This window comes from Mucilaginibacter angelicae, assembly GCF_042434235.1.
Classification (GTDB): domain Bacteria; phylum Bacteroidota; class Bacteroidia; order Sphingobacteriales; family Sphingobacteriaceae; genus Mucilaginibacter; species Mucilaginibacter angelicae.
Genome location: NZ_JBHLTS010000022.1, coordinates 807,403 through 1,156,425 on the forward strand (window position 1 = coordinate 807,403; position 349,023 = coordinate 1,156,425).

Sequence of the window (349,023 nt, forward strand, 5' to 3'; positions counted from 1 at the left end):
AACTGGTTCCACTATGAACTATGAACCATCAGCTATGAACTGTGGATGAACCATCAACTATGAGCAAAAACGCTACGCTACGGGATATCTCCTTCTCAGCAGGGCATAAAACTTATCGGCTGTTGATGCTTTACTTTCCCAGTTGTTTTTAACCACATAGTTTGTTTTCAGGAAACGTTCGGCCTCTTCAAAGGTATTAAAGCGGTTTACTATCTCAATAGCTTCACTGTAGGCCAGGCTGTAACCATTAAACAGGTCTTTTATATAAAGCAGCTTATCATTCAGGTTTATGGCCGATTTCAGATCGGTAACAGGCAGTTCGGCAGTAGTGCTTGCGGCAACGTTAGCCTTCTCAGCCTTTTGGGCCATCATCCGTTGATTAAATGTTAATACCTGCTGGCTGTTTGCATCGGCAGGGGCAGTTGCTGTAACAGGCTCAGCGGCGGGCTTTACCGTCTCAATTACCGGTGCATGTTTTGGCTGCTCGGCTATAGGCGCTATTTCAACAGGCTTTTCAGGGAGCTGGCTAATCAGTTCTTCCTGCTCAAACTGGTCGGCTTCATCATCCCAGGTATCGGCCTCGCCTAAATTAAGTTCAAAGCTGTTTCCTTCCGGAATTTCCTGCTGAAATGAATAGCTATCAATTTCCTTTTCGGCAGCAATATTTATTTGAGGTTCGGGTGTTTGTTTTATTTCGGGTTCCGGGTTAATCACCTCAATTTTTACAGGGTTGTTAAACGGTACAGGGGCTACAGGTTCGGCATCGCTAAGTTCAATCTTATCAACCGGAACAGGGATATGCTGCTGCACTACCGGCTCAAAAAAGCGCTGTTCATAAAGGGCTTCCTGCTTTGCAGGCGGTGGTGTTACAGGAGCCGGAACAGGTGGCGCCACCGGGACTACCGGCTTAGGCTGCTCAGCCGACGGTTGGGGCTTTTCTGCAGGCTGTACAGGGCTTGGCGCGCGTTCGTTAATCCGGCGCAAAATTTCGGCATGGTCTTTTAAAAAATGGGCGTTGGCTACAAAAAGCTCTAATTCAAGTTCGTTAAGTTCGCTGGGATCAGCTGCAAGGTAGTCGTATTGATCATTAAGCTCTTTTAAAATCCCACCTATCTTTTTAAATACATCCATTTGCTTCATGGCCTCAATGTTAGAAAAATGCTTATCAAAAATAGGATTAAATTCTGATATTTGCCGACTATAAAAGTCATAAATGGTATATCACGAAGAGGTTTTCAGGCGTAAAAGTGAGTTAGGCGGCAGTATTGAGGTTATCTGCGGATCAATGTTTTCGGGCAAAACCGAAGAGCTGATCAGGAGATTAAACCGCGCCCGCATAGCCAAACTTAAGGTTGAAATTTTTAGCCCCAAGGCTGATACCCGTTACGGCGAAGAGGCTATTATTTCGCACAATGCTAATAAAATAACCTCTACCCCGGTTGATAGTGCCTCGGCTATCTTATTGCTGGCCAGTGATGCCCATGTAATAGGCGTTGATGAAGCCCAATTTTTTGACGATGAACTTCCCGAAGTATGTACCCTGCTGGCCAACCGCGGCGTACGTGTAATTGTAGCCGGCCTGGATATGGATTTTAAAGGCCGCCCTTTCGGTTCCATGCCTGCCATTATGGCCATTGCCGAGTCGGTAACCAAGCTACAGGCTGTATGCGTAAGGTGCGGCAACCCGGCCCAATACTCGTACCGCTTAGTGCACGATAACTCAAAAATATTACTGGGCGAAAAGGAAAGTTATGAGCCCCGCTGCAGGGCCTGCTATAACACCGTTGCCGGTTAACATTTCATTAAATAATATATTTTTTATTTAATACTATAGGTAAAACAAATACAGGGTATCTGGTTGTTATACACTTAAACAAAGCGGCTCTAACAGGCAGGCATTTTAATAAAGTATATAGCAATTAAACTCATGGCCAAAAAGGTTTTAGTTATAGAGGACGATAAAGATATCCGCGATACCGTGGTGTATGTACTGGAGGAAGAAGGTTACGAAGTAATACAATCAGACAATGCCCGCATCCTGCGAACCCTTACAACTATTAACCCCGACCTGATTTTACTTGACAACTGGCTTACCGACTGGACCAGTGATGCCAATGGGCAACAACTAAGTAAAGGAATAAAAGACGATCCGGCTACCAGTCATATCCCGGTGATCATCATTTCGGCCGTGAGCAATATCAAAGAAATAGCCAAAGCCGGTAATGCCGATGGCTACCTTGCCAAGCCATTTGACCTGACAGCACTTTCAGAGATCGTAAAAAAGCACATCAAGTAAGCAACCCTTATCAGTATAAATAAAACAGCCCTTCAAATTAATGGAGGGCCGTTTTGTTTTGCCTCACCCCAACCCCTCTCCAAAGGAGAGGGGCTTAAAGCATTTTCAAAGTCCTCTCCTTTGGAGGTTAATAGCCATGAAAAGACATAATTCAAGAATTAAACTGCTGTATCGACTCACCCTGACATCGCTACGCTTGTCACGCCTCTCTACGCAAGCGTAAAGAGGGGCTTTTTGTTTTGCCCTCTTTGCGGCGTAGCCGGAGAGAGGGCGGTCCAGCGAAGCGTTGACCGGGTGAGTCAACTATGCAGTTTTCCTGGGCTGTTTTAAATCTTCACACCAAAACCAATATTAAATGTACGTCCGTCTGCCGGTAAAATGCCCGGGCCCGGATACATGTTAATACGGCGGGTAAAATACTTAGCGTTAAAAATGTTGTTCATGTTGGCTGTCAGGTGATAGTTTTTCAGGAAGCTATAATTGAACGCCCAGTCAAACAAATGATAAGATGGTACTATACCGGTAGCACCTGTAGCATTGAAGGTAGTGTTATTGGCATCGCTGAAGCTTTTGCCTACGTAACTGTACTGCAGGGTGCTGCTTACATGGCCGCTTAAAAATGTTAAACCGGCACGGTCAATCCAATCAGGTGTACCTTCAAGATGATTATCCTTCAGGCTTACATTTTTACCATTCTGATTTAGAGAACCACTGGTATAACGACCGTAAGTGTACGATAGTGAGTTGAATAAACGGAGATCGCTCCCAGCCGACTTATCAAACGAGCGGATCAGCGAAACTTCGGTAAATGCTTCAATACCTTTAGCCACACCATTGCCAATATTAGTCATATAAAGGTGGGTTACATTATTGGCATCAGTTTGTGTTAAGGTACCTGCCCTGTTACCATAGTAAACATAAAAGGCATCAACATCAAAGCTAAATACCGTGCTGATATGCCCGCGGTAGCCAAGGTCGGCATCGTAGCCCTTGCTGTCCTTAATATTAGGATCGATGATGGTCAGCTGATCTGCAGGAGTAACAGCTGCATAAATATAAGGGCGGTAAGCCTGCGAAATATTACCATAAAACTGGCTTCCGTTAGCCAGCTGATATTGCAAACCGGTACCAAACAGCGGAAAATTGCGCTTATCATTATAGCTTACCGGCACAGTACGGTTTACAATAACGCCAGAAGTAGTGGTGTTGATCTGCTCAAAACGTACACCCGGGGTAACTGTAAATGCCTGTGTTACCTGGAACATGTTTTCGGCAAAGGCAGCATAGTTTAAGGTGTGCAGCCTTAGGTCGATACCATAATCTTTAACCAGGCTCAGGTCAAAGTCAGAGACCACAGTACCTGTGCCTTTTTGTTTGCGTTTGGTAGTTTCTTCAAAATACCTGACACCTGCTGTGAACGAACTGTTAAGGTTACCAAGCTTGTACGTGTGCAGCAAACGTGCTTCGGTGGTGAAAGCGGCATAATAATCACGGTCGACCTGGCGCGGGTTAAACGTTTTAAGGCTGGTATTAACGGTATCAGGTATATTGGCTGTGTTAATAAACTGCACACTGTTGCGCTGGCCAAACAGAACATGCGAGGTAACTTCCAACCTGGTATTTTTATCAAACTGGTAATTGAACAGCAATGCAGGGATGTTAATTTCCGGGTTAAAAAAGTTACGTGCACGGGTTGATTGACGGTTATTAGCTGTGAACTGCGCATCGGTTAAACCGCCTGCTATCTGCTGCCTGTAATCAGATCGTGAAAACTGGAAAGCTATGCTCCCTTTATCATTAAACTGGTATTTAACATTGGCATAGTAAGCGCGTGAATTAAAAGCAGCATCGGGCCGCCAGCCATCGCCGGTTCGCGCACTGTAAAATGCGTAATAGCTAACCTTGCCTGCTTTACCGCCAATAGCGTTGTACGAATTAAAAAACCTGTTTGAACCGGCCGATTGTTCACTTTCAAAACCAAACACTTTGGTGCTGTCGCCTTCTTTAAGCTTAAAGTTAACCATGCCGCCAAATTGGCTGCCAAATTGCAATGCTGCCGAACCACGTACTATCTGAATTTCACTTACCGCCTGAAACGGCACATTGTAGTGATTTTCGGGATAGCCAAACATATCCGAGTTGGTGTTGTAGCCATTTTGCCTGATGTTGGTTTCGATAGAGCGGTGTGTATCAGTACCACGGGTGCCAATATTGAGCTGCAAACCGGCACCGTCCATTTCCCATACGTTAACGCCCGGCACTTTGGCAAAAGCCATACGGGCATTGTTATTGGCTAAGTTTGCTTTTCCCGCATCAAGGAAAATATCAAAAGTTCGTTTCCCGGCAAAAATATTGGTACCCGATACGTTGGGCAAATGTTTGGGCCTGCTTTCCTTAATGATAACGCTATCCAATTGCAGGGTATCTTTAACGCTTTTGTGTTGTGCACGGGCCAGGCCTGCGCAGCTCAAAAACAGCACAGTTAATGAAATTTTATAAAGAGTATTCATTTATTCAAATAAAAAGAGATTAGGGGATATACTGTTCGGGCACAACAATAACCAATGCATATGCATGCACACAGCGCACTGCAGGGCACATGATGCATTCCATTAAAATTGAACGGAACAGATTAATTATCAGGTATAAATTCGGGCAGGCGCCATTTCCGGGGGCTGACCGCTAACGGCTACAAAAGCGTCAGGAATGCTGATATAAACAAATGTACCGGGGGCCTGAACAGGCTCTGCCGGCTTTATAAAAGCGTATGAAATTTCGGGACAGTTATATTTTGCGTCGCTGCCCAGTTTTTTTTCTGATGATTCATGTGTACGCTTGCTGATGGGTGTGCTATCCAGCTTTTTAGCGCAGATCACATTCTCGTTCAGCAATTTTGTTGTTTCATAGTTAGGGATACATTGTACATAAAGTGTATCACGGGTAACCCTGAGTTTTACATAATTGTATGAAACACCATCTAACTGTAACTGCCCTGAAATATTCACATAGTTATTCCAGTCGTGTATAAAAGGCAGGTTTTGTTTAATCTTGATTTCAATAAGATCGCGGGTATTGTATTTACCTTTGGCAATTTGCCGCGCTATTATCTTGTTTGATTTATTAACAAAATATTGATTGAGCGCCATGTACCCAAGTAAATTGAGCAAATGGGTAACTAACATCACTATGGCGAAAGTCTTTTTCAATCAATAATCAGTCTAAACAATAGCAATGCTACGCAAAATTTTAGCTATAAAATAATTATGCGTTAAAATTCTTAAACTTGAATAATTAATTCTGGATAAATTCTGGAGAATGACTAATGTAAAATGGAGGCGGTTCAATACAATATATTTGTTTATTATGAACATACCACGTACAGTATCGTGTATAGACAAATAATCCGGCCCTGATGTTGAGTTATAATTTTACACTATTACGAAAATAGTTTTCCACCACTCGTAAAAAGCGCAAAAAAAAGTAACTTATATATTACAATTGCAATTTTTACATACATGTAACAAAATCGGTACGCGTTTTGACTTGCGTCTTGTAGATTTATTTAATAATGTCCTGATGATTAAATGAGGCAAGCAATTTGTTTATTTCATGATCTCATTAAAGAATGAATATTGCATAAACTTGTTGCTTAGCAGGCAGCAAAAAATAACTTTAGCACAATTAGCATTTGCTCAAATTACTCTAAAAGCCGGTTAGCCGGTCGGTTATTTTCTATCAATATCTCATTCCTCTGTTTTTATCGGTCATACAGCCTTTTAAACAAAGTCCCTATCGCAGCAGCGGCATTATTTAACTATGACTGATATAATTAATGAAAAAGAAAACACCCCGTATGGTATCCCCTTACCCAACACAATGGGCGTCAGATAAGTTGATCATCTTTTTTACTGAACACCTGAACAGGATCTATTGCGCCAAAGCACACCTGGCCGAACGGCTTTTAGAAATTGCAGATACCGACAGCTTTAAAGATCTTAGTGCGCCGATAAAAGAAACCATCGATGAAACCGAAAAGCAAATTGCCCGTATGGATGGTGTGTACGTACAGCTTCAAAAACGCTATTCGTTTGAAAATTGCAGTAGCCTGATTTCCCTGCTTGAAGATGAATTTACAACCATCCACCAGCATAACGATGATGAAGTACAGCGTGATATGTGTATCCTTTCATACCTGGAATATGTTGCCGGCGTTGAAAAAAATTCAAAGCAGGTGTTGCAATTAACTGCAATTGAAAAAAACAACGAGCCGATGATCCGCTTTTTGGAGGAGCACTTAAACAATTCAAAAAGCGGGCATGTGCTTTATAATTTCTTAATAGCCAAGTATGATAATAACCAGCAGGCAGCTGTTAGCTTATAAAGCTGTTTTGTTTTAAAAATATATCGGCACGTAAACCGCTTTCGCTCATTGTTTTCAGGAACATATAGTTAATATGCTTATAAACCCGCTCGGGCGGATGTTTAATGGCATGCTGATTTCTTAATAAAAAAGCAAACATATACACCCGCGATAGCTTATAATCCATTTCATTAATAATAAGGTTTGCCCACTCTTCAAGTGTATCATCGGCTAATGAAAGTTGCCTGTTATTGAAACTAACTATAATCTTAATGCAATTGAATGATGTGATCATGAGCGGGGTAAAGGCCTCTTCGGCCTGCCTGTAAGCCTCATCCAACTCAAAATATAGCGACATAGCCTTTTTAATCTGACCAAGAGCAAGGTGCTCTTCTGTTTTTATTCGTTTTAAAAAAAAGCTGTATACACAAATAGTATTAGTAACCGGGCGATAATACTTTTCAAGCACTGCAATAAAACGCAGCGTTTTTAAAGGCCGGTTGCAGATTCTTAAAGTATGTGCTGCTAATAAAAATACCAGGTCATTTGAAGCAGAGCCTTCCAGGTGCAATGGGGGCCGGAAGTAAAACCGTGTAAGTTCATGAAAAAACTCTTTATTAATGATACCATACTTAAGGTATTGATATATGGTATTGATGCATTTTAAAGGACTAACCGAAAACTCGTAATAACTCACAGCCCCAAAACCGCTCATTATTTTAAGATATTCTTCAAGCTTATTCATTTCAAGCCCTATTACACTTATTGCAGCAAGGCCGGTATAAACCAGGATCTTCTTTTTATCCGAAAGCTCAAACTTAAGCAGGGTATGCAGGGTTTTGGCATAATCGTTATTAATAAACTCCAGGCCAAACAAATAATCAAACAGTTCGTCGCTGCAATCCTGTTTAAAATACTGTATCAGCGTTTCGGAATCTTTTAACGTGCTAAATTCTTTTTCAAGTAAATCACCCAAAAAAATGATCAGGTCTGATTTTTCGTTGGTGTTAAGGCGGGTTTGCGATAAAAGCTGGAAACTTTCCTGCTGCCCGCTTTTAATGGCATAAATAATGCTCCATTTTAATATGGATAGTTTACGTTCGCCGGTAAAATATCTGTTAATAATATTTATCAGGTCGGCATTAAAAAGGTTATCATTTTTATGCAGGAGATATTTGGTTATCGAAAACTCAAAAAAATGATCATTACTAAATTCAATCGATGTTTTGTATTCAAAATCGCTGCTGCTATTATGCTCACGGATAAAACCGATACTCAACAATTCAAGGTAGGCGTGATTATAATGTTTGATAACATTAATAAGTTCAAGTTTACTTGCCTCAAATACACCATTCTCAAAATCCATCTGCTCAACTATGGCCTGGATCAGGTATATTTTATCCGCCGAGTACTGGCCCATATAAACCTTGTTTAAAACAAAATTTGAAATAAGCTCATAAACGCTTACATGATCAACATCATTGAGTGAAAAATTTTTCTTGTGCTGTTTATAGTAAAACTGAAAATAAAGCGGATGATTAAAATTTTCGACCACATTTACCGCTATGAAACTTTTTATGGCAGGATTAATTTTAAGACAAAGCTCTTTGATTTCCTGGATACTAAACAGCGGTACATTTGAAGGCTGGTTGTGTGTAGTGAAAAACCCTTCAAACCACGGGCTTTGCCCCATTTCAATCATATGATTATAATTCATCCATGTTGATGACCGCATAGTTAAAACCAGCTTAAACCATTCATGCGATTGATAAAACGAAAAGATATCAACCAGTTGGTTTATAACCAGCTGAAACTGGTCGTTCTTAAACATATGTTCATCAACCCCATCAACAATCAGAAAAAACCGCCCTTCCTTACGTTGCCTCACATCAAGGAGGGCAACAATATCCTCTTCCATTGAATAACCAAGCAGGCCCAGCATCCAATCATTCAAATCCCGGCCGCTTAAAAACACATTCATTAAAGCACTGCTGCTAAAAAACAATACAATATCATTGCCGCTTTGCTGTATCTTTTCATCAACCCAATGGCACAGGGCCACCGTTTTACCATATCCGGCGGGTGCGGCAATTACGGTTGCTGTATAACTCCCCTGCAAAAAGGCGGCGAAGTGATCATCAATAAACTGCCTTCTGATGGTTTGCGGATAAGGGATCCCTGTTTTGTTTTTGATTGCCTGCAGGGTAAAGGAGGTTATTTTACCGGCATTTACTTTTAAAAGGTCCCAGTCTACAGTTGTACTGCTTTGTTTTACAGATTCGGCCTCCTGCTTTCTGCAAAAATCATCCCAGCCCTCATAGTCACAGTAACGCGATAAGGTATTGAGGGTAAACATGGAAGGATTGAACTTGCTGTATGCAAAACCATAAATCCGTTTTAACGTTGTTTCGCTAACCCGCTGTTTGGTTTTTTCAAGAATATAAGCTTCGAGCATCTTACAATCGGCAGGAGCTATGTTTGATAACCCCGCAGTTGTAAGAACAGAATTTTTTAAGTTCTCAGAATAATATTTAGAAAAACTCGTCATAATTGGCGTTTCAACTCAGCAAAACTTATTATCGTTAAGGGGGTACACCAATAATACGCTGAATAATATTTATAATTTATATGCTTTACCTGTAAAGGCCGGCTTACTGCTTACAGAATAATTTTATGTTTAAATATAGTTATTGGCAGGCCAAACCACCAAGATGAATAAAATGAATAAAACATTAAGGGTTGAGATGGCTGAAGCTCCCTGGTAAAACTGTACCCGTAAGCGCATCTTCGTTTACCAGTCATCCGTTTCTTCGGTATATACACATGAGTGCTTAAAACCTCTGATCGCCCATTCGTGTAATTAATTTGATTGGATTGTCAACAAGGTTTTTTTATTTTTATTTGGATTTATTCTAAATAAGACATTCCTTTGTTCCTGTTAATATATCACAGCAACTAAATTATCCCACTAATGAAAAAAATCCTTTGCCTGTTAATGCTGTTAAGTACTGTTCAGATAAGTGTTAAGGCACAATCAAAATTAGATCAGGACCGCGCTGCCATCCGCGCACTCGGCGGTTTTTATAAAGTAACTTTTGACTATGCCGAAACCTTTTCGCCCGATACGGCATACCGCAACCATCCGCAATACCATTCATGGGGGTATGAGTTGGCTGCCGTTGAAGAAGATTCGCCCAAAAAAATAGTTATACAACATTTGCTGGTTGTTGGCGACAGCGCGGTAATAAAACACTGGCGAGAAGACTGGGTGTATGAAGAGCCGACACTGCTTAACTTTGATCAAAGCAGCACCTGGAAAAAAGGCACATTAAAAACTGCAGAAGCCAAAGGGCGCTGGGTACAAAAAGTTTTCCAGGTTGATGACAGTCCCCGTTACGAAAGCATAGGCACCTGGATCCATGCCGATGGCAAACATTTTTGGCAAAGCGAGTGCGATTCGCCCCTGCCCCGCCGTGAGTTTACCAAGCGCAGCGATTATAATGTATTGCGTCGCGGCAACCGCATCTGTTTAACTCCAAACGGATGGATGTTTGAGCAGGACAATCAAAAAATAATCCGCTCGGCCGGTGGCGATAAACTTTTGGCCCGCGAAAAGGGCTATGAAGAATTCACTAAGGCCGACGAAGCTAAATTTGCCTATGCAAAAGGCTGGTGGCAAAAACAACAGCCATACTGGACAGCAGTACGCCAGGTATGGGATGAGGTTTATGCTCAGAATACCATCATCAAATTAAAAGGAAAAGTAGATGGTAAATTACTTTACGAACGCCTGTTTGAACTTGCCGATCAATCGGCAAAAGAAAAATGGGATGCTCAAAAAAGTAAAACAGAAGCCCGCAAGCTTATTAACAATTATTTGGTTACCAATGCTTAAAATATAAAGTCCTGTTCTGTAGTTTAGTCGTTTACATCAAACGCTTAACCGGCAGAGCAGGCACCAATTCAACTTAATTACCGGAATTTATGTGCGACGCTAAAATACTCAGCCAAAAGGGAACATCGGTAGTAAGCCGCTGTTCCGAATGCCAATGCATATTTATATGGCACCATAACCTGATCCTTAGCTTTACACCCGATCAATTTATCCAGTTTAAAAACTTCGCAATTGATCTTGATTTCGGCGACCATTCCTTCCCCTTTCCCGACGGACAGGAGCGCGTTGTAATGCGTACACCGGTTAATGATATCCAGCTTACTTTTACTGTTGATGAATGGGATGATTTTCATGCCTCCATGGATGAAGCCATTTATATGCAGGAGATTTACACGTTGGTTGAAGGAGGTAAATAAGCCTCGAAATTACCATAATTAAAATACAATCTTTAGCAGGGAGAAATTGCATCTTCCCTGCTAAAGATTACGTTAACATACTATACTATAAACACTACAGCTACCCGGCAAATATGAAAGATATACCTGTACACCAGTTAATTGAACGAACAAATTCAGGATTTGAGATCAGACATTTTGAAAGTGGCGAAGAGGGCGCGAAAAAAGCGCCAATGGGAGCCCATCGTGATGATCATTACCTGTTTTTTTTGATTGAAAGCGGTACAGCATCACTCATGATAGATTTCAACGAGGTGCAATTTCATGAAAACACATTTTACTATATACTGCCGGGGCAAGTACACCACCGGATCCGTAATGAGATTGCCGGCGGCTGGTATGTAGCTATCGACACACAGCACATTCCGTCCGACTTCCGTAACATTTTTGAAAACCAGCTTTTTTTGCAGCAGCCTTATCAGCTTAATGATATTGAACTGAGGCAATACCAGCAGATCCTTTGCCTGCTGCGTGAAAAGAATGACGAGGATAATAACAACGCCTTCTTTTTGCCTGTTTTGCAATCGCTGATACAATCATTTGCAGGCATGGCTGCGGCCACCTTCAGTAACATTCATACGCCCGAAAAGCAACTTTCACGACCGGCACAAATTTCACATCAGTTTAAAAAGCTGTTGCTGAGAAACGTTCGTACAGTTAAAGGCCCTTCGGCATATGCGGGCATGCTTAATGTTTCGGAATCATACCTTAACGAGGTTTTAAAGAAAACCACCGGCTTCCCGGTAAGCTACTGGATAACCCAGGAGGTAATGCTGGAGGCCAAAAGATTATTGTATTACAGCGGCCTCAATGTAAAGGAAATTGCGCATGCATTGGGCTATGACGATCACACTTATTTTTCCCGGTTGTTTAAAAAATCGGCATCCATCACGCCGCTCGAATTCAGGGACAAACACCGTAAATAATTCAACCTTTACCCCGAAATTACTATTTTATCAGGCTAAAATTCAATGTTTCTTTGTATTATTAAAACAATACACATGGAAACATCCACTCTTCATAAATTAAAAAGAAAGGCGGGCAGTTTGTTTGAAAACCAGCTTTTACAAAGCGGCAGGGTGCTTGAAGTAAGGCACTGGGAGCCGTCGACCATGATTGAGATCGACCTTCATTTACCACAGGCCGATATGCAAAACTGGCACGAAGTACCCTATATAAAAGTAAAAGTTGACAACCTTACCTACCGCGACTATACCCCCGCCGGCTGGGATGCCGAAACTTGTACCTGCACCCTTTATATTGATGCAGCCCACAGCGGTCCCGGCAGTAAATGGGCTAAGCAATTGCAAAAGGACGATACGGTACGCTATTTAAAGATCCGCTCAACCAGGCACGCACCGGCAAGCACCCCATCAATAATTGGCCTTGGCGATGAAAGCAGCATGGGGCACCTGCTGGCCTTACAGCAAATGGTATTACCTGCAACCCGCTTTTCAGGAGCCATAATCATGGCCGATCAAAATCATCGCGGCTTATTCGGGCAGTATTTTAAATCGCCCCTAAAACCAATTGAGCGCAATGATGTATACGGCCACCACAGCCTGATACAGTGGGTAATGGAACAGCAGTATAATCTTGAGCACTCGGTATTTTACCTTGCCGGTAACCACACCATGGTGGGCGAACTGCGTAAGTTATTAAAGCTGCAGGGGTATCCCTCAAGCCAGATCAGGGCACAAGGGTTTTGGTCGTAGGCAAAACCTGCAGGTTATTGTTTAACCAGGATCTTGTAAGTTTCCAAGCCGGGTTCAAATGGGAGGCCTGTATAATCAAGATCAATTCGCAAAGTATCACCCGAAAAGCTTTTTATTTTCCAGTCCGGGAGATAAATTGTTTTTGGGGTATTTGCGCGGTGTATAGGAACAAGCTTTACTTTATCACCATAAAACTTAACCGACTTTGTTAATATATCATATCCATAGGTACCGCTAAGGGTATCAATTTGAGGTTTATCGGGCGTAGAAACGCCCATATCTTCCCTGATAATTTGATAATGCCCGTTAGCATCAAGCTTTACAGAAAGGTATGGGTCATATTCACCACTAATGATCACAGAACCTGAGGTATTATAGGTAACATCAGCCCACGAATGAGCTTCCAGTTTTAATTGTATAGGATCAACAGGTGTTTGCTTAACATCTTTTTTGCAGGATGCCATGCAAACAACCAATAAAAGGCTTAGGTAAATGGAGGATTTCATGGGGCTAACATACATTATCAATGTTAAAAAAGTATTAACACGAATAATCTGTATATGCTTTCAAACCCAGTTATTCCCCCAATTTTTACCGATGAGATGTGTTTTTAACTGTCATTTCTCCGATATTTTACCGCTATTCACCGATAACCATACTTGCTTCGCCTAATAAACCTAACGGCAGGGGGCCTTTTGTGCGCAATTTTGGATCACTAAACAACAACAAAATAAATGCCATGAAAACTCTACTTGCAATTCAATTGATCCATTTAGTTATGAAAGCTGCGGAACATGCCGTATCCATTGCCCACGCTATTGGTCATTTAATAAAATAATGCCCCGGCACCCCGAGGGGCCGTTATTTCATCTTAATCAAATCAATAACCTGCAAAGCTTGTTATCCATCAAACAGGCAACCGTATGCAAAAGGGAGATGAAGTAACCTGGAAATGGGGACAATCAGAAGCTGAAGGCCGCATTGTTAAAAACGATGAGCCGGTAAGCAAAACCATAAAAGGCGCAAAAGTGAAGCGAAACGCCCACTAAACTTTTGCGAACAATATTACAAGCCCGGATGATAAGCATCCGGGCTTTTTATTTAATATTTTAACATCTTCTTTATTTAATTTCAAATCAAACTTTATAAGCTATTTCTCGCAAAGGCGTGAAGACGCAAAGGTTTTTTCTTAGCGCCTTCGCGCCTTTGCGAGCTTAAATAAATTGTGAATATTCGATCTTCTACTAAGATGGCTCAGCGCAACCTTCATAACCCTCGCCAACCTGATTTCACCGTAAAAATTATGTATTTCACCGAAAAACTCATGGTTATTTCATTAATGTGATGCATTTTTACCCCATGACAAAACAACCTATCATCACTGTAAACAACCTGGTAAAAAACTATGGCGATTTTGCAGCCGTTAAAGGCATTAGTTTTGAAGTTTATGAAGGCGAGATCTTCGGCCTGCTTGGCCCAAATGGCGCCGGTAAAACCACCACCCTCGAAATTATTGAAACCCTTCGTGATAAAACATCCGGCAGCATCATAGTTGATGGCTTCGATATTGAAACCGATGCCGATAGCATCAAAAAGCTTATAGGTGTACAGTTACAGGCTGCGGGTTATTATCCCAACCTCAATCTGTCGGAGCTGATCGTGCTGTTCTCGGGCTTGTATGGCATTGATAAAAGTCCGATGGAGATGCTGGAAAAGGTCGCCCTTACCGATAAGGCCAAGGCTAAATATAAAGACCTGTCCGGCGGACAAAAACAGCGCTTTTCGATTGCTACCACACTCATCAATAACCCCAGGATCATATTTCTGGACGAACCCACAACCGGCCTCGACCCACAGGCCCGCCGTAACCTCTGGGACCTGATCCGCGAGATCCGCGACCAGGGTACCACCGTAGTGATCACTACCCACTATATGGATGAAGCTGAAGTACTGTGCGATCGTGTTGCCTTTGTTGACGGTGGCCACATCATCGGCATCGATACCCCCGACCATTTTATCGACGAGCTGGTAGCCTCAGGCTTTGAACGTAAAAAACAGGTAAAACTGGCCAACCTGGAGGATGTATTCATTAATCTTACCGGTAAAGAATGGCGGGAGGGATAGAGCCCCCCAGCCCCCTGAAGGGGGAGCCAGTATGCAGTTTTGAGTTTGCAGCAGGCAGTAAATACCAAGCAAGCAAGGCCCAATAAACTAATGAACCATTGAACTAATGAACAAACCATACAGCAATACAAAAGCAACCCTGGCCATTGCCCGGGCAAGTTTCCGGTCGATATTACGCAGTCCTTCGGCGGTGGTGTTTACGCTGGCCTTCCCGTTGATATTTATTATTGTTTTTGCCAATATTGGCGGCGGCGGTATGTCGATAGATGTGGGCGTAGCCAAAGGCAGCGATACATCTGCCAACAACCCGGTTTATACCGCGCTGAAAAAAAACAAGATCATGCACCTCATCAATGATCAAACTACCGATGAGATGAATAAAAACCTGGCAAAAGGAAATATCGATGCTATTATTGATCTTCAACCATTTGCACCACCGTCATCAATGACTGTGCATGTACAATACAGCCAGGCGTCGGGCGATAAGGGTAGTGTACTAAAATCAGCATTGAATAATATCTTTTATAAGATCCAATCTGTTGAGCTGGCCCGCATCCAGTCGTACACAACCGTTAAAGTACCAAATCTTATCGACCTGAAAGAAGAAACCATAAGCGGTCGCCCATATAAATATATCGACTTTATTTTGCCCGGGCAGTTAGGCTTTTCATTGTTGAGCAGCGGCGTTTTTGGCACAGCCTTCGTTTTTCTAAGTTTAAGGTTAACACTGGTTATCAAGCGCTTTTTTGCCACGCCGGTTAAGCGTTACAGTATTGTTTTGGGCGAAGCCATTGCCAGGCTAACCTTTTCATTATTAGGATCATTATTCATTATACTGGTTGGCCACTATATGTTTGGCTTTACGCTGATCCATGGTGTCACAACCGTGCTTAATATGCTGATACTCTCGGCCATAGGGCTCATCATTTTCATGGGCTTTGGTTTTACCATATCGGGCATTGCCAAAAATGAAAGCTCGGTGCCGCCGCTTTCAAACATCATTACGCTGCCGCAATTCCTGCTTTCGGGTACATTTTTTTCTATTACCGCTTTCCCAACCTGGCTGCAATATATCAGCAAGGCACTGCCGCTTACCCATTTAAATGACGCAATGCGCAAGGTAGCTTTTGAGGGCGCGGGTTTGGGCGATGTTACCCATCAGCTGCTGATATTATTTGCCTGGTTTATCGGAATTTATGCTGTGGCTGTGAAAACGTTTAAGTGGGAATAGCAGGAAAGACGCAAGACTTTTAGAAACAAGAATCAGGAATTTGAGGATTGTCAACCTCGCCGCCCATTTTCTTCTTACCTATGAAGAGTTGTAGAATCCGGACTTACGAAGTTTTAAAAACTTCGTAAGTCTTTAGTCACGTTTAAAGTATAACCTCCAATAATTTACTTAACACTATTTTAACATTAATCATATTAAAGTTAACATTTAGATAACATTTGGGAAATATCTTTGCATAAACAATCCCTGCAATGATTATCAAACCTGTTAGCGTAGCTTTAGCATTTCTTTTGTTAACCGTATGTGCATTTAACAGTAAGGCCCAGGATTCAAAGGTGGGCACATGGGGCATAGTTACTGTAGTTTTACCCGGCGATAGCACCCATAAATGGGGCGGCTATACCGAGTTTCAAACCCGTACAAATAATGTATTCAGCCAGTTTCAGTACTACGAAGCCAAGGCGGGTGTAAGCTACGATATTGATAAAAACTTCACAGCGCTTTTAGGTACCGGTCATTACAGCACTTACGATTATATGGATGTTGGCAAAGGCCCCACCATTAATGAAACCCGTTTTTGGGAACAGATCACCAGCAACCAGTTCCTGTACCGCATAAAATTGGAGCACCGCTACCGCGTAGAGCAGCGATGGGTTAACGGCGATTACCGCAACCGTTTCCGCTACAGGCTTAATGTGTTTGTACCCTTAAACAATACCAAAATTGTGGCTAAAACCTGGTTCATTTCTGCTTATGATGAGGTGTTCCTGAACAATAAAGTTCCCAACTTTGAGCGTAACCGGGTTTCGGCCGCATTAGGTTACCAGTTTGATAAATCATGGATCTTGCAGGCCGGCTGGATCAACCAGTATAATTATTCAGCCACTGCAAAAAGTGATAAGGATAATATCATGCTGATATTGATGTACCGCATACAACGCAAAAATACCGGACAACACGAGCAGGTGCCTACTACAAGTGATTGATTTTCCTTCCCCGGTTGCCGTGTCCTCACGGCAACTGACCTGTTTTAAATCAATGCATACATGTTGTCGTGAGGACACGACAACGGGGGATAATTAAATCATTTAATCGAATTTAGAAATTTCCAAGGCTTATTTATCCTTTCATTTGTACAATCCCGGTTCAGAGACCTCTCTTTTTATGAAAAAATCAGCTATACTATATTAAATTCATGTTAAATCGCACCGTCAGCGGCCTATAATCGTTACAAATACAAAATTTCAATTGCGTTTTCCTTATTTACACATTAACTTAGCCGCCGTTATTAATAGTATTCATTCAAACCACACTCTGACAATTCACTATGAGCATAATAATTGATGTGCATGCCCGCCAGATCTTAGATTCGCGCGGTAACCCTACTATTGAGGTAGAAGTTTTAACCGAAAACGGCGCATTCGGTCGCGCTGCTGTACCATCAGGTGCATCAACCGGCGTTCACGAAGCCGTTGAACTTCGCGATAATGACAAATCAAAATACATGGGCAAAGGCGTTTTAAAGGCCGTTGAAAATGTAAATGAAATTTTAGCTCCTGAATTAAAAGGCATTGATGTTTTTGAACAAAATGCTATCGACGCTTTAATGATTGAGATTGACGGCACTGAAAACAAAGGTAAAATTGGTGCTAACGCCATTTTAGGTGTATCATTAGCTGTAGCTAAAGCTGCTGCACAGGAAAGCCGCCAGCCTCTATACCGCTACATTGGTGGTGTAAATGCAAACACGCTGCCAATCCCGATGATGAACATCGTTAACGGTGGTTCACACTCTGATGCCCCTATCGCTTTCCAGGAATTTATGATCATGCCGGTTGGCGCTCCTTCATTCTCTGAAGCTTTACGTTGGGGTACCGAAGTATTCCACAACCTGAAAAAGATTTTACATGACCGTGGTCTTTCAACTGCGGTAGGTGACGAAGGCGGTTTTGCACCAACTTTTGAAGGTACTGAAGATGGTGTTGAAACCATTTTAAAAGCAATTGAAAAAGCTGGTTACAAAGCAGGCGAAGATATCTTCATTGCGTTTGACTGTGCTGCATCTGAGTTTTACAAAGACGGCAAATACGATTATACCAAATTTGAAGGTGAAAAAGGTGCTATCCGTACCAGCGCTGAGCAGGCTGATTACCTTGCCGAATTAGTTGAAAAATATCCTGTTATCTCTATAGAAGACGGTATGGCCGAAGATGATTGGGAAGGCTGGAAAATTTTAACCGACAAAATCGGCAAAAAAGTTCAGTTAGTAGGCGATGATTTGTTTGTAACCAACACCAAACGTTTACAAAGAGGTGTTAGCGAAGGTATCGCAAACTCAATCCTGGTAAAAGTAAACCAGATTGGTTCGTTAACCGAAACTATCAACGCGGTTACTTTAGCACAAACCAATGGCTTTACTTCGGTAATGAGCCACCGTTCTGGCGAGACTGAAGATTCAACCATTGCTGATCTTGCTGTAGCATTAAATTGCGGTCAGATCAAAACCGGTTCGGCTTCACGTTCAGACAGGATCGCTAAATACAACCAATTGTTACGTATCGAAGAAGAATTAGGCGCAAACGCTAAATTCATCGGTAAAGATTTCAAATACTTTAAAAAATAATTTTTGATACTGAAAAGGCCATCTGTGTTATGCAGATGGCTTTTTTTGTTTTAAACAATCTGGCTGAATAGAGAGGTATAAACCACAGCACATTGTCATCCTGAGCGGTAGCGAAGGATCTTCTTCAATAAGCAGTACCGTTATACAGGGCGAAGAAGATGCTTCGTTCCTACCCATGACATGATAAATAAAGAATGTTCTCGTCAGCAGGTAAGCTTCGGGTGAAAGCGGGCAGAACAATGATGGCCTTGAGCGCAGGAAGGGGCATAGCAAGTTTTTGCAGAAGCATTGGGAAAGTGCGAGCGCAGCAGGGCAAAATAATTGCAGCCCGTGGTTCTGACCGCTTTGCAGCGCAAAGGCTTCCGCGATGGACATCGGGACAGGGTGTGCGCAAAGAAGCCTATCTGCTGACTTGACTTTTTGGATACTTTTGTGTCAAGACAAAAGTATCTGGCCCCGCGCGGCCAAGAGCGCGACGATGTAAGTCCATAGAAAAAAGCCTTTTACCTGCCTGTCGGGGATTGCTTCGTGCCTCGCAATGACGGCGTGGAGATGTCATTGCACCTTCAGAGTCCAACGCATTTAAACACTCAGCATGACATGTGCTTTTTTAAATTATTATGCTAACTTAATTCGGATCTTCCATAAACAGATACTTGCTAACAAGTATTTTTATACCTTTGCCACCTGCAATCAAAACCATATAATTAAACCAAAGCAGTTACGTTATATTAAATTGTTAAAATAAACTAATGAACAGAAAAGGGATTTTGAGGATATTGGGTATAGTGCTGATATTGGTTGTAAGCATTGGGCTTGACAGGGTTAGTAAGATTTACGTTAGGGAGCATATTCACATCAGCGATAACATTTTTGTTATCAAAAACTTTTTCACCATTCTTCATGCCGAAAATACCGGCGCTTTCTTAAGCCTTGGCGATTCGCTGCAAAACCCTTGGAAATTCATTTTGTTATCATTATTGCCTTTACTGGCGCTTGCCTTTGGTGTTTTTTATGTCATGTTTAAACCATCTATAGGTAAATTAACTACCATAGGTATTGTACTGGTTATTGCCGGCGGCGCGGGTAATTTGTATGACAGGATGCTATACGGCAGCGTAACTGACTTTATGCATATGAATTTTCATATCTTCCAAACGGGCGTGTTCAATGTGGCCGATGTATCTATCATGATAGGTATGGGCCTTATCCTGTTGGAATCGTGGCAAAAAGACCGCGATGCCAAAAGGAAGAAACTGACCACAGATCCGGAGACATCACCGGCATAATTATTTACATATTAATGCGTTGCAGCCTGTACTCCCTACGGCTTCATAAAGGCTTAAAGTTTTCTTAACAATAAAAAGCGTATCTTTGCAGCTAATTACCCGTTCGCTTACGGTTTTGAGCCCAGCAAACTCTTCAGATCCGCTTATGCCTTCGCGTTAGCACACTATATTTTACAAAGATCAAATGTCATTCGAAAATTTAAATTTAATTGAGCCTATCCTCAAGGCTTTAAAAACTGAGGGATATACCACTCCTACACCAATACAGGCGCAAGCCATCCCAATCATATTACAACACAAGGATTTATTGGGCTGCGCCCAAACCGGCACCGGCAAAACCGCAGCTTTCGCTATCCCTACATTGCAGTTATTACACCAGGACAGGATAGCCCATAAGGAACAAAAAACCATTAAAGCTTTGGTTTTAACCCCAACCCGCGAACTTGCCCTGCAAATTGGCGAAAGCTTTACTGCTTATGGCAAACATACAGGCCTTAAAAACCTGGTAATATTTGGCGGTGTATCACAAAACCCACAGGTTGATGCTTTGCGCCGCGGCGTTGATATTTTAGTGGCAACCCCCGGTCGTTTACTTGATTTGATGAACCAGCGTTATGTTCACCTGGAGCATGTTAAATTCCTGATACTGGATGAGGCCGACCGCATGCTGGATATGGGTTTTGTTAACGATGTTAAAAAGATCATTGCCAAGGTACCGGCCAAAAGGCAAACACTGTTCTTTTCGGCTACCATGCCAAAAGAGATCCAGAGCCTTGCCGACAGCATCCTGAACAATCCCGAAAAAGTTGAAGTTACCCCGGTTTCCTCAACTGCCGATACGATACAACAAGCAGTTTATTATGTTGATAAGGGCGATAAAAAATCATTATTGATCCATATCCTGAAAGATAAGGAAATTAAAACCGCACTGGTGTTTACCCGCACCAAACATGGTGCCGATAAGGTAGTAAAAGACCTTACCCGCGTAGGTATTACTGCCGAAGCCATTCACGGTAATAAATCACAAAATGCAAGGCAAAGGGCTTTAACCAACTTTAAAAACCGCACAACCCGTGTGTTAATAGCTACAGATATTGCGGCCCGTGGTATTGATATTGATGATCTTACCCACGTTATTAACTATGAACTGCCAAACGTACCCGAAACCTATGTACACCGCATTGGCCGTACAGGCCGGGCAGGAGCAAACGGCATAGCCTTTTCATTTTGCGATGCCGAAGAACTGGAATTTTTAAAAGATATCCACAAGCTGATAGCCAAACAGATCCCGGTTGAGGAAGGCCACCCTTACCCGCTTAGTCCGGCGGCTATGGCAGCAAAAATAAACGAAGCACCTAAAAAAGGTGGTTCGGGCGGCGGCCAAGGTGGTGGCGGTGGTGGTCGTGGCGGTAACCGCAGATCTGGTGGCAGCGGTAGCGGCAACAGCCGTTCCGCAGGTAGCGGTCGTCCGGGCGGTAATAAAAGATCAGGCGGCAGCCGTTCAGAAGCAGGTCGCCCAGGTGGTGCCAGTGGTATGAGTGGGGCTAAAAGAGGTTAAATATTAAGTTGATTGGGTGAATGGTTGATTAGGTGAGTAGTTTGTCTACCTAAAATCATCATTCACCCAAAACCAACCACTCTCTTAAATCAACCTAATAAACCGCTCTCCACAAAACAACCACTCTCCTAATCAACCCAATCAACTACTCACCAAAAAACATTTCCCTGTTAATAAGTTAATAAGCATATTTGTATCCGTCGAAAAAATTAAATAGCTTTAAATGAAATTCATACAGCCGGTATCAATGAAACGTCTTATAAACCTTTTCAAGAACAAGTTCTTCCTGGTTACCGTTGCTTTTGTTGTATGGATGATATTTTTTGACAGGAACGATCTTTTCACTCAATATCAATATCACCAGCAGGTTAAAAAACTAAGGCTTGAGCGCGATTTCTACAAAGCCCAAACCGACCAGGTAACTAAAGAGCTTAAAGAATTGACCACCAACCCGCAGCAAATGGAAAAATTTGCCCGTGAAAAATACCTCATGAAAAAAGCCAATGAGGATGTTTATGTGGTAGTGCCGGAAACAAAGGATAAGTAAGCCCCATTACCTTCCGTTGGCGAACATTCTTTACAATACACCCTCCATTAAGTTTTCATTGCGTTTTTGGCGCGAGTACAGATATAATCTTTTTATTGGTGTATTTTTTATAGCAGCAGTATTGATCTTTGCTAAAGACTATAACTCCTTCACCGGTGCCTTATGTGTGATCATATTCATAGTTATCATACCGTTCCCTGTAGTTGATTCGCGCAAGTGAACATTAAGGCAATTGGTTTCCATAGCCGAAGAAGACGGATCTTATATCATCACCATGCTTTATAAAGATGAAGAACAATTATTCGTCATCAAAAAAAGCGATATCGGCACCAAACTAAAATGGTTTGGCGGTAAGCAACGGATATTAACACTTACTGTTTTTGATAAAGGAAACGCTGTTTTCAAACTCTACTCCGGCTCAAAGCAGGAGATGACCTATGAGCTTCAAAAAATGGAATACGTGCTGAAATAACTGAGTGCATTAGTTATCTTTATGATAATTAATAAACCTTATCCCGGCCCATGAAACGTATTACTCTTCTGATTTTTCTATCCTTTGCAACCATTTGTGTTAATGCCCAAACAAAACTATCTGATAAAGACTTCAACAACCTGATAGCCTTAGCCGAGCTTTATTCGCACAATAATATGTGTACCGGTTCCGAATTTGCCCAAAAAGCGAAAGCCCTGAAGACGCCGATTTTGAGTCATATCATTGAAAACATGGTTGCCACCGGAAAACAGGACAGCTCCACTATCCAAAAAAGTATTTTCCAAAGGCCTAACACTGATGAATTAAAGCTTTGGTACGTTATAAGAGAAATACATTATAACCGTGTTGATACCTCCAGGAAATCATTACCTGATGAGGTTGTGGCACATAAAGTACTTAACGAAAATATTGATGAACGATGGTTGCTTGATAACTATTACTACTTTGCCCGCGAAGGTCTCAGCATGTATTTTAATGAAGCAGACCTAAGCCACTTTAATTTCAACCTGGATGATTTGGGATTAAAGGACGACACCGAAAAAGCTATTTTCTTTTATAATATCATCGATGCCCTGGCCAATGGCCGTTTTAGAGTGCTTAGTTATTTAAAGAAACCTGATAAGCTGAGCGCTGTTTCTGCCAGGATGCCCATGTTCAACGGTAAGCCATATTACTACTACTCCAATCTGGATATTCCGGACTTTGATTACATTGGCTATAACAAATCTGAATCTTATCAAAAACAAAATGCGGAAATGCTGATCAATACACTTTTGATCCATTTTTCAAACCTGGCATCAACAGGCGATAAATTTCATGCGCGGGAACTGTATTTCAACTCCATTTTACACAAGCCGGAGTTTTTCAAATACAGCCAGTCAAAAGAAACCCTGCAAAGGCTTTATGAGCAAAGCAAAAACCAATAATTAATGAAAGCTGCTTTCATTGCCATATCACTGGCAATTACCATATCATCCTGCCAGTTAAAACAAGCTAAAATGCCTGTTACAAAGCCAGCAGTTACCCGCCCTTATTTTTTCGAGAACCAGGAATGCAAGGTTTGTGATACCTGCACCACAAAGATCCTTGCTCTTCATGAAGAGGCGACCGATAGTGGTGATGTGCTTGTTGACAGCGGAATCGTTTATATCCCGACATTTGTTGCCAACAAAATAATCCATCAGCTCGATTCACTAAAAAAAGCATATAAGCCCAACTCTATTTTCAGAAAAGAAATGTATGATCAATTTGATTATGGCGATATCAATTTTGTTAATGGCAAAGCCGGTTTTATCAAACTTTGGAAAGATACGATCAACTTCAGCGACCTTGACCAGCCCTACCGCCTGCAATGTAAAATTGTCGATAGCTTTGTAACACAGGAAGGTTTTCCGCGACTTTTATTCAGGATGGAAAAAGCTACAGCCGTAGATAAGAGCTATATAAAAAAGATGGAAAAAGAAAGGGCGGCGAAGTTTAGATAAGTAAAATAAAATGTGGAAATACGGGTTAGTACTTTTCCTACCGTTAGCCTTTGGCCGGTGTTTTCACACCAACCAAAGGTTTAATCGCCAGCGATGTGTTTAAACTATGATCACGTTGCCATTTAAGCAATACCCTGTCTCTCAGTTTTAACGACGGTTTTTCAACAGCATATCTTAATATCAATGCCCCGGCAACACTACTTATAATACAACACAGCATCATAAGGTTGCTGTTTTTATCCATACCCGTTGCTGATAACAGGCTTTGTGTAAGGTGGATCATGAGCTTGTGAACGAGATAAATACCGTAAGAGAGCGTAGCAATTTGCGTGGTAATTGTTGACTTGAGTTTATAAAGTATATTACCAGGGCATACTACTGCAGCCAAAACCAATCCGTATCCTACAGAAATTAACGGAAAGCCCCAGATAGTAGTGCTCAAGCTGGCCTGCGGTGTAGCTACAAAATAAGAAACTATTAAAATTGCAAGACCGGTTAGCATCAATACATGGCTGTATTTGCCTGCTTTAGCCTTTATGTGTGGATAAAAAGTATAAATACCTGCTATGCTCACGCCTGTAAGCAAGCCATCGAGCCGGTTGTAGGTGGGATAATAAATAAATTCGTTCCATACCGCGCCTATGCCATCTCCCAATAATTGAGGCTCAATCAAATAATGCCAGCCAGCGTATCTTATCATGAAGCCGCCAATAAATAATGAGGCAATAAGATATATAGCTTTTTTACCGGCCTTAAAATAATTGAATAACCAAAAGGTTAATGGCAGTATCAAATAGAACTGCTCTTCTACACATAACGACCAGGCATGTGTAAATGTACCTGTTTGATGCAGGTCGAGCGCAAAATTGAAGGTAAACGTAAGGTATTTCCACAATGCGGCAAAATGTTCCCGCTCTCGCAAAAATGGAACAAAAGCATATAGAGCAATTACAATAAGGTATGGCGGAATGATCCTGAAAAAACGTTTGATAAAAAACTCCTTTATAGCTATGCTTTTACCCTTGGCTATAGTACTGAAAAGTTGCCCGGCTATCAAAAATCCACTCAAAACAAAAAACAAGTCGACGCCCGTCCATCCGAAACTGCCGATTTTATTCTCCCATTCTGGATGCCCATAAAACTGGTAATGAAATAAAAATACAAACACAATGGCGAAAGCCCGCAAATGATCAAGGCCTGAAAGCTTATGTTTACCGGAAATATTCAGACTATCAGCAGGTGTTGAGGTGGACATTAATTGCTTAGGGATTTGTACCGTAATTTATTGATTTTTATTTGCCGATGAAGGTTGATCTGGGTTTATAATAAGAATATTACGTTACCTATTGGGGAAGGGTACATTTAGCTTGTGGTCGGGGTGTTTCACCACGGGTGTTCGGAAGATGAAAGTATCTCTTAAAAAAAGCATGTCATTGCGAGCGTAGCGCGGCAATCTCGTAGCCAATGTATGTCCGATCTGTATAGCTATGAGATTGCTTCGTCGTGCCTCCTCGCAATGACATGGTTTATTAAACCAACATTTTCAATTGAGCTGTATCTCTTCCGAACACCAGTGGTGAAAACACCGACCACTGGCTTAAGCTATGCCTCGCACGAGGCCCCGCTTTTTCTTATTTTCCCCTTTAGCTTTTGGCCTCGCTTTTTTCTTTTTTTTCTTGACTCTTACATCTTGCTGTCTTGACTCTTCTCAAATCTCTCCTTCTCTCTTCCTTAAAAACCACTCTGTTGATAACAGGAGCAGGATTAACGCAAACAGCCACTTCATATCTATGAGGTCGCTGTAATGTTTATCCTCATAAACTACTGTTTTAATGTTTTCGTTTTTGCGGATCAGATCGGCAAGCTGGCCCAATTGGGATGGTTTGAGCATTTGGCCACCACTTTGTTTAGAGAGGGCATTGAGCAGTGTGTGATTAGCGGCGCTTTGGCGGGTTTCGAGGTTAAGCGGCTTTATGGTGAACTGCCCGGTGGCTTTAAACTCCTGTTTACCGTTTTGTGCTGAGGCGTTGTAGGTATATTCGCCTATGGGCAGGGCGCCAGCATCCAACTGGTAACTTTGACCGGTGCGGGTAAACAGGAAGCTATAGTTTTTCCCTGCCGTGCTTTTCAGCTCTATCTTTACATCCGGGGTATTGATCAGCTCAAGGGCATCGTTATATAATTCTGCATTGAGGATCACATTCTCTCCCTCGTCAAATACATTACGGGCAGGATAAACCCGAAAACGCTGGCGGTTGGCATTGGCAGTTAAATACTGCACAGTTTGGCTCAATAGTTCGTCGGTAGCGTTGCGGTTACCGTAGTTCTGATATTCGGCCAGTTGCCAGCGCCACAGACCTTCGCCTGTTAATACGGCTATCCGTCTGCCTCCTTCATCGCCGAAGGCCAACAACGGGTATGTAGTAGCCACAGCGCCTATTTCTTGCCTCAATAAAACCGAAGTGCCCGCAGCTGTTCCATAACTGCCAAAGGGGGCAATCAATGGTGGTAAAGCAGCAATCTTTTTCCGTGCCGAATCAGATAGTGTAAAAGCCGTAAAATCATTTGCCGGCAACGGCATCACCTCCTGCGTTTCGGCCCGGCCGGCACTTATGTGTACTGTGTTTTGTTCGCTGTTAATTGCCTGCAGGTTACTTTGTGAGCCAATGATATACCAAACCGGCATTTTGCTTTTGGCAATAAAACTTTTTACCGGCGGATACTCACCTGCCGAAAGCTGGTAAAGAATGATCAGGCTGTAATCGGCTGGTTTAATAGTTGCAGCATCAGCAAGTGAGCTTGCCTTTACTTCAAAGTTTTTGTTGGTTTCAATAGCCTGTTTAATCACTGTTAAATCCGGGTGCGGCCCGTTATATAATAACAACACCTTTTGCCGGGCATCCAGTACTTCTACATAAATGGTTTCGGTATTGTTTTGGGTGGAAAGCTCGTTTTTTACCGGAGCAATGCTGATATTATATTTTCTAAGGCCTTTTTTAGCAGCGTTCAGTTTTATGGGAATAATCTTTTTGAAATCGGTTCCCGTTACAGGGATGTTTTGGGTATAAACTTGCTTACCATCTTCGGTAACCGACAGGCTCATGTTTTCGCCCTTACTTTGGTAGGCCGTGGCAAGCACTTCTATCACAAAATCGTTCCCTAAAAAGGCAGTCTTATTATAATTTACGTTGCCAATGAGCAGGTCGCGTTTGGCAGTAGTATCACCGAGGGCTACGGAGTAAATACTGGTTTTGATATTCCGGGCTTCATATTGCGGATCGTTACCCTGGTTGTATAAACCGTCGGTAGCCAAAACCAGCGCGCCAATATTTTGGTTGGTGAACCTGTCGTTAAGCTGATGCAGTGCACCTGCTATATCCGTTTGTTTGCCGCCGAAGCTTTTTGAAAGACCGGGGTGCAGGTCTTTATCAAAGTTAAACTCCTGCACATCGTATTTGTCGCCAAGTTCCTGTTTCAGTTTGGCCAGATCATCAACAAAAGCCGGTGAATTAAAACCTGCCGGTTTAAAGGTATTGATGGACGATGAATTATCCTGAGCAATGAGTACCAGCGGTTTTTGCGGCTCATATTTAACCGATTTTACCAGGGGAGAGATGAGCAGCACTGTTATGAAAAATACAGTAACCGCACGGATTGCGGCCAGTATATAGCGTAAGTTTTTACCAATATTTACCGGCTTGCGGTACATGAGCCAGGCATATGCCAAACCAAGCAATAAGCCGGCAGGCAACCACCATCCCGAAACAGAACCCCATGTAAGTGAAAACATTTGTAGCTATAGTATCATCAGGGCGCAGATCATCCGGCCCAATAAACATTACCTGCAAAATGCGAAATTATTGTGAAATGAGGGGAATAAGTTTTTATTCGCTGAAATCAACCCGGAGTGGAAGCATATATAAAACCGGCACAGCTTTCCCATTGCATTCGCCGGGTTTCCATTTTAACATATTAATGATCCTGATCAGTTGGCTGCCAAATAACCGTCTCTCGCCAGATGGATCGTTTATAATCCGTGCCCCTTCTATATTTCCGTCAGGATCAATAACAAATGCTACGATTACTTTACCAAAATATTCTGCATCACCAGGTGGATATTTGAAATTTTTGCTCAACACAGCGCTTAACGCTTTTACGCCACCAACAGGCTCAGGCATTTTATCAACTTCGGTATAAACAAATTTATGAAGCAAAGAATCCTGCCTGCCAGAACATGCATACTTTTTGCTTTGGGCAAAGCAGTTATTAAAAGTTAACAGGCAAACAATTAGAAAGATATGTCGGTGAATAAGTTTCAGGTTCATTTACCTAATACACTAAAAACACCAAATTATTGTGAAATGAGGGGAATAAGTTTTTCCCATTTAACTAAAAACGTCATTGCGAGGCACGAAGCAATCGCGGACTATACAGGGCGGACCTGCTAATTGGGGATTGCTTCGTACCTCGCAATGACGCGTGGTGAAGATATTTTAGTAGAAATATTTACTATAACATACCACCATCAACAGGGATAACCTGCCCGGTGATGTAAGCTGCCATATCTGATGCAAGGAATACGCAGGCGTTGGCTACGTCTTCAGTTTCGCCGGCGCGTTTAAGCGGGATAGCGGCTGCCCAGCCTTCAACAACTTTAGGGTCGAGCACGTCGGTCATTTCAGTGCGGATAAAGCCCGGGGCAACTACGTTGGTACGGATATTACGTGAACCCAGCTCTTTAGCTACCGATTTAGAAAAACCAATGATACCTGCTTTTGAAGCGGCATAGTTAGCCTGGCCGGCATTGCCCTGCACCCCAACAACCGAGCTCATGTTAATGAACACACCTTTACGGTTTTTCATCATGATTTTTGAGGCGGCCTTGGTAACGTTAAATATCGATTTCAGGTTTACGTCAAGTACTTCGTCCCAGTTCTCTTCGGTCATGCGCATCAGCAAACCATCTTTAGTAATGCCTGCATTATTAACAACAATATCAAGTGTGCCAAAATCGGCAACAATATCGGTGATCAGTTTATCAGCTTCATCAAATTTGGAAGCATCCGAACGGTAACCTTTTATTTTAGTGCCGAAGCTCTGCAGCTCCTGCTCAAGGGCCTGCCCTTTTTCAACAGATGATAAATAAGTGAAAGCTACGTTAGCGCCATGCTCGGCAAATTTTTCGGCAATCTTACGGCCTATTCCTTTTGACGCGCCGGTAACCAACGCGGTTTTTCCTTCTAATAATTTCATAATTAAAGTATATGATTTCAGGGCGGTGAAGTTAGCAGTTTTTTGTTTCTGTTCATAGTTGATAGTTGTTCATGGTTGATGGTTCATAGATCATGGCAACAGCTTATAGTTAATAGTTTATAGATCATGGTAAAAAATGCATGAAGCTAAAACCATGAACCATGATCTATAAATTATGAACCCCAAAAAACTTACTTCAAATACTCCGCCGGGATAGGGTTATCCTTACGCTCGCCGTCATAAAACCAGGCCAGGATCCAGAAACGGGTGCCATCGTTAAACAGTTCGATGCTGTTGATGCCGCGTTCGGTTACCGGACCGTCGGCGGTATTGCGCGATTCATAGGTGCTCCATACGTGGTAAATACTGCCAAATTTTTCAACCCTGCGGGCTATCTCACGCTCATCAAACCCATTTTTTGACAAGGATGGATCGGCCAGTTTATGGTATTGCTTCAGGGTCATGTAACTAAACTGCTGCTTGCCTTGTTTATCGGTATAACCTGCACCAACGTGGGCGTTGGCAATATGCAGCAGGCTGTCGCGCTCATAGCTTACTATTTCGCCCTTTTTAACGCTAACTACGCCGTAGTAGGCTTTCATGATGCCATCAAGGGTGCTTACGTTATCGCCATATTTGGTAATAACCTGCGAATGTGCAGGAAAAGTAATGGCAATACTAACAATGGCAATGAGCAGCGGCAGGATATTCTTTTTCATGAAGATCAAGGTTTTATTAACGATCAGATTTTGATTGAATTAACAAAAAATATCCGGGATAACATAGGGTAAAATAACCGAAATGCGTTAAAATAAAAATGTCATTTCGATGGAGCAGGGCAGGCAGGAGTATCGGGGCGAAAGAGAAATCTTATACGCCTCAACAGCCTTTAAGCATGGCGTATAAGATTTCTCCTCGCAGCCACCGCTTTTGCTTTTACGCTCGTCGAAATGACATTCTTCTTATAGTAAGCTAAAATTAAAAAGTAGTATTCAACGATACCCCGTAAGTTCTCGGGTTGCCTAAGTGCGTTGCGCCGAAATCATAGGCGTAATCAATGTATTTTTTATTGGCGATATTGCTCTCCCAAAAGAACAAACCGAACCTTTTGGTACTTACACCTACCCTTGCATTAAATTTATTGTAGCCTTTTTGTTCGATTTGATTAGCGAGGTCAAAGTATTGATCGCCAAGGTAGCGCCACTCGCCGCGGGCAATCAGCTTTGTTTTAAGCGGGCCGCCCAAATCATAGCCATATTGCAAGGCCAGCATACTGGTGATGTTTGGCGTATAAATTTGTTTGTTGCCTTTTAAATTCACTTCTTCGCCATTGCTGCCAACTACTAAAGTGGTGTAACGCGCATGGGTATATCCAAAATTGTAATCAAACTCCAAACCTTTAACCGGGGTTGCATTAATTTCGGCCTCGATGCCTTTGCTGCTTAATTTGCCTGCATTTTTGGTAATGGTAATGGCATCAGGCAAGATAAGGGTAGGTACCTGAGCATCGGTAACGCGGGTATAAAATGCGGTTACGTTTACCCGGAGACGGTTATCTAAAAAGTCGTTTTTTGAGCCTACTTCATAGTTATTACTGTACTCAGGCTTGAAAGAATAAAGCGGCGGAGACGACGGATCAGAGCCTAACTCGGTAATACCACCTGCACGGAAACCACGGCTGTAAGTAGCAAACAGGTTATTATGTGCCGATACATGATAAGCCAGGCTCACTTTTGGTGTAAAGGCTTTATAGTGTGCTGTAGATGAAGTATCCGAACGGGTAACCATCGACTCACCTCCATTTGGCAAAAACTCGCCCATTATATTTTCTTTTTTATGCTCATAATCATAACGCAAGCCTGCTGTAATATCAAACTGCTCGCTAACCGAGTAAGTAGCCTGGCCGTAAACAGCTATGCCATAATTTCTGTCGGTATTGGTATTTATGCTCGTGAAATCGGTAATAGGCGAACCAACAGCGGCTGCGTCGTCGCCAAAGTAAGTGCCTTGTTTATTAGGCGCATAGTGATAAAAACCATAGGTACCTGCTGCCCATTTCAGTTTTGAGGTTGAAGAAGCAGGAGAGGTAAATCTGAATTCCTGGATAGTAGTTTTTACTTTGTTCCATTTACCGCCATAGTTATTTACGATAGATACTGCATCAAGGGGTGAAAAATCACCATCAATAGGTGTGGTATAATACCGGTTATTTACCTGGTAGGATGTTTGTGAGGTGAAGTTAAAATCGCTGCCACTGTAATTAGCTGTTAAGGACGATTGAAACGTATTATCAATCATTTTGGTAGTAGCATTCTGGTTAACCTCAAACGGATGACTTAGAGCCTCGTCAGGCGAACCAGCTAAGGTGAATGCTCCGTTATTGCGGTTGTTGTAGTTTTTAACATTCAGCGTAAAGGCCAGTTTTGAGGTAGCTAAAAACTTCAGGTAATAGTTGCCTAAAAAATAATGCTGCTTATCAAAATGGGTATTGTTAAACGTATTGGTATAAAAACCATTAAAGCCTGAATAAATGCCGGCCACGCCTAAATACAACTTGTCTTTTACCAATGGAGCTTTAATGCCTAAGGTGTAACGCTGCTGGTTATAATTACCAACATCAACTCCGGCAAAACCACTCAAGGTATTTGATGGTTGTTTGGTGATTACATTGATAACACCGCCTGTAGCATTACGTCCGTATAAAGTTCCTTGCGGACCGCGCAAAACCTCTATCCTATCCACATCCAGCAATTGAGGGATGTAGGTATCCAGTCCGTACTGGTTTACACCATCAACATAAGTTGCCACGGCAGGATCATACGAAGTAGTAACAATACCGCGGATGCCGGTAACTGTACGGCCATCGCCGGGGGCACCTGAGTTTAAGTTAGGGACTATGGCGGTGAGGTCTTTCAAATCCCAAAGCCTGTAATCCTGGATTTGTTTGGCCGATAGCGTCGAAATACTGAAAGGTACACGCTGGGCCTGCTCTTCCACTTTCTGGGCCGATACGGTAACTTCATCCAACTGGTTACTGGCATCATTCAACTGGATTGTTATCGGGCGACTGGTACCTATCATATTAACCGGTATGTTTTTAGCCGCATAACCAATGGCACTGATATGGAGGGTATATTTCCCGGTAGTTATATTTTTTAAGATAAACTTTCCGTTCCTGTCGGCGCTGGTTTGGTAGTTGGTATTGAGCAGGTATACCGAAGCGCCGGCAATAGGCTGGCTTTTACTATCGGTAACGGTGCCCGAAAAATCGCCCGTGGTTTGGCTCCGGGCCGAAAATGCAATGATAACAAGTAGTAATAAAGTAAATAATTTACGCATAAATAGGTGTGGTTAAATGTGCAAAGTACACACATTGTAATCGATTGCCAATAATAGCAAATGACAAACAATTAACACCTATCCCGCATAAATATTACTTAAAATATATAAAAAAACATATAAAACCTGTGTCATTTCGATGGAGCATGGGTGGCTTGTGCATCGGGGCGAAAGAGAAATCTTATACACCCTGTAAAGCGACTCTGTATTGCTTGCCATACAGGGTGTATAAGATTTCTCCCTATGGTCGAAATGACATTTTTTCTTCAGTGTTCATCATTCATTCAGCATAAACCTATCAACCCCACTCGCAGGCTGCCATTTATCGGCGGGCTCAAAATAATGCCATAGCAGGGCCGAAATTTTTTTGATCAGCAGACCAGCCTCATTATTGGGTGTCCAGCTGGTATCGGTATTATGATTGGTGATGATCGAGAATACATAATCGCCATGCGGGGCATTAACCAGCACAGTTTCTGACCGGGACTCATCCACTGCACCTTGTTTGGATATGGTATGCACATACGGCGGGATCTGCGACAGCGCATGCTCATCCCAATAAATGCGCCCCATATTGCGGTACATTCGTTCGCTGGCGGCCGGACTTACAGCTTTGCCTTCGCGGATCATAGTGAACAGCCGGCACATTTCGTACGGGGTACTTACCCCCCAGCCGTAAATTTTGCGCATAGCTTCACGGCCCGGGGCCCTTGAATTCACCCGCATTACTTTAAACCCATTTTGATCGAGCCAATTGTTGATATACTCGCTTCCTACCAGCTTTTGCAGCCACAGGCTTGCGGTGTTATCACTCATGGTAATCATCAGCATGGCTACCTTGCTCAATTGCACGGTGTCTTTATCTTTAAATGAACCCAGGAGGTCTTCACCGGCATAAAGCAATGAATCGCGGTAAACCAGTTTCTGATTATACTTCAGCTCGCCTTTTTCTATCTTATCCATCACCCCGCATTGAATGCTCACCTTGATCATGCTGGCCGTGGGGAACAGGGTATCAGCATTGATCTGTGCCGTTTTACCGGTTTTCAGATTGTGTACGTAGATCCCAACCTGGCCATGAAAGTCTTTTACGGCATCGTTCAATTTAGCAGTGAGCTTACTATCGGTTTGAGCGAAAGCTGATGCTGTTAATAACAGCAACAGTAAGGTAAGTTTATGTTTCATGGAAAGTGCGGTCTAAAAAAATGAAAATACAAATTTTTAAATAAAGGCAGCCGCTTGTTTAGTGATGCCATTTCTATATTTGCTAAAACACCTTTACTCATGAACCAGTTTGTTGATATCACCAACCGCAAAGTATTATACCGCTTATTACTGAATCTTGATGCTTCAGCGGTTCCACTTTGGGGCAAAATGAAACCCCAGCAAATGATTGAGCACCTGATTAATGAGGTTCAATACACCAACGGCGTAAAAATACCCACCTGGGATGGGCCGCATGAAAACACGGCCGCACGTAAACAGGCTGGTATCTATACCGATGCTGAAATACCCCGTAATATTTTTTTAGAGGACCTGCCCGATACCTTAACATATCCTGACCTGGAAACAGCCATTAACCAGCTAATGAAGGAGCTTGATACTTTCGACCGGCATTTCAGCACGTTAAATGTTAAAGTAATTCATGGCGGTTTTGGCCCTTTGGACTATAATGAATGGATTATATGGCATGGTAAGCACTTTACACATCATTTAAAACAGTTTGGGGTGATAACCTGGTAGGCTTCAAGCCCCCTACTGAGAAATGGTTTGGCTTATCTGCTCAACATTTATATCAATACTACCCTTTGCAGTTACTGTAACAGTGCAGTTATAATCTGTTATTACCGGTCGGCCGTTTATTATCCCCGGCTTCCATTTGTAAGACTCTTTGATAAGGCGGACCAGTTGCTTATCTATCTTATCATCCCCCTCTTTTACAAGCTTAGCGTTAATCAGCATTCCATCTCTTTCAATAGTAAATTTGACTACTGTACTTTTGGTTTCCTTAACTGATACCTTGCCTAAATTCTTTTTGAGATGGTCATAAAATCGCGATATTCCCCCAAGATATTCAGGTTGTGCCGAAAATAAAAACACTCCTACAGTAATTTGATTGTTTACCGAGTCGGCAGCAGCTCCCGGTTTCACCCGGGTTGTATCACCACCCAAAGCCTGACTTTTTTGCTGAGCAAAAACACGGCTATTTAACGTAGTTAACCCCAATGCAATTGCCCCCGCAGAAACCCACCGCTGCCATTTGGGTTGCGGCGTATAAGCTATCCTATCAGCATCAAAAATACCGCAGTGTATTTTATCGCCACTTTTTAAGGAGTTCAGTATTTGCTCTTCCTGCATCCCCCTAAAATCCATAATTATTCGGTTGCAACCGGCACAATACCAATCGCTGTTGCAGGCTGTAAGCTCATTAAGTGTTTTGGGGCATTTAAAAGTAAGGTGGATGTTTTGAAACTGATTCATAAGGTAAAGGTCATTTATCCAAATAACGCATTCTTTTTATTATCCGTATACTGTATTTCAAAAAAGCTTTAAACTATCTATTGCTTCTATACTTCTATAACTTCAATAAATCAGCTTCAAATATTAACTTTGTTGTTCTTCAGAAAAACAGATGAAGAAAACCGTTATTGCAGATCACATGGCAACAACGGCCTGCATAACAACATATGAAATTCTTCCGCTGGCTTTTATTTCCTTTTTCGCTAATTTATGGCCTGATTACGGGTATCCGTAACTGGTGTTATAGCCGGGGGATCTTCAAAAGTACCGGGTTTGATATGCCGGTGATTGTAGTTGGTAACCTCGATGTTGGCGGGGCAGGCAAAAGCCCGATGACCGAGTACCTGATCAGGCTATTGAAGGGCAATTATGACATAGCTACTCTTAGCCGCGGCTACGGTCGCGCTACCAAAGGTTTTTTAATGGCTACTGCCGAAAGCAAAGCTTCCGACATTGGCGACGAGCCAGCACAGTTCAAACATAAATTCCCGGATGTTGATGTAGCCGTTTGCGAAAAGCGTGTAACTGGTGTTGAACAGTTAAAAGACGATCATGATGTTATTATTTTAGATGATGCCTATCAGCACCGTGCGCTTGAACCGGGCTTCAGTATTTTGCTTTTTGATTACAGCCGGGTTAATGAGCCTCATTTTCTACTTCCGGCGGGTAACTTACGTGAGTCATTCAACGGGCGTAAAAGGGCGGATGTCATTATCATTAGTAAATGCCCTGCCTCGCTTACCGATCTGGAACAGGGCCGCGTAATCAAGCGCATCAAACCATATCCTCACCAGTCGCTGTTTTTCTCAACTATAAACTATCTGCCTGCTCAAACTATGGACGGGGCAACCGTCATAAATGCTATTGACGAGCATACAACGGTTTTCCTACTCACGGGGATAGCTAATCCCAAGCCTTTGTTGACGCATTTGAAAAAGCAAACACAGCTAATTGTTCATCACAATTATCCCGATCATCACCGTTTTAGCTTAAAAAATATCAGTAAACTTGCCGATGAGTTTTCGGCCTGCCCGTCACAAAAAAAAGTGATCATCACAACAGAAAAGGATGCGCAGCGTTTAGGGGAACAGGACCTGCTTGCGGAGGTTAAAAAACTACCCGTTTGGGTACTGCCCATAGGCATTAGTTTTTTAAATAACGGGCAACAACAATTTGACGAATTAATACAAACATATGTTAGACAATATTGAAGGCACCGCCCGGTACATCAAAAACCGTATCGGCGATTTTGAACCCGAAGTAGGTATAATTTTAGGCACCGGCCTTGGCGGCCTGGTAAAGGAAATTGAGGTTGAAAAACAATTGATGTATTCTAACATACCTGATTTTCCTATTTCAACGCTTGAGTTTCACTCGGGCAAGCTTATTTTCGGGACCCTTGCAGGTGTTAAAGTTGTTGCCATGCAGGGCCGTTTACATTATTACGAAGGCTACAACATGCAGCAGATCACCTTCCCGGTTAGGGTAATGAAATACCTGGGGATCAAAACGTTGTATGTATCAAATGCCAGCGGCTCCCTTAACCCCGATTTTAAAAAGGGCGACCTGATGATCATCGAAGATCATATCAACCTGCAGCCGCAAAACCCATTGGTTGGCCGTAATTATGAAGAGCTTGGCCCACGGTTCCCGGATATGAGCGAACCTTACCGTCATGATATGATCGAAAAAGGCCTGGCCATCGCACAAAAACATAATATCACCTGCCATAAAGGTGTGTATGTGGCAGTAACCGGCCCTAACCTGGAAACCCGTGCCGAATACAAATACCTCCGCATCATTGGCGGCGATGCCGTTGGCATGAGCACCGTGCCCGAAGTTATTGTTGCCAACCACATGGGTATCCCAACATTTGCCATTTCGGTGTTAACTGATGAAGGTTTTCCTGAAATACTTAAGCCAATAACGTTAGACGAGATCATTGCTATTGCGCAGGAAGCCGAACCCAAAATGACCCAGATACTTAAAGAACTGATAGCCGGTAATTAATGCGCCAAAAGCTCAAATATATTTTTTTATTGCTGATGTGCCTGTCGTCGGTACAGGCTGCTTTTGCTCAGTATGGTAACCGTACCAATCCGCGGAACCTGCCTACCCGCGATACCGCGCGCCGGCAGGAAAAGCAAATGACCGACGATCAGCTCCTGGACAGCTTAAGGCGTAAAGAGGAAAACAAAAAAGACTCGGTGGTTTTTAGTTCCAAATTTATCCGTGTTACTAATGAGCGTTTGCTGAACGACAGTACACAAATGTTCCCTATTGATACCGGGATTACCAGCTTTGAGATTTACAGTCCGCTCATTGATCCGCGCAGCCCACGCATTCATTTGGGTAATATCGGCCTGTCGCAACGGCCTTTGCTTTTTGAACCCAGCAGAACCATCGGCTTTGACCTGGGCTTGCATGCCCTTGATATTTACGCGCTGAAGCCGCAGGATATCAATTACTATAACACGCGGGTGCCTTATACCAAACTTACGTTATATAACGCCTTTGGCGGTTCGGCTATCCAGTTGTTCAATATTATCCATACGCAAAATATCAAGCCCAACTGGAATATCGGCTTTAACCTTAACTTCAACGGGTCAAAAGGTTTTTACAACTTTAACAACGTGCTGGGGCAAAATGTGAGCGATTTAAATGCCTCTATTTTTACCTGGTACGAATCAAAAAGCAAACGCTACAACCTGCTGGCTAATCTGTTATTTAACAACCTTAAAGCACCCGAAACCGGCAGTATCCTCAACGATTCGGTATTTACCAGTACCAATGTAAACAACGCCTTTTCAAAAGACAGGGCAGCGGTACGCCTGCCGTACAGCTATGAAAACTGGAACGATAAAGGGCTTTACATTAAGCAATTTTACTATTTAGGCCGGATAGATAGTTTGAATAAAGGCAAGGATAATTCAAAGATCCTGCCTACCCAGCGCGTATCGCATACCCTTCATATATCAAACAGCAGGTACCTGTATAAGCAAAGCGGCGTTGATACTTATAATGTGTTCCCCGATTATTATTACAGTAATAACCGGTCGCGCGATTCGACAGTAGTGACGCATATTCAGAATGAGTTTTCATACAGCTTTTATCTCCGAAGTAAATCGGTAAAGTTTGTGAAGAATGAGCTTAAGCTTGATTTGGGGCTTGTGCATGATTTTTACTCCTACAATCAATATGTTAGCGATACCACGCTTAACGAGTACGGTGCAAAATACATTCACCAAGATAAAGTACAGCACAATACCTTCCAGGATATTACACTGAAAGCTAAACTGGGTTACCGCTTTAGTGACCGCATTGCCCTCGATGCCGATTTCAGGCAGATTGCCCAGGGTCGCGATTTTGGCAACTACCTATATGATGCTAAACTTACCCTGGCGGGCGGTAATAAAACCGGTAAGATTGTTTTAGAGGCTTACTCACAAAACAGCTCGCCTCCGCTGGTTTACACCAACTGGATCTCCAATCATTATATTTTTCATAACAATTTCAGCAATCAAAAAACCACCAGCGCATCGTTCAACTACATTAACAATGCCCTGCAAATTGATTTAAAGGCCGAATACTTTTTGATTAGTAATTACCTGTATTTTACAGCACAGGACGGCGGCACCGATGCACGCCCGGCCCAGCTTAACAGCTCCATTAACCTGCTTAAAGTAAGCCTGGCTAAAAACCTAAGCTATAGGAGCCTGCATTTTGACAACTACGTGGTATATCAAAAAACCGATTATCAAAACACGCTCCGCACGCCTGAAGTATATGCTTACAGCAGCCTTTACATTAACAAAATCCTGCTTAATATCCTGCATTCAAGCTTTGGCTTAAACGCAAGGTATAATACCGAATATGTTGCGCCATCATATGCCCCGGGATTGGGACAGTTTTATAACGGCGCAAACGTAACATATTCCTCATACCCTATATTTGGTGTATTTTTCAAAGCCACATTACAACGTACCAACCTGTTTGTTGCTTATGATTATGCTAACCAGGGTGCATGGAGTAAAGGCTATTATACCGTGAACCGCTATCCTCAGCAGGATGCCATCCTGAAGTTTGGCGTTTCATGGACGTTTTATAATTAAGGATAATTATATAAAGCTAACCTTTGTCATGGTAAGCATTTTTTAGTGCAAGTCTTGTATGGCTGATATGAGGGCAGGTAAATGTGATAATTTACCTGAATGCAAATTAAAGTTTTAAACAATGAGCACTCAAATAAAATACACTGATATCTTCGGAAGACCGATTACTGAACAGGAACAAAATACACTACACGATTTCAAAAAGATGACTTTCATTTCAAACGAAATTAAAACCATTGAAATATTTGAAAACGTGGGGAATATTGGTTACCAATCAGCTAAGTACTTTATCGATGCCACTGAAAACAAAAAGGATATAATCCAAAAATACGTTGATGCTACCACCAACTCCAGTCTCATGATTTATTCAAATAAAGAACAAGCAAATGGTTTTGATTTATGGGACTGGGAAAGCTATGAAGATTCTTCGCAGATTTCCTTTAAGGGAAAGGAAGTATTTGATAGTGAACTAAGGACTATATTCAGTTGTTCATTCGATAGATCTACAAATTCTCTATTGAAAGGTGCCCGAAAATTTTATTACGCGAATCAAGTATCAAGTCCAGCGGATGATTTATTGTTAAAATTCACTTACCATGCCAACGGAAATGTTAATTTAATATTCGATTCAAATGAGAACTATGGATATATTAAAAGTATATCATTAGCCACGTTCTTAGATGATACCGATTTTTCTCAAGATGTTTTTCCATGGAATGAACACCCATATTATCATTCGGCTTTACCTTATTTGCCTACCGGCAGTTTATAGGTATAAAGAAGCACAAGTCATCCACCCTCTGGCCTCGCCACAAGACTTGCGCTAAAAAAAGGATAAAGGGAAAATTTAACCTATCCCTTCAATTCCTCACTAAAGGTTAGCCTGTTACCAAAAGGATCATGAACGGTCATGGTTATGGCCCGGTCATTCCATTCGGGTACTTCAAGGCCGGGGCGGTTGTATTTATATTTTTTGGCGATGAGATGCGCATGGTAATCCCGTAGATCTTTAAAATCGTCGATAGCCACGTGGCTGCCGGGACTGGCATCACCATGATGTTCGGACAGATAAAGTACTACATCGTGCAGGGAAATTTGTATGTATACCGGCACACCTTCCGGCTTGTGTTCCCAGTCGGTTTTAAAGCCAAGCCAGTTGATGTAGAACTCAATGGCTTTATCATAATCAAAAATTCGGAGGATGGGTTTTGTAATGGACATAGGTAGCTGTAATTGTTAAACAAATTTAACGGAAAATACAGCCGGTTTTGTACAGTGAACGCGCTTGTTTTCAATCAAATGCCTGCAAATGTTAATAGATGTTAAATATGGCTCGAATGCCGTTGAAAATTAGGATTCCATGCAACAGATACCTTACTTTCGTCGGCACATTTCGCCCCCTCGTCTATTACATTGAGTACGGGTTTAAAATGAGGCTACCTTAGCATGATATGTTAAAACGGATAAAACCGGCACTGATTATTGAAATTTGTATCCATCTGTTATTTTGGGCACTCATCATTCTTACGCCCATCATTTCCAGGCCGGATATGCGGGGCTTTCCGCAGCCTGCTTTTTCATTGGGGCATATCATCAGTTTTAATCTCGTGTTGGCTGCCGAGTTTTACCTCAATGCTTTTTTACTCATTCCAAAGATTTTAAAGAATAACATCTGGCTCTATTTTTTTGCGCTGCTTGCCTCCTTTGTGGTGTTCAATGTAATACTGATGGAAGTACGGCACTTTTTCCCGGTACCTCATTTCCCGTGGATGGGGCAGCATCGCCGGCCGCAGGGGCGGCCATTCCTGGTTATTTTCCCCTTATTATCCATTACTGCCGGCAGCTTTGCCTACCACTACCTGGCCGATCAGTTTAAGGCCATCAATAAAAAAAAGGATATTGATAATGCTTCGCTGATCTCTGAGCTGGCCTTTTTACGCTCGCAAATCAGTCCGCATTTTATTTTCAATGTGATTAACAGTGCAGTGGCACTTTCGCGTTTAAACCCTTCGGCGGTTGAGCCTACGCTCATCCAGCTTTCCAAATTGCTCCGCTACATGCTGTATGTAACCGATGCCGAAAAAGTTACGCTGTACCAAAAAGAGGATTACCTCCGGAGTTATATCGAACTGCAGCAACTCCGTTTCCGCGACCAGGTGAAGATCAGTTTCAGCTCGGATATTAAAGCGCCCGAGAAAAGTATCGAACCAATGCTGCTGATCCCATTTGTGGAAAATGCATTTAAGCATGGTACGGGCGATATTGAGGCGCCGGCTATAGCCATCACGCTTTTTACTGATGAAAAAAACCTGCGTTTCAGCGTACAAAATGTATATAACCCGGCCGAAGGCAGTAAAGACAATGCCTCGGGTATTGGCCTGGCCAATGTTAAACGGAGGCTTGAGCTGCTATATCCTGGCAAACACAACCTATATATTAATCAAAACGAGCAGGCTTATATAGTTATGCTGCAATTGGAACTTAAATGATGCGATGTTTAATAATTGACGATGAGCCATTAGCGCTTGATCTGCTGGAAGATAACCTCAAGCACGTGAACACCATACAGGTAGTAGCGCGGTGCCGTAACGCAGGCGAGGCCATCATTGCTATGCAAAAGGAGCCTATAGATCTTATTTTCAGCGATATATACATGCCCGGCATCAACGGCTTACAACTCATCAGGAGCCTTACCCACAAGCCCATGGTAATCTTTGTAACCGCCTACGAAAAATTTGCGGTAGAAGGATTTGAACTTGACGTAGTTGATTACCTCGTTAAACCTGTACCCTTAGACCGCTTTTTGAAGGCCTGCCACAAAGCGCTCGACCTGTATGAGCTTCGCCGTAGTTATGTACCGCAGCCCACAACCAAAAACTATTTCTTTTTGCATGCCGATTATAACCTGGTTAAGATCAGCTTCGACCAGGTTGAGTACATTGAAGGCCTTAAAGATTATATCAAGGTACACCTCATCAATCAGCAAAAGCCTGTATTATCCCGCATCAGCCTCAAAGCTATTGAGCTGCAATTACCTCCCGATCAGTTTTTCAGGGTGCATAAATCATACCTCGTTAACCTCGATCACGTATCCCAAATGCGCCGCGCCCGCATCAAACTTATCAATACTGAAATACCGCTAAGCGATGGCTATCGTGATGTGATCAACAGGATGATAGGGAAGGTGTAACGTATTTCCCTAATTATCTGGTCACTGTTTTGAGGTCTCTGCCTTCAGACAACGTTGAAAATATGTCATTGCGAGCGCAGCGCGGCAATCGCATACTATACAGGGCGGCTTTGCTTTCGTGCGATTGCCGCGCTGCGCTCAATGACATGCTTTTATAAGCATTTTCCCACATTACCACTGAACGCTTATAGCGTCAAACCTGCCATTGCTACTAACAACTGCCACTTACCACTGCTACCCCACCAAATCCCCTACCACACATCCGGGCAATTTGTCGACACAAAGCCTCCCATGGTCGATTTTATTTGAGCTGCTTCAAAACATGGTGCATTTTCGGCGTCGAAGAAAATATACCCCTACATGAAGAAATTTTCCCTATTGTTAATAACCTCGCTGGTGTTTTGCGGTACGGCGGTCCACAGTCAGCAAACGCAGCAAAAACTCAAAAAGATCGTAGTTAACCATTTTTTTTCATGTCCGCTTGATGAGCTCTTTGATACTCTGGCAATGGACTACAAGGTTCGCATCGTATTTGAACGTGAGCCTCTGCATGAAATGGACGTTGTGGAGCACTTTTTTGAAGAACCGCTGAAAGAAGTAATTGCCAAGGTTTGTAACGAAAACAACCTGCATTACTGGATTGAATCAAGCGGTACCATCTACATCCTCCAAAACACCGACGATCTGGCGCGGTTGCAGAAACTCAACAAGCTGTCGTTGCAGGCGGCCAACGCGGTTAAGGCCAAAGAAATTGAAGCACCCAAAGCCAAGCCCAAACATTTCCTGGTTAGTATTAACGGCAGGGTGATTGACCAGCAAACGGGCGAATCGCTGCCATCGGCAACGGTGAAGATCAGGGGGACCGACCTCAACGTAATGACTAACTCCGACGGCTATTTTACCATGTTCCGGGTACCTTCAGATACATCGGTAGTAGAGGTTTCATATACAGGTTACCAAACCGATTATTTCAGGCTGAGCAGTGAAAAGCTGAATTCGCCGCTGATCTGTGGTTTGTATTCATCGCTCAACAGCTTAAACGAGGTTACCATTACAGGTAAAAAAAGCGGCGTTATGAATACCGACAGCAGGCAGGTGGGCGTGTTACAGCTTTCGCCGGCCAATTTAGATAAGCTGCCAACCATGGGTGATAAGGATGTACTGCGGGCCTTCCAGCTGATGCCCGGCGTAAGCGGCACTAACGAATCATCATCGGGAGCATACGTACGAGGTGGTACCCCCGATCAGAATTTGGTTATCCTGGATGGCTTTACCATTTACCAGGTCGACCACTTATACGGCTTCTTCAGTGCTTTTAACGCCAGCGCCATTAAAGACGTACAGTTGTACAAAGGCGGCTTTACGGCCAAATATGGCGGCAGACTCTCGAGCGTTACAGAACTTAACGGCAAGGAAGGCAACAAGAACGAAACCAATATCGGTACCGACTTAAGTTTGCTAAGCGCCAGCGGCTACCTGGAAACGCCGCTGTCAGACAAGTCGACTTTACTGTTAGCGGTAAGGCGCTCCTACCAGGGCCCATTTTATAACAAGATCTTTAACCAGTTTAACCAAACAACTACTACGCAGGGCGGCGGTCCAGGCGGTGGAGGCCGGGGTGGCTTTGGCGGCGGCGGCTTTGCCAACCAGATTACTCCAAGCTCATACTTTTATGATTTTGATGCCAAGTACACGTACAGCATCAGCCCAAAAGATAAAGTTTCATGGAGTTTATACACCGGTACCGATAAAACAGATAACAGCAGGCAACTGGGCCTGCCATCGTTCCTGTCCTCAGGCAGCAGCGGGATCAATATTACCGACTATACCAAGTACGGTAACCTGGGCAGCAGTATCAAATGGTTCAGGCAATGGAATAAAAAACTCTACTCCAACAATTACATTACTTACTCATCCTATTTTAACGACAGGAACCGGAGCACCTCTGGCTTTTCGCAGATAGATACCAACGGTATTTCGCATACCCTAAGCACAGGTACACTCGAAACTAATAATTTGAAGGATGTCGGCTATAAATCTGAATGGGAATGGACAGCCAGCAACAAATACAAGCTGCTTTTTGGCGGCTTTGCATCCTACAAAAAAATAGATTACGAGTACACGCAGAACGATACCAGCAAGCTCATCAATCAACATAATGATGCCATCCTCGCTGGTTTTTATACCGAGCTGGCTATCGACCCGAACAATAAATTTCATATTCAGCCTGGTTTGCGCGCCAGTTATTTTGGCCCCACAGCCAAACCGTATTTTGAACCACGATTGTCGGCAAGTTACAGCCTTACCGATAAGTTTACCATAAAAGGAGCAACCGGGCAGTTTTACCAGTTTGAAAACCAGGTGATCCGGGAGGATATTCTGGGCGGGAACCGAAATTTCTGGGTGCTATCCAACAACAGCAATATCCCGGTAGGTATGTCAAGGCATTTTATATTGGGCACCAGCTATGAAACCGATGCGTTTTTGTTTAGCATTGAAGGATACTACAAAACCCTTAGCGGCCTTACCCAATACACTGTTAGGCAAACCCAGCCTGCCGGTGGCGGTTTCAGGATGGAGGCTAACCAAAACCAAACACAAAGCGTTACCGAGGATTTTTACCAGGGAACGGGCCGAGCCAAAGGTATTGAGTTTTTAGTGCAGAAAAAGCTGGGGCGCTATACCGGCTGGATCAGCTATACGCTTGCCCAAGCTCAGAACAAATTCTCGGCCTTTGGCACTGATTACTACGATGCCGACCAGGATGTACGTCATGAGTTTAAGTCCATTAACATGTACCACTATGAACGCTGGAATTTTGCCGCCACCTTCCTGTTCAGTACCGGGCATCCTTACACTGCTCCCCTATCCAGCTATACCATTAAAACGGTCGACGGCAACAGTATCACTTATCTCAACATCAGCGATAAAAACGCCGAACGTTTACCGGCCTATCACAGGTTGGACATGTCGGTATCATATGATTTGCTGAAGATAGACGGGCATAAAATAGGCTCAATAGGCTTATCGCTGTTTAACGTTTATAACCATACCAATACCTGGTACCGTGAATACCAGATGCAAAACAACCAGGTCATCACTACCGATGTTAACTACCTCGGCTTTACCCCTAACATTACACTAAGCTTAAGATGGAAATAAAAACATACCTACGATATTCATTCCCCGGATTGATAGCGGGCTGCCTGATGATGGTATCGGCCTGTAAAAAAAACTCATCCGACCTGAACGCGGTAAACAAACCGGTTGTGGAGGCTTACCTCGTTGCCGGTCAGCCACTATCAGTAAAAGTTTATCAGCAAAAGTACCTTACCGATACGGCTACCTATGGTGCGGCCCTAACCGACTTAAGCATTAACGTAAGCAACGGCGTACAAACTGTTAAACTTACCGAAACAGCAAACGGTACCTACACTTATAGCGATGCCGCTTTTGTAACAGCCGGTAAAACCTATAGCATGCAGTTTACATATGATAATGTGGCAATAAGTGCATCGACAGTAATGCCTGGCAAACCTGAAGGCTTTAAGCTGACAGACAGCGTATTTCATGTACCTAACACCATCGACCCTGCATATAATGATAAAGTACTCCAAACTGTCACCTGGACCAACCCCGATTCGTTACAGCATTTATTGCTTTTCAAAAATACTGACAGTAACCCGTTCGAGATCATTGCCGTAAGAAGCAACAGAAATCCAAGCTTCGAGATCAATACAGAACGAACCTCTACATACAGCATAACGCAAACCACTTTCAAATACTACGGGGCTTATAAGGTAATATTGCTGAGGGTAAATAACGAATACATTAATGTACTTACCACCAATACCCGTGGCAGTTCGCAAAACCTGGTAAATACCCCAACCAATGTTGTTAACGGCCTGGGCATTTTTACAGCCATGCAGGCCGATACTTTAAATTTGAGGGTAACTACGCAGTAAAGATAATTTCAATAATAAAAGCCATGTCATTGCAAGGAGCGGCTGAGAATAGTACGATGGGGCGACGCGGCAATCTCGTAGCCATGCCAACCGCTGTGCATGTTTACTCTGTATAGCTATGAGATTGCCACGCTGCGCTCGCAATGACATTAATTAATTACATCCCTTTATTCCCCTTTAGCGCAAGTCTTGTGGGGAGCTATGCGGGGGGAAGACTTGTGATTTTTAAAAGGATCACAAGTCTTCCCTTCGTAGGCCGTCACACAAGACTTGCGCCAGAGGTGCTTATTAAATTTATTTTTCGATCGATTTTATAAATATGGGCGTTGCCTGCGGCCCGTGCTATCCGCTCATACTGCACAGGCATTAGCCACAAGGCCGGTATCCGCTACTATCACTAACGCGCCCCCCGCACCATCGTCGCAATATATTTTATACGTCACTACGTTTTTTTTCAGGGCTCCCTGATGGTTACTCGCAATGACGCTTTTTTTTAATACTCCTTCCCCTTTGTCACCCTATTGTAAACACCCGTTTAAACGTTTATTGTAAAATCCACGGTTTACATCATGATAGTGTAACTTATACATTACAAATGCACTAATTGTAAGAAAATAAAAATTCAGCGTGTAACATTTAAGGTAATTTCGCCTCCAATTACCAAAATAATACTAAATGAAACGTTTTTACATACTTATTGCATTATTCTGCTTCGCGTTATCGGCTCATGCCCAGTTTGGGGTGGGCGGAGGTGGCCCCACTACAACAGGCAGGATATCAGGCACCATCATTGATTCGCTCACCAAAAAACCAATGGATTACGCTTCGGTTGGTTTATACCGCAGTGGCGGCAAATCGCCAATTACCGGTGTTGTAACCGATGAAAAAGGTAACTTTAAATTGGACAATATAAAGCCGGGCATATATAAGCTGGCTATTTCTTTTATTGGCTACCCAACTAAATATATCGATCCGGTAACCACTACCCCATCAAAACCGGATGCTAAACTTGGCCAGGTCTTTTTGGCACCAAGCTCACACGCGCTGAAAGAAGTAGCTGTAGTTGGCCAGGCTGCATTGATCGAAAACAAGATTGACAAGATAGTTTACAACGCCGAAAAAGATCTTACGTCTGCAGGCGGTAACGCTACCGACGTGCTGCAAAAAGTACCTTTGGTAAACGTTGATATCAACGGTAACGTGTCTATCCGCGGCGATCAGAACATTAAAGTACTCATCAACGGCAAGCCATCAGGTGCTACATCGGCAAGTTTATCTGATGTATTGAAAACCATCCCTGCCGATCAGATCAAAAGCATTGAGGTTGTAACTTCACCATCGGCTAAGTATGATGCTGAAGGTTCGGGCGGTATTATCAATATCATCACCAAACAAAAAAATGTATCGGGCTTTAGCGGCTCAGTAAGCGGTGGTGTAGGTACCCGTCAAAATAACGGTAACATTAACCTCAACTACAACAAAAACCGTTTCAGTTTAGGTATCAATGCCGGCGGTAACTTAACCTGGCCACAAACCTCGTTAACTACTTTTGACCAGATGATCAATACCCCTGCACACGATACTATACCGGCTGTTAACCTGCACAACCATAATAACACCTCAAGCAAGATAAAAAGGCACGGTGCTATCGGTTCGGTTACTGCAGGTTATGAATTTAATGCATTTAACAGCATTAACAGTACATTCAGGTTAAATGACGGTGGTTTTAATACCAACGGCGGTGGTGATTACAACCGCACGCTGAATGGCAGCTCGTTAGATTATACCGGCAGAACTACATCACACAATCACTTTGGCGGTTTTGACTGGAATGTTGACTACACGCATAAATTCAAAAAAGAGGGCCACGAATTGGTTATCTCGGGTCAGTGGAGCCATAGCGATATCACAACCGACTATACAAGTATCTTTACCGCTGTTAACCCAAGCCAGATAGGTGATAACAATGGTAAAAACAACGAATATACCGGCCAGGCCGATTATACCTTGCCTGTAAACAAGTTGTTAAAAATTGAAGCGGGTGCCAAAACTATCCAACGCCGCATCAATAGTAACTACGATATATTTAATACAGATACCGAAGGCAACAACCCGGTTAGGGACGTGTTAAATTCAAACCTGTATGATTATAATCAGAATGTGTACGCAGGCTATACCGTATTAACTTTTACACTGCCAAAAAGCTATTCGATATTGGTAGGTGGCCGTGTTGAAAATACCAGGATAAAAGGCGATCCGCGTAATCCGTTCCAGGAAGAAGGCAGCTCCGGCTTCCAAACCTTGCAGCCATTTACATCAAGCTATACTACTTATATACCAAGTTTAACTATCCAGAAACAGTTTGGCGCCAACACTATTAAGTTATCATACAGCAAAAGGATCCAGCGCCCGAGCCTTCAGTTTTTGAACCCGTTCATTAACCGCGCTAACGTACAAAACCAAACTGTAGGTAACCCTAACTTATCGCCTGAAATTTCGCAGACCGTTGAATTGAACTATAACACTTTCATCAAATCATCAGTGCTTAACTTCTCTGTGTATTACAAACATACCAGCGATCTGATTGAAGGTATAGCATCTCCGATAGTTGATACGATAAACAACAAACCGGTTATAGCTACCCGTACCACCTATTCAAACGTTGGTGTAAACAATTCAATTGGTGCAAGCTTTTTCGGATCAATAAATCCAATTAAGCCATTAACTATCCGCGCCAGCATTAATGGTTTTACTTATAGTCCAAGTCCGCAGGGTGTGTTTGTACAAAACTCATCTGCAACAGGCACTTATTTTCAGTACTCTGCATTTGGCAGTGCATCGTACCAGTTCCCGCATAATTTCCTTGCCGAGCTGTTTGGCTTTACCAATTCATCACGCCGTACTATCCAGGGTACCAACCCATCGTTCGGCATCTATGCATTTGGTGTCAAAAAACAATTTATGGATAAGAAACTGGCTATCGGCTTTAACACTGTACAGCCATTTGCAAGGGATAAGCACTTTGATCAAAATATCAACAGCCCTGGTTTTACACAAACCAGCTCAACAGCGTTCCCATTCCGTTCGTTTGGTATTACGTTTAGCTACAGCTTTGGTAAGCTAAGCTTCAGCAACCCTAACCAGCAGAAAAAAGGCGTTAACAACGACGACCAAAAACAAGGCGATCAGGCCGGCGGCCAGGGTGGCCCAGGCGGCAGATAATCTTTAAGAGTCAAGACTATTAGAGTAAAGAATCAAGAAAAATAAAAAGAGCCGGAAGCGTAAATGCTTCCGGCTTTTTTTCTGAACCGGGATTTGGGGAGATTTTTGGGATTATAGGAATTGTCTGAACCTGAATTAAACGAATTTACCGAATGAACAGAATTTTAAAATTCAATAAATTCTACTAATTCGTTTAATTCAGGTTCAGAAAAGAAAATCCTGCGAATCAAAGAAATCCCCCCAAATCCCGGTTCAGATTACTCCGCATCCACCTCAATCCCTATCTGCTTAAGCAATAACGAGGCATTAAACGTTTTACACTCGCCATGCTTGATCTTGTAATCAAACAGCATTTCGCCGTTCACTACCTGGATATCAAAATAAAAGTTACGTACGTAATCCGGGTACTTGGTTTCGAGATGGGCAATCTGCAGGTCATGAGTGGCTACCATACCAACCGCATTTTTACGGATTAGTTGTTCGATAACTGCTTTTGAACCCAGGTATTTATCAACCGAGTTGGTACCCCGCAGCATTTCATCTATCAGGAAAAATACTTTCGGTTCGTTTTCAACCGCAGCCAGCAGCATTTGCAGGCGGTCAAGTTCGGCCTTAAAAGTTGAAGTGCTTTCATTGAGCGAATCTTTGATGCGCATGTAACTGATCATGGTGATCACCGAAACCTGCATGCTTTTGGCACAAACAGGCGCACCGCTTAGGGCCAGCACGGTATTAATGCCCACCGTACGCAAAAAGGTACTTTTACCGGCCATGTTGGATCCGGTGATGATATCAACTTTAAAAGTATTATCCAGCTCATAATCATTTTCGATACGTTTGGCGGCATCAATAAGCGGATGAGCGATAGCTTTTGCAGTAAGCGTATAACCCGGCCTGTCATCAATAACGGGAAAGCACCAATCCGGGTAGTTCACTGCTAAACCGGCCAGGCTTACCAGCGATTCAAACTCGGCAATAACATCGAAGGCGGCTTCAAGACTGTCCTGGTTTTGACGCTTCCAGTTTTCGATGGCGATGATCTGGCGGATATCCCACAAAAAAAACAGGTTGAGCCCAAAGCCAACCAATAAGTTAAGGTGGTAATTAAGCTTGTTGATCAGTTGGCCCAGTTCTTTTATTTTGGCCGATGTTTTATCCGCTTTTAGCTGCTGTGCCAATGTATTGCTGTAAACAGCCTGCCATTGCTGATCTTCAATGCACTTAAAAACATCGGCATAATTGGCTAACGTGTCACCTATTTTGCCGGCAATAAGGTCGGCTTTGCGGATATAGGCCGCTTTTGAAAACACCACGCCCATATTAAACAAGCCAACAACAATTGCCGCCAATTTGGCCGGGGGATAAAAATAAGCCGCTATCAGCAAACCTGTAAAAAGATAAGGCGCTATTTTGGTATAAGCAGTCAGCCATTTTTCGCCGGGCATATCAAGCGGGATATGCAGGTATTTGAACAGGTTTTTAAGCTGGTTTACATCCTGCTTTATAGCAAAGATGAGGCGCGTTTGCAGGTCGAGCTTCCAGCTATTTTTAGCGGCGATTTCTTTAACAGCTTCCTGCCGCAGCAATACAGTTTGCTTGCTTGCCGGGGCATTAAGCCAACCGGCCAGTTTATTATTACCCGGTGTGGTGGCAGTACGGTTGATAAGCTGATATAACGACGCGTTACCATAGATATCCAGGTCGGAAGTATAAAAGTGTTTGTCGTTACCGTAACGTGCGCCATCATTGTAGATATTGCTGTGCGTTTGGATGCTGCCTATCTCGTTTTCATTTACCTGCTGCAGATCGTCATAATATTGCTTCTGTTTTTCAAAACTGCTTTGGCGCGCTACCAGCCAGGCAAAGGCAAAAATCAGCAATACAAAAGCGATGGCAATGATGCTGAAATTGTCGAAATGGATGGCGATGCCTATAGTTATAGCAACCATTGCGAAAATACCAAGCCGGAGCAGTGAATAGGTATTGGCGAGCTTTTTATATTTGGCGGCTTCGGCAGCGGCAAGGCTGGCCCTTTGGGTATAATCGGTTATAATTGTTTGTTCCATTTGTAGATAAATTCAACCAAAATAAACACATATATTTTAAATAAACGTTTATTTGTTTCAGATATGAAGATCACGTTCCTTACCGTTGGAAAAACTGAGGATGCCTACCTTAAGGAAGGCATAGATAAATATGTAAAACGGCTAAAACACTACACCAAAATGGAGCTTGCCGAAATCCCCGAGCTTAAGAATACCAAAGCGCTAAGCCCCGAGCAGCAAAAGGCCAAAGAGGCAGAGCTGATCCTGAAAAAAATCACCCCGCTTGATTTTGTGATACTGATGGATGAGAAAGGCTCCGAATTTACCTCAACCCAGTTTGCGGCCTACATCAATAAAAAAGAGATCAGCACATCGGCCAATTTAATCTTCATCATAGGTGGCCCTTACGGATTTGATAATTCTGTTTATCTGCGGGCCAATGATAAAATCTCCCTTTCGCGCATGACATTTTCGCACCAGATGGTACGCCTGTTTTTTGTAGAGCAATTATACAGGGCCTATACTATTATGAAGGGTGAGCCTTATCATCACGAGTGAATGTGCAGATTTCAGATGTGCAGATATGCAAATGGTTAATGTTTTGATGTGAAGATTCTACAAATCTGAAATTTGCACATCTATAAATCATCTGCACATTTGAAATTTGCACATCCGCACATCTGCAACATGAACAATAAATGAATCTGCACATCTAAAATCCGCACATCTAAAATCTTTCCCTACCTTTGCTAAATGTCAGCAGGTCACGATCATTCACACTCACATTCGCACGGGCATGGGCACCATCACCACGACCACGCCCCCAAGCTTGATCATTTAAATTCGGCTTTTATATGGGGAATTGTACTTAACTCGATGTTTGTGGTGGTTGAAGCCATTACAGGCTTTATTACACATTCACTATCCCTGTTAACCGATGCCGGGCATAACCTGAGCGATGTGGCTTCGCTTGCATTGGCCCTGCTTGCTTTTAAACTCACCAAAGTGAGTGCTAACAGTAAATATACTTACGGTTATAAGCGGTCGACTATTATTGTATCCTTTTTTAACGCGGTAATATTATTTGTAGCCGTTGGCTTTATTATTTACGAAGCCATAATGCGCTTTATGACCCCCGAAACAGTATCGGGCGGAACAATGGCCTGGGTTGCTTTTATAGGCATCGGCATTAATGCCTTTACCGCATGGCTGTTTGTTAAGGATAAAGATACTGATCTGAATATTAAAGGTGCTTACCTGCATATGGCTGTTGATGCCATAGTATCGTTTGGCGTAGTGGTATCAGGCCTTATCATATATTTTACCAAACAATACTGGATTGATAGCGTAGTGAGCCTCATAATAGGCTTTGTGATACTGCGCGGAACCTGGAGCCTGCTTACTGCCAGCCTCCGTTTAGAAATGGACGGTGTACCTGCCGAAATGGACCTGGATAAGATCAAGGCCGAGCTTAAAAAAGCCAAAGGCGTAATTGATGTACACCATATGCACGTTTGGGCGCTCAGCACCACCGAAAATGCACTCACTGCCCACCTCGTGATCAGCCCCGAAGCAATGGCCGATTTTGATAATATCAAACATGACCTTCGCCACAGGCTGGAACACCTGGATATCAGCCACAGCACTTTTGAACCCGAGTTTTCAGAAGAAGAGTGCAAGCAACCGGAGTGTTTGTAGCCTATTCGCTTCAAATCAATAAAAAATGTCATTTCGATAGAGCCGGCCCGGATATGAGCGCGGGGAGCGAAAGAGAAATCTTATACATCCGGCAGAGCCAAAAGCATGATTTATCGCATGGCGTATAAGATTTTTCGCTATCGCTCAAGAGGTAGTTTCTCCTCACGCCAAAACACGTCCCATCGCTGTTCGTTCGAAATGGCATCGAAGTTTTCTTAAACCTATTGATTTTCTTATTTTTATGGTACACAATACCTTAAAAATGAAAGCCAAAACCTTAAAAGTACTTTCCGTCATTACTTTCCTTGAGATCATCGGGATGGTGGTATGGCCAATTGTAACGGGCTGGGGCCAGCTCATCGGCCCGGCAGGGCTGCTTTTAGCTGTAATATTTGTTTTTCCGCTCATTTACTATGTAGCTTTCCTCGTATTCCTGTCCCGCTATGCAAAAAGAGAGGCGCAGGATCAAAATATCGGCCTTGTAATATTCTTTAATATAATCCCTATTATTGGCCTTCTTTATGTTTTGGACGTGTTTTGATTTCAAAGAACCTGTAGTCGTTTTTAAATAATTCTTGCTACCTTGAAGCCAATTATTTACCCTGTCATGAAATCGACCCGAAGAAAATTTATAGCAACAACAGCAGCATTGGCTGCAGGTACAGTTACCGCATCTGCAATATCACTGAAAGAGCAAAAGGAAGAATGGCCAATAGTTCATCACGTATTTTTCTGGCTTAAAAACCCAGGCTCAACAGAAGACCGCGATAAATTGGCAGCCGGTGTTAAAACCCTTGCCAAAATTGAAACCGTACGCAAACTGCGCGTAGGCATTGTAGCCAGCACCGAAAAACGGGATGTGGTTGATAACTCATGGGCGGTATCTGAGCTGATGTTTTTCAGCGACCTGGCCGGGCAGGCCACCTATCAAACCCACCCTATCCACCTGGAATTCATCAAAAACTGCAGCCACCTTTGGGAAAAGGTAATTGTTTATGATGCAGTGGATGTTTAAATTAAAGAACTTGTTTGTTGGTAAATCAATAAATACTGAAACAACAAACAAAGGCAACACTTTACAAACAGCATCAATTAAAAGAAAACCACATCCTCAAGCAATAAAAGAAGCTTTGAACCATCCCAATGGCTGGGTTTATGAAATTGATGCTGCCTTCGAAAAGGATGCCAATGTGCCATCGCAAGCAATAACAGGCGCATGGAAGGTAAACGCAAAGGGAATAATTGAAGGTGATTTTATTCCCAATCCTAACTATTTAGATCTAAAGCCAGGTATTTGAATTTTATCATGAAAACAAAATGCTTAAATCATTTCATAAACATTTTGTTGATAACCGTGGTTTGTAACTTTATTTTAAGCTGTTCCAATCCTAAACCTACAGCTTTACAAAGGTTAAAAAGCATGGATAAATCGCAGCTTGATAGCATTAAAGACGCAGTATTAAGAAGCTACAGGGATACCATTAAAGTGGATAGCACAGAAATAGCAGATAATGGTGATACTGTATCGGTAAAATTCAGGCATTATTGTAGTTATGATAATAAAATAAGCGTACCACAGGAATATCTGGATGTTTATGGAATCTCCGAATTTCAAACACACAACTTTATATCGGAAGTAGAGTTTAAGATCAACTCCAGGATAATTTATAAAGGTGCTATAAGTAAAAATGATTTTAGTAAGTCTATTTCCATGAGACTGAAAAAACATGGCGTGCTCTACTACTCTCCCGATCTGAGCATATCGGGAAAGCGACTATCCATCGATTATAATATAAATATACCTTTATCCGGAGAAGGGTGGGGATATACCATCAGTATAGATTCAACCGGTAAAAAAATTACCGGTTCACTTGATTAAGATATTAACGTATCCTCAACCTAATTGATTGGTAGCGACGTATAAAACGAATAAGGAAGGAATTATCACAAACAAAAAAAGCCGGTTATTCGGCTTTTTTTGTGGCTTTTTTAGCTTTTGCTTTTGGAGCAGCAGGTTCGGCTTCCGGTTCAGCAGCTACTGTTTCGGCAACCGGTTCTTCTGCAACCGGGGCAGGGGCTTGGGTTGGATCGGCCTCTTCAAAAATTGGAAGCGGTTTTAATATCTGAAACCAGGCTATCACCTTTTTAATGTCTGATGAGTAAACTTTTTCTTCATCATGATCAGGTGCTACTTCATAAAAGAAAGTGCGTAGTGCTTTTCCGTCGGCTTTAGCATCAGGCACATTTGATGCTGTTTTCATGCGCTCAAGCACATCCGTTAACCTGATGTCGTCATCAACACCAAAAATGGTGATCTCGCTCAAGGCGGCTAATTTGGCAGTCGAAAGGTTGGCTATCAGCTTTGTTTTTTGCGCATCTAAACTTTCCAGCACATAGCCGGTTTTGTTTTGTGCCAAAGCTTTCCATAAACCCGGTTTTCCCGATACTGATACAATTCCCTGTAAATTCATATTTTTTGTTGGTCAGGTTGATGAAGTAAGTGGTTTATTTCGTTAGCCGATAAACCACTCACCTCATCAAAATTCACTTAATCCTCTATAACTTCGATGCCTAAAATTTTATCTCCCTGGCGAATAGCGTCAACAACGTCAACATTTTCAATCACTTTACCAAAAACGGTGTGGTTACGGTCAAGGTGGGCAGTGTTTGTGCGGTTATGGCAAATGAAAAACTGTGAGCTGCCTGTGTTACGGCCGGCATGTGCCATTGAAAGCACGCCGCGGTCATGATATTGATTGTTGCCGGTAAGCTCGCAATCAATTTTGTAGCCAGCGCCACCAGCACCGGTACCGGTTGGGTCGCCACCCTGAATCATAAAATTAGGGATAACACGGTGAAAAATCACGTTATCATAAAAGTTTGATTTTGCTAATTTTTTAAAGTTAGCAACGGTATTAGGGGCATCCTGATCGTAAAATTCTACGGTCATGTCACCTTTTTCGGTTTTGATTATTGCTTTGCTCATTTTTTTGTTTTTTAGAAAACAGTTGGCAAAGGTAATAAAATTGAGGATTAAAGAAAAAGGTTAAAGGAGAAAGCTTAAAGGTTAAAAGGGTGCATTAATTATTGGTTACCAGGGCGTAAATATCATAGTAAAAGTCTTCTCTTTAGGCGAGTAACTGATCTCACCTTTTCTTTTCGAATCAAACATCCTGATCTCCGAAATTGGCTTTTTGTAATCCTTGCCCAATTCGGCCAGTTGGGCAAAAAACCAGTCGAGCCCTTCCTGGTCGCCCAGTGTATTGGCAAACCAGGCCAGCTTTTGCAATTCTATGAGGTTTACTTTTTCATCGGGCTTGAAAACGTAAGTCCACTTTACTATCATCAACTCATCGGGCTTACCAATTAACTGGGCACGGCTTCCGTTGGCATCAACAGCAATAAAATTGGGTAACAGGCTAATATCTGTGTCCTGTTTAAAAACAAGGTCTTTATCAGCTTCGGTCAGTTTTTTTATCAGCACATCCCGGTTAAGGCGCATCCCTGCACCTCCGCTTTGGGCATGCGCAGGCAAACAGGATATTAACAAAACAAACGCAAGGAAAATATTTCTAACGATAACAGATAAGCTCATTTAAGGCCAGGATTTAACAATAGCATAAAACTAAAACAACCAGCCCGATACAAGAAGCCCGGATGTGTTAAAAATGGTTAAAATACATTAGCCGTTTATTCGTTACATTTGGTAACCCGGCAGTAAACAAATCATCAAGGATCGTGAACCAACAATCAAGCAGCAGACACTTTTCACATTTTAACTTTAACCTGTCGTCTAATTTCCGGCTTTTTGCTTTCAGCCTTTTGCTTTTAGCTTTCATCCCTTCCCTGTCAAGGGCCGCCTCTATATTAATCCCTATGGATGATGAGCAAAAAGACCACCTCAAATCATACGGGATAGCGTTTTGGGTACTTAAAAACGGCGAAGAGGTTGATTGGCTGCTCAACTACCGCGGCGGGAGCTTTATGATGAAATACGGGCAGAAGGTTGAGGAAGAATGCAAGATCCGCGGGGTAAGTTATGAGGTTATTGCCGATGCCAAAGCCACCGAAATTATTACCGAGGTAAGCGATCCATCGGTAAATATGGACCTGGTTAAACTGGAGAAAGCACCCCGGATGGCGGTATATTCGCCAAAAAATAAACTCCCCTGGGATGATGCAGTTACCCTTGTTTTAAAATATGCCGAAATTCCGTACGATTTGGTTTACGACGAAGAGGTGATCCACGGCGAGCTGCCTAAGTACGACTGGCTGCACCTCCACCACGAGGATTTTACAGGGCAATACAGCAAGTTTTACGGCGCTTTCCGTTATGCGCAATGGTATACCGATGATATCAAGATCCAGGAAGCTATGGCCCATAAGCTGGGCTTTAGCAAGGTATCAAAAATGAAACTGGCCGTAGCCCAAAACATCCGCGACTTTTGCGCCGGCGGCGGCTTCCTGTTTGCCATGTGCTCTGGCACCGATACCTTTGATATTGCTTTATCAGCGGCAAATACCGACATCTGCGAGCGCATGTTTGACGGCGATGCTGCCGACCAGGATGCGCAATCCAAACTTGACTTCAGCCAGACTTTCGCCTTTCAGAACTTTACGCTGGATATGAACCCCATCTCACATTCATTCAGCAATATTGATGTTACTACCACCCGCCAGGTTGACCGTACCCGGGACTTTTTTACGCTGTTTGATTTTTCGGCCAAATGGGATGTAGTGCCCAGCATGCTTACACAGGACCATGACAAAGTGATTAAAGGGTTTATGGGTTTAACCACGGCCTACAATAAAAATATGCTCAAACCCGGTGTTACCATCATGGGCGAAATGAAAACCGCCAACGAGGCCCGTTACATTCACGGCGAATACGGCAAAGGCCAATGGACTTTTTACGGCGGCCACGACCCCGAAGATTACCAGCACGCAGTAAACGATCCGCCGACAGACCTTAAGCTTCACCCCAACTCACCGGGCTACCGGCTTATATTGAACAACGTGCTTTTCCCGGCGGCTAAAAAGAAAAAACAGAAAACCTGATTTTAAGCAGATAAACTATTGCTGCTTATTGCACTGCATCAAAATGAAACTCCTGCACCAGTGGCGGGTTTTCAGGTGTTAAGGTAAAACTCACCCTGATGTTACCGTTTTCGCATTTGATAATAAAATATCCGCGTAACTGATTTTCGGGAGCCACATCACCCACACTTACTATTTTGCCTGTTTTGGCAAAGGTTTCGGCAGCGGCTGTTTTCAGTTTTTCGGGGAAATAATCCATAAAAAAGTTGTCGGCAAAAATGCCGCTTTCTTTGGCCTTACTCCAGTCGTCAATAACTTTAAGCAGATCGTTCTTGCGTTGCTCCAATATGGCAGAAGCCGGGAGTTGCCGTGGTTTTATACCTGAAAGCGCCAGTAAGGTATCCAGAGCCTGGGTGTTGGGATAACCCGCGCGGGCATAGGTAAGATTGGCGAACGACACTACGCCTACACCATATTCAGGCAAAATATTCCATTGACTGCCGAAACCCGGTAAACCGCCGGTGTGGCCTATGTATACACGGTTATCACAATCTTTAGCCCAGCGCAAACCATAGGCATAGGCGCTTACATTGGGGCAGGGCCTCCCCGTGGTTGTTTTGGCATTAACCGTTAAATAGTTCACATCCCATGGGTATTGCATTTCACGGATGGAACTTCGTTTAACGGGCAGCGTTTCGGCATCATCGCGCGGGGGCCAGGCATCCATGTGTACAGCCATGTATTTGCCAAAATCTTCAATAGTTGTGATCAGGCCGCCCATTGCGCCGTACGCGCCGTCATGCAGCAAAGGCTGCTCAACCCATCTGCCGTCGAGCCAGCGGTAGCCATGGGCCAATTTATCTTTGGGTACTTTGGTATACTCCCAGTAGGTATGGTTCATGCCCAAAGGCTTCAGGATATTATCGGTGATGTATTGCTCATAGGTTTTACCCGATACCTTTTTGATGATATAACCCAGCGTGGCAAAACCAAGGTTACTGTACTCATAACCCTGTCCCGGGTTATTGGAAAATGAAACACCTTTTTTATACAGCGCCAGCAGCTCATCATCAGTTACGGCAAGCTGCCTGTCGCCCCAGGGGTTATCTTCCGGGTAACCGGCTGTGTGGGTAAGCAGGTGCTTTATGGTAACCGGAATGGCATCTTTGGTTAAATATTTCAGGCCCTTCATTTCGGGGATATACAAATACGCCGGATCATCCAGTTTGAGCTTACCTTCATCCCTGAGCTTGAGGATAGCCATGGCGGTGAGGCTTTTGGTCATGGAAGCGATCCGGAAACCGGAATTTGAATCGGCTTTTATTTTGGCATCGATATCGGTATATCCTAAGCCGCCGGTATGCACCAGCTTACCATCAACTACAATACCATAAACCAGCCCCGGCCAGTGATTGTCTTCAGCGTATTTTTTATAGAGTTGATCAATAACAGGGAAAGTGGCTTGAATCTTTTTCAGCCTGTCAGGATCTGTAAAGGTTGCAGGCTTGTAGGGTTGGGCAGTGGAGGTAAATCCTATTGCAAATAAGAGGATTGTATAGGCAAGTTTGCGGAATTTATTGACCATATACATAGATACGAAAAAAATGGTTGAACCTGAATTTGCAGAATGAAAGAATTGGTCAACCCGCGCTCGTTTAACGAAAGCATAACCCGGGCCTGCGTTCATAATGCAACTGGCTATACAAATTGCAAAGCCATATTAAGCGCTCGTTACAAACGAGCGCAAGTTCAAAACAAACCATGTCATTGCGAGCGCAGCGTGGCAATCGCACGGAAACAAAGCCGCTCTGTATAGCATGCGATTGCCACGTCGCGCCGGGGCTCATACCCGTTTTGCTCCTCGCAATGACATGATTTACTATACGGCAAACAAAAAATCCCGGCCAAACCATGACCGGGATTTTAAATATTATAAAAGCTTTCCGCTTTAGACTTTCAGCCTTAAGCTAACTTAGCCAATTCTTCAGCCATAGCAGCGCCGATCTCAGCAGGTGATTCAACCACGCGGATCCCGCACTCGGCCATGATCTTCATTTTGGCAGCAGCAGTATCATCGGCACCGCCAACAATAGCACCTGCGTGGCCCATACGGCGACCCGGAGGCGCTGTCTGTCCTGCAATAAAACCAACAACCGGTTTTGTACCATTTGCTTTGATCCAACGGGCTGCATCAGCTTCCATGCTTCCGCCAATTTCGCCAATCATGATAATACCATGAGTATCCGGATCGTTCATCAGTAATTCAACAGCTTCTTTGGTTGGTGTACCAATGATCGGGTCGCCACCGATACCGATAGCAGTAGTAATACCCAAGCCGGCTTTAACAACCTGGTCAACCGCTTCGTAAGTTAAAGTACCTGATTTTGAAACCACACCAACGTTACCTTTTTTGAAGATAAAGCCTGGCATGATACCTATTTTACTTTCATCAGCAGTGATGATGCCCGGACAGTTAGGACCAATCAGGCGTGCATCCTTATCTGTAAGATATTCTTTTACCGCAATCATATCCTTTGTAGGGATGCCTTCGGTAATACAAACAATAACCTTAATGCCGGCTTCGGCAGCTTCCATAATGGCATCTGCACCAAAAGCAGGAGGTACAAATATGATTGATACATCGGCACCGGTTGCAACTACAGCATCTTTAACTGTGTTAAAAACCGGCCTGTCTAAATGGCTTTGACCACCTTTACCTGGTGTAACACCACCAACTAACTGAGTGCCATAAGCAATCATTTGCTCGGCATGGTATGAACCTTCTTTACCGGTGAAACCTTGTACAATAACTTTTGAATCTTTATTTACGAGTACACTCATTGGTTTTTTCGTTTTAGTACGGCAAAGCTAAAGTTTTTGCCCGAATGTCAAACCCTATTGTAATCTAAATTTATATGTTAACATAAAAGTGACTTTTAAGGGGTTGGGCATAGGATATTCGGTTGTGTCACGCAAAGGCGCGGAGGCGCAAAGATGGTTAGTTTAAGGCTCTTTGCGGCTTAGCGCCTTTGCGCGAAATTAAATTTCTAATATTAATATGGGCATTGCCTGCGGCCCGGGCTGTACGCTCATACTGCACAGGCCTTAACCACACGGCCGGTATCCGCTCCCATCCCTAATGCTTCTGTCTGAACCGGGATTTGGGAGGATTCTTTGGATTCACAGGATTTTTTCATTGCGATCAGTAAAATCCCAAAATCCAGCAAATCTATAAATCCCGGTTCAGACAAAATCCGAAATCGAAAATCCCAAATCCGAAATCATTTCCTAAATTCCCCCTCACTCTTCGCAATCACAATAGTAGCTACACCATTGCCTATTACATTGGTTATAGCCCTCGCTTCCGACATAAACCTGTCAACACCTATCAGTATCGCCAAACCTTCAACCGGGATTATTTTAATAGCCGTGAGCGTGCTGGTAAGTACAATAAAACCGCTGCCGGTTACGCCCGCCGCGCCTTTGGAGGTGATCATCAGTATACCAATAATGGTTAGCTCCTGCCCCAGCGAAAGCGGGATATTGAACACCTGCGCCAAAAATATCACGCACATGGAAAGATAGATCGTAGTACCGTCCAGATTAAAGGAATACCCCGTAGGGATCACCAAGCCCACCACCGATTTGGAACAGCCAAACTTTTCCATCTTCTCCATCATGGCCGGCAATGCCGACTCGGACGAAGATGTGCCCAGCACAATCAGGATCTCCTGCCTGATGTACTTCAGGTACTCCCAAAGACTGAATTTAAACAGCCTGCAAATAATATTCAATACCACAAATATGAACAGGAACATGGTCAGATAAACCGAACCCATAAGCAGGGCCAGCGGCTTAAGCGTTTGGATGCCGTATTTGCTCACTGTAAAAGCCATCCCCGCAAAAGCTCCGATGGGTGCTACCTTCATCACTATCTTCATAATGTTAAAAAACACTTTCGAGAGCTTATCAAACAACTGGATCACTGTTTGCCCGGTGTCGCCCATGCGGCTTAACCCGAAACCAAACAATATCGCAAAAAACAGGATCTGTAAAATATCGCCTTTGGCAAACGCCTCAAACATGTTTGAGGGAACAATATGGGCAATGAAATCGCCCCAGTGCATTTCGGCAGCGGCTTTCTCATATACGGCCAGCTTAGTGGTATCCATTTTGGCAGCATGGTTTTCAAAGCCTGCGCCTGGCTTAATGATATTAGCCACCATAACGCCAATAATGAGTGCAAATGAGGTTACAATTTCAAAATACAGCAAAGCTTTACCGCCAACCCTGCCTACTTTTTTCATATCGCTCATACCGGCAATCCCCAGTACAATAGTTAAAAATATGATCGGCGCAATCAGCATGGTGATCAGGCTGATGAACGTTTTGCTGATCAGTTCGGCCGTGGGGGCAAATCCTTTAACATATAAGCCGGCTATTACCCCAAGGGCAATGGCAATAAGTACCTGGAAAGTTAGGTTTGATAAGAGGCGTTTCATGATTGATCCCCCCAGCCCCCTAAAGGGGGAGCAACAGGTTGGGGCGGCAATATAGCAAGTTGTTATTTCAAACACAAAAAAGCCCCGTACCGGAAACCGGCACAGGGCATGATTTATTGATTGAAAGATTGTGATTATGCCGGTGTTGCTGTGCCGGTAATTAAATCAATTAAGAAGATCTTGTTAAGGAAAGTCAGTTTAGCCTTGTGGTTACCCAGGAAAACAATGGTACCGCTGTAATCCCAGCCGCCGCCATTTGTTTTTCCTTCCGAACGGAAAGTAGCTGTACCGCTGGTGATATCAAAGTTATCATCGGCGTGTACATAAAGGTTAGTGAACACATAAGTGTTATGCACCTTGCTAAAAGTTTTGTATTTAGTGTACTCATTGTCGGCATAAGCTTTCATTGGCCCATCCATAGTAAAATTGGAGTTATTGGTATTAAGGCCCCTTACTTTGTATTTCTGTACAATGTTGTAAACATATGAAAAGCCAGGTCCGCTGCCTACAGTGTTTAATGAATCAACCGAATCATATCCAACGGTTTTATTGCCATCGCATACAAAGTAGTATTTAACACCGCCTGTTTTGGTTGCTTTTAAAGTATCGCCCTGGTTAAACACAAGGTTCAGGCTGGTATCAATATAAAAACCACAATTGTAAGTGCTTTGTACTTTAAGTTTTGATGATGAAGCATTGGTTGATGGGGTAACGCCATCTTTAACGCTGGCGCCGCCAAATGAACCAGCTAATGATTTTGCCAGGTTATCTGCAATTGCCGAGCTGGCTACATTATCACTTGCTTTTACTGTTGACGGATCGGGTTTTACATTAACACCTGTTTTTGTACAGGCCGAATAAAGAACAGCTACACCTGCCAGTAATGGAAATATGCTGCGTAGATTTAGTTTCATAAATGTGATATCAGATTAAAGTTTAGATCTCTCTTCCCTCATTTGGCAACAAGCATACCATTGTTGAAACAACGTGCACAAAACCCAACGATTTGACCTTTTAGGCTGATAATCTGCTTAAAGCAAACGAACATTCAGGCTTATATCCTCTATTAAAACAAAAAACACCACTACCGGCTTTCCCCGGATTGAGGAAAATCATGTAGAAAATATTCCCCATTATTTATAAATCAAGCGAACAATAAAAACTATGCCGCGCCCGACGTTTTTTTGCTTAAATAGTTTTTTTTGATCGTTTCTAAGAAGCTGTTTAAAAATGCAAAATATTCATTGCCGTTGGTTTTAACCAACGGTAATGAAGTTGAAAAGTCTTGGCTTTAGCCTAATTATGCAAGCGGATTTGGGCTGAAGCCCATCTTATCGCTACTCATTGCTCCGTTGGTTAAAACCAACGGCAATGAAATTTTATTTACCTGTAAAAGATATTCATCAATTTTAAACAGCTTCAAAATACCGATCGAAAAGCACAGAAAATAAAAAGCCCCGCATCCCGGTTAGGGAGCAGGGCTTTTTATATATTTTTAAACAGATATTAGTTTATCTCTCCGGTTATCAGATCGGCTGTGTAAATAGTACCATCAATAGTGATCTTGGCTTTGTGACCGCCTAAAAACGTTATCGTTCCTTTGTAATTCCAGGTATTTTTTCCAATATTCCCTTTACTCGAAAAGGTAGCGCTGCCACCCAAAATAAAATCAGGGTCTTTTTTAGGGTCAACTACAATTGATTTAAAATTATAGTTAAACGTACCTTCAATATTTGGCTGATCTGTTGTGGGTTTGTTATAATCAACTTTAGCATAATAGTTAACAGGCCCATCAAACGAGTATTGCGCATGCTCAACGCCCGGGTTAAGACTTTTCAGCGTCAGGTTTTCGCCCATTCTTAAAGCCAGTTTAAATTCGCTGCTTACTACGGTCATGTTTAAGCTGTCGTTAGCGGTAACGCCCGATGGTACGCCATTGGTACAGGTAAGCTCATACTTAACTTTAGCCCAGATATCAATTTTAGAAGTATCGCTTTGATCTAAATTAAACGCAATGGTAGTATCCAGCTTAGCACCGCACTGAGGTTTGGGGTCAACAGATTGTACCTTGATCTTACCTTTTTTGTTCAGGGAAAGATCGGTTGGCATGCTTAAACCGTTCTTAAAATCAAATCCTCCATTTTCGGGGTTAAAGATACCAACAAGGCTTTGTGCTATTTGTACACTCGCTTCTTTTTTACTTACTGTACTTTGATTATCAGGCGCCATGTTAAGCTTATGGCACGAGGTGTAAATGGCAGTAATGCCGGCAAGCAGCAATACTATAATTTTGTAATTGTGTTTCATGTTTAGGATTTTAATTCCGCGCAAATTTAACTAATTATCAATTGATTAAGAAATTTTGAAAATATTTAAGGGTAGAAGGTTATAATCTCGTTTATACCCGTTTTATACGATGGGTAGAGGCAAAAGGTTAGCCAGTGTTGAAACCTGCTTTCCCTACGTTTTAAATGATAGATATTCGTCCCCCCGGGGTCTCTCGAAGATTTAAGTTAATCCCATAAAACCAACACTACGTATATGTTGCATAGCAGGTGTGGGTTAACTTAAATTTGTGCAAGAGACCCTGAGGAGACGGAAAGTGTTCGGAAGATTTTTAATTCCCTCCCTGGGGAGGGGTGCGATAGAGATGTGTAGTGGCAGGGAGGGGTCTATGCGCCATTTCAATGAATGGCTTATCGATGAAACCCCTCCCTACACCCTCCCAGGGGAGGGAATCGCACAATCCCACGCTTTTTTTAATTCTCCCGAACACCTATAGTCATGACACCAACAAGGGTCGAAAAAAATACCATTTCCCCCAACTAATCCATTAATAACTACTAAACTAATAGGGAAATGCTTAATTTCGCAACCTCATACGCGTAAAAAATCAAATGGACTACCAATTTAAAGAGATAGAGCAAAAATGGCAGCAGTTTTGGGCACAAAACCAAACCTTTAAAGCCGAAGACAAAAGCAGTAAACCCAAGTATTATGTGCTGGATATGTTCCCCTACCCATCAGGGGCGGGCCTGCACGTTGGGCACCCGCTGGGCTATATCGCTTCAGATATTTTTGCACGCTACAAACGTTTAAAAGGCTTTAACGTGCTGCACCCTATGGGCTATGATAGCTTTGGCCTGCCGGCCGAGCAATACGCTATACAAACCGGTCAGCACCCTGCCATAACTACCGAAGATAATATCGCCACTTATCGCCGTCAGCTTGACCAGATCGGTTTTTCGTTCGACTGGAGCCGTGAGGTGCGCACCAGTTCGCCCGATTATTATAAATGGACCCAGTGGATCTTCATGCAGCTGTTTAACAGCTGGTATAATAAAGATGCCGACAAAGCCGAATCAATTGGCAAGCTTGTTGCTCATTTTGAAGCCAATGGATCGGCAGGTATCAATGCCGTTTGTGATGATGAAATATTAAGTTTTACTGCTGATGAATGGAAAGCTTTAAGCAACCGGGAACAGCAGGCCGAACTGTTAAAATATCGCCTTACCTATCTGCGCGAAAGCACCGTAAACTGGTGCCCCGCCCTTGGTACCGTATTGGCAAACGATGAGGTAAAAGACGGCTTCAGTGAGCGCGGCGGTTATCCTGTTGAACAAAAAAAGATGACCCAGTGGAGCATGCGTATCACCGCCTACGCCGAAAGGTTATTGCAAGGCCTTGACACTATTGACTGGCCCGAGCCTTTGAAAGAAATGCAAAGGAACTGGATTGGTAAAAGTACGGGGGCTTCTGTGAAATTCCCGATAGATAAATCAGGTCATAACGCGCAATTGGATACTGACTTTATCGAAGTTTTCACCACAAGGGTTGATACCATCTTCGGTGTTACTTTCCTGGTAATTGCACCAGAGCATGAACTGGTAGCTTCGCTTACCACTCCGGAGCAAAAAGCCGATATTGAGGCTTACATCGCACAAACCAAAAAGAAATCGGAGCTGGACAGGATGGCCGATGCCAAAACTGTTTCCGGTGCTTTTACCGGCAGCTATGTGCTTAACCCATTGAACGGGCAGCAGATCCAGATCTGGATTGCTGATTATGTATTGGCAGGTTACGGAACAGGCGCTGTTATGGCCGTACCATCAGGCGATCAGCGCGATTACCTGTTTGCAAAGCATTTTAATTTGCCGATAGTACCAATCATCGACATTCAAAACATCGAAACCGAAGCCGACCCAACCAAGGAAGGTAAATACATCAACTCCGATTTTATAAACGGTTTAACTTACAAGGAAGCAACCGCCGCTGTTGTAGCCAAACTGGAAGAGATTAACGCAGGTAAGGCCAAGATCAACTTCAGGATGCGTGATGCCATTTTCGGTCGTCAGCGCTACTGGGGCGAGCCAGTGCCGGTTTACTTTAAAGATGGTTTGCCTTATTTAATTGATGAAAGCCACCTGCCGTTACTATTGCCCGAGATTGATAAATACCTCCCAACCGAAACCGGCGAACCGCCATTAGGCCGTGCTGAAGGCTGGAAACACGAAGATGACCCGTATGAGCTAAGCACTATGCCAGGCTGGGCAGGTTCAAGCTGGTACTGGTACCGCTATATGGATGCCCAAAACGATAAAGAATTTGCATCGCGCGAGGCTATTGAATACTGGAAAGATGTGGATCTGTACATTGGTGGCAGCGAACATGCTACCGGTCACTTATTGTACAGCCGCTTCTGGAACAAGTTTCTGAAAGATCTTGATTTGGTGGTTGAAGAAGAACCATTCAAAAAGCTGATTAACCAGGGCATGATCCAGGGTCGGAGTAACTTTGTTTACAGGCTGATTGATGAAGGGGGTAAAGGCACCAACACCTACGTATCGCACGGATTAATTAAGGAACATAAAACTACGCCGATACACGTTGATGTTAACATTGTTGAGAACGAAGTACTAAACATAGCCAAGTTTAAACAATGGCGACCTGAATTTGCCGATGCCGAATTTATCCTGGAGAACGGCAAATACATCTGTGGTGTTGAGGTCGAAAAAATGTCGAAAAGATATTACAACGTTGTTAACCCGGATGATATAGCAACCCGTTTTGGTGCCGATACGCTACGTATGTACGAAATGTTCTTAGGTCCGCTGGAGCAAAGCAAACCATGGAATACCAATGGCATTGAAGGTGTGTTCAAATTTTTACGCAAATTCTGGAGGTTATTCCATAATGATGCTTGGGAGTTTGGTGTAGGCGATGCAGCGCCGTCAAAAGCCGAGCTGAAATCATTGCACAAGATCATCCGCAAGGTGGAAGAAGATATCGAGCGTTTCTCGTTCAATACATCCGTTTCCAGCTTCATGATCGCTGTGAATGAATTAACCGATCTGAAATGTAATAACCGCGCTATTTTGCAGGATATGGTGATCATTCTTTCATCATACGCACCGCATATTTGCGAGGAGTTATGGTCATTATTGGGTAATGCCGATGGAACTTTATCATACGCGCCGTTCCCTAAGTTTAACAGCACCTATTTAATAGAGGATGAGTTTGCATACCCTATCTCTATCAACGGCAAAATGAAAATGAACCTGAGCATTTCGTTAAGCCTGGATGTAAAAGAAATAGAAGCCGCCGTTTTAGCCAGCGCCGATGTACAAAAATACCTTGATGGTAAAGCCCCTAAAAAGGTGATTGTGGTAAAAGGCCGCATTGTAAATATGGTGGTTTAGCCCCCTCCGCCCCCTGAAGGGGGTACTTTTGAATAGCATTTTAGCCCTGTGTTTTGCGTTGCAAAACACAGGGCTTTTATTTACTTCTAAAACAAAATTGTCATTTCGAAACGAGGAACGAGTGAGAAATCTTGTCCCCCTCCTGGCGCAAGTCTTGAGCGATGGTAATAGCTCCGGGCGACTTGTGCCTTCCACAATGCCCTTCACAAACACAAGTCATCATCCCACAACCTCCACACAAGACTTGCGCTATAGTCGTATTTTACTTCTTATACAACTCCACCCTCCTGCCGTCCGGATCAACAACTACAGCCATAAACCCGAAATCGGTCTGTGCTGGCTCTGATATAAATTGAACTGCTGCCTTTTTTAATGAAACAATCACCAAATCAAAATCATCCAGCTCAAAACCTAAGCGCAGATGCTTATCAGCTTCCGGTTGACTTTTGGTAAGGGGATAAATTTCAACCACAGTTCCATCAATAATTGCCGAATAATGGTAAGGAGAATTTCCGTGCTGATGATAATGAAAAGTAAAACCCAGTAAAACGTAAAAATCAACCAGCTTTTGCATGTCGCCGGTTCTTATTACCAGTAGTTTAAGTTTGATCATTAGCAATCTGTTTAAAAATTAAAGGTCGTTATTATTTTTTCCCTCCAACCTTTCATACCCCAATCGCAATAACGCTAAAGCATATCCGGCATCATTCTTATTATGGATATAAAAACTTATCCAGCCGGTATTTTTAAATGTATGATGATCTTCAATACGGCCATCTGCCATTAGTTGTTCCTTTATTTTGCGGCTTAGGAGCATATCCAGCAGGCCGTTGCCGTGGATATGGCCTATCTCGGTTTTGATGTAATTGAGTTGCAGTCCGCCATATTTGTGGGTTGTGGCACGGGTATTTGGCCAGCTGAGTGCTTTGGCTTCTATCTCATCCATCCAATCGAGCAGGGCTGGTTTGGATGCAAAAGTACCCAACTTGAGCAGCCCATCAAATACAATGGCCAGCCCTGGTACGAACTTCAAAAAGCCGAAATATTTCCTTACAAACAGGAACATGTTATTTTTCCTCACTCAACTGTTTGATATGTTCCATCACCCTTAAGTGCACATTGCGGGTAATGCTTTTTGCCCAGATGTCATAATACCAGGTTGGGAAAACATATAGCTTATACCAGCTGTTGCCAATGAGCGTAGTAGTATTATCGCCGTTATCATGCAGCAGGAACTGGCCTCTCAGGATATCGATATGCCCCATGATCTCCGGGTCGCGGGGTTGGTTGGTGATATCAAACGTGAGGTTTTTATTTACATCATAGGTCACAATCTTTTCGTCAAATACATAACCGTTGCTGAAAATACATTTACGCTTCGCCCCAAGATAATAGCCTTCGGCGGTGGATTCAACCGGGCTGGGCATCCCAATCTGAAACAACCAGTATTTATTAGGTGCTTCTATCCTTTTATAGGCAACCACATGTTTCCATACTTCGCTTACCGGCGCATTGATCACCACTTCATCGGCCACCATATTGGTATAATTATGTTTGGATAGTGAATCGACAATAAAAACCAACATCAGCAAGCCGAAAACGCTTACATTAAGAATCTCATTATCCCTGTGAAACATACTGCGCCCGCCAAGCATTCCCAGGAAAATAAAAACGATTAGCAAAGGTGAAACAATAACAAGGCAGATGACACCTTCATGTAAGAAAATAGCACTTAGTGCAATAATTATAATGGTATTATAACATGAATAACCAACAAGCTTACGGGTACTGATAGCGGGCAAATTTCGTAAAAAGTAAGCGATGATGAGGCCAATGAGTATGGGAATGATTATAAATTCCGAAAAAACAAGCAAGGCGCTCTCCGGTTTAAAATATGCAGTTATAGATATAAGCACAATAGCAAATGCATTTGCTAAAGCAAAACCTTTTAGTTTTTGATTGAAAATTTTATTCATGACAAGTGTTTAGGATCGGGTACATGGATAGCGCCCACAGCGGCTAATTTAGCCATAAACCCGCTTATTACAAACCCAGTTCCTTTTTAACCTTGCCCGGCAGTTTATCAGCAATAAGCCTGTACGACTGCCTGATATAATGCTCCCATTCCTTTTCTCCTAAACTATTGATGTCACGCGCCAATACCCATTTATAGCGGGCTATGTAAGGCTGTGGTTCCAGGCCTTCTTTGGAGATTATCTCCTCAAAATCTTCGGCAGGTACTTTGAACGAAGCCGAAGGCGGCACACCATCGGGATGGGTAAACAGGAATGATTTGCCGCCAACGTTAAAACACAGGTGTTCGCCCAGTTTAATATCTTCGGTTACACCGGGTAACTTATGGCAAATGGTTTGAAGGGTTTCGATGGTCATGGTTTTACACTTTTTGTAGAGACACATCACATGTGTCTGTCGTTTGCAAAATAACGAATTGTATGCTGTCTCTGTATCGCTTCAGACGCATGTGATGCGTCTCTACAGAAAAAATTATCGCTTTTTCTTCGGCAATTTGATCAGCCCCGATCTGTACAGGTCAATTGCTTCGTTCAGGATAAAACGGATCGTATCAACAGGCAAGTCCTCTATCGGGTCAAAAACCATGATCTTGATGCGGGCACGGTCTTCATAAGTCAATTCGGGGTGGTGCAGGTGTTTGCCCTCAACCATCCCTAAAAACGGCCGTTGTTTTTTGGTGTGCACCCACAGGTAGCAAAACATTTTGCCCTTATAACAAAAAAAGGGCATGTTATACTTCCACTCGGCGGTTATATCAGGGTCTTGTGCCAGGATAATATCCCGCAGGGCAAGGAGGCAGCTTTTGTTGGGCTCCTCCTTAGTGAGGTAAAACATGTCTATCGGGGTGGATTGCATAGCTTCAGGATTCTATAATTTCCATCGCTTTTAAAAATCCATCCGTTGGGGAAAATTTAATAGTATTATCTTCTATTTCATAAGGCTGATTTTCAAATATGCCATCCTTATACCAGAGCAGGTTACTACTTACCGATCCCGGCCCCTCCTGGTTCATTCCGTATATAACAGGGATCATATCATTAACAGCGTTAACAAAATCTATATTCTCAATTGGATAAATAATAACGGTGTGCCTGTGCGGGATCCCGATGAGCGATCCTTTGCTTCCAACCAACTGAGGGTTACGCGTCATATCAAATATGATATTAGGCGCAAAAAAATGATCACCAAATGCAAACCATATACTGGTTTGCCCTATCTCTTCACGTGTGATACTGCAGGGATATTTACTTCTGATATTCTCAATGCCTGTTTCAAACAATTTATCCCAGGTCTTCTTCCATTTTCCCGCTTGTTCAGGCGTTATAGTTTGAACCGCATCCGGTAAATCAAATACTAAAACCTCGGCTATTTCGCCTGCCAGCATCCGGTAAACCTTGTTTTCTTTCCCGCCATGATCCAGGTAATCCAGGGGATAAAGGCGGGTAGCGATATATTCTTCTATCGCATTAAAATCGTCAATGATCTCTTTAAAATCCTTCTCAAATTGAAATGTCCTGATCATCGATTCAAAATGTCCCAAAACCAGTTCCTGGCGATCCGATACTTCCGCCAACTTGCAGGCCTGTGCAAGATTCATCAATCCCAATACCCCCCAATCAAAATCATTAGGCCCTACATTTATCAAAGCATCACCCAGCGTATAAGTGATATTTCTATCATAAAAAAATTTATCAATTGCATCTACAAAGACCTTATATTCAGATTTACTGAAAAAAGAAGCCCATTCAGGTACTATAATCTCGTTTTTTTGCCGTTTGAAAAAGGAAAACATAATGTTCAGGATTTTATGTTAAATATGCTGATCTTTTTGATTTCTACATAAACAAATCATGCATCATAAGCCATCCACAATTTGACATTCACCTACCCCACCATCCTCCACAAAATCCTTATCTTTGCGCCTACATAAATTACCATCTATGCTTAAAGGATTTTTTAATGTTCCGGCCCCGGTAAATGAACCCGTTTTAAATTACGGTCCGCGGAGTTTGGAGCGTGTGGCGCTTAAGGCAGCTTTAGAAGCCGGCCGTGCCCAACAATTAGATATACCTATGTACATTGGCGGCAAGGAAGTACGCACCGGCACCAAACTGGAAATTCGCCCGCCGCATGATCATAAACATTTGCTGGCTACTTTCAGCGAAGGTGACGCAAGCCATGTTACCGCCGCTATTGATGCTGCCCTTGCAGCCAAAGCAGCCTGGGAAAACCTGGCCTGGGAACAACGAGCCGCCATATTCCTGAAAGCTGCTGATTTGATAGCCGGCCCATACCGTGCTGAAATCAATGCAGCAACCATGCTTGGCCAGTCGAAAAACGCTTACCAGGCCGAAATTGATTCGGCATGTGAACTGATCGACTTTCTGCGTTTCAACGTAGAATACATGACCGAGATCTACAAACAGCAGCCACCTGTATCGGGTAAAGGTGTTTGGAACCGTGTGGAGCAACGTCCGCTGGAAGGCTTCGTCTTTGCGCTTACGCCGTTCAACTTTACTGCTATTGCCGGTAACCTTCCTGCTTCTGCAGCTATGATGGGCAACGTAGTGGTTTGGAAACCTGCTTACCCGCAGATCTATGCCGCTAACGTGATCATGAAGATCTTTAAAGAAGCCGGTGTACCTGATGGCGTTATCAACCTGATTTATGTTGATGGCCCTGTTGCAGGTGAGGTGATCTTTAACCACCCTGATTTTGCAGGCATCCACTTTACAGGTTCAACCAAGGTATTCCAGAACATCTGGCAAACTATTGGCACCAACATTCATAAATACAAAACCTACCCGCGCATTGTGGGCGAAACCGGTGGTAAAGACTTTGTGCTTGCCCACCTAAGCGCCAATGCCGATGTGGTGAGCACTGCACTTGTGCGCGGAGCGTTTGAATACCAGGGACAAAAATGTTCGGCTGCTTCAAGGGCTTATATCCCGGCTTCGTTATGGCCTGCAGTAAAAGAAAACATGCAGCGCGATATCACTTCGTTCAAAATTGGCCCAGTTGAAGATTTTGAAAATTTTATAAACGCCGTAATCACCGAAGTATCGTTTGATAAACTGGCTAAATACATTGATGCCGCCAAAACCGACGATGGTGTTGAAATTGTTGCCGGTGGTAACTATGACAAAACCCAGGGCTGGTTTATTGAGCCAACCGTACTGAAAGTTGAAGATCCGTACTATGTAACCATGTGCGAGGAGCTTTTCGGTCCGGTGCTTACCATTTTCGTTTACGAGGATGATAAATTTGATGAGATCCTCGACATTGTGGATAAAACATCCATCTACGCGCTTACAGGCTCTATTATCTCGCAAGACAGGTATGCTATTGAAAAAGCTACTACCCGTTTACGTAACGCAGCCGGTAACTTTTACATCAATGATAAACCGACAGGTGCGGTAGTTGGTCAGCAGCCGTTTGGCGGCGCCAGGGGATCGGGCACTAATGATAAAGCCGGTTCCATGATCAACTTATTGCGCTGGGTATCCCCACGCACCATCAAAGAAACCTTTGATCCACCGAAGGATTACAGGTATCCGTTTTTGGCGAAGGAAGTATAAAAAAGAGTCAAGAAGTCAAGATTCAGGAAGCAAGAGCTTTTTTGAATAGATGACCTCAAATAAAAACGTCATTGCGAGGTACGAAGCAATCCCCGGTCTACAGAGCCGATCTGTATAGTTTGGGATTGCTTCGTACCTCGCAATGACGTTTTGTGAATACTCTTTTTATTATTCTTTCTTCTTGTCTCTTGAATCTTGACTTCCTGACTCTCTCTTACTTAAACTTAAACACAGCATCCATATTTTCATTGCTGGATGTGCTTACTTTCATATCGTTGATAAGACCTGTACTGAGGCTGTAAACCCAGCCGTGTACGGCAAGCTCCTGGCCGTTTTTCCAGGCGTTTTGTACAATAGATGTTTTACAAAGATTGTTAACATTTTCTATTACGTTCAATTCAACCAGGCGGTTACTACGTTCAGTTTCATCGGCAATGGCATCAAGCTCATCGGCGTGTAAACGATAAACGTCTTTAATGTGGCGCAGCCAGTTATCAATCAGGCCAAACTGGTTATTACCCATAGCGGCATTAACGCCGCCGCAGCCATAGTGGCCTGTCACTATCACGTGTTTTACTTTTAATACGTTCACAGCATAGTCAAGCACGCTCAGCATGTTCATGTCAGAGTGGATAACCATGTTGGCAATATTACGGTGTACAAAGATCTCGCCCGGAGCAGTATTGGTGATCTGATTGGCAGGTACGCGGCTATCGGCGCAGCCAATCCATAGTACCGGTGGTTTTTGACCATTAGCCAGTTTATCAAAGTATTCCGGATCTTCGGCTAAAGCGCTTTCAATAAACTTTTTGTTTCCTTCCAGTAAGCCTTCATAGGTAATGTGACTGGTATCATGAATTTGAGAACTCATATATTTTTAAGATTGATGTTTAAGATACAGGTTGGCTTTTGTTGCCGGATACAAACATACGGCTAAGTTTATGCAAAGCAAGCGGCGATACATCATAATACATGATGGTAAGCAAAATAACGGGGATAAAGTAAAATATGGCAAACTCATAAATATTAAAGAAGTAGCCGCCTGCCAGTCCGCCAAATAAATAAAACCCAAGTACGGTAAACCTGATCAATATTTTATTGCCTGCCGCTTCGGTATTTTTTGTACGGGGATGAAACCATTCGGCCACTTCGCTGCCCAGATCGGTAAATAAACCGGTTAAATGGCTGGATTTGATCAACCCGCCAGATATATTCGATACCAGGCTGTTTTGCAAGCCCATCGAAAATAAGATAGCGCTGATCACTATTTCGCGTTCCAGCTGTGTTTCCTGGTAAAAGTTATGCCCGTAAATGGCAACGCCCAGCAAAACAATGCCTTCAATTATCATTGGGATGGAGTTTGCACGCCACCTGCTTTTATCCTCGAACGAGCGCACTATAAAACTGGATACAAATGCCCCGGCGAAGAACATCATCAGCCAAACCAAAAAGATGATCATCTGGTGGTAGTTTTGCTCAACAATATGCTTGGCCAGGTTAGCCACATGCCCGGTAATATTGGAGGTAAATGCCAAAAAAGCCAGCATCCCCGCCACATTGGTAACACCTGCCACAAATGCCGTTGAAGAAGCCAGCATCAGGTTTTCTTTAAGGGTACGTTGTTCTTTTACAGCTTTAAGCATAGATATTTATAGCACGTAGCGCTTAGTTAAATCTACAGAAAACTTAACCACTTGGATGCATGCTTGTTTGATGCAACGGATAATATTTTAAACAGATAAGGAATAAGCAAAAAATTGTCATCTCGACGAACGGTGCGCGGGGGAAAAGCCCAGGGGTGAGGAGAGATCTTGTACGCCCTGCTTTAACGAATGCAAAGCGACCAGGCAGGGCGTACAGGATTTCTCTTTCGCCCCGGCGCACCTTCCCTCCCCCGCTCTATCGAAATGACAATTTTTATTCTTTAAGCCCTCCCTTCCGGGGAGGGTTTGGGAGGGGCTGGCTGACACAAAAAAATCCCGGTCATTTTCATGAACCGGGATCAACTTAACAATCAAACCTCCCTTCGCCCCTTACAGCAAAGGAAGCGCTGACCGAAACATTTTTATTAATGTGCCGCTAAAGCTTCCACACCATCAAGTTCATACACATAACCTAAATTATGCGGACTGCTGCTGCTAACCTTCAAATCTTTGATCAGGCCGCTGGCCAGGTCAATAACCCAACCATGCACCTCTAAATCATGGCGCTCCATCCAGGCATTTTGGATGATGGTGGTTTTACAAAGGTTATATACCTGCTCGGTAACATTCAGCTCAACCAGGCGGTTAACTTTTGTTGTTTCATCGGTAATGCGGTCAAGCTCATGGCTGTGCAAACGGTAAACGTCTTTAATATGGCGCAGCCAGTTATCAATTAAACCAAACTGCTTGTTGCTTAAAGCAGCGGCTACACCGCCGCAGCCGTAATGGCCGGCAACAATAACGTGTTTTACCTTAAGTACGTTTACAGCATAGTCAAGTACGCTCAGCATGTTCATATCTGAGTGTACACATACATTGGCAATATTGCGGTGTACAAACACTTCGCCGGGTTTGGTGCCGGTCACCTCGTTGGCTGGTACACGGCTGTCTGAACAGCCTATCCACAGCACTTCAGGGCTTTGGCCCTTGGCAAGATTTTTGAAAAATTCACCATCTTCGGCCAGCTTACGCTCCACCCATTGGGCGTTGCCTTTAATTAAAGCGCCATAGCTGCTTGACTGTGCTAATTTTATATTGCTGGTATCTATTACGGCTTTGCCGTTTGTTTTTTCTTGTGTTGACATTGTTTTTCGATTTTTAGTTAGGGTTATAAACCATTTCTTTTAAAGGGGGTACATCGTACTTCTCCTTTACGTCGTTCAGCTGCACAATAATGCCTTTTGTATAGGCATTGTGCTTGTAATTGTGGATGATCTCCAGTACATCCGGATCGATATACCTCGAGTTCGATCCGTCGATCACCACTTCGGCGCCTTGCGGTAGGCTGGTAAGCGTTACCTGTATGGCAGCCTTGTTCAGGAAAGACACTTCCTCGGCCAGCTTAAGCTTGATAACTTTTTTGCTGCCATTTTTTTCAATGTGATAGAAGTAGGGGTTACGCAGGTTGGTACGCAGAATATAAAAGATCCCTACCAGCATACCTATGCCCACACCAATAAGCAGGTCGGTCATAACAACGGCTACAATGGTAACCACGAAAGGGATAAACTGGCTCAAGCCCTGGTGCCACATGTGCTTGAAAAGACTTATCCGAGCCAGTTTATACCCAGTCATGAGCAGGATCGCTGCCAGACACGACAGCGGGATATGGTTAATTAAAGACGGTATAGCCAATAATGCAACCAATAAAAATATACCATGTATGATAGCGCTCATTTTGGTACGCGCACCGGCATTTACGTTGGCCGATGAACGCACAATAACCGCTGTCATTGGTAAGCCGCCAAGCATACCGCTAACTATGTTGCCAGCTCCCTGGGCAAGCAGTTCGCGGTTGGTGGGCGATATGCGTTTGATAGGATCTATTTTATCTACAGCTTCAAGGCTCAGCAGCGTTTCCAAACTGGCAACCACCGCAATGGTGAAAGCCGTTATCCAAACCTGCTTATTACCTATCTGGCTAAAATCGGGCGATTTAAACAGCGCGAAAAATTCGGCACTGCTGTTCACCAGCGGAATGCGTACAAACTGCTTATCAAGCAAGGCAAAGCCTGTCCCGGAAAACGCGAGACTTAAAACTATCCCAGCCACTACCACCAATAACGGGGCAGGTACTACAGCCAGCTTTTTAAACTTAGGCCAGTAGATCATGAATGCCAGGGATACCAGAGCTATGATCACTGCACCATAGTTGATGCGGGCAAAGGCCCGGGTTATACCCGAAAAAGTATTATGTTCATCAACCTGGCTAAAGCCTTCATCGCCTTCAAAATCGGCATCATAGCCAACTGCGTGCGGAAACTGCTTCATGATCAAAATGATCCCGATTGCAGCCAGCATCCCCTCAATAACCGATGACGGGAAGTAATTGGCAATGGTACCGGCTTTAACAATACCCAGTATGATCTGGAAAACACCGGCCAGTACCAGGGCTAATAAAAAGGTTTCGTAAGCGCCAAGTGTAGTAATGGCATTAAGTACAATTACTGTTAAACCGGCAGCAGGGCCGGCCACACTCAGTTGCGAGCCGCTAAGCGTACCCACTACTATACCGCCAATAATACCGGTTAATACGCCCGCAAAAAGCGGTGCACCCGATGCCAGCGCTATACCTAAACACAGCGGCAAAGCCACCAGGAATACAACTACACTTGATGGAATGTCCCTTTTTAAGTTTTTGGACAAAAAATATTTTTTCAGGTTGAGATTGCCCATAGCAGACTCACCTTGCTTGATTTGCATAAGAATGAAAGATTGAGTAAAATTTTAAAATGAATTATAAAGCATTGCCATCCGGATAGGGAAGTATCCGGTTAAATTCATTTTAAACGTTGGGCGGCGGTGTGGGGACTACAGGGTGATACACCTGTTTGTATAAAGCATTTTCCTGGTTATGGAGAACCTTGCTTTCGGTAATGAATGTGATGAAGCTGATAGTGTGGATGTCATACTCATCGAAGGTTTTTTTCTCCTTCATGAGTTCTTTTTCGGGGCTGTCCTTTTCAGTTTTGCTTTCCTGCTCCAGCTGAAGGATCACCGCACTTACCGTTTTATTATCAAGATATAAAAAAACAGGAGCAAGCGAAATGCCCATCTTTATTGCAAAGACGGTCATGAACAGCGCCACTACCCATATTTTATTATTCCTGATTTTCATCAATACAAATATATAAAAATCTGTTGTTAAACCATCAGCTTAAGCAAGCAAAAGCTATTCTTACAATCCAATTACCATTTTTTTGCAATTATAAACAACCTTAATTGCAGATAAAAAGCCTGATCTGTTAAGGTTTAGATGTTAAAAATGGAATCTTGTTACACATTGGAAATCCGCATAAAAAAGAAAAATCACTCTGGCGCAAGTATTGTGCGGCTGCCCTTGCAGGGATTACTTGTACCGCTGTATAAGATCAGATTTATTTACCTTTGAACTTTCAATTTATTAAATCCGAAATCGAAAATCTCAAATCCGAAATGTCAGAAATATCCATCGAACAAATCCGGCCGGAGCTTACCTGGCGGCTAAGGCAGCGTGTATTATACCCCGAAAGCAAGCTTTACGAAATGGAGATGGAAGAAGATAATCATGGATATCATTTTGCCGCTTTTAAGAATGGCTATATAGTTGCAGTTGTCTCGCTGTTTAATAAAGCTGATGACTGGCAGTTTCGCAAATTTGCTGTTGATGAAACCATGCAGAACATGGGGATAGGCCGCTCGGTATTGCAGCATATTACTGATTTTGTACTAACCAATGGCGGTACCCGCTTATGGTGTAATGCAAGATTATCGGCTATCGATTTTTACCTTAAAGCAGGTTTTAGCCATACCGGTAATTTCTTTTCAAAAAACGGGTTCGATTACGAAATCCTCGAAAAAGAACTTACTCCTTCTCCAGCTCAGCAATAATTGTTTTAGCGTAGTTATTGGGTTGCTTTTGATCAGATACTTTGGCCACATCAAGTGCGGCTTCTATATCCCCCTGCGCCTCATAAACAACTGCCAGGTTATAAGCTGCATGGCTGGCAAGCTTTTTATCAGGGCCATCAATAATCGGGTTCAGGATTTGAAATGCTTTATCAAATTTCCCGGCCTGGATCTGTAATACTGCTGACTGCAAATTATCATCATCGGTATAAAGCGGGCGGTTATTTGTTATAGAATACGGCAGATAATCCTTCAACGCATCAAGCGCAGCGTTACGGGCCGAATTACTGATAGCATCGCCATTTCCTTTAACTGTTGGATGAAATAACAATGACACGATAAAGCCCTGGTATGGTTCTTCCGAGTGAAAATCGCTGGCTTTACCGTTCAGCTTTTTAAAATAGATACCATTGCTTTCGTACAAAGTAAAGTTGGTGTTCACTACTGTAGAATAAACCGAATTATTATCAACAAGTTCCTCGCTAATATCGGCAGCGAATTTATCCAGCGTTAAAACATACCGGGCTTTGTTGTTTGCTGCAAGCTGTTTTATTGAATCGGTGCTCACAACAAAATTACCCGAATCGGCAAGGTTGATTGTATTTATACCCGGTAAAAACCTCAGCTGTTTTGCTGCCGCGGCCATAGCGCTGTAAGCTCCGCCCTTCAGCACGCCTAACTTTCGTTTGTTATTTATCTTCAGCGAATCAAAATTTACCCGGTTCACCAGTACAATAGTGGTACTATCACGTCCAAAAGTAAACTTCGGCGCGTAATCAACCGGTACGCTTACATATTGCTCCACATGGCAGGATGTTAAGCAGGCGATAATCAAAATGCAAATAAGTGTGAAAGGTTTCAAGGTTTAGGCAGTTTAAGGTTTTTATTCTTTCATCAAATCAACTATAATGGCTTTAGCAAAATCATTCGGCTGTTTTTGGTTTGATATTTTGGCTACATCAAGTGCTGCTTCAATATCGCCCTGGGCTTCATAAACCACGGCAAGGTTATAAGCTGCACGGCTGGCAAGCTTCAGGTCCGGCCCGTCAATAAGCGGGTTTAAAACCTGGAAGGCTTTATCAAATTTACCGGCTTTGATGAGTTCGACCGAACTGCTCAGCTGATCGCCATTGGCATAAAGCGGCCTGTCATGATATTCGGTATATGGCAGGTAATCCTTAAGCGCATCCAATGCCGAGTTCCGGATAGCATCAAATAAAGGGCCGCCGTGGGCAAGTAAGCTGGATGCATTACCGTAGGGGTTATTGTCATTTATTTCGGCCTCACCATTTAACTTTCTAAAGTAGATACCGTTTGCCTCATAAAGGGTAAAACTGGTATTCACTACTGATACCCGGTAAACCGATGGCATGCCGTTATAGTAATCCTGTTTCAATTTGCTTTCACCTTTAAAATCCTCAAACGCCAGCACATAGGATGCTTTATATTTTTTAGCCAAAAACTTAACCGAATCGGTATTGGCGGTAAAGTTAACCGAGTCTACCAGTTGCACCACTTTTACACCGGGCAGCGCATGCAGCTGAATGGCAGCATTGTTTATAGCGGTATAGGCAGCGGCTTTAAATGTAGTCAGCACGCGCTTGCCCCGGTTACGGGTTGAATCGGGCATGTAGTGGTTAATGACTACTATAGTTGTTTTTGCCCGGTTAAAGCTTTGCTTCGGTGCATAATCAACCGGAACGTTTACATATTGAGGTACGCTGCATGCTGCTAAAAAACATGCTGCAAATAAGATACAAGTAAGCCTGAATAGTTTCACCTTATTAAAAATTAAATATCGCGGAAAGGTATAACATAAGCATGAAAGCATGATGAAATACCCGGTCATTTTTGTATCAAAACAAACAAGCACCTTCATTGTGACTAAATATTTTCAAAAACGTTTAATATTGATTTACATAATTAATCTGCCGCTTATATCCGCCTTAATTTTAGCGCAATGTCATGAGCTTTATTATATTTGCTGTATTACTACATTAGATTGAAACATTAATTCAATATGGCTAAAAAGAAATCTGACGCCCCACAGCATAATCCTGTTGTAAACGAAACTTCAATTGCGTTTTTTGAAAAATATATCAACAACCCTTCGCCTACCGGTTTTGAATGGAAAGGCCAGGAGCTTTGGCTCGAATATTTGAAGCCATATATTGATACCCATTACGTTGATAACTATGGCACTGCGGTTGGCATTATCAACCCCAAAGCCGATTACAAGGTAGTTATTGAAGCCCATGCCGATGAAATTTCATGGTTTGTGAACTACATCACCAACGATGGTTTAATATATGTTATCCGCAACGGCGGTTCAGATCACCAGATAGCGCCGTCAAAACGAGTAAACATCCATACCGATAATGGCGTGGTTAAGGCCGTTTTTGGCTGGCCGGCCATCCACACCCGCCTCGCCGGTGATAAAGAGGAAGCCCCTACCCTTAAAAATATCTTTTTAGATTGCGGCTGCACTTCAAAAGAAGAAGTTGAAAAATTGGGCATCCACGTAGGTTGTGTGATTACCTATGAGGATGAATTTATGGTGCTTAACGACCGCTATTATGTTGGCCGCGCACTTGATAACCGTGCCGGTGGCTTCATGATTGCCGAGGTGGCCCGTTTGCTTAAAGAAAACAATGTAAAACTTCCTTTTGGTTTATATATAGTTAATGCCGTACAGGAAGAGATCGGCTTACGCGGCGCCGAAATGATAGCCCACAAAATTAAGCCCAATGTAGCCATTGTTACCGATGTTACACATGACACGCAAACGCCAATGATCAACAAAATTACCCAGGGCGATCTGGCCTGCGGTAAAGGTCCGGTAGTATCATATGCCCCTGCGGTGCAAAACAACCTGAATAAGCTGCTGATTGAAAGTGCCCAAAAAGCGGGGATCCCGTTCCAGCGCCAGGCTTCATCACGTTCAACAGGTACCGATACCGATGCTTTTGCCTACTCCAATGACGGCGTGCCATCGGCATTAATCTCATTACCTTTACGTTACATGCATACTACTGTCGAGATGATCCATAAAGAGGATGTTGATAACGTGATCCGCCTGATATATGAGTCGCTTTTAAATATACAGGCAGGCCAGGACTTCAGGTACATTAAATAACAAAAAGTTTATACAAACCGTAAAACAATTGGAGTAAAAATTTATTCCTTATAAACATTAATTATACAAAATAGCTTTTAATAAAATACCCCGATACTATCTATGAAACCAACCTTACTGATACTGGCCGCAGGAATGGCCAGCCGCTATGGCAGCATGAAACAAGTTGACGGCTTTGGCCCCAACGGCGAAACCATTATTGATTATTCAATATATGATGCTATAAAAGCAGGTTTTGGCAAGGTAAGTTTTATTATACGCGAAGAGTTTGCCGAAAACTTTAAGGCAATTTTTGAGCCTAAACTGGCCGGCCGTATTGAAACAGACTACGTATACCAAAGCTTCGATCTTAAACCATTTGGTATTGATAAAGAAATTGAACGCGCCAAGCCATGGGGAACAGCCCATGCCGTATTAGCAGCCCGCAACCAGATCAACGAACCTTTTTGCGTTATCAATGCAGATGACTTTTACGGTTACGATTCGTTTGAGAAAATGGCTAAATTTTTAACCACCGATGTTAAAGATGATCAGTACTCCATAATAGGATACCAGATTGACCGTACATTATCTGATTATGGCTCAGTATCGCGCGGCGTTTGTAAGGTTGATGATGCCGGTAACATGGTTGAAATTAACGAACGTACCGAAGTTTATTTTAAAGAAGATGGCAGTGTTGCGTATAAGGATGCAACCGGCGAGCATCCGCTGGATAACGAGACCCGCGTATCAATGAATTTCTGGGGTTTTACTCCTGCTATTTTTGAGCAAAGCGAAGATATGTTCAGGGAATTTGTTGATGCTAACGAAAACAACCCAAAATCCGAATTCTTTATCCCTTTGGTTGCCGATAAACTGATCAAAAATAGTACAGCTTCATTTAAAGTGATCCCAACCGGTTCAAAATGGTTTGGCGTTACTTACAAAGAAGATAAGCCGATAGTGCAGAAATGTATCTCCGACCTTGTAACCGGCGGAGTTTACCCTGAAAAACTTTGGGACTAAGTGTCTAACGATATTAAAAAGCAAAGCTCCCGTCGGAAACCGAACGGGAGCTTTTTTTTATATATGCTTAATTAAAAATTAGTCCTGGTAAATAAAGAATGTTTTTTGATCGTTTTCTTCGTAAACGTGCAGGGTTTTCTTAACCACCTGGTTATCGGTTTTAACTTCCATAATGTAATCGCCATCTTCAAGGTCGGTTAAAACATAGCCTCTTTCAACATCTGTTTTGGTTGATAAAACATCTTTTAGCAAAAGCTCATTTTGTTTGCTGTAAACGCGTACAAATGAATGGCCGTTCCCTGATTTTGCGATAGTTAATTTAACGCCGCGGTCGTGGTCAAGGGCTTTAAAGGTAACAACCTCTTTAGCTTTAGGGGTTACATCTTTGGCATTGGCAGTAGTTGCAGCAAAAACGCCGGCGCTTAATAAGAAGAATAATGCTGATAATTTTATTGAAGTTTTCATGATTTTGAGCTTTTAAATATTGTTAATGTTGTGTGTTTGTTATTTTCAATGATCAAATGAACAACATTAATTTTAACTGCTAAAAAGTGTTATACCAGCACTTAATATATATAGACCAATGGCAAAAAGCAATCGGCAAACGCGTAAAACACATTAATTATCAGCATTTTACAAGTTTGTCGAAAATTACCGGGCGTTGATCGGTCAGGAAGGCACGTTGGTCGTTTTTGAGGAGGAAATGGAAAAATCCATGCAACGTTTTCAATGTTGTGTTACGGCGTATCTTCCACTCGTCATTGCGAGGTACGAAGCAATCCCCGATTTGCAGGTACGCTCTGTATAGTTTGGGATTGCTTCGTACCTCGCAATGACGGGGTGGATTTAGCATTTTGCAGCATTAAGCTTCAATCAATACCAAATCCAAATTTAACAAAACTAAGCCAACCAAAAGGCGTTGCCTTTAAGTACTCTATCTACCCGGGTATGTAACAGGCATGAATTTAGAAATAGCAGGCAACGTACAAGGCTTTAAACAACAGGATGGCGTTTTAATAATCAAAACTGCCGAAGCCGAAGCGAGGGTTTATATCTACAGCCCGACTATTATCAGGGTAAACATCAGCAAAAACTTTAACCCTGATGATCCTTCCTTCGCGGTGATCAGGCAGCCGCTGGCCGGTTTTAACTTTGATGAATCATCGGACAATATTGATATTACCACCTCTGCCTTAAAGCTCAGCATTCAGAAATCACCGTTAAGGTTTAGCTTTTTCACGGCCGGTGGAATTTCGCTGAGCGAAGATGATGCACGCTTTGGCACTAACTGGCAGGGTGAACGTGTAACCTGCTACCGCCGGTTGTTTGAAGGTGAACGGTTTATCGGCCTCGGCGAAAAAACCGGCAACCTTGACAGGCGCGGTTCGGCCTATGTAAACTGGAATACCGATGCTCCTAACCACACACCCGAATCAGATCCGCTTTATAAAACCTTCCCGTTTTTTGTTGGATTGCACAACGGAATGACCTACGGCTTGTTCCTTGACAATACCCATAAAAGTTATTTCGACTTTGGTGCATCAACAGATGAAGCAACAAGCTGGTTTGGTGCCGACGGTGGTGATTTGAATTATTACTTCTTCGGTGCCCAGGGCGTTGATAAAATCATCGAAGATTATACCTGGCTCACCGGTCGTATGGAAATACCACCGCTCTGGAGCCTTGGCTATCAGCAATGCCGCTGGAGCTATATGAGTGCCGGTGAGGTATTGAACATTGCCCAAACCTTCCGCAAAAAACAAATCCCCGCCGATGTAATGTATTGCGATATCGACTATATGGACGATTTCAAGATCTTCACCTGGAACCAAAAAACCTTCCCAAAACCTAAACAAATGATAGATGAGCTAAAAACTATGGACTTCAGGCTGGTTACTATTGTTGATCCGGGTATAAAGGTTGAAAAAGGGTACAAAGAATATGATGAGGGTATTGAGCGGGATTATTTTGCCAAATACCCCAACGGCGAAAATTATACCGGCTATGTATGGCCGGGCCGCTGCCATTTTCCCGATTTTTTCAGAGAGGATGTACGTGAATGGTGGGGCGCAGCCTTCACCGCTCTTACCCAGCCCGGTGTTGAAGGTTTCTGGAATGATATGAATGAGCCTGCCGCCTGGGGGCAAAATATTCCGTGGATAGTAAAATTTGGCGACAAATTTATGCCCGAGGTGCGTAATGCCTACGGCATGCAAATGGCCCGTGCCACTTATGAAGGCACGAGGAAGATCCTCGGCAACAAACGTCCCTTCGTACTTACCCGCGCCGCCTATTCCGGCACGCAACGCTATTCGGCCGTGTGGACTGGTGATAATACCGGTACCGATGCCCATATGCTGTTAGGTCAGCGACTGGTAAATAGCCTGGGGATTACAGGTATGGCATTTGTAGGCGTTGATATTGGCGGCTTCAGCGGCAACCCAACGCCCGGGCTGATGGTACGCTGGAACTCGCTGGGTACATATACTCCGATGTTCCGCAATCATGCTATACAGGGCAGCAAAATGCGCGAGCCCTGGGAATGGGGCAAGGATAACGAACAGGTCATCAAAAAAGATATTGAACAGCGCTATAAGCTCCTGCCCTACCTGTACAGCAGCTTTTATCAATCAATGCAAACCGGCTTACCGGTAAGCCGTACACTTGCCATTGAGCACAGCTTTGATGAAAACGTTTTTGATGAGCGCTTCCAAAATGAATTTATGTTTGGTGATGCCATGCTGGTTGTCCCGGTTGAGAGTACTAAACTTAACGAGGATGTTTACCTGCCAAAAGGTGCCTGGTACCGCTTAAGCAGTAATGAGCTTTATGAGGGGGAACAGATTGTCAACGTCCAGGCGCCATTAACAGATCTGCCGGTATTTGTAAAAGCCGGGAGTATTATCCCAATGCAAAGCGTTGTGCAAAGTACCAATGAAAAAGGCGATGGCATATTGCAGATCCAAATTTGGAACGGTAGCGAGGCTAACAGCTTTGTTTATTATGAGGATGATGGTGTATCATATGATTATGAGCAGGGTGTTTATTATAAACGTGTTATCCGTTTTGATCCGTCGAAGAAAACAATAAGTTTATCTGCAGTGGAGGGATCGTTTAAATCACGGTTTGTACAGTTGAAGTTTGTTTTGCATGGGTTTAGGGGGATGAAGTTAAAAGGTGAGGTTATTGGGAATGAAAGTGGAGAGATTGAGGTGAGGTTAAGCGGAGGTTAGTTTTATAAAGCGTCATTGCGAGGCACGAAGCAATCCCCTACTTTACAGGGAGACTTGCATAGTCGCTCTGCATCTTGGGGATTGCTTCGTGCCTCGCAATGACGGGTGGTATAATAAACAAAAAAGCCCGGTCTGGAATTAACCAAACCGGGCTTTTTATTATATAAAAACTTATTATTTCACTTCTTCAAAATCAACATCTGTTACAGTGTCAGAGTTGTCTTGTGCACCTGCACCGTTATCACCGGCATTTGGTGCGCCTTGAGCGCCTTCGGCAGAAGCTTTGTACATATCTTCAGATGCAGCAGTCCAGGCAGTGTTAAGCTCGGTTTGTGCAGCTTCGATAGCATCAAAGTTTTTAGCCGAATAAGCTTCTTTCAATTTAGCTAAACCAGCTTCGATCGGTGCTTTTTTATCAGCAGGGATTTTATCGCCATACTCTTTCAGTTGTTTTTCTGTCGAGAAGATCAGGGCATCGGCAGCGTTAAGTTTTTCAACTTCTTCTTTTGCCTTTTTGTCAGCATCAGCATTAGCTTCAGCTTCGTCCTTCATCTTTTTGATCTCGGCATCAGTTAAACCCGAAGAAGCTTCGATACGGATCTTTTGTTCTTTACCTGTAGCTTTATCTTTTGCAGATACATGCAGGATACCGTTAGCATCGATATCGAAAGTAACTTCGATTTGCGGTACACCGCGAGGTGCTGGTGGGATCCCATCCAGGTGGAAACGGCCTATAGTACGGTTACCCGCAGCCATTGGGCGTTCACCCTGTAATATGTGGATCTCAACTGAAGGCTGGCTGTCGCTGGCGGTTGAGAAAGTTTCAGATTTTTTAGTAGGAATAGTAGTGTTTGACTCAATTAATTTGGTCATTACGCCACCCATAGTTTCAATACCTAATGAAAGCGGGGTAACGTCAAGTAACAATACATCCTTAACCTCACCGGTTAATACACCACCCTGAATAGCAGCACCGATAGCAACAACCTCATCCGGGTTAACACCTTTTGAAGGAGCTTTGCCAAAGAATTTTTCAACAGCTTCCTGAATAGCAGGGATACGGGTTGAACCACCTACCAGGATCACTTCGTCGATATCAGAAGTGCTTAAACCTGCATTTTTCAATGCTGATTTACAAGGGTCGATAGTACGTTTAATCAGGCTATCAGCCAACTGCTCAAATTTAGCGCGGCTTAAAGTTTTAACAAGGTGTTTAGGCATGCCATCAACAGCAGTGATGTATGGCAGGTTAATTTCAGTTTGTGCTGAGCTTGATAACTCAATTTTAGCTTTTTCGGCCGATTCTTTTAAGCGTTGTAAAGCCATTGGGTCTTTACGCAGGTCTAAACCTTCGTCGCTTTTAAATTCTTCTGCCAGCCAGTCAATAATTACCTGGTCAAAGTCGTCACCACCTAAGTGAGTATCACCATCGGTTGATTTTACTTCAAAAACACCGTCGCCTAATTCCAGGATAGATACGTCATGTGTACCGCCACCGCAGTCAAACACAGCAATTTTCATATCCTTGTGCGCTTTATCAAAGCCGTAAGCTAAGGCAGCAGCAGTAGGTTCGTTAATGATACGGCGTACTTTTAAACCTGCAATTTCACCTGCTTCTTTAGTAGCCTGGCGTTGTGCATCGTTAAAGTAAGCAGGAACGGTAATAACCGCTTCAGTTACTTCGGTACCTAAGAAATCTTCGGCAGTTTTCTTCATTTTCTGAAGGATCATTGCTGAAATTTCTTGCGGGGTGTATTTACGGTCGCCAATTTCAACACGTGGGGTATTGTTGTCGCCTTTAACTACTTTATAAGGTACACGTGCCGCTTCACTTGTAACTTCACTAAACTGGTTACCCATAAAGCGTTTGATTGACGAAATGGTTTTTGTAGGGTTTGTGATAGCCTGACGTTTTGCAGGATCACCAACTTTACGTTCACCATTATCAATAAAAGCTACTACAGACGGCGTAGTACGTTTACCCTCGCTGTTAGCTATAACTACAGGCTCATTACCTTCCATTACAGCAACGCAGGAGTTTGTTGTTCCTAAGTCGATTCCAATTATTTTAGACATATATGATTGTTTTTTCTTTTTGATTTATGTTTACTAACCACTGCTGTTTATCAATGCCTGTGCCAATATGCCAATGGCAGTAAAAATTGCCTGTAATTGTCAGTTCATGAACAAGGCGACAGGATAGCTTACTTTGTGATGACAGGTTGGCAGGATCTTTTGAGGTAAAAGGCGATAGGTGAAAGGCAAAAGGACTGTTTGGCTATTTGCCAATTGTCAGTATATCGCTTAACTTAAAACACGCAATTAAACCCCAAACCTAATTCGTGTGAACCGAAATTTATAGAATTAAGGAATTGGCAGAATGCTAATCAAATTCGATAATTTTTTTTATTCATTTAATTCGGCTTCAGACGAAATCAGCGAAACAAACCGCCAGCTGCCTACTCAAAACTGCTAACTGGACATGGGCGTTGCCTGCGGCCAGGCTATCCGCTCATACGCCTGCAGGCATTACGCACATTGGCCGGTATCCGCTACTATCCTTAACGCGCTTTACGTTTTTATAAATTGCTAAAGGTTTCTGGTTAAAATCCTTACTTTTATATCAGTAAACAAAACGCCTCTGTTACTTACAACACTCAACAGGCTCATCACCTTGCCTGGAATTGTATAACAAACAGCCATAACCCATAGGCTGTGCATTCACTTTAAAAAAAGCGAACTGATTTCTTATTGTTATTTAATTCCAAACATCCAATGTTTTTTATCCAATCACAACGGTTAAAGATGATACCGTTAACACATGAACAATTACTGTTACTTAAACAAGACCGCAAGCTGCTGGAGCTGTCCTTAGACTTAAACCCATCTGCTATGCTGATCGATCCGCTATATATCAAAGAAATTGATGACGCTTTCGACAGTTTCTGGCTGCCCAACACGCTCGCTTACCCAGATAAATATCTTTGGTATACCGATTGGGAAATTGTTCTTAAAAGCACCAACACCGTCATCGGCGGCATGGGCTTCGCCGGCCATCCTAATACCGATGGTGAAGCAGAAATAGGTTATATGATCGATGCTAACCAGCACAACAAGGGTTTTGCTACCGAAGCCCTGCAACTGCTTTCGCAATGGGCATTTACCCATGAGTTTGTGCAAGCTATTATTGTGCATACCTATTCGGATAACCTGCCGTCTCGGAGACTACTTGATAAATGTTGTTTTATGTTGACAGATGATGCAGCAGGACTGCTCACTTATAAGTTAAACAGATAGCGACAGGCAAAAAAAAGACTTACGATTAATCCGCAAAAGGACATCGTAAGTCTTTTAAATTCTATTGTCTTTACCCCTCAATTACTTTGAGGCATTGATCAGCGGGGTTTGGTCGTAATAAGCTATTTCCACAGCTATTTTGCCGGCCTTATTAAACTCGTCAAATTGTACCAGCTGAAATTTTGCAGTTTTCTTTGTCTTTTTGTTTACCGTAGTTATCGTCCACCATGATTGCACAGTAAATGGGTCTTTATCATATTGAAGACCATCAGGATAACCTACTTTAACTATTTTTATCTGTCCCCAGTCCTTTGCTATAGCAGCCCAGCTTTTTTTCTGGTCGGCAAAGGAGATTTTCTTCGGGCTCGTCGGGTCATAAAATATTGCCGTATCGGCATACAATTTTGCCAGGCCGTTCCAATCCTGCTTCACAAACAGATCGTTTGATTTGGTAACAATAGTGATGTAGGGATGTTCTTTATAAATGGTGCCGTTTTTTTTAGGGGCTTGTGCAAATGTACTGCCGGCTAACAGTACAAAAAGCACGATCAAAAAATTTTTCATCGTTTTAAGATTTAAAGGTTAAACCTGGTTATAATTCCACTTAAATTTAAAAACAATAAATCAGAAAAACCACCAATCTACTGATTATTAGAAAATTACATAAAATACTACAATATCTCGAACAATGAAATTTTTGTAAGCTTAAGAAGATTAATACGACACCCAGGTTAAAGATTAGTACCTGACAACTCTTTTTTTTATTATAGCCTTCATAATGTGATTCAAACTCTTCTACCATTAAGTCCATACATCAAAAAGAAGTATAAGCTCCCGTAAAATTTCCAAAAATATTTTATTCATTGCCGTTGACTTTAGTCAACGGTAAAAAGGAACTAACAGTTGGGCTTCAGCCTAAATAAAGCGGATTTTGGCTGAAGCCACTTATTTAATTCATTATTCCGTTGACTAAAGTCAACGGCAATGAATTCCATCAAATGCATGGATGATCATGGCTTCTATTAACAATTCCTAAAATCCCACCAAAACAAAAACGCCCGGTTCAATGAACCGGGCGTTTTTAATATCAGAAAGTGAATAATAAATTATTCGCCTTTTTCTGCGTTTTCTTCGTTTTCAGAAGTTTCAGGTGCTTCAGCAGCTGGTTCTTCTTTAACGTCTTCAACTACTACAGCTTCTTCTGCAGCTACAGGAGCAGCAGTTTTAGCTTTTGCACCAGAACCACCACGACGACGGGTTGATTTCTTAGCAGGAGCAGAAGCATCAGTACCGTATACAGTGTTGTAATCAACAAGCTCAATGATTGCCATTTCAGCGTTATCGCCTAAACGGTTTTCTAACTTGATGATACGGGTGTAACCACCCGGACGGTTAGCAATCTTTTCAGCAACTTCGCGGAAAAGGATTGAAGTAGCGTCTTTATCCTGCAGGTAGCTAAATACTGTACGACGAGAGTGCGTAGTATCGCTTTTTGATTTTGTTAAAAGTGGCTCAACATAACCGCGTAAAACTTTTGCTTTTGCTAATGTTGTAGTGATACGCTTGTGTAAAATAAGCGAAGTTGCCATGTTAGCCAGCATCGCTTTGCGGTGACTGGTAGTACGGCCTAAATGGTTGTTTTTGTTTCCGTGTCTCATTGTTTTATATATTTCACGTGCATACCGTTGGGCGATAGGCTCAAGCCCTCGGAATTATGCTTTCGCTTAATGTTTGCAACAAGAACCAAGAGTCAAGAAATCAAGATACAAGACAAAAAATCTTGTCTCTTGCTTCTTTCCATCCTGCTTCTTTCTTATTCTTCGTCTAACTTAAATTTAGACAGGTTCATACCAAAAGATAAGCCTTTTGATTTAACCAGGTCCTGGATTTCAGTTAACGATTTTTTACCAAAGTTCCTGAATTTTAACATGTCAGCAACATCATACGATACCAGGTCGGCCAGGCTGCGGATATCAGCAGCTTTAAGGCAGTTAAGGGCACGTACAGAAAGGTCAAGATCAACCAGTTCGGTTTTAAGGATCTTGCGCATGTGCAGGATCTCTTCGTCAACTTCTTTGGTTTCTTCTTTAGCCTGTGCTTCAAGCATCATGTTTTCATCGCTGAACAGCATAAAGTGCTGGATCAGGATTTTAGCTGCTTCTTTCAAAGCATCTTCAGGATGTATAGAACCATCGGTAGCAATATCCAATACTAATTTTTCATAGTCGGTTTTTTGCTCAACACGATAGTTTTCGATGGTATACTTTACGTTTTTGATTGGAGTATAGATCGAATCGATAGCTATAACACCAACGTTAGCGTCAGGATTTTTATTCTCCTCGCTTGGTACGTAACCACGGCCTTTACCTACAGTAAGCTCAACTTCAAGCGTTACTGATGGGTCCATGTTGCAAAGTACCAGATCAGGATTTAATACAGTAAAGTTGTTAGAGAATTTGGTGATATCCCCTGCTTTAAATGCATCCTGGCCATTTACAATAACAAATACTTTCTCGCTGTCGCCAGATTCACCTGTTTTCTTAAAACGAACTTGTTTAAGGTTCAGGATGATCTCGGTTACGTCTTCAACAACACCTTTGATGGTTGAAAATTCATGCGTTACTCCCGAAAAACGTACAGAAGTAATTGCATAACCCTCAAGTGATGAAAGTAAGATACGACGCAGAGCATTACCAATGGTTACACCAAAACCTGGTTCTAACGGACGAAATTCAAACGTACCATCAAAATCATTTGCTTTTTGCATGATAACCTTGTCTGGTTTTTGAAATGCTAAAATTGCCATTTATATCCTTTATTTATTGTTTACTAATTGAAATGATTTAAACCACGAAAATGGTTGACATAACATGCCAACCATCCCGCGGATATTTATCGTTATTATTTTGAGTACAACTCGACGATCAGGTTTTCCTTGATGTTTTCAGGGATCTCATCGCGGTTAGGATAGTTAAGGAATTTACCTGTTAAGGCATTTGCATCCCACTCTAACCAGCTGTATTTGTTGATTCTTCTTCCGGCTACTGAAGTAGTGATAGCTTCTAATGATTTAGATTTTTCACGTACTGCAACCACGTCACCAGCTTTCAATGCATATGAAGCGATGTTTACAACAGCACCGTTAACAGTGATGTGTTTGTGGTTAACCAATTGGCGTGCTGCTGAACGTGTAGGAGCAATACCTAAACGGAAAACAGCATTATCTAAACGTGCTTCTAAAAATTTCAACAGGTTTTCGCCTGTGATACCTTCTTTAGCTGATGCACGGTGAAATAAGTTTTCGAACTGACGCTCTAATACACCGTAAGTGTATTTAACTTTTTGTTTCTCTTGCAACTGAGTTGAATACTCTGATTGCTTTCCACGGCGTTTTGATGCACCATGCATTCCCGGTGGATAGTTTTTACGTTCTAACGCTTTGTCCGGACCGAAGATCGGCTCACGGAAACGACGGGCAATTTTGGACTTTGGTCCTGTATATCTGGCCATTTTTGTGTGTTCTTAAAGTATCAAGCAGCCTGTAGCTGCTGAATCTTAGCTTTAAAAAATATGTTAATTAAACTCTTCTTCTTTTTGAAGGACGGCAACCGTTGTGCGGAAGCGGTGTAATATCTTTAATCGTAGTTACTTCGATACCTGCAGTTTGCAAAGTACGGATAGCTGACTCACGACCGGCACCTGGGCCTTTTACAAATACTTCAACTTTACGCAAACCTAAATCATAAGCAACTTTACCGCAATCGGCAGCAGCTTGTGAGGCAGCATAAGGGGTGTTCTTTTTTGAACCTTTAAAACCCATTTTACCAGCTGATGACCATGAAACTGCCTGGCCGGTTTTGTTGGTAAGGGTGATAATGATGTTGTTAAAAGTTGCATTGATGTGTGCTTCGCCAACCGGCTCAACAATTACAATGCGTTTTTTGGTAACTTTTTTAGCTTTAGCCATTTTTTTGATTGTTACTTACGAATTACTGGATTACTACTATAACCCGGACCCGTAAAAATTACTTAATGAGGTATTCCTAATGATCTGAATGTTATCAACCTGCTTTAACCAATCTCAAACCTCCAACCACTAATCACTTACTATTTAGTAGCTTTTTTCTTGTTAGCAACTGTCTTACGTTTACCTTTACGGGTACGTGAGTTGTTTTTAGTACGCTGACCACGTAATGGTAAACCTTTACGGTGACGTGTACCACGGTAACAACCAATATCCATCAAACGTTTAATGTTAAGCTGCACTTCTGAACGTAATGCACCTTCAACCTTAATTTGGTCGTTAATAATTCCGCGTATAGAAGATAATTGCTCATCGGTCCAGTCTTGTACTTTGATGTTAAAATCAATACCTGCCTCAGTCAAAATTCTTTGAGCTGTTGAGCGGCCAATACCGAAAATGTAAGTAAGTCCGATTTCTCCTCTTTTATTCTTTGGTAAATCAATACCTGATATCCTTGCCATATTTCTTGTAATTTATTGAGTTATCGAATTATTGAATTATCGAATCGCTATCATCAGTAATTCAATCATTCTCCAATTCAGTAATTGTTCTTAGCCCTGGCGTTGTTTAAACTTCGGGTTCTTTTTGTTAATAACGTAAAGTTTCCCGTTACGGCGGATGATCTTGCAATCAACGCTACGCTTTTTGATGGATGCTCTAACTTTCATCTTTTTATTTATATCTATAGGTTATTCTACCCTTTGTTAAGTCGTATGGGCTCATCTCTAATTTCACCCTGTCGCCAGGAAGAATTTTGATATAGTGCATACGCATTTTGCCCGATATGTGCGCTATAATCTCATGACCATTTTCAAGTTCAACTCTGAACATTGCATTTGACAATGCCTCTCTAATTGTACCGTCTTGCTCAATCGAAGATTGTTTAGCCATATTTTGTTGATTATTACTTAATTATCCGCCCTAAAACCGGGATGCAAAATTAATAAAAAATTATTTAATTATTATTTTTTTCTTTTAAAACATTTTCTACGTAATCAAACGTCGATAAAATGTCTGGTGTACCTTTACGTACAGCCACAGTATGCTCATAATGAGCCGAAGGTTTCTTGTCAGACGTTGAAACTGTCCAGCCATCATCCCAAAACTTAACACCGGCACGGCCGGCATTGATCATCGGTTCAATGGCTATCACCATACCTTCTTCCAGTTTGATACCGGCACCGCGCTTGCCATAGTTTGGTACTTCGGGCTTTTCGTGCAGTTTTAAACCTACACCATGGCCTACAAGCTCTTTCACTACGCCAAAGCCGTTCTTCTCGGCATGTTCCTGTACCGCATAGCCTATATCGCCAATACGCATCCCTACAACCGCTTTCTCAACACCCAGCTTTAAGCATTCCTGCGTAACACGCATCAGCTTCTTAACCTGGTCATTTACCTCGCCAATGGCAAAAGTATAAGCCGAATCGCCGTAGTATTTATTTAAAACAACACCACAATCAACCGATACCAGGTCGCCTTCTGTTAAAACATGCGATCCGGGAAAGCCATGTACAACCTGATCATTCAGGGAGATACATAGTGAAAAAGGAAATCCGTGATAGTTTAAAAAGGCAGGAACACCACCGTTGTCCCGTATAAAGGTTTCGGCAAGTTTATCCAGTTCAATTGTTTTAACACCCGGAGCAATAACCTTAGCTATCTCTCCGAGTGTTTTAGAAACAAGTAAAGAACTTTCTCTTATGAGTTCTATCTCTTCGACAGACTTATAATTGATTTTTGACATTACTAATTAAATCGCTGTCGGACTGGTACCGGCAGCGGCAGGCATAGCTGTACGTCCCTTAATTCGTCCGGTTTTCATTAAACCATCATAATGGCGCATCAACAGGTGACTTTCTATTTGCTGTAATGTATCCAGCACAACACCCACCAGGATGATCAGCGAAGTACCGCCGAAGAACCTTGCAAATACTGGAGATACACCAACCAAACTGGCCAGCGCCGGGATGATTGCTATAATAGCCAGGAATACTGATCCTGGTAAAGTTATCCTTGAAATTACGCCATCAATAAACTCGGCGGTAGTACGGCCCGGTTTGATGCCTGGTATAAAGCCACCGTTCTTCTTCATATCATCAGCCATTTGGTTAGGGTTAACCGTAATAGCTGTATAAAAATAAGTGAACAGGATGATCAGGATACCAAACAACAGGTTATGCTGCCATGAGTTATAATTAGCTAAAGCTATCAATATACCGTTTGATGATACATTAGGGAAAAACTGCGATACAGTTTGCGGGATAAACATTAATGCCTGAGCAAAGATGATCGGCATTACACCCGCAGCATTTACCTTTAAAGGTATATACTGGCGCACGCCGCCATATTGTTTGTTACCCACAATACGTTTAGCGTATTGCACCGAAATTTTTCGTGTTCCCTGTACTATCAGTATAGTAAACATTACTACGCCAATAAGTGCCACAATCTCAACAATGAAAGCGATCAAACCACCGGCACCGCCATTACGCGAAATGAACTCGTTGGCAAAAGCCATTGGTAACTGGGCAATGATACCAACCATAATGATGAGTGATATACCATTACCGATACCTTTATCCGTGATTTTTTCACCCAACCACATTACAAATAATGTACCTGCCGTTAATACAAAAGTATTAAGGAAGATAAAGGTGAAAGGATCGGCGATAGTCCTTGCATCGGCAGCAACCTGCGATTTAAGGTAACCTATAGCCTGTAAAAAGGTAATACCTATTGTTAGGTAGCGGGTCCATTGGTTAAGCTTGTTGCGTCCGCTTTCACCTTCTTTTTGCAATTTGGTAAAATACGGAACGGCAATACCCAGCAGTTGCACCACAATTGAAGCCGAAATGTAAGGCATAACACCTAACGCGAAAATAGAGGAACGTGAAAACGATCCTCCTGCAAACATATTCAGCAATCCTACTAATCCTTCTGCTTTTTGGGTTGATGCTACCGCAGCGTTAACGCCCGGTAAAACCACGAATGAGCCTACACGATATATTAAAAGAAATAAGAGTGTGTTAGTAATACGCACTCTCAGATCTTCGATTTTCCAGATATTGGATAATGTGGTGAAAAATTTCTTCATCGAAATTATAACTTAACTATGGTACCACCTGCAGCTTCAATAGCTTTTTGAGCTGTAGCAGTAAATGCATGTGCTTTAACATCTAATTTGGCAGTAAGCTCACCACGGCCCAGGATTTTAACCAGGTCGTTACGTGATACCAAACCGTGCTCTTTCAAAGTATCAAAATCAACCGCAGTAAGCGAGTATTTTGTTACTAATTCCTGAAGTACGTCAAGGTTTACACCTGTGTACTCAACACGGTTAGGATTTTTAAAGCCTACCTTAGGCACACGGCGCTGTAAAGGCATCTGACCGCCTTCAAAGCCTACCTTGGTGCTGGTGCCTGAACGTGAACCGGCGCCTTTGTGGCCACGGGTTGACGTACCGCCACGGCCAGAACCTGTACCACGGCCAATTCTTTTTCTATTTTTGGTTGAACCTTCTGCAGGTTTTAAATTACTTAAATTCATGATATTAAATATTTTCAACCGCTACCAGGTGGTTCACTTTCCTAACCATCCCAACTATAGCAGGTGTAGCCTCAACTTCCACACTGTGGTTAATTTTACGCAAGCCTAAAGCCTCGATTGTTTTTTTCTGGCGTTCACTTCTGTCGATCACGCTCTTAATCTGTGTTATTTTGATCTTAGCCATGACTGATTATCCGTTAAATACTTTACCTAAACTAATACCGCGCTGTTGTGCTACTGTATTTGCATCACGTAACTGGGCTAATGCCGATACGGTTGCTTTTACCACGTTGTGCGGGTTTGATGAACCTTTTGATTTTGCCAATACGTTGTGTACACCTGCCGACTCTAATACGGCACGCATAGCACCACCAGCAATTACACCGGTACCGTTAGCAGCTGGTTTAATGAAAACAAAACCACCGCTAAATTTACCAATTTGCTCATGAGGTACAGTTCCGTTAATGATTGGAACTTTTACCAGGTTCTTTTTAGCATCATCAATGCCTTTAGCAATAGCTTCAGTTACCTCTTTAGCTTTACCCAAGCCGTAACCTACAACACCGTTTTCATCACCTACTACCACAATGGCAGAGAAGCTGAAAGTACGGCCGCCCTTGGTTACTTTGGCAACACGCTGTATGCTTACCAAGCGGTCTTTTAATTCGATCTCGCTTGTTTTTACTCTTTTTATGTTGATTGTTGACATTTCTCTGTTCGATTAAAAGTTTAAACCACCTTCACGTGCACCTTCGGCCAATGACTTAACACGGCCATGGTACAGGTAACCGTTCCTGTCGAAAACCACATCTTTAATACCTGCAGCGATAGCTTTTGAAGCTACCAGTTTGCCTACAGCTACCGACTGATCTGATTTTGAACCTTCAGCGGCAAAATCTTTTGATAAAGATGATGCTGATACTAAAGTTTTACCGGTTACATCGTCAATGATCTGCGCATAAATACCTTTGTTACTTCTAAATACTGACAGGCGGGGACGCTCTGTTGACCCTGAAAGGCGTTTCCTGATGCCTTTTTTAATCCTGTCTCTTCTTGATAGTTTAGCTCCCATGACGATTATTTTTTAGATGCTGATTTACCTGCTTTTCTTCTCAATATTTCGCCTTGGAACTTGATACCTTTACCTTTGTAAGGCTCAGGAGCACGTAACGAACGTATTTTAGCTGCTACCTGGCCAATTAACTGTTTGTCAATTGATTCAAGTATGATGGTTGGGTTTTTACCCTTATCAGCAGTGGTTGTAACTTTAATTTCTTGTGGTAATTCAAATACGTAGTGGTGAGAGTAACCCAACACTAAATCTAATGTATTACCTGTATTGGTAGCACGGTAACCTACACCCACTAATTCCTGGGTCACTTTGTAACCTTCAGTTACACCTATTACCATGTTGTTTAAAAGCGCACGGTATAAACCATGTAATGCTTTGTGACGTTTTTGTTCGGACGGACGTTGAACCAGTAACTGGCCGTCTTCCTGTGCAATAGTGATATCGCTATCAATTGCCTGTTGCAACTGGCCTTTAGGACCTTTAACAGTAACAACATTCTCTGCTGATACCGTAACGGTTACTCCCTGTGGCAGTGCTATCGGTGCTTTTCCTACTCTTGACATTGCTTAAATTTCTTCTATTAATAAACGTAGCATAAAACCTCACCACCAACATTTTGCTGACGTGCCTCTTTATCAGACATAACGCCTTTTGATGTTGACAGGATGGCGATTCCTAAACCATTTAATACGCGTGGCAAATTGCTTGTACCTGCGTATTTCCTCAAACCTGGTTTACTGATACGCGAAATGCTGCGGATTGCAGAAATTTTAGTTATCGGGTGGTACTTTAAAGCAACTTTAATGCTGCCCTGAGGACCATTGTCTTCAAACTTGTAATTTGCGATGTAACCTTTGTCGAAAAGCACCTTAGTGATTTCCTTTTTCAGATTTGATGCAGGAATTTCAACAACCCGGTGGTTGGCTTTAATAGCATTCCTTACTCTTGTAAGATAATCTGCGATTGGATCTGTATTCATTTTATTGTGTTATGACGGTGGTTTCCTTCCCGTAACATCCGGGGCGACCTTCCATCGGTTAATTCATTTTTTGCTTAATGCTAAAAGCACAAAGCCTAAAGCTTTATTTGCTTTACGCTTTATGCCTTAAGCTTTCAGCTTAATATTACCAGCTTGCTTTTTTCACTCCCGGGATCTTGCCTTCAAGAGCCATTTCACGGAATGTAACACGTGAAATGCCAAACTGACGCATATAACCACGAGGGCGGCCGGTTAATTTGCAACGGTTGTGCAGTTTTACCGGTGATGATGCTTTTGGTAATTTATCTAAAGCAGCGTAATCGCCTGCTTCTTTCAAAGCAGCTCTTTTTTCAGCGTATTTAGCTACTAACTTTGCGCGCTTTACTTCACGTGCTTTTACACCTTCTTTAGCCATTGCTATTTTGATTTTTAAATGGTAATCCAAATTGTTTCAACAACTCCAATGCTTCAACATCGTTTGTTGCGGAGGTTACAAAGGTAATATCCATACCCTGAATTTTATTGATTTTGTCAATATTTATCTCAGGGAAGATAATTTGCTCAGTTATACCTAAAGTATAGTTACCTCTTCCGTCAAAACCTTTATCGTTGATGCCTTTGAAATCACGGATACGTGGCAGGGCTACAGCGATTAAACGATCCAAAAACTCATACATTGTGTTGTCACGCAGGGTAACACGTACGCCAACCGGCATATTTTTACGCAATTTAAAGTTTGAGATATCTTTTTTAGATTTTGAAGATACTGCTTGCTGACCAGTAATGGTAGTTAACTCGGTGATGGTGTTTTCGATCAATTTCTTGTCGGTAGTTGCACCACCTACACCCTGGTTAATGGCAATTTTCTCCAATTTAGGAACCTGCATTACGCTTTTGTACTGAAATTTATCTTTCAGCGCGGTGCGGATCTCGTCCTTGTATTTTGTTTTTAATCTTGGTACGTAAGTCATTACTTAATTTCCTCCCCTGATTTTTTTGCTACCCTTACTAATTTGCCGGCGTCATTTTTTTGACGGCCAACACGGGTTGTATTACCTGTTTTAGGATCAACCAGCATTAGGTTTGAAATATGTATAGCAGCTTCTTGTTTAACAATTCCGCCGTTAGGGTTAGCAGCATTAGGCTTAGTATGTTTTGATACCATATTGGCACCTTCAACAATAGCCCTGTTCTTATCTACCAAAACCTCAACTATTTTACCTTGTGATCCTTTTGAATCGCCGGCAATAACTTTAACCAGGTCGCCCTTACGGATCTTTAATTTTACTTTCTTTTCCATGTTACAATACCTCCGGTGCTAATGATACAATTTTCATAAATTGTTTCTCGCGCAGTTCCCTTGCAACAGGGCCAAAGATACGTGTACCTCTTGGCTCGTCCTGGTTGTTTAACAACACAGCTGCGTTATCGTCGAAACGGATATATGAACCGTCTTTTCTGCGGATCTCTTTTTTAGTGCGCACAACCACGGCTTTCGATACGGTACCTTTTTTCACGTTACCTGATGGTAAAGCGCTTTTTACGGTAACCACAATTTTATCGCCGATTGATGCATACCTTTTACCGGTACCACCTAATACACGGATCACTAAAACTTCTTTAGCGCCGCTATTGTCGGCTACTGTTAATCTTGATTCCTGTTGTACCATCTTATTTAGCCCTTTCTAAAATTTCAACTAATCGCCAGTTCTTGGTTTTGCTCAGCGGGCGGGTTTCCATGATCAATACTGTATCGCCTACGCCACAAGTATTAGTTTCATCATGAGCCTTAAATTTGGTAGTCTTTTTTACGAACTTACCGTAGATAGGGTGTTTCACCTTACGTTCAACGGCTACAACGATAGATTTTTCCATCTTGTTGCTAACTACGAGGCCGGTACGTGTTTTTCTTAAATTTCTTTCCAATTCCATTTTCTGAATGTTTAAAAAATTAATTCTTATCAGAAGCGGCCGCCGCTTTACGTTTTGTTAATTCAGTATTTAACTGAGCAATTCCCTTGCGTACTTTTGTTATACGGGATGGATTCTCAATAGCTGAAACAGCATGAGCGAATTTCAATTTGGTAAGGGTAGCCCTTTCCTCGCTGATCTTTGCAACAATCTCTTCAGTTGATAGGCCCAAAATTTCTGAGTTCTTCATTTTTCTTTGTTATTTGTTGTCTGTTGGTAAGTTTAAACGTTGTATCGTTTCATTTGATGGGTGAAATTCGGCATCTAACTTCACAACATTAAAACTTTACAACTCTCAACTAACTCCTCAATTTATGCTTCTACGTAATCCCTACGTACAATAAATTTAGTTTGCACTGGTAATTTCTGTGCTGCAAGGCGTAAAGCCTCTTTAGCAACTTCCAAAGGCACGCCTTCGGCTTCAAAAATGATCCTTCCGGGGCGTACTACCGCAACCCAGTATTCAGGAGCACCTTTACCTTTACCCATACGTACCTCTGCAGGTTTCTTGGTTACAGGTTTGTCAGGGAATATCCTGATCCAAACCTGGCCTTCACGTTTCATAAAACGTGTTACAGCGATACGTGCAGCCTCGATCTGACGGCTGGTAATCCATGCCGCTTCGAGTGATTTAACACCAAAAGATCCGAATGAAAGTTCAGCACCACGAGTGGCTAAACCTTTCATCCTGCCTTTTTGCATCTTTCTGAACTTCGTTCTTTTTGGCTGTAGCATTTTCTTAAGCTTTTATATCGTTATTCGATATTTGTCTTCTACTCTAATTATTATCTCTTTCCCGGGCCACCTGGACGGTTTCCACCTTGTCCACCCGGACGGTTTCCACCTTGACCACCCGGACGGTTTCCGCCCTGGCCACCGCCACGACGATCGCCACCTGGTTTCCTGTCGCCACGACGCTCACCGCCGCGCTCGCCGCCTCTTTCGTTACCACGGCCACCAAAACCTGGTGCACCGCCTTCTGGCCTGCCACCTTTGCCGCTTGCGCTGCTGGTACCGCCAATGTTTGGAGAAAGATCGCGTTTGCCGTAAACTTCACCCTTACAAATCCATACTTTAACACCTATTTTACCATAGGTAGTTAATGCTTCTGCAAGTGCATAGTCAATGTCGGCGCGGAAAGTGTGCAAAGGAATCCTGCCTTCTTTATATTGCTCGCTACGTGCCATCTCAGCGCCACCTAAACGGCCTGATGTCATTACCTTGATACCTTCGGCACCCATACGCATGGTTGCAGCGATTGTGGTTTTCATGGCACGACGGAAAGAGATACGTGCTTCTAATTGTTTTGCAATGCCTTCTGCTACTAATTGTGCATCAAGCTCAGGGCGTTTGATCTCAAAAATGTTGATCTGAACTTCCTTTTTGGTAAGTTTTTTCAACTCTTCTTTGATCTTGTCAACTTCCTGACCGCCTTTACCGATCACAATACCCGGACGGGCAGTGTGGATAGTTACGGTAATGCGTTTTAAAGTACGCTCAATAACTACTTTAGATACACCACCTTTAGCAATACGAGCTGAAAGGTATTTGCGGATTTTTTCGTCTTCAACTAATTTGTCGGAGTAGTTGTTACCACCGAACCAGTTAGAATCCCAACCTCTGATGATTCCTAACCTGTTACCTATTGGATGTGCTTTCTGTCCCATTTCAAATTAATTGTTATCGTTTTTACTATCCACAATAAGTGTTACGTGGTTTGAGCGTTTGCGGATACGGTATCCCCTTCCTTGCGGAGCAGGGCGTAACCTCTTTAACTGGCGACCACCGCCTACAGATACTTCTTTAACATATAAAGCGCTGTCTTCAACACGTTTGCCTTCGTTTTTTGCTTCCCAGTTTTTGATGGCTGATAACAAAAGTTTCTCTACACGAATAGCAGCTTCTTTGTTAGTAAATTTTAATATGTATAACGCTTTCTCAACGTTTTCTCCACGGATCAAATCAACCACCAAACGCATTTTGCGTGGTGAAGTTGGACAGTCCTGTAACTTAGCAACAGAAGCGCCGCCTACAAGAGCTTTCGCAGCTTCTTTTTGTTGCCTGATCAGTACAGACTTTTTAATTTTTGTTGTTGCTTCCATTGCCTGTTATTTTTTCTTTTCTGCGTGTCCGCGGAATGTACGGGTTGGTGCAAACTCTCCCAGCTTGTGACCAACCATATTTTCTGTTACGTACACAGGGATAAACTTGTTACCGTTGTGTACAGCGAATGTATGACCAACGAAATCAGGAGAGATCATGGAACGACGTGACCATGTTTTTACAACTGATTTTTTATTTGCATCATTCAGCACCATAACTTTCTTATCTAAGTTATGATCGATGTAAGGTCCTTTTTTTATTGAACGAGCCATTATTTCTTCCTTCTTTCAATGATGTAACGATCCGATGATTTCTTCTTGTCACGAGTTTTGTAGCCTTTAGCCAATAAACCTTTACGTGAACGTGGATGACCACCTGAGGCACGGCCTTCACCACCACCCATAGGGTGATCTACCGGGTTCATGGCTACACCACGTACCCTTGGCCTGCGGCCTAACCAACGCTTCCTGCCTGCTTTACCCAACACCGCATTTGCTCTTTCGCCATTTGAAACGGTACCGATAGTTGCCAAACAGCTTGACAGGATCATACGTGTTTCGCCTGAAGGCAATTTGATGATGGCATATTTACCATCACGTGCTGATAACTGAGCATATGTACCGGCGCTGCGGGCAATTACACCACCCTGACCAGGATTTAACTCAATGTTGTGGATAATTGAACCAAGCGGGATGTTTTTCAAAGGCATGGTATTACCAACCTCTGGAGCTGCGCTCTCGCCTGCTACTACCATAGTGCCTACTGTAAGGCCTTCCGGAGCAATCATGTATCTTTTTTCGCCATCAACAAAATGTAACAGGGCTATACGTGCCGAACGGTTAGGATCGTACTCGATAGTTGCAACTTTTGCAGGGATGTCAAATTTATTACGTTTAAAATCAATTAACCTGTATGCTTGTTTATGACCACCACCCATGTAGCGCATAGTCATTTTACCGCTGTTGTTACGACCGCCCGATCTTGTGTTGGCTGCTACAACCAACGACTTTTCAGGAACGTTTGTTGTAATATCTGAGTTAGATACATCAACTCTGAAGCGGGTACCCGGGGTAACCGGTTTAAATCTCTTTACTGCCATCTCTATAATTATATATTGCTGTAAAAATCAATTACTTCACCGTCTTTCAAAGTAATAATCGCTTTTTTGTAAGTAGCAGCGCGGCCAGATACGGCGCCTGCCTTAGTGTTGCGAGTTTTTAGTTTGCCGACGTATTTCATGGTGTTTACCGCCGTAACGTTTACACCGTACATTGCCTCAATGGCACTTTTGATCTGAATTTTGTTAGCCCTGTGATCAACTTTGAAAGCATAACGATTAAGCTTTTCAGTTAACTGAGTAACTTTTTCAGTAAGTAGGGGTTGTTTTAAAATTTCCATAATTACTTAAGCTAATGCTTCCTCCAAAGTTTTAACAGCACCTGCAGTTAATAACAGTTTGCCTGCGTTTAACACATCATAAGTGTTAAGCTGCTCAACTGAAATAACTTTGGTTTTTTTCAGGTTTCTGCTTGATAAATACACATTGTTATTTTCGGCACCTGCAATTACTAATAATGTTTTTTCATTAGTAACATTCAGATCGGCCTGCATTTTAATGTAAGTTTTAGTTTTGATGCTATCGAAGCTAAAATCTTCCAGTACTAAAATGTTGTTATCTTTTGCTTTGTATGATAAAGCTGATTTACGGGCCAGTGATTTAAGCTTTTTGTTTAATTTAAAGCTGTAATCGCGTGGTTGCGGACCGAATACACGGCCACCACCATTAAACAATGGTGATTTGATACCACCGGCACGGGCACCGCCTGTACCTTTTTGTTTATATAATTTGCGGGTTGAACCTGCAATTTCATTACGCTGTTTTGACTTGTGTGTACCCTGACGCTGATTAGCAAGAAATTGCTTAACATCAAGATAGATAGCGTGATCATTTGGCTCAATACCGAAAACCGACTCAGGAAGCTGCACCTTGGCACCTGTTTCTTTACCTGATACGTTCAATACGTTAATTTCCATCTTATTTATCCACTATTACGAATGAACCCTTAGCTCCGGGGATGGAACCTTTAACTACTAACAGATTCTGCTCAGCGAACACTTTAACCACTTGTAAGTTTTGTGTTTTAACGCGAACGTTTCCGGTTTGACCTGCCATGCGCATACCTTTAAATACGCGTGATGGCCATGATGACGCTCCCAATGAACCTGGCGCACGTAAACGATTGTGCTGACCGTGAGTTTGCATACCCACACCACCAAAACCGTGACGTTTTACCACACCCTGAAAACCTTTACCTTTTGAGGTACCAACCACATCCACAAAATCTCCCGCAGCAAAAATCTCGACAGTAACGGTGTCGCCTAATGATTTTTGATCTTCGAAAGTTTTGAATTCAACAAGTTTCCTTTTTGGAGTTGTACCTGCTTTTTGGAAGTGACCTTTTAACGGTCCAGAAGTGTTTTTTTCCTTTTTGTCGCCATATGCCAGCTGTACAGCTGCATATCCATCGGTATCCACAGATTTGATCTGGGTTACCACGCAAGGGCCAGCTTCGATCACAGTACAAGGGATATTCTTCCCTGTCTCGTCGAAAATGCTGGTCATTCCTACTTTTTTACCAATAATTCCTGACATTTTCTTAATTTGTTTGTGTCCATCGAAGCAGTAGGGCTTCGTTCAAGACATATTTCTCCCCCGAAAGGGACGGCAAAGATAGAAACTTTGTATTAATTATCAAATAGTTAGTAGGTTATTTTTTTATAATTTTTGCATCCGCGTTTTAACATATGTTTGAAAGGTATTTGGCTAAGCATTAGCCGGTTTGATTTTTTGACTTTTCGGGGCAATTTTGGAGGCCTGGTTACTGCATCACCAGGTTGACGGCGTAAAACGGAAGATGGGCTGGGGAAATTTTTAAGAATTGATGGGATTTGGGAGGGAAGAATAGCTTCCAACATTATGCTTGTACCGATAGCCTGTCTACACGATTTATCTGAGAAGCTGTTTAAAAATGCAAAATATTCATTGCCGTTGGTTTTAACCAACGGTAAACAAGTTGAAAAGTCTTGGCTTTAGCCTAATTATGCAAGCGGATTTGGGCTGAAGCCCTCTTATTGCTATTCATTATTCCGTTGGTTAAAACCAACGGCAATGAAATTTCATCTATCCGTAAACTATATTTATCAATTTTAAACAGCTTCTTAGCGCCTTCGCGAGTTTTTTTAATTCACGAACAAAAGCCGGAGTTGGCAATATCTTAAAGCTCATCCAGTAATTCTTCTATAGTTTTTGCCTCAACCTTACCCTCTTGGTGTAGCCTGACAAAATTTACAGATTCCTCCAGATCATCTAATACCTGCTTTTTCTTTGCAGCTCCTTTTGTTTTTTTGTCTTCCTTTATAGAAATAACCTTCCCACCTAACTGCTCAACCAGGTCGGCCAACGTTTTTCCTGCCTTTTCGGGTATTTCGATTGTAAGCGTTGTCATATAACAAATTTAATCATTTGTTTAGCACCTCGCTGGCCGGCCATTAAATAACAATACCCCACAAACTTAAATTCCCCCTTTCTCCTGCCCCGATTATTCCCTATACTTATACCCGATAAATACAGGTATGATCTATTTAGAACCACAGGGCGGACTGGCCAACAGGATACGGGTTATTGCCAACGGCATCTGGCTTAAGCGCAAGCTTAACACCCAGCTGTATGTAATATGGAATGAAACGCATGAGCTTAACTGTCCATATCATCTGCTGCTCGAACCTGTAGCCGATTTTACCATCATCCCCAAAAAAAACGCCTTTAAATATGTAATGCGTACTGCCCAGCCCGATACCCAAACCCGGCTGAAAGCTAAATTAAAAAATGCCCTTGCCGGGATAGACCTTTGCATTACCGACGAAGACCACCCCTTCACTGATATTTATGAAACTGCCCGAAACCATAAGCGCATCTATATAAAAACCTGCCAGCGTTTTACTGATGACCTTGCCGGGTTTAAACTTTTTAAACCGGTAGCACCACTTAACGATAAGATCAGGGAGCTGGCTAACAGTATTGGCCCCAAAGCCGTGGGGGTGCAGATCCGCCGTACGGATAATACAATGGCTATAGCCCACAGCCCGCTGAAGTTATTTATAAAGCGGATGCAGGAATTAATTGCCGCCGATAATGACACCTGCTTTTTTCTGGCCACCGACGATTTGGGCGTTGAACAGGAGCTAAAGACAATATTTGGTGCAAGGATAATAAGCCCCCCGAAAGACCTCAGCCGTCAAACTGTTACCGGCATCCAGGCCGCGGTGGTTGATATCTTTACGCTTACCGGCACCAGCCGGATCCTGGGCTCATACTGGAGCTCATTTTCGGAAGTGGCGGCATGGATGGGAAACGCGGAACTGGAGGTGATCAAAAAAGGATAATATAAGCATACGTTAAGCCTTTCAACCTTATGCAATTTTATAGCAGGCAACAATACTTAACGAATCCTCAAGCCTTTGCAAATGCATGTTGTTACGCAGCTGCTCCATATGCACTAAAGCATATAACAGCCTGGCATCCATATCGGCCAAACTGATCCTTCCCGCCCAGATCTTATCATGAAATTCCCGGAAACCGGGTTTAGGATTCTCAAAATCAATTGACTTGCCTGCTGCTTTACCCACTAACATAAACACAATGAAGTAAAACAAATGGAGCACCTGCCGCATTAAAAAAAAGCACGCGTGCTGGTATTCATCAGCTTCGGTACCAAAATAAGCTTTGAGGAAATCCTTTTCGTCGGCATCATTCCTTACTACAAAATTAGCGGCAATTGCGAGGTCAACATAGCGGTCATTCAAAAAGGCCGCTTCCCAGTCAACCAGCCATACTCGTTTGCCATCGTATAATGTATTCTCAGGTTTGAGGTCGTTATGGCAGGCCACCAGGTCATGGCTGTTACGCGGGTATATGTTTTTGATTTTTTTATAAAGGTAAAAAAAATCGGCGGTCATGCTTGCGGGCATTATTTCGGCCGCCTGAAACTTTTCAATAAACTCCCCTACTTTATCAATGTAACTCATCCGGTAGGGGAAAGGCGGCAGCGCGTGTAATTGTCTGAGCAGACCGGGAATCTTCAATTTAGCTTCTTCCTGCGCAAAAGGTTTTGCTTCAATAAAGCCGGTGATGGCAATCCTGTCGTTTACACTGGTATACCAAACATGGGGCGCAATTCCTGCATCGGCAGCCGCTTTCATACAGGCATACTCATTTGTTGGATCGGCCAGGGCATCGGTACGGGTAATGATGCGGAGCAAATAAGGTTTTCCCAGCACCAACATCCTAAAAACCAGCGCCGATGAAAGGCCGGCAGTTAATTCACGAAGATCTTCAAATTCATGCACGCCAAAGGTTACCTGCAAGGCGTGACTAACAGCTGCTTTTTTGCTTTCCGGGATCATAAAAATGAGGATGTAAACAGGGTTTATTAACCAAATGTATACACGCTTTTTTATTTAAAACCGCTTAAAGAAGTATATTTTTTTCGGCGAAATTTATTAACGGTTTCTGCGTTAACCCAATATAGGGCTGCTGATTCGGACATTGAAAACCACTTTCAAATATTTGGATAAAAGCAATTTACAGGAACCTGATATTCGCTTTGCCCCCCCGCTTAATGGTCCTCATTACTAATTAGTAACCACCGAACTTGCCGGCACCTCATCGGCATGCGAAAACGAGCGGGTAAAGCCGGCCTTATAATAAGGCAGCTTTTCGGAACGGTTTTGTGCTTTTAAGCTTTGGTACATGCCTAACATCGACCAGCCGTTGCCCGGGTTGCGCTCCAGGTCTTCGCGGTAAACCTGTTCGGCCTGCGGGTTATAATCAGTTTTGAGCAGGTAAGCACCCATGAACTGCCGTGCCGGGATAGGCCATTCGGCAGGCTCAGCGTAAATCATGTTGTCTTCCACCTCCACTGCTTTTTTAAAGGCGGCCATCCCTTCATCAAACTTATTCCGGCCCAGTAAAATAGCGCCGTCCAGTATGTTTTCGGCAATGGTTGCCCCTTCTAAAGCGGTATTAAAGGGAATGTGCCGTTGCTTTAAGGAGGGGTCGTTAAGCCGGGCCCGCAGTAATGCAAGCTGGGCAACAGCCGAATCCTGCCCGCCGGTATACAGAAAAGCCATTCCGCGGGCAAAATGGTACAGCACGCGCGCATAAGCCCATTGGCCGTTGGGGCCAATGCTGTCTTTCAGCAGTTCGTGCCACTTGCCAAGGCGCACCATAGTAATCACAGGCATCATATACAGGTATTGCGAATAAGTATCTCCTGCCGAAGGTTTTACCGCATTACGGCAGCGCAGTGCAGCTTCCATTCCCCTTTCATACATGGCCCCGTTAAAAGCACAAAGCGTTTCGACTGCGTAAAAGTGCGAGTTGATTTTAGTAAGACTGATGTTTTTTACCAGGTTGGCATAGGTAACAATGCATTTAGCCGCCTTTTCGTTAGCATCCACCCCCTGAAAATATAAACCGTTGCGCTGGTAAACATGGCTCGACATATGTACCATATGCCCGATACCGGGGAACAGCTTTTTTAAAGCCCCCGCATTGGCCAGCGCCGCGCCGGGATTGCGCGAAGCCTCGGTTAAGTGGATATAATAATGCAGCGCCGCCGGATGTTCCGGGCTCGTATTTAAAACCCCTCTGCAAATTGTAACCAGTTCGGCAGTCCATGGTTTGTCGGTACCATCAGGTGCCCAAAAATCCCAGGGGTGAATGAGCATCTCGGCATCAATGTACAGCATTTTAAGGTCGGCATCGGCCGGGTAAGCCTGCATCAGCTTTTTCATACCCTGTGCATAGGCATCATTATCGCTGGCCTTACTCCCGGCCTCCGGGTAACGCAGGTTCATCACAGCAATCAGTTCCTTTTCCTTTTCAGGGGCATTACCGGCAACGGCATTCATCTGTTTTAAAACAAGGGGCAAGCCGGCAGGTGCAACATAAGGTCCGCCGGCATTATAGTAAGGGCCAAGACTTAAAGCCTGCCCCCACCAGGCCATAGCTGCCGAAGGATCAAAGCGCGATGCTTCTTTGAACGAAGCAAATGCCTCCTTCATGTGGTAGCTGTAATACATGGTTAAACCCTGGTTAAAATAAAACCGGGCGCTGTCATTACGGGCAGCTATGGCATAGCTATAATGCCCCCAGCCGGGTAAGTGCTGTATAAATTTGCCGTTCCCCGCCGTATCCACATTATCCACTGCACCTGATCCGCACATTACCGGGGTTGCAATTTTTACCGGCACTGCCGATCTTTTGGCTTGAAAGGCAAACAGGTATGTAGCGAACAACACTACAGGAAACACAAATAACAGCGATACCTTTTTCATCTTCAGCTTTTTTAAAACAACAAATTGAAAACCGGGGAGGATAATTAACTGGTTATGAAAACTTATACTAATATAAGGTATTGTGAGCGGGATTGGGCAGGGAAGAAAATATTGTTTAAGTTTAAGGCAGGTAAATGTATAGGAGAGCTTTATTTAGGGTTTCTAACATTGATCAGGTATACAATTCTTGTTTGAAGCACCAGATAATGGCGTTGCCTGCGGCCCGGGCTTTACGCTGCAAATCCTCGCCTTGCCTGCCCGCAAAGGCCGGCCCGCGCTGTGGGTTTTCCGCTGCAATCCCTAACGCGGAGGTTGTGAAAGATTTGGATAATTAATAGAAACGCTGTAACAGCACAAAAAACAAAATCAGGTTCCATTACAATAATCCTATTGCAATTATAAATTTGTTTATAACACCCCCCTTCGCTGATGCGCGAGTGCACCAGCTTGGAATAAACACCATTTTTATACATGGTTACAAATAAATCCTAACATCAAAATTTATGAAAAAAATCGTAGACAAAACAATACGCAATTTAAATTTCTCTTTTATTATATTACTTATTCTTACAAGTTTAGCCTGCAGGCATAAATCGACCGATACTGATTATAACTATGATCCAGTAACCAAAGGCTATGTTCCGAACGAGGAAACCGCTATAAGAATTGCAGAAGCGGTGTGGCTCCCGATTTATGGGACAGATGTTCTTGACGAAAAACCATTTATCGCAAAATTAAGTGGCAATGTATGGACAGTATTCGGTACTCTTCACGCAAACCACGGTGGAACTGCGTTCATCAAATTACAAAAAAGTGACGGGCGAATCATTTCTATTGGGCATCAGAAATAGTTATTGTTGTTATTCATAAACCTATGGTGATCAGATTGTAAGAAAACGCGACACGCGTGCACCAGCACAGGGGAATGCTATGTTAAAAACTGTTTTAAAAATGTACCTCTTCCATAATAATATGAAAAAGATGCTCTTTTATTTATTGATGATAACTTTTTCTGCTCAGGCAAAACCCGGGCAAAAAAGAATTAATCCTAAAAAACTAAAAATGATAGCGTTTTTGGTTAAACACAATGATCTAACTCCTTTTCAAAAGGATAATCTTAATGATTATGATGACGCTATTTATGAACGAGCAATTTATGACAAAAGAAGCACAATGTTATTAGCATTTTCTGCACCCTGTCGACGCATTCAAAAAAATACGTAGCAATAGAAACATCTAAAGATATTATTTTGTTGGAAACCCATGATTTAGCATCTGAATTGCCCGTCATATTGTCATTTTTTAAAAATCACAACATAAGTGAGCATGAAATCATCAGGATTTTATCTGAAATAACGGAAGTATATCAATATAATGCTAAAGCAAATTTTCGCTCTACGCCCCAGTGACTTTAAAATTGTGATATAACTAAATTTATCAATTACTCCTCTTTCGCTGGCGCACTTACGCATGTGCTAATTGCTACGTAGACATACATAGATTGATTAGAAGAGATCAACCTCATCAGCAAATGGGGTGTAGAATAAATAGATTCTTAAATTAATTAATTGAAATATGAACAAGAAAGTAAGCATTGGGCTATCCACACTCATTTTATTTCTTATACTGGGCTTCTGTATTTCTTGCAGATCCAAATCAACAAAACCGCCTGCTGATCTCGACAATGGACTTGTACAAGATGAAGAAGCAGCTAAAAAAATTGCAGAGGCTATTTGGTTGCAATTTTACGGTGATGCGATTTATGATGAGAAGCCCTTTGTGGCTACTTTAAACGGGAATATTTGGACTGTAACAGGTACCTTACATGAAATCCATGGCGGCGCAGCGATTATTAGGTTTCAAAAGAGTGATTGCAAGATTATAACATTTGCGCATGGAAAATAGCTGAACCTTTGGCAGGCGCCCTTCGCTGCGCGTCGGATGTGCCAATGCTATGTAGAGATACTTAGGTTGATGGGAAGAAATTAAAAAACAACGATCAACAGGAACAAAAACAGAAGAAAGCTACTGAAGAAAAACACCGTGTATACACAGATAAAACAGGCCTTCAAAACTTTAATTATAGATACAATATGACTAACAAAACGTTTGTTTTACTCTTATTAGGCAGCGTTTATATTTTTAGTTTTTGTTCTTGTAAATCGAGCTCTAAGCATGATAAGAGCATAATTCAAACCACTACTAAACCTATTAACAAAAATCGGCCATTAGCAATAAAATTTTACGTTAATCAAACCGATAACTATATTGCCATAGACAATTTTAACTTTCGACTCCCACCCAATATTCATATTGATTCAGCAACAATCTATAACGGGATTTATACAATCAGTAAAGATTCGGTTGTTAGATATAAAGCTGTAATTTATGATAACCTGGCATTTCTTACAACATTTGAAGATGTGGGAACGGGAATTAGAAGCTATTTATATGTTTTTGATATCACTACTAAATCGTTAATTGAAGATAAGTTCTTTAAAAGAAACTTTCTCTATAGCTCGGCCGGGATTATTTTGGTAGATTCAAGTACTCATAAGATATTTTCAATAGATAAGCCTGCGTTTTACGGCGCAAAACAACAAAATATAATTCCTGCATCATTAGCAGATGTTAATGGCCGTTATTTTGAATATATTAAGAATGTCTATATCGGGGGCGATGAAATCCCTGCTGATCATGATATTATTTCTTTTTACAACAAAACAATTAAAAACAGCAAAGATATTAAGACGCTTCCAAACGACTGGTGGAAGTAAGGCTATGCCGTTAGCATGTTTCTATTAATAAACAGCCCCATTCGCTGGTGCACTCGTATGCAAATATTATGCAGAAATATTTAGGCAGATTGCAGAGATCGAGACCATCGAAAAAATAACAAAAACACGCTACACGCGTGCATCAGCAAGAGGCATGGAAAATGTCAAGACAACAATTGATCTTAAAAATATCCGTCGGAGCTGGAACAGATCAGAACAAGAAAGATTTAGCTAAAATGATTTGTTTATAAACACAACAAATAAAAGAGATAAAAGCAGATGGGAAAAATTAAAGCAATTAATGTTCATGTATTGCTTCCAGTCCAAATAACACTTTGCCTACTCGTGAGCAGTTGCCGAAATAATGCGATCAAACGCGATTTCTTTTTAACAATGAAAGAATCATACAAGGATGTACCGATTGATAGTAGTGGTTATTTTATAAGAAATTTCGGATTATCGTCCTTGTCAGAAACAATACTGCAAAAACAATATTGGTATTTAAATTCAAAAGAGGGGGCATATCTATATCTTAACGGTTTGATCAGAAGAGATGATCAACAAATTATGTTTATTCCATACGATCTTACAACACCAAAAGAGTTTAAATTATTCGATTTTTCATGTGATGTTGGAGCAAATTGGAAAATATACTACGATAAATTAAAACGCCATAATGGTGATTCCGTAGTCTTTCGAGGGCGGTTTAAGGAAAACCATGAGCTATGCTACGTCTTTAGAATTCATCCTTTCTACAATAAAAGCGACGGGGCAAAATATTTTTATGGCCATACCATTGAGGTGTTTGTTAGTAACACTAATGGAATCATTAGCATAAGCGAGCCAGCCGACGACAAATTTAATTTTTTTAGGAAACTCTATTTATATCCGCATGAGCAGTTTGTAAATAGATTAAAAAATGCAGAAGATCTTTGATTAGATTATAACATCGTGCCTATATCCTCCCCCAACAGGTGCGAGTATGAAGCGTTGACAAGAGCGTTGTGTACTCATGACTAATCTGCTGGCTGAGCAATATCAATAATGTATGACTGAAAAAATCACGAGTACTCACCCCACAATTCCAGTGCTGCATACTCGCGCCAGTTCGGGGAGCGGGATTGAATGAGGAAAATAAATTGGGGGATGTTTGCGAGTGGTTTAAGCTATTGGTAACTTAAACATAATTTATTACCAACAGAGAGGTGCATGAATTTTCTTGCGTAAACTTAGCATGCGAGCCACAAGCCGGGAGGCTTGCGGCAGCTAAGGGGGAAATTTATTTTGTATAATATCAAACCAAAATATTAAATAGCTTTTCAATTTTTGAAAAGAAAGTATCAACACTTACGTAAAAGTTATATTTTTCATGCCTTCTATATACTGATACAGACATTCGGTCATTAAACAGTCCGATAAAAATATCCTCAACATTAGTATGCTCCAATGCAAATTCAAACGAGTGCCTAACTTTATAAGGATATATACTTCGCAATATTTTGTCGATTGTTCCTCCATCTATGATGTCAACATCCATTATTGCCACATGGAAATTGTAAATTCCTTCTGCTATTGACCCTCCCTCAAATCCTTTCAAAGGGGCGTCAGTAAGTATAAATTGCTTGTTTTCCACAAAATATTTCAAAAAAACAATTATATCCCATTTTATGTCAATCAGGTTTTTTAGTATTTTCCCATTTTCGACGACATTAACAATGATTCGTGACCAAATCTCAAACCTATATCTCGGATCATAAGGTTCGGGATGCTCTAATAGCTCGTAATCAAAATCCAACATCATAATTTAAAATTTTTTCGCAATTGTTTAAATTCTTTTTCGTTAATCTCACCACTGGTCGAAGTTTAGCGCCAGCGTAACTTCGACCTAAAAGAATACAAGCATCCTGCTTGTGTAACATGAACAGTATTAGCAACAATATCTTAACCGGTATAAGTCCTCAACAAGCAAAATAAAACCCTATGCCAGCGCTGTTAATTGCGCCTTTAATTCAACCGGGAAACAATCATAAACAAGAAAAAAATCAGCTCCGTTATAAACCAGCTTCAACGTTTTATTATGGTCTAAACCAAAGGAGTTAAATGGAAACACTACTTCTTTTATTGTCAGTTCACCCTTATTCATTTCCAACTGCCGGGCGTTTATTTTGAAAATAGAAAAACCGTACGAATAAGTTGTAAAGTTTATGGTATCCTGATTTATTTCGATTTGGCTTATAATCTTGTTTAAATTTCGTCCTTCGATAACCGTAACAGAGTAGATTAACGCAGCACTAAGAACTACACAAACCAGGCATTCAAAAATAAAAACCGGGTAATTATCAAAGTGTAAGTAAAAACCTGTACCTAATATAAATGGAAGTAAAAGCCCGGCTATAGAAGCCCAAAAAGACGCTCTCTTTTTACTTTGGGCGTAATAATTCAAATAAAAATCGGCATTAAAATTCATATTAACCTGTTCCTTGTGCAATCACGAAACCATCCACTCTCCCGCGTACTCAATAAAAGCCTTGTTCACAAACGGAAAAACAGTAACGTTTGGGATGTGGTTAACCTCCAGCAAATACCTTTCGCCGTTTTTACCAACAATGTAATCAACACCTACGGTTTGGAGTTTAAAGTGTTGGGCTATGGCCTGGCTGTCAAGCAATAGCTCCTGGTCTTTCTCCATTTCCCATGAACCTTCGTTATGGATTGATTTTAGCCAGGTATCGCCGGTGAGCCTGATCTGCCAGCTTTTATCGCCTACTATCATGATCCGTACAGCTTCGCCGTCGATAAATTCTTCAACAACAGAGGTTTCTGTGCTCGTCCAGTCGCCGGTAAATTTACTTTTATCCTCACCGCAATGCCAGATCCCCCATTTAGCCACCACTTCTGTTTCGGCGCTATATTCCTGTTCGCCAATAACCATTCCGCGTTTTATACCTCCAAATTTCGATACCGACAAAGCCCGCACCAAACCGGGAATGCGCTGCCTCAGATCCATCATGCCAAGCGCATTTGGCAAACAAGGTCCGTTCCACATGGCTAAAAGGGTAATAAAGTCAAGATCATCCTTGTAAATGCCATGAAATATCACCTTGTTAACCAACAGGTATTTGCCCGGCACCGATGCGCTTTCAACATATAATTGCCCTTCAACAAGTTTAACCTGGGGCACCTGGTCATAATGCACCATTAAATAGTTAAAATTTAAACTTTGCTTAAGCGCATTAACTTCGGCTTCTTCGAGGCCAATTACCAGGATGCGTACCTTATCCATAACGTGATTTCTATTTATTTCAATATTTGATGATAGACCGCCGTAGGGCTATCAACAAGTAACAAATGTAATATACTTGATAATACTGCAGCATTATCTTTATGGTACTACTCTATTACGATTTTAATAAATCGTATAAAATAAAAACCTATCTCCTTAGAAATTAGTGATCTCTACTCGTCTCTTATTTTTCAATCTCTTCCCTAATTTCTCAAACATACCTTACTCAAAATCATCCAGGTTCCTGATCCTGAATAGTTGAAGTAAAAGTAAAAACAACGCTGCACCGATGGTAAATGATCCGGCTATCCAGGCCAGCTTGTTGCCATTTCGTTTTTCAAACGGCTCATAAACCGGCGAAAGCATGGTTTGCTCACACATAGCAACGTCGTCGCGCGAGTTTAAGGCAGCCAGGTAATTGATAACATCGTCATCATCGGGTAAACGGGCCAGGTATACAAATTTGGTTAAAGGTTCGTGCTCAAAGGTGGCTTTACAGTTCCGGGCAAACAGGGTAAATTCCTTATTCTTTTCTGCAAGCGATAAACTGTTATTAACAGTTTCGTGGTATTTAAGAACAAACCAGGCGGCGGGTGCTATTTTAATAACAGCGGGCGGTTTTTTAAACTTATATTTCCAAGTTACTACAGCCAAAGCACCATACTTACCGGCGTCGCCGTATTTGGTCATCACCATAGAAGGGTTAACATAACGCATCATCCGTACCGAGTCGGCCGGTAATTTCTTTAAAAAAGACATATTACTTAGCGAATCATTGATGATCACCAGCGTTTTAGGATTTACCCGGTTGCGCATGGTGGCAATCCGGTTGGTATCGGGATAGATCCGGTCAAAAACGGGTACCGCTGTATAGGCATCCATATTAAAATCCGAATTATTTTTACCACTAAGCGAAAATATCACCTTAATGTGCGCCATGTTTTTGTTAGGATACATCTGCCTAACGGTATAGTATTTAGTTGGCGGCAAATAATGCACCTCGCTCATACTATCCAGATAGGTAAGCTTTCCTGTAGCCGACGCCAGATATTTTTGGGAAATGCAGATTGGTACGGCAAATGTAAAGCCACCTACCATGATCAAAAAAGTAATGGGGTCGTGGAGACGTGTTTTATAAGGTTTTAACCGCCTTAGTTTTTGAAAAAGTAATGCAAGCGGTAAAACAAGCCCTATTGCGCCGGGGATAAAAAAATCTGCGTATTTATCTTGCAACGTAAAAACATTAAACCTGATGAGGAGTAGCCAATGCAAAAAGGTATAAATAATGACGGTGCAAAAACCTATAAAAACAAAGGGCAAAAAAATAAGCTTAAACTTAGCTTTGAATTGTTTCATGTACGGTTCAGGTTGTGATCAATAAGCTTTAAAGATACTGAACAAAGTGGTGCTATAGGTTAAAAAATTCCGTTGTAAACATGTAAGCAAACCAACACACACTGACACTATCTTGTCAGTGTTCAACTTTCAAAAACGAAGTGTTCAGCTTTTTAAAACACCGCTTCATAACTAATTGATTATCAGTACACACCTGTTCAATCTGGCTTATAATCATTTTTTTACTGCTTTATAATCAACTGATTATCAACAACAACCATATAACAAAAACTATCGGGTGTTCACACTTTTAAAAATTGAACAGTAGCATTTTGATTTCGGATTTCGATTTCGGATTTGTTTAATTCCTGATTTAAATCACCAACATCCTAAATTCGAAATCACAATTCCGACATCCGAAATCAAACCTATTCCATCATCAGCCGCCTTATAAGCTCTGCACTTTGCGCTTTACCCTCTTCAAGGCGATGGCTAAAGAATGCCTGTGTATCGTTAAAGTGTTTCTTATACCCCTCCATATCCCCATACCCAATAATTGACGACCATTCCCGCACCGCCGAGTGGAACTCCAGATCGTCGCCGCGGATGGTTTTGTCGTACAGGGCTGTTTCCAGCGATTCTTCCAGCAGTTCCTCATTCTTGAACAGGTACTCCGCAATGCCCAACCTGAGGCGAAAAGGCGGGGTTTGGCAAATGAGGTTATCATAGGGGTTAACGCCGAGGTGGTACCAGGCGTCAACCATACTCAAAATACTAAGGTGCGAATTTGGTTTTTGATGATCGGCATGCTGCGAGAGCGAAAACTCCTTCATTACCGTATCGTTAAGCATAATGGGCTTGCGGCTTTCGTGAAAAACAAAATCGCGTGCACGGTAAATGCGTTGCTTAAAGGAATCGGCCTCCTCCTTGATCATGAGCTTAAACAACTCCGACTCCGATTCGGCATAGCGCTTCACCTGCTGCCGGGCATAAGGGTTAAGGATGGCCAGCCCGGCGTAAACGTGGGCCTTGTAGCTAAATATGCGCAAAGTGGTCAGGATCTTCACATTGTCAATACCGCCAATATAGGAGGCGTTTTCCCAGGGAAAAAACCCGGCCGATTTCCAGGCCGTGCCCATACTCTCAAACCCTACGTGGGTAACCGCCTGGGTATCGGCTACTATACGGTCATGCTCGTGGTAGTCGGCAATTTCAACTATGTTACTGCCGATGGCTGTGAACAGGTCATACATGCGCTGGTAAGCATCGGGTGTTGAGCGGTGTGGGATGAGGATCAGGGTTTGCCCGGCAGGTTCAAAACCCGGTCCGTGCATACCATGAAAGGTAACTATCTGGGCATCGGCAGGCAGGTGTTTTTCAAAGGTTATTATCTCCGGATGTTTGACCGAAGTTTGACCTGCCACAATAGCACCGTATTTGGTTGATGGGCCATACTCGGCCACCACACCCTCCATACTTTCGGCCTCAACCGAATAAATGATCAGGTCGTTGATGCGGGCAACATCGCTCCCGTTATCCATAACGGTGATGCCGTGGGGCGCAAGTTCCTCCTCCAGTTTCTGGCGGTTGGCGGGCAGGTCGCAGCCCGAAACTGTGTAACCCGCTTTGGCGAAAGCCTTTGCGTACAGGCGGCCCATATCGCCCAAACCAATAATACCTATATTCATGCCGCTAATATAACTATGAGTAGGTAAATTACGTATGAAAGCTTATTTTAGCCTCAAAAACGCAGGGCAGATATAATAAAAACCTAAAATATCCTGTTTTGTTAATAGCATATACCTAATTTTACACTTGATGAACAAGCATTTCCTACTTACGATTACGGTTCTAATAGCGATGATAACGGGCAGTGTTACGGCAACCTTTGCACAGGACAGCACCAAAAAGAAAGCCGCTACCCTGAAACCTAATGCTATTCCGCCCATTGTAAGATCGAGCCCGGCAGCGCTTAAAAACCCTGTGGTAACACAGCAACAGCCTGCCAAGCCTGTTTATGCCCAGCCCAAAATTAGTGCTGCTGCCGATTCGGCCCTGCAAAAGGACAAAAGCCTTAACGGCCAGTATCAATACCTGCTTAGCAAACTGTTCCATTATCAGCAACCTCTTGTTTCTGCTCTGTGGAAAAACATGAAGGATACTCTGAATACCGAGCGCCGCCAGCTTAAAGAAGCACAGGCCAAACTTGCCGAACAGGGTAAAAATGTTGAAAGCCTCAAAACAGTTGCCACCACCAAGGAGCAGGCCCTTAACGAATCAAACGCTAAACGCGATGAGATCAGCCTGCTGGGAATCCCGTTTACCAAGGCAACCTATAACCTGGTAATGTGGGGATTGGTTATTGCTTTTGGTGTTATTGCTGTTATAGTGATAGCCCGCTCAGGTGCGCACAGCCGCGAAGCCAAATACCGCATCAAACTTTACGAAGAGCTTGACGAGGAATACAAAACCTACAAAGCCAAAGCCAACGAAAAAGAAAAGAAACTTGCCCGCGAACTCCAAACCGAACGCAACAAGCTTGATGAGCTGTTGGGCAGAGGATAGGGTGATTTCGGAACCACACACGCCTCATGTCATTGTGAGCGCAGCGTGGCAATCGCGAACTGTACAGAGCTGATCTGCAAAGCGACGAGATTGCCGCGTCACACCATACACTACCTGCGCTTCGTTCCTTGCAATGACATAGTATAACTAATATTTCCCCCACTATGCCTAACGCCAACCTCCTTTCCCTCATAACCCAACTACGTTCCGTTGCTGATACCGGCCTGCTGTACGCCAAAAATGAATATGATATTGAGCGTTACCAGGAGCTGCAGCATCTGAGCACCCAAATGTTTGATGAAGTGACCGGTTATGGCGCCGAAACTATTAACCTGCTGTTCCCCCGGGCTGCCGACTACCCTACTGCCAAGGTTGATTTACGCGGTATCCTGCTCTCGCCAGATAATAAAATCCTGCTGGCCCGCGAGAGTGGCGATGGCAAATGGTCGTTACCCGGTGGATGGGGCGATATCGGCTACACGCCCAAAGAAACCATTGTTAAAGAATTTTGGGAAGAAACAGGTCTGCAGGTTAAGCCCGAGAGGTTGTTAGCCGTATTTGATAAAAAAATGCACCCACACCCGCCTCAACCATTTTATGTGTATAAAATGGTTTTCTATTGTAAAGCTTTAACTACAGAGATCAACAAAGGCTTTGATGTGTTAGATGTGCAGTATTTTGACATCGATAACCTGCCCCCGCTATCAGAAGACCGGATCCTGAAAAGCCAGATAGAACTGCTTTACCAAAAGATCATCACCAACGATATCAGTGTTTGGGCAGATTGATCATGCCAACTGCCTACTGAAAACTGCAAACTGAATTTACTCTTTCAAAGCGGGCAGCGTACGTTTATCAGCAGGTAACGCCTGGTATTTCTTGTACGAATCGTTGATGTAAACCGCCAGCGAAGGACCGTTATTATTTTTGATGAACGCGTATGAAGGCCTGTAAATGGTCATGAAGTTTTCAAGCTCCTGGCCGCGCAGCGGGATAATGCTTTGCACGTAGTTCATGGTAAATACCTCGTCAACATGACGTTCCTCTTCTTCATGTTTAAAATATTTTTTAAGGCGGCGCGCATCCTTTGCTTCTTTACTAAACCATGAAGTAGGCGACAGCGGATAAACTTTGCTGCGGGTATATACTTCCGGATATTCTTTATGGGCATCAAAAGCTTCGCGTTTGGCGCTGATGTTAACCTGTCTTAAAGCAATAGTTTGAGTAACCAGTTCTATTTTTTTGTTGGTAAAGTCGGTAACATATAAGGTATCCGATACATAGCCCGGCGCGCTGAAAACAAGGGTATGGCCTGTTTCGGTACGGATGCTGAAATTACCTTTACTATCGGTAAGGGTCATTTGCCTGTTCTGGTTATCACGAACAAAAACGTCAGACACTTTATTGTTTTTTCCCAATTCGAAAACAGTGCCTTTTACCACGGTTTGAGCATTGGCCGTACAGGCTAAAAATAGTAATGCAGATAATATAAGGTATTGGTATTTCATAGTAGATTATTTGTGCTGTAAATTAAACTTATTTTTAATACCAAAGGTTTTCAATTTAACACTTTTTGCCCCTTCCACCGCCTTAAATGACAAAAACCTGAATCAGTACGACAATATGGGTCAAAAAAAACGCTCCATCAAATTGATGGAGCGGATGGCAATTCATTATTGTTGTATTATGTCCCGGTATCGTTTTACTCAGGATTTAGGTTAATATCGGTTAACTTTAAAATCAGAGATGCCGCCACTCATATGGATCAGGATCCTGTTTTTTGCGGCATCAAAGCCATCGGTTTCGTAGTCGTTATCACTCTTTTTACTAAAGCCCTCAAACTCGTTTGATGAAAGGCCGGTATTGGATGTGATACGGCAGGCAGCGCCTTTTGGTACGCTTATGGTAACCTCCGAAGCACCTGTTGAAACCTCCACATTTGTGGTTCCAAATGGCACTCCGAGCTTCACATCAAACGATGCTGCTCCGCCCTTTAAAGATAGGGTTTTTATTTTGAATTTCGAAAGATCAAAATTTAAATCTGTTGCACCTGTAGTAACGTCAATATCCCACACGGGATTTGCGTTTAATTTGATATCGGCCTTATTGTTTTTGCGGTCGTCTGAATCAAAGTGAAACCCTTTATTATTCTTCAAATTAAGGTTAAGCACATACACCGAATCATCCTTACTATGATTAAAAGTATACTTACCGTAAAGCTCCTGTGTTTGGGCACTAAATAAATCGGCAGTGCTGTCGCTTAAGTTATATATAGTGCCGCCGCCGCTGATGTTAAGACGCGCATGTTTAATATCGGCAGAGTAGTTTTCTTTAAAAGTTTTATCGCCGCCTATTTTAACAACGCCCTGGTCGGTATTGGTGGTATCACTATCGTCGTCATCATCATTGTTATTGTTATCATCATTATAGTGAAAGGTCCATGCATTTGGCCAAAAGTGGTAGCGTTTACCAAAATTACCAAATACCAGCAGTGCAAAGCAGCCTACTACTACCGCAAGCTTCAGGATAGTAGCCAGCGGCGACCGGTTGCCGGCAAACACCAGGCTTATGCCTCCCATAACCAGGAATACAGGCCACAGGTAAAGGATGTTCATCCAGTCGAAATTTATTACGTGGAAGTTATTCAGCAGGAATACTACTCCCAACAATACCAGGATTGCGCCCGGAACAAGTTTATCGCTTTTCATAATGTTATATAGTTGGAGGTGTATCTTTAGTTTCTGTTTCTTCTTTAGCCGGTTCAGCTTCGGGGGTATCAGTTACCTCGTTAGCATGCCAGTTCTCTTTTTCCCATGGTTTTTTCCTCGTTCCTGAAACGATGAGTGCTATACCTGCACCTACCAGCATTACAGGCCAGATGTTTTCAAAATCCCAGTCGGGCATCAGGTCAAATTCATTAAGCAGGAATATCGAACCCAAAAGGATCATCGCCACCCCAAATATCAGCCCAACTGTTGAGGCCTGCTTTTTAGGTGGGGTTACAAATGGAGGAGGGTTAAAAGGCTGGCTGCCAAATTTTGGATCGTAAAATGGCCCTGATTGAGGAGCGCCTGTAAAAGGGTTGTCCTGGGGTGGCACCCGATAATCAACACCCGGGTTAAAGTTGAAGCCTTTTTTGGGCAGCACTATCCACAGTACTATATATATAGGTAAGCTAAAGCCTTTTAAAATCAGGGTTACTAAAAATATCGCCCTTATAACTGCCACATCCGTGCCGAAGTGCTCGGCAAGGCCCGCGCAAACACCGCCTATTACCTTGTGGTGCTCGTCACGATGAAGTTTCTTTTCCATAATTTATGTTCGTTTATGTTTAAAGTTGATTTATCATAACTGGCCCGGTGCAGGTTTGATGATGATTTCGTCGACATTGGCGCCGGTGCTCATCCTGTAAATACTGATGATTGCCGATGCTATATCTTCGGGCAGCACCATGGTATTTTTGTCAACAACTGCGTCTTTCCATGAATCCGTTAACGTTGATCCGGGTATTACGGCGGTAACTTTTACACCATGCTCCTGCATCTCGAGCCTCATTACCCTTGTTAGACCTAACAGTGCGTACTTTGTTACACTGTAAGTACCGGCTTGTGGCACCGGGTTTAAAGCCGCTACCGAACATATATTAAAGAAGTGCCCTTTACGTGCATTTGCCATGGTTTTACCAAAATAACGGTATAGCTCATAGCTGGGCATCAGGTTAGTGTTCATTTGTATCTGGAAGGTATCCTCTGTATCATCCAGTATGCTTGAAGGTATAAACGTGCCTAAATTATTTACCACAACGTCAATAAAACCGAACTCAGCTTCGGCAGCGGCAGCAAATTTCAGCAACTCGGCTTTTTTACTGCCATCGGCTTTCATGGCAAAAACTTTCACTCCGGCATCAATCAATTCCAGCTCTTCTTTAAAATTTAATAATTCTTGCTCATTCCGCGAACAAATTGCCACGTTTAATCCTTCATTAGCAAAAGCAATTGCAATTGAGCGGCCCATGCCTTTAGTTGAACCGGTGATGAGTACGTTTTTCATATTATTTAAATTAATTTTTATTGTTTAGTGAAGCTTTAGGCCCGCAATTTACGTAAGCATAATAATTGAACCGCTTATAAAATTGAATTTAAATGACTTGTTTTAACACCTGACCATTTAGGCTTAAAGGTAAAAAGCGTATTTTTAACCGATTTTTATACATATAGATGTTTCATAGCTTAGGAAAATATATACTCTTACTGCGTTTAAGTTTCAGGAAGCCCGAAAAATTCAGTGTATACTGGAGCGAGATCATGCGGGAGATGGTTTCGGTAGGCATCGGCTCATTGGGTATCGTCGCTATTATTTCGCTGTTCATCGGCGCGGTAGCTACTATACAAACCGCTTTCCAGCTTATCAGCGATTTTATTCCGAAAACAGTAGTAGGCGGCATCACCCGCGATTCAACCATATTGGAGTTTAGTCCAACTATATCAGCACTGGTACTGGCCGGCCGTGTAGGTTCAAGCATGGCCTCGCAAATTGGCACCATGCGCGTTACCGAACAGATAGATGCCCTGGAGATCATGGGTGTAAATGCACCAGGGTACCTGATCTCGCCCAAAATTATCGCCGGTTTAACTATGGTCCCCTTACTGGTTATCGTATCTGTATGCCTGGGGTTAACTGGTGGTTATATAGCCTGCTGGGCATCAAACGATGTATCAACAAACGATTATCTCAGGGGGCTTACCGATGGATTTAACCCGATTATTGCAACAGTTTGCGCCATTAAAGCAATATCTTTTGGCTTTGTAATTACATCAATTTGCTCATACCAGGGCTTTTATGTTAACGGCGGATCACTTGAAGTTGGCCAGTCGGCAACACGTGGTGTTGTTTGGAGCTGTATCATGATCCTATTCTGTGACCTTATCATTTCACGCCTGCTACTATGATCGAAATACAAGACGTATATAAAACCTTCGGCGACAACGAAGTATTGAAAGGTATTACTGCAACTTTCCAGCCCGGAAAAAATAATCTGATCATTGGTGGTTCCGGATCAGGAAAAACCACTTTGCTAAAATGTGTTGTTGGTTTGCATGAACCAACAAAAGGCGATGTGATTTTTGACGGTGAAAATTTCACCGATATGAACTTTGAACAACGCGTACCTATCCGTACCCAAATAGGCATGCTGTTTCAAAACTCGGCCCTTTTTGATTCTATGACCGTTGAGCAAAACATCATGTTTCCGCTTAACCTGTTCACCAATCAAACCAAAGCCGAAAAACTTGATCGCGCCAACTTTTGCCTGGAAAGGGTTAACCTTGCCGGTAAAAACAAATTATTCCCTTCCGAACTATCAGGCGGTATGAAAAAACGTGTGGGCATTGCCCGCGCCATTTCCATGCAGCCCAAGTATTTATTTGTTGATGAGCCAAACTCAGGGCTCGACCCATTAACGTCCATCCTCATAGATGAACTAATTTCCGAGCTTACGCAGGAATACAGTATCACAACCGTAGTGGTTACCCATGATATGAATTCGGTGATGGGTATCGGCGATCACATCATTTTCCTTTACCAGGGCAAAAAATGGTGGGAAGGATCAAACAAGGAAATTGCCAGGACTGATAATAAAGAGCTTAATGACTTTGTGTTTGCCAGTCCATTTATGCGGGCAGCTAAGGCTACCTTATAGGCAGTTGCCAGTATGCGGTTTGCAGTTATCGGCAGTATTTTTATAATAACTATATTTGCAACCAATTTATTGGCTGGGGCATGCAAACTTGTCAACCAGCATACTGCAAACTGAACAAAAATGATCCAACTATTAACCCCAACGCACTGGAAAGATTACGAGCTGATTGATTGCGGCGATTTTGAAAAGCTGGAACGCTTTGGGAACACTATACTTATCCGCCCCGAACCACAGGCGGTTTGGAACAAAACCCTGCCCGCTTCTGAGTGGCAGCGTTTACATCATATTAAATTTAAAGGCCGTTCGGCAACATCAGGTGAATGGGTAAAAAAAGACCCTAAAACCCCCGACCGCTGGCATATCGAATATAAAAATAAGGAAGCAGCCATCAAGTTCAGATTGGGGTTAACCTCGTTTAAACATGTGGGCATCTTCCCCGAGCAGGCTGTAAACTGGGATTACATCAGCCAAAACGTAAAAAGATTTAAAACACCCGAGCCCAAAGTACTTAACCTGTTTGCTTACACTGGCGGCGCTTCGTTAATTGCAAGGGCAGCCGGTGCCGATACCACCCATGTCGACTCCATAAAACAGGTAGTAACCTGGGGCAATGAAAACCAGGAAATTTCAGGGCTTAAAGATATTCGCTGGGTAGTTGAAGATGCCCTGAAGTTTGTAAAACGCGAACTGAGGCGCGGCAAAAAATACAACGGCATTATACTTGATCCTCCAGCCTACGGTAATGGCCCTAACGGCGAAAAATGGAAACTGGAAGATAACATCACCGAAATGATGCGTGATGTAACCCAACTGCTCGATCCTGAAGAGCACTTCCTCATCCTGAATACTTACTCGCTTGGCTTCTCATCAGTAATAGTTGAAAACCTCATCAAAAGCTCGTTCCCGCAGGTGCAAAACCTCGAAATAGGCGAGCTTTACCTGCAGGCCACAGCGGGGCCAAAACTACCTTTAGGGGTTTTTGGAAAGTTTCATAAAATTAAAAGTAATTAATTTTCAATATCTATCTTTGCCGCCAACTAAACCACGCTTGCTGCTTTATTAAGTAGCTGAAAATTAATTTAATTAAAACACACCTTACATACACCTGCTACTTACTGAACAATAATCAATATGAAATTAAAAACGGTCTTACTATCTGCCTCACTGGTATTGTCATCAATTTTATTACTCAACAGCTGCTCACAAAGCGGCAGCAGCAAAACAGATACTAAGAAAACAGCCGCAGCGGTTAAAGGTGATTCGGCCCAGGCCGAAACAGCAGATACACTCAGCGTTAAAAAATCTGACTATCCTCCTATCGATAAAAAGCTGTACGATTCATTGATGAAGTTCAATGCCCATGGCGATACTACCGGCAGATGGCCTGTAAAAAATACCCCTTACCCAATAGGCGGCGCCATTTTACCATTTAAGCGTGTGGTTGCTTTTTATGGTAACCTTTACTCAAAAAAGATGGGCATTTTGGGCGAATTGCCGCCAAACGAAATGCTGGCCAAACTTAAGGGCGAAGTAAAACACTGGGAAAAAGCTGATCCTAAAACTCCGGTACAACCTGCACTGCATTACATAGCAGTTGTAGCCCAGGGCGATGGTGGCAAAGACGGAAAATTCCGCTACCGGATGCCTTTTAAACAGATTGACAGTGTATTGGTACTGGCTAAAAAAGCCCATGCCATCGTATTTTTAGATGTTCAGGTAGCTTTAAGCAATATCCGTGCAGAATTACCGCTGCTTGAAAAATACCTGGAATTACCACAAGTACATTTCGGTATGGACCCAGAATTTTCAATGAAGGACGGAACCCACCCGGGCAAAAAAATAGGTACTTATGATGCAGATGATATCAACTATGTATCAGATTACCTTACCAAAATTGTTAAGAAAAACGGCCTGCCGCCAAAAATCCTTATCGTTCACCGCTTTACTAAAAAGATGGTAACCAACTACAAAAACATCAAATTACACCCTGAAGTTCAATTGGTAATGGATATGGACGGCTGGGGCGAACCTGATTTGAAAACAGGCACCTACCGCTACTTCATTAACCAGGAGCCGGTGCAGTTTACAGGCTTTAAGCTGTTTTACAAAAACGATATTAAAAAAGCACCTCATCACATGCTAACTCCTGAAGAGGTTTTATCAAGATACAAACCATACCCGATTTACATTCAATATCAATAATAGGGTGGTCTTAAGTCGGAAGTCTTAAGCACTAAGTCAAAAGTCCTGAGTAAGTAATAATATATTATTGACTCGGGACTTTTGTTTTTAAAGCGATATTTTCGATGATTGGTAAAAAAGACGTCATTGCGAGGAACGAAGCAATCGCGAACTATACAGGGCGGCTCTGCTAATCGGGGATTATTAATGGCTATAATTTGTTTTCTATAGGTATTAATGAGCTCCCTTCGGTAGGTTGTCTTCGTTCCTCGCAATGACGATAGTAAACAGACTCCTACTTTAGAACTAAAAACTTATGATTAAATGGGGCATCATTGGCTGCGGACGCATTGCGCACAGGTTTATGCAGGGATTTACGGCTGTACCGGATGTGGAGCTTGTGGCATCCTATTCCCGGCGACCGGAAACTGTTACTGCCTTTACTGCACAGTATGGCGGCCTGGCCTGTACCAGCATTGAGGAATTACTGGCCAGCGATATTGACGCCGTTTATATTGCAACTTTGCCGGATAGCCATGCCGCTTATAGTATAGCGGCCCTTAAAGCCGGCAAACATGTACTTTGTGAAAAACCCGTAACAGTTAACCTTACCGAATTGGATGAGGTGCTTGCAGTTGTAAAACAAACAGGTTTGCTTTTTATGGAAGGAATGAAGCCTCCGTTTTTCCCACTGTATAGCAAGCTAAAGGAATACCTGGTTAATGACCCGATTGGCCCCGTGGGTTATGTAAGGGCTGGCTCTGCCGTGGCCGATTGCCCACCCGATCATCCGAATTATAACCTTGAACTTGTTGGAGGCAGTTTGATGGGCATTGCTATTTACGAAGCCTTTTTAGCGCTCGACTGGCTTGGCCCCATGCAGGAGATCCAAACCATGGGCAGGTTTAGCGAAACAGGGATTGACATGTTTGCCATTTTTCAAACACTACATCAAAACGGTTACGCCCAGCTTTATTGCGGCTTTGATATGCATGGCAAAGGCGACGCGCTTATAACAGGCACGCTGGGGCACATAACCATCCACAAAAACTGGTGGAACCCTGCAAAAGCAACTATCAGCTACCTTGATGGCCGCACGGTAGAACTGGATGAACCATTTACCGCTGGGGGGCTCAACTACGAGATCATCCATTTTTGCGAGCTCATAAAACAAGGCAAAACTGAAAGCCCGGTACTCCCCCATGAACTATCCCGGCAAATGATTGCCATGATAGATCAGGCCCGCAACCAAATAGGGCTTAAATATCCGATGGAGCGTTAATAAATAACTACCTTTCCAGCTGGCGCAAGTTTTGTGCGATTGCCTGTGCCGGGATAACTTGTGCCTTCTACTCTATAGAAACTTATAACCGGGTTATCTATTAAGCTGTAATTTTTTTAGAGGGCATTCGGACCAGCATAAGTGAGCATCCCCGCAACCATCGCACAACACTTGCGCCAAAAAAGGACAACATTCAGAAAAGCACAAGTCATCCGCGCTTATATCCCACACACAAGACTTGCGCTAAAAACGGAATTTACAGGGTGAAGAAGATTCTTCGTTCCTCAGAATGACAAAAAGTAAAAGCCGATATTAAAGCTTAGCCGAATTAAGCACCGGATTTTTACTGGCGTTTACCTGGTATGTGTAGATGGCATTTTGCTCATCAACTTCAACTATACGGTAGCCTTTGTAATCGGTACCCCAGTCGCCGCCTATGTGCGAATCGAAAAAATGAGGAAGCTTATCAGTATAGCGCACACCATCCAAAAGGTGGTCGTGTCCGTGAAAAACAGCTTTTACGTTAGGATAAGCGTGCAATAATTCAATGGTTTCGGGGCAATCAACAAATACATCGTTCTTCACCCATTTAGTAGGCGGGATATGCAGCACCACAAAAACGATCTTCTTATCAGCAAATTTATCTAAGGATGCTTTGAGGAAAGCATTATTGGGGCAGGTATAAATACCCTTGGTATCGGCAGTATGGGCCAGTACAAAAGCGATATCACCAAACTCTACCGTGTATTTATCTTCATAACCAAAGGCGTTCTTCCAAACAGTGGCGTCGGCAAAATCATGGTTGCCGGGGATGGTATGGTAGGGAACATTTAACTTATCAAGGTATTTGGTTTTGATCTCCGGGAGCAGGTCCGGGCGATTATGTACCAGGTCGCCATTCACGATTACAAAATCAAGGTGGTTTTTGCTATGATCTTCGTTAAGCCACTTAATCATGTTGCCTGTGTGCAGTGCAAAATCAGTTTCCGGCTGCCCGTAGTGGATATCAGATGCCAGGGCAAACCTCAATTTAAGCTTAGCATTGGTGCCGCGGCTATACCGGTTATTTTCGGCAGCAAAACTGTTAACTGCAGGTAAAAGGCTTAGGGCGGCTACACCTGTTAAGGCTGTACCGAAAAATTCGCGGCGCGAGGTCATAGGTTCTTATTTTATTAGCAAAGGTAGCCTTGTGATGTTAATTAAGGATTAAGAAAATAGCATAAATGTCATTGCGAGCGAAGCGTGGCAATCGCATACTATACAGGGCGGATATGCTTCCGTGCGGTTGCCGCGCTTCGCTCGCAATGACATAGTTTTATATTTAGCCCTTACCGCAGCCCCTTCTCCTTCAAAAATTTCACCAAAGCTGCGGGGTGATCTGTTTGCAAACCTTTCAGGCCTACGGCAAGTGCCTTGTTCCAATCGGCAGGCCCTTCACCAGCGCTTTGGATATCCGGCCAAACCGGGATGTGGTATTCACCGGCCAATGCAACCATATCACTGGTGTATTGACTATACCCTCCGTCCAAAATATCAGGATGATACTGATCAATAAAACTTTTCATACCGGCAGTATTTTTAACACTATCGGGCAGGCTCAGCATCAAGGGCATTTTAGGGGCAGCTTTGCGCCAGCCTGTAAACTGAGCGGCACTGTTAATATAAACCAGCACCTGCTTTTCCATGCCATATTCTTTTATCATTTGATAAGCCTGTTCCGGATCGGCAGCTTTAAAATCAAGATAGATCCCTATCCGGTTTTTACACAATTTCAGGATTTGTTTAAAAGTCGGAATCCGGAATGTCTCTTTACCCGAGGTATCCTTACTCTTTACTTTTAGCTGCAGCAATTCGGCAAGCGTAAAATCTTTCAGCTGGCCTTTGCCATCGGTCATGCGGTTAATACTGCCGTCATGCATGCTTACCAGTTCGCCATCTTTGGTGGTGCGCAGGTCAATCTCTACATAATCTGCCTCGTTTTTGATGGCTTGCTGGTAGGCCTCAAGCGTATTTTCGGGGTATATCACATGATCTCCCCGGTGAGCTGCGATTATAAACTTATGTTTTGATTTCGGGGCAGGGTTTGGATTAAAAAAACCTGTACTCAAAATAAGAGCAATGAATGAAATCAATGAAAATTGCATGTTTTTAAGGAGATAAAGAATTTTTAATTAACTATAGTGCCCGAGGTTTTTTTCCCTTTTTGTTTATAATGATCTTCGCGCTCCCTGTCTTCGTCATCCATCTCGACACTTTTTTTGATTTTGCGCCAGTTGGTGTTTTTGCTGTAGCGGGCCATCGCTTTTTTAGTATCGAATACCCGGGTATCACTTTTATCAAAAGTGTACGGGGTATAATCGGGCTTGTCGGTAAAAAAATCCTGCAATAAGGATGCGGTAACATCATACTGGTTTACATATGGTACACCCAACACGTTATAAATGGTTTTTAATATCGAACCAAAATTGGCATGGGTATGGCTTACATAACCCTTCTTAACATACGGACCGGCCAGCATCAGAATGGAACGATGGGCATCCACATGGTCAACGCCGCCCTGCGGATCATCTTCAGTAATAATTACCAGCATATTTTTCCAGTATTTGGTGTGCGACAGGAAATCAAGTATGCGACCTACAGCCAGGTCATTATCGGCCATGTAAGATTGGCGATACGGATAACCATCTTTGGGCCTTAGGTCTGCGCCGTGATCATTAGGGACCTGCATAGTGATGAGCGATGGCATTTTCTTTTTACCGGTGATCCACATTTTGGTGAACTCACTTTTAAATTGCTCAACCCTAAACTGATCGGGGATGTTGGTATTAAAGCCTGCGTAATTATGACTTGTACGGGTAAATAAAGCTCTTTGCATAGGTACCATAACCAGGTGGGCAGCACCTGTATTGGTATCTTCCCATGTTTCGCGCACATGAGCGGTTTCATTAGCCTCTCCAAAATTATAAAAGTCAACATGCTTACGTTCCAGGGCTTCCCATAAGCCTCCAGTTTCGGCATAATCTTCCGGATCCATACTTCCTGTTGACCCCGGAAAGCGCCTGCCCGGTGCATTAGAAAACAACTTTGCAGTTTTGCTTACGTTTGAATTTGCTTCTACCCATTCGTTTGGAATAACACCCATCATCCAGTGATGCCCGTGTATGGATGCATCGCTATCGCAATAGTAGTTATCAGAAAATGCAAATTGCTGCGCTGCCTTAATATGATTTGGCGAAACTTTTAGCCCCGGAAACTTCACCCGCAAAGCATCGGGCAGGGTATATTCGCAATTAATGCCAAAACGGGCGAGGGTGCTATCGCCCCTGGCATTTTTAAGCTGGCCAAAAACCTCGTCGTAGGTACGATTTTCTTTGGTAATGTAAACAATATACTTTATCGGAGTTGGCGACGCGCCAGGCAATACGGGTAATGGATTTTTAGTATCGGTGGCAACGCTTTTGCTTACAAAGGTATTATTAATAACCTGTTGCGTATAAGCTGCCAGCCGGGCACCATCGGGCATAGCTACTTTTTGAAATGTCCCCAGTTGGATATCGCCAATATACGTACCCTGTGGTGGCGCAACAAAACCGCTGCCCCCATTTGGTCCTGCTCCGTAACCGCGGCAGGAAGTGATATACATCTCCTTTTCATCTGCAGACAGTTTTACCCTTGATGTTCCCCAGCCGGTTGGTATTAAACCTTTAGTTGTTCGGGTGGCAATATCAATTACAGCAACCGCATTAAAGCCCAATAAGGCAACGTATAAAGTTTTTTCGTCTTTACTTAAGCTAATGCCAAAGGGTAATAATCCCCTGAACTTATCAATCCGGCTATTTACCCTGATGGGTATATCACCTAAAAGTTTATGGTTCTTATAATCGATGACCGTGATATTATCATTGGTAGCATTGGTAACATAGGCATAGCTGCTACCAACAGCTATCGAATTAGGACTTGCACCTCCGGTTACCTCGGCGTCTTCCAGCATTTGGCCTATCTGGTGCCCGGTTTTAAATTTATCAACAACCTTATTGGTTGCAAGGTCAATAGTAAAAACACTCATAGCCTCCGGCGATAAAGGGTCACCCACACCGGGTATTTTACGGCCTTCAATCTCTGTTCCCTCCCGCGATTCCTTTGTATTATCACCATAAGGGTGCCGGGAGATCATGATCGAATCGGCATTTTGAGGCGTTGCACCTTTTATCAGCGGATAGGCATACATACCCACATTTGCCACAAACGCAGTTTTTTTATCCGGACTAAGCGCAAGCCCAAATGGTTGCCGGCCAGCATCTATCGAAGCGGTAATCTTTTTTGTTGTCAGGTCAATGCGCACCAGGCGAAAGTTGCCACGATCTAAAACCAGTAATTCATTATTTTCCGCATTTAACAACAAGTCAGACGTAAAGCTGTCGTCATAATCTTTATTACCCACTTTCCCGTTTAGCGAGAGTGAATCGATCTTTTTAAATCTTTCAGCATCATAAATAATAACGGCTCCATTATCTCCGCCACTGAGGTACAGTGTTTTTGAATCGGGCGAAAAAGCGACACCCAAAAATGATCCGTTACTTAAAGGGGATTTGATAGTTTTATCGTAGCTGGGTACCCTGACAGCATCCATAGTAGCCAGATCAATAATGGTAATCACTCCGTTATGTAAGGTAACGGCCTTTTTCCCATCGGGCGATATTGATAAACCGAAGGGATCATGCGTAATACGCAATGTTTTACCCGCCGGCGTTATAAATCTACCGCTTGGCAAAACCGAAGCACCGTTTGTATTTATGTTGCAATACTCGTTAACGCCCGGCACCTGCAAAATACTTACCTGCTTTTGGGCAAATACGCCGCAAATTGTGCTCGTTAAAATCGCGGTAGCTAAAAATACTTTGTTCATCGTCCACTCTTTTAAATACTTACCGTTATAACGTATAGTTTATTTGCCTGTAACACTACCTATAGCATCGCCTACCTCATGACCGGCAGCAGCTTTAAAATCAAAGCCCAATAAATTGGCTATAGTTTGGGCCAGTTGTTTATGATAAGTTGTTTCGGGCAGTTTCATTTCGCCTGAGGCGGAGGTATCAGGGCCGATAACCGCAAACCAGGTTTGCTCCGAATGTAATACGTCTGATCCGTGATCGTGCCATTTTTTCATTGGCTCGTCGCCCCTGCCGTGATCACAAGTAATGATCAGGGTAGTTTTATTTTTATACATTGGATCGGCTTGTATATAATCCCAAAGCTGTTTTATAAAACCATCTTCCTGCTTAACACGGTCAAGATAAAATCCGTAATTGCCTGCGTGGGCTAAATCATCCGGCTCATCGAATGAAACATATAGTGCGCGCGGCTTGTACTGCATCATATAGTTTTTTGCAAACTCAAACGTCAGAAAATCGATCCGGGTTGAATCGCTGATATAACGAGGGACTTCCAGCTGCAGTTCATTCAGGTGTTTCAGGCGGTCGTTCATACCAGGAACATCCAAAGGCATAAAACCGGCGTTAACTAAAATACCGGCACGTTTAGGGCTCAGGATCTGCGAAAAGCGCTCCCATGATGCAAATGCAGCCACTTTGTTTTCAAAACCTTTTTGCTTGTTTAAAAACTCAAGTAAGTTCATATTAGGATTGTAAATAGCCTCATTGGTGTTCATCCGCCTATCAGGGAAACCGGTAAATATTTCATTATATCCCGGATATGAAAAATGATATGGATTGGCAACTTCATCCTTGCTGCCCAGATCCCGGTTGCCATACAATTTCCCTTTTTCAACCAAGGTACTCCAGAAAAAAGGCATGAGCAATTTACGACGATCAGCTGTAACATCCGTCCAGAAATTTTTACGCGCCGCATTTTTGTCCTGTGTATCATTGGAGTTGATAATTGCCGAATCCGCACCACGGAAAACTTCCTGCCAGCGCAGTCCATCGATAGTTACAATCACCACATTTTGTGTTTTGTGCGTTTGCGCAAAAAGTGTTGTAAAAGATGCTGCAAACAGCACCATTAAGATTAGCTTTTTCATAGGTTTTGTTTAATGAACAAAGGCCCCAACTAAGGGGCCTTTATATAGTATTAATTACGATTCAGTTATTTAAGCAACCACATAACACCATTGATGTCATCAGTGCCGCCATACTGGTTTGTTAATGCAGCTTTATAATTTGTAGCATTAACGGTACGTTCTGACGTTGGATACTCAAAACGTTTAGGGATACGGCTGCTATTACCTGTACCTGGCCCTGTAGTAAAGGTTGGGACACCGGTACGGCGGTAGTTAAAGTAAGCCTCTAAACCTGAGTGACGGAACATGGCAAGATATTTTTGCTGTAATATTTGAGTAAGACCTGTTGTGCCATCGGCGTATTTTACAGTTGGTTGTGCATAATACGTTGTCCAGTTTACAGTAACCGGGAACACGTCATAACTTGACTGATCAGCAGGTCCTTTTGTTGCACCTGGTCTGTAAAAATAGGCAGAGAAGATACTTGCACCGGCAACTGTTGGGATACCGTAATATTGGTACGATGCCTGGATGCCGTTAACATAATAGGTTTCAGCATTGCCTGAAGCCCAACCACGGTTAATACCTTCGGCAATGTTGAACATCAGTTCAGGGTAACCGATCTGGATGCTTGGCTCACCGATATAAGTTGAATAGAAGTGTTTACGGTTGATGAATGAATAACGCTGTAAAGTTGCGTTGTTGTACATCACACCAAGGTCAAGGCCCGGATCAGCACCAACAAATGAATTAAAGCTTGTTGGGCTTTGTTTCAGGGTATCAACCAGGTAACGTGAAGGCTCGGCAGTTACAAAAACCCTTGGATCTTTCAAATTAGTAAGCAAACCTATATAGGTAGCTGATGAATTTTGCCTTGATCCGTTTTGACCAAAGTTATCAGGGTTTTGAGGATAGTAGTTACTTGGTGCTACAAACTTATATTGCAGGTTATCGTCAGAGCTGGTCATGACAGGATATTTAGCCGGGTTACCAACAATAGCAGCAAACTGCGATTTTACATCAATATCGGCAGTTTTTTTACTTAATTCAAGCAACAACCTGATACGGAAGGTATTTACTGTTTTTTGCCATTTTGAAAGATCATTACCAAAATAAATATCATTTGATAATGTAGCACCAACACCTGTACCTCCTGCATTCGGATTAGCAATCAGCGCTGTCATATCGGTATTTGCAGCCTCAAGCCATGCCAAACACTGTACCATTACGTCTTTCTGCGCATCATATTTCGGAGTAAGGTTATCCAAACCTTTTAACGCGTCGGTCATTGGGATATCACCTTCTTCCAGGCTCATTTTGCTGAAGAAGTAGGCCCTGAAAAATTTACCCAAAGCCTCATATGGATTTACAGCCGCACCACCGGTTGCTGCAGCACGTTGCTCCATAACTACTACGTTTTTTAACGTATTGTAGTAATTGTCGCCACCGTTGGCAAAGCCATCATAACGGTTATTACCATAATAATCATAGTTATAAATGTAATACTGGCCGTAGATCTCATCTTCTGATTGAGGCAAATCGGCCATTTTGTTGAGGATGCCATTGAATAATAACGATGCCGGAACAACGCTTGGTACATTATTATTTTTGGTAAGGTCCTCAAAACTTTTTTTACATCCGGTTACTGTTAGCAAAGCAAACGCCGGCAGTATTAAAATTCTAAATATCTTTTTCATAATCATCGTATGTTTTATTAGAATGATACATTTAAGTTAAAACCATAGCTACGTACTGTAGGCGACTGCAATACAGTTGAAGAAGTAGCATAGTTATACTGATCTAAATCCACATCCTTGAAGCGTTTGTCTCCGTAGAAGTATAAAAGGTTACGGCCATAAACCGATACCGATGCTTTTCTGATGAATGATTTATCAAGCCATGCTTTAGGGAAATCATAACCAAGCGTTACTTCACGAAGTTTTGAGAAGGTTTTGCTCATCAAGTTTGATTCATCAACATTGTAATATTTACTTACATAATCCTGTACCAATGCTGTTTGCTTATTAGGAGCATATTGTAAAGCACCATAGTTGGTAATTTTACCCGTGGCAGGATCGTAGTTGATAGCTGCACCGTTTGATACAGTTACACCCTCACCTACATAGCTGCCGTTATAACCTTTTTTACCAAAGTTTTGCCAGTCTTTATAACGGGCATCACCAAGTGCACCTGTTGCGGTTTCAATGTTAGCACCACCACGCATGGTTTTATTGTGCATGTAATCGATGATCACACCACCAACCGAACCATCAAACTGGAAACCCAGGTTAAAGTTTTTGTAATGCAATTTGTTGGCAAAGCTCCATGAGTATTTGGCATTTTCATTACCTAAATATTGTGGTACCGGCAATGCCAATGGTTTACCGGCAGCATCATTAATGATCTGTCCTGTTGGTGTTCTGGCAAAAGCAGTACCATATAGTTTATCGGTGCGATCGCCTTTTTTGAAGAAAGTTTGGTAAGAATCCTGACCCGGAGGCAGTTCTTCGTAAACGTCTTTAAAGGTTGATACGTTAACTAAAACATTCCAGCCAAAGCCGCCAAGGTTTTTGATCGGAGTGCCTTCCAATGAAAACTCGTAACCGGTTTTCTTGGTTTTTAAAGCGTTAAGATATAAAGTAGTGTAGCCAGTAGATGTTGAGATAGAGTTAGCCAAAATCTGCGGACCGTCGATGTACTGGAACGTCGTTGCCGATAAACCTAAACGGTTTTGCAAAAATTTGATATCGAAACCTTCCTCGTAGTTAACACGGGTTGAGGTTTTGATGTTGTTTTGGTATAAAAAGTCAGATGCAGAGGCTGCAGGCTGGCTGTTATATGGTTTGCTTGTTAAATAGAATGGGTTAAGCTGATAGCTTGGGCCGTTATAAGGCGAGTTATAAGTACTGCCGTAACCAAGCGGGTTTAAGAATAACGGATTTGAATTTGGGTTGCTGGTAGTAGTTGAACCGCCGTAAACCGAAATTGCATTAAAAGGAGCAGGGCCAATGGTTGGGCTTGAAGCATCGGCTTTTACTGTTGAATAAGATGCCCTTGCTTTTAAGAACGATATAACTTCGGGCAGTTTAATATAATCAGAAATTACAGTTGCTGCCGATACACTTGGATAGTAATAGGTAGTTACGTTTTGGAAAGCCGATGATTTATCTACACGGCCGGTGCTTGATAAGGTAGCATATTTACCAAATGTAGCATCAATTGAGTAGTAACCGCTTAGTACACGCTCTGCGGATGAGAAGTTGGTTGACTGAACAGCATTTTTTGAGTTACTGAAAGCATAAACTTCAGGTACGTTCAAATAATCTGTTGATGTCCAGCTTGAGTTGTAGTTGAAGCTGCGCAGGTTTGAACCAACTAAACCTGATAAATTCACGAAGTTTTTGATAGTGTAGTTATAGTTAACAAATAACTCGGTGTTGTTATCAAACAGGTTACGGCGGTCTTCGCGGTAATCGCCCTGGTTACCTTCACGACCGTAAGGGTGGGCCGAGAATGGCAGGTCTTCAGTACGCAGGATGTTATAAGTATCAATTTGTGAACGTAAAGTAACGTTTAAGTTATCGTTGATCTTGAAGTTTCCTGACAAGTAACCATAAACGTCATTTTTGTAGTGCCCGCGTGTCCATTTTTCTGTTAACAGGTAAGGATTATGGTAACGGGTATACTCGGCAAACACCGATTGTACGCCTTCTTTACCTGGCTGCCAAATAGCTTTGATATCAGGTGCGTTGATATTCCAATCGGCGCCGGTCCATACAGCAATGTTATAGATGATACTGTTAGGGCCGTACTGTACGTCTGGAAAGTTATCAGTTGATTGCCTGTTGAAATCAACGTTAGCTTCAAATTTCCAACGTTTTGTAGGAGTGAATTGAGCGTAAAAGTTAGCATTGGCTATATCCAGGTATTGAGAAGGGATATAGCTTGTTTGGTGCTGTTGTGAAACCGAAAAACGGGTTACGTAAGTATCACCAACCGAACCTAATGAAATGTTGTTGTTGAATTGGTAGCCCTTTTGCAAAAAGTTTTTCAGGTTGTCCTTACCACGTGCAACCCACGGAGTACCCTGGCGAACGCCATTAACAACCGGGCTGTCATACTGAGGGATCAACTGACCTGCAAAATACGGGCCCCAAACGTCATAATCACTATCCACACCACCTGGTGCGCCACCTTTACCATCAACAAAGGTATAAAAGGTGTTTTCGCCCGGACCAAATGAGCTTTGTGTACGCGGGAAAGCAAGGAAGCCGGTGTTCATTACCGTACTGCTGTTTATATCAACCGTTAAACCTTTTTTGTTTTTCTCGCCTTTTTTGGTGGTGATCAAAATCGCACCGTTTTGTGCACGGCTACCGTAAAGTGCCGCAGCCGAAGGGCCTTTTAACACGGTGTAAGTTTCAATGTCATCAGGGCTGATGTTATAGGTATCAGTATTAATAGGAAAACCATCCACTACATATAATGAAAGCGCGTTACCCCTGATTAATACAGAAGGATTACCCAATAACTCGGCCGATGGCCCTACTGATAAACCAGCCACTTTACCTGTTAAACCTGTAATAGGGTTAGGGTCGCGGGCGGTAGTAACATCAGCACCATTTACTGATTGGGTTGAGTAACCGATACGCCTGGTTTCTTTTTTAACACCAAGGGCTGTTACAACAACCTCGTTAAGGGCTTTGCTGTCGCCAATCAGGCTTACGTTTATAATTGTTTTATTATCAACCACTACATAAACAGGCGCATAACCTACAAACGAGTAAATAAGCGTTTGGCCTGCATTTGCAGTAATGCTGTAATGACCGTCAATATCAGTAACGGTGCCTTTGTTCTGATCTTTGATCTTTACACTTACGCCAGGCAGCGGCAAGTGTTGGTCATCGGTAACAGTACCGCTTATTTTGGTTTGTCCGAATAAAATAGATGGAGCTACGCAAAATAATAAAACCGTTATTACGGCTCTTAATCTCTGGTAAATCTTGTTCATCTGCTAAAGTTTAAGGGTGAAATATTTGATTTTTTCATACAGCAATACTAAACTTTGTTTATTATTAGTAAACCAATTTAGTATTAAGCTATACTTAATTTGATGTTCACCCTGTGTTAAGCAGGCGATTTTTGTAACAAACAGGTTATAAATTAGTCACAAAAACTTAATATGACGTTTACCCATTCACCAATTGCAGGTGCGCCAGGGCCATAGCTTTTAAGTGATCTATGTTATTTACAGGCACGTGCATTTCCTTTGCCATGTCATCCCAGTAGCGCAACCTGATAATCAGTTCTGCATCCTGGTTCAATTCAAATTCGGCAGCTTCCTCGGCAGTCATCACGCCCCCCTGAAATTCAAGTGTCGTTTTGCTGGCATCCGAAAGGCGGTTATAATATTCGGGATATTTATAGGTAAGATATCTTTTGGCAATCACATGGCCCTGTACCAGATTGGCAACCCGTTCAGAAAAGCCGCGCTCAAGCAAGTAGTCGGCACCCAGCTGCTCATGGTCAACATTGCCCATACCATCCATGCTGCCTGCTTCTTCAGCATCGGCACAAAGATGGCCTATATCATGAAAAAATGCGGCAAGCACTACTTCGTCATCATAGCCTTCGGCCTGGGCCAGTGATGCAGCCTGCGACATATGCTCCAATTGCGAAACAGGCTCTCCTATATAATCGGCATCGCCAAATTTTTCGTATAACGAAAATACTTCATCAACCACAGCTTTCGGATTATATTGAGATGGTGCCATACTCCTAAAATTTTTCGCTGCAAATAAACAGGATAAAGGTTATTAAAATATTAAATGTTTATGAATTATAGGCACAGGTACTTACATTTAAGAATTTGTTAACACAAGTACCACCACATAACTATTTAAACTAAAACACCTTTTGTTCGTAAAAGGTAAACATCGTGATACTTATATACTATGGTAACAAAAAAATCATTTTGGATAAATAACCCGATTAATTACTTTGCACACCTAATAAACTGCTATAAATGGAAGAAGACATACTGATACAGATCAGTAACCGGATAAAGGAACGCCGCCGCGAAAAAAATATAACTGTACAGGAACTTGCCGTAAGGGCCAACGTAAGTAAAGGCCTGATCTCACAAATTGAAAATAGCCGCACTATCCCCTCACTCATTGTGCTGATAGATATTATTAAAGCACTGGAGATAGATTTGAATGAGTTTTTTAAAGATATGCGTTCCAAAAGTGACCATCTACCGATTTTGGTAAAGCGCAAACACGAATACGATCATTTTGAAAAAGAACATGCGGATGGTTTTCATTACCAGCGCATCTTTACACAATCAATAAGCCAGAGTACTGTTGATATTGTAATACTTGAGCTTGAACCGGATGCCACGCGTCCGCTTGTTGAAACCGAGGCATTTGAATATAAATATATATTGGCAGGCCAGATAGCCTACCAGTTTAATGATGATATCATAACCCTTAACCAGGGCGATAGCATGCTTTTTGACGGGCGCATACCACATACCCCAAAAAACACAGGTGATGCTACAGCCAGCATGCTGGTGATTTATTTTTTTGAAGAAAAGAAGTAGGATGGTGTGTAGTTTATTAAGTTGATTAGGTGAATGGTTTTTCAATGCAGAGACGCATTATACGCGCTTGGGTTGGGTTATAAAAATGAAAACTAACCACTACTCACCTAATCAACCACTCTCTTCTTCACACAACCTTAACACTAATTTAGTTTAATCTTAATAAAAAAAGTTTAGTATTGCTAAACAATTATGTTTATTATTATGAGCACAAAATTAGTTGTATTTTTATGAGGCTGATTGAAAGCTTACGTGCAAAAGTAGCCCAATGGCCTTACGCACTGATCTCAGTTTTGGCAGCGGTTTCGGCCTTCGGAACGTATACCTCTATGTATGCATTTCGGAAGGCATTTGCAGCAGGTACCTTTACCGGCCACGAGTATTTTCATATTAACTATAAAGTTTGGCTGGTTATAGCGCAGGTTATAGGCTATATGGCCAGCAAATTTTATGGTATAAAATTCATAGCCGAAGTAAACAGCAAAAACCGCGCTCGTTATATTTTAACGTTGATAGGCATAGCCTGGGCAGCCCTGCTTGCTTTTGCCTTTGTACCTGCTCCATGGGGTATTATGTTCCTTTTCATAAACGGTTTTCCACTGGGGCTTATTTGGGGCTTAGTGTTCGGCTATCTCGAAGGCCGCCGCTCAACCGAATTTATGGCATCGGTATTATCCATCAGCCTTATTTTTGCATCGGGCTTTGTAAAAACCAAGGGGAAGAACCTGATAGATGTATTTCATGTAAATGAATATTTTATGCCCTTTTTAACCGGGGCATTATTCGCTTTACCCCTTTTATTTTTTGTGGGATGCATGGAACTTATCCCTCCGCCTACCGAAGAAGATAAGCGCTTAAGGGCCGAACGTACGCCGATGAATGCCTCTGAGCGTAAACAATTCATCATCCGCTTTTTACCGGGTATTATACTCACCCTCATTGTTTATGTACTGCTCACCATTATGCGCGATGTGCGTGATAATTTTGAGGTGGAGATCTGGGCCAGTCTTGGCGTTAAGGATAACAGCGTTTTTACCACTACTGATATTAAAATTTCGCTGGTAGTATTGGTAGCCATGAGCCTGCTAATCCTGGTACGTAAAAACCTCCGTGCCTTCAGCATTATTCATTTAATGATCATTGGCGGCTGTGTACTGGTAGGTGTATCAACCATCATGTTTACCCTTAAAATGATGAGCCCAACTTCATGGATGACCTGCGTAGGCCTTGGCCTGTACCTGGGCTATGTGCCCTACAACGCCATATTTTTTGAACGGATGATAGCCTCGTTCCACTACAAAAGTAATGTGGGCTTTATCATGTACGTTGCCGATTCGATGGGTTACCTGGGCAGCGTAAGCGTTTTACTGGTAAAAGAGCTTGGCAGGCCGTCAATCAGCTGGGGTGCCTTTTTCCAGGAGGGCGTAATGATAGTAGCACTGGTGGGCGCCGTTTGCGGTGCGCTGTCACTCATCTACTTTTTGCAAAGCGCTTCACGTGATAAAAAAAAGTTGAGTGAAGACGAAGATAGCGGGGAACAGACGTTAAGCCTTAATCCCGTCACCTAAATAAAATCAAGGTATTAAAATTTCGATACCAGTGAACAAATGAACTATTGAACCAATGAACAATAATAAGAGTGCAATAATCATAGGCGCAGGCATAGTAGGTTTGGCTACAGCCCGTGCTTTGGCCATTCGCGGCTACAAGGTAACCGTATTTGAGCGTAACGAACGTGCCGTAGGCGCTTCAATCCGTAACTTTGGCATGGTGTGGCCTATAGGCCAGGCTACCGGGCCAATGTATGAGCGCGCCATGCTGTCAAAAAGCATTTGGAAAACAGTTTGCGCCGAAGCCAACATCTGGCATGATGAAGTTGGCTCATTACACCTTGCCTATCATGACGATGAATTGCAGGCCATTGAGGAATATGTTGAAGTAAACCATCAATACCGTGATTGTGCAGTACTTGATCCGCGTGCAACCCTAAGCAAATCTCCCGCCGTAAATACCGATGGCTTAAAAGGCGCGTTATGGAGCGGTGATGAAATGATCATTGAATCGCGTGTGGCTGTTGGACAAGTAGCCCAATACCTTGCCGATAAATTTGGCGTTGAATTTCATTGGAACACTGCCATTAGCTGTATTGAACATCCAAAAGTAAGCGCTGGCACTCAAAGCTGGGAAGCCGACGAGATCTATGTTTGCAGCGGGGCCGATTTTGAAACACTATATCCCGAACTATTTGCCCAAACGCAAATTACCAAATGCAAGCTGCAAATGATGCGATTGGTTACCCAACCTGATGAATGGCGCATTGGTCCGTCATTATGCGGTGGCTTATCTATGATCCACTACCCTGGCTTCCAGACGGCGGCTTCATTGCCTGCTTTACGCAAGCGCTATGAAGAGCAATATGCTACGCACCTGAAATGGGGGATCCACGTAATGGTATCACAAAACGGAAGCGGTGAGCTTACCATCGGCGATTCGCACGAATATGGCCTGGTTCATGACCCTTTCGATAAGGAATTTATTAATAATTTGATAATCGAATACTTACATACATTCGCCAATTTTAAAGACTGGAAAATGCTGCAGTCATGGCATGGGATCTATCCTAAAATGACCAACGGCGCATCCGAACTGATAGTAGATATTGAGCCCGGTGTAACCCTCATCAATGGTCTTGGCGGTAACGGCATGACACTGTCATTTGGTCTTTGTGAGCAGGTAATTGCGCAGCGGAAGGACAGTTAGATCGTGGTTGATAGTTCATGGATCATAGATTTTAAAACTAAGAAACATGATCTATCGTTCATTTGCCATCGACAAAAAATAAAACAACCATGATCTATGAACCATAGACCATGAACTAAAAACAAATACACATGTCTGATTCAAGGAGAGATTTTCTTAAAAAAGCGGCGTTATTAACCGGAGCAGCCGGTCTCGCCAGCGTTTTACCCGAATCTATTCAAAAAGCAATGGCCATTAACCCGGCACCGGGCAGCACCTATATGGATGCTGAGCATATCGTGATCCTGATGCAGGAAAACCGCTCGTTTGATCATACTTACGGGATGCTTAAAGGGGTACGCGGTTATAACGACCCGCGCGCTATCGATCTGCCAAATAAAAATAAGGTTTGGCTGCAGTCAAACAAAAAAGGCGAAACCTACGCCCCTTTCCATCTTGATATCAAAAATACCAAGGCAACCTGGATGAGCTCATTACCGCATTCATGGGCCAACCAGGTAAATGCCCGTAACGATGGTAAGTTTGACCAATGGCTTAACGTTAAACGTAACAGTATCAGGGAATACTCAAACATGCCTTTAACCATGGGTTTCCACAACCGTGAGGATATTCCTTTTTACTATGCATTGGCCGACGCATTTACCGTTTGTGATCAAAATTTTTGCTCATCATTAACAGGCACCAACCCAAACAGGCTATATTTCTGGAGCGGTACCGTCCGTGCCGAGCAGCATGAAAACTCCCTTGCACACGTTTGGAACGATGATATGGATTATGGCACCCTGAATTGGGCTACCTTCCCCGAGCGTTTGGAAGATCATAACATATCATGGAAACATTATCAAAACGAAATTGCCATTGATACCGGCTTAGAGGGCGAAGAAGATCCGTGGCTGTCAAATTTCCAGGATAACCCGCTGGAGTTTTTTGGTCAGTATAACATTAAATTGTACGATAAGCATATAGCCCATCTGCAAAAAAAATCAACTGTTTTGCCTGATGAAATAGCAGCCCTTGAAAAGCAAATTGCTGCTTTGCCTGCCGGCGATGCGCATATCGACCATTTGCAAAAGCAACTTAAGCAAAAGCAGCGCGACCTGGAAAACACCAAAAAGGATATGGCAAGCCTTGATCCGGGTAAATTTGCAAGCCTGTCACAACGCGAAAAAAACTTGCACCAAAAAGGTTTTGTAACCAATACCAACGACCCGCATTACCGTACTTTAAGTCCGCTGAAATATAATGACGATGGTACCGATCGCGAAGTGCTTGTACCCAAAGGCGATGTGTTGCACCAATTCCGTGCCGATGTAAAAGGCGGTCAATTACCAACTGTAAGCTGGTTATCAGCCCCTGAGCATTTTTCTGATCACCCAAGTTCGGCCTGGTATGGCGCATGGTATGTATCCGAAGTACTGGACATCCTTACACAAAACCCTGAGGTTTGGAAAAAGACGGTTTTCATTTTAGCATACGATGAAAACGATGGTTACTTTGACCACGTGCCTCCGTTCACTGCGCCAAATCCTCATAAACCGGGTACTGGTAAGGTATCTGAAGGAATTGACCCAAGCGTTGAATTTGTTACTTTAGAACAGGAAAAAGCCCGCAACAACTTCCCCGAAGTATTTGACCGCGAAAGCTCGATAGGCTTAGGTTTCCGTGTTCCCTTGGTAATTGCTTCACCATGGAGCCGGGGCGGCTGGGTGAACTCCGAAGTATTTGACCACACCTCAACACTGCAATTTTTAGAGAACTTTTTAAGCCGCAAAACCGGTAAAAAAGTAACCGAGCCAAATATCAGCGAGTGGCGCCGTACCGTTTGCGGTGACCTTTCAAGTGTTTTTCGCCCGTACAACGGCGAGAAGATCGAAAACCCTGAGTTTGTTGCCAGAGAAGCATTTTTAGAAAGCATCCACAAAGCACAATTCAAAAAACTTCCCTCAGATTATAAGCTGCTTACTGCCGATGAAATTGTGCAGATCAATAAAGATCCGCATTCATCGCCATATATGCCGCAACAGGAAAAAGGGATCAAGCCATCATCGGCACTGCCCTACCAGTTATATGCAGATGGTAAACTGAGTGCTGATAAAAAATCGTTCGAAATTAAATTTACTGCAAGTAACAAGGCTTTTGGTGTTAAAGCGTTAGGCTCACCATTTAACGTATATGCTCCCGGCAAATACGCAACCATGGCCGATCCACAGAAAATGGAAGACCTGCGCACCTGGGCTTATACCGTTAAAGCCGGAGATACCCTGGCTGATGTATGGCCTTTACACGAGTTTGAAAACGGCGAATACCATTTGCGTACCTATGGTCCTAACGGCTTCTTCCGCGAATACCAGGGCAACGCCGCCGATCCAATGGTTGATATTGTTTGCGAATATGAGCAGGTTGCCGGCAAACTAACCGGTAATGTTAGCCTGAAACTAACCAACCATACCAACAAAGCACAAACCATTACAGTAGCCGACCGTGGTTATAAAACCGGAGATCATAAAATACCTGTAAAAGCAGGTGCAAGCACCACCATCGCTTTAAGCTTAAATAAAAGTCATGGCTGGTATGATTTCAGTACGAAAGTTGAGGGATTTGAAAGCTTTGCAAAACGCTTTGCAGGCCGGGTAGAAACAGGCAAATCAAGCTTTAGTGACCCGTTGATGGGGAAAGCATTAGTATAATATTGAAAATTTTACAAGGCAAAGCCGGGCTGTTTAGTCCGGCTTTTCAGTTTTGAAAACTTTTTGAACAGCTATTAAATAAAATCACTCCCGTTGACTTTAACTTTATGAACTGCATATGACATTCATTTATAATGAGCGGCTTGTAGTTTTTAAAATCGCATTATATATTTGCGTAATCAGTTACATAATTAATTACTTATTATATGGATTTTTTTAATAAAGTAGGTAAAATGGCCATAGGCAGCAGGCTCAGGATGCTTAACGAAACTATTGGCGAAGATGCTGCCCGGATCTATAAATTATATGATATCGATTTTCAACCTAAATGGTTCCCGGTTTTTTATATATTACAGGATGGCGGCGAATTCACCATTACATCAATTGCCAAAGAGATTGGTCACTCGCACCCTTCAGTAAGCAAGATCATTGGCGAAATGGTGAAGGGGGGTTTTGTTACCGAGAAAAAAGATAAAGCTGATGGCAGGCGCAATATGGTAAGCCTGTCGGCCAAAGGGCGTGAAGCAGGTTCAAAAATCCAGGACCAGTATGCCGACGTTACCGGCGCTGTAGAAGAACTTTTGGCCCAGGCCAATCATGACCTGTGGAAAGCCATTGAGGAGTGGGAATATCTGTTGGAGCAAAAAACATTACTGCGCCGGGTGCAGGAACATCAAAAAATAAGGGAGAGCAACAAAGTACGCATAGTGCCTTATGAACCACGCTATGCCACGGCTTTTAAAGCGTTAAATGAAGAGTGGATCTCCACATACTTCAAAATGGAAGAGGCCGATTATAAAGCCCTTGATAATGCCGATAGCTATATCATCAATAACGGTGGCCATATATTGGTTGCCCTTTATAACAATGAGCCCGTTGGTGTATGTGCACTGTTAAAAATGAATGACCCGGAGTATGATTTTGAGCTTGCTAAAATGGCGGTTTCACCAAAGGCGCAGGGGAAAAACATAGGTTTTTTATTGGGGCGCTCAATTATTGAAAAGGCAAAGGCATTGGGCGGCCATAAACTTTACCTGGAGAGTAATACCATTTTAAAACCGGCCATCAGCCTGTATCATAAACTGGGCTTTGTGAAGGTAGCAGGCAGGCCTTCACCATATGAACGCGCCAATATCCAAATGGAGCTTGAACTGAAATAAACAGGCATCGAATTAATCACGCTGTCCGAACTCTCCTGACTTCGGACGACTATGCCTGTAGTTTATAACTACAGGATATTATTACCTTCATTAACAGATATATTAACTATTGTATAACAATTGTGAATAAAATTAACAAACAGTTTATAATATTCTTTGTTTATTGCAATTGAAACTTAAACATTATATCTATATGAAGCATAAAAAACTCCTGCTCAGCCTGTTAACCACAGCCGGTTTAATCACAGGCTTTAATGCCAATGCACAATTTGGAAGCCTGTTACAAAAAGCAAAAGACAAAGCAGCCCAAAAAGCCAGCGATGCTTTTGATAAAAAAACCTCATCATCTTCTTCTTCGTCATCATCATCTTCCGGCGCACCTAAGAGTAATAAAATAATTATCAATACCGGATTTGATTTTGTTCCGGGAGATACTGTATTATTCGCCGAAGATTTTTCAGCCGTGCCAGTTGGCTCTTCAACAAAAACATTTAAAACAAATGGGGCAGCTACTGTAGTTTCAGTCGGCGGCGAAAGCGGTAAATGGTTAGCTTTGGCTGATAATGCCACCTATAAGTTTACTAAACAACTTTTCTACCCAAAACATTTCACCGTTGAATTTGACATCCTTGCCGCTGCCGATCAGATCCGGGATATCTACCCGGTTAATTTTGGTTTTGTGACCGATAACAGTGTTCGTGACTATATCAGCAGCGGAGGCGCCTATGTTACACTTAAATATTATAACGATAATGATGTATCTGTAAACAGTGAGTTCCTGAGCAAATACCTTAACAGCACGTTTGACCTGACAACATTTACCAACCGCAAAATGCACGTATCATTAGTTGTTGACGGCGACCGCATGGTAGTTTATCTCGATCAAACCAAACTGGCTGATACAATGGCCTTTATGCCTACAACAGCCAAAAACCTTTACATAAGTGCCCCAATGCAATATAAAAACGGATCAAAAGTACTGGTGAGCAACTTTAAGATCATGGGCTTTAAAAAGGTATAAGTTTATATTATTGGAGAAGGCTCTTTGCTTTTTTCCAAAAGCACAAATATAAAAATCGTCATTGCGAGGCACGAAGCAATCCCAAACTATACAGAGCGTCTCTGCAAATCGGGGATTGCTTCGTGCCTCGCAATGACGTGTTAAAGACTTACGAAGTTTTGAAAACTTCGTAAGTCTGGATTCTACGTATAAAACTACTTCACAGCCAGCAAATCTACCTTTTCAATTACCGGGGCTGAGGCAAGTAATTCAGGCGCTTTCGCCATCAGGGCCTTAGCAATCTCACCGCCTAAATGTGCTTCGCGACCTGCTTCTGTTTCAAACGTATCAAAAATACCGAAGGTTGAGGGGCCTATCTTCAGCGCATACCAGCTTACAGTATCCGGTTCCTGTTCGGCAAGCGGCAGCGCGCTTGTTATAAAGTCGGCCACTTCCTGTTCTTTACCTGGTTTGGCTTCAAGCCTGGCCAGCAATGCAAATTTTACCATTGGGTTGTTTGTTTTTTTTAGTGTATCTGTATTTATTTCTGCTTTTATAAAAGACTGGCAGTTATACCGCCGTCAACAGCCAGGTTTTGGCCGGTTATGTATGATGCTTTATCCATAACCAAAAAAGCTACGGCCGCAGCAACTTCATTATCTTCAGCTATCCGCCTTAAAGGGGTACGGGAAATGATCTTATCCAGTTTTTCGGGATTGGATAATAAACCTTTGGTTAGTGGCGTATAAGTAAACCATGGCGACACCGTATTTACCCTGATGCCATAAGCCGCCCACTCCGATGCCAGGTTACGCCCCATCTGGATCATGCCGGCCTTAGCCATGCCATAAGGCGCCCCGGTGCCTACATCATAAGAACCGGCAACCGATGCTATATTAACTACAGCAGCTTTATTGCCTTTTTGCAATAATGAGAACAACAAACGGCATAGCTCAAAAGGTGCAAGCATATTAATGCCAATTACCTTATTGTACTCGTCAACACTATACTCATGCGATGCCTTCCTGATATTAATACCGGCGTTATTTATCAATATATCCAGCTTGCCCCAATGTTGGGCAATCCATTCAACTATTCTGTTTTGAGCGGCTGCATCAGCAACATCACCCGATATGGCGGTAACCCTGCCGCCTTGTTGTTTAAATTCCTGCTCAGTATTAAACAAGTCGGTTTCATTACGGCCGGTAAATAAAACTTCGGCGCCTAAAGCAACAAGCTCGGCAACTACGGCCTTGCCAATTCCCTTTGATCCGCCGGTAACTAATGCCTTTTTATCTTTTAAGTTCCAGTTATTCATAAATTTTAATTGATGTTATGAATGTAACACGCTTTTAGCTATTTGGTGCCGGTTGCCTCAAAATAAACAATGAGGACAACCGGGCAACCAAACACAACATTCACACTTAACTCGGATCTTTATGCTGAAACTCGGGTTTCAGCAGGCTGTTCATCGCTTTACGCAGTTTCAATACTTTAGGTACCGAAACATGGCTGATATACGGGTTATCCATATGCAGCCTGTAATACCCCTGGTGATAACTTTCGGCAGGATACAATACTTTAAACGGAACAACCTGCGTAACAACAGGGCTGCTGTAATGATGACCCGCGTTCACTTTAGCTATTACACTTTCCAGCGTTTTCTTTTCTTCGGGTGTACGGTAAAAAGCTACCGAGCGGTAATCATCACCAACATCCGGGCCTTGCCTGTTGACAGTAGTTGGATCATGAGCATAAAAAAACGCTTCGGCTAAAGCAGCATAGCTTATTTCAGCAGGATTATAATACACCTGCACCGATTCGGCATGGCCGGTATTTTTACCGCAAACATCCTCATACGATGGATTTTTGGTTGTACCGCCGGCATAACCGGCCACCACTTTATTAACACCCTTCAATTCATACAAACCTTCCGAAAGACTCCAGAAACAGCCACCTGCAAAAGTGGCAACCTTTTCACCGGCCTTTGGGGCAGGCAGGCTTGCAAAGCCGTTCCCGGCGGTTTGTGCATTGGCACAGCCAAATAGTATCAGCAGGCCAAGCAGGCATATATTCAACTTTTTTGTTAACATGATGATTTCAATTTAATGGTTTAATTATTTAGCCGGAACAAACTTAAAGGCATATGAATCCATGCAATAGCGCTTGCCTGTAGGTGCCGGACCATCATTAAAAACGTGCCCCAGGTGCAAACCAGTGCTGGCTTCAACTACCTCTTCACGCACCATCCCGTACGATGTATCCTTTACAATTTTTATAGCTTTAGGATCAACAGGTTTAAAAAAGCTTGGCCAACCCGTGCCGGATTCAAACTTGGCATCCGAACTAAACAATGGTTTACCGGTAGCCGCACTTACATACATCCCTTTTTCATGATTGTTCCAGTAAGGGTTATGGTAAGGCTGTTCGGTGCCCTTATTTACCAATATCTCATAAGCCTCCGGCGTTAACACCTGTTTCCAGTAACTGGCAGGTTTGGCCTGGGGATATGTTTTAGTATCAACTGTTTTATCGGCATGCGGAGCGCTTTGACTGCAAGCATTAAGTGCCAATAATATAAATGGTATTATAAACAGATTTATCTTTTTCATACCCCCTTTGTCGGATACGTACGGAAAACCTTACAGGGTAATTAAAGTATTTCTGTCATTCAATTGTCTGAAGTTAGTCTGAACCGGAATTTATCGAATTAAAGAATTAATTGAATTTCTTGGTCACATTATTTCATTCAATTCCTCTTCAAAAAAAATAAAAAAATTCTGTAAGGATTCCATCCCCTCCCCGACTAAAGCACAAATCAAAACAACAAAACGACAGCATGGGCGATAAACTTTTACGCAAACCCTTACCAGCACATTGATTTATGCAAAGTCAAAACAGCAACGATAAAAACCTTGATAACATGACCGATCCGCATGTTTGGGTAGCGCGGCATGCCGATTATCTTTATAAATATGCCCTTACCCGTATCAATGATGAAGAATTAGCCCGCGACCTTATACAGGAAACCTTTTTGGCTGCATTGGAACGGCTGCAAAAATTTGAAGGCAAAAGTACCGAACGCACCTGGCTTACCGCTATTTTAAAAAACAAGATCATTGATGTTTACCGCAAAAAAGCATCGGCCTTTGTTAAAGAAGCGGGAGTAACATTTGCCGAACAAGAAACCGACGATTTTTTTGAACCGGATGCCAATAACTGGAAGCCCGATCACAGGCCTGCAGAATTTGGCATCGAACAAACCGATCATCTCGAAAGCAAGGAATTTGAATTGATACTGCAAAAATGCCTGGCGAAGCTACCCTCGCTCTGGCTTTCGGTTTTCACCATGAAACACCTGGACGACGAACACACGGATACCATTTGCAACGACCTGAGGATAAGCCCATCAAACTTTTGGGTAATTATTCACCGCGCCAAACTAAGCCTGAGGGAATGCCTTCAAAAAAACTGGATTTAAACTAATTGGATATGGACGAATTAACTAAAATAGCCTACAACTGCAAAAAGGCTACTTACTTGATCGAGAAGCAGGACATAGGCGAAATCACCCTTCGCGAAAAGCTGGAATTAAAGATCCACCTGGCAGGCTGTAAAGTTTGCCGGGTGTTTCAACAGCAAAGTATCGCAATTAACCGTATGGTGAAAAACATTTTCCATCATCATGATGCCGAAAACATCAAACTTGATGATGAATTTAAAAATGAATTGCAGCACCTGATTGATGAACAACTGGATAAATAATTACCTATAGATAAAAACTATACTTAACTATTCAACAATTCAACATTTTTTATACCCGCATTAAGAGTAATATTATTGTTACTTCGGTTGTAAGGTTTCCTGCTCCGGGCCGACTAAGCCGGAAACCTTTAATCAACACATTATGAAAATGATGAAACTTACCGGGGCCTGCCTGTTAATTTTATTGATAGCCGGTGCTGCAACCAGTTGTAAAAAAGAAAGCACACCAACGGCGGCACTCAATGAAAAAATCGACCCTACGGTATCAGCACCACAAAGTAGCAGCGGCGGTTTTAGCAATGGCCCTTATGGTGCCGTAACAGGCAGCGCACGCGTTTATCTTACCGATGGCAAGTATCAATTCGCCCTCGAAAATTTCAACACCAGTAACGGGCCGGATCTTAAAGTTTATATCAGCAAGGAGCAAAATCCGGCACATTTTGTAAATCTTGGCTCCTTAAAGTCAACAAGCGGCAACCAGGTTTATGATATCCCTACCGGTGTCGATCCTAAAGACTACACCTACGCATTGATCTTTTGTCAGCAGTACAACCATCTATTCGGTTACACGCAACTTACCTTTTAACAAACAGAGTTCATGAAATATCTATATATATGTTTTATAGCTATGGCTATATCGGTTAAAAGTTTTGCGCAGGGCTGTAGTGATGCCGGTTTTTGCAGCCTTGGTTCATTAAAAAACCATCTTACCGATGATGATTCAGCTACCACCGTAAAGAAAAACCAAAGTATTGCCTTTGGTATTAACTATGGGCTTGGGGAGCAAAAAACAAGTACTGTTAATGGCTACATCGAGTACCAGGCAAAATTCAACAATCGTTTTGCCTTTCAATCAAAAATTACGGGTACTTATGCTACAGGCTTTTTAGGGAATACTTTTAATCCCGACGATGTTTATACAACGCTTAACTATTCGCCGCAAGTAAGCAAGGTAAACAGCCTCAATTTTATTGGCGGTATAAAAGTACCCTTAACCTATGGTAACGCTAAAAACGCCGAAGGGAAACCACTGCCCTTAGATTACCAGGCCAGCATAGGTACTTATGATGCCATAGGCGGTGTAAACTATATTGTAAACCGCAAATGGGAATTTGATGCCGCGGTACAGGTACCGGTGATCCAGGTGAACAAAAGCACTTATTTTCCTGATGAGTACAGCGACCCAAGGGCATTGAAGTTTGCGCCTACCAACAATTTCAGACGAAAGAGTGATCTGTTAGCCCGGATCGGGTATTATATTTATTTACCGCAATCATCCATTACGCTTAAGCCAAGTATATCAGGAATTTATCACGTGGGCAATGATACCTACGAAAACCGGTTTGGTGATAAAACATTTATTGATGGTTCACGCGGGCTTACACTTAACGGCAGCATTGTAGCAACAAAACGATTTAAAAACGCCAACCAGTTTGAGATAGTTGTAGGCACGCCGTTTATTGTACGCAAGGAACGGCCCGATGGCCTAACCCGCAGCGGGGTAATTAACTTTCAATATACTATAGCTTTTTAGTCCCCCTATATTTTCCGGCTGCCCGCAGGGACACGGGCAGCTTTTAAACACCTGTTAAATTTCGGGCAATACCAGCCGCTTTTTGATCACCCGGCGCAGGTGCTCGCTGTTAGTATCGCCCCATTGCCCCAGTTCATTTACAATGGGCATTATTGATTTGCCCAGTTCTGTTAAGTAATACTCTACTTTGGGCGGTTGCTGGTCGTATACCGTTTTTGCCACCAACTCGTCATCCTCCAGTTGCTTTAGCTGAATATTTAAAACCCGGCGTGATGCTTCGGGAATGTTTTTTTGTAACAGTCCCGGCCTGCTGATACCCTGCGATATGTAGTATAACAGGTGGATCTTCCACTTGCCAAATATCACTTCGCGTATCAGGTCAAGCCCGCATTCCTCTTGTATGGGTAATTTCCTTTCGTACATAGCTTGTCAGTTTTCAGCCTTATAAACATGCAAATATTTAAAACCACAGGGATAAATTTATCCGTATTGAATCATTTTTCCGTACTTGACCCAGCCCTGATACTTCATCAACTTTGCATCATCATACAAACAAAAATCGACATAAAATGATTGCAAAAGCAAATTTCAATATTGACCCAACTGAGTTTAAAGGCAAAAAAGTCCTGGTTACGGCCGGAACCAAAGGCGCGGGCAAGGCTATTTTTGAACGCCTGTTCAAAGCCGGAGCCGGTATTGTAACCACTGCCCGTACCCAACCGGCCGGCATTAAACCCGAACATTTTATCCAGGCCGACCTAAGCACCAAAGCCGGTACTGATAAAGTGATCAGCGAAACCCTTAAACGCCTGGGCGGCATCGATATCCTGATCAACAATCTTGGCGGTTCCGAATCACCTGCCGGTGGCGTTATGGTATTAAGCGATGAAGACTGGGAAGCCGCCCTTCAAACCAATTTATTGGCAGCAGTACGTTTGGATAGAGGCTTGCTGCCAACTATGCTCAATCAAAAACAAGGTGTGATATTGCATATTTCATCCATCCAGCGCAAAATGCCACTTTTTGAAGCAACACTGCCTTACGCGGCAGCAAAAGCAGCGTTGAGTAATTATAGTAAAGGCATCTCCAAAGAGCTTGCGCCAAAGGGCGTGCGGGTTAACTCGGTGGCGCCAGGCTTTATCAACACCGGCGGTGCACAGGGCATGATAGATAACCTGGCCTCACAAAATGGCGGCGACAAGGAGGCCGCATTAAAAACCATCATGGATTCGCTGGGAGGCATCCCTATGGGCCGGCCTGCCGAGCCCGAAGAAGTGGCTGAACTGGTAGCCTTCCTGGTCTCAGACCGGGCCGCTTATTTAAACGGCGGTGAATTTATTATTGATGGCGGCACCATCCCTATAATATAAGCTTCATCAACAATTGTAATAGCGGGTAACATTTTATCCGCTATTTTTTTACAATTGAAATCAGGCTCCGTACATACTAAAACAAAAGCCCAAACGTATTCATCTTAAATAACCCCGGGGTTAAAATTTTTAGCCCAAAGTAGCGTAATGCCTGCTGATTACGTAAAGTTAAAATATCAGTTTACAACCAATATTTTAGTTTATGAAAACAGTTCAGCAGAAATTAACAAGGCGGGCAGGCATTATCGGGATGGTGTGTTTGCTGGCAGCAACACTTAGCTCGTGTTTAAAAGACCACAACAATTACGTTCAGCCCCCGGTGGCGCTCGTTTCGGTCATCAATGCCTCACCCGATTCTGATCCGGTTGATTTTTACTTAGAGCCTAACAGGGCTAATACTTTTCCAATCCGTTACGGCCATGGTATAGACTACATTAACGCTTACCCCGGTAAAAGAACGGCTACTTTTTATGTATCCGGCACTAAGCAAAAGGTTGCCGCAGATACTATCGACCTTACAGCCAAAAAACTTTATTCGGTATACCTTGCCAACACAGCAGGCAAACGCGATGTGATTTTTGTTGCCGATTCTATCGTTCAGCCGGCTTCAGGTATGGCCAGTATCCGTTTGGCAAACTTAAGCGCCGATGCAGGCTCAGTTGACCTGGTTACTTCAAAAGATTCGGTTTTGGCATCAAACAAAGCTTATAAGCAGGTGTCAGATTTTGTGACCATTAAAGGCGGCGCCACTTACACCCTTAACATCCGTCAAAAAAGTACCATTACTGTACTGGCAAGCCTCACCAATATTAACCTTCGTGCCGGTTCGGTATATACTGTATGGTTGCAGGGCATTAAGGCAGCCACCGACGATAAAAAACTAAGTGCCGATATCCAAACCAACGTTTTCTATTATTAAATAACCTATACCTATGTTGTAAAACCTGGCCCTTGTGCCGGGTTTTATTTTTTGCAGACCACCCCATTGGTTAACAATTTCATAATATAAACTTCGCCATATTTAAACCTTACCATTATACATTTAACCCGGTTAATGTTTTTTTGATAAACCTCAAATTTCCGGAAAAGATGGATGAGCGTGTAGTGATTATAGTGCCGGCCCGCATGGCATCAAGTCGTTTATATGGTAAGGTGATGTTGCCTATAATGGGTAAAAGTTTATTGGCGCGCATGGTGGAGCGGATAGGTATGATCCAGCACCAGGCCAGCATTGTTATTGCCACCACCGAAGGTGCCGAAGATAATGTCATAGCGCAAGAGGCCGAAAATCTTAACATCCCCTGCTATCGCGGCAGTCTTGGCAACCTGCTTGACAGGCATTACCAGGCAGCCAAATTTTTCAATGCCGATGTAGTGGTAAAAATCCCTGCCGACTGCCCGCTGATCGATCCGCGGATCATTGATAAAGTATTGGAATATTTTTTCAGCAACAGGCAAAAGTTTGATTATGTGAGCAACCTGTATCCTGCCACCTATCCGGATGGTAATGATGTGGAGGTAATGACCATAGCCTGCCTTAAACAAGCCTGGGAAAATGCCGGTCGCCCTTACGATTTCGAGCATACTTCGCCATACATATATGAAAATCCGCTTATTTTCAACATAGGCAATGTAACCTGGGAAACCGGTCTGGATTATTCCATGTCGCACCGTTTTGCACTTGACCACCCCGAAGATTTTTATTTCATCGAACGCGTATTTAAAGAGCTATACCCGGTATGCAACCGTTTTTCATGCCAGGACATCATTAACCTGCTGAAACTAAAACCCGAGATCTACGAAATTAACGCCCGTTATAACAGTACCAACTGGTACAACAAGCACTTGAGCGAAGTAAAGCCGGAATTTGCGATGGCGTAGGTTGTCTGAATCAGAATTTACAGGATTTTAGAATTAACAGAATCTACCCTCTCTCATATCGTCATTATAGCGCAAGTGTTGTGCGTGGTCTACAGCACAGGCTCACTTGTGCCCATGCCAATGGCACAAGCCGCTAATTATATATCTCCCAGGTTCACGGACTGTGCGAATTTTCAGAAAGAGAATTTACAGCCCTCTTTTAGCGCAAGTGTTGTGTGGTTGCCTGAGGGGATATGCCCACTTGTGCCTAACCCAAAAGCACAAGTCTCCAATCACTCATCCCCCGGCTCAAGACTTGCGCTAAAGTTGATTAAATCCCATAATCCCGCAAATCCTAAAAATCCAGGTTCAGAAAAAAATCCGAAATCGAACATCTGAAATCAAAAATAATTTCCTCCCCTGTCCTATTCCCCCATTCTCATTTGATATAGAAGTGTAATTCATATATTTATTAACCTTTAAAATTTAAAAAGATGGACGAATTCGTTTTAATTTTCAGGCACGAGGATGGCACTAAAGTAGCTTCTCCCGAACAGATCCAGATCTGGATGAAACAAACTATGGATTGGATTGGCGGTATTGCTGCTCAAAACAAGTTTGTTAGCGGTACAGGTTTGCCCTTTGCCGATGCCAAAATTGTAGGCCATGGCGGCGTAGTTACCAACGGCCCTTTCGGCGAGATCAAGGAAACCATAGGGGGCTTTGTAATTGTAAAAGCCGAATCGGTTGAGGAAGCTGTTGAATTTGCCAAAGGCTGCCCGGTTTTACAGGGCGATGGCAATACCGTTGAGGTACGGAAAGTTGCTAAGAATGATGGGGTGCATTAAGAGCACCCACTAAATAGCAATATTTTTATCACCCGGAACCATACTCACTACCGTCATTGCGAGGTACGAAGCAATCCCCGATTGGCAGGGCAACCAAGCAGGTCTCCCTGTAAAGTTCGCGATTGCTTCGTACCTCGCAATGACGTGATGGAGTTGTCGTTCTATTCAGAATCACTCTCATGCAAAGCCCCGAAATCATCCCCCATTTATTCCGCACAGAGTACCGTAAAATAGTATCGGTACTGTGCCGCCGCTTTGGGTTTGATGAAATGGAAACTGCCGAGGACATTGCCAGCGATACTTTCCTTACCGCTGCACAGGCATGGAGTTATAAAGGCATCCCGCCCAACCCAACAGCCTGGCTTTATAATGTAGCCAAAAACAAGGCAAAAAATCATTTACAGCGCAATACCATTTTTGAAAGCAAGGTATCCCCGGAAATACAAACCTCTGAGGTCTATGAACATGATATCGACCTTTCGCCTCAAAACATCAGCGACAGCCAATTGCAGATGATGTTTGCCATCTGTCACCCTGCCATTCCGCCCGAAGCACAGATCGGGCTCTCGCTACGGATCCTCTGCGGTTTCGGCATAGATGAAATTGCCGAGGCTTTCCTCACCGGCAAAGAAACCATCAACAAGCGCCTATTCAGGGCAAAGGAAAAGATCCGCAACGAAAAAATAAAGATTGAAATGCCGAGTCAGGCCGAGATTGATAACCGGCTGGAAAATGTGCTTACCACCATTTACCTTTTGTTTAGCGAGGGCTACTATTCGGTAAGTCAAAACCAGGTTTTACGTAAGGAGCTTTGCTTCGAGGCCATGCGCCTTTGCCACATGCTTATCGAAAACGAAGGCACCAACAAGCCACCAGTTAGCGCTTTACTTTCGCTCATGTATTTTCATGCATCCCGGTTCGAGGCCCGTACAGATCAAAACGGCGGCTTGATTTTATATGACGACCAGGACACCAACCTCTGGAACCAGGACCTCATAGCCAAAGGAGCCTGGCATTTAAACCTTGCCACCACCGGCACCCAACTATCAAAATATCACCTTGAAGCCAGCATAGCCTACTGGCATACCCAAAAAACGGATTCCAAAGAAAAATGGGAGAACATCCTCCAGTTGTATAACCGCCTGCTGCAAATAGCGTATTCGCCCGTGGCGGCGCTTAACCGCACCTTTGCGCTTGCCAAAGCCAATAGTCCCGAAGAGGCAATTATTGAAGCTGAAAAACTAAACCTCACCGGCAACCAGTTTTACTATACCCTGCTTGGTGAACTATACACCAGCATTGACAATGGGCAGGCCAAACTCAACTTTGAAAAAGCGCTAACGCTGATAAAAACACCTGCTGATACCGCCATTATACAAAGCAAAATAGATAAGCTTCAACTTACTCCCCCACCTGATATTACCATTTAAATATTTTTTTTGATTCGCTGTAAGGTTTGATGATCTGCCCCGACAAAGAGGGAAAAATCAGATATCAAGTTTAACACAATCATGAAAAAATTATTCAATCTCCTGTTGGTCACCGTATTTACGGTAAGCATTGCTTCGGCACAAGGCCAAACAGATGTTCGCAAAAAACAATTCAATTTAGATAAAACCGGTCTGGCCATTGAAGGCTACGACCCTGTTGCCTACTTCACCCAGCAAAAAGCTGTTGAAGGCAAAAAAGACATCGCCTTTACTAACGATGGTGTAACCTATCATTTTGCTACTACTCAGGATAGGGACTTGTTTAAAGCCAACCCCGCCAAATATGAACCGCAGTACGGCGGCTGGTGTGCCTACGCAATGGGTGCTACCGGCGAAAAGGTAGAGATAGATCCCGGAACCTTCAAACTTGTTGATGGCAAGCTGTACGTGTTTTACAATAAGTTTTTCAACAACACCAAAAAATCGTGGAACAAGGACGAGGCTAACCTGAAAGCCAAAGCCGATGCCAACTGGACTAAGGTAGTCCGCTAATGTGTCTTTACTAATCAATTATAAGTCAATCTAAAATCACAAAAAATGAAACGCTTTTTAATTATCGCGGCACTTGCATTTGTTACCGCTATCCAGGTCCATGCCCAGCAATCAGAAATATTTGCCCCCGGCGGCAAAGCCATTAAAGGTTATGACCCGGTTGCCTTTTTCAAAGAATCAAAACCGGTAAAAGGATCCGACAAATTTCAATACAAATGGAAAGATGCTACCTGGTTTTTCTCCACCAATGAAAACCTCGAAGCATTTAAGGCCGATCCTGAAAAGTATGCCCCTCAATACGGCGGTTACTGCGCTTACGGCACCTCGCAAGGCCACAAAGCCCCAACCCAAACCGATACCTGGACAGTACTGAACGACAAGCTCTATTTCAATTACAACGATAAATTAAAAGAACTGTGGACCAAAGACCAGGCAAACCTCATTAAGATAGCCGACGAGAAATGGCCTGAAGTGAAGGGGCAAAAGTAAAAGCTTATAGTGAAAGGAAAAGCGCAGGCACAGTACGATTCCTTCCCTGGGGAAGGAGGAGGAAGGGGTTTAAACTTTGCAAGAGCAGAAACCCCTCCCTGCCACTTCTCTGCCAACCGCACCCCTCCCAAGGGAGGGAATAAAAAAAACAAACCACCACACACAACAACAAGATGAAAACTACAAACAACAAACCCATAGTACTGATCACCGCCGGCCCTACCCGCGAAGCTATTGATCCGGTACGTTTCATCAGCAACCATTCATCGGGCAAAATGGGTTATGCCATTGCCGGGGCTTTTTTAGATAAAGGCTTTGAGGTGATTCTGGTTTCGGGGCCGGTAAACATCAGTTTATCTCACACCAGCCTCAGGGTTATTCCAGTTAACTCGGCTGATGAAATGTATACGGCCTGTCAAAAATATTTTCCTGTAGCCCAAATAACAATCTTCGCCGCTGCCGTGGCTGATTATAAACCGGCGCAGGTATACACTCAAAAAATGAAAAAGTCGGCACATGAGTTTAGCCTCCAAATGGTTAAAAATGTGGATATCGCCTTTGAGTTTGGTAAAATCAAACGCAACGATCAGGTTTCGGTTGGCTTTGCCCTTGAAACTAACGACGAGGAGCAAAACGCTCTCAAAAAACTCTACAGTAAAAATCTCGACCTAATAGTGCTCAATTCTGTAAAGGATGAAGCCGCCACATTTGGGTACGATACCAACAAGATCACCATCATAAACCGCGATTTCCAGTTCCAGGCATTCCCGCTTAAAAGTAAAGCGGAGGTAGCTGTGGATATTGTTACGGCCGCCATCAAAGTTGGTCAAAAACAGGAACAAGCGGTACAAGCATAAATTTTCAAAAAACATTCAACATCATGACTTACACTCAATTTAACATACTGGTTTGGGCCCTGCGCCTCCTGGCAGCCATTATTATGCTGCAAACCTTATTCTTCAAATTCACTGCCGCGCCCGAGTCGGTTTACATATTCACCAAACTGGGCATGGAGCCCTGGGGACGCATAGGTATTGGCAGCATGGAACTGGTAGCCGCCGTACTGATCATCATCCCCCGCACTACCGGCGTAGGCGCTTTAATAGCCGTTGGCCTCATGGCCGGTGCTATATTTTTCCACCTTACCAAGTTGGGTATTGCAGTACAGGGCGATGGCGGGCAGCTTTTTATACTGGCAACACTGGTGTTTATCAGCTCGGCCATACTGCTTTACATTTTCCGAAAAGAGGTACTGAACCTCATCCCCTTCCTCCATTAATAAAATTAAAAACCACCACTTAACAAGATATTATTATGAAACTTAAAGAACCAATCTCCAACCTGTTGGAGCAGCTACAATATGTAATTGACGAACTTACACCTATACAATATACCCAACCTGTAAAACTGTTGTCGCAATCAAGCATCGGTCAGCATACCCGTCATATCCTTGAGTTTTTTGTCGAGCTGAACAAAGGTTACGAAACCGGGATGGTTGATTACGATAAACGCATCCGCAACAAAAACATTGAGGCCGATAAGGATTTTGCCATCACCACTATCCGCCAGATAGAGGCTAACATTCAAAAACCTGATAAAGAATTATTACTGCAAGCTGAGTACGGCGATGGTGAAGCACATTCGGCACAGGTTTTTTCAAATTACTATCGCGAACTGGTTTATAACCTGGAGCATACCGTTCATCACATGGCTTTGATCCGTATTGGGATAAACGCCGTATCGGATGTGGTTATTCCTGATGAATTTGGTGTTGCCGCATCAACACTTAAGTATCGTAAGGCATGTGCACAGTAACCTACGTCCCTACAAAAAGCGGGTTTCAGCTCACCTCCAACCGCGATGAAAATGTTAACCGCGGGCAGGCCATAGCGCCGCGCAGGTACCAGAATGGTAACCACACCCTGCTTTATCCTAAAGATGCCGACCGTAACGGCAGCTGGATAGCTACAAAAAATAATGGAGATACCGTTGTGTTATTAAACGGCGCTTTTGTAAAACATACAGCTATGCCGCCTTACAAAACAAGCCGTGGACTGGTGCTGATGGATATTATCAATGCCGAAGATCCATACCTGTTTTACCGGGACAGTGAATTGGAAGGCGTTGAACCCTTTACCATTGTGCTTTATGCACAAGGCAGCTTGTATGAGTGCCGCTGGGATGGTGAGCGGAAGCACATTAAATTATTGGACGGTAAGGACGCACACATCTGGTCGTCAGCTACTTTGTATGACGAGGCCGCAGCTACCAAACGGGTTAACTGGTTTAATAACTGGCGCAAATCGGCCAATCCGGATAAGGTGGAAGATATCATGCATTTTCATCATCATGCCGGTGAAGGCGATGATAATGATGCCCTGGTTATAAACCGCGGCGGTAAAATGAAAACCGTAAGCGTTACCAACATCAACGTTAACCCGCAAAACATCACCATGACCTATCATGATTTGAGGGATGGTAACGAGTATGTAAACGACCTTGCCATAACTGAAACTACAAGCACTCCGCCTGTTGCATTACCTCGCTTTTTTGGTTTGAAAAGCTTTTTGATCAGGCTTTTTAACTGGGAATACTGGTCGTTCAATATGGTTTACGCGCCCATCATGTTCTATTGGTTTTGGCTGAGCTTTAAAGCACGTTCGTTTTTCTTTTTCAGTACGGCTAATCCTCTGATTGAAAATGGCGGTTTCGCGCTGGAGAGTAAAGCGTTGATCTATGACCTCATCCCTCAAAAATACTATCCCAAAACCATCCTGTTTAAAACAGGGACGGATTTCGGGCAGATTAAATCGGCCATAAAAGATAAAAACTTCGGCTATCCATTAATTGCCAAGCCGGATATCGGTGGCCGGGGGGTACAGGTAAAACTGGTGCATAACGAAGCCGAATTACTGGAATACACGCAACAGATCAGGGTTGATTTCCTGGTACAGGAATATGTTAACTATAAAAATGAAGTAGGCATATTTTACTACCGACTGCCCGGTGAGGCTAAAGGCCAGGTAACCGGCATAGTAGGAAAAGAATTTTTAGCCCTTACCGGCGACGGCAAGCATAGCATGATGGAACTTATTGTTAAAGAGCCCCGTTACCTGCTTCAATTGCCTGTACTAATAGATACTTATGGCGATAAACTGAACGTGATTTTGCCTGCCGGAGAATCAAAAACGCTGGTGCCTTATGGCAATCATGCCCGCGGTGCTAAGTTTATTGATCTCAGTCACCTCATTACCGATGAATTGACTGAGGCGATAGATGCTATGTGCCGTGAAATTCCCGAGTTTTACTTTGGCCGGCTGGATGTGATGTACAATAACTGGGATGAGCTGAGCCGAGGCAAAAACCTGTCCATTATAGAACTGAACGGGGCAGGCAGCGAGCCAACCCATATTTACGATACCAAACATTCCATATTCTTTGCCTGGCGCGAGATCATGAGGCATTGGAGCCTTCTGTATCGTGTTGGCAAACTCAATAAACAACAAAAAGGCATTAATTATATGACTTATAAACAAGGCATAACCATGCTTAAAAACAACACCGAATACTTAAAACTGGTATCATGAGCATGTCAAAGCAATTAAAACTATTTTGGGTAGCATTCAGCATTAGTTTTGTTGGGGCGCTGCCCATTGGTACATTGAATACCAACGTGGCCAATTTTGCCCTCAACGGCGATTTTGCCGGGGCAGCCTGGTTTGGGTTTGCCGCTATTTTGGTTGAGGTAGTGATCGTACGCATAGCCCTGGTAGTGGTTGATCAGTTAGTACGTTTAAAAAAGCTGTTCAAAATATTAAGCGTGGCCTTTTGTGTTGCCATACTGGTGCTGGCCTATAAAACACTGGAGGCGGCTTTCCATATGCGTAATTTTCAGGATGTACTGCCCTTTGTGGGGATGAACCCTTTTTATTCGGGCTTACTGTTAAGTCTGCTTAACCCGCTGCATTTACCCTTTTGGATGGGCTGGACAGCCGTTTTAAAAAGCCGAAAAGTTTTAAGCAGCGAAACCCGCGCTTACAACATTTTTATTGTGGCTATCGGTACAGGTACATTACTGTCGTTTATTATTTACGGCGTTGCGGGTAATTACCTCATGAATGTACTTAAAGCGCAGCATAACCTCATCAACTGGATACTGGGCTTAACCTTATTAATGACAGGTCTGGTGCAGGCCTACAAGCTCATCGCAGCACAAATACAATTAAATAAAAATCAAATGAAAAAATCAGCTCAGATATTATTGGTGTTTCTGATTACCGCAGCAGTAGGTTTTGCATCATGCACTCCAAAATTTAAGCCCAACCTTAACTCAAAGCAAGGCATCAATTTTAAAACAACTTCTCTTGCCGACGCACAAGCCATAGCCAAAGTCGAAAACAAACCGCTGTTTGTATTTGCCCATGCTTCGTGGTGCCCCACCTGCAAACAAATGGAACAGGAAGTATTGATTAAAAAGGAATTAGGTGATACTTATAATGCAAACGTTGTTAACGTGGCTATTGATATTGACAGCAAGGACGGTAAAAAGCTCCAGGAGCAATACCCAATAAGGGCTACACCAACCCTGTTCTTTTTTAATGCTGATGGTTCGCCGGCTAAAAAACTGGAAGGTTTTACTACAGCTGAGACTTTGTTGGTGGAGGAAGGGGAATTGAAGAAGTAAGGGATATTAAAAAAACGTCATTGCGAGGCACGAAGCAATCCCCAACTTTACAGAGAGACTTGCATAGCCGCTCTGCTCATCAGGGATTGCTTCGTACCTCGCAATGACGCAGTTTTTAGAACGCCATTATCTCGTTACTTAGGCAATCCACCTAAAAAGTCCAGCACATCCTGGCCTATTTCCTTGCCATGTGTTTCTAAGGCAAAGTGACCTGTGTTGTAAAACTTAACAGTTGCATTTGGATTATCCCGTTTATAACCTTCGGCGCCGGCAGGTAAAAAGAAAGGGTCTTTATTGCCCCAAACCGCTAACAGTTTTGGTTTGTGTTCCCTGAAATAAGCCTGGAATTTAGGATATAAAGCTACGTTGGTGCGATAATCAAGCATCAGGTCAAGCTGAATTTCCACATTCCCGGGGCGGTCAAGCGTTTGCTGATCGAGGGTGTAGCTTTCCGGAGCAATTAATGATGGATCAGATACGCCTTCAAAATATTGAAATTTGGTCATCTTTTCTTTTACAAAATCCCTTAAAGCATCCCTGTTTTCATTACTTGAATCCTGCCAGTATTTTTGAATAGGGTTCCAGCCGGAGCTCAGGCCTTCTTCGTAGGCATTGCCATTTTGGGAAATGATACCGGTTATCTTTTCAGGGTTAGCCAAAGCCAATCTTAAACCGGTAGGTGCTCCGTAATCAAATATGTAAATAGCAAAACGTTTAAGGCCAAGCTCATCAATAAATGACTGCATGGTATTGGCCAGGTTATCAAATGTATATTTAAATTGAGTATGATCCGGCATGTCTGAAAAGCCAAAGCCCGGCAGGTCGGGAGCCAGTACATGGTACTTTGTGCTTAAAATTGGGATCAGGTTCCTGAACATATGCGATGATGTTGGATAGCCATGCAATAACAATATGGTAGGGGCATCTTTAGGCCCCGCTTCGCGATAAAAAATATTTAAGCCGTTGGCTTTAATGTTGCGGTAATGAATTTGGTTGGTTTCCATAGTTTGAGTTTTTAATGCTGGTTTTTGTGTTGATTGCGCCTTAGCTCCGGCAACATAGGTAGCCACAGCAATTGCGCTTATTATCAGGTTTTTAGTTTTCATTTTTTCTGTTTTGATGATTCAAATTTAATATCGATATTTGATTATTAAAAACGATTAATAATGATATTTTAAATCACAAATAATGATTTATGAATACTAATGACCTGAAGATCTTTGAAGCGGTAGCTGCCAACGGAAGTTTTACCAAAGCTGCCGAGGCCATGTTCACTGTGCAATCAAACGTAACGGCCCGCATCAAAAACCTGGAAGAAGAGTTTGGTGCCGATCTGTTCACCCGTACATCGCGTAAAGTCGCCTTAACCAGTGCCGGCGAAACCTTGATGCAATACAGTAAGCAGATAGATCATTTAATGCAGGAGGCCAAAAAGGATATCAAAAAGTTTAGCCAGGTAAGCGGCAGCCTTAAAATTGGCTGTATCGAAACCACCATGGCCTTCAAAGTGCCGGATATCCTTAGCCGCTTTACAGAAAGCTACCCTGATGTCGATCTGGAGTTTAAATCAGAAATGCGAAGCGACCTCATCACCGATGTGATCAATTACAAGCTTGATGCGGCATTTGTATCAGCCCCCATCAATTCGCCCGAACTGGAGCAATTGCATATTAAAGAAGAGCAACTGGTGATCCTCGCCCCCGCACAGGGCCCCGAGCTTAAAGAATTACTAATGACCCAGCCGCTCAAGATCATTGTATTTGACCAGGGATGCGTATTCCGCGCCCGGCTGGAAGCATGGCTTAACGCCAAAGGCATTATTCAATATAAAAGCATCGTACTGAACTCGCTGGAGGGGATCATCAACTTTGTGGAAGCCGGTTTAGGCATCAGCATCCTCCCTGCCGAACTGATTGAGCAATACTACGCAGGCCGCAAACTTAAAACCCATACGCTTAATAAAGAATTAGGCACCATGTCAACAGTGCTCATCTACCGTAAAAATGTACCGCAATCAAGGGCTTTGAAGGCTTTTGTAGAAATGTATTGAGCAGGAAATATTAAGTTATTTATATTGGTGAGCCGGGTAAAGCTTCTTCCTTAAACAACTAAAGAGATCTTAGGTATAAGATCTCTTTAGTTGTTTAAATGGTATTGATATTTTTCAAACTATGGATTATATGTCCAAACATCACCAGAACGCATGGTAACCTGCGGACTGGTATAAAGCAACGTAGTGCCGTCAGTATCGTACACATAAAAATGCCCGGTTTCCATATTGGTGTTCATGTATAACACTACCTGGTTGGGTCCATGAGCTTTCTCGATATCACCCCAGCGCGCATTGGTTCTGTCACTTATAAAAATAATCTTTTTGGTAAGCCATCTTGCGTGCAATGAATTTTGGCTAAGATTACTGTTAGGGCCAGCTCCATAAATAATACCATATAACCTGTTTGCATTAGTCACAAAGCCCATCGACGTTATAAAAAGATCATTGGCATTGTAATTACCAAATAAAAAGTTACTGGCCGGGAAACTGGTAAGGCTATTGCTCAGGCTGTAACGCAGTTCCTGCCCGTTATGATGCATACCCATTAAATAGTAAGTTGAATTATTGTAGGTAAAAGCCTTTACATCCTGCGCAACAACATCTTCAGCTAAGACATCCCCTGTATAGCTAAAATTCACTTTATCAGTGCTTACCGCATGATGAACTGCTCGTTGGCTTACCGAATCTGTGAAGTTATTAAAATACAAATGATAGATACCGTTTTCTAAAAACCCAACGTTAGATCCATTTACATCGGCACCAGACCATCCGCTATATCCGTTCATATTTAATAAAGCACTTGCTGAACCACTATTCGGGGTCCAGTTAACCCCATCCGGAGATGTAGCAAATCCAGGTTTATTTTTAGTAGCTGTTTGAGATGGCAATGTTGTATAATACATCAACCAGCTCCCATCGGGGTTTTTCAATACCGTTTCATTATTAAGATGATACCAGGCGCCATTTCCAACTACCAAAGTATGCGTACCAAAAGTTATAAAGTTGTCATAGCTTACGGTCACAAACACCCTGTCGTGCTGGCCTTCTCCATTGTCCCATCCTCCATAATAGATATTCCATGCACCATTATAAACTATGTTAGGAGCGTATATATTGGGGTAACCATTTATAATATTATTGTTTGAAACAATTAATGGATCACGATCATCCTGGGTCCAGTTAAAGATACGTGTTGGGTTAAATGAATCAGATCCCGAATTATTGATCCGGTTTTGCTGAACTGAATTATCATTACCCGTCCACTTAAAATGATCGAAGCCTGCATCATATCCCGCAGCAACCTCTGCAAGCTGAAAATAATAGTTAGATCCATCAGTCCCCAGCTTGGTTGCTTCTATTTTAATACCTGTTGTATGCACCGTAACCGGAAGCGGTATCACTACAGGTAAATTAGTAGTTGATTTTTGTGGGTTAACAAAGTTGGTAAATGATTTGGAAGCAACCCAAGTTGCCCCGGAGTAATAATAAATAGTAAAATTTGAAGGAAAACTTAACCCAGAATTATTACTGCTATATCTTGGCGTCATTTTTACATAGTTTACATCGCTGGCAGTACCGAATTGAAACTGAATATATTCTGTACCGGCCGAGCTGGTATGTAATACCGAACTCCAACTGGTTGAAGTATTATTATCAATAGCATTTGAAGCAGGCCAGGAAGGATAGGTTGAAGAAACAGAGACGCTTGAAATGGTGAGATCTGTTGTAACTGATGTTGCTTTAATTGTTTTGGTAGTTTGGCTGCCAGATTTTTTTTCTAACAAATCTTTACTACAGCTGCTAAATAAAATAATGCTTAATAAAAGCATTTGGTTTAGTACGTTTTTCATGATAGGTAAGTGTTTAACAGGCTTTTTATAGACGACCTGTGTTTATGGTAAAAATATTTCAATTGTTTAATAGTTAATAATATTTAACCACAAAAACTTATACACAATCTCTAACAGGTTACCTATATTTTAACAATATTGATTATTTCATAATACAAACCATATCAACTTAACAAAACACTAAATAATAAAATGTTAGTAAGCTCTACTTAACACTCAAAACCTTAATTTGCAGTATAGTTTCTATACAGCGATAATCACCTGTTCCTTTATAAACCTCAATACGATATGGAAAACAATATTGGTACAAAAGAAAAACCAATGGCGCTAAAAACACCGCCATTAACTTCAGATTATACCATGCACCTGGATTCTAAAGATGGCAAACCCATATTGGTTTGTACCGTTGGTAAAACGGTGCTCCATTATGATCACCGCTGCCTGGCAGATCTGCATGCCATGTTAACCGCGCACGGCGATTGGATGGAACTTGGCAGTGCCGACGAGCAAAAGCCAGCCAAAGAAGGCACTGTGGAAGCCTGGGGCAGGTCAGAAACCAATCCCGTTGGCGGCTGGTACGGCTTAAAGAAGGGACTTCGTGGCCGATTTGCCATGTACGTGCCGCCGTTAATGGAAGCTTTGGGTATGGTTGAGTTAACTCATGAGGCCAAAGGCAATAAAATAAAAGCAAAATAATAAGTAAGGGCCGTATCACAAGTATTTATGTGATACGGTCTCTATTTTAGACTTTCTACTCGCTCTTAGTCGGATCACTCACAATACCTGCAAATAATATCAACCCGGTTTTCATTTCCCTTATCGCAAAAATAAAAGGCTTATTAAAAACATTGGTAGGTGCTGCCACAGTAGTGCCAACGCCAACAGATGTTACCGCTGCAGCTTCGGTACCATCCTCGTTCACATCAATATAGGCTTTATGCTTAACCTCGCTAATGGTAAGGCCACCGGCAGCGTTGATGCGGCTAAAATCGGCCTGATCACTAAAGGCAATACTCATTCCCAGTGATTTTAAAATATCCTTCAGGTCAATACTATAGCTAAATTTAAACTTGGGCATAGTAACATCCGATTTGGTTGCAATAAGCTTACCCATCAAAAAATTCCATTTGGTTGAATCAAGACCAAGAGCAAAGGTTTTCACATCTTCATCGGGCATGATCATTACTAAGCTATACTTACTGTTGCTGTAAGGCAATTCAATTACATTAGTACCATTATCATAGGCAACTTTAAGGTCAATACCTTTGTTGGTCATAAAATCAGTCTGTACAGTACTGTTGTTAGCGAGCCGAAATGGCGCTTTATAGGTTTTGGCTGCATCAAAGCGGGTTTTCCAGGTACTTTTAAAATAAATGGCATTGATGAGGTACATGCGGGCATCGTCAGCAATCTGATCAATGATCTTCGGGATCTTGTTATTGGTTTGCCCGCTTACCCAACTGTTAATGGTATTTGCCGATGCCGTTTTATTGCTGAAATCAAGTGCTTTTACTTCGGCACTATAAAAATCGGTGTTGGTTTTTATGAATGCAGGCAGCGGCGTAAAATTATTGGCATACCAAATGGAGTTGGCTATTTTGAGTGTTGTGTTTGGATCAAGGTTGGGCAGGTTGGTGATCAGGTTCTGATAATAGCTATTTACCTGATCTTCTGTAAAACCGTTAAACTCCATAGTTTTGCGGATATCAGTAAGTGTTTGCCCATTGGCGCCATTGCTGGTCATGCCTATAGCAAAGCTTACGCTTAATGGCGAAATGATAAGATTTTGGTTATCAGTAAGGGTGCCAATATCAGCTTTAAATAGTTTCAGGGTAAAAGCATTGCCCGGCCCAACCTGTTGTTGTTCGGTTGCCGAAAGCACCAGGTCTTTACCCGGGCCGTTATTAATAGGATCGACACCGCCTTTTTTACAGGCCGTTATTGCTAAAATTCCAAGACCGAGTAAAGTTATTTTGCGAATCATAGTTGATAGGTTTATAATTATAATTACGGTTTGTGAATTACTTACGCTACAGTGTGTTAAAAATTTATGGCCGATAAAAAGAATAACAATTTTTTAATCCCCGGGCTTTTAAAAACGCCGTAGTTTAGTCGTTTAAAATACTTATTTATACCGATGCGAAATCTACTTAAAACCGCAGCTCTTATCCTGCTGGTATCTGCCGGAGTTAACACCTTTGCTCAAACCCGCAAAGCTGTTTTTATTATTGCCGATGGCATCCCTGCCGATGTGATCGAAAAATTAAATACCCCTAACCTGAAACTGATAGCCAAACAGGGCACCTATCTCCGTGCACATGTTGGTGGTGAAAAGGGTGGCTATTCGCAAACACCAACCATATCGGCCAATGGCTACAACAGTTTGCTTACCGCTACCTGGGTAAATAAACACAACGTTTGGGGTAACGATATCAAAGCGCCAAACTATAACTACTGGAATGTTTTCAGGATGTTTAAAAATGCCTATCCCAACAAAAAAACAGCCATATTTAGCAGCTGGACAGATAACCGCACCAAGCTGATCGGTGATAAATTACCCGAAGCAGGCAACATCCACCCGGATTATGCTTACGATGGTTATGAACTGGATACCGTGAAATTTCCGCATGATAAAGCCGGGAATTACATGCACCTGATTGATGAGCAGGTTGCAGCCTCGGCAGCCGATTGCATCAAGGATAAAGCTCCTGACCTTTCCTGGGTATATTTAGAATATACCGACGATATGGGGCATAAATACGGAGATAGTCCGCAATACTATGATGCCATCGAAAAAATGGATGCACAGGTTGGTAAGATCTGGGCGGCAATACAATACCGCAAGCAACATTTTAAAGAAGACTGGCTGATCTTCATCACAACAGATCATGGGCGCAGTGAAGCAACAGGTAAGGACCATGGCGGTCAAAGCACCCGTCAGCGTTCAACCTGGATGGTTACCAGCTATCGCCCGCTTAATAATTATGCTAAATATTACACACCTGGCATTGTTGACATTACCCCATCCATCAACAGTTTTTTAAATGTAAAAGTACCGGAAACGCAGCAACGTGAAATGGATGGCATATCACTTATTGGCGCAGTATCTGTTGCAGAACCGGCTGCTAATTATGTACAAGGCTCGCTTGATATCAGCTGGAAAGCGCTTGATCCTAAAGGCGACGTAAAGATCTGGATAGCCGCCGGTAACGCTTTTAAAGAAGGCAAAACCGATGAGTATAAATTATTAGCTACCGTACCGGTTACCAATGAACATGTGCTGGTTGATGTTAAAAATATGCCTTCTAAATTTTATAAGATTTGCATTGAAGGGGTTAATAATACCGTGAACAGGTGGGTTTTATTGGATGAGAAGAAATAGATCAGGCATTTCAATAAAATATCATTAAGAAAAATATCCCCTTCCTTGCCACGCAGGGAAGGGGATTTGTATTTTGTAATCTAAAAACATTTCAATAATCTTCCTCATCCCCCCAAAATACAAACCACTTGGTATTGTGTACCCTCCCCTGGCTCCGTAAAATTGTGATATAAAAACAACCCAAAACCACAATGAAAAAGCCACAATTATGTACCCCTGGTGCAAAGCCTGCAAATTGCAGTAAGTTAAATTTTATTATGACAGGCATAGTAAGCCAATTATTAAACCGGCTGCTTGATCCAAAAAACGAAAAATTGACCTTTGCTTTTTTGCAGGTAAATTGCATACATTAGATCATTGCCGGATAGCGTTGATCTGTTTATCACAACCATTGACACCTTACCTAACCTATTTACTAAAATGATTTGCAAAACCAATATACGGGTACTCATATGCTGTGCTGTTGCTGCACTTTGTTTAAGCACCCAAACCGCCTTTTGTCAAAACCAGTTTGAAAAGGAACTCACGCAAAAAATGGATGATTTTTTAGCGCCTGTACCCCAAACCAATCTGCAAACAACACAAACACAAAGAGAGCTTTACCCCAGCGATGCCCCCGGCGGCATTTTAATACCATCGGGCTTTGGAGGATATGGCACTTACCTTTTCGGTGGCTTTGGCGCTACTTACCCCGAAGTATACCGGGATAACAAAGCCGATTTGATAGGCTCAATAGGAGCATGTGTTGGTAATCCGGTAAAAGCAATAAACTTTGCCGCCAGTTTAAATATTACCGACGTACACAGGTTCAAGGATTTTTCGGGGAACTTTATTGTAAGCCGTAAATTATTTGCGGGCACAAGCATTTCGGCCGGCGCATTGCAAATGTTTGCCAATGTACGGCAGTCGGATGCATCGGGTTCAACATTTTATGTGGCTGTAAGCCATGCCATACAAACCATTGAATCATTAACGCCCGGCTGTTCAAGGCTCAGTTATACCATTGGGGTCGGCAGCGGCAGGTTTTATGAAAAAAGCCCGAATGATATTGCTGCAGGCAAAGGGAAACACGGCACTGCTGTATTTGGCAGTATCTCTTATGAGCTTATCCAGCATGTAAACGTAAATGCCGAATGGACGGGTATGAACCTTGGCATTTCGGCAGGGATCAGGCCGTTCCCGGTGCCTTTAAGTTTAGCGGTAGGGGTTGCAAACCTTACCCGGTATACTAACGACAAGGCCAATATGGTATTTTCTATCGGTTACCCGCTCTCTCTAAACCGACGATAACCCTTCTCCGCAAAAGCATTAATTATTTCATTAAAACATATAAATCTATGAAAAAAATAATCATAGCAGCATTAGTCGCGTCCGCAACTTTGGTCATAAGCACCAACCGGACTTCTGCACAGGGCAGAAACAATCAATCAGACTGGAACGTACCGCCGCCTATTCCACCGGTGCCGCCGATACCGCCGGTACCACCCATTCCACCGGTTCCACCCATTCCGCCAGTGCCACCTATTCCACCGGTACCACCAATACCGCCGGTGCCACCTATTCCACCAGTGCCGCCGATAACACCGGTACCGCCTATTCCACCGGTACCACCAATACCGCCGGTGCCGCCTATTCCACCAGTGCCACCGATACCGCCGGTGCCGCCTATTCCACCAGTGCCACCGATACCACCGGTGCCGCCTATTCCACCAGTGCCGCCGATACCGCCGGTGCCACCTATTCCACCGGTACCACCGATACCGCCGGTGCCGCCTATACCGGGTTTAAAGCCCTTACATTAATCAGGATCAATCCATGGCAGTTAGTTTTTAACTGTCATGGGTTAAAACCGCATGCTCATTTAACCTAACATTACATGAAACCGCAAATACTAAAGCTTACAACTATTTTAACCCTGCTGCTTACAGGCTTATCCATTTTATGCAAGGCGCAAACCGTTCACCGCACATTTACCTTTAAAAAAGGCGATCAGTTTCAGCGCACCGCTTTTTTAAGTTCAAACACCGTATTGCAGCGCGGCGATCAAAAATTTAACATCAACAGCTTTTCATCAACAACCAAAGTTTATGATGTTATTGATGCCACCGGCCAGGGTTTTAACCTTGCAGTTACCACCAAACACATTGCCGATACGGTTGACGCCATGGGTAAAAAACTGGAGTACAGCTCAGACAAGCCTGTTACCGACAGCTCGGCAATTGCAAAAGCACTTAATAATATTGCCGGTAAAGTTGCTTCGGTAACCATCAATAAAAATGGCCTTGTAACTGATGTCACTGATCCGGCGCTGCAATATACCAGTGATACCTTCACAGCATTTACCGGTTTGCAGCAGGATCAAATTGTAAAGGGGACCACCCTTGGCCTGCTGGCCGATTTTGTGGTAACTAAATCGCTTAAACCCGGCTATACCTGGGCCGATTCAACAACAGTGAACGGGCAAAAAATTAAAAATACTTTTTGGGTAGATAAGCTCACCGACAAAACAACCACAGTTGTTTTTGAAAGCGCTATTACCGGCGGCTACACCAACAGTAATACCAACGGTGTATACGTAATTGATAACCAAACAGGCGTGATCCTGGAGCGGATGATGAAAAGCATCATAAGCGGCTATCAGCTTCATAACCGTGTAGTTTACGCTGCATCAAAACGCACAGCTTTTACCGAAAGCTGCTACAAGATACATTAGTCCCGAACGTAGGGGTACAATAGGGGCTATTGTTAAAAGAGAAGGCTATGCTGTTAAGCCAAAAGGCATATGCCTCTCTTTTTTAGTTTTATTTTTCCTGAGCTTAATGAAGCTTCATCCTTTTTGCTGCGGCAGGGTGTAAATAATTATTGTCGCTGAGCCAGTCGGCCATGCGCTGGGGCCAGGTACTGATGCTTTGCAGCTTTGAACGGTAACCCATGTTAAAGCCATGATCGCCCTGGGTATAAATGTGCACTTCAACCGGTATTTTTGCTTCGCGATAACGCTGTAATAACTTTACAACCGAAGGCGAGCAGCAAACATCATCATTGGCAGCTAACAAAAACGCAGGCGGGGCATCGTACGGTAATTTATCGGGGATATAAAGAGGTCCCGGATAAATCTGGATCAAAAACGACGGCCGTGCATTTTGCCTATCTATCAGGTCGGGAGCTTTCGGATCACCTTTACCTTCACCATAAGCCACCATATCAACTACTTCGCCGCCTGCCGAAAAACCCATCATCCCAATGCGGTTTGTATCCAATCCGTATTCCGCCGCTTTGCTGCGCACCAGCCGCATGGCACGGTAACCATCCTGTTTGGCATGTACATCAATTTTATATGGCGATAGCGTATCCCTCCCCAAACGGTATTTCAATACAAAAACAGTAACACCCAAATTGTTCAGGTACTTTGCAGGATCAACACCTTCGGCAGTATACACCAATAAACGGTGACCGCCGCCAGGACACACCACTACCGCCGCGCCATTAGCTTTATCCTTCGGCGGCAAAAAAACAGTAAGTGATGGGTTGTGAATGTTTTTTACCCAGTAATCCTTAGCCTGCTCCGGCTCGTTTCGACGGTTTTCAAAACCGGGTGCCCCGTTTGTCCAAAGCGGTATCACAGTATCCTGCGCCAGGCCCGCAAAAGGCAGTATTAAGAGCACCAGGATTAGGTATGTACTTAGTTTTGTTTGCATAAAGTAAATATACTTGATAGCCGGTGCTTTGGCATTAAAACACTAAACTTTTACGTGAGTTAATGGTTAAATTTGAGTGGTTCATGGTTCATAGATGATGGTTCATGGTTTGACAGGCAGCAATTTGCTAATTCACTCTCTGTAAACCGGTTAATCCCATGATCTATGAACCATGATCCATGAACTATTAATAAATACTTATGGCAAATTTCCAGGAAATAATAGCATCAGAAACACCGGTACTGGTCGATTTTTCGGCCGAGTGGTGCGGGCCTTGTAAAATGATGCCGCCTATACTGCACGATGTAAAAACCGCGTTAGGTGATAAGGTAAAGATCATCAAAATAGATATCGACAAAAACCCGGCAGCGGCAAGCGCTTACCGCATACAAAGTGTGCCCACACTTATGATTTTTCAAAAAGGGCAAAGCAAATGGCGCCAAAGCGGCGTTGTACAGGCAAGGCAGCTGCAACAGGTGGTGGAGCAGTTTTTATAAAAGCAAATGGCATGGCGCACAATTGACTCACCCGGTTTACGCTTCGCTGAACCACCCTCTCTCCGGCTCTGCTTCGCAAAGAGGGTAGGAAAATAAAAAAATAGAAATCCCCCCTTTACGCTTGCGTAGAGAGGGGTGACAAGCGCAGCGATGTCGGGGTGAGTCGATCCGGCGTTTAATTCTTACCGACTGCGTTAGAATTTTAATTTTTGAACAGGATTCAGGCGAGGCCTATTAGTAACTTTAACATTAAACTAAATCCCAAATCAACATGGCAACCATCGAAAGCATCCAGAACGCATATATTGATTATGTATTAACCGAAGGCGAGCAGCCAAAGTCGGTTTATATCTTCGCTAAGCAAAATGAAATGAGCGAAGCTGAGTTTTACCAGTTCTATGGCTCGTTTGAAGCCGTTGAACAGGGTATTTGGGCCGGCTTTGCCACCAAAACACTGGCTGAAATCCGTGCCCAGGAAGTTTGGGAAGGCTACACATCGCGCGAGAAAGCTTTATCCTTTTTTTACGGCTTTTTTGAATTACTGAAAAGCAGCCGAAGCTTTGCGGTTTACAGCATTAAAAAACAGCCGAAAGGTTTTACCACTCCAAAAGTATTTAGCCCACTGAAGGATATTTTTGAAGGCTTTGCTGATGAGATTTTGAAAGAAGGAATCGAAAGCACCGAATTGAGCGACCGTAAATACTTCTCGAAAAAATACAAGGATGCCCTTTGGGTTCAATTTGTGTTTATACTCAACTTCTGGATCAATGATAATTCGGCAGGCTTTGAAAAAACCGATGAGGCTATTGAAAAGGGTATTAACGTAACTTTTGATCTTTTCCAGCGCTCGCCAATTGATAACCTTTTTGAATATGGTAAGTTTTTGGTGCAGAATGGCGGGATAAAGGACAAGATGGGATTTTGAGATTATGACAGATGAAACTCCGGGAGCAACTCCCGAACAAAATAGTATACCTACTACCAAAGTACAACGATCCGCCAAGTTTGTAAAAACAGGCATTAAAATTGGCGGCAACTATATTAAGCATTACTCCAAAAAATTGTTCAATCCTGATCTGGATAAATCGGAACTGAACGAGGATAACGCGGCCGACATCTACCAGTCATTAAGTGAGCTAAAAGGCAGCGCGCTTAAAGTAGCGCAAATGCTCAGCATGGATAAAAACCTGCTGCCGCAGGCTTATGTTGATAAGTTCACCCAATCGCAATACAATGCGCCGCCGCTTTCGGGACCGCTTATTGTGCAAACATTCAGGAAGTATTTTGGTAAAAATCCGGATCAGATCTTCGACAAGTTCAATATCCGCTCAACCAATGCTGCTTCAATAGGTCAGGTTCACCAGGCCGAACTGAACGGCAAAAAACTGGCCGTTAAAATCCAGTACCCCGGTGTGGGTGATTCTATATCGTCAGATCTGAAACTGGTTAAGCCTTTCGCCTTCCGGATGCTGGGCATGAGCGAAAAGGAGCTGGATGTATACATGAAGGAGGTTGAAGAGCGCCTGCTTGAAGAAACCGATTATGAGCTGGAAGTCCGCCGCTCTATTGAGTTTTCTAACGCCTGCGCTAATCTTGATAATGTTGTTTTCCCAGGCTATTACCCGGAGCTGAGCAGCAAACGTATCATTACTATGGACTGGCTGGAAGGCAAACACCTGAAAGAATTTTTAGCCACCAACCCATCGCAGGACTTACGCGATCAGATAGGCCAGGCTTTGTGGGATTTTTATAATTTTCAGCAGCATGAGCTCCGTGCCGTACATGCCGACCCGCATCCCGGCAATTTCATGATCACACCCGAAGGTAACCTCGGCGTTATTGATTTTGGCTGTATTAAGGAAATGCCCGAGGATTTTTACTATCCTTTCTTTTCCCTTACCTCGACCAATTTGCTGGATAACAAGGAAGAAACTATAAAGGCATTCCGCCAGCTGGATATGATCCACAGAGATGATACCCCGGCGCAGATCGAATTTTATTATACCCAGTATAAAGAAATGATCAGCCTGTTTGCGCTGCCATATATTACCGATACTTTTGATTTTAGCCAGACAGTTTTTTTTGATCAGTTATATGGCTTTGGCGAGCGCATTTCTAAAATGCCTGAGTTTAAGCAGGCCCGCGGCGTAAAACATTTTATCTACGTAAACCGCACCAACTTTGGGCTATACAACATCTTGCATGAGTTAAAGGCGAAGGTTAAAACGGATACCTTTAAGCCGCATGTGGTGCTGGAGTATTAGGAGACCGTTCGCAGTTTTGAGTTGGCAGTAAGCAGCAATTAAATAATTCAGCTATATTTGGATAAACCTATAGCCATACATGAAAGTTAGTCATCTGCTTTTAATAGCCTGTTTACTGGCAGCCTGCAAGCCAAAGCCAGTTAAAGTAATTGCCGATTCGTCTAAAGTCGAAAAAGTTAAAGTTTTGCCGGCATCCTATAAAGTAGCTAATACCATTACCCCAACCAAAACAGATACATCAGATATAGCCGAACAGCTCGACGCTTATGCGGGTTACTACATTGTAGTTGCCGATACCGGCCTTAATTATTATTCGCTGAGAGACAAAATGTTTGAATTGAACCGCACTACCGGTATTGTTATTGATACAATGGAGCGGGGATACAATAAAGCTAAAGACCTCATTGCATTATCAGATAAAGACGAAGACGAGATTTACGCCGGCGCATACTATCCCCGGAGATTTCCATCAAAAACACTAAGTCTTGAATACCTTGACACCTATCAATTTAATACAAGCCCGAAAACCATTGCTTTGATAACCGGAATTTACGAAAACAAAGCCAGTGCCGACAGCGCCTTGCAAGCTATTGATAAGATCAAAACAGCCTTTGTTTTTAAAGGGAGGGTTTACGTTGGCTGTATGCATTAAATCACTTATTAATTATCATGAGTTGGGACGTTGTACTATTTAATTCGAAGCAAAAAATCACTACACCAGAAGATGTTGATGAAGAGCAGTTAATACCTGTTTCGTTTGCTTTGATTTTTGAAGCCTATTTTAAAAACATTGTTAAAGAAAAGAATCACCGGGAAATAAAAGGAGATAATTTTGCGATAAATTATTTTGATGATAGTGAGCCATCCAGTAATATAATGCTCAGTCTGTATGGAGAGTCGGCCATTTATCCGCTGGTAGATCTCGCCATAAAAAATAACTGGCAAATATTTGATACCGGACTTGGGGATATGATCGATCTTGAAAATCCATCCAAGAACGGGTATCAGAATTTTCAAGCCTATTTAAATGTGGTTTTAAATAAACCTTCAAACTCAAACTGGTTTTCCAAACTTTTTACTAAACGAAAAAAATAACCTCAAGATTCCCTATGCCAATACTCACAAACACATTCGTCCATCACGTACACTTCTGGCTTAAAAACAAAGCCGATAAAGATAAACTGATTGAAGGTCTTAACCTGCTCATCCCTATTCCGCACATTCGTGACATTCATTTCGGCGTACCGGCCGATACTAACCGCGATGTGATCGACCGCTCGTATGATGTATCATTATTAATACTATTTGATACCCCCGAAGCCCAGGAGGCCTACCAGGTTGACCCAACTCATGTGATATTTGCCGAAGAATATGCTAAACCACTCTGCAGTAAGGTAGTAGTGGTGGATAGTGTAAATATTTAAGTGGTGATTAAGTAAATAAGGTTAAATGATATATATTTAGCCTTATTTATTTTTTTAACCTATTCATGTATTCACGATTAACCTACCTTATTGCACTGGCGGTATGCCTTTCATTTTCAAAAGCTTACTCACAAACCGATACTTCACATTATGATCTGGGCCGAGTGCGCGTAAATAAAAATCTCACACAAAGCATCACCATAAAAGGTGCCGACTTGCAACGCCAGCCTTTTTCTAATATAAGCGATGCACTTAATGTATGGTTTTATGGCATTTATACCAATAGCGGCTACGCGGTATATGTGGTTGACGGCAATATCATCAATGATGTAAATGCTTATAACATTAATGATATTGAAGAGGTAACACTGGTACAAAATGCCGCAGCACAAGTAAGTGGTGCTTTAGCACAGCAGCAAATGGTACTCATAAAAACCAAACGTAACAGGCCGGGCAAATCGGGCATTGAAGCGGCCGGGCAAACCAACCTTGTAAGCGAACGGAACGATACAGATGTCAAAAAAACCAAAAATCCCACCAATGTTTATCATCAGTATTACCTGTCGGGCTATACAAACACAGATATTGTTAATGCAGGTATTTCTGCTACCTATTTAAGAGATGTTTCCCCTTTTTCAACAACGCAGCAAATTAATATTAAAACACCCTTAAATTTTGACAGGTTTAAATTTAATGGTTATGCCGATGTTAAACTGGGCGCAAACAATACGCTTAGCGCCACAGCAACCTACGTACCTCAGGATACACATTTTAATTATGATAACGCCAATCTGTATAATAGTAGTGACCCCACTTACCAAAGCCAGGCAAGTATAGCAGAACACACCATACAAAATCTTTTTAATGGTGGTATCAGGTTAAACTCACAGCTAATAAAAGGTCTCAAAAACAGCTTATCTGCAGCATATAACCATTACAACTACACCGAGAACGATAATTATGTAGCTACGGGCAGCGTTGGCCAGGGCAATTTTCAACGGGTCAATAACAGCTCAAATAATATCGACCGTAAAAATGTGTTATTGCTTCGTGATAATTTAAGCTATCAAAAAATCATCGGCAATTTCAATATTGAGCCGTCTGTTGATTTCACCTATCGTTATACACGCGATTCGCTTGCCAACCATGCAACATCTACTACCTATTATGGCCCCGACCTGCTAAATATTGATCAGCCCAGTAATAATTCAGCTTCTGCCAGCAGCACGTATTATAAGCGTAAAGATTACTTATTAACGCCGTCACTAAGCCTTGCATTCAAAAACAGTATTAATGTACAGGGTGGCTTCGTAGCGGTATTAGATTCAAAAAAGAACCTGCCTGCAGCAAATAATACCGACTTTAAACGGATTTTCCCCTATGCTTCAGCATCGGTTAACGTTTCATCACTGGCAGGTATCAATGCTGTTGGCATCAAACTATATGGCTCTTATTCAAAACAAAACCTGCTTTTGCAGACCGATGGCGAACACCTGAATGGTTTAACTTTTGGCAACGCATCTAATAGCCCATTTGGCGCCGGCTATGCATATCTTATAAACTACTATCCATCAACATATTACAACACTCTAAAGGCTTTTAATATTTACGTAGCCGGTGCTGATATTAACCTTTCGGCCCTGGTATCCGTTAATTACAACTTTGAGCGCGGAGGCCTTGTGGTTCCCGTACTATACTATGTACCTGATGGCCCTAACGGCTCCATAACTACTTTAGGGTATGCCGATTCAAAGTATACACGCAACCGCATTGGTATAAACTTTAATATTATTAATAAAGCATCTACCCGTTTCATTACAGGGCTTAACACTACCAATATTAAACAACGTACAAACATAGGCACCGGCGACATTGCACTGGGCGATAATGTATGGACGGGCGGCTGGGTTAACCGCCTTGAGATTGAGCATATTTTTGCAGGCCTTGATGTTTTATACAAAATGGGCAGCGGGGACTATGCCAATCCTTATGCAACTTATAATTCAACTACAACCGACCAAAGCAAACACTCGTTTGCTTTACAGAATATCTATTTTGGCTATAACATTAAAACCACACAATTTAAAAATCTTGAGGTATTTGCCAATGGCCGCAATATATGGCAAAACAAAACATCTAATATTACCGACAACCGCAGGTTTTACGGCCTTGGATTTAAATTGGGATTGTAAAACCGCCTGACTTTTTTGTTGTTTCACTAAGCATGAAGGTTTTGCTTGCAGGTGCAAACGGCTACATAGGTACGCGGCTTATCCCGGTTTTACTGGAGAAAGGGCATGACGTAATTTGCCTTGTTCGGGATAAGCGCCGTTTCCATGAACACAGTGATTTTAGTAAGCAGGTTACCCTTATAACGGGTGATCTGCTCAAAGAATCAAAAATAGAAGCTTTTCCTGAAGATCTCGACGCGGCTTATTACCTGGTACATTCCATGGCGCAAGCTCAGGATTTTGGGGCGCTCGAAGCTTTATCGGCCTATAACTTTATTCACGCGCTGGATAAAACCAATTGCAGGCAAACCATTTTTTTGAGCGGAATCACTAACGATGGCAATTTGTCGCGCCATTTGGAATCACGGCGGCATGTAGAGGATGTGCTGAAAGAGGGTAAAGCAGCATTAACCGTTTTGCGTGCAGCCATTATCATTGGATCGGGCAGCGCCTCGTTCGAGATCATTCGTGACCTTACCGAAAAGCTGCCTGTCATGACTGTACCCAAATGGGTTAATACCAAATGCCAGCCAATCGGCATCCGCGATGTGCTGGGCTACTTGGAAGGTGTGTTGCTAAACGAAAAATCTTTCAATAAAACTTTTGACATTGGCGGGCCGGATATCCTTACCTTCCGGGAGATGCTGCTTGGCTATGCCAAAGTACGTAAGCTGAAAAGGTATATTATTACCATACCTTTCCTCTCTCCCAAAATATCATCATACTGGCTGTACTTTGTTACTTCAACCAGCTATACCCTGGCCCAAAGCCTGGTGAACAGCATGAAGAACGAAACCATTATGCATAATCACAGCATTGATGATGTAGTTTCCCGCAAATGCCTAACTTATGAGGAATGCCTGGAGCTTGCCTTTGTTAAAATAGAGCAAAACTCCATTGTATCAAGCTGGAAGGATGCTTTTAACCAGGGTTATCTAAATCCCGGCTTTATGGATCAGATCAAAGTGCCCCAAAACGGCACGCAGGAGTACAAAGTAAAGATGCCATTTGAACGCCCGGCCAATGAGGTGTTCACTAATGTACTCTCCATAGGCGGTAACCGCGGCTGGTATTACTGGGACTGGATCTGGAACATCCGCGGCTTCCTGGATAAGATCTTCGGTGGGGTTGGTTCACGCCGGGGGCGCACCAGTAATATTAATATAAGTCCGGGTGATGTAATTGATTTTTGGCGCGTTTTACTGGCCGACCGTGAAAACAAACGCCTGCTCCTTTATGCCGAAATGAAACTGCCGGGAGAAGCATGGCTCGAATTTAAAATAATTGAACGCCAGGGCAAGCAAAGTTTAAGCCAGGTAGCTACCTTTAGGCCCAATGGCCTGTGGGGCCGCCTTTACTGGTATGCCATGTGGCCCTTTCACCTGGTTATATTTAATGGCATGGCAAGGGAAATTGTTAATTACAAAGAGTAATGTTCACTGGTTCAATGGTTCATTGGTGCCTTCTGCTGATATCCGCATTGCCACTAATGAACTAATGACCAGTGAACTAATGAACCTATAAAACATGAGAAGTATACTATTAACCGGCGGATCGGGATTATTAGGCACCCATCTTACCAAAGCTTTATTGGCTAAGGGATATACCGTAAGTTATTTAAGCCGCAAGGCGGGGAATGATGCCAGGGTTAAAACCTTTGTATGGGATATTAACAAAGGCATTATTAATGATCATTGCATTGATGGGGTTGATACCATAGTACATCTGGCCGGTTCGGGCATTGCCGAAAAACGGTGGACGGATGCCCGCAAAAAGGACCTGATAGATAGTCGCGTAAAATCAATTGAACTGGTGTATGACTTGTTGAAACGCAAACAGCACCAGGTTACATCAATAATTTCTGCATCGGGAATCGGTTACTATAGTGACCGGGGCGATGAGCTGATGTTTGAAACCAGCACCCCTACCGGCGATTTCATATCTCAATGTTGTGTGTTATGGGAAGCGGCTGTTGATGAAGGCGAAAAACTCGGTGCGCGGATTTTGAAATTCCGTACCGGCGTGGTTTTGGATAAAGATGGCGGGGCATTACCGACGCTTGCGAAGCCGGTTAAATTATTTATTGGCTCCCCAATTGGCAGTGGTAAACAATGGGTGCCGTGGATCCACTGGCAGGATGTGGTAGATATGTACCTCCTGGGCATCGAAAATAAAGATCTTAAGGGCGTTTACAATATGGTTGCCCCAAACCCGGTTACCAATAAGCAGCTCACCCGGGCTGTTGCCAAACAACTACATAAACCATTATGGGCGCCAGATGTGCCGGGCTTTGTTATTAAACTTTTATTGGGCGAAATGAGTAGCATTGTATTAGGCAGTACCAAAGTATCGGCACAAAAAATTGAAGGTGCCGGGTTTAAGTTTAAATACGCAGATATCGATTCGGCGCTAACTGAAATTTATGGATGATAAAACACCTGTAACCTTATTCTGGTTCCGCCGGGATTTGCGGCTTGATGATAATGCAGGGCTTTACCAGGCCCTCAAAAGCGGCAATCCGGTTTTGCCCGTTTTTATTTTTGATAAGGAGATCCTTGATAAACTGGAAGATAAAGACGATGCCCGGGTTACGTTTATCCATCAAACCATTGAAGATTTAAGCGCCCGGCTTCATAAACACAGTAGCAGTCTGCTCATATTACATGATAAAGCTGCACATGCCTGGGATAAGCTCATCAAAGAATATAATATAACCGGAGTTTATACCAACCATGATTACGAGCCATATGCCACCAAACGGGATGATGAGGTACGCACCAAGCTTGCCAAACACAACATCCCCTTTAAAACCTATAAAGACCAGGTAATATTTGAAAAGGATGAGGTGGTGAAGGACGATGGCAAACCATATACCGTTTACACACCATATCAGCGTAAATGGTACAGTAACCTAAAGCCATTTTATTTAGAAGCTTATCCCACTAAAAAATACTTTCATAATTTCCTCCAAACAGAATCATTCCCAGTACCGGCATTAAAAGATCTGGGCTTTATAAAAAGCGGTATGCCCCTGCCGGATAAAGGCTATGAAAGTGTCATTAAAGATTACAAGGAACGGCGCGATTTTCCTGCTGTAAAAGGCACATCGCACATTGGAATGCATTTACGCTTCGGTACGGTAAGTATCCGTGAGCTGGCAAGTACCGCTTACAGCTATCATGATAAAACCTGGCTTAATGAGTTGATATGGCGCGAGTTTTACATGATGATACTGTATCATTTTCCACATACCATGGACCATGCTTTCCGGCCGGAGTACGACCGCATACAATGGATCAACGATGAAAAACAGTTTGAAGCCTGGTGCAATGGGCAAACCGGCTTCCCGATTATTGACGCAGGCATGCGCGAATTAAATACAACCGGTTTTATGCACAACCGCGTACGCATGATTGTAGCCAGTTTTTTAAGTAAAGACCTGCTGATTGACTGGCGCTGGGGCGAACGGTATTTTGCCCGTAAGCTCCTCGATTATGAAATGGCCAGTAATGTTGGAGGCTGGCAGTGGGCGGCGGGTTCGGGTACCGATGCCGCACCGTACTTCAGGATCTTTAATCCCGATGCCCAAACCAAAAAGTTTGACCCGGAACTTCAATACATAAAAAAATGGGTTCCGGAATATGCCGACTTCAGCAAATATCCAAAACCCATTGTTGATCATACTGCCGCACGCGACAGGTGTTTAGCAACGTTTAAAAAAGCGCTGATTAAATAAGTAATATTAGTTACTAACCGTAGCTATTGTAAAATCAAAATAAAGCACCACGTTTGCAGCTATAGATGTGCCGCTGCCTGCGGTGCCATAACCAAACCGTGAAGGTATTATTATGGATACCGCGGATCCTGCTGTTTGATTTGTCAAACCTTCCTGCACACCCATAGCTAAAGCGTTAACTGTAAAAGATGAAGAGGTTGCGCCTTGCAAAGAAGTGCTGTCAAATACCGTATCATTTAAATACTTGCCCGAATAGGTACAGGTTATATAGGAGTCGGCATTGATTTGATCAGTACCGGTACCCGGCGTAGCCACTTTTATATACACGCCATCGGCCGTTTTGGTAAACCCGGTAAGGCCTTTTGCTTTGATATAATTATTAATGATGGCATCATCATAAAGCTCCTGGTTTGAAACCACATTAATATAATAATCCAAACTTTGATTACCGCCGATATGGGTATTGGCATTACTTGAACTGCCCGATCCATAACCGTTAACCCCATAAGCCAAATGTGATGGTATGATAACCCTTGCCGATGTACCTTTATATTTTATCAGGTTGTGGATAGCTGTCTGCAAGCCTTTGGGCAACGAGTTACTAACATGGCCTAAAAAGCCGTAATAGTGGTTCTGGTTTAATGAATCAACAGATATAAACTTACCGTCGAGCGTGCGGATAGTAAACACAAAGGAGATCTGGTCTGAATAATCCATTGGTGTACCGCGGCCTTGTGAAAGGATCTTGTAGTAAATACCGGTTGTATCACCACCTGTAGTATCGCGAAGCATCCCTGTAATGCTGTTTGCTGCTATGTAATTCTTTATCTGGGTATCGTCGTATTGCTTAATGTCAGGATCATTCCTGTCTTTCCGGCATGATATAAGGCCTATAGAGATAAGTACTAAGAGCGTAAAAATTGTTTGTTTCATTTATTATAATTTGTCTTTTTTAACCGCCAAAAGCTTTTTGCTTTCCTGGCCTATATTATCCGTTTTATCCGGCTTTGTTAATTGGTTACATTATACAGCTGAATTTGAAAATCAAGTACCGAATTTGCCGGCAAATGTATCGAATCCTGTGCATATGGCCCGTAAGCATAACGCGATGGGATCAGCAGCCGCACCTTACCTCCCGGTCTGATCTGCGGGATGCCTAACTGCCAGCCTTTAATTACACTTCCCAATATATAGCTGGGGTGAAACTGATCCGTTTGCGCAAATACAAAACCCGATGTTAGTATTTTGCCGGTATACCCAACTGTAACCTGTGTTGAATTAGTGTAAAGCACATTGCCGGTCCCCTCTTCCCCATCGTTCACAATGTAAAAAACACCCGTTGTATCTACACGTTTAGCTTTCAACGTACTATTGGCAGCCAGGTAATCTTTGATGAGATTATCATCAATTTCTTTTTGCTTGTTATATTGTACTAAGGGGCTAACAGATGATTTTACACAACCGCCTGCAATAACGCCTAAAAGCAATAAAACTATCAGTATCCTGTTCATTAATTCAAAGGGCAAATTTATTCTTTTAAAATAGAAAAACGGCAGCTTAACACTTTTTAACAATTAATAAAAAGCAGGCACCGTTTAAAACACTCCATAAGGGATATTTTGAAGGTAAAACGTTCAATTTTAAGTAAAAGTGTGACTGGGGAGGTCATTTATTGCATGTCAAAATTGATAAGGTTTCCCTCCCGTCATTGCGAAGTACAAAGCAATCCCAAACTTTACGTCGCCGCTCTGCTTATCGGGGATTGCTTCGTACCTCGCAATGACTGTTCTTTTTGATATTTCTCGTATAAAATGAAGCGTTGCGCAAATGCCTGTTTACGGCTTATAATTAACCGTAAGCTTATTCAGCTTTTTGAGGGTTTCAATGAGATGGAGTTTATCGGCTTCGCTGATGTTGGCATCCAGGTAATTATTGAACTGCCTTACTATTACACGGGCCTGGTGGCGTTTTTCTTTACCCAGCGGGGTAAGATAGATTTTAACCGAACGCTTATCACCCTCGTTACTTTCGCGGTATATGAGACCAATAGTTTCAAGCTGATTGAGCATGCGCGACAAGCTGGTTGATTTAAGCCCCAGCAAAGCAGCAGCCTGCGATACGGTGGTGCCTTCCTTTTCGTCGATATTAATGAGCAGGTAACCTATTGATTGTGTAAAGCCAAACTCTGTAACTAACTGGTTGTAGCGGTTAGCCATGGTTTGCCATACTATTTTTATAAAATAGTCAATAGTTTCCTGGTGTTTTACATTATTATGCATGCACACCAAACGTAAGAAATGCTTATTGATTACGCAAATTTTAGTTGGCAGTTTACAGTGAGCGGCTTGCAGTCACTAAAAGCAGGATAGATTATTATCTACTGCAAACTGTAAACCGCACACTGCAAACTTAAAAACCTACCTTCGTATCATCCCCCCTCGGGTCGGCACCGCCTTCGTAGTAGCCCCATTTGGTTTTAAGGATGGCGTCAACCCTGCCGATGGATTGCCTGATCATGATCTTATATCCTTTGCTTTGCAGCTTGTTCATGGTAAGGCTGTCCACACCATCTTTTTCAATAGTTACCTCATCGGGCAGCCATTGGCTGTGGAAACGTTTTGAAGCGACGGCCTGCTGCATGCTCTTGTTAAATTCAATTACATTGAGTATGGTTTGGAAAACTGAGGTAATAATAGTTGAACCACCGGGAGTACCTACTACCATAAACAGCTTGCCATCCTTTTCAACAATAGTGGGTGTCATGGACGATAACATCCGCTTACCAGGCTGAATACTGTTAGCTTTACCGCCTATGAGCCCGTACATATTTGGTACACCGGGTTTAGAGCTAAAATCATCCATTTCGTTATTAAGCAGGAAACCAGCCCCGTTAACAAAAATCCTTGCGCCGAAGGTATCGTTCAATGTAGTGGTGATTGATACCGCATTGCCGTCCCTGTCAACAATAGAGTAATGGGTAGTTTGATCGCTTTCATGGCCGATAAATGAGCCTGGCTGGATACTTGTACTTGGCGTAGCCGCATCCCAGCTAAAGGTTTTCATACGCGATGTGATGTAAGCCGGTTTAAGCAGGCTATCAACCGGCACTTTATAAAAATCAGGATCGCCAAGGTATTTAGAACGATCGGCATACACCCGGCGCTCTGCCTCCACTATAAGCCTGATGGTTGAATCCTGGTTATAGCCCCATTGTTTAAACGGATAAGGCTCAACCGATTTCAACAACTGCAACAGGGCTATCCCCCCGCTTGAAGGCGGAGGCATGGTGATGATCTTATAATCCTTATACTTTCCAACAAGTGCATCGCGCCAAACGGCATGATAATTTTTGAGATCGGCTTTGGTGATGAGGCCATCACCCTGTTTCATTTCGGTAATTATTAAATCGGCAACCGGGCCATCATAAAAACCCTCACGGCCTTTATCACGAATCTGTTCAAATGTTTTGGCAAGATCTTCCTGTACCAGCAAATCCCCTTCTTTCCATTCCCCATCCTTTACCAAATAGTTTTTACCGGGATTTAGCTTTTTAAATTGTTCTGCTGTACGGTTCAGATCACTGGCCAAATGTTTGGTGATCTTAAAACCATTACGGGCCAGGTTAATGGCGGGCTGCACCAGATCGGCCCATTTCAGTTTGCCATATTTACGATGGGCTTCAACCATGCCGTCAACTGATCCGGGCACGCCCGAGGCTTTGTGGGTATACAAACTCATATCGGGTACTACATTACCGGCCGAATCAAGGTACATGTTAGCATTGGCCGCCGCCGGGCCCTTCTCCCTAAAATCGAGCGTACTTGTTTTGCCATCGCCGGCACGGTAAACCATAAAGCCGCCGCCGCCTATGTTCCCGGCCTCGGGTAAAGTAACTGTCAAAGCAAATTGAACCGCAACAGCAGCATCAACCGCATTACCTCCTTTTTTCAATATATCAAGCCCAACCTGGGCTGCGTCAGGATATGCGCAAACCACCATTCCATTGCGATATTGGCCGCTGTTATTTAAGCCCAGCTGCCCCGGAGCGCATCCCGCAAAGGCAAAAATCAATACAGATAAAAACAGGATCAGGCATTTCGGATTATTTATTCTGAGGTAGTTTATACTCATTACAGCAATTTAATTTTCACTAATTTAACTTATTTGCCTACTTAATTTAACAATCACAAACCATTCTTTCCTGCTGATAACCAGCAAAATACAAAGCAAAGCACCATGTTTTTTGTAAGCAAATACCATAAAAAGGCAATTCTGCCGTTTATTTGCATGAAATATAAAAGCTCAAATTGAGCTAAACAAGCTGGTCACTTTTTTGTTACAGCTACATTATTGTCAATCATTAAATTCATCTGCATGAAAAAATTAACATACCTTTTATTACTTTCCGTTTCCCTTTTACTTATCAGCAAAAAATCACAGGCCCAGGACTATAAAACAGCAGTAGGTTTAAAATTTGGCGCATACGAGGTTGGCCCCTCTATCAAATACTTTATGGATAAAGGCACGGCGCTTGAGGGTATTTTAGGCATCCGCGACCATGGTGCTGTATTAACCGGCTTATATGAATTAAACCAGCAAGCATTTAACGTTGATAAACTGAGCTTTTACTATGGCTTTGGCGGTCACCTTGGTTCGGTAGGCAGCGGCTATTACAAACGTTTTGGCGGCGATGACGAATACTATAACGGCAAACACATCCTGATAGGTGCTGATGCTGTTATCGGTTTGGAATATGTTATTCCTTCGGCTCCAATTGCTATCAGCCTTGACCTTAATCCGCGACTTGAACTGGCAAGAGGCCCATTTTTTGACATCGCACCCGGACTGGGCATAAAATATACTTTCTAAAAAATTATAAGAGCTATCATCACCTGCTAACGGGTGATGATAACTTTTTGCGAATAGATCTTCTGTCCAAGCAATACCTTCAACACATACACTCCCGGCGTTTGCCTGCTTACATTCAAAATAGTACTGTAATTACCCTGGTCAATATTTTGCTGCCCGCCCTGGTAAACGGCTTCCCCTAAGGCATTAATTAGCGATAGCTTCATCGTGGTGGCTTCTTTAGCTGCAAACACCACATTTAAATTGGTACTTACCGGTACCGGGAACACGCTCAACCCAATTTCATTTTTATTTCCGGTATTACTGCCTTCGCGTGCATAAACATAATTATCAGATTGTGCAACGCAGCCATTAGCCAGGGTAACCTGCACCTGGTATTTACCGCTTTGTACCGGGTTATACGTTGCTGCAGTAGCCCCGCTTATTACATTGCCATTTAACAACCACTGGTTACCGTCGGTAAAGTTTGAGTTAAGGGTGTTATTGGTTTGGGTAACAACCGGCTTACTTAACGTAACTGCTTTACGTGCAGCAGATGCACAGCCCAGGCTTTGCACCTTCATATCATAAAAGTAATAATAGTAGCCTTTGTAGGCGGTGGTATCGCCGTTAGTTGCGGTAGCGCTGTTGCCGGTAATGCTAAATATATTACCGATTTTGAACGGGTAACCTGTTACACCTCCATTGCTGCGGTATATGGTGGCCTGATCGGCAAAATCAACGGAAATCTGGTAATCACCCGCGGCCGGTAACGATAGGTTGAGTTCATATACCTGCCCCTGATCGTTAGGATCATCGGGCTGCGCGCCGGCCAGCGGCGTTGTACGGGTTGCAACTGCATTTATAGAGGTTGTTGATACAATTTGTCCGTTTCCGTTGGCTACGTTAAATGTTATCTTGCCCGAATTGCCAATGTAAAGTCGTGCACTTTTTATCAATACCGGCACTTTGGTATTTACAGTTATGTAGGGGGTAAACTGGTTATAACCGCCTGCTGTAAACGTGCTTTTAGTGGCAGGCCCAACAGAGCCCTTAAAGTCGTTAACGCCCGCATAGTAGGTGTTGTTCACCGGCGCCTGGGTTGTTACCGCTTCGCTTCCGGCGGCTACCGGTAAATCATCAGCTGCATTTTGGTACCACAGCACAGTCCCATCACCGTTAGCAAATAACTCGTACTGTTGGGTAGTAGTGCAATAATAAGCGCTCAGATCGCCAATGGTTGCCGGCGAATTGATCACCACATTGGCCGTTACCGAGTTATTGCTGCTAACCGGGTCGCCGGTAAGTTTACTGGTTGCGGTAATGGTATAAGAGGCGCCTGCAACAGCGTTAAACTCCTGGCTAAAGGTAAAATTATCCTCGGCCAATGCAGGCAGTGTGGCCTTATAGGTTTCGTTGTAGGTAGTGGTAACGTTATTGGCATCCGTAATAGTAACTGTAACCGGGATATTGCTTATAGCCGCGTTACCAAAGTTTTTAAGTCTTATCGTAACAGGTGTACTTGCCGAGCATGAACCGCTGCTGCCTGGGCTAACTATTGCAATAACGCCCGCGTCGATACTGGTTTGCAGAAACTGCACCCGGTAATCCTGGGTTTCGCCTTTGGCATAGCTTCCGCAGGCCTTAATGGTTGAGGCATCGCCAGTTTCGGTAAGCACAACCCGCATCAGGCTGTAAGCACCGGCAACTACTGTTCCCGGCACGGTGATATTGGTATTATAAGTACCTGTGCCATTAATGATGCCCGTTGTTGCCGCCAGCTCATTATCTTCAAAAACACCGTTTGCATTCCAGTCGATAAATACTTTTGCAGCTTTATTAAAATTATTGCCGCAAGTGCCAAGGGTAATGCTTAATGGGTATGTTTTGGCTTGCTCAAGCTGCGCGGTGAGGCCGGTATAGTCCGAATAGTTTGTACAGCCCGCAGCAGGGCTGTTATCAATATTAGCCAGTTTAAAATTATCAATTCTCGAATCAGCATTTGAAAGCGGAGCCGAAGCACAATAAGTAGTGCCGCCAACTCCTGTTACAATAAGCGAGTAAGCCTGCGAGCCTGATGATAAGGTGCCCTTATGCGATACTGTAATGGTGTAAGCCCTGCCGGGAACCGAATTGGGAATGTATACCTGTTCGATATTATCCCTTATATTATCGCCCTTAGTGGCAGCAAAACCGGGTGTCTCCGGGTTAAGCACCCAGGGCATAAAAGTTGTTGTACCATCGCTCACCCTGATGTCAAGATCGTTTACTAATTTGGGGGTACGACTGTTAATTACCCCTTCGGCAGTTGCCGTGCCTTGCGGATCGGTCCATGATATAGTTGCGGCCAGTAAGCGGTTGCCGGATGCTATTACGTTATAAGTTTGTGTTTGTCCCTGTGTGAGTGTTTTTTCACTTACGATGCTCTTGCCGCCATTATCGGTTAAGGCCTGTGCAGCCTCGGCCATGTTAAGCAGTCCCCAGCCATAAACATAATCGGGGCCAACATTACCGGCATCAAAGGCGGTATGGCAAACCAGTCCTTTCAAAGTGGCCGATCGCATGAATGCCCCGCCGTTTTGTTTGGCATAATACTCCTGCAGTAAATAAAGCGAGCCGGTAACGTTAGGGGCGGCCATTGAGGTACCTGATAAAGTAAGGTATGATGTGGTATTATCAACACCAACCGAAAGCACGTTTATGCCATCGCCAACAATATCCGGTTTGATCCGGCCATCATCCGTCGGCCCCCAGCTGCTGAAGGGCGCTATAACTACATTCTCTCTTACCTTAGGCCCATAAGGAAGCGGATAAACTGCTCCTACAGTAAGAATATTTTTGGCATTGCCGCTTGTGCTGATAATATCATAACCATCATTATTACTGATACCTGCCGGGCGGGCACCCTTGCTCACAAAAGTTTGATCAGTTTTACTTTTGTAACCGTAATAGGTTTCCCCAATTGCAGGGCCGTTGCTTGACCGCTCATTACCTGCCGATTCAATAATGAGGTAATATGGGGCAGTATAAGCTATTTTATCCCAGTTAGCCGTTTTCGCATCGTAGAAACCAAAGTTATAATCTACCGTATCACCCGGTAAACCATTCCATTCCCACCGGCCGGCCGAATCGTTATAATCCCACCCCGCTACTATCCCATAGGAGTGATTTGATAACAGGAGATTGGCAGCGGCGGCGCTCATGGTGGTTTCGTCATTATTGAAATCATATGATAACAATGTGGTAGCCCCGAAAGACATGCCCTTAGCCGGCGCATAAATACCTTTGGCTATCATGGTACCGGCCACATGCGATGAATGGTCATTTACCGGTTCGGTTGTTTTTAGGGTGATGGTTTTACCTGCAAACTCCTGGTGGGCTTTGTAAACTGCGCCGCCATCCCATATGGCCAGCTTGTTTGTCAAAAAGTCTGATGAGCCTGATAAATTTAAGCCCAGTGAGCCACCGGGCTGCAAAGTATTGGTACCGGTGGTTGCTGCCGCCGTTGTATTATTATGTGTTATAAGATAGATAGGAAAGCCTAATTTATTTACACCCTGCAGGGTGATCAGATTGCCATTTTTCGTACGGCGGGATAATGTCCAGCCGTGTGTTGCTGCCAATGATACTGCCTTGTCATGTGATGCTTTATAGCTCGTGAGCGATTGCTGTGAAATATCATTAAGCTGAACCCTGCTTTTTTCGCTGATTAAAGGCTGCTGGGCCATTGCGCCCACTGCTGCAAATGACAGCAAAAAGCAAAAGGAAATAATTGTGTAAAGTTTATTCATTGGTTTGAAAGATAGGCAATTTTAAGAAAAATCAGCCTTAACTAAAACAAAACAAGCCTTGCTTTACAACATTCGTGCATTTGATAATTAAAGAGTGAAAATTTAGCCGTTACGACAGGTATTTTCCCACAATTGGCATCCTGCGCCCCATGCCAAATGCTTTTGGCGATACCCTTAAAATAGGCGGGGTTTGGTAACGCTTATGCTCGGCCGAATTGGTAAGCTTAATTACCCGGCGAACGGTTGCTTCATCATAACCCATCCTGATAATCTCGGCCGATGAGCAGCGGTTTTCGATATACTCGGCCAGGATCTTGTCGAGCACATCATATTCGGGCAACGAATCGGTATCCTTTTGGTCGGGCCTTAACTCGGCCGATGGCGGTTTAACGATAGAGTTGATCGGGATGATCTCCTTATCGCGGTTAATATATCTTGCTAAATCAAATACCTGGGTTTTGTAAACATCGCCGATAACGGAAATACCACCGCACATATCGCCATATAAAGTTCCGTAGCCAACAGCAGCCTCGCTCTTGTTACTGGTGTTCAATAAAATGTAACCAAACTTATTGCACATCGCCATTAATAAAACAGCCCTGCTGCGCGACTGGATGTTTTCCTCTGCAATATTAAAAGGCAAACCATCAAACTGAGGGTTCAAAGCTGTTTCAAATGCTTCGGTAATGCTTTTAATAGGAACTATCTCATGCTTACAACCAAGGTTATCAACCAAATCCTGCGCATCTTTTAATGAATGATCGGTTGAAAAACGAGAAGGAAGCAATACGGCCATCACATTTTGCGCGCCGAGCGCCTCAGCGGCTAAAGCACACACCACAGCCGAATCAATCCCACCTGATAAACCTAAAATTGCCTGCTTAAAGCCCGATTTATAAAAATAATCGCGGATGCCAAGGATTATCCCCTGGTAAATCTGTTCGATATCGCCGGGGCGTTCGGCTTTTATAGTGGTAGGATGGTCAAAGCTTAATGTATTATCATCATTCAATGTGTAATAGGCGATGCTCTCCTCAAAATAAGGCATTTCGTCAATCAGTTTACCGGTATTATCAAACACCAGCGAACCTCCGTCAAATATCAGCTCAGTTTGAGCGCCCACATGGTTTACATACAGCAAAGGCAGCTTATAACGACTGGCATTGTCACTCAAAATCTCGATACGCTCTTCATCATGGTTATACGCAAAAGGTGACGCCGCTATATTGATCATTACATGCGGGTCCTGATGGATCAGAGTATCCATGGGGCGGGTAACGTACAGCGGGTTCTCAATAGTATTCCACAAGTCCTCACAAATGGTAAGGGCAATGCGTTTGCCTTTAAACTCAATGCAGCTAAAGTCGGTTGAAGGCTCAAAGTAGCGGTACTCATCAAACACATCGTAATTAGGTAGCAGGGCTTTGTTTACCACGGCCTTCACCTTACCATTCTCAATAAAATAAGCCGAATTGCTCAGGTCTTTACCTTCGGTTTTGTGGTTAGGGGTTGGCAGGCCTATGATACATGCTATATCCACACATACTGCAGCTATCTTTTTGGCGGCTTCATCGCACAAACCTATAAATTCATCAAACTCTAAAAAATCGCGCGAAGGGTAGCCGCAAACACATAGTTCGGCAAATACAACCAGGTCGGCCCCATGATTTTTTGCCTTGATGATATGATCGATGATTTTATTGGTGTTCGATTCAAAATTACCTACGTGATAGTTGAGCTGTGCTAACGCGATTTTCATAGTATATGTATATTTAGTCTTAAGTCGCAAGTCTTTAGTATGAAGTCGAAAAAACAAGACTTGCGACTCAAGACTACAGACTATTGACTTAACAATAGTAGCAACATTAATGCAAATAAAATTACTTTTGCCTTAAAGGATAAAGATGAACCCTACCCGGTATATAGCAAAGCAAATTTACTTAATTTTTTCCATCGGCCTGATATTAAGCGCCTGTACCCGCAACAAAAAAATTGATGTAAGCAATATCAATCTCGAAGTTAAGATTGAACGGTTTGATCATGATTTTGATGCCATGCGCAGTAAACCAATGGCTTTACAGGCCGCATACCTGCAAAAACAGTACGGCAACTTTTATCCCGATTTTATTGAACGCATTTTACAGGTTGGCAGTACTAAGGATACCACTTATTTTAAAGTACTGCAACAGGTGTTTGCCGGCAAAGCCTATAACGACCTGAAACATGATGCCGATGCCGCCTTCCCCAATATGGATCAGCAGAATGCCAGCCTTACCGAAGCATTTAAGCACATTAAATATTATTACCCGCAAAAACGCCTGCCGCGGGTATATGCCTACATTTCGGGCTTCCAGGCGCAAACTACTATTGGCGATGGTTATTTTGGAGTGGGGATAGATCTTTTCCTGGGTGCCGATTCGCGCTTTTACCCATCCCTTACCAATGCCTTTCCTCATTACCTGTCCAAATGGTTTGGCCCTGATAATATTACGCCGCGGGTAGTTGAAGGGATGGCCCGTGAGGATATGTTCCCCGAAGATGATAATGATAAGGCACTGCTTAATAAAATGATCTATAACGGCAAGATCATGTACTTTATGGACAGGGTACTGCCCGATGTGGCCGATAGCACCAAGATCCGCTATACTACCGAACAATTAAAATGGTGCCATGATTTTGAAGGCAAGATCTGGGGATATTTTTTAGAACAGAACCTGCTGTACGAAACCGATTACCAGAAAATTCAGAAATACCTTACAGAAGCCCCTTTCACCCCCGGGCTTGGCGAAAAGAATGAATCGGCCCCGAAGCTTGCTGTTTGGACAGGCTGGCAAATAGTAAAAAAATATATGGATAAGCACCCTGATGTTACTTTACCTCAGCTGATGGCCGACAAGGATGCTCAAAAGCTCCTGAACGAATCGGCGTATCATCCCAAATAAAAAGCACAAAAAAAGCGCCTTCAAAATGGAAGGCGCTTTTTTTATATCATTTCCCTGTTTAAGGGTTTTACTTCATAATTGAGAAAACACATTTCAACGCGATCAGGATACCAATGATCAGGATAACATTTGAAATAGATGTATACATGAAGCCTGAGTTAACATCGCCGGCAAAACGCAGGTACACGCCTACTATACCGATAATTATAGCTACAGTTAATAATTTGTAGTGACCTTCTGCGTTAGCATTTTCCATTGATTCCATGGTACCGATTTTTAATGTTTGCGCAAAAATAGAAATGTTTACTGAAAAAGCGATAAAGTTTTTATGATTTTATACCGCTTACAAACCATGCAGGGTGTTTACGCCTGTAATAGCGGTACAGCATCCATAAAGCTACCGCCAGCACGATAAATACCCAGATGTTGGCCATGCCCAGCATAAACTCAATAAACAGCGCCCAGCCGTTGCTCAGGGCTATGGCCAAACGCTTAAAGAAAGGCAGTTGGTAAGCCGAAGGATCGTCATTGGCAATGGTTTCCTGTACAATGGTATTGCTTTGGTAAAAGCTTAGGGTTACGGTGCTGTATTTAACTTCGGCATCGGTACGCATGTTGCCAATTTGCTGGTCAACCATATCATCCTTCAGCAGCATTACGTTAACGGGATTTTTGATGATCACCTTGCCTTGTTTTTGCTGAGCTACCAGTTCCTGCCGGTTTTTGAGTTTTAGCTTTTCCGAAAGATAATCGAGCGTTCGGTCTTCAATATCCATTTTACGCATGGTAACGTACATACCCATGTGGGCTACTTCGGTCATGTAATCCTCCAGCTTGTCTGAAGGTATACGCACGGTCATATCGGCATTGGTGCTAAAAGCCGAAACCCGCTTAACCGAATCATTGCTGATGCGGATATCTTCGCTCTTTTCAATATTGGCCTGCATTTGGTGGTGCATCACCATGCCGTTGCTCCTGGCGGTAAGTGCGGCAATGGCATCGCCGGTTTGCTGAACGCTTTTTACTTTAAAGCGCATATCAGCAGTTTTTACCAGTTTGGTGGATGTTGTTTCTAACGAGGTACTATCCGCATTGGCCAACGCAGCGTCGGTTTTTGATACAGCCTTTTCATCACGAATGGCTTCATAGTTTGAGCCTTTACATGCGCCCAGCAGCAATACGCCCGCCAGCAACGCCAGGAATAATTTTGTTTTCATAACTGTTTAATTTTCTTTGGTATACATTGATACCGGAGAATGGCAGGAGGTAACCCTGGCGAGTGATTTTTGTTGGATTAGGTTGATTTTGACGATGGAGGTTTGTGAGGAAAGTTGAAAATGCTACGCAAGCAGAATGCTTGCTTTATTTTAAGACGAAGCGCTATCGTTAAACTTCGACCCAAAAGGTAAAATCAAAAAACATAAGTGTAATCATATATAGTCACAAGTTTATTGTACTATAATAAATATGTATTACTTTGCACCAACCTTAAACTTCAACAAATCTCATGTTGTATTCTCCAACTTTATCGTTAAAAAAATCAAAATTTCTAATAAGCCTTCTTCTTTCCGCTATATTATGCTTCCTTAATATAACTAATACAGCTGCCCAAACATTTTTAGTCGATAACAGGGGCTATATCGCCGATCCCAAATTTCATCAGGTAATCAAAGAAAAAGGCTACTCGTTGGTGAGTGCTTTTGATACTATTTTGAGAAAACCAGTTATTATGGCTGCAACAGCCATCAAAAATGGCCAGGAGATTCGTATTAATACCAAAGGTGAGCTTTTTGATGTTAAAACCTTAAAACCTTACTATAACATCCCCCCTTCAACTTCCGGATCCCCATCCAGTGACATCCCGATAGCTGGGTCCGGCAACGATTCGAAAGAGCAATATGAGAGCATATTCGAAAACCATAAAATAGGTACCCGTAATAAAACAACACACAAACAAGGGCTGCCTATTATTTACGATGGCATTACCTGGACTAACCATGGCGGCATTTTGTACATCAAGCAAGATGGAAAAACGGGTGTAGCAAAAACGAATGGCACAGTTTTGCTTAAACCTACCTATGAGGATATTGAAGACTTTGGTGGCAGTGGCGATAACCCACCATCTATCTATCAAATTTATGGTAATGATCACAAAATGGGCTTGATGGATAGAAATTTCAAGGAAATACTTGCCCCAACTTATGATTATATCAAAAGTTGCTTCTCCTGTTCAGCTTCTGAGAACTTATTGATCATAAGTTTGAATCGAAAACAAGGCATCGCGAACAAACAAGGAAAAATAGTTATACCACCAACTTTCGACAGAATAGAAGGTTTAGGTGGGGGCCATTCCTTGGTGGTTACCAATAGTAAACTAAGCGGTTTGATTGATACTAACGGTAAAGTATTACTCAACTTAGACTATACTAAAATCGGCCGACCAATATTAGGAAGCTATATAGATTTGATGAAAGATAACTTGCATGGCATGGCCGATGATTACGGCAATGTAATTGTTCAGCCCATGTTTAAAAATATTTATCCGTTCAATAAAGGCATGGCAATAGTTCAAATTGCTAACTACGCTGAAGGAATGATAAACAAAGATGGGAAATTTATTATACCTGCAGAATACCAACATTTGAATCGCATAGGGAATTATATAATCACATACAAAGCAGGGAAATATGGAATATTAAACTTGTCAGGCAGTCCTGTTCTCAATGCAGTTTACGATGATCTGCGTCCGGTAGATGGGGTATTCTTTTTTAAACAGGATGGTAAATCCGGTTTAATAGATACCAAGGGCAAAATATTACAAATTTACAATTTCACAGACGCTGTATTTGATAGCGGATATCTTATTATTAAAAAAGACAATAAGTTTGGGGTGGCGAATCTTCAGGGTAAAATAATAATCCCGACAAAATATGATCGCTTTATAGAGAACAGTGATATATTACGTGACGGCACTGCAATCGCAAAATTAAACGGACGAGTTTGCCGGGTTGATATGTATGGCAACGAATTTTACCAATAAATTGGAAGTTGTTAATATAATTTTCATAGTTCTGTTTTGGTAGAAGTTATATTGACACTAAACCTTGAACGATAGAAAACTAATATACTACCAACAATCATTATTCCTCCACTCAACAGCCATAGACAGTATCCCAATTTATAACTAATTATTTGGGAGTAATTCCCGGCCTCATCTGAGATTATCCCAGCTTGGTGGGAGATTTTTCTACCGAAGCACTATCCGCACTGACCGTCACCGTATCAGCAGCAGATGCTTTGTCTTCTCTCAGTTGTTCGTACTTTGAACTACGCCCACATGCGCCCAGCAGCAATACGCCCGCCAGCAACGCCAGGAATAATTTTGTTTTCATAACTGTTTAATTTTCTTTGGTATACATTGACACCGGAGAATGGCAAGAGGTAACCCTGAGCGGTAATTTTTCTGAACCATGATTTATGGGATTAAAGGATTGGCAGGATTGATAAGCAAATTTCAGAAATTCTTTAATTCGATAAATTCCGGTTTCAGACACAAAAAATTGCTTTGAACAGCAAGTGTATAAATTGCATGCTGCCACAAGCCGGGAGGCTTACGGCAGCCGTAATGCAACAAAATCAAAAGGAATTGCAACATTCCCGATGTTTTTTCATTTTCTATTTAAGTTTATTTGTAATCATAACCTTCAACCTAAGATTGATTAATTAAGATGAAAATATCATTAAAACTATCGTTACTTTTTACATTGCTAACGACATGCGCTTTTGGACAATCTGCTTTACCGCTCTGGAAAACATTGCCTGAGCCGCCCCCTATGCCAAAGGCCGACGAAAGCGGTCTGGCACCGGTGAACAACATTAATCTTTACTATGCAATTTATAATGAACACGGGAAAGATCCGGTAATACTGTTACATGGCGCATTCGTTAGTTCGGACGAGTGGGGTTTTGAAGTCCCGCTCTTATCAAAAAAACACAAGGTGATCGTAGTTGACAGCCGTGGCCACGGACGAAGCACTTTGGGGTCATTACCGCTTACTTACAATTTAATGTCTTCGGATGTGTTGCAGTTAATGAATTACCTCAAAATAAATAAAACATCTATTGTAGGCTGGAGCGATGGCGGGATTATAGGAATGGTCCTGGCTATTCACTATCCTGAACGGATAAACAAACTTTTCACTTTCGGCTCAAATTATAACCTTTCGGGCTATAAAGATGAACCGTCTGACACATCGTTGGCAAAACGTTTCATGGCCAGGGCAGCGGCAAACTACCGAAGACTCTCCCCAACGCCTGATGACTTTGGCAAACTGAAAGCCGCATTAGGCAAAATGTACAGTACCGAACCAGATTTAAACCCAGCAGACCTTAAAACAATTAAAGCCCCAACCGCTATTGCCTGCGGGCAGTACGAACAGTTTATTAAAGCCGGACATTTTAAAGAATTATCAGAGCTTATCCCTTCGGCAAAATTGATCATCATTCCAAATGTAAGTCATGGCGGACCGTTGCAAAATCCGGTGGCGTTTCATCGGGTTGTATCAGGTTTGCTTGAGGGTGCTAAGTAGACTTATATGGGGCAAAGTTACCCTATCACAAACCTTCTATCAGCAACTGTTACTAAAACTTCTTTTTCAAAATACGTTTTTCCCGCAGTAATTGTGCTATAAAAAAAGACACTATTCCAACTGCAAATATCCATTCACCATATTCAATCGTCCAATAAATAAATGGACTGCTAATGATCAGCCATTCTGCTATTAACTTTAATTTAAGATTATTCCTGTTAGGAATTATTAGTATCAAGTCCAACACAACTAATGCAACTATAAAAAAGGCCCAAAACATTAATCCATAACCGATAACAGAAAACACACCAACAACGATGGCCTGAAAAATATTGTAAGATAAGTTGGCATGAGTTAAAGTCAAGACAACCGCAAACAGGAATACGCTTCCAAAAACACCTAAAAGGTTAATCCAATTTGTTAATATAATTTTCATGAATGTTCACTCTATTTTGGAACGGAGTTATGTTATCGTCAGACTTCGACCAGTGTTCGGATTTTAAGAAAAAGATTTGTGTCAAATAAATAATGAACGCTGTAATATTAAAACCCAATTCAAATTATTTATGATCAATAATTGCTATTGAGGTTGCATTTGTTCCTTTAGGCCCAGATAATTTAATAAGATTGCCATTAAGCCAATACACAGGAATATAGTCATAATAATTATAACTTAAATAACTTGCCCCCACAATATAGATGTCCTTTCCTTGCGATGCAATTTCCATCGCCATTGCATTTTGTGCTAATTCCGTTTGAAGTCCATTCTTCCAGTATGCAGCTGTATAGGTTCCTTTAGCCAAATCAGTTCCAGTAATATACACATCAGATCCAACAACTGTCATTGAACTATAAGCATCCTCATTTGCACTTGCATTAATTATAGAATTTGCTACATCGTTTTTCCAATAAACCAGATAATGATTATTGGTATATATTGAACCGCACATAAATAAGTCATTTCCCTGAAAAAACAAGGAATTGACACTATAAACAATTTTTTCCTTAGATAACATAAAAACCGATCCGTCACCATTCCAAACTATAGGCGAGCTACCGGTGCCATTTGATCCAATTGTTTTGCCGAATATATACACCTTGTTATTATATACTATTACCCCCTTTGGTACAGCTTTCCCGTTAATATCCAAGGGATTAGGTAAGGTCATGATATTTCCATTTTTCCAAACTGTTGGGTGTATATCATTAGGGTCTAACTCGCTGAAAGTTGTCCCGACAACATAAACATCGGTTCCGGATACAGCAATGGCTGAAGTTTCGCCACTCCCATTTGAAAGCAAATGCTTGACTCCGTTCCTCCAATATCCTGGCTTGTAATAAGCCCCGATATCACTAATTGAACCTGCCACATAGACATCTTTACCTTGCACAAAAATATCTGTTCCTAACCCGTGCCCTTCCAGATAATTAATATTCCCATTCTTCCAATATACTCCCGACAAATTACCATCCGCAGTCACGTAACTACTTCCGGCTATGTAAATATTGGGCAACACAGTAAAAGTAGTTTTTGCCGAAGCAGCAGTGTAGTTTTTTGTAGCAGTCTGTGTAACCGTTATATTTACTGTACCCACGCCTGTGATATGTATTGTATTACCTTTTACAGTGGCAACAGCAGGATCATCGCTGATATATGAAAAGTCAGCGTTACTGTTGCTACCCGGGGCTAAAATGGTAAAGTCAACGTCATCAATATATTTAGATGGGATAGTAAAATTTGAAATAGTAACTGATGTTGGCGCAGGAATTTGCGGTGTTGGATTATTCTTTTTTGAACAGCCGTATATAATAAAGCATAAAAGTAAAAACGCAGCAAGGCTTTCGAATTTCATGTGGTAAGGTTTCGTTAAAACAAATATATTAATTAACTATGATATATCTCCACGGAATCATCCGATACTCAAAATTGAATTGTAACCCAACAAAAAAGGCCTCCCTCCCGGAAAGCCTTTTCAATATAAAAATACGGTTAAACTTAGTTACCGCCTGAAAGGGCTGCTGCACCACTCACAATCTCGGTAAGCTCGGTAGTGATGGCTGCCTGGCGGGCCTGGTTGTATGAAAGCTTTAATGATTTCAAAAGCTCACCGGCATTTTCGGTTGCTTTATCCATTGCTGTCATACGGGCGCCGTGTTCAGATGCGTTTGAATCCAATACAGCGCGATACAGTTGAATTTTGATATTTTTAGGTATCAGTTGCTCAACTATTTCCTGTTGTGATGGCTCAAGGATGTAATCAACATTAGCTGCCTTTACTTCTTCCTTCTTTTCAGGTTTAGGCACCGGCAATAACTGCTCTGCTACCTGGTATTGTACAGCCGCGTTGCGGAAATGGTTATACACCAGTTCCACGCGGTCGTAATCGCCGTTAACAAAGCCCTGCATAATGCTTTCGGTAATTTTTGAAGCATTTTCGAAGTTAAGGTTAAGGTACAGGTCGTTATTGTTACCAATTACGTTGTACTTACGCCTTTGATAAAACTCCTGGCTTTTTTTACCTATAGCAACTATCGAAACATCACCGGCGGCAAGTTGCTTTGAATATTTCTCGGCAATAAGGTTGTTAGCCATTTTAATAACGTTAGCGTTAAAAGCACCGGCCAAACCACGGTTTGATGATACCACAACTACCAACACACGTACCGGCTCGCGCTCCTGCAGGTATGGTGAAGTATTATCTTCCAAACTTGCAGATAGGTTAGCCAGCAGGTCCTTTAGCTTGTTGGCATAAGGGCGCAGCTGAATAATAGCGTTGGTAGCACGTTTCAACTTAGCAGCCGAAACCATTTTCATGGCTTTGGTGATCTGCTGGGTTGATGATACAGACTTGATCCTGTTTCTTACTTCTTTTAAATTAGCCATTCTTTACGATGTGCAAATTTTAGATGTGTAGATGTGCAAATTGCCCACCACACGATTATTTAAATTAAAATCAATTTGAGAGATATGCTAATCTGCACATTTGCACATCAGCATATCTGCACATCAAAAAGATTAATACCTTCCTACAAGTTCTTTAGCTACTGTTTCCAGTACGCCGGTAAGCTGGTCATCAAATTTACCTGCTTTAAGGGCAGCTAAAACTTCCGGATGACGGGCTTCTAACTGGTCGGTAAATTCTGTTTCAAATTCCCTTACTTTGTTTACAGGTACGTTACGCATCAGGTTTTTAGTACCCAGGTAAATGATAGCAACTTGTTTTTCAACAGATACCGGTGAGTATTGACCTTGTTTCAGGATCTCTACGTTACGGATACCTTTGTCCAGCACGTTTTTGGTTGAAGCGTCCAAATCCGAACCGAATTTTGAGAAAGCCTCAAGCTCACGGAACTGCGCCTGGTCAAGTTTCAAGGTACCGGCAACTTTCTTCATTGATTTGATCTGCGCGTTACCACCTACACGTGATACCGAAATACCTACGTTAATAGCCGGACGAACACCTGCGTTAAACAAGTTTGATTCAAGGAAGATCTGACCATCGGTAATTGAAATTACGTTGGTTGGGATATATGCAGATACGTCACCAGCCTGTGTTTCAATGATAGGTAATGCTGTTAATGAACCACCACCTTTAACAATACCCCTGATTGACTCAGGCAGGTCATTCATTTGCTGCGCGATAGAATCATTTGCGTTGATTTTAGCTGCACGCTCTAATAAACGGCTGTGCAGGTAAAATACGTCACCAGGATAAGCCTCACGGCCCGGTGGACGACGTAATAACAACGATACCTCACGGTAAGCAACCGCCTGTTTTGACAAGTCATCATAGATGATCAAAGCAGGGCGACCTGTATCACGGAAGTACTCGCCGATAGCAGCGCCGGCAAACGGAGCAAAGAACTGCATGGTAGCAGAGTCTGATGCGTTTGCAGCAACGATGATTGAGTAAGGCATAGCACCGTTCTCTTCAAGCGTACGAACGATGTTGGCAACAGTTGATGCTTTTTGTCCGCAGGCTACATATATACAGATAACAGGCTTGCCTGCATCATAAAATTCTTTTTGGTTGATGATGGTATCGATACAAACCGCAGTTTTACCGGTTTGACGGTCACCGATAACCAACTCACGCTGGCCACGGCCGATAGGGATCATCGCGTCGATAGCTTTGATACCGGTTTGTAATGGCTCGGTTACCGGCTGACGGTAAATTACACCCGGAGCTTTACGCTCAAGCGGCATCTCGTAAGTTTGACCGGTGATTGGGCCTTTACCATCAATAGGGGCACCTAAGGTATCAACAACACGGCCAAGCATGCCTTCGCCTACGTTAATTGATGCAATCCTGTTGGTACGTTTAACGGTATCACCTTCTTTAATATCGTCAGACCTGCCTAACAATACCACACCCACGTTATCTTCTTCAAGGTTAAGTACGATGCCTTGCAATCCTGTGCCAAACTCAACTAACTCGCCCGACTGTACTTTAGTTAATCCATAAACGCGTGCGATACCGTCACCCACCTGGAGTACAGTACCCACTTCTTCTAATTCAGATTCTGACTTGAAGCCGGCCAACTGCTGACGCAAAATTGCTGATACTTCGTCTGGTCTTACCTCTACCATTGTTTAAAATTTATTTAGAGTTTTACTTTTAATACTTATTAATTATGCTTGAACAGCAAATTCTTTTTTCAATTTTTTCAGGCTTGCAGCAATGCTGGTATCAACCTGCCTGTCGCCAACGGTTAAAACAAAACCGCCTATCAATGCCGGATCAACTTTAGCATCCAATACAACAGTGCCGCCAATGCTTTGCTGCAGCTCTGCAATCAGGGTTGCTTTATTAGCTGCAGAAAGTTCCGTAGCCGATGTAACATTAGCTTTGGTGATGTGGTTTTTAAAGTTGTACTGGTTAATGTACTCGCCTGCAGTAAAGTATAATACTTCACCCCGGCCTTTGTTAATCATCAGCTTAAAGAAAGCGAGCGTAGTTTTGTTAACCTTATTTAAAAATATCTCATCAAGGATCTTGATCTTTTTTGAGTGAGATATAATAGGATTAGCCAATACTGCTACCAGTTCGGGGCTGCCCTTCAGGGTTTTTAAAAAAAGGTCCATATCGGCTTTGATCTCCGGAACAGTTCCTTGTTCCTGGGCAAGATCAATGATCGATTTGGCGTACCTGGTTGCTACCGTGATTTCTGACATGTTTTTTTATTTCGGATTTCGAATTTTCGATTTCGGAATTTTCAATTTGAATTAAAGAGATTTAAACCTGGATGCTGAGCCGGAATTAAATCCGAAATCCAACATCTCAAATCCGGAATCCTTATAACTTCACTTCTTTTAATAACTGGCTCACCAGTTCGTCTTGCTGCTGCTGATCTTCAAACTGCTTGCGAAGGATCTTCTCGGCAATCTGTAATGATAATGTAGCAACCTGGTTTTTAACATCCGCCAAAGCAATAGCTTTCTGGTTGTTGATTTCAACACGGGCAAGCTCAATCATCCGTGCACCTTCTTTGTGTGCAATTTCTTTAGCATCAGATACTATTTGCTCTTTGGCTTTACGGGCTTCAGATAATATCAGGTCGCGCTCTGCACGGGCTTGTTTAATCAATGATTCGTTTTCATTGGTTAAACGGCTCATTTCTTCTTTGGCAGCTTCGGCTTTTAACAAAGCATCTTCAATTGAACGCTCACGTTCGCCAATGGCGGCCATGATTGGTTTCCAGGCAAATGCCCTCAGTAAAATAAGTAAGAGTAAAAAGGTTACGGTTGTCCATACAACCAAACCCCAATCAGGCATTACTAAATCCATCTTTTATATAATTGTTGTGACTATAGTTCTAATTAACGTTATTCATTCAGATAAAAACCGGGGTGTAACCAACCGTTACACGGCCCGGTTTTTATTTTTTTAAAGGGTAAAATTATTTGTTACCCAAAAGTGCAACGATCACACCGAAAAGAGCAACACCTTCAACAAGTGCAGCAGCGATGATCATGGCAGTCTGAATTTTTGAAGCAGCTTCCGGCTGACGAGAGATACCTTCCATCGCTTTACCACCGATTTGACCGATACCAATACCTGCACCGATAACTGCTAAACCTGCACCTAATGCAGCAATACTTCCAACCATTGTTTTTAAATTTAAATGAATATAGTGTTATTATTAATTACAAATTATTAATGATGATGCTCCTCAACAGCGCTGCCAATAAACAACGCGGTAAGCATTGTAAAGATGAAAGCCTGCAGGAAAGCTACCAGCAGCTCCAGCACATCGATAAACAAAGCGAAGGCTATTGATACCGGCGATACCCAAAGTGTTTGGAATATGAAGATCAATGAGATCAGCGCCAGTACGATAACGTGGCCTGCCATGATGTTGGCAAACAAACGCACCATTAACGCAAAAGGCTTTGAAATGATACCGGCAAGCTCAACCACCCACATGATAGGGTAAAGCCAAAACGGAACGTCAGGAGCAAAAATGTGTTTCCAGTAGTATTTGTTACCGTTAAAGTTAACCACAATAAGGGTGATAACCGCAAGCACCATGGTTACAGCAATGTTACCGGTAAGGTTTGAGCCTCCGGGAAAAAACGGCACCATACCAATCAGGTTATTGATCAGGATAAAGAAGAACATAGTTAACAGCAAAGGCATAAACTTTGCATACTTGTAACCAATGTTTGGCAAAGCCACTTCATCGCGGATAAACAGGATCAGCGGCTCAAGCAACGACTGTAAACCTTTTGGCGCTTTACCCACACGTTTTTTGTACGATGATGCCACACTTCCAAATATGATGAGCAGTAATATTACCGACATCCACATTGAAAACACGTTGCGGGTAATTGACAGATCAAAAATCTTTGCGGTTTCATCAACGGTTTTACCATCGGCGCCAACAACTTTAATTTTGTCTTTAACTAAAGCATAAGTGTGGTATTTGCCCTGGTGAGTTTTTTCACCATGTTCAAATTCTGAAGCAGAGAAAACTTCCAGTCCGCCATCTGTATAAAGGATAACAGGCAAGCCGAAAGCAACCTTCCCACCTACGTGAAAATAGTGCGAATCGGCAATGTGTTCAAGGATGGCTTCATTAGGGTCAAACTTTTCCTTTTCTTTACTTTCAACACTTGTTGATGACTCATTTTTTTCCTGTGCGGCGTTGGCCTTCACAGTTACAAATAGCGAAAAAACGCTTAAAATGATACCTAAGGTGATTTTTTTTGAGTTCAAAAGAGGGCTAAAATCCATTAACAGAGAGATTTTTACTTTAAATTTTGGTTGCGCAAGGTACGTAACAAACCGTAAATTTCAAAGACGAGATTAAAGAAATATACGTAAAAAAAATTGGCAATAAATATCACTCCATTTACTTGGATTTTAAGCAAAAAAAACAGGCAAAAAAACATGCAGGTCAAAAGCTTGATCATGGTTGCCCCCAGGAACGTTTGGGCATATATTTCCTTGTTGATTCTGGTTACTATCAATACCGAAATGGTGGTAATAAATGTAAGCCCGGTTATAAAGCCAAATATCATCCAGAAATGCGGATCGATCCAGTTAGCATGCGTCGATCTGCTTAACAGCAATGGCGGCACAGCTATGATAACAGCAAGCAGCAGGAACGATAAAATAAAAGTATGGAGTTTCAATTTTTAACAGATCTGATAACAATAAACAAAGCGATGAAAACCCCCACGAGGGCCAGCACAGCAGTAGCCCATTTTACATCGTGCTTGCCGGCTTCATCAATTTTATAGCCCGCAAAGGTAAAAATGCCAATAATAGCAACCATCTGGAAACCGATGCTGCTATACTTAGCATAAGCGCTTAAAGGCTTATCCACATCCTCTTCGTTATTTTGTTCATTTTTCGGCATGCGCAAATTTATTAAACCTATTGTATAATCTTTAGTATTTTAGCAATGCTTTTAAACCATCGTATTGCATTGAGGCGATTATCATCATCCTATATATCAAACATCGGCATTTTTTTACTGTCTGCACTGATCCTGGGAGCGGCCGGTTGCTCGCTTGAAAAACAAAGCGGGTTTAACCGCACCATGCAAAACCTTACTGCTCATTACAATATATTATTCAACGCCAATGAAATTTTAAGGCTTAAGCAGGAAAGCTACGCGGCTTCCTTTCCCGATGCCTACAGTGAACTACTAAATGTTTATCCTGATACCACCGTTCAAACCGGTACACCAGACAAGGATCTGGAGGAGGCTATTGTAAAAGCCAACAAGATCATCAGCATTAAAGAGCAAAGCCACTACCTGGGCGATGCCTACCTGGTGTTGGGTAAATCCCGCTACCTGGAGGCCAATTATTTTGATGCTGTTGAGTATTTCAATTATGTAACCCGCTCATTTGGCAAACAGGCCAATCTTAAACAGGAAGCTTTGGTGTGGAAAGCGCGCGGGCTTATGTACCTTAATCAGCTGCCTTTGGCCAAACTGGTAATTGATTCGACCCTACAGGATATCAACCCTAAAAAAAATGTTACTGCCGATGTTTACGCTACCAAACTGCAGTACGATATCATTACCCAAAACTACGCCGAAGCCGAAGAGATGGCTAAACAAGCTATTAAATATAGCTATATCAACAACCTCAAACTTCGCTGGACTTTTATCCTTGGCCAGTTGCAGGAGCTTAACCTTAAAGCCGGCGATGCCTATGAAAGCTATACCCGCGTAGTTAAAAGTAATGCCAGCTTTGAAATGGCTTTTAACGCCAACCTTAACCGCATTCGCATTCGCGACAATCAAAACGATGTTAAGGCCAATAAAATTGATCTGCTGCGCGCCCTGCTTAAAAATAGTGACAATACTGACTTTTACGACCAGATCTATTACCAGATAGGGGAACAGCAGTTTAAAGCTGGCGAGATTGACAATGCCCTGAAAAGCTACAAGAAATCGGTACGGGTAAGCACCAAAAATCAAAACCAAAAAGGCCTTTCATATCTCCGTATCGCCGATATCAACTTTAAAAACAAGGCCGATTATGCAAGTGCCAAACTTTATTATGATAGCACCCTTAACAACTTGTCGTTAAATTACCCGGGATACCAGCTCATCCGCAAAAAGGCTGATAACCTGCAAATCCTCACCCGCCTGCTCGAAACCATATCGCGCGAAGATACCCTGCAGATGCTTGCCGCTCTTGACGAAAAAACCCGCGACGCCCATATAGATGAGATGGTAGCCCGCAAAACACGTCAGCAGCAACAAGCTGCCATTGAGGCCAATGCCGGTGCTGCCAATAACGGAACCATGTCAAACTCCTTCGACAGGAATAACAATTCATCGGCCCAAAACAATAAAAACAGCGGCAGTACTTTTTATTTTTACAACAACAGCGCCGTAAGCCAGGGATATAACGACTTTAAGCGCTTATGGGGCAATCGTAAACTGGAGGACAACTGGCGACGCAGCAGGCGCTCGAACACGGGCATACCTACGGCTAATACCGGCATTGGCTCGCAGGTTAACGATCCGGATGCTCCCGTTGGCAGTGTTGCCTACAATACAACCAATGTATCTGCTGGCACTTACCGGCAGGACCTGGTTAAAAACCTGCCCCTCACGCCGGCCCTGCTACAGCAATCAAATTTCAGGATCTACAATGCCTATTTTGAAATGGCTAATTTTTATCGCGATGTATTGGAGGATAAAAAGGAAGCTATTGCCACCTACGAAGCTTTGCTTGCCCGTTTCCCGCAAAGCAGCGATAAGCCTTCTATTTATTATAACCTGTACAGGCTTTATGCAGATATCGACGCGGCTAAATCAACTGATTATAAAAACAGGCTTCTTAAAGAATACCCCGAAAGCGTGTTTGCCAAAGTTATCCTTGATCCGGATTATGCCCGTAAGCTGGCCGATGTAGATGCCGAATTTAATGGCTTTTATAACCAGGTTTACGATCTGTATGCCCAAAAACAATATACCCAGGTGATTGACAAAGCAAACGATCTGCTTAATAAATATCCTAACAACCGTTACGCAGCCCAACTGTATTACCTGAAGGCCATTGCCGCCGGCCATATGGAAAAGCTGCCACCTTTTCAAGCCGATCTGCAATTGATCGCCTCAAAATATCCGCAGGATAAGCTTATAGCCCCGCTGGTTAACCAACACCTTGCCTATATCGACTCAAACAAAGCCGAAATAGCCGCCCGCCCGGTTGTATTGTTTAATGATGACCCTAACGAGATCCCTTTTACCCCGCCGGTAGCTTACCAAAAACAAACAGAGTACCGTCCGCCGTATACCCCATCGTCCCAAAACATAACGCCCCAACAACGCCTGCCCGAACGGGATACGCGCGTAATAGCGGGGGCCAAAACATCGGCACCTCAAATTCAACAGGCGGCAACCCAACAGCCAAAACAACTTGCCATAGCGCAGATCCCTTTACCGCAGCATAAAATGCCGGATACTTCACGTGATCTTGCTGCACAACCTGTGCCAAAACAAAAAGACACCGTGGCCGGTGTAAGCCACGCAGCCATTGGTAACACCCCTGCTGTAAACTATATATTCAGTAAGCTCGATAGCAGCAATTATTACTTTGTGATAAATGTATCCAGCGGTACAACTAATCTGGCCTCAACGCGTTTTGGTGTAGGGCAGTTTAACCGTACGCGATATACACGCAGTGAAGTTATACACCACGTTAAGAGCGTTGGCGACAATAACCAGCTGATATACGTTGGCCGTTTTTACAGCCTTGCCGATGCTAAGGATTATGCACGTACCATTATACCCCTGCTGCCCGATATTATGAAGGTACCAAGGGATAAATACAGCTTTTTTATCATTACCAAAGAAAATCTGGATAAATTAGCAACCCAAAGTATATTGGATAGTTATTTTGACTACTACCAGAAATTTTATTAAAAAATGAGAACCACTAACACAAGGTTTAACTCCAAAAATCAACTCCAGCCTGCAGATATAAGAAGATACAACTGGTACATATGGCGTACCGTGATAGCCCTTTTTGCTTTTGTGGTTATCATGATAACGCTTACCATTTTTGATGTGTTTGGCCAGTTGCCATCGTTTCGCGATCTGGAGAACCCCAAAAGCAACCAGGCTACAGAGATCATCTCATCTGATAAGCAGGTATTGGGTACTTACTATATTCAAAACCGCTCAAACGTTACATACCAGGAGCTGTCACCAAACGTAATTAATGCTTTGGTAGCTACCGAGGATAAACGTTTTTATGACCACTCGGGGATCGATTTTGGCCGAAGCTTTACTATCTTCGCGCATTTGCTTATCGGGCAAAAACAAGGCGGTAGTACTATAACACAACAGCTGGCGCTTAACCTCTTTTCTGAGCGATCTGCCAATCCATTTAAACGGATCATCCAAAAACTACAGGAATGGGTTACGGCTGTTAAGCTTGAACGCCACTATACCAAAGAAGAGATCCTGACCATGTACCTTAACACGGTCGACTTTGGAGCTTACAACACTTACGGCATCAAATCGGCAGCGCGTACTTATTTTAACACTACGCCCGATAAACTAACACCCGATCAGGCTGCCTTGCTAATAGGTATGGTTAACGGCCCCGGCATTTATTCGCCTATCCGCCACCCGGATAATGCACTTAAAAGACGTAACCTGGTACTTAGCCGTATGGCCGAGCAAAAATACCTGAGCGATGGCCAGGTTGAAGAGTTTAAACAGAAACCTCTTGGTCTTGATTTTCACCAGAATAATCACTTTGACGGCCCTGCTCCTTACTTCCGTTCGGTATTGAAGAAAGAGCTGCAGAAGATCTTCAGGGAACAGAACATTAATCGCCCCGATGGCTCACCTTATGATCTTGACCGCGATGGCTTAAAAATATACACCACCATTGATGCCACCATGCAGCAATATGCTGAGGAAGCGCAGCGCGATTACATGAAAGACCTGCAGGCCCAGTTCAATGACCACTGGCGCGGCCGTAACCTGTACAAAAGCATCCACAACTTTAAGTTTTTACTTGATCAGGGCATGCAAAAGTCTGACAGGTATAAGCAATTGAAGCAACAGGAAAAATCTGACGAGGAAATCCAGGAAAACTTCAATACCAAAACCATGCTTAACCTGTTTACCTGGCATGGCAATATCGATACCATGATGAGGCCGATGGACTCCATCATTTATTGTAAAATGCTTCTGCGCAACGCGCTCATGAGTATGGATCCAACAACCGGCTACGTAAAAGCCTGGGTTGGCGGTACCAACTTTGAGCACTTTAAGTACGACCAGGTAAAGAACGGCACACGCCAGGTGGGTTCAACAGCCAAACCGTTTACCTATGCTGTGGCTATTGACAATGGCTACTCGCCTTGCATGAAAATCAATAACGTTCCTGATACCATTCGTGGTTACGGCGCGCCATGGTGCCCGCGTTCATCACCATCCGAAACTTTACCGGGCTTTATTACTTTAAGGCAGGCATTGGCACACTCACAAAACTGGGTTACAGCCCACGTTATGGGTGAGGTTAAACCCGAGCCCGTTGTTGACCTGATCAAGAAAATGGGTATCACCAGTGCAGTTCCGCCTTATCCATCCATTTGCCTGGGTACATTTGATGCCTCTGTTTTTGAGATGACGGCTGCTTACTCTGCTTTTGCCAACCATGGCTTATGGACAGAGCCTACTTATATTTTACGCATTGAAGATAAAAACGGCAACGTATTGTATACCCATACACCACGCGTAGTGCAGGCCATGAACCCGCAAACAGCCTATGTAATGACCTATATGCTTAAAGGTGTTATTGAAGATGGCACCGGTTCAAGGTTAACTTACAAATACGGTTTACGCAATCCTATCGGTGGTAAAACAGGCACAACCCAAAACAACTCCGACGGTTGGTTCATCGGCATAACCCCGCAACTGGTTACCGGCTTATGGACAGGCTGCGAAGATCGCGACATTGCTTTCCAAAGTACTCGTCTTGGTGAAGGCGCCAACAGCGCCCTGCCTATATTTGCCATGTACATGAAAAAGGTATACGCCAACCAGGCTCTGGGCATTAAAAAGAATGTAGACTTTGATGCACCTGCAAATGGCGTAAGCATTATACTGGATTGCGGCGCTTACAACCAGCAACAGCAGGGAACTACTGAAGTGGATAAGAAATTGGGATTCTGATGGTTCATTGGTTCACTTGTTCATTAGTTCATTTGTAAATAGTTCAATAGCATGAGTCATCACACGCTCGAAGACTTAGAGGTATACAGATTGGCTGATAATTTCAGCGATGAAATTTGGTTTATTGTAAGTGAATGGGACTATTTTACCAAAGATACCGTTGGAAAACAAATAGTGCGCTCTGCCGATTCAATCAGTGCGAATATAGCGGAGGGTTATGGCAGGTACCACTACAAAGAAAACCGCAATTTCTGTTATTTTAGCCGCGGTTCAATTTTGGAAACAAAAGGCTGGCTGCAAAAATCAAAAAAAAGGAACCTGATAACTGAGGAACAATTCAACGATCTGTTTGAAAAGCTTCAGATCATTCATCTCAAATTAAATGCGTACCTTAAATTCATTGGCAAGCGGGGCGGTAATGAAAAAGGAGAGTAATAAATGATAAACTGCATTTTATTGGCAAAGCGAGGGGTAATCACCAAGCAGACCAATGAACCAGTGAACTAATGAACTAATGAACCAATTTGATTATAAGGCAGCTTTAAAGAATATCCCTCACAAACCCGGGGTTTACCAGTACTGGGATAGTGAGCAGGAACTGATATATATTGGCAAGGCCAAAGATTTGCGTAACCGTGTTGGGTCGTATTTTAACCAGGATATCCATATCAATGCAAAAACGCGGGTGCTGGTATCCAAGATCCGTGCTATAACTTTTACTATTGTTGATACCGAGGTTGATGCCTGGCTGCTGGAAAACAGCATGATCAAAAAGCATCAGCCGCGTTACAACGTAATGCTTAAGGATGATAAAACCTATCCATGGATCATCATTAAGAACGAGAATTACCCGCGCATTTTCTGGACCCGCCGCATTGTTAAAGACGGCTCCAAATACCTTGGCCCCTATGCTTCTGTAAGTATGATGCATAACATTTTAGGATTGATCAGGGAAACCTACCCCCTGCGTACCTGTAGGCTGCCCCTCACCCGCGAAAATATTGATAAAGGCAAGTTTAAGGTTTGTTTGGAATACCAGCTGGGCAACTGCAAAGGCCCCTGCCAAAATTTTCAGACAGAAGATGATTACGACAACAGCATCGAGGAGATCAAAGATATCCTGAATGGCAAAATAGGTGCTGTGCTTCGTCGGTTAAAAAACGAAATGGAAGCTGCCGTTACAGAAATGAACTTTGAGCTGGCTCACCGGCTTAAACGCAAGTTTGAGCTGCTGGAAAATTACCAGAGCAAATCGACTGTTGTTAACTCATCAATTACGGATGTAGATGTGTTCAGCATCGCATCCGAAGAAAAACTTGCCTTCGTAAACTTCCTGAAGGTAATGAACGGTACCATCATCCAAACGCAAACCATCGAACTTAAAAAACGGTTGGATGAAAGCGACGAGGAGTTGCTTACACTGGCTATATCCGAGTTCAGAAGCCGTTATAACAGCGATAGCAAGGAAATTATCGTACCCTTTGATATCGACCTTGAAGATCATCCTAACATCAAATTCACGGTACCCAAACTGGGTGAAAAACGCAAGCTGCTTGATCTTTCACAAAAGAATGTTCAGTTCTTTAAAAAGGAAAAGATTGACCAATACGAAAAGCTAAACCCAGAGGTCCGTACCGAGCGATTGCTTACGCAGATGATGAAAGACTTACGTATGAACCAGCTCCCTCGCCACATTGAATGTTTTGATAACTCCAACTTCCAGGGCAAGTACCCGGTATCGGCCATTGTGGTATTTAAAGATGGCAAGCCCTCCAAAAAGGATTACCGCCACTTCAACGTTAAAACAGTAGAAGGCCCCAACGACTTTGCCACAATGGAAGAGGCCGTACACCGCCGCTACCGCCGCTTGCTGGATGAAGGAACAGAATTGCCGCAACTGATTGTGATTGACGGAGGCAAAGGCCAGCTATCATCGGCCATGCACAGCCTCAAGTTATTAGGTATAGATAAAAAAGTAACAGTTATAGGCATCGCCAAGCGTTTGGAAGAGCTTTACTATCCAAACGATCAGTACCCGATGTACCTCGACAAAAAATCGGAAACACTTAAGGTAATCCAGCACCTGCGCGATGAGGCCCACCGTTTTGGGATCACTTTTCACCGCAAAAAACGTGATAAAGGCACACTGGTAACCGAACTTGAACTGATAGAGGGCATAGGCAAAACCACCGCCGAAAAACTGCTTAAGTACTTTAAATCAGTAAAGAAGATCCGCGAAGCGAATGAAGAGATCCTGCTTGAAGTGGTAAACCTTAAACAGGCCAAAGCTATACTGGCTTATTTTAATACAGGATCGGAAGCCGAGCAGACTTAAGCCCTAAATTATCATACTAAAACAACAAAGGCCTGGTTCAATGAACCCGGCCTTCTTTATATGGTGGAGAGTAATTTTCTTACTGGGCTATATAGAATGATTTTTGATCGCCATCCTGGTAAACGTGGATTGATTTTTTAACCACCTGGTTGTTTGTGGTGATTTCCATAGTGTATTCACCATCTTCCAAACCGTTTAGCACATAGCCTTTGCTTACGTCAGTTTTGCTTGGCACAACGTCTTTCAACAAAAGCTCGTTGTTTTTATTGTAAACTTTTACAATTGACTTTCCGCTTTCTGATTTTACAAAATCTACTTTGACACCACGATCATGATCAAGTGATTTAAAGGTTACAACTTCTTTGGCTTTTGGTCTAACACCGGTACCACCTTCGTCGGCTTTAGCTACTGTAGTAGCAAATACACCTGCAGTTAATAATACAAATAAGGCTGATAATTTTATTGAGGTTTTCATGATCGTAAGGTTTTAATGTTTTAAATATGTTGTGTTGTTATTTTCAATGATCAAATGAACAACATATATTTTGATCGCTAAAAAGTGTTATACCAGCTGTTGATATAAATAGACAAAGCCCTGAAAGCGCTCTGCAAACACAAAAAAGGCATTATTTACCCCTGTTTCGGGAGTTGGTCGGAATTTTGGGGGAGTTGGTAGAAAAGTTTAAGCCGTTGGTCAGGGCTGGGGTGAAAATCGCATATCAAGAGGGGATACTGAGTTGATCGGCACAGATAGCTGCTCTATCAATTATTCGCAACAAAATAAGCACGCAAAGACGCAGAGCCGCTAAGAAAAAAAACCTTTGCGTCTTAGCTCCTTTGCGCGAAAAAAGTCTCTAAAAACAAAACAGGCGATGAAAATTCATCGCCTGTTTATAAAAACCATGTTTAATCTTAAATCTTTTAGTACTGCCAAAGGTTAAGCTCCCAATCAAGAAGGGATTTTTTAATCCTTTCCGATTCATAAAGCTTATCAATACCCTGGGCATAATCTTTTATACGCTCATCCTTATCGTTACTTTCTTTTACGATATAACTGGTAAAGATACGCTTGATAAATACGTCGTCGAAGCTTAAGCCGGTGGCATCGCTATTACGGCTCACTACCTCTTTAGTTGCAAGCACGGGGCGTGCCTCAGGAAAATATATCCAAAAAGCTGGTTGATAATCAATATCGAGTGTACCGGTTCCTTTAGGTTTAACCAATGGAGCAATACCTATAATGCGGGGTTCGAATACCGAGCGTTGCTTGTCAAAGATCCAATCTTCCTTAATCCGGAATTTCAGTACGCTATCCGGGTTAAAATCACCGGCAACAAGGGTTGATGATATAACATTATTATCCTTATCACGTTTTTCAACCACACTACTGTCAGATGCTAAACGACCGCGGGCCTGTGCACCCGTTAAAGGCGTAGTGAAACTATCGCCTCCCGGATCATCTTTTTTGCCTGGAGTTGGGTCATACGCTGTAAGCTCACCCCTGGTAATGGCATCAAGCAACACGTCAATTAAACGCCCTTTAGGCGAAGCCAGGTACTGGTTCATCTTTTCGCGCACATCAATTTCGCGCCACACACGTTTTGCAAATGCAACATCATTTTCACGCAAATTTGGGTAAGGCGTAACCTTAGCATTAATGATGTTACTTTTCTTGTAGTACCCGTCAAGCGGCCTGTCAAAAGGTTTTGCAGCAATTTTACGTGCTGTATCAAGCGGCTGCTGACTGGTAACATTATCCGGCTGAACCTGTACAGGTTTCTGCGTTGCTTTTGCTCTTGCCGTGGTTGTTTTTTTTGCCGGCGGTCTTTTGGTACGCTTTTTTTGCGCATAAGCACTTACGCAGGCAAGGCAAAGGATTACAACTAAAATTCTCTTTTTCATACGCGTTTAATTTGCGGATAATACAATCGGGTCAAGTGACCGCGGTGAATGATCAGGGCCTACCGCGATGATATCCTTAAATATAACAGTAGTTCCTGGTGTAACCGTATTTAAAGCACTGTGCATAGCACCGGTTAATTCGCCGCCCGAGCCTGACAAAATAATGGCATCCTGGCGCGGTTTTACAACCAGCATAGTAAAGTGCGTTACGTTAAATTTAGCATCAAAATCAAAGTTATCAAGTTGGGCAAAAAGCCTGTCCTGTGCTTTTAGGTTGGCTGAGCTGGTGTTACCACCGCTTTTACCTGCAAACTGAGGCTTTGGGTCAGGGATCCTTTTGATCCGGAATTCAGTTGAACCTAATACCATACCTTTTTCGCCGGTAACAGTAAGTGTTGTTTTACCAATGCTGCTTACAGTAGCAGTGTAATGACCGCCTGATCCGCTTAATGAGCCACTGCTCATCCTTAAGTTGATGCTTCCTGTTGGTACACCCGGTGCTGATACTGAGATCGGATTAGGCACACCTATATAGAGAACGTTCATTTTATCAGGCGATACAACAGCTGATGGCCTTGCAACCATATACGAAGCTGTAATCGGATACGTTTTCGGTGGACCTTCTACCTGCTTAACGCTCAACTGACCTGTCCAGGTATGTAAACCCTCACCACTTGCTGTAGTTGTATAAGTACCCACACCATTGGATGTTGGTATCGACGAACCACCTACAGTAATTGAGGGGTTTGAATTTTGGTCATATGCCGTTAAGAATATCTCAGCTTTATATTGCTGCCCTGCTATTACGTAGCTGCTTGGGGCAACTGCAACAGCTTTAAATTGATTTAACGTTACCTGCGCCTGGTCAATTTTACCCAGTATCTTTTTTACAACCTCATTTTCAGCATTTTTATTATCGGCTTGTACTTTAGCTAAAGTTGTTAAAGCGGCACCCAATGGAATACCATCCCCAAAATAAGCTTCCTGCCAGTCCTTGCTTGGAAAGCCTTTACGTTTAGGCGGGTCTATCGCGTTTAAAGAAAAGTTAATACCAACGCTATCTTTACCCAACAAGTTCATCAAACGGGTTCTGGTGCTTTCTATTTTTTCTTTCAGCGCATCGGCCTTTTTATGAACGATCATGATATTGGCCGATATATCAAGGTTATCTCTCGCGTTAACATCATTAATATCAGGATTAATGCCGCCGCCGGCATCTATCATTTCTTTTTTTAGCGCCTCCACATAACCGTTAAGCTCATCTGCAGTTTTACTGGCATCTTTGGCTCGTGCTAACAATAGAGCTGCCTTTTCAGGCTGTTCTTTCATTTTCGAACCCTCAAACGCAGTGTAAGTATTCTCGAGGCTTGTTTTAACGTTTGCCCTCGATTGGTCTAAGCTATTCGTAATATTTTTGAATGAATCCAGCAAACTATCCGGTACATTAAGGGCAATAAGGCCCAATAGTACCAGGTACAGTATACCTATCATTCGCTGTCTTGGGGTTTCCTTACCTCCGGCCATCTATTATAAATCTTTACTGGTAAAAAATCAATTAATTATAATTAAACACGCGGCTGGTTCATGGCTGTAAGCATGTTACCATAAATAGCGTTTAACGATGACAGGTTTTTAGCCAAACGACCAACCTCTTCCTTGAACTGTTTTGAATCATCCAGTGATTCATTAAAGTTGTTCATGGTAAGGGCAAGGTTTTGGTAAAATTTATTCATTGATTTTAAGTGCGCGCTTGAATCCTGTAATTCAAGTTCGTAAACCGCATTCAAAGCTGATAGGTTTTTAGCTAATTGATTAACCTGGTCATGGTAAGCTTTTGAATCAACGTTTGAGTTAGCCATCTCGGTTAAGTTAGCCGATGCTTTTTCAAATGAATTGCTCAACTTATCGTAGCTTGCAGTTGCGTCTTTAACTTTAGCTGTAAAAGCTATAGTAGCTTCACCGGCATCGGTAACACGTGATATAGCAGCTACTTTATCGCCAAATGTACGCAAGCCATCACCAAGACTGCGAACCAGTTCCGGGCCAATTTTAGCATCTTCCATCATTTTATCTAAAGCTGCTGTTGTTGAAGGGCCTGCATTGCTGCCGCCGCCCCTAACAGTTGCTGTTGGCAACTCACCTTTAAAATCTTCGCTTAATTCAGGATAAACACGTACCCAGTCAATTTCTTTATCCTCCCTTTGTAAACCTAAAATAAGGAACAATAACGCTTCGGTTCCTAAACCGATCCTGATAAATGTTGATGCAAATTGTAAGTGTTCTATTTTAAATAACAGACCGATAATTACTACGGTTGCACCTATTGATATTACGTTCCCAATTCCGAATGGTTTTTTCTTTCCAGCCATAATAATTCAGAAATAACTTTTTTTTTTATGTTTTGATTTGATTGATGCTTGCCTTAACTAATTTTCTTAATTAGCGCTTGTCTGTAATATCGCGGCCCAGGTAGTGGGTTACGCAACGGAAACCGATATATGATTTAGCGGTATCCTGGTATTCATAAGAACGGGTTGAGTTTTGAAGGAAGTATCCAATATCTTTCCATGAACCGCCGCGCACAACTTTACGTTTCAGTACTTCGGGGTCGGTTGATTTGGCTTCGTAATTAAATGTAGGTGCAAGGTCATGCACAAATGTTGATGCTGATTCATCAAAAGCAGATAAGGTCCACTCCGCAACATTACCAGCCATATTATACAAGCCGTAATCGTTAGGAAAATATGAACGCACCGGCACAGTATATGCGCCACCATCATCAGTATAGTTACCACGCCCCGGCTTAAAGTTTGCCAGTAAGCAGCCTTTTGCATTTTTTATGTAAGGGCCACCCCAAGGATAATCTGTTCCAATCCTGCCGCCACGTGCTGCGTATTCAAACTCAGCTTCTGTAGGCAGGCTATAAGGAGCACGGTGAGGTAAATGACGTTTATCTTTATAAGCATCATTATAGCGGGTACGCCATACGCTGTAAGCACGGGCCTGCCTCCAGGTTACTCCCACAACCGGATAATTACGGAATGCAGGATGCGAAAAATAACTTTCAACCATAGGTTCGTTGGCAGCATATGAAAAGTCGCTCAACCAAACTAATGTATCAGGATATACAGGCACAGTATCACGAACAATGAAATCAGAACGGTGTTTCGATTTATCATTATGATGATCGGCTGCATCACGCAGGGTAAACAGCGCATAGTTATATTTTAGCAAACGCACATCAACCTCGTTACGGTCAAAAACACGGTCATCACCCTGGTAATACATACCCTGTAACTTTTGGGTATTATTTGCCTGGCCGCCTTTACTGCTCCAGATAGGGTTTTTCTTTACAAAATCCCAGTTAATGAACTTTTTGCCGCCGTTATTGTTGCCGGCCCCGGCTTTTGGCTGGATGAAGTATTTATTATCGTTAATGTAACTGCTGATAGCTATTGAATCGCGCACCCAGTTCACAAACATCTTGTACTGGCTGTTGCTGGTTTCGGTTTGATCCATAAAAAACGGGGAAACAGTAACCTGCTTGGTTTGTGCTATCTGGGCAAAGGTTACATCCTGATCGGTTTGGCCCATAAGAAAACTGCCACCCGGTATATAAACCATGCCGTAAGGAACTTCGGCCCTGAATGACCTTGCAGGTACACCCACAACCTCACCCCTGTCACCACCGCCACGGCCGCAACCACTTAATACACTACCTGCTAAAACAACTATTAAAAAGTATATCTGCTTCATTTTATAAATTCAAAATCAGTTATATAACTACAACACAATGCGACGCCCGAATATATTACATTTTTTAGCAAAGCAAGCTATAAAAAACGATATTTTGGCCTCATGTACCGGTAAACTGTGTACTTTACTTACCAGTACAAAACAAAATGCTATATAATTAACAAACCGCTAACCAATTGTTTACATGACAATTAGTTAGCGGTTATACGGGTATAAGCTGCAAAAAGTTGCAGCCGGGTTAAATAAATTTCTAAATTATTTATTTACAAGCTTAACATACTGCTCAATAGCCATGGTCATTGAGGGCGCACCAGGAGTTGGAGCGGGGATATCTAAAATTAAACCAGCCTCAAGCACAGCCTTATGCGTGGTTGCCCCAAAGGCCGCAATGCGTGTATTATTTTGTTTAAAATCGGGAAAGTTTTTATACAACGACTGGATGCTTGACGGACTAAAAAATGCAATAACATCGTAAAATACATCGGCAAGATCAGAAAGGTCGCTGCAAACCGTACGGAAAAGTACTGCCGGGGTAAAGTTATAGCCATTCTCGAGCAAAAAGCGCTGGGTTTCTTCAGCCGCAACATCCGAACATGGATAAAGAAACTTTTCCGACGAATGTTTTTTCAGCACTTCCGCCAGGTCGGCAGCAGTTTGTTTTCCAAAAAATATCTTGCGCTTACGGTACTGAATATACTTTTGCAGGTAAAGCGCTATAGTTTCCGAAAGACAAAAGTATTTCATTTCAACAGGCACCTCAAAGCGCATTTCCTCGCATATGCGGAAAAAATGATCGGCCGAGTTACGACTGGTAAAGATCACCGCGCTAAAATCAGCCAGGTTGATCTTCTCTTTTCTGAAATCCTTTGCGGGCACACCCTCAACATGAATAAATGATCTGAAATCAATTTTCAGGTTAAGCTTTTTAGCCAGCTCGGCATAAGGATTTTTATCATTTTCGGGCTTAGGCAAAGTAACCAGTATGCTTTTAACCTTTTTCTTTCTATCTTCCAATTCAGTGCTTTTAATAACCTAAATTTTAATATTCAATGCCTTTATTAAAATCAAAACAGGGCAAATTTCGAGGGCACAAAGATACGTAAATAAATAAAACTTATGAAATCGAAACGTAGAAATTATATTTACGCTGCTCCTGATGTATTGCCATATAAAAATTACGATGATTATGATGAGTGTGGCCGTTAGTAATACCGGGATATATTGCGCCCCAAGCAGGCTGAAACAAATAACCACCGGTAAAAAAACAAATGCAATGTTAAAGTAGGTAAGATGCAGGATGTTAAGGTATTCGCTCACCAGTTTATTAATATCAAACACAAAACCTAAAAACTTGAGTATTAAAAACTTGAGTGAAAACAGCGCTATAATTACAATGGTGAGAAAAGTAAACAGACCGCTTCCTGCTATTTTATAATAAACACCTTTGTATGCGGCCAGCTGGTATAAAAACAGTCCGAATGTAGCGCAGAACAATAAAAACAAACCAAGAAACGCCCACGAGCTAACCGGGCTTTCCTCTTTACCGGCTATTGAAAGTACCCGTTTGCTGTAAAAGGAAGTAAACACATTGCTTACATCCTTGCTCAGGGCCAGGTTAAGGATGGCTGTATATAACAGCATGGCAATAATGATCACAATAACCCATGGATCACGTGAGGGACGGTTATGTCCTTCCATTACCCGGCTTTTTGACCTGGAATGAAGGTCAAGGAAACCGTAACCATGATATAATTCGCGGGCAAAAACGCTGTCGGCATATTCGGCGCGCATGGCAGCATCCGGCACCCTGAGGTAACGCATAGTAATGGAGTCGGTAATAAATTTGTCCCGGTTTTGCATGGCGTTAGCCACCGAATCAAGTACCGAATTGCCGGAGCGAAAAGTACGTACAGGTGATTTTAACGGCGTATCTGCCACCGTTGAATCCTGTTGCGCAAAAGCGGTAACACAATTCAACAAAAAAAGCAGGCAACACCAAATAACCAAACGGATCCTCAAAGCTTAAAACAGGGCTTATTATTTTGTGCAAAAGTAGGGTAATTATCTGAACCAGAATTTTATGAATTAATATTTTTTGAAATTATTTTAAAACTCAACCCTGCGATTTATTTATATAGGATCTGATCATAAAATATTATTCAACCACACCTGTAGCCGCCCAAAATACCAGGTATCCGGCTTTATCTTTACTTATAGTAATTTTTTTAAGAACCCGCTTGGGATCGGGATGGATATTCAATACGTCAATATTATGATGATCACTTTCTGTCATCTTATTTTCCGGCCCCCATTTGGCCAGGTTATGTACTGCGTAGCTCAGGTTAGCATCCCCTTCGGGAAGGTCATTATAATAGTCAGGCAGGATAAAATCTTTGCTCTCGCTGCCATCGGCATAAATTAACCGGATGTGCAGTTGCGATGGCCCTTCCGAACTGGTAAGGCTTAGATACAAGCCTGAATATTTTTCATGAGGCATCTCAAAGCTAAAACTATCAGTACCGGCTATGTTACGGGTTTGATTGCCTTTATCCCCATTTTTGTAGTGGAGCAATATTGCCGGGTGAAATGAATTAGCCACTATCAGCGGATCATCGGGCAAAGCATGTGGTAATTTATCACCGTTTAGTAAAGCCGCTGCCATGGTGAGGTAGCCATCCCCTTTTCCTCCGCCATCTATGCCTATAGTCCAGCTTTGCAGTTTACCATTAGTAGCTGTAGTTACCGGGCGGGCATTTAACAGCTTATTAATATTAACCTGGATTGTTTCGCCTGCCTGCTGCGCCTTGCCTGCGGATGAAAAAAGCATACTGGTTATTAATATAAAAAAGGGGGTAAAGCTCATGCTCATCATTAATTGGATAAGCTAAAGATAAACAACCCTGTTAAACCCTTATGCAGGTAATTTTTTTAATTTGAAAAAAAATCCTGTTACTCATCCTTCTCCTGGTATTTAACAAAACGCAAGTTTTGTGCGTTATAAAGTTAAATTTGGCAATTACCCTGCTTTAAATAGTTCATTCTTTTTAACCACACGGGCAATCATTTGCAGAAGTAGCAAATCCGCCCCGGTTACATGACATTTATTTGACAAAGTATTTTAAAAAGATAAATTAGCCAAAACCTAAAAACATGTTATGGCCGATCCCTCTTTTTCAAAAAATCCGGTAAAGCAAACCTATTTGTTGTTTTTGTTGAGTGCAGTTACTTTTTCATGCAGAAATACCGGGAACGTTACCGATAATTCGGTTATTGTAAACGACCTCTTATCAAAAGCCACCCTGCTTGTTGATCAGCATAAAGAAAAAGAAGCATTTAATTTGATTGATGCAGGTTTTTCAAAAATAAAAAGGCCCGGGATAGGTGATAGATGGCGAAAATACCGGTTTAAGTATAAAACAGCCTTTCAAACTGCGCGCCTCAACAATGATCCGGTTGAATTAAAAATAGCCAACAACTACGCCGATAGCATGCTTAATGTAATGAACACGGAAGACATCAGGCAAAAATACCCGGAAGAATACAGTAAAACTTTGTTTTCAAAAGGCGACCTGTTACTGGAGGCCGGTAATTATGATGAGGCTTACAGGGCTTTTTATAAAGGCAAGGTGTTTGCCGAAAAGCACGGCGACAATTGCAGCAGAGCTTTTTTCGATAGCCGGTTTGCCTTGCTTAATTACCGCCAGCAAAAATACCGTAAGGCCGCAACCCTGTTTATGCAAACTTTTAATGATCAGCAAGCCTGCACACTTGATTTCGATTCATTTGCCGCAGCACAAGGGGCAATGGATAATGCGGGCCTGAGCTATCATCATCTCGGCCTTACCGACAGTGCACTTATTTGTTATAAGGCCACCATCAGCTATGCCGATAAGAACGCAGCCCGTTTCCCTGAAAAGGCGCGGTTTATAAAAGATATTCATGGCCTCAATTACGGCTATATTGCTCAAATTTATCTTGAACGGGGAGACTTAAAAGCAGGAGAAGCACTGATTAAAAAAAACATTGAATTTAACGGACATGGTGGTAACGAAGGAAAAACCACCCAGATAATGCAGCTGAAACTGGCCAGGGCCTACCTGGAAGCCGGTCATTTAAACGATGCCGGCAAAATGGCGGCGGCAATCCGGTCTTCGCTTGATACACTGCCCAATCCCCGGGCCGAAATGGAATGGCAGCAACTTAAATGGAAGTACTACAGTGCCTTAAAGCTGGAGCAGAAAGCCAAACCCTACCTTGTTACCTACCTTAAACTAAAGGATAGTGCCGACGCAAAGACCCGGAAGTTTGATACTGCAGATGCAGACAACGGTTTCCAGCGTATCCAAAATGAATACGAGCTTGATACATTGAAAAAGAAAAATGAATTAAGCAGTCTATACCTTTTGGCCGCGCTGGGTTTTACCATCCTCCCTGTGCTTATTATCTTTTTAATCTTCCGTTCGTGGCGTTTATCCAAAAGAAATAATGCCACGTTAACAAAAACGCTTACTTCGCTGGAACAAAGCCAGCAAGAAAACACCCGCATGATGCAGATCGTGGCGCACGACCTTCGCAGCCCGATAGGCGCAATAGCTACCATTGCCAGTATGATGCTGGAACAGCAAAGGCCCGAAGATGACCGGATGATGCTGGATATGATCAAAACTTCAGGCCAAAACTCACTTACCCTCGTGAGCGACCTGCTACAGGTACATACCCGGACAGAGGAGCTGAAAAAAGAACCTGTCGATCTGCATTCTATGCTGCATTATTGTGTTGAGCTATTACATCATAAAGCTGATGCTAAGGCGCAAAAAGTGGTACTACAGGCACCTCATATAGATGTGCCTGTCAATCGCGAAAAGTTTTGGAGGGTGATCAGCAACCTCATCGGCAATGCCATTAAATTTAGTCCGACGGGGGCGGTAATAACTATTAAACTGCAGGAAATGCCGCAACATGTGTTAATTTCTGTTGAGGACCATGGTATCGGTATCCCCGACGAAATGAAGGATAATATCTTTGACATGTTTACCCAGGCCAAGCGTTCGGGCACAGCCGGCGAACAAGCTTTTGGACTCGGCTTGGCTATTTCCAAGCAAATTATAGAAGCACACGGCGGCCGTATCTGGTTTGAAAGCCCGCCCGGAAACGGGACTACTTTTTATGTGGAGTTGCCGGCTTAACCTACTTCAGGACTTTATTAAAAGGAACTGCAGACAAATATGACATTGTTACTAATACTAAAAAAAGTAACTCAAATGCGCAACCGCAGCGAATTTTGTACCCGGTGTAAAGGCAACGCCATCGGCTGGTAACTCACTTTTCAACCTGGTTTCGGTTTCAAATTGGGTCTCCTTCCATTTTACATTAAACAGGTTGTTAATTGTTAAACCTATCTCGTATTTTGGTTTTGTATAATTTAACACAAGGTCATTCACAAAGTACCCTACAGCAGTTAAGCTGTAGTCCTCATTAGCTGCCCGGTCGCCTAAGTAACGGTAACGGAGGCTGCCATTAAAACCTCTTTTACTTAAATAAGTAATACCGCCTGTGCTGCTCCAAACAGGTGCTAAGGGTATGTAGTTTTGGCCGGCCGGTTCATTTAAGGAGCGCCCGTGAGCATAATTCAAATCGGCATCAAAAAACAGCGATTTAACTGGCTGATAGCGGGCGGATAAGTCAAGTCCGATGCGTTGGGTACGTCCGCTGAAGTCAATCGTACCACCATCGCCGCCATAAACAAATTCTTTAGACAAGAACCCATACCATATAGCCGTATTAATAAGCAGGGATTGGACAGGTTTAAACACCGTCCCTAAGTCTGCATTATAAGCAGCTGCTAAACTTTGTACTCCATTTACTGCCACAACAGCACGGACATCATTGGAGTTAAAACCTTTGCCCAGGAATAAGTAAAACTGTGTTTTATCGGTAGCCTGGTAATAGAAATTCAATTTAGGGCTGATAATGTTATTATTTGCCCTGTAAACACCTATACCCTTAAATGTGGTATCGCCTGCCAGTTTATTATTATACTTATAATAAAACTGGTCAAATCGCAGGCCTGCGTTTAAGGTAAGTTTAGAATTGAACTTGAATGTTTCATTTATAAAAGCGCCTGCACTGAATTCGGTAATATCACCCAGCTTAATCGGATTAAGCAAAGTATAGCGGTTTACCGTATGCGATAGTTCTGAATTATTGGTGGCATCCAAACGGGCATTCAAACCAACTTCTGTAGTTAATTTAGTTTCCCCCATGTACCCATCGTGCAGGTAGCTGCCATTATAGCCGTATACGTTCCGGGCTTCTTTCTGCCTGATCTCATCGCCGTTTACCGTGTCGACCAAAAAGAAGGTAAAATTGGTATGCAGGTCAAATTTGTACCGGGAGTAATACAACTGATTTTTTAAAACATCATGTTCGCCCAGTGTTGTTAAAAGCTGTGCATTAAAGTTGGTGCGGGATGTTACGCCGCCTTCATTCGGGTCAAGCGCTCCATAAAAACCAACTTTACCTTCGTCAACTGCACTCTCCGGGATCTGACCGGACGCGAACCAATTACTGTATAATGCAGATGCGGTTAAGGTTAGCCGGTTATTGTCCGAGATTTTACCATGATACTTAGTAAAAAAGTTAAAACGTTTAAAATGTTGCGGATTGTCAAAATAACTATCACTGTAACGGTATTCCGAAGCGATGTACCAGGATTGGTTATTGGCTTTAGCTTTTTCGCCTAATAAATTCACCATTGCTAAAACGCGGTAAGTATTAAATTGACCACCTTCAACCTTAACGGTATTCTGGCTGATGGCATCAGCAGTATGAAAATCAACGGCGCCGGTCACATCCAGGTCACCCTTTTCGGCATCGTATGAACCTTTCTTATAGGCAGTGCTTTCTATCGTTTCCGGGATAATAAAATGACTGTCGGCATAACCCTGGCCGTGGGCATGTGAAACCATATTAACAGGTATCCCATCTGCATATAAAGCGATATCTGTACCGTGGTCATTATCAAATCCCCGCAAAAAAATCTGTTCGGCTTTACCGCCGCCCTGGTGCTGCCCTATAAACAGCCCGGGCACCATGCGCAGTACCTCCTGTGAATTAGACACGGCGCGCAATTTAATATCGGTTTCGCTAATGATTTTATAAGGGTTTGGATTATTAGCCGTGATTACCACGTCGGTTAACTGGGTTTGTCGCGGGCTCATAAAGATGACAGGATTGTGCTGCAAATCTGTTATTAAAACGGTTGCCTTACCATAGCCAACTGCAGTGACTGTAACAGATCGCACCCCGGGCCCTGCTCCCCTGTAGAAAAAACGCCCGGTTTCACCGGTAATCTCCATTTTATTTACAGGGTTTAAAATTACGGTGGCACCGTTAACAGGTACACGGGTAACGCTGTCAACAACAGTTCCTGAAATGGTTTTTTGCTGCGCATACAGCCCGTTGCTGCTCAATAGTAATATACTTAATACAGAGATTTTAAATTTCATACCATTAATCAAATATCATTGATAGATTAAGAGTGGGTGGTATAAACGTAGCTGCAAACTTTTATTCAAAACAGAATGTATAGACGAACGGTGTTTTTTTGATGGTGAACAGGTTATCATGGCTCAAAAATGGCGTAACTTTAAAGTTCTAATGCTGGTATCAGCAAGGATCATCCCAGCCTGGTAATTGTATACTTCTGATTAATCTATACATTTAAGCCGATCACCGATACTTTACTCCCTGGTAAAAACTGTTTGTGTTATTTTACCTTATGTCACAAATTAAAACCATTTCGGTCGTTTTGCATTTCGTTGGTTGGATAACGCTAATGGGCATCCCGCTTATTTTTTTGCATAGTGGCGATAAGTTTAACGATGTCATAATCCCTTTGCGAAGCCCCGACTACTGGTTATTTGGACTTACTTTTATGATTGTTTTTTACAGCAATGGTTATTTTTTTGTTCCGCGGTTATTGCTTAATAAAAAATATGTTTCCTATGGCCTCGTTACATTTTTCCTGATGTTTAGTGTGTATTGTATCCGGCCATTTGACCGGCTGCTTCATATCAGGGAAAAAGAGAGCGATAACCGACCGCCGGATCATCCACCTTTCGCCCTGCATGGCAACGAGAATTATCTGCCAGAAAGACCACCCTGGCAAGGGCCGGGTTTACCATCATACCGGGACAGGCCTTTAAGCAGGTCGCCGTTTAAGCAGCCGCTTGATATCACCAGTTTTTTTATTTTTTTCATGCTGCTTGCCTTTAGCGCCGCCATTAAAACAGTAGAGAAATGGCTGCTTATGGAGCAAAGGGCTGCCCGCGCAGAAGCGGACAAAGCAACCGCAGAGCTCTCTTTTCTGAAAGCGCAGATCAATCCGCACTTTTTATTCAATACCATGAACAATATCTATACGCTGGTTTTAACTAAGGATGATCATGCAGCTGATAGTGTTATAAGGCTTTCAAAAATCATGCGCTACGTTACGGAAGATATAACTGAAAACTTTGCACCGCTGCAGCGTGAGGTTGATTGCATTACCAATTATATTGAACTGCAGCGCTTACGCACAGGTAACCTTACTGTTGTTGATTTTGAGGTAGATGGCGACATGGATGGAAAACAAATAGCCCCGCTGTTATTGATGACCTTTATTGAAAATGTATTCAAATACGGTGTTAGCAAACACGAAAGATCAACTATCAAAATCAAATTGGTTATTAGTGAAAGCACCCTGTTTTTTTATTGTAAAAACCGGATTTTCGGTTTGAGCAACAGCGAACATAGCACCGGAATCGGGATCAAAAACACCCGGCGGCGTTTAGAACATTTATATAACGAAAAGTATTCATTAAATATCAGCAGTGATAACCAGGAGTACATTGTTCAATTAACATTACAAACATAACCATGCCCCTTAAATGTATAGCTATTGATGATGAGCCTTTAGCGTTACGGCTTATCGGTGAATATGTATCGCGGTTTCCATCATTGCAACTTATCAGAACATTTGAAGATGCAATTTCAGGTGCCGAATTTTTAAAAAGCACAAAAATCGACTTGCTTTTTCTTGATATCAATATGCCTGATATTTCCGGCATCGACCTGATGAGGTCGCTGACCGTAAAGCCCATAGTTATTTTCACTACCTCCTATCGGAAATATGCTTATGAAGGCTTTGAGTTAGAGGCGCTGGATTTTGTTGAAAAACCTATAGAACCCGAACGTTTTACCAGGGCTGTAGAAAAAGCGCTTATGTTTCACAGATATAAGAACCGGGCAAATGAGCAATTGAACAATACAAACGAAAGCCTGTACGTACAATCTGAATACCGGATTTTAAAGATCGACCTTAACACCATCGGGTATATTGAAAGTGTGGAAAATTATATCCGGATTCATTTAATTAATGCCAAACCCATTCTTACACTTATGCCCTTAAAAGAGGTATTAAAAAAACTACCTTCTGCTAAATTTCAGCGTATTCATCGCAGCTACATTGTTCCGGTAAGCAAAATAAGATCCTTCCAAAACCGTAAAGTGCAATTGACAGACATTGAATTGCCGGTGAGCAAAGCTTATTATGAAGCTATCCGCGGCTTAGTTCATTAACTTTTATGTGACTAATATTGCTCCATTAATCATTATTCCTTACTTCAACGGATAATACAGAATTCCTTAATTACGGGTCAAAAACAGCGCTTCCTGATGCCTGTTAGGAGGGCGTACCTGTGCTCCTATTTTCGGGCACAAATAAAGGCCTTACCTCATATTTTGTTTAAAACACCATCTATAGCCATCCATTCACCATCGTATTAACCCTGTTGGTCGATAAATATTTATCGTCAGAAAAAATTGGGAATACTTTCGGATCAGGAAACTAAATCAAAAGATTAAACAAATTAAATCATGAAAAAGTTAATACTCTTATCCTGTGCGGGCCTGCTCATAACGGCCTGCATTATGATGGCCTGCAAAAAAAGCAGCAAAAGTGATGGCACAACAACCACTACAACTACTACCACAACCGCCTCGGTTTCGGCTTTAACCTGTGGTTCGGCAGTAGTGTCATCAACGGCAACCGTTAACACAGTATTTAGCGGCAGTGCCGCAATACCGTATACAGGCGGCAACGGCGCCACCTATACTGCAGGTTCCGCTATCTCTTCAACCGGGGTTACCGGACTAACGGCAACTTTAGCGGCGGGCACATTAGCCAGTGGGGCAGGTAACATTACTTATGCCATTGCCGGTACGCCAACGTCAACCGGTACCGCGTCTTTTTCTATTACCTTTGGCGGGCAAACCTGTAGCTTTGCAGTAACTGTGGAGGCTGCAAGTACATCAACGGGCTGTTCTACCTCAACAACTATTGCATCAAAAGTAGTATGCCTGGCCAATGCTTTTTTAGCAACGCTGAGTACTTCACAGCAGGCATCTGTTGTACTTTCGTTAAACCTAAGCAACGCTAAAAGATGGTCAAACCTGCCATGCGGGCTTTCATGCAGAAACGGACTGGCATTTAGCAGTTTAAGCAGCACACAATTGGCCGCGGCCAAAGCTGTTGCACAGGCGGCTTTTGGAACAACAACCGGGGAGGGCTATGACGAATTCACCCAAATTATGGCTGCCGACGATTATCTTGGTCAAACAGCTTCCGGCTATTCTTCGGGCAACTATGTTATCGCATTTTTGGGCACCCCAACTACAACCGGGAAATGGATGCTGCAAATTGGCGGGCACCATTACGCGCAAAATATTACTTATGATGCCGGCAATGTAACCAGCATTACTCCTTTGCACCAGGGGGTAGAACCAAAAGGTTCATTTACTTTAAGCGGAACTACTTATAGCGGCCCAATGGAATCTGAACATAGTGCAATGCAGGCAATGCTCGGTTCTTTTACCAGTACTGAATTGGCTTCGGCAAAAATATCCGGTACTTTTTCAGATTGTTTGATGATACCCGGCTCTACCACCAACACCTTCCCAACTACTAAACAGGGAATTCAGGTAAGTACACTGAGCAGTTCTGCACAGGCAAAAGTACTGGCAGCCATGATGCCATGGATTAACGATCTGGATGCCACTTCTGCAGCTGCCTTTACTACCATTTATCAAAATGAGCTTGCAAATACCTATGTATGCTATGCCAGCAATACATCGGGTGTTGCCGGTACGGCCAGTTCATTTTTAACAACAAATACCGATTATGTGAGGATAGATGGGCCAAGTGTTTGGATCGAATTAATTTGCCAAACGGGCGTGGTGCTTTCGGGCATTCACTACCATAGCGTTATGAGGGACCATAGCCGGGATTATATAGGTTTATAAAAAACTATAGAAATTATGTACAACATTGTTTCAATAAACAGTCGCCATAAAAACAGTTGGCGGCTGTTTATTTTTGCCATCATTTTTGTTATTGCGATATTAATGTCAACGATTTCCTTCGCACACCAAACACCTAATACACTTGTTTTTTTGGATGCAAGTCCGAACAGGGTTGCACTGGAACTCCAAATGCCGCTATCAGAACTGGAGCTTGCTTTTGGCAATAATATATCTGCAAAGCCGGAAACACTTATTGAAAGGTTTGGTCCGCAGTTAAAAGAATACCTCCAGGCACACATACATGCGTATCTGAAAAAAAATTCCCCATGGACGGTTGAAATAGAAGCTTTAAGGATGGACAAGGGGAAATATGCCGAAAATGGCATCGATTATTGGGAACTGGTTGCCTATACAGTTATCATACCGCAACAGGGCGAAAGCACCCGTAAGTTTATGCTCGATTATGATGTGATCATGCACCAGGTTATTAACCATGCCGCCCTTGTTTCTATCCGCAGCGATTGGGAAACTGGGAATTTAAATGCACCAACGGCAGATGCAATGGTGATCAGCCGGAATACCAGGGATAATGTAATATATCCACTGGAAATAAACCTGCAGCAGGGAAGTTGGTTTAAAGGGTTCAAAAGCATGTTTGCTTTAGGCATGCAACATATCAAAGAGGGTACCGATCATTTACTGTTTTTGATTGTGCTGCTGTTACCAGCCGCCCTTTTGATAAATGGCAGGCAATGGGGCAAATTTGGCGGTACAAAATACAGTATCCTGCGATTATCGAAAATTGTTACTTCGTTTACAATTGGGCACTCAATTACCCTGCTCATCGGCGCTTTAGGCTGGTTAAGGCTGCCTGCACAACCCGTAGAGATAATGATTGCGTTTTCTATTTTAGTTTCTTCAATTCATGCCATAAGGCCAATTTTCCCGGGGAAAGAAATGTATGTAGCGGCGGGCTTTGGCTTAATACATGGCTTAGCATTTGCATCCGTATTAGCTAACCTTAAATTAAGTGCAGGTACTATGGCGTTAAGTATTTTAGGCTTTAATTTGGGGATTGAGGTTATGCAGCTTTTTGTTGTATTAATTACTATTCCATGGTTAATTTTACTAAGCCAAACACGGGCTTATAAGTATGTCAGGGTTGGCGGCGCTGTCATCTCCGGTATAGTTGCCATTGCGTGGATCTTGGAACGCGCTACCCAAACGCCTAATTTTATTTCAGTTTTTGTAAATAAGGCGGCAATACAAGCCCACTGGGCTATCCTGATCCTGGCAGCACTGGCATTGATAACTACCCTGTTAAAAAGGCGCGTAGCCCATTCATTATAAGATACCTGTTGCTGAATTTTTAAGCCTGGCTAACGCTGATTCCGGAATCAAAATAATCTTTATCCACATAAATCTTAAAGGAAGCCATAATTGCGTTTACCTTTGCCTTCAATATCTGGACATGTGCTTAATTTGGCACTGCTCAATTTTTTATATCTGGTAGCTATCGTAAATTTTTATTGCTTTTGCTATTCGCGAATGCCAGAAAGTGAGAACCGGGTAATATAAAACAAACGCAAAAAATAAAACCAAATACTCAACAATGAGGGCTATATATATTATTTCCGTATAGATTATCCTCATTCAGGCTATCATAAAAGAAATGGCAGGCATTTACATACATATCCCCTTTTGCAAGCAGGCTTGCCATTATTGCGATTTCCATTTCAGCACATCATTAAAGTACAAGGATGAGATGCTGTATGCTTTGATCAAAGAGATTAAACTGCAAAAAGGCTACCTCAACGGCGAAACCATTGAAACCATTTATTTTGGTGGTGGAACCCCTTCTGTTTTGGAGGGCGATGAGATCAGCAGGATCATCAATACCATTACCGAACTGCATACGGTATCATCTACAGCCGAAATAACTTTGGAAGCTAATCCCGATGATCTGAAACCTGACAAGCTCAAAGCACTGAAACAAACGCCTGTTAACCGCTTCAGCATAGGAATCCAGTCATTTTTTGATGAAGATTTGGTTTGGATGAACCGTGTACACCGCGGGCAGGAAGCCGAAGCATCGGTAAAGCGGGCCCAGGATGCCGGGTTTGAAAACATCACTGTCGACCTGATTTATGGCTACCCCATGCTCAGCGATACCAAATGGAAACAAAACCTGGATAAAGTATTTGAGCTTAACGTTCCGCATGTATCCACCTACTCCATGACGGTTGAACCGCAAACCGCGCTGGCAGCTTTCATCAGTAAAAAAAAGCAGCCGCCCATGAACGAGCAACAAAGCGCCGAACAGTTTGTGGTATTGATGGATGCCATGCAGGAGCACGGCTTTGAACATTATGAGATCTCCAATTTTTGCAAGCCCGGACAGTATTCGCGCCATAACTCCAACTATTGGAAAGGGGTAAAATATTTAGGCATAGGCCCATCGGCCCACTCATATAACGGCGATGCCCGGCAATGGAACGTAGCCAATAACGCCAAATACATGCAGTCGCTCGAAACCGGGAAACTATCTGCCGAAACCGAGGAGCTAACCGAAGAGAACCGCTTGAACGAATATATCATGACTTCGTTACGCACTATTTGGGGGCTTGATCTGGCTAAACTTAACCAGATAGCCAAAGGCGCATCCGACGAATTATTAAAAGCTGCCGCCGAATATTTCGACAGGGAATGGATCACACAAAAAGATAATGTTATTTATCTTAGCGCAACAGGTAAACTATATGCCGATAATATAGCTGCCGGTTTATTCTTTTAAACCTATTTGCCCGGAAACAGTCAATACATTGTTACAAAGCAAAATGATGTTTAAATCTGTTTAGCTTTACTAAGCGTATCTTTAACATGATACTTATCCTGACTATTAAATTATGAAAAAACTACTCATCGCGGCTTTTGCATTGCTGGCTTTTGCCGCTGCTCCAAAAGCTTATGCCCAAAAAACAGTTGGTGGTGCGGTTATGTCGCCTGCTAAAAACATTGTACAAAATGCATCGGGCTCAAAAGATCATACCACACTTGTAGCTGCTGTAAAAGCGGCCGGTTTGGCTCCAACACTATCGGCAGCAGGGCCTTACACCGTGTTTGCACCAACCAATGAGGCTTTTGCCAAATTACCGGCCGGTGCGGTTGATAACCTGCTGAAACCAGCCAATAAAGCAAGCCTGATCAAAACTTTAACTTACCATGTGGTGCCCGGCAAATTGACTTCGGCCGATTTGTTAACCAAAGTGAAGGAAGGTAAAGGCAAAACCGAACTAAGCACGCTAAGCGGCGGTACTATAACCGTAATGTCGCAAGGCACAAAATTGTATCTGGTCGACGAAAAAGGCAGCAAATCATGGATCACCATTGACGATGTTGCCCAAAGCAACGGCGTTATCCACGTTGTGAATGCCGTGTTAATGCCAAATTAAGTTTGCAGTTGCCGGTGGGCAGTTTGCAGTCATTTGCAAGCGATTTTATTAAAATAATGCCGTTAGCTGAAATCGCTAACGGCATTATTTTTTCGAAAAAACTGCAAACCGAAAAGTACAAACTGCCCACTGTAAACGGCAAACTGCCCACTGAAAAACTGTCATTAAAATTTCAAAATCTCGCGGGAGTGTTTACATATTTTTTACAAAGAATTAATTTTGCTCGTTAATTAATTTGTGAAAATGAGTATAAAGCTTACACCTATTGACAGTGTAGACAATATAAGCAAAGAGGATTTTGTTAACAATTACTTAAATCCGCGCAAACCGCTTATTATCCGCAAAGCGACTGAAACCTGGCCCGCTCTCCAAAAATGGACTTTTGAATACCTTAAGGAAGTAGTCGGCGATAAAACCGTTCCGCTTTATAACAGTTCAAAGGCCGATCCTTCCAAAGCCATCAATGCCTCGGCCAGCGAAATGAAATTTGGCGATTATATCGATCTCATTCAAAAACAACCTACCGATTTAAGGATCTTCCTTTTCGACCCAATAAAGCATGCCCCAAAGCTGCTGGACGATTATCGTTCGCCTTCAGATTTAATGGGCGGTTTCCTTGATAAATACCCTAACATGTTTTTCGGCGGTGCCGGTTCTGTAACATTTTTACACTATGATATCGACCTTGCACATATTTTCCACACACATTTTAATGGCCGCAAACATGTAATATTGTTCGACCAGAAATGGACTGAGCGCTTATACTGCATTCCATTTGCTACCTACGCCCTGGAAGATTACGATATCGAAAATCCTGATTTCACTAAATTCCCGGCGCTTGACGGCATTGAAGGGCAGGAAGCCATTTTAGAGCATGGCGATACCCTGTTTATGCCTACCGGCTACTGGCACTGGATGAAATACCTTACTGGTTCGTTTTCTATTTCCCTGCGCGCCTGGGATAAATCATGGGCCATTAAAGCCCAAAGTTTATACAACTTAACCATACAGCGCAAGTTTGATAACATGATGAAAGCCCGCTTCAAAAAGGGCTATATGGACTGGAAGGAAAACCTCGCTATAAAACGCGCCCACAATGCCCTTGCTACAGGCAAGCCATAATGTTGAGATATATTTATACTACTTTGGGGTTTATTTCGTTATTTTGAATGCTTTTAAATAAGTAAGAAACAATACTGTAACTTTATTTTAAAATTAGCGTAATCCCCCAAAGTAATAAAACTATATATGTGCTTCATTCTTAACCCGATCGATACGGTTGAAAATATTTCTCCCGAAGACTTTAAGAAGAATTATTTAGACCCTCGTCGACCGCTGGTTATCAAAGGGCTTACTAAAAGCTGGCCCGCCCGCGAAAAATGGACACCCGAATATTTAAAACAGGTTGTTGGCAACAAAGTGGTGCCGCTATATGATAATTCTAAAGCTGATCCGTCAAAACCCATTAATTCATCGGCAACCGAAATGCCTTTTGATGAATATATCGACCTCATCCGCAGTAAGCCAACCGAATTAAGGATCTTTTTCTTTAATATATTTAAACAAGCCCCACAGCTTTTGGATGATATTGTGTTACCTAAAGATTTGATGGGTGGCTTTTTAGAAAGTATGCCAGCCATGTTTTTCGGCGGCTCAAACTCGGTTACGTTTTTACATTACGATATTGACCTTCCGCATATTTTCCACACCCATTTTGGAGGCCGCAAACATGTGATCTTGTTTGAAAATAAGTGGAAACGCCGCCTGTACTGTATCCCCAATGCTACCTATGCTTTGGAGGATTATGATGTACTAAACCCTGATGTTAAAAAATTCCCGGCGCTTGATGGTGTTGAAGGCATTGAGGTTTTCCTTGAACATGGCGATACCCTGTTTATGCCAACCGGCTACTGGCACTGGATGAAATATGTTGATGGTTCATACTCCCTGAGCCTCCGTGCCTGGGATGCAAGCATAAGCCGTAAAGCGGCAAGCCTGTACAACCTGGCCATTAAAGGCGGTGTTGACAGCGCACTAAAAATGATGTTCAAAGGCAAATACGCTAAATACCGCGAAGGCCTGGCCGTTAAATGGGCAAACCGGGAACTGGCGGCTGGAAAGCCCTTTTAAGCCGGAAGTATTAAGTTTTAAGTCTTGAGTCAAAATATTGAATAGCGATGGGTAAAATCCATCGCTATTTTTATTACTAACCCGAGGCCGTGTCCTCACGGCCGGCTTGCTTGGTAAATGCGCGTGAGGACACGCGCATGGGGTAGCATTTTCTTGTGGCCGTGTCCCCACGGCTGGCACGCATAGCAAATGTGCGTGAGGACACGCACATGGGGAGAGCTACCACTTATCCAATCCTAATAGCTTTTTACCCAAATCACTAAGCTCGGCTACCGGGTTTTGTTTTTCCCTTTCCAGCGGATCACCGGGGAAAGCGTAGCCTTGCATGGCCTCGCGGCTTTGCCAGCTGTTGATACGCCATTGCCTTAGCTCTTCGTTATCTTCCTGGGCGGGCATCATGGATATATATTGGGCTATGCGTACTTTATCTGTACTGGTATTGGGTCTTATACCATGCGGCTGCAGGCTGTTAAATATTAGCAGATCGCCAGCTTCAAGTTTCACTTTTACTGTTTCAAAGCCGGTGGTATCAGGCTTATAATGATCTCGATCTTCGGGCTGGCTTAATTTCCAGGTATCGTAGGTTCTGTATAACTCGGGGATACATTGAAAACCGCCCATATTTTCATCCGTTTGATCAGCAAGGGCCAGTACACCCTGCACATTCTGGGGCTTGGTTTCAGGATCGTAATCCCAATGAATAAAACCTTTGTATTCAAAACCCGGGCGCAGCGGAAAATTCAGGTTGGCCCTGTCAATAGTTACCCATAATTTTTCCGTACTCCAGATATCTGCAAAAGCTGCATGAACTTTGGGGTACTGGCGGTTATCCCACATAAATTGCTGATTATAAATTTCAACCATGCCGGTATTGTTCAGCTCGCTCATTTGCATTTGGGCATTGGGCTTTTTGTACCAGGTGCTGATGTCATTAGCATCCTTACCCTCGTATTGCCACAGGTAAGCAGCCAGTTTTTCAACCTGTGCTTTGGGTACCGCGTTTTTGATGATCACATAACCGTTTTCTATCCAAAATTGCCAGTCGGCCTCAGTAAGTACCTTTAGCGGTTCATTATTGCTACGTTTATTCAGGCTCACCTGGCTTGATTTTGCGGTTGAAGGGTTACCGGGGATTTCTTTATGGGCATTCGCCGGTGCAGTTGCCATGGTCATGGTTGCGTTTTCGGTCTTCATAATTTTGTTTCGATTTATAATTCAAATTTAGGCTTGCATTAAAGGTGGCTTATCCTGTACAATGATCAAAATTTGCTCTGTATTGACCATTTAGTTATCTTTATTAAAACTTAATGCTCAATACGGCATGGATAAGATCCAGTTAGAGAAGGTAGATTTTGAACCGGGCAAATCGTTCAAACTTTTTTCGCCCAGGCTCAGGAATACCTTCCTGTGGCATTATCACCCGGAATATGAACTGGTTTATGTGGAGGCCGATGCCGGGATCAGGCACGTTGGTTCACATATTTCCGGCTATACCCAACATGACCTTGTACTGATTGGCAGCAACCTCCCCCATCTCAACTTTGATTACCGGCTCCGGAGCGAATACCACCAGATAGTGGTGCAACTGAAAGAAGACTTTATGGGGACGGCAATAGGTATCACACCCGAATTTTCGGCCATTGAGCAGCTTTTTAAAAAAGCGGCAAACGGGATTGCTTTTTATGGCAATACCAGGGCTCTGGCAGTACAAAAGCTAAAACAATTACCGGGGATGGGCTCGTTTCAGCAATTAATGGGGTTGATGGAAATCTTTAATATCCTGGCCGGTTCAAATGAGTTTACCGTTTTAAATAATGATGAGTTAAACCTGCAATTCTTTTTAAAGGACAAGATCAGGATGGGGGCTGTTTATGAATATATAGGCAGCAATTATAATCTTAAACCCGATGTAAATGTGGTAGCGGCTAAAGTTAATTTTACTACAGCAGCCTTTTGCCGCTATTTCAAAAAGCAGACCCAAATGACCTTTACCGATTTTGTGAACCAATACCGTGTTGATGTAGCCAAAAACCTGCTCATGCAGGATAAAAACGTAACCGAAACCTGTTACGCTGTGGGTTTTGAAAGCTTATCATATTTCAACAAACTCTTCAATAAAATAGTTGGTAAAAACCCCTCCGATTTTAAGAGGGATTGGGTTGGTAAGGATTAAATTTCCTGGCTACTGCTCATGATATAATTAAAATGGGGTCATGCTGAGTGTTTAAATCTGTTGGACTCTGAAGGTGCAATGACATCTCCACCACGTCATTGCGAGGCACGAAGCAATCCCCGACAGGCAGGTAACAAGCTTTTTTCTATGGACTTACATCGTCGCGCTCTTGGCCGCGCGGGGCCAGATACTTTTGTCTTGACACAAAAGTATCCAAAAAGTCAAGTCAGCAGATAGGCTTCTTTGCCGCACGCCCGTCCCGATGCCCATCGCGGAGGCCTTTGCCCTGCAAAACGAACAGAACCACGGGCTGCAATTATTTTGCCCTGCTGCGCTCGCACTTTCCCAATGCTTCTGCAAAAACTTGCTATGCCCCTTCCTGCGCTCAAGACCACCATTGTTCTGTCCGCTTTCACCCGAAGCTTACCTGCTGACGGGAACATTTTTTATTTATCATGTCATGGGTAGCCTGTCGAAGCATGATGGGCAAGGCCTCTGCGCGCGTCCTTCGACAGGCTCAGGATGACAGACCCTTCACACCTAATATCATTTCTACTTCATAGTCCACTGGATTTTTACTCAGCCTGACTTTTATAGTACTCCTTCACAGCCTCGGGCATAAGATGCCAGTATAAAGCAGGTTCCTCCCTGATCCTTGCAGCCTGCACCGGTACAATTTTGCAGGGCTCCTCGTAAATAACACTTTCACAATCTAAAAACCGGCCCATATAGGCCCCATATGTTTCGGAAGCGAATATTACATCAATAGGCGGCAGCTTTTTCTTAAGGTAGCTTGCCCAAAGCCGCGACATATTTTCTATTGACTCACCGATACCCGGCAACATAGCCTCATCGTAACTTAATAATACAGGTTTAACCCTATCGTCGCCGGCATAAGTTTTTTCGAGCCAGCCGAGCCTGATATCTCCGGCAATGGGCTCGTCATCACTGGCGCCAATAACCACTACAAGCTCGTCACAATGCTCAAGCGCGTAACCAATCAAAGCCATATGCCCTATGTGCAGCGGCAAAAACTTTCCAATTACCAAACCTCTTTTCATGCAGTAGCATTAAATCAACACCTCGTTTTTTATCTAATCTCTCATCTCCAACCACTAATCTCTCTACGAAGTATGGTCACACACTATTTTCCACTCACCCTTAATTTTCCTGAACCATAATGTAAAATAGCCGCCGGGCGTATCTTTTTTGCGGGTTAGCTTCCATCCGCCTAAAACAAAAGCGTTGGTTGCATCCAATACTTTTACCTGTATAATATTGAAAGTTAGCTGCCCCATGGCGGCTTCGTCCGGATATGTTTGTTTATAATGCTCAAGTGTTGTTTGCCAACCGTAAGTGGGGGCTGTTTTTCCTACAAAAACCAGCGAGTCTGATTTCCAGTAGGTTTGCATAAACCCTTCAATATCGCCCCGGTTCCAGGCCTCTTCCTGTGTGTGCATTACTTTCAGGATGGCTTGCCTGTTTTGCGCGAAACAACCCGTGGCGGCAAGTACAAACACAAAACTCAGTAATATTCTTTTCATATAATAAAGGTAGCTTTTTGTCTGAACCTGAATTTTAAGAATTGCCCGAATTAACAGAATTAAAAGCAAAAAATTCTATTAATTCTTTAATTCGCTTAATTCAGGTTCAGAGAATATACATAATCCCTGTTCTGACAAAAGAAACAAAATTCAACTTAATACAGTATATTTGGGTTCATCTGCAATAAAAAACAACATTAACTATGGGAAATCAGGTATTAAGCTTTGGCGAAGTTTTATGGGATGCTTTTGGCGATGGAAAAAAAGCCGGCGGCGCACCTATGAACGTAGCCAGGCATCTGGTGCAGCAAGGTGTAAAAACAGCATTTGCGAGTTCGGTAGGGATGGATAACTCAGGCGATGCACTGATTGGCTTTTTAAAAAGCAACGACCTGTATTCAGACCTGATCCAGGAGGACGATGAATTTCCAACCTGCGAGGTTACTGTGCAGCTTGATGAAAATAATACAGCCACTTATATTATTCCCCAGCCTGTTTCGTGGGACAATATACAACCTTCGGCCGCACTTATTAAAGCGGCGCAGGGTGTAAAAGCCATTGTGTTTGGCAGCCTGGCTTGCCGTACAACTACTACGCGCGAAACTTTATTAAACCTGCTTGATGAAACCCCTGCATTAAAAGTGTTTGACGTAAATCTTCGTCCCCCTCATTATACCTTGTCAACTATTGAAACCCTGGTTGCCCGGGCCGATGTAGTGAAAATGAACGAGGAAGAAGCAGACTTGCTTATAGGCGGTGGCAGCGCCTCCCTGCGCGACAAGATCGGTGAGTTCCGCTCCAAATACCATAGCCAAACCATTTGCGTAACCCGCGGCGAGCATGGTGCACTGGTATGGCACGACCATGAATTTTATGACAGCCCCGGCTGCCCCGTAAAAGTAGCCGATACCGTAGGCGCCGGTGATGCTTTCCTGGCAACATTTGTATCTGGCTTACTTTCAGGCAAACCTATGCAGCAAGTGGTTGATAAAGCCTGCTCCGTTGGCTCATACGTAGCCAGCCAGCGCGGCGCAAACCCGGTATATCCACCTGAACTACTGAACAGCCTGGCGTATATTTAGTATCCTAACACTACCAGCGTCATTGGGAAGTACGAAGTAATCCCCGACTATACAGATCCGCTCTGTATAGCATGAGGTTGCCACGCTATCGCTCGCAATGACATAATTATATCATCCCATCCTAATGCGACGGAGGCATGTTTTCTCATTTGCACATCTGAAATCTGCAAATCTGCACATCAATCCTCTCCTCCCTTAATTGTCATGCTTACCTAACAATTTACTTTATCACGCTCACAGCGAAACTTTTCATGAAAATATTCCGTTCCTTTATGTACAGAAAGGACAAAATATGCGCGGTTTTGGATTTTCCAAATTTAAGCCCAACCAAATCCCTAAAGGCGGATTTGATGAATTGTTAAAATTATTCCTCGAGTTGCTCAACTATACATCGGGCGATGCAGGCGAAGCTTTAGCCTGGCTTAACGAACTCGATAAACAATATAACCTCACCAACGATGATTATGGCATGGGCGATTTCATCGATGAGCTGAAACAAAAAGGCTATCTCGATGAGGACAACCAGAACGGTGAGTTTAAGATCACAGCAAAAACTGAGCAAAGCATCAGGCAGTCGGCACTGGAAGAAATCTTCGGCAAGCTAAAAAAATCAGGCAAGGGCAATCATCGCTCTCCCCAATCGGGCCAGGGCGATGAAAAAAATGCCGAACGCCGGGAGTTTGAGTTTGGTGACAGCCTTGATCAGATTGATATGACCCAATCTATCCACAACGCACAGGTTAACCATGGTATCGGCGATTTCATGATGACCGAACGCGATCTTGAAGTAGAGGAGATGGACTACAAAACCCTCACTTCAACCGTGCTCATGATCGATATTTCGCATTCCATGATCCTTTACGGCGAAGACAGGATCACCCCGGCCAAAAAAGTAGCCATGGCCCTTGCCGAGCTCATCCGCACCAAATACCCTAAGGATACGCTGGATATTGTTGTTTTTGGCAATGATGCATGGCCTATAACCCTGCAGGATTTGCCGTACCTGCAAGTTGGCCCATATCATACCAATACTTATGCAGGTTTAGAACTGGCTACTGATCTGCTTCGCCGGCGTAAAACGCATAACAAGCAAATTTTCATGATCACCGATGGTAAGCCAACCTGCTTAAAGGAAGGCACGAGGTACTATAAAAACAGCATTGGGTTAGACAGGAAAGTGGTTAACAAAACCCTTAATATGGCCGCACAATGTAAACGGTTAAAAATACCTATCACCACATTTATGATAGCTAAAGATCCTTATTTGCAGCAGTTTGTTCGTAAATTCACGGAAACAAACGGCGGTAAAGCGTTTTACAGCTCCCTGAACGGCCTTGGTGAGTACATTTTTGAGGATTACATCAGGAACAGGAGAAAGACTGTTAGGTAAGACCTCGCCCCCCAGCCCCCTAAAGGGGGAGTATTAAAACAAAAAATTAATCGGTGAAATCATATCTCATCGATGAAATCATAACAAACGAATGAGTAAATTATTAGATATAAAAACCCTCGGCCAGCTGAAGCAAACAGGCTACAAAAGCCGTTCGGTTAAAGATGAATTACGTGCTAACCTGATTGAACAGCTTAAAAAACGCGAAGGCGGTTTTGAAGGCATCATCGGTTTTGAAGATACCGTTATCCCCGACCTGCAAACTGCTATCCTATCGCGCCATAACATTTTATTGTTAGGCTTACGCGGCCAGGCAAAAACCCGGATTGCCCGTTTGCTGGTTAACCTGCTTGATGAGTATATTCCATATATTGAAGGATCAGAATTATTTGATGATCCTTACAACCCTATTTCGTGGTTTGGTCACAGCATCATTACCGAAAAAGGTGACGATACCCCTATCGGCTGGATCCATCGCTCTGAACGATATACCGAAAAACTGGCTACACCTGACGTTACCGTTGCCGATTTAATTGGCGATGTTGACCCCATCAAGGCAGCTACTTTGAAATTAACCTATTCGGACGAACGTGTGATCCACTTTGGGTTGATCCCCCGTGCACACCGCGGTATCTTCGTAATCAACGAGCTGCCCGATCTGCAGGCCCGGATCCAGGTATCGCTGTTCAATATCCTGCAGGAAAAAGACATCCAGATCCGTGGTTTTAAACTGCGCTTACCACTGGATATTCAATTTGTGTTTACCGCCAACCCTGAGGATTATACCAACCGCGGTTCGATAGTTACGCCGCTTAAAGACCGTATTGAAAGCCAGATCCTGACGCATTACCCGCGCTCGGTTGAGATTTCACGTAAGATCACCCAGCAGGAAGCATCTCTTACAGATGATCAGCGTATAGCTATCGAAGCTGACGGTTTGGTGAAAAACCTGGTTGAGCAAATTGCTTTTGAAGCCCGCAACTCTGAATATATCGACAAAAAATCGGGTGTATCGGCACGTTTAACTATTTCTGCCTATGAAAACCTGATCAGTAATGCTGAACGCAGGATGATCATCAACCACGAAAAAACAACGTTCGTACGCATTACCGACTTTTTGGGCGTGATCCCTGCCATTACCGGTAAAATTGAGCTGGTTTACGAAGGTGAGTTGGAAGGCCCTGGCAAAGTGGCCAACATCCTGATAGGTAAAGCGATTAAAAGCTTACTGTTATCATTTTTCCCTGATCCTGAAAAGGCTAAAAAAGCCAAAGCTCCTAACCCATATGCCGCTATCATTAACTGGTTTGGCGATGGCAACAATGTAGCTTTGGTTGATGATATGCCAATACAGGAGTACAAAAAAGCCCTGGAAGAAGTTGCAGGCTTGAAAGACCTGGTTAAAAAGATCCACCCTCGCTTAGGCGAAAGTCAGCAATTGCTACTGATGGAATTTGTACTGCATGGCCTGTCAGAATTTTCACAATTGAACAAAGGTTTTCTTGATAATGGCTTCGCGTTTTCGGATATGTTTAACAGTTTGTTTAATTTGCAGCCCGATGATGACGACCTTGATATTGACGACGACCGATACTAAATATATTGCGCTGATATGATTTTTAAAGCGCTGAGTATTTTATTCTGGATCATAATTGAGCTACTGGCCGACCGGTATGTATTACAGGGCATCCGCGGCGCATTCAAAAAATGGCGACTGCTTCAATCAAAAGCATTCGCCATTTTTTATTGGACAATCTCAGCCCTTACTGTTGCCGCCCTTTTAACCGGCGGCTACATAACCATGGCTGGCACCGGCGTACGTGCCGCCTGTTTGCTGATAACATTTATCCTGCTTATTTGTAAATTCACTTTCATACTGTTCATTTTTGCCGATGATATCAGGCGCAAAATTGTGCTGAAAAAAAAGAAAGCTGCAACTGCTGCTGCAACTAAAACTCCTGACACTGCTGCAACTGCTACTACCATAGATGCCATCCCCCGTTCAGAGTTCCTTTTAAAAGCAGGCTTGCTTGCTGCGGCCGTTCCACTGGCTGCTATAAAAAAGGCCATGCCCAAAGGCTCGTACGATTATCATGTACTTTACAAAACCATGTACCTGCCCAATTTACCCAGGGCTTTTGATGGTTTAAGGCTCGGGCAGATCTCGGATATCCACTCAGGCAGCTTTTATAACAAAAAGGCAGTGCTTGGCGGTGTTGAAATGTTATTGAAGGAAAAAACCGACCTGATATTTTTTACCGGTGACCTGGTTAACGGCGAAGCTTCAGAAATGACCGATTACCAGGACATCTTCACTAAAGTAAAGGCACCGCTTGGCGTTTTCTCAACACTTGGCAATCACGATTATGGCGACTATGGTGATTGGGATTCCCCTATAAATAAAAAGAAAAACCACGATGACCTGATAGCCACCCACAAAAACATGGGCTGGGATCTGCTCCGAAACGAAAACCGCCGCCTTAAGATTGATGGCGAAGAAATAGGCATCTTAGGAATCGAAAACTGGAGCGAATACAGCAGGTTCCCTAAATACGGCCGTATGGACCTGGCAGCAAAAAACACTGATGACCTGCCGGTAAAACTCCTGCTTTCGCATGATCCCTCACATTGGCGGGCTGAGGTGCTCCCTAAGTACCCACAAATTGATGCTATGTTTGCCGGGCACACCCACGGGATGCAGTTCGGGGTGCGTACCGAACATTTTCAATATAGCCCCATCACCTATGTTTATAACGAATGGGCTGGCCATTACCAGGAAAAAATGCAACAATTATATGTAAATGTAGGCTTTGGCTTTGTTGGCTTAACGGGCAGAGTTGGAATATTGCCGGAGATTACGATATTTACATTAAAAGCAGGCCAGGATCCATCACAACCAATTTCCTAAACGATCAGGCGCAAACTGCTACCCCGTTACCGATGAAGAAATTATTACAACCTGTATTAGATTTCCTGCTCTTCAGTAATATTTTCATGTCGCTTTGTGCTGTAGCACAGGCCCTGCTAACCTTTCATTTAATCGGATCAAAACCAGTGTTCCCTGTTTTGGGCTTATTGTTTACCTCAACACTGGGCATTTACAATTTTTGTATCCTGATAACCCGCCCGGCCAAGCCACAAAGGTCGCCATACAGAAGGGTACGCTGGTTTTTTGCGCACTATAGGCTAATGGTAACGTTTACTATTGTTTCCCTGTTATCGCTGATCCCGCTGTTTTTTATCATCACCACCGAATCAAAGATCCTGCTGATATTTCTCAGCATCCTTTCTTTTGGCTACGGCCTGCCTCTATTCACCGTTGGCGAGCACAAATTTGGCTTGCGGAACATCCCCGGCTTAAAGCCCTTTTTAATAACCCTGGTATGGACAATGAGCTGTGTGCTATTCCCTGTATTAGAGTCGATGCACAATCACCTCACGGACATTTCCATGCGCGACACCACTATACTCATAGCCAAGCGTTTTTTGTTTATAGGTGCGCTGACAATCCCCTTTGATATCCGCGATCTTTTTGACGACCGCAAAATGGGCCTCAAAACCATCCCGGTAGTTTGGGGCGAAAAAAATGCTTACCTGTTTTGCCAGGTGTTGCTTGCCGGCTACATTGTGCTGATGTTCCTGTTCAGGCAAAATGGGTTTAGTCTTGATTTTTTTGCGCTTACCCTTACCATGTTCCTCACAGGCTGGCTCATCTTCAGATCGGCCTGGGAAAAGAACGAGTACTATTACTTTTTTTACCTCGATGGCGTGCTCATCTTACAGTATGTTATGGTAGTAGCGTTCAGTTCCCTCAAATACTTTTTTCATTAAACCATGGCTGCCAATTATGATAATTCGGCATGGTTTTATGATCTGCTTTCAAGATTGGTATATGGCAGGGCGCTGGTAAATGTACAGGTATATTTACTAAGCTTTGTTCCCGCAGGCAGCAAAATACTCATAGCAGGCGGCGGAACAGGCTGGATCCTGGACGAGCTCACCAAAATACACCCGGCAGGTTTAAAAATCGCCTACATCGAAATTTCGGCTAATATGCTTACCCTCTCCCAAAAAAGGCAAACCGGCCAAAATGAGGTTGTGTTTATTAACGATGCTGTTGAAAACGTAAAGCTCCCCCCTGATTTTGATGTGGTGATCACCCCTTTTTTATTCGATAACTTTTTGGATGAAACGGTAGATAGTGTTTTTAACCATCTGCATAACCGGCTCAAACCCGGCGGTCTATGGCTCAATGCAGATTTTCAGCTTACCGGCCGCTGGTGGCAAAATTTACTGCTCAAAAGCATGTTTATTTTTTTCAGGCTGCTTTGCGGGATAGAAGCCAGCAGGCTACCGGCCATTGAAAAGCATTTTAATGCGGGAGGATATAACATAATTAAGAATAAAACCTTCTTTGGGGATTTTATTGTGGCAAGGGTTTATAAGAAGCTATAAATTCAAACTTACTATTTGAAGTATGGGAACGGCTAAACAATTACGTACAGGTTTGTACAACCAACACTTAAAAACTACAAGCCGCGGCAGGCGTAATCCCTTCTTTATCCTGGGTTAATGAGGGCTTACCTTTTTTGAAGGTTACTATCCAGATACTGTCAAAATCATTATCCGGCCATTGCAGGTCTTTAACTTTTAGACCAAGGGCTTTCAGTATGGGTTTGATCTGGCTGTGTTCCCAAACAACAAGGATAGTCCCTTTTTTTGAAGAGAGCTCGCCGGCTATACCTCCGGCATCTTCTTCTTCAAATTTGCTATTGATGGTTAGATTATATTTCACGGCTAAGGGTGATACGGTTTGAAACATCCGTGAACGGGGAGTGGATTTACCCAAATTAAGTGCCGGTACATAAATATGATCGGGCAAGCCGAATTTTGCTTTTAAAACTTCGGGGAGTTTGAGCGAACGGTTGAACCCGGCACATGAAAGGTTATCGCCAACCTCCGGTTTTTCGGCATGGCGAATGAATACCAGCTTCAGGTTTTTACCCTGCCCACAAGCAGTCAGTGTTGCCCAACCGACTATTAAAAAAAGTAAAAGTGATCTTTTTATCATACCGGTTGTTATTAGTGTTTTATTCTACTGAAACTGTTAGCCCTTCCTGCTGAAGGATCTTTCGATAAATTTCCATTTCGGTAAAGGAGCCTTCAAGTACGGCGCATTTGCCTTCGTTGTGTACTTTCCATGCTATCTTTTCGGCTTGTGGTTCGGAGTAATCCAGGTACTTCATCATGCAATGGATCACGTGGTCAAAAGTGTTAAAATCATCGTTCCAGAGTATTAAACGATGCATCTCTTTAAGTCCTGCAAGTAACTCTTCGAGGGTAAATGTTTCTTCCTGTACTTCGGTTGGCATACGTAACTACAAATTTACTCAAAAACAATAATAAAAGTGTTAAAATCGTGTTCGATGGTCTTAAAAATCATGTTACACACAAACCCTAAATAATTTCCACATGAAAAAAGCATATCCGGCTTTTGTTTTGGCATTAGCTGCACAACTTTTGGCTGCTCATCACTCATCGGCCCAAAGTACTAAAAATAGCTTACAGGGCCCGCCAGCTAATATTAATGTTGATGGCGACCTGAAAGAATGGGGCGATAGTCTGCGTTATTATAACGACGAAAAGAAGCTAAATTATGCACTGGCCAACGATAAAGATTATCTGTATGCTGCCATCCGGGTGAGCGACCGGCTTGATAAAATAAAAGTATTAAATGCAGGGATCACACTAAGCATTGATCCTAAAGGGAAAAAGAAAGATAGCTTTACCCTTACTTTTCCCTTAGCAGCCCCAGGTGAAAAGCCGGAGTTTGCAAAACCAAAGGATGATAACGGCGAAATTACCCAGGCCGACCGTGACGAGCTGATGCGCGAACGGATAACCAAGTTGCGGTATATTAAGGTTGTTGGATTTAAGGATATTGATGGCGATATAATCACCACATCAAATACCTATGGCATTAAAACAGCTATAAATTATGATACCAATGGCGATTTGGTTTACGAAGCAGCTATACCATTGAGTTTTTTCCATGCCGGTAATGATGCCTTTAAAGATGAATGGGCTTTTAACTTTAAGATCAATGGCATTCAACGCCCAACAGGAGGTGGCGGTGCCGGAGAGGGTGATGGAGGAGGCTTTGGCGGTAGTGGCGGCCGCGGAGGAAGAGGCGGCGGTGGCGGAGGAATGGGCGGCCGTGGCGGAAGAGGCGGTCGTGGTGGTGGCATGGGCGGCGGCGCAGGCCGAGGTGCAGCCGGCGGTTCTGGCGAAATGTCAAAGTCCGTTGATTTTTGGGAGAAGTATTATTTGAGCGGCAAATAAGTTATTGGCAAAAAGAAAGTCCGAAAGAAAAAAGCATTGCCTTAATCTTTCGGACTTCCCGACTGTGGACTTCCGACTTCGAAATTACTCCACCTTATACCTGTAAACCTGCCTGCCTAAATTGCCAAATCCATCAATGCCTTCAATAACAATGCGATATGTTCCTTTGGTATCGGCATTAAAATAATCGAATGAGGTTTTGCCTTTTTCATCGATGATTATATTCGGATTCCAATAAATAGTTGAGCGTAAATCAGGTGTTTCATTATTAGTTTTTGGAGTTGAGTATTTGGGCGAATAGAAAACGCGTGCTTTGTAATAACCTTTAAAAGGATAAGAAATAAGCCCTGAAGGTGACTCACTGGTCACAAAATTTCCAACACCGTGGTTAGTAGTTATGACTAATGCACCGGCAGACATCCCCGAACCATATATCAGTGTGTAACTTTGCCCCCTTAAAACTTCGATGCTGTAAACATCATTTACATTTACACTATTCAAAGCATCACCAGGTATTATATTACCGTTAATGATAACTGACATCTTTTTTCGGCTCCTGTCGTTAATCGGATTACCATCAGCATCAAAGGATACACCAAATATTTTACCGAGCAGGCAATCGGATAATCGTGCGCAACTTTTTAATAACTTGTCACCCATAATCACCTGATCTGCATTGCCCGCACCATTAAGATTTGATGATTGGCTCATATCCGGTTTTTTATTTAAACGGGTAGACCGGATATTAACCTGCTTCAAAGTAGTGGTGTCTGTACCTGCATACCTGCGGGTTGTAACAACAATAATTGGCTTGTTTGAATTAGGTTGAAAAATGAGGCGCACGCTTTCTATTTCCTGGGGATAAAATACAGATAATGTATTTCTGTCGCGCCAGGCTCCGTCAACTACAACTTTTCCTTGATTTTCAGGTAGTACAACCGAATTAATGGCATTCCCATTTGATACACGAGAACCAAAATAACCTACCTTGGTTACGGGTTCAATTTCACGCAGGGCTTCTTCTAATGAAAGGTATACTTTATTGTGCACGCGCTTCATATCAACCAACCGCTGCTCATAGGTACCATAATTGTCTAAATTGTCATCTTTAGCTTTTTTCTTTCCCTTTATAATAACCTCTTTAATTTTGAGGCTGTCTGTAGGGGTTGCGGCTTGAGCCAAGTTTGTATCATTTGGTTGTTTGCCAAATGTACCCGCTAATACGGCATCGGGCTCTGTGTAATTAGTCCGCCTCTCAACTTTCGCCAAATCAGGCTGCTTAACAAAAATGGATACGTTTTTGCCGTTATTCTGTTTCCGGGCCTGCACCACGATTTTAGCAGTATCAGATACTTCGACATTAGTAAATTTAAAATTGCCGTTAATATCCGATATAGTATCCCTGTAAAAGTTTTCACGACTTGCAAACAGGCTTACTTTACCCATTGGTAGCGGTTTGCCGCCAGGGGTTTTAATTGAACCTTCCAGTTGCAGCGCTTGCTCGGCCGGATAGGTTGTTAGTAAGGGTTTGTCGCTTAGTAGCTGCTTCCATTCAAAGCTCCGGTATCCCTGGGTAAGCATGAGCATATCAAGATCATCCCGCTTTTGATCCGTAACATTGGTAAAATAATAGTTAGGCTTTTCTATATTGCCTTTGAGCTCGGATGTAAGGAGCAGGTTGTTTATAATAGTACTTTCCTCGTCTTCATTTACACCAACCCGGCTTTCATTAATTACAGCTACTGAAAAACTACCGGATGCCGGGTTGTTTCCATTATCCGTAGCGAGAACATTGACGGCTATTTTTTGCCGGGTTGTAAATTTTTGATCGGGCAGGTCAATGTTCAATTTAAGCGTATCGTTTTTACTTATAAAAGCAATACGCTCATTGAGCGGTTCTCCGTTTTGACTAAACAGCGTAAACCTGCAAATGCCTGATGGAAAACGGTGTTTGTTTATACGCATAATATATGCTGGTTCGTCAAGATTAAAGAATGTTGTATAATACACCTGTCCGTTTGCCTCACCTATTAAATAATACCTGGAGTGCTGTTTAGCGGAAAAAGTAGCAGGGGCCGAGTTTACTTTTATATTAATGCTGTCGGCCAGGCGGTTGTTTACGGTTAAAACAAATCCATCGCTTTGGGCTTTCGGTAAATCGACCTCAAAGGCATGCCCCTGGCTATCTTTTATTTTGGCTTTATATGTTTTGCCTGTTTGCGGGGTAAGGGCAAATATACCCATGCCTAAGTGTTGTGTATTAAAAGCAGCAACCTCGTTGCCCTCGTTATCTGTTATCGTTCCGGAAACGTCTTCACCAGAGCCGTTTTTGTTTACCGCTTTAATTGCCACCTTTGAGCGTAAGCCATTAATGAGTTGCCCTCCTTCCGGAAAAAATTGAACATCAGGATTTATAATATTTTTATTTGCCCCTTCGGTTAATAGCGCCAGCTTTCCTACTCTTATTTTTTGATCATAAAAGGCCGGATACGGTTTGTTGCGCATCCAATTAGTGTAAGCCCTTATCCGGTATGTTCCGGGAGCATATGAAGAGGCTATTGTAAAATCGCCCCATGTTACACCCGCATCGAGTTGTAAATTAATCCGCTTGAGCACGGAGTCAATGGGGCTAATCAGTTCTACATGTAATACCCCGCTGATATCAGAGGGTTTATGATCCACGCCTGAAACTGTGTAAGCCTTAAACCAAATGGTATCTCCGAGACTGTACGAGGGCCTGTCAAGATGTAGGTATACCTTTTCAGTTGGGTTTGATATTAATTGTTTGTTTAACAGGCTTGCTGTTTTGCTTAAAAAGGAGCTATCTGTTTGTGCATGTAGTTGCGCAAAAGAAAAAGCAAAGCAAGCTAATATTAAATAGCGTAGATATTTCATAAGGTTTAGTAAAGTAATGCCAATATATTGGTTTTTATTTGACCATAACCAATACAGAAGGTTTAAATATTAACCTTATTATAAATCGTATTTGTTTAAAATACGATTATTATTCCACCTTATACCTGTAAACCTGTCGGCCTAAATTGCCATCGGCATCAATACCCTCAATTATAACACGGTATGTACCTTTAGCATCGGCATTAAAAAAGCTCATGGAGGTATTACCATCTTTATCGGTTAACAAACCCGGCGCCCAGTAAATGGTACTGCGAAGGTCCTGCATTTGGGCATTGGTTTTAGGATCATCATATTTAGGCGCATAAAACTCGCGGGCTTTATAATATCCTTTAGGCGCATAAGTGGCTATACCCGGCGCGTATTTGTTGTAAACTGCGTCGCCGCCACGTTTGGTTGTAATAACTAAAACGCCACCTGATCCTCTTGAGCCATAGATGGACGTATTACCTATAGTTCTTAATACTTCAACCGTAGCTACTTCACTTGGGGCAAGATTATCCAGGAAGTCGGGCTCAACATACGTGCCATCGAGAACAATTTGCATCGGTGTGTTTTGACTCCGGGTTGAATACGGAATCCCGCCTTTAAATATCACAAAATTAAGCCGCCCCTGCAGCACTTGCGACAGCGTTCCGCCGCCAAATTGAAGGTCTTTGGTAGTAAGTGTTTGATCGGCATTGCCGGGCCCGTTAAGGTTGGCCGAGTTTTTAAAAGGGTTTTCCCGTTTCTCGCGGATCACCACTTCTTTTAAAACTATAGTATGGTTGCCTATACCATATTTAACCTGTTCATCATATAGCTTTTTACTGTTTAACAGATAGGCCGATGCCCCGTCATTAATGTTTACCTGGATATCGGGTGTATTTTTGTTAGGGCCTACAGGTTGAGGGCTTACGTTATCAAGGGTGATATCGAGGTTTTTCCGGTCCTTGGCAGTGCGTGCCTGGATCACAAATTTGATGCTATCCCTGAAAACAAGATCTTTAAAAGTAAACTTGCCATCAGCATCGGCAACGGTATCAATAATAAAGGTACCGCCCGAGGTTGAAAACAAGGTAACCTTGCCGTTAGGTACCGGCTTGCCGCCGAAAGTTTTAAGGTGACCTGTTACTTCCAACGATTTTTCGGGCTTGAAAACTATCGGGGTAAATTTACCGGCAAGCAGTTGTTTCCATTCAAAACGATGGTAGCCTTGTGTAAGCATCAGCACATCAAGGTCGGCTTTGGTTTGGTTACTTATATTGGTGAAGTAATAGTTAGGCTTTTCAATATATCCCTTCAAATCCGAGGCAAGCAGCAAGGTTGAAAATATCGAACTTTCGTTTACCTCATCAGTAGTAACCTTTGATTCATCAATAACCGATGCTGAAAAACTGCCAATAATGGGTTTATCCTCACTGTTTTTGGCATTGAGGTTTATGGTCACTTTCTCACGTGGTTTGTAGCTTTGCTTTTCTGTGGTAACCGCAAGCTTGAGCTGATCGGGATTTTGAACAAAAATAAGGCGCTCATTCAAAGGCTCGCCGGCAGCCGAAAACAATGTAAATTGAATGATGCCCGATGGGAATTTATTTTTAGGGATGGCAGCCGAAAAGGAGGTTGCCCCATCTTTACTTTTACCTGCATAACAAAGTTCGCCACCCGATTGCGCTATGAGCGTTAAGCCTGATAATGAAGCCGTACCGTTGCCGGTGTTTTTGCCGGGGATGATTGATACAAACACCTTATCATCGCGCATACTGTTGATGCTTAACACATAGCCGTTATCAACCGCTTTGGGCAAATCAAAAACACCTTCAGAGCCATCGGTATAGGTAATATGCGCTTTGTATGTTTTGCCGCTTTCGGGTTCAAAATTTACGGTACCCATACCAAAATGACTTTGGCCCAACTCCGAAATCTGGTTATTTTGATCATCGGCAATATAGCCTTTAACATCAACTCCCAGCCCATCGGCGCCAACAGCTTTAAAAGCCACTTTTTCAAAAACGCCGTTTATTAAATTTCCGCTTTCGGGAAAAAACTGGACATCAACCTTATTGAATATTGTTTTTATAGGTATGCTTTTGGCAACTGTACGTTTTTCATCAAGCTTAACCTCCGTATTGATATGCCCCGTTGTTATGGAAACCGGCAGGTTGTTAGTAAAACTGGCCGTAAGGTTACCCTTATCGTCGGTTATACCTTTTCCTCTTGATATAGATTTTCCGTTTATTTCAACCTCGTAACTTACGGGTTTGTTAACATAGGCTATACCATTAAGGTCGGTATAAGTAATTACAGCGGTTACTTTTTGTTTGCCGTTTAATGTACTGTAAGTATAGGCGGTTTTGGTGAAAACCCTGTTACTTATGCTGTTTACCACGGTTATGGTTTTATCAAAAAAGTAAGCCTCGCTTTCGTTACGCATCCAATTGGTATAGGCGCGGATACGGTAATTACCTTCGGCCATGGTATCGGCCAGGGCAAAATCTCCTACTGTTAAACCTGCCGTTAGCGGAAGTTTCAGACTGCGCTTTACCGAATCTTTATCATCAATAAGGTCAACATTCAGGGTTTCGCTATAGGCTGAAAGCTTGTGTTCGCTGCCGATAGTAACGTAGGCTTTAAACCAGATATCCTCGCCAATGGCATAACTGGGTTTATCAAAGTGGAGGTAAACTTTTTCCTGCGGATGTTCAGCCCGCCATTTATCAAGCTGCGCAATAATTTTTGTTACCAGTTCATCGTCGGGTTGTATAAAAGCTAAGGCAGCACCAATAATAAAGGTGATCAGTATCCCAACCGATAGGCGTTTGAAGTTCATAGAAAGGTAAATCTTGAACTACCAAGATACGCAAAAAGTATTTACGCATTTATAACAAGTATGATACTGTCTATAGTACTAAGTCCGAAGTCAATTTTTCTCTTTCTACACTTAAGACTTAGAACTATTAACTCAATACTACCACTTATTCTTCCACATCATACTTTCAACCGGGCGTGTGGTAGGGTTGTTGTATTTAGCGTTTGCTTTAGTGTTATACAGTGTTTCGATCTCTCCTTCAACTACAAAATAAATAAGCTGGCCAATAGGCATGCCCGGATAAATCCGTACCGGTTGAGCGCATGAAATTTCAAGCGTCCAGGTATTGCAGAAACCAACATCACCTTTGCCAGCAGTTGCGTGAATGTCAATACCTAAACGCCCGGTACTTGACTTACCTTCCAAAAAAGGCACATGGCGATGGGTTTCAGTATATTCAACAGTTACGCCCAGGTAAAGGGTATTAGGCTGAAGCACAAAGCCATCCTTCGGTATCTCAAAGCCGTCAATCTCATTGTGAACTTTGGCATCAAGCACCCTGTTGCGGTAAGTGGCCAAGTATTTGCCTAAATGCACATCGTAAGAGTTGGTACCCAGGTATTCGCGGTTAAATGGTTCAATAATTATATGGCCTTGTTCAATTTCTTCGAGGATGCGCTTATCAGATAGTATCATACGGGCAGGTTGTTGCTGGCGCTAAATTATGAAAATTAGCCCAATTGCTGCCTGCTTTTATGAACAATACTGGTCGCCGATATACGTTCAGATAGCGCAGAAACAACTGCTAAACCCGATATACGTCAGCCAATTATGAATATGTGACTACACTTATATAATTTAATTTTTTTTGACATATGTTTGCAACCTATTTTGCAATTTTACTTTTATGGCGATAGCATACAGGCAGCGTATTGATGATGATACCGAGTTTGCACTCTGGCGTATCGAGGAGGAGGCTGCAGACCTGTACAGCCAGTTACAATTGGATCAGCAGGAAAAGGATTTTGTGGAGAGCCTGAGCAAGGGCAAGCGCCACCTGCACTGGCTGGGTACCCGCGTGCTGCTGCGCAAAATGCTCCGTACCGACGAATATATTGACTGCAAGGTTGATGAACATGGCAAGCCTTACCTGGTGAACCTGCCATACCACATCTCATTAAGCCATTCGTTTGATTATGCTGCTGTAATGATTAGCAAAACGCATAAGGTTGGGATAGATATTGAGCAGATAAAACAAAAAGTTGAACGCATTGCCAACAAATTTATGCGCGATGAGGAACTGGCCTTTATCGGCGGACCGCAAAAAATTGAGCAATTATATGTTTGCTGGTGTGCCAAAGAGGCTATTTATAAATGCAACGGGCAAAAAGAGGTATCATTTGCCGACAACATTTTTTTGGAGCCTTTTCAGTTTGAGCACCATGGTGTGGTGAATGCACAACTGAATAAAAAAAATAACACCATTGATTATACTGTAGGTTACCTGCGGTATGAAGATTATATGATAGGTTACGTAAAGGGGGAATAATGAAAAACAAGAAAGTATTTTTCCAGGATTGGGGCCTGGTAGATTACCAGCAGGCCTGGGATAAACAGGAAGCCCTTTTCAGCGAAACGGTTAAAACCAAAATTGAAAACCGGAACCGCGAAACGGCTTACGAAGCAGCTGCCAAAAATACCGGGACCGCCGTAGCTTATGATACCATTGAAGCCGACGAAACTTTTAACTACCTGGTGTTTTGTGAACATCCGCACGTATATACACTGGGTAAAAGCGGCAAGCCCGAACATTTATTATTAGATGAGGAAGGCCTGAAAGAAAAACACGCGGTTTATTATCCCATAAACCGGGGCGGGGACATTACCTACCATGGCCCCGGCCAGATTGTGTCATACCCCATTCTTGACCTTGATAATTTCTTTACCGATATCCACCTGTACCTGCGTACACTGGAAGAAGCGATAATTCTTACTCTTGCAGATTTTGGGCTGAAAGCAGGCCGCTATGAAGGTTATACCGGTGTTTGGTTTGATGCCGATAACGAAAAGGCCCGTAAAATATGCGCCATGGGTGTGCGCTGCAGCCGTTGGGTAACTATGCATGGCCTGGCCCTTAATGTAAATACCGATTTAAGCTATTTTAAAAATATAGTGCCCTGTGGTATTGACGATAAGGCTGTTACTTCCATGCAACTGGAGCTTGGACAACAGGTTGATATTAATGAAGTTAAAAAAATCCTGAAACATCATATTTCCGTACTTTTTGGTATGGAGATATTATAATGAAAGGAATAATTTTAAGTTTACTTACAGCAGTTACATTATCGGCCTGTGCCGGCAAAAATGCACCGGCGCCGGTTAGCTATAATCCCCCGCCAAAACCAGTTACAGTGATACAGGATACCTTAACATACCTTGCCCTCGGCGATTCATATACCATTGGGCAGTCCGTTCCTCCGGAGCAGGCATTTCCCAATCAACTGGCTAACCAGTTAAATGGCTTTAAGGTAAATGCCCCAACCATTATTGCCCGCACCGGCTGGACAACTGACCAGCTTATCGCAGCTATTAACGATAGTAATATAAAGGGTAATACCTATGATGTGGTAACCCTGCTGATAGGTGTTAATGATCAATACGGCGGGTTGAGCCAGGATAATTACCGCGCTAAGTTTGAGCAGGTTTTAAATACGGCTATCAAATTTGCAGGAGGGATCAGGGAACATGTATTTGTATTGTCCATCCCCGACTATGGTGTTACCCCCTTTGCTCATGGTAATGATGCTGTAATAGGGCCTGAAATAGATCAGTTCAATGATATTAACCGTAAAATAAGCAGCAATGCTAAAGTTAATTATGTAGAAATTACCAACATCTCCAAATTGGCGGCAAATGATCTTACCTTACTGGCGAGTGATGGTTTGCATCCTTCAGGTAAAATGTATGGGATGTGGGTTGATAAACTGAAAGTGGATGTAGGCGCTGTTTTTGCCAAAAAATAAAGCATTTTTAAAAACGCGTCATTGCGAGGCACGAAGCAATCGCGAACTATAAGGGTGGACCTGCTAATCGGGGATTGCTTCGTGCCTCGCAATGACGTAATAAGAGGTGTTCGCTTGTAAAAACTTAATTACTCAAACCTAACATTCCGGCAAACTGATCGGAATATTGATCGCAAGCCCACCATCGCTTGTTTCCTTGTATTTCGAGTTCATATCAAGCGCAGTTTGCCACATGGTTTTTACCACGGCATCAAGGCTTACTTTGGCTTTTTCCGGGTTGCTTTGCAGTGCCAGCTGTGATGCTGTTATTGCTTTAATAGCCCCCATGGTGTTGCGTTCGATGCAGGGCACCTGTACCAGGCCACCGATAGGATCGCAGGTGAGGCCGAGGTGGTGCTCCATGGCTATTTCGGCCGCCATGAGTACCTGGCGCTGGGTACCTCCCATACATTCAGTTAAAGCCGCAGCGGCCATGGCCGATGATACGCCAATTTCAGCCTGGCATCCTCCCATAGCTGCCGATATAGTAGCACCTTTTTTAAAGATGCTTCCAATCTCGCTTGCGGTAAATAAAAAGTTAATGATCTTTTGCTCTGTGTTTCCATCACAAAAAGCAATGTAATATTGCAATACGGCCGGGATTACCCCTGCTGCGCCGTTTGTTGGCGCGGTAACCACACGGCCAAATGAAGCGTTCTCTTCATTAACTGCTAATGCAAAGCAACTCACCCAATCCAAAGTATTTTTGAAGCTATCGCCGGTATTTCTGATGGCAGCAACCCACTCATCATAATTGCTGTATTTGTTGTTGCCAATGAGTTTGGCGTTTAATTTGGCAGCGCGCCTTGCCACGTTTAACCCGCCGGGTAATTGACCGGTGGTATGGCAGCCACGGTAAATACATTCTTTTAATGCCCTAAAGATGTTTAATGCACCTGTACGGGTTTCCTGTTCGCTGCGCCAGGCCAGCTCATTTTCGGCTACAACTTCTGAAATCCGGAGCCCGGTTTTGATACACCAGTGCAACAGATCGGAAGCAGTATCAATAGGGAAAGGAAGATCAACCTCGGCCTTAGCCTGGCCGGAAGCGCCTTCCTTAACTACAAAACCGCCACCTATCGAATAGTAGGTTTCAGATATGGCCTTGCCATTATTTAAAAAAGCCTGGAAAGTAACAGCGTTTGGATGATATGGCAGGCTTTCATTGAACAGGAACAGCAGATCATCTTCGGCATAAAAACTTACGGGCAAAATGCTGCCAAGTATCAGTTGATGCGAAGATTTGATATGTGCAATTTTAGGTGTTACCTGGTCAACTTCAAAAGTGACCGGGTCATCGCCGCTCAGGCCAAGCAGTATGGCTATATCGGTACCATGCCCCACACCTGTTTTGGCTAATGAACCATATAATAATATCTTAACCTGCTGCACCAGCGGCAAGGCCCCCTGCTGCTCAAGCGACTGTACAAACTGCTGCGCGGCACGCCACGGACCAAGCGTATGCGAACTTGACGGGCCTATGCCTATCTTAAACATGTCAAAAACCGAAATCTGTTCTCTTTGCATCAGGAGCAAAATTAATGATAAATTACAATTGTATGCTTTGTAATAAATCCGTTGTGGCGTTATATTTTTAATTAAATAATTAATATTTTGCATCAACTTACATAAACAAAACCTCAACTTAAACACTTAACTATGGAAAATTACGATCCGCAATCGGCGGGAGCAGCAGCAGCAGTTATTGCGTTATTCGGCTTTTTAATGGTTCCATTTATCATCGCTTACGTTGTTCAGATAGTAGGCATGTGGAAGATATTTGAAAAGGCAGGCAAACCGGGATGGGCTTCTATAATTCCTATCTATAATGCCATTGTATTACTTGAAATTATTGGAAAACCAATGTGGTGGCTGATATTATTTTTGATCCCTTGCACAGTACCGATTTTTGGTATTTGGGCATTAAACCTTCTTAGTAAAAGCTTTGGCCAAAGTGAAGGTTTTACCGTTGGTCTGTTTTTTCTTCCATTTATCTTTTTTCCAATTTTAGGCTTTGGCAACTACCAGTATATAGGTCCTGCCGGTGCCGGTTTTGCCGGATTCAAACCTTTTGATCCTTCTGCAGATTATAAAGATCCTTTTAATCCAAATCCACCACAAAATCATTAATGTGGTTATCTTATATTTCTTTACAAATGTTTTGCAGCCGGCTGGGTTTTACCCACTGGCTGCAAAATCATTTACTGCCCTGCCCGTTTAAATACCTTACCGGTATTGATTGTCCGGGCTGCGGTTTTCAACGTGCAGTAATAGCCCTCATGCAGGGCAATGTTCAAAAAAGTTTCCTGTTATATCCACCTGCAATTCCGTTGTTGTTGTTGTTTGCTTACGGGATAGCTGATGCTTTTTTTAAGCTGGATACACCTCGATGCACCATCAAAAAAACATTATTTATGGTAGTAGGCGGTATTATCCTTGTAAGTTACGGAGGTAAAATGTATGATCTTTATATCCACTATAAACTCTCGGCCTGAGCAGCAACAATGTGGCTGTAATCCTTGACGATGGTTTGCAAAAAAAGCATATCATTCATCCCCGCCAGAGGGGTAACACCGATATGGCTTTTTATCTTTTCGGCCATATTATAAACTATTACAGGGTTTCGTGTTTTTATATAGGTGTTTATCACTTCGCTTACCAGCTCAATGTCCTGATCAGTTAATTGTGCTGTTTCACGAAAAATCGGTTGATACGCATCCGCTTCAGGAATAAATACAATATTGTTCATTTTAGTGCGGGGTACTGTTCTGATCAGTGTAGTGCCTGCAACCATATCCCCAACCCGTTGGTTATTATCAGATACTATTACGCAAATTGTACCGCATATTCCTGATGTTAATGTAAAATCAATTATCCTAAACAGCCAACGCAACAGGTATTGCCCTACAGATGGCCGGCTGCCGTTAAGGCTGATCACTTTTATCTTCATTATTTTTTTGCCTACGCTTTGCCCGTTCATGGCTATTTCACATACCAGGTCATAAAAAACGAATAGCGCAGCATATAATACTACCAATGCGATAGCAAAAAAGTTGGATAAGTTGCCAACCGCGGGGATTATAAAAATGGCCGCAAGCAAGATCACTATAAATAACCCTATATCAATCAGGTGGGCAACAATTCTTTCACCTACGCCAGCAACCTCATAGTCAATGTCAATGTTCTGGGTGGTGGTTATCCTGATGGTATCCATACAATCGAAAAATTTATATGCTATAATATGCTTTTTTTAGTTGATATATTATCTTTTGTGATTATTTTAACAAAATATTTAATGACTGCCAATTCATGCGCGAGCCTCTTTTTGTTAAGCAAAATACTGCAAAATGGCGTGATTTTGAACAATCACCCACCGATGATCCGGATGAGCAGGCAGATCGTTTTATTCAGATAACCGACGATCTGGCCTACGCCAAAACATTTTATCCAAAATCAAAAACAACAGCTTACCTTAACGGCCTTGCCGCCGGCCTTCACCAGGCTATTTACAAAAACAAAAGTGAAAAAAGCAACCGCTTCCTTACCTTTTGGAAATACGAGCTACCGTTATTGTTTAAAAAACACCAAAAACAGCTCCTTTACTCGTTTTTGTTTTTTATTGTTTTTTGTTTGATAGGAGTAGTTTCTGCAAAATATGATGAATCTTTTGTGAGGCTTATCATGGGCGATCAGTATATTGATATGACTAATGCCAACATAGCCAAGGGTGATCCTTTTGGGGTTTATAAAAGCGGGAATGAATTGGAGATGTTTTTTGGGATAGCTACTAATAACATTTATGTCTCGCTGGTTACTTTTGTAAGCGGCATCATATTTTCAGTTGGTACGGTGTTCTTTTTATTCCGTAATGGTATTATGCTGGGTTCGTTCCAATATTACTTTTTTAGCAAAGGGCTTGGCGCACAATCAATACTTGTTATATGGATTCATGGTACGCTCGAGATCTCGTCGATAATTATTGCAGGTGCGGCCGGTCTTATTTTGGGCAACAGCTTCCTGTTTCCAAAAACCTTTAAACGTTTTGAGTCGTTAAAAAGTGGGGCTAAAGATGCCATGAAAATTGCCATAGGCATTATTCCAATTTTAATTGTTGCCGCTTTTTTTGAAGGCTTTGTTACACGACATACCGAGATGCCTTTGTGGCTTAGTATAAGCATCCTATCAATAAGCCTGGCGTTTATTGTCTGGTATGTGATCATATATCCTAATAAAATTTATAAAACCAAACCTTAAATGAAACCTCAAATTGAGCTTGCCAAATCGCGCGATTTTAGCGAAACCATCAGTGATACGTTTACTTTTGTTAAACAAAATATAAAACCTTTATTTAAAGCCTTTTTTACTTTCAGTGGTTTTTTTATACTGGCAGGCACCATCAGCGCGGTGTTTTTTCAAATTAAAGTTACCAATATAGCAAACGGTAGCATGCCCGGACCAATTGCTTCAAGACTTGAATACGGCCCGTCTATTTTTGAAACTTTTGGTGTAGAGTATTTTTTAACCATTATATTTTACCTGTTAACCATTACCGTTTTAAAGGTAACCACATTCAGTTACGTTGCTTTGTACAAAGAAAAAGGCAACCAGGCGCCATCAACAGAAGAGCTTTGGGGGTATATCAAGTATTATTTCTGGCGAATACTCGGAGCGTCGTTTGTGTCAAATTTACTTTTGGGTTTTGGTTTTCTGTTTTGTTTAATTCCCGGTATTTATCTGGCTCCAATATTTGCATTGATATTTCCTATTATCGTATTTGAAAATGCAAGTTTTGGTTATGCCTTTAACCGCTGCTTCACACTGATTAAGGAAAACTGGTGGCTTACTTTTGGTATATTGGTTGTAACCTGGATCATTATTTATGTGTGCATAATGGCAATCACGCTTCCCGCAACTATGATTAATGTGATAGGCCTCATATTACACCCGCAAAAAGGAGCTGGTTTGTCGGTAACGGCATCAGTGATAACAGTTATTCTACAGCATTTAAGCATGGTATTTTTAACAATCCCCATCATTACAATATGCTTATGCTACTTTAACTTAACCGAAACCAAAGAGGGTACCAATCTTTTGGAAAGGATCAATAAACTGGGCGAAATAAAGCCAGATCATGATTTACCTGCAGAAGAGTATTAATATGTTTCGCCTGCTTTGCATCATAATTTTGGCGTTGCTGGTCAATACCGGCTACGCCGTGCAGCATACCGGCAAACCAATAAAGCCTGTAGTTAAAGTTGTAAAAAGGCCTGCACCTGTTGCTCCCCTTGTTTTACAAAAAGATACAGCAACGGTTATAGTGAGGCATTTGGACTCGGCCGCGCTGGAGGCTTATAGAAAGCTACCCGAGTTTCAGTATAACGATTACGTTAAAACCAGCCCCTCATTATGGGCACGTTTTTGGCATTGGCTAAAAAGCCTGTTCAAACCAATGAAAATTAACAGTAATGCGGGCAGGTTTTGGGTTGTTTTTGGCTATATTATACAATACCTTTTTATAGGTGCAGGGCTGGCTGCTATAGTTTTCCTGGTGTTGAAGCTGGCCGGTATCAATATGCTTAATGTTTTCAGGCGTAATCCTGTATCGGCAGGGCTTGAGTACTCCGAATCGTTAGAGAACATTCATGAAATTAATTTTGATGATGAAATTGAAAGGGCCATCGCCCAGCATAATTACCGTTTTGCCGTGAGGTTGCTTTATTTACGCAGCCTGAAACACTTAAGCGATGCCAACCTTATTAAATGGCAGCTCGATAAAACTAATAATGCCTATGTTGATGAATTAAGCAATCCCGATCAGCACCGTTTTTTTAAAGCGCTTACCTTGCAGTTTGAGTATATTTGGTATGGCGAATTTGCTATAAATGCACAGGCTTTCAGCAAAATAAATGCTCTGTTTACCGATTTTAAAAAGAGCATATCATGAAAGATTTCAAAATATACATCACCATAGCATGCCTGTTGTTAGGGATATATTTTGTTACGCAGTATAATAAGCCCGATGATATAAATTGGCAGTCAACCTTGTATTATAAGGATAAGATTCCATTCGGTACTTATATTACTTATAATCAGCTCAGATGGCTCAATCCACGTGCACATATTGTTAACACCAATAAATCAATATACAACGCGTTTCATGGCGATAGCCTGCAGGGCGGTACGTACATTATACTGGCAAAAAACATAACGCTGAACAAATTTGATTTTGAGGCTATGCTCAAATACATAAAGGCAGGCAATACGGTTTTCATGTCGGCCTTTGATTGGCGGGGATACATTGCCGATACGCTAAAGATCAGTTCAAGGGCTGAGTATACATCAAAAAATACTACGCTCAACTTTACCAACAATAAGCTTAAACGCCCTGTCGATTATTCGTTTAACCGGGATATAGCTAATCAATATTTCGATTCGTATGATACCGCGCGGGCTGTAGTCCTCGGGATGAACCACTACGAGCACAGTACGTTTTTGAGTTATAAATTTGGCAAAGGCAAACTGCTGATTTGCGCAACGCCTGCTGTATTTACCAATTATAGTTTATTAACCCTGCAAGGTGCCGATTATGCCGAAAAAGCACTATCATACCTGCCTGCGGCAAAATACGTTTATTGGGATCAGTTTCAAAACGGCGATATCCCGGAAGACGGATCGCCGATGCGGGTTTTCTTTAGTAACCCATCTTTACAATGGGCCTATTACCTGTGCGTTTTCAGTCTGCTGCTTTTTGTTATATACGAAGTAAAACGCAGACAAAGAATAATACCTGTTATTGAACCACTGAAAAACACCTCGGTTGAGTTTGTAAATGTAGTAGGCCAGGTGTATTATGAAAAACGAAACAACGCCAATATCGCCCATAAAAAAACAATTTATCTGCTGGGATATATCCGCGAAAGATATAAAATAAATACAAGTAAGCTCGATAAAGAGTTTATAGCAATGTTATCGCAAAAAGCGGGCGTTGAGTTATCAATTATACAAGAGCTTGTGGTCACGCTTCTTTTTGTGAGTACACATGGCCATATTACCGATCATGAGCTCATCAAATTAAACCACCTTATTGAACAATTTTATATCAAATCCAGGTAAAAACATGGAAAACGAATTTTTTGAACAAAGAACAGATCTTAGTAAACTGCATAGTGCTGTTGAGCAAATAAAGGCTACGCTGTCAAAAATAATAATTGGCCAACGCGAATCCATCGATCTGCTAATAGCCGGGGTGCTTGCAGATGGCCATATCCTTATTGAAGGAGTACCTGGTGTTGCCAAAACCCTTACCGCCAAGCTTATTGCTAAAGCTATTGATGCCCGCTATTCCCGCATCCAGTTCACGCCCGATCTGATGCCCTCTGATATATTGGGAACTTCCGTATTTAATCCTAAAACAACGGAGTTTGAATTTAAGAAGGGGCCGATATTTGGCAATATTATCCTTATTGATGAAATAAACCGTGCTCCAGCAAAAACGCAGTCGGCATTATTTGAGGTAATGGAAGAACGCCAGCTTACCATTGATGGCCATAGCTATAAAATGGAAGAGCCATTTACTGTTCTTGCTACTCAAAATCCTGTTGAGCAGGAAGGTACTTACCGTTTACCCGAAGCCCAGCTGGATAGGTTTTTATTTAAAGTAGAGATCAAATATCCAACACTTGAGGAGGAGATAGCCATTGTAACCCAGCAGCACCAGCAAAAGACTACCGATCAGCTAAATCAGATCAGTGCGGTATTGTCAGCTGCAGATATTATAGCGATCAGGCAGCAGGTACGGGCTTTACACGTTGAACCCAAGCTGCTTGAGTTTGCTGCCAAAATAATTCATGAAAGCCGCATCAGTAAGTCGGTACAGCTTGGCGGATCGCCACGGGCCTCACTTGCTATTATAAACGCCGCGAAGGCGCTGGCAGCAATTAAAGGTCGTGACTTTGTAACCCCCGAAGACATCATATATGTAGCAGCGCCTGTTTTAAGGCACCGTATCATGCTTACGCCTGATAAAGAGATGGAAGGTGTAAGCCCTGATGAAGTAATTGCTCAAATAATACAGAAAATTGAAGTACCCCGCTAATACCCTGCTGTGAAAAAGCTAATCGGATTATTTTATAAAAACCTTTTTTTAAATAACAGGCTCTTTGCATGCCTTGCGGGCAGCGTAGTGCTGTTTATATTCGGTTTCTTTTTTCCATGGCTTGGCATCATTCCCGGGCTGGTGTTTTGGACAATTATGCTGTTGGTGATAATTGACCTGCTCATGCTTTATAGAACAGCAAACGGTGTGTTTGCAAAACGGGTAGCTCCTGAAAGGCTGAGCAACGGGGATGAAAACGAATTAGGCATTTATATTGAAAGCTTTTACCCTTTTAATATAAATGTTGGCATAATTGACGAGATCCCTGAGCAGTTTCAGAAGCGCGATGTTTGGTTTAAAACCATTTTGAAACCCCGGGAGCACAAACAAATCCTATACCTGTTAAGGCCTACCCGCCGCGGCGAATATGAGTTTGGCTTTATCAGGGTGTTTGTGAAATCGCCGCTGGGGTTAATTTCGCGCAGGTACAATTTTGAGCAGACCGAAATACTACCGGTTTATCCTTCATTTTTACAAATGCGCAAGTATGAGCTGATGGCCATTTCAAATCGCTTAACCGATATCGGCATAAAAAAGATCAGGCGGATTGGTCATAGCCTTGAATTTGAACAGGTAAAAAACTATGTAGCCGGCGATGATTATCGCACCATTAACTGGAAGGCTACTGCCCGGCGCGGCGACCTGATGGTGAACTCATACATTGATGAAAAATCGCAGCATGTATATTGCGTAATTGATAAGTCGCGCTCAATGAAAATGCCTTTTGAAGGTTTGAGCCTGCTTGACTACGCTATAAATGCCAGCCTTGTTTTATCAAACGTAGCCCTGCTAAAAGAAGATAAAGCCGGGTTGATCACAGTATCTGAAAAAGTTGGCGCTGTTATACCTGCCGATAGTAAATACATCCAGCTCAATAAAATCCTGGAGGTTTTATACAAGGAGAAAACCAGGTATCTTGAAACCAATATGGAGGCCCTTTACACTACCATACGCAGGGTAATAAAGCAAAGGAGCCTGGTGGTCTTTTTCACCAATTACGAAAGCCTGCCTGCATTACAGCGACAGTTGCCATTTTTGAAGCGGATAGCTAAATTTCATTTACTGTTAGTGGTTTTCTTTGAAAATACAGAACTAAAGACACTCAGCGAACAACCCGCCAAAGATGTTGAAGGCATCTACATAAAAACCATCGCCGAAAAGTTTGCTTACGATAAAAAGCTGATGGTAAAAGAGCTGGCCAGCCACGGGATCCAGTCGATATTGACAGCTCCGCAAAACCTTACCATTAATACGGTGAACCGTTACCTGGAAATAAAGGCGAAGCAGAAGTTATAACCGCAAATGTAACACGCTGCGTCATTGCGAGGCACGAAGCAATCCCCAATAAGCAGAGCCGCTATACAAATCTACTCTGTAAAGTCGGGGATTGCTTCGTGCCTCGCAATGACGCTTCTATATTTTTGAGCAGTTGATAAGAAAATGCTTCTATTTTTTCTTGTCTCTTGAGTCTTGATTTCTTGACTCTGGTTAAAATCCTGGTTTAGGGAAGTTAATACCGCCTGCTGCAAGCTCTTTGAGCATCTGTTCCTGCAAGTTTATCTTGGCATTAAGGAAATTGGCAGGGTCAACCCAAACGTTAATGGTAAACCTTACGCAATCGTTATCCAGGCTGATAACACCTACCCGTGCAGCCGGGTCATGCAGGATATCATTACTGGCATTTACTACGCCGGTCATGATGGCCTTTGCCTTCTCCATATCATTGTTATAACCCACACGCATTTCAAAATCAAGACGGCGCCTGCCTTCGCGGGTTATGTTTACAATAACCTCGTTAAACAGCTTACCATTAGGGATAATTACGGTTTTATTATCGGCAGTAATAAGCACGGTGTAAAACATTTGTATGGATACCACCCGGCCATCCTGCCCCTGGGCTACAATGCTGTCTTCAAGCTCAAAAGGTTTTAATAACAGGATCAACACGCCACCGGCAAAGTTTTGAAACGTACCCGACAGTGCTAAACCTGCCGCTACCGAAAAGGCACCGATAATAGTGGTAAAAATGCTCATCTCCAGCCCTATAATGTTCATTACCCAAATAATGAGTAAAACATACAGTGCTGTAATGGTTAAGCTCAGAAAAAATGGTTGAAGTGATGAGTGAATGCCGCGCTTCATCATACGCATGCGAAGCCTTGCACGCAAAAACTTAATAAACCATAAACCAATAAAAAATATGATTAGTCCACCTACATATTTGGGGCCGCGGTTAATAACCCAATGGTGGAACTCAGTGTAAAATTCGTCCAGTTTCATAACTGGGCGCAAAGTTAATAATTATCTATTAACTGTACAGGGACACGAAGAGCTCGGGCCCTTTAAATAACACCCACTCAACCAGGGTGCTTTGTATTTGTTTAGTTTTTTGAGATAGACGTTTCATGACCTGCATTATTCAAATCCTGTGCCTGATTAGTGCTGTATCAGAATTGTTATGCAAAACTACAGATTAACATATGCCTTAAACTCAAAAATTAATCAAATGATTAACAAATGACTGTTGATTTACCTTAGCATGACTATAACAGCCTCTTTTAAAGCACAAAACCCTGTATGCAAAAGCATACAGGGTTTTGAATAGTATATATTTTGGTACACCCGTTTCCAGATGCGGAGGTATTACATCATACCGCCCATACCGCCACCCATCGGTGGACCACCAGCCGGAGCATCTTCAGGATCATCAGCCAATACAACTTCTGTTGTTAACAACATAGCTGCAATTGAAGCCGCGTTTTCTAAAGCTACACGACCTACTTTAGTTGGGTCGATAACACCTGCAGCAATCAGGTTTTCGTATTTATCGGTACGTGCATTGTAACCAAAGTCGGCAGTGCCTTCTTTAACTTTTTGCACAACGATTGAACCTTCAATACCTGCGTTTTCGCAGATCTGACGTAAAGGCTCTTCGATAGCACGACGGATAATCTGGATACCAGTGTTTTCGTCTTCGTTATCACCTTTAAGGTCGGCTAAAGCAGCAACCGCACGGATGAAAGCAACACCACCACCAGCTACGATACCTTCTTCAACAGCGGCACGTGTAGCGTGTAATGCATCATCAACACGGTCTTTCTTTTCTTTCATTTCAACTTCGGTAGCAGCACCTACGTAAAGTACAGCAACACCGCCAGATAATTTGGCTAAACGCTCTTGTAATTTTTCGCGGTCATAATCAGAAGTTGTTGATTCGATCTGTGATTTGATCTGGCTTACGCGGCCTTTGATCTCATCTGCAGAACCAGCACCGTTGATGATAGTAGTATTATCTTTGTCGATAACGATCTTTTCAGCAGTACCTAAGTAGCTAAGATCAGCGTTCTCTAATTTGTAACCTCTTTCTTCAGAGATCAAAGTACCACCTGTAAGGATAGCGATATCCTCTAACATAGCTTTACGACGATCACCAAAGCCAGGAGCTTTAACAGCAGCAACTTTCAGTGAACCACGGATTTTGTTAACTACTAATGTAGCTAAAGCTTCGCCGTCAAGGTCTTCAGCAATGATCAATAATGGTTTGCCTGTTTGTACTTGTTTTTCAAGGATCGGAAGCAATTCTTTCATCGAAGAGATCTTCTTGTCGTAGATCAGGATGAAAGGATTTTCTAACTCAACTTCCATTTTATCAGCATTGGTTACAAAGTAAGGAGAAAGGTAACCACGGTCAAACTGCATACCTTCTACAGTTTTAACTTCAGTTTCAGTACCTTTTGCTTCTTCAACTGTGATTACACCGTCTTTACCAACTTTAGCCATTGCTTCAGCAATTAACGAACCGATAACCTCGTCGTTATTTGCAGAGATAGAAGCAACTTGTTTGATTTTGTTATTGTCTTCGCCAACAGTTTGTGATTGAGCTTTTAAGTTCTCAACAACAACTATTACAGCTTTGTCAATACCGCGTTTCAAATCCATTGGGTTTGCACCGGCTGCTACGTTTTTAATACCTGCGGTTACGATAGCCTGAGCTAAAACGGTAGCAGTAGTAGTACCATCACCTGCAATATCGGCAGTTTTTGAAGCTACTTCTTTAACCATTTGTGCACCCATGTTTTCAAGGGCGTCTTTTAATTCAATTTCTTTAGCTACAGTAACACCATCTTTAGTGATAGCTGGTGAGCCAAATTTTTTATCGATAATTACGTTACGGCCTTTAGGACCTAAGGTTACTTTAACTGCGTTAGCAAGGATATCAACACCGCGTTTTAAGGCGTCGCGTGCTTCAACATTGTATTTAACTTGTTTTGCCATGATTTTTAATTATTGAATTATTGAATTAGCGAATGAGTGATTTGATTTTCGCATCCAATAATCTATTTTTTGAATTTTTGTTGGTTTTGAACTGGCGGCTTTGAACAGAAAAATTCAAAATTCAATAATCCGCTAATTCACTAATTAATTTACAGTACTGCGTAAATGTCAGTTTCACGCATGATCAGATACTCTTTACCTTCGTAAGTGATTTCAGTACCGGCGTATTTACCATATAATACCTCGTCACCAACTTTTACGGTTAAAGGCTCATCAACTTTCCCTTGTCCTACAGCAACGATAGTTCCACGCTGAGGTTTTTCTTTAGCAGTATCCGGAATAATGATACCTGAAGCAGTCTTCTCTTCGGCAGGTGCGGCTTGTACCACAACCCTGTCACCGATCGGTTTAATGTTTAATGACATAGTTATAACTGTTTATTTTATTTAAGTTTTCAGCCCAATATGCAACATCAATTATGCCAAGTGGGCATTATGCCAAGTATTGACAGGCTAAACTGTTTTAATGTCAGCAAAAGGTTATTTGCCTTTGGCGACTTAACAATTTTTTAACCCGATGGTGTCAGGATGTCAGTATGACTTAAGGATGACGAAAAGGAGAAGTGAGGGATAGCGGTAATATTACCAGCTAATTAAAAAACCAAGAGGCGTCATTGCGAGGCACGAAGCAATCCCCGATTTGCAGAGGGGCTCTGTATAGTTTGCGATTGCTTCGTGCCTCGCAATGACGCTTTTTTTATTGTCAGATCAAGCCGTCTTCCTCACCGCAGCTAACTTCTTCAACTCATCCTTAGCCTTAGCAAACCACACCCTATTGCTTTTACGTTCAACAGGGCTCAGGTGTGCCTGTTCATTGAGCATATCGGTGAAAATTTGCCAGGCATCCTCATCGCGGCCGGCGCGGGTAAGGAAAAGGCCGTATTCATAACGGGGCTCAAAGTACGAGTAGCGGCCCTTCATTAATTTAAATTCATTTTCGGCCTGCTCTGTCTGGTAAGTAAACTCAAGCGATTTGGCATACAGGATATGCGCTTTTGAGCGGGCGAACTGGGGCAGCTTATACAGTTTTTTGGCAATAGGGACAACCTCGTTATACTGGCCTTTTTGAAAATAAGCCACAATTAATTGTGCCATTACATGCTCATTTTCGGCAAAGGCGCCGGTAAGGCTGTTTTTATATATTTCGATGGCTTTATCAGTAAGACCGGCTTCAAGATAAGCATCTGCCAATTTTACACGGTTGGCAAAGGTATCCGTAAATCGCACTTCGTCTTCAAGTCGTTTAATTTTGGCCCCGGGGTTTATTACGGCCTCAACATTTATTTTAGGCGCACGGATACCACGGTTGGCGATCATTTCGCTGTAGATATAATATAGGCTGCCCGCTATTGGTAATATAAAAATTATCCAAAGCCATTTTTGCTGCGTACCACGCCTTATAGAATGTATCGCACAAATCGCATCTAAAATAAAGACAAGATAATAATAATTGCCGCCGCCGAAGTACATGCCTGTTGATGATATAAGATTTAGTAATAGCCAAAAATAATGAAAATACAGCTGTAAACAATGCAGCTTACAGCCATAAAATATTTTTTTGCTAATACATTGAGTATGGGGTAGTGCAGTACTAATATTTTGACTAAAGCTGTTAAATAAAAAAAGCCACCGGTCATTATTGCCGGTGGCTTTATATTAAAACAGGTCTAACTGCCCTTTGTCGTCAATATCGATATCATCGGGATTAGTGATCTCAAAATCTATTTTTTTAGGTGGGGATTTCACCGATTGGTCGGGTGATTCCGTTGATTTTGATGATGGTTCCACTGGCCCCTCTTCCTTAGATTTTGCAGGTTGATCTTCATTAATTTCTGAAGTATCTTCTTCAACCCCATCAGTCTCTTTGGTTTCTGTCTCCTCAGCAGTTTCTGTTGCCCCTGCACCGTCACTGATTAACTCAACCGATTTTATCGGATGCTGTGAAAGGCGGTTGCCCATGGCTTTCATACCTTTAACATCAATTACCTCTGCAAGGTTAAGTTCAATAGTTTCGGGTGTTTGATCCTTACCTTTAAGCTGTACTACATTAACCACGGGGGCTGTCTGTGACATCAATACCAGTTTTGAACCCGGCTCATCACTAATGATGCTTACCTGTTTGCCGAGCGCTATGTTTTCAAACATAAAGCGCTTAACCATATAGTTTTTCGATTTACCGTCAATGTGGATAACCGAATAAACTTTATTTGCATTGTACTTCTCAATCAGGATCATCTTATCATCAAAGTGATTGTTAAGATCAAAACTGGTGAGCTCATAAATGCCATTGCTCAAAACGTTCAGGATGCGGTCGTCGCCATCAAATTCGCCAAGGTATTTACCCCTGCCATCCGCATTAAGGCGTTTTAAAATATCATCATACCAAATTTTACGACCGGCCAAAGTTGATACACCCTTGCTTTTCAGCATGATTTTTTTAACCGGGTATTTGGTAATGATATTTCCCATTGAACCGCGGCCTTTAATAGCTATAGATGCAAAATCCTCATCAAACTGCAGTTTTTTAAGTTTGGAGTGAGGTTTAAGCTGCACGTTCACCACCTCGGCTTCGCCGTTAGGATTGGCGGTAAAGTACAATACTTTTGAGCCCTTGGTGCCTTTGGTAAGGTCATATTCCTTATCGCGGGTTACGCCTACTACCGAGAAACGCTTGATATAACTGATGCCGCTTTCGCCATCTTTATATATCATATTATAAACAGTGCGCTCATCATTCTTTTTAAACACGGCAACGTGGATGATGTCTTTACCCACAAAAACCTTATCCTGCACTTTGGTGATCATGCAGCGCCCGTCTCCACGGAAAACGATGATCTCGTCAATATCCGAGCAATCGCCAACATATTCAACCGAGTCATCTTTCTTTAAACCTGAACCAATAAAGCCGTCGGCCCTGTTAACATAAAGCTTAATATTGGCCAATGCTACCTGCGCGGCTTCAACCTTATCGAAGGTGCGCAGTTCGGTTTTCCGCTCCCTGTCCTTTCCGTATTTATCCTTTAGTTTTTCGAACCAGGCAATGGTGTATTCGGTAAGATGTTTCAGGTGGTGTTTAACCTGTTTTATCTCGTTTTCGAGCGTTTTCATCTGCTCATCCGCTTTTTTAACATCAAAGCGGGTGATGCTGCTCATTGGTTTATCTATCAGTTTTTTATAATCCTCGGGCAGGATGGTGCGGTAAAACTGCGGGAAGAAAGGCTCGAACAAGCGGTTCAACACTTCAAGTACTACCTCAAAATTGCCTGAATTTTCGTATTCAGGGTTTTTATACATCCCCTCCTGTATGAAAATTTTAAGCAGCGAGCTGAAGAAGATCTTCTCCATCAAATCCTTCAGTTTGATCTCCAGTTCCTGCTTGAGCAGTTCTTTGGTGAAAAACGTGCTTTCGGTAAGCATATCGTTCACGCTCATAAAGCGCGGCTTATCATCCTGTATTACACAGGTGTTTGGCGATATAGATACCTCGCAATCGGTAAAAGCGTAAAGCGCGTCGATAGTTACATCGGGCGAAATACCGGGAGCAAGGTGGATGATGATCTCTACATCCTTAGCGGTATTATCTTCAATTTTTTTGATCTTGATCTTGCCCTTATCGTTGGCCGAGATCACACTATCTATCAAACTACCTGTAGTGGTAGTAAAGGGTATTTCGGTAATGGCAAGCGTTTTTTTATCTCGTTCAATAATTTTAGCCCGCACCCGCACTTTACCACCCCGCTGGCCTTCGTTGTATAACGAGGCATCTGCCATGCCTCCTGTCGGAAAATCCGGAAGCAGGTTAGGGCGCTCGCCTTTTAATACCGCGATAGATGCATGGATCAATTCAATAAAATTGTGCGGCAATATTTTGGTAGCCAAACCTACCGCAATACCTTCGGCGCCCTGCGCAAGCAGCAAAGGAAACTTTACCGGCAGGGTAATAGGCTCTTTATTACGACCGTCATAGCTGGCCTGCCAAATAGTGGTATCGGCATTGAAAACAACATCGAGCGCAAATTTTGACAAGCGCGCTTCAATATAACGCGGTGCTGCTGCCGAGTCGCCGGTTACCGGATCGCCCCAGTTGCCCTGGCAATCAATCAGCAGGTTTTTTTGGCCTATCTGTACCATGGCATCGCCAATGGAAGCATCACCATGCGGGTGATATTTCATGGTATTACCGATAACGTTGGCGGCCTTGTTAAATCGCCCATCGTCCATTTCCTTCAACGAGTGCAGGATGCGGCGTTGCACCGGTTTTAAACCATCATTAATATGCGGAACAGCCCGGTCAAGAATTACATATGAGGCATAATCAAGAAACCAGTTTTCATATAACCCATCGAGTGAGGTAACATTATGTAGTTTTTCTTCATTAGGGTTTGGTGTATCGTTTTGATGCAGATCTTCACTCATTATTCAATAAAAACTTTTGGATTGGTAAAGATACGGATTATGTGTTGATGTGAAGATGATGTAAACCACATTTTAATGCCCGGCTAATTTGAATGTATATCAAATTTGTTACGTTTGTATTGATTTTAGCAGGCAACAATTGTAAATTGGCAGCGTAAAAAAAATCATTAATACAACAAATAAATAATTGATATAACCGTTAAAGCATCACGGTTAATTTGATAGGTGAGCGGGTGTTGATTAATTAATTGTTATATATTTACCTATGGTGCTTTAACCAGGGATTTTTTCCTTGCGTGTCCCTTAAATGAAAACTATTTTGAAGCTAAACCGGCCCTTATTACTTATGGCTTTATCATTGTTGTGTTTTGCAAAAAGCATGGCGCAGATAAAACCCCGGCCGTTATATGCCCAAAACAACAAAAAGCACACCACTGCAAAAACTAAACCGGGCTATCCAAAATCCAAATCAACAACAGCTACAGATCAGTTTAAAGAGTTTACCAAGCTTGTAGCTCAGGCCAATGTAATTTACACGCAACCTAAAGGTTTTAAAGAGATCCTGGCCCCCAATGATGAGGACTTTTCATTTGACTATGCGCTGGAATTGCCCGGGCAGGATTTTGAAGTATGGTTCCAGGTGAAATCCCAGAAACAAAACTATACCAGCTATGAGCAGGGGCAATATGATATAGACCGGGAAACGGAAAACCCCGACTCTATATATATTAACATGAGCAAGGCCCACGCCACGGCTTTTACCGGCGAGCGGGAAAACGCGATCCGGATTATACCGGCAAATGTTTTAAAACGTTACAAAGCCGACGCAGGCAAATCATACCTGCTAAACCTGCTCGATTTGCCTGCCACCAAGCATTACAAATATGCGCTGCTTATTGCCCTGCAACGCAACCATACAGGCACCATTATGGCTGTTTGTTTTACCAACGATAAAGGCCCCGAGTTTTTTAAAAATGTGGACAGGGCAAGTAATTGCTTGAAATTTAAGCCGTAGGCACGTTGGTATATAAGGGTAAAAGTCCCCCTCTCTTGAGAGGCTACTGTGTGTACACATTTTGGGGATCTTAACAATCAATAAAACAAATTGTCATTTCGACGAACCAGTTGGGGAATTGAGGGTTGGAGGTGAGGAGAAACTATCTCTTGAGCGATAGCGAAAAATCTTGTACGCCCTGTTTCAAACATAGTAAATAATGCATATCGTATAAGATTTCTCACCCTTGCCCCCCCTCTATTTTCCACCTCCAAGGGTTCGAAATGACATTTTCTTTTATTTAGAAAGATGTGTACACACAGTAGCCTCTCAAGAGGGGAATCGCACAGCCCGCCCTTTTTATAAGAGTTCCCAATCTCCAAATGTTAATAAGTTGACATTTGATCTCCGTTAATTCAAGCCGGAAATTTTATTTTTGCAATTAGGCGTATTTTGCGCTATTTTAAATTTTCTACTTTATATACATGGCAGAACCAGTTAATTATAGTGAAGATAGTATCCGCTCCCTCGATTGGAAGGAGCACATCCGTTTACGCCCCGGTATGTATATTGGCAAGCTGGGCGATGGCTCTGCTTATGACGACGGTGTTTACGTGTTGCTTAAGGAAATTGTGGATAACTCGATAGATGAGTTTGTGATGGGATCGGGCCGTACCATTGAGGTTAACATGAGCGATCATAAAGTATCAGTACGTGATTATGGCCGCGGCATCCCTTTGGGTAAAGTGATTGATTGCGTATCTAAAATAAATACAGGCGGTAAATACGATAGCAAGGCGTTTCAAAAATCGGTAGGTTTAAATGGTGTGGGTACCAAGGCGGTTAACGCACTTTCCAACTCATTTATCGTACAATCATACCGCGACGGCCGCACCAAACTGGCCGAATTTGCTAAAGGTGAGCTCATTCGTGATGAAAGCGAAAAAGACACCACCCAGCGCAATGGCACTGCTATCAATTTTGTACCCGATGATACCATTTTCAGGCATTACCGGTTTATTCCGGAATTTGTTGAAAGCATGATCTGGAACTATGTGTTCCTGAACGCGGGCCTTACCATCAACTTCAATAACCAAAAGTATTTTTCAGAACGCGGCCTTTACGACCTGCTCACCCGCAATACCGATGCTGAAACCTTACGCTATCCGATTATCCACCTTAAGGGTGAGGATATTGAAATAGCGATGACCCACGGCCAGCAATACGGCGAAGAATATTATTCGTTTGTTAACGGTCAAAATACTACGCAGGGTGGTACGCACCAGGCAGCTTTTCGTGAGGCGGTGGTGAAAACTGTGCGTGAGTTTTACAAAAAAGAATATGATGCATCCGACATCAGGGCTTCAATAGTAGCAGCTATTGCCATAAAAGTTCAGGAACCGGTGTTTGAGTCACAAACCAAAACCAAGCTGGGCTCACAAAATATTGGCCCGGATGGCCCTTCAGTACGTGGCTTTATCAACGACTTTGTTAAAAAGGAGCTTGATAACTACCTGCATAAAAACCAGGCCGCTGCTGATGCCTTACTAAAACGGATCCTGCAGTCGGAACGCGAGCGCAAGGATATCGCCGGCATTAAAAAACTGGCTAACGAACGCGCTAAAAAAGCATCGCTGCATAACCGCAAGCTACGCGATTGTAAATTACACTTTGACGATACACACGAACGCAAACAGGATACTACCCTATTCATCACCGAAGGTGACTCGGCCAGTGGTTCCATCACCAAATCGCGCGATGTGATGACCCAGGCTGTATTTAGCTTAAAAGGTAAACCGCTTAACTGCTATGGGCTTACCAAAAAAGTGGTTTACGAAAACGAAGAGTTTAACCTGCTGCAGCACGCCCTGAATATTGAAGATGGCCTGGATGCACTGCGTTATAACAATATCGTGATTGCTACCGATGCCGATGTGGACGGGATGCACATCCGCCTGCTGCTCATGACCTTCTTTTTGCAGTTTTTCCCCGACCTGGTTAAAGCCGGTCACGTTTCTATCCTGCAAACGCCATTGTTCAGGGTGCGTAATAAAAAAGAAACCATTTATTGCTACAGCGATGAAGAACGCCGCAACGCCATAGCCAAACTGGGCAACAAACCCGAAATCACCCGGTTTAAAGGTTTAGGTGAGATCTCGCCTGATGAATTTGGTTTGTTTATTGGTAAAGACATGCGCCTTGACCCGGTAATATTAAGGGATGCCAATATCAAAGCGCTGCTTGAATATTTCATGGGTAAAAATACGCCAACCCGCCAAATGCACATTGTAAACAACCTGCGGGTTGAAAAGGATGATGAAACCATCAATCCAACAATTGCAGAAAAAGCTGAAACGGAAGTAGAATTGCCGGTAGCAGTATAATTAACCTTGATTTGCCTGATTAGAGGATTTCCTTGAGTTGCCTGATTAGAGGATTTCCTTGAGTTGCTTAGCATATGAGGAGACTTTAATCAGGCAATTTTATATCATGATATCATGGCAATCAAATAATCCTAAAAATCAAGGTTAATAGCATTCGGGGAAGCTTTAATCAGGCAATTTTATCATAGAAATCAAATAATCCTAAAAATCAGGGTTCTTTTATTAAAATAATCCTTATCTTGTTTCCCCCGATTTTTTTAACAAGGGTTGATAACATATGATAAGTCACGAAATTAAAATAGCCTTTGATGAATACGAATCATTGGCCGATCTCCATAAAGCCGACCGCCAGCTGTGCCTTGAAGCTCAGAAGGCATTAAAAAATTCACATTCTCCATATTCAAAATTCCGTGTTGGGGCAGCACTTCGTTTGCAAAGCGGTAAAATTATTTATGGTAGTAACCAGGAAAATGTGGCATACCCATCAGGTTTGTGTGCCGAGCGTGTAGCACTGTTTAACTGGGGCGCCAACCATCCCGATGATCCTATTGAGGCCATGGCTGTAACCGCCCATTCTGATGATTTTCCTATTGTAAAGCCGATTACTTCATGCGGATCATGCCTGCAGGTATTAGCCGAATGCGAAAAGCAGCAAAATCAATCGATAAAAATTATATTGCACGCCGAAGATGGCCCGATATGGATCATCAAAGGCATTGAAAACCAATTGCCGTTTTTATTTTTTGAAGAACGTATAGCTACCCCGTAATGAAACTAAAACTTTTTTTACTCTTCATCGGCCTTGCATTCAGCGCCGGTGTATCGGCTCAGCAAGGTTTCCCGTTTGATAACGAGATCAGGGCCTTTAAACACCAGGATAGCCTGAGTTTTCCCAAACCCGGTGGTATTTTGTTTATCGGCAGCTCATCAATCCGTAAATGGACTGATCTTGAACAACGCTACGCCGGTAAGCCAATCATCAGGCGGGGAGTAGGCGGCTGTGAGCTGTGGCAGATAGCAGATTATTACACACCTTATATCCTGTTCCCTTACAAACCGCGCAAAATTTTTATTTATGCAGGCGAAAATGATATAGCGGCCGGTAAATCGGCCCAGACTGTCGCCGCCTCATTTGCAAAGCTTTGGGAACTGATCCATCAAAAATTACCAAACGCCGAGGTTTATTTTATGTCGATAAAGCCGAGCCCGGTACGTGCTAAATACTATGATGTTGTTTATGCTGCCAATGAGCTGGTGAAAAGTTACCTGAAGGGAAAGCCGAAAAGCTATTATGTTGACCTGGTTCCGTCTATTTATAAACCAGGCACTACCCTACCCGATTCAAGTTTGTTCAATAACGATTACCTGCACCTTAACAGCAAAGGTTATGACCGATGGCAAAAAGTGCTCGATCCGCTGGTGAAGTAAAAATAAAAAAGGCCCCGCACCAACGGGGCCTTTACCTACTTACATATTAAACACTAAACTAAAACTTGCTTATTTAAAAACGCTGTACACGTTTGTGATTTTCCAACCGCTGCCGGTGTTGGTAACGGTTACATAGTTGCTGCGGGTAAAGTTGCTGTATTTCATATCAACTTTTACTACAGCCAGGTCATTATTGCTTTCAACAATCGAAGTGCTGGTAATGCAATCCTGCTCGGTATTTCTGTTGGCTTTTAATAAATCAACTACTTCAGTTTTGCTAAAACTTAATACTTTAGTGCCGCGCAGCATGCTGAATTTTGCCGATTGATCTACCACTTCGCTAAAGCCTTGTATTTTACCACGGGTCATGGCATCTATATAAGTGTTGATTGCGTAGTTTTTGGTTAAGTTATCGCCATCTATTTTATTTGTTGCTTTTGCTGCGGTGCCTATTACTAATAAAGCTAAGCCAAGCATGATTGATTTTAAAGTTTTCATATTGTTGTTGTTTTTAAGGTTTTTAAATTCTAAATTGTTTTTATACTCATAAGACATCGCTACCATGCGTTACGTTACAGCAAAAACAGCCGAATATGATGATTTAACAAACATTTAACATTTTCGCATATTTTTTAGGAATGATGATAACAATATGCCGTTAAATAATACTTATGGTCGAGTTTAATACCATTATATTACAATTTGCCGAACAGGGCGAAAAAACCGGGTGGACATACATTGAAATCCCTGCCGATGTAGCGCAGGAAATGAAGCCCGGAAATAAAAAATCATTCCGTGTAAAAGGCAAGCTTGATGAATTTGAAGTGCGCGGCATGGCCCTGATGCCCATGGGTGAAGGGAATTTTATCATGGCCCTGCGCCGGGAGATCTGCAAGGCGATCCACAAACATCGCGGTGCCATGCTCCGGGTACGTCTTGAACCCGATAATGATTTCAAATACATAATCCCCGATGATTTACTGGAATGCTTTGAATACGAACCCGAAGGCGGCGAGTTTTTCCAAAGCCTTGCCGAAAGCCATCGCGGTTATTTTATTAAATGGATTGAGAGCGCTAAAACTGAAGTTACCCGCACCAACCGCATAGCGCAAACGGTTAACGCCATGGTGCGCCGTATGGACTACGGACAAATGCTGCGGGCTCAAAAAAAAGCAAGGGAGTAATAGGTGTAATGCACTAACATTAATAAATTTGACGGTTAAATAGCGGAGCCAGTTAATCAATTAGATAATATTGAAAATCAATCTATTCGCTTTAGGCTTTGTGCATTCCGCTTTTAGCTTTTATATAATAATTATTGATGGAAATCCCTTCATTTAAACTCAACGGCCGCATCTGGATAGAGATCGATGATGAAAAACTGCTTGGTCACGGCCGGGTTGAGTTGCTCGAACGGATCCATGCTTCAGGTTCCATCAGGCAGGCTGCCCTGCAAATGAAAATGTCATATAAACAGGCCTGGGATTTGGTTAACCATATGAACAATGGCTTTAAACATCCCCTGGTAATTTCAAAAAGGGGAGGAAAAGGTGGCGGAGTGGCTTTGCTCACACCTTTTGGGCAGGAAATTATTGCTCAGTTTAAGGATTTGCAACAAAAATTCTTTCAATTTTTAGAAGAAAGCAGAAAAAAATAAAAGCCTCACTACACTTTTTGCTAAAAAATTAAAAACCAGCATCTGAATAGAATGATTTGTCAAATCCATTCTGCATTTTTGCGTTATATTTTTAAAAACATAACGTTAATCACAATATGAAAAAACAACTACCTGTTTTACCACTTCTTTTTGTTGCTTTAATAATGTTTCTCCACAGTAAAACTATGGGACAAACTACAGATACAGGCAAACGTGTTTTTAATCTTGGCCAGGTAAATATTATCGGCATAAAAGATAGCGTAAGATCAAGTAAACTAACCGCCCAAACACTTAGCCTGTATAATCGGTACGATGTTTCACACGCACTTAACCTGTTGCCTGGTGTTACGCTTACCGCTGTAGGACCAAGGAACGAGTCGGCTATTAATGTTCGTGGTTTTGATATCAGGCAGGTACCAGTTTATTTGGATGGCGTACCGCTTTACGTACCTTATGATGGCTACGTTGACCTTGCCCGGTACAATACCTTTAATTTATCGGAGATCATTGTATCCAAAGGATATTCATCTGTACTGTTTGGCCCCAATGCCGAAGGTGGCGCTATCAACCTTATCAGCCGTAAACCTGCTAAGCCGTTTGAATTAAATGCTGTTGCCGGTTACCTGAGTGGCGGTTACAGGCTTAATACCAATGTCGGCGGCACTTTTAACAAATTTTACTACCAGGTATCGGCATCTCAATTAAAACGTGATTATTTTCCCTTATCATCAAAATTTATACCTGTTAAAAATGAAGACGGCGGTCACCGGGATAATTCATATAGTAACGATGTTGACCTGAGCGGTAAAATTGGTTTCACCCCAACGGCATCGCAGGAATATGCTGTAGGTTACACCTATCACCACGGCACCAAAGGCACACCTGTTTACGCCGGCGATGATACCCAAAACTCTTTGTTTAAAAATCCGCGTTACTGGAAATGGCCAAACTGGGATACCCGAGGCCTGTACCTGTTGAGCAACAATAAGCTTAATAGCACCAACGTGATCAAAACCCGCTGGTATTATGATCAGTTTAAAAACGAGATTGACAGCTACGATAATGCGTCATACAATACCATCACCAAGCCTTATGCCTTCAAGAGTATTTATGACGATTACACCCTGGGCGGCAACGTAACATTTGAAAACACCGACCTGAAAAACAACAACTTCAGTGTGGCAGCTCATTTTAAACAGGATGTACACCGCGAACATAATATTGGCGAACCAACCCGCCGCGATGCCGATAACAACTTTTACATCGGTGCCGAAGATACCTACCACATTACATCAGCCTTAAAGATAAATGCCGGTGTAGCTTATAATGACAGGCGCAGTACACAGGCACAGCAATACACCAACAATACCGTTAGCAACCTGCCGGCAAACAGCAATGGGGCCTGGAATGTGCAGGGCTTAATTCAATACGACGTTAATAATGCTAACTCCCTGAGCTTTTCGGTAGCCCGAAAAACCAGGTTTGCCACCATTAAAGACCGCTACTCCTATAAATTTGGCACTGCCATCCCTAATCCCGATCTGAAAGCTGAGGATGCACTTAACTATGACCTGAGCTATCACTCGCTTATTGGCGGCAAGCTTTCATTACAGGCATCTGGTTTTTACAGCAAGATTAATAACAGTATTCAAACGGTGAATAATGTGGCCGTTGACCCGGTTACCAAAACCAACCAGTCTCAGGTGCAAAATGTTGGCCGCGCAGAGTATTATGGTGCCGAGTTTGCAGTTGGCTACCCCATCATTCCACAGTTAAGGGTTGATGCTAACTATACCTTAATAGTGCGTAATAACCTTTCGGCGCCGCAGATCCGTTTTACTGATGTACCAAAAAACAAAGTGTTTGCATCATTACAGTATTCGCCGATTGCCAAATTGTACTTCCTGGCATCTGAAGAGTATAATTCAAAAAGGTACAGCACCAGTTACGGTACGGTGTCGGGCGCTTTTTACTTAACCAATGTAAAAGCACATGTTACATTGGTTAAAGGATTCGCTATTGAAGGAGGTATAAACAATCTTTTCGACAGGAATTATACACTGGTTGAAGGCTACCCGGAAATGGGCAGAAATTACTTTGCCAACGTGATTTTTAACTACTAATTTTAAAGAAGAACTACCGACATCAATAACCCCCACGTCATTGCGAGGAACGAAGCAATCCCCGATTAGCAGAGCCGCTCTGTATTGTTCGCGATTGCTTCGTTCCTCGCAATGACGGTTTGATATTAATTTATCACATGAGTAAATTATTCCAGGCACTACATAAGATGTCACTTCCCCCAAGTGGGGCTAAAGTTTGGCTCATACTATGTCTTTTGCTTGTTGTTGCCTGTTTAACAGCTTACACTGGCACGGGGCCTTCTGTCCCTATGGGCGATTATGTATTTAACTACCCTGCCAATTTTGGCAACCGGATCAATGTACCTGCCAATAACCCCACTACGCAGCAGGGTGTTTATTTAGGCCGCCTGCTTTTTTATGAGCCTAAATTATCCGCAACCAATACCATATCATGCGGCAGCTGCCATCAGCAGTCAAAAGCCTTTACCGACGGCAGGGCTTTAAGTATAGGCGTTAACAACGGGTTGGCAACCCGCAATTCCATGTCGCTGGCCAATTTATTGTGGACCCGTAAATTCTTTTGGGATGGCCGGGCTGCAAGTTTGGAAGAGCAGGCCGCGTTCCCGCTAACTAATCCGCATGAAATGGGGCAGTCTATCCAGGTGTCGGTACAAAAGCTGAGCAATACCAAACTATATCCGGGTTTGTTTAAAATTGTTTACGGCGATAACATAATAACCGGTGAACGGATAGTAAAAGCAATAGCACAATTTGAGCGGACACTGATCTCAGCAAATTCCCATTATGACCAATACCTGCGTAATGCTTATCAGCCTACAGCCGATGAACTGAAGGGGATGGAGCTTTTTAATCGCGGCCCCGATCCGGAAAAAGGGATCCGCGGTGCTAATTGCACCCATTGCCATGGCGGGCCTAAAACTTACCTGGAGCTTTTTCATAACAACGGTCTCGATAGTATCTCAAAAGATGAAGGTCTGTTCGCTTTCACCGGTTTGATTACCGACAGGGGGCGCTTTAAAGTGCCAACCCTGCGTAACATAGCTTTAACTGCACCATATATGCACGACGGCCGTTTTAAAACCCTTGATGAAGTTGTTGACCATTACAGCGAACATATTAAGCAATCGGTATCACTGAGCGCTTTTTTACAGGGAGAATCAAACGAAGCGGGAGGTAAATCATTAAAGTTACTGCCCAAAGAAAAAAAACAGCTGATAGCCTTTCTGAATATGCTTACCGATTCTACCTTTATAACCGATAAGCGCTTCGCAGATCCGCATCAATCAACAAAAAATTAAACATCATATCCATGAAAAAATATACCATTATACTACTGTTGCTTGTAGCCTGCTTTACAACCCGGGCCCAAACCACAACAAAAGAAGCTGTAGTAAAAGTAACAGGTGAGGTAACCACCCCGCTTACCATTAGCAGTGCCGACCTGCAGCAATACAAACAAACAACGGTTACCCGTAAAGACCGCGACGGAAAAGATCATACCTATTCGGGCGTGATCGTATCAGAGATCCTGGCAAAAGCAGGCGTTACTTTGGGGCCTGAATTGCGCGGTGAAAACCTGGCCAAATACCTTTTGGTAGAAGCCAGCGACGGCTACCAGGTGCTTTTCGCCCTCGCCGAACTGGATAAAGCTTTTACCGACCGTGCTATCATTCTCGCTGATAAAATTGATGGCCAGCCCTTAGCCCCGGCCGATGGCCCTTTCCGTATCATTGTTCAGGATGAGAAAAAGCCCGCGCGTTGTATAAAGCAGGTAACTGCAATGAAAATTATGTTCGCAAAGTAAGAATAGGTAGGTTATATTTAATTTGAAATATTATCTTAGAAGCTGTTTAAAGACGTCATTGCGAGGAACGAAGCAATCCCCGATTAGCAGGTCCGCCCTGTATCGTTCGCGATTGCTTCGTTCCTCGCAATGACGATTTTTTATCACATCGTTTAAATAATCTAATTAATTTAAACCTTTCATGATTCCATACAGCGAGGCCATAGAACAGTCCATAGAAGAAAAAACTAAAATATACACCATCAACTCCATCAGGATTGCAACATTTTTATGCGGGCCGCTGGCTGCCGGTTATTTGGTATCACAAAACTATAAAGCTTTTGATCAGCGGGAAAAGGTAACTATAACATGGATAATTTCTGCTGGTGCTTTGATTGCAATTGTGGTGTTGGCTGCTTTCACCTCAAGTATTGAGCGGTTCCCCAAGGTTGTATTTCCGTTAGCTTATGCCTGGGGTACTTTTTTGCTGGTACAAAAGTTCCAGGGCGAACAAATGAGAGAGCATTTTGCAGCCGGTGGTAAAACTTTTACCATATGGCGTGCATTACTCGCCGGGTTGATTTGTTTAGTGGTAACCCTGGCGGTCATATTTGTTATTCTTTTAATGATACCAGGAGCTCTTGAAGAATAAAACGTTGCAGCGCCAGAGGCGCTAAAGGTTTGTAGAAAATGAAATAAAAAGATTTTTTTAGTGTGCCAGAGGTACACAACTTCGACGCCCTGTATCGCTGGCACAATTAATTTACTCTACCTCTTCCATCAGGGTGTTAAACATTACAAACTTTTCGTTAAATTTTTCCTGGTGGGTAGCCTGAAATTTGTGCAGGTGGTTCATGTAAAACTGCTGAAAGTGGTCAATACTATCGGCATTGTATTGAATGCAGTAGGTAACCCCTTCGTTAGGTGAATCAATAACAGTTAAAATGCGGTACGAGCTGAAAAACCCGGTAGCCATTATAGCCGGGATATGGATGGTTTTGATATAGCTAAGCCATTCTTCATGAATGCTTTCGTCAATTATTATGGTATCGTTGTATACAATCATGTTGTAAAATTAATTATTTAAGTTGATTGAGTGAGTAGTTGATTAGGAGAGTGGTTGTTTCGTGGGTAGTTAGTTTTCAACCACTCACTTAATCAACCTAATCAACCATTCTCCTACCACCAACCATTCACCAAACCTAAGACGCATCCGTTTTATCGCCCCTTAACAATCTGAAACGTTTGCGGGCTTCGTTGATCCAGAGACTTCCGGGGTAATCGGTTATGATTTTCTGGTAATAGTTTTTGGCGGTGGCTTTATCGTTCAGCCTGTTTTCATAAATATCGCCCAACATAAATACGGCGTCATCGGCCCACAGGTCGGCAGGGTGTTCTTCAAGTATCTTCTTTAATAAAGGCACTGCACCGGCATAATCCTTCTGCTGAATGAGGATGCGTGATTTGGCCATCATGATATCATCTTCCAGGCTATTGTTAGGGAACTTTGTGCCAATGCTGTCAAGTATCATTACTGCTTTGCCGGGGTTTTGCGCAAAGATCTGCAAATCGGCCCGGGCATATATTTTAAGCGCAGCTCCGCTGCTATCGGCAGCAAGGTTATCCTGAATCAGTAATAACAAATTAAGCGCATCGTTTGCAATCAATTGCGATGTGGCAACTTTCAGCACATCCAATTGCCCTTTTGCCCAGGTAAAATCGCCTGTATAATAAGCCATTTTCGCATTTCTGAATATGGCATCCTGCCCGATGGATGTAGCCGGAAAATCCTTTTCAACCTGGCTGTAAAGTAGTGTGGCTTCCCATGGCTGGTTGTTAAGCAGGTAAATATCACCTAAATCAAGCTTGCAATCGGCCAGCAGGGTAGGTCTGATATCGCTGATCCTGGTAGCATCTTCCAGCAGTTTTTGGGCATCTTTTAGTTTGTGCAGCTTGAAAGCCTGCAGGTTGGCCAGCTTTTGCATAGCGAAGGCAGTGCTGCTGTTACGGCCAAACTCGGTAAGCAGGTCGTTATAATCTTTTTCAAGCCCAAGCAAATCTTCGGGCAGGTATTTGCCCCAGGTTACTTTAAGGTTTTTGGTATTGATAAGCTCAATTTTTGAAGGGATATACAATGGCGTTGTTTTCCCTTTACTGATGATATACTCATACCCGCGGATAGCTTCGTCATATGCTTCGTTACCAATAAAGGTACGGCACAGGTCATAAATGCTGTTACCATCATCATTTTGCCTGCGGCTCAGGGCCAGTGCCTGGTTAAGGGCAAGGTCAAACTCTTTTTGCTGCAGATATTGCCAGGTAAGCAGATCGGCATAAATGGTTTGCTGCGGATCTTTTTGAATCCGCTTCAGTAAAGCTGTTTTAAGCATATCATAATCGGGGGCACCCTCATACACACTTGAAAAAGCATTTTCAGCCTGATTTATAAAGTTGGGATTTTGCGGCAAAAAGTTCAGGTACTCCTCGGTAAGCGATATTTTATCGCGCTTAAAACGATAAAGGTTAATCAGCTCATAAGTAAAAACATTATCGTTTTTAAGCAGCTTTCGCCCCTGCTGAAAAATTTTGATGGCATAATCGATATTAGCACTCTGGTAAAACTGCGATGCAAGGGCCGATATTTCGCCCTGATCGGCAGGAAGGCTTTTAATCAGGTCGTCATAAATAGCATCAGCCTTGGTCATATTGCCCTCCTGCGTATAAATGTTGCCCAGCATTATAGCATACTGGTGGTCATCAGTATGGCGGCGGATCAGCTTTTTGGTGATACTTTCGGCCTCGTCAAATTTCTTCAGGTTAAGCAGTGTATTTACGTATACGCTGTAATAATTCTCGTTGTTTTGCTTGTATAATTTTTGGTAAATTTCGAGTGCTTTTTGTGGTTCGCCATTGGCGCTGTATTGCTTGGCCAACAGCAGTTCATTGTCCTGCGCAAGCACCCCGGTACTAAAGCAAAAAACAAAAATAATAACGATATATAAAGCCCTCATCTGTTCAAAAATAATCAATTAATAGTATTGCTTAAACGGGTTTGCTGTATTATTTATATAACGGCATATCAGGGTAAAATTATAGTGACATCTTGATAACATCGAACTTATTTATCTAATTTGACTCCATTAATAAAATAGGGTAATTGTAACCATGCTTAGCCGGGTCAGATTTTTTCTTATTGTGAGTTGCATCATAGCTTTCTTTTCCTGCAACAGGAATAAAGTAAGGCAAATACCTATTATTGACTTTTTTAAAACACCCGAAAGGAGTCTTTACCGGATTTCGCCCGATGGTAAATATGTATCATATCTTAAGCCATTTAAGGATAAACAGAACATTTTTATACAATCATTAGCTGATGGTAAGGAGCGGATGGTCACCCGGTTTGAAGATTACTCTATCAGGGGCGACTATTTCTGGACTTTTAATAATCAGCTTGTTTTTTCGCAGGACCTTATAGCTACCGATTCGGTTAAGATGTATGCTTTTGATGTAGCTACCGACAAAAGCCGAACTATATTATCGCTCGGTAATGTAAGGATAGGTTTAGTTAACCGTAACCGGCAGCAGCCCGATATCATCACTATTAAAACTAACGAGCGCGATCCTGGTAATTTTGACGTTTACCGTCTTAATGTAAAAACAGGCGAAATGAAGATCTACCTCCCCAACCCGGGTAATATTACCGAGTGGTTTGCAGATGCGGATGGCCGGATCAGGCTGGAAAGGGCATCAGACGGGGTTAATGAAACCATTTTATTTCGCCCTGATGAGGATAAGCCTTTTAAACCCATTATCGAAAATAACTTCAAAAATACAGTAAGGCCAATTGCTTTTACCGGTGTTAAAAATTATTTCTACGCGCTTTCAAACGTTAACCGTGATAAGATGGCCCTGGTGGAGATCAATGCTGAAGATGGTAAAGAAGAGCGAACAATTTTTAGCTGTAACAAAGCAGATATTACCGGCTTTGAGTATTCAAAAAACAAGCACCGGATAGAGTTTACCAGTTGGGATGAGGCTACACCCCGCAAGCATTTTCTTGCGCCCGATGTTGAGCAAATGTACCGGGCTATCCAGCAACAGCTTAAGGGAAATGAGATCAGAGTTGTTGATCGTGATAGCTCTGAAAACAAATTCATCCTCAATACTTATACCGACCGCAATCCCGGCTCGTTTTATCTTTTTGAAAAAAGCAGTGGTAAACTAACTAAGCTAAGTGACATTAACCCAAGCCTTGTACCGGCAGAGTTATGCGCCGTGAAACCTATTTCATACCACGCACGCGATGGTTTGCTGATTAATGGATATTTAACGCTGCCCCGTGGTGATAAAAAAGAAAACTATCCTGTAGTAGTTATGCCGCATGATGGCCCATGGAGCCGCGATACCTGGGGGTATGACGACCAGGTACAGTTTTTAGCTAACAGGGGCTATGCTGTTTTCCAGGTTAATTACCGGGGATCAACAGGATATGGTAAAGCTTTTCGCAGTGCGGGATATAAACAGGTAGGCGGCAAAATTCAGGATGATATTACCGATGGGGTACACTGGCTTATTGATACCAAAGTAGCCAACCCTAAAAAGATAGCCATATTTGGCGGCCGTTTTGGCGGCTTTTCGGCGCTTTACGGGGTATCTTTCCACCCCGAACTTTACAATTGTGCTGTTGTACAATATGGGCTCATTAACTTTTTTACCTATATCAAAGATGCCCCGCCATTTGTTAAGCCATATTTAAAAATGACTTACGAAATGGTTGGTAACCCTGAAACAGATGCCGACCAGTTACGGGCAATTTCGCCGGTTTTCCATACCGATAAAATTAAGGTACCTTTAATTATATTTCAGGGTGCTAAAGATCAGCGGGCCAATATCAGTGAGCTTAACCAGTTTGTGCGTGAGCTGCGTAAACGGAACGTTGATGTGAAATATTTTTTAAAACCCAACGAACGCGCCTATTTCAGAAGCGAGCATAACCGGATGGAAATGTACGCCGAAATAGAGAAGTTTCTGGATAAGAATATGCGGGTTAAACCTTAAGCCGACATGGCAGTACAGAAAAACGCTTACCGGCAAAATTTTACGCTGATCACCATATTCCTGGTGTTCATATCCATAACTTTTGTGGTAGCCTTGTTTATATCTTATAACCTTACCGCCAAATACGTTGAAAACGAGTTTGCCTCAAAAAAGATTGAGGTACTTGAGCAAACCATTAAGCCCTATAATGAATTTTTTCAAAATAAGATCCCCGAAATAACCTCTTACCAGGGTTTTCTTGATTCGGCATCGGCAGGTAAATATGCAGCCTCGGTTTTTCATGATTACAGCTTTGTACGCCGGGTTATTTTTTATGATGCCGTTATTGGCGGCACAACGGCTATGACTGTGCGAAAAAACAATTTAAGCATAGCGGCCAGGGCCGTTTATCAGTATTGGCATGTTAACGGCAAGGTTTACGGGGCCGAGCAGCGAAGGACGGTCAATGAGGATGATTTCAGGGAAATGGCCATTAAGTTGAGTAATTATGTGGCTTTTTCGGATACATCGCGCGTATCAAGCCAGGATGAGCTTTTTAAAGCTTTTTGGGACGTAAAGCCCGACAAGATAAGTTATACCAATATCCTGCGCCGCGAAGATGTGCGCATTTATCGCGACCTGCAAATGCTGGGTAACAGCAAAGGAGCATCATACAAACAAAATATGATGACCTTTTACCTCGATCCATACCTGATGAAGGTAAAAAACACCCATCCCGAACTTTACGAAAATGTTTCGATTACGCCGGTTGTTTATGACCCTATCGACAGCGAAGGCGACAAACTGATCACCGAGGTATCATTCCCGGGCGCATTTTCTGACTATAAGCTATTCTTCAGTTCGGCACAGGGCTATTTAACAGCAGAGATTAACCGTCGCTTTATGCCCATCGGCGCCATTGTATTGTTGATGACCCTGTTTTTAATGCTGATTGGCTGGCTCATTTACCGCAACCTGAATGTGAACATGAAGCTTTTTAAGCTTCAGTATGATTTTATCAACAATTTTACCCATGAGTTTAAAACACCGGTAAGTGTAATTAAAATAGCCGGCTCAAATCTCAGAGGCGATGGTGAACTTACCGAAAGGCAGCGTCGTCATTATGGCAAGATTTTGGATGAAGAAGCAGATAAACTGAACGAGCTGATGAACAAGCTGCTGTCATTCACCCAGATTGAAAATAAATCCATTACTTTAAAAGAGGAAGAAATTGATATTGAGGATTTTATTCGCAGGTATATTGAAACCTTTAAAATAAAGTATGGCGATTTTAATCTTAAATTTAAAATCAATGGGGTTGAAACTTTTTATACCGATCCGATATTATTAGGGAGTGTTTTCCAGAACCTGATTGAAAACGCCTACAAGTACTCGCACCCTCAGCAAAAGGAGCTGTTTATCAATATCTCGCAGGAAAAACGCAATATTGTGTTTTCATTTGCTGATAAGGGCATAGGGATACCTAAAAATGAACTGAATAATGTTTTTAAAAAGTTTTACAGGATAGAGAACCAATACAATCAAAACGGAAGCGTTGGCCTGGGTTTGGCATTTTGTAAAGAACTGGTTAATTTTATGAACGGTGATATAACTGTTTATAGCAAGGTTAACGAGGGCTCGGAATTTATAGTTACGCTTCCATACGAAAATTAAGATATGAACAAAGAAATTAAAATTGCGCTGGTTGAAGATGATGAGAACCTGCGTTTCCTGGTTGCAGAACGTTTGCAGTCAGAAGGTTACAAAGTACTGGAAGCCGGTAATGGTAACGATGCCGAAGCCATGATCCTGGCCGATCAGCCGGATATTGTGCTGTTAGATTGGATGCTGCCCGGTAAACCCGGCTCTGAAGTTTGCGCAAACATCCGCGAAAAAGGTTTTGACAGGCTAATTATTATGATGACAGCCAAAGCCCAGGATGTTGATAAGATAGAGGCGTATAACTTTGGGGTATCTGATTATATCACCAAACCTTATAATATGGATGTGCTGGTGGCCATGATCGAAAATAAGATCAAGTTTTCACTCAACAGCGAAAAGCCCGAATCATATCGCTTTGCCAATATGGAGCACCTGCCCAATACGCACCTCCTTATCCGCGACGGGCGTAAGATAGAGCTAACAATCCTCGAAAACAGGATCCTGCTTTATTTCCTCAAAAACAAAAACAAGGTAATAAACCGCGAAGAACTGATGATGGAAGTTTGGGGCTACAACGCCGATGTAAATACCCGTACGCTGGATATGCATATCGTCCGCCTTCGTAAAAAAATAGAAACCAATGCCGATTCGCCGCAGTATCTACAAACCGTAAGAGGCATTGGTTACAAGTTTGTTTATAACCAGTAAGCTCAGTTAGCAGTTTACAGTATAATCAGTGAGTTTCTTAAATAATCGTCATTGTTTGAAAATCAACAGATTTTGAAGAGGAATGATAAAGTGTTTGAATACTTACGAAGTTTTAAAAACTTCGTAAGTATGGATTCTACGCAAAAACGCCACGGAAAACCCGTGGCGTTTTGCATTTTTATATTTTGCTAATAATTACTCACTCACCAGGTAGTTCCAGCCGTGGGTATCAGGAGCGTTACCATATTTAATAGCATCAAGGGTATCAAACACCTTGTTCGAAAACTCGCGTGTTTTCGGGTCGCTCAGGAAATATTCTTCACCTTCATAGCTGATTGAAGCTACCGGAGCAATAGTTGCGGCGGTACCGGCGCCAAAGGCATCGGTTAGTTTACCATTTTTAGCACCTTCAACAATTTCGGCTACAGAAACTTTGCGTTCCTCAACGGTAATACCCCACTCTTTAGCCAAAGCAATAACGGTATCGCGGGTTACGCCATCCAATATGGTATCTTTAGCTTCGGCAGTGATCAGTTTACCATCCAACAGGAACATAGCGTTAGCTGCTCCCATTTCTTCAATAAACTTGTGCTCTTTGGCATCTGTCCATATTAACTGGTCAAAACCTTCTTCGGTTGCTTTACGGGCGGGCAGCATAGAGCTTCCGTAGTTGCCGGCTGCTTTTGCATAGCCCATACCGCCTTCGGCAGCGCGGGTATAGTGTGTTTCAATTTTAACACGCAATGGTTTTGAAAAGTACGGGCCAACCGGGCCAACCAATACCATATATTTATAAGTTGAAGATGGGGTTACACCCAAATACGGATCGGTAGCAAACATGAACGGGCGGATATAAAGCGCGTGGTTTGGCTTTGATGGCACCCAATCACGGTCAAGATCAACCACAGTAGCTATACTTTGCAAAAAGATTTCTTCGGGCAAGGTTGGCATACAAAGGCGCTCGGCCGATTTATTGAAACGAATAGCATTTTTATCCGGACGGAAAACGGTAATTTTTCCATCGGCATGTTTATAGGCTTTCAGGCCTTCAAAAAACGCTTGTCCGTAATGAAGTGCTGAAATTGCGGGGCTTAGACCAATTTCGCCGTAGGGAATGACCGAGAGATTTTTCCATTCACCGTTTGCGTAATCGGCCACAAACATGTGGTCAGAAAAAGTTTTTCCAAAAGGTAAGTTGTCGAAGTCCGTTTGCTGCAAACGGGAAGCAGTTGTCCTGCTGATCTTGATGTCCAATGTCTCGGTCATGGCATTATAAATTAATAAATAATAGAAAATGGCAAGTTAGGTATTTTTGAACCCAAAGTCAAAAAATGAAATTGTTAATTGGTGATTATTACATATAAGCTGCGCAATTATGACAATCGCCTGCCAACTTTAAACACCGCTCAGCACATCATCAACCCAGGCTTTACCCCAGTTATCCTTCTCTTCATCCGTCCATACCCAGGGATAAAAAATCCTTTTCTGAAAGCGCGGAGGCAGGTATTTTTGCCAGTTGGTACCGCCCGTTGCCTTAATATCTTCGGGCTCACGGTTCAGGTAACGCACAGCCGATTTGTAATGTGACAGCGGCCAGTTTACATTTACGTTGATATCCAACTGGCGTAATTCGTTACGCAATTCAGGTGTTAGCTCCGAAGCTGCTTCAAACTGTTTAGCCAGTGTATTAAAGTTATGTGTAACAGCAGCCTTACCCAGTTCAATAAATGTTTTTGAATATTTTTTCTCGAACTGTTTTAACGTCAAAGTTTTTTTACCGGTTGATAGTTCAGTTGCACCAAACTTCCAGTACAGGTATTCAAATTGCTCATCTATAGTGGCCTGCTGCAATTCCTCGCGCTTATCTTTGGCAACCAGGTTTATAAAATCTGTAGCATAGATCTCAATCATGCGGTATTGCCCGGATTGAAAACCGCTTGCAGGCAGCAGCGACATCCTGAACTTTAAAAACTGCTCTTTCTCCATGCCATCAACCATAATCCCGAATGAGTGGGTCAAAGCACCAAAATACCGGTTGATCCGTTTTAACCGCGCAATAAAAAACTCAACTGTAAGCTGGCTTGCTTCGGCAATTTGTTTGCACTCATGCAGGGCAAGCTTAAAATACAGTTCGGTGATCTGGTGATAAATGATAAAGATCTCCTCGTCGGGAAAAGGTGTTTTAGGGCTTTGTAAGCTAAGCAGGGTATCCAGGTGGATATAATCCCAATAGGTTAAAAAATCGGCATAAAGCAAGCCATCCAGATAGGAGTTCATATCCTGGCCCATGGCTTCGTACTTTTCCTGTAACTGGTTTAACCTGTCTTCAATTTCGGGAGAAAAATGCATACCTCAAAGGTAATAAAATAGTATACTGCTAAAACATATCCGTATTAGGTTGTTATAATGGATACAAGCCTTATAATATTGTTATGAAGATCAGGAAGATACTCATCGGCATTGATGAAAGCGAATTTTCACGTTATGCAGCAGCTTACGGCTTTGATATAGCCCATACCTATGGCGCCGAAGTTGGCCTGGTACATATAGTTGAACCTATAGTAGTACCTGTTGATACCCAGGAGGGGTTACTGGGGATGCCTTTTGATCCCAATTTAAACCTGCCAGGCACAGAATTGGAAACGTTACAAGTTAACCGGTCTGCAACATTACTCAACCAGGCAGCAAAAGAATGGGGCGAAGGACTGGAAATAGCTCAATTTACTCAATACGGCTCAACAACCGAGGGTATTATTGAATGCAGCAAGGAGTTTAATGCCGACCTGATAGTTATAGGCACCCATCGCCGTAGCGGTATCGATAAATTCTTCTTAGGCAACGTTGCTGAGCAAGTGGTCAATAAATCGTTGATCCCCGTATTGGTTGTTCCTTATATCGAAGCCAAAGATTAATATAAAAGCCTGAATTTGATGGTATGCTCAATGGCCTTTAACTCATTCAGTACCTCGGTATCATAGCCTGTATTAACATCGGTAATTACATAACCAATTTGTGGGTTGGTAACCAAAAACTCTCCTACTATGTTAATATTGTGGCGGGCAAATACATCGTTTATCTTGGCCAGGATCCCCGGCACATTTTTATGAATGTGAATTAAACGGTGAGCGTTGTTAACACGCGGTGGCTGCAGATCGGGAAAGTTACAGCTGGTATGTGTTTTACCCTCATTCATGAAAGCCATTACCCTTTTTGGCAGAAAGTCGTTACTGTGTGGATTATGCTTAGGGTCGTCAAATATGATGATCCCGTTCTCTACAGCAGCATCAGCCAGCTTGCGGTTACATTTGCCAAAAACACCAATAACTTTTAGCCTGCCGGCATTTTGAACCTGTTCGGCACTTGGCTGATTATCTTCGTCGCAAAACATTACACCTGCTTCTTCAAGGTATTTTTCCTCAACACTTTCGCGGTGGCGCATGTTGTAGCCCTCTTTTTTTAGCTGATCCAGTGCATCTTCATCAACATTACCCACAACCAAACATTTAATGCGGTTTTTAGGATACGAGATGGCGCGCGGTAGCTTATTCAGGTAAAGGAACTCGTCAAAGCTTGGGGTGATATGGTCGGCTTTTTCGGCTACCGATTTACGTTCGATATTTTCAGTAAAAGCAAAAAACTTTTTGATCATCCCCGATTCCTTTAACTGGAAATCCGAGTAACCATCGCCAATACCATAGATATCACCCGGCAGCTGAAGCTCTTTCAGCAGCTTTACCTTACCGCCTTCCTGCGAAAGCGGGTTTTCGCGGTCGTAGCCGATGATATTGCCTTCTTCGTCAAACTCAAAAGTATTGGCGTAGATGTTTTCTTTTTTAATGTGATATTCGGTTACTACCGGAGTAATAAACTCTTTAAAACCGCCTGATACGATCAAGACCTCGTCCTGGTGATTTTTAAAGAATATTGTATTACGCGAAAAAGAAGTTGAGACTTTCTTTTTTAGATGGCTGATCAGTTGCTTTAAATGATCGCGATTAGCGTTAAGCAATTTCACCCTGCGCTCTAAGCTTTCGGTAAAGGATAGCTTACCTTCCATCGAGGCATTGGTCAAATCTTCAATCTGCTTATAGATATCTTCGCGGTCGGGACGATTTTTGAGAGATATGCGGGCCAGTTCATCAAGGGCCTCAACCTGTGTAAAGGTACTGTCGAAATCAATAATAAAGTACTGCTCCATCTTGGGTGCAAATGTGCAAAAAATTTGCTGATAGAACAGGTAGAATTTATAGGTAATTATCCGCGATTGTTAGAATGGTTATCTGCTAAACCGCTTGCCGTATTTAATAGCCGGCAGTTCAATGTACTTGTGCATTAATTTTGATAACCATATCAGCAATACCAATAGCCCCATTTCAAAAGGGATACAGTAAAAAAGATTTTGTTTTATAACCGGCGTTTTAAACTGGTTAAAAATATAAATACCGATAGGTACGTGGATCAGGTAAAGAGAATAGGATACATCACCAAGCCTGCTTAAAAAGTTATCTTTAAGCGGTACAAAATGGTTAATGACAATTAACAGGACAGTTATAAAACATGCCAGCACGTAATAAAACTGCTGATGTGTTGTATAAAAACCGGCTATTGAAAAAGCCAATAATACAGCCGGCAGCAGCTTTTCTGAAGCTGAATAATGCAGCAGCTGATAAACTGCAATGCCAATGCTAAACAGCGGCCAATACCCTAAAAAGAAAAACACACCCGATTTATATACAGGCAAAACAATACTTAATAAAGTTACCAGGAGCAGCGCAATAGTAAAATACTGCTTTTTAAAAAAAGAGCAGATATAAACTACGATATAAAAGAAAGCCTCGAAAGATAATGTCCAGTATACCCAGTTTATGGTAGGGATGCTTGTTACCGGTTTGGTGAGCAAACTTAAAGTCGCCGCAAAACCGGCAATACTTTTGGGAAGTACAGCAACCGAATTTGCGCCTGTCAGCACCCTCAACAGCAATACTATTACGCATATCAAAAGCAAACTAAACCAATATGGCGGAAAAATCCTGAAGAAACGCCGGATAATAAACTCAGATGGCTTTTTAGCATGCTGCAGGGCAATTAAGATGCAGTAGCCGCTTATGGTAAAAAATATGGGGACGCCTAAATACCCGCATTGGCAAATATAATAATACCAGTTGTGGGTATTTGCTGCTGCATATGCAAAATGAAAAAGTACAACCCCGACAGCAGCAATAATCCTTAATAAGTCTATCAGGTGGTTTCTTTTATCAGCTTGCATTGGTTATAGATACTGCAATATAGTATTATGAAATTAAATAATTACCAACAGCTTGAATGGCGGATGATCAGGCAAGGGCTTTGCAAATTTCTTTAATAGTAAGGCTGATGGGTTTAAACTCAAACCCTATTGCTTTTTTAATTTTTGAATTATCAAACTCGCGGGTTAATGAAGCTGCCTGCGCCGATGTTTTGTCGATAGCCGGAACGCCGCCAGTTAATGCAGCTCCAACGGCAGCCGCACGCCAGGCCAGTTCCATCATCCATGGTTTAGCGAAGGTGGCGGGCGGCTTAATGCCAAACTCATTAGCAATCTCGGTAACCATGCCTTTATAATCACGATTTTCGGCGCTGATGATGTAACGCTCGGCTGTGATATCGCTGTTCATTAAACCCACCATGCATTTGGCAACATCTTCCACATCAACAAAACCTATGGTACCGGAGGTGTAAAATTTAAGCCCCCTGCGTACGGTATTGAATAAAGCACCGCTGCCCTCAGTACCGGCACTTGCACCTATAATAAGCGAAGGGTTAACAACAAGGGCATCCAAACCTTCGGCAATCCCGCGCCAAACTTCCATCTCGCTCTCTAATTTGGATATGGCATAGCCATCATTTTCTGTTGATTGCTCCAGGTGGTGATTTTCGGTGATTAACTCCCCCGGTTTGGCAGCGCCGATGGCAGCTATTGAGCTTACATGTACCATCCTTATACCGCGCTCATTGCAAAGGTTAACCAGGTTGGCAGTCCCGGTAACATTAGTACTGATCATCGGCTTTTTATCAGCCCGCTTTAATGATACCCAGGCGGCGCAGTGATAAACCTGTGTAATACCATCCAGCGCATCTGTAAGTGCAAAAATATCCATCATGTCGGCATCAACCCAGTCGATACTTTCCTGGTATGCTAACAGGAGCTTTGGGATTACAGAGCTTGCCCTTTTAGTGCAGCGGATGCGTTGGCCGGTAGTGGTTACCAAAAGTTTTGCCAGTTCGGCCCCGAGAAAACCAGTTGCTCCTGTTATTAAGATCATTCCTTGATGTGCAAATTTCAGATGTGCAAATGTGCAGATTATTTTTGATGCACACATCTACGATATGAACTCCTTTACAACACGATAAAATGTAATCTAAAATGCCTTAAAATCATTTACACATCTGCACATTTGAAATCCGCACATTTATAATCACATTTGCACATCTGAAATCTGCACATTAAACAATTATGTCATTAGCTGATTTTTTTACGCCGATTGATCTTAAAAAGATAGCTCCTAAAAAAGGCTATTATACCAGCCAGCTTGGCGATAAAATTGTGCATTACTCCGTCGATTTTCCCGACCTGGAAGAAAAAACGGATATCGCCATTATCGGTGTTATGGACGATCGTAACGCTGTGGGCAACCCCGGCTGCTCACTTGGGCCTGATTATATCCGCGAAAAACTTTACCAGCTAAATGAAGGCGGCTATACTGTAAAAATCGTAGACCTGGGTAATATCCGTGCCGGCGAAAAAGTAACTGATACTTACTTCGCAGTTAAAACCGTAGTGAGCGAGCTGATCAAAAAAGACATCATCCCGGTTATTTTAGGCGGCGGACAGGATATTACTTATGCCCAGTATATGGGTTATGAGGATTTGGAACAAAAGGTTGACCTGGTGGTGATCGATTCGCATTTTGACCTTGACGAGGATGACCACGGCGGCAGTATCGAAACTACCTCCGGCTCCTATCTCAATAAAATATTCCTTCATGAGCCCAATTACCTGTTTAACTACAGTAATCTTGGTTATCAAACTTATTTTGTAAGCCAGGACAGCCTGCGGGTAATGGATAAGCTTTATTTTGATGTACACCGTTTAGGCGAATTGAGCGGCAATGTTGCCGTTACCGAACCTGCTATCCGTAACGCCAGCATGGTAAGTTTCGATATCGGCGCTATCCGCGCTGCCGATGCTATGGGCAACGCCAATGCCACACCAAATGGTTTTTATGGCGAAGAGGCCTGCCAGCTTTGCCGTTATGCCGGCTTTAATGATAAGCTTACATCCATTGGCTTTTATGAATTTAACCCGGCTTATGACAGCAACGGCCAAACGGCCTGGCAACTGGCGCAAATGATCTGGTATTTTATTGATGGCTTTTATAATCGCAAGCGCGATTTTCCGCTTAACCCAAAATCGCAGTATCTCATTTATAAAACCAGCTTAACCCATGAAGACCAGGAAGTGGTATTTGTAAAAAGCAAAAAATCCGACCGCTGGTGGATGCAGGTTCCCTACCCTTCAGCGGGTTCGCCCAATGAGCGTTTTCATTTGGTGCCCTGCAGTTATGCCGATTATAAAACGGCAACATCCGGCGAATTACCTGATCTTTGGTGGCGCACCTATCAAAAATTAAACTGATATTCACAATTTTAACCCTTACTCAAGCGTTAGCAGCATAGAGTTTTTATATATTTTAATGAAGAAATTATTTTTTTACATAGTCGCTATGTTGCCGGTAACGGCGCTTGCACAGGCTACAGATACTTTTGTTATTAACGGTAAAATAGGCAATGTTACCACACCGGCCAAAGTATATTTATCATACCAGTTGGGTGCTAACAATGTTACCGATTCGGCCAATGTGGTTAACGGGGCATTTTCATTTACCGGCACCATATTTAACCCTGTTAATGCCACAATAGCCCTTAACTATAAAGGCTTACCACTCGAAAAATTTATAGATGGCAATTATAAATATGCCGATAATGGCAGCCTCATTTCAAAAACCGCCGATGATATAGATTTTTTCCTGGAAAAAGGCACTATAACCATCACCAGTAAAGATTCTGTAAATAATGCCCAGATCACTGGCTCCAAACTTAATGCGGATAACGTAAAACTGCAGGCCCAGTTAAAAGCCATCAACCAAAAAGGCGAAAAACTAATGGCCGAAGCCAAAGCCGCATCGCCGGAGCAGCAAAAATCAGCAGCTTTCAGGAGTGCTATGCAGGCAAGGTATAAAGCCCTGCAAACTGAGCAAAAAACAACCCTGAAAAGCTTTATTACAGCCAACCCCGATAGTTATTTAAGTCTGCTGGCCTTAACTTCGGTAAGCGGCCCCGCTCCCGACCTTGGCGAAGTTGAGCCATTATACAACTCATTATCGCAAAGTATAAAGGACACCGAAGCAGGCAAAATGATGAAGGTTCAGCTTGATGCCTTAAAAGTGACTGCCATCGGCTCCGAAGCTCCCGACTTTATACAAAATGACGTTAACGGCAATCCCGTAAAGCTGTCATCCTTCAGGGGTAAATATGTATTGCTTGATTTTTGGGCATCATGGTGCGGCCCTTGCCGCCAGGAAAACCCGAATGTAGCACGTAATTATGCCAGGTTCAAAAACAAGAACTTCACTGTTGTTGGGGTTTCGTTAGACAGGCCCGACGGTAAATCGGCCTGGCTGGCTGCCATTAAGAGTGACGGCCTGGATTGGACACAACTATCCGACCTTAAATTCTGGAACAACCAGGCGGCTGCCTTATATTCGGTAACATCTATCCCTCAAAACTACCTGATCGATCCGCAGGGAAAGATCATTGCCAAGAACCTGCGTGGGGAAGACCTTGATGCCAAACTGGAACAGTTATTCGGCAAGTATAATTAATTGGTTAGCGGTTAGTTATTAGTATAGTATGAGCATATATTCATTTATATGTCAAATTCACCATGCATATGATCAGCTATTAACTGCTCAGCAAAAATTATTATATTGCGATATGAACTTGACCTCAATTAAAAAAATAGCATTAACTGCAATTGCAAGCGTCCCTGCTTTAGCTTTTGCACAGGATTCCCAATATACCGTTCAAGGTAAAATTGGTGAGTACAACGCCCCCGCGAAGGTGTATGTAGAATATCGTAAAGAAGGTAAACTAATTGTTGATTCCGCAGTATTGAACGGCGGCAACTTCAAATTTACCGGCAAAATCGGCACATCGCCAGTAAGTGGTTATATACTACTTAACCCCAAAGGTAATGGCCTGCAAAGCTCTGAAGACTATCGTTCCCTGTACCTGGAGCCGGGCACCATTAACGTAACTGCAACTGATAAGGTAGCTAATGCAAAAATAGAGGGCACCAAAACAAATAACGATAACGAGAGATATAACCTTGCCGAAAAACCAACTAACGATGCTTACGAAGCACTTGCTGCAAAACGTAAAACAGCTACTCCCGAACAACTAAGCGCGCTGAACGCTGAGGAAAAAAAGATAGACGACCAGGACGCATTAATAAACAAAAAATTCATCCAGGAAAACCCCGATTCATATGTGAGCCTTAATGCACTTGAATCATATGCCTATAGTGCCGATTACGTAGATATTGCCCCATTATTTAACAACTTCAGTCCTGCTATTAAAGCAACCGAAGCAGGCAAAAAATTTGCTGAACGCCTGCCTAAATTAAAGGCTGTGGCATTGGGTGCTACAGCACCTGAATTTGCTGAAGCTGATACTGCCGGTAAAATGGTTAGCCTGTCATCATTCCGCGGCAAATATGTGCTGATAGATTTCTGGGCCTCATGGTGCGGTCCTTGCCGCCGTGAAAACCCTAACGTGGTAAAGGCTTACAATACCTACAAAGTAAAAAACTTCACTATTCTTGGCGTGTCATTGGATAGGCCAAATGCAAAAGATAAATGGCTTGCAGCTATCCACAAAGATGGCCTTACCTGGAACCACGTATCCGACCTTAAATTCTGGGATAGCAAGGCTGCCGATCTTTATGCAGTACGCGGGATCCCCCAAAACTTTTTGTTAGATCCTAATGGAAAGATCATAGGTAAAAACCTGAGAGGCGAAGATCTGGAGAATAAGCTCGCTGAGATCTTTGGAAAGATCTGATTATACAATATAAACGTTAAAAAAGGGTTCGGCAGTTGCCGAACCCTTTTTTATTTGCCCCCTTATTTACTCCCGTCATTGCGAGGTACGAAGCAATCCCCGACTTACAGAGTAGCTAAGCAGGTTTCTCTGCACATTGGGGATTGCTTCGTACCTCGCAATGACGCGGGGAATGTAAACGACAAAAGCCCGGAAATCCGGGCTTTTGTCGTTTATGTATATCTTATAAAATATTAAACTCCTAACAACAACCTTGTAGGATCTTCCAGTAATTGTTTAACCCTTACCAGGAAGCTTACTGACTCGCGTCCGTCAATGATCCGGTGATCATATGACAGGGCAAGGTACATCATAGGGCGGATAACTACCTGACCATTTACGGCTACCGGGCGCTCAATGATATTGTGCATACCTAAAATGGCCGATTGCGGCGCATTGATAATAGGTGTCGACAGCATCGAACCAAATACACCACCGTTGGTAATGGTGAATGTACCGCCGGTCATTTCAGGGATAGTCAGTTTGTTTTCGCGGGCTTTACCTGCAAGCACTACAATGGCTTTTTCAATTTCGGCAAGGCTCATGCTATCGGCATTACGGATCACCGGAACAACCAAACCTTTAGGGGCAGATACAGCAATCGAGATATCAGCAAAATTGCTGTATACAATCTCTTCGCCTTCAATACGCGCACCAACAGCCGGCCAATCCTTCAAAGCTTCAGTAACTGCTTTGGTAAAAAACGACATGAAGCCTAAGCCTACACCGTGCTTCTCTTTAAATTTATCTTTGTATTTACCGCGTAACTCCATGATCGGCTGCATATCCACCTCGTTAAAGGTAGTAAGCATGGCTGTTTCATTTTTAACTGCTACTAAACGTTTGGCAACAGTTTTACGCAGTGAAGTCATTTTCTCACGTTTCTCGTCCCTCGCACCACTTGTTGAAGTTGCAACAGGTGCTACGGCAGGCTGAGCAGCCGGAGCTGCAGGTTTAGCGGCTGGTACTTGTGCACCAAGAGCGTCACCTTTAGTGATACGGCCATCAACACCCGAACCAGGTACTGATTTCGGATCAACACCCTTCTCTGCTAATATTTTGGCAGCAGCCGGTGATGGTGTACCCGATGCATAAGTTTTAGCACTTTCGGCAGCTGCGCCACCCCGTGGCGATTCATCGGCAGCGCTAACTACAGCCGGGGTAACCGGGATAGCGGCAGATTGCGAAGCACCTGCACCTTCAATGGTACAAACTACAGCACCAATAGCTAATACGTCACCTTCTTTAGCTATAGTTTTTAAAGTACCTGCTTTTTCGGCAGTAAGTTCAAATGTAGCTTTATCTGATTCCAGTTCGGCAATAGCTTCGTCCATAGCAACGGCGTCGCCATCTTTCTTAATCCAGCGGGATAAAGTAACCTCGGTGATAGATTCACCTACAGGCGGCACTTTAATTTCAACAGACGCTCCTGATGATGCAGGGGCCGGGGTAGAGGCAACAGGCTCAGCAGCAACAGGCGCCGGAGCAGGTGCGTTAGCTACAACTTCAGGCTGTGGCTGTGCGGCAGGAGCAGCAGCTTCAGCTCCACCATCTTCTATATTGGCAACAACAGCGCCAATTGGTAGTACATCGCCTTCATTGGCAACGATTTTTAAAGTACCGGCTTTTTCGGCAGTAAGCTCAAAAGTAGCCTTGTCTGATTCCAGTTCGGCAATAACCTCGTCCATTTCTACGCGGTCGCCGTCTTTCTTTTTCCAGCTCGACAGGGTTACTTCAGTAATTGATTCGCCTACGGTAGGCACCTTAATCGCTAAGCTCATATTGTAGTATTGTAGATTTTATATTTTTTAATGGACAGCTATCGGGATAATTAATTAAAAAATCAATCAGCCCCGGCATCAGCCATTTTCTTTGTTGTTTTTTTAACTGCTTCTTTAACCACTTTACCGGCAGGCGCCTCGAAAGCTTTTGAAACTATGTATAACTGCTGGGCAGCGTGTTGCTTAGCAAAACCGGTTGCAGTACTGCTGCCTTCTATCCTCGAAATAACGCTTAGGTTAATCACCTTATCGTTATGGAATTTGCGGCAAATGTAAGGCCATGCACCCATGTTTTCAGGCTCTTCCTGTACCCATATAAATTCGGCCTTTTCATATTTGGCTTTAACTTTAAGGATCTGGGTAACCGGAGTTGGGTAAAGCTGTTCTACACGTACAATAGCTACATCCTTACGGTTATCGGCCTGTTGTTTATCAAGCAGGTCGTAATAAACCTTACCAGTACACAGCAATACGCGTTTTACCTTTTTAGGATCAACGTAAGTGTCATCTATCAATTCGTGGAACTTACCACTGGTAAAATCTTCAATCGGCGAAACACATTTAGGGCTGCGCAATAAGCTTTTTGGTGTAAAGATGATCAAAGGCTTGCGGAAATCGCGGTGCATTTGACGCCTTAAAATATGGAAGAAGTTTGCAGGTGTAGTACAGTTGGCAATTTGAATGTTATCATCGGCACAAAGCTCCAAAAAGCGTTCAACCCGTGCAGATGAGTGCTCAGGGCCCTGGCCTTCGTAACCGTGAGGCAATAACATTACTAAACCATTACCACGCTGCCATTTAGTTTCGGCACTGGCAATATACTGGTCAACAATGATCTGCGCACCGTTAAAAAAGTCGCCAAACTGGGCTTCCCAAATAGTTAAATTATTAGGGTTTGCAAGAGCATAACCATACTCAAAACCTAAAACGCCGTATTCAGATAATAAAGAGTTATAAATGCTCAGCTTAGCTTCAGTATTAATAGTAGCAAGCGGCGTAAATTCATCTTCCGAATCAACCAGCGTTAACACTGCATGACGGTGTGAAAAAGTACCGCGTTTTACGTCCTCTCCGCTTAACCTGATCGGGTAACCTTCTTTTAATAAGGTACCGTAAGCAAGCAACTCGCCCATAGCCCAGTCAAACACTTTGGTTTTGTTCACCATAGCGCTGCGGTCTTCAAACAGCTTTTCAATTTTCTTGAAAAACTCTTTGTTGGGCGGCAAAACAGTTAGTTTATTACCAATTTCCAGTAACTCTTCTTCGGCTACAGATGTATCAATGGCTTTTACCAGTTCTTTATGGCTTGCCAGGTGTAAACCGCTCCAGGCACCCTCAAACATGGCAATGGTATCCGTAAACCTTTCTTCAGATTTTACTTCGTCCAGCTTTTGCTGTAACTCATCCTTGAAGGTTTTTTCGATAGATTTTAAGAATTCGGCATCAATGCTGCCTTCGTCTATCAGTTTCTGATTGTAAATTTTAAGCGGGTTAGGATGTGCTTCAATAGCTTTGTACAACAGCGGCTGGGTGAATTTAGGTTCATCAGCCTCGTTATGACCATAGCGGCGGTAGCAAAGGATATCAATAAATACATCCTCATTAAATACCTGCCTGTATTCCATAGCCAGGTTTACTACATGGGCTAAAGCTTCAACATCATCGCCGTTAACGTGGAAAACCGGCGAAAGCACAGTTTTAGCAACGTCGGTACAATAGGTACTTGAACGGGCATCCTTATAATTAGTGGTAAAACCTATCTGGTTGTTAATAACCAGGTGAATGGTGCCGCCTGTGCGGTAGCCATCAAGTTTTTCCATTTGTAAAACTTCGTATACTATACCCTGACCGGCAATGGAAGCATCGCCATGGATCAGGATCGGAGCGATCTTTGAATGATCGCCGCCATATTTAAAGTCGATTTTTGAACGGGTAATCCCTTCAACAACCGGGTCAACAGCTTCCAGATGCGATGGGTTAGGGCAAAGGCTCAGGTGAACTTTTTTACCGTTTTTGGTATGCACGTCGGTCGAAAAACCTAAGTGATATTTAACGTCGCCACCAAAAGGTGACTCAGAATCATAGTTTTTACCTTCAAATTCAGAGAATACCTCTTTATAGGTTTTCTCCATAATGTTGGTGAGCACGTTCAAACGGCCACGGTGCGCCATACCGATGATGAACTCCTCAATACCCAGATCGGCACCTTTTTTAATTACCGAATCCATTGAAGGGATCAGTGCTTCGGCACCTTCCAATGAGAAACGCTTTTGACCAAGGAATTTGGTACCTAAAAAGTTTTCGAAGGTAACAGCCTCGTTTAGCTTGTAAAGCATTTCCTTCTTTTCGTCAACCGTAAAAGAAGGTGTGTTGCGGCGGCTTTCCATCCGCTCTTCAAACCATTTTATTTTAATAGGGTTACGGATGTATTTATATTCCGCACCTATTGAACGGCAATAGGTATCCTCAAGCAGCTGGCGGATATCGCGCAATTTGGCAGCGCCCAAACCAACTTCAACACCGGCGTTAAAAACGGTATCAAGATCGGCTTCGCTCAAACCAAAAGTTTCAAGCTCCTTGCCCGGGTAATAATGGCGGCGTTCGCGAACTGGGTTTGTTTTTGCAAACAAATGCCCGCGCGAGCGGTAACCATCTATCATGTTTAATACGTTGATCTCCTTTAAAAAGTGTTCAGGAGTAGCTTCGCCAACAGCGGCTGCGGGCGAAAGTGCGGCAGAGGCATCGCTGTCTTTACCAAAATCAAATCCTTCAAAGAATTTTTGCCATCCGAAATCAACCGACTCCGGTTCCTGCTTGTACTGTTCGTATAGGGAAGATATGTAGGCAGCGTTTCCGCTATTTATATAATTGAGACGATCCATGTGAAACTGATCTTTAAAACGGTACAAAAGTAAGCATATACCCTTATATACTTCATAATTAATTGTAAAGAAATTTAACCACTATTAGGCTGATTTTACCCGTTAGTAACAAAGCATGTGTTTTTTTGATTATTGAATATGTAATTAATATAAAATGCCATGTAAGGGCATGACTCTATCTTTATTAAATTTATATTCATGAATATGACTCAAAAATCAATGACATTCTATTACAGATTGAACGCCTCGATAAACCATCGAAGCAAAGTCTTTTTAAAAGGCTTGAATTATTGATTAGTAAACCAGGGGCAAAGAAAACTGGTGTTAAATTGTCTTCTATATATGGCTTAGGAGCATCTATGTAGGGTAATGTAAACATTGATAACTATGTTGCTGGAGAACGGCAATGGTGATCTCTATTCCATAAAGTAACTTTGGGCGTTGCCTGCGGCCCGGGCTTTTCGTTCCAAGTCCTCGCTTTTCCTGTGCGCTATCCCAACCCGCGCTGTGGGCTTTACACTGCAATCCCTAACGCTGGCCGACGCACTATATTTTACCAGGAAGAATGTTTTTGTGTATCTATTGAACCGTTTTTAATAAAGGCTTAGTCAACCTTCTCTGCTCAGGCCTCAACCAAATCTCCCGCTTCATCAATAGATGAGGGCTGCCAGGTATTTACGAAATCGGTTTTGGCTTCAAGCTCTTTGGGTAGTTTGGTAGCTATGGTATATTTGCTTTCCTTAGCATCATTAACACCGGCAATAAAGGCCCAGTTGCCCCAGTTGCTGGCCGGCGAATAATCAATAAGCTTTTCTTCAAAATAAGCAGCACCCTGTGTCCAGTCGGCTTTGAGGGTGTTTACCAGATAGCCCGCCACTATCTGCCGGTTTTGGTTGCTGATAAAGCCGGTAGCATTAAGCTCATGCATTGCGGCATCTATCAGTGGCACTCCCGTTTCGCCATATTTCCATTTCTGGAACAGCAGGTCGGCATCAGGTGCAAGGTCCTGGGCCTCTTCTTTGGCATTGATAAATTTTTGCCCATGTTTTTTAAACATAAACCTGAAATAATCGCGCCAAAGCAATTCAAGCTTTAACAGGTTGCCGTTACTGCCATATTTCTGAATTTCCCAGTAAACCTGCCGCGGTGAAATACACCCTATAGAAAGCCATGGAGAAAGCCTTGAGGAGCAATCAGCACCATTACGGTTGTTTTTTTGCTTAACAGACTGGTCAATATTGGCAAAGCATTTATGCATTTGTACAAGGGCTGCGGTTTCCCCACCCTGAAAATACTCGGTAGCGCGCATATCGTCAACAGGTTCATTTAAACCCAACTGCTGCAAGGTTGGCAGTTCGCCGGCATCGGTAATTTCGGGCACATTGATATGATCGGGCCTTAGCACGCACGAACGGACATTACTGTCACGTTCTACCTTTTTTTTGAAAACAGCAAAACTATCGGGAATATCCTTTATCGGAAAAGGAAGATCTTCCTTATGGTACATAGTATGCCCAATGAAATGCTTGAGGTTAAGCCTCATTTTCCATAGGGCGGCCTCAACCTCTTCGGAAATATTTGTTTCTTCGTAAGCAACCTCACGATGATGGTAAACCTCGTTTACATGATATTCTTCGGCAAGCTGCGGGATCACTTCGGCAGGGTTACCAATACGGATGATGAGCTCGGCACCAAAACCCTGTAAATTTTTGCGAAGATCGGCAACGGCTTCTAATAAGAACCTTGCCCTGAAACTTCCTGTTTTTGGCGCACCGCTTGCGGTGGGCTGAAAATAATAAGGATCAAAACAGTAAACCGGCAGTACTTTATCAGCCTTGCGTACAGCCTCTAACAAAATTTCGTTATCATTGATGCGCAAGTCATTTCTAAACCAAACCAGAATAGTTCTATCACTCATAGTTAAACAGGGGTTAACTGAATAATGCAGTATGCAAATTTGCAATTTATTTGCGTTTTATGCACATTTTGCCACAAGATTATGACACCACCCAAACATTCAATTATTTTATTAAACTAAGCAAAAAGCTTTCAGCTATATAAAACAATCAAAACCACGGAGGAATTATCGTGTAAATATACGTAAATACAAATAACTAAGTTATAAAGTACGTTCTGATGGGCCGTCCGCTGTCAACCGTTAAATAACCAGGGCTTTATTGATCAGCTTTGATCTTCGCCCTGATCACCGAATCTTTTTGGGCCGGGCTAAGCTTGTAATTAAACTGAAACAGCGCACCTTCAAAATCGCCATATGAAGGATTAGGAATAACGATATACCTGCTGCCAAATTCTTTTTGCAGCTTTTGCGTAGTTGTAGTCCTGTTATCCTCGGCCGGGTGATTATCATACAACAAATCAAAATCGGGCAGATTATCGCCGCAAAGCAGCAGGATATGATGTGTTTTTAAAACGTTAAGCCTGCGTGCCTCCTTACTTGAGGTTGTTGTTTTTAACTGCAAATGCTCATCATCTGCATTGGGCAAGCCATATAACTGCAGGTTTTTAAGGGTACTTGCCCGCTCATTTTCATTGCGATTGGTAATATAAAATATGGTGATCCCTTTTGATGCTGCATATTTTAAAAAGGCAGGTGCACCCGGTACAGTATCTGCAATGGCTTTATCCGTCCATTGTTTCCAGGTAGCATCGCTGTAATCTAAATTTTGTAAGGCGCGGTGGGCGTCGTAGGGGCTGTTATCCAGCACAGTTTCATCAATGTCGGTAACAATGGCCAGCGGTTTATCGCCGGGGCTCTTAATTCCCTCATCAACCCTCAGCTTAGCTATATTATAGGCCTGAAAGCATAAAGCCTTATATTCCGCCGCCCGCTGCTGCCATAAAGAAGCCCAGATCTTACCATCATTGGTGATGCTGGTATTTGAAGTACCTGTTTTTTTAACTGATGAACAGGCGGTAAATAATAACAGGCCTGATAGTAGATAGCTATAGCTTTTTTTCATTTTGGTTGATGGGAGCTCTTTCCGGATAAACTTAAACTATATGTCATGCTGAACTCGTTTCAGCCCCCCATACACCCATTGGCCATAGCGTTGACTTATCAAGTGGGATCCCGAAATAAATTCGGGATGACCACAGTGTATTGTTACAACAACTCCGGTTTTATTTTATCCTTAAACTCCTTAGCAAATTTATTGAGTTTTGGCTGGATAACAAACGCGCAATACGAATTGCCCGGATTATCATTAAAATAATTCTGATGATAATTTTCGGCACTGTAAAATGTGCTGGCAGGGGTTATCTCAGTTACAATAGGGTTATCAAAAACATGCTCATCAGTAAGGGTTTTGATCATGGCTTCTGAAGCCTGTTTTTGCTCATCGGTATAGTAAAATATTGCCGACCTGTATTGTGTGCCTACATCAGCACCCTGACGGTTAAGTGTGGTTGGGTTATGGGTTTTAAAGAAAACCAATAGCAATTCATCAAACGAGATCACATCGGCATCATACTCCAGGTGGATCACCTCGGCATGACCGGTAGCGCCGGTACAAACCTGCTCGTAAGTTGGGTTTAAAACCTTGCCACCCATATAGCCTGAGATTACTGATGTTACACCATTAAGAGCCTGGAAAACGGCTTCGGTGCACCAAAAGCAACCGTTGCCGAAAGTTATTTTTTGAATGTTCATATACCCCGCTTTATCAAAAGTAATGCCTGTTTAAACGGTTAGAGATGAGGGCGATTTGAATATGTCAATTAAATTACTAAACTTAGTGTTCAAACGTATATAAACCTTTTAATTATGAAAATTGCAGTATTAATTGCCCGCACTTTGCTGGGCCTCATCTTCGTGGTGTTTGGTTTAAACTTCTTTTTCCAGTTCCTGCACATGGCACAACCGCCCATGACAGATAAGGCACAGGCCTTTAGTGGCGGATTATTCGGTTCGGGCTATTTTTTCCAATACATGAAGGTAATTGAAATAGCGAGCGGTCTGTTTTTAATCATCAATCGCTATACAGCATTATTTGTATTGTTGTTGCTGCCTATTGCGCTTAATATATTCCTGTTCCATGCCATTTTGGCACCGGCAGGTTTACCTATAGGATCGGTGGTTATAGTTTTAGAAATCTTTCTGCTGTTTGCTTATCGTAAGTATTATACAAGCATATTTACGGCGGCTCCGATAGTTTGATAAACCATCACATTGATACATAGCTACCCGTTTACATAAAAGTCATGTCATTGCGAGGCACGAAGCAATCGCACGGAAGCATAGCAGCTCTGTATAGCATGCGATTGCCACGTCGCGCCCAGCGCACATCCCTATTGTGCTCCTCGCAATGACATGTTTTATTAAAAATTCAAGCTCATAAATTATAATTTAAAATCATCACACCATCTCCCGCTCAAAAATCCCCTGAATCATAGCTATCTGCTCTGCATAAATAGATTTTTTACGGGTGCCGAAGTAAAGCGTGTTCTCTATTAAATTATACCCTTCCCAAAGCAGTTTGATATTCCCACTGTCGCGTTCCTTTTTCGAAAGGAAATCGGGGATCACCGCTATCCCCTTGCCATCGCTCAGGCAGCGGATAATGGAACCCATGTTGGGCACAATAAAGTTGGGCTTAAAATCGGGCCGTTTACCGAAGTTGATATGCCAGAAACGGCGCAGGTGTTCCATATCGCCCGATGAGCCGTACCACGTTTGGGCTTTAAGCCAGGTTTGGATCTGGTTAAGGTCTTTTGTTTTCAGCAGTTCATTAAACGCTGCCGTTGGTGTTTGGGCCCCGGCCAGCACTACTATCCGTTCCTTAAAAAAGGGTTTATACTCAAGGGTTTTATAATCGCCTTTATGAGGGGTTACTATCAGATCGAGGATTCCGCTATCCAGGTCGGCCAGCATTTCGGGGTATTCGCCAAATTTAATGATCACATTAAAAGGCAGTGTAGGTAAATAGGATTCGAGCGTAAACTGGAAAGTTTCAAAGCACATACCTATACTTATAGTAGGCACGTCCTTTTCGGTGCTTTTATGAAAATGGCGCTCAGCTTCCTCCAGCTTACAAATAGATTCCTGGATGTAGTTATACAAAATCTTTCCCCGCTCTGTCGATACCATTTTGCGTGAAGTACGATCGAACAGCTTATAGCCCACATAACTTTCCAGCGAGCTTAAATGCAGGCTCACTCCCGGCTGGGAAATAAATAGTGTTTCGGCAGCCCCGGTTAATGAGCCGGTTTCATAGATCGCCTTAAACGTGCGGAACCATTCAAAATTTACCATAATCTATCTATTATAATTATGATACAAATGTATAAATTAAACTATTTTAATAATGAATTAAGCCGCCGTAATTTTGATGAAAATTAAAACAAGAAAATAAATGAAGAACATATTTGTAATAAACGGCGGACAGATCTTCGGTCACTCCGGCGGAAGGTTTAACAAAACATTATTGGATGCTACCGTACAATATTTTACCGAACACCCTGATTTTGAAGTACGCTCAACCGATGTTAATAACGCTTATGATCCTATGCAGGAAGCTGAAAACTATAAATGGGCCGATGTGATTATTTACCACACCCCGGTTTGGTGGTTCCAGGTGCCACACGCTTTTAAAAAATATATAGATGAAGTTTTTACTGCGGGTTATCAAAACGGCATTTATCGCAGCGACGGCCGCACAGCCGAAAACCCGGGTATTAATTACGGCACCGGCGGCCTGATGCACGGCAAAAAGTACATGCTTACCACCTCATGGAACGCCCCTGTTACCGCCTTTACCTTACCCGGCGAGTTTTTTAATGAACACAGTGTTGACGAAGGCCCGCTGTTTGGTTTTCACCGCATGAATGCCTTTACCGGTATGCAGCAATTAGATAGTATTCACTTTTATGATGTAATGAAAAACGCTAATATTGATGAGAATCTGCAACGCTACCAGGAGCACTTAAACAAGCTATTTACCCAACAAAACACCCACAGCCATGAAAATTTACATAACAGCCTTAGTGAAATGTAAGGCCGGCGCAACTGCCCAAATGAAAGTTATTTTAGATGAGTTGGTAACAGCATCGCAACAGGAAGAAGCCTGTTTACAATATGAGCTTTACCAATCAACAACTGATGAAACCCAGTTTGTTTTCCATGAAACCTGGGCCAGCCAGGAAGGGCTTGATCAGCATGTTAAGCAAGAGCATTTTCAATTATTCAAACAGCAGATAACTGATATTTTAGATGGCCCACTGACAGTATACAAAACTGACAGGGTACATTAAAACACCTATTTAATAAAAACAGCCCCCGGTTTTCACCGGGGGCTGTTTTTATTCCTCTTTCAACATATCAATGGCCTGCTCATATTGTTTAATTAAACCCGGCGCCCTGTCAAACGCCCAGGCATGGTAATTATCCCTGATCAGTATTAGTGTTGCATGCGCGTTTTGAGTTTTGCGCGATTCGGGGTTAAACATTACTTTGGCAACCTCGTCCTCAACCTTCATAATGCGCGATTGTTCGTCATAGATGCGTGTAAGTAAGGATGCTTCTTTAAAATCTATCTTTGAGAGAATGTTATGACTTTTAGCAACATCCCAGGCTATATTATCGAGATATCTGTACAGCACGCCAGCCGGTGCAATGTAATTCAGATGAAACTCATCATTTGATATAATCTTCTCTTGCAGTTCCGGATTAACCAAAGCGGAGTTTATCGACTTTAGTACCTTTTGATCATATGTATACTGCTCGGCAGTATATTGTTTATTGCGGATGAGTTCGGCCCGGACATTGCGGATCAATTCTTTCGTTTCGTTTTTTTCATGCCGGCTATTGATAACCTCGGTAAAAAACAGCGCCAGAAAAACACTGAATACGATCAGTAACGATTCGCCTACATATTCTTTCCAATCCCTAACGGTATAGATTTCCTGCTTATCGCTGTTTTCCCTTGAAGCGATTTTGGCTTTACGTTGCTGAGGCATAGCTGGTTATTGGTAATTAGCAACAAGATATGAAATAATCAAATAAAAATGTACCCGGGAAAATCCTGAAGCATTTTTATTTAAAGACATTCTTCACCTGCCAATTTCATTGTAACAGTAATCCGGAATTTTAATGCGCTTATTTTGGGTATTCCTTTGCTTTTGGGCTATTATTTATAATTTAGTGTCCAAAATACAATTAATCCCAAAACGATATTATGTCATCAATAAAATCCCACGGGGCTAAGGTTTATAAGTATGTGTGCCTGTTTGCTATCCTGATGCTGGCCGCGTTAAAACCTTTTGCCCAAAGCCGGCAGAAACTTGATTTTGATAAAAGCTGGCGCTTTAACCTTGGTGCTGTTGATAACGGCGAAAAGGTAACGCTGAACGACAGTAAATGGCGCACACTCAACCTCCCGCACGACTGGAGTATTGAAGGCAAATTTTCAAAAGATAATCCAGCCACGCCCGAAGGCGGCGCTTTGCCCGGTGGCATCGGTTGGTACCGCAAAACATTCACTGTTCCGGCTGCATCAAAAGGCAAACTGGTTTATATTGATTTTGATGGCGTATATCAAAAAAGTGATGTATGGATCAACGGGCATCACCTTGGTTTCAGGCCAAACGGGTATATCTCGTTCAGGTATGAGCTTACTCCCTACTTAAACTTCGGCGGCAGCAACGTTATCGCTGTTAAGGTTGACAACTCGGTGCAGCCTAACTCCCGCTGGTATTCGGGTTCGGGTATTTATCGCCATGTGTGGCTCGAAACCACCAACAAAATCGCCATCGATCATTGGGGAACTTATGTAACTACAAGCGATGTAAGCACATCATCAGCCAAAGTTAATGTACAGGTGCAACTGCATAATAATGAGGTTTCACCATCATTATTTATCAGCACTAAACTTTATGATGCCACCGGTAAAATTGTTGCAAGCAGCGAACAGGCTACATTAGCAGCACTGGTTAAAAACGCTGTACTAACAACTGATAATACGCTTACAGTGAAAAACCCTGTGTTATGGTCGGTTGAGAAACCTTATTTGTATAAAGCGGTAACACAAGTATTGGAAGGCAAAGAGTTGATTGATGAATACACCACTACTGTAGGCATCCGCTATTTTAACTTTGATGTCGATAAAGGTTTCAGCCTGAATGGCAAGCCGATGAAGATCTTGGGCGTATGCGATCACCATGATCTCGGCAGCCTTGGTGCCGCGGTAAATAACCGGGCGTTGGAACGCCAGTTACAGATGTTAAAGGCAATGGGCTGCAATGGCATTCGTACTTCACACAATCCTCCGGCGCCCGAACTGCTTGACCTTTGTGATAAAATGGGCTTTATTGTAATGGACGAGGCTTTTGATTGCTGGGAATGGAAAAAGGCCACTTACGACTATCACCTGTTTTTTAAAGAATGGCATAAACGCGACCTGGAAGATCAGGTGAAACGTGATCGTAACCACCCCAGCATTATGATCTGGAGTATCGGTAACGAAATCCCTCAGCAGGCAGACACAAGTGCTTTGCGTATTGCTCCCGAACTGGCGGCCATTGTGCACAGCCTGGATAAAACCCGCCCTATTACCACAGCTAATGATAGGCCTGATTCTACCAACAAAATTGTAAAATCAGGTGCTATTGATCTCATTGGCTATAATTATCACCAGTTTGATTATGCTAAATTTCATGACCGCTACCCCGGTAAAAAGTTCATTGCTACCGAAACTACTTCGGGCCTGGAAACACGCGGTTATTATGAAATGCCATCAGATAGTATCAGGGTTTGGCCTACCAACTATGATAAACCTTTTGTAAGAGAAGGCAACAATGTATCGGCTTACGACAATACCCGACCACCATGGGGCTCAACTCATGAAATGACCTGGAAGGTGATGAAAAAGTACGATTTTCTTTCGGGCATGTTTATCTGGACGGGCTTTGATTACCTTGGCGAGCCTACCCCGTATTCATGGCCATCACGCAGCTCATACTTTGGAATCATTGACCTGGCCGGCTTCCCTAAGGATGTTTACTATATGTACCAAAGCGAGTGGACAAACAAACCGGTATTGCATATTTTCCCGCACTGGAACTGGCAACCTGGTAAAATGATTGATATCTGGGCTTACTATAACAATGCCGATGAAGTTGAACTTTACCTGAACGGTAAATCGTTAGGCATCCAAAAGAAAACCGGCGACGACCTGCACGTGATGTGGCGTGTAAAATTTGAAGCAGGGACCCTTAAGGCAGTATCGCGCAAAAGCGGCAAAACAGTTTTAACCCGCGAAATCCGTACGGCAGGCGCCCCTGCCAAAATCGAACTGATTGCCGATCGTTCACTGATCAAAGCCGATGGCAAAGACCTGTCGTTTATCACTGTAAAAATATTAGATAAAGACGGCAACGTTGTACCTGATGCCGACAACAAGGTAAACTTCAAAATCAACGGCGAAGGCTTTATTGCCAGCGTTGATAACGGCGACCCTGTTAGTCATGATCCATTCAAGGCAGATTATCGCAAAGCATTCCATGGCCTTGCGCTGGCTATTGTACAAGCTAAAGAAAAGGCAGGTGCAATAACGTTCATTGCTTCAGCCGATGGTTTGCAAAGCAAAACATTGGTATTGAAGAGCAAATAGGCATTATACCCCTGCCTTGCATTTAAACATGTATAAGGACATTAACAACAAAGCCCGGCATCTCAGCCGGGCTTTGTTGTTTTATAACGAAATTTAAAGGCAATCATCCACAAAAAAGCTCCCGGTGATTTGCCGGGAGCCTTTCATTTATTTAGTGATCAGGTTGTATAACTCATCGAGCTTAGGGGTAAGCACGATCTCTATGCGCCTGTTCTTTGCACGGGCCTCATCGGTGGCATTAGCGTCTATCGGTTGAAACTCGCTCTTACCAGTTGCTGTAAGCCTATGCGGATCAACCCCTTCGGTTTCGGTCAGGTATCGGGTAACTGATGTTGCGCGTAATACGCTCAAATCCCAGTTATCCTTGATCTGGCCAAGATTTTTCACCTTCTTATCATCTGTATGGCCTTCAACTGCCATATTGATATCCGGTTCCTTATTCAATACTTCGGCAAGCTGTTTTAATGCAGCCTTACCTTTATCATCAATAATAATACTGCCCGAAGGGAACAATAGCTTATCTGTTAATGACACATAAACCTTGCCATTTCTGATATCTACCGTTAAACCGCTTTGCTGAAAGCCCAATAATGCCTTCTGTAATTTATCTTTCAGTGCATTGGTAGCCTCATCGCGCTTCTTTAAAATATCCTCCACTTCCTTTAAACGGGCTTCGCGTTTTTTCAGGTCGGCCTCCAATTTATTGGCCTGGGCGGCCAATTCGTTTGCTTTTGATGATGTTGCATCCAGGTTGCTGTTCAGCACATTGTTGTTATTGCGCAGGTCGGCAAGCTGGCGGTGAAGGCGGGCAGTATCTGCCTGCAGCTGTGCAAGCTGTCCTTCAAGGGTAGTTGTACGGTTGGCTAATGAGTCGCGCTCGGCTACAAGGGTTTTGTATGCTTTTGGAGACATTACCTTGCATGAGTACATAGTTAAACATGCAGCAGCGGCTAAAAAGAGATATCTGATTTTCATGACACGTTGAGGGTTAAATATGGTATTACGCCAGGGCGTTCTTTAAAAACACATTAAGCGGATGGATCATGCCGCAAACATCGGCAATCAACTTTTCCGAACCTGCCGCCGTAAGTTCTTTATCATCCAGCTTATGCCAGGCAACAAAGCTTTTGAGCTTTAGCAGGTCGATGTTTTCATTATCGGGTTCATATCCCTTGGGCACCGATTTAAGCTGCTCCTGCTTTCTGAAATCGCCGAATAGTTTAACAAACTCCTTATCGTCGATGATCTTTTTCAAATCGGCAGCATTATAATCAATTTCCTGCCTGATTGATTTCAGGTCTGGCGCTTCGGGCATCCAGTATCCTCCGCCGATAAATGAGTTGCCGGGCTGGATGTGCAGGTAATACTCAACTCCACCACCCTTTAAGCCCGAAGTTGGTAAGCTTACTCCAAAGTTATTTTTGTACGGCAGTTTATTTTTACTGAAGCGGATGTCGCGGTAAATACGCATCACACATTTTTTGGCATCAAGGTTCTCGTCCATTCCTGCCTCAATTTTACGCACGCTGTCAAGCACCTTTGCTGTAAAATCAATTACATTTTCACGGCCCTTTTCATAGCGCTCCTTATTGGCAGCAAACCATTCGCGGTTATTATTATCGGCGAGATCTTTTAAAAAATCAAGACTTTCCTGGTATATCATCGGTATCTAAATAGTTTTGGTAATGTATTTTGGGTGATAACCAATACAACAAAAACACACGCGAATATCTGAAATTTACAGGAGCCATTGCAAAACAGCCTAAAATTATAGTGCCAAGATATAACCATGGAGAATCCTGGTTATGGGTAACCAAATAGGTAAGCCAGGCTATCCCCAGTGCCTCACCCACGTTTAGCGCGTAGCTCACATACATGGCCGCGTAAAAATAACCGGGCTCTATCTCAAAAAAAAGATGGCAGTGCGGGCAGTTAAGATTTATTTTATTGGAGAAACTATAAGGGCTGCCCTTAAACATATCGCCACGCCTGCAGCGGGGACATTTACATTTAAGCATGGCCCGTGACTTTGGTGTTTGGGACACGATAAAGGATCTTATGGTGTTATGGAAACGGACAGCTGACCGCAGCTCTGCTTATTAATTCAGGTTGAGTTTCTCGCTGTGCATGTCAAGTTTCACATCTTTACGACGGTATTTTTTATACCAGATGTAACCACCTAATGCAACTACAAAATAAGGTGCGCCCAATAAAAACAGGATGCCATTATTTAACCCTCTTGTTTTTGAACTGCCGCTTTGAGCATTGGTTTCAACAGTGGCAGCACATTGTGCGCACTGGGCTTTTACCGGCTGGCGGGCAATCAGCATAAAGCCAAGGGCCATTACAAAAAGGATAACTTTAAAACCTTGTTTCATAAGTACAAATTTAACCAATTAAAAATGATAATACGGGCGGATCATTAAATAAACCACCACACCACTCGCTGTAACGTACAACCATATCGGAAATGCCCAGCGTACCAGTTTACGGTGTTTTTCAACCTGCATTTGTAGCCCACGGTGAAAACTCAGTAATATTAACGGCAAAACGGCCGCTGCAAGTATAATATGGGGCGTTAAAATGGATAAGTATATTGTCCGTAAAGATCCCGCCGAAGCCCGTTCTGCTTCCGACAAATGTCCGTCGCCATTAATATCACCATAAACAATTTCATTACGCATCAGGTAGTGAAACAGAACATAGGATGCCAGGAAAAGCGCCGAAAGGCAAAACGTAATAATATTAAGCTGTTTGTGCAGAGTTATATTACCTTGTTTAATTTGATATAGCGACAAAAGCAGCAATATAGTGCACGTGCCGTTCAGCACCGCGTTAAGCATAGGCAAATACGGGGTAAAAGCCGGGGCAACTGCCGGGCCGGGGATAAGATGCCTGTTTAAAAGAACAACAAGTGCAATTACAACTATGGTAACAACCGCTACAAAGCGGATTATAAATTTATCGCTCATGGTTAATTAATATAGGGCCTTATCAACTTTACGAAGCTCTTCGGCTATCAACACTTTTATCTCATCATTAAGGCGGTTAACCTCTGGGGTTACAGCAGCCCGGTAATATCCGCGGATGCGATGCTCCTGATCAATTAATACAAAATTATCACTATAGATAAAATCATTACCGGCTTTCGCAGCGTTAACAAAGAGGCCGTTTCGGGCAAAGTTATAAACTGATGAGGTATCGCCGCTGCACATCAGCCAGCGGTTTGATTCGGGCTTAAACGTTTGCTGGTACTTGTTTAATACCGCCTGGGTATCATGTTCCGGATCAACGGTAATGGTTAAAAAGTAAACCATCTTGTTTTTGTAATACGTACCTACCAGCCAGCTCATGTTTTTGTTGATGGTTTGGCAAACGGTAGGGCAATTAGTGTAAAAGAAGTTTACTACAAAAATCTTCCCCTTCAGGGTAGCCAGTGTAACCGGTTTTCCCTCCTGGTCGGTCAATTTAAAATCAGGAATGGTATGGTAAATGGTATCGGGGATATACTTACCATGAAACTTGTGCCCTGTTTTGGCAACCACTTTTGGCCCGAAAACAGCCAGCGGCTTGTACCTGTTTTTACCTTTAGCGGTAAGTAAATAATATAAAAATCCTGGTACTGCTAATATGAGCACCAGGATCAGGATCTTTTTTAATATAGAAGCTTTGTTCATTACAGCGGAAACCGCAGGTCAACCCAGTGGTGGCTTTCGTTTGTAAGTACCAGGATCAAACCTATAATAAATATTACGGGAATTGCAATTGACAATATGAGCCCCATTTTTTCAAACTTCAGGTGCATAAAGTATGCAACTATATAAAACGCTTTAAACAATGTTAAAACGATGTAGACAGGGTTAGCAAATTTCAAAAGGTTGGGATGACTCGGAATTATAGCAAGCGCGATAATAAACTCAATACAAGTAATAATAGTTAATATTAAGGCCACCTGCAATATTCGCTTCCTGGTCATGGTTTCGTGATCACCATCATGGTGAACTTCGTGTGCTTCTGCTGACATATGTAAATATTTTTAAACTAAGTAAAAGAATGTAAATACGAATACCCAAACAAGGTCTACAAAGTGCCAGTAAAGGCCTACTTTTTCAACCATCAGGTAGCTTCCGCGTTTTTCGTAAGTACCCTTTAATACGTTAACGGTGATGATGATATTGATGATAACCCCGGTAAATACGTGGAAACCATGGAAACCCGTGATAGTAAAGAACAGATTAGCAAACTCCTGCGAGGTCATGTGCTGCACAGCTTCCGTACCGCCGGTAAACAATTTCTTCAATTCTTCTGCCGGAGGAACGCTTCCCCACCAAAAACCTTCGTGGTGCAAGTGGCTCCATTCTAAAGCCTGGCAGCCAAGGAACATAAAACCACCAACAATTGTAAGCAGCATCCAGGTTACAACTTCCTTTTTTGCATTACGGTGCCCTGCTTCAACAGCCAATACCATGGTAACAGAACTTGCAATGAGAATAAAGGTCATAAGACCCACAAAAACTAACGGCGCGCCACTGTCTTTAATTAAAGGTATAGATTGGAAAACTTTATCTGCACCTGGCCATACACTCGCACTGAAACGCAGCGAACCGTAAGCTATCAACAATGATGAAAAGGTGAACGCATCCGAAAGGAGGAAAAACCACATCATTATTTTTCCGTACTCCACGTTGAACGGGGATCTTCCTCCCGACCAGGGCGAAGTTTTTACTTCGTCAATTTGTGAAACTGTTGTACTCATCTGTACTAATCTATGGGTGTATTAATTATGATTCAAAAGTAAAAAAACATACAGATAAATCCATATAATATCGAGAAAATGCCAGAAAATGGAGGTTATTTCCATCTTGAACATGTTCTTTACCTGGGGGATATTACGGTATGTACCTATAAGTGTATTTATTAGCAATAACAGAGCTGCAAAAATGTGTACCAAATGCACGCCAACAAAAACGTAAACAAACGAACGTGAAGCATTAGGATCAATAAAATAGATCTGCATTTTGTAGGTTAACACATAGCAGGCGTAGATCTGTAAAGCAAAAAATGCCAGTCCCAACCCTAATGTGATCCATAAATACAGCTTCTGTTTGTCAAACTGCAATGCCCTGGCAGCCCTTGAGGCTAAAAATAACGTGCCGCTGCTTAATACAATAACAATAGTGCTATACAAAAACGATTGTGGCATGATCACGTTTAAACCGTGCCCGCTGCCGCCGGCATAAACAATAAACCCGCTGGTAAAAGCCGCGAAAAGCATAAATGACGTGAATATAAAAATCCACATGTTAAACTTTTTGGCACCCAGGTTAAGCCTGTCGTTATCTTGTTCCATCCTTGCCATCATCTCACTTAACTATAAAATCAACTAAAAACATTATCTGAACTAACGGCAGGTAAAAAAACGAGCCGAACATTAATTTACGAGCCTCGGGTATTTGCCGGGTACGCAGCAGCATAAACGACTGGTACAAAAATATCAGGCTGCATAGCAGGGACACACCGCCTACCCAGTAACCGCCGTAACCATAAAAGGTTGGTAATAAACTTAGGGGTACTAATGCAATGGCAAATATAAAGGTAATTACCGCACTTGTTAAATCTCTTTTACCCGATGGCAGTAAACGAAACCCTGCAAGCTTATAATCATCATCCAAAACCCAGGCAATAGCCCAGAAATGAACAAACTGCCAAACAAACTGAATTGCGAACAGGATCAAAGCTATCTCATCTATCCTGCCGTGCACCTGTGCAGCTACATAACCAATAAGCGGCGGCAAAGCACCCGGAATAGCGCCAACAAAAACTGCGATAGGTGATTTACGCTTTAAAGGCGTATAAGCAAATGCATACAATAAAATTGAGAACACCGATAGTAAGCCTGTTAACAGGTTTAAACTACCCAACAGATAAGTGCCTGCCATACCCATGCCCAAACCCAACACCAAGGCCTGCCCCGTGGTCATTTTACCTGACGGGATCGGGCGGTCCATAGTACGTTTCATGAGCTTATCCAGATCTTTTTCGATGATCTCGTTAAAAGCGTTAGCAGCAGATGTAACCAGGAAGCCACCTACAATAAGTTTCACCCAATCAATCCAAACGATATGGCCGTTGGCACGGCTCCCTATTAAAAATGATATTGATGCCGAAAACACTACCAAAGAGGTAAGTCGCGTTTTTATCAGTTTTGAAAAATCAGCCCATTTCATCTGCTTAGCTCCCTTCCTTTAACACCCTTAAATAAATTCAAAAGCAAATAAAATTGTGCCCCAAATATTAAACTCGCCAATACTATATGTGCCGCCTGGGCTACCGGTGGTAAAGCCATGTATGACAATAAAATTCCGGTAACTATTTGCAGCGTGATCATTAAAAATGTGAAGCTCATCAGCTGCTGCTGGATAGAATGCCTGTTAAACCCCTTACGGATCAAAACAAATAAGGCCACATTCAACACAAGCACTAAAACGGCTATATCCCTGTGATGCTGGAAGATCTCGCCCGCATTAGTAATCCAATCTTTACGGTAACCACCCTGAAAATGATTTGCAACCGCATCTATCTTCTCCCGCACCTCGGTACCGAAGGCAATCTGCAGGATACTTACAAACAGTGCTGCAAGTGTTATAATGTAAACCAATGGCGACGAGCCCGAAGTACTCTTCCCCGATATTTTCGCCACATGATAAGTATAAATGCAAATACCCAAAATAGCCAGTGCTAAAAGCATATGTACGGTAACTATCCAGGCAACTAAATTAGTTGATACTACAATTGAGCCTAACCAGGCCTGAAAACCAACAAGGACTAAGTTGAAAATACTAAGTATAGCTATCCTTTTATCTGTTTTCCAATAGCTGAAAGAGAACACTACCGATAGCAGCAGAAAAAAGCCTGATAAAGCGCCAATAAGGCGATTGATATATTCAGTCCAGGTTTTGCCTGCGTTAAACTCTTCAGGTACCAGGATAGAACGGTCTTCACGAATACGTTTTGCCAGGTCACTGTAACCAAATACGTCAAGCGTTTTTGCAAAGCGCTGGTTCTTTTCAACGCGTTTGGCTACGTACTTTTGTTTATAATCTTTAGGGAGATCATTGATATCGGTAGGGGGAATATACCTTCCGAAACATTTTGGCCAGTCGGGGCACCCCATACCTGAACCTGAGCTACGTACAACACCACCGGCAAGAATCAAAACAAACAGCAGAACAATGGTTGCGATATTGATCTTTTGAAACCTATTTTTTGCGGCTGTGCTCATCTAAATATTTCTAAAAATTTAGGGTACCCTGCCAAGTCGGAAGTTCTAAGTTTAAGTTCTCAGTTGTTAAACTTCGTACTTAAAACTTCCGACTTAAGACTTAACTGGTACCCTAAAAGATCAGATAAGTATTAATTTATTTTACTTGTTCGTTTGCTTTCAGCGTACTTTTAAACTTGATAAGCTCTTCTAAACCTGCAGGATTATCTTCAAAATCGTGCGCCTGGTTTGAGCTCATGGTTTGTGAGTAAGGAACAGTTTGCGGGATGTAATCTTCCTCTGCTCCTGGTTTGCTGTAATCATATGGCCAACGGTAAACAGTTGGTATTTCACCAGGCCAGTTGCCATGGATATGTTCAACAGGAGTAGTCCACTCAAGGGTATTTGATTCCCATGGATTTTGAGTTGCTTTTTGTCCTTTGAATATTGATACAAAGAAGTTATAAAGGAAGCCGATCTGGGTAAGTGCAGCGATAATTGCAGCCCAGGTAACAAATGTATTTATAGTCAACCATTTTTGCATTGAAGCAAATTCGGTAAAGGCATAATACCTGCGTGGTACACCGTCAAGGCCCATAAAGTGCATTGGGAAAAACACAAGGTAAGCACAGATGAATGTCAACCAGAAGTGAAGGTAACCTAATTTCTCGTCCATCATACGGCCGAACATTTTAGGGAACCAGTGGTAAACACCAGCAAGCATACCAAATATAGCTGCCGAACCCATTACCAGGTGGAAGTGGGCAACCACGAAATAAGTATCATGTAAATTGATATCCAAAGCAGCGTTACCCAGGAAGATACCTGTTAAACCACCCGAGATAAAGAACGACACCATGCCGATAGCGAACAACATAGCAGGCGTAAACCGGATGTTACCGCGCCACAATGTAGCTAACCAGTTGAATGTTTTTACTGCCGACGGTACCGCAATGATCAATGTAGTGATCATGAATACACCACCCAAAAACGGGTTCATACCGGTAACAAACATGTGGTGGCCCCAAACGATGAACGATAATACTGTGATACCGATCAGAGAGTAAACCATTGCATGGTAACCGAAGATTGGCTTACGTGAATTTACCGACATTACCTCAGATGAGATACCCATCGCAGGCATAATTACGATATATACTTCCGGGTGACCAAGGAACCAGAACAAGTGCTGGAACAGGATCGGGCTACCACCTTCAAATGGTTGCTGCACACCGTTTAATACGATATCAGATAAATAGAAGCTTGTACCAACACTGCGGTCAAATATCAGCAATACAACACCGGCAACTAAAACCGGGAAAGCAAGAACACCCAATACAGCGGTCAGGAATAAAGCCCATACAGTTAAAGGCATTTTCCAAAGGTCCATACCTTTTGTACGCATATTTAATACGGTACTTACGTAGTTAATACCAGCCATCAGCTGCGACGCTACAAACAATACCATACTAACCAGCCACAGCGTCATACCCAAACCTGAACCAGGCATAGCTTTTGGCAATGCTGATAATGGCGGATATATTGTCCAGCCACCGCTGGCAGGCCCCTTTTGTATAAAGAATGATGATAACATGATAACACTGGCCAAAAAGAAGAACCAGTATGAAAGCATGTTCATAAATGGAGATGCCATATCACGCACACCTAACTGAAGCGGTATCAATAAGTTGGCGAAGGTACCGCTCAAGCCGGCGGTTAGTACGAAGAATACCATGATGGTACCATGTATAGTAACAAGTGCCAGATAGAAATCCGGACTGATACGCCCGTTAGGAGCGAAACGACCTAATAATGTAGTTAACAGCGGAAATGACTTCTCAGGATAAGCAAGCTGAATCCTGAAAAGAATTGATAATATCATCGCGATAACTGCCATAATAATACCTGTGATCAGGAATTGTTTGGCAATCATCTTGTGGTCCATACTAAATACGTATTTAGACAGGAATGATTGGTCATGATGGTGTTCGTGACCGTGTTCGTCGTGGTGGGCTCCTGCGTGGTCGTGAACTGCTAATGTTGACATATCTCTATTTCTTATCTTTATTAATTATTTAACGCTATCCTATTTGTTGAAGCACCGCTCTGCTCGTTGTTTGCTGCCGCAAAATGAAGCTCTTTTCTTAAAGCATCATTAAGGTAAGGTTTTTGCCTTGACAGCCATGACTGATATTCGGCTTCGGTAACAACACGTACAACTTTTTGCATGTTGTAGTGGCTTCCACCGCATATCTTATTGCAGTAAAGGGTATATTCAAATTTAGGGTCGTCTAATTTAGTGCGCATCTCTGCGGTAGTAATAGTCGGGGTAAATTTAAAGAAGGTTGGTAAACCCGGTACCGCGTTCAACTGCACCCTGAAGTGAGGCATGTAAACACTATGGATCACATCCTGCGCAAGGATATTCAACCTGATTGATTTATTAACAGGCAGATACATGGTATCAACTTTCAAATCGTCAAAGCTGCTTTTCTTTTTAAAGTTAACACCCAGGTTATTTGCACCTGTAACCAAACGAAAATCTTTAGGGCCTAAAACACCATCTTTACCAGGGTAACGCAATTCCCAGGCAAACTGGTGACCGGTTACATCGATATTGATATCGCCTTTAAGGTCTTCACTGTTCATGATTTTCTGCCAGGTAAAGAAACCAAACACAACCAGGATAGTAAGAACGATAGCAGGTGCAATTGTCCAAACTTTTTCAATGGTGTTATTGTGAGGCAGGAAGTGTGCACGGCGTTTATCAGAATGACGGTACTGGAACAGGAATGTAAACAGCAGGATCTGGGTAACAAAAAATACTATCATTGTTAAAACAGTAGTGACGGTAAACATCTCATCTATTTTAACACCATGGGCTGAAGCTGCTTCCGGCAAGGTCATACTGCCTTGTTCGGTAAACGACCAGTAAGCGCCGTAAAGACCAAAAACAAGGAAAATGATACAGATAACTGCCATAACGTTGTTCCACTTCAGGCCTTTTTTACCTTGCATTTTCTGGGTAAGGTCATAGATCTTAAGGATTTTGCCAACAATAGCAACACCTAAGCAGATCAGGAAGAATATCAGCACATAATAAGCAACCCCGGTCCAGTCAACCTTAGGGGCCTCTTCCTGGCCCGGAGCCGCACCAGCGGCCTCTGTTTGCGCCATCAGCAGGTTTGTGCCAAGTAGCATAAACACAGCGAAGAACGATAGTAGTTTTTTAGAATTTATTAATTTTCTGAATCCCATTTTAGTAAGCTGTTTGGTATTCTGTATTTTGGTGCAAATGTAATAATTATTATATGTGATGATGAAGGCTTTCCTGTAAGAACGGGTGTTTTTTAGGAACCAACGATTTAAACTTAGTTAAAGCTGTCATCGCGGTGAAGGTGAATAAACCTCCAAATCCAACAAATGTACCGATCTCAATCCAGCTGATCTCGGTTAACCAAGATGAAGTTGGGCCAACCGTACCAGGCATGATCATCATAAAGTAATCCAACCAGTGACCAATGATCAGGATGATACACATGATTTCAACTGTACGGTAAATACGTTTAGAATCACGTGACATCAACACTAATAAAGGCGTAAGGAAGTTAATAATGATGTTAAGCCAAAACCATGGTTTAAACTCAGGCTCCCAACGCTTAAAGAAGTAAACAGTTTCTTCTGGTAAGTTAGCGTAGTAGATCAACAGGAACTGTGCAAACCAAACGTAAGTCCAGAAAATCGAAAAACCGAAAATGAACTTAGTTAAACTATGCATATGATCTTCACTAACCCATTCAAAGTAACCGATACGTTTTAACCTGATCAGTGTAAGTGTAATAACCGATAAACCGCTCACCCACATGGCAGCAAAGTTATACCAGCCAAACATGGTTGAAAACCATTCTGCCTCTAATGACATGATAGTATCAAAAGCATAGATTGGTGTAGTAAAACCAAAGATCACCAGGAACAAGCACGACATGTTAAAGCTCTTTTTGTAGTAGAACATGCCACCCAGATCATCTTCAGCCTCTGAATATTTAGCTAATAAACAGCCAAATATGCAATATGAACCAAGGAAACAAATTAAACGGATCACAAACCACATTTTGTTCATATATCCGGCTTTGCCAGCTATAACAGCATTATAGTTTTCACTATGTGGGTCGGTAACGCCAACAGCAGCCCAAATCTTATATAAGTAAGGGGCAACAACCTGCTTGCCTTCTTCATTGGTTACTGTATGTGTTAATGAAAACCCGGCGATAACTATAATGATAAGAGTAATTGCAGCAATCGGAAGAACTTTTCCAAAGGCTTGAGGGATCCTGATCATTGATGCAGACCAACCAGCCTGCGCAGCATATTGCACCGCGCAAAAGAAAATTCCGCACATGCACACAGCCGCAAAGTAATAAGCCATAAGCAACAGATTAGCAAAGGTGCGCTCGGTTTGGCCGAGTGCAAAGCCGCCAAGTATGGCAACCAAACCAATCACGATGCATATCAAGCTCCATGTTTTGGCTTTGCCGACAAATTCAAATTGCCCGTCAAAATTATTATGAGTCTTCATTAATATCTTTTTCTTATAAGGTTTGTAAATGGTGAACATACATGATCACTTTCCAGCGTTCTTCGGGAGCAAGCTGAGAAGCGTATGAACCCATAGCATTTACACCGTAAGTAATGGTATGATAAATTTTACCGTCTGTAAGGTCTTTCATGTTACCACCGCGTGATGATTGTCCTTTTGAGTATGATGGCGGAGCCGGATAACCGTGCTGAACCACTAAACCATCGCCCTGGCCGTTAACACCGTGGCAAGGAGAGCAAAAATGCTCAAAAAGGATCTTACCGTCTTTATAGTTAGCCTGGGTTTGCGCAATTACGGTTTTCACCTCAACGCTGGCCAGTTCATAACCCTCTTTAGTATTTGGATAATCAAATTTGGTAAAACCAACCGGTATAGTACCTGCAGGCGGCACCTGTGCGGTTTTGCCGTCTTTAAAATTTGGATTTTTCTGATCCGGATCGTATGCTAAATGCTCGTACATATTAGGTGCATACTCCCAACCGGTACTCCTTTTATCTTTGCACGATGTAAATACTATCGAAGCAGCGATAACGGTAACTATTGTTCCTAATATTTTAATTTTATTCATAGCTAACATATTTTCTATCGTTATGCTTCACTTCTGTAGCGCCCGCTTCTTTTAGTAAATTAGTTATATCATCATGTGGGATATTTCCTTTCGCGTCAATGGCAATCACAAATTTATCGTTAGTTGCCCTCAGGTCCATTACCCTTGGCGTGCGGCCAGGGAACAAATGAGTTGCAAAGAAGAAGGTAAATGTCATACCAAATGAAGTCCACAATATTGTCCATTCAAAAGTAACGGGAACAAAATCAGGAATGGCGAAAGCATTTTTACCACCGATGTTCATAGGCCAGTCATGTACCAGCATATAATAAACCATGCCGAACATAATTGATCCGCCTAAACAGCCGAACATAAATGCTGCATAACCCAAACGCGAATCCTTAATGTTCAGTTTAGCCTCGATACCGTGGATTGGCATAGGCGTATAAACATCATAAATAGGTACGCTGTTCTTTTGCAGCTTATCAATCCCGTGCATCATGTCATCGGGATCATCAAAAACGCCTAATATATATTTAGTGCTACTCATTAGTATTATGCTTTTAAGTATTCAGACTGTTCAACACTATCAAATTTCTCCAGGGAAGCAATGTAAAACTCAGCTTCAGCAGGTATAACGTGACCCTCTTCCATAAGCTTCTTCTTAGCCTGCTCGCTTGAGCTTTTCAGTAATAGTTTTACTTCGGCCATAGCCACTGAAGGCAGTACCCTGATAAACAGCAGGAACATGGTAAAGAAAATACCTATTGAACCGATGAAAATACTTACGTCAACCCAGGTTGGATAAAACATCGCCCAGCTTGATGGGATATAATCACGGTGCAGTGAGGTAACGATAATTACGAAACGCTCAAACCACATACCGATGTTAACCACGATTGATAGTACCCATGACAACGGAATGTTGGTACGGATTTTTTTGAACCAGAACAGTTGTGGAGTAATTACGTTACAGGTCATCATGCTCCAGTAAGCCCACCAGTACGGACCGGCAATACGGTTAGCGAAAGCATATTGCTCATACTCATTTTGTGAGTAGAAGGCGATGAACAACTCTGTTAAGTAAGCAACACCTACTATCGAACCGGTTAACATGATGATCTTGTTCATCGATTCGATGTGAAACATGGTGATATAGTTTTCAAGGCCCAAAACCTTACGTGCGATAAGCAACAGGGTTTGTACCATGGCGAAACCTGAGAAGATAGCACCCGCAACGAAGTATGGAGGGAAAATGGTAGTATGCCATCCCGGTTCCAGTGAAGTTGCAAAGTCCATTGATACAATGGTGTGTACCGAAAGTACAAGTGGCGTTGAAACACCGGCCAGGATCAATGATACTGTTTCAAAACGCTGCCAGGTTTTAACTGAGCCCGACCAACCGAATGATAATACTGAGTAAATGCGGCGACGGATACCTTCTGCGCGGTCACGAATGGTAGCAATATCTGGCAATAAACCAGTGTACCAAAATACCAGTGAAACCGAGAAGTAAGTTGAGATCGCGAATACGTCCCAGATAAGCGGCGAGTTCCAGTTTACCCATAATGAGCCATATTGATTTGGCAGCGGCAATGAGAAAACGGCCATCCATGGACGCCCCATGTGCGCAAGGATATAAGTGGCCGCGCAAATTACCGCGAAGATGGTCATCGCCTCGGCCGAGCGGTTAATAGAGTTACGCCAGTTTTGACGAAACAGCAACAATACCGCCGAGATCAGCGTACCGGCGTGACCGATACCTACCCACCATACGAAACCGGTAATGTCCCAGGCCCATCCTACTGTTTTATTCAAGCCCCACTCACCCAAACCAAACCAAAAAGTCCAGCTGATTGCGAAAAGCCAAAGCGAGGCGCCAAGTGAGGCCACACCAAAACCGATCCACCAGGCTTTACCCGGCATATTTTCTACAGGGCGCAATACATCATCCGTAATTTTTGCATACGTGATGTCTTTACCCGTAATTAACGGTTCCCTTATTATTGATTCACTATGAGATGCCATATATCTTAATCTCTGTATATAAAAATTTATGCCTGAGCTTCAGTTTCTAATATATTTCTAACTTTTGTCTGGTAACCAATACCTGGTTGTACGTTAAGCTCTTCAAGCACGTAGTAAGTTCTTTCACTTGCAAGTGCTTTTGAAACTTCAGAGTTAGGATCATTCCTGTTACCGAACACGATAGCATTGGCCGAACATGTTTGCTGACAAGCCATTTTGATCTCGCCGTCTTTAAGCGGGCGTTTTTCAATTTTAGCTTTCAGTTTACCAGCCTGGATACGTTGGATACACATTGAGCATTTTTCCATAACACCACGGAAACGTGTAACCACATCCGGGTTAAGTACTAATTGTGTATGCTCACCTTGCAAGTAGTTATCAAAACGTGCGTCGTTCCAGTAGTTAAACCAGTTAAAGCGGCGTACTTTGAACGGACAGTTATTTGCGCAATAACGAGTACCGATACAACGATTGTAAGCCATGTGGTTTAAACCTTCAGATGAGTGAACGGTAGCTAATACCGGGCACACAGTTTCGCAAGGTGCGTGGTCGCAGTGCTGGCAAAGCATTGGCTGGTGAACAACCGATACATTGTCAAAATCCTCAAGCTTCTCTATTTCTTTCTCTTTGGTTACGGCTTTTTCGCTTTCACCATGATCATTGTAGCTGTAGTAACGGTCAATACGGATCCAGTGCATTTCACGGCGGCGTGAAACCTCATCTTTACCTACAACCGGGATATTATTTTCTGCAGAACATGCAACCACACAGGCACCGCAACCGGTACAAGCGTTAAGGTCGATAGCCATTACCCAGTCATAAACAGGGCGGTCATGGTTATCCCAAAGTGATTCGGCATTATAGTCTTTACGGCCATGCTCGTTACCACTGCCTGCTGCCGGGTTCTTTTTGTACTCAACAAAAGTAGCCTCGCGGATCACGCTCCTGCCCTCGTATGAGTGGTGGGTTTGTGTTTGTGCAAGCGGTGATTTATAACCAGCTGATTTGAATGACGCTACAGCAGCAGTTTGGAAAGTTCCATTACTTAAGCTGTAGAAAGGGAAAGCATTTTTACCAACATTATCACCAACCGGACCAGCATTAGTACGGCCGTAGCCTACCGCAACTGATAAAGTACCTTGTGTTTGACCAGGCTGAGCCAATACCGGTAACTCAACTGAGTAACCATTAGCTTCAATCTTGATCACATCACCTTCTTCCACTTTCAATTTCTTCATATCAGAAATTGACATGGCAGCAAAGTTGTCCCAGGTAACTTTTGAAACCGGATCAGGAAGTTCCTGTAACCATGGGTTGTTGGCACGTTTACCATCACCTATAGCCTGGCTAACATAAAGCTGTAATTCAAATTTGTCACCATCGGCGGCAACAGCTTTGCTTTGGGTTAATATTTTTTGAGTTACGCCTGCAAGGTCAAGGCTAAAGCTGTAAGCGCCTGCTGCTGCAGGGGCCGCTATCACCATACCTGTTTGCAATAAGGTTTCCCAGCCTTTTTGACCAGACAGGCCACCTTTTGCCAACAAACCCGAATCCCAGGTTTTGCGTACGTAAGTGTAGTAATCTTTTATCGGGTTTTCCATCCAAACCAGTAAGCTATGCTCGGCCTGGCGGGTGTTATAAACCGGGTTAATTGTTGGCTGAACCACAGTGTAGTAGCCTTCAACTGCGTTAGCATCGCCCCATGACTCCAGGTAATGGTGGTTTGGCGCGTTAACAGTAGCTAATAAAGCTGTTTCGTCGGCATGATCAGCAAATGATACAGTTAAACGAACGTTTTTAAGCGCTGCTTTAAACTCGTCATTTTTATAGTAATCATAAGCAGGGTTAGCATTCAGGAATAATACTGCACCAACATCACCGCGTTTAACTTCACTTACAAACTCAACAAATGCAGCATCATTACCGGCATATTGTTTTGAAGGGTTATCCAGATCGATAGTAGTACCGTAGCTGCCTAATAAGGAGTTGATAGCGTTAACCAGCACCTGCGAAGCAACATCGTTTGAACCAGAAACAACCAATGCCCTGCCTTTAGCAGCAACTAATTCTTTAGCGGCTAACATAATGGCGGTATCAACTTTTTTGCTGCCGGTTGCTTTTGAACCAGGTAAAGTTGTACCGGAAATTGCGTTGTAAAGGTTTATTAATGCTACACCAATTTCTGACGGTTTGGTAGTGATACGTGCATCGGCGTTAGTACCGGTCATGCTCATACCAGTTTCAAACTGAATGTGGCGCGACATTTTTTTGTTTGCCAGCGATTTGCTGTTACGGTTTGATACGTACTGGCGGGTAAATTCTTCGCCCGAGATCCAGGTACCTAAGAAATCGGCACCGAAACTTACAATTACATCAGCCTTATCAAAATTGTAGTGAGGCAATACTGCTTTACCAAAACTATTTTGATTGGCCTGGATGATACCGGTATATGAAACCGTATCGTAATTGATATGTTTAGTAGTAGGATATTTAGCGATGAACTCGGCGATAACTGCTAAAGTTGAAGGGCTGTATACAGTTGAGGTAACCAAACGGATCCCTTTACCTGATGCAGCAACAGCTGCAAGCTCTTTCATTACATAAGCGTCAACCTCGGCCCAACCGGCTGAATTTCCTTTTAATTTAGGGTCTTGTAAACGGTTATCATCATACAGGTCAAGTACCGAAGCCTGGGCTTGTGCACTTAAACCGCCTTTTGAAAACACATCATTAGGGTTACCTTCAACTTTGATAGGGCGGCCTTCGCGGGTTTTAACCAAAATAGCCTGGCCTTCATAAGTTGAAGAGTAGTAGTTGGCCACACCCGGGGTAACCTCTTCAGGTTTAATCAGGTATGGAATTGATTTATGCACCGGCACTTTCTGACAAGCCGCCAATGTAACCGCACCAACACCAAAACCAAGCGCCTTTAAAAAGTCGCGGCGTGGAGTTGGAGCTGATAAACCAGATCCGCTAAGCACTTCCTCGATAGGAATTGGCTCTGCAAATTCGTTCTTATTTTTCTCAACAAATTCTGGTGTTCTGTTTAGTTCTTCTAAACCTTTCCAGTATTTTTTATTGCTGTCCATTTAAGCTGTATAAACTGTAATGCTAAAATTCTTTTTATTAATAGTGACACTTACCGCACTCGATACCACCTAACACGGCAGCTGTAACTTTCTCACCTTTCTTGATCTTATCGTGTGCAGCCAGGATGCTGTCATAGTAAGCATTTCCTTTACCGTTAACTTCGGTACGTTTGTGGCACTGGATACACCATTTCATGGTAAGAGGTGAGTATTGGTAAACCTCTTTCATTGTTTGTACCGGGCCATGGCACTGCTGACATTTAATACCACCAACCTTTACGTGTTGAGAGTGGTTAAAGTAAGCCAAGTCAGGCAGGTTGTGAATCCGCACCCATTGGATTGGTTTTGCCTGGGTGCTGTCATACTTCTGTGTTTTTGGATCGTAACCCAAAGCGTCATAGATCTTATGTATCTCTTCCGACTCGGTTTTAACAACCTTGTGGCAGTTCATACATACGTTTAATGAAGGGATAGAAGCATTTTTTGACTTGTATGCACCTGAGTGGCAGTACTGGCAATCAATTTTCATGATACCGGCATGCAGCTCATGCGAGTATTTAATTGGCTGTACCGGTTGGTAACCTGTGTGAACATTGGTGTTCCATAAGCTAACCCAACCCCAGCTGCACATGGCAACGGTGCCGGCAACCAGTATAAAGAATACCAGTTTTTTGTTTTTAAGGATCTTCGCGATGAATTCCTTTTTAGCATCAACCGCTACAGCGCCTTCAGGAGTAACAACCTCGTCTTCAATAATAAGGTCTTTGTTTTTAAGCAGGATCCGCTCTAACGAACCTACCACCCTGTTCAATACCAGGATAACAATGAAGGCGATAATGATGATACCGATCAAACCGAAAACAACCACATCACTTGGGCCGCTTTCAACTTTTGCACCTGGAGCAGCAGCACCGGCAGCTGGCGCAGCCTTCATATCTTTCCATGTAGTACGTACATAGGTTAAGATATTGCCTACATCAGCATCGCTAAGGTCAGCGAATACGGTCATGCCCGACTGGTTGTACTCATTATAGATTTTGAGCGCCTTAGGGTTTTTTGCAGCAATCAGCGCCTGGTTATTCTGGATCCACTGGATAAGATATTTATCATCAGTTTCCTCAGTAAGTTGCGGGCCTAACGCCGGACCAATTAAACGGGTGTCGATTTTGTGACAGGTAGTACATTTTGATTTAAAAATGGCCTCGCCTTTAGCAGCGTCAGTTTGCGCGTACGCAGTAGATAAACTCCAAAAAGCAAACCCGGCAATCAGTAAAACCGACCTTGAGAATTGTTTAAGAATCAATGAGAAACTTCTCATACAGTGTATTTATGCTAAATAATTTTTATATTAATGATGGAAACTGTTGTAAGATGTATGTTTCATCGGATAATTACAGGCACAAAAGTATAATTTTATACACTATCGGTGACACATAAATGACACCAACCTATAATTTATAATCGTTCTAAATAGACAAAAAACTGCGTTTAAACGCTGCTAAATGCATATTAATGTCATTTGACATTTTTTTAGAATAATTACAATCCAACTTTAATTATAAAATTTTATCTATTGTTTTAGTAACCAGGCAAAAATAAGCGGTGCAACGATGGTAGCATCACTCTCCACTATAAATTTAGGGGTGTGGATGTCAAGCTTGCCCCAGGTTATTTTTTCGTTAGGAACAGCGCCTGAGTACGAACCGTATGAAGTGGTTGAATCAGAGATCTGGCAGAAGTAGCTCCAGAAAGGTACATCATGCATTTCCATATCCTGGTAAAGCATCGGCACAACACATATCGGAAAGTCGCCGGCTATACCACCACCAATCTGGAAAAAGCCTATGCCTTTGCCCGATGAGTTTTTAGTATACCAGTCGGCCAGCCATGCCATGTATTCGATACCGCTTTTCATGGTTGAAGCCTTTAGCTCGCCTTTAATTACGTATGAAGCAAAGATGTTGCCCATGGTCGAGTCTTCCCATCCAGGTACTACGATAGGCAGGTTCTTTTCGGCAGCAGCCAGCATCCATGAGTTTTTAGGATCAATTTCATAGTATTGCTCCAGCTCGCCGCTCAATAATATTTTGTACATGTACTCATGCGGAAAATAACGCTCGCCGCTGTCATCAGCATCTTTCCAAATCTTGTGGATATGTTTTTGTAAACGACGGAATGCTTCTTCCTCAGGGATACAGGTATCAGTAACACGGTTGTAATGGTTTTCAAGCAGGTCCCACTCTTCCTGAGGGCTCAGGTCGCGGTAGTTAGGTACCCTTTTGTAATGTGAGTGCGCCACAAGGTTCATGATATCCTCTTCAAGGTTGGCGCCTGTACATGATATAATAGCAATTTTATCCTGGCGGATCATCTCGGCCAGCGAAATACCCAGCTCGGCTGTACTCATGGCACCGGCTAAGGTCACCATCATTTTACCGCCTTCTTCAAGGTGTGTTTCATAGCCTTTAGCTGCATCCATTAATGCCGCGGCGTTAAAGTGCAGATAATTTCTTTCAATAAACTGCGAAATAGGTCCTCTTGTAGTGCTCATAATATTTCAATAAAATTTCAGCGCAAAAGTAGACATTTTAGTCAAATTGGATTTTATATGGCACTTTATCTTTTTATTACCATTTCGCTCCGTAAATCATTGTCCTTTGCCCCTACCCTCTCATTCAACTAAACCATAATTTTAAAATACCGTTTACAGAACCTTATAAGGCAAAATGGGTTATATTAGCCATTACAAATATCTATGAAGAAACTTGTCACCTTAGTACTGTTCTGTGCCCTTTCAACCAGTGCCTTTTCACAAATATCCAAGGCTATAAGGCGCATGTATTTTGATAAGGATACCACCCGTAAAAGCAGCTTTGTTATACTCCCTGTTTTAAGCTCGGCCCCCGAAACCGGGCTCGAAGTTGGCGGTGCAGGCCTGCTGTCCTTTTATACCGATACTTCCAAAATCAATACGCGTGTATCCAACGTTTTTGGCTATGCCTCCATAACTACCAAAGGCCAGAGCCGTGTAAGCCTTACCACCAGCTACTGGACTCCCGGCAACAATTATCATTTAACCGCGGGCGTTAGCTACATCAACTTCCCGTTTAACTTTTACGGCATAGGCAACAACACCCTCAGGGCCGATGCCGACCGGATAGGGCAAAAACGCTTCAGGGTGCATTTTATAGGCGAAAAAAAGATCACTAATAACCTGTATGCTGGTATAACCGCCGGTGCCTGGGATTACAAGTTCAGGGACGATGATAAAACAGGCATATTTTACACCGACCCGCGTGTTGAATACCGCGGCGGCGGACCAAGCGCCTATATTGGCCCAACCATCACTTTCGATAACAGGAACAATAACACATATACCACCCGTGGGCTTATCGTAAACGCGTATTTCCAGGCCATACATGGTATGTTTGGCAATAACGACTATAAGGGCGGATTTTTCAATATCGAATATTCGCAGTTTTTTTTGCTGGCGCCTAAATGGGTACTCGGCTTGGATATGCAGGAGCAAAGCCTTACAGGCAGTACTTCGCCGTTTTATTTATTGCCCGACCTGGGCAGCGATGAGCTGATGCGTGGTTATTACAATGGCCGTTTCCGCGACAGGAATATGTTAGCGGGGCAAGCTGAACTACGCTATCGGCTCAGTAACCGAATTGGCTTTGCAGGCTTTGTTGGTACCGGCGAAGTTTTTAAAAGCAGCTTCAGCACTTCCGAACTAAAACCAAACTATGGTGGTGGCATCCGTTACTTTTTTGATGTGCAAAAAGGGCTTGCCGTACGTATTGACTATGGTGTAGGCCAAAAGATCCCGAACGAGAAAAGGCTAACCGGCTTTTATATTGGATTGGGGCAGTCGTTTTGATTTTGGTTCATGGTTGATAGATCATGGTTCATAGTATAAAACCTATCATTGCTTGATTACTGGCTCAACAAATAAGCGGGTTCCAGCCATGAACTATGAACCATCAACTATAAGCCAATCAATACTTCACCCTAAAATCTTCCTTACTCATCCCCGGTTTAAAAAACACAAGGCCGATATAAAACAGATCTATAGTTACCCTCACGTTTTCGTCGGCCTTTACCTGCTCCCAGGCTTGTTTGGTATTTTGCGTACGATGGATTCCGGAAAAGATTAGCACGGTATCATCATGGATGTTCGGTATTGTTCTTTCCAGGTATTCTGCTGCACTATGCCTGGCAGCGTCTATCAAAATCATGTCAGCCTGTCGCAATTCAGCAGAATCTTTCATATCAACGACTTCAGTATTTGGTACGGCATTGCCAAATATCGAAGATACTATATAATCCTTATTATCGGCAAAAAGCACAGTTCCCGGCTTAAAATAAACCACAAAGCGAAAAAGCAGTTTGTAAACTTTAAGCGGCATAGTTTTTATCATACGCTTGTCAGGATGTTGTTTTTGGGAGATATTTTCAATTTCGCGGTACACTTTTTGGTCGCGATAATCGTAAATAACCGTATCAATCAGCTTGTAAACAAATGGTGAGTGTACGCCATGCCTGTTGTTGGCCTTAAACCGGTGCAGCAAATACTTGAGTCCGTACCTTATATTATACATCGCTGTAAAAGTAAAAAAGGTTTAGTATTTTAGCGTTACAGCGTATGATAAATCCAACCGAAGTAAATTCACTGATCCGTCTGCTGGATGATCCGGACGGTGAGATCTTTGAGCACGTACACAATAAACTATTTTCATATGGCGCAGAGGCAATAACCTACCTCGAATCGGCCTTTGAGGAAGCTTTTGACCCTATTCAGCAGGAACGTATTGCTAACCTGGTGCACGAGATCCAGTTCAGCAACCTGAAAAACGATCTGAAGCTCTGGAACCAAAGCGGCGCGTTCGACCTGCTGCAAGGCGTCCTGATCATTAACCGCTACCAGTACCCTGATCTTGACGAGCAGAAGGTGATTAACCAGATAGAGGCCATTAAACGCGACATATGGCTGCAAATGATGAATGAGGCCAGTCCGAAAGAACAGGTCAAGCTTATCAACCATGTGTTTTACAATATTTATGGCTTCAGCGGCAATACCAGTAATCACCTCGATCCGCAAAACAGCTTCCTGAGCCAGGTATTGGAAACTAAAAAAGGAAATCAGATTTCATTAGCTATCATCTACTCCATCATAGCGCAAAAACTGGATATCCCTGTATATGGCGTAAACCTGCCCCAGCATTTTATCCTTGCCTATCTCGATGAAAGCGTGCAAAGCGAGTTTGAAAGCGGCATCCTGTTTTACATCAACGCCTTTAATAAAGGTTTACTGTTTGGCAGGCGCGATGTGGATATGTTCCTGAAGCAGCTTAATCTTAAGTTTGATAAACAATTTTATGAGCCATGCTCCAATACAGATATCATCAAACGCGTGATCCGTAACCTCATCAGTGCCTATGAAAACCTTGGCTCGGCCGATAAGGTAAGGGAGCTGAATGAGTTGCTGGAGATTATGGATAACCCGGGGGGAGTAACAGTTGCCAGTTTTCAGTAACAGTTGCAGTGAAAATTAATGACAGTTATTAGTGGCAGCCGCAGTAATTTTATTTCTTCCAATTAGCGCTTCATTCTAAAAACAACTGCTACTATAAAACTGCTACTGCCGCTAAAAACCCATCACACGAGGAGCCAGTTTCATCCCATTTATTTATTCAGTAGTATTGTGCATTATACCTTGCGGGCATAATTGAAAACAATATGAACGATCTGCTTAAAAAAAACCTTAACCTTCGCAAAATTGAATTTTGGGCCGCAACTGTTATTTATGTCTTCGCCACCATATTACTGCTGGCCAAAGTTGCCAATAGTGGCGAAAGAGAGATATGGACACCCTACAGGTACATGTTTGATAACTACCACCTGCATTACTCTTATTCTAAATATTACTTTTTCCCCCAAGTTTTCAGGTACACAGGCTACTATGGCGCTTTTTTACTTTGGAACTTTGTCATCGTTCCTGCCTTAGCCGGGAAAAGACAAGTTGCCTGGAACATCATTTTAGGATTAGCACTTCTTACAGCCCTTTGGGGTTTATTCGGCATTACCGATACATGGTTAAAAGGCTACCTGTTTTACCACAAATCTGCCGATTATGTGTATAATCTTGTTTTTAAAACCAATGTGCTGTACGCTTTATGGGTGATGATGATGCTCACTTTTTACAGCATGATCAAATACTCGGCAAGTTTCCTGTTGGACAATGTGGATAAGATACAGGCAAAATACAGGGCCCTCACCCACGATTGTATCATCGCGATTGTAGTTTTTATGATCATTGCCTTTATGATGGCACTTGTTGATGCCCCAATTGAGCTTATCACCAGTTTCATTTTTATAGCGCCAACAGCCATAGGCATTTATGCGTTATCGTTTTACAGCTTAATACCTCAAACACTTGTCCAAAAGCGCGGTATATTCATCTACTTCCTTAAGGTGGCCGGTGTAATGTTTATCATTGGGGTACCGGTAGGTTTTATAACAGCGCTGGTCTTTGATCAGGCCGAGCCTGTATTTATTATATTTGGCTTTAACAGCAGCATCCAAATTTTACTCACCGCACCCTTCGCATGGATAGTCTACAAACGCAAGATAGCCGGCAACCAAGAAATCCTGACCCTAAAAACCGCCCTTGGCCGCTCCACAGCCGACCTGGACTTTCTTCGTTCACAAATTAATCCGCACTTTTTATTCAATGCGTTAAATACCCTGTACGGGACTGCTCTGCAGGAAAGTTCCGAGCGCACTGCAGAAGGCATCCAGCGCCTGGGCGATATGATGCGCTTTATGCTGCAGGAAAACATGCTGGAAAAAATCCTGCTTGTGCGTGAGATCGATTATCTGAACAATTACATCGCCCTGCAAAAGCTCCGTACCCAAACATCACCCGACATTAGCATTGTACTGCAAATTGAGGAACATGTTGATGCCCTGCAAATTGCGCCAATGCTATTGATCCCCTTTATTGAAAATGCCTTTAAGCACGGCATTAGCTTACGCGAGCCATCACATATCAATATCAGCCTGCAAACAAAAGATAATACACTTTATTTTGACGTGCATAACAGCATCCATCCTAAAATGGTTAATGATACCGAAAAACACAATAATGGGATCGGGCTGGAAAATGTAAAACAAAGGTTAATACTGATGTACCCCAACAAACACGAACTGGTGATCCGCGAAAGCGCCAAAGATTTTTTCATACATTTAACCATACAACTGCAATAAGCTTTGATTACAGCCATAGCCATTGATGACGAACCCATAGCACTTGATGTGATCCGCTCACATGCGGCAAAGGTGCCTTTCCTTGATCTTAAGGCCGAATTTACCGATGCCTTCAAAGCGATGGATTACCTGCAGCGCGAACCGGTCGACCTGCTCTTCCTGGATATCAAGATGCCCGATATTTCGGGCATCGACCTGTTAACCTGCCTCAACAAAAAGCCACTGGTAATATTTACTACTGCTTATACCGAACACGCTGTTACCAGCTTTGAGCTCGACGCCGTTGATTACCTGTTGAAGCCATTTGCGCTTACACGCTTCATGAAGGCCTGTAACAAAGCCTATGAGTTATACAATTTCCGAAACACTGCCGATGTTAAGGACTATATCTTCCTGAAAACCGGATACGAACAGGTACGCGTTAACTTTGATGACATTTATCACCTGGAGGCTACCGGCAATTATGTAAATTTTATTTTAAAGGATGACAAAGTACTCACCCGCATGACCATAACCGAAGTTGAAGCCCTGCTGCCTGCCGAAAAGTTCATCAGGATCCACCGTTCATTTATTGCTGCTGTGAGTAAAATTGATAAAATAGAACGTCACCAGGTAACCATTAACGGGTTTATGTTGCCTGTGGGCGGGGCTTATGTGCAGAATTTGGGGATGATTAAATGATATTCTGGTCATGGGGACACGCCCCCGGGGTGTTGGGAGAACAGCTGAAAAGCTAATATCGAAGCTATATAAAAGCCCATGTCATTGCTGTAAGGGTTTAGTAATTCGGAGACAAAATAGCAGGTTATTATTTGTTGTTTAAGGAGATCATATCGATAGGTCTTTTGCCATTAATACCTTGATGAGGTCTTTCCCAGTTATAATAGA

General features: G+C 42.7%; 329 protein-coding genes. 155 read left to right on the forward strand and 174 right to left on the reverse strand.

Annotated elements, in window-relative coordinates:
* Positions 1-72: 72 nt before the first annotated feature.
* Positions 73-1,140 carry a DUF8457 domain-containing protein gene (locus ACFFGT_RS15475; protein ID WP_377023438.1) on the reverse strand — a complete coding sequence of 356 codons (1,068 nt, stop codon included), beginning with the start codon at positions 1,138-1,140 and terminating at the stop codon, positions 73-75.
* A gap of 73 nt (positions 1,141-1,213) precedes the next feature.
* On the opposite strand from ACFFGT_RS15475, the gene ACFFGT_RS15480 reads away from it, so the two are divergent.
* Both ACFFGT_RS15480 and ACFFGT_RS15485 read left to right on the forward strand, forming a co-directional pair.
* Entirely contained in the window at positions 1,214-1,795 is a 582-nt protein-coding gene (locus tag ACFFGT_RS15480; RefSeq protein WP_377023439.1) for a thymidine kinase, read from the forward strand.
* A gap of 132 nt (positions 1,796-1,927) precedes the next feature.
* The gene (locus tag ACFFGT_RS15485) at positions 1,928-2,296 is read left to right on the forward strand and encodes a response regulator (protein WP_377023440.1); all 369 of its coding nucleotides are present in this window, start codon (positions 1,928-1,930) and stop codon (positions 2,294-2,296) included.
* Positions 2,297-2,622: 326 nt separating this feature from the next.
* Here the strand turns inward: ACFFGT_RS15485 and ACFFGT_RS15490 are convergent, their stop codons facing one another.
* Together ACFFGT_RS15490 and ACFFGT_RS15495 are read right to left on the reverse strand one after the other, a co-directional pair.
* Positions 2,623-4,806 carry a TonB-dependent receptor family protein gene (locus ACFFGT_RS15490; protein WP_377023441.1) on the reverse strand — a complete coding sequence of 728 codons (2,184 nt, stop codon included), beginning with the start codon at positions 4,804-4,806 and terminating at the stop codon, positions 2,623-2,625.
* Positions 4,807-4,935: 129 nt separating this feature from the next.
* Positions 4,936-5,502 (reverse strand): hypothetical protein, encoded by a 567-nt coding sequence (locus ACFFGT_RS15495; protein WP_377023442.1) that lies wholly within the window; start codon positions 5,500-5,502, stop codon positions 4,936-4,938.
* Positions 5,503-6,128: 626 nt separating this feature from the next.
* Between ACFFGT_RS15495 and ACFFGT_RS15500 the strand changes: the two genes are divergently transcribed.
* Complete coding sequence (locus ACFFGT_RS15500; RefSeq protein WP_377023443.1) at positions 6,129-6,677, forward strand: DUF892 family protein; 549 nt, start codon at positions 6,129-6,131, stop codon at positions 6,675-6,677.
* Here ACFFGT_RS15500 and ACFFGT_RS15505 read toward each other — a convergent pair.
* Complete coding sequence (locus ACFFGT_RS15505; protein ID WP_377023444.1) at positions 6,667-9,111, reverse strand: NACHT domain-containing protein; 2,445 nt, start codon at positions 9,109-9,111, stop codon at positions 6,667-6,669. The genes ACFFGT_RS15500 and ACFFGT_RS15505 overlap by 11 nt on opposite strands.
* Before the next feature lie 516 nt (positions 9,112-9,627).
* Here ACFFGT_RS15505 and ACFFGT_RS15510 point away from each other — a divergent pair.
* The 4 genes from ACFFGT_RS15510 to ACFFGT_RS15525 all read left to right on the forward strand — a co-directional run bounded on the left by ACFFGT_RS15510 (position 9,628) and on the right by ACFFGT_RS15525 (position 12,721).
* The gene (locus tag ACFFGT_RS15510) at positions 9,628-10,551 is read left to right on the forward strand and encodes a DUF6607 family protein (RefSeq protein ID WP_377023445.1); all 924 of its coding nucleotides are present in this window, start codon (positions 9,628-9,630) and stop codon (positions 10,549-10,551) included.
* A gap of 89 nt (positions 10,552-10,640) precedes the next feature.
* Positions 10,641-10,967, forward strand: a complete 327-nt coding sequence (locus ACFFGT_RS15515) for a DUF6686 family protein (protein WP_377023446.1) — start codon at positions 10,641-10,643, stop codon at positions 10,965-10,967.
* A gap of 113 nt (positions 10,968-11,080) precedes the next feature.
* Entirely contained in the window at positions 11,081-11,932 is an 852-nt protein-coding gene (locus ACFFGT_RS15520) for a helix-turn-helix domain-containing protein (RefSeq protein WP_377023447.1), read from the forward strand.
* Positions 11,933-12,007: 75 nt separating this feature from the next.
* Positions 12,008-12,721: a siderophore-interacting protein gene (locus ACFFGT_RS15525; protein ID WP_377023448.1), complete on the forward strand. Its 714-nt coding sequence runs from the start codon at positions 12,008-12,010 to the stop codon at positions 12,719-12,721.
* Between the two features lie 14 nt (positions 12,722-12,735).
* Here ACFFGT_RS15525 and ACFFGT_RS15530 read toward each other — a convergent pair whose 3' ends face one another.
* A complete protein-coding gene (locus tag ACFFGT_RS15530; protein WP_377023449.1) occupies positions 12,736-13,227 on the reverse strand; it encodes a hypothetical protein in 492 nt (163 codons plus the stop codon).
* Between the two features lie 417 nt (positions 13,228-13,644).
* On the opposite strand from ACFFGT_RS15530, the gene ACFFGT_RS15535 reads away from it, so the two are divergent.
* The 11 genes from ACFFGT_RS15535 (at position 13,645) to ACFFGT_RS15585 (ending at position 24,070) form a co-directional block, all read left to right on the forward strand.
* Entirely contained in the window at positions 13,645-13,770 is a 126-nt protein-coding gene (locus tag ACFFGT_RS15535; RefSeq protein WP_377023450.1) for an HVA1 family protein, read from the forward strand.
* A 310-nt stretch (positions 13,771-14,080) separates the two neighbouring features.
* A complete protein-coding gene (locus ACFFGT_RS15540; protein ID WP_377023451.1) occupies positions 14,081-14,845 on the forward strand; it encodes an ABC transporter ATP-binding protein in 765 nt (254 codons plus the stop codon).
* A gap of 106 nt (positions 14,846-14,951) precedes the next feature.
* Positions 14,952-16,076 carry an ABC transporter permease gene (locus ACFFGT_RS15545; RefSeq protein WP_377023452.1) on the forward strand — a complete coding sequence of 375 codons (1,125 nt, stop codon included), beginning with the start codon at positions 14,952-14,954 and terminating at the stop codon, positions 16,074-16,076.
* A gap of 251 nt (positions 16,077-16,327) precedes the next feature.
* A complete protein-coding gene (locus ACFFGT_RS15550; RefSeq protein WP_377023453.1) occupies positions 16,328-17,062 on the forward strand; it encodes a DUF2490 domain-containing protein in 735 nt (244 codons plus the stop codon).
* Between the two features lie 341 nt (positions 17,063-17,403).
* Positions 17,404-18,699: a phosphopyruvate hydratase gene (gene eno / locus ACFFGT_RS15555; RefSeq protein WP_377023454.1), complete on the forward strand. Its 1,296-nt coding sequence runs from the start codon at positions 17,404-17,406 to the stop codon at positions 18,697-18,699.
* A 752-nt stretch (positions 18,700-19,451) separates the two neighbouring features.
* Positions 19,452-19,988, forward strand: coding sequence for a signal peptidase II (gene lspA, locus ACFFGT_RS15560; protein WP_377023455.1), 537 nt, complete (start codon positions 19,452-19,454; stop codon positions 19,986-19,988).
* Between the two features lie 184 nt (positions 19,989-20,172).
* The gene (locus ACFFGT_RS15565; RefSeq protein WP_377023456.1) at positions 20,173-21,546 is read left to right on the forward strand and encodes a DEAD/DEAH box helicase; all 1,374 of its coding nucleotides are present in this window, start codon (positions 20,173-20,175) and stop codon (positions 21,544-21,546) included.
* Between the two features lie 223 nt (positions 21,547-21,769).
* Entirely contained in the window at positions 21,770-22,093 is a 324-nt protein-coding gene (locus ACFFGT_RS15570) for an FtsB family cell division protein (RefSeq protein ID WP_377023457.1), read from the forward strand.
* 232 nt (positions 22,094-22,325) lie between these two features.
* A complete protein-coding gene (locus ACFFGT_RS15575) occupies positions 22,326-22,565 on the forward strand; it encodes a hypothetical protein (RefSeq protein WP_377023458.1) in 240 nt (79 codons plus the stop codon).
* Between the two features lie 50 nt (positions 22,566-22,615).
* Complete coding sequence (locus ACFFGT_RS15580; RefSeq protein WP_377023459.1) at positions 22,616-23,512, forward strand: hypothetical protein; 897 nt, start codon at positions 22,616-22,618, stop codon at positions 23,510-23,512.
* Between the two features lie 3 nt (positions 23,513-23,515).
* Positions 23,516-24,070, forward strand: coding sequence for a hypothetical protein (locus ACFFGT_RS15585; protein ID WP_377023460.1), 555 nt, complete (start codon positions 23,516-23,518; stop codon positions 24,068-24,070).
* A gap of 43 nt (positions 24,071-24,113) precedes the next feature.
* Here the strand turns inward: ACFFGT_RS15585 and ACFFGT_RS15590 are convergent, their stop codons facing one another.
* The 7 genes from ACFFGT_RS15590 to ACFFGT_RS15620 all read right to left on the reverse strand — a co-directional run bounded on the left by ACFFGT_RS15590 (position 24,114) and on the right by ACFFGT_RS15620 (position 33,847).
* Positions 24,114-25,325, reverse strand: coding sequence for an acyltransferase family protein (locus tag ACFFGT_RS15590; protein ID WP_377023461.1), 1,212 nt, complete (start codon positions 25,323-25,325; stop codon positions 24,114-24,116).
* Positions 25,326-25,778: 453 nt separating this feature from the next.
* Complete coding sequence (locus ACFFGT_RS15595) at positions 25,779-27,860, reverse strand: hypothetical protein (RefSeq protein ID WP_377023462.1); 2,082 nt, start codon at positions 27,858-27,860, stop codon at positions 25,779-25,781.
* Between the two features lie 94 nt (positions 27,861-27,954).
* Positions 27,955-28,395, reverse strand: a complete 441-nt coding sequence (locus ACFFGT_RS15600; RefSeq protein WP_377023463.1) for an energy transducer TonB — start codon at positions 28,393-28,395, stop codon at positions 27,955-27,957.
* 184 nt (positions 28,396-28,579) lie between these two features.
* Positions 28,580-29,323, reverse strand: coding sequence for a 3-oxoacyl-[acyl-carrier-protein] reductase (gene fabG, locus ACFFGT_RS15605; protein WP_377023464.1), 744 nt, complete (start codon positions 29,321-29,323; stop codon positions 28,580-28,582).
* Between the two features lie 191 nt (positions 29,324-29,514).
* The gene (locus tag ACFFGT_RS15610; RefSeq protein WP_377023465.1) at positions 29,515-30,042 is read right to left on the reverse strand and encodes a hypothetical protein; all 528 of its coding nucleotides are present in this window, start codon (positions 30,040-30,042) and stop codon (positions 29,515-29,517) included.
* A 259-nt stretch (positions 30,043-30,301) separates the two neighbouring features.
* On the reverse strand, positions 30,302-32,662 hold the full coding sequence (locus ACFFGT_RS15615; protein ID WP_377023466.1) for a TonB-dependent receptor: 2,361 nt from the start codon (positions 32,660-32,662) through the stop codon (positions 30,302-30,304).
* A 276-nt stretch (positions 32,663-32,938) separates the two neighbouring features.
* On the reverse strand, positions 32,939-33,847 hold the full coding sequence (locus ACFFGT_RS15620) for a serine hydrolase (protein WP_377023467.1): 909 nt from the start codon (positions 33,845-33,847) through the stop codon (positions 32,939-32,941).
* A 99-nt stretch (positions 33,848-33,946) separates the two neighbouring features.
* Here ACFFGT_RS15620 and ACFFGT_RS15625 point away from each other — a divergent pair, with 99 nt between their 5' ends.
* Complete coding sequence (locus ACFFGT_RS15625; protein WP_377023468.1) at positions 33,947-34,405, forward strand: hypothetical protein; 459 nt, start codon at positions 33,947-33,949, stop codon at positions 34,403-34,405.
* Positions 34,406-34,417: 12 nt separating this feature from the next.
* Here the strand turns inward: ACFFGT_RS15625 and ACFFGT_RS15630 are convergent, their stop codons facing one another.
* The gene (locus ACFFGT_RS15630; protein ID WP_377023469.1) at positions 34,418-35,143 is read right to left on the reverse strand and encodes an energy transducer TonB; all 726 of its coding nucleotides are present in this window, start codon (positions 35,141-35,143) and stop codon (positions 34,418-34,420) included.
* A 206-nt stretch (positions 35,144-35,349) separates the two neighbouring features.
* Between ACFFGT_RS15630 and lpxK the strand changes: the two genes are divergently transcribed.
* The 4 genes from lpxK (at position 35,350) to ACFFGT_RS15650 (ending at position 40,066) form a co-directional block, all read left to right on the forward strand.
* Positions 35,350-36,393, forward strand: coding sequence for a tetraacyldisaccharide 4'-kinase (gene lpxK / locus ACFFGT_RS15635; RefSeq protein WP_377023470.1), 1,044 nt, complete (start codon positions 35,350-35,352; stop codon positions 36,391-36,393).
* Positions 36,377-37,192 (forward strand): purine-nucleoside phosphorylase, encoded by an 816-nt coding sequence (locus ACFFGT_RS15640; protein WP_377023471.1) that lies wholly within the window; start codon positions 36,377-36,379, stop codon positions 37,190-37,192. The genes lpxK and ACFFGT_RS15640 overlap by 17 nt, the downstream gene beginning before the upstream one ends.
* Positions 37,192-39,294 (forward strand): putative porin, encoded by a 2,103-nt coding sequence (locus ACFFGT_RS15645; protein WP_377023472.1) that lies wholly within the window; start codon positions 37,192-37,194, stop codon positions 39,292-39,294. The genes ACFFGT_RS15640 and ACFFGT_RS15645 overlap by 1 nt, the downstream gene beginning before the upstream one ends.
* A gap of 121 nt (positions 39,295-39,415) precedes the next feature.
* Entirely contained in the window at positions 39,416-40,066 is a 651-nt protein-coding gene (locus tag ACFFGT_RS15650) for a hypothetical protein (RefSeq protein ID WP_377023473.1), read from the forward strand.
* An 80-nt stretch (positions 40,067-40,146) separates the two neighbouring features.
* Here the strand turns inward: ACFFGT_RS15650 and ACFFGT_RS15655 are convergent, their stop codons facing one another.
* Positions 40,147-40,515, reverse strand: coding sequence for a glyoxalase superfamily protein (locus ACFFGT_RS15655; RefSeq protein ID WP_377023474.1), 369 nt, complete (start codon positions 40,513-40,515; stop codon positions 40,147-40,149).
* A 230-nt stretch (positions 40,516-40,745) separates the two neighbouring features.
* Here ACFFGT_RS15655 and ACFFGT_RS15660 point away from each other — a divergent pair, with 230 nt between their 5' ends.
* The 5 genes from ACFFGT_RS15660 to ACFFGT_RS15680 all read left to right on the forward strand — a co-directional run bounded on the left by ACFFGT_RS15660 (position 40,746) and on the right by ACFFGT_RS15680 (position 49,671).
* Positions 40,746-41,783: a sensor histidine kinase gene (locus ACFFGT_RS15660; protein ID WP_377023475.1), complete on the forward strand. Its 1,038-nt coding sequence runs from the start codon at positions 40,746-40,748 to the stop codon at positions 41,781-41,783.
* Positions 41,780-42,484 (forward strand): LytR/AlgR family response regulator transcription factor, encoded by a 705-nt coding sequence (locus ACFFGT_RS15665; RefSeq protein WP_377023476.1) that lies wholly within the window; start codon positions 41,780-41,782, stop codon positions 42,482-42,484. The genes ACFFGT_RS15660 and ACFFGT_RS15665 overlap by 4 nt, the downstream gene beginning before the upstream one ends.
* Before the next feature lie 360 nt (positions 42,485-42,844).
* A complete protein-coding gene (locus ACFFGT_RS15670; protein WP_377023477.1) occupies positions 42,845-45,646 on the forward strand; it encodes a TonB-dependent receptor in 2,802 nt (933 codons plus the stop codon).
* Positions 45,637-46,449: a DUF4249 domain-containing protein gene (locus tag ACFFGT_RS15675; RefSeq protein WP_377023478.1), complete on the forward strand. Its 813-nt coding sequence runs from the start codon at positions 45,637-45,639 to the stop codon at positions 46,447-46,449. The genes ACFFGT_RS15670 and ACFFGT_RS15675 overlap by 10 nt, the downstream gene beginning before the upstream one ends.
* Positions 46,450-47,124: 675 nt before the next feature.
* Entirely contained in the window at positions 47,125-49,671 is a 2,547-nt protein-coding gene (locus tag ACFFGT_RS15680) for a TonB-dependent receptor (protein ID WP_377023479.1), read from the forward strand.
* A 257-nt stretch (positions 49,672-49,928) separates the two neighbouring features.
* Here the strand turns inward: ACFFGT_RS15680 and ACFFGT_RS15685 are convergent, their stop codons facing one another.
* Positions 49,929-51,737, reverse strand: coding sequence for a MutS-related protein (locus tag ACFFGT_RS15685; RefSeq protein ID WP_377023480.1), 1,809 nt, complete (start codon positions 51,735-51,737; stop codon positions 49,929-49,931).
* Between the two features lie 63 nt (positions 51,738-51,800).
* Here ACFFGT_RS15685 and rlmH point away from each other — a divergent pair, with 63 nt between their 5' ends.
* The 6 genes from rlmH (at position 51,801) to ACFFGT_RS15715 (ending at position 55,293) form a co-directional block, all read left to right on the forward strand.
* Positions 51,801-52,274 carry a 23S rRNA (pseudouridine(1915)-N(3))-methyltransferase RlmH gene (gene rlmH, locus ACFFGT_RS15690; protein WP_377023481.1) on the forward strand — a complete coding sequence of 158 codons (474 nt, stop codon included), beginning with the start codon at positions 51,801-51,803 and terminating at the stop codon, positions 52,272-52,274.
* A gap of 195 nt (positions 52,275-52,469) precedes the next feature.
* A complete protein-coding gene (locus tag ACFFGT_RS15695) occupies positions 52,470-53,414 on the forward strand; it encodes a cation diffusion facilitator family transporter (protein ID WP_377023482.1) in 945 nt (314 codons plus the stop codon).
* 262 nt (positions 53,415-53,676) lie between these two features.
* Complete coding sequence (locus ACFFGT_RS15700; protein ID WP_377023483.1) at positions 53,677-53,955, forward strand: hypothetical protein; 279 nt, start codon at positions 53,677-53,679, stop codon at positions 53,953-53,955.
* Between the two features lie 66 nt (positions 53,956-54,021).
* Positions 54,022-54,429: a Dabb family protein gene (locus ACFFGT_RS15705; protein WP_377023484.1), complete on the forward strand. Its 408-nt coding sequence runs from the start codon at positions 54,022-54,024 to the stop codon at positions 54,427-54,429.
* Positions 54,422-54,712, forward strand: coding sequence for a hypothetical protein (locus ACFFGT_RS15710; protein WP_377023485.1), 291 nt, complete (start codon positions 54,422-54,424; stop codon positions 54,710-54,712). Before ACFFGT_RS15705 ends, ACFFGT_RS15710 begins: the two co-directional genes overlap by 8 nt.
* A gap of 122 nt (positions 54,713-54,834) precedes the next feature.
* The gene (locus ACFFGT_RS15715; RefSeq protein ID WP_377023486.1) at positions 54,835-55,293 is read left to right on the forward strand and encodes a hypothetical protein; all 459 of its coding nucleotides are present in this window, start codon (positions 54,835-54,837) and stop codon (positions 55,291-55,293) included.
* Between the two features lie 85 nt (positions 55,294-55,378).
* Here the strand turns inward: ACFFGT_RS15715 and ACFFGT_RS15720 are convergent, their stop codons facing one another.
* From ACFFGT_RS15720 to ACFFGT_RS15730, 3 genes are all read right to left on the reverse strand, one after another.
* A complete protein-coding gene (locus tag ACFFGT_RS15720) occupies positions 55,379-55,885 on the reverse strand; it encodes a DUF5606 family protein (RefSeq protein ID WP_377023487.1) in 507 nt (168 codons plus the stop codon).
* 77 nt (positions 55,886-55,962) lie between these two features.
* Positions 55,963-56,400, reverse strand: coding sequence for a peptidylprolyl isomerase (locus tag ACFFGT_RS15725; RefSeq protein WP_377023488.1), 438 nt, complete (start codon positions 56,398-56,400; stop codon positions 55,963-55,965).
* A 105-nt stretch (positions 56,401-56,505) separates the two neighbouring features.
* Positions 56,506-57,009, reverse strand: coding sequence for a hypothetical protein (locus ACFFGT_RS15730; RefSeq protein ID WP_377023489.1), 504 nt, complete (start codon positions 57,007-57,009; stop codon positions 56,506-56,508).
* A 281-nt stretch (positions 57,010-57,290) separates the two neighbouring features.
* Here ACFFGT_RS15730 and ACFFGT_RS15735 point away from each other — a divergent pair, with 281 nt between their 5' ends.
* Entirely contained in the window at positions 57,291-58,472 is a 1,182-nt protein-coding gene (locus tag ACFFGT_RS15735) for an asparagine synthetase B (RefSeq protein WP_377023750.1), read from the forward strand.
* Between the two features lie 25 nt (positions 58,473-58,497).
* Here ACFFGT_RS15735 and ACFFGT_RS15740 read toward each other — a convergent pair whose 3' ends face one another.
* From ACFFGT_RS15740 to ACFFGT_RS15760, 5 genes are all read right to left on the reverse strand, one after another.
* The gene (locus ACFFGT_RS15740; protein ID WP_377023490.1) at positions 58,498-60,036 is read right to left on the reverse strand and encodes a serine hydrolase domain-containing protein; all 1,539 of its coding nucleotides are present in this window, start codon (positions 60,034-60,036) and stop codon (positions 58,498-58,500) included.
* 377 nt (positions 60,037-60,413) lie between these two features.
* Positions 60,414-61,292 (reverse strand): succinate--CoA ligase subunit alpha, encoded by an 879-nt coding sequence (gene sucD, locus ACFFGT_RS15745; RefSeq protein ID WP_330858181.1) that lies wholly within the window; start codon positions 61,290-61,292, stop codon positions 60,414-60,416.
* A gap of 440 nt (positions 61,293-61,732) precedes the next feature.
* Positions 61,733-62,953 (reverse strand): C4-dicarboxylate transporter DctA, encoded by a 1,221-nt coding sequence (dctA, locus tag ACFFGT_RS15750; protein WP_377023491.1) that lies wholly within the window; start codon positions 62,951-62,953, stop codon positions 61,733-61,735.
* A 134-nt stretch (positions 62,954-63,087) separates the two neighbouring features.
* On the reverse strand, positions 63,088-63,867 hold the full coding sequence (locus ACFFGT_RS15755; RefSeq protein WP_377023492.1) for a hypothetical protein: 780 nt from the start codon (positions 63,865-63,867) through the stop codon (positions 63,088-63,090).
* Between the two features lie 592 nt (positions 63,868-64,459).
* Complete coding sequence (locus tag ACFFGT_RS15760; RefSeq protein ID WP_377023493.1) at positions 64,460-65,260, reverse strand: hypothetical protein; 801 nt, start codon at positions 65,258-65,260, stop codon at positions 64,460-64,462.
* Positions 65,261-65,850: 590 nt separating this feature from the next.
* On the opposite strand from ACFFGT_RS15760, the gene leuS reads away from it, so the two are divergent.
* Positions 65,851-68,652 (forward strand): leucine--tRNA ligase, encoded by a 2,802-nt coding sequence (leuS, locus tag ACFFGT_RS15765; protein ID WP_377023494.1) that lies wholly within the window; start codon positions 65,851-65,853, stop codon positions 68,650-68,652.
* Between the two features lie 262 nt (positions 68,653-68,914).
* On the opposite strand, the gene ACFFGT_RS15770 is transcribed toward leuS, so the two are convergent.
* From ACFFGT_RS15770 to ACFFGT_RS15795, 6 genes are all read right to left on the reverse strand, one after another.
* Positions 68,915-69,265, reverse strand: a complete 351-nt coding sequence (locus ACFFGT_RS15770; RefSeq protein ID WP_377023495.1) for a VOC family protein — start codon at positions 69,263-69,265, stop codon at positions 68,915-68,917.
* Between the two features lie 18 nt (positions 69,266-69,283).
* Complete coding sequence (locus ACFFGT_RS15775; RefSeq protein WP_377023496.1) at positions 69,284-69,733, reverse strand: luciferase domain-containing protein; 450 nt, start codon at positions 69,731-69,733, stop codon at positions 69,284-69,286.
* On the reverse strand, positions 69,720-70,628 hold the full coding sequence (locus tag ACFFGT_RS15780) for an SRPBCC family protein (protein ID WP_377023497.1): 909 nt from the start codon (positions 70,626-70,628) through the stop codon (positions 69,720-69,722). Before ACFFGT_RS15780 ends, ACFFGT_RS15775 begins: the two co-directional genes overlap by 14 nt.
* A gap of 67 nt (positions 70,629-70,695) precedes the next feature.
* On the reverse strand, positions 70,696-71,043 hold the full coding sequence (locus ACFFGT_RS15785; protein ID WP_377023498.1) for an MmcQ/YjbR family DNA-binding protein: 348 nt from the start codon (positions 71,041-71,043) through the stop codon (positions 70,696-70,698).
* A gap of 114 nt (positions 71,044-71,157) precedes the next feature.
* On the reverse strand, positions 71,158-71,541 hold the full coding sequence (locus ACFFGT_RS15790; protein WP_377023499.1) for a DUF1801 domain-containing protein: 384 nt from the start codon (positions 71,539-71,541) through the stop codon (positions 71,158-71,160).
* 4 nt (positions 71,542-71,545) lie between these two features.
* Positions 71,546-72,478, reverse strand: coding sequence for a DUF1444 domain-containing protein (locus tag ACFFGT_RS15795; protein ID WP_377023500.1), 933 nt, complete (start codon positions 72,476-72,478; stop codon positions 71,546-71,548).
* A 148-nt stretch (positions 72,479-72,626) separates the two neighbouring features.
* On the opposite strand from ACFFGT_RS15795, the gene pruA reads away from it, so the two are divergent.
* Complete coding sequence (pruA, locus tag ACFFGT_RS15800) at positions 72,627-74,264, forward strand: L-glutamate gamma-semialdehyde dehydrogenase (protein ID WP_377023501.1); 1,638 nt, start codon at positions 72,627-72,629, stop codon at positions 74,262-74,264.
* A gap of 214 nt (positions 74,265-74,478) precedes the next feature.
* Here the strand turns inward: pruA and can are convergent, their stop codons facing one another.
* From can to ACFFGT_RS15825, 5 genes are all read right to left on the reverse strand, one after another.
* Entirely contained in the window at positions 74,479-75,135 is a 657-nt protein-coding gene (can, locus tag ACFFGT_RS15805; RefSeq protein ID WP_377023502.1) for a carbonate dehydratase, read from the reverse strand.
* Positions 75,136-75,154: 19 nt separating this feature from the next.
* The gene (locus ACFFGT_RS15810) at positions 75,155-75,907 is read right to left on the reverse strand and encodes a YoaK family protein (protein WP_377023503.1); all 753 of its coding nucleotides are present in this window, start codon (positions 75,905-75,907) and stop codon (positions 75,155-75,157) included.
* 425 nt (positions 75,908-76,332) lie between these two features.
* Positions 76,333-77,052, reverse strand: coding sequence for a carbonic anhydrase (locus ACFFGT_RS15815; RefSeq protein ID WP_377023504.1), 720 nt, complete (start codon positions 77,050-77,052; stop codon positions 76,333-76,335).
* Between the two features lie 13 nt (positions 77,053-77,065).
* On the reverse strand, positions 77,066-78,670 hold the full coding sequence (locus ACFFGT_RS15820) for a SulP family inorganic anion transporter (protein WP_377023505.1): 1,605 nt from the start codon (positions 78,668-78,670) through the stop codon (positions 77,066-77,068).
* An 82-nt stretch (positions 78,671-78,752) separates the two neighbouring features.
* Complete coding sequence (locus tag ACFFGT_RS15825; RefSeq protein WP_377023506.1) at positions 78,753-79,085, reverse strand: hypothetical protein; 333 nt, start codon at positions 79,083-79,085, stop codon at positions 78,753-78,755.
* A gap of 317 nt (positions 79,086-79,402) precedes the next feature.
* Between ACFFGT_RS15825 and ACFFGT_RS15830 the strand changes: the two genes are divergently transcribed.
* On the forward strand, positions 79,403-79,837 hold the full coding sequence (locus ACFFGT_RS15830; RefSeq protein ID WP_377023507.1) for a GNAT family N-acetyltransferase: 435 nt from the start codon (positions 79,403-79,405) through the stop codon (positions 79,835-79,837).
* Here ACFFGT_RS15830 and ACFFGT_RS15835 read toward each other — a convergent pair.
* Complete coding sequence (locus ACFFGT_RS15835; protein ID WP_377023508.1) at positions 79,812-80,717, reverse strand: DUF6340 family protein; 906 nt, start codon at positions 80,715-80,717, stop codon at positions 79,812-79,814. The genes ACFFGT_RS15830 and ACFFGT_RS15835 overlap by 26 nt on opposite strands.
* A gap of 21 nt (positions 80,718-80,738) precedes the next feature.
* The gene (locus ACFFGT_RS15840; RefSeq protein ID WP_377023509.1) at positions 80,739-81,635 is read right to left on the reverse strand and encodes a DUF6340 family protein; all 897 of its coding nucleotides are present in this window, start codon (positions 81,633-81,635) and stop codon (positions 80,739-80,741) included.
* A gap of 240 nt (positions 81,636-81,875) precedes the next feature.
* Here ACFFGT_RS15840 and ACFFGT_RS15845 point away from each other — a divergent pair, with 240 nt between their 5' ends.
* Both ACFFGT_RS15845 and ACFFGT_RS15850 read left to right on the forward strand, forming a co-directional pair.
* Positions 81,876-82,991: a M42 family metallopeptidase gene (locus tag ACFFGT_RS15845; RefSeq protein ID WP_377023510.1), complete on the forward strand. Its 1,116-nt coding sequence runs from the start codon at positions 81,876-81,878 to the stop codon at positions 82,989-82,991.
* Between the two features lie 102 nt (positions 82,992-83,093).
* Positions 83,094-83,996, forward strand: coding sequence for a nucleotidyltransferase family protein (locus ACFFGT_RS15850; protein ID WP_377023511.1), 903 nt, complete (start codon positions 83,094-83,096; stop codon positions 83,994-83,996).
* A 78-nt stretch (positions 83,997-84,074) separates the two neighbouring features.
* On the opposite strand, the gene ACFFGT_RS15855 is transcribed toward ACFFGT_RS15850, so the two are convergent.
* Positions 84,075-84,461, reverse strand: coding sequence for a hypothetical protein (locus tag ACFFGT_RS15855; RefSeq protein ID WP_377023512.1), 387 nt, complete (start codon positions 84,459-84,461; stop codon positions 84,075-84,077).
* A gap of 494 nt (positions 84,462-84,955) precedes the next feature.
* Between ACFFGT_RS15855 and ACFFGT_RS15860 the strand changes: the two genes are divergently transcribed.
* Complete coding sequence (locus ACFFGT_RS15860; protein ID WP_377023513.1) at positions 84,956-87,229, forward strand: glycoside hydrolase family 31 protein; 2,274 nt, start codon at positions 84,956-84,958, stop codon at positions 87,227-87,229.
* A gap of 174 nt (positions 87,230-87,403) precedes the next feature.
* Here ACFFGT_RS15860 and dnaK read toward each other — a convergent pair whose 3' ends face one another.
* On the reverse strand, positions 87,404-89,305 hold the full coding sequence (dnaK, locus tag ACFFGT_RS15865; protein WP_377023514.1) for a molecular chaperone DnaK: 1,902 nt from the start codon (positions 89,303-89,305) through the stop codon (positions 87,404-87,406).
* Positions 89,306-90,034: 729 nt separating this feature from the next.
* Here dnaK and ACFFGT_RS15870 point away from each other — a divergent pair.
* Positions 90,035-90,526, forward strand: a complete 492-nt coding sequence (locus tag ACFFGT_RS15870) for a GNAT family N-acetyltransferase (RefSeq protein WP_377023515.1) — start codon at positions 90,035-90,037, stop codon at positions 90,524-90,526.
* Between the two features lie 81 nt (positions 90,527-90,607).
* Here ACFFGT_RS15870 and ACFFGT_RS15875 read toward each other — a convergent pair whose 3' ends face one another.
* From ACFFGT_RS15875 to ACFFGT_RS16025, 31 genes are all read right to left on the reverse strand, one after another.
* Positions 90,608-91,090, reverse strand: a complete 483-nt coding sequence (locus tag ACFFGT_RS15875; protein ID WP_377023516.1) for a hypothetical protein — start codon at positions 91,088-91,090, stop codon at positions 90,608-90,610.
* A gap of 542 nt (positions 91,091-91,632) precedes the next feature.
* Positions 91,633-92,184, reverse strand: a complete 552-nt coding sequence (gene rplQ / locus ACFFGT_RS15880; RefSeq protein WP_377023517.1) for a 50S ribosomal protein L17 — start codon at positions 92,182-92,184, stop codon at positions 91,633-91,635.
* Between the two features lie 155 nt (positions 92,185-92,339).
* Entirely contained in the window at positions 92,340-93,332 is a 993-nt protein-coding gene (locus ACFFGT_RS15885; RefSeq protein WP_377023518.1) for a DNA-directed RNA polymerase subunit alpha, read from the reverse strand.
* A gap of 95 nt (positions 93,333-93,427) precedes the next feature.
* Entirely contained in the window at positions 93,428-94,036 is a 609-nt protein-coding gene (rpsD, locus tag ACFFGT_RS15890) for a 30S ribosomal protein S4 (protein ID WP_377023519.1), read from the reverse strand.
* 67 nt (positions 94,037-94,103) lie between these two features.
* Positions 94,104-94,493: a 30S ribosomal protein S11 gene (gene rpsK, locus ACFFGT_RS15895; protein WP_090529224.1), complete on the reverse strand. Its 390-nt coding sequence runs from the start codon at positions 94,491-94,493 to the stop codon at positions 94,104-94,106.
* A 140-nt stretch (positions 94,494-94,633) separates the two neighbouring features.
* Positions 94,634-95,011: a 30S ribosomal protein S13 gene (rpsM, locus tag ACFFGT_RS15900; RefSeq protein ID WP_090529226.1), complete on the reverse strand. Its 378-nt coding sequence runs from the start codon at positions 95,009-95,011 to the stop codon at positions 94,634-94,636.
* Between the two features lie 90 nt (positions 95,012-95,101).
* Positions 95,102-95,218: a 50S ribosomal protein L36 gene (gene rpmJ, locus ACFFGT_RS15905; protein WP_082855993.1), complete on the reverse strand. Its 117-nt coding sequence runs from the start codon at positions 95,216-95,218 to the stop codon at positions 95,102-95,104.
* Positions 95,219-95,222: 4 nt separating this feature from the next.
* On the reverse strand, positions 95,223-95,441 hold the full coding sequence (infA, locus tag ACFFGT_RS15910) for a translation initiation factor IF-1 (protein ID WP_022833270.1): 219 nt from the start codon (positions 95,439-95,441) through the stop codon (positions 95,223-95,225).
* A 64-nt stretch (positions 95,442-95,505) separates the two neighbouring features.
* On the reverse strand, positions 95,506-96,297 hold the full coding sequence (map, locus tag ACFFGT_RS15915) for a type I methionyl aminopeptidase (protein WP_377023520.1): 792 nt from the start codon (positions 96,295-96,297) through the stop codon (positions 95,506-95,508).
* A 6-nt stretch (positions 96,298-96,303) separates the two neighbouring features.
* A complete protein-coding gene (gene secY, locus ACFFGT_RS15920; RefSeq protein ID WP_377023521.1) occupies positions 96,304-97,647 on the reverse strand; it encodes a preprotein translocase subunit SecY in 1,344 nt (447 codons plus the stop codon).
* Positions 97,648-97,652: 5 nt separating this feature from the next.
* Positions 97,653-98,099 (reverse strand): 50S ribosomal protein L15, encoded by a 447-nt coding sequence (gene rplO / locus ACFFGT_RS15925; protein ID WP_377023522.1) that lies wholly within the window; start codon positions 98,097-98,099, stop codon positions 97,653-97,655.
* Between the two features lie 4 nt (positions 98,100-98,103).
* On the reverse strand, positions 98,104-98,283 hold the full coding sequence (rpmD, locus tag ACFFGT_RS15930) for a 50S ribosomal protein L30 (protein ID WP_183556590.1): 180 nt from the start codon (positions 98,281-98,283) through the stop codon (positions 98,104-98,106).
* A gap of 6 nt (positions 98,284-98,289) precedes the next feature.
* On the reverse strand, positions 98,290-98,808 hold the full coding sequence (gene rpsE, locus ACFFGT_RS15935) for a 30S ribosomal protein S5 (protein ID WP_090529238.1): 519 nt from the start codon (positions 98,806-98,808) through the stop codon (positions 98,290-98,292).
* A 12-nt stretch (positions 98,809-98,820) separates the two neighbouring features.
* Entirely contained in the window at positions 98,821-99,171 is a 351-nt protein-coding gene (gene rplR / locus ACFFGT_RS15940; RefSeq protein WP_377023523.1) for a 50S ribosomal protein L18, read from the reverse strand.
* Positions 99,172-99,176: 5 nt separating this feature from the next.
* Positions 99,177-99,734: a 50S ribosomal protein L6 gene (gene rplF / locus ACFFGT_RS15945; protein ID WP_121233545.1), complete on the reverse strand. Its 558-nt coding sequence runs from the start codon at positions 99,732-99,734 to the stop codon at positions 99,177-99,179.
* 17 nt (positions 99,735-99,751) lie between these two features.
* Positions 99,752-100,150 carry a 30S ribosomal protein S8 gene (gene rpsH, locus ACFFGT_RS15950; protein ID WP_377023524.1) on the reverse strand — a complete coding sequence of 133 codons (399 nt, stop codon included), beginning with the start codon at positions 100,148-100,150 and terminating at the stop codon, positions 99,752-99,754.
* A gap of 145 nt (positions 100,151-100,295) precedes the next feature.
* Positions 100,296-100,565, reverse strand: a complete 270-nt coding sequence (rpsN, locus tag ACFFGT_RS15955; protein ID WP_090529250.1) for a 30S ribosomal protein S14 — start codon at positions 100,563-100,565, stop codon at positions 100,296-100,298.
* Positions 100,558-101,121 (reverse strand): 50S ribosomal protein L5, encoded by a 564-nt coding sequence (gene rplE / locus ACFFGT_RS15960; RefSeq protein WP_090643407.1) that lies wholly within the window; start codon positions 101,119-101,121, stop codon positions 100,558-100,560. The genes rpsN and rplE overlap by 8 nt, the downstream gene beginning before the upstream one ends.
* Positions 101,121-101,450, reverse strand: a complete 330-nt coding sequence (gene rplX, locus ACFFGT_RS15965) for a 50S ribosomal protein L24 (protein WP_090529257.1) — start codon at positions 101,448-101,450, stop codon at positions 101,121-101,123. Before rplX ends, rplE begins: the two co-directional genes overlap by 1 nt.
* A 1-nt stretch (position 101,451) precedes the next feature.
* The gene (gene rplN / locus ACFFGT_RS15970) at positions 101,452-101,820 is read right to left on the reverse strand and encodes a 50S ribosomal protein L14 (protein ID WP_090529260.1); all 369 of its coding nucleotides are present in this window, start codon (positions 101,818-101,820) and stop codon (positions 101,452-101,454) included.
* 1 nt (position 101,821) lies between these two features.
* A complete protein-coding gene (gene rpsQ / locus ACFFGT_RS15975) occupies positions 101,822-102,076 on the reverse strand; it encodes a 30S ribosomal protein S17 (RefSeq protein WP_413321945.1) in 255 nt (84 codons plus the stop codon).
* A gap of 25 nt (positions 102,077-102,101) precedes the next feature.
* Positions 102,102-102,311, reverse strand: coding sequence for a 50S ribosomal protein L29 (rpmC, locus tag ACFFGT_RS15980; protein WP_022830221.1), 210 nt, complete (start codon positions 102,309-102,311; stop codon positions 102,102-102,104).
* Between the two features lie 122 nt (positions 102,312-102,433).
* Complete coding sequence (gene rplP / locus ACFFGT_RS15985; protein ID WP_090529269.1) at positions 102,434-102,856, reverse strand: 50S ribosomal protein L16; 423 nt, start codon at positions 102,854-102,856, stop codon at positions 102,434-102,436.
* A 50-nt stretch (positions 102,857-102,906) separates the two neighbouring features.
* On the reverse strand, positions 102,907-103,788 hold the full coding sequence (gene rpsC / locus ACFFGT_RS15990) for a 30S ribosomal protein S3 (RefSeq protein ID WP_377023526.1): 882 nt from the start codon (positions 103,786-103,788) through the stop codon (positions 102,907-102,909).
* Between the two features lie 6 nt (positions 103,789-103,794).
* On the reverse strand, positions 103,795-104,223 hold the full coding sequence (gene rplV / locus ACFFGT_RS15995) for a 50S ribosomal protein L22 (RefSeq protein ID WP_377023527.1): 429 nt from the start codon (positions 104,221-104,223) through the stop codon (positions 103,795-103,797).
* 6 nt (positions 104,224-104,229) lie between these two features.
* Positions 104,230-104,496: a 30S ribosomal protein S19 gene (gene rpsS, locus ACFFGT_RS16000; protein WP_022832979.1), complete on the reverse strand. Its 267-nt coding sequence runs from the start codon at positions 104,494-104,496 to the stop codon at positions 104,230-104,232.
* Positions 104,496-105,323 carry a 50S ribosomal protein L2 gene (gene rplB / locus ACFFGT_RS16005; RefSeq protein ID WP_377023528.1) on the reverse strand — a complete coding sequence of 276 codons (828 nt, stop codon included), beginning with the start codon at positions 105,321-105,323 and terminating at the stop codon, positions 104,496-104,498. Before rplB ends, rpsS begins: the two co-directional genes overlap by 1 nt.
* A gap of 8 nt (positions 105,324-105,331) precedes the next feature.
* Positions 105,332-105,622 (reverse strand): 50S ribosomal protein L23, encoded by a 291-nt coding sequence (gene rplW / locus ACFFGT_RS16010; protein ID WP_377023529.1) that lies wholly within the window; start codon positions 105,620-105,622, stop codon positions 105,332-105,334.
* Between the two features lie 6 nt (positions 105,623-105,628).
* On the reverse strand, positions 105,629-106,258 hold the full coding sequence (gene rplD / locus ACFFGT_RS16015) for a 50S ribosomal protein L4 (protein WP_377023530.1): 630 nt from the start codon (positions 106,256-106,258) through the stop codon (positions 105,629-105,631).
* Position 106,259: 1 nt separating this feature from the next.
* A complete protein-coding gene (rplC, locus tag ACFFGT_RS16020) occupies positions 106,260-106,877 on the reverse strand; it encodes a 50S ribosomal protein L3 (protein WP_377023531.1) in 618 nt (205 codons plus the stop codon).
* Positions 106,878-107,499: 622 nt separating this feature from the next.
* Positions 107,500-107,730: a hypothetical protein gene (locus tag ACFFGT_RS16025; RefSeq protein ID WP_377023532.1), complete on the reverse strand. Its 231-nt coding sequence runs from the start codon at positions 107,728-107,730 to the stop codon at positions 107,500-107,502.
* 127 nt (positions 107,731-107,857) lie between these two features.
* Here ACFFGT_RS16025 and ACFFGT_RS16030 point away from each other — a divergent pair, with 127 nt between their 5' ends.
* Positions 107,858-108,667, forward strand: coding sequence for an O-fucosyltransferase family protein (locus ACFFGT_RS16030; protein WP_377023533.1), 810 nt, complete (start codon positions 107,858-107,860; stop codon positions 108,665-108,667).
* 27 nt (positions 108,668-108,694) lie between these two features.
* Here the strand turns inward: ACFFGT_RS16030 and ACFFGT_RS16035 are convergent, their stop codons facing one another.
* Together ACFFGT_RS16035 and ACFFGT_RS16040 are read right to left on the reverse strand one after the other, a co-directional pair.
* Positions 108,695-109,687, reverse strand: coding sequence for a phosphotransferase (locus tag ACFFGT_RS16035; protein WP_377023534.1), 993 nt, complete (start codon positions 109,685-109,687; stop codon positions 108,695-108,697).
* Between the two features lie 228 nt (positions 109,688-109,915).
* Positions 109,916-111,622 (reverse strand): tetratricopeptide repeat protein, encoded by a 1,707-nt coding sequence (locus tag ACFFGT_RS16040; RefSeq protein WP_377023535.1) that lies wholly within the window; start codon positions 111,620-111,622, stop codon positions 109,916-109,918.
* A gap of 503 nt (positions 111,623-112,125) precedes the next feature.
* Between ACFFGT_RS16040 and ACFFGT_RS16045 the strand changes: the two genes are divergently transcribed.
* From ACFFGT_RS16045 to ACFFGT_RS16065, 5 genes are all read left to right on the forward strand, one after another.
* Entirely contained in the window at positions 112,126-112,473 is a 348-nt protein-coding gene (locus tag ACFFGT_RS16045) for an NTF2 fold immunity protein (RefSeq protein ID WP_377023536.1), read from the forward strand.
* A 121-nt stretch (positions 112,474-112,594) separates the two neighbouring features.
* On the forward strand, positions 112,595-112,846 hold the full coding sequence (locus ACFFGT_RS16050) for a hypothetical protein (protein ID WP_377023537.1): 252 nt from the start codon (positions 112,595-112,597) through the stop codon (positions 112,844-112,846).
* Between the two features lie 351 nt (positions 112,847-113,197).
* Positions 113,198-113,527 (forward strand): NTF2 fold immunity protein, encoded by a 330-nt coding sequence (locus tag ACFFGT_RS16055; RefSeq protein ID WP_377023538.1) that lies wholly within the window; start codon positions 113,198-113,200, stop codon positions 113,525-113,527.
* A gap of 188 nt (positions 113,528-113,715) precedes the next feature.
* Entirely contained in the window at positions 113,716-114,399 is a 684-nt protein-coding gene (locus tag ACFFGT_RS16060; protein WP_377023539.1) for a hypothetical protein, read from the forward strand.
* A gap of 279 nt (positions 114,400-114,678) precedes the next feature.
* Positions 114,679-115,335 carry a hypothetical protein gene (locus tag ACFFGT_RS16065; RefSeq protein ID WP_377023540.1) on the forward strand — a complete coding sequence of 219 codons (657 nt, stop codon included), beginning with the start codon at positions 114,679-114,681 and terminating at the stop codon, positions 115,333-115,335.
* A gap of 358 nt (positions 115,336-115,693) precedes the next feature.
* Here the strand turns inward: ACFFGT_RS16065 and ACFFGT_RS16070 are convergent, their stop codons facing one another.
* From ACFFGT_RS16070 to ACFFGT_RS16090, 5 genes are all read right to left on the reverse strand, one after another.
* A complete protein-coding gene (locus ACFFGT_RS16070) occupies positions 115,694-116,200 on the reverse strand; it encodes a hypothetical protein (protein ID WP_377023541.1) in 507 nt (168 codons plus the stop codon).
* A gap of 177 nt (positions 116,201-116,377) precedes the next feature.
* Positions 116,378-116,866: a hypothetical protein gene (locus tag ACFFGT_RS16075; RefSeq protein WP_377023542.1), complete on the reverse strand. Its 489-nt coding sequence runs from the start codon at positions 116,864-116,866 to the stop codon at positions 116,378-116,380.
* A 21-nt stretch (positions 116,867-116,887) separates the two neighbouring features.
* Entirely contained in the window at positions 116,888-117,682 is a 795-nt protein-coding gene (locus tag ACFFGT_RS16080; RefSeq protein WP_377023543.1) for an ATP-grasp domain-containing protein, read from the reverse strand.
* 222 nt (positions 117,683-117,904) lie between these two features.
* Complete coding sequence (locus tag ACFFGT_RS16085; RefSeq protein ID WP_377023544.1) at positions 117,905-119,038, reverse strand: hypothetical protein; 1,134 nt, start codon at positions 119,036-119,038, stop codon at positions 117,905-117,907.
* 407 nt (positions 119,039-119,445) lie between these two features.
* Positions 119,446-120,705: a prephenate dehydrogenase/arogenate dehydrogenase family protein gene (locus tag ACFFGT_RS16090; RefSeq protein ID WP_377023545.1), complete on the reverse strand. Its 1,260-nt coding sequence runs from the start codon at positions 120,703-120,705 to the stop codon at positions 119,446-119,448.
* A 130-nt stretch (positions 120,706-120,835) separates the two neighbouring features.
* Here ACFFGT_RS16090 and ACFFGT_RS16095 point away from each other — a divergent pair, with 130 nt between their 5' ends.
* A complete protein-coding gene (locus ACFFGT_RS16095; RefSeq protein ID WP_377023546.1) occupies positions 120,836-121,582 on the forward strand; it encodes a hypothetical protein in 747 nt (248 codons plus the stop codon).
* Positions 121,583-121,746: 164 nt separating this feature from the next.
* Complete coding sequence (locus ACFFGT_RS16100) at positions 121,747-122,370, forward strand: NUDIX hydrolase (protein ID WP_377023547.1); 624 nt, start codon at positions 121,747-121,749, stop codon at positions 122,368-122,370.
* Between the two features lie 36 nt (positions 122,371-122,406).
* Here ACFFGT_RS16100 and ACFFGT_RS16105 read toward each other — a convergent pair whose 3' ends face one another.
* From ACFFGT_RS16105 to ACFFGT_RS16120, 4 genes are all read right to left on the reverse strand, one after another.
* Positions 122,407-123,090: a carboxypeptidase-like regulatory domain-containing protein gene (locus ACFFGT_RS16105; protein ID WP_377023548.1), complete on the reverse strand. Its 684-nt coding sequence runs from the start codon at positions 123,088-123,090 to the stop codon at positions 122,407-122,409.
* 210 nt (positions 123,091-123,300) lie between these two features.
* A complete protein-coding gene (locus ACFFGT_RS16110; RefSeq protein WP_377023549.1) occupies positions 123,301-124,290 on the reverse strand; it encodes a toast rack family protein in 990 nt (329 codons plus the stop codon).
* Between the two features lie 4 nt (positions 124,291-124,294).
* Positions 124,295-124,894 (reverse strand): PspC domain-containing protein, encoded by a 600-nt coding sequence (locus ACFFGT_RS16115; RefSeq protein ID WP_377023550.1) that lies wholly within the window; start codon positions 124,892-124,894, stop codon positions 124,295-124,297.
* Between the two features lie 33 nt (positions 124,895-124,927).
* Entirely contained in the window at positions 124,928-125,632 is a 705-nt protein-coding gene (locus tag ACFFGT_RS16120) for an SDR family oxidoreductase (protein WP_377023551.1), read from the reverse strand.
* Positions 125,633-125,799: 167 nt separating this feature from the next.
* On the opposite strand from ACFFGT_RS16120, the gene ACFFGT_RS16125 reads away from it, so the two are divergent.
* The 5 genes from ACFFGT_RS16125 (at position 125,800) to ACFFGT_RS16145 (ending at position 130,743) form a co-directional block, all read left to right on the forward strand.
* Entirely contained in the window at positions 125,800-126,531 is a 732-nt protein-coding gene (locus tag ACFFGT_RS16125; protein ID WP_377023552.1) for an MlaE family ABC transporter permease, read from the forward strand.
* The gene (locus ACFFGT_RS16130; RefSeq protein ID WP_377023553.1) at positions 126,528-127,280 is read left to right on the forward strand and encodes an ABC transporter ATP-binding protein; all 753 of its coding nucleotides are present in this window, start codon (positions 126,528-126,530) and stop codon (positions 127,278-127,280) included. Before ACFFGT_RS16125 ends, ACFFGT_RS16130 begins: the two co-directional genes overlap by 4 nt.
* Positions 127,281-127,400: 120 nt before the next feature.
* The gene (locus ACFFGT_RS16135; RefSeq protein WP_377023554.1) at positions 127,401-128,291 is read left to right on the forward strand and encodes a class I SAM-dependent methyltransferase; all 891 of its coding nucleotides are present in this window, start codon (positions 127,401-127,403) and stop codon (positions 128,289-128,291) included.
* Between the two features lie 120 nt (positions 128,292-128,411).
* Positions 128,412-129,482, forward strand: coding sequence for a hypothetical protein (locus ACFFGT_RS16140; protein ID WP_377023555.1), 1,071 nt, complete (start codon positions 128,412-128,414; stop codon positions 129,480-129,482).
* Between the two features lie 295 nt (positions 129,483-129,777).
* Positions 129,778-130,743: a Gfo/Idh/MocA family protein gene (locus tag ACFFGT_RS16145; protein WP_377023556.1), complete on the forward strand. Its 966-nt coding sequence runs from the start codon at positions 129,778-129,780 to the stop codon at positions 130,741-130,743.
* Positions 130,744-131,055: 312 nt separating this feature from the next.
* On the opposite strand, the gene ACFFGT_RS16150 is transcribed toward ACFFGT_RS16145, so the two are convergent.
* The 7 genes from ACFFGT_RS16150 to ACFFGT_RS16180 form a co-directional block, all read right to left on the reverse strand.
* On the reverse strand, positions 131,056-131,901 hold the full coding sequence (locus tag ACFFGT_RS16150; protein WP_377023557.1) for a metallophosphoesterase family protein: 846 nt from the start codon (positions 131,899-131,901) through the stop codon (positions 131,056-131,058).
* 170 nt (positions 131,902-132,071) lie between these two features.
* Positions 132,072-132,887, reverse strand: a complete 816-nt coding sequence (locus ACFFGT_RS16155) for a glycerophosphodiester phosphodiesterase family protein (RefSeq protein WP_377023558.1) — start codon at positions 132,885-132,887, stop codon at positions 132,072-132,074.
* Positions 132,888-132,910: 23 nt separating this feature from the next.
* Positions 132,911-135,649 carry a hypothetical protein gene (locus ACFFGT_RS16160; protein ID WP_377023559.1) on the reverse strand — a complete coding sequence of 913 codons (2,739 nt, stop codon included), beginning with the start codon at positions 135,647-135,649 and terminating at the stop codon, positions 132,911-132,913.
* Positions 135,650-135,688: 39 nt separating this feature from the next.
* The gene (locus tag ACFFGT_RS16165; RefSeq protein ID WP_377023560.1) at positions 135,689-136,783 is read right to left on the reverse strand and encodes an alkaline phosphatase family protein; all 1,095 of its coding nucleotides are present in this window, start codon (positions 136,781-136,783) and stop codon (positions 135,689-135,691) included.
* 65 nt (positions 136,784-136,848) lie between these two features.
* Entirely contained in the window at positions 136,849-138,459 is a 1,611-nt protein-coding gene (locus tag ACFFGT_RS16170) for a SusD/RagB family nutrient-binding outer membrane lipoprotein (protein WP_377023561.1), read from the reverse strand.
* A 17-nt stretch (positions 138,460-138,476) separates the two neighbouring features.
* Positions 138,477-141,773 carry a SusC/RagA family TonB-linked outer membrane protein gene (locus ACFFGT_RS16175; RefSeq protein ID WP_377023562.1) on the reverse strand — a complete coding sequence of 1,099 codons (3,297 nt, stop codon included), beginning with the start codon at positions 141,771-141,773 and terminating at the stop codon, positions 138,477-138,479.
* Between the two features lie 178 nt (positions 141,774-141,951).
* Positions 141,952-142,536 carry a phosphonate degradation HD-domain oxygenase gene (locus tag ACFFGT_RS16180; RefSeq protein ID WP_377023563.1) on the reverse strand — a complete coding sequence of 195 codons (585 nt, stop codon included), beginning with the start codon at positions 142,534-142,536 and terminating at the stop codon, positions 141,952-141,954.
* A 251-nt stretch (positions 142,537-142,787) separates the two neighbouring features.
* Here ACFFGT_RS16180 and ACFFGT_RS16185 point away from each other — a divergent pair, with 251 nt between their 5' ends.
* From ACFFGT_RS16185 to ACFFGT_RS16210, 6 genes are all read left to right on the forward strand, one after another.
* A complete protein-coding gene (locus ACFFGT_RS16185) occupies positions 142,788-143,366 on the forward strand; it encodes a helix-turn-helix domain-containing protein (protein ID WP_377023564.1) in 579 nt (192 codons plus the stop codon).
* 230 nt (positions 143,367-143,596) lie between these two features.
* On the forward strand, positions 143,597-144,934 hold the full coding sequence (locus ACFFGT_RS16190) for a DUF5690 family protein (RefSeq protein ID WP_377023565.1): 1,338 nt from the start codon (positions 143,597-143,599) through the stop codon (positions 144,932-144,934).
* A 55-nt stretch (positions 144,935-144,989) separates the two neighbouring features.
* Positions 144,990-146,126: a TIGR03364 family FAD-dependent oxidoreductase gene (locus ACFFGT_RS16195; protein ID WP_377023566.1), complete on the forward strand. Its 1,137-nt coding sequence runs from the start codon at positions 144,990-144,992 to the stop codon at positions 146,124-146,126.
* Positions 146,127-146,257: 131 nt separating this feature from the next.
* A complete protein-coding gene (locus tag ACFFGT_RS16200; protein ID WP_377023567.1) occupies positions 146,258-148,813 on the forward strand; it encodes a phosphocholine-specific phospholipase C in 2,556 nt (851 codons plus the stop codon).
* A 206-nt stretch (positions 148,814-149,019) separates the two neighbouring features.
* Positions 149,020-149,973 carry a bifunctional helix-turn-helix transcriptional regulator/GNAT family N-acetyltransferase gene (locus tag ACFFGT_RS16205; protein WP_377023568.1) on the forward strand — a complete coding sequence of 318 codons (954 nt, stop codon included), beginning with the start codon at positions 149,020-149,022 and terminating at the stop codon, positions 149,971-149,973.
* 193 nt (positions 149,974-150,166) lie between these two features.
* Positions 150,167-150,994, forward strand: coding sequence for a hypothetical protein (locus ACFFGT_RS16210; RefSeq protein ID WP_377023569.1), 828 nt, complete (start codon positions 150,167-150,169; stop codon positions 150,992-150,994).
* A 194-nt stretch (positions 150,995-151,188) separates the two neighbouring features.
* Here ACFFGT_RS16210 and ACFFGT_RS16215 read toward each other — a convergent pair whose 3' ends face one another.
* The 4 genes from ACFFGT_RS16215 to msrB form a co-directional block, all read right to left on the reverse strand.
* Complete coding sequence (locus ACFFGT_RS16215; protein WP_377023570.1) at positions 151,189-151,482, reverse strand: putative quinol monooxygenase; 294 nt, start codon at positions 151,480-151,482, stop codon at positions 151,189-151,191.
* Positions 151,483-151,526: 44 nt separating this feature from the next.
* Positions 151,527-152,291: an SDR family oxidoreductase gene (locus tag ACFFGT_RS16220; RefSeq protein ID WP_377023571.1), complete on the reverse strand. Its 765-nt coding sequence runs from the start codon at positions 152,289-152,291 to the stop codon at positions 151,527-151,529.
* A gap of 106 nt (positions 152,292-152,397) precedes the next feature.
* A complete protein-coding gene (gene msrA, locus ACFFGT_RS16225) occupies positions 152,398-153,066 on the reverse strand; it encodes a peptide-methionine (S)-S-oxide reductase MsrA (RefSeq protein ID WP_377023572.1) in 669 nt (222 codons plus the stop codon).
* A 24-nt stretch (positions 153,067-153,090) separates the two neighbouring features.
* On the reverse strand, positions 153,091-153,585 hold the full coding sequence (gene msrB, locus ACFFGT_RS16230; protein ID WP_377023573.1) for a peptide-methionine (R)-S-oxide reductase MsrB: 495 nt from the start codon (positions 153,583-153,585) through the stop codon (positions 153,091-153,093).
* Positions 153,586-153,857: 272 nt separating this feature from the next.
* On the opposite strand from msrB, the gene ACFFGT_RS16235 reads away from it, so the two are divergent.
* The 4 genes from ACFFGT_RS16235 to ACFFGT_RS16250 all read left to right on the forward strand — a co-directional run bounded on the left by ACFFGT_RS16235 (position 153,858) and on the right by ACFFGT_RS16250 (position 156,272).
* Positions 153,858-154,454: a sigma-70 family RNA polymerase sigma factor gene (locus ACFFGT_RS16235; protein WP_377023574.1), complete on the forward strand. Its 597-nt coding sequence runs from the start codon at positions 153,858-153,860 to the stop codon at positions 154,452-154,454.
* Positions 154,455-154,465: 11 nt separating this feature from the next.
* Positions 154,466-154,738, forward strand: coding sequence for a hypothetical protein (locus ACFFGT_RS16240; protein ID WP_377023575.1), 273 nt, complete (start codon positions 154,466-154,468; stop codon positions 154,736-154,738).
* A gap of 142 nt (positions 154,739-154,880) precedes the next feature.
* Entirely contained in the window at positions 154,881-155,324 is a 444-nt protein-coding gene (locus tag ACFFGT_RS16245; protein ID WP_377023576.1) for a DM13 domain-containing protein, read from the forward strand.
* A gap of 12 nt (positions 155,325-155,336) precedes the next feature.
* Positions 155,337-156,272 carry a hypothetical protein gene (locus ACFFGT_RS16250; protein WP_377023577.1) on the forward strand — a complete coding sequence of 312 codons (936 nt, stop codon included), beginning with the start codon at positions 155,337-155,339 and terminating at the stop codon, positions 156,270-156,272.
* Between the two features lie 54 nt (positions 156,273-156,326).
* Here the strand turns inward: ACFFGT_RS16250 and ACFFGT_RS16255 are convergent, their stop codons facing one another.
* Positions 156,327-156,695 carry a winged helix-turn-helix transcriptional regulator gene (locus ACFFGT_RS16255; protein ID WP_377023578.1) on the reverse strand — a complete coding sequence of 123 codons (369 nt, stop codon included), beginning with the start codon at positions 156,693-156,695 and terminating at the stop codon, positions 156,327-156,329.
* Positions 156,696-156,841: 146 nt separating this feature from the next.
* Here ACFFGT_RS16255 and ACFFGT_RS16260 point away from each other — a divergent pair, with 146 nt between their 5' ends.
* The 12 genes from ACFFGT_RS16260 (at position 156,842) to ACFFGT_RS16315 (ending at position 167,505) form a co-directional block, all read left to right on the forward strand.
* Positions 156,842-157,642: an SDR family oxidoreductase gene (locus tag ACFFGT_RS16260; protein ID WP_377023579.1), complete on the forward strand. Its 801-nt coding sequence runs from the start codon at positions 156,842-156,844 to the stop codon at positions 157,640-157,642.
* A gap of 202 nt (positions 157,643-157,844) precedes the next feature.
* Entirely contained in the window at positions 157,845-158,561 is a 717-nt protein-coding gene (locus ACFFGT_RS16265) for a DUF4397 domain-containing protein (RefSeq protein WP_377023580.1), read from the forward strand.
* 143 nt (positions 158,562-158,704) lie between these two features.
* A complete protein-coding gene (locus ACFFGT_RS16270; protein WP_377023581.1) occupies positions 158,705-159,523 on the forward strand; it encodes a cytidylyltransferase domain-containing protein in 819 nt (272 codons plus the stop codon).
* A 473-nt stretch (positions 159,524-159,996) separates the two neighbouring features.
* Positions 159,997-160,350, forward strand: a complete 354-nt coding sequence (locus tag ACFFGT_RS16275; RefSeq protein ID WP_377023582.1) for a YciI family protein — start codon at positions 159,997-159,999, stop codon at positions 160,348-160,350.
* A 179-nt stretch (positions 160,351-160,529) separates the two neighbouring features.
* Complete coding sequence (locus ACFFGT_RS16280; RefSeq protein ID WP_377023583.1) at positions 160,530-161,780, forward strand: RNA polymerase sigma factor; 1,251 nt, start codon at positions 160,530-160,532, stop codon at positions 161,778-161,780.
* Positions 161,781-161,861: 81 nt separating this feature from the next.
* Positions 161,862-162,332, forward strand: a complete 471-nt coding sequence (locus ACFFGT_RS16285; RefSeq protein WP_377023584.1) for a YHS domain-containing (seleno)protein — start codon at positions 161,862-161,864, stop codon at positions 162,330-162,332.
* Positions 162,333-162,377: 45 nt separating this feature from the next.
* Positions 162,378-162,821, forward strand: a complete 444-nt coding sequence (locus tag ACFFGT_RS16290; RefSeq protein WP_377023585.1) for a YHS domain-containing (seleno)protein — start codon at positions 162,378-162,380, stop codon at positions 162,819-162,821.
* A gap of 173 nt (positions 162,822-162,994) precedes the next feature.
* Positions 162,995-163,678, forward strand: coding sequence for a phosphopantothenoylcysteine decarboxylase domain-containing protein (locus ACFFGT_RS16295; RefSeq protein WP_377023586.1), 684 nt, complete (start codon positions 162,995-162,997; stop codon positions 163,676-163,678).
* A gap of 23 nt (positions 163,679-163,701) precedes the next feature.
* Positions 163,702-164,100 carry a DoxX family protein gene (locus tag ACFFGT_RS16300; RefSeq protein ID WP_377023587.1) on the forward strand — a complete coding sequence of 133 codons (399 nt, stop codon included), beginning with the start codon at positions 163,702-163,704 and terminating at the stop codon, positions 164,098-164,100.
* Positions 164,101-164,135: 35 nt separating this feature from the next.
* Entirely contained in the window at positions 164,136-164,636 is a 501-nt protein-coding gene (locus ACFFGT_RS16305; protein ID WP_377023588.1) for a hypothetical protein, read from the forward strand.
* Positions 164,624-166,408, forward strand: a complete 1,785-nt coding sequence (locus ACFFGT_RS16310) for an NRDE family protein (RefSeq protein ID WP_377023589.1) — start codon at positions 164,624-164,626, stop codon at positions 166,406-166,408. Before ACFFGT_RS16305 ends, ACFFGT_RS16310 begins: the two co-directional genes overlap by 13 nt.
* Before the next feature lie 2 nt (positions 166,409-166,410).
* Entirely contained in the window at positions 166,411-167,505 is a 1,095-nt protein-coding gene (locus ACFFGT_RS16315) for a thioredoxin family protein (protein WP_377023590.1), read from the forward strand.
* Between the two features lie 134 nt (positions 167,506-167,639).
* Here the strand turns inward: ACFFGT_RS16315 and ACFFGT_RS16320 are convergent, their stop codons facing one another.
* On the reverse strand, positions 167,640-168,611 hold the full coding sequence (locus ACFFGT_RS16320; protein WP_377023591.1) for an alpha/beta fold hydrolase: 972 nt from the start codon (positions 168,609-168,611) through the stop codon (positions 167,640-167,642).
* An 89-nt stretch (positions 168,612-168,700) separates the two neighbouring features.
* Here ACFFGT_RS16320 and ACFFGT_RS16325 point away from each other — a divergent pair, with 89 nt between their 5' ends.
* Positions 168,701-169,555, forward strand: a complete 855-nt coding sequence (locus ACFFGT_RS16325; RefSeq protein WP_377023592.1) for a LysR family transcriptional regulator — start codon at positions 168,701-168,703, stop codon at positions 169,553-169,555.
* A gap of 119 nt (positions 169,556-169,674) precedes the next feature.
* On the opposite strand, the gene ACFFGT_RS16330 is transcribed toward ACFFGT_RS16325, so the two are convergent.
* On the reverse strand, positions 169,675-171,408 hold the full coding sequence (locus tag ACFFGT_RS16330) for a discoidin domain-containing protein (RefSeq protein ID WP_377023593.1): 1,734 nt from the start codon (positions 171,406-171,408) through the stop codon (positions 169,675-169,677).
* Positions 171,409-171,696: 288 nt separating this feature from the next.
* Here ACFFGT_RS16330 and ACFFGT_RS16335 point away from each other — a divergent pair, with 288 nt between their 5' ends.
* On the forward strand, positions 171,697-172,104 hold the full coding sequence (locus ACFFGT_RS16335; protein WP_377023594.1) for a DUF6855 family protein: 408 nt from the start codon (positions 171,697-171,699) through the stop codon (positions 172,102-172,104).
* A 55-nt stretch (positions 172,105-172,159) separates the two neighbouring features.
* On the opposite strand, the gene ACFFGT_RS16340 is transcribed toward ACFFGT_RS16335, so the two are convergent.
* A complete protein-coding gene (locus ACFFGT_RS16340) occupies positions 172,160-173,392 on the reverse strand; it encodes a serpin family protein (protein WP_377023595.1) in 1,233 nt (410 codons plus the stop codon).
* Between the two features lie 153 nt (positions 173,393-173,545).
* Between ACFFGT_RS16340 and ACFFGT_RS16345 the strand changes: the two genes are divergently transcribed.
* From ACFFGT_RS16345 to ACFFGT_RS16360, 4 genes are all read left to right on the forward strand, one after another.
* On the forward strand, positions 173,546-174,790 hold the full coding sequence (locus ACFFGT_RS16345; RefSeq protein ID WP_377023596.1) for an alkaline phosphatase family protein: 1,245 nt from the start codon (positions 173,546-173,548) through the stop codon (positions 174,788-174,790).
* A gap of 420 nt (positions 174,791-175,210) precedes the next feature.
* Positions 175,211-176,080, forward strand: coding sequence for a metallophosphoesterase family protein (locus tag ACFFGT_RS16350; protein WP_377023597.1), 870 nt, complete (start codon positions 175,211-175,213; stop codon positions 176,078-176,080).
* Between the two features lie 47 nt (positions 176,081-176,127).
* Positions 176,128-176,592 carry a hypothetical protein gene (locus ACFFGT_RS16355; RefSeq protein ID WP_377023598.1) on the forward strand — a complete coding sequence of 155 codons (465 nt, stop codon included), beginning with the start codon at positions 176,128-176,130 and terminating at the stop codon, positions 176,590-176,592.
* 74 nt (positions 176,593-176,666) lie between these two features.
* Positions 176,667-177,503 carry a DUF6263 family protein gene (locus tag ACFFGT_RS16360; protein ID WP_377023599.1) on the forward strand — a complete coding sequence of 279 codons (837 nt, stop codon included), beginning with the start codon at positions 176,667-176,669 and terminating at the stop codon, positions 177,501-177,503.
* A 103-nt stretch (positions 177,504-177,606) separates the two neighbouring features.
* Here the strand turns inward: ACFFGT_RS16360 and ACFFGT_RS16365 are convergent, their stop codons facing one another.
* A complete protein-coding gene (locus ACFFGT_RS16365) occupies positions 177,607-178,488 on the reverse strand; it encodes an alpha/beta hydrolase (protein WP_377023600.1) in 882 nt (293 codons plus the stop codon).
* Between the two features lie 200 nt (positions 178,489-178,688).
* On the opposite strand from ACFFGT_RS16365, the gene trxA reads away from it, so the two are divergent.
* The 10 genes from trxA (at position 178,689) to ACFFGT_RS16415 (ending at position 188,640) form a co-directional block, all read left to right on the forward strand.
* Positions 178,689-178,985 (forward strand): thioredoxin, encoded by a 297-nt coding sequence (gene trxA, locus ACFFGT_RS16370; protein ID WP_090530271.1) that lies wholly within the window; start codon positions 178,689-178,691, stop codon positions 178,983-178,985.
* Positions 178,986-179,256: 271 nt separating this feature from the next.
* On the forward strand, positions 179,257-179,910 hold the full coding sequence (locus ACFFGT_RS16375) for a TetR family transcriptional regulator C-terminal domain-containing protein (protein ID WP_377023601.1): 654 nt from the start codon (positions 179,257-179,259) through the stop codon (positions 179,908-179,910).
* Positions 179,911-179,914: 4 nt separating this feature from the next.
* Positions 179,915-181,249, forward strand: a complete 1,335-nt coding sequence (locus ACFFGT_RS16380) for an ABC1 kinase family protein (protein WP_377023602.1) — start codon at positions 179,915-179,917, stop codon at positions 181,247-181,249.
* Between the two features lie 79 nt (positions 181,250-181,328).
* Positions 181,329-181,901, forward strand: a complete 573-nt coding sequence (locus ACFFGT_RS16385; protein WP_377023603.1) for a hypothetical protein — start codon at positions 181,329-181,331, stop codon at positions 181,899-181,901.
* A gap of 17 nt (positions 181,902-181,918) precedes the next feature.
* A complete protein-coding gene (locus tag ACFFGT_RS16390; protein WP_377023604.1) occupies positions 181,919-182,344 on the forward strand; it encodes a hypothetical protein in 426 nt (141 codons plus the stop codon).
* A gap of 14 nt (positions 182,345-182,358) precedes the next feature.
* Positions 182,359-182,673 carry a Dabb family protein gene (locus ACFFGT_RS16395; protein ID WP_377023605.1) on the forward strand — a complete coding sequence of 105 codons (315 nt, stop codon included), beginning with the start codon at positions 182,359-182,361 and terminating at the stop codon, positions 182,671-182,673.
* Positions 182,674-182,738: 65 nt separating this feature from the next.
* Positions 182,739-184,865 carry a hypothetical protein gene (locus tag ACFFGT_RS16400; protein ID WP_377023606.1) on the forward strand — a complete coding sequence of 709 codons (2,127 nt, stop codon included), beginning with the start codon at positions 182,739-182,741 and terminating at the stop codon, positions 184,863-184,865.
* A 32-nt stretch (positions 184,866-184,897) separates the two neighbouring features.
* Positions 184,898-186,337 carry an SDR family oxidoreductase gene (locus ACFFGT_RS16405; RefSeq protein WP_377023607.1) on the forward strand — a complete coding sequence of 480 codons (1,440 nt, stop codon included), beginning with the start codon at positions 184,898-184,900 and terminating at the stop codon, positions 186,335-186,337.
* 94 nt (positions 186,338-186,431) lie between these two features.
* Positions 186,432-187,334 (forward strand): TIGR01777 family oxidoreductase, encoded by a 903-nt coding sequence (locus ACFFGT_RS16410; protein ID WP_377023608.1) that lies wholly within the window; start codon positions 186,432-186,434, stop codon positions 187,332-187,334.
* Positions 187,327-188,640 (forward strand): cryptochrome/photolyase family protein, encoded by a 1,314-nt coding sequence (locus ACFFGT_RS16415; protein ID WP_377023609.1) that lies wholly within the window; start codon positions 187,327-187,329, stop codon positions 188,638-188,640. The genes ACFFGT_RS16410 and ACFFGT_RS16415 overlap by 8 nt, the downstream gene beginning before the upstream one ends.
* 6 nt (positions 188,641-188,646) lie before the next feature.
* On the opposite strand, the gene ACFFGT_RS16420 is transcribed toward ACFFGT_RS16415, so the two are convergent.
* The 4 genes from ACFFGT_RS16420 to ggt all read right to left on the reverse strand — a co-directional run bounded on the left by ACFFGT_RS16420 (position 188,647) and on the right by ggt (position 192,771).
* On the reverse strand, positions 188,647-189,573 hold the full coding sequence (locus ACFFGT_RS16420) for an FKBP-type peptidyl-prolyl cis-trans isomerase (RefSeq protein WP_377023610.1): 927 nt from the start codon (positions 189,571-189,573) through the stop codon (positions 188,647-188,649).
* Positions 189,574-189,650: 77 nt separating this feature from the next.
* Positions 189,651-190,151, reverse strand: a complete 501-nt coding sequence (locus ACFFGT_RS16425; protein ID WP_377023611.1) for an FKBP-type peptidyl-prolyl cis-trans isomerase — start codon at positions 190,149-190,151, stop codon at positions 189,651-189,653.
* 324 nt (positions 190,152-190,475) lie between these two features.
* Positions 190,476-190,919, reverse strand: coding sequence for a MarR family winged helix-turn-helix transcriptional regulator (locus tag ACFFGT_RS16430; protein WP_377023612.1), 444 nt, complete (start codon positions 190,917-190,919; stop codon positions 190,476-190,478).
* A gap of 130 nt (positions 190,920-191,049) precedes the next feature.
* Positions 191,050-192,771: a gamma-glutamyltransferase gene (ggt, locus tag ACFFGT_RS16435; RefSeq protein WP_377023613.1), complete on the reverse strand. Its 1,722-nt coding sequence runs from the start codon at positions 192,769-192,771 to the stop codon at positions 191,050-191,052.
* 243 nt (positions 192,772-193,014) lie between these two features.
* Here ggt and ACFFGT_RS16440 point away from each other — a divergent pair, with 243 nt between their 5' ends.
* Complete coding sequence (locus tag ACFFGT_RS16440; RefSeq protein ID WP_377023614.1) at positions 193,015-193,509, forward strand: hypothetical protein; 495 nt, start codon at positions 193,015-193,017, stop codon at positions 193,507-193,509.
* Positions 193,510-193,535: 26 nt separating this feature from the next.
* On the opposite strand, the gene ACFFGT_RS16445 is transcribed toward ACFFGT_RS16440, so the two are convergent.
* Both ACFFGT_RS16445 and ACFFGT_RS16450 read right to left on the reverse strand, forming a co-directional pair.
* Positions 193,536-197,279 (reverse strand): S8 family serine peptidase, encoded by a 3,744-nt coding sequence (locus tag ACFFGT_RS16445; protein ID WP_377023615.1) that lies wholly within the window; start codon positions 197,277-197,279, stop codon positions 193,536-193,538.
* Positions 197,280-197,388: 109 nt separating this feature from the next.
* Positions 197,389-199,038, reverse strand: a complete 1,650-nt coding sequence (locus ACFFGT_RS16450; RefSeq protein ID WP_377023616.1) for an NAD+ synthase — start codon at positions 199,036-199,038, stop codon at positions 197,389-197,391.
* A gap of 145 nt (positions 199,039-199,183) precedes the next feature.
* Between ACFFGT_RS16450 and gldB the strand changes: the two genes are divergently transcribed.
* A complete protein-coding gene (gldB, locus tag ACFFGT_RS16455) occupies positions 199,184-200,221 on the forward strand; it encodes a gliding motility lipoprotein GldB (RefSeq protein ID WP_377023617.1) in 1,038 nt (345 codons plus the stop codon).
* 67 nt (positions 200,222-200,288) lie between these two features.
* Here gldB and ACFFGT_RS16460 read toward each other — a convergent pair whose 3' ends face one another.
* Together ACFFGT_RS16460 and ACFFGT_RS16465 are read right to left on the reverse strand one after the other, a co-directional pair.
* The gene (locus ACFFGT_RS16460; RefSeq protein WP_377023618.1) at positions 200,289-200,486 is read right to left on the reverse strand and encodes a hypothetical protein; all 198 of its coding nucleotides are present in this window, start codon (positions 200,484-200,486) and stop codon (positions 200,289-200,291) included.
* Between the two features lie 61 nt (positions 200,487-200,547).
* Positions 200,548-201,438 carry a DUF4349 domain-containing protein gene (locus ACFFGT_RS16465; RefSeq protein WP_377023619.1) on the reverse strand — a complete coding sequence of 297 codons (891 nt, stop codon included), beginning with the start codon at positions 201,436-201,438 and terminating at the stop codon, positions 200,548-200,550.
* A gap of 290 nt (positions 201,439-201,728) precedes the next feature.
* Here ACFFGT_RS16465 and ACFFGT_RS16470 point away from each other — a divergent pair, with 290 nt between their 5' ends.
* Positions 201,729-203,261, forward strand: coding sequence for a WG repeat-containing protein (locus ACFFGT_RS16470; RefSeq protein WP_377023620.1), 1,533 nt, complete (start codon positions 201,729-201,731; stop codon positions 203,259-203,261).
* Between the two features lie 181 nt (positions 203,262-203,442).
* Here the strand turns inward: ACFFGT_RS16470 and ACFFGT_RS16475 are convergent, their stop codons facing one another.
* The gene (locus ACFFGT_RS16475; protein ID WP_377023621.1) at positions 203,443-203,613 is read right to left on the reverse strand and encodes a hypothetical protein; all 171 of its coding nucleotides are present in this window, start codon (positions 203,611-203,613) and stop codon (positions 203,443-203,445) included.
* 336 nt (positions 203,614-203,949) lie between these two features.
* Between ACFFGT_RS16475 and ACFFGT_RS16480 the strand changes: the two genes are divergently transcribed.
* A complete protein-coding gene (locus ACFFGT_RS16480; protein ID WP_377023622.1) occupies positions 203,950-204,810 on the forward strand; it encodes an alpha/beta fold hydrolase in 861 nt (286 codons plus the stop codon).
* A 52-nt stretch (positions 204,811-204,862) separates the two neighbouring features.
* On the opposite strand, the gene ACFFGT_RS16485 is transcribed toward ACFFGT_RS16480, so the two are convergent.
* The 8 genes from ACFFGT_RS16485 to atpB all read right to left on the reverse strand — a co-directional run bounded on the left by ACFFGT_RS16485 (position 204,863) and on the right by atpB (position 212,030).
* Positions 204,863-205,246 (reverse strand): hypothetical protein, encoded by a 384-nt coding sequence (locus ACFFGT_RS16485; protein ID WP_377023623.1) that lies wholly within the window; start codon positions 205,244-205,246, stop codon positions 204,863-204,865.
* A gap of 124 nt (positions 205,247-205,370) precedes the next feature.
* Positions 205,371-206,663: a hypothetical protein gene (locus tag ACFFGT_RS16490; RefSeq protein WP_377023624.1), complete on the reverse strand. Its 1,293-nt coding sequence runs from the start codon at positions 206,661-206,663 to the stop codon at positions 205,371-205,373.
* Positions 206,664-206,806: 143 nt separating this feature from the next.
* Positions 206,807-207,694, reverse strand: coding sequence for an ATP synthase F1 subunit gamma (atpG, locus tag ACFFGT_RS16495; protein ID WP_377023625.1), 888 nt, complete (start codon positions 207,692-207,694; stop codon positions 206,807-206,809).
* Between the two features lie 132 nt (positions 207,695-207,826).
* The gene (atpA, locus tag ACFFGT_RS16500) at positions 207,827-209,401 is read right to left on the reverse strand and encodes a F0F1 ATP synthase subunit alpha (protein ID WP_377023626.1); all 1,575 of its coding nucleotides are present in this window, start codon (positions 209,399-209,401) and stop codon (positions 207,827-207,829) included.
* 42 nt (positions 209,402-209,443) lie between these two features.
* Entirely contained in the window at positions 209,444-209,986 is a 543-nt protein-coding gene (gene atpH / locus ACFFGT_RS16505; RefSeq protein WP_377023627.1) for an ATP synthase F1 subunit delta, read from the reverse strand.
* A gap of 121 nt (positions 209,987-210,107) precedes the next feature.
* Positions 210,108-210,599 carry a F0F1 ATP synthase subunit B gene (gene atpF, locus ACFFGT_RS16510; RefSeq protein ID WP_377023628.1) on the reverse strand — a complete coding sequence of 164 codons (492 nt, stop codon included), beginning with the start codon at positions 210,597-210,599 and terminating at the stop codon, positions 210,108-210,110.
* A gap of 112 nt (positions 210,600-210,711) precedes the next feature.
* On the reverse strand, positions 210,712-210,921 hold the full coding sequence (atpE, locus tag ACFFGT_RS16515; RefSeq protein WP_110585792.1) for an ATP synthase F0 subunit C: 210 nt from the start codon (positions 210,919-210,921) through the stop codon (positions 210,712-210,714).
* 47 nt (positions 210,922-210,968) lie between these two features.
* On the reverse strand, positions 210,969-212,030 hold the full coding sequence (gene atpB / locus ACFFGT_RS16520) for a F0F1 ATP synthase subunit A (protein WP_377023629.1): 1,062 nt from the start codon (positions 212,028-212,030) through the stop codon (positions 210,969-210,971).
* 174 nt (positions 212,031-212,204) lie between these two features.
* Here atpB and ACFFGT_RS16525 point away from each other — a divergent pair, with 174 nt between their 5' ends.
* Complete coding sequence (locus ACFFGT_RS16525; protein WP_377023630.1) at positions 212,205-212,456, forward strand: hypothetical protein; 252 nt, start codon at positions 212,205-212,207, stop codon at positions 212,454-212,456.
* Here the strand turns inward: ACFFGT_RS16525 and ACFFGT_RS16530 are convergent.
* Positions 212,446-212,676, reverse strand: coding sequence for an AtpZ/AtpI family protein (locus ACFFGT_RS16530; protein WP_377023631.1), 231 nt, complete (start codon positions 212,674-212,676; stop codon positions 212,446-212,448). The two genes, ACFFGT_RS16525 and ACFFGT_RS16530, sit on opposite strands and share 11 nt — an antisense overlap.
* Before the next feature lie 45 nt (positions 212,677-212,721).
* On the opposite strand from ACFFGT_RS16530, the gene porW reads away from it, so the two are divergent.
* From porW to uvrC, 4 genes are all read left to right on the forward strand, one after another.
* Positions 212,722-215,709 (forward strand): type IX secretion system periplasmic lipoprotein PorW/SprE, encoded by a 2,988-nt coding sequence (gene porW / locus ACFFGT_RS16535; protein WP_377023632.1) that lies wholly within the window; start codon positions 212,722-212,724, stop codon positions 215,707-215,709.
* 3 nt (positions 215,710-215,712) lie between these two features.
* On the forward strand, positions 215,713-217,977 hold the full coding sequence (locus tag ACFFGT_RS16540; RefSeq protein ID WP_377023633.1) for a transglycosylase domain-containing protein: 2,265 nt from the start codon (positions 215,713-215,715) through the stop codon (positions 217,975-217,977).
* A gap of 51 nt (positions 217,978-218,028) precedes the next feature.
* On the forward strand, positions 218,029-218,412 hold the full coding sequence (locus tag ACFFGT_RS16545; protein WP_377023634.1) for a four helix bundle protein: 384 nt from the start codon (positions 218,029-218,031) through the stop codon (positions 218,410-218,412).
* 79 nt (positions 218,413-218,491) lie between these two features.
* A complete protein-coding gene (gene uvrC, locus ACFFGT_RS16550) occupies positions 218,492-220,312 on the forward strand; it encodes an excinuclease ABC subunit UvrC (protein WP_377023635.1) in 1,821 nt (606 codons plus the stop codon).
* A 79-nt stretch (positions 220,313-220,391) separates the two neighbouring features.
* Here the strand turns inward: uvrC and ACFFGT_RS16555 are convergent, their stop codons facing one another.
* The 8 genes from ACFFGT_RS16555 to ACFFGT_RS16590 form a co-directional block, all read right to left on the reverse strand.
* Positions 220,392-220,787 (reverse strand): hypothetical protein, encoded by a 396-nt coding sequence (locus ACFFGT_RS16555; RefSeq protein ID WP_377023636.1) that lies wholly within the window; start codon positions 220,785-220,787, stop codon positions 220,392-220,394.
* A gap of 446 nt (positions 220,788-221,233) precedes the next feature.
* A complete protein-coding gene (porN, locus tag ACFFGT_RS16560; RefSeq protein WP_377023637.1) occupies positions 221,234-222,214 on the reverse strand; it encodes a type IX secretion system ring subunit PorN/GldN in 981 nt (326 codons plus the stop codon).
* 6 nt (positions 222,215-222,220) lie between these two features.
* Positions 222,221-223,738 (reverse strand): type IX secretion system motor protein PorM/GldM, encoded by a 1,518-nt coding sequence (gene porM, locus ACFFGT_RS16565; RefSeq protein ID WP_377023638.1) that lies wholly within the window; start codon positions 223,736-223,738, stop codon positions 222,221-222,223.
* A 41-nt stretch (positions 223,739-223,779) separates the two neighbouring features.
* Positions 223,780-224,583, reverse strand: coding sequence for a type IX secretion system motor protein PorL/GldL (gene porL / locus ACFFGT_RS16570; protein ID WP_377023639.1), 804 nt, complete (start codon positions 224,581-224,583; stop codon positions 223,780-223,782).
* A 70-nt stretch (positions 224,584-224,653) separates the two neighbouring features.
* Complete coding sequence (porK, locus tag ACFFGT_RS16575; RefSeq protein ID WP_377023640.1) at positions 224,654-225,970, reverse strand: T9SS ring complex lipoprotein PorK/GldK; 1,317 nt, start codon at positions 225,968-225,970, stop codon at positions 224,654-224,656.
* A gap of 255 nt (positions 225,971-226,225) precedes the next feature.
* On the reverse strand, positions 226,226-226,984 hold the full coding sequence (locus ACFFGT_RS16580; protein WP_090530369.1) for a uroporphyrinogen-III synthase: 759 nt from the start codon (positions 226,982-226,984) through the stop codon (positions 226,226-226,228).
* An 18-nt stretch (positions 226,985-227,002) separates the two neighbouring features.
* Positions 227,003-227,908 carry a DUF4271 domain-containing protein gene (locus tag ACFFGT_RS16585; protein WP_377023641.1) on the reverse strand — a complete coding sequence of 302 codons (906 nt, stop codon included), beginning with the start codon at positions 227,906-227,908 and terminating at the stop codon, positions 227,003-227,005.
* Between the two features lie 217 nt (positions 227,909-228,125).
* Positions 228,126-228,797, reverse strand: a complete 672-nt coding sequence (locus tag ACFFGT_RS16590) for a hypothetical protein (protein ID WP_377023642.1) — start codon at positions 228,795-228,797, stop codon at positions 228,126-228,128.
* 328 nt (positions 228,798-229,125) lie between these two features.
* On the opposite strand from ACFFGT_RS16590, the gene ACFFGT_RS16595 reads away from it, so the two are divergent.
* Positions 229,126-231,156, forward strand: coding sequence for a tetratricopeptide repeat-containing sensor histidine kinase (locus tag ACFFGT_RS16595; RefSeq protein ID WP_377023643.1), 2,031 nt, complete (start codon positions 229,126-229,128; stop codon positions 231,154-231,156).
* A 57-nt stretch (positions 231,157-231,213) separates the two neighbouring features.
* Here ACFFGT_RS16595 and ACFFGT_RS16600 read toward each other — a convergent pair whose 3' ends face one another.
* A complete protein-coding gene (locus ACFFGT_RS16600; protein ID WP_377023644.1) occupies positions 231,214-233,478 on the reverse strand; it encodes a TonB-dependent receptor in 2,265 nt (754 codons plus the stop codon).
* A gap of 272 nt (positions 233,479-233,750) precedes the next feature.
* On the opposite strand from ACFFGT_RS16600, the gene ACFFGT_RS16605 reads away from it, so the two are divergent.
* The 8 genes from ACFFGT_RS16605 to ACFFGT_RS16640 all read left to right on the forward strand — a co-directional run bounded on the left by ACFFGT_RS16605 (position 233,751) and on the right by ACFFGT_RS16640 (position 242,895).
* Positions 233,751-234,887: a sensor histidine kinase gene (locus tag ACFFGT_RS16605; RefSeq protein ID WP_377023645.1), complete on the forward strand. Its 1,137-nt coding sequence runs from the start codon at positions 233,751-233,753 to the stop codon at positions 234,885-234,887.
* 2 nt (positions 234,888-234,889) lie between these two features.
* Positions 234,890-235,591: a LytR/AlgR family response regulator transcription factor gene (locus tag ACFFGT_RS16610; protein WP_377023646.1), complete on the forward strand. Its 702-nt coding sequence runs from the start codon at positions 234,890-234,892 to the stop codon at positions 235,589-235,591.
* Positions 235,592-235,888: 297 nt separating this feature from the next.
* Positions 235,889-237,313 carry a DUF3500 domain-containing protein gene (locus tag ACFFGT_RS16615; protein WP_377023647.1) on the forward strand — a complete coding sequence of 475 codons (1,425 nt, stop codon included), beginning with the start codon at positions 235,889-235,891 and terminating at the stop codon, positions 237,311-237,313.
* 102 nt (positions 237,314-237,415) lie between these two features.
* Entirely contained in the window at positions 237,416-238,663 is a 1,248-nt protein-coding gene (locus ACFFGT_RS16620; RefSeq protein ID WP_377023648.1) for a HupE/UreJ family protein, read from the forward strand.
* 322 nt (positions 238,664-238,985) lie between these two features.
* Complete coding sequence (hemW, locus tag ACFFGT_RS16625; protein WP_377023649.1) at positions 238,986-240,107, forward strand: radical SAM family heme chaperone HemW; 1,122 nt, start codon at positions 238,986-238,988, stop codon at positions 240,105-240,107.
* A gap of 112 nt (positions 240,108-240,219) precedes the next feature.
* Complete coding sequence (locus ACFFGT_RS16630) at positions 240,220-240,765, forward strand: fasciclin domain-containing protein (protein ID WP_377023650.1); 546 nt, start codon at positions 240,220-240,222, stop codon at positions 240,763-240,765.
* A gap of 243 nt (positions 240,766-241,008) precedes the next feature.
* The gene (locus tag ACFFGT_RS16635; RefSeq protein ID WP_377023651.1) at positions 241,009-241,887 is read left to right on the forward strand and encodes a cupin-like domain-containing protein; all 879 of its coding nucleotides are present in this window, start codon (positions 241,009-241,011) and stop codon (positions 241,885-241,887) included.
* 126 nt (positions 241,888-242,013) lie between these two features.
* A complete protein-coding gene (locus ACFFGT_RS16640; protein ID WP_121233280.1) occupies positions 242,014-242,895 on the forward strand; it encodes a cupin-like domain-containing protein in 882 nt (293 codons plus the stop codon).
* A 219-nt stretch (positions 242,896-243,114) separates the two neighbouring features.
* Here ACFFGT_RS16640 and ACFFGT_RS16645 read toward each other — a convergent pair whose 3' ends face one another.
* Positions 243,115-244,089: a phytanoyl-CoA dioxygenase family protein gene (locus ACFFGT_RS16645; protein WP_377023652.1), complete on the reverse strand. Its 975-nt coding sequence runs from the start codon at positions 244,087-244,089 to the stop codon at positions 243,115-243,117.
* 127 nt (positions 244,090-244,216) lie between these two features.
* Between ACFFGT_RS16645 and ACFFGT_RS16650 the strand changes: the two genes are divergently transcribed.
* On the forward strand, positions 244,217-245,068 hold the full coding sequence (locus tag ACFFGT_RS16650; RefSeq protein WP_377023653.1) for a helix-turn-helix domain-containing protein: 852 nt from the start codon (positions 244,217-244,219) through the stop codon (positions 245,066-245,068).
* Positions 245,069-245,643: 575 nt separating this feature from the next.
* Here ACFFGT_RS16650 and ACFFGT_RS16655 read toward each other — a convergent pair.
* Together ACFFGT_RS16655 and ACFFGT_RS16660 are read right to left on the reverse strand one after the other, a co-directional pair.
* Entirely contained in the window at positions 245,644-246,129 is a 486-nt protein-coding gene (locus ACFFGT_RS16655) for an adenylyltransferase/cytidyltransferase family protein (protein ID WP_377023654.1), read from the reverse strand.
* Positions 246,130-246,192: 63 nt separating this feature from the next.
* Entirely contained in the window at positions 246,193-246,612 is a 420-nt protein-coding gene (locus tag ACFFGT_RS16660; protein ID WP_377023655.1) for a YybH family protein, read from the reverse strand.
* A gap of 203 nt (positions 246,613-246,815) precedes the next feature.
* Between ACFFGT_RS16660 and ACFFGT_RS16665 the strand changes: the two genes are divergently transcribed.
* From ACFFGT_RS16665 to ACFFGT_RS16690, 6 genes are all read left to right on the forward strand, one after another.
* Complete coding sequence (locus ACFFGT_RS16665) at positions 246,816-247,694, forward strand: PfkB family carbohydrate kinase (protein ID WP_377023656.1); 879 nt, start codon at positions 246,816-246,818, stop codon at positions 247,692-247,694.
* A gap of 292 nt (positions 247,695-247,986) precedes the next feature.
* Positions 247,987-249,084 (forward strand): vWA domain-containing protein, encoded by a 1,098-nt coding sequence (locus ACFFGT_RS16670; protein ID WP_110585920.1) that lies wholly within the window; start codon positions 247,987-247,989, stop codon positions 249,082-249,084.
* Between the two features lie 91 nt (positions 249,085-249,175).
* On the forward strand, positions 249,176-250,681 hold the full coding sequence (locus ACFFGT_RS16675) for a sigma 54-interacting transcriptional regulator (RefSeq protein WP_377023657.1): 1,506 nt from the start codon (positions 249,176-249,178) through the stop codon (positions 250,679-250,681).
* Between the two features lie 15 nt (positions 250,682-250,696).
* Positions 250,697-251,992 (forward strand): metallophosphoesterase, encoded by a 1,296-nt coding sequence (locus tag ACFFGT_RS16680; RefSeq protein ID WP_377023658.1) that lies wholly within the window; start codon positions 250,697-250,699, stop codon positions 251,990-251,992.
* Positions 251,993-252,024: 32 nt separating this feature from the next.
* The gene (locus ACFFGT_RS16685; RefSeq protein WP_377023659.1) at positions 252,025-252,915 is read left to right on the forward strand and encodes a UbiA family prenyltransferase; all 891 of its coding nucleotides are present in this window, start codon (positions 252,025-252,027) and stop codon (positions 252,913-252,915) included.
* A gap of 3 nt (positions 252,916-252,918) precedes the next feature.
* Positions 252,919-253,539, forward strand: a complete 621-nt coding sequence (locus tag ACFFGT_RS16690; RefSeq protein ID WP_377023660.1) for a class I SAM-dependent methyltransferase — start codon at positions 252,919-252,921, stop codon at positions 253,537-253,539.
* A gap of 67 nt (positions 253,540-253,606) precedes the next feature.
* On the opposite strand, the gene ACFFGT_RS16695 is transcribed toward ACFFGT_RS16690, so the two are convergent.
* Together ACFFGT_RS16695 and ACFFGT_RS16700 are read right to left on the reverse strand one after the other, a co-directional pair.
* Positions 253,607-254,155: a histidine phosphatase family protein gene (locus ACFFGT_RS16695; protein ID WP_377023661.1), complete on the reverse strand. Its 549-nt coding sequence runs from the start codon at positions 254,153-254,155 to the stop codon at positions 253,607-253,609.
* 19 nt (positions 254,156-254,174) lie between these two features.
* Entirely contained in the window at positions 254,175-254,456 is a 282-nt protein-coding gene (locus ACFFGT_RS16700; protein WP_090530789.1) for an ATP-dependent Clp protease adaptor ClpS, read from the reverse strand.
* Between the two features lie 100 nt (positions 254,457-254,556).
* Here ACFFGT_RS16700 and ACFFGT_RS16705 point away from each other — a divergent pair, with 100 nt between their 5' ends.
* Positions 254,557-255,426 carry a DOMON domain-containing protein gene (locus ACFFGT_RS16705; protein WP_377023662.1) on the forward strand — a complete coding sequence of 290 codons (870 nt, stop codon included), beginning with the start codon at positions 254,557-254,559 and terminating at the stop codon, positions 255,424-255,426.
* A gap of 84 nt (positions 255,427-255,510) precedes the next feature.
* On the opposite strand, the gene ACFFGT_RS16710 is transcribed toward ACFFGT_RS16705, so the two are convergent.
* The 3 genes from ACFFGT_RS16710 to dcd form a co-directional block, all read right to left on the reverse strand.
* Positions 255,511-258,321, reverse strand: a complete 2,811-nt coding sequence (locus ACFFGT_RS16710; protein WP_377023663.1) for a hypothetical protein — start codon at positions 258,319-258,321, stop codon at positions 255,511-255,513.
* Positions 258,322-258,430: 109 nt separating this feature from the next.
* Positions 258,431-261,148 carry a TonB-dependent receptor gene (locus ACFFGT_RS16715; RefSeq protein WP_377023664.1) on the reverse strand — a complete coding sequence of 906 codons (2,718 nt, stop codon included), beginning with the start codon at positions 261,146-261,148 and terminating at the stop codon, positions 258,431-258,433.
* Positions 261,149-261,286: 138 nt separating this feature from the next.
* Positions 261,287-261,823, reverse strand: a complete 537-nt coding sequence (gene dcd, locus ACFFGT_RS16720) for a dCTP deaminase (RefSeq protein ID WP_377023665.1) — start codon at positions 261,821-261,823, stop codon at positions 261,287-261,289.
* Between the two features lie 211 nt (positions 261,824-262,034).
* On the opposite strand from dcd, the gene ACFFGT_RS16725 reads away from it, so the two are divergent.
* From ACFFGT_RS16725 to ACFFGT_RS16735, 3 genes are read left to right on the forward strand one after another with little or no spacing between them, the layout of a single operon-like run.
* A complete protein-coding gene (locus ACFFGT_RS16725) occupies positions 262,035-262,676 on the forward strand; it encodes a 4'-phosphopantetheinyl transferase family protein (RefSeq protein ID WP_377023666.1) in 642 nt (213 codons plus the stop codon).
* Entirely contained in the window at positions 262,676-263,431 is a 756-nt protein-coding gene (gene lipB / locus ACFFGT_RS16730; protein WP_377023667.1) for a lipoyl(octanoyl) transferase LipB, read from the forward strand. Before ACFFGT_RS16725 ends, lipB begins: the two co-directional genes overlap by 1 nt.
* A complete protein-coding gene (locus ACFFGT_RS16735) occupies positions 263,431-264,150 on the forward strand; it encodes an SGNH/GDSL hydrolase family protein (RefSeq protein ID WP_377023668.1) in 720 nt (239 codons plus the stop codon). Before lipB ends, ACFFGT_RS16735 begins: the two co-directional genes overlap by 1 nt.
* Before the next feature lie 138 nt (positions 264,151-264,288).
* Here ACFFGT_RS16735 and ACFFGT_RS16740 read toward each other — a convergent pair whose 3' ends face one another.
* Positions 264,289-265,716, reverse strand: coding sequence for an L-serine ammonia-lyase (locus tag ACFFGT_RS16740; RefSeq protein ID WP_377023669.1), 1,428 nt, complete (start codon positions 265,714-265,716; stop codon positions 264,289-264,291).
* 132 nt (positions 265,717-265,848) lie between these two features.
* Here ACFFGT_RS16740 and ACFFGT_RS16745 point away from each other — a divergent pair, with 132 nt between their 5' ends.
* Positions 265,849-266,319, forward strand: a complete 471-nt coding sequence (locus tag ACFFGT_RS16745; protein ID WP_377023670.1) for a DUF5684 domain-containing protein — start codon at positions 265,849-265,851, stop codon at positions 266,317-266,319.
* A gap of 26 nt (positions 266,320-266,345) precedes the next feature.
* A complete protein-coding gene (locus ACFFGT_RS16750) occupies positions 266,346-266,684 on the forward strand; it encodes a DUF2752 domain-containing protein (protein ID WP_377023671.1) in 339 nt (112 codons plus the stop codon).
* Here ACFFGT_RS16750 and ACFFGT_RS16755 read toward each other — a convergent pair.
* The gene (locus ACFFGT_RS16755; protein ID WP_377023672.1) at positions 266,666-267,403 is read right to left on the reverse strand and encodes an RDD family protein; all 738 of its coding nucleotides are present in this window, start codon (positions 267,401-267,403) and stop codon (positions 266,666-266,668) included. The genes ACFFGT_RS16750 and ACFFGT_RS16755 overlap by 19 nt on opposite strands.
* Before the next feature lie 95 nt (positions 267,404-267,498).
* Between ACFFGT_RS16755 and ACFFGT_RS16760 the strand changes: the two genes are divergently transcribed.
* From ACFFGT_RS16760 to ACFFGT_RS16785, 6 genes are read left to right on the forward strand one after another with little or no spacing between them, the layout of a single operon-like run.
* The gene (locus ACFFGT_RS16760; protein WP_377023673.1) at positions 267,499-268,443 is read left to right on the forward strand and encodes a stage II sporulation protein M; all 945 of its coding nucleotides are present in this window, start codon (positions 267,499-267,501) and stop codon (positions 268,441-268,443) included.
* Positions 268,444-269,346, forward strand: a complete 903-nt coding sequence (locus ACFFGT_RS16765) for a hypothetical protein (protein WP_377023674.1) — start codon at positions 268,444-268,446, stop codon at positions 269,344-269,346. It abuts the gene before it with no gap.
* A complete protein-coding gene (locus ACFFGT_RS16770; RefSeq protein ID WP_377023675.1) occupies positions 269,321-270,133 on the forward strand; it encodes a DUF4129 domain-containing protein in 813 nt (270 codons plus the stop codon). Before ACFFGT_RS16765 ends, ACFFGT_RS16770 begins: the two co-directional genes overlap by 26 nt.
* Positions 270,130-271,302, forward strand: a complete 1,173-nt coding sequence (locus ACFFGT_RS16775; RefSeq protein ID WP_377023676.1) for a DUF4350 domain-containing protein — start codon at positions 270,130-270,132, stop codon at positions 271,300-271,302. The genes ACFFGT_RS16770 and ACFFGT_RS16775 overlap by 4 nt, the downstream gene beginning before the upstream one ends.
* 4 nt (positions 271,303-271,306) lie before the next feature.
* A complete protein-coding gene (locus ACFFGT_RS16780) occupies positions 271,307-272,284 on the forward strand; it encodes an AAA family ATPase (protein WP_377023677.1) in 978 nt (325 codons plus the stop codon).
* A 9-nt stretch (positions 272,285-272,293) separates the two neighbouring features.
* A complete protein-coding gene (locus tag ACFFGT_RS16785; protein WP_377023678.1) occupies positions 272,294-273,640 on the forward strand; it encodes a DUF58 domain-containing protein in 1,347 nt (448 codons plus the stop codon).
* Between the two features lie 192 nt (positions 273,641-273,832).
* Here ACFFGT_RS16785 and ACFFGT_RS16790 read toward each other — a convergent pair whose 3' ends face one another.
* The 5 genes from ACFFGT_RS16790 to ACFFGT_RS16810 all read right to left on the reverse strand — a co-directional run bounded on the left by ACFFGT_RS16790 (position 273,833) and on the right by ACFFGT_RS16810 (position 281,094).
* A complete protein-coding gene (locus ACFFGT_RS16790; RefSeq protein ID WP_377023679.1) occupies positions 273,833-274,624 on the reverse strand; it encodes a mechanosensitive ion channel family protein in 792 nt (263 codons plus the stop codon).
* 363 nt (positions 274,625-274,987) lie between these two features.
* Positions 274,988-276,619 (reverse strand): chaperonin GroEL, encoded by a 1,632-nt coding sequence (gene groL / locus ACFFGT_RS16795; protein ID WP_446686298.1) that lies wholly within the window; start codon positions 276,617-276,619, stop codon positions 274,988-274,990.
* Positions 276,620-276,768: 149 nt separating this feature from the next.
* Positions 276,769-277,044: a co-chaperone GroES gene (locus tag ACFFGT_RS16800; RefSeq protein WP_321555637.1), complete on the reverse strand. Its 276-nt coding sequence runs from the start codon at positions 277,042-277,044 to the stop codon at positions 276,769-276,771.
* A 342-nt stretch (positions 277,045-277,386) separates the two neighbouring features.
* Entirely contained in the window at positions 277,387-277,995 is a 609-nt protein-coding gene (locus ACFFGT_RS16805) for a hypothetical protein (protein ID WP_377023680.1), read from the reverse strand.
* 339 nt (positions 277,996-278,334) lie between these two features.
* A complete protein-coding gene (locus ACFFGT_RS16810) occupies positions 278,335-281,094 on the reverse strand; it encodes a DNA gyrase/topoisomerase IV subunit A (RefSeq protein WP_377023681.1) in 2,760 nt (919 codons plus the stop codon).
* Between the two features lie 346 nt (positions 281,095-281,440).
* Between ACFFGT_RS16810 and ACFFGT_RS16815 the strand changes: the two genes are divergently transcribed.
* The 4 genes from ACFFGT_RS16815 (at position 281,441) to ACFFGT_RS16830 (ending at position 285,900) form a co-directional block, all read left to right on the forward strand.
* Positions 281,441-282,109 carry a hypothetical protein gene (locus ACFFGT_RS16815; protein ID WP_377023682.1) on the forward strand — a complete coding sequence of 223 codons (669 nt, stop codon included), beginning with the start codon at positions 281,441-281,443 and terminating at the stop codon, positions 282,107-282,109.
* Positions 282,110-282,573: 464 nt separating this feature from the next.
* Positions 282,574-284,472, forward strand: coding sequence for a DNA topoisomerase IV subunit B (locus tag ACFFGT_RS16820; protein ID WP_377023683.1), 1,899 nt, complete (start codon positions 282,574-282,576; stop codon positions 284,470-284,472).
* A gap of 277 nt (positions 284,473-284,749) precedes the next feature.
* Positions 284,750-285,241 carry a cytidine deaminase gene (locus tag ACFFGT_RS16825; RefSeq protein WP_377023684.1) on the forward strand — a complete coding sequence of 164 codons (492 nt, stop codon included), beginning with the start codon at positions 284,750-284,752 and terminating at the stop codon, positions 285,239-285,241.
* Positions 285,241-285,900 (forward strand): GDSL-type esterase/lipase family protein, encoded by a 660-nt coding sequence (locus ACFFGT_RS16830; RefSeq protein WP_377023685.1) that lies wholly within the window; start codon positions 285,241-285,243, stop codon positions 285,898-285,900. The genes ACFFGT_RS16825 and ACFFGT_RS16830 overlap by 1 nt, the downstream gene beginning before the upstream one ends.
* 69 nt (positions 285,901-285,969) lie before the next feature.
* Here ACFFGT_RS16830 and ACFFGT_RS16835 read toward each other — a convergent pair whose 3' ends face one another.
* Positions 285,970-286,398, reverse strand: a complete 429-nt coding sequence (locus ACFFGT_RS16835) for a nuclear transport factor 2 family protein (protein WP_377023686.1) — start codon at positions 286,396-286,398, stop codon at positions 285,970-285,972.
* 173 nt (positions 286,399-286,571) lie between these two features.
* On the opposite strand from ACFFGT_RS16835, the gene ACFFGT_RS16840 reads away from it, so the two are divergent.
* The 6 genes from ACFFGT_RS16840 (at position 286,572) to ACFFGT_RS16865 (ending at position 292,097) form a co-directional block, all read left to right on the forward strand.
* Positions 286,572-287,084, forward strand: coding sequence for a YdeI/OmpD-associated family protein (locus ACFFGT_RS16840; protein ID WP_377023687.1), 513 nt, complete (start codon positions 286,572-286,574; stop codon positions 287,082-287,084).
* A 137-nt stretch (positions 287,085-287,221) separates the two neighbouring features.
* Positions 287,222-287,557, forward strand: a complete 336-nt coding sequence (locus tag ACFFGT_RS16845; RefSeq protein ID WP_377023688.1) for a winged helix-turn-helix domain-containing protein — start codon at positions 287,222-287,224, stop codon at positions 287,555-287,557.
* Positions 287,558-287,673: 116 nt separating this feature from the next.
* Complete coding sequence (locus tag ACFFGT_RS16850; RefSeq protein WP_377023689.1) at positions 287,674-289,680, forward strand: TonB-dependent receptor plug domain-containing protein; 2,007 nt, start codon at positions 287,674-287,676, stop codon at positions 289,678-289,680.
* A 137-nt stretch (positions 289,681-289,817) separates the two neighbouring features.
* The gene (locus ACFFGT_RS16855) at positions 289,818-290,960 is read left to right on the forward strand and encodes a cytochrome-c peroxidase (protein ID WP_377023690.1); all 1,143 of its coding nucleotides are present in this window, start codon (positions 289,818-289,820) and stop codon (positions 290,958-290,960) included.
* Positions 290,961-290,971: 11 nt separating this feature from the next.
* The gene (locus tag ACFFGT_RS16860; protein WP_377023691.1) at positions 290,972-291,466 is read left to right on the forward strand and encodes a molybdopterin-dependent oxidoreductase; all 495 of its coding nucleotides are present in this window, start codon (positions 290,972-290,974) and stop codon (positions 291,464-291,466) included.
* Between the two features lie 181 nt (positions 291,467-291,647).
* The gene (locus ACFFGT_RS16865) at positions 291,648-292,097 is read left to right on the forward strand and encodes a hypothetical protein (RefSeq protein WP_377023692.1); all 450 of its coding nucleotides are present in this window, start codon (positions 291,648-291,650) and stop codon (positions 292,095-292,097) included.
* A gap of 111 nt (positions 292,098-292,208) precedes the next feature.
* Here ACFFGT_RS16865 and ACFFGT_RS16870 read toward each other — a convergent pair whose 3' ends face one another.
* Both ACFFGT_RS16870 and ACFFGT_RS16875 read right to left on the reverse strand, forming a co-directional pair.
* Positions 292,209-292,511: a DUF4286 family protein gene (locus ACFFGT_RS16870; RefSeq protein WP_377023693.1), complete on the reverse strand. Its 303-nt coding sequence runs from the start codon at positions 292,509-292,511 to the stop codon at positions 292,209-292,211.
* Between the two features lie 136 nt (positions 292,512-292,647).
* A complete protein-coding gene (locus ACFFGT_RS16875; protein ID WP_377023694.1) occupies positions 292,648-294,456 on the reverse strand; it encodes a tetratricopeptide repeat protein in 1,809 nt (602 codons plus the stop codon).
* A gap of 184 nt (positions 294,457-294,640) precedes the next feature.
* Here ACFFGT_RS16875 and ACFFGT_RS16880 point away from each other — a divergent pair, with 184 nt between their 5' ends.
* The 3 genes from ACFFGT_RS16880 to ACFFGT_RS16890 are packed head-to-tail and all read left to right on the forward strand — an operon-like array spanning position 294,641 to position 298,852.
* Positions 294,641-296,503 carry a S9 family peptidase gene (locus ACFFGT_RS16880; protein ID WP_377023695.1) on the forward strand — a complete coding sequence of 621 codons (1,863 nt, stop codon included), beginning with the start codon at positions 294,641-294,643 and terminating at the stop codon, positions 296,501-296,503.
* A 6-nt stretch (positions 296,504-296,509) separates the two neighbouring features.
* Entirely contained in the window at positions 296,510-298,156 is a 1,647-nt protein-coding gene (locus tag ACFFGT_RS16885; protein WP_377023696.1) for a sensor histidine kinase, read from the forward strand.
* 3 nt (positions 298,157-298,159) lie between these two features.
* The gene (locus ACFFGT_RS16890) at positions 298,160-298,852 is read left to right on the forward strand and encodes a response regulator transcription factor (protein WP_377023697.1); all 693 of its coding nucleotides are present in this window, start codon (positions 298,160-298,162) and stop codon (positions 298,850-298,852) included.
* A 195-nt stretch (positions 298,853-299,047) separates the two neighbouring features.
* Here ACFFGT_RS16890 and ACFFGT_RS16895 read toward each other — a convergent pair whose 3' ends face one another.
* Both ACFFGT_RS16895 and ACFFGT_RS16900 read right to left on the reverse strand, forming a co-directional pair.
* Positions 299,048-300,118 carry a branched-chain amino acid aminotransferase gene (locus ACFFGT_RS16895; RefSeq protein ID WP_377023698.1) on the reverse strand — a complete coding sequence of 357 codons (1,071 nt, stop codon included), beginning with the start codon at positions 300,116-300,118 and terminating at the stop codon, positions 299,048-299,050.
* Positions 300,119-300,247: 129 nt separating this feature from the next.
* On the reverse strand, positions 300,248-301,201 hold the full coding sequence (locus tag ACFFGT_RS16900; protein WP_377023699.1) for a tryptophan 2,3-dioxygenase family protein: 954 nt from the start codon (positions 301,199-301,201) through the stop codon (positions 300,248-300,250).
* Positions 301,202-301,284: 83 nt separating this feature from the next.
* Between ACFFGT_RS16900 and ACFFGT_RS16905 the strand changes: the two genes are divergently transcribed.
* Positions 301,285-301,764, forward strand: coding sequence for a universal stress protein (locus ACFFGT_RS16905; RefSeq protein WP_377023700.1), 480 nt, complete (start codon positions 301,285-301,287; stop codon positions 301,762-301,764).
* Here the strand turns inward: ACFFGT_RS16905 and ACFFGT_RS16910 are convergent.
* The 3 genes from ACFFGT_RS16910 to ACFFGT_RS16920 form a co-directional block, all read right to left on the reverse strand.
* Positions 301,761-303,050, reverse strand: a complete 1,290-nt coding sequence (locus ACFFGT_RS16910) for an HAD-IB family phosphatase (protein ID WP_377023701.1) — start codon at positions 303,048-303,050, stop codon at positions 301,761-301,763. The genes ACFFGT_RS16905 and ACFFGT_RS16910 overlap by 4 nt on opposite strands.
* A gap of 78 nt (positions 303,051-303,128) precedes the next feature.
* Positions 303,129-304,118 carry an acyltransferase family protein gene (locus tag ACFFGT_RS16915; protein ID WP_377023702.1) on the reverse strand — a complete coding sequence of 330 codons (990 nt, stop codon included), beginning with the start codon at positions 304,116-304,118 and terminating at the stop codon, positions 303,129-303,131.
* 67 nt (positions 304,119-304,185) lie between these two features.
* Positions 304,186-305,154: an NAD-dependent epimerase/dehydratase family protein gene (locus ACFFGT_RS16920; protein WP_377023703.1), complete on the reverse strand. Its 969-nt coding sequence runs from the start codon at positions 305,152-305,154 to the stop codon at positions 304,186-304,188.
* 191 nt (positions 305,155-305,345) lie between these two features.
* On the opposite strand from ACFFGT_RS16920, the gene ACFFGT_RS16925 reads away from it, so the two are divergent.
* From ACFFGT_RS16925 to ACFFGT_RS16935, 3 genes are all read left to right on the forward strand, one after another.
* Positions 305,346-306,527, forward strand: a complete 1,182-nt coding sequence (locus ACFFGT_RS16925; protein ID WP_377023704.1) for a formimidoylglutamase — start codon at positions 305,346-305,348, stop codon at positions 306,525-306,527.
* 58 nt (positions 306,528-306,585) lie between these two features.
* Positions 306,586-307,773 (forward strand): redoxin domain-containing protein, encoded by a 1,188-nt coding sequence (locus ACFFGT_RS16930; RefSeq protein ID WP_377023705.1) that lies wholly within the window; start codon positions 306,586-306,588, stop codon positions 307,771-307,773.
* Positions 307,774-307,885: 112 nt separating this feature from the next.
* Positions 307,886-309,013, forward strand: a complete 1,128-nt coding sequence (locus ACFFGT_RS16935; protein WP_377023706.1) for a redoxin domain-containing protein — start codon at positions 307,886-307,888, stop codon at positions 309,011-309,013.
* A gap of 233 nt (positions 309,014-309,246) precedes the next feature.
* On the opposite strand, the gene odhB is transcribed toward ACFFGT_RS16935, so the two are convergent.
* The 5 genes from odhB to msrA (ACFFGT_RS16960) all read right to left on the reverse strand — a co-directional run bounded on the left by odhB (position 309,247) and on the right by msrA (ACFFGT_RS16960) (position 317,385).
* The gene (gene odhB / locus ACFFGT_RS16940) at positions 309,247-310,833 is read right to left on the reverse strand and encodes a 2-oxoglutarate dehydrogenase complex dihydrolipoyllysine-residue succinyltransferase (protein ID WP_377023707.1); all 1,587 of its coding nucleotides are present in this window, start codon (positions 310,831-310,833) and stop codon (positions 309,247-309,249) included.
* A 62-nt stretch (positions 310,834-310,895) separates the two neighbouring features.
* Positions 310,896-313,715 carry a 2-oxoglutarate dehydrogenase E1 component gene (locus tag ACFFGT_RS16945; RefSeq protein WP_377023708.1) on the reverse strand — a complete coding sequence of 940 codons (2,820 nt, stop codon included), beginning with the start codon at positions 313,713-313,715 and terminating at the stop codon, positions 310,896-310,898.
* Positions 313,716-314,337: 622 nt separating this feature from the next.
* Positions 314,338-315,633, reverse strand: a complete 1,296-nt coding sequence (locus ACFFGT_RS16950; RefSeq protein WP_377023709.1) for a DASH family cryptochrome — start codon at positions 315,631-315,633, stop codon at positions 314,338-314,340.
* Between the two features lie 256 nt (positions 315,634-315,889).
* Positions 315,890-316,696: a 5'-nucleotidase, lipoprotein e(P4) family gene (locus ACFFGT_RS16955; protein ID WP_377023710.1), complete on the reverse strand. Its 807-nt coding sequence runs from the start codon at positions 316,694-316,696 to the stop codon at positions 315,890-315,892.
* Between the two features lie 143 nt (positions 316,697-316,839).
* Positions 316,840-317,385: a peptide-methionine (S)-S-oxide reductase MsrA gene (gene msrA, locus ACFFGT_RS16960; RefSeq protein WP_377023711.1), complete on the reverse strand. Its 546-nt coding sequence runs from the start codon at positions 317,383-317,385 to the stop codon at positions 316,840-316,842.
* A gap of 114 nt (positions 317,386-317,499) precedes the next feature.
* Between msrA (ACFFGT_RS16960) and ACFFGT_RS16965 the strand changes: the two genes are divergently transcribed.
* Positions 317,500-317,892 carry a DoxX family membrane protein gene (locus ACFFGT_RS16965; protein ID WP_377023712.1) on the forward strand — a complete coding sequence of 131 codons (393 nt, stop codon included), beginning with the start codon at positions 317,500-317,502 and terminating at the stop codon, positions 317,890-317,892.
* A gap of 198 nt (positions 317,893-318,090) precedes the next feature.
* Here the strand turns inward: ACFFGT_RS16965 and ACFFGT_RS16970 are convergent, their stop codons facing one another.
* Positions 318,091-318,987 (reverse strand): LysR family transcriptional regulator, encoded by an 897-nt coding sequence (locus ACFFGT_RS16970; protein ID WP_377023713.1) that lies wholly within the window; start codon positions 318,985-318,987, stop codon positions 318,091-318,093.
* Positions 318,988-319,087: 100 nt separating this feature from the next.
* Between ACFFGT_RS16970 and ACFFGT_RS16975 the strand changes: the two genes are divergently transcribed.
* Together ACFFGT_RS16975 and ACFFGT_RS16980 are read left to right on the forward strand one after the other, a co-directional pair.
* Entirely contained in the window at positions 319,088-319,729 is a 642-nt protein-coding gene (locus ACFFGT_RS16975; RefSeq protein ID WP_377023714.1) for an NAD(P)H-dependent oxidoreductase, read from the forward strand.
* On the forward strand, positions 319,695-319,985 hold the full coding sequence (locus tag ACFFGT_RS16980) for a putative quinol monooxygenase (protein WP_377023715.1): 291 nt from the start codon (positions 319,695-319,697) through the stop codon (positions 319,983-319,985). Before ACFFGT_RS16975 ends, ACFFGT_RS16980 begins: the two co-directional genes overlap by 35 nt.
* Positions 319,986-320,033: 48 nt before the next feature.
* Here ACFFGT_RS16980 and ACFFGT_RS16985 read toward each other — a convergent pair whose 3' ends face one another.
* The gene (locus ACFFGT_RS16985) at positions 320,034-320,690 is read right to left on the reverse strand and encodes a hypothetical protein (RefSeq protein WP_377023716.1); all 657 of its coding nucleotides are present in this window, start codon (positions 320,688-320,690) and stop codon (positions 320,034-320,036) included.
* Between the two features lie 218 nt (positions 320,691-320,908).
* Here ACFFGT_RS16985 and galB point away from each other — a divergent pair, with 218 nt between their 5' ends.
* On the forward strand, positions 320,909-323,341 hold the full coding sequence (gene galB / locus ACFFGT_RS16990) for a beta-galactosidase GalB (RefSeq protein ID WP_377023717.1): 2,433 nt from the start codon (positions 320,909-320,911) through the stop codon (positions 323,339-323,341).
* A gap of 147 nt (positions 323,342-323,488) precedes the next feature.
* Here the strand turns inward: galB and ACFFGT_RS16995 are convergent, their stop codons facing one another.
* From ACFFGT_RS16995 to ACFFGT_RS17090, 20 genes are all read right to left on the reverse strand, one after another.
* Positions 323,489-324,316, reverse strand: coding sequence for an OmpA family protein (locus ACFFGT_RS16995; protein WP_377023718.1), 828 nt, complete (start codon positions 324,314-324,316; stop codon positions 323,489-323,491).
* Between the two features lie 25 nt (positions 324,317-324,341).
* Positions 324,342-325,004, reverse strand: a complete 663-nt coding sequence (locus tag ACFFGT_RS17000) for a DUF2461 domain-containing protein (RefSeq protein ID WP_377023719.1) — start codon at positions 325,002-325,004, stop codon at positions 324,342-324,344.
* Positions 324,982-325,359, reverse strand: coding sequence for a DUF983 domain-containing protein (locus ACFFGT_RS17005; RefSeq protein WP_377023720.1), 378 nt, complete (start codon positions 325,357-325,359; stop codon positions 324,982-324,984). Before ACFFGT_RS17005 ends, ACFFGT_RS17000 begins: the two co-directional genes overlap by 23 nt.
* Before the next feature lie 81 nt (positions 325,360-325,440).
* Positions 325,441-325,719: a CAMCR motif-containing small membrane protein gene (locus ACFFGT_RS17010; RefSeq protein ID WP_377023721.1), complete on the reverse strand. Its 279-nt coding sequence runs from the start codon at positions 325,717-325,719 to the stop codon at positions 325,441-325,443.
* 18 nt (positions 325,720-325,737) lie between these two features.
* Entirely contained in the window at positions 325,738-326,313 is a 576-nt protein-coding gene (locus ACFFGT_RS17015; protein ID WP_377023722.1) for a DUF420 domain-containing protein, read from the reverse strand.
* Positions 326,314-326,319: 6 nt separating this feature from the next.
* Positions 326,320-327,018: an SCO family protein gene (locus tag ACFFGT_RS17020; RefSeq protein WP_377023723.1), complete on the reverse strand. Its 699-nt coding sequence runs from the start codon at positions 327,016-327,018 to the stop codon at positions 326,320-326,322.
* Entirely contained in the window at positions 327,018-327,365 is a 348-nt protein-coding gene (locus tag ACFFGT_RS17025) for a cytochrome C oxidase subunit IV family protein (protein ID WP_377023724.1), read from the reverse strand. Before ACFFGT_RS17025 ends, ACFFGT_RS17020 begins: the two co-directional genes overlap by 1 nt.
* A 12-nt stretch (positions 327,366-327,377) precedes the next feature.
* Positions 327,378-328,097, reverse strand: coding sequence for a cytochrome c oxidase subunit 3 (locus ACFFGT_RS17030; protein WP_377023725.1), 720 nt, complete (start codon positions 328,095-328,097; stop codon positions 327,378-327,380).
* Between the two features lie 21 nt (positions 328,098-328,118).
* Entirely contained in the window at positions 328,119-328,691 is a 573-nt protein-coding gene (locus tag ACFFGT_RS17035; RefSeq protein WP_377023726.1) for a cytochrome c oxidase subunit 3, read from the reverse strand.
* A 13-nt stretch (positions 328,692-328,704) separates the two neighbouring features.
* Complete coding sequence (cyoE, locus tag ACFFGT_RS17040) at positions 328,705-329,568, reverse strand: heme o synthase (RefSeq protein ID WP_377023727.1); 864 nt, start codon at positions 329,566-329,568, stop codon at positions 328,705-328,707.
* Positions 329,565-330,623 (reverse strand): COX15/CtaA family protein, encoded by a 1,059-nt coding sequence (locus ACFFGT_RS17045; protein ID WP_377023728.1) that lies wholly within the window; start codon positions 330,621-330,623, stop codon positions 329,565-329,567. The genes cyoE and ACFFGT_RS17045 overlap by 4 nt, the downstream gene beginning before the upstream one ends.
* A 136-nt stretch (positions 330,624-330,759) precedes the next feature.
* Complete coding sequence (locus tag ACFFGT_RS17050) at positions 330,760-332,649, reverse strand: cytochrome c oxidase subunit I (protein ID WP_377023729.1); 1,890 nt, start codon at positions 332,647-332,649, stop codon at positions 330,760-330,762.
* Between the two features lie 20 nt (positions 332,650-332,669).
* Positions 332,670-333,860, reverse strand: coding sequence for a cytochrome c oxidase subunit II (locus ACFFGT_RS17055; protein ID WP_377023730.1), 1,191 nt, complete (start codon positions 333,858-333,860; stop codon positions 332,670-332,672).
* A 49-nt stretch (positions 333,861-333,909) separates the two neighbouring features.
* Positions 333,910-335,178 carry a quinol:cytochrome C oxidoreductase gene (locus ACFFGT_RS17060; RefSeq protein ID WP_377023731.1) on the reverse strand — a complete coding sequence of 423 codons (1,269 nt, stop codon included), beginning with the start codon at positions 335,176-335,178 and terminating at the stop codon, positions 333,910-333,912.
* Between the two features lie 13 nt (positions 335,179-335,191).
* Positions 335,192-335,776 (reverse strand): c-type cytochrome, encoded by a 585-nt coding sequence (locus ACFFGT_RS17065; RefSeq protein WP_377023732.1) that lies wholly within the window; start codon positions 335,774-335,776, stop codon positions 335,192-335,194.
* Positions 335,760-336,296, reverse strand: a complete 537-nt coding sequence (locus ACFFGT_RS17070) for a DUF3341 domain-containing protein (RefSeq protein ID WP_377023733.1) — start codon at positions 336,294-336,296, stop codon at positions 335,760-335,762. The genes ACFFGT_RS17065 and ACFFGT_RS17070 overlap by 17 nt, the downstream gene beginning before the upstream one ends.
* Positions 336,297-336,301: 5 nt before the next feature.
* The gene (gene nrfD, locus ACFFGT_RS17075) at positions 336,302-337,774 is read right to left on the reverse strand and encodes an NrfD/PsrC family molybdoenzyme membrane anchor subunit (RefSeq protein ID WP_377023734.1); all 1,473 of its coding nucleotides are present in this window, start codon (positions 337,772-337,774) and stop codon (positions 336,302-336,304) included.
* A 26-nt stretch (positions 337,775-337,800) separates the two neighbouring features.
* On the reverse strand, positions 337,801-340,863 hold the full coding sequence (locus ACFFGT_RS17080; protein ID WP_377023735.1) for a TAT-variant-translocated molybdopterin oxidoreductase: 3,063 nt from the start codon (positions 340,861-340,863) through the stop codon (positions 337,801-337,803).
* 37 nt (positions 340,864-340,900) lie between these two features.
* Positions 340,901-342,181, reverse strand: coding sequence for a c-type cytochrome (locus ACFFGT_RS17085; protein WP_377023736.1), 1,281 nt, complete (start codon positions 342,179-342,181; stop codon positions 340,901-340,903).
* 252 nt (positions 342,182-342,433) lie between these two features.
* The gene (locus ACFFGT_RS17090; protein WP_090530168.1) at positions 342,434-343,414 is read right to left on the reverse strand and encodes a deoxyhypusine synthase family protein; all 981 of its coding nucleotides are present in this window, start codon (positions 343,412-343,414) and stop codon (positions 342,434-342,436) included.
* A gap of 204 nt (positions 343,415-343,618) precedes the next feature.
* Here ACFFGT_RS17090 and ACFFGT_RS17095 point away from each other — a divergent pair, with 204 nt between their 5' ends.
* Positions 343,619-344,746 (forward strand): BamA/TamA family outer membrane protein, encoded by a 1,128-nt coding sequence (locus ACFFGT_RS17095; protein WP_377023737.1) that lies wholly within the window; start codon positions 343,619-343,621, stop codon positions 344,744-344,746.
* A 118-nt stretch (positions 344,747-344,864) separates the two neighbouring features.
* On the opposite strand, the gene ACFFGT_RS17100 is transcribed toward ACFFGT_RS17095, so the two are convergent.
* Positions 344,865-345,467 carry an O-methyltransferase gene (locus tag ACFFGT_RS17100; RefSeq protein WP_377023738.1) on the reverse strand — a complete coding sequence of 201 codons (603 nt, stop codon included), beginning with the start codon at positions 345,465-345,467 and terminating at the stop codon, positions 344,865-344,867.
* Between the two features lie 44 nt (positions 345,468-345,511).
* Between ACFFGT_RS17100 and ACFFGT_RS17105 the strand changes: the two genes are divergently transcribed.
* The 3 genes from ACFFGT_RS17105 (at position 345,512) to ACFFGT_RS17115 (ending at position 348,816) form a co-directional block, all read left to right on the forward strand.
* Positions 345,512-346,402, forward strand: coding sequence for a transglutaminase family protein (locus ACFFGT_RS17105; protein WP_377023739.1), 891 nt, complete (start codon positions 345,512-345,514; stop codon positions 346,400-346,402).
* Between the two features lie 203 nt (positions 346,403-346,605).
* On the forward strand, positions 346,606-348,135 hold the full coding sequence (locus ACFFGT_RS17110) for a sensor histidine kinase (protein WP_377023740.1): 1,530 nt from the start codon (positions 346,606-346,608) through the stop codon (positions 348,133-348,135).
* Positions 348,136-348,138: 3 nt separating this feature from the next.
* On the forward strand, positions 348,139-348,816 hold the full coding sequence (locus ACFFGT_RS17115) for a LytR/AlgR family response regulator transcription factor (RefSeq protein ID WP_377023741.1): 678 nt from the start codon (positions 348,139-348,141) through the stop codon (positions 348,814-348,816).
* Positions 348,817-349,023: the final 207 nt, after the last annotated feature.

Bases quoted from the DNA above. Each gene is read 5' to 3' on its own strand.
- ACFFGT_RS15755 (WP_377023492.1), bottom strand. From the start codon at position 63,867: ATGAAACTAAATCTACGCAGCATATTTCCATTACTGGCAGGTGTAGCT.
- ACFFGT_RS16655 (WP_377023654.1), bottom strand. From the start codon at position 246,129: ATGAAAAGAGGTTTGGTAATTGGAAAGTTTTTGCCGCTGCACATAGGG.
- atpH (WP_377023627.1), bottom strand. From the start codon at position 209,986: ATGTCAGAAATCACGGTAGCAACCAGGTACGCCAAATCGATCATTGAT.
- ACFFGT_RS16065 (WP_377023540.1), top strand. From the start codon at position 114,679: ATGGGAAAAATTAAAGCAATTAATGTTCATGTATTGCTTCCAGTCCAA.
- atpG (WP_377023625.1), bottom strand. From the start codon at position 207,694: ATGGCTAATTTAAAAGAAGTAAGAAACAGGATCAAGTCTGTATCATCA.
- ACFFGT_RS15620 (WP_377023467.1), bottom strand. From the start codon at position 33,847: ATGAAACATAAACTTACCTTACTGTTGCTGTTATTAACAGCATCAGCT.
- ACFFGT_RS16255 (WP_377023578.1), bottom strand. From the start codon at position 156,695: ATGTACGAAAGGAAATTACCCATACAAGAGGAATGCGGGCTTGACCTG.
- ACFFGT_RS16180 (WP_377023563.1), bottom strand. From the start codon at position 142,536: ATGGCACCATCTCAATATAATCCGAAAGCTGTGGTTGATGAAGTATTT.
- ACFFGT_RS16135 (WP_377023554.1), top strand. From the start codon at position 127,401: ATGATCCAACTATTAACCCCAACGCACTGGAAAGATTACGAGCTGATT.
- ACFFGT_RS16290 (WP_377023585.1), top strand. From the start codon at position 162,378: ATGAAACGCTTTTTAATTATCGCGGCACTTGCATTTGTTACCGCTATC.
- ACFFGT_RS17095 (WP_377023737.1), top strand. From the start codon at position 343,619: ATGAAGAAACTTGTCACCTTAGTACTGTTCTGTGCCCTTTCAACCAGT.
- ACFFGT_RS15485 (WP_377023440.1), top strand. From the start codon at position 1,928: ATGGCCAAAAAGGTTTTAGTTATAGAGGACGATAAAGATATCCGCGAT.
- ACFFGT_RS16900 (WP_377023699.1), bottom strand. From the start codon at position 301,201: ATGCATTTTTCTCCCGAAATTGAAGACAGGTTAAACCAGTTACAGGAA.
- ACFFGT_RS15645 (WP_377023472.1), top strand. From the start codon at position 37,192: ATGCGCCAAAAGCTCAAATATATTTTTTTATTGCTGATGTGCCTGTCG.
- ACFFGT_RS16050 (WP_377023537.1), top strand. From the start codon at position 112,595: ATGAAAAAGATGCTCTTTTATTTATTGATGATAACTTTTTCTGCTCAG.
- galB (WP_377023717.1), top strand. From the start codon at position 320,909: ATGTCATCAATAAAATCCCACGGGGCTAAGGTTTATAAGTATGTGTGC.
- ACFFGT_RS16955 (WP_377023710.1), bottom strand. From the start codon at position 316,696: ATGAAAAAAAGCTATAGCTATCTACTATCAGGCCTGTTATTATTTACC.
- ACFFGT_RS16930 (WP_377023705.1), top strand. From the start codon at position 306,586: ATGAAGAAATTATTTTTTTACATAGTCGCTATGTTGCCGGTAACGGCG.
- ACFFGT_RS16470 (WP_377023620.1), top strand. From the start codon at position 201,729: ATGTTGTATTCTCCAACTTTATCGTTAAAAAAATCAAAATTTCTAATA.
- ACFFGT_RS16060 (WP_377023539.1), top strand. From the start codon at position 113,716: ATGACTAACAAAACGTTTGTTTTACTCTTATTAGGCAGCGTTTATATT.
- ACFFGT_RS15760 (WP_377023493.1), bottom strand. From the start codon at position 65,260: ATGAAACACAATTACAAAATTATAGTATTGCTGCTTGCCGGCATTACT.
- ACFFGT_RS16540 (WP_377023633.1), top strand. From the start codon at position 215,713: ATGAGAACCACTAACACAAGGTTTAACTCCAAAAATCAACTCCAGCCT.
- ACFFGT_RS15535 (WP_377023450.1), top strand. From the start codon at position 13,645: ATGCAAAAGGGAGATGAAGTAACCTGGAAATGGGGACAATCAGAAGCT.
- ACFFGT_RS16690 (WP_377023660.1), top strand. From the start codon at position 252,919: ATGGCTGCCAATTATGATAATTCGGCATGGTTTTATGATCTGCTTTCA.
- ACFFGT_RS16105 (WP_377023548.1), bottom strand. From the start codon at position 123,090: ATGAAATACCAATACCTTATATTATCTGCATTACTATTTTTAGCCTGT.
- ACFFGT_RS16665 (WP_377023656.1), top strand. From the start codon at position 246,816: ATGGGAAATCAGGTATTAAGCTTTGGCGAAGTTTTATGGGATGCTTTT.
- ACFFGT_RS16675 (WP_377023657.1), top strand. From the start codon at position 249,176: ATGAGTAAATTATTAGATATAAAAACCCTCGGCCAGCTGAAGCAAACA.
- ACFFGT_RS16630 (WP_377023650.1), top strand. From the start codon at position 240,220: ATGAAAAAACTACTCATCGCGGCTTTTGCATTGCTGGCTTTTGCCGCT.
- sucD (WP_330858181.1), bottom strand. From the start codon at position 61,292: ATGAGTGTACTCGTAAATAAAGATTCAAAAGTTATTGTACAAGGTTTC.
- ACFFGT_RS15480 (WP_377023439.1), top strand. From the start codon at position 1,214: ATGGTATATCACGAAGAGGTTTTCAGGCGTAAAAGTGAGTTAGGCGGC.
- ACFFGT_RS16650 (WP_377023653.1), top strand. From the start codon at position 244,217: ATGGATAAGATCCAGTTAGAGAAGGTAGATTTTGAACCGGGCAAATCG.
- atpA (WP_377023626.1), bottom strand. From the start codon at position 209,401: ATGGTAGAGGTAAGACCAGACGAAGTATCAGCAATTTTGCGTCAGCAG.
- ACFFGT_RS16190 (WP_377023565.1), top strand. From the start codon at position 143,597: ATGAGGCTGATTGAAAGCTTACGTGCAAAAGTAGCCCAATGGCCTTAC.
- ACFFGT_RS16660 (WP_377023655.1), bottom strand. From the start codon at position 246,612: ATGAAAAGAATATTACTGAGTTTTGTGTTTGTACTTGCCGCCACGGGT.
- ACFFGT_RS16695 (WP_377023661.1), bottom strand. From the start codon at position 254,155: ATGATAAAAAGATCACTTTTACTTTTTTTAATAGTCGGTTGGGCAACA.
- ACFFGT_RS15600 (WP_377023463.1), bottom strand. From the start codon at position 28,395: ATGAACCTGAAACTTATTCACCGACATATCTTTCTAATTGTTTGCCTG.
- ACFFGT_RS16600 (WP_377023644.1), bottom strand. From the start codon at position 233,478: ATGAAATTTAAAATCTCTGTATTAAGTATATTACTATTGAGCAGCAAC.
- ACFFGT_RS16380 (WP_377023602.1), top strand. From the start codon at position 179,915: ATGACAGATGAAACTCCGGGAGCAACTCCCGAACAAAATAGTATACCT.
- ACFFGT_RS15720 (WP_377023487.1), bottom strand. From the start codon at position 55,885: ATGAATTTACAGGGAATTGTATCAGTATCGGGAAAACCGGGTTTATGG.
- ACFFGT_RS17085 (WP_377023736.1), bottom strand. From the start codon at position 342,181: ATGAGAAGTTTCTCATTGATTCTTAAACAATTCTCAAGGTCGGTTTTA.
- ACFFGT_RS16710 (WP_377023663.1), bottom strand. From the start codon at position 258,321: ATGAAATATCTACGCTATTTAATATTAGCTTGCTTTGCTTTTTCTTTT.
- ACFFGT_RS16055 (WP_377023538.1), top strand. From the start codon at position 113,198: ATGAACAAGAAAGTAAGCATTGGGCTATCCACACTCATTTTATTTCTT.
- ACFFGT_RS16155 (WP_377023558.1), bottom strand. From the start codon at position 132,887: ATGCAATTTTCATTGATTTCATTCATTGCTCTTATTTTGAGTACAGGT.
- ACFFGT_RS15740 (WP_377023490.1), bottom strand. From the start codon at position 60,036: ATGGTCAATAAATTCCGCAAACTTGCCTATACAATCCTCTTATTTGCA.
- ACFFGT_RS16165 (WP_377023560.1), bottom strand. From the start codon at position 136,783: ATGAAAAAGCTAATCTTAATGGTGCTGTTTGCAGCATCTTTTACAACA.
- ACFFGT_RS16315 (WP_377023590.1), top strand. From the start codon at position 166,411: ATGTCAAAGCAATTAAAACTATTTTGGGTAGCATTCAGCATTAGTTTT.
- ACFFGT_RS16815 (WP_377023682.1), top strand. From the start codon at position 281,441: ATGGCTTTATCATTGTTGTGTTTTGCAAAAAGCATGGCGCAGATAAAA.
- ACFFGT_RS15700 (WP_377023483.1), top strand. From the start codon at position 53,677: ATGAAAGCCAAAACCTTAAAAGTACTTTCCGTCATTACTTTCCTTGAG.
- ACFFGT_RS15530 (WP_377023449.1), bottom strand. From the start codon at position 13,227: ATGAAATCCTCCATTTACCTAAGCCTTTTATTGGTTGTTTGCATGGCA.
- rplF (WP_121233545.1), bottom strand. From the start codon at position 99,734: ATGTCAAGAGTAGGAAAAGCACCGATAGCACTGCCACAGGGAGTAACC.
- rplW (WP_377023529.1), bottom strand. From the start codon at position 105,622: ATGGAAATTTTAAAACAACCCCTACTTACTGAAAAAGTTACTCAGTTA.
- ACFFGT_RS17080 (WP_377023735.1), bottom strand. From the start codon at position 340,863: ATGGACAGCAATAAAAAATACTGGAAAGGTTTAGAAGAACTAAACAGA.
- ACFFGT_RS16840 (WP_377023687.1), top strand. From the start codon at position 286,572: ATGGTCGAGTTTAATACCATTATATTACAATTTGCCGAACAGGGCGAA.
- ACFFGT_RS16775 (WP_377023676.1), top strand. From the start codon at position 270,130: ATGAAAGATTTCAAAATATACATCACCATAGCATGCCTGTTGTTAGGG.
- ACFFGT_RS16355 (WP_377023598.1), top strand. From the start codon at position 176,128: ATGAAAAAAATAATCATAGCAGCATTAGTCGCGTCCGCAACTTTGGTC.
- ACFFGT_RS15615 (WP_377023466.1), bottom strand. From the start codon at position 32,662: ATGCGTAAATTATTTACTTTATTACTACTTGTTATCATTGCATTTTCG.
- ACFFGT_RS15705 (WP_377023484.1), top strand. From the start codon at position 54,022: ATGAAATCGACCCGAAGAAAATTTATAGCAACAACAGCAGCATTGGCT.
- ACFFGT_RS16095 (WP_377023546.1), top strand. From the start codon at position 120,836: ATGAACAAGCATTTCCTACTTACGATTACGGTTCTAATAGCGATGATA.
- ACFFGT_RS16970 (WP_377023713.1), bottom strand. From the start codon at position 318,987: ATGGTAAATTTTGAATGGTTCCGCACGTTTAAGGCGATCTATGAAACC.
- ACFFGT_RS16980 (WP_377023715.1), top strand. From the start codon at position 319,695: ATGAAAATTTACATAACAGCCTTAGTGAAATGTAAGGCCGGCGCAACT.
- ACFFGT_RS15660 (WP_377023475.1), top strand. From the start codon at position 40,746: ATGTTAAAACGGATAAAACCGGCACTGATTATTGAAATTTGTATCCAT.
- ACFFGT_RS16595 (WP_377023643.1), top strand. From the start codon at position 229,126: ATGGCCGATCCCTCTTTTTCAAAAAATCCGGTAAAGCAAACCTATTTG.
- ACFFGT_RS16725 (WP_377023666.1), top strand. From the start codon at position 262,035: ATGGCGATAGCATACAGGCAGCGTATTGATGATGATACCGAGTTTGCA.
- groL (WP_446686298.1), bottom strand. From the start codon at position 276,619: ATGGCAAAACAAGTTAAATACAATGTTGAAGCACGCGACGCCTTAAAA.
- rpmC (WP_022830221.1), bottom strand. From the start codon at position 102,311: ATGAAGAACTCAGAAATTTTGGGCCTATCAACTGAAGAGATTGTTGCA.
- ACFFGT_RS15870 (WP_377023515.1), top strand. From the start codon at position 90,035: ATGATACCGTTAACACATGAACAATTACTGTTACTTAAACAAGACCGC.
- ACFFGT_RS15585 (WP_377023460.1), top strand. From the start codon at position 23,516: ATGAAAGCTGCTTTCATTGCCATATCACTGGCAATTACCATATCATCC.
- ACFFGT_RS15610 (WP_377023465.1), bottom strand. From the start codon at position 30,042: ATGAAAAAGAATATCCTGCCGCTGCTCATTGCCATTGTTAGTATTGCC.
- ACFFGT_RS16920 (WP_377023703.1), bottom strand. From the start codon at position 305,154: ATGATCTTAATAACAGGAGCAACTGGTTTTCTCGGGGCCGAACTGGCA.
- ACFFGT_RS16545 (WP_377023634.1), top strand. From the start codon at position 218,029: ATGAGTCATCACACGCTCGAAGACTTAGAGGTATACAGATTGGCTGAT.
- odhB (WP_377023707.1), bottom strand. From the start codon at position 310,833: ATGAGCTTAGCGATTAAGGTGCCTACCGTAGGCGAATCAATTACTGAA.
- fabG (WP_377023464.1), bottom strand. From the start codon at position 29,323: ATGAAATTATTAGAAGGAAAAACCGCGTTGGTTACCGGCGCGTCAAAA.
- ACFFGT_RS16740 (WP_377023669.1), bottom strand. From the start codon at position 265,716: ATGCAAAGAGAACAGATTTCGGTTTTTGACATGTTTAAGATAGGCATA.
- lpxK (WP_377023470.1), top strand. From the start codon at position 35,350: ATGAAATTCTTCCGCTGGCTTTTATTTCCTTTTTCGCTAATTTATGGC.
- rplV (WP_377023527.1), bottom strand. From the start codon at position 104,223: ATGGAAGCAACAACAAAAATTAAAAAGTCTGTACTGATCAGGCAACAA.
- ACFFGT_RS16485 (WP_377023623.1), bottom strand. From the start codon at position 205,246: ATGAAAATTATATTAACAAATTGGATTAACCTTTTAGGTGTTTTTGGA.
- ACFFGT_RS16715 (WP_377023664.1), bottom strand. From the start codon at position 261,148: ATGAACTTCAAACGCCTATCGGTTGGGATACTGATCACCTTTATTATT.
- porM (WP_377023638.1), bottom strand. From the start codon at position 223,738: ATGGCCGGAGGTAAGGAAACCCCAAGACAGCGAATGATAGGTATACTG.
- ACFFGT_RS16295 (WP_377023586.1), top strand. From the start codon at position 162,995: ATGAAAACTACAAACAACAAACCCATAGTACTGATCACCGCCGGCCCT.
- ACFFGT_RS16375 (WP_377023601.1), top strand. From the start codon at position 179,257: ATGGCAACCATCGAAAGCATCCAGAACGCATATATTGATTATGTATTA.
- ACFFGT_RS17090 (WP_090530168.1), bottom strand. From the start codon at position 343,414: ATGAGCACTACAAGAGGACCTATTTCGCAGTTTATTGAAAGAAATTAT.
- secY (WP_377023521.1), bottom strand. From the start codon at position 97,647: ATGAAGAAATTTTTCACCACATTATCCAATATCTGGAAAATCGAAGAT.
- ACFFGT_RS15715 (WP_377023486.1), top strand. From the start codon at position 54,835: ATGGATAAATCGCAGCTTGATAGCATTAAAGACGCAGTATTAAGAAGC.
- ACFFGT_RS17105 (WP_377023739.1), top strand. From the start codon at position 345,512: ATGATAAATCCAACCGAAGTAAATTCACTGATCCGTCTGCTGGATGAT.
- ACFFGT_RS16890 (WP_377023697.1), top strand. From the start codon at position 298,160: ATGAACAAAGAAATTAAAATTGCGCTGGTTGAAGATGATGAGAACCTG.
- ACFFGT_RS17070 (WP_377023733.1), bottom strand. From the start codon at position 336,296: ATGAGTAGCACTAAATATATATTAGGCGTTTTTGATGATCCCGATGAC.
- ACFFGT_RS16905 (WP_377023700.1), top strand. From the start codon at position 301,285: ATGAAGATCAGGAAGATACTCATCGGCATTGATGAAAGCGAATTTTCA.
- ACFFGT_RS15795 (WP_377023500.1), bottom strand. From the start codon at position 72,478: ATGTTTTCCTTTTTCAAACGGCAAAAAAACGAGATTATAGTACCTGAA.
- ACFFGT_RS16965 (WP_377023712.1), top strand. From the start codon at position 317,500: ATGAAAATTGCAGTATTAATTGCCCGCACTTTGCTGGGCCTCATCTTC.
- ACFFGT_RS16170 (WP_377023561.1), bottom strand. From the start codon at position 138,459: ATGAAAAAGATATTTAGAATTTTAATACTGCCGGCGTTTGCTTTGCTA.
- rplB (WP_377023528.1), bottom strand. From the start codon at position 105,323: ATGGCAGTAAAGAGATTTAAACCGGTTACCCCGGGTACCCGCTTCAGA.
- ACFFGT_RS15595 (WP_377023462.1), bottom strand. From the start codon at position 27,860: ATGTTTTCACTTACATGGGGTTCTGTTTCGGGATGGTGGTTGCCTGCC.
- ACFFGT_RS15790 (WP_377023499.1), bottom strand. From the start codon at position 71,541: ATGCAATCCACCCCGATAGACATGTTTTACCTCACTAAGGAGGAGCCC.
- ACFFGT_RS17025 (WP_377023724.1), bottom strand. From the start codon at position 327,365: ATGTCAGCAGAAGCACACGAAGTTCACCATGATGGTGATCACGAAACC.
- dctA (WP_377023491.1), bottom strand. From the start codon at position 62,953: ATGAAACGCCTCTTATCAAACCTAACTTTCCAGGTACTTATTGCCATT.
- ACFFGT_RS16640 (WP_121233280.1), top strand. From the start codon at position 242,014: ATGTGCTTCATTCTTAACCCGATCGATACGGTTGAAAATATTTCTCCC.
- ACFFGT_RS16280 (WP_377023583.1), top strand. From the start codon at position 160,530: ATGCAAAGCCCCGAAATCATCCCCCATTTATTCCGCACAGAGTACCGT.
- ACFFGT_RS16125 (WP_377023552.1), top strand. From the start codon at position 125,800: ATGTTTCATAGCTTAGGAAAATATATACTCTTACTGCGTTTAAGTTTC.
- ACFFGT_RS16215 (WP_377023570.1), bottom strand. From the start codon at position 151,482: ATGGTAAAATTTGCATTGCTGGCCAGGCTTGAAGCCAAACCAGGTAAA.
- ACFFGT_RS15550 (WP_377023453.1), top strand. From the start codon at position 16,328: ATGATTATCAAACCTGTTAGCGTAGCTTTAGCATTTCTTTTGTTAACC.
- msrB (WP_377023573.1), bottom strand. From the start codon at position 153,585: ATGAAAAAGATAAATCTGTTTATAATACCATTTATATTATTGGCACTT.
- ACFFGT_RS16525 (WP_377023630.1), top strand. From the start codon at position 212,205: ATGCAGGTCAAAAGCTTGATCATGGTTGCCCCCAGGAACGTTTGGGCA.
- infA (WP_022833270.1), bottom strand. From the start codon at position 95,441: ATGGCTAAACAATCTTCGATTGAGCAAGACGGTACAATTAGAGAGGCA.
- rplD (WP_377023530.1), bottom strand. From the start codon at position 106,258: ATGGAAATTAACGTATTGAACGTATCAGGTAAAGAAACAGGTGCCAAG.
- ACFFGT_RS16330 (WP_377023593.1), bottom strand. From the start codon at position 171,408: ATGAAAAACGTACTAAACCAAATGCTTTTATTAAGCATTATTTTATTT.
- ACFFGT_RS16460 (WP_377023618.1), bottom strand. From the start codon at position 200,486: ATGGAATCAATGGAAAATGCTAACGCAGAAGGTCACTACAAATTATTA.
- ACFFGT_RS15655 (WP_377023474.1), bottom strand. From the start codon at position 40,515: ATGTCCATTACAAAACCCATCCTCCGAATTTTTGATTATGATAAAGCC.
- ACFFGT_RS16555 (WP_377023636.1), bottom strand. From the start codon at position 220,787: ATGAAAACCTCAATAAAATTATCAGCCTTATTTGTATTATTAACTGCA.
- ACFFGT_RS16755 (WP_377023672.1), bottom strand. From the start codon at position 267,403: ATGGATACCATCAGGATAACCACCACCCAGAACATTGACATTGACTAT.
- ACFFGT_RS15590 (WP_377023461.1), bottom strand. From the start codon at position 25,325: ATGTCCACCTCAACACCTGCTGATAGTCTGAATATTTCCGGTAAACAT.
- pruA (WP_377023501.1), top strand. From the start codon at position 72,627: ATGCTTAAAGGATTTTTTAATGTTCCGGCCCCGGTAAATGAACCCGTT.
- rpsS (WP_022832979.1), bottom strand. From the start codon at position 104,496: ATGGCTCGTTCAATAAAAAAAGGACCTTACATCGATCATAACTTAGAT.
- ACFFGT_RS16765 (WP_377023674.1), top strand. From the start codon at position 268,444: ATGAAACCTCAAATTGAGCTTGCCAAATCGCGCGATTTTAGCGAAACC.
- gldB (WP_377023617.1), top strand. From the start codon at position 199,184: ATGAACCCTACCCGGTATATAGCAAAGCAAATTTACTTAATTTTTTCC.
- ACFFGT_RS16735 (WP_377023668.1), top strand. From the start codon at position 263,431: ATGAAAGGAATAATTTTAAGTTTACTTACAGCAGTTACATTATCGGCC.
- ACFFGT_RS16100 (WP_377023547.1), top strand. From the start codon at position 121,747: ATGCCTAACGCCAACCTCCTTTCCCTCATAACCCAACTACGTTCCGTT.
- nrfD (WP_377023734.1), bottom strand. From the start codon at position 337,774: ATGGCATCTCATAGTGAATCAATAATAAGGGAACCGTTAATTACGGGT.
- ACFFGT_RS16235 (WP_377023574.1), top strand. From the start codon at position 153,858: ATGCAAAGTCAAAACAGCAACGATAAAAACCTTGATAACATGACCGAT.
- ACFFGT_RS15505 (WP_377023444.1), bottom strand. From the start codon at position 9,111: ATGCTCGAAGCTTATATTCTTGAAAAAACCAAACAGCGGGTTAGCGAA.
- ACFFGT_RS16350 (WP_377023597.1), top strand. From the start codon at position 175,211: ATGATTTGCAAAACCAATATACGGGTACTCATATGCTGTGCTGTTGCT.
- ACFFGT_RS15665 (WP_377023476.1), top strand. From the start codon at position 41,780: ATGATGCGATGTTTAATAATTGACGATGAGCCATTAGCGCTTGATCTG.
- ACFFGT_RS17050 (WP_377023729.1), bottom strand. From the start codon at position 332,649: ATGTCAACATTAGCAGTTCACGACCACGCAGGAGCCCACCACGACGAA.
- porK (WP_377023640.1), bottom strand. From the start codon at position 225,970: ATGAAGCAGATATACTTTTTAATAGTTGTTTTAGCAGGTAGTGTATTA.
- rplQ (WP_377023517.1), bottom strand. From the start codon at position 92,184: ATGAGACACGGAAACAAAAACAACCATTTAGGCCGTACTACCAGTCAC.
- ACFFGT_RS16025 (WP_377023532.1), bottom strand. From the start codon at position 107,730: ATGACAACGCTTACAATCGAAATACCCGAAAAGGCAGGAAAAACGTTG.
- ACFFGT_RS16325 (WP_377023592.1), top strand. From the start codon at position 168,701: ATGAATACTAATGACCTGAAGATCTTTGAAGCGGTAGCTGCCAACGGA.
- ACFFGT_RS16670 (WP_110585920.1), top strand. From the start codon at position 247,987: ATGCGCGGTTTTGGATTTTCCAAATTTAAGCCCAACCAAATCCCTAAA.
- porL (WP_377023639.1), bottom strand. From the start codon at position 224,583: ATGGCTGGAAAGAAAAAACCATTCGGAATTGGGAACGTAATATCAATA.
- ACFFGT_RS16830 (WP_377023685.1), top strand. From the start codon at position 285,241: ATGAAACTAAAACTTTTTTTACTCTTCATCGGCCTTGCATTCAGCGCC.
- cyoE (WP_377023727.1), bottom strand. From the start codon at position 329,568: ATGAAATGGGCTGATTTTTCAAAACTGATAAAAACGCGACTTACCTCT.
- ACFFGT_RS16985 (WP_377023716.1), bottom strand. From the start codon at position 320,690: ATGCCTCAGCAACGTAAAGCCAAAATCGCTTCAAGGGAAAACAGCGAT.
- ACFFGT_RS16820 (WP_377023683.1), top strand. From the start codon at position 282,574: ATGGCAGAACCAGTTAATTATAGTGAAGATAGTATCCGCTCCCTCGAT.
- ACFFGT_RS16865 (WP_377023692.1), top strand. From the start codon at position 291,648: ATGATTCCATACAGCGAGGCCATAGAACAGTCCATAGAAGAAAAAACT.
- ACFFGT_RS16260 (WP_377023579.1), top strand. From the start codon at position 156,842: ATGATTGCAAAAGCAAATTTCAATATTGACCCAACTGAGTTTAAAGGC.
- ACFFGT_RS16430 (WP_377023612.1), bottom strand. From the start codon at position 190,919: ATGCATAATAATGTAAAACACCAGGAAACTATTGACTATTTTATAAAA.
- ACFFGT_RS16250 (WP_377023577.1), top strand. From the start codon at position 155,337: ATGAAATATCTATATATATGTTTTATAGCTATGGCTATATCGGTTAAA.
- ACFFGT_RS16335 (WP_377023594.1), top strand. From the start codon at position 171,697: ATGGAAAACAATATTGGTACAAAAGAAAAACCAATGGCGCTAAAAACA.
- ACFFGT_RS15770 (WP_377023495.1), bottom strand. From the start codon at position 69,265: ATGATCAAACTTAAACTACTGGTAATAAGAACCGGCGACATGCAAAAG.
- ACFFGT_RS16915 (WP_377023702.1), bottom strand. From the start codon at position 304,118: ATGCAAGCTGATAAAAGAAACCACCTGATAGACTTATTAAGGATTATT.
- ACFFGT_RS16035 (WP_377023534.1), bottom strand. From the start codon at position 109,687: ATGATCCCGGAAAGCAAAAAAGCAGCTGTTAGTCACGCCTTGCAGGTA.
- ACFFGT_RS17010 (WP_377023721.1), bottom strand. From the start codon at position 325,719: ATGAAACAAGGTTTTAAAGTTATCCTTTTTGTAATGGCCCTTGGCTTT.
- ACFFGT_RS16210 (WP_377023569.1), top strand. From the start codon at position 150,167: ATGAAGCATAAAAAACTCCTGCTCAGCCTGTTAACCACAGCCGGTTTA.
- ACFFGT_RS15850 (WP_377023511.1), top strand. From the start codon at position 83,094: ATGAAACCAACCTTACTGATACTGGCCGCAGGAATGGCCAGCCGCTAT.
- ACFFGT_RS16750 (WP_377023671.1), top strand. From the start codon at position 266,346: ATGTTTTGCAGCCGGCTGGGTTTTACCCACTGGCTGCAAAATCATTTA.
- ACFFGT_RS17000 (WP_377023719.1), bottom strand. From the start codon at position 325,004: ATGATATACCAGGAAAGTCTTGATTTTTTAAAAGATCTCGCCGATAAT.
- ACFFGT_RS15570 (WP_377023457.1), top strand. From the start codon at position 21,770: ATGAAATTCATACAGCCGGTATCAATGAAACGTCTTATAAACCTTTTC.
- ACFFGT_RS17030 (WP_377023725.1), bottom strand. From the start codon at position 328,097: ATGAGTACAACAGTTTCACAAATTGACGAAGTAAAAACTTCGCCCTGG.
- ACFFGT_RS16615 (WP_377023647.1), top strand. From the start codon at position 235,889: ATGAAAAAGTTAATACTCTTATCCTGTGCGGGCCTGCTCATAACGGCC.
- ACFFGT_RS15525 (WP_377023448.1), top strand. From the start codon at position 12,008: ATGGAAACATCCACTCTTCATAAATTAAAAAGAAAGGCGGGCAGTTTG.
- ACFFGT_RS16635 (WP_377023651.1), top strand. From the start codon at position 241,009: ATGAGTATAAAGCTTACACCTATTGACAGTGTAGACAATATAAGCAAA.
- ACFFGT_RS16825 (WP_377023684.1), top strand. From the start codon at position 284,750: ATGATAAGTCACGAAATTAAAATAGCCTTTGATGAATACGAATCATTG.
- ACFFGT_RS16870 (WP_377023693.1), bottom strand. From the start codon at position 292,511: ATGATTGTATACAACGATACCATAATAATTGACGAAAGCATTCATGAA.
- ACFFGT_RS15825 (WP_377023506.1), bottom strand. From the start codon at position 79,085: ATGAAAATCAGGAATAATAAAATATGGGTAGTGGCGCTGTTCATGACC.
- can (WP_377023502.1), bottom strand. From the start codon at position 75,135: ATGAGTTCTCAAATTCATGATACCAGTCACATTACCTATGAAGGCTTA.
- lspA (WP_377023455.1), top strand. From the start codon at position 19,452: ATGAACAGAAAAGGGATTTTGAGGATATTGGGTATAGTGCTGATATTG.
- rpsE (WP_090529238.1), bottom strand. From the start codon at position 98,808: ATGTCAACAATCAACATAAAAAGAGTAAAAACAAGCGAGATCGAATTA.
- ACFFGT_RS16935 (WP_377023706.1), top strand. From the start codon at position 307,886: ATGAACTTGACCTCAATTAAAAAAATAGCATTAACTGCAATTGCAAGC.
- ACFFGT_RS16530 (WP_377023631.1), bottom strand. From the start codon at position 212,676: ATGCCGAAAAATGAACAAAATAACGAAGAGGATGTGGATAAGCCTTTA.
- ACFFGT_RS16140 (WP_377023555.1), top strand. From the start codon at position 128,412: ATGAAATTAAAAACGGTCTTACTATCTGCCTCACTGGTATTGTCATCA.
- ACFFGT_RS16925 (WP_377023704.1), top strand. From the start codon at position 305,346: ATGTCATTAGCTGATTTTTTTACGCCGATTGATCTTAAAAAGATAGCT.
- ACFFGT_RS16300 (WP_377023587.1), top strand. From the start codon at position 163,702: ATGACTTACACTCAATTTAACATACTGGTTTGGGCCCTGCGCCTCCTG.
- ACFFGT_RS15510 (WP_377023445.1), top strand. From the start codon at position 9,628: ATGAAAAAAATCCTTTGCCTGTTAATGCTGTTAAGTACTGTTCAGATA.
- ACFFGT_RS16090 (WP_377023545.1), bottom strand. From the start codon at position 120,705: ATGAATATAGGTATTATTGGTTTGGGCGATATGGGCCGCCTGTACGCA.
- ACFFGT_RS16835 (WP_377023686.1), bottom strand. From the start codon at position 286,398: ATGAAAACTTTAAAATCAATCATGCTTGGCTTAGCTTTATTAGTAATA.
- ACFFGT_RS15675 (WP_377023478.1), top strand. From the start codon at position 45,637: ATGGAAATAAAAACATACCTACGATATTCATTCCCCGGATTGATAGCG.
- lipB (WP_377023667.1), top strand. From the start codon at position 262,676: ATGAAAAACAAGAAAGTATTTTTCCAGGATTGGGGCCTGGTAGATTAC.
- ACFFGT_RS16475 (WP_377023621.1), bottom strand. From the start codon at position 203,613: ATGAAAACAAAATTATTCCTGGCGTTGCTGGCGGGCGTATTGCTGCTG.
- ACFFGT_RS16745 (WP_377023670.1), top strand. From the start codon at position 265,849: ATGGAAAATTACGATCCGCAATCGGCGGGAGCAGCAGCAGCAGTTATT.
- ACFFGT_RS15885 (WP_377023518.1), bottom strand. From the start codon at position 93,332: ATGGCAATTTTAGCATTTCAAAAACCAGACAAGGTTATCATGCAAAAA.
- ACFFGT_RS15845 (WP_377023510.1), top strand. From the start codon at position 81,876: ATGGCTAAAAAGAAATCTGACGCCCCACAGCATAATCCTGTTGTAAAC.
- rpsN (WP_090529250.1), bottom strand. From the start codon at position 100,565: ATGGCTAAAGAAGGTGTAAAAGCACGTGAAGTAAAGCGCGCAAAGTTA.
- ACFFGT_RS16150 (WP_377023557.1), bottom strand. From the start codon at position 131,901: ATGACCTCGCGCCGCGAATTTTTCGGTACAGCCTTAACAGGTGTAGCC.
- ACFFGT_RS16790 (WP_377023679.1), bottom strand. From the start codon at position 274,624: ATGAAACTGGACGAATTTTACACTGAGTTCCACCATTGGGTTATTAAC.
- ACFFGT_RS16885 (WP_377023696.1), top strand. From the start codon at position 296,510: ATGGCAGTACAGAAAAACGCTTACCGGCAAAATTTTACGCTGATCACC.
- ACFFGT_RS15735 (WP_377023750.1), top strand. From the start codon at position 57,291: ATGGATGATGAGCAAAAAGACCACCTCAAATCATACGGGATAGCGTTT.
- ACFFGT_RS16285 (WP_377023584.1), top strand. From the start codon at position 161,862: ATGAAAAAATTATTCAATCTCCTGTTGGTCACCGTATTTACGGTAAGC.
- rpsK (WP_090529224.1), bottom strand. From the start codon at position 94,493: ATGGCTAAAGCTAAAAAAGTTACCAAAAAACGCATTGTAATTGTTGAG.
- ACFFGT_RS16240 (WP_377023575.1), top strand. From the start codon at position 154,466: ATGGACGAATTAACTAAAATAGCCTACAACTGCAAAAAGGCTACTTAC.
- ACFFGT_RS15710 (WP_377023485.1), top strand. From the start codon at position 54,422: ATGTTTAAATTAAAGAACTTGTTTGTTGGTAAATCAATAAATACTGAA.
- eno (WP_377023454.1), top strand. From the start codon at position 17,404: ATGAGCATAATAATTGATGTGCATGCCCGCCAGATCTTAGATTCGCGC.
- ACFFGT_RS17060 (WP_377023731.1), bottom strand. From the start codon at position 335,178: ATGAAGACTCATAATAATTTTGACGGGCAATTTGAATTTGTCGGCAAA.
- rlmH (WP_377023481.1), top strand. From the start codon at position 51,801: ATGAAGATCACGTTCCTTACCGTTGGAAAAACTGAGGATGCCTACCTT.
- ACFFGT_RS16645 (WP_377023652.1), bottom strand. From the start codon at position 244,089: ATGAAGACCGAAAACGCAACCATGACCATGGCAACTGCACCGGCGAAT.
- ACFFGT_RS15640 (WP_377023471.1), top strand. From the start codon at position 36,377: ATGTTAGACAATATTGAAGGCACCGCCCGGTACATCAAAAACCGTATC.
- ACFFGT_RS16705 (WP_377023662.1), top strand. From the start codon at position 254,557: ATGAAAAAAGCATATCCGGCTTTTGTTTTGGCATTAGCTGCACAACTT.
- ACFFGT_RS15785 (WP_377023498.1), bottom strand. From the start codon at position 71,043: ATGACCATCGAAACCCTTCAAACCATTTGCCATAAGTTACCCGGTGTA.
- dcd (WP_377023665.1), bottom strand. From the start codon at position 261,823: ATGATACTATCTGATAAGCGCATCCTCGAAGAAATTGAACAAGGCCAT.
- map (WP_377023520.1), bottom strand. From the start codon at position 96,297: ATGTCAAAAATCAATTATAAGTCTGTCGAAGAGATAGAACTCATAAGA.
- ACFFGT_RS16950 (WP_377023709.1), bottom strand. From the start codon at position 315,633: ATGAGTGATAGAACTATTCTGGTTTGGTTTAGAAATGACTTGCGCATC.
- rplP (WP_090529269.1), bottom strand. From the start codon at position 102,856: ATGCTACAGCCAAAAAGAACGAAGTTCAGAAAGATGCAAAAAGGCAGG.
- rpsH (WP_377023524.1), bottom strand. From the start codon at position 100,150: ATGAATACAGATCCAATCGCAGATTATCTTACAAGAGTAAGGAATGCT.
- dnaK (WP_377023514.1), bottom strand. From the start codon at position 89,305: ATGTCTAAAATAATTGGAATCGACTTAGGAACAACAAACTCCTGCGTT.
- atpE (WP_110585792.1), bottom strand. From the start codon at position 210,921: ATGGTTGGAAGTATTGCTGCATTAGGTGCAGGTTTAGCAGTTATCGGT.
- ACFFGT_RS16340 (WP_377023595.1), bottom strand. From the start codon at position 173,392: ATGATTCGCAAAATAACTTTACTCGGTCTTGGAATTTTAGCAATAACG.
- rpsD (WP_377023519.1), bottom strand. From the start codon at position 94,036: ATGGCCAGATATACAGGACCAAAGTCCAAAATTGCCCGTCGTTTCCGT.
- ACFFGT_RS16265 (WP_377023580.1), top strand. From the start codon at position 157,845: ATGAAAACAGTTCAGCAGAAATTAACAAGGCGGGCAGGCATTATCGGG.
- rpmD (WP_183556590.1), bottom strand. From the start codon at position 98,283: ATGGCTAAGATCAAAATAACACAGATTAAGAGCGTGATCGACAGAAGT.
- ACFFGT_RS15685 (WP_377023480.1), bottom strand. From the start codon at position 51,737: ATGGAACAAACAATTATAACCGATTATACCCAAAGGGCCAGCCTTGCC.
- hemW (WP_377023649.1), top strand. From the start codon at position 238,986: ATGGCAGGCATTTACATACATATCCCCTTTTGCAAGCAGGCTTGCCAT.
- rpmJ (WP_082855993.1), bottom strand. From the start codon at position 95,218: ATGAAAGTTAGAGCATCCATCAAAAAGCGTAGCGTTGATTGCAAGATC.
- ACFFGT_RS16810 (WP_377023681.1), bottom strand. From the start codon at position 281,094: ATGAGTGAAGATCTGCATCAAAACGATACACCAAACCCTAATGAAGAA.
- ACFFGT_RS16760 (WP_377023673.1), top strand. From the start codon at position 267,499: ATGCGCGAGCCTCTTTTTGTTAAGCAAAATACTGCAAAATGGCGTGAT.
- porN (WP_377023637.1), bottom strand. From the start codon at position 222,214: ATGAAAAAGAGAATTTTAGTTGTAATCCTTTGCCTTGCCTGCGTAAGT.
- ACFFGT_RS16115 (WP_377023550.1), bottom strand. From the start codon at position 124,894: ATGGAAAAGAAACTTCATCGTGACGAGCACCACAAGGTAATAGGCGGT.
- ACFFGT_RS17055 (WP_377023730.1), bottom strand. From the start codon at position 333,860: ATGGGATTCAGAAAATTAATAAATTCTAAAAAACTACTATCGTTCTTC.
- trxA (WP_090530271.1), top strand. From the start codon at position 178,689: ATGGCAAATTTCCAGGAAATAATAGCATCAGAAACACCGGTACTGGTC.
- ACFFGT_RS16075 (WP_377023542.1), bottom strand. From the start codon at position 116,866: ATGAATTTTAATGCCGATTTTTATTTGAATTATTACGCCCAAAGTAAA.
- ACFFGT_RS16365 (WP_377023600.1), bottom strand. From the start codon at position 178,488: ATGCAAACAAAACTAAGTACATACCTAATCCTGGTGCTCTTAATACTG.
- ACFFGT_RS16030 (WP_377023533.1), top strand. From the start codon at position 107,858: ATGATCTATTTAGAACCACAGGGCGGACTGGCCAACAGGATACGGGTT.
- rpsC (WP_377023526.1), bottom strand. From the start codon at position 103,788: ATGGGACAGAAAGCACATCCAATAGGTAACAGGTTAGGAATCATCAGA.
- ACFFGT_RS16910 (WP_377023701.1), bottom strand. From the start codon at position 303,050: ATGGAGCAGTACTTTATTATTGATTTCGACAGTACCTTTACACAGGTT.
- ACFFGT_RS16345 (WP_377023596.1), top strand. From the start codon at position 173,546: ATGCGAAATCTACTTAAAACCGCAGCTCTTATCCTGCTGGTATCTGCC.
- ACFFGT_RS17045 (WP_377023728.1), bottom strand. From the start codon at position 330,623: ATGAGCACAGCCGCAAAAAATAGGTTTCAAAAGATCAATATCGCAACC.
- ACFFGT_RS16845 (WP_377023688.1), top strand. From the start codon at position 287,222: ATGGAAATCCCTTCATTTAAACTCAACGGCCGCATCTGGATAGAGATC.
- ACFFGT_RS16220 (WP_377023571.1), bottom strand. From the start codon at position 152,291: ATGAATAACTGGAACTTAAAAGATAAAAAGGCATTAGTTACCGGCGGA.
- ACFFGT_RS16195 (WP_377023566.1), top strand. From the start codon at position 144,990: ATGAACAATAATAAGAGTGCAATAATCATAGGCGCAGGCATAGTAGGT.
- ACFFGT_RS16860 (WP_377023691.1), top strand. From the start codon at position 290,972: ATGAAAAAATATACCATTATACTACTGTTGCTTGTAGCCTGCTTTACA.
- ACFFGT_RS16945 (WP_377023708.1), bottom strand. From the start codon at position 313,715: ATGGATCGTCTCAATTATATAAATAGCGGAAACGCTGCCTACATATCT.
- ACFFGT_RS16310 (WP_377023589.1), top strand. From the start codon at position 164,624: ATGTGCACAGTAACCTACGTCCCTACAAAAAGCGGGTTTCAGCTCACC.
- leuS (WP_377023494.1), top strand. From the start codon at position 65,851: ATGGACTACCAATTTAAAGAGATAGAGCAAAAATGGCAGCAGTTTTGG.
- ACFFGT_RS16275 (WP_377023582.1), top strand. From the start codon at position 159,997: ATGGACGAATTCGTTTTAATTTTCAGGCACGAGGATGGCACTAAAGTA.
- ACFFGT_RS17065 (WP_377023732.1), bottom strand. From the start codon at position 335,776: ATGTTAGCTATGAATAAAATTAAAATATTAGGAACAATAGTTACCGTT.
- ACFFGT_RS16385 (WP_377023603.1), top strand. From the start codon at position 181,329: ATGAAAGTTAGTCATCTGCTTTTAATAGCCTGTTTACTGGCAGCCTGC.
- ACFFGT_RS16895 (WP_377023698.1), bottom strand. From the start codon at position 300,118: ATGACCGAGACATTGGACATCAAGATCAGCAGGACAACTGCTTCCCGT.
- ACFFGT_RS16590 (WP_377023642.1), bottom strand. From the start codon at position 228,797: ATGCTTTTTTCATCCGCAGGCAAGGCGCAGCAGGCAGGCGAAACAATC.
- ACFFGT_RS16700 (WP_090530789.1), bottom strand. From the start codon at position 254,456: ATGCCAACCGAAGTACAGGAAGAAACATTTACCCTCGAAGAGTTACTT.
- ACFFGT_RS15580 (WP_377023459.1), top strand. From the start codon at position 22,616: ATGAAACGTATTACTCTTCTGATTTTTCTATCCTTTGCAACCATTTGT.
- ACFFGT_RS15780 (WP_377023497.1), bottom strand. From the start codon at position 70,628: ATGAATAAAATTTTCAATCAAAAACTAAAAGGTTTTGCTTTAGCAAAT.
- ACFFGT_RS16395 (WP_377023605.1), top strand. From the start codon at position 182,359: ATGCCAATACTCACAAACACATTCGTCCATCACGTACACTTCTGGCTT.
- ACFFGT_RS16995 (WP_377023718.1), bottom strand. From the start codon at position 324,316: ATGAAAATCAGATATCTCTTTTTAGCCGCTGCTGCATGTTTAACTATG.
- ACFFGT_RS16420 (WP_377023610.1), bottom strand. From the start codon at position 189,573: ATGAAACAAACAATTTTTACGCTCTTAGTACTTATCTCTATAGGCCTT.
- ACFFGT_RS16780 (WP_377023677.1), top strand. From the start codon at position 271,307: ATGGAAAACGAATTTTTTGAACAAAGAACAGATCTTAGTAAACTGCAT.
- rplC (WP_377023531.1), bottom strand. From the start codon at position 106,877: ATGTCAGGAATTATTGGTAAAAAAGTAGGAATGACCAGCATTTTCGAC.
- ACFFGT_RS16110 (WP_377023549.1), bottom strand. From the start codon at position 124,290: ATGAAAAGCGATAAACTTGTTCCGGGCGCAATCCTGGTATTGTTGGGA.
- ACFFGT_RS15625 (WP_377023468.1), top strand. From the start codon at position 33,947: ATGAACCAGTTTGTTGATATCACCAACCGCAAAGTATTATACCGCTTA.
- ACFFGT_RS16360 (WP_377023599.1), top strand. From the start codon at position 176,667: ATGAAACCGCAAATACTAAAGCTTACAACTATTTTAACCCTGCTGCTT.
- ACFFGT_RS16770 (WP_377023675.1), top strand. From the start codon at position 269,321: ATGATTTACCTGCAGAAGAGTATTAATATGTTTCGCCTGCTTTGCATC.
- ACFFGT_RS15855 (WP_377023512.1), bottom strand. From the start codon at position 84,461: ATGAAAACTTCAATAAAATTATCAGCATTATTCTTCTTATTAAGCGCC.
- ACFFGT_RS15475 (WP_377023438.1), bottom strand. From the start codon at position 1,140: ATGAAGCAAATGGATGTATTTAAAAAGATAGGTGGGATTTTAAAAGAG.
- ACFFGT_RS15810 (WP_377023503.1), bottom strand. From the start codon at position 75,907: ATGCTTAAAGCTGTAAAAGAACAACGTACCCTTAAAGAAAACCTGATG.
- rplO (WP_377023522.1), bottom strand. From the start codon at position 98,099: ATGAATTTAAGTAATTTAAAACCTGCAGAAGGTTCAACCAAAAATAGA.
- ACFFGT_RS17020 (WP_377023723.1), bottom strand. From the start codon at position 327,018: ATGAACAAAGCTTCTATATTAAAAAAGATCCTGATCCTGGTGCTCATA.
- ACFFGT_RS16850 (WP_377023689.1), top strand. From the start codon at position 287,674: ATGAAAAAACAACTACCTGTTTTACCACTTCTTTTTGTTGCTTTAATA.
- ACFFGT_RS17110 (WP_377023740.1), top strand. From the start codon at position 346,606: ATGAACGATCTGCTTAAAAAAAACCTTAACCTTCGCAAAATTGAATTT.
- msrA (WP_377023572.1), bottom strand. From the start codon at position 153,066: ATGTTAACAAAAAAGTTGAATATATGCCTGCTTGGCCTGCTGATACTA.
- rpsM (WP_090529226.1), bottom strand. From the start codon at position 95,011: ATGGCAAGGATATCAGGTATTGATTTACCAAAGAATAAAAGAGGAGAA.
- ACFFGT_RS16975 (WP_377023714.1), top strand. From the start codon at position 319,088: ATGAAGAACATATTTGTAATAAACGGCGGACAGATCTTCGGTCACTCC.
- ACFFGT_RS16400 (WP_377023606.1), top strand. From the start codon at position 182,739: ATGTATTCACGATTAACCTACCTTATTGCACTGGCGGTATGCCTTTCA.
- ACFFGT_RS15830 (WP_377023507.1), top strand. From the start codon at position 79,403: ATGTCAGAAATATCCATCGAACAAATCCGGCCGGAGCTTACCTGGCGG.
- rplX (WP_090529257.1), bottom strand. From the start codon at position 101,450: ATGGAAAAGAAAGTAAAATTAAAGATCCGTAAGGGCGACCTGGTTAAA.
- ACFFGT_RS17005 (WP_377023720.1), bottom strand. From the start codon at position 325,359: ATGCTTAAATGTAAATGTCCCCGCTGCAGGCGTGGCGATATGTTTAAG.
- ACFFGT_RS16425 (WP_377023611.1), bottom strand. From the start codon at position 190,151: ATGAACAGGATACTGATAGTTTTATTGCTTTTAGGCGTTATTGCAGGC.
- ACFFGT_RS16415 (WP_377023609.1), top strand. From the start codon at position 187,327: ATGGATGATAAAACACCTGTAACCTTATTCTGGTTCCGCCGGGATTTG.
- ACFFGT_RS15490 (WP_377023441.1), bottom strand. From the start codon at position 4,806: ATGAATACTCTTTATAAAATTTCATTAACTGTGCTGTTTTTGAGCTGC.
- ACFFGT_RS16610 (WP_377023646.1), top strand. From the start codon at position 234,890: ATGCCCCTTAAATGTATAGCTATTGATGATGAGCCTTTAGCGTTACGG.
- ACFFGT_RS15565 (WP_377023456.1), top strand. From the start codon at position 20,173: ATGTCATTCGAAAATTTAAATTTAATTGAGCCTATCCTCAAGGCTTTA.
- ACFFGT_RS16445 (WP_377023615.1), bottom strand. From the start codon at position 197,279: ATGAATAAACTTTACACAATTATTTCCTTTTGCTTTTTGCTGTCATTT.
- ACFFGT_RS16080 (WP_377023543.1), bottom strand. From the start codon at position 117,682: ATGGATAAGGTACGCATCCTGGTAATTGGCCTCGAAGAAGCCGAAGTT.
- ACFFGT_RS17100 (WP_377023738.1), bottom strand. From the start codon at position 345,467: ATGTATAATATAAGGTACGGACTCAAGTATTTGCTGCACCGGTTTAAG.
- ACFFGT_RS15545 (WP_377023452.1), top strand. From the start codon at position 14,952: ATGAACAAACCATACAGCAATACAAAAGCAACCCTGGCCATTGCCCGG.
- rplE (WP_090643407.1), bottom strand. From the start codon at position 101,121: ATGACTTACGTACCAAGATTAAAAACAAAATACAAGGACGAGATCCGC.
- ACFFGT_RS16875 (WP_377023694.1), bottom strand. From the start codon at position 294,456: ATGAGGGCTTTATATATCGTTATTATTTTTGTTTTTTGCTTTAGTACC.
- ACFFGT_RS17015 (WP_377023722.1), bottom strand. From the start codon at position 326,313: ATGAGCGATAAATTTATAATCCGCTTTGTAGCGGTTGTTACCATAGTT.
- ACFFGT_RS16245 (WP_377023576.1), top strand. From the start codon at position 154,881: ATGAAAATGATGAAACTTACCGGGGCCTGCCTGTTAATTTTATTGATA.
- ACFFGT_RS16410 (WP_377023608.1), top strand. From the start codon at position 186,432: ATGAGAAGTATACTATTAACCGGCGGATCGGGATTATTAGGCACCCAT.
- ACFFGT_RS16070 (WP_377023541.1), bottom strand. From the start codon at position 116,200: ATGATGTTGGATTTTGATTACGAGCTATTAGAGCATCCCGAACCTTAT.
- ACFFGT_RS16620 (WP_377023648.1), top strand. From the start codon at position 237,416: ATGTCAACGATTTCCTTCGCACACCAAACACCTAATACACTTGTTTTT.
- ACFFGT_RS17035 (WP_377023726.1), bottom strand. From the start codon at position 328,691: ATGGAACAAGATAACGACAGGCTTAACCTGGGTGCCAAAAAGTTTAAC.
- ACFFGT_RS15540 (WP_377023451.1), top strand. From the start codon at position 14,081: ATGACAAAACAACCTATCATCACTGTAAACAACCTGGTAAAAAACTAT.
- ACFFGT_RS16465 (WP_377023619.1), bottom strand. From the start codon at position 201,438: ATGAAAACAAAATTATTCCTGGCGTTGCTGGCGGGCGTATTGCTGCTG.
- ACFFGT_RS15725 (WP_377023488.1), bottom strand. From the start codon at position 56,400: ATGAGCAAAGCAATAATCAAAACCGAAAAAGGTGACATGACCGTAGAA.
- ACFFGT_RS16490 (WP_377023624.1), bottom strand. From the start codon at position 206,663: ATGAAATTCGAAAGCCTTGCTGCGTTTTTACTTTTATGCTTTATTATA.
- ACFFGT_RS16175 (WP_377023562.1), bottom strand. From the start codon at position 141,773: ATGAACAAGATTTACCAGAGATTAAGAGCCGTAATAACGGTTTTATTA.
- ACFFGT_RS15515 (WP_377023446.1), top strand. From the start codon at position 10,641: ATGTGCGACGCTAAAATACTCAGCCAAAAGGGAACATCGGTAGTAAGC.
- ACFFGT_RS16320 (WP_377023591.1), bottom strand. From the start codon at position 168,611: ATGAAAACTAAAAACCTGATAATAAGCGCAATTGCTGTGGCTACCTAT.
- ACFFGT_RS16160 (WP_377023559.1), bottom strand. From the start codon at position 135,649: ATGAACAAAGTATTTTTAGCTACCGCGATTTTAACGAGCACAATTTGC.
- rplR (WP_377023523.1), bottom strand. From the start codon at position 99,171: ATGGGAGCTAAACTATCAAGAAGAGACAGGATTAAAAAAGGCATCAGG.
- ACFFGT_RS15860 (WP_377023513.1), top strand. From the start codon at position 84,956: ATGAATTTAGAAATAGCAGGCAACGTACAAGGCTTTAAACAACAGGAT.
- uvrC (WP_377023635.1), top strand. From the start codon at position 218,492: ATGAACCAATTTGATTATAAGGCAGCTTTAAAGAATATCCCTCACAAA.
- ACFFGT_RS16305 (WP_377023588.1), top strand. From the start codon at position 164,136: ATGAAACTTAAAGAACCAATCTCCAACCTGTTGGAGCAGCTACAATAT.
- ACFFGT_RS16805 (WP_377023680.1), bottom strand. From the start codon at position 277,995: ATGATCGCCAACCGTGGTATCCGTGCGCCTAAAATAAATGTTGAGGCC.
- ACFFGT_RS16390 (WP_377023604.1), top strand. From the start codon at position 181,919: ATGAGTTGGGACGTTGTACTATTTAATTCGAAGCAAAAAATCACTACA.
- atpF (WP_377023628.1), bottom strand. From the start codon at position 210,599: ATGGATTTAGTAATGCCTGATTGGGGTTTGGTTGTATGGACAACCGTA.
- ACFFGT_RS15520 (WP_377023447.1), top strand. From the start codon at position 11,081: ATGAAAGATATACCTGTACACCAGTTAATTGAACGAACAAATTCAGGA.
- ACFFGT_RS16205 (WP_377023568.1), top strand. From the start codon at position 149,020: ATGGATTTTTTTAATAAAGTAGGTAAAATGGCCATAGGCAGCAGGCTC.
- ACFFGT_RS15875 (WP_377023516.1), bottom strand. From the start codon at position 91,090: ATGAAAAATTTTTTGATCGTGCTTTTTGTACTGTTAGCCGGCAGTACA.
- ACFFGT_RS16120 (WP_377023551.1), bottom strand. From the start codon at position 125,632: ATGAAAAACGTACTCATCACCGGTTCAACTAAAGGCATGGGCCGCTCA.
- ACFFGT_RS16440 (WP_377023614.1), top strand. From the start codon at position 193,015: ATGAAAAAATTAACATACCTTTTATTACTTTCCGTTTCCCTTTTACTT.
- msrA (WP_377023711.1), bottom strand. From the start codon at position 317,385: ATGAACATTCAAAAAATAACTTTCGGCAACGGTTGCTTTTGGTGCACC.
- ACFFGT_RS15695 (WP_377023482.1), top strand. From the start codon at position 52,470: ATGTCAGCAGGTCACGATCATTCACACTCACATTCGCACGGGCATGGG.
- ACFFGT_RS16480 (WP_377023622.1), top strand. From the start codon at position 203,950: ATGAAAATATCATTAAAACTATCGTTACTTTTTACATTGCTAACGACA.
- rplN (WP_090529260.1), bottom strand. From the start codon at position 101,820: ATGGTACAACAGGAATCAAGATTAACAGTAGCCGACAATAGCGGCGCT.
- ACFFGT_RS16405 (WP_377023607.1), top strand. From the start codon at position 184,898: ATGAAGGTTTTGCTTGCAGGTGCAAACGGCTACATAGGTACGCGGCTT.
- ACFFGT_RS16685 (WP_377023659.1), top strand. From the start codon at position 252,025: ATGAAGAAATTATTACAACCTGTATTAGATTTCCTGCTCTTCAGTAAT.
- ACFFGT_RS16085 (WP_377023544.1), bottom strand. From the start codon at position 119,038: ATGAAACAATTCAAAGCTAAGTTTAAGCTTATTTTTTTGCCCTTTGTT.
- ACFFGT_RS16145 (WP_377023556.1), top strand. From the start codon at position 129,778: ATGATTAAATGGGGCATCATTGGCTGCGGACGCATTGCGCACAGGTTT.
- ACFFGT_RS15670 (WP_377023477.1), top strand. From the start codon at position 42,845: ATGAAGAAATTTTCCCTATTGTTAATAACCTCGCTGGTGTTTTGCGGT.
- ACFFGT_RS16800 (WP_321555637.1), bottom strand. From the start codon at position 277,044: ATGTCATTAAACATTAAACCGATCGGTGACAGGGTTGTGGTACAAGCC.
- ACFFGT_RS16130 (WP_377023553.1), top strand. From the start codon at position 126,528: ATGATCGAAATACAAGACGTATATAAAACCTTCGGCGACAACGAAGTA.
- ACFFGT_RS15500 (WP_377023443.1), top strand. From the start codon at position 6,129: ATGAAAAAGAAAACACCCCGTATGGTATCCCCTTACCCAACACAATGG.
- ggt (WP_377023613.1), bottom strand. From the start codon at position 192,771: ATGAGTATAAACTACCTCAGAATAAATAATCCGAAATGCCTGATCCTG.
- ACFFGT_RS16045 (WP_377023536.1), top strand. From the start codon at position 112,126: ATGAAAAAAATCGTAGACAAAACAATACGCAATTTAAATTTCTCTTTT.
- ACFFGT_RS16680 (WP_377023658.1), top strand. From the start codon at position 250,697: ATGATTTTTAAAGCGCTGAGTATTTTATTCTGGATCATAATTGAGCTA.
- ACFFGT_RS16185 (WP_377023564.1), top strand. From the start codon at position 142,788: ATGGAAGAAGACATACTGATACAGATCAGTAACCGGATAAAGGAACGC.
- ACFFGT_RS16040 (WP_377023535.1), bottom strand. From the start codon at position 111,622: ATGAAAAAGGTATCGCTGTTATTTGTGTTTCCTGTAGTGTTGTTCGCT.
- ACFFGT_RS16200 (WP_377023567.1), top strand. From the start codon at position 146,258: ATGTCTGATTCAAGGAGAGATTTTCTTAAAAAAGCGGCGTTATTAACC.
- porW (WP_377023632.1), top strand. From the start codon at position 212,722: ATGCTTTTAAACCATCGTATTGCATTGAGGCGATTATCATCATCCTAT.
- ACFFGT_RS15680 (WP_377023479.1), top strand. From the start codon at position 47,125: ATGAAACGTTTTTACATACTTATTGCATTATTCTGCTTCGCGTTATCG.
- ACFFGT_RS16605 (WP_377023645.1), top strand. From the start codon at position 233,751: ATGTCACAAATTAAAACCATTTCGGTCGTTTTGCATTTCGTTGGTTGG.
- ACFFGT_RS15650 (WP_377023473.1), top strand. From the start codon at position 39,416: ATGAGCACTCAAATAAAATACACTGATATCTTCGGAAGACCGATTACT.
- ACFFGT_RS15730 (WP_377023489.1), bottom strand. From the start codon at position 57,009: ATGAGCTTATCTGTTATCGTTAGAAATATTTTCCTTGCGTTTGTTTTG.
- ACFFGT_RS16855 (WP_377023690.1), top strand. From the start codon at position 289,818: ATGAGTAAATTATTCCAGGCACTACATAAGATGTCACTTCCCCCAAGT.
- ACFFGT_RS15820 (WP_377023505.1), bottom strand. From the start codon at position 78,670: ATGCAAATCAAGCAAGGTGAGTCTGCTATGGGCAATCTCAACCTGAAA.
- ACFFGT_RS16450 (WP_377023616.1), bottom strand. From the start codon at position 199,038: ATGAAAATCGCGTTAGCACAGCTCAACTATCACGTAGGTAATTTTGAA.
- ACFFGT_RS15630 (WP_377023469.1), bottom strand. From the start codon at position 35,143: ATGAATCAGTTTCAAAACATCCACCTTACTTTTAAATGCCCCAAAACA.
- ACFFGT_RS15815 (WP_377023504.1), bottom strand. From the start codon at position 77,052: ATGTCAACACAAGAAAAAACAAACGGCAAAGCCGTAATAGATACCAGC.